The 452,936-nt window shown below is 63.5% G+C and carries 427 protein-coding genes, 11 tRNA genes and 6 pseudogenes (2 of these 444 only partly in view); 133 read left to right on the forward strand and 311 right to left on the reverse strand.

Features of this window, described 5'->3' with window-relative positions; genetic code table 11:
- On the reverse strand, nt 1-490 hold the 5' portion of the coding sequence (locus tag CCOS191_RS18900; RefSeq protein ID WP_046856525.1) for a GTP 3',8-cyclase MoaA. Its footprint begins 479 nt before the window's first position; the window shows 490 of its 969 coding nt (coding positions 1-490); its start codon is at nt 488-490; the stop codon falls past the left edge of the window.
- A gap of 128 nt (nt 491-618) precedes the next feature.
- Nucleotides 619-1,254 carry a TetR/AcrR family transcriptional regulator gene (locus CCOS191_RS18905; RefSeq protein ID WP_023630645.1) on the reverse strand — a complete coding sequence of 212 codons (636 nt, stop codon included), beginning with the start codon at nt 1,252-1,254 and terminating at the stop codon, nt 619-621.
- A gap of 73 nt (nt 1,255-1,327) precedes the next feature.
- Here CCOS191_RS18905 and CCOS191_RS18910 point away from each other — a divergent pair, with 73 nt between their 5' ends.
- Nucleotides 1,328-2,461, forward strand: coding sequence for an aminotransferase class V-fold PLP-dependent enzyme (locus CCOS191_RS18910; protein ID WP_046856526.1), 1,134 nt, complete (start codon nt 1,328-1,330; stop codon nt 2,459-2,461).
- Nucleotides 2,462-2,706: 245 nt separating this feature from the next.
- On the opposite strand, the gene CCOS191_RS18915 is transcribed toward CCOS191_RS18910, so the two are convergent.
- The 12 genes from CCOS191_RS18915 to CCOS191_RS27575 all read right to left on the reverse strand — a co-directional run bounded on the left by CCOS191_RS18915 (nt 2,707) and on the right by CCOS191_RS27575 (nt 12,546).
- A complete protein-coding gene (locus tag CCOS191_RS18915; protein WP_046856527.1) occupies nt 2,707-3,489 on the reverse strand; it encodes a TatD family hydrolase in 783 nt (260 codons plus the stop codon).
- 34 nt (nt 3,490-3,523) lie between these two features.
- Nucleotides 3,524-4,510, reverse strand: a complete 987-nt coding sequence (locus tag CCOS191_RS18920) for a DNA polymerase III subunit delta' (protein WP_046856528.1) — start codon at nt 4,508-4,510, stop codon at nt 3,524-3,526.
- Nucleotides 4,503-5,135: a dTMP kinase gene (gene tmk / locus CCOS191_RS18925; protein WP_046856529.1), complete on the reverse strand. Its 633-nt coding sequence runs from the start codon at nt 5,133-5,135 to the stop codon at nt 4,503-4,505. The genes CCOS191_RS18920 and tmk overlap by 8 nt, the downstream gene beginning before the upstream one ends.
- A complete protein-coding gene (mltG, locus tag CCOS191_RS18930; RefSeq protein WP_046856530.1) occupies nt 5,132-6,307 on the reverse strand; it encodes an endolytic transglycosylase MltG in 1,176 nt (391 codons plus the stop codon). The genes tmk and mltG overlap by 4 nt, the downstream gene beginning before the upstream one ends.
- A gap of 3 nt (nt 6,308-6,310) precedes the next feature.
- Nucleotides 6,311-7,126, reverse strand: coding sequence for an aminodeoxychorismate lyase (gene pabC / locus CCOS191_RS18935; RefSeq protein WP_046856531.1), 816 nt, complete (start codon nt 7,124-7,126; stop codon nt 6,311-6,313).
- Complete coding sequence (fabF, locus tag CCOS191_RS18940; RefSeq protein WP_046856532.1) at nt 7,126-8,370, reverse strand: beta-ketoacyl-ACP synthase II; 1,245 nt, start codon at nt 8,368-8,370, stop codon at nt 7,126-7,128. The genes pabC and fabF overlap by 1 nt, the downstream gene beginning before the upstream one ends.
- 154 nt (nt 8,371-8,524) lie before the next feature.
- Complete coding sequence (acpP, locus tag CCOS191_RS18945) at nt 8,525-8,761, reverse strand: acyl carrier protein (RefSeq protein ID WP_046856533.1); 237 nt, start codon at nt 8,759-8,761, stop codon at nt 8,525-8,527.
- 203 nt (nt 8,762-8,964) lie between these two features.
- Nucleotides 8,965-9,705, reverse strand: coding sequence for a 3-oxoacyl-ACP reductase FabG (gene fabG / locus CCOS191_RS18950; protein ID WP_023630496.1), 741 nt, complete (start codon nt 9,703-9,705; stop codon nt 8,965-8,967).
- A 16-nt stretch (nt 9,706-9,721) separates the two neighbouring features.
- On the reverse strand, nt 9,722-10,660 hold the full coding sequence (gene fabD, locus CCOS191_RS18955) for an ACP S-malonyltransferase (RefSeq protein WP_023630497.1): 939 nt from the start codon (nt 10,658-10,660) through the stop codon (nt 9,722-9,724).
- A 148-nt stretch (nt 10,661-10,808) separates the two neighbouring features.
- Entirely contained in the window at nt 10,809-11,819 is a 1,011-nt protein-coding gene (gene plsX, locus CCOS191_RS18960) for a phosphate acyltransferase PlsX (protein WP_082120461.1), read from the reverse strand.
- Between the two features lie 3 nt (nt 11,820-11,822).
- On the reverse strand, nt 11,823-12,005 hold the full coding sequence (gene rpmF / locus CCOS191_RS27570; RefSeq protein WP_028690987.1) for a 50S ribosomal protein L32: 183 nt from the start codon (nt 12,003-12,005) through the stop codon (nt 11,823-11,825).
- A gap of 13 nt (nt 12,006-12,018) precedes the next feature.
- A complete protein-coding gene (locus CCOS191_RS27575) occupies nt 12,019-12,546 on the reverse strand; it encodes a YceD family protein (protein ID WP_023630499.1) in 528 nt (175 codons plus the stop codon).
- 96 nt (nt 12,547-12,642) lie between these two features.
- Between CCOS191_RS27575 and CCOS191_RS18970 the strand changes: the two genes are divergently transcribed.
- Entirely contained in the window at nt 12,643-13,221 is a 579-nt protein-coding gene (locus CCOS191_RS18970) for a Maf family protein (protein WP_046856535.1), read from the forward strand.
- Between the two features lie 94 nt (nt 13,222-13,315).
- Here the strand turns inward: CCOS191_RS18970 and CCOS191_RS18975 are convergent, their stop codons facing one another.
- The 3 genes from CCOS191_RS18975 to rluC are packed head-to-tail and all read right to left on the reverse strand — an operon-like array spanning nt 13,316 to nt 15,942.
- Nucleotides 13,316-14,302, reverse strand: a complete 987-nt coding sequence (locus CCOS191_RS18975; protein ID WP_046856536.1) for a S49 family peptidase — start codon at nt 14,300-14,302, stop codon at nt 13,316-13,318.
- A 2-nt stretch (nt 14,303-14,304) separates the two neighbouring features.
- A complete protein-coding gene (locus CCOS191_RS18980; protein ID WP_046856537.1) occupies nt 14,305-14,985 on the reverse strand; it encodes an HAD family hydrolase in 681 nt (226 codons plus the stop codon).
- A gap of 3 nt (nt 14,986-14,988) precedes the next feature.
- Complete coding sequence (gene rluC, locus CCOS191_RS18985) at nt 14,989-15,942, reverse strand: 23S rRNA pseudouridine(955/2504/2580) synthase RluC (RefSeq protein WP_046856538.1); 954 nt, start codon at nt 15,940-15,942, stop codon at nt 14,989-14,991.
- A 794-nt stretch (nt 15,943-16,736) separates the two neighbouring features.
- On the opposite strand from rluC, the gene rne reads away from it, so the two are divergent.
- Nucleotides 16,737-19,952, forward strand: a complete 3,216-nt coding sequence (gene rne / locus CCOS191_RS18990) for a ribonuclease E (protein WP_082120462.1) — start codon at nt 16,737-16,739, stop codon at nt 19,950-19,952.
- A 107-nt stretch (nt 19,953-20,059) separates the two neighbouring features.
- Here rne and murB read toward each other — a convergent pair whose 3' ends face one another.
- The 8 genes from murB to CCOS191_RS19030 form a co-directional block, all read right to left on the reverse strand.
- A complete protein-coding gene (gene murB, locus CCOS191_RS18995; protein WP_046856540.1) occupies nt 20,060-21,079 on the reverse strand; it encodes a UDP-N-acetylmuramate dehydrogenase in 1,020 nt (339 codons plus the stop codon).
- The gene (locus CCOS191_RS19000) at nt 21,076-21,540 is read right to left on the reverse strand and encodes a low molecular weight protein-tyrosine-phosphatase (RefSeq protein WP_046856541.1); all 465 of its coding nucleotides are present in this window, start codon (nt 21,538-21,540) and stop codon (nt 21,076-21,078) included. The genes murB and CCOS191_RS19000 overlap by 4 nt, the downstream gene beginning before the upstream one ends.
- Entirely contained in the window at nt 21,540-22,304 is a 765-nt protein-coding gene (kdsB, locus tag CCOS191_RS19005) for a 3-deoxy-manno-octulosonate cytidylyltransferase (RefSeq protein WP_038705673.1), read from the reverse strand. The genes CCOS191_RS19000 and kdsB overlap by 1 nt, the downstream gene beginning before the upstream one ends.
- The gene (locus CCOS191_RS19010; protein WP_003247142.1) at nt 22,301-22,486 is read right to left on the reverse strand and encodes a Trm112 family protein; all 186 of its coding nucleotides are present in this window, start codon (nt 22,484-22,486) and stop codon (nt 22,301-22,303) included. Before CCOS191_RS19010 ends, kdsB begins: the two co-directional genes overlap by 4 nt.
- Nucleotides 22,487-22,519: 33 nt before the next feature.
- On the reverse strand, nt 22,520-23,530 hold the full coding sequence (gene lpxK, locus CCOS191_RS19015; protein ID WP_046856542.1) for a tetraacyldisaccharide 4'-kinase: 1,011 nt from the start codon (nt 23,528-23,530) through the stop codon (nt 22,520-22,522).
- A complete protein-coding gene (locus CCOS191_RS19020) occupies nt 23,530-23,964 on the reverse strand; it encodes an ExbD/TolR family protein (RefSeq protein WP_023632003.1) in 435 nt (144 codons plus the stop codon). The genes lpxK and CCOS191_RS19020 overlap by 1 nt, the downstream gene beginning before the upstream one ends.
- A complete protein-coding gene (locus tag CCOS191_RS19025; protein WP_046856543.1) occupies nt 23,961-24,596 on the reverse strand; it encodes a MotA/TolQ/ExbB proton channel family protein in 636 nt (211 codons plus the stop codon). Before CCOS191_RS19025 ends, CCOS191_RS19020 begins: the two co-directional genes overlap by 4 nt.
- A gap of 406 nt (nt 24,597-25,002) precedes the next feature.
- Nucleotides 25,003-27,207, reverse strand: coding sequence for a DNA internalization-related competence protein ComEC/Rec2 (locus tag CCOS191_RS19030; RefSeq protein ID WP_046856544.1), 2,205 nt, complete (start codon nt 27,205-27,207; stop codon nt 25,003-25,005).
- A gap of 144 nt (nt 27,208-27,351) precedes the next feature.
- On the opposite strand from CCOS191_RS19030, the gene CCOS191_RS27585 reads away from it, so the two are divergent.
- Complete coding sequence (locus CCOS191_RS27585; RefSeq protein ID WP_156177663.1) at nt 27,352-27,999, forward strand: DUF2062 domain-containing protein; 648 nt, start codon at nt 27,352-27,354, stop codon at nt 27,997-27,999.
- Here the strand turns inward: CCOS191_RS27585 and CCOS191_RS19035 are convergent.
- The 3 genes from CCOS191_RS19035 to CCOS191_RS19045 all read right to left on the reverse strand — a co-directional run bounded on the left by CCOS191_RS19035 (nt 27,883) and on the right by CCOS191_RS19045 (nt 30,348).
- Nucleotides 27,883-28,662: an ABC transporter permease gene (locus CCOS191_RS19035; protein ID WP_046856545.1), complete on the reverse strand. Its 780-nt coding sequence runs from the start codon at nt 28,660-28,662 to the stop codon at nt 27,883-27,885. The two genes, CCOS191_RS27585 and CCOS191_RS19035, sit on opposite strands and share 117 nt — an antisense overlap.
- Nucleotides 28,659-29,591: an ABC transporter ATP-binding protein gene (locus CCOS191_RS19040; RefSeq protein ID WP_046856546.1), complete on the reverse strand. Its 933-nt coding sequence runs from the start codon at nt 29,589-29,591 to the stop codon at nt 28,659-28,661. Before CCOS191_RS19040 ends, CCOS191_RS19035 begins: the two co-directional genes overlap by 4 nt.
- Before the next feature lie 133 nt (nt 29,592-29,724).
- Nucleotides 29,725-30,348 carry a glutathione S-transferase gene (locus CCOS191_RS19045; protein ID WP_046856547.1) on the reverse strand — a complete coding sequence of 208 codons (624 nt, stop codon included), beginning with the start codon at nt 30,346-30,348 and terminating at the stop codon, nt 29,725-29,727.
- A 691-nt stretch (nt 30,349-31,039) separates the two neighbouring features.
- Here CCOS191_RS19045 and CCOS191_RS19050 point away from each other — a divergent pair.
- From CCOS191_RS19050 to CCOS191_RS19065, 4 genes are all read left to right on the forward strand, one after another.
- A complete protein-coding gene (locus tag CCOS191_RS19050) occupies nt 31,040-31,279 on the forward strand; it encodes a hypothetical protein (protein WP_046856548.1) in 240 nt (79 codons plus the stop codon).
- Nucleotides 31,276-31,515 carry a DUF3077 domain-containing protein gene (locus CCOS191_RS19055; RefSeq protein WP_046856549.1) on the forward strand — a complete coding sequence of 80 codons (240 nt, stop codon included), beginning with the start codon at nt 31,276-31,278 and terminating at the stop codon, nt 31,513-31,515. Before CCOS191_RS19050 ends, CCOS191_RS19055 begins: the two co-directional genes overlap by 4 nt.
- Nucleotides 31,516-31,663: 148 nt before the next feature.
- A complete protein-coding gene (locus CCOS191_RS19060) occupies nt 31,664-34,111 on the forward strand; it encodes an acyl-CoA dehydrogenase (protein ID WP_046856550.1) in 2,448 nt (815 codons plus the stop codon).
- A 172-nt stretch (nt 34,112-34,283) separates the two neighbouring features.
- Nucleotides 34,284-34,694, forward strand: a complete 411-nt coding sequence (locus CCOS191_RS19065) for a PA2817 family protein (RefSeq protein ID WP_046856551.1) — start codon at nt 34,284-34,286, stop codon at nt 34,692-34,694.
- A 67-nt stretch (nt 34,695-34,761) separates the two neighbouring features.
- On the opposite strand, the gene CCOS191_RS19070 is transcribed toward CCOS191_RS19065, so the two are convergent.
- The 6 genes from CCOS191_RS19070 to CCOS191_RS19095 all read right to left on the reverse strand — a co-directional run bounded on the left by CCOS191_RS19070 (nt 34,762) and on the right by CCOS191_RS19095 (nt 35,795).
- Nucleotides 34,762-34,986 (reverse strand): hypothetical protein, encoded by a 225-nt coding sequence (locus tag CCOS191_RS19070; protein ID WP_046856552.1) that lies wholly within the window; start codon nt 34,984-34,986, stop codon nt 34,762-34,764.
- A 249-nt stretch (nt 34,987-35,235) separates the two neighbouring features.
- Nucleotides 35,236-35,311, reverse strand: a tRNA-Gly gene (locus tag CCOS191_RS19075).
- Between the two features lie 80 nt (nt 35,312-35,391).
- A tRNA-Gly gene (locus tag CCOS191_RS19080) sits at nt 35,392-35,467 on the reverse strand.
- A gap of 4 nt (nt 35,468-35,471) precedes the next feature.
- Nucleotides 35,472-35,547 (reverse strand) — tRNA-Glu (locus CCOS191_RS19085).
- 92 nt (nt 35,548-35,639) lie between these two features.
- Nucleotides 35,640-35,715, reverse strand: a tRNA-Gly gene (locus CCOS191_RS19090).
- Between the two features lie 4 nt (nt 35,716-35,719).
- Nucleotides 35,720-35,795: transfer RNA gene (locus CCOS191_RS19095), tRNA-Glu, on the reverse strand.
- Between the two features lie 433 nt (nt 35,796-36,228).
- Here CCOS191_RS19095 and CCOS191_RS19100 point away from each other — a divergent pair.
- Nucleotides 36,229-36,996, forward strand: coding sequence for a hypothetical protein (locus tag CCOS191_RS19100; protein WP_046856553.1), 768 nt, complete (start codon nt 36,229-36,231; stop codon nt 36,994-36,996).
- Between the two features lie 84 nt (nt 36,997-37,080).
- On the opposite strand, the gene CCOS191_RS19105 is transcribed toward CCOS191_RS19100, so the two are convergent.
- Both CCOS191_RS19105 and CCOS191_RS19110 read right to left on the reverse strand, forming a co-directional pair.
- Nucleotides 37,081-37,563, reverse strand: coding sequence for a GAF domain-containing protein (locus CCOS191_RS19105; RefSeq protein ID WP_046856554.1), 483 nt, complete (start codon nt 37,561-37,563; stop codon nt 37,081-37,083).
- The gene (locus tag CCOS191_RS19110; RefSeq protein ID WP_046856555.1) at nt 37,564-38,451 is read right to left on the reverse strand and encodes an ATP-binding protein; all 888 of its coding nucleotides are present in this window, start codon (nt 38,449-38,451) and stop codon (nt 37,564-37,566) included.
- 186 nt (nt 38,452-38,637) lie between these two features.
- Here CCOS191_RS19110 and CCOS191_RS19115 point away from each other — a divergent pair, with 186 nt between their 5' ends.
- A complete protein-coding gene (locus tag CCOS191_RS19115; protein WP_046856556.1) occupies nt 38,638-40,992 on the forward strand; it encodes a response regulator in 2,355 nt (784 codons plus the stop codon).
- On the opposite strand, the gene CCOS191_RS19120 is transcribed toward CCOS191_RS19115, so the two are convergent.
- Together CCOS191_RS19120 and msrB are read right to left on the reverse strand one after the other, a co-directional pair.
- Nucleotides 40,982-41,470, reverse strand: a complete 489-nt coding sequence (locus CCOS191_RS19120) for a glutathione peroxidase (RefSeq protein WP_046856557.1) — start codon at nt 41,468-41,470, stop codon at nt 40,982-40,984. The genes CCOS191_RS19115 and CCOS191_RS19120 overlap by 11 nt on opposite strands.
- Nucleotides 41,471-41,482: 12 nt before the next feature.
- A complete protein-coding gene (gene msrB, locus CCOS191_RS19125; protein ID WP_046856558.1) occupies nt 41,483-41,878 on the reverse strand; it encodes a peptide-methionine (R)-S-oxide reductase MsrB in 396 nt (131 codons plus the stop codon).
- A gap of 167 nt (nt 41,879-42,045) precedes the next feature.
- Between msrB and CCOS191_RS19130 the strand changes: the two genes are divergently transcribed.
- On the forward strand, nt 42,046-43,257 hold the full coding sequence (locus tag CCOS191_RS19130; RefSeq protein WP_046856559.1) for a pyridoxal phosphate-dependent aminotransferase: 1,212 nt from the start codon (nt 42,046-42,048) through the stop codon (nt 43,255-43,257).
- A 479-nt stretch (nt 43,258-43,736) separates the two neighbouring features.
- Nucleotides 43,737-44,624: a protease HtpX gene (gene htpX, locus CCOS191_RS19135; protein ID WP_038705666.1), complete on the forward strand. Its 888-nt coding sequence runs from the start codon at nt 43,737-43,739 to the stop codon at nt 44,622-44,624.
- A 60-nt stretch (nt 44,625-44,684) separates the two neighbouring features.
- On the opposite strand, the gene CCOS191_RS19140 is transcribed toward htpX, so the two are convergent.
- Entirely contained in the window at nt 44,685-45,335 is a 651-nt protein-coding gene (locus CCOS191_RS19140; RefSeq protein ID WP_046856560.1) for a thiopurine S-methyltransferase, read from the reverse strand.
- Between the two features lie 101 nt (nt 45,336-45,436).
- Between CCOS191_RS19140 and CCOS191_RS19145 the strand changes: the two genes are divergently transcribed.
- Nucleotides 45,437-46,189: a DODA-type extradiol aromatic ring-opening family dioxygenase gene (locus tag CCOS191_RS19145; protein ID WP_046856561.1), complete on the forward strand. Its 753-nt coding sequence runs from the start codon at nt 45,437-45,439 to the stop codon at nt 46,187-46,189.
- A gap of 136 nt (nt 46,190-46,325) precedes the next feature.
- On the opposite strand, the pseudogene CCOS191_RS19150 reads toward CCOS191_RS19145, so the two are convergent.
- Both CCOS191_RS19150 and CCOS191_RS19155 read right to left on the reverse strand, forming a co-directional pair.
- A pseudogene (locus CCOS191_RS19150) lies at nt 46,326-48,042 on the reverse strand (DEAD/DEAH box helicase).
- Between the two features lie 291 nt (nt 48,043-48,333).
- Nucleotides 48,334-49,089: a spermidine synthase gene (locus CCOS191_RS19155; RefSeq protein WP_023630401.1), complete on the reverse strand. Its 756-nt coding sequence runs from the start codon at nt 49,087-49,089 to the stop codon at nt 48,334-48,336.
- Nucleotides 49,090-49,205: 116 nt separating this feature from the next.
- Between CCOS191_RS19155 and CCOS191_RS19160 the strand changes: the two genes are divergently transcribed.
- Entirely contained in the window at nt 49,206-50,552 is a 1,347-nt protein-coding gene (locus tag CCOS191_RS19160; RefSeq protein WP_038705662.1) for a class II 3-deoxy-7-phosphoheptulonate synthase, read from the forward strand.
- Here CCOS191_RS19160 and CCOS191_RS19165 read toward each other — a convergent pair.
- Both CCOS191_RS19165 and CCOS191_RS19170 read right to left on the reverse strand, forming a co-directional pair.
- Nucleotides 50,533-51,753, reverse strand: coding sequence for a winged helix-turn-helix domain-containing protein (locus CCOS191_RS19165; protein ID WP_046856562.1), 1,221 nt, complete (start codon nt 51,751-51,753; stop codon nt 50,533-50,535). The two genes, CCOS191_RS19160 and CCOS191_RS19165, sit on opposite strands and share 20 nt — an antisense overlap.
- Before the next feature lie 71 nt (nt 51,754-51,824).
- A complete protein-coding gene (locus tag CCOS191_RS19170; protein ID WP_031316004.1) occupies nt 51,825-52,043 on the reverse strand; it encodes a DUF1127 domain-containing protein in 219 nt (72 codons plus the stop codon).
- A 96-nt stretch (nt 52,044-52,139) separates the two neighbouring features.
- Here CCOS191_RS19170 and CCOS191_RS19175 point away from each other — a divergent pair, with 96 nt between their 5' ends.
- Nucleotides 52,140-52,991 carry a LysR substrate-binding domain-containing protein gene (locus CCOS191_RS19175; RefSeq protein WP_031316005.1) on the forward strand — a complete coding sequence of 284 codons (852 nt, stop codon included), beginning with the start codon at nt 52,140-52,142 and terminating at the stop codon, nt 52,989-52,991.
- A 76-nt stretch (nt 52,992-53,067) separates the two neighbouring features.
- On the opposite strand, the gene CCOS191_RS19180 is transcribed toward CCOS191_RS19175, so the two are convergent.
- A complete protein-coding gene (locus CCOS191_RS19180; RefSeq protein WP_046856563.1) occupies nt 53,068-53,817 on the reverse strand; it encodes a sulfite exporter TauE/SafE family protein in 750 nt (249 codons plus the stop codon).
- A 115-nt stretch (nt 53,818-53,932) separates the two neighbouring features.
- On the opposite strand from CCOS191_RS19180, the gene CCOS191_RS19185 reads away from it, so the two are divergent.
- The 3 genes from CCOS191_RS19185 (at nt 53,933) to CCOS191_RS19195 (ending at nt 55,959) form a co-directional block, all read left to right on the forward strand.
- Nucleotides 53,933-54,889, forward strand: coding sequence for a LysR family transcriptional regulator (locus tag CCOS191_RS19185; protein WP_046856564.1), 957 nt, complete (start codon nt 53,933-53,935; stop codon nt 54,887-54,889).
- A 55-nt stretch (nt 54,890-54,944) separates the two neighbouring features.
- Nucleotides 54,945-55,400, forward strand: a complete 456-nt coding sequence (locus tag CCOS191_RS19190) for a MarR family winged helix-turn-helix transcriptional regulator (protein WP_046856565.1) — start codon at nt 54,945-54,947, stop codon at nt 55,398-55,400.
- A 130-nt stretch (nt 55,401-55,530) separates the two neighbouring features.
- Complete coding sequence (locus tag CCOS191_RS19195) at nt 55,531-55,959, forward strand: organic hydroperoxide resistance protein (protein WP_011532840.1); 429 nt, start codon at nt 55,531-55,533, stop codon at nt 55,957-55,959.
- Nucleotides 55,960-56,067: 108 nt separating this feature from the next.
- Here CCOS191_RS19195 and efp read toward each other — a convergent pair whose 3' ends face one another.
- Nucleotides 56,068-56,637, reverse strand: a complete 570-nt coding sequence (efp, locus tag CCOS191_RS19200) for an elongation factor P (RefSeq protein ID WP_011532839.1) — start codon at nt 56,635-56,637, stop codon at nt 56,068-56,070.
- A gap of 48 nt (nt 56,638-56,685) precedes the next feature.
- Nucleotides 56,686-57,819: an elongation factor P maturation arginine rhamnosyltransferase EarP gene (earP, locus tag CCOS191_RS19205; protein ID WP_046856566.1), complete on the reverse strand. Its 1,134-nt coding sequence runs from the start codon at nt 57,817-57,819 to the stop codon at nt 56,686-56,688.
- 135 nt (nt 57,820-57,954) lie between these two features.
- Between earP and CCOS191_RS19210 the strand changes: the two genes are divergently transcribed.
- Nucleotides 57,955-58,353: a hypothetical protein gene (locus CCOS191_RS19210; protein WP_046856567.1), complete on the forward strand. Its 399-nt coding sequence runs from the start codon at nt 57,955-57,957 to the stop codon at nt 58,351-58,353.
- 2 nt (nt 58,354-58,355) lie between these two features.
- Nucleotides 58,356-58,838, forward strand: a complete 483-nt coding sequence (locus tag CCOS191_RS19215) for a GreA/GreB family elongation factor (RefSeq protein WP_046856568.1) — start codon at nt 58,356-58,358, stop codon at nt 58,836-58,838.
- A 7-nt stretch (nt 58,839-58,845) separates the two neighbouring features.
- On the opposite strand, the gene CCOS191_RS19220 is transcribed toward CCOS191_RS19215, so the two are convergent.
- On the reverse strand, nt 58,846-59,781 hold the full coding sequence (locus CCOS191_RS19220) for a LysR family transcriptional regulator (protein WP_046857868.1): 936 nt from the start codon (nt 59,779-59,781) through the stop codon (nt 58,846-58,848).
- A gap of 118 nt (nt 59,782-59,899) precedes the next feature.
- Here CCOS191_RS19220 and CCOS191_RS19225 point away from each other — a divergent pair, with 118 nt between their 5' ends.
- On the forward strand, nt 59,900-60,649 hold the full coding sequence (locus CCOS191_RS19225; RefSeq protein ID WP_046856569.1) for a 3-oxoacyl-ACP reductase family protein: 750 nt from the start codon (nt 59,900-59,902) through the stop codon (nt 60,647-60,649).
- A 104-nt stretch (nt 60,650-60,753) separates the two neighbouring features.
- Here the strand turns inward: CCOS191_RS19225 and CCOS191_RS19230 are convergent, their stop codons facing one another.
- Entirely contained in the window at nt 60,754-61,638 is an 885-nt protein-coding gene (locus CCOS191_RS19230) for a LysR family transcriptional regulator (protein WP_046856570.1), read from the reverse strand.
- A 108-nt stretch (nt 61,639-61,746) separates the two neighbouring features.
- On the opposite strand from CCOS191_RS19230, the gene CCOS191_RS19235 reads away from it, so the two are divergent.
- The gene (locus tag CCOS191_RS19235) at nt 61,747-62,934 is read left to right on the forward strand and encodes an MFS transporter (RefSeq protein WP_046856571.1); all 1,188 of its coding nucleotides are present in this window, start codon (nt 61,747-61,749) and stop codon (nt 62,932-62,934) included.
- A gap of 106 nt (nt 62,935-63,040) precedes the next feature.
- On the opposite strand, the gene CCOS191_RS19240 is transcribed toward CCOS191_RS19235, so the two are convergent.
- The 5 genes from CCOS191_RS19240 to CCOS191_RS19260 are packed head-to-tail and all read right to left on the reverse strand — an operon-like array spanning nt 63,041 to nt 69,342.
- A complete protein-coding gene (locus CCOS191_RS19240; protein ID WP_046856572.1) occupies nt 63,041-64,390 on the reverse strand; it encodes a TolC family outer membrane protein in 1,350 nt (449 codons plus the stop codon).
- Between the two features lie 9 nt (nt 64,391-64,399).
- Nucleotides 64,400-65,692, reverse strand: a complete 1,293-nt coding sequence (locus CCOS191_RS19245; RefSeq protein ID WP_046856573.1) for an HlyD family type I secretion periplasmic adaptor subunit — start codon at nt 65,690-65,692, stop codon at nt 64,400-64,402.
- A complete protein-coding gene (locus tag CCOS191_RS19250; RefSeq protein WP_046856574.1) occupies nt 65,689-67,410 on the reverse strand; it encodes a type I secretion system permease/ATPase in 1,722 nt (573 codons plus the stop codon). Before CCOS191_RS19250 ends, CCOS191_RS19245 begins: the two co-directional genes overlap by 4 nt.
- 44 nt (nt 67,411-67,454) lie before the next feature.
- On the reverse strand, nt 67,455-67,832 hold the full coding sequence (locus CCOS191_RS19255) for an AprI/Inh family metalloprotease inhibitor (protein WP_052752634.1): 378 nt from the start codon (nt 67,830-67,832) through the stop codon (nt 67,455-67,457).
- Between the two features lie 52 nt (nt 67,833-67,884).
- On the reverse strand, nt 67,885-69,342 hold the full coding sequence (locus CCOS191_RS19260) for a serralysin family metalloprotease (protein WP_046856575.1): 1,458 nt from the start codon (nt 69,340-69,342) through the stop codon (nt 67,885-67,887).
- Nucleotides 69,343-69,784: 442 nt separating this feature from the next.
- On the opposite strand from CCOS191_RS19260, the gene CCOS191_RS19265 reads away from it, so the two are divergent.
- Together CCOS191_RS19265 and CCOS191_RS19270 are read left to right on the forward strand one after the other, a co-directional pair.
- Entirely contained in the window at nt 69,785-70,162 is a 378-nt protein-coding gene (locus tag CCOS191_RS19265) for a hypothetical protein (protein WP_046856576.1), read from the forward strand.
- Nucleotides 70,163-70,391: 229 nt separating this feature from the next.
- Nucleotides 70,392-72,521 carry a TonB-dependent siderophore receptor gene (locus CCOS191_RS19270; protein WP_046856577.1) on the forward strand — a complete coding sequence of 710 codons (2,130 nt, stop codon included), beginning with the start codon at nt 70,392-70,394 and terminating at the stop codon, nt 72,519-72,521.
- A gap of 159 nt (nt 72,522-72,680) precedes the next feature.
- On the opposite strand, the gene CCOS191_RS19275 is transcribed toward CCOS191_RS19270, so the two are convergent.
- Nucleotides 72,681-72,770 (reverse strand) — tRNA-Ser (locus tag CCOS191_RS19275).
- A gap of 290 nt (nt 72,771-73,060) precedes the next feature.
- Between CCOS191_RS19275 and CCOS191_RS19280 the strand changes: the two genes are divergently transcribed.
- From CCOS191_RS19280 to CCOS191_RS19290, 3 genes are all read left to right on the forward strand, one after another.
- Nucleotides 73,061-73,750: a crotonase/enoyl-CoA hydratase family protein gene (locus tag CCOS191_RS19280; RefSeq protein ID WP_046856578.1), complete on the forward strand. Its 690-nt coding sequence runs from the start codon at nt 73,061-73,063 to the stop codon at nt 73,748-73,750.
- A 184-nt stretch (nt 73,751-73,934) separates the two neighbouring features.
- Nucleotides 73,935-74,654: a lysophospholipid acyltransferase family protein gene (locus CCOS191_RS19285; RefSeq protein WP_046856579.1), complete on the forward strand. Its 720-nt coding sequence runs from the start codon at nt 73,935-73,937 to the stop codon at nt 74,652-74,654.
- 75 nt (nt 74,655-74,729) lie between these two features.
- A complete protein-coding gene (locus CCOS191_RS19290; RefSeq protein WP_046856580.1) occupies nt 74,730-75,701 on the forward strand; it encodes a magnesium and cobalt transport protein CorA in 972 nt (323 codons plus the stop codon).
- Nucleotides 75,702-75,774: 73 nt separating this feature from the next.
- On the opposite strand, the gene CCOS191_RS19295 is transcribed toward CCOS191_RS19290, so the two are convergent.
- On the reverse strand, nt 75,775-76,509 hold the full coding sequence (locus tag CCOS191_RS19295; protein ID WP_046856581.1) for an amidotransferase: 735 nt from the start codon (nt 76,507-76,509) through the stop codon (nt 75,775-75,777).
- Nucleotides 76,510-77,037: 528 nt separating this feature from the next.
- On the opposite strand from CCOS191_RS19295, the gene CCOS191_RS19300 reads away from it, so the two are divergent.
- On the forward strand, nt 77,038-77,841 hold the full coding sequence (locus CCOS191_RS19300) for a c-type cytochrome (RefSeq protein WP_046856582.1): 804 nt from the start codon (nt 77,038-77,040) through the stop codon (nt 77,839-77,841).
- A gap of 20 nt (nt 77,842-77,861) precedes the next feature.
- Here the strand turns inward: CCOS191_RS19300 and CCOS191_RS19305 are convergent, their stop codons facing one another.
- From CCOS191_RS19305 to CCOS191_RS19320, 4 genes are all read right to left on the reverse strand, one after another.
- A complete protein-coding gene (locus tag CCOS191_RS19305; RefSeq protein ID WP_038705647.1) occupies nt 77,862-78,194 on the reverse strand; it encodes a ribonuclease E inhibitor RraB in 333 nt (110 codons plus the stop codon).
- A 185-nt stretch (nt 78,195-78,379) separates the two neighbouring features.
- Nucleotides 78,380-78,616 carry a hypothetical protein gene (locus tag CCOS191_RS19310; protein ID WP_023629732.1) on the reverse strand — a complete coding sequence of 79 codons (237 nt, stop codon included), beginning with the start codon at nt 78,614-78,616 and terminating at the stop codon, nt 78,380-78,382.
- A gap of 145 nt (nt 78,617-78,761) precedes the next feature.
- A complete protein-coding gene (locus tag CCOS191_RS19315) occupies nt 78,762-80,837 on the reverse strand; it encodes an LTA synthase family protein (RefSeq protein ID WP_046856583.1) in 2,076 nt (691 codons plus the stop codon).
- A gap of 186 nt (nt 80,838-81,023) precedes the next feature.
- Nucleotides 81,024-81,215, reverse strand: coding sequence for a PLDc N-terminal domain-containing protein (locus tag CCOS191_RS19320; protein ID WP_023629733.1), 192 nt, complete (start codon nt 81,213-81,215; stop codon nt 81,024-81,026).
- 126 nt (nt 81,216-81,341) lie between these two features.
- Between CCOS191_RS19320 and CCOS191_RS19325 the strand changes: the two genes are divergently transcribed.
- Entirely contained in the window at nt 81,342-82,280 is a 939-nt protein-coding gene (locus CCOS191_RS19325) for a ZIP family metal transporter (protein WP_046856584.1), read from the forward strand.
- Between the two features lie 48 nt (nt 82,281-82,328).
- On the opposite strand, the gene CCOS191_RS19330 is transcribed toward CCOS191_RS19325, so the two are convergent.
- Together CCOS191_RS19330 and CCOS191_RS19335 are read right to left on the reverse strand one after the other, a co-directional pair.
- Nucleotides 82,329-82,859 (reverse strand): hypothetical protein, encoded by a 531-nt coding sequence (locus CCOS191_RS19330; RefSeq protein ID WP_046856585.1) that lies wholly within the window; start codon nt 82,857-82,859, stop codon nt 82,329-82,331.
- Nucleotides 82,860-82,918: 59 nt separating this feature from the next.
- Entirely contained in the window at nt 82,919-83,440 is a 522-nt protein-coding gene (locus CCOS191_RS19335) for an ankyrin repeat domain-containing protein (protein WP_046856586.1), read from the reverse strand.
- Between the two features lie 268 nt (nt 83,441-83,708).
- On the opposite strand from CCOS191_RS19335, the gene CCOS191_RS19340 reads away from it, so the two are divergent.
- Nucleotides 83,709-83,981 (forward strand): DUF3509 domain-containing protein, encoded by a 273-nt coding sequence (locus CCOS191_RS19340; protein WP_046856587.1) that lies wholly within the window; start codon nt 83,709-83,711, stop codon nt 83,979-83,981.
- 74 nt (nt 83,982-84,055) lie between these two features.
- On the opposite strand, the gene CCOS191_RS19345 is transcribed toward CCOS191_RS19340, so the two are convergent.
- From CCOS191_RS19345 to aroC, 3 genes are all read right to left on the reverse strand, one after another.
- Nucleotides 84,056-84,592, reverse strand: a complete 537-nt coding sequence (locus CCOS191_RS19345) for an oxidase (RefSeq protein WP_046856588.1) — start codon at nt 84,590-84,592, stop codon at nt 84,056-84,058.
- Complete coding sequence (locus CCOS191_RS19350) at nt 84,592-85,746, reverse strand: MFS transporter (protein WP_046856589.1); 1,155 nt, start codon at nt 85,744-85,746, stop codon at nt 84,592-84,594. The genes CCOS191_RS19345 and CCOS191_RS19350 overlap by 1 nt, the downstream gene beginning before the upstream one ends.
- A 133-nt stretch (nt 85,747-85,879) precedes the next feature.
- Complete coding sequence (gene aroC, locus CCOS191_RS19355) at nt 85,880-86,971, reverse strand: chorismate synthase (protein WP_046856590.1); 1,092 nt, start codon at nt 86,969-86,971, stop codon at nt 85,880-85,882.
- A gap of 143 nt (nt 86,972-87,114) precedes the next feature.
- Between aroC and CCOS191_RS19360 the strand changes: the two genes are divergently transcribed.
- Together CCOS191_RS19360 and CCOS191_RS19365 are read left to right on the forward strand one after the other, a co-directional pair.
- The gene (locus tag CCOS191_RS19360) at nt 87,115-88,074 is read left to right on the forward strand and encodes an alpha/beta hydrolase (RefSeq protein ID WP_046856591.1); all 960 of its coding nucleotides are present in this window, start codon (nt 87,115-87,117) and stop codon (nt 88,072-88,074) included.
- Nucleotides 88,075-88,174: 100 nt separating this feature from the next.
- A complete protein-coding gene (locus CCOS191_RS19365; RefSeq protein ID WP_046856592.1) occupies nt 88,175-88,957 on the forward strand; it encodes a hypothetical protein in 783 nt (260 codons plus the stop codon).
- A gap of 138 nt (nt 88,958-89,095) precedes the next feature.
- On the opposite strand, the gene prmB is transcribed toward CCOS191_RS19365, so the two are convergent.
- Entirely contained in the window at nt 89,096-90,004 is a 909-nt protein-coding gene (gene prmB / locus CCOS191_RS19370; RefSeq protein WP_046856593.1) for a 50S ribosomal protein L3 N(5)-glutamine methyltransferase, read from the reverse strand.
- Between the two features lie 179 nt (nt 90,005-90,183).
- Here prmB and CCOS191_RS19375 point away from each other — a divergent pair, with 179 nt between their 5' ends.
- The 5 genes from CCOS191_RS19375 to CCOS191_RS19395 all read left to right on the forward strand — a co-directional run bounded on the left by CCOS191_RS19375 (nt 90,184) and on the right by CCOS191_RS19395 (nt 92,861).
- Nucleotides 90,184-90,774, forward strand: a complete 591-nt coding sequence (locus CCOS191_RS19375; RefSeq protein ID WP_046856594.1) for a cysteine hydrolase family protein — start codon at nt 90,184-90,186, stop codon at nt 90,772-90,774.
- Between the two features lie 88 nt (nt 90,775-90,862).
- Nucleotides 90,863-91,183 (forward strand): hypothetical protein, encoded by a 321-nt coding sequence (locus CCOS191_RS19380; RefSeq protein WP_046856595.1) that lies wholly within the window; start codon nt 90,863-90,865, stop codon nt 91,181-91,183.
- Between the two features lie 72 nt (nt 91,184-91,255).
- Nucleotides 91,256-91,816, forward strand: a complete 561-nt coding sequence (locus CCOS191_RS19385; protein ID WP_046856596.1) for a Smr/MutS family protein — start codon at nt 91,256-91,258, stop codon at nt 91,814-91,816.
- A 69-nt stretch (nt 91,817-91,885) separates the two neighbouring features.
- Nucleotides 91,886-92,431 carry a GTP cyclohydrolase I FolE gene (folE, locus tag CCOS191_RS19390; protein WP_028691773.1) on the forward strand — a complete coding sequence of 182 codons (546 nt, stop codon included), beginning with the start codon at nt 91,886-91,888 and terminating at the stop codon, nt 92,429-92,431.
- A 58-nt stretch (nt 92,432-92,489) separates the two neighbouring features.
- Nucleotides 92,490-92,861: a glutathione S-transferase N-terminal domain-containing protein gene (locus CCOS191_RS19395; RefSeq protein WP_046856597.1), complete on the forward strand. Its 372-nt coding sequence runs from the start codon at nt 92,490-92,492 to the stop codon at nt 92,859-92,861.
- 79 nt (nt 92,862-92,940) lie between these two features.
- On the opposite strand, the gene CCOS191_RS19400 is transcribed toward CCOS191_RS19395, so the two are convergent.
- Nucleotides 92,941-93,543, reverse strand: a complete 603-nt coding sequence (locus CCOS191_RS19400; RefSeq protein ID WP_023631544.1) for a glutathione S-transferase family protein — start codon at nt 93,541-93,543, stop codon at nt 92,941-92,943.
- Between the two features lie 144 nt (nt 93,544-93,687).
- Between CCOS191_RS19400 and CCOS191_RS19405 the strand changes: the two genes are divergently transcribed.
- The gene (locus tag CCOS191_RS19405; protein ID WP_046856598.1) at nt 93,688-94,878 is read left to right on the forward strand and encodes a benzoate/H(+) symporter BenE family transporter; all 1,191 of its coding nucleotides are present in this window, start codon (nt 93,688-93,690) and stop codon (nt 94,876-94,878) included.
- 19 nt (nt 94,879-94,897) lie between these two features.
- On the opposite strand, the gene CCOS191_RS28790 is transcribed toward CCOS191_RS19405, so the two are convergent.
- The 3 genes and pseudogenes from CCOS191_RS28790 to CCOS191_RS19415 form a co-directional block, all read right to left on the reverse strand.
- A complete protein-coding gene (locus CCOS191_RS28790; protein WP_442963675.1) occupies nt 94,898-95,770 on the reverse strand; it encodes a methyl-accepting chemotaxis protein in 873 nt (290 codons plus the stop codon).
- Nucleotides 95,756-96,931, reverse strand: a pseudogene (locus tag CCOS191_RS28795) (HAMP domain-containing protein); the annotation flags it as partial. The gene CCOS191_RS28790 and the pseudogene CCOS191_RS28795, both read right to left, overlap by 15 nt.
- Before the next feature lie 21 nt (nt 96,932-96,952).
- A complete protein-coding gene (locus CCOS191_RS19415; RefSeq protein ID WP_046856599.1) occupies nt 96,953-98,350 on the reverse strand; it encodes an aminotransferase-like domain-containing protein in 1,398 nt (465 codons plus the stop codon).
- A gap of 115 nt (nt 98,351-98,465) precedes the next feature.
- On the opposite strand from CCOS191_RS19415, the gene CCOS191_RS19420 reads away from it, so the two are divergent.
- Nucleotides 98,466-99,647, forward strand: a complete 1,182-nt coding sequence (locus tag CCOS191_RS19420) for an MFS transporter (protein WP_046856600.1) — start codon at nt 98,466-98,468, stop codon at nt 99,645-99,647.
- Here the strand turns inward: CCOS191_RS19420 and CCOS191_RS19425 are convergent.
- On the reverse strand, nt 99,598-100,359 hold the full coding sequence (locus tag CCOS191_RS19425) for an SDR family oxidoreductase (protein ID WP_046856601.1): 762 nt from the start codon (nt 100,357-100,359) through the stop codon (nt 99,598-99,600). The two genes, CCOS191_RS19420 and CCOS191_RS19425, sit on opposite strands and share 50 nt — an antisense overlap.
- A gap of 174 nt (nt 100,360-100,533) precedes the next feature.
- Between CCOS191_RS19425 and CCOS191_RS19430 the strand changes: the two genes are divergently transcribed.
- A complete protein-coding gene (locus tag CCOS191_RS19430; protein ID WP_046856602.1) occupies nt 100,534-101,535 on the forward strand; it encodes an NADP-dependent oxidoreductase in 1,002 nt (333 codons plus the stop codon).
- Nucleotides 101,536-101,583: 48 nt separating this feature from the next.
- Here CCOS191_RS19430 and pyrF read toward each other — a convergent pair whose 3' ends face one another.
- On the reverse strand, nt 101,584-102,285 hold the full coding sequence (gene pyrF, locus CCOS191_RS19435) for an orotidine-5'-phosphate decarboxylase (protein WP_046856603.1): 702 nt from the start codon (nt 102,283-102,285) through the stop codon (nt 101,584-101,586).
- Nucleotides 102,286-102,467: 182 nt separating this feature from the next.
- Between pyrF and CCOS191_RS27590 the strand changes: the two genes are divergently transcribed.
- Nucleotides 102,468-102,635, forward strand: coding sequence for a DUF2897 family protein (locus CCOS191_RS27590; RefSeq protein ID WP_082120463.1), 168 nt, complete (start codon nt 102,468-102,470; stop codon nt 102,633-102,635).
- 56 nt (nt 102,636-102,691) lie between these two features.
- On the opposite strand, the gene CCOS191_RS19440 is transcribed toward CCOS191_RS27590, so the two are convergent.
- The 25 genes and pseudogenes from CCOS191_RS19440 to mtnA all read right to left on the reverse strand — a co-directional run bounded on the left by CCOS191_RS19440 (nt 102,692) and on the right by mtnA (nt 133,779).
- Nucleotides 102,692-103,018: a ComEA family DNA-binding protein gene (locus tag CCOS191_RS19440; protein ID WP_046857871.1), complete on the reverse strand. Its 327-nt coding sequence runs from the start codon at nt 103,016-103,018 to the stop codon at nt 102,692-102,694.
- 386 nt (nt 103,019-103,404) lie between these two features.
- Nucleotides 103,405-103,948, reverse strand: a pseudogene (locus CCOS191_RS27595) (transposase).
- Nucleotides 103,949-104,017: 69 nt separating this feature from the next.
- A complete protein-coding gene (locus CCOS191_RS19445; RefSeq protein WP_046856604.1) occupies nt 104,018-104,938 on the reverse strand; it encodes a glycosyltransferase in 921 nt (306 codons plus the stop codon).
- 33 nt (nt 104,939-104,971) lie between these two features.
- Nucleotides 104,972-105,862: a glucose-1-phosphate thymidylyltransferase RfbA gene (gene rfbA / locus CCOS191_RS19450; RefSeq protein WP_046856605.1), complete on the reverse strand. Its 891-nt coding sequence runs from the start codon at nt 105,860-105,862 to the stop codon at nt 104,972-104,974.
- A complete protein-coding gene (rfbD, locus tag CCOS191_RS19455; protein WP_046856606.1) occupies nt 105,859-106,764 on the reverse strand; it encodes a dTDP-4-dehydrorhamnose reductase in 906 nt (301 codons plus the stop codon). Before rfbD ends, rfbA begins: the two co-directional genes overlap by 4 nt.
- On the reverse strand, nt 106,761-107,837 hold the full coding sequence (gene rfbB, locus CCOS191_RS27600) for a dTDP-glucose 4,6-dehydratase (RefSeq protein ID WP_046856607.1): 1,077 nt from the start codon (nt 107,835-107,837) through the stop codon (nt 106,761-106,763). The genes rfbD and rfbB overlap by 4 nt, the downstream gene beginning before the upstream one ends.
- 767 nt (nt 107,838-108,604) lie before the next feature.
- Nucleotides 108,605-110,590 carry a polysaccharide biosynthesis protein gene (locus CCOS191_RS19465; RefSeq protein ID WP_046856608.1) on the reverse strand — a complete coding sequence of 662 codons (1,986 nt, stop codon included), beginning with the start codon at nt 110,588-110,590 and terminating at the stop codon, nt 108,605-108,607.
- Nucleotides 110,591-110,684: 94 nt separating this feature from the next.
- Nucleotides 110,685-111,695, reverse strand: coding sequence for an MraY family glycosyltransferase (locus CCOS191_RS19470; protein WP_046856609.1), 1,011 nt, complete (start codon nt 111,693-111,695; stop codon nt 110,685-110,687).
- Complete coding sequence (locus CCOS191_RS19475; RefSeq protein WP_046856610.1) at nt 111,692-112,654, reverse strand: UDP-glucose 4-epimerase family protein; 963 nt, start codon at nt 112,652-112,654, stop codon at nt 111,692-111,694. Before CCOS191_RS19475 ends, CCOS191_RS19470 begins: the two co-directional genes overlap by 4 nt.
- The gene (locus CCOS191_RS19480; protein WP_046856611.1) at nt 112,654-113,907 is read right to left on the reverse strand and encodes a glycosyltransferase family 4 protein; all 1,254 of its coding nucleotides are present in this window, start codon (nt 113,905-113,907) and stop codon (nt 112,654-112,656) included. The genes CCOS191_RS19475 and CCOS191_RS19480 overlap by 1 nt, the downstream gene beginning before the upstream one ends.
- Before the next feature lie 16 nt (nt 113,908-113,923).
- Nucleotides 113,924-115,054, reverse strand: a complete 1,131-nt coding sequence (gene wecB / locus CCOS191_RS19485) for a non-hydrolyzing UDP-N-acetylglucosamine 2-epimerase (protein WP_046856612.1) — start codon at nt 115,052-115,054, stop codon at nt 113,924-113,926.
- A gap of 27 nt (nt 115,055-115,081) precedes the next feature.
- Nucleotides 115,082-116,200, reverse strand: a complete 1,119-nt coding sequence (gene wbjC, locus CCOS191_RS19490) for a UDP-2-acetamido-2,6-beta-L-arabino-hexul-4-ose reductase (RefSeq protein WP_046856613.1) — start codon at nt 116,198-116,200, stop codon at nt 115,082-115,084.
- A 3-nt stretch (nt 116,201-116,203) separates the two neighbouring features.
- Nucleotides 116,204-117,241, reverse strand: a complete 1,038-nt coding sequence (locus CCOS191_RS19495) for a polysaccharide biosynthesis protein (RefSeq protein WP_046856614.1) — start codon at nt 117,239-117,241, stop codon at nt 116,204-116,206.
- Nucleotides 117,238-118,449 (reverse strand): glycosyltransferase family 4 protein, encoded by a 1,212-nt coding sequence (locus tag CCOS191_RS19500; protein WP_046856615.1) that lies wholly within the window; start codon nt 118,447-118,449, stop codon nt 117,238-117,240. The genes CCOS191_RS19495 and CCOS191_RS19500 overlap by 4 nt, the downstream gene beginning before the upstream one ends.
- The gene (locus CCOS191_RS19505; protein ID WP_046856616.1) at nt 118,442-119,647 is read right to left on the reverse strand and encodes an EpsG family protein; all 1,206 of its coding nucleotides are present in this window, start codon (nt 119,645-119,647) and stop codon (nt 118,442-118,444) included. Before CCOS191_RS19505 ends, CCOS191_RS19500 begins: the two co-directional genes overlap by 8 nt.
- A complete protein-coding gene (locus CCOS191_RS19510) occupies nt 119,647-121,107 on the reverse strand; it encodes a flippase (RefSeq protein WP_172670902.1) in 1,461 nt (486 codons plus the stop codon). The genes CCOS191_RS19505 and CCOS191_RS19510 overlap by 1 nt, the downstream gene beginning before the upstream one ends.
- 544 nt (nt 121,108-121,651) lie before the next feature.
- Nucleotides 121,652-121,915, reverse strand: coding sequence for a lipopolysaccharide assembly protein LapA domain-containing protein (locus tag CCOS191_RS19515; protein WP_046856618.1), 264 nt, complete (start codon nt 121,913-121,915; stop codon nt 121,652-121,654).
- Between the two features lie 16 nt (nt 121,916-121,931).
- The gene (gene ihfB / locus CCOS191_RS19520) at nt 121,932-122,228 is read right to left on the reverse strand and encodes an integration host factor subunit beta (protein WP_023629327.1); all 297 of its coding nucleotides are present in this window, start codon (nt 122,226-122,228) and stop codon (nt 121,932-121,934) included.
- 239 nt (nt 122,229-122,467) lie between these two features.
- Nucleotides 122,468-124,144: a 30S ribosomal protein S1 gene (gene rpsA / locus CCOS191_RS19525; RefSeq protein ID WP_046856619.1), complete on the reverse strand. Its 1,677-nt coding sequence runs from the start codon at nt 124,142-124,144 to the stop codon at nt 122,468-122,470.
- 123 nt (nt 124,145-124,267) lie between these two features.
- On the reverse strand, nt 124,268-124,954 hold the full coding sequence (gene cmk, locus CCOS191_RS19530) for a (d)CMP kinase (RefSeq protein WP_046856620.1): 687 nt from the start codon (nt 124,952-124,954) through the stop codon (nt 124,268-124,270).
- The gene (locus tag CCOS191_RS19535; RefSeq protein WP_046857872.1) at nt 124,951-127,158 is read right to left on the reverse strand and encodes a bifunctional prephenate dehydrogenase/3-phosphoshikimate 1-carboxyvinyltransferase; all 2,208 of its coding nucleotides are present in this window, start codon (nt 127,156-127,158) and stop codon (nt 124,951-124,953) included. The genes cmk and CCOS191_RS19535 overlap by 4 nt, the downstream gene beginning before the upstream one ends.
- 196 nt (nt 127,159-127,354) lie before the next feature.
- Entirely contained in the window at nt 127,355-128,449 is a 1,095-nt protein-coding gene (gene pheA / locus CCOS191_RS19540; protein ID WP_046856621.1) for a prephenate dehydratase, read from the reverse strand.
- A complete protein-coding gene (gene serC / locus CCOS191_RS19545) occupies nt 128,449-129,534 on the reverse strand; it encodes a 3-phosphoserine/phosphohydroxythreonine transaminase (protein ID WP_046857873.1) in 1,086 nt (361 codons plus the stop codon). Before serC ends, pheA begins: the two co-directional genes overlap by 1 nt.
- Before the next feature lie 157 nt (nt 129,535-129,691).
- A complete protein-coding gene (gyrA, locus tag CCOS191_RS19550) occupies nt 129,692-132,454 on the reverse strand; it encodes a DNA gyrase subunit A (protein ID WP_046856622.1) in 2,763 nt (920 codons plus the stop codon).
- Between the two features lie 248 nt (nt 132,455-132,702).
- Nucleotides 132,703-133,779 (reverse strand): S-methyl-5-thioribose-1-phosphate isomerase, encoded by a 1,077-nt coding sequence (gene mtnA, locus CCOS191_RS19555; protein ID WP_046856623.1) that lies wholly within the window; start codon nt 133,777-133,779, stop codon nt 132,703-132,705.
- 111 nt (nt 133,780-133,890) lie between these two features.
- Between mtnA and CCOS191_RS19560 the strand changes: the two genes are divergently transcribed.
- From CCOS191_RS19560 to CCOS191_RS19575, 4 genes are all read left to right on the forward strand, one after another.
- Nucleotides 133,891-135,216: a TRZ/ATZ family hydrolase gene (locus CCOS191_RS19560; RefSeq protein ID WP_046856624.1), complete on the forward strand. Its 1,326-nt coding sequence runs from the start codon at nt 133,891-133,893 to the stop codon at nt 135,214-135,216.
- Nucleotides 135,217-135,280: 64 nt separating this feature from the next.
- On the forward strand, nt 135,281-135,979 hold the full coding sequence (ubiG, locus tag CCOS191_RS19565) for a bifunctional 2-polyprenyl-6-hydroxyphenol methylase/3-demethylubiquinol 3-O-methyltransferase UbiG (protein WP_023630595.1): 699 nt from the start codon (nt 135,281-135,283) through the stop codon (nt 135,977-135,979).
- Nucleotides 135,980-135,981: 2 nt separating this feature from the next.
- The gene (gene mupP / locus CCOS191_RS19570; RefSeq protein WP_046856625.1) at nt 135,982-136,653 is read left to right on the forward strand and encodes an N-acetylmuramic acid 6-phosphate phosphatase MupP; all 672 of its coding nucleotides are present in this window, start codon (nt 135,982-135,984) and stop codon (nt 136,651-136,653) included.
- 115 nt (nt 136,654-136,768) lie between these two features.
- Nucleotides 136,769-137,509 carry a YciK family oxidoreductase gene (locus tag CCOS191_RS19575; RefSeq protein WP_046856626.1) on the forward strand — a complete coding sequence of 247 codons (741 nt, stop codon included), beginning with the start codon at nt 136,769-136,771 and terminating at the stop codon, nt 137,507-137,509.
- A 74-nt stretch (nt 137,510-137,583) separates the two neighbouring features.
- Here CCOS191_RS19575 and CCOS191_RS19580 read toward each other — a convergent pair whose 3' ends face one another.
- From CCOS191_RS19580 to CCOS191_RS19610, 7 genes are all read right to left on the reverse strand, one after another.
- On the reverse strand, nt 137,584-138,369 hold the full coding sequence (locus CCOS191_RS19580) for a TenA family transcriptional regulator (RefSeq protein ID WP_046856627.1): 786 nt from the start codon (nt 138,367-138,369) through the stop codon (nt 137,584-137,586).
- Between the two features lie 38 nt (nt 138,370-138,407).
- Nucleotides 138,408-140,864, reverse strand: coding sequence for an EAL domain-containing protein (locus tag CCOS191_RS19585; RefSeq protein WP_046856628.1), 2,457 nt, complete (start codon nt 140,862-140,864; stop codon nt 138,408-138,410).
- Between the two features lie 160 nt (nt 140,865-141,024).
- On the reverse strand, nt 141,025-142,857 hold the full coding sequence (locus CCOS191_RS19590) for an ABC transporter ATP-binding protein (RefSeq protein WP_046856629.1): 1,833 nt from the start codon (nt 142,855-142,857) through the stop codon (nt 141,025-141,027).
- A complete protein-coding gene (locus tag CCOS191_RS19595; protein ID WP_046856630.1) occupies nt 142,850-143,482 on the reverse strand; it encodes a DsbA family protein in 633 nt (210 codons plus the stop codon). The genes CCOS191_RS19590 and CCOS191_RS19595 overlap by 8 nt, the downstream gene beginning before the upstream one ends.
- Nucleotides 143,483-143,485: 3 nt before the next feature.
- A complete protein-coding gene (trhO, locus tag CCOS191_RS19600) occupies nt 143,486-144,418 on the reverse strand; it encodes an oxygen-dependent tRNA uridine(34) hydroxylase TrhO (RefSeq protein ID WP_046856631.1) in 933 nt (310 codons plus the stop codon).
- Nucleotides 144,419-144,635: 217 nt separating this feature from the next.
- Nucleotides 144,636-144,935 carry a BolA family protein gene (locus CCOS191_RS19605; protein WP_046856632.1) on the reverse strand — a complete coding sequence of 100 codons (300 nt, stop codon included), beginning with the start codon at nt 144,933-144,935 and terminating at the stop codon, nt 144,636-144,638.
- A gap of 10 nt (nt 144,936-144,945) precedes the next feature.
- Complete coding sequence (locus CCOS191_RS19610) at nt 144,946-145,464, reverse strand: DUF2059 domain-containing protein (RefSeq protein WP_023631438.1); 519 nt, start codon at nt 145,462-145,464, stop codon at nt 144,946-144,948.
- 153 nt (nt 145,465-145,617) lie between these two features.
- On the opposite strand from CCOS191_RS19610, the gene CCOS191_RS19615 reads away from it, so the two are divergent.
- Nucleotides 145,618-147,012 carry a class II fumarate hydratase gene (locus CCOS191_RS19615; protein ID WP_046856633.1) on the forward strand — a complete coding sequence of 465 codons (1,395 nt, stop codon included), beginning with the start codon at nt 145,618-145,620 and terminating at the stop codon, nt 147,010-147,012.
- A 44-nt stretch (nt 147,013-147,056) separates the two neighbouring features.
- Here CCOS191_RS19615 and CCOS191_RS19620 read toward each other — a convergent pair whose 3' ends face one another.
- Together CCOS191_RS19620 and pap are read right to left on the reverse strand one after the other, a co-directional pair.
- Complete coding sequence (locus CCOS191_RS19620) at nt 147,057-148,010, reverse strand: DMT family transporter (protein WP_046856634.1); 954 nt, start codon at nt 148,008-148,010, stop codon at nt 147,057-147,059.
- Nucleotides 148,011-148,205: 195 nt separating this feature from the next.
- The gene (pap, locus tag CCOS191_RS19625) at nt 148,206-149,699 is read right to left on the reverse strand and encodes a polyphosphate:AMP phosphotransferase (RefSeq protein WP_046856635.1); all 1,494 of its coding nucleotides are present in this window, start codon (nt 149,697-149,699) and stop codon (nt 148,206-148,208) included.
- 153 nt (nt 149,700-149,852) lie between these two features.
- Here pap and mnmC point away from each other — a divergent pair, with 153 nt between their 5' ends.
- Entirely contained in the window at nt 149,853-151,823 is a 1,971-nt protein-coding gene (mnmC, locus tag CCOS191_RS19630) for a bifunctional tRNA (5-methylaminomethyl-2-thiouridine)(34)-methyltransferase MnmD/FAD-dependent 5-carboxymethylaminomethyl-2-thiouridine(34) oxidoreductase MnmC (RefSeq protein WP_046856636.1), read from the forward strand.
- Nucleotides 151,824-151,915: 92 nt separating this feature from the next.
- Here mnmC and CCOS191_RS28555 read toward each other — a convergent pair whose 3' ends face one another.
- Nucleotides 151,916-152,044, reverse strand: coding sequence for a PA1414 family protein (locus CCOS191_RS28555; protein ID WP_256206021.1), 129 nt, complete (start codon nt 152,042-152,044; stop codon nt 151,916-151,918).
- 124 nt (nt 152,045-152,168) lie between these two features.
- Entirely contained in the window at nt 152,169-153,062 is an 894-nt protein-coding gene (gene ptrR / locus CCOS191_RS19635; protein WP_046856637.1) for a putrescine utilization regulator PtrR, read from the reverse strand.
- Between the two features lie 106 nt (nt 153,063-153,168).
- Here ptrR and CCOS191_RS19640 point away from each other — a divergent pair, with 106 nt between their 5' ends.
- Nucleotides 153,169-154,329 (forward strand): MFS transporter, encoded by a 1,161-nt coding sequence (locus tag CCOS191_RS19640; protein WP_046856638.1) that lies wholly within the window; start codon nt 153,169-153,171, stop codon nt 154,327-154,329.
- Between the two features lie 67 nt (nt 154,330-154,396).
- Here CCOS191_RS19640 and CCOS191_RS19645 read toward each other — a convergent pair whose 3' ends face one another.
- From CCOS191_RS19645 to CCOS191_RS28060, 7 genes are all read right to left on the reverse strand, one after another.
- On the reverse strand, nt 154,397-155,323 hold the full coding sequence (locus tag CCOS191_RS19645) for a DMT family transporter (RefSeq protein ID WP_046856639.1): 927 nt from the start codon (nt 155,321-155,323) through the stop codon (nt 154,397-154,399).
- 91 nt (nt 155,324-155,414) lie between these two features.
- Nucleotides 155,415-155,819, reverse strand: coding sequence for a hypothetical protein (locus tag CCOS191_RS19650; protein ID WP_046856640.1), 405 nt, complete (start codon nt 155,817-155,819; stop codon nt 155,415-155,417).
- 106 nt (nt 155,820-155,925) lie between these two features.
- Nucleotides 155,926-156,324, reverse strand: coding sequence for an SMI1/KNR4 family protein (locus CCOS191_RS19655; protein ID WP_052752637.1), 399 nt, complete (start codon nt 156,322-156,324; stop codon nt 155,926-155,928).
- Between the two features lie 81 nt (nt 156,325-156,405).
- Nucleotides 156,406-157,005 (reverse strand): hypothetical protein, encoded by a 600-nt coding sequence (locus tag CCOS191_RS19660; RefSeq protein ID WP_046856641.1) that lies wholly within the window; start codon nt 157,003-157,005, stop codon nt 156,406-156,408.
- A gap of 405 nt (nt 157,006-157,410) precedes the next feature.
- Nucleotides 157,411-157,845, reverse strand: a complete 435-nt coding sequence (locus CCOS191_RS19665; RefSeq protein ID WP_046856642.1) for a hypothetical protein — start codon at nt 157,843-157,845, stop codon at nt 157,411-157,413.
- A 126-nt stretch (nt 157,846-157,971) separates the two neighbouring features.
- The gene (locus CCOS191_RS19670) at nt 157,972-158,427 is read right to left on the reverse strand and encodes a hypothetical protein (RefSeq protein WP_052752638.1); all 456 of its coding nucleotides are present in this window, start codon (nt 158,425-158,427) and stop codon (nt 157,972-157,974) included.
- On the reverse strand, nt 158,427-172,133 hold the full coding sequence (locus CCOS191_RS28060; RefSeq protein ID WP_052752639.1) for a hemagglutinin repeat-containing protein: 13,707 nt from the start codon (nt 172,131-172,133) through the stop codon (nt 158,427-158,429). Before CCOS191_RS28060 ends, CCOS191_RS19670 begins: the two co-directional genes overlap by 1 nt.
- A 227-nt stretch (nt 172,134-172,360) precedes the next feature.
- On the opposite strand from CCOS191_RS28060, the gene CCOS191_RS19680 reads away from it, so the two are divergent.
- A complete protein-coding gene (locus CCOS191_RS19680) occupies nt 172,361-172,630 on the forward strand; it encodes a hypothetical protein (protein WP_046856643.1) in 270 nt (89 codons plus the stop codon).
- 11 nt (nt 172,631-172,641) lie between these two features.
- On the opposite strand, the gene CCOS191_RS19685 is transcribed toward CCOS191_RS19680, so the two are convergent.
- From CCOS191_RS19685 to CCOS191_RS19695, 3 genes are all read right to left on the reverse strand, one after another.
- A complete protein-coding gene (locus CCOS191_RS19685; RefSeq protein ID WP_023631177.1) occupies nt 172,642-172,878 on the reverse strand; it encodes a BrnA antitoxin family protein in 237 nt (78 codons plus the stop codon).
- Complete coding sequence (locus CCOS191_RS19690) at nt 172,853-173,134, reverse strand: BrnT family toxin (protein WP_031315381.1); 282 nt, start codon at nt 173,132-173,134, stop codon at nt 172,853-172,855. The genes CCOS191_RS19685 and CCOS191_RS19690 overlap by 26 nt, the downstream gene beginning before the upstream one ends.
- A gap of 185 nt (nt 173,135-173,319) precedes the next feature.
- A complete protein-coding gene (locus tag CCOS191_RS19695) occupies nt 173,320-174,645 on the reverse strand; it encodes a DEAD/DEAH box helicase (protein WP_023631179.1) in 1,326 nt (441 codons plus the stop codon).
- Between the two features lie 142 nt (nt 174,646-174,787).
- On the opposite strand from CCOS191_RS19695, the gene CCOS191_RS19700 reads away from it, so the two are divergent.
- Both CCOS191_RS19700 and CCOS191_RS19705 read left to right on the forward strand, forming a co-directional pair.
- Entirely contained in the window at nt 174,788-176,089 is a 1,302-nt protein-coding gene (locus CCOS191_RS19700; protein WP_046856644.1) for a mechanosensitive ion channel family protein, read from the forward strand.
- A 164-nt stretch (nt 176,090-176,253) separates the two neighbouring features.
- On the forward strand, nt 176,254-177,456 hold the full coding sequence (locus CCOS191_RS19705; protein WP_046856645.1) for an MFS transporter: 1,203 nt from the start codon (nt 176,254-176,256) through the stop codon (nt 177,454-177,456).
- 3 nt (nt 177,457-177,459) lie between these two features.
- On the opposite strand, the gene CCOS191_RS19710 is transcribed toward CCOS191_RS19705, so the two are convergent.
- The 3 genes from CCOS191_RS19710 to CCOS191_RS19720 form a co-directional block, all read right to left on the reverse strand.
- Nucleotides 177,460-178,332 (reverse strand): carboxylate/amino acid/amine transporter, encoded by an 873-nt coding sequence (locus CCOS191_RS19710; protein ID WP_046856646.1) that lies wholly within the window; start codon nt 178,330-178,332, stop codon nt 177,460-177,462.
- A gap of 203 nt (nt 178,333-178,535) precedes the next feature.
- A complete protein-coding gene (locus CCOS191_RS19715; protein WP_023629502.1) occupies nt 178,536-179,135 on the reverse strand; it encodes an FMN-dependent NADH-azoreductase in 600 nt (199 codons plus the stop codon).
- A gap of 110 nt (nt 179,136-179,245) precedes the next feature.
- Nucleotides 179,246-179,560 (reverse strand): hypothetical protein, encoded by a 315-nt coding sequence (locus tag CCOS191_RS19720; RefSeq protein ID WP_023629501.1) that lies wholly within the window; start codon nt 179,558-179,560, stop codon nt 179,246-179,248.
- A 50-nt stretch (nt 179,561-179,610) separates the two neighbouring features.
- On the opposite strand from CCOS191_RS19720, the gene CCOS191_RS19725 reads away from it, so the two are divergent.
- Genes CCOS191_RS19725 through CCOS191_RS19740 form a run of 4 tightly spaced genes read left to right on the forward strand, consistent with a single transcriptional unit; the run spans nt 179,611 to nt 183,795 of the window.
- A complete protein-coding gene (locus CCOS191_RS19725) occupies nt 179,611-180,534 on the forward strand; it encodes a LysR family transcriptional regulator (RefSeq protein ID WP_028693074.1) in 924 nt (307 codons plus the stop codon).
- A 13-nt stretch (nt 180,535-180,547) separates the two neighbouring features.
- Nucleotides 180,548-181,360 (forward strand): alpha/beta fold hydrolase, encoded by an 813-nt coding sequence (locus CCOS191_RS19730; RefSeq protein WP_046856647.1) that lies wholly within the window; start codon nt 180,548-180,550, stop codon nt 181,358-181,360.
- The gene (locus tag CCOS191_RS19735) at nt 181,354-181,911 is read left to right on the forward strand and encodes a peptidylprolyl isomerase (protein WP_046856648.1); all 558 of its coding nucleotides are present in this window, start codon (nt 181,354-181,356) and stop codon (nt 181,909-181,911) included. Before CCOS191_RS19730 ends, CCOS191_RS19735 begins: the two co-directional genes overlap by 7 nt.
- 51 nt (nt 181,912-181,962) lie before the next feature.
- Nucleotides 181,963-183,795: an ABC transporter ATP-binding protein gene (locus CCOS191_RS19740; RefSeq protein ID WP_046856649.1), complete on the forward strand. Its 1,833-nt coding sequence runs from the start codon at nt 181,963-181,965 to the stop codon at nt 183,793-183,795.
- Between the two features lie 67 nt (nt 183,796-183,862).
- Here CCOS191_RS19740 and CCOS191_RS19745 read toward each other — a convergent pair whose 3' ends face one another.
- Nucleotides 183,863-184,990 (reverse strand): GNAT family N-acetyltransferase, encoded by a 1,128-nt coding sequence (locus tag CCOS191_RS19745; protein WP_046856650.1) that lies wholly within the window; start codon nt 184,988-184,990, stop codon nt 183,863-183,865.
- Between the two features lie 239 nt (nt 184,991-185,229).
- Between CCOS191_RS19745 and CCOS191_RS19750 the strand changes: the two genes are divergently transcribed.
- Nucleotides 185,230-186,474 (forward strand): putative porin, encoded by a 1,245-nt coding sequence (locus tag CCOS191_RS19750; protein ID WP_046856651.1) that lies wholly within the window; start codon nt 185,230-185,232, stop codon nt 186,472-186,474.
- Nucleotides 186,475-186,659: 185 nt separating this feature from the next.
- Here the strand turns inward: CCOS191_RS19750 and CCOS191_RS19755 are convergent, their stop codons facing one another.
- The 3 genes from CCOS191_RS19755 to CCOS191_RS19765 form a co-directional block, all read right to left on the reverse strand.
- Nucleotides 186,660-187,781, reverse strand: a complete 1,122-nt coding sequence (locus tag CCOS191_RS19755; RefSeq protein WP_046856652.1) for a beta-ketoacyl-ACP synthase III — start codon at nt 187,779-187,781, stop codon at nt 186,660-186,662.
- A gap of 218 nt (nt 187,782-187,999) precedes the next feature.
- Complete coding sequence (hrpA, locus tag CCOS191_RS19760; RefSeq protein ID WP_046856653.1) at nt 188,000-191,905, reverse strand: ATP-dependent RNA helicase HrpA; 3,906 nt, start codon at nt 191,903-191,905, stop codon at nt 188,000-188,002.
- Between the two features lie 105 nt (nt 191,906-192,010).
- Nucleotides 192,011-192,262: a hypothetical protein gene (locus CCOS191_RS19765; protein ID WP_046856654.1), complete on the reverse strand. Its 252-nt coding sequence runs from the start codon at nt 192,260-192,262 to the stop codon at nt 192,011-192,013.
- Nucleotides 192,263-193,118: 856 nt separating this feature from the next.
- Between CCOS191_RS19765 and CCOS191_RS19775 the strand changes: the two genes are divergently transcribed.
- Both CCOS191_RS19775 and CCOS191_RS19780 read left to right on the forward strand, forming a co-directional pair.
- Nucleotides 193,119-194,483 (forward strand): glutamine synthetase family protein, encoded by a 1,365-nt coding sequence (locus CCOS191_RS19775; protein ID WP_046856656.1) that lies wholly within the window; start codon nt 193,119-193,121, stop codon nt 194,481-194,483.
- 26 nt (nt 194,484-194,509) lie between these two features.
- On the forward strand, nt 194,510-195,817 hold the full coding sequence (locus CCOS191_RS19780; RefSeq protein ID WP_046856657.1) for an NAD(P)/FAD-dependent oxidoreductase: 1,308 nt from the start codon (nt 194,510-194,512) through the stop codon (nt 195,815-195,817).
- A gap of 158 nt (nt 195,818-195,975) precedes the next feature.
- On the opposite strand, the gene fadD1 is transcribed toward CCOS191_RS19780, so the two are convergent.
- A complete protein-coding gene (gene fadD1 / locus CCOS191_RS19785; protein ID WP_046856658.1) occupies nt 195,976-197,673 on the reverse strand; it encodes a long-chain-fatty-acid--CoA ligase FadD1 in 1,698 nt (565 codons plus the stop codon).
- Nucleotides 197,674-198,021: 348 nt separating this feature from the next.
- Entirely contained in the window at nt 198,022-199,710 is a 1,689-nt protein-coding gene (fadD2, locus tag CCOS191_RS19790) for a long-chain-fatty-acid--CoA ligase FadD2 (protein ID WP_046856659.1), read from the reverse strand.
- Nucleotides 199,711-199,911: 201 nt separating this feature from the next.
- Between fadD2 and CCOS191_RS19795 the strand changes: the two genes are divergently transcribed.
- Complete coding sequence (locus CCOS191_RS19795; protein WP_046856660.1) at nt 199,912-200,856, forward strand: alpha/beta hydrolase; 945 nt, start codon at nt 199,912-199,914, stop codon at nt 200,854-200,856.
- 34 nt (nt 200,857-200,890) lie between these two features.
- Nucleotides 200,891-201,361 (forward strand): MaoC family dehydratase, encoded by a 471-nt coding sequence (locus tag CCOS191_RS19800; protein WP_023631542.1) that lies wholly within the window; start codon nt 200,891-200,893, stop codon nt 201,359-201,361.
- 38 nt (nt 201,362-201,399) lie between these two features.
- Here the strand turns inward: CCOS191_RS19800 and CCOS191_RS19805 are convergent, their stop codons facing one another.
- The 7 genes from CCOS191_RS19805 to CCOS191_RS19835 form a co-directional block, all read right to left on the reverse strand.
- Nucleotides 201,400-202,638 (reverse strand): RNA polymerase sigma factor, encoded by a 1,239-nt coding sequence (locus tag CCOS191_RS19805; protein ID WP_046856661.1) that lies wholly within the window; start codon nt 202,636-202,638, stop codon nt 201,400-201,402.
- Between the two features lie 46 nt (nt 202,639-202,684).
- On the reverse strand, nt 202,685-203,029 hold the full coding sequence (locus CCOS191_RS19810; RefSeq protein WP_023631072.1) for a YciI family protein: 345 nt from the start codon (nt 203,027-203,029) through the stop codon (nt 202,685-202,687).
- Nucleotides 203,030-203,075: 46 nt separating this feature from the next.
- Nucleotides 203,076-203,501 carry a YybH family protein gene (locus CCOS191_RS19815; RefSeq protein WP_046856662.1) on the reverse strand — a complete coding sequence of 142 codons (426 nt, stop codon included), beginning with the start codon at nt 203,499-203,501 and terminating at the stop codon, nt 203,076-203,078.
- 135 nt (nt 203,502-203,636) lie between these two features.
- On the reverse strand, nt 203,637-204,278 hold the full coding sequence (locus CCOS191_RS19820; protein WP_046856663.1) for a LysE family translocator: 642 nt from the start codon (nt 204,276-204,278) through the stop codon (nt 203,637-203,639).
- Between the two features lie 74 nt (nt 204,279-204,352).
- On the reverse strand, nt 204,353-204,685 hold the full coding sequence (locus tag CCOS191_RS19825) for a type II toxin-antitoxin system HicB family antitoxin (protein WP_023631069.1): 333 nt from the start codon (nt 204,683-204,685) through the stop codon (nt 204,353-204,355).
- Nucleotides 204,682-204,936 carry a type II toxin-antitoxin system HicA family toxin gene (locus CCOS191_RS19830; RefSeq protein WP_046856664.1) on the reverse strand — a complete coding sequence of 85 codons (255 nt, stop codon included), beginning with the start codon at nt 204,934-204,936 and terminating at the stop codon, nt 204,682-204,684. Before CCOS191_RS19830 ends, CCOS191_RS19825 begins: the two co-directional genes overlap by 4 nt.
- 44 nt (nt 204,937-204,980) lie before the next feature.
- Nucleotides 204,981-205,949 (reverse strand): threonine dehydratase, encoded by a 969-nt coding sequence (locus CCOS191_RS19835; protein WP_046856665.1) that lies wholly within the window; start codon nt 205,947-205,949, stop codon nt 204,981-204,983.
- Nucleotides 205,950-206,025: 76 nt separating this feature from the next.
- On the opposite strand from CCOS191_RS19835, the gene CCOS191_RS19840 reads away from it, so the two are divergent.
- On the forward strand, nt 206,026-207,393 hold the full coding sequence (locus CCOS191_RS19840) for an aminotransferase-like domain-containing protein (RefSeq protein ID WP_231867450.1): 1,368 nt from the start codon (nt 206,026-206,028) through the stop codon (nt 207,391-207,393).
- Between the two features lie 63 nt (nt 207,394-207,456).
- On the opposite strand, the gene CCOS191_RS19845 is transcribed toward CCOS191_RS19840, so the two are convergent.
- Nucleotides 207,457-207,714: a DUF2790 domain-containing protein gene (locus CCOS191_RS19845; RefSeq protein ID WP_023629531.1), complete on the reverse strand. Its 258-nt coding sequence runs from the start codon at nt 207,712-207,714 to the stop codon at nt 207,457-207,459.
- Between the two features lie 263 nt (nt 207,715-207,977).
- On the opposite strand from CCOS191_RS19845, the gene CCOS191_RS19850 reads away from it, so the two are divergent.
- Nucleotides 207,978-208,427, forward strand: coding sequence for a GNAT family N-acetyltransferase (locus CCOS191_RS19850; protein WP_231867451.1), 450 nt, complete (start codon nt 207,978-207,980; stop codon nt 208,425-208,427).
- On the opposite strand, the gene def is transcribed toward CCOS191_RS19850, so the two are convergent.
- From def to CCOS191_RS19865, 3 genes are all read right to left on the reverse strand, one after another.
- Nucleotides 208,382-208,918, reverse strand: coding sequence for a peptide deformylase (gene def, locus CCOS191_RS19855; RefSeq protein WP_031314713.1), 537 nt, complete (start codon nt 208,916-208,918; stop codon nt 208,382-208,384). The genes CCOS191_RS19850 and def overlap by 46 nt on opposite strands.
- Nucleotides 208,918-209,874 carry a YihY/virulence factor BrkB family protein gene (locus CCOS191_RS19860; RefSeq protein ID WP_046856666.1) on the reverse strand — a complete coding sequence of 319 codons (957 nt, stop codon included), beginning with the start codon at nt 209,872-209,874 and terminating at the stop codon, nt 208,918-208,920. The genes def and CCOS191_RS19860 overlap by 1 nt, the downstream gene beginning before the upstream one ends.
- Before the next feature lie 166 nt (nt 209,875-210,040).
- Nucleotides 210,041-210,220, reverse strand: coding sequence for a CsbD family protein (locus CCOS191_RS19865; protein ID WP_023629533.1), 180 nt, complete (start codon nt 210,218-210,220; stop codon nt 210,041-210,043).
- Between the two features lie 230 nt (nt 210,221-210,450).
- Here CCOS191_RS19865 and CCOS191_RS19870 point away from each other — a divergent pair, with 230 nt between their 5' ends.
- Nucleotides 210,451-210,831 carry a hypothetical protein gene (locus CCOS191_RS19870; RefSeq protein WP_023629534.1) on the forward strand — a complete coding sequence of 127 codons (381 nt, stop codon included), beginning with the start codon at nt 210,451-210,453 and terminating at the stop codon, nt 210,829-210,831.
- On the opposite strand, the gene CCOS191_RS19875 is transcribed toward CCOS191_RS19870, so the two are convergent.
- Nucleotides 210,832-211,668, reverse strand: coding sequence for a CvfB family protein (locus CCOS191_RS19875; protein WP_023629535.1), 837 nt, complete (start codon nt 211,666-211,668; stop codon nt 210,832-210,834).
- A 129-nt stretch (nt 211,669-211,797) separates the two neighbouring features.
- On the opposite strand from CCOS191_RS19875, the gene CCOS191_RS19880 reads away from it, so the two are divergent.
- Nucleotides 211,798-212,658 (forward strand): DUF6279 family lipoprotein, encoded by an 861-nt coding sequence (locus tag CCOS191_RS19880; RefSeq protein WP_046856667.1) that lies wholly within the window; start codon nt 211,798-211,800, stop codon nt 212,656-212,658.
- 11 nt (nt 212,659-212,669) lie between these two features.
- Here CCOS191_RS19880 and aceK read toward each other — a convergent pair whose 3' ends face one another.
- Nucleotides 212,670-214,385 (reverse strand): bifunctional isocitrate dehydrogenase kinase/phosphatase, encoded by a 1,716-nt coding sequence (gene aceK / locus CCOS191_RS19885; protein WP_046856668.1) that lies wholly within the window; start codon nt 214,383-214,385, stop codon nt 212,670-212,672.
- A gap of 178 nt (nt 214,386-214,563) precedes the next feature.
- Between aceK and CCOS191_RS19890 the strand changes: the two genes are divergently transcribed.
- The gene (locus tag CCOS191_RS19890) at nt 214,564-215,439 is read left to right on the forward strand and encodes a DMT family transporter (protein ID WP_038705615.1); all 876 of its coding nucleotides are present in this window, start codon (nt 214,564-214,566) and stop codon (nt 215,437-215,439) included.
- A 42-nt stretch (nt 215,440-215,481) separates the two neighbouring features.
- Here CCOS191_RS19890 and CCOS191_RS19895 read toward each other — a convergent pair whose 3' ends face one another.
- The 3 genes from CCOS191_RS19895 to cysK all read right to left on the reverse strand — a co-directional run bounded on the left by CCOS191_RS19895 (nt 215,482) and on the right by cysK (nt 218,811).
- Nucleotides 215,482-216,363 (reverse strand): DMT family transporter, encoded by an 882-nt coding sequence (locus CCOS191_RS19895; protein WP_046856669.1) that lies wholly within the window; start codon nt 216,361-216,363, stop codon nt 215,482-215,484.
- Between the two features lie 381 nt (nt 216,364-216,744).
- The gene (locus CCOS191_RS19900) at nt 216,745-217,680 is read right to left on the reverse strand and encodes an aspartyl/asparaginyl beta-hydroxylase domain-containing protein (protein ID WP_046856670.1); all 936 of its coding nucleotides are present in this window, start codon (nt 217,678-217,680) and stop codon (nt 216,745-216,747) included.
- A 156-nt stretch (nt 217,681-217,836) separates the two neighbouring features.
- On the reverse strand, nt 217,837-218,811 hold the full coding sequence (gene cysK, locus CCOS191_RS19905) for a cysteine synthase A (RefSeq protein ID WP_046856671.1): 975 nt from the start codon (nt 218,809-218,811) through the stop codon (nt 217,837-217,839).
- 133 nt (nt 218,812-218,944) lie between these two features.
- Here cysK and CCOS191_RS19910 point away from each other — a divergent pair, with 133 nt between their 5' ends.
- The 3 genes from CCOS191_RS19910 (at nt 218,945) to CCOS191_RS19920 (ending at nt 222,246) form a co-directional block, all read left to right on the forward strand.
- Nucleotides 218,945-220,018, forward strand: a complete 1,074-nt coding sequence (locus CCOS191_RS19910; RefSeq protein ID WP_046856672.1) for a DUF748 domain-containing protein — start codon at nt 218,945-218,947, stop codon at nt 220,016-220,018.
- 190 nt (nt 220,019-220,208) lie between these two features.
- Nucleotides 220,209-221,054 (forward strand): AAA family ATPase, encoded by an 846-nt coding sequence (locus tag CCOS191_RS19915; RefSeq protein WP_023629931.1) that lies wholly within the window; start codon nt 220,209-220,211, stop codon nt 221,052-221,054.
- 13 nt (nt 221,055-221,067) lie between these two features.
- On the forward strand, nt 221,068-222,246 hold the full coding sequence (locus CCOS191_RS19920) for a vWA domain-containing protein (protein WP_046856673.1): 1,179 nt from the start codon (nt 221,068-221,070) through the stop codon (nt 222,244-222,246).
- Between the two features lie 123 nt (nt 222,247-222,369).
- Here the strand turns inward: CCOS191_RS19920 and CCOS191_RS19925 are convergent, their stop codons facing one another.
- From CCOS191_RS19925 to CCOS191_RS19940, 4 genes are read right to left on the reverse strand one after another with little or no spacing between them, the layout of a single operon-like run.
- Complete coding sequence (locus CCOS191_RS19925) at nt 222,370-223,305, reverse strand: biotin-dependent carboxyltransferase family protein (RefSeq protein WP_046856674.1); 936 nt, start codon at nt 223,303-223,305, stop codon at nt 222,370-222,372.
- Nucleotides 223,302-223,997 (reverse strand): 5-oxoprolinase subunit PxpB, encoded by a 696-nt coding sequence (pxpB, locus tag CCOS191_RS19930; RefSeq protein ID WP_046856675.1) that lies wholly within the window; start codon nt 223,995-223,997, stop codon nt 223,302-223,304. Before pxpB ends, CCOS191_RS19925 begins: the two co-directional genes overlap by 4 nt.
- Entirely contained in the window at nt 223,994-224,773 is a 780-nt protein-coding gene (locus CCOS191_RS19935; RefSeq protein ID WP_046856676.1) for a 5-oxoprolinase subunit PxpA, read from the reverse strand. Before CCOS191_RS19935 ends, pxpB begins: the two co-directional genes overlap by 4 nt.
- Nucleotides 224,774-224,783: 10 nt before the next feature.
- Complete coding sequence (locus CCOS191_RS19940; RefSeq protein WP_038705611.1) at nt 224,784-226,070, reverse strand: MFS transporter; 1,287 nt, start codon at nt 226,068-226,070, stop codon at nt 224,784-224,786.
- 129 nt (nt 226,071-226,199) lie between these two features.
- Here CCOS191_RS19940 and CCOS191_RS19945 point away from each other — a divergent pair, with 129 nt between their 5' ends.
- Nucleotides 226,200-227,111, forward strand: coding sequence for a LysR family transcriptional regulator (locus tag CCOS191_RS19945; protein WP_046856677.1), 912 nt, complete (start codon nt 226,200-226,202; stop codon nt 227,109-227,111).
- A 24-nt stretch (nt 227,112-227,135) separates the two neighbouring features.
- On the opposite strand, the gene CCOS191_RS19950 is transcribed toward CCOS191_RS19945, so the two are convergent.
- Genes CCOS191_RS19950 through CCOS191_RS19960 form a run of 3 tightly spaced genes read right to left on the reverse strand, consistent with a single transcriptional unit; the run spans nt 227,136 to nt 228,966 of the window.
- Nucleotides 227,136-227,657: a DUF2937 family protein gene (locus CCOS191_RS19950; protein ID WP_023632562.1), complete on the reverse strand. Its 522-nt coding sequence runs from the start codon at nt 227,655-227,657 to the stop codon at nt 227,136-227,138.
- A gap of 9 nt (nt 227,658-227,666) precedes the next feature.
- Nucleotides 227,667-228,440 (reverse strand): class II glutamine amidotransferase, encoded by a 774-nt coding sequence (locus CCOS191_RS19955; RefSeq protein ID WP_038705609.1) that lies wholly within the window; start codon nt 228,438-228,440, stop codon nt 227,667-227,669.
- Nucleotides 228,441-228,456: 16 nt separating this feature from the next.
- Nucleotides 228,457-228,966: a hypothetical protein gene (locus tag CCOS191_RS19960; RefSeq protein WP_038705608.1), complete on the reverse strand. Its 510-nt coding sequence runs from the start codon at nt 228,964-228,966 to the stop codon at nt 228,457-228,459.
- Nucleotides 228,967-229,091: 125 nt separating this feature from the next.
- On the opposite strand from CCOS191_RS19960, the gene CCOS191_RS19965 reads away from it, so the two are divergent.
- Both CCOS191_RS19965 and CCOS191_RS19970 read left to right on the forward strand, forming a co-directional pair.
- Nucleotides 229,092-231,134 (forward strand): S9 family peptidase, encoded by a 2,043-nt coding sequence (locus tag CCOS191_RS19965; protein WP_046856678.1) that lies wholly within the window; start codon nt 229,092-229,094, stop codon nt 231,132-231,134.
- 85 nt (nt 231,135-231,219) lie between these two features.
- Nucleotides 231,220-231,693, forward strand: a complete 474-nt coding sequence (locus tag CCOS191_RS19970; RefSeq protein WP_046856679.1) for a cyclic nucleotide-binding domain-containing protein — start codon at nt 231,220-231,222, stop codon at nt 231,691-231,693.
- Here the strand turns inward: CCOS191_RS19970 and CCOS191_RS19975 are convergent.
- Complete coding sequence (locus CCOS191_RS19975) at nt 231,690-231,965, reverse strand: hypothetical protein (protein WP_046856680.1); 276 nt, start codon at nt 231,963-231,965, stop codon at nt 231,690-231,692. The two genes, CCOS191_RS19970 and CCOS191_RS19975, sit on opposite strands and share 4 nt — an antisense overlap.
- Before the next feature lie 132 nt (nt 231,966-232,097).
- On the opposite strand from CCOS191_RS19975, the gene CCOS191_RS19980 reads away from it, so the two are divergent.
- Complete coding sequence (locus tag CCOS191_RS19980) at nt 232,098-232,463, forward strand: YajD family HNH nuclease (RefSeq protein ID WP_023632486.1); 366 nt, start codon at nt 232,098-232,100, stop codon at nt 232,461-232,463.
- A 73-nt stretch (nt 232,464-232,536) separates the two neighbouring features.
- Nucleotides 232,537-233,007 carry an RNA methyltransferase gene (locus CCOS191_RS19985; RefSeq protein WP_046856681.1) on the forward strand — a complete coding sequence of 157 codons (471 nt, stop codon included), beginning with the start codon at nt 232,537-232,539 and terminating at the stop codon, nt 233,005-233,007.
- A 169-nt stretch (nt 233,008-233,176) separates the two neighbouring features.
- Here CCOS191_RS19985 and CCOS191_RS19990 read toward each other — a convergent pair whose 3' ends face one another.
- The 6 genes from CCOS191_RS19990 to CCOS191_RS20015 all read right to left on the reverse strand — a co-directional run bounded on the left by CCOS191_RS19990 (nt 233,177) and on the right by CCOS191_RS20015 (nt 239,670).
- Nucleotides 233,177-234,667, reverse strand: a complete 1,491-nt coding sequence (locus CCOS191_RS19990; protein ID WP_046856682.1) for an aldehyde dehydrogenase — start codon at nt 234,665-234,667, stop codon at nt 233,177-233,179.
- Between the two features lie 2 nt (nt 234,668-234,669).
- Nucleotides 234,670-235,572 (reverse strand): dihydrodipicolinate synthase family protein, encoded by a 903-nt coding sequence (locus tag CCOS191_RS19995; RefSeq protein WP_046857879.1) that lies wholly within the window; start codon nt 235,570-235,572, stop codon nt 234,670-234,672.
- Nucleotides 235,573-235,638: 66 nt separating this feature from the next.
- Complete coding sequence (locus CCOS191_RS20000; RefSeq protein WP_046856683.1) at nt 235,639-236,967, reverse strand: MFS transporter; 1,329 nt, start codon at nt 236,965-236,967, stop codon at nt 235,639-235,641.
- 186 nt (nt 236,968-237,153) lie between these two features.
- On the reverse strand, nt 237,154-238,473 hold the full coding sequence (locus tag CCOS191_RS20005; protein WP_046856684.1) for an NAD(P)/FAD-dependent oxidoreductase: 1,320 nt from the start codon (nt 238,471-238,473) through the stop codon (nt 237,154-237,156).
- 93 nt (nt 238,474-238,566) lie between these two features.
- Entirely contained in the window at nt 238,567-239,289 is a 723-nt protein-coding gene (locus tag CCOS191_RS20010) for a GntR family transcriptional regulator (protein WP_046856685.1), read from the reverse strand.
- Between the two features lie 114 nt (nt 239,290-239,403).
- The gene (locus CCOS191_RS20015) at nt 239,404-239,670 is read right to left on the reverse strand and encodes a hypothetical protein (protein WP_046856686.1); all 267 of its coding nucleotides are present in this window, start codon (nt 239,668-239,670) and stop codon (nt 239,404-239,406) included.
- Between the two features lie 872 nt (nt 239,671-240,542).
- On the opposite strand from CCOS191_RS20015, the gene CCOS191_RS20020 reads away from it, so the two are divergent.
- Complete coding sequence (locus tag CCOS191_RS20020) at nt 240,543-240,866, forward strand: YgaP-like transmembrane domain (RefSeq protein ID WP_046856687.1); 324 nt, start codon at nt 240,543-240,545, stop codon at nt 240,864-240,866.
- A gap of 93 nt (nt 240,867-240,959) precedes the next feature.
- On the opposite strand, the gene CCOS191_RS20025 is transcribed toward CCOS191_RS20020, so the two are convergent.
- Nucleotides 240,960-242,168, reverse strand: a complete 1,209-nt coding sequence (locus CCOS191_RS20025; RefSeq protein ID WP_046856688.1) for a hypothetical protein — start codon at nt 242,166-242,168, stop codon at nt 240,960-240,962.
- A gap of 26 nt (nt 242,169-242,194) precedes the next feature.
- Entirely contained in the window at nt 242,195-242,644 is a 450-nt protein-coding gene (locus tag CCOS191_RS20030; RefSeq protein WP_046856689.1) for a YcgN family cysteine cluster protein, read from the reverse strand.
- Nucleotides 242,645-242,790: 146 nt separating this feature from the next.
- Between CCOS191_RS20030 and CCOS191_RS20035 the strand changes: the two genes are divergently transcribed.
- A complete protein-coding gene (locus tag CCOS191_RS20035; RefSeq protein ID WP_046856690.1) occupies nt 242,791-243,384 on the forward strand; it encodes a nitroreductase family protein in 594 nt (197 codons plus the stop codon).
- Between the two features lie 112 nt (nt 243,385-243,496).
- Here the strand turns inward: CCOS191_RS20035 and CCOS191_RS20040 are convergent, their stop codons facing one another.
- The 5 genes from CCOS191_RS20040 to CCOS191_RS20060 form a co-directional block, all read right to left on the reverse strand.
- Nucleotides 243,497-244,429 carry a D-2-hydroxyacid dehydrogenase gene (locus tag CCOS191_RS20040; RefSeq protein WP_046856691.1) on the reverse strand — a complete coding sequence of 311 codons (933 nt, stop codon included), beginning with the start codon at nt 244,427-244,429 and terminating at the stop codon, nt 243,497-243,499.
- A gap of 75 nt (nt 244,430-244,504) precedes the next feature.
- Nucleotides 244,505-244,798, reverse strand: coding sequence for a YcgL domain-containing protein (locus CCOS191_RS20045; RefSeq protein ID WP_023630461.1), 294 nt, complete (start codon nt 244,796-244,798; stop codon nt 244,505-244,507).
- On the reverse strand, nt 244,795-245,928 hold the full coding sequence (rnd, locus tag CCOS191_RS20050; protein ID WP_046856692.1) for a ribonuclease D: 1,134 nt from the start codon (nt 245,926-245,928) through the stop codon (nt 244,795-244,797). The genes CCOS191_RS20045 and rnd overlap by 4 nt, the downstream gene beginning before the upstream one ends.
- Before the next feature lie 100 nt (nt 245,929-246,028).
- Complete coding sequence (locus CCOS191_RS20055) at nt 246,029-247,666, reverse strand: phosphoethanolamine transferase (RefSeq protein WP_046856693.1); 1,638 nt, start codon at nt 247,664-247,666, stop codon at nt 246,029-246,031.
- A 164-nt stretch (nt 247,667-247,830) separates the two neighbouring features.
- Entirely contained in the window at nt 247,831-248,196 is a 366-nt protein-coding gene (locus tag CCOS191_RS20060) for a 5-carboxymethyl-2-hydroxymuconate Delta-isomerase (protein ID WP_046856694.1), read from the reverse strand.
- Nucleotides 248,197-248,312: 116 nt separating this feature from the next.
- Between CCOS191_RS20060 and CCOS191_RS20065 the strand changes: the two genes are divergently transcribed.
- Complete coding sequence (locus CCOS191_RS20065) at nt 248,313-248,549, forward strand: YdcH family protein (RefSeq protein WP_046856695.1); 237 nt, start codon at nt 248,313-248,315, stop codon at nt 248,547-248,549.
- A gap of 112 nt (nt 248,550-248,661) precedes the next feature.
- Here the strand turns inward: CCOS191_RS20065 and CCOS191_RS20070 are convergent, their stop codons facing one another.
- Nucleotides 248,662-249,837, reverse strand: a complete 1,176-nt coding sequence (locus tag CCOS191_RS20070) for a trans-sulfuration enzyme family protein (protein ID WP_046856696.1) — start codon at nt 249,835-249,837, stop codon at nt 248,662-248,664.
- A 152-nt stretch (nt 249,838-249,989) separates the two neighbouring features.
- Between CCOS191_RS20070 and CCOS191_RS20075 the strand changes: the two genes are divergently transcribed.
- Nucleotides 249,990-250,448 (forward strand): Lrp/AsnC family transcriptional regulator, encoded by a 459-nt coding sequence (locus tag CCOS191_RS20075; protein ID WP_046856697.1) that lies wholly within the window; start codon nt 249,990-249,992, stop codon nt 250,446-250,448.
- A 120-nt stretch (nt 250,449-250,568) separates the two neighbouring features.
- Here CCOS191_RS20075 and CCOS191_RS20080 read toward each other — a convergent pair whose 3' ends face one another.
- A complete protein-coding gene (locus CCOS191_RS20080; protein ID WP_046856698.1) occupies nt 250,569-252,896 on the reverse strand; it encodes an FdhF/YdeP family oxidoreductase in 2,328 nt (775 codons plus the stop codon).
- Nucleotides 252,897-253,150: 254 nt separating this feature from the next.
- Between CCOS191_RS20080 and moaA the strand changes: the two genes are divergently transcribed.
- Both moaA and CCOS191_RS20090 read left to right on the forward strand, forming a co-directional pair.
- Nucleotides 253,151-254,155 (forward strand): GTP 3',8-cyclase MoaA, encoded by a 1,005-nt coding sequence (gene moaA, locus CCOS191_RS20085; RefSeq protein ID WP_038705601.1) that lies wholly within the window; start codon nt 253,151-253,153, stop codon nt 254,153-254,155.
- 21 nt (nt 254,156-254,176) lie between these two features.
- Nucleotides 254,177-255,076 carry a bestrophin family protein gene (locus tag CCOS191_RS20090; protein ID WP_046856699.1) on the forward strand — a complete coding sequence of 300 codons (900 nt, stop codon included), beginning with the start codon at nt 254,177-254,179 and terminating at the stop codon, nt 255,074-255,076.
- Nucleotides 255,077-255,173: 97 nt separating this feature from the next.
- Here the strand turns inward: CCOS191_RS20090 and moaB are convergent, their stop codons facing one another.
- Nucleotides 255,174-255,713 carry a molybdenum cofactor biosynthesis protein B gene (gene moaB, locus CCOS191_RS20095; protein WP_046856700.1) on the reverse strand — a complete coding sequence of 180 codons (540 nt, stop codon included), beginning with the start codon at nt 255,711-255,713 and terminating at the stop codon, nt 255,174-255,176.
- Nucleotides 255,714-255,905: 192 nt separating this feature from the next.
- On the opposite strand from moaB, the gene CCOS191_RS20100 reads away from it, so the two are divergent.
- Nucleotides 255,906-256,793 (forward strand): LysR family transcriptional regulator, encoded by an 888-nt coding sequence (locus tag CCOS191_RS20100; protein ID WP_046856701.1) that lies wholly within the window; start codon nt 255,906-255,908, stop codon nt 256,791-256,793.
- On the opposite strand, the gene CCOS191_RS20105 is transcribed toward CCOS191_RS20100, so the two are convergent.
- Entirely contained in the window at nt 256,781-257,560 is a 780-nt protein-coding gene (locus tag CCOS191_RS20105) for an AraC family transcriptional regulator (RefSeq protein ID WP_046856702.1), read from the reverse strand. The genes CCOS191_RS20100 and CCOS191_RS20105 overlap by 13 nt on opposite strands.
- A gap of 322 nt (nt 257,561-257,882) precedes the next feature.
- Here CCOS191_RS20105 and CCOS191_RS20110 point away from each other — a divergent pair, with 322 nt between their 5' ends.
- The 5 genes from CCOS191_RS20110 (at nt 257,883) to CCOS191_RS20130 (ending at nt 264,409) form a co-directional block, all read left to right on the forward strand.
- The gene (locus tag CCOS191_RS20110) at nt 257,883-259,499 is read left to right on the forward strand and encodes an APC family permease (protein ID WP_046856703.1); all 1,617 of its coding nucleotides are present in this window, start codon (nt 257,883-257,885) and stop codon (nt 259,497-259,499) included.
- A gap of 23 nt (nt 259,500-259,522) precedes the next feature.
- Nucleotides 259,523-260,449: a 4-hydroxyproline epimerase gene (locus CCOS191_RS20115; RefSeq protein ID WP_046856704.1), complete on the forward strand. Its 927-nt coding sequence runs from the start codon at nt 259,523-259,525 to the stop codon at nt 260,447-260,449.
- A gap of 41 nt (nt 260,450-260,490) precedes the next feature.
- Nucleotides 260,491-261,438, forward strand: coding sequence for a dihydrodipicolinate synthase family protein (locus tag CCOS191_RS20120; RefSeq protein WP_046856705.1), 948 nt, complete (start codon nt 260,491-260,493; stop codon nt 261,436-261,438).
- Nucleotides 261,439-261,583: 145 nt separating this feature from the next.
- The gene (locus tag CCOS191_RS20125) at nt 261,584-263,161 is read left to right on the forward strand and encodes an aldehyde dehydrogenase (NADP(+)) (RefSeq protein WP_046856706.1); all 1,578 of its coding nucleotides are present in this window, start codon (nt 261,584-261,586) and stop codon (nt 263,159-263,161) included.
- A gap of 3 nt (nt 263,162-263,164) precedes the next feature.
- Nucleotides 263,165-264,409 (forward strand): NAD(P)/FAD-dependent oxidoreductase, encoded by a 1,245-nt coding sequence (locus CCOS191_RS20130; protein WP_046856707.1) that lies wholly within the window; start codon nt 263,165-263,167, stop codon nt 264,407-264,409.
- Nucleotides 264,410-264,440: 31 nt separating this feature from the next.
- Here CCOS191_RS20130 and CCOS191_RS20135 read toward each other — a convergent pair whose 3' ends face one another.
- A complete protein-coding gene (locus CCOS191_RS20135; RefSeq protein WP_046856708.1) occupies nt 264,441-265,532 on the reverse strand; it encodes an NADH:flavin oxidoreductase/NADH oxidase in 1,092 nt (363 codons plus the stop codon).
- Between the two features lie 51 nt (nt 265,533-265,583).
- Between CCOS191_RS20135 and CCOS191_RS20140 the strand changes: the two genes are divergently transcribed.
- Complete coding sequence (locus CCOS191_RS20140; protein WP_046856709.1) at nt 265,584-265,919, forward strand: ArsR/SmtB family transcription factor; 336 nt, start codon at nt 265,584-265,586, stop codon at nt 265,917-265,919.
- A 121-nt stretch (nt 265,920-266,040) separates the two neighbouring features.
- On the opposite strand, the gene mqo is transcribed toward CCOS191_RS20140, so the two are convergent.
- Both mqo and CCOS191_RS20150 read right to left on the reverse strand, forming a co-directional pair.
- Nucleotides 266,041-267,678, reverse strand: a complete 1,638-nt coding sequence (gene mqo / locus CCOS191_RS20145) for a malate dehydrogenase (quinone) (protein ID WP_046856710.1) — start codon at nt 267,676-267,678, stop codon at nt 266,041-266,043.
- Between the two features lie 327 nt (nt 267,679-268,005).
- Nucleotides 268,006-268,197 (reverse strand): DUF4223 family protein, encoded by a 192-nt coding sequence (locus CCOS191_RS20150; protein WP_023630554.1) that lies wholly within the window; start codon nt 268,195-268,197, stop codon nt 268,006-268,008.
- An 857-nt stretch (nt 268,198-269,054) separates the two neighbouring features.
- On the opposite strand from CCOS191_RS20150, the gene CCOS191_RS20155 reads away from it, so the two are divergent.
- Entirely contained in the window at nt 269,055-269,390 is a 336-nt protein-coding gene (locus CCOS191_RS20155) for an addiction module antidote protein (RefSeq protein ID WP_231867452.1), read from the forward strand.
- Nucleotides 269,391-269,569: 179 nt separating this feature from the next.
- Here the strand turns inward: CCOS191_RS20155 and CCOS191_RS20160 are convergent, their stop codons facing one another.
- Nucleotides 269,570-269,812: a hypothetical protein gene (locus CCOS191_RS20160; protein ID WP_052752640.1), complete on the reverse strand. Its 243-nt coding sequence runs from the start codon at nt 269,810-269,812 to the stop codon at nt 269,570-269,572.
- A gap of 11 nt (nt 269,813-269,823) precedes the next feature.
- Nucleotides 269,824-270,303 carry a hypothetical protein gene (locus CCOS191_RS20165; protein WP_028692998.1) on the reverse strand — a complete coding sequence of 160 codons (480 nt, stop codon included), beginning with the start codon at nt 270,301-270,303 and terminating at the stop codon, nt 269,824-269,826.
- Nucleotides 270,304-270,673: 370 nt separating this feature from the next.
- Here CCOS191_RS20165 and speD point away from each other — a divergent pair, with 370 nt between their 5' ends.
- Complete coding sequence (speD, locus tag CCOS191_RS20170; RefSeq protein ID WP_046856713.1) at nt 270,674-271,036, forward strand: adenosylmethionine decarboxylase; 363 nt, start codon at nt 270,674-270,676, stop codon at nt 271,034-271,036.
- Between the two features lie 56 nt (nt 271,037-271,092).
- On the opposite strand, the gene CCOS191_RS20175 is transcribed toward speD, so the two are convergent.
- The 5 genes from CCOS191_RS20175 to CCOS191_RS20195 are packed head-to-tail and all read right to left on the reverse strand — an operon-like array spanning nt 271,093 to nt 275,775.
- Nucleotides 271,093-271,794, reverse strand: a complete 702-nt coding sequence (locus CCOS191_RS20175) for a YczE/YyaS/YitT family protein (RefSeq protein ID WP_046856714.1) — start codon at nt 271,792-271,794, stop codon at nt 271,093-271,095.
- A 47-nt stretch (nt 271,795-271,841) separates the two neighbouring features.
- A complete protein-coding gene (locus tag CCOS191_RS20180) occupies nt 271,842-272,774 on the reverse strand; it encodes an ROK family protein (RefSeq protein ID WP_046856715.1) in 933 nt (310 codons plus the stop codon).
- Nucleotides 272,774-273,517 (reverse strand): SDR family NAD(P)-dependent oxidoreductase, encoded by a 744-nt coding sequence (locus CCOS191_RS26865; protein WP_052752641.1) that lies wholly within the window; start codon nt 273,515-273,517, stop codon nt 272,774-272,776. Before CCOS191_RS26865 ends, CCOS191_RS20180 begins: the two co-directional genes overlap by 1 nt.
- A gap of 15 nt (nt 273,518-273,532) precedes the next feature.
- The gene (locus tag CCOS191_RS20190) at nt 273,533-274,495 is read right to left on the reverse strand and encodes a transglutaminase domain-containing protein (RefSeq protein WP_046856716.1); all 963 of its coding nucleotides are present in this window, start codon (nt 274,493-274,495) and stop codon (nt 273,533-273,535) included.
- Complete coding sequence (locus CCOS191_RS20195; protein WP_082120466.1) at nt 274,492-275,775, reverse strand: alkaline phosphatase family protein; 1,284 nt, start codon at nt 275,773-275,775, stop codon at nt 274,492-274,494. The genes CCOS191_RS20190 and CCOS191_RS20195 overlap by 4 nt, the downstream gene beginning before the upstream one ends.
- Before the next feature lie 494 nt (nt 275,776-276,269).
- On the opposite strand from CCOS191_RS20195, the gene CCOS191_RS20205 reads away from it, so the two are divergent.
- From CCOS191_RS20205 to CCOS191_RS20220, 4 genes are read left to right on the forward strand one after another with little or no spacing between them, the layout of a single operon-like run.
- Nucleotides 276,270-277,478: a DegT/DnrJ/EryC1/StrS family aminotransferase gene (locus CCOS191_RS20205; RefSeq protein ID WP_046856719.1), complete on the forward strand. Its 1,209-nt coding sequence runs from the start codon at nt 276,270-276,272 to the stop codon at nt 277,476-277,478.
- Entirely contained in the window at nt 277,478-278,539 is a 1,062-nt protein-coding gene (locus tag CCOS191_RS20210) for a Gfo/Idh/MocA family protein (RefSeq protein ID WP_231867519.1), read from the forward strand. Before CCOS191_RS20205 ends, CCOS191_RS20210 begins: the two co-directional genes overlap by 1 nt.
- Nucleotides 278,540-278,589: 50 nt before the next feature.
- The gene (locus CCOS191_RS20215; protein WP_046856721.1) at nt 278,590-279,945 is read left to right on the forward strand and encodes an MATE family efflux transporter; all 1,356 of its coding nucleotides are present in this window, start codon (nt 278,590-278,592) and stop codon (nt 279,943-279,945) included.
- A 16-nt stretch (nt 279,946-279,961) separates the two neighbouring features.
- Nucleotides 279,962-280,819 carry a glycosyltransferase family 2 protein gene (locus CCOS191_RS20220; protein ID WP_046856722.1) on the forward strand — a complete coding sequence of 286 codons (858 nt, stop codon included), beginning with the start codon at nt 279,962-279,964 and terminating at the stop codon, nt 280,817-280,819.
- On the opposite strand, the gene CCOS191_RS20225 is transcribed toward CCOS191_RS20220, so the two are convergent.
- The 30 genes from CCOS191_RS20225 to dapA form a co-directional block, all read right to left on the reverse strand.
- Nucleotides 280,774-281,505, reverse strand: a complete 732-nt coding sequence (locus tag CCOS191_RS20225) for a PIG-L deacetylase family protein (protein ID WP_046856723.1) — start codon at nt 281,503-281,505, stop codon at nt 280,774-280,776. The genes CCOS191_RS20220 and CCOS191_RS20225 overlap by 46 nt on opposite strands.
- A gap of 45 nt (nt 281,506-281,550) precedes the next feature.
- Complete coding sequence (locus CCOS191_RS20230; RefSeq protein WP_046856724.1) at nt 281,551-282,696, reverse strand: bis-aminopropyl spermidine synthase family protein; 1,146 nt, start codon at nt 282,694-282,696, stop codon at nt 281,551-281,553.
- A 31-nt stretch (nt 282,697-282,727) separates the two neighbouring features.
- Nucleotides 282,728-283,918, reverse strand: coding sequence for a hypothetical protein (locus CCOS191_RS20235; protein ID WP_046856725.1), 1,191 nt, complete (start codon nt 283,916-283,918; stop codon nt 282,728-282,730).
- 55 nt (nt 283,919-283,973) lie between these two features.
- Nucleotides 283,974-285,194 (reverse strand): hypothetical protein, encoded by a 1,221-nt coding sequence (locus tag CCOS191_RS20240; protein WP_046856726.1) that lies wholly within the window; start codon nt 285,192-285,194, stop codon nt 283,974-283,976.
- On the reverse strand, nt 285,191-285,994 hold the full coding sequence (locus CCOS191_RS20245) for an outer membrane lipoprotein-sorting protein (protein WP_046856727.1): 804 nt from the start codon (nt 285,992-285,994) through the stop codon (nt 285,191-285,193). Before CCOS191_RS20245 ends, CCOS191_RS20240 begins: the two co-directional genes overlap by 4 nt.
- A gap of 40 nt (nt 285,995-286,034) precedes the next feature.
- Complete coding sequence (locus CCOS191_RS20250) at nt 286,035-288,362, reverse strand: efflux RND transporter permease subunit (protein WP_046856728.1); 2,328 nt, start codon at nt 288,360-288,362, stop codon at nt 286,035-286,037.
- Complete coding sequence (gene cysC, locus CCOS191_RS20255; protein ID WP_052752642.1) at nt 288,362-288,979, reverse strand: adenylyl-sulfate kinase; 618 nt, start codon at nt 288,977-288,979, stop codon at nt 288,362-288,364. Before cysC ends, CCOS191_RS20250 begins: the two co-directional genes overlap by 1 nt.
- A gap of 17 nt (nt 288,980-288,996) precedes the next feature.
- Entirely contained in the window at nt 288,997-289,614 is a 618-nt protein-coding gene (locus CCOS191_RS20260; protein WP_046856729.1) for a sugar O-acetyltransferase, read from the reverse strand.
- 28 nt (nt 289,615-289,642) lie between these two features.
- Nucleotides 289,643-290,395 (reverse strand): class I SAM-dependent DNA methyltransferase, encoded by a 753-nt coding sequence (locus CCOS191_RS20265; protein WP_046856730.1) that lies wholly within the window; start codon nt 290,393-290,395, stop codon nt 289,643-289,645.
- Nucleotides 290,396-290,488: 93 nt separating this feature from the next.
- Nucleotides 290,489-290,842 carry a DUF1801 domain-containing protein gene (locus tag CCOS191_RS20270; RefSeq protein WP_046856731.1) on the reverse strand — a complete coding sequence of 118 codons (354 nt, stop codon included), beginning with the start codon at nt 290,840-290,842 and terminating at the stop codon, nt 290,489-290,491.
- 43 nt (nt 290,843-290,885) lie between these two features.
- On the reverse strand, nt 290,886-291,278 hold the full coding sequence (locus tag CCOS191_RS20275; protein WP_046856732.1) for a VOC family protein: 393 nt from the start codon (nt 291,276-291,278) through the stop codon (nt 290,886-290,888).
- Nucleotides 291,275-292,099 (reverse strand): 4'-phosphopantetheinyl transferase family protein, encoded by an 825-nt coding sequence (locus CCOS191_RS26870; RefSeq protein WP_052752644.1) that lies wholly within the window; start codon nt 292,097-292,099, stop codon nt 291,275-291,277. Before CCOS191_RS26870 ends, CCOS191_RS20275 begins: the two co-directional genes overlap by 4 nt.
- Nucleotides 292,096-296,136, reverse strand: coding sequence for a non-ribosomal peptide synthetase (locus CCOS191_RS20285; protein WP_046856733.1), 4,041 nt, complete (start codon nt 296,134-296,136; stop codon nt 292,096-292,098). The genes CCOS191_RS26870 and CCOS191_RS20285 overlap by 4 nt, the downstream gene beginning before the upstream one ends.
- Nucleotides 296,133-296,441, reverse strand: coding sequence for an acyl carrier protein (locus tag CCOS191_RS20290; RefSeq protein ID WP_046856734.1), 309 nt, complete (start codon nt 296,439-296,441; stop codon nt 296,133-296,135). The genes CCOS191_RS20285 and CCOS191_RS20290 overlap by 4 nt, the downstream gene beginning before the upstream one ends.
- Entirely contained in the window at nt 296,434-296,868 is a 435-nt protein-coding gene (locus tag CCOS191_RS20295; RefSeq protein ID WP_046856735.1) for a type II 3-dehydroquinate dehydratase, read from the reverse strand. Before CCOS191_RS20295 ends, CCOS191_RS20290 begins: the two co-directional genes overlap by 8 nt.
- On the reverse strand, nt 296,846-297,517 hold the full coding sequence (locus tag CCOS191_RS20300) for an HAD-IA family hydrolase (protein ID WP_046856736.1): 672 nt from the start codon (nt 297,515-297,517) through the stop codon (nt 296,846-296,848). The genes CCOS191_RS20295 and CCOS191_RS20300 overlap by 23 nt, the downstream gene beginning before the upstream one ends.
- Nucleotides 297,510-298,154 (reverse strand): sulfotransferase, encoded by a 645-nt coding sequence (locus tag CCOS191_RS20305; protein ID WP_052752645.1) that lies wholly within the window; start codon nt 298,152-298,154, stop codon nt 297,510-297,512. The genes CCOS191_RS20300 and CCOS191_RS20305 overlap by 8 nt, the downstream gene beginning before the upstream one ends.
- A 40-nt stretch (nt 298,155-298,194) precedes the next feature.
- Entirely contained in the window at nt 298,195-298,560 is a 366-nt protein-coding gene (locus tag CCOS191_RS20310; protein ID WP_172670905.1) for a VOC family protein, read from the reverse strand.
- The gene (locus CCOS191_RS20315; RefSeq protein ID WP_046856738.1) at nt 298,550-299,608 is read right to left on the reverse strand and encodes an OsmC family protein; all 1,059 of its coding nucleotides are present in this window, start codon (nt 299,606-299,608) and stop codon (nt 298,550-298,552) included. Before CCOS191_RS20315 ends, CCOS191_RS20310 begins: the two co-directional genes overlap by 11 nt.
- Entirely contained in the window at nt 299,605-300,870 is a 1,266-nt protein-coding gene (locus tag CCOS191_RS20320) for a trans-sulfuration enzyme family protein (RefSeq protein ID WP_046857884.1), read from the reverse strand. The genes CCOS191_RS20315 and CCOS191_RS20320 overlap by 4 nt, the downstream gene beginning before the upstream one ends.
- Nucleotides 300,871-301,000: 130 nt before the next feature.
- On the reverse strand, nt 301,001-301,255 hold the full coding sequence (locus tag CCOS191_RS20325; protein ID WP_046856739.1) for an acyl carrier protein: 255 nt from the start codon (nt 301,253-301,255) through the stop codon (nt 301,001-301,003).
- A 2-nt stretch (nt 301,256-301,257) separates the two neighbouring features.
- Nucleotides 301,258-303,471, reverse strand: coding sequence for an AMP-binding protein (locus CCOS191_RS20330; RefSeq protein WP_046856740.1), 2,214 nt, complete (start codon nt 303,469-303,471; stop codon nt 301,258-301,260).
- Nucleotides 303,461-304,588: a radical SAM protein gene (locus CCOS191_RS20335; protein WP_046856741.1), complete on the reverse strand. Its 1,128-nt coding sequence runs from the start codon at nt 304,586-304,588 to the stop codon at nt 303,461-303,463. The genes CCOS191_RS20330 and CCOS191_RS20335 overlap by 11 nt, the downstream gene beginning before the upstream one ends.
- Nucleotides 304,589-304,591: 3 nt before the next feature.
- Nucleotides 304,592-306,406 (reverse strand): B12-binding domain-containing radical SAM protein, encoded by a 1,815-nt coding sequence (locus CCOS191_RS20340; RefSeq protein WP_082120471.1) that lies wholly within the window; start codon nt 306,404-306,406, stop codon nt 304,592-304,594.
- Nucleotides 306,407-307,906, reverse strand: a complete 1,500-nt coding sequence (locus CCOS191_RS20345) for an alkaline phosphatase family protein (protein ID WP_046856743.1) — start codon at nt 307,904-307,906, stop codon at nt 306,407-306,409. It lies immediately after the preceding gene.
- A gap of 820 nt (nt 307,907-308,726) precedes the next feature.
- Nucleotides 308,727-308,816 (reverse strand) — tRNA-Ser (locus CCOS191_RS20350).
- Nucleotides 308,817-308,907: 91 nt separating this feature from the next.
- Nucleotides 308,908-309,618: a phosphoribosylaminoimidazolesuccinocarboxamide synthase gene (gene purC / locus CCOS191_RS20355; RefSeq protein ID WP_046856744.1), complete on the reverse strand. Its 711-nt coding sequence runs from the start codon at nt 309,616-309,618 to the stop codon at nt 308,908-308,910.
- Between the two features lie 29 nt (nt 309,619-309,647).
- Nucleotides 309,648-310,406, reverse strand: coding sequence for an MBL fold metallo-hydrolase (locus CCOS191_RS20360; protein ID WP_046856745.1), 759 nt, complete (start codon nt 310,404-310,406; stop codon nt 309,648-309,650).
- Nucleotides 310,407-311,522, reverse strand: a complete 1,116-nt coding sequence (bamC, locus tag CCOS191_RS20365; RefSeq protein WP_046856746.1) for an outer membrane protein assembly factor BamC — start codon at nt 311,520-311,522, stop codon at nt 310,407-310,409.
- 17 nt (nt 311,523-311,539) lie between these two features.
- Nucleotides 311,540-312,427 (reverse strand): 4-hydroxy-tetrahydrodipicolinate synthase, encoded by an 888-nt coding sequence (dapA, locus tag CCOS191_RS20370; protein WP_046856747.1) that lies wholly within the window; start codon nt 312,425-312,427, stop codon nt 311,540-311,542.
- Nucleotides 312,428-312,687: 260 nt separating this feature from the next.
- Between dapA and CCOS191_RS20375 the strand changes: the two genes are divergently transcribed.
- Both CCOS191_RS20375 and CCOS191_RS20380 read left to right on the forward strand, forming a co-directional pair.
- Nucleotides 312,688-313,248: a glycine cleavage system protein R gene (locus tag CCOS191_RS20375; protein ID WP_038705592.1), complete on the forward strand. Its 561-nt coding sequence runs from the start codon at nt 312,688-312,690 to the stop codon at nt 313,246-313,248.
- A 10-nt stretch (nt 313,249-313,258) separates the two neighbouring features.
- Nucleotides 313,259-313,732 (forward strand): peroxiredoxin, encoded by a 474-nt coding sequence (locus tag CCOS191_RS20380; protein ID WP_046856748.1) that lies wholly within the window; start codon nt 313,259-313,261, stop codon nt 313,730-313,732.
- A gap of 102 nt (nt 313,733-313,834) precedes the next feature.
- Here CCOS191_RS20380 and CCOS191_RS20385 read toward each other — a convergent pair whose 3' ends face one another.
- Nucleotides 313,835-314,905: an AI-2E family transporter gene (locus tag CCOS191_RS20385; RefSeq protein WP_023630921.1), complete on the reverse strand. Its 1,071-nt coding sequence runs from the start codon at nt 314,903-314,905 to the stop codon at nt 313,835-313,837.
- Nucleotides 314,906-315,068: 163 nt separating this feature from the next.
- Nucleotides 315,069-315,308, reverse strand: a complete 240-nt coding sequence (locus CCOS191_RS20390; RefSeq protein ID WP_023630920.1) for a sulfurtransferase TusA family protein — start codon at nt 315,306-315,308, stop codon at nt 315,069-315,071.
- A gap of 106 nt (nt 315,309-315,414) precedes the next feature.
- Between CCOS191_RS20390 and CCOS191_RS20395 the strand changes: the two genes are divergently transcribed.
- Nucleotides 315,415-316,851 carry a M48 family metalloprotease gene (locus CCOS191_RS20395; RefSeq protein WP_046856749.1) on the forward strand — a complete coding sequence of 479 codons (1,437 nt, stop codon included), beginning with the start codon at nt 315,415-315,417 and terminating at the stop codon, nt 316,849-316,851.
- A 59-nt stretch (nt 316,852-316,910) separates the two neighbouring features.
- Here the strand turns inward: CCOS191_RS20395 and nadA are convergent, their stop codons facing one another.
- The 8 genes from nadA to CCOS191_RS26880 form a co-directional block, all read right to left on the reverse strand.
- Nucleotides 316,911-317,969 (reverse strand): quinolinate synthase NadA, encoded by a 1,059-nt coding sequence (gene nadA, locus CCOS191_RS20400; protein ID WP_046856750.1) that lies wholly within the window; start codon nt 317,967-317,969, stop codon nt 316,911-316,913.
- 244 nt (nt 317,970-318,213) lie between these two features.
- Nucleotides 318,214-319,725 carry a YdgA family protein gene (locus CCOS191_RS20405; protein ID WP_046856751.1) on the reverse strand — a complete coding sequence of 504 codons (1,512 nt, stop codon included), beginning with the start codon at nt 319,723-319,725 and terminating at the stop codon, nt 318,214-318,216.
- Nucleotides 319,726-319,830: 105 nt separating this feature from the next.
- Entirely contained in the window at nt 319,831-320,463 is a 633-nt protein-coding gene (locus CCOS191_RS26875) for a GNAT family N-acetyltransferase (protein WP_156177669.1), read from the reverse strand.
- Complete coding sequence (locus tag CCOS191_RS20415; RefSeq protein ID WP_046856752.1) at nt 320,456-322,342, reverse strand: MutS-related protein; 1,887 nt, start codon at nt 322,340-322,342, stop codon at nt 320,456-320,458. Before CCOS191_RS20415 ends, CCOS191_RS26875 begins: the two co-directional genes overlap by 8 nt.
- The gene (locus CCOS191_RS20420) at nt 322,248-323,441 is read right to left on the reverse strand and encodes a GNAT family N-acetyltransferase (RefSeq protein WP_046856753.1); all 1,194 of its coding nucleotides are present in this window, start codon (nt 323,439-323,441) and stop codon (nt 322,248-322,250) included. The genes CCOS191_RS20415 and CCOS191_RS20420 overlap by 95 nt, the downstream gene beginning before the upstream one ends.
- A complete protein-coding gene (locus CCOS191_RS20425; protein WP_052752648.1) occupies nt 323,431-324,618 on the reverse strand; it encodes a GNAT family N-acetyltransferase in 1,188 nt (395 codons plus the stop codon). The genes CCOS191_RS20420 and CCOS191_RS20425 overlap by 11 nt, the downstream gene beginning before the upstream one ends.
- Nucleotides 324,602-325,909 (reverse strand): aminotransferase class I/II-fold pyridoxal phosphate-dependent enzyme, encoded by a 1,308-nt coding sequence (locus CCOS191_RS20430; protein ID WP_052752649.1) that lies wholly within the window; start codon nt 325,907-325,909, stop codon nt 324,602-324,604. Before CCOS191_RS20430 ends, CCOS191_RS20425 begins: the two co-directional genes overlap by 17 nt.
- Before the next feature lie 3 nt (nt 325,910-325,912).
- Nucleotides 325,913-327,082 (reverse strand): sterol desaturase family protein, encoded by a 1,170-nt coding sequence (locus CCOS191_RS26880; protein ID WP_052752650.1) that lies wholly within the window; start codon nt 327,080-327,082, stop codon nt 325,913-325,915.
- Nucleotides 327,083-327,691: 609 nt separating this feature from the next.
- Here CCOS191_RS26880 and CCOS191_RS20440 point away from each other — a divergent pair.
- From CCOS191_RS20440 to CCOS191_RS20455, 5 genes and pseudogenes are all read left to right on the forward strand, one after another.
- Entirely contained in the window at nt 327,692-329,026 is a 1,335-nt protein-coding gene (locus CCOS191_RS20440; protein ID WP_046856755.1) for an APC family permease, read from the forward strand.
- Nucleotides 329,027-329,301: 275 nt separating this feature from the next.
- Nucleotides 329,302-330,351: pseudogene (locus CCOS191_RS28800) on the forward strand (PDC sensor domain-containing protein); the annotation flags it as partial.
- A 348-nt stretch (nt 330,352-330,699) separates the two neighbouring features.
- Nucleotides 330,700-331,209 (forward strand): annotated as a pseudogene (locus tag CCOS191_RS28805) (methyl-accepting chemotaxis protein); the annotation flags it as partial.
- A gap of 554 nt (nt 331,210-331,763) precedes the next feature.
- Nucleotides 331,764-333,317, forward strand: coding sequence for an amino acid permease (locus CCOS191_RS20450; protein ID WP_046856757.1), 1,554 nt, complete (start codon nt 331,764-331,766; stop codon nt 333,315-333,317).
- A gap of 53 nt (nt 333,318-333,370) precedes the next feature.
- Nucleotides 333,371-334,657: an NAD(P)/FAD-dependent oxidoreductase gene (locus CCOS191_RS20455; protein WP_046856758.1), complete on the forward strand. Its 1,287-nt coding sequence runs from the start codon at nt 333,371-333,373 to the stop codon at nt 334,655-334,657.
- Between the two features lie 71 nt (nt 334,658-334,728).
- Here the strand turns inward: CCOS191_RS20455 and CCOS191_RS20460 are convergent.
- The 18 genes from CCOS191_RS20460 to CCOS191_RS20545 all read right to left on the reverse strand — a co-directional run bounded on the left by CCOS191_RS20460 (nt 334,729) and on the right by CCOS191_RS20545 (nt 348,311).
- Nucleotides 334,729-334,804: transfer RNA gene (locus tag CCOS191_RS20460), tRNA-Lys, on the reverse strand.
- A 62-nt stretch (nt 334,805-334,866) separates the two neighbouring features.
- Entirely contained in the window at nt 334,867-335,541 is a 675-nt protein-coding gene (gene queC, locus CCOS191_RS20465) for a 7-cyano-7-deazaguanine synthase QueC (protein WP_046856759.1), read from the reverse strand.
- A gap of 10 nt (nt 335,542-335,551) precedes the next feature.
- Complete coding sequence (gene queE / locus CCOS191_RS20470) at nt 335,552-336,199, reverse strand: 7-carboxy-7-deazaguanine synthase QueE (RefSeq protein ID WP_046857888.1); 648 nt, start codon at nt 336,197-336,199, stop codon at nt 335,552-335,554.
- A gap of 160 nt (nt 336,200-336,359) precedes the next feature.
- Complete coding sequence (gene ybgF, locus CCOS191_RS20475) at nt 336,360-337,169, reverse strand: tol-pal system protein YbgF (RefSeq protein WP_046856760.1); 810 nt, start codon at nt 337,167-337,169, stop codon at nt 336,360-336,362.
- A 6-nt stretch (nt 337,170-337,175) separates the two neighbouring features.
- A complete protein-coding gene (gene pal, locus CCOS191_RS20480) occupies nt 337,176-337,673 on the reverse strand; it encodes a peptidoglycan-associated lipoprotein Pal (protein WP_008090230.1) in 498 nt (165 codons plus the stop codon).
- Between the two features lie 54 nt (nt 337,674-337,727).
- Nucleotides 337,728-338,978 carry a Tol-Pal system beta propeller repeat protein TolB gene (tolB, locus tag CCOS191_RS20485; RefSeq protein ID WP_046856761.1) on the reverse strand — a complete coding sequence of 417 codons (1,251 nt, stop codon included), beginning with the start codon at nt 338,976-338,978 and terminating at the stop codon, nt 337,728-337,730.
- Between the two features lie 47 nt (nt 338,979-339,025).
- Nucleotides 339,026-340,102: a cell envelope integrity protein TolA gene (gene tolA / locus CCOS191_RS20490; protein WP_046856762.1), complete on the reverse strand. Its 1,077-nt coding sequence runs from the start codon at nt 340,100-340,102 to the stop codon at nt 339,026-339,028.
- On the reverse strand, nt 340,102-340,554 hold the full coding sequence (gene tolR / locus CCOS191_RS20495) for a protein TolR (RefSeq protein ID WP_046856763.1): 453 nt from the start codon (nt 340,552-340,554) through the stop codon (nt 340,102-340,104). The genes tolA and tolR overlap by 1 nt, the downstream gene beginning before the upstream one ends.
- Before the next feature lie 14 nt (nt 340,555-340,568).
- Entirely contained in the window at nt 340,569-341,264 is a 696-nt protein-coding gene (gene tolQ / locus CCOS191_RS20500) for a protein TolQ (protein WP_023628695.1), read from the reverse strand.
- Nucleotides 341,265-341,266: 2 nt separating this feature from the next.
- Nucleotides 341,267-341,719 (reverse strand): tol-pal system-associated acyl-CoA thioesterase, encoded by a 453-nt coding sequence (gene ybgC / locus CCOS191_RS20505; RefSeq protein ID WP_023628696.1) that lies wholly within the window; start codon nt 341,717-341,719, stop codon nt 341,267-341,269.
- A gap of 125 nt (nt 341,720-341,844) precedes the next feature.
- A complete protein-coding gene (ruvB, locus tag CCOS191_RS20510) occupies nt 341,845-342,891 on the reverse strand; it encodes a Holliday junction branch migration DNA helicase RuvB (protein WP_023628697.1) in 1,047 nt (348 codons plus the stop codon).
- Nucleotides 342,888-343,505: a Holliday junction branch migration protein RuvA gene (gene ruvA, locus CCOS191_RS20515; protein WP_046856764.1), complete on the reverse strand. Its 618-nt coding sequence runs from the start codon at nt 343,503-343,505 to the stop codon at nt 342,888-342,890. The genes ruvB and ruvA overlap by 4 nt, the downstream gene beginning before the upstream one ends.
- Nucleotides 343,506-343,613: 108 nt before the next feature.
- Complete coding sequence (gene ruvC / locus CCOS191_RS20520; RefSeq protein WP_023628699.1) at nt 343,614-344,138, reverse strand: crossover junction endodeoxyribonuclease RuvC; 525 nt, start codon at nt 344,136-344,138, stop codon at nt 343,614-343,616.
- A 133-nt stretch (nt 344,139-344,271) separates the two neighbouring features.
- Nucleotides 344,272-345,024, reverse strand: coding sequence for a YebC/PmpR family DNA-binding transcriptional regulator (locus CCOS191_RS20525; protein WP_023628700.1), 753 nt, complete (start codon nt 345,022-345,024; stop codon nt 344,272-344,274).
- Between the two features lie 110 nt (nt 345,025-345,134).
- The gene (aspS, locus tag CCOS191_RS20530) at nt 345,135-346,910 is read right to left on the reverse strand and encodes an aspartate--tRNA ligase (protein ID WP_046856765.1); all 1,776 of its coding nucleotides are present in this window, start codon (nt 346,908-346,910) and stop codon (nt 345,135-345,137) included.
- Between the two features lie 94 nt (nt 346,911-347,004).
- A complete protein-coding gene (locus tag CCOS191_RS20535) occupies nt 347,005-347,226 on the reverse strand; it encodes an FmdB family zinc ribbon protein (RefSeq protein WP_046856766.1) in 222 nt (73 codons plus the stop codon).
- A gap of 88 nt (nt 347,227-347,314) precedes the next feature.
- Complete coding sequence (locus tag CCOS191_RS20540; protein ID WP_046857889.1) at nt 347,315-347,641, reverse strand: ribbon-helix-helix domain-containing protein; 327 nt, start codon at nt 347,639-347,641, stop codon at nt 347,315-347,317.
- Nucleotides 347,642-347,837: 196 nt separating this feature from the next.
- Complete coding sequence (locus CCOS191_RS20545) at nt 347,838-348,311, reverse strand: Dps family protein (protein WP_028690591.1); 474 nt, start codon at nt 348,309-348,311, stop codon at nt 347,838-347,840.
- Nucleotides 348,312-348,591: 280 nt separating this feature from the next.
- Between CCOS191_RS20545 and CCOS191_RS28560 the strand changes: the two genes are divergently transcribed.
- A complete protein-coding gene (locus CCOS191_RS28560; protein WP_046856767.1) occupies nt 348,592-349,185 on the forward strand; it encodes a cold-shock protein in 594 nt (197 codons plus the stop codon).
- Between the two features lie 19 nt (nt 349,186-349,204).
- Here CCOS191_RS28560 and CCOS191_RS20555 read toward each other — a convergent pair whose 3' ends face one another.
- Nucleotides 349,205-349,417, reverse strand: coding sequence for a SlyX family protein (locus CCOS191_RS20555; protein ID WP_046856768.1), 213 nt, complete (start codon nt 349,415-349,417; stop codon nt 349,205-349,207).
- 2 nt (nt 349,418-349,419) lie between these two features.
- Nucleotides 349,420-349,839, reverse strand: coding sequence for an HIT family protein (locus CCOS191_RS20560; RefSeq protein WP_046856769.1), 420 nt, complete (start codon nt 349,837-349,839; stop codon nt 349,420-349,422).
- A 762-nt stretch (nt 349,840-350,601) separates the two neighbouring features.
- On the opposite strand from CCOS191_RS20560, the gene CCOS191_RS20565 reads away from it, so the two are divergent.
- From CCOS191_RS20565 to CCOS191_RS20575, 3 genes are all read left to right on the forward strand, one after another.
- The gene (locus CCOS191_RS20565) at nt 350,602-351,885 is read left to right on the forward strand and encodes an OprD family porin (RefSeq protein ID WP_046856770.1); all 1,284 of its coding nucleotides are present in this window, start codon (nt 350,602-350,604) and stop codon (nt 351,883-351,885) included.
- Between the two features lie 156 nt (nt 351,886-352,041).
- The gene (locus CCOS191_RS20570; RefSeq protein ID WP_046856771.1) at nt 352,042-353,757 is read left to right on the forward strand and encodes a proline--tRNA ligase; all 1,716 of its coding nucleotides are present in this window, start codon (nt 352,042-352,044) and stop codon (nt 353,755-353,757) included.
- Nucleotides 353,758-353,778: 21 nt separating this feature from the next.
- Entirely contained in the window at nt 353,779-354,732 is a 954-nt protein-coding gene (locus CCOS191_RS20575; RefSeq protein ID WP_046856772.1) for a lipoprotein, read from the forward strand.
- 35 nt (nt 354,733-354,767) lie between these two features.
- On the opposite strand, the gene dinB is transcribed toward CCOS191_RS20575, so the two are convergent.
- A complete protein-coding gene (gene dinB, locus CCOS191_RS20580; protein WP_172670934.1) occupies nt 354,768-355,826 on the reverse strand; it encodes a DNA polymerase IV in 1,059 nt (352 codons plus the stop codon).
- Nucleotides 355,827-356,036: 210 nt separating this feature from the next.
- Between dinB and CCOS191_RS20585 the strand changes: the two genes are divergently transcribed.
- The 5 genes from CCOS191_RS20585 (at nt 356,037) to CCOS191_RS20605 (ending at nt 360,710) form a co-directional block, all read left to right on the forward strand.
- Nucleotides 356,037-356,113 (forward strand) — tRNA-Met (locus CCOS191_RS20585).
- A gap of 136 nt (nt 356,114-356,249) precedes the next feature.
- Nucleotides 356,250-356,326 (forward strand) — tRNA-Met (locus CCOS191_RS20590).
- Nucleotides 356,327-356,450: 124 nt separating this feature from the next.
- A tRNA-Met gene (locus tag CCOS191_RS20595) sits at nt 356,451-356,527 on the forward strand.
- 248 nt (nt 356,528-356,775) lie between these two features.
- Nucleotides 356,776-359,418 (forward strand): bifunctional lysylphosphatidylglycerol flippase/synthetase MprF, encoded by a 2,643-nt coding sequence (gene mprF, locus CCOS191_RS20600; RefSeq protein ID WP_046856774.1) that lies wholly within the window; start codon nt 356,776-356,778, stop codon nt 359,416-359,418.
- On the forward strand, nt 359,418-360,710 hold the full coding sequence (locus tag CCOS191_RS20605; RefSeq protein ID WP_046856775.1) for a virulence factor family protein: 1,293 nt from the start codon (nt 359,418-359,420) through the stop codon (nt 360,708-360,710). The genes mprF and CCOS191_RS20605 overlap by 1 nt, the downstream gene beginning before the upstream one ends.
- A 102-nt stretch (nt 360,711-360,812) precedes the next feature.
- Here the strand turns inward: CCOS191_RS20605 and CCOS191_RS20610 are convergent, their stop codons facing one another.
- On the reverse strand, nt 360,813-362,723 hold the full coding sequence (locus tag CCOS191_RS20610) for a potassium transporter Kup (RefSeq protein WP_046856776.1): 1,911 nt from the start codon (nt 362,721-362,723) through the stop codon (nt 360,813-360,815).
- A 235-nt stretch (nt 362,724-362,958) separates the two neighbouring features.
- Between CCOS191_RS20610 and rimO the strand changes: the two genes are divergently transcribed.
- The 5 genes from rimO to tsaA all read left to right on the forward strand — a co-directional run bounded on the left by rimO (nt 362,959) and on the right by tsaA (nt 366,877).
- The gene (gene rimO, locus CCOS191_RS20615; RefSeq protein WP_031315328.1) at nt 362,959-364,290 is read left to right on the forward strand and encodes a 30S ribosomal protein S12 methylthiotransferase RimO; all 1,332 of its coding nucleotides are present in this window, start codon (nt 362,959-362,961) and stop codon (nt 364,288-364,290) included.
- A gap of 85 nt (nt 364,291-364,375) precedes the next feature.
- A complete protein-coding gene (locus CCOS191_RS20620; RefSeq protein WP_046856777.1) occupies nt 364,376-364,834 on the forward strand; it encodes a GNAT family N-acetyltransferase in 459 nt (152 codons plus the stop codon).
- A gap of 121 nt (nt 364,835-364,955) precedes the next feature.
- A complete protein-coding gene (locus CCOS191_RS20625) occupies nt 364,956-365,666 on the forward strand; it encodes an rRNA pseudouridine synthase (protein ID WP_046856778.1) in 711 nt (236 codons plus the stop codon).
- 50 nt (nt 365,667-365,716) lie between these two features.
- Nucleotides 365,717-366,178, forward strand: a complete 462-nt coding sequence (locus tag CCOS191_RS20630) for a DUF1456 family protein (RefSeq protein WP_046856779.1) — start codon at nt 365,717-365,719, stop codon at nt 366,176-366,178.
- Between the two features lie 6 nt (nt 366,179-366,184).
- Nucleotides 366,185-366,877 carry a tRNA (N6-threonylcarbamoyladenosine(37)-N6)-methyltransferase TrmO gene (tsaA, locus tag CCOS191_RS20635; RefSeq protein WP_046856780.1) on the forward strand — a complete coding sequence of 231 codons (693 nt, stop codon included), beginning with the start codon at nt 366,185-366,187 and terminating at the stop codon, nt 366,875-366,877.
- A gap of 78 nt (nt 366,878-366,955) precedes the next feature.
- Here tsaA and fpr read toward each other — a convergent pair whose 3' ends face one another.
- A complete protein-coding gene (gene fpr, locus CCOS191_RS20640) occupies nt 366,956-367,735 on the reverse strand; it encodes a ferredoxin-NADP reductase (RefSeq protein WP_046856781.1) in 780 nt (259 codons plus the stop codon).
- A 120-nt stretch (nt 367,736-367,855) separates the two neighbouring features.
- Here fpr and finR point away from each other — a divergent pair, with 120 nt between their 5' ends.
- Nucleotides 367,856-368,782, forward strand: coding sequence for a LysR family transcriptional regulator FinR (gene finR / locus CCOS191_RS20645; protein WP_023631043.1), 927 nt, complete (start codon nt 367,856-367,858; stop codon nt 368,780-368,782).
- A gap of 3 nt (nt 368,783-368,785) precedes the next feature.
- Here finR and CCOS191_RS20650 read toward each other — a convergent pair whose 3' ends face one another.
- The 3 genes from CCOS191_RS20650 to CCOS191_RS20660 all read right to left on the reverse strand — a co-directional run bounded on the left by CCOS191_RS20650 (nt 368,786) and on the right by CCOS191_RS20660 (nt 370,846).
- Complete coding sequence (locus CCOS191_RS20650) at nt 368,786-369,151, reverse strand: diacylglycerol kinase (protein WP_023631044.1); 366 nt, start codon at nt 369,149-369,151, stop codon at nt 368,786-368,788.
- A gap of 76 nt (nt 369,152-369,227) precedes the next feature.
- Complete coding sequence (erdR, locus tag CCOS191_RS20655) at nt 369,228-369,878, reverse strand: response regulator transcription factor ErdR (protein WP_023631045.1); 651 nt, start codon at nt 369,876-369,878, stop codon at nt 369,228-369,230.
- Between the two features lie 257 nt (nt 369,879-370,135).
- Nucleotides 370,136-370,846, reverse strand: a complete 711-nt coding sequence (locus CCOS191_RS20660) for a tRNA-uridine aminocarboxypropyltransferase (protein WP_046856782.1) — start codon at nt 370,844-370,846, stop codon at nt 370,136-370,138.
- A gap of 214 nt (nt 370,847-371,060) precedes the next feature.
- Between CCOS191_RS20660 and CCOS191_RS20665 the strand changes: the two genes are divergently transcribed.
- On the forward strand, nt 371,061-371,480 hold the full coding sequence (locus CCOS191_RS20665) for a quorum-sensing-regulated virulence factor family protein (protein WP_046856783.1): 420 nt from the start codon (nt 371,061-371,063) through the stop codon (nt 371,478-371,480).
- Between the two features lies 1 nt (nt 371,481).
- On the opposite strand, the gene CCOS191_RS20670 is transcribed toward CCOS191_RS20665, so the two are convergent.
- Nucleotides 371,482-371,688 carry a hypothetical protein gene (locus tag CCOS191_RS20670; RefSeq protein WP_046857890.1) on the reverse strand — a complete coding sequence of 69 codons (207 nt, stop codon included), beginning with the start codon at nt 371,686-371,688 and terminating at the stop codon, nt 371,482-371,484.
- Between the two features lie 304 nt (nt 371,689-371,992).
- On the opposite strand from CCOS191_RS20670, the gene CCOS191_RS20675 reads away from it, so the two are divergent.
- Nucleotides 371,993-373,111, forward strand: a complete 1,119-nt coding sequence (locus CCOS191_RS20675; RefSeq protein ID WP_046856784.1) for an LOG family protein — start codon at nt 371,993-371,995, stop codon at nt 373,109-373,111.
- 69 nt (nt 373,112-373,180) lie between these two features.
- Here CCOS191_RS20675 and recX read toward each other — a convergent pair whose 3' ends face one another.
- The 45 genes and pseudogenes from recX to CCOS191_RS20895 all read right to left on the reverse strand — a co-directional run bounded on the left by recX (nt 373,181) and on the right by CCOS191_RS20895 (nt 408,008).
- The gene (gene recX, locus CCOS191_RS20680) at nt 373,181-373,651 is read right to left on the reverse strand and encodes a recombination regulator RecX (RefSeq protein ID WP_046856785.1); all 471 of its coding nucleotides are present in this window, start codon (nt 373,649-373,651) and stop codon (nt 373,181-373,183) included.
- A gap of 9 nt (nt 373,652-373,660) precedes the next feature.
- Entirely contained in the window at nt 373,661-374,737 is a 1,077-nt protein-coding gene (gene recA, locus CCOS191_RS20685) for a recombinase RecA (protein WP_028690616.1), read from the reverse strand.
- Nucleotides 374,738-374,841: 104 nt separating this feature from the next.
- On the reverse strand, nt 374,842-375,324 hold the full coding sequence (locus CCOS191_RS20690; RefSeq protein ID WP_046856786.1) for a CinA family protein: 483 nt from the start codon (nt 375,322-375,324) through the stop codon (nt 374,842-374,844).
- Between the two features lie 59 nt (nt 375,325-375,383).
- Entirely contained in the window at nt 375,384-375,845 is a 462-nt protein-coding gene (locus CCOS191_RS20695; protein WP_046857891.1) for a lysis system i-spanin subunit Rz, read from the reverse strand.
- A gap of 32 nt (nt 375,846-375,877) precedes the next feature.
- Nucleotides 375,878-376,429, reverse strand: coding sequence for a glycoside hydrolase family 19 protein (locus CCOS191_RS20700; RefSeq protein WP_046856787.1), 552 nt, complete (start codon nt 376,427-376,429; stop codon nt 375,878-375,880).
- Nucleotides 376,416-376,625, reverse strand: coding sequence for a Com family DNA-binding transcriptional regulator (locus CCOS191_RS20705; protein ID WP_046856788.1), 210 nt, complete (start codon nt 376,623-376,625; stop codon nt 376,416-376,418). The genes CCOS191_RS20700 and CCOS191_RS20705 overlap by 14 nt, the downstream gene beginning before the upstream one ends.
- A 92-nt stretch (nt 376,626-376,717) precedes the next feature.
- Nucleotides 376,718-377,752, reverse strand: a complete 1,035-nt coding sequence (locus CCOS191_RS20710) for a phage late control D family protein (RefSeq protein ID WP_046856789.1) — start codon at nt 377,750-377,752, stop codon at nt 376,718-376,720.
- Nucleotides 377,753-377,768: 16 nt separating this feature from the next.
- Nucleotides 377,769-377,975, reverse strand: a complete 207-nt coding sequence (locus CCOS191_RS20715; RefSeq protein WP_046856790.1) for a tail protein X — start codon at nt 377,973-377,975, stop codon at nt 377,769-377,771.
- Nucleotides 377,950-378,795: a phage tail protein gene (locus CCOS191_RS20720; RefSeq protein ID WP_046856791.1), complete on the reverse strand. Its 846-nt coding sequence runs from the start codon at nt 378,793-378,795 to the stop codon at nt 377,950-377,952. The genes CCOS191_RS20715 and CCOS191_RS20720 overlap by 26 nt, the downstream gene beginning before the upstream one ends.
- Before the next feature lie 9 nt (nt 378,796-378,804).
- Complete coding sequence (locus tag CCOS191_RS28065; protein WP_046856792.1) at nt 378,805-381,099, reverse strand: hypothetical protein; 2,295 nt, start codon at nt 381,097-381,099, stop codon at nt 378,805-378,807.
- 125 nt (nt 381,100-381,224) lie between these two features.
- Nucleotides 381,225-381,527, reverse strand: coding sequence for a phage tail assembly protein (locus tag CCOS191_RS20730; RefSeq protein WP_046856793.1), 303 nt, complete (start codon nt 381,525-381,527; stop codon nt 381,225-381,227).
- A gap of 12 nt (nt 381,528-381,539) precedes the next feature.
- Nucleotides 381,540-382,049 carry a phage major tail tube protein gene (locus tag CCOS191_RS20735; RefSeq protein WP_023628885.1) on the reverse strand — a complete coding sequence of 170 codons (510 nt, stop codon included), beginning with the start codon at nt 382,047-382,049 and terminating at the stop codon, nt 381,540-381,542.
- A 13-nt stretch (nt 382,050-382,062) separates the two neighbouring features.
- Nucleotides 382,063-383,229 carry a phage tail sheath subtilisin-like domain-containing protein gene (locus CCOS191_RS20740; RefSeq protein ID WP_046856794.1) on the reverse strand — a complete coding sequence of 389 codons (1,167 nt, stop codon included), beginning with the start codon at nt 383,227-383,229 and terminating at the stop codon, nt 382,063-382,065.
- A gap of 78 nt (nt 383,230-383,307) precedes the next feature.
- Nucleotides 383,308-383,736, reverse strand: coding sequence for a phage tail assembly chaperone (locus tag CCOS191_RS27665; RefSeq protein WP_046856795.1), 429 nt, complete (start codon nt 383,734-383,736; stop codon nt 383,308-383,310).
- 8 nt (nt 383,737-383,744) lie between these two features.
- On the reverse strand, nt 383,745-384,986 hold the full coding sequence (locus CCOS191_RS28810; RefSeq protein ID WP_442963676.1) for a gp53-like domain-containing protein: 1,242 nt from the start codon (nt 384,984-384,986) through the stop codon (nt 383,745-383,747).
- Nucleotides 384,987-385,124: 138 nt separating this feature from the next.
- Nucleotides 385,125-386,192: pseudogene (locus CCOS191_RS28480) on the reverse strand (phage tail protein); the annotation flags it as partial.
- Nucleotides 386,185-386,793, reverse strand: coding sequence for a phage tail protein I (locus CCOS191_RS20755; RefSeq protein ID WP_046856796.1), 609 nt, complete (start codon nt 386,791-386,793; stop codon nt 386,185-386,187). The gene CCOS191_RS20755 and the pseudogene CCOS191_RS28480, both read right to left, overlap by 8 nt.
- A gap of 1 nt (nt 386,794) precedes the next feature.
- Nucleotides 386,795-387,676, reverse strand: a complete 882-nt coding sequence (locus CCOS191_RS20760) for a baseplate assembly protein (protein WP_046856797.1) — start codon at nt 387,674-387,676, stop codon at nt 386,795-386,797.
- Nucleotides 387,673-387,999 (reverse strand): GPW/gp25 family protein, encoded by a 327-nt coding sequence (locus tag CCOS191_RS20765; RefSeq protein ID WP_046856798.1) that lies wholly within the window; start codon nt 387,997-387,999, stop codon nt 387,673-387,675. The genes CCOS191_RS20760 and CCOS191_RS20765 overlap by 4 nt, the downstream gene beginning before the upstream one ends.
- A gap of 104 nt (nt 388,000-388,103) precedes the next feature.
- Complete coding sequence (locus tag CCOS191_RS20770) at nt 388,104-388,856, reverse strand: hypothetical protein (RefSeq protein WP_046856799.1); 753 nt, start codon at nt 388,854-388,856, stop codon at nt 388,104-388,106.
- Between the two features lies 1 nt (nt 388,857).
- The gene (locus tag CCOS191_RS20775; RefSeq protein ID WP_046856800.1) at nt 388,858-389,259 is read right to left on the reverse strand and encodes a hypothetical protein; all 402 of its coding nucleotides are present in this window, start codon (nt 389,257-389,259) and stop codon (nt 388,858-388,860) included.
- 51 nt (nt 389,260-389,310) lie between these two features.
- Complete coding sequence (locus tag CCOS191_RS20780) at nt 389,311-390,525, reverse strand: phage tail fiber protein (protein WP_046856801.1); 1,215 nt, start codon at nt 390,523-390,525, stop codon at nt 389,311-389,313.
- A gap of 129 nt (nt 390,526-390,654) precedes the next feature.
- Nucleotides 390,655-391,362: a hypothetical protein gene (locus CCOS191_RS20785; protein WP_046856802.1), complete on the reverse strand. Its 708-nt coding sequence runs from the start codon at nt 391,360-391,362 to the stop codon at nt 390,655-390,657.
- A complete protein-coding gene (locus CCOS191_RS20790; RefSeq protein WP_156177672.1) occupies nt 391,362-391,658 on the reverse strand; it encodes a hypothetical protein in 297 nt (98 codons plus the stop codon). The genes CCOS191_RS20785 and CCOS191_RS20790 overlap by 1 nt, the downstream gene beginning before the upstream one ends.
- Nucleotides 391,659-391,702: 44 nt before the next feature.
- Nucleotides 391,703-392,260: a phage baseplate assembly protein V gene (locus CCOS191_RS20795; protein ID WP_046856804.1), complete on the reverse strand. Its 558-nt coding sequence runs from the start codon at nt 392,258-392,260 to the stop codon at nt 391,703-391,705.
- Nucleotides 392,257-392,754 carry a hypothetical protein gene (locus tag CCOS191_RS20800; RefSeq protein WP_046856805.1) on the reverse strand — a complete coding sequence of 166 codons (498 nt, stop codon included), beginning with the start codon at nt 392,752-392,754 and terminating at the stop codon, nt 392,257-392,259. Before CCOS191_RS20800 ends, CCOS191_RS20795 begins: the two co-directional genes overlap by 4 nt.
- A 29-nt stretch (nt 392,755-392,783) precedes the next feature.
- On the reverse strand, nt 392,784-393,326 hold the full coding sequence (locus CCOS191_RS20805; protein WP_046856806.1) for a tail fiber assembly protein: 543 nt from the start codon (nt 393,324-393,326) through the stop codon (nt 392,784-392,786).
- Between the two features lie 2 nt (nt 393,327-393,328).
- Nucleotides 393,329-393,940 (reverse strand): hypothetical protein, encoded by a 612-nt coding sequence (locus tag CCOS191_RS20810; protein ID WP_046856807.1) that lies wholly within the window; start codon nt 393,938-393,940, stop codon nt 393,329-393,331.
- 86 nt (nt 393,941-394,026) lie between these two features.
- A complete protein-coding gene (locus CCOS191_RS20815) occupies nt 394,027-394,704 on the reverse strand; it encodes a hypothetical protein (RefSeq protein ID WP_046856808.1) in 678 nt (225 codons plus the stop codon).
- Nucleotides 394,704-395,027 (reverse strand): hypothetical protein, encoded by a 324-nt coding sequence (locus CCOS191_RS20820; protein ID WP_156177675.1) that lies wholly within the window; start codon nt 395,025-395,027, stop codon nt 394,704-394,706. The genes CCOS191_RS20815 and CCOS191_RS20820 overlap by 1 nt, the downstream gene beginning before the upstream one ends.
- Nucleotides 395,028-395,042: 15 nt before the next feature.
- Nucleotides 395,043-399,380: a phage tail protein gene (locus CCOS191_RS20825; RefSeq protein ID WP_082120474.1), complete on the reverse strand. Its 4,338-nt coding sequence runs from the start codon at nt 399,378-399,380 to the stop codon at nt 395,043-395,045.
- A 104-nt stretch (nt 399,381-399,484) separates the two neighbouring features.
- Nucleotides 399,485-400,099: a tail assembly protein gene (locus tag CCOS191_RS20830; protein ID WP_046856810.1), complete on the reverse strand. Its 615-nt coding sequence runs from the start codon at nt 400,097-400,099 to the stop codon at nt 399,485-399,487.
- Between the two features lie 64 nt (nt 400,100-400,163).
- Nucleotides 400,164-400,754 carry a tail assembly protein gene (locus tag CCOS191_RS20835; RefSeq protein WP_046856811.1) on the reverse strand — a complete coding sequence of 197 codons (591 nt, stop codon included), beginning with the start codon at nt 400,752-400,754 and terminating at the stop codon, nt 400,164-400,166.
- Nucleotides 400,755-400,794: 40 nt separating this feature from the next.
- On the reverse strand, nt 400,795-401,559 hold the full coding sequence (locus CCOS191_RS20840) for a C40 family peptidase (protein ID WP_046856812.1): 765 nt from the start codon (nt 401,557-401,559) through the stop codon (nt 400,795-400,797).
- Between the two features lie 3 nt (nt 401,560-401,562).
- Nucleotides 401,563-402,300 carry a phage minor tail protein L gene (locus tag CCOS191_RS20845; protein WP_046856813.1) on the reverse strand — a complete coding sequence of 246 codons (738 nt, stop codon included), beginning with the start codon at nt 402,298-402,300 and terminating at the stop codon, nt 401,563-401,565.
- Nucleotides 402,301-402,315: 15 nt separating this feature from the next.
- Nucleotides 402,316-402,648: a phage tail protein gene (locus CCOS191_RS20850; RefSeq protein ID WP_046856814.1), complete on the reverse strand. Its 333-nt coding sequence runs from the start codon at nt 402,646-402,648 to the stop codon at nt 402,316-402,318.
- A 16-nt stretch (nt 402,649-402,664) separates the two neighbouring features.
- Nucleotides 402,665-403,930: a phage tail tape measure protein gene (locus CCOS191_RS20855; RefSeq protein WP_046856815.1), complete on the reverse strand. Its 1,266-nt coding sequence runs from the start codon at nt 403,928-403,930 to the stop codon at nt 402,665-402,667.
- 66 nt (nt 403,931-403,996) lie between these two features.
- Complete coding sequence (locus CCOS191_RS20860; RefSeq protein ID WP_046856816.1) at nt 403,997-404,251, reverse strand: hypothetical protein; 255 nt, start codon at nt 404,249-404,251, stop codon at nt 403,997-403,999.
- Between the two features lie 29 nt (nt 404,252-404,280).
- Nucleotides 404,281-404,631, reverse strand: coding sequence for a phage tail assembly chaperone family protein, TAC (locus CCOS191_RS20865; protein ID WP_046856817.1), 351 nt, complete (start codon nt 404,629-404,631; stop codon nt 404,281-404,283).
- A gap of 14 nt (nt 404,632-404,645) precedes the next feature.
- On the reverse strand, nt 404,646-405,137 hold the full coding sequence (locus tag CCOS191_RS20870; protein ID WP_046856818.1) for a phage tail tube protein: 492 nt from the start codon (nt 405,135-405,137) through the stop codon (nt 404,646-404,648).
- 84 nt (nt 405,138-405,221) lie between these two features.
- The gene (locus CCOS191_RS20875) at nt 405,222-405,404 is read right to left on the reverse strand and encodes a hypothetical protein (RefSeq protein ID WP_046856819.1); all 183 of its coding nucleotides are present in this window, start codon (nt 405,402-405,404) and stop codon (nt 405,222-405,224) included.
- Nucleotides 405,405-405,418: 14 nt separating this feature from the next.
- Nucleotides 405,419-405,772, reverse strand: a complete 354-nt coding sequence (locus CCOS191_RS20880; RefSeq protein WP_046856820.1) for a phage holin family protein — start codon at nt 405,770-405,772, stop codon at nt 405,419-405,421.
- A gap of 29 nt (nt 405,773-405,801) precedes the next feature.
- Nucleotides 405,802-406,140 carry a hypothetical protein gene (locus CCOS191_RS20885; protein WP_052752653.1) on the reverse strand — a complete coding sequence of 113 codons (339 nt, stop codon included), beginning with the start codon at nt 406,138-406,140 and terminating at the stop codon, nt 405,802-405,804.
- The gene (locus CCOS191_RS20890; RefSeq protein WP_046856821.1) at nt 406,141-406,794 is read right to left on the reverse strand and encodes a hypothetical protein; all 654 of its coding nucleotides are present in this window, start codon (nt 406,792-406,794) and stop codon (nt 406,141-406,143) included. It abuts the gene before it with no gap.
- Between the two features lie 467 nt (nt 406,795-407,261).
- A complete protein-coding gene (locus CCOS191_RS20895; protein ID WP_046856822.1) occupies nt 407,262-408,008 on the reverse strand; it encodes a LexA family transcriptional regulator in 747 nt (248 codons plus the stop codon).
- A gap of 113 nt (nt 408,009-408,121) precedes the next feature.
- Here CCOS191_RS20895 and CCOS191_RS20900 point away from each other — a divergent pair, with 113 nt between their 5' ends.
- The 3 genes from CCOS191_RS20900 (at nt 408,122) to fdxA (ending at nt 411,482) form a co-directional block, all read left to right on the forward strand.
- Complete coding sequence (locus tag CCOS191_RS20900; protein ID WP_046856823.1) at nt 408,122-408,325, forward strand: hypothetical protein; 204 nt, start codon at nt 408,122-408,124, stop codon at nt 408,323-408,325.
- Between the two features lie 120 nt (nt 408,326-408,445).
- Nucleotides 408,446-411,019, forward strand: coding sequence for a DNA mismatch repair protein MutS (gene mutS / locus CCOS191_RS20905; RefSeq protein WP_046856824.1), 2,574 nt, complete (start codon nt 408,446-408,448; stop codon nt 411,017-411,019).
- Nucleotides 411,020-411,158: 139 nt separating this feature from the next.
- Nucleotides 411,159-411,482: a ferredoxin FdxA gene (gene fdxA, locus CCOS191_RS20910; RefSeq protein ID WP_023629582.1), complete on the forward strand. Its 324-nt coding sequence runs from the start codon at nt 411,159-411,161 to the stop codon at nt 411,480-411,482.
- A gap of 440 nt (nt 411,483-411,922) precedes the next feature.
- Here the strand turns inward: fdxA and CCOS191_RS20915 are convergent, their stop codons facing one another.
- Nucleotides 411,923-412,549 (reverse strand): Pr6Pr family membrane protein, encoded by a 627-nt coding sequence (locus CCOS191_RS20915; protein WP_046856825.1) that lies wholly within the window; start codon nt 412,547-412,549, stop codon nt 411,923-411,925.
- Nucleotides 412,549-412,770, reverse strand: a complete 222-nt coding sequence (locus CCOS191_RS20920) for a VF530 family DNA-binding protein (RefSeq protein WP_046856826.1) — start codon at nt 412,768-412,770, stop codon at nt 412,549-412,551. Before CCOS191_RS20920 ends, CCOS191_RS20915 begins: the two co-directional genes overlap by 1 nt.
- 321 nt (nt 412,771-413,091) lie before the next feature.
- Between CCOS191_RS20920 and CCOS191_RS20925 the strand changes: the two genes are divergently transcribed.
- The 7 genes from CCOS191_RS20925 (at nt 413,092) to cmoB (ending at nt 424,103) form a co-directional block, all read left to right on the forward strand.
- Nucleotides 413,092-415,152 carry a TonB-dependent receptor gene (locus CCOS191_RS20925; protein ID WP_046856827.1) on the forward strand — a complete coding sequence of 687 codons (2,061 nt, stop codon included), beginning with the start codon at nt 413,092-413,094 and terminating at the stop codon, nt 415,150-415,152.
- 240 nt (nt 415,153-415,392) lie between these two features.
- A complete protein-coding gene (locus tag CCOS191_RS20930; RefSeq protein WP_046856828.1) occupies nt 415,393-416,739 on the forward strand; it encodes a carbohydrate porin in 1,347 nt (448 codons plus the stop codon).
- A gap of 31 nt (nt 416,740-416,770) precedes the next feature.
- A complete protein-coding gene (locus CCOS191_RS20935; RefSeq protein ID WP_046856829.1) occupies nt 416,771-419,182 on the forward strand; it encodes a glucose/quinate/shikimate family membrane-bound PQQ-dependent dehydrogenase in 2,412 nt (803 codons plus the stop codon).
- Nucleotides 419,183-419,336: 154 nt separating this feature from the next.
- Nucleotides 419,337-421,757, forward strand: coding sequence for an endopeptidase La (gene lon / locus CCOS191_RS20940; protein WP_046856830.1), 2,421 nt, complete (start codon nt 419,337-419,339; stop codon nt 421,755-421,757).
- 167 nt (nt 421,758-421,924) lie between these two features.
- Nucleotides 421,925-422,317: a protease inhibitor I42 family protein gene (locus tag CCOS191_RS20945; RefSeq protein ID WP_046856831.1), complete on the forward strand. Its 393-nt coding sequence runs from the start codon at nt 421,925-421,927 to the stop codon at nt 422,315-422,317.
- Nucleotides 422,318-422,406: 89 nt separating this feature from the next.
- On the forward strand, nt 422,407-423,150 hold the full coding sequence (gene cmoA / locus CCOS191_RS20950; protein ID WP_046856832.1) for a carboxy-S-adenosyl-L-methionine synthase CmoA: 744 nt from the start codon (nt 422,407-422,409) through the stop codon (nt 423,148-423,150).
- A complete protein-coding gene (cmoB, locus tag CCOS191_RS20955) occupies nt 423,147-424,103 on the forward strand; it encodes a tRNA 5-methoxyuridine(34)/uridine 5-oxyacetic acid(34) synthase CmoB (protein ID WP_046856833.1) in 957 nt (318 codons plus the stop codon). Before cmoA ends, cmoB begins: the two co-directional genes overlap by 4 nt.
- Nucleotides 424,104-424,172: 69 nt before the next feature.
- Here cmoB and CCOS191_RS20960 read toward each other — a convergent pair whose 3' ends face one another.
- Nucleotides 424,173-424,376 carry a hypothetical protein gene (locus CCOS191_RS20960; RefSeq protein WP_046856834.1) on the reverse strand — a complete coding sequence of 68 codons (204 nt, stop codon included), beginning with the start codon at nt 424,374-424,376 and terminating at the stop codon, nt 424,173-424,175.
- A gap of 274 nt (nt 424,377-424,650) precedes the next feature.
- Here CCOS191_RS20960 and CCOS191_RS20965 point away from each other — a divergent pair, with 274 nt between their 5' ends.
- Both CCOS191_RS20965 and CCOS191_RS20970 read left to right on the forward strand, forming a co-directional pair.
- Nucleotides 424,651-425,325 (forward strand): heavy metal response regulator transcription factor, encoded by a 675-nt coding sequence (locus CCOS191_RS20965; protein ID WP_046856835.1) that lies wholly within the window; start codon nt 424,651-424,653, stop codon nt 425,323-425,325.
- Nucleotides 425,322-426,707 (forward strand): heavy metal sensor histidine kinase, encoded by a 1,386-nt coding sequence (locus CCOS191_RS20970; protein ID WP_046856836.1) that lies wholly within the window; start codon nt 425,322-425,324, stop codon nt 426,705-426,707. The genes CCOS191_RS20965 and CCOS191_RS20970 overlap by 4 nt, the downstream gene beginning before the upstream one ends.
- A gap of 128 nt (nt 426,708-426,835) precedes the next feature.
- On the opposite strand, the gene pdxJ is transcribed toward CCOS191_RS20970, so the two are convergent.
- The 6 genes from pdxJ to lepA all read right to left on the reverse strand — a co-directional run bounded on the left by pdxJ (nt 426,836) and on the right by lepA (nt 432,844).
- Nucleotides 426,836-427,558, reverse strand: coding sequence for a pyridoxine 5'-phosphate synthase (pdxJ, locus tag CCOS191_RS20975; RefSeq protein ID WP_442963677.1), 723 nt, complete (start codon nt 427,556-427,558; stop codon nt 426,836-426,838).
- Nucleotides 427,559-427,620: 62 nt separating this feature from the next.
- Nucleotides 427,621-428,304, reverse strand: coding sequence for a DNA repair protein RecO (gene recO, locus CCOS191_RS20980; protein WP_046856838.1), 684 nt, complete (start codon nt 428,302-428,304; stop codon nt 427,621-427,623).
- A gap of 135 nt (nt 428,305-428,439) precedes the next feature.
- The gene (era, locus tag CCOS191_RS20985; RefSeq protein WP_031315023.1) at nt 428,440-429,342 is read right to left on the reverse strand and encodes a GTPase Era; all 903 of its coding nucleotides are present in this window, start codon (nt 429,340-429,342) and stop codon (nt 428,440-428,442) included.
- The gene (gene rnc, locus CCOS191_RS20990; protein WP_023630413.1) at nt 429,335-430,024 is read right to left on the reverse strand and encodes a ribonuclease III; all 690 of its coding nucleotides are present in this window, start codon (nt 430,022-430,024) and stop codon (nt 429,335-429,337) included. Before rnc ends, era begins: the two co-directional genes overlap by 8 nt.
- A 160-nt stretch (nt 430,025-430,184) precedes the next feature.
- On the reverse strand, nt 430,185-431,039 hold the full coding sequence (lepB, locus tag CCOS191_RS20995; protein WP_046856839.1) for a signal peptidase I: 855 nt from the start codon (nt 431,037-431,039) through the stop codon (nt 430,185-430,187).
- Between the two features lie 5 nt (nt 431,040-431,044).
- Complete coding sequence (gene lepA, locus CCOS191_RS21000) at nt 431,045-432,844, reverse strand: translation elongation factor 4 (RefSeq protein WP_038705563.1); 1,800 nt, start codon at nt 432,842-432,844, stop codon at nt 431,045-431,047.
- A 193-nt stretch (nt 432,845-433,037) separates the two neighbouring features.
- On the opposite strand from lepA, the gene CCOS191_RS21005 reads away from it, so the two are divergent.
- Nucleotides 433,038-434,318 carry a hypothetical protein gene (locus CCOS191_RS21005; protein ID WP_046856840.1) on the forward strand — a complete coding sequence of 427 codons (1,281 nt, stop codon included), beginning with the start codon at nt 433,038-433,040 and terminating at the stop codon, nt 434,316-434,318.
- Between the two features lie 144 nt (nt 434,319-434,462).
- On the opposite strand, the gene CCOS191_RS21010 is transcribed toward CCOS191_RS21005, so the two are convergent.
- From CCOS191_RS21010 to rpoE, 4 genes are all read right to left on the reverse strand, one after another.
- Complete coding sequence (locus CCOS191_RS21010; RefSeq protein ID WP_442963678.1) at nt 434,463-435,869, reverse strand: DegQ family serine endoprotease; 1,407 nt, start codon at nt 435,867-435,869, stop codon at nt 434,463-434,465.
- A gap of 201 nt (nt 435,870-436,070) precedes the next feature.
- Nucleotides 436,071-437,036, reverse strand: coding sequence for a MucB/RseB C-terminal domain-containing protein (locus tag CCOS191_RS21015; protein ID WP_046856842.1), 966 nt, complete (start codon nt 437,034-437,036; stop codon nt 436,071-436,073).
- A 12-nt stretch (nt 437,037-437,048) separates the two neighbouring features.
- Nucleotides 437,049-437,639, reverse strand: coding sequence for a sigma-E factor negative regulatory protein (locus CCOS191_RS21020; protein WP_046856843.1), 591 nt, complete (start codon nt 437,637-437,639; stop codon nt 437,049-437,051).
- A 31-nt stretch (nt 437,640-437,670) separates the two neighbouring features.
- A complete protein-coding gene (gene rpoE / locus CCOS191_RS21025) occupies nt 437,671-438,252 on the reverse strand; it encodes an RNA polymerase sigma factor RpoE (RefSeq protein WP_010220971.1) in 582 nt (193 codons plus the stop codon).
- 436 nt (nt 438,253-438,688) lie between these two features.
- Here rpoE and nadB point away from each other — a divergent pair, with 436 nt between their 5' ends.
- A complete protein-coding gene (gene nadB / locus CCOS191_RS21030; protein ID WP_046856844.1) occupies nt 438,689-440,302 on the forward strand; it encodes an L-aspartate oxidase in 1,614 nt (537 codons plus the stop codon).
- Nucleotides 440,303-440,350: 48 nt separating this feature from the next.
- Here the strand turns inward: nadB and CCOS191_RS21035 are convergent, their stop codons facing one another.
- A complete protein-coding gene (locus CCOS191_RS21035) occupies nt 440,351-441,313 on the reverse strand; it encodes an NAD(P)H-quinone oxidoreductase (RefSeq protein ID WP_046856845.1) in 963 nt (320 codons plus the stop codon).
- Nucleotides 441,314-441,457: 144 nt separating this feature from the next.
- Here CCOS191_RS21035 and CCOS191_RS21040 point away from each other — a divergent pair, with 144 nt between their 5' ends.
- The gene (locus CCOS191_RS21040; protein WP_172670906.1) at nt 441,458-443,539 is read left to right on the forward strand and encodes a carboxy terminal-processing peptidase; all 2,082 of its coding nucleotides are present in this window, start codon (nt 441,458-441,460) and stop codon (nt 443,537-443,539) included.
- A gap of 108 nt (nt 443,540-443,647) precedes the next feature.
- Nucleotides 443,648-445,405: a bifunctional diguanylate cyclase/phosphodiesterase gene (locus CCOS191_RS21045; RefSeq protein WP_046856847.1), complete on the forward strand. Its 1,758-nt coding sequence runs from the start codon at nt 443,648-443,650 to the stop codon at nt 445,403-445,405.
- Between the two features lie 53 nt (nt 445,406-445,458).
- Here CCOS191_RS21045 and CCOS191_RS21050 read toward each other — a convergent pair whose 3' ends face one another.
- The 8 genes from CCOS191_RS21050 to CCOS191_RS21085 form a co-directional block, all read right to left on the reverse strand.
- A complete protein-coding gene (locus tag CCOS191_RS21050) occupies nt 445,459-445,827 on the reverse strand; it encodes a hypothetical protein (RefSeq protein WP_023629774.1) in 369 nt (122 codons plus the stop codon).
- Complete coding sequence (locus CCOS191_RS21055; RefSeq protein ID WP_046856848.1) at nt 445,824-446,168, reverse strand: helix-turn-helix domain-containing protein; 345 nt, start codon at nt 446,166-446,168, stop codon at nt 445,824-445,826. The genes CCOS191_RS21050 and CCOS191_RS21055 overlap by 4 nt, the downstream gene beginning before the upstream one ends.
- Before the next feature lie 90 nt (nt 446,169-446,258).
- On the reverse strand, nt 446,259-446,699 hold the full coding sequence (locus CCOS191_RS21060; protein WP_046856849.1) for a YkvA family protein: 441 nt from the start codon (nt 446,697-446,699) through the stop codon (nt 446,259-446,261).
- Nucleotides 446,700-446,981: 282 nt separating this feature from the next.
- On the reverse strand, nt 446,982-447,704 hold the full coding sequence (locus CCOS191_RS21065; RefSeq protein WP_038705560.1) for an FKBP-type peptidyl-prolyl cis-trans isomerase: 723 nt from the start codon (nt 447,702-447,704) through the stop codon (nt 446,982-446,984).
- A 284-nt stretch (nt 447,705-447,988) separates the two neighbouring features.
- Nucleotides 447,989-448,993, reverse strand: coding sequence for a response regulator (locus CCOS191_RS21070; protein ID WP_046856850.1), 1,005 nt, complete (start codon nt 448,991-448,993; stop codon nt 447,989-447,991).
- Between the two features lie 51 nt (nt 448,994-449,044).
- Nucleotides 449,045-450,058, reverse strand: coding sequence for a chemotaxis response regulator protein-glutamate methylesterase (locus CCOS191_RS21075; protein WP_038705558.1), 1,014 nt, complete (start codon nt 450,056-450,058; stop codon nt 449,045-449,047).
- Nucleotides 450,055-452,355, reverse strand: coding sequence for a hybrid sensor histidine kinase/response regulator (locus CCOS191_RS21080; protein ID WP_046856851.1), 2,301 nt, complete (start codon nt 452,353-452,355; stop codon nt 450,055-450,057). Before CCOS191_RS21080 ends, CCOS191_RS21075 begins: the two co-directional genes overlap by 4 nt.
- Nucleotides 452,352-452,936, reverse strand: the 3' portion of a protein-coding gene (locus CCOS191_RS21085; RefSeq protein WP_046856852.1) for a chemotaxis protein CheW. 81 nt of this gene lie beyond the right edge of the window; only the last 585 of its 666 coding nucleotides appear in the window; its start codon lies beyond the right edge, outside the window; its stop codon occupies nt 452,352-452,354. The genes CCOS191_RS21080 and CCOS191_RS21085 overlap by 4 nt, the downstream gene beginning before the upstream one ends.

Here is a 452,936-nt window from a genome sequence, read left to right on the forward strand (position 1 = left end):
TCTGCCCACGCATCGGCACCATGTTGACCTTGATCGCCATCCCCGCGTCACTGGCCTGGGCCATGCCCGCCAGCACGCTGACCAGGTCGCCGCCGCGGGCGATGCGGCGAAAGGCCGTGGCATCGAGGGTGTCGAGCGAGACGTTGAGCCGGCGGATACCTGCGTCGCGCAGCAGCGGGAGCTTGCGGGCGAGCAATTGGCCGTTGGTGGTCAGGCTGATGTCTTCGAGCCCCAGCCCGGCCACCGCGCCGAGGAAGGCCTCCAGGCGCGGGCTCACCAGCGGCTCGCCACCGGTGATGCGCAGCCGCTCCACCCCGGCCGCCTCGACCAGGTACGCCACGCCGCGGGCCAGGGCATCCGCCGTGAGCTCGTCCTGCGCCGCCACCAGGCGCTTGCCGTCAGGCACGCAGTAGGTGCAGGCATAGTTGCAGGCAGCAGTCAGGCTGACGCGCAGGTTGCGAAAGCGCCTGCCTTGACGATCGACGATCATGGATGACTCCGGCATGGATGAATCGGGCCGGCAAAACCTGACTCAAAAATCAGGTTTTTGCAAGCCTTCCTGTCGAAGCCTTGAAGCGAGGATGCCTGGCGAAGGTCGACAGGCATCTTGCGAGGGCTTTAGTTCGCGCCTTCCGGATCGCGCTTGCGCTTGTTGCCCATGCGCACGCCGATGTCCATGAGGAACTGGAAGAAGCCCTCCTGGTCCTCGAGCACGTTGCTCCAGAACGGCGAGTGATACAGCGCCACGGCGCCATGGACCAGGGCCCAGGCCGCGCAATAATGGAAGTAAGGCGGCACGTCCTCGAGCTTGCCCTCGCTGATGCGCCCCTTGATCAATTGCGTGAGGCGGTCGAAGTTGGAGGCTCGGATGCTGTGCAACTGCTCGACCATTTCCGGCACCTGGTTGCCCTTGACCACCTTTTCTTCCAGGCGGTCGAACAGCCGGTAACGCTGCGGGTCACGCATGCGGAACTCGAAGTAGGCGCGCGACAGGGCCTCCTTGTCGCGGTCGACGTCAGCCGAGTGCAGCAGCGCGTTCAGGTCGCGCTCGTAGTCGAGCATCAGGCGCAGGTAGATCTCCGCCTTGGACTTGAAGTGCTTGTAGATCGTGCCTTTGCCGATGCCCACGGCGTCGGCGATCATCTCGACGGTGACGCTGTCTTCACCTTGTTCGAGAAACAGCTTGAGCGCCGTGTCGAGGATCTCTTGTTCGCGACGGCGAAACTCACGGACCTTGCGAGGTTCTTTCTGCATAAGAAGGACTGGGATGACAATCGAAGCGGATTATTATGCCTAACTGGCGGCAAAATGCACGGATCTTCCAACCATGTCTGTGTTTCTTGATGAGTTCGAGCAGGCGCCGGGCCTGTGCTACCTGAACCACGCGGCAATCGGCCCCTGGCCACGCCGGGCCGCCGAGGCCGTGGCAAGCTTCGCCCGTGACAATGTACGCCTGGGTGCCAGCGCTTATCCGGCCTGGCTGGCCACCGAGCGACGCCTGCGCGAACGCCTGGCACGCCTGCTCAATGCCCCCACCACCGGCGATATCGCCCTGGTGGGCAACACCTCCCAGGCGCTGTCGCTGGTGGCCTTCGGCCTGGACTGGCAGCCCGGCGACCAGGTCGTCATCAGCGACGAGGAGTTCCCCTCCAACCGCGTGGTCTGGCAAGCGCTGGCCAACCATGGCGTCGAGGTGATCGAGGCGAGCCTGGCCGGCGCCGACCCGGAAGCGGCGTTGCTCGCCGCCTGCGGTCCACGGGCGCGACTGCTCTCGGTCAGCGCCGTGCAGTTCGCCAGCGGCCTGCGCCTGGACCTGGCACGTCTCGGCGCCGCCTGCCGCCGGCGCGGCGTGCTGTTGTGCATCGACGCCATCCAGCAGGTGGGCGCCCTGCCCTTCGATGTACAGCGTTATCAGTGCGACTTCGCCATGGCCGACGGCCACAAGTGGATGCTCGGTCCAGAAGGGCTGGGTGTGTTCTATTGCCGTAGCGAACTGCGCAGACAGTTGAAACTGCACGCCTACGGCTGGCACATGCTGGAACACCTCGGCGACTTCGAGCGCCGCGAGTGGCAACCGGCACGCAGCGCGCGGCGCTTCGAATGCGGCAGCCCGAACATGCTCGGCGCCTGCGCGCTGGAAGCAAGCCTGTCGCTGCTGGAGGATGTGGGCATGGCGGTGGTCGCCGAACAGCTGGGGCTGCGGGTCGAGCAACTGCATCAAGGTTTACTGGCGATCCCCGGCGTGCAGGTGCACAGCCCTGCTGATCCTTCACGGCGGGCAGGGATTGTCAGCTTCAGCATCGATGGCCACGCCAACGCCGACATTTATCGAGCCTTGGGCAGCCAGGGGGTCATTTGCGCCCTGCGCGGCCCGGGCGTGCGGTTTTCCCCACATTTCTATACCGACCAGCGCCTGATCGACGAAGTACTGCGCCAGGTTCGCCAATTGGCAATGCATTGATCGCGCAAGGGGCTGCGCACGTATTCCAAATCTGTTTAAAAAACGATCAACAGCCGCTGGCAGCGCGCCAATCCTGGCCAATACTTGAAGTGTTGGCGCGGCACATCCCCCCCAAGTGGTGCGCCGATAAAGGTGCCCAGGGACCGTGTACCTTTGTTTTACTCCTAATGGTCTTAACCCGGATTCCCCCCCCAGAACCCGGGTTTTTTTTGTCCGGGCCCCAAGCTTTTGGGGGGGCGGAATCCTCAGGCCACCCGCGCCAGCGGGAACAAGCGCTTGAAGTTCTCGGTGGTCTGCCCGGCCAGCTGCTCATAGCTCGCCCCGCGCAACGACGCCACGTACTCGGCTACGTCCCGCACGTATTGCGGCAGGTTCGGCTTGCCGCGGTGCGGGATCGGCGCCAGGTACGGCGAATCGGTCTCCACCAGCAGGCGGTCCACCGGCACCTGCCGGGCCACCTCGCGCAGGGCATCGGCATTGCGGAAGGTGACGATGCCGGACAACGAGATGTAATAGCCCAGGTCCAGCGCGGCCTTGGCCATCGGCCAGTCCTCGGTGAAGCAATGCAGCACGCCGGCCTGGGGCAGGCTGGCCTCGCGCAGCAGCGCCAGGGTGTCCTCGCGGGCCGCACGGGTGTGCACGATGACCGGCTTGCCGGTCTGCCGGGAGGCTTCCAGGTGCAGGCGGAACGAAGCCTGCTGCAACTCGGCGGCTTCCGGCTCGTAGTGGTAGTCCAGGCCCGTTTCGCCAATGGCCACCACGTGCGGGTGGGCCAGCTCGCGCAACAGCCACTCCAGGGCCGGTGTCTCACCGGGCGCCAGGTCGAGCGGGTGCACGCCCACCGAGCAGTCGACATCGGCGTAACGCTCGCTCAACGCCTTGACCGCACCGGCATTCTCGGCACTGACGCCGATGCACAGGAAATGCCCTACCCCACGCTCGCGGGCCGCCTGCAGGGCGGCGTCGAGGGAACCCTGGTGGGCACTGAGATCGAGACGGTCGAGATGGCAATGGGAATCTACAAGCATGGGAACACGACACACATTAGGGGAGCGGTGGAAATCAACGCATGCCCGGCAGCTGCACCCAGTGGGCGAGCAACGCTTCGAGCAGCAGTACACGATTGAGGTTGGCCTTGCCCAGCACCTTCTGGCGCTGCTCGAGAATCCACGCCTGAACCTCGAGCACCTTGGCCTGCCGGCTCTTCTGCGCCAGGTACTGCAACACCTTGCGCATGTCGGGCAAGCCTAAACCCTCTTCGTCCTGGGTCAACTGATAACGCAGGATCAGGTGCGACCAGTCGCAGAACCAGTCGAACAGCAGCAACAGGGGCACCGTGTTCCAGGCTTCGGCCAGCTGGGTAGGCGACTGCTGCTGCTTGAGCAGCTTCTTCACCCCTTCGGTAACCAGCGCCCGCTGCTCACGCACGCCCTGGGCCTGCAGGCTGACCGCCATCAGCGGCGAACCCGCGGCCAGGGTCAGCAGCTCTTCGCGCTCCTGTTCGTCGCTGCCTTCGAGCGCGCCGGCCAGCCAGGCACGGCTCTGCTCCAGGCTTGGCTGCGGGCAGGCGACCTGCTGGCAGCGACTCTTGATGGTCGGCAGCAGGCGGCTGGGCTGGTGGCTGACCAGCAACAGCACGGTATCGCCGGAGGGCTCCTCCAGGCTTTTGAGCAAGGCGTTGGAGGCATTGATGTTCATCGCCTCCACCGGCTCGATCAGCACCACCTTGCGCCCACCCTGCTGGGCGGTCTGCACCACGAACGACACCAGTTCACGGACCTGGTCGATCTTGATCGGCTTGTCGGCCTCCTCCGGCTCCAGCACGAAGTTGTCCGGGTGGCTGCCGGCCTTGAGCAACAGGCACGACTTGCACTGGCCGCAGGCATCCAGGCCCTGTGGCTGCTGGCACAACAGCCGCGCCATCAGGCGCTCGGCCAGGGCCCGTTTGCCGATGCCCTGGGGGCCGTGCAGCAGGTAGGCGTGGGCGTGTTGGGCACGCCCGGCCAGTTGCTGCCAGAGCGCCTGCTGCCAGGGGTAGGCCTCAGCCACGGCAACGCTCCAGGATGCCCGGCACCAGGGCGTCGATGGCCTGTTGCACCGCGCTCAAGGGCTGCGCGGCGTCCAGCAGGCGATAGCGCTGTGGCTGCTGGCCTGCGCGCTGCAGGTAGGCCTGGCGCACCGCCTCGAAGAAGGCCTGGCCCTCCTGCTCGAAGCGATCCAGCCGGCCACGGGCCGCAGCGCGGGCCAGGCCGACCTCCACGGGCAGGTCGAAGACCAGGGTGAGGTCCGGGCGCAGCTCGCCCTGCACAAAGCTCTCCAGGATGGCGATACGCTCTACCGAAAGACCGCGGCCGCCGCCCTGGTAGGCGTAGGTGGCGTCAGTGAACCGATCGCACAGCACCACGGCACCACGGGCCAGCGCCGGGCGGATCACTTCGGCCAGGTGCTGGGCGCGGGCGGCGAACATCAGCAGCAGCTCGGTGTCGACCGCCATGCGCTCCTCGCTCGGCGCCAGCAGCAGTTCGCGGACGCGCTCGGCCAACGGCGTGCCGCCGGGTTCGCGGGTCATGACCACATCGACGCCCTGCTCGCGCAGGCGCGCCGCCAGATACTCACGATTGGTGCTCTTGCCCGCGCCTTCGGGGCCTTCCAGGGTGATAAACAAACCGCTCACGAGCGTTCCTTAGGGTCTTCTGGCACCGACGTATCAGCCGGCGCGGATTCATCGGTGGGGGCCGGCGCGTCGCTTTCAGGTGCGGGCGCAGGGGCCGCGTCAGGAGTCGCCTGCGGTTCGGGCGTCGTCGGTTCGGCCTGCGGCGCAGGGCTCGAACGGTAATCCGCCCGCCGCTTGATCTGGAACTCGCGCACCGCGCTGTTGTGATCGTCCAGGTCATCGGAGAACACATGGCTGCCGTCGCCACGGGCGACGAAGTACAAGCTCGAGCCATCGCTTGGGTTCAGCGCGGCATGGATTGCCTCGCGCCCGACCATGGCGATCGGCGTCGGCGGCAGGCCGGTCATGGTGTAGGTGTTGTAGGGCGTCGGCTCACGCAGGTCGGCGCGGGTGATCTTGCCGTTGTAGCGCTCGCCCATGCCGTAGATCACGGTGGGGTCGGTCTGCAGCATCATGCCCAGGCGCATGCGCCGCACGAACACCCCGGCGATCTGCCCGCGCTCCTGGGGAATGCCGGTTTCCTTCTCCACCAGCGAGGCCATGATCAGCGCCTGGTACGGGTCGCGATATGGCAGGTCAGTGCTGCGCTCGGCCCATTCCTTGGCCAGCACTTCGTCCAGGCGCATGTAGGCCTGCTGCAACAACTCGACATCGCTCATGCCGCGCACGAAGCGATAGGTGTCAGGGAAGAAACGGCCCTCGGGGAACACGCCGGTATGACCAAGCTTGTCCATCACCTCGGTATCGGACAGGCCTTCGAGGGTGTGCTTGAGCTTTTCATGCTTCGCCACCGCGGCGCGCACCTGGCGGAACGTCCAGCCCTCGACCAGGGTGAGGTTGTACTGCACCACATCGCCACGCTTCCAGGCATCGAACAACTGCCCCACGGTCATGCCCGGGGTCAGGCGGTATTCACCGGTGTGCAGCGCCGTGCCGGCCATGTTGAAGCGCCAGTACAGGCGCAGCCACAGCGGGTCATCAAGCAGGCCTTCGCCTTGCATCCGGTAGAACATACGGTTTGGCGTCGTGCCATTGGGCACGTCGAGCATGCGCTCCTGTGCCACTTGCAGCGGCTGCTCCAGGACCGAGTTGACCTTCCAGGCGGCCCAGCCCAGTGCCAGGCCGGCGAGGATCAAGCTCATTTCCAGCAGCAGCAGGAATTTGCGTCTCACGAATCAGGTATCCAGTAACGTACGGGCAACGGCCTGCAGTTTACGGGTGAGCGGCCCTGCCGGCCAGTTCAGCGCGGCGAATTCACGCACGGGCCAGATGCCGTAGACACTGTTGCAGACGAATACCTCGTCGGCCTGCTCCAGCGCCTCCATCGGCAAGTCCCGCACCTGCGTGGGGATACCCAGCAGCGCAGCCTGTTCCAGCAATGCCGCACGCATCACCCCGGCCACACCGCAACGGCTCAGGTCGGCGGTGAACAATACGCCGCCACGCACCAGGAACAGGTTGCTGTACACCCCTTCGATCACCCGCCCTTGGCCGTCACGCATCAAGCCTTCGGCAAACGCGCTGTCCTGCCATTCGGCACGGGCCAGCACCTGCTCGAGGCGGTTGAGGTGTTTGAGCCCGGCCAGCAGCGGTTGTTCCGCAAGGCGCGTCTCACAGGGAAACAACCGCACGCCGACCTCGGCATGCTGTGCCGGGTAGGCCGGCAAGGGGCCGCCTTGCAGGATACGCCGTGCCTGCGCGCCGGCCAGCGGGGCATAGCCGCGCTGGCTGTCGCCACGGGTCAGGATCAGCTTGGCGACGCCTTCGCCCAGTTGCCGGGCGAATTGCAACAGTTCATTGCGAACCAGCGTCAGGTCGGCTTCGATCGCCAGGCGCTGGCACCCCAGCGCCAGGCGGTCGAGATGCTGCGCGAGCAGGCTGGGCCTGCCGTCGCGCACGGCGATGGTCTCGAACAGGCCATCGCCGTAGGCCAGGCCACGGTTCTGCAGATTGACCGCAGCCGCGTCCTGGCCATCGATCCAGCTGAGCATCAGCCGGCGAACCGGCGGAACACCAGCGAACCGTTGGTACCGCCAAAGCCGAAGGAGTTGGACAGCACCACGTCAATTGGCATGCTGCGCGCCTGGTGCGGCACGAAGTCCAGGTCGCAGCCTTCGTCCGGCTCATCCAGGTTGATGGTCGGCGGCGCCATCTGGCTGTTGATCGCCAGGACGCTGAAGATCGCCTCCACCGCACCGGCGGCGCCGAGCAGGTGGCCAGTCATCGACTTGGTCGAACTCACTGCCAGCTTGTAGGCATGCTCGCCGAACACCCGCTTGATCGCAGCCACTTCAGCCACGTCGCCAGCCGGCGTCGAGGTGCCGTGGGCGTTGATATAGCTGACCTCTTGCGGCTGGATACCGGCATCGCGCAGGGCGTTGGCCATGCAACGGGCGGCGCCTTCGCCGGAATCGGGTGGCGAGGTCATGTGGTAGGCGTCACCGCTCATGCCGAAACCAACCAGCTCGGCATAGATGGTCGCGCCGCGGGCCTTGGCGTGCTCCAGCTCTTCGAGCACCAGGGCGCCGGCGCCATCGGACAGCACGAAGCCGTCACGGCCCTTGTCCCAAGGACGGCTGGCACGGGTCGGCTCGTCGTTGCGGGTGGACAGCGCGCGGGACGCGCCAAAGCCGCCCATGCCCAGGCCGCAGGCGGCCATCTCGGCGCCACCGGCGATCATCACGTCGGCTTCGCCGTAGGCAATGTTGCGCGCGGCCATGCCGATGCAGTGGGTGCCCGTGGTGCAGGCAGTGGCGATTGCATAATTCGGACCCTGCAGACCCAGGTGGATCGACAGGAAGCCGGAGATCATGTTGATGATCGATCCCGGCACGAAGAACGGCGAAATCCGCCGCGGCCCCTGCTCATGCAGGGTACGGCTGGTTTCCTCGATGTTGGTCAGGCCGCCGATCCCCGAACCCATGGCCACGCCGATGCGCTCACGGTTGGCATCGGTGACTTCCAGCCCGGCATTGCGCACCGCCTGGAAACCGGCCGCCAGGCCGTACTGAATGAACAGGTCGAGCTTGCGGGCCTCCTTGGCCGACAGGTACTGCTCGACTTCGAAGCCCTTCACCGAGCCGCCAAAACGGGTGGAGTAGGCAGACAGATCCGTATGTTCGATCGGACCAATGCCACTGCGGCCAGCCAGAATGCCCTGCCAGGTGCTCGGTACATCGGTACCCAGTGGCGACAGCATACCCATACCAGTGACCACGACGCGTCTACGCGACACAGTACTCTCCTCATTTCCAAATAACAGAGTCTCTTGCCAGTGCACTTGCCATGGCGAATGGAATGGCAGCAAACCCCGGCTCTCGCAAAGAAAAAACCGCACGCCGGCAAAGGCAGTGCGGTTTTTCCCGACAAGAAGCGTCGACTACAGCGTCTTAGGCCTGGTGGGCGTTGACGTAGTCGATGGCAGCTTGAACGGTAGTGATCTTCTCGGCTTCTTCGTCAGGGATTTCGGTCTCGAATTCCTCTTCCAGAGCCATCACCAGCTCAACAGTGTCAAGCGAATCGGCACCCAGGTCCTCAACGAAGGAAGATTCGTTCTTGACTTCCTCAGCCTTGACGCCCAGTTGCTCGGCGACGATTTTCTTGACGCGTTCTTCGATGGTGCTCATACCTAGTTTTCACTCCTAATGGACATATGTCAGGCAGCTGGCCGGTGACCAAGTTTATAGGAAGACGCCTGCTTTTCAAGCGTAACGCGCCTTCCACCAAGTCACCGGGCCCTCTGCCCGGAATCTGGTTGCAGCTTTATAACGGATTTTAGGCTCGGAGTATGACTCTTTTTTGAAGCAATCCGTCACATTGAGTTGCGGTTTTACATGTACATCCCGCCGTTCACCGGCACGGTGGCGCCGGTGACATAGGCTGCGCCGTCGGAAGCCAGGAAGGAAACCACTTTCGCGATTTCCTCGGCCTGGCCCAGGCGGCCCAGCGGAATTTCCTTCTGCAGGGCCTCGCGCTGCGCTTCTGGCAGCTCACGGGTCATGTCGGTGTCGATGAAGCCTGGGGTCACCGAATTGACGGTGATGCCACGCGAACCCACTTCACGGGCCAGGGCACGGCTGAAGCCTTCCAGGCCGGCCTTGGCGGCAGCATAGTTGGCCTGGCCGGCGTTGCCCATGGCACCCACCACCGAACCGATGCTGATGATACGGCCCCAACGGGCCTTGGTCATGCCGCGCAGCACGCCCTTGGACAGACGGTAGAGGCTGTTGAGGTTGGTGTCGATCACATCGAACCACTCATCGTCCTTCATGCGCAGCATGAGATTGTCGCGGGTGATACCGGCGTTGTTGACCAGGATGGCCGGCGCGCCGAACTGCTCGCCGATGGCGCCCAGCACCGCATCCACGGACTCGGCGCTGGTGACGTTCAGCTCAAGGCCGGTGCCGTTGATGCCGTGCTCTTTCAGGGTAGCGGCGATACGCTCGGCACCGGAAGCGGTGGTGGCGGTACCGATCACGGTCGCGCCCTGGCGGCCCAGTTCGAGGGCGATGGCCTGGCCGATACCACGGCTGGCGCCGGTGACCAGTGCAACTTTACCTTGCAGGCTCATGCAAGCTTCTCCGAATTCAGGCCAGCGCCGCACGGGTGGCGGCGACAGCGTCTGGGGTGTTGAGGTTGTAGGTGGTCACGCCGTCGGCGCAACGCTTGTTCAGGCCAGCCAGGACCTTGCCCGGGCCGCATTCGACCAGGTTCACCGCACCGCGCTCGGCCAGGGCCTGCACGCACTCGACCCAGCGTACCGGCTGGTACAGCTGCGCCAGCAGGTCCTGCTTGAGGGCATCGAGGTCGGCGGCGATCGCCGCGGTGACGTTCTGCACCACCGGGATCTGCGGCGCTTTCCATTCGATGGCGTTGACCGACTCGGCGAAGCGCTCGGCGGCCGGTTTCATCAGGGCGCAGTGCGATGGCACGCTGACCGCCAATGGCAGGGCACGCTTGGCGCCCTTGGCCTTGCACAGCTCGATGGCACGATCGACCGCAGCCTTGTTGCCGGCGATGACCACCTGGCCCGGCGAGTTGAAGTTCACCGCGCTGACCACTTCGTCTTCGGCGGCTTCGGCGCAAATCTCGACCACCACGGCGTCGTCCAGGCCAAGGATGGCGGCCATGGCACCATGACCGGCAGGCACGGCCTCCTGCATCAGCTGGCCACGGCGCTCGACCAGGCGCACGGCATCTTTCAGCGACAGGCTGCCAGCGGCGACCAGGGCGCTGTATTCACCCAGGCTGTGCCCGGCGACGAAGGCCGGCTGCGCGCCACCCTCTTCCAGCCACAGGCGCCACAAGGCGATGGAGGCGGTCAGAATGGCCGGCTGGGTCTTGTCGGTCTGGTTGAGTTGTTCTTCCGGGCCTTCCTGGACCAGTTTCCACAGGTCGTAGCCCAGGGCCTCGGACGCTTCCTTGAAGGTCTCGACGATTACCGGTTTTTCGGCGCCCAGCTCTGCGAGCATGCCCAGCGACTGGGAACCTTGACCAGGAAAGACGAATGCGAGGGATGCAGACATTGAACAAGCCCTTATGATCTTGTCGTCGGATAGGGTGCGCCAGGCCGCGGGCCAGACGCGCAATCTGAAAGCTTGGATGGAACGGCGGACCAAGCGGTCACATTTAAGCACTTCATCGCGGATATGCCTAAGACCTGTTTTGGCCGCATCACGGCAACAGGTCTTCAAGACGCCCGTGCAGACGCTGCGGCAGGTTCTCCTGGATCTCGATCAGCGCCCGCTGGATCGCGCTCTGCAAACCCTGCACACCCGCCGAGCCATGGCTCTTGATGACGATGCCCTGCAACCCCAGGAAGCTTGCGCCATTGTGTCGCGCCGGCGCCAGGTCGGCCTGCAGGCGCTTGAGCAACGGCATGGCCATGGCCCCCGCCGCCCGCGCCAACAGCCCGCCACGGAACAACGCCTCGATGCGCGCACCGATCATGGTCGCCAGGCCTTCGCTGGACTTGAGCAGGATATTGCCGACGAAACCGTCGCACACCACCACGTCCGCCTCGCCACGGTACAGCCCGTCACCCTCGACGAAACCGATGTAGTTCAGCCCCCGGGCGTTCTGCAACAGGCTGGCGGCCAGCTTGACCTGCTGGTTGCCCTTGATGTCCTCGGTACCGATATTGAGCAGCGCCACCCGTGGCCGATGAACGCCCAGGGCCTGGGCGGCCACCGAGCCCATCACGGCGAACTGGTAGAGGTTTTCCGCGCTGCAGTCGACGTTGGCGCCGAGGTCAAGCAGCTGGCAGTAGCCGGCCTGGGTCGGGATCGCCGCCACCATCGCCGGGCGATCGATACCGGGCAAGGTCTTGAGCACGAAACGCGACAAGGCCATGAGCGCGCCGGTATTGCCGGCACTTACGCAGGCCTGGGCCTTGCCATCACGCACCAGTTCGAGGGCAATGCGCATCGACGAGTCCGGCTTGCCCCGCAACGCCTGCGATGGCCGCTCGTCCATGCCGATCACTTCGCTGGCCGCGACAATCTGCAGGCGCGCGCGATCCGCAGCCGCAAGGCCGCCGACAAGATCTTCAAGGAGGGAGGGTTGACCGACGAGGGTCAGGTGCAGCGAGGGGGTAGCCGATAGGCAGGCAATGCTAGCCTGGACAATGCTGCGGGGACCGAAGTCCCCGCCCATTGCGTCGATCGCGATGATCTGAGCGGACAAGGATTACTCGTCAGCGCCCTTGTCGATCACTTTGCGACCACGGTATACGCCTTCTGGCGAAACGTGGTGACGCAGGTGTACTTCACCGGTGCTCTTCTCTACCGACAGAGCTTCTGCCGACAGAGCGTCGTGCGAACGGCGCATGTCACGGGCAGAGCGGGATTTTTTGTTCTGCTGAACAGCCATAATTGATTAACTCCTAAACGTTTGGGTCACGCTTTAACTGCGCCAATACACTGAACGGGTTGGACCGCGATACCTCGTCCTTGCTCGGCTCGGGCTCATCGAGTCCCGCCGGCTGCTGGCATTCTTCCGGATGATGAGCAGGCACGATTGGCAGGGCAAGCAAAAGCTCTTCCTCGACCAGCGCCTGCAGATCCAATGGATCTTCGCCCAGTTCCAGCACGTCATAGCCTTTCGGCAACGACTGGGTGTTCGCACCCTCCTTCACCACGGCGTACGTACATTCGCTGTGGATCGGCAGGGTGACCAGCTCAAGACAACGCTGGCAAACCATCTTGACTTCGACATCCAGCGCGCTGTGGATAACCACCACGTGCTGTTCATCTCGTTCAAAATCGAACTTCGCCTGCACCGTACCGACATTGTCGGAAAGCGGGTCGCAGAGTCTTTCCAAATCAGCGAGTTGCAGCGAACCTTCGAGGGTTACGCCACGATCAGCCAATTTGCGCGGGTCAACGTGAGGTGGAATCGGGTCATTCAACATAGGCGCAGCATTCTAGGGATGCACCCCCTCCCTGTCAAAGGAAATTAGGTGCCATCTCGCATGTTAGAATTCGGGGCAATTGCCCAGGAGTCTACCATGCTTCCCTTGTTACTGGCTTCCAGCTCGCCCTACCGCCGCGAACTGCTCACCCGCCTGCGCCTGCCCTTCACCTGGGCGAGCCCCGACCTTGACGAACGGCGCCTCGATGGCGAGCCCGCCGTCGAGCTGGTCCGCCGCCTGGCCCGACAGAAAGCCGAAGCCCTGGCCGCCAGTCACCCCGACCACCTGATCATCGGCTCCGACCAGGTGGCGGTACTGGGCGAGCAGATCCTCGGCAAGCCCCACACCTTCGAACGCGCCTGCGAGCAGTTGCTGGAGGCCAGCGGACAGCAAGTCACCTTCCTCACCGGGCTGGCACTGCTGAACAGCGCCACAGGCCACTGCCAGGTCGATTGCGTGCCGTTTACCGTGACGATGCGCGAGCTGGATCGGGAGTGCGTGGAGCGCTACGTGACAGCCGAGCAGCCGCTGGACTGCGCCGGCAGCTTCAAGGCGGAGGGCTTGGGGGTCAGCCTGTTCCAGAGCACCCACGGCTGCGACGCCACGAGCCTGATCGGGCTACCGCTTATTCGGCTGGTGGACATGCTGCACAAGGAAGGCGTGCAGGTGCCTTGAAAATGCAATCGCGGGGCAAGCCCGCTCCCACCAGGCCGATGAGCGACCTGTGGGAGCGGGCTTACCCCGCGATGAATGCCACGCCGACTTCAGATCAACGCAGCGAAGGCCCCTGGAAGCCCATGTACAGCGCCATGCGCTCCGCCACACTGGCACCGATGCGCTTGGAGAAACGATCGAACGGCGACTCCTGCACGGTGAAGTCCACCAGCTCCTTCTCACCCACGATTTCGCGGGCGACATAGCTTGCGCTACCCAGCCCGTCCACCAGCCCCAGCTCCTTGGCCTGCTCGCCCGACCAGATCAGCCCGCTGAACAACTCAGGGTGATCCTTGTCTTTCAGGCGCTCGCCACGCCCCTGCTTGACCATGGTGATGAACTGGCGGTGCGTGGTATCCAGCACACCCTGCCAGAACGCGGTTTCTTCCGGCTTCTGTGGCGAGAACGGATCAAGGAAGGCCTTGTGTTCGCCCGCCGTGTAGGTACGCCGCTCCACGCCCAGCTTATCCATGGCCCCGACAAAGCCGTAGCCCGCCGCGGTGACGCCGATGGAGCCGACCAGGCTGGCCTTGTCGGCATAGATCTCGTCGGCCGCGCTGGCAATGTAGTAGGCGCCGGAGGCACCCAGGTCGGCGATCACCGCGTACAGCTTGATGGCCGGATATTCGGCGCGCAGACGACGGATCTCGTCGTACACATAGCCCGCCTGCACCGGGCTGCCGCCCGGGCTGTTGACGCGCATGACCACGGCCTTGGTCTTCGGATCTTTGAACGCCTCGCGCAGGCTTTTGACGATATTGTCGGCGCTGGCAGGCTCCTGATCGGCGATCACCCCGCGCACCTCGACCAGCGCGGTATGGCTGCCGCTACGCGAGGCAGCCTTGTCCACATCCATCAATGGCGTGAACAGGAATAGGATGCCAAACAGGTAAACAAAGGTCAGCAGCTTGAAGAAGATCCCCCAGCGCCGCGCCCGACGCTGCTCCTGGACCCCCGCCAGCAAGGTCTTCTCCAGCAGCTTCCAGCTCTTGCGCTCCTCGCCAGCCTCATCGGCCTCGGGCGCCTTCCACTCGTCAGTCATGCTCACCTACCTTGGAAATTGATCTGCGCAGGCTCAGCCAGCCATTCGCGCAACTGGGAAAAATGCTCGATGCACACCTGCGGGCCAAATTCGGCCAGGGCCTGCAGCGACATGGCGCCATAGCCCACGGCGACCGAATGCATGCCAGCGTTGCTGGCCATCTGCAGGTCGAACGCCGAATCTCCGACCATCAGCGCCCGCCCGGGTTCGACCTGGCAATGAGCGAGAATCTCCTCGAGCATCAGCGGATGCGGCTTGCCGCGGGTTTCGTCGGCCGCCCGGGTAATGTCGAAGTAGCTTTCCCAGCCATTGGCCTTGAGCACCCGATCCAGACCGCGTCGCGCCTTGCCGGTGGCCACCGCCAGACGATACCCCTCGGCACGGAACGCTTCCAGCGACTCGACCACACCGTCGAACAGCGGCGACGGCTGTTGATCCAGCGCCATGTAGACATCGGCGTAATGCTGGCGGAATGTTTCCACCTGCGGCGGCTCAAGATGCGGATACAGGGTGGCGATCGCCTCCCCCAGCGCCAGGCCAATGATGCCCTTGATCGCCTCGTCGCTGCTGGCGGCCTCCCCGGCACGCCCGGCGGCCACGTTCATGGCCTCGACAATGCGCCCGATGGAATCGGCCAGCGTGCCATCCCAGTCAAAGATCAGCAGGTCATAACTTTTATTCATGGCTCAGGACGCCAACCGCGCAATGGTCTTGGCCCACATCTCGTCCACTGGCGCCTCGAGCTTGAGCTCGCCGCCGTCGGGCAGCGGCACGGTCAACTGGTAGGCGTGCAGGAACAGGCGCTTGCCACCCAGGTCGCGAATCTCGCGGCTGAAGTCTTCATCGCCGTACTTGCTGTCGCCGGCGATCATGTGCCCGGCATGCAGGGTGTGCACGCGGATCTGGTGGGTGCGCCCGGTGATCGGCCGCGCCTCGACAATCGTGGCGAATTCGCCGAAGCGGCGCAGCACGCGGAACAGCGTCAGCGCGTCCTTGCCCTCATCATTGACCTCGACCATGCGTTCGCCGGAGCGCAGGTTGCTCTTCTGCAGCGGCGCATTGACCTGCTTTTTCGAGGTCGGCCAATGGCCGCGCACCAGCGCCATGTAGCGCTTGTCCACGCCATCGCCGCGCAGCGCGGCATGCAGGTGGCGCAGCATGCTGCGCTTCTTGGCGATCATCAACAGGCCCGAGGTGTCGCGGTCCAGGCGGTGCACCAGCTCCAGCTCCTTGGCGTCGGGGCGCAACTGGCGCAGCGCCTCGATCACCCCGAAGCTCAGGCCGCTGCCGCCATGCACGGCAATGCCGGCCGGCTTGTTCATCACGATCAGCGCCTTGTCTTCATAGACGATGGCAGCCTCCAGGCGCTGCAACAGCCCCTGGGCCACGGGCGCGGGCTCGTCACGCTCGGGCAGGCGCACCGGCGGCACCCGCACGATGTCGCCGGCCTGCAGCTTGTACTCAGGCTTGATCCGGCCCTTGTTGACCCGCACCTCGCCCTTGCGCAGGATGCGGTAGACCAGCGTCTTGGGCACGCCCTTGAGCGCGGTGATGAGGAAATTGTCGATGCGTTGGCCGGCAAGCTCCGGCGCGACTTCGATCAGCTGAACGCCGGAAGTCGGAGGGGTATTGGTCGTCATGGCGGGATCATAACAATTTTTTATGGAATTGAAGCACTTAATCATAACTGCTATAGTCGCGAACGCCGCCAAAAGCGGCAGGCCAGCGGCATCAGGCTCTACGCCGGCCCTGACCATCGCAATTCCGAGGACGCGAGGCCGTCCTACGGAGCGTTTGCCAGTTTAACTAAATGCCTGGAATCGCCACCAGCGCTGTGTAGAGAAGACCGAAAAAAAACGACAAGTGCGGTGTTTCACCTGCTTACCCGCTTCTTTTCGCCGTACCTCTGCCCGCCACCGTCGTTTCCGCGCATTCGGGCGAATGCTTCGGAAATACCTGCCTTGGATATGTCATGGCGCCAGCCCGGAACCGGGCTGGCGAAAAATGCAACCCGTTGCGGATTCAGCGCGCGGCAGCACCGAATTTTCAGGGATACGTGCAGGGTGGAGATGCACAGCCTTCGGACCGTGTGGCACCGAACCCGACCCACCGCCCCACTCAACGGGCGATGAGCGGGCAAGGTCCTGAACAGACGCCCTTGTGGCATCCACGGACGACCGGTTGATTCCTCCTCCTGACTGAGTGCACCAGGCCCGCTCGATTGATTCGGATAACCTTCGAAAAGCTCGACAGGTCTTTTGGCACCGCAAAACAGGACGCGTCGTCGCGACAACGGCAGGCTGGGCAACCGGCTGGTGCCGAACGTCGTCAGACACGGGGGTGGTTCGCCACCCTTTGCGCACCTTGGCACCGATCATGAAAAGTCGTGTGTGCCGAACGCCGTTTCCGGCAGCCCGGAAACCGACGGTACAACATGAAAAGAATGCTGATTAACGCAACTCAACCCGAAGAGTTGCGTGTAGCCCTGGTGGACGGCCAACGCCTCTACGACCTGGACATCGAGTCCGGTGCCCGTGAGCAGAAAAAGGCCAACATCTACAAAGGCAAGATCACCCGGATCGAGCCCAGCCTTGAAGCCGCCTTCGTCGACTTCGGCTCCGAACGTCACGGCTTCCTGCCGCTGAAGGAAATCTCCCGCGAATACTTCAAGAAAGCCCCTGAAGGCCGGGTCAACATCAAGGAAGTCCTGAGCGAAGGCCAGGAAGTCATCGTCCAGGTCGAGAAGGAAGAGCGCGGCAACAAAGGCGCCGCCCTGACCACCTTCATCAGCCTGGCCGGCCGCTACCTGGTGCTGATGCCAAACAACCCGCGCGCCGGCGGCATCTCCCGCCGCATCGAAGGCGAAGAGCGCAACGAGCTGCGTGAAGCACTGAACGGCCTGACCGTTCCGGGCGACATGGGCCTGATCGTGCGTACCGCTGGCCTTGGCCGCAGCAGCGAAGAAATGCAGTGGGACCTCGACTACCTGCTGCAGCTGTGGACCGCCATCAAGGAAGCCTCGCTGGACCGTACCGCGCCGTTCCTGATCTACCAGGAAAGCAACGTCATCATCCGCGCCATCCGCGACTACCTGCGCCAGGACATCGGCGAAGTGCTGATCGACAGCATCGACGCCCAGGAAGAAGCCCTGACCTTCATCCGCCAGGTGATGCCGCAGTACGCCAGCAAGGTCAAGCTGTACGAAGACAGCGTGCCGCTGTTCAACCGCTTCCAGATCGAAAGCCAGATCGAGACCGCCTTCCAGCGCGTTGTCGACCTGCCGTCCGGCGGCTCGATCGTGATCGACCCGACCGAAGCGCTGGTTTCCATCGACATCAACTCGGCGCGCGCCACCAAGGGCAGCGACATCGAGGAAACCGCCCTGCAGACCAACCTGGAAGCGGCCGAAGAGATCGCCCGCCAGCTGCGCCTGCGTGACATCGGCGGCCTGATCGTCATCGACTTCATCGACATGACCCCGGCGAAGAACCAGCGCGCCGTCGAAGAACGCGTGCGCGAATGCCTCGAGGCCGACCGCGCCCGTGTGCAGGTCGGCCGCATCTCGCGCTTCGGCCTGCTGGAAATGTCCCGCCAGCGCCTGCGCCCATCGCTGGGCGAGAGCAGCGGCATCGTCTGCCCGCGCTGCTCGGGTACCGGCATCATCCGTGACGTCGAGTCGCTGTCGCTGGCAATCCTGCGCCTGATCGAGGAAGAAGCCCTGAAGGACCGCACCGCCGAGGTGCGCGCCCAGGTGCCGATCCCGGTGGCCGCCTTCCTGCTCAACGAGAAACGCAACTCGATCACCAAGATCGAACTGCGCACTCGCGCGCGCATCATCATCCTGCCGAACGATCACCTGGAAACCCCGCACTTCGAAGTTCAGCGCCTGCGCGACGACAACCCGGACGTGCTGAACAACCAGTCCAGCTACGAAATCGCCTCGGCCGAGACCGAAGAAGCCCCGCTGCCGACCGCCACCCGCACCCTGGTACGCCAGGAAGCTGCGGTGAAGACCGCACCAGCCCGCGCCAACGCACCGGTACCGGCCGCCGTCGAAGAGCAGCCAGCCGCACCCGTGACAGCGGCGCCTAGCGTACCGGAGCCAAGCCTGTTCAAGGGCCTGGTCAAGTCGCTGGTCAGCCTGTTCGCCGGCAAGGAAGAACCTGCCGCCGCACCGGCCGTCACCACCGAAAAACCGGCCACCGAGCGTTCGCCACGCAACGAAGAGCGCCGCAACGGTCGCCAGCAGAGCCGCAACCGCAATGGCCGCCGCGAGGAAGACCGCAAGCCGCGTGAAGAACGCAGCGAGCGCGCCCCGCGTGAAGAGCGCCAGCCACGCGAAGAGCGTGCACCGCGTGAAGAACGCGCCCCACGCGAAGAGCGTCAGCGCCAGCCGCGCGAAGACCGCCGTGGCAACCGTGAAGAGCGCGTGCGCGAACTGCGTGAGCCCCTGGATGCCGCACCGGCCCCGGCCGCCCGCGAAGAACGCGCCCCGCGTGAAGAGCGTGCACCACGTGAGGAACGTGTAGCCCGTGAAGAGCGCGCACCACGTGAAGAACGTGCCCCTCGCGAAGAGCGCGCGCCACGTGAAGAACGCGCACCGCGTGAAGAACGTGCACCGCGTGAAGAACGCGCACCACGTGAAGAGCGTGCACCGCGTGAAGAACGCGCCCCTCGTGAAGAGCGTGCGCCACGTGAAGAACGCGCTCCGCGTGAAGAGCGCCAGCTGCGCCCTGAGGCGCAGGCCGTCGAACAGGCCGCCGAGCTCGCCGAAGAGCAACTGCCGAACGACGAACTGCTGCAGGACGAGCAGGAAGGCGCCGATGGCGAGCGTCCGCGCCGCCGCTCCCGTGGCCAGCGTCGTCGCAGCAACCGTCGTGAGCGCCAGCGCAATGCCAATGGCGAGCTGATCGAAGGCGACGAAGACGCCGGCGAAGAGCAGCAGCCACAACAGCACCAGGCCACCGAGCTGGGTGCTGAACTGGCCGCCGGCACTGCCGTCATCGCCGCCGTTGCCACCAGCAACATCAGCGCCGATGCCGAAGCCCAAGCCAACCAGCAGGCCGAGCGCGCCAGCGCCGCTGTCGCCGAAACCCAGGTGGAAATCACCGAGGTCGTGGCCGAGCAGGTCGCCATCGCCCCGGTGGTCGAGCAACCGGTCAGCGAGCCAGTGGTCGCCGTCGAGCCGAGCATCGAACCGGTGGTCGAAGTAGCGCCGCAGCCAGTGGTCGAAGAAGCCCCTGCCGAGCAGCCTGCCGTCGTCGCCGAGGCGGTGCAAGCCCCTGCCGTGGAAGCCGGTGAAATCGAGCAGCCGCAGGTAGTCGAAGCCACCGTGGTCGAAGCCCCGGTAGCCGAGCAGCCTGTAGCGGTCGTCGAGCCAGTGGTCGAGGCCCAGCCGGAAGTGGCTGAAGCACCTGCCGCCGAGCCTGCGCCGATCGTTGCCGAGCAGGCGCCCGAGGAAGCACCGGCCCCGGTCGAAGCGCCTTCGGCGATGCTGGCCAACGGCCGCGCCCCGAACGACCCACGTGAAGTGCGTCGCCGCAAGCGCGAAGCCGAAGCTGCAGCCGCCGCTGCCGCCCAGGCCGCTGCCGAAGCCGCCCCTGCGCAAGCGCTGGAAACCGCCGATGAGCACAAGCCTCATCACGGTTGATAGCCTCGGCTGAATGAAAAAGCCCCGCCAGTGCGAACTGGCGGGGCTTTTTCTTTGCCGGGATGGTAACGGCTCTATTGGTGATCCGGGCTTGCCCCGCGATAGAGTCAGTACAGGTTCGGCTCCATCTCCAGCTCGACCCCAAAGCGCTCAAGGATATCCGCCTGGATCCGCTGCGCCAGCCCATGCAACTGCGCCCCGCTCGCCTGGCCGTAGTTGACCAGCACCAGCGATTGCAAACGGTGCACACCGGCATCGCCATCGCGATACCCCTTCCACCCCGCCAGCTCGATCAACCAGCCGGCCGCCAGCTTCACCTGGCCGTCGGCCTGCGGATACGCCACCACGCCAGGATGCTCGGCACGAATGCGCTCGGCCAACGCAGCAGGCACCACAGGATTCTTGAAGAAGCTCCCGGCGTTACCCAGCTCAGCCGGATCCGGCAGCTTTTCCCGACGAATACTGCAGATCGCATCGCTGATCGCCTGCGCGGTCGGCTGCTCGATACCCTGCTCCGCCAGGCGCTGACGCACCGGGCCGTAGTCCAGGTGCGCCTGCAACGACCGGCTCAGCGCAAAGCGCACGCGCAGGATCAGCCAGCGGCCCGGATTGCGCTTGAACAGGCTGTCGCGATACCCGAAACCGCACGCCTCCAGCGAGAAGTCACGCAGCTCGCCAGTCTCGCGGTCCAGCGCGGTCAAGCCGGCGAACACGTCCTTGATCTCCACGCCATAGGCGCCGACGTTCTGCATCGGCGCAGCGCCGACGGTACCGGGGATCAGGCTGAGGTTCTCCAGCCCGCACAGACCCTGATCGAGGCTCCACTGCACGAACGGATGCCAGGGCTCGCCGGCCTCGGCCTCGACCACCACGTGCTCGCCGTCATCGCTGAGCAGGCGTCGCCCACGGCTGGCCATATGCAGCACCAGGGCGTCGACATCGCGGGACAGCAGCAGGTTGCTGCCACCGCCAATGACCAGCACCGGCACCTGCCGCGCAGCGGCCTGGGCCAGCGCCTGGCGGGCCTCGTTGTCGTCATGGGCCTGGGTGAAATAACGGGCACTGACGTCGATGCCGAAAGTGTTGTAGGGCTTGAGCGATACCCGCTCCTGCCAGTTCGCCGTCATAACCGCCCCTTGATTTCCACGACCAGCTCATGGCACGCCGCCTCGATCAGGTCCAGGACCTGCTCGAAACCTTCGGCACCGCCGTAGTAAGGGTCAGGCACTTCGTCCAGGGCCGCGCCATAACGGCGCAGGAACAGGTCGAGCTCGCCCGTGGCGTTGTGCGGGCGCAGGGCCTGCAGGTTGCCGAGGTTGCTCTTGTCCATGGCCAGGACCAGGTCGTACTCGGCGAAATGCGCCGCCTTGACCTGCTGGGCGCGCTGGCGCGACAGGTCGTAGCCGCGGGCCAGCGCGGCCTTGCAGGTACGGCTGTCGGGCGCCTTGCCGACATGCCAGTCGCCGGTACCGGCGGAGGCGACGTGCACCACGTCACCGAGGCCGGCGGCCTCGAGCTGATGGCGCAGCACGCCTTCGGCAGTCGGCGAGCGGCAGATATTGCCGAGGCAGACGAACAGAACGCGCATCAGGCCTCCAGCAAGCGCCGTACGCGCTCCAGGTCTTCAGGGGTATCCACACCCACGGCCGGGGCCTCGATGGCATCGGCAACGTGGATGCGCACGCCGTGCCACAGGGCACGCAGCTGCTCCAGCGACTCGGTCTGCTCCAGCCAGCATGGGCCCCAGGCGACGAAGTCCTGAAGGAAGCCCACGCGGTAGGCGTACATGCCGATATGGCGGCGATAAGGAACGCCTTCGGGCATGCGCTCACGGTCCTTGGCAAACGCGTCGCGGGCCCATGGCAATGGGGCGCGGCTGAAGGTCAGGGCAAGGCCGTTCTTGTCGCTGACCACTTTCACCGCGTTAGGGTTGAAGATGGTTTCCGGCGCGTGAATCGGCTCGGCCAGGGTGGCGATGCCGGCCTCGGGGTGCGCGGCAAGGTTGGCCGCCACCTGGTCGATGATCACCGGCGGAATCAGCGGCTCGTCACCCTGCACGTTGACCACGATGGCATCGGCGGCCAGGCCCAGCTGGGCAGCCACTTCGGCCAGGCGGTCGGTGCCCGACTCGTGGTCGGCGCGGGTCAGCAGCACTTCGGCGCCGAACGCCTGGCAGGCCTCGACGATGCTGGCATCGTCGGTGGCAATGACCACGCGGCTGGCGCCGCTCTTGCGCGCCTGCTCCCACACATGCTGGACCATCGGCTTGCCGGCGATCGCCAGCAGCGGCTTGCCCGGCAGGCGCGTGGAGCGCAGCCGGGCGGGGATCACCACGGTGAAGTCCAGGCTCATTTGTCCAGGCGCTCGTCGTCGGTCAGGGTGCGCGCCTCGCTTTCCAGCATCACCGGGATGCCATCGCGAATCGGATAGGCCAGGCCCGCGCCCTTGCTGATCAGCTCGGTCTTGTCGGCGCTGAGCTTGAGCGGGCCCTTGGTGATCGGGCAGGCCAGGATATCGAGCAGTTTGGTGTCCATGGGAGCTTCCTTGAAACGGAAATTGAAAAAGGCTCAGGGCCGGGGGCGGCCAGGCAGCAGGCGATCGAGCTCGGCGTCGAACCAGGCGACGAACGCCTGCGAGGGTACGGCGTCGACCGCCAGGTACCACCAGTCGTCGGCAGCGAACGGCCGGCATTTCACCGCATCCTTCTCGGTCATCACCAACGGCAGCGGCGGGCTGAACGACAGCACTTCGCGGCTATACGGCGCATGGTCGGCAAAGGGGTGCGGCACCGGCTGCCAGTTTAGCCCCAGCAGGGTGTTGAAGAAACGTTGCGGGTTGCCGATGCCGGCCACGGCGTGCAGCGCCTGGCCAGCGGGAAACAGGTCGAGCTCGCGGCGCTCACCGCTGTGCAGGTTGATCAGCGCCGACGGCTGCAGGCGGAAGGCAAAGCCGCCGTCGCGGTCAGCCTCGGCGCCATTGAACAGCACCGCGTCGGCCTCGGCCAGGCGCTCGGCGGGCTCGCGCAACGGGCCGGCCGGCAGGCAGCGACGGTTGCCCAGGCCACGGGCGGCGTCGATCAGGACCAGCTCCAGGTCGCGGGCCAGGCGGTAATGCTGCATGCCGTCGTCGCACAGGATCAGGTCTGGCGCGTCGCTTGCCAGCAGCGCCTGTACGGCGCGGGAGCGGTCGGGGTCGATCACCAGCGGCACGCCGGTGCGCTGGACGATCAGCAAAGGCTCGTCGCCGGCCTGATCGGCGAGCTGGTCGGCGGCGACACGCCAGGGATACTGCGGCGGCTTGGCGCCGTAGCCACGGCTGACCACGCCGACCTTCAACCCCTGCCGGCGGCAGTGCTCGATCAGCCAGAGGATCATCGGTGTCTTGCCGGTACCGCCCACGGTGATATTGCCCACCACGATCACGGGCACCGGGGCGCGGTAGCTGGGGCTGATGCCACTGAGGAAGCGCGCACGCTTGCGCGTCACCACACGACGATACAGCGCCTCCAGCGGGCGCAGCAGGGCCAGGGCCGGGTGCCCGGCATACCAGGCGGCGAGCAGACGGTCGGCGAAGGCCATCAGGGATTGCCCTGCGCGGCCTCGACAGTGGTCATGCGCAACTTGCTGAAGCCGAGCTTGCCGGCCGCATCCATTGCGGTGATCACAGCCTGGTGCGGGGTCTTGCCATCGGCGCTGATCGCCAGCGGCAGGGTGATGTCACCGCCGGACTCCTTCTCGATGGCTTCGGTCAGGGTGGCCAGGTCGCTCTTGGGCAGCAGGTGGTTGTTGACCGAATACACGCCGTCGGCACTGATGGTGACTTCGATCAGCTTGCCATCATCGGGCTGCGCGGGCGCGGCACTGCTTGCTTCGGGCAGCTCGACACGCAGCTGGGTCTCGCGGGTGAAGGTGGTGGTGACCACGAAGAACAGCAGCAGCACGAACACCACGTCGATCAACGACGCCAGGTTGATGTCGACGTTCTCGCGCTGGCGATTGCGCCGGAACTTCACGCCTTGCCTCCAGCCACTTCCACTTCGCGGTCGCCCTGCAGCACCTCGACCAGCTTGATCGCCTCCTGCTCCATGCCCACCACCAGCTCATCGATGCGGCGCAGCAGGAAGCGGTGGAAGAACACCGCCGGGATACCGACCATCAGGCCGGCCGCGGTGGTGACCAGGGCCTTGGAAATACCGCCCGCCAGCACCGCGGCATTGGCGGTCATCTGCGAACCCATGAAGGCGCTGAAGATGTCGATCATGCCCAGCACGGTGCCCAGCAGGCCCAGCAGCGGGGCCATGGCGGCGATGGTGCCGAGGGTGCTGATATAGCGCTCCAGCTCGTGGATGACCCGCGAGGCAGCCTCTTCGATGCACTCTTTCATGATCTCGCGGCCATGGCGCGAGTTGGCCAGGCCCGCGGCGAGGATCTCGCCCAGCGGCGAATCGGCGCGCAGCGCCTTGAGCTTGTCACCGGTGAGCTGCTTGTCCTTGATCCACATCCATACCTGGCCCAGCAGGTGTGGCGGGGTGACACGGCTGGCGCGCAAGGTCCACAGGCGCTCGACGACGATCGCCATGGCGACGATGGAGCTCAGGATGATCGGCAGCATCATCCAGCCACCGGACTTGACCAATTCCCACACAGTAAGCATCCCCTCGGAAAAAGGCCGCCACTCTACCATAGGAGCGCCTGGGGCTCATCTGCCGGAGGTCAGGGAAATCGCTGGGCTTGGCTTGGAAGCTGTGGGGTGGCGGATGCCGAGCGCCGCCCGCGCGGCGCATCGCGGATGAATCCGCTCCTACAGTTGTTGCAACGTGGCCATGCCTGATAGGCCATGGTTGTTAGCCTTGTACGCTCGACGCGATGATTCGGCGGGCATTGCTGCCACCCCACTCATCTCAAGACATGCACCAAGGCTGGCAACCATGGCCTGACAGGTTCGGTACGTTGCAACAGATGTAGGAGCGGATTCATCCGCGATGCGCCGCGCGGGTGGCGCTCGATTTGCGCATCAAAGAAAAACTCTCGACATGCCCCCAAAGCCCTTCTTAATCCCGCCAGTACCGCCGCCCCCTCCGCACACCCTCCACCCCGCCATGACTCCCCAACATCAACCGCAACGCCCCCTCCACCGCCGTGTCATGGATGCTGACTCCATGCCGCCGATAGCGCTCGATCACCTGCGCATGCGGATGCCCGAAGCCGTTGCTCCTCCCCCGCGAAATCATCACCCCGCGTGGCGCCAGCGCCTTGATGAACGGTTCGGTGGACGACGTGCGGCTGCCGTGGTGCGGCGCCTGCAGCCAGTCGACACGCGGATCCTCGCTGGCCGCCAGCCAGGCCCGCTCCGCCGCGGCCTCCATGTCGCCGGCCAGCAGCAGGCGCTCGCCGTTGGCCACCACCCGCAGCACGCAGGAACGGTCGTTGCTGGACGTGCCTTGCGGCCAATGCCACAGCTCGAAATCGACCCCGTCCCAGCGCCAGCGCTCACCACTTTCGCACAGCGCGGCAGGCGCAAGCCCGGCAACCTCCCCGGCCAGCACCCGCGTTACCGGCAGCCCCCGGCGCACCGCCGCCGCCCCGCCGGCATGATCGGCGTGACCGTGGCTGACCAGCATCAGGTCGAGGTGCCTGACCCCCAACCTGCGCAAGGTGGGCAGCACCACGCTCTCGCCCAGGTCGCTGTCCCCATGCGCAGGCCCGGCGTCGTACAACAGCGCGTGATGACGGGTACGCAGCAGCACCGCCAGGCCCTGGCCGACATCCAGCTGCCACACCTGCACCTGCCCAAGGGGCACCTGCTCGCGCGGCGCCCACAAGGCCAGCAGCATCACCGCGCCCGGCAAGCGCAACGGCACGCCCCGAGGCAGCAGCAGCAACAGCGCGCCCAGCGCGACCAACAGCCAGGCCCACAGCGGCAACGGTTCGGGCAGCCATGCAGGCCACTGCCCCGCAAGCTGCGCCAGCAGGCGAAACAGCCCATCCAGCGAAAGCCCCGCCAGCCACAGCAGCCCCTCCCCCACCCCGGGCACCGGCAACGTCGCCGTGCCGAGCAAGGCCAGCGGCAACACCGCGAAACTGATCCAGGGCACCGCCAGCAGGTTGGCCAGCGGCGCCGTCAGGCTGACCGGCAGCCCCAGCGCCAGCAGCACCGGCAACAGGCCCACGGCGATTACCCACTGGGCACGGCTCCAGGCCTGCCAGGGCCGCCAGGCGCCGAGCCGGGCAGAGAAGCACAGCATCAGCACGCCAACCGCGGCAAACGACAGCCAGAAACCCGGCAGCAGGCTGGCCAAGGGATTGATCAGCAACACCCCCGACAACGCCAACAGCAACGGCAATGCTGCCCCCAGGTGCCTGAAGCGCAGGCGCCAGAGCAACACCACCGCCAGCATCAGGCAGGCCCGTTGCACCGGTACGCCGAAGCCGGCCAGCCAGCCGTAGCCCAATGCCGCGGCCATGGCCAGGCCACAAGCCCAGGGCAGCCATGGCCAGCGCGATGGCCAGGCGCCCAGCCGCGCCAGGCCCGCGACCAGGCCGTACACCAGCCCGGCCAACAGCCCGATATGCTGGCCGGAGATCACCAGCAGGTGCACCGTGCCGGTGGCCTGCAGGGTCTGCCAGTCCTCGCGGGCCAGCCCGGCGCCGTCGCCCAGCACCAAGGCCGTCAGCGCCGCCTCGCGCCCATGGGCATCCACGTTCATCAGCCGCTGGCGCACGGCATCGCGCCAGTCCGCTGCTGCCTGCCCGACCTGCTCGCCGGCCTTGACTGAGCCGGTGGCGCCGATACCCCGGGCCAACAACAATGCTTCGCGGTCCGGGCCATGGGGGTTCAGCAGCCCGTGGGGCTGGCGCAGGCTCACCGCCAGACGCCAACGCTCACCGGCACGCAATTCAGGCCCGGCGAACCAGCTCAGTTGCAGGCGCCTGGGCAATTGCGCCCGACGCGACTCAGGATGCTCCAGCTCGAAACGCACGCCACGCTCCGTGCGGGTCGGCAGCCCCACCACCCGCCCCTCCAACCACAGCGTGCGGCCATCCAGCGCCGGGGCCAGGCGATCATCCAGCGCCTGCTGCGCCGACCAGCAGGCCCAGCAGCCACCCAGCACAAACCAGCCCAGCGGCCAGGCCCGCGTACGCAGGCAGGCCAAGGCCAGCAACAGCAACGGAATCAGCCACCCGACCGGCGGCAAAACGGGCAAAAAGCGCAGGCTCAACAGCCCGAGCACCAGCGCCAGCATCCCTGTGCGCATGAGATAGAGCTCCAGAAGCGATCACGACCCCTGAGGCTTAGCCGATTGGCGGGGAAACCCTGCTAATCAATTGTCACAAACTCTGAACGAGGCTGCGTTTCAATCAAGGCATACTAACGCCCTTCAACCCTGCCGGGAGCCCACATGCCGCGCCGTCTGTTCAAACGCTACATGCCGGACCCGACCAGCATCCGCGAACATAAATCCTTACGCTTCTTCGGCAAGCTGCTGCACGACCCCAACCTCTGGCACCTGAATCGCCATTCGGTGGCGCGGGCCATGGGCGTCGGCCTGTTCGCCGCGCTCATTCCCATCCCCATGCAGATGCTGCTGGCCGCCGCGCTGGCCATTCCCGTGCGTGGCAACCTGCCGATCGCGGTGAGCCTGGTGTGGCTGACCAACCCGCTGACCATGCCGCCGGTGTTCTTCGTCACCTACATGACCGGGGCCTGGCTGCTGCAGGTGCCGCCACGCACGCTGCCCGAGTCGATCACCGTCGACTGGGTCACCGAGCAGTTGGCGACGATCTGGCAACCGTTCCTGCTGGGCTCGGTGGTGTGCGGGGTGGTGCTGGGCGTGCTCGCCTACTTCACCACCATGGGGTATTGGCGTTGGTGGGTGGGCCGGCAGTGGCGCCGGCGCCAGTGTCGCTGCGCTGCCAGCCCCAACCAGGGCTCAGGCGCGCATGCCGCGGCCGCTGACCAGCAGGCGCACGCACAGCAGGTAGAGCACCGCGGTGGCCACCAGCATGAAGCTGATCGCCGTGCCAATACTGATATCCGACACCCCTAGGATGCCGTAGCGGAACGAGTTGACCATGTGCAGCACCGGGTTTGCCAGCGACACGGTCTGCCAGAACGGCGGCAGCAGGTTGATCGAGTAGAACACTCCGCCCAGGTAGGTCAGCGGTGTCAGCACGAAGGTCGGGATGATCGAGATATCGTCGAAGTTGCGGGCGAACACCGCGTTGACGAAGCCCAGCAGCGAGAAGATGGTCGCGGTCAGCAGCACCACGATGACCGTCACCCCCAGGTGGTGGACCTGCAGATGGGTGAAGAACAGCGACAGGAAGGTCACGATCACCCCCACTGCCAAACCACGCAACACGCCGCCCAGCACATAGCCGACCAGGATGGTGTGCGGCGACACCGGCGACACCATCAGTTCCTCGATGGAGCGCTGGAACTTGCTGCCGAAGAAGCTCGATACCACGTTGCCATAGGAGTTGGTGATCACCGACATCATGATCAGCCCCGGCACGATGTACTCCATGTAGGTGAAGCCACCCATGTCGCCGATCTGCCGGCCGATCAGGTTACCGAAGATCACGAAGTACAGGACCATGGTGATCGCCGGCGGCAGCAGGGTCTGCGGCCAGATGCGCAGGAAGCGCCGCACTTCGCGGTAGACGATGGTGTTCAGGGCGACCCAGTTGGTGCGCAGTTCCACACTCATACGGCCACCTTCGACAGGTTCTTTTCCACCAGGGACACGAACAGCTCCTCGAGTCGGTTGGTCTTGTTGCGCAGGCTCTGCACCTCGATGTTCTTCAGCGCCAGCTGGCCGAACAGCGCGGTGATGCCGATGTCCTTGTCTACCTGCACCTCCAGCGTGTGCGGGGTGATCAGCCGGCACGGGTAGCCCTGCAGCTCAGGCGCGGCGGGCAGGTCGTGGCGCAGGTCAAGGACGAAGGTCTCGACATGCAGCTTGCCCAGCAGCTGGCGCATGCTGGTGTTCTCGACGATGGTGCCGTGGTCGATGATGCCGATGTTGCGGCACAGCTGCTCGGCCTCTTCGAGGTAGTGGGTGGTGAGGATGATGGTGATGCCTTTCTGGTTGAGCTCGGTGAGGAAGCTCCACATGGACCGGCGCAGCTCGATGTCCACCCCCGCAGTCGGCTCGTCGAGGATCAGCAGGCGCGGCTCGTGGATCAGCGCCCGGGCGATCATCAGCCGGCGCTTCATGCCGCCGGACAGCGAGCGCGAAGGCACGTCGCGCTTGTCCCACAGGCCCAACTGCGTGAGGTACTGCTCGGCGCGCTCCTTGGCCACCTTGGGCGGGATGCCGTAGTAGCCGGCCTGGGTAACGACGATGTCGAAGGTCTTCTCGAACTGGTTGAAGTTGAACTCCTGGGGCACCACGCCCAGGCAGCGCTTGAGCGCCGCGGGCGACCGGTCCAGGTCGTTGCCGAACACGTTGACCGTGCCGCTGGTCTTGTTCACCAGGGTCGAGAGAATGCCGATGGTGGTGGACTTGCCGGCGCCGTTGGGGCCGAGCAAGGCGAAGAAGTCGCCTTCGGCAACATCCAGGTCGATGCCCTTGAGGGCCTGGAAGCCGTTGCCGTAGGTCTTGGTCAGCTGTCGAATGGACAGGGCGGAACTCATGGCGGGTCAGGTACCGATGAAAAAGGTTCGGGACACGCCAGGTAAAGACACTGGCGCAGTGAGTGCGGCCATGGTGCAAGGCCCGGCCGCACAAGTACAGTCACATGTATCGATAGTGACTATCGAAGTGGCGTCACGTCAGGGCGGTCATCACCGCCGCCTGGTAGGCCGGGCGTTGCTTGAGCCGCTCGTACCAGGCTTCGAGGTGATACATGGCCGGGCGTTCAATCGGCATTTCGAACCAGGCGTAGATGAAGCTGCCCAGGGGGATGTCGCCCATGCCGATCTGCTCGCCCGAGAGGTACGGCTGCTTGGCCAGGGTCTCGTCGGCGATGGCCAGCAACTGGGCGCATTGCTTGTGCGCGGCGTTGATCGCCACCCAGTCGCGCTGGTCCTCGGGGGTGCGCAGCAGGCCCCAGAACAGCGGGCGGAAGGGGCCGGCGAAGGACGAGGTGGTCCAGTCCATCCACTTGTCCGCCAGGGCGCGCTGGCGCGGGTCGTCCAGGTACCAGCCCTGCTCTGCACCGTACTCGGCGCACAGGTAGCGCACGATGGTATTGGACTCCCACAGCACCAGGTCGCCGTCTTCGAGCATGGGCACCAGGCCATTGGGGTTCAGGGCCCGGTAGTGCGGTTCGTTGACCACGCCGAAGGCGCCGCCGGCATCGATGGACTCGAAGTCCAGGCCCAGCTCGTGGGCGATCCACAACGCCTTGCGCACATTGCTCGAATTCTTGCGGCCCCAGATCTTCAGCATGGCAACGTCCTTATGAATGCGGGAGGTGGGACAGTCTACTTCAAGTTCGACGACAGGTTTGTAGCGTGTTCGAGATCGAGCGCCGCCCGCGCGGCGCATCGCGGATGAATCCGCTCCTACATTTGTTGCAACGTGGCCATGCCTGATAGGCCATGGTTGTTAGCCTTCTGCGCTCGACGCGATGTTTCGATGGGCATTGCCGCCGTCTCATAGCTTTTGAGCCCTGCGCCAAGGCTGGCAACCATGGCCTGACAGGTTCGGTACGTTGCAACAAATGTAGGAGCGGATTCATCCGCGATGCGCCGCGCGGGCGGCGCTCGATCTCCCAGGCGCAGAATCTCTCTCGGCGAACACCCCAGAGTCCCATGTCAGATATTTCCGAACCTGAAACCAAATGCTTCAGCCAGCAAAGCTTGGGAACTATCCTACGCGCTTGCCGGAAGCCGCCGCGTTGTCGGGGAAATACCCCGGGGATACCTTCACCGGGTCGCCACATTTGGTGACCGGGCGTGAGAAACCCGACTACATATGACAACCAGCGGCTTCGTCATGGTGGCCGTGTGCGGGCAGACTTCGGTCTGACCGGGTTTGTCCTATGTCCCGGTTTTCTCACCTCGTACACGGCCGCCACCCTGACCTCGTGAGAAAGGACCTGAATGGCGGTTTCAATGACCGCATAGGACTCTCTACCATGAAAAAAATCGTCCCAGACCCACCCCGCCTCGCCCCCTTCATCAGCATCCGCCCCACCCTCACCCGCGAAGAAGCCATGTCCGCCGCCGTCGAAGTGGCCACCGCCATTTCCGACGTCCTCGACATCTACTTCAAGACCGAGCCCGGCGAAACCCAGGACCGCCTGTTCACCGCCAGCGACTACCTCGGCCAGCTCGCCTGCGCCCTGCTCGAGCACAAGCCACAGGTGCAGCCATGAGCCGCGGCCATACCGCAGGCCGCACCACCTGCCTGGACCTGTTCAAGATCGAGCCGGGCGTTACCTTCGAGGATGCCTTCAGCGAGCTGTCGGTGCTGCTCGGCTGCATTCGCCACCTGACCTGCGAGGCGGAAATGGAGGGCGACCTGCTGGCCGGCAGCTCGGCGCGCATCCTCAGCGCCATGGCCAAGGCGCTGATCGATGACATGGAGCTGGGGTTGAACAGAAGCAAATGATCCCCGGGGCTGCTTTGCGGCCCCGGGATCCATCAACACCACCGAACTCCCGCTACAGAACCCGGTCAGTCTTCTAAGCAGGCCATCCACCCCGGCGCGTCTAAGCTCTGTGGGTTGGCCTAACGCCCGCTTCCAAGGAGGAAGAATCATGTTGCTGTTGTGGTTGCTGGTCCTGGTGCTTGGCGCCGCGTATCTCCTGCACCGGCGCCTGGCGCCCCTGCAGATCCTCGCGGCCATCGCCGCCTATACCCTGCTGATGGGCATCTTCAGCACCGCGCCAGGCTGGCTGCTGACGCTGATCTGGGTGGTGATCGCCGCCAAGGCGGCCTTCTTCGCCTTGCCGGAGCTGCGCCGTAAACTGTTCACCGCGCCGATGTTCAGCTGGTTCCAGCGCACCCTGCCGCCGATGTCGCCCACCGAACGCGAAGCCATCGATGCCGGCACCGTGTGGTGGGACGGCCACCTGTTCAGCGGCCGCCCCGACTGGGACACCCTGCTCGACTACCCCGCGCCCAAGCTCAGCGAGGAAGAACAGGCCTTCATCGACGGCCCCACCGAGCAACTGTGCGCCATGGTCAGCGACTGGCAGATCGGCCAAGACCTCGACCTGCCGCCGCAGGCCTGGGATTTCATCAAGCAGCACGGCTTCTTCGCCCTGATCATCCCCAAGGAATACGGCGGCAAGGGCTTCTCGGCCTACGCCCACTCGCAGGTGGCGATGAAACTGGCCACCCGCAGCGGCGACCTGGCCTCCACGGTGATGGTGCCCAACTCCCTGGGCCCGGCCGAGCTGCTGCTGCACTACGGCACCGAGGCGCAACGCAACCACTACCTGCCGCGCCTGGCCCGCGGCGACGACATCCCCTGCTTCGCCCTCACAGGCCCCCTGGCCGGCTCCGACGCCGGCGCCATGCCCGATACCGGCGTCATCTGCAAAGGCCAGTGGCAAGGCGAGGAAGTCATCGGCCTGCGCCTGAACTGGGAGAAGCGCTACATCACCCTCGGCCCGGTGGCCACCCTGCTGGGCCTGGCCTTCAAGGCCTACGACCCCGAGCACCTGCTGGGTGAGCAGGCCGAGCTGGGCATCAGCCTGGCGTTGATCCCCACCGACCTGCCGGGCGTGGAGATCGGCCAACGCCACCTGCCCCTGGGCGCGGCGTTCATGAACGGGCCCAACAGCGGCAAGGACGTGTTTGTGCCGCTGGACTGCCTGATCGGCGGCCAGGAAATGCTCGGCAAGGGCTGGATGATGTTGATGAACTGCCTGTCGGTGGGCCGCTCCATCTCCCTGCCCGCAGTCGGCACCGGCGCGGCCAAGTACACCAGCCTGGTCACCGGCCAGTACGCCCGCGTGCGCGAACAGTTCAACGTGCCGCTGGCCGCCTTCGAGGGCATCCAGGAGTCGCTGGCGCGCATCGGCGGCAACGCCTGGCTGATGGACAGCGCCCGCCTGCTCACCGCCCAGGCCGTGGACCTGGGCGAAAAACCCTCGGTGTTGTCGGCGATCCTCAAGTACCACCTCACCGAGCGCGGCCGCGAATGCATCCAGCACGCCATGGACGTGCACGGCGGCAAGGGCATCATCATGGGCCCGAACAACTACCTGGGCCGCAACTGGCAAGGCGCGCCGATCTTCATCACCGTCGAGGGCGCCAACATTCTCTCGCGCAACCTGATGATCTTTGGCCAGGGCGCCATCCGCTGCCACCCGTTCGTGCTCAGGGAAATGGCCCTGGCCGGGCGCGAGGACCATGACCAGGCGCTCAAAGAGTTCGACGACCTGCTGATGCAGCACATCCTGTTCGCCGCCGGCAACGCCGCCAGCACCCTGGTGCTGGGTTTGGGCCTGGGGCATTTCGAGAAGGTCCCGGGCGACGCCCTGAGCCAGGGCTATTTCCGCGCCCTCAACCGCCAGGCGGCAGCCTTCGCCCTGCTGGCCGACCTGTCGATGATGCTGCTGGGCGGTGCGCTCAAGCGCCGCGAACGTCTGAGCGCCCGGCTGGGCGATGTGCTCAGCTACCTGTACCTGTCCAGCGCCGCGCTCAAGCGCTACCACGATCTGAGCTCGCCCGAGCACCTGCGCCCGTTGTTGCGCTGGGCGCTGGAGGAAAACCTGGGCCAGGCGGAAAAGGCGCTCGCCGCGCTGCTCGACAACTTCCCCAACCGCTTCATCGGCTGCGCCCTGCGCGTGCTGGTGTTCCCATTTGGCCGCAGGCATACCGGACCAAGCGATGAGCTGGATGCCGAGGTGGCGGCGCTGATCGGCCGGGGCAAAGGCGACCCGGCGCTGGAAGCAGTGCTGGAGGGCTGCTTCAGGCCTCAGGCCGAAGGCGACCCGGTGGCCGCGCTACAGACGGCCTGTGACCTGCTGGACGATGTGGCCCCGCTGCACAAGGCGCTGCATCAGGCGGTCAAGGAAGGCAAGGTGCAGGCGGCAGCCGGACAATCGGTGATCGACGCCGCCATCGAAGCGGGTGTGCTGCAGACGGAGGAAGGCCAGCGCCTGCATCAAGCCGAGCAGGCACGTCGGGTGGTGATCGATGTAGATGCGTTCGACAAGGAAGTGCTATTGCCCGAGGCAGGCAAAGTGCGCTGAGCATTCGCCGACCGCTTCGCGGGGCAAGCCCGCTCCCACAAGGCGTTTAACGTGTGCCTTGCGTGGGAGCGTGCTTGCCCCGCGATAGCGCCAGCACAGGCAGTTGCGCTGCCAGCCCGGGCAAAACCGGCGTATACTCCGCCCCCCGTTTCAACCACCGAGGAGCGCCGCCATGGCCAACCCCCACCTGGAATACCACCTGCAACTGCTCCACCACCTGCGCACCATCCTGGCCGCGCTGGGTGAAGCCGAACAGGTCCCGGAGGAAAGCCACGCCCTGTTCCTCGAGCGCTTCGACGAACTGCTCACCCTGCTGCCGCAGGACCCGTTGGAAAGCCAATACCTGGGTCAGGACCTGATCTGCCAGGTGATCCAGCGCTATCCGCAGATCGCCCATCTGGTGCCACGTGATTTGCTGTGGTTCTTTGCTGGCGACTGCCTGCACTTTATGCCGGATGAAGAGCTGGAGCTTTACCAGACGCTAGAAGAGCGTCGGTACGAAGCAGAGCAGAACGGCGAAGCGTTTGATTGGCACCAAGAAAAGCAACTGCTGGCCAAGCCTGCTCAGGGTGATAGTCACTGATCTGGTGTAGATGCATCCCGGCCTTTTCTGGGCCGGGAACCCCAATTGCAGAGCGGGGCAAGTGAACTCACTCTGACAAATCACGATCTAGCGAGTCAGGGGGAATACTAGTCTTGCCCCCAAAAAAATGATGCGCCGAAGAAAATAAGAACTCGGCTTCCAGTCGAAGTCGCTCTACCTGCGAAGGGGGGCGCTGCCCTTTACTTTCTTCATAACGCCTCCACGCATCGACCGCCCGTTTACATATCTCCAGCTGGACTTCCAAATCCGTCTTTTCGATCGTCACGGTCATTGCTCCTTCCTTGTTAAAGGCAGAACGGAGTGGGATCAGGTGCGCCCAACATTCTCCCCCGACAGAGTAATAACTGATGAAATGAGTACGAACATCGGGCACGTAAAGAGTAGCGCCATGCCGTTGTACTCCCCCAGGCGACATTAGCCAACTAGTAAAATTGATAGGTGTGCTGAGCCAGTTCGCCCCAAAAAACCAACCATGCGAGCAAAAAAAAACGCCACTTCAAACGAAGTGGCGTTTTCAATTTGGAGCGGGAAACGAGACTCGAACTCGCGACCCCGACCTTGGCAAGGTCGTGCTCTACCAACTGAGCTATTCCCGCAGGGTGAAGCTTTACCGCATGTGGCGTGAAGCGCCTTGAAGACCTTCACCACCGGCACCGCCGAAACGATGCGTTGAAACTGGAGCGGGAAACGAGACTCGAACTCGCGACCCCGACCTTGGCAAGGTCGTGCTCTACCAACTGAGCTATTCCCGCAATATGGCGTCCCCTAGGGGACTCGAACCCCTGTTACCGCCGTGAAAGGGCGGTGTCCTAGGCCACTAGACGAAGGGGACTAAGCCGACGCTTTGCAGCGCACCAGCACATGAACCTCACGATTCAGCCTGGATTTTCTTTTCCTGCCCTGCCGAAGCAGTGCCGGAGAAACTGGAGCGGGAAACGAGACTCGAACTCGCGACCCCGACCTTGGCAAGGTCGTGCTCTACCAACTGAGCTATTCCCGCAATGTGGCGTCCCCTAGGGGACTCGAACCCCTGTTACCGCCGTGAAAGGGCGGTGTCCTAGGCCACTAGACGAAGGGGACACGCTGCTCGCACTACCTATTAAAGTACTGCTTGCTTTCACTCCCTGCCGCGTTTCGCTGTGTGCTTTACGCTGCAAGTGGCGCGCATTCTATGGATGCCTCGCAAGGTCGTCAACCCCTTTGTACAAATTTATTTAAATCAATGACTTCCAGTCGTCATAGGCAGTGATGCAGGATGTGTCCGGGGATTGGCGTTGCTTTTCTGACGCCGGCTCGGCAAGCTCGTAGCGATGTGCCAGCATCTGTAGGTTTTGGATTACAGGCCGATACATATAGACAAGGCTTGAGGGCCTGATCGCGGGGCAAGTCGACTTCCATGAATCCACCACAGATTCAATGGAGCGCAGGCTGTTCCGCCGGGCTGCACTGTTCGCTTTCGGGCGGACTCACTACACTCTCGATAGATGCAAAACTTCTTCATGAGGCGTTAACGGTGACACCACTTCTGATCACCCTGCTTATCGTTGCAGGTATCGCGCTGCTGATCGTGATCGGCTACCTGAACAATGTGGTCGAAAACGGCAAGCTCGAGCGTGCACGGCTCAAGGTCGAACTGGCCGACCGCCTGCGCCGCTGCGGCGAGATCACCGAGACCTTCCCCGGGCAGTTCATGACGCCCGCGCTGAAGCTGCTGCTGACCCGCCTCGAACTGAACCTCAACCAGCGCCAGCTGGCCCTGGACAAGCACAGCGGCGACCTCAAGGCGCGCATCGCCGAGCTGGAGGGGCTGATTGGCCTGGGTGAGCGCATCCCGGTAAGCAACCCGCCCGCGCCGATCCACACCGAGGTCAAGGCCAAGGACGTGCGCTTTCTGCTGGAGCTGCTGCACAACCAGATCGTGCGCGCCACCCAGGAAGGCTTCCTGGCGACCAACGAAGGCAAGTACTGGGTCAAGGAGATCCGCCATATCCTGGTGCTGCTGCATATCGAGTTCTTCAACAACCTCGGCCAGCAGGCCCTGCAGCAGAACCAACCGGGCCAGGCCCGCCTGGCCTTCGAGCGTGGCGTGCAGTACCTGCGCAAGCAGCCGGAGCCCAAGCAGTACGAAGAGCAGCTGACCTACATGGAGAAACTGCTGAACCGGGCCAACGCCCAGGTGCTGGACCAGATGGAGCCGGCAGAGAACGACCAGAACGCGCTGACCCAGGGGCTCAAGACCGATGAGGACGAGACCTGGAAGAAGAAGGTGATCTACGACTGACAGTGCCGACCCTGTCGCGGGGCAAGCCCGCTTCCACGCCGTAACATCCAAGAACAAGGGGCCTTCGCAGGCCCCTTGTTCATTTCAGCAGTCGGTCAACTCGAGGAACACCTCGACCAGGCGCTCCAGCCCCGCCTGGTCGGCCGCGCTGAAGCGCGCCAGCTTCGGGCTGTCCAGGTCGAGCACGCCGATCAGCCTGCCCGCCTTGACCAGCGGAATCACCAGCTCGCTGTTCGACGCACTGTCGCAGGCGATATGCCCGGGGAAGGCATGCACGTCCTCCACTCGCTGGGTGCTGCGGGTGGCCGCCGCGGCGCCGCACACACCACGGCTGAACGGAATGCGCACGCAGGCCACCTGGCCCTGGAACGGGCCGAGCACCAGCTCTTCGTTGCGGTTGATATAGAAGCCCGCCCAGTTCAAGTCCTCCACCTGGTTGTAGAGAAACGCCGAGAACTGTGCGGCATTGGCGATGAAGTCACGCTCGTCGGCGAACAGCGCCTGCACTTGCGCGGCCAGCAGGTCGTAGCCATCGAGGCCTTGGCCACTGGCGTTGAGGTCGATCATTTATTTCTGCTCCAGCAATTGCAGCCCGACCCAGTAGCGGGCGAACTGATAGGCACAACGGCCATTACGGTTGCCGCGGCCAGTGGCCCAGCGCACGGCGAGGATGTCCAGCGCTTCGTCACGCTGCCAGCGCAGCCCGGCCGGGCGCGCCAGCTGGCCGATCCAGTGTTCGACCACGTTGAGGAAATGCTCCTGGCTGAACGGGTAGAACGACAGCCACAGGCCGAAGCGGTCGGACAAGGCGATCTTGTCCTCCACCGCTTCGTTGGGGTGCAGCTCGCCGTCGACCATCTTCCAGTTTTCGTTGTCGCTCTGCTTCTCCGGCACCAGGTGGCGGCGGTTGGAGGTGGCGTACAGCAGCACGTTGTCCGGGGCCTGCTCCAGCGAGCCGTCGAGCACGCTCTTGAGCACCCGGTAGTCGCCCTCCCCGGCCTCGAACGAGAGGTCGTCACAGAACAGGATGAAGCGCTGCTCGAGCTTGTGCAGCTGCTCGACCACCCGCGGCAGGTCGGCCAGGTGGTCGCGCTCGATTTCGATCAGGCGCAGGCCCTGGCCTGCGTGCTCGGCCAACAGCGCGCGCACCAGCGACGACTTGCCGGTGCCGCGCGAGCCCCACAGCAGGGCGTGGTTGGCGGGCAGGCCGTTGATGAACTGGTGGGTGTTGCGGCCCAGCTGCTCGCGCTGCTGGTCGACGCCGATCAGGTCGGACAGGCGGATATCGAGGCTGACCTCCAGCGGCATCAGGTAGCCGCTGCGGCCATCGCGCTGCCAGCGGGCGGCGAGTGTGCGGCTCCAGTCGATGTCCGGGCGCGGGGCAGGCAGCAGGGGTTCGAGGCGGGCGAGGACTGATTCGGCGCGGTCGAGAAAAGCGGTAAGGCGGGCGTCCATGGCGACTCCTATTGATTTCAGTTTTTTGGGGCCGCTGCGCGCCCCATCGCCGGCAAGCCGGCTCCCACAGTGAAGAGTGATCACCTGTGGGAGCCGGCTTGCCGGCGATGGGGCGCGCAGCGGCCCTTAATCGACGATCAACTGAAATGAACAGACAGACCCGCCAGCAGCCAGGGCTGATCGGCTATGCTTGCGCAGCGCACGGAGCAAGTAACCGGCTTGGGACCCATGGATATCAAGTTCACCAATCGCCTGTCATACAAGCAAGCCCGGTTGACAGTCCTGGTCGGCTTCATCCTGGGAACATTGCTCAGTCTCATCCAGATCGGCATCGATTATGCCAGCGAAGACGCGTCCATCAACCGTGAAATTCAGGCGCTGCTGAAGATCAGCCACGACACGGCCTCGCGCATCGCCTACAACATCGACACGGAGCTTGCCCAGGAGCTGACCGGCGGGCTGTTGAAATCCCCGGCGCTGATCCGTGCGCGGTTGATCGACAACAACGACACGGTGCTGGCCGACGTGCAGCGGCCGCGCATGGAAAGCCGCTACCGGCCGTTGTCGGACTTCCTGTTCGGCGAGCAGCGGGTGTTCCAGGACCGGCTGTTCCTCGCCCATATGCCCGAGGAATACCTCGGCACCCTGTACCTGGACGTCGACACCTACGCCTTCGGCGGGCGCTTCCTCGACCGCGCCGGGGTCACCCTGGTCAACGGCTTCGCCCGCAGCCTGGTGCTCACCGGTATTCTCCTGGCGCTGTTCTACCTGATGCTGACCAAGCCGCTGGTGACGGTGATCGGCGCGCTCAGCGGCAACGATGCGCGCACGCCCAGGCAGAACCGCGTGGACTGCCCCAAGGGCCACGAGAACGACGAGATCGGCGTGCTGGTACGGGTCGCCAACCAGCAGTTCGTCAGCATGGCCACCGAGATCCAGCAGCGGCGCACCGCCGAGAACCGTCTGACCCAGTACCTCAACGAGCTGGAAGATATCGTCTCGGCTCGCACCAACGAGCTCAAGGCCAGCAACAGCCGCCTGAGCCTGTCCAACCAGGAGCTGGACGAAGCGCGCCAGCGCGCCCTGGACATGGCCCAGGCCCGCGCCGCCTTCCTGGCCAACATGAGCCACGAGATCCGCACGCCGCTCAACGGCATGCTGGGCATGATCGCCCTGGCGCTGGACAGCGGCCTGGCCGCCGAGCAGCGCCAGCAGCTGTCGATCGCCCACGACTCGGGCAAGGTGCTGGTGGAGCTGCTCAACGATATCCTCGACCTGTCGAAGTTCGACGCCGGCCAGTTGGAGCTCGAGCGCATCCCGTTCGACCTCGGCGCGATGGTCGAGGACACCGCGAACCTGCTGTCGCAGAATGCCGCGCCCAGTGTCGAACTGACCTGCCTGATCGCCCCGGACTTTCCCAGCACGGTGCTGGGCGACCCGACGCGGGTACGGCAGATCGTCAGCAACCTGCTGTCCAATGCGCTCAAGTTCACCCGCTTCGGGCGTGTCGATGTACGCCTGAGCAGCATCGTCGGCGGCGTGCGCCTGGAAGTCAGCGACACCGGCATCGGCATCCCCGAGGAGGCCCAGGCACGGATCTTTCAGCCGTTTACCCAGGCCGGCGCCGGTATCACCCGCCAATACGGCGGCACCGGGCTGGGCCTGGCCCTGACCCGCAACCTGTGCAAGGCCATGCAGGGACATCTGCATATTCATTCCGAAACCGGCTTCGGCAGCCGTTTCAGCGCCGACCTGCCACTACCGGCGCATACCGAGGCGATCCCGCCGGCGGCCATAAGTGGACGCGTGGTGGCCCTGGGCAACCCCGGCAGCGGCCTGGCCGAGCTGCTGCAAGGGCTGCTGCCGCGCTGGGGGCTGGAATACGTGCGCCATGAAGACGCCAGCGCACTGGCTGGCCTGCCGGTCGACCTGCTGATCACCGACGACCTGGAACACGTACTGGACCTGCGCCCGGCCATCGCGGCGCCGATCCTGCTGGTGACCGCCTACGGCAACTTCCTGCCTGCCGAACAGGCCGAGCAACTGCAACCCTTGCAGCAGCTGGCCCGGCCCCTGGCGCGCAATGCCCTGTACCAGACGCTACGCCGCACCCTGCAAGGGGAGCCCAACGCGCCGCTGCCCCACGAGGTGCCGGCCTCGCGCGAGTTGCGGGCACGCATCCTGCTGGTAGAGGACAACCCGGTGAACCAACTGGTGGCCAAGGGCATGCTCGGCAAGCTCGGCTGCCAGGTGCAGGTGGCCGCCCACGGCCAGGAGGCCCTCGACTACCTGGAACGGGACAGCTTCGACCTGGTGCTGATGGACTGCAACATGCCGGTGATGGACGGCTACGAGGCCAGCCGGCGCATCCGCCAGAGCAGCCGCTGGCCGGAGCTGCCGATCGTCGCGCTGACTGCCAACGCCATGCCCGAGGAGCGCGAACGCTGCCGCGCCGCGGGCATGAACGGCTACCTGGCCAAGCCGTTCCGGCGCGAGGAACTGCTGGCGCTGATCGAGCACTGGGTGCCGGTCAGCGGTTGAGCAGCGGCTCTATCGCCGCTTTCAACGCTTCGGGCTTGGTGGTCGGGGCAAAGCGGGTGACCTTGCCGCTGCGCGGGTCGACCAGGAACTTGGTGAAGTTCCACTTGATCTTCTGCGTACCCAGCAGGCCCGGCGCACGGCGCTTGAGCTCGGCGAACAGCGGGTGGGCGCCGGGGCCGTTGACTTCGATCTTGCGAAACAGCGGGAAGCTCACGCCGAAGTTGAGCTCGCAGAACTGCGCGATCTCCCGGGCGTCGCCCGGCTCTTGCTTGCCGAACTGGTTGCAGGGGAAGCCCAGCACCACCAGGCCCTGGCGCTGATAGTCCTGCCACAGGCGCTCGAGCCCTTTGTACTGCGGGGTGAAACCGCACTGGCTGGCGGTGTTGACCACCAGCAGCGCCTTGCCGGCGAAGTCGCCCAGCACTTTCTGCTCACCGCCAAGGGTGACGCAGGGGATGTCCAGCAGCGCATCGGCCATGTTCGCTCTCCGTCAATCGCGTGGCTTGAAGTCCAGGCATACCGAGTTGATGCAGTAGCGTAGCCCGGTCGGCGGCGGGCCGTCGGGAAATACATGGCCCAGGTGGGCGTCGCACTGGGCGCAGGTGACTTCGGTGCGGATCATGCCGTGGGAGGTGTCGCGGATCTCGATCATCGCGGCCTCTTCGATCGGCTCGTAGAAGCTCGGCCAGCCGCAGCCGGAATCGAACTTGGCATTGGAGGAGAACAGCGGCAGGTCGCAGCAGATGCAGTGGTAGACGCCGTCGCGGCGCTCGCTGTTGTACTTGCCGCTGAACGGCCGCTCGGTGCCTTTCAGGCGGCACACCTGGTACTGGGCCGGATCGAGCATGGCGCGCCATTCGTCCAGGGTTTTGTCGATCTTTTGCATGGTGGGACCTCGGCAGGCTGAATTTCACCTCGCACCGGCTTTTCCCTGGCGCGGGTGGCACGTATATTAGTTGGCTTCGTGTGCAAGGCAGCCAGTCTGGCACCCGGTTCCCGCCCTTTCAAACCTTTCGAAAGAAGGCGGCGCGTATTCTCACTCGGGATCTCATCATGCAGTTCAGCAAATCGAACAAGCTCGCCAATGTCTGCTACGACATTCGCGGCCCAGTGCTCAAGCACGCCAAACGCCTGGAAGAGGAAGGCCATCGCATCCTCAAGCTGAACATCGGCAACCCGGCGCCGTTTGGTTTCGAGGCGCCGGACGAGATCCTCCAGGACGTCATCCGCAACCTGCCCACCGCCCAGGGCTACAGCGACTCCAAGGGCCTGTTCAGCGCGCGCAAGGCGGTGATGCAGTACTGCCAGCAGAAGGAAATCGAAGGCGTCACCATCGAGGACATCTACCTCGGCAACGGCGTGTCCGAGCTGATCGTCATGTCCATGCAGGCGCTGCTCAACAACGGCGACGAAGTGTTGATCCCGGCGCCCGACTACCCGCTGTGGACCGCCGCGGTGAGCCTGGCCGGCGGCAAGCCGGTGCACTACCTGTGCGACGAGCAGGCCGACTGGTTCCCGGACCTTGACGACATCAAGGCCAAGATCACCCCGAACACCAAGGCATTGGTGATCATCAACCCGAACAACCCGACCGGCGCGGTGTACTCCAAGGAGCTGCTGCTGGGCATGCTGGAGCTGGCGCGCCAGCACAACCTGGTGGTGTTCTCCGACGAGATCTACGACAAGATTCTCTACGACGAGGCCGTGCACATCAGCACCGCGTCGCTGGCCCCGGACCTGCTGTGCCTGACCTTCAACGGCCTGTCCAAGTCGTACCGGGTGGCGGGCTTCCGCTCCGGCTGGCTGATCATCTCCGGGCCCAAGCACCACGCCACGAGCTACATCGAAGGCATCGACATGCTGGCCAACATGCGCCTGTGCGCCAACGTGCCGGCCCAGCACGCCATCCAGACCGCCCTGGGCGGCTACCAGAGCATCAACGACCTGGTGCTGCCGCCGGGCCGCCTGCTGGAGCAGCGCAACCGCACCTACGAGCTGCTCAACGAAATCCCCGGGGTCAGTTGCGTCAAGCCGATGGGCGCGCTGTACGCCTTCCCGCGTATCGACCCGAAGGTCTGCCCGATCCTCAACGACGAGAAATTCGCGCTCGACCTGCTGCTGTCGGAGAAACTGCTGATCGTCCAGGGCACGGCGTTCAACTGGCCGTGGCCGGACCACTTCCGCGTGGTGACCTTGCCGCGGGTGGATGACCTGGAACAGGCGATCGGGCGTATCGGCAACTTCCTGCGCACCTATTCGCAGTAATAGGCTTGGTTTTTGTGGTGGCGCCGAAATCGAGCACCGCCCGCGCGGCGCATCGCGGATGAATCCGCTCCTACATTTGTTGCAACGTACCGAACCTGTCAGGCCATGGTTGCCAGCCTTGGCGCAAGGCTTGAGACAGGTGGGGCGGCAACAATGCCCGCCGAAAAATCGCGTCGTGCGCACAAGGCTTACAACCATGGCCTATCAGGCATGGCCACGTTGCAACGAATGTAGGAGCGGATTCATCCGCGATGCGCCGCGCGGGCGGCGCTCGGTCTCGACCACGACAAAATCAGCACGCCGTACCCAATGAATCTGCTCACATCCTGCAACGCTCTACCCCACAGCCCTCACGGCATCCTCTGCCATACTCCTCGCGTACACAGTTTGAAATAGTCGCCCGGTTGAATAGCAGCGCCCTCCCCCTTATATACCCCGCAGTACGCAACAAACTCATCCGTCAGGAGAACGTAACAACCATGATGCGCATTCTGTTGTTTGTAGCCACCAACCTCGCGGTGGTGCTGGTTGCAAGCATTACCCTGAGCCTGTTCGGCTTCAACGGGTTCATGGCCGCCAACGGGGTTGACCTCAACCTCGGCCAGCTGCTGGTCTTCTGCGCCGTGTTCGGTTTTGCTGGCTCGCTCGTCTCGCTGTTCATCTCCAAGTGGATGGCGAAGATGACCACCGGCACCCAGATCATCACCCAGCCCCGCACCCGTCACGAGCAGTGGCTGCTGCAGACCGTCGAGGAGCTGTCCCGCGAGGCCGGCATCAAGATGCCCGAGGTAGGCATCTTCCCGGCCTACGAGGCCAACGCCTTCGCCACCGGCTGGAACCGCAACGACGCGCTGGTGGCGGTGTCCCAGGGCCTGCTGGAGCGCTTCTCGCCCGATGAAGTGCGCGCGGTGCTGGCCCACGAGATCGGTCACGTGGCCAACGGCGACATGGTCACCATGGCGCTGGTGCAGGGCGTGGTGAACACCTTCGTGATGTTCTTCGCCCGCATCATCGGCAACTTCGTCGACCGGGTGATCTTCAAGAACGAAGAAGGCCACGGTATCGCCTACTTCATCGCGACCATCGTCGCCGAGCTGGTGCTGGGCATCCTCGCCAGCATCATCGTCATGTGGTACTCGCGCCGCCGCGAGTTCCGCGCCGACGAGGCCGGCGCCCACCTGGCCGGCACCGGCGCGATGATCGGCGCGCTGCAGCGCCTGCGCTCCGAGCAGGGCCTGCCGGTGCACATGCCCGACACGATGAAGGCCTTCGGCATCAACGGCGGCCTGAAGCATGGCCTGGCCGGCTTGCTGATGAGCCACCCGCCGCTGGAAGACCGCATCGACGCCCTGCGCCGTCGCGGCTGATCCAGGCAGCAACAAGAAAGGGCGACTTCGGTCGCCCTTTTTCATTGCCCCGCGATGGCTTCAACGCCGAACGCTGTAGACTCGCTCAACCAAACTTTCGACACCAGCTTTGAGAAACTTCGGACTCTCGTCGAGAATCTCCCGCGCCTCGACCTCATCGACCCGCCACCCGGCAAACCCTGCCCGCACCTCGGCGTCCGGCACCGAGAACGGCGGCCCGTCGATCACGGCCTGGTCGTAGTCGAGGGTCACCAGCAGGCCGCGGCAGGCCGCTGGTAACTGCTCGCCCAACAATGCCATGTAGCGCTCGCGCATCGGCTCCGGCAAGGCGATCAACGCCGCCCGGTCGTACACCCCCGCGCAATCAGCCAGATCCTCGGCACGCAGGGCGAACACATCGCCGCACCACAGCTCCAGCTCGTCGCTGCGCCACACCTCGAAGCCCCCGTGCCGCGTCACCTGCGCCAACAGCCCGTGCTCGGCGAAGAAATCCTCCACCGCCCGCCGCGACAGCTCCACCCCCAGCACCCGATACCCTTGCGCGGCCAGCCAGAGCATGTCCAGGCTCTTGCCACACAGCGGCACCAGCACCCGTGCGCCCGGGGCCAGCCCCAACGCCGGCCAGTGCGCCTGCAGGTACGGGTTCACCTGAGCCTGGTGAAAGCCGATCTGGTTGTCCGCCCACCGCTTGTGCCAGAACGCTGGCTCCATGATCCCTCCCGGTTTTTCGATAAAAAACTGTGAAAACTTATATTGGATCTCGATCGAAAGCTGATCGAAGATGGCAGCATCTTACCTGCCAGGACCCCACCATGCTGCCCAGCCTGTTCATTTCCCATGGCTCACCCATGCTCGCCCTGCAACCCGGCGCCAGCGGCCCGGCCCTGGCCGCGCTGGCCCGCGCCCTGCCCCGCCCGAAGGCGATCGTGGTGGTGTCGGCGCACTGGGAAAGCCGCGAACTGCTGGTGATGAGCAACCCACATCCGCAGACCTGGCATGACTTCCATGGTTTTCCGCCGGCCCTGTACGCGGTGCACTACCCGGCTCCCGGCGAACCGGCACTGGCGCAGCGGCTGGCCGGGTTGCTCGGCGCCCGCCTGGATGAGCAGCGGCCTTTCGACCATGGTGCCTGGGTGCCACTGTCGCTGATGTATCCGCAGGCCGACATTCCGCTAGTCCAGGTGTCGCTGCCCAGCCAGGCCGGCCCCGCCCTGCAACTGAAGGTCGGCCAGGCGCTGGCGCAGCTGCGCGAGGAAGGCATCCTGCTGATCGGCTCGGGCAGCATCACCCATAACCTGGGTGAGCTGGACTGGCACGCCGGTCCGGATGCGGTCGAGCCCTGGGCGCTGGCGTTTCGCGACTGGGTGGTGGAGCAGCTGAAGGCGGGAGACGAGGCGGCGCTTGTGGACTATCGGCGCCAGGCACCGTTTGCAGTGCGCAATCATCCCAGTGAAGAGCACCTGCTACCGCTGTTCTTCGCCATGGGCGCTGGCGAGCGGTTTGGCATCGTTCACCAGGGATTCACGCTGGGGGTGCTGGGGATGGATATCTACAGGTTTGATTGAGCTCCGGCAGCGCCTGCACTGACCTTATCGCCGGCAAGCCGGCTCCCACAGGGGGCGTGCCAAAGTCTGCTGAAGTGGAAAACTGGGAAAAAAAATCCCCGACCTAGGCCGGGGATCTTTTATTGCAGCGCCAGGATCAGTCCTCGCGGTAGCGGCGCAGCTTCAGCTGCTTGCCGGCCACGCGGGTGTCCTTGAGCTTGGTCAGCAGACGCTCGAGGCCGTCTTCCGGCAGCTCGATCAGGCTGAAGCTGTCACGCACCTGGATACGACCGATGGCATCACGCGCCAGGCCACCCTCGTTGAGGATAGCGCCCAGCAGATTCTTGGCGGCGATGCCGTCACGGGCACCCAGGGCGGTACGGCAACGCACGCGGCCTTCAGCCAGCGGCATCGGCGCGCGACGCTCGCGGTCACCACGGTCGCTGCGCTCACCACGCTCGGTACGCTCGCCAGTGCTGCGCTCACGCGGAGTGTGGGTCGGCACCAGCGGCTGCTCGCGCTCTACCGAAGCCAGGTCCAGCGCCTGACCATTGGTGGCCTTGCGCAGCAGGGCCGAAGCCAGGGCACGGGCACTGCAACCCAGGTCGGCGGTCAGGCGGTCGAACAGCTCGCCATGGCTGGCCTCGGACTCGGCCACCAGTGGCGCCAGGCTCTTGGTCAGCTTCTTGATGCGTGCGTCCAGCACGGCCTGCGGGTTAGGCAGGCGGGCTTCGGCAACCTTCTGCCCGGTGACACGCTCGATCACCTGCAGCATGCGGCGCTCACGCGGAGTGACCAGCAGCAGCGCACGGCCATCGCGACCGGCACGGCCGGTACGGCCGATACGGTGCACGTAGGACTCCGGATCGTACGGCATGTCGACGTTGAACACGTGGGTGATGCGCGGCACGTCCAGACCACGGGCAGCGACGTCGGTGGCGACGACGATGTCCAGGCGGCCGTCCTTGAGCGAGTCGATCACGCGCTCACGCTGGTTCTGGGCGATGTCGCCGTTCAGCGCGGCAGCCTTGTAGCCTTTGGCTTCCAGGGCGGCGGCCAGGTCCAGGGTGGCTTGCTTGGTACGCACGAAGGCGATCAGCGCGTCGAACTCTTCCACTTCCAGCAGGCGCAGCACGGCCGGGATCTTCTGGTCGGCGTGGACCATCAGGTGGGCCTGCTCGATCGCGGTCACGGTCTGGGTCTTGCTCTGGATCTTGACGTGCTTCGGCTCGCGCAGGTGGCGCTCGGCGATGGCACGGATCGAGGCCGGCAGGGTGGCGGAGAACAGTACGGTCTGGCGGGTTGCAGGGATGGCGTCGAAGATCACTTCGAGGTCGTCCATGAAGCCCAGCTTGAGCATTTCGTCGGCTTCGTCGAGTACCAGGTACTGAACGGTGGACAGGACTTTCTCGTCGCGGCGCAGGTGGTCGCACAGGCGGCCAGGGGTGGCCACGACGATTTGCGCGCCGTTACGAATGGCACGCAGTTGTGGGCCCATCGGGGCACCACCGTAGACAGCCACCACGTTAACGCCCGGCATCTGCTTGGCGTAGGTTTCGAAAGCGGTGGCTACTTGCAGCGCCAACTCACGGGTTGGCGCCAGGATCAGGGCTTGCGGTTCGCGCTTGCTCACGTCGATCTTGTTGAGGATCGGCAGGGCGAAGGCAGCGGTCTTGCCGGTGCCAGTCTGCGCCTGGCCGATCATGTCGTGACCGGCGAGGATGATCGGGATCGACTGATGCTGAATAGCCGAAGGCTCTTCGTAGCCGGTAGCCAGAACAGCAGCAACGATATTCGGATTGAGATCGAGAGCGGCGAATCCGCCGGTTTCCTGGGTCATGGGTCTGCCTCTAGGTGCATCCGCAAAGACCCATGCTCCAAAACTGCACATGCCTTGAAAGACCAAGCGGTCACCCAGGCAGTTTTGGCGGCGGGGATTTGCGAAAACGATTGAAAAAGGAACATCTTGGGAAGGTCCGACTAGCGGACGCGCAGCCGAAGCTGGGTTCGGAGGATTTGCACCACCTGATTCGAGGTCCGCTAAAAGACCGGCGCGTACTATACCCGAATCCGCCATGAACTGTGAGAAATATTTCTAAGCTCAAGGCCAGGATTGGATCCAGGCTGAATCGATTCCCCGTAGGCTCGGCGCTGCCCTCATCCATTCAGGTCGCCGGGCGGATGGCCTTGATCAGATACTCCAGCGAGTACCCCAACTGCGGCGCCAGGGTTGCGGCCCGCGCCCGCACGGCATCGATATCCAGCGTCTGCTCCAGGTCCGCCGGCACCAGCAGGATCACGTTACCCTCCTTCACCGGCAGTTCCCAGTAATGGCGATGGTACAGCCCACGCAACAAGGCCGCGCCCAGTGGCTTGCCATCGTCCCCGGCCCACTGGTTGATCACCAGCCACCCCCCTGGGTTGAGCTGCTTCTGGCAGTTTTCCAGGAACCCCCAGGCCAGATGCCCGACGCCGGGGCCATAGTCGGTATACAGGTCGACGAACAGCAGGTCGGCCTTTTCGGCGCTGGGCAGCAGCTCTAGGGCATCGCCTACCCGCACATACAGCCGCGGATCGTCGTCCAGGCCCATGAACTCCATGGCCAGGCGCGGCACGTCCGGGCGCAGTTCGATGGCCTCGACGTCCTCCAGCGGCAGGAACTTCAGGCAGGCCTGGGTCAGGGTGCCGGCGCCAAGGCCGAGGAACAGCGCGCTTTCCGGCTGTTCGTGGCACAGCGCGCCAACCAGCATGGCGCGGGTGTAGTCGTACTCCAGCCAGCTGGGGTCGGCGGTGAAGGTGCAGCTCTGCTCGATGGCGTCGCCGAACTCGAGGAAGCGATAGTCATCCACCTCGTACACGCTGATGACGCCAAAGGCATCCTCGACCCGTGCCAGCAGCCGCTCTTCCCGCTCCGTCGCCATCCCTACCACCTGCCCGCGCAAAACCGCCATTGTCCGCCAATGCCGGTGGTGCAACAAGCACGCGCGGGCGTACCATGGCTGGCAGGCCTTAACGACACTTATGGATAGAGCTTGCAATGACCCGACAATGGACCCCTGACAGCTGGCGCACCCTGCCGATCCAGCAGCAACCGATCTACCCCGACGCCGCGCACCTGCTGAAGGTGGAGCAGACCCTGGCCAGCTACCCGCCGCTGGTGTTTGCCGGCGAAGCCCGCGAGCTGCGCCGGCAGTTCGCCGAGGTGACCCAGGGCCGGGCGTTCCTGCTGCAGGGTGGCGATTGCGCCGAGAGCTTCGCCGAGTTCTCCGCGGCGAAGATCCGCGACACCTTCAAGGTGCTGCTGCAGATGGCCATTGTCATGACCTTCGCCGCCGGCTGCCCGGTGGTCAAGGTCGGGCGCATGGCCGGGCAGTTCGCCAAGCCACGCTCGGCCAACGACGAAACCATCGGCGACGTCACCCTGCCCGCCTACCGTGGCGACATCGTCAACGGCATCGGCTTCGACGCGAAAAGCCGCATTCCCGACCCCGAGCGCCTGTTGCAGGCCTACCACCAGGCCACCGCCAGCCTCAACCTGCTGCGCGCCTTCGCCCAGGGTGGCTTTGCCGATCTGCACCAGGTGCACAAGTGGAACCTCGATTTCATCGCCAACTCGGCGCTGGCCGACAAGTATCACCAGCTGGCCAACCGCATCGACGAAACCTTGGCCTTCATGCGCGCCTGCGGCCTGGACACGGCGCCGCAACTGCGCGAAACCAGCTTCTTCACCGCCCACGAAGCGCTGCTGCTCAACTATGAAGAAGCCTTCGTGCGCAGCGACAGCCTGACCGGCGACTACTACGACTGCTCGGCGCACATGCTGTGGATCGGCGACCGCACCCGCCAGCTCGACGGCGCCCACGTCGAGTTCCTGCGCGGCGTGCACAACCCGATCGGGGTCAAGGTCGGCCCGAGCATGAACCCCGAGGAGCTGATCCGCCTTATCGACGTGCTCAACCCGGACAACGACCCGGGCCGCCTGAACCTGATCGTGCGCATGGGCGCCGGCAAGGTCGGCGACCATCTGCCGGGGCTGATCCGCACCGTGCAGCGCGAGGGCCGCCAGGTGCTGTGGAGCTCGGACCCGATGCATGGCAACACCATCAAGGCCAGCAGCGGCTACAAGACCCGCGACTTCGCGCAGATCCTCGATGAGGTCAAGCAGTTCTTCCAGGTGCACCAGGCCGAGGGCAGCCACGCCGGTGGCATCCATATCGAGATGACCGGGCAGAACGTCACCGAGTGCATTGGCGGCGCCCGGCCGATCACCGAGGACGCGCTCTCCGACCGGTACCACACCCACTGCGACCCGCGCATGAACGCCGACCAGTCGCTGGAACTGGCCTTCCTGATCGCCGAAACCCTCAAGCAGGTACGCCGCTGAGCAACGCCTGACGCAGCCGGCTGCCCTCGGCGCGGGGGCAGTTGAGCTGCACCTGCGCCAGGCCCAGCCAGTTGGCCAGCTTCTGCAGGCTTAGCGCCAACGCCTGGTAGCCCGCCTCGTCCAGCCCCATCGCCTCTTCGTGCACCGCATGCACTGCCAGGCGTCCGTGGGCACGCTCGGCACGCAGGTCCAGGCGCGCGGCGATGCGCCCGTCGTGTAGGAACGGCAGCACGTAGTAGCCGTACACCCGCTTGTGCGCGGGGGTGTAGATCTCCAGGCGATAGCGGAAATCAAACAGGCGCTCGGTGCGATCCCGCGCCCAGACCAACGAATCGAACGGCGACAGCAAGGCGCTGGCTTCGATACGCCGGGGAATCCGTGGCACGTCCGCGACATAGGCCGGCTGTTTCCAGCCCTGCACGGCGCAGGCCTGCAGGCGCCCGTCCTCGACCAGCACAGCCAGGGCGGCCTTGCTCTGCTGCGGCGAGAGGCGAAAGTAATCACGCAGATCCTGTTCGGTGGCCACGCCCAGGGCGCCGGCCGCGTGCAGCAGCAGGCCCTGGTGCGCTTCAGCCTCGCTGGGCTGGGCCTGATCGAGGATTTCTGCTGGTAGCACCCGCTCGGGCAGGTCGTACAGGCGCTCGAAACCGCGACGCCCGGCCACGGTGACCTCGCCAGCGGCGAACAGCCATTCCAGCGCGTGCTTTTCTTCGCTCCAGTCCCACCAAGGGCCGGCGCGCTCCTCACGGGTCGACAGGCTGCCTGCACCCAAAGCGCCGCGCTCGCGCACGGCGGCCAATACCCGGTCGATGACCTCGCGTCGCTCCCGGCCAAAGGTCGCCAGTTGCCGGTAGATGCCCTTGCCGTCGGCGGCGTGGGCCATGCGCCAGCGCATCAGCGGGTAGAGCTCCAGCGGCAGCAGCGATGCCTCATGCCCCCAGTATTCGAATAGCCGCCGCTGGCGGCGCTTGCCCCAGGCGAGCTGGTCCAGCAGGTCGGCTGGATAGTCGCCAAGGCGCGAGAACAACGGCAGGTAATGGGAGCGCACCAGGGCATTGACCGAGTCGATCTGCACCACGCCCAGGCGCTGGAGCATGCGCTTGAGATTGGCGAGGGTCGGCGGCTGCGCGGGCGACTTGCCAAAGCCCTGGGCGGACAAGGCCAGGCGGCGGGCCTGGGCAAGGGACAAGCTGAAGGACATGAGGTGGCTCCGTCTGGTGTGCAGACAGTAAAGACGCAATCGCGGGGCAAGCCCCGCGATTGTAACCACCTTCATTTACGCAACGGGTCCTCCCAGAAATGCCGGTCGGCCTCCTGCTGGATATCCGCCCGCGACAACCCCAGGTCGTGCAGCGTGGCATCGCTCAGACGCGCCAGCTCGTCGCGCTGGCGGTGCAGTTCGAACCAGCGCAGCACCAGCCCGCTGGCGTCGTGCCACAGATGGCCCAGGGATGCGGCCGGTTGGTGAGCTACGTTGAAATGACCTTTCATCATGACGCCCTCCTTGTGGATGGCTCCAGTCTCGTCCCAGGCCTAAGATCAATCCAACGAATGTTTCTGATGCCATGCATCTCGGAGATTGATGCCATGTCCCAGTATCAGAGTCTCGACGCCGAGGTGCTGCGCACCTTCGTCGCCATTGCCGAGCAAGGCGGCTTCACCCGCGCCGGCGAAGTGGTCAACCGCACCCAGTCGGCGGTGAGCATGCAGATGAAGCGCCTGGAAGAGGACATCCTGCAGCGCCAGCTGTTCGAGCGCGATGGCCGCCAGGTGCGCCTGACCGCCGAGGGCCAGGTGCTGCTGGGCTATGCCCGGCGCATCCTCAAGCTGCATGGCGAGGTGTTCAACACCCTGCGCATGCCGCACATGGTCGGGGTGGTGCGCATCGGCACCCCGGACGACTACGCCATGCGCTACCTGCCGGGCATCCTCACCCGCTTCGCCCAGGCCTACCCGCTGATCCATGTCGAGGTGCATTGCGATTCCTCCAAGCAGTTGATGCTGCGCCAGGACCTGGACCTGACCATCGTCACCCGCGAGCCCGGCAACGAGGTCGGCCAGTTGCTGCGCCAGGAGCGCCTGGTGTGGGCCGCGGCCAAGGGCTTCTGCCCGCAGGAGCAGCGGCCCATGCCGCTGGCGCTGTTCAACACCGACTGTTTTTGCCGCGCCTGGACCTGCAATGCCCTGGAGCGCCACGGCATCGAGTACCGCATCGCCTACACCAGCCCGAGCCTGGCGGCGATCTTCGCCATCGTGCAGGCGGGGCTGGCGGTGACCGCGCAGTTGCACAGCCTGGTCGGCGGCGAACTGCGCATCCTCGGCGAGGACGACGGCCTGCCGCAGCTGCATATGGCCAATGTGATGCTGCTGCGCAATGACCAGCAGCATTCGCCAATTACCGACTGCATGGCCGAGTACATCGTCGAGGGGTTCAAGTAAGCCGAGGGCGCTTCGCGCCCTTTTCGCCGGCAAGCCGGCTCCCACAGCGGGCAATGGGCTCTGCAGCCCCTTGCGCTCAGAGCTCGAACCCGAGCATCACCGCGCACACCACCAGAAACACACAGAACATCGAGCGCAGTACCTTTTCCGGCAACGCATGGGCCAGCTTCACCCCCCAGCTGATGCTCAGCAACCCACCTACCGCCAACGGCACCCCGATGCTCCAGTCCACGCTCTGGTGCAGGCCGTAGGTCAGCAGGGTCACCGCGGTGCTCGGCGCCGCCAATGCCAGCGACAACCCCTGGGCCACCACCTGGGTGGTGCCGAACACGGAGGTCAGTATCGGCGTGGCCACCACCGCGCCGCCCACGCCGAACAACCCGCCCATGGTCCCGGCAAAGCTGCCCAGCACGCCCAGCCATGGCCAGGGGTAGCGCAGCTGGTTGCTCGGCGGCTTCACCGGCAGGAACATGCGCGCCACGTTCCACAACGCCAGGGCCACCAGGAAACCTACGAAATACAGGCGCATCGACTGGGCATCGATGCCCACTGCCCAGATCGACCCCAGCCAGGCGAACAAAAAGCTGCACAACGACAACGGCACGGCGTGGCGCAACTCGATGCGATTGCGCTGGTGATAGCGCCACAACGCAAGCAGCACGTTGGGTACCACCATCACCAGGGCGGTGCCCTGGGCCAGTTGCTGGTCGAGGCCGAACAGCACCCCCAGCGCCGGGATCGCGATCAGCCCGCCACCAATCCCGAACAAGCCACCCAAGGTACCCAGGGCTGCGCCCAAAACGATGTACATCAACCACTCGATCATGCGCGCCTCATCCGCCTGCTCTCAGAGAATGCCGGCATGCTACCCAGTCACGGCTGGCGGGGAAACGCACAGCAGCGCACAATGGCTTTGCGCAATCCGCACAAGCAGAGGCAGCATGAGCCCCGATATCCTCACTGAACAACTGAGTCTGTTCCTCGATGTGCTGGAGACCGGCAGTTTTTCCGCCGCCGCCCGTCGCCATCCGCTCACGCCTTCGGCGGTGGCCAGGCGCATCGACAGCCTGGAAAACGCGGTAGGCAGCCGCCTGTTCTCACGCAGCACCCACGCGGTGCGCGCCACACCCGCCGGCAATGCGTTCGCCGAACGGGCCCGGCGCATCATCGAGGAACTGCGCCTGGCCCGGGCCGAGGCGGTATCCCTGAGCAACGCCCCCGAAGGGCTGATCCGCATCGACGCCCCGGCCGCGTTCGGCCGTCGCCACCTCGCTCCGGCCATCGCCGACTTCCTGGTGGCCTACCCTGGGCTCGACGTGCAACTGCGCCTGATCGACAGTTTCGTCGACCTGCACGGCAGCCACCTGGGCGAAGTCGACCTGGTGCTGCGCGCAGGCCCCCTGGCCGACACCCGCCTGGTGGCCACGCCACTGGCGTATATGGTGCGGATCGCCTGCGCCAGCCCGGCGTACCTGGCCAATCGCGGCGTACCGGCCTGCCCGAGCGAGTTGCCTGGGCATGACGGCCTCGACTGGGACGGCCTGGCGCCACCGTTCGCCTGGCGCTTCGAGGTCGGCGGCCAGACCCGCCTGTACCGCCCGACGCGCATGCGCATGGCCGCCAACAATGCCGAGACGCTGCTGTTCGGTGCCTTGGCCGGGCTGGGCATCGCCCACCTGCCGACCTGGCTGGTCAGCGACTACCTGCTGCGCGGCGAACTGCTCCCCCTGTTCTGCGACAACGGCCTGCCGGCCCCCGAAACCAGCGGGATTTATGCACTGCGCCTTGAACATGAAACGAACTCTCGCAGCCGCTTGCTGCTCGAATTCCTCAAGAGCCGTTTCAGCCCGGTGCCGCCCTGGGACCTGGCGCTGAGAAGCGAGCTGCGCTGGCAATGAGCGCACCAAGCTTTGGCGTGCTAGATTTTATTACTCACCGATTCCAAGGACCTGCATGAACGCCGACACCCAAGCCCCCTGCGACGCGCTGCTGCTGGACAACCAGGTCTGCTTCGCCCTGCACTCGACCTCGTTGTTGATGACCAAGGTCTACAAGCCCCTGCTGCAGGCCCTGGGCCTGACCTACCCGCAGTACCTGGCCATGCTCGTGCTGTGGGAGCAGGACGGCCTGACCGTGGGCGAGATCAGCCAGCGCCTGCTCACCGACCCCGGCTCCCTGACCCCGCTGCTCAAGCGCCTGGAAAGCGAAGGCCTGCTCAAGCGCAGCCGCAGCCGCGAGGACGAACGGGTGGTACTGGTGCAGCTGACCGACAAGGGCCGTACCCTGCAAGCCGAAGCCCAGCGCGTGCCGCAATGCATCCTGCAGGCCAGCGGCCACAGCGCCGAGCAGCTGCGCAAACTGCAGGCCGACCTGCTCGCCCTGCGCGCGCAGCTGCAAGAAAACCTCTGACGTCTAAGCTGTGAGATGGCTGTTCGGATGAATGGTCGAATATTTAACTTGCGCACTAAATAATTGCGCGCTAAGTTAAGCCCATACCCACTCAGCGCCGACGGCGCACAGCACCCAAGCGAGGCTCAAGATGCAAAAGGTCACTCCGCTGTACATCGCAGAAGCCACTTCCACCGGTGGTCGTGATGGCAAATCCCGCTCCAGCGACGGCAAGCTGGAAGTCAAGCTGAGCACCCCGAAAGAGCTGGGCGGCGCCGGGGGTGAAGGCACCAACCCCGAGCAGATGTTCGCCGCGGGTTACTCGGCCTGTTTCATCGGCGCGCTGAAGTTCGTCGCCGGCCAGGAGAAAAAAGCCCTGCCAGCTGACGCCTCGATCACCGCCAAGGTCGGCATCGGCCAGATCCCCGGTGGTTTCGGCCTGGACATCGACCTGCACATCAACCTGCCTGGCCTGGCCCAGGCCGATGCCGAAGGGCTGGTGGAGAAGGCGCACAAGGTCTGCCCGTACTCCAACGCCACCCGCGGCAATGTGGATGTGCGCCTGCATGTGACGGTGTGAATGCCTTCGCGGGGCGAGCCGACTTGCCCCGCGATGAAGGCGCCACGGTTTCACGAGCACAAAAAAACCCGGCCAAGGCCGGGTTTTTCGTGCTCATCGCAAGAAGGATTACTTCTTGGAACGGCCCTTGAAGCTGTTGTCGCGAGTGTCGATGTCGATCCACTCGTCGATCTGGATGAAGTCGGCAACCTGGATCTCGGTACCGTTCTTCAGCTTGGCAGGCTTCATGACCTTGCCCGAGGTGTCGCCACGTGCGGCGTTCTCGGTGTAGGTAACCTGGCGGCTGATGGTGGTCGGCAGTTCTACCGATACCAGGCGGCCTTCGAAGAAGACGGCTTCGCAGATGTCTTCCATGCCTTCTTCGATGTACGGCAGAACGGCGTCGATGTCTTCGGCGTTCAGCTCGTACATGGTGTAGTCGGTGGTGTCCATGAAGGTGTACGAGTCACCGCTGATGAACGACAGGGTCGCTTCTTTGCGATCCAGGATCACGTCGTCCAGCTTGTCGTCCGCACCGTATACGGTTTCGGTCTTGTAGCCGGTCAGCAGGTTCTTCAGCTTGGTCTTCATGATCGCGCTGTTACGGCCCGACTTGGTGAACTCAGCTTTCTGAACCAGCCACGGGTCGTTGTCGATCCGCAGTACGGTACCGGGTTTCAGTTCTTTACCAGTTTTCATTACGAAGTATCCGAATCTGGATGGATTTATAAAAATCGAGGCCGCGTATCATAGCGAATTTCGGTAAAACTGTACCAGCTTCGTGGCAAGGTCCGGCCGAGCGGCCTGCGTAGCCTGCCACTGGCGGGCATGTTCGCGCACTTCCTCCCAGTGTGGCTGCAGCGCCTGCCAGGCCTGCCCCATCGGGCGATCCATGTTCCAGGCCCGCCACAGTTCGCTCAGCGCCTGCCCGGCGGCGGCCGACAGCCCATGGCGATAAAGGGCGAGGAATGCTTCGAGCTTTTCCCAGTGGGCGTTCTCTTCCTGGATGTAGATGTGCCACAGCATCGGCACGCCAGCCCATTGCGCCCGCACGAACGAGTCCTCGCCGCGCACGGCGTTGAAATCGCAGCTCCACAGCAACCGGTCGTAGTCGTCCTGGCTGACGAAAGGCAGCACCTGGACCGTCAAGGCGCCGCGCCGATGCAGCGCCCCCACGGCCAAGTCCGCCTCGCCCAGCCAGTGGCCGAGGTCGCCCAGGATGCGCCCCTGCGGTACCAGCAGGTGGCTGGGCTGCGTGCCTTCGGCCAGTACGTCGAGCCAGTTGCCCAACTGTGGATTCTCATAGGCGAACAGCGAGATCAGCCGCGCCCCGGCCTCGGGGTGGACGCCCAGCCCTGCCAGGAACCTCGCCCGCTCATCCGGCGCCTGACGAAACGCTTGGCAACGGGGCAGCAAGGCAGCTTCGCGCAGCAGGCCACCGGTCTTCTCGGTGAAACCCGGGAAGAAAAAGAACTTGCGCAACCCGTTGGCCTGGGGCGACGGCAGGCCATGGCAGCCATCCACCCAGTCTTCGGCACTGAGGTAGTCCAGGTTCAGCCACAAGGGCGGCGTGGCCTGCTCGCCCATGGCCTCGACATAGGCCTGCGGCAGCTGGCAGGCGAAGGCGCCCACCACCACCTGCGCCGGCTCCGCGCCTTGCCACGTGGCCGGCCAGTGGCGCACCTCGACCCCCTGCCGCCACTGCTGCTCGGCTTGGCTGTCGGCCTCTGGGCACAGGGGCACGAAGGCTTGCAGGTCATCCACCCACAGGCGCACGGCCAGGTCATGCTCGCTCGCCAGCTGGCGCGCCAGGCGCCAGGTGACGCCGATGTCGCCATAGTTGTCGACGACCGTGCAGAAGATGTCCCAGGTGGTTTTCATCGCCACGTTCCGTTACCTGCGGAAAAAAGACCGCGGATTTTGCTGAAAAATACCGGCCAACAAAAGCGCGGCACTGAAAATACCTGCCGCGGCATGCGAGAATGGCGCCCTCGCCCCGCCTGCCAGGAGGCCACCATGCCCCGCCCCCGCGAATTGAAGATAACCTTGAAACCGGTGCAACTGGTGCTGTGCGTCGCCCTCGGCCTGTGGCTCGGCGCATTGGCGATCGCCGTGAGCCTGTGGCTGGCCCTGCACTTGTGGCCACAGCAGGTGCAACCGCTGGTCGAGGCCACCGCCCCCGCGCAGGTCCTGCCTGCGCCAACCGCTCCTCCAGCGCCACCGGCCGATGCCCAGGCGCAGATGTTCGAACATTACAAGGACATCCTGCACAAGCAGGAATTGCAGCAGGCCGCCGAGGCCGCCCAGGGCAACCCGCGCAACCTGAACAGCCCCAAGTGCCAGTTCTGGCTGCAGCAGAACCGTACCGCGCCGACCGACAAGAGCCAGGCCAACGTACTGGAGTTCTGCTACTGACCATGGACAAGGCCACCCTGCTGCAGCGCATCGTCACCACCCTCGAGCACGACATGGAGGTGCTGCGCCGCGCCGCCCAGACCGCCTACGAGGCCGCCACCGCCGAAGAGAATATCGCCGAGAACAAGTACGACACCTTGGGGCTCGAGGCTTCGTACCTGGCCACCGGGCAGGCTCGACGCACCGCTGAGATCCGCCAGGCGCTGCAGACCTATCAGCAACTGGTGCCGCGCGACTATGACCCGGCGCGGGGAATCCAGGTCGGCTGCCTGGTGACCCTGGAGGATGAACAGGGCCTTCGGCGCAGGCTGTTCCTCGGCCCCGAGGGCGCCGGCTTGAAGATTGGCGAGGGAGAGGCGCTGGTGACGGTGATCACGCCTCGCGCACCGCTAGGCCAGCAAATGGTTGGCAAGCGCGTGGATGACGAAGTACGCCTGGTGCTGGCTGGGGTGGCGCAGGTGCAGTTCATCATAGATATCGTCTGATCCGGCGTTATCGCTGCAAGGCGTCGAAGCGCTGTGCCAGCCCCTGCTCGGCAAACTGCTCCACCACGAAATCGATGAAGGCGCGGGTCTTGCCCGGCAATAGCTTGCGCTCGGCGTAGTACAGGCTGATATGCCCATCGTCGACGTACCAGTCCGGCAGCACCCGACACAGGCGGCCTGAGGTCAGGTAAGGCAAGGCGAACGGCAGGCTGACCAGGGCGATGCCCAGGCCCTGCTCGGCCACCGCGCAGGCGGCATCCGAATCGCTCATGGTCATGTGTTGCGGCAGCCGCAAGGGTTGTTGCTCCTGCCAGCGGCTGGTCAGCGGCCAACTGCGCACCCTGCCGGTCTGCGGCGAGCGGATGAGGATGCCGGTGCAAGCCTGCAACTGTTCCGGCCGATCGATCGGCCCGTGCTGCCGCACATAGCCCGGCGAGGCCACCAGTACCCGGTGCGCGGGCGTCAGCTTGCGTGCCACCACCCCGGGCGGCAGCTCGAAACCACCGCCGAGGGCGGCGTCGAAACCTTGGCCGATCAGGTCGACCTGGCGGTTGTCGAAATGCCAGTCCGGCGAGATCGCCGGGTAGCGGCGCAGAAACTCGCCCAACAGCGGCACAACGTACAAGCGCCCGAACACCGTGCCCATGCTCACCCGCAGCAGCCCCGCCGGTTGTCCCTCGGCGCTGGCCAGGTTGGCCATGGCATATTGGATGGTACGCAGGCTGTCGCCGACCTCGCCCAGGAAGCGCTGCCCGGCCTCGGTCAAAGTGAGCTTGCGCGTGCTGCGCTGGAACAACCGCACCCCCAGGCGCGCCTCCAGTTGGGCGACGTTCTTGCCCACCGCCGCAGGGGTCAATGACAAACGCCGGGCCGCCTCGGCGAAACTGCCGACCTCGGCACTGCGCACGAAGCATTCCAGGCTACTGAACGATTCCATACTCATCATTGCCAACTAAAGGTTTACTCTGTAGATCGTGATTACCATCTTATCAGCATGCAATCCACGTTCGATACTGTGTCCATCCAAGGCATCCGGCCTTGCTTGAACGCAGGAGATCAGCATGTCCCAAGTACTTCCTCTCACCGGCAAGGTGGCCCTGGTCCAGGGCGGTTCCCGTGGTATCGGCGCGGCCATCGTCCGCCGCCTGGCCCGCGACGGCGCCAAGGTCGCCTTCACCTATGTCAGCTCGAGCGCCAGCGCCGAGGCCTTGGCAGGCGAGATCAACAGCGGCGGCGGCCAAGCCCTGGCCCTGCGCGCCGACAGCGCCGACACCCAGGCCGTGCAGCAAGCCGTGGCCGACACCGCGAAGGCGTTCGGCGGCCTGGACATCCTGGTCAACAACGCCGGCGTGCTGGCGGTGGCGCCGGTCGCCGAGTTCGACCTGGCCGACTTCGACCGGCTGCTGGCGGTCAATGTGCGCAGCGTGTTCGTGGCCACCCAGGCGGCGGTGAAGTACATGGGCCAGGGTGGACGGGTCATCAACATCGGCAGCACCAACGCCGAGCGCATGCCGTTCGCCGGTGGCGCGCCCTATGCCATGAGCAAGTCGGCGCTGGTCGGCCTGACCAAGGGCCTGGCCCGGGACCTGGGGCCGCAGGGGATCACCGTCAACAATGTGCAGCCTGGGCCGGTGGACACCGACATGAACCCGGCCAGTGGCGAGTTCGCCGAGAGCCTGATCCCGCTGATGGCCATCGGGCGCTATGGCCAGGCGGACGAGATCGCCAGCTTCGTGGCCTACCTGGCGGGGCCTGAAGCGGGGTACATCACCGGGGCGAGCCTGTTGGCCGATGGTGGTTTCGCAGCCTGATTTGTAATTGCCTGTTCCAGCCTCATCGCTGGCAAGCCGGCTCCCACAGGTACAGTGCCGCGTTCAAGATCCGCGCCGCACCTGTAGGAGTCGGCGGCGAAGGGTTATTCACCGGCCGCCAGCAGTTGTTCTTCAAGTACGTCCAGAAACGCCCGCGCCGCCGGCGTGGGGCTGGGCGACCACACCGCGTACAGATGCCGCACCGGCGCATCCACCAGCGGCACCATGGCGACGTTCTTGAAGCCCCGAGCGATACGCTCGGGGACCAGACCCACGGCCATGCTTCGCTGCACGAACTTTTCCACCAGGCGGATATGGCCGATCTCGAACTGCACCCGATGCCGCAACCCTGCCGCCTGGAACGCCTCGTCGGTCTGTCGACGCGCCCCGGTGCCCTCGGGAAAGTCCACCAGCACCTCGTCGGCCAGCTCGGCCAGGGCCAGCTGAGCCCTGCCCGCCAACCGATGGCCAGGTGGCAGCACTGCCACCAACTCCTCCCGCGCCAGCAAGCGATGCTGCACGCCATGCAGTGCCTCGCCCTGCCACAGGCCGATGAAGCCCACGTCCAGGCGCCGCTCGCAGACGTCCGTCACCAGCAACTCGCTCTTGGCGGTCAACCAGCGCACGTCCACATCAGGGTAGCGCTCATGAAACACCGCCAGCAGATCGACCAGGTCCAGCGCGGTGAGCGAGCTGATCTCGCCGATCGACAAACGTCCACGCACCTGCCCGCAGGCGGCGGCAACATCCTCGGCCACCCGCCGCGCCGCCGCCACCGCCGGCCGGGCACTGATGACGAAAGCCTCGCCGGCCGGGGTCAGGCGCACCCGCCGCGAACTGCGCTCGAACAGGCTTACCCCCAACTGTGCCTCCAACCGTGCCACCTGATGGCTGAGGGCCGACTGCACGACGTGGCAGCGCTCGGCGGCGCGGGTGAAACTGCCGGTGTCGGCAACGGCCAAGGCGTATTCGAGCTGTTTGAGGTTCATCGATCTATCTGCTTTCAAGATGGATAAATTGATAACTATACATTGGCGTCATGAAGGACACTTCCTGATACTTGTCGCCACACAACCTTGCCTGCAACGAGACTGCCCATGAACTCCCCGACTCTGAGTCGCGCCCTGATCCTGCTGATGGCCACCGCCACCGGCCTGGCCGTGGCCAGCAACTACTACGCCCAGCCCTTGCTGCACAGCATCGCCGAGCAGTTCGGCCTGAGCACCGCCAGCGCCGGCACCATCGTCATCGCCGCCCAGCTCAGCTACGGCGCCGGGCTGCTGTTGCTCGCGCCACTGGGCGATCTGTTCGAGCAGCGGCGGCTGATCGTCACCATGGTGCTGATCGCCACCGCCGGGCTGGTGATCAGCGCCTGCGCGCCAAGCCTGCCGTGGCTGTTGTTCGGCACGGCGCTGACCGGGCTGTTCTCGGTGGTGGCCCAGGTGCTGGTACCCATGGCCGCCGCGCTCAGTGCTCCGGATCAACGCGGCCGTGCCGTGGGCACGCTGATGAGCGGCCTGTTGCTGGGCATCCTGCTGGCGCGCACCGCCGCAGGCTTCATGGCCGAGCTGGGCGGCTGGCGCAGCATCTACGTGCTGGCCGCAGTGTTGATGGCCATCAGTGCCCTCGCCCTGTACCGCAGCCTGCCGCAACACCACAGCCACGCCGGCTTGAAATACCCGGCGCTGATCGGCTCGGTGTTCCGCCTGTTCGTCGAGGAACCGGTGCTGCGCCTGCGCTCGCTGCTGGGCTTGCTGGCGTTCAGCCTGTTCGCGCTGTTCTGGACACCGCTGGCGTTCCTGTTGAGCGAGGCGCCCTACCATTACTCCGACGCGGTGATCGGCCTGTTCGGCCTGGCCGGGGCGATCGGCGCACTGGCGGCGAACTGGGCCGGGCGCCTGGCCGACCGCGGCAAAGGCTCGCTGGGCACCACCGTGGGGCTGGTGGCGCTATTGCTGTCGTGGGTACCGCTGGGGTTTGCGCAGAGCTCGCTGGTGGCGTTGCTGGTGGGCGTGCTGTTGCTCGACCTGGCGGTGCAGCTGGTGCACGTGAGCAACCAGAATGCGGTGATCGTGCTGCGCCCCGAGGCGCGTACGCGGCTCAATGCCGGCTATATCACCTGCTACTTCATTGGCGGGGCGCTGGGGTCGCTGCTGGGCACGCAACTGTTCGAAGTGCATGGCTGGGATGGGATCGTGGTGGCCGGGCTGGTGATCGGTGCGCTGGCGCTGCTGGTGTGGGGGCTGGCTGAGCGCCGGCGAGGGAAGCTAGTGGTGCCAGCCTGAAAGTATTTTACTGACAACACCGGCCTCATCGCCGGCAGTTGCTCCCACAGGGTATCGCGCAACATCTGTGGGAGCCGGCTTGCCGGCGATGAGGCCCGCGCAGGAGTCAGGGCCTGCCTTCGATGAACGCTTCGTCCACCCGCGCCAGCTGGGTCTCGCTCAACACCCCGGCCTGGTAATGCAGCTTGATCCACGCCAGCAGGTAGTCGTAGCGGGCCTGGGCCAGGTCGCGGCGGGTGGTGGCCAACTGCTGTTCGGCGTTGAGCACGTCCAGGTTGACCCGCTCGCCGCCTTGCACGCTCTTGCGCGTGGACACCACCAGCGCCTCGGCCGCCACCAGCGCCCGCTGGTAGGCACGCAGCTGGCTGGCGCCGGACTGGCAGGCGTTGTACTGCTTGCGCAGCTCGATCAAGGCACTGCGCGTGTTGCCATCGAGCTCGTACTCGGCCTGCTCCAGGTGCCGGCTGGCCTGGCGGGTCGAAGCCAGCACCCCGCCCCCGGCGAAGATCGGCACGCTCACTTCGATGCCCACGGTATTGGTGTCGTAGCGCTGGTTGTAGGTGTTGCCGCTGTCCGACTCCTGGCGCCGCGAAGTAGCGAACGCGGTGACCTTGGGCAGGTGCCCGGCACGATTGCGCTCGACCTCGTAGCGCGCCACTTCCAGGGCCTGGCGCGATGACGCCAGTTGCGGGTTGTTGGCCAGGGCCCGCTCCTGCCAGGCCTCGTAGCCGCTGGGGTCGACCACCGGCAGGGCGAAGCCCAGGCGCAGCGGCGCCAGGTCCTCGACCCGCACCGCCGGCTCGCCGATCAGCGCGCCCAGTTCGCGCAGCGCGGCATCCTGTTCGTTGCGCGCCTTGATCTCCTCGGCATCGGCCAGCTCGTAGCGGGCCTGGGCCTCGAGAATATCGGTGCGCGTGCCCTCGCCGGCGTCGAACAGACGCTGGTTCTGCTGGAACTGCTGGCGGTAGGCCTGCTTGCTGGCGACGCTGATGGCGATCTGGTCCTGGGCGAACAGCGCCTGGGTGTAGCTGGTCATCACCCGCACCAGCAGTTGCTGGCTCTGGTCGCGGAAGCTCTCGTCGGCGAACAGGGCCTGGGCCACGCCCTTGCGATAGCTCGAATAGGCTTCATAGTCGAACAGCGGCTGCTGGAGGATGAAGGTCGAGCCCATGCTGTTGTAGTTGCGGTCTTCCTTTTGCCGACGCGAATCGCCGAGGTAGCGCACCTCGGAATCGTTGCGGCCCTTGTTGTAGCTGTACGACAGGCTGGGCAGCAGGCCGGCGCGGCCGATGGCGCGGTATTCCTGGCCGGCTTCGCGGGCCTTGAACGCCGCGAGGTAGGTCGGGTCGCGGCGCAGGGCCTGCTCGTATACCTGGAACGGCCCCATGGCGGCCTGGGCGGCGGTCGGCAGCCAGGCGCAGGCCAGCAGCAGCCCGATCAGTGGGAACTTCTTCACTGGCGGTCCTTATTGTTCGGTCAAGGCGGTGCCTGCACGGTCGAGCAGGGGTTTGAACAGGTAGTTGAGCAGCGAGCGCTCGCCGGTGCGCACGAACAGCTCGGCGGGCATGCCCGGGCGTATGGCCAGGCCCTGCAGACGCGCCAGCGCTTCTTCGCTGACCGTGCTGCGCAGCACGTAGTACGGCTGGCCGCTGCGCTCGTCGATCAGCTGGTCGGCCGACACCAGCGCCACTTCGCCGGTAACCCGTGGCGTGCGGTTCTGGTTGAAGGCGGTGAACAGGATGTCCACCGGCAACTGCGGCGCCACCTTGTCCACCAGGTTCACCGGCAGACGCCCTTCCACTTCCAGCGCGGTGCCTTGGGGCACGATCTCCAGCAGGGTATCGCCGGCCCGCACCACTGCGCCTTCGGTGTGCACGCCAAGGTTCACCGCGATGCCGTCGGCCGGAGCGATGATCTCGCTGTGCTGTAGCTCGAAGTGCGCGGAGTTGAGCTGCTGCTCCAGGGTCGCGGCCTTGACCTGGGCTTCGGCCAGCTGGCTGCGCACCTCTTTCTGATATTCCTCGCGGCGCTGCTGCAAGTTGAGCCGGGCTTCGACGATCACCTGCTCCAGGCGCGCGCTTTCGCCGGCGTTCTGCGCCAGGTCGCGCTGCACCTGCGACAGCTGGCGCTGGTACTCCAGCACGCGGTTACGCGGGATATAGCCCTCGCCGGCCAGCGGGCGCAGGCTGTCGAGCTGCTCGCGCAACGAGTCGGCCTGGGCCTGCAGGTCGCCGCGCGCTCGGCGCATGCCGGTCAGCTGGGCCTGGGAGCCGTCGATGCTGGCGGCCAGGGCGCCCTGCTCGCGGGCCTGGGCCTGGCGGCGGCTGTCGAACAGCTGGCGCTGGCCTTCGAGGATCAGCGCCAGGCGGGCGTCGGCGTCTTCGAGCAGTTCCGCGGGAAACTGCACCTGGCCGAGGTTGTCACGCTCGCTCTGCCAGCGTGCCAGGGCGGCGCGGGTCATGCGGTACTGGGCCTGCAGCGCATCGACGTCGGCCTGCACCTGGGTGCGGTCGAGGCGGAACAGCGGCTCGCCCTGGCGCACCAGCTGGCCTTCGCTGACCAGGATGCGGCTGACCACGCCCGCGCCCATGGACTGCACCGCCTTGCGCTTGCCCGACACCACCACAGTGCCTTGCACCGGCACGCCCTGGTCGAGCGGGGCGAAGCTGGCCCAGGCCATAAAGCCGCCGAAACCGACCAGGGTCAGCCACCACCCCAGACGAACATGGAAACGTGCATCACGGGTGTGCTGGCTCATGCGCCACCTCCGGCTTGCAGGGGTCGTTGCGCCGGGGCCTGGCCCATGGCGTGGAGGATATCGCGGGCCGGGCCGAAGCCCTGCATGCGCCCTTCGTTCATCACCAGCAGCTTGTCGGCCTGGGCCAGCGCCGCGCTGCGGTGGGTCACCAGCACCACGGTGCGGCCCTGGGCCTTGAGCTGGACGATGGCGTTGGCCAGGGCGGCTTCGCCGTGGCTGTCGAGGTTGGAGTTGGGTTCGTCGAGCACGATCAGCCGGGCATCGCCGTACAGGGCGCGGGCCAGGGCGATGCGCTGCTTCTGGCCGCCGGAGAGGTCCACCCCCTCCTCGCCCAGGCGCGTGTCGTAGCCCTGGGGCAGGCGCAGGATCAGGTCATGCACGCCCGCCAGGCGCGCCGCCTCGACCACCTTGATGCCGTCCAGTTCACCAAAGCGGGCGATGTTCTCGGCGATGCTGCCGCGCAGCAATTCGATGTTCTGCGGCAGATAGCCGATGTGCGGGCCCAACGCGTCGCGGTCCCATTGGCTGAGCTCGGCGCCATCGAGGCGCACATGGCCGCCGAGGGTCGGCCAGACGCCGACCAGCACCTTGGCCAGGGTCGATTTGCCCGACCCCGAAGCGCCCAGCACGCCGAGCAGTTCACCCGGCGCCAGGGCGAAGTTCACCTGTTGCAGGGTGGCCAGGTTGCGCCCGGGCGGGCCAGCGCTGACCTGCTCCACCGCCAGTTGCCCGGTAGGCACCGGCAGGGGCATCGGCGTCGGCGGCTCCGGGTGCTCGCGCAGCAGGCCGTCCAGGCGCTGGTAGGCCAGCTGCGCGCCGCTCCATTGCTTCCACACCGCGATCAGCTGGTCGATCGGCGCAAGCACCCGGCCCATGAGGATGGAGCCGGCGATCATCATGCCCGGGGTCATCTGCCCCTCGATCACCAGCAGCGCGCCCAGCCCCAGCACCAGCGATTGCAGGCACAGGCGCAGGCCCTTGCTGGTGGCGGTGATCACCGCCGAGGTGTCGCTGGCCTTGTTCTGCAGGTCGAGGAAACGTCCGTGCAGGCTGAACCAGCGCTGGCGCAGCGCGCCAAGCATGCCCATGGCCTGGATGCTCTCGGCGCTCTGCAACTGGCTGCCGGCCAGTTGCGTCGACTGCTGCTGGAAGCCACTGGCCTCGGCCAGGGTGTCATGGGTGAGGCGTTCGTTGAGGATCGCCAGGGCGATCAGCAGCAGCGCGCCGACCGTGGCCATCACGCCCAGCCAGACGTTGAAGGCGAAAATCACCGCCAGGTAGATGGGGAACCAGGGGGCATCGAAGAAGGCGAACAGCGCGGGGCCGGTGATGAACTGGCGCAACTGGGTCAGGTCGCCCAGGGCCTGGCCGGCGGCGCCGTCGCGCTGGCGCAGGTTGCGTTCGAAGGCGGCGCGATAGACCTTCAGGTTGAACGTCTTTTCCAACTGGTTGCCGACCCGAATGACAATGAAACTGCGTACGGCCTCGAGCCCGCCGATATAAACGAAGAAGCCGACAACCATCAATGTCAGCACCCACAAAGTTGTCGTGCTCTGCGAACTCAGTACACGGTCGTACACTTGAAGCATATATATCGACGGCACCAGCATGAGCAAGTTGATCAATGCCGTGAAACAGCCAACGCTGATCAAGGTCGACTTATGTTCGCCGAGTGCCGCCCACAAAGGCGCCCCGGGCTTTTTGCTCGGTAGTTTCATGTTTCGCCCTTGCTTGCCTGAAACTTTGAAGTTTCAGGCCGGGTTTATTTGTCCAGGTGCTGGAGCACCAGTTGGGTACCGTCCGGCCGGGTCCAGGCGTAACGCTTGGCCCCCTCGCGGCTGAAGTGCACCACGCTGCTGCCATCGCCGCCCACCAGGGCCAAGGTGTCAGGGGTCACCAACCAGCTGCCGGGGCGCAGGCCCAGCAAGTCCCTGGCGCAATCCAGGTCGCCTTCGATTTCGCCTTCCGTGGCACCCAGGTGCAGGTTGCAGGCTTGCGCCTGCTGCTGTTCGGGGTAAAGCGTCCAATCACCGGCCATTTGCGCGGCGTTGGGGAGTAACAGGCTGCTCGCCATACCTACCTCGGTCATCGACATCAGGGTAATCGCGGCCAGCGCGATCGTTCGCAAGGTTGCTTTCATTCGTCTGCCTCGCCGACAAAAGGGCGACGCGCGAGCGCCGCCCCTTGTTACATCAGACCACGATGTCGGTGACAGCGGCCTGGCCAACGGTGGTCACCAGGAAATCAGCCGAGGCGTTTCCGGTGAAGTCGATGGACAGGCTGCCCAGGTTGGTGGCCTGGTCGTAGGTCAGCAGCGCCTCGCCGGCATGGCCGGTGAAGGCATTGACGAACTGCAGCGGCAGCTTGTTCACGGCGAACGCGGAGATGGCCGACAGGTCGATCTTGTCCACGCCCGAGGTGAAGTCCATGATGCGGTCCGGCGCCGCCTTGGTGGAGTCGCTGACAGCCGCGAACACGAAGGTGTCCGAGCCGCTGCCGCCCCACAGCTGGTCGGCGCCGCCGCCGCCGTAGATGATGTCGTTGCCGGCACCACCCTTGAGCACGTTGGCCAGCGCATTGCCGATCAGCAGGTCGTTGCCCGAGCCGCCGAAGGCGTTTTCGATGGTCACGCCCTTGGCGATGGACACGTTGCCGACCATGCCGCCGACGTCGGAGAACGACGCTTCGTTGAGGTTGATCTTCTGGTTCTGGGTGAAGCCCGAGAAGTCGAAGGTGTCGTTGCCGCCACCGTCCCACACCGAGAACACCAGCTTCGACGAGGCCGAGGTGGCCGAGTAGAAGTCGCGATCAGCGGTGGAGTTGAAGCCGTAGGTGGTGTCGCTGGCACGGGTGGCGTAGTTGGCGCCGTAGAGCTTCTGGATCGCCAGGATGTCGTCCATCAGCGGGGCCGAGGCGTAGTACTGCCCGCCGCCCTTGATGAAGTTCTGCCCGTTGTTGCTTTCGCTCCAGTAGCTCATGACGCTGTAGCCACGGGTGTCCTGGGCGTAGTCGGCGTCGCGGTAGGTCGGATTGCCCTGGCCGGCGTTGTAGTCGCCGGGGTGAGACAGGCCCAGCACGTGGCCGATCTCGTGGGTCAGGGTCTGGCGACCGTAGTTGCCGGTGCCCGGGGTAATGTTGACCTGGTAGCCGCTGTTGATCAGGTACCAGGACTCGCCCTTGTGCGAACCCGGGCCGTCGAACGGCAGGTAGGCGAACGCCGCGCCGCCGTTGCTGGCGCTGAAGTTGCCATAGGTCATGTGGCCATCGCCACCCGATGCCGCCTCGGTAAAGGTGACCTTGGCCACGTCCGACCAGGACTGCATGGCAAGCTTGGCCTGGTCTTTCTGCAGGTCGCTGAACTGGCTGAAGGTGCCCAGCTTGCGCGTGTAGAAATCGGCCGGAGCCTTGGTCAGGAAGGTGTAGGTGAGGCTGATCGTGCCGTCCTTGTTCAGGTCCTTCCAGGCTGCGCCATCACGCAGGAGGTGATCGGCGGCCTGGTCGACCGTGAAGGACTTCTTGCCATTGATGTTCGCGCCGCCGCGATCGTACTGGTGGGCAAAGCTATCGATCAGGCCGAAGGACGAACTTGGTCCTTTCGGCTGCAGTGCGGAAACGGCCGATGCAATAGCGTTTTCTTTGACTTTCGACATGCAGGTTACTTCCTTGTTTACAAAAAAGCAGTTGATGTCAGACAGGATTCTCCCACCTGGCGAGAACTTCCTGTCACTCGCCTTTATGAGGCGCAAAAAAACTGACACATAATGAAACTTGATGTCCAGCGTTTTTTGACGTCATTTTTTCGTTTTCGAAAACTCAACTGCGGCGCACTTATTTGCGCAAACTGCGATGGATCAATGGCGCCAGCTGCAAGCATTAGTTCCAATCATGACCCCAGGACTTTATAGACGACGATTCGAAGTTTACTTTCGAAAATGCGACTTGTGCCTGTGGTTTGCCATCAACGCTTCGTTTAGGCGCTTTACTACGCGACAACCTGCCGCACGACCCTCCGTCGCCTCGGCGTTGACTTGCCAGCGTACGGAGCGCTCAGTAGGCGTTGGTCAAAGGCCCCCTTCCTGACAGGACGACACAATGACAAGACTCACGGTGCAATCCGGCGATTTCTTGCAAGGTGAAGGCGAGTATCGCAATGGAGCGCTCACACTCAAGACCCCGCGCAGCCCTTCGCCCGGCGAGCGCATTTCGCTGGCGCGGATCAAGGATCTGAAGCTGGCCAACCTCGAGTCGACCCGCAGCCTGGGCACCGCCCTGGGTTGGGGGGTGGCCGGCGCCCTGGTGGCCGGCCCGGTCGGCCTGCTCGCCGGCCTGCTGCTGGGCGGCAAGGAAGAGGAAGTCACCTTCCTCGCCACCTTCAAGGATGGCCGCAAGCTGCTGGCCATCACCGACGGCAAGACCTGGTCGAAGATCGACGACAGCTGGCGCCGGCACCAGCGCCCGGCGGCGGCCTGAATCGCGCCACGCTTCGTTCGTATTGACTGTACTGGCGTCATCGCCGGCAAGCCGGCTCCCGCAGGAAACGCGCATGCCTCTGCATTGTGCGGTATCGGTGGGAGCAGCGGCGCGCCGGATCCCACGTCTGCATCCCTGAAAGCCTCGGCAGCCTGCTACCATGGCGCCCTTTTGCCTGCCCGACAGCTGCCGAGCGATAACGGCGCGTCCGCTTTTCAAGGAGCCTTGCATGACCCCGCTTCGCCCCCGCCTGCCCCTGGGCCTGCTTGGCCTCGGCCTTGCCCTGCACAGTGGCCATGGCCTTGCCGACGACAGTGTGGCCCTGGCCCCCGTGCGCATCTCGGATGTTCAGGACAGCGGCTACCAGGCACGCGAAGCCCAGGTCGGCGGCCTGCACAGCGCGCCGCTGCTCGACACCCCGGCAGCGGTCAGCGTGTTCAGCCGCCAGCTGCTGGACGACCGCCAGGTGCGCAAGCTGAGCGAGGTGCTGCAGAGCGATGCCTCGGTGGGCGAAAGCTATGCGCCGATCGGCTACTACGAGAACTTCAACGTGCGCGGCTTCGAGCTCAACGCCGCCAGCAGCTACCGGGTCAACGGCCAGACCATTGCCGGCGAGCAGAACGTGGCGCTGGAGAACAAGCAGCAGGTAGAACTGCTCAAGGGACTGTCCGGGTTGCAGAGCGGCGTTTCGGAGCCCGGCGGGCTGGTCAACTACGTGACCAAGCGCCCGGAGGACGTGCGCAGCATAAGCGTGTCGAGCAACGAACAGGGCGAGCGCTACCTGGCCACCGACCTGGGCGGCTGGTTCGGCGCCGAGCGCCAGCTAGGCCTGCGGGTGAACCTGGCCCATGAGGACATTCGCTCCTATGTCGATCATGCCGACGGCAAGCGCGATTTCGCCTCCATGGCGCTCGACTGGCAGATCAACCCGAATGCCGTCCTGGAGCTGGATGCCGAATACCAGCACCGCGAGCAGTATTCGGTACCCGGCTATCAACTGCTTGGCGGCAACCAGCTGCCCCATGGCGTCGACCCCAAGGATCACCTGGCCTGGCAGTCCTGGGCCAAGCCCGTGCAGAACGACTCGCTGAACCTGGGCGGGCGTTTCAAGTACCAGTTCAACGACAACTGGAACGGTACCCTCAGCGCCTCGCGCAGCAAGGTAGTCATTGATGACTACAGTGCGTTTGCCTGGGGTTCGAGCGAAGGGTCCTACTTCGGCAGCAATGGCGACTACGACATCTACGATTTCCGCAGCCCTGACGATACCCGCCGCATCGATGAAGCCCAGGCCATGCTCGACGGGCGCTTCGATGCCTTGGGCGTGAGCCATGAGCTGACCGTCGGCACCAGTGCGCAACGCCGCACGCTCGACCAGCGACCGGGCTACAACGAGTGGCGAGGCACGGGCAACATCCATACCGGCGCACCAGCGGTGGAGCCGTCGGACAAGCCCATTGGCAGCAGTGAACGCCGCCTGGACAGCCGCCAGTACGGCCTGTTCTTCAGCGACCGCATCACCTTCAACGACAATTGGCAGACCGTGATCGGCGCCCGGGAAGTGCGCCTGGACGAAAAGACCTGGGACCAGAATGGCGTTGCCGGGCGCCACACCCGACAGTACCAACTGCTGCCCAACGCAGCTTTGATCTACAAGCCGCAGCCGGACACCACCTTGTACGCCAGCTATGCGAAAGGCTTGTCCTCGGGTGGCACCGCCCCCTGGTATGCCAGCAACGCGTTCGAAATCCTCGCCCCGACCCTGTCGCGCCAGCTCGAAGTCGGCATCAAACGTGACTGGCAGGGCATGAGTTTCAGCGCGGCCCTGTTCCAGATCCGCCAGGCGTACCAGTACGCCCGCCCCGACGGAACCCCGGCGCCGACCTACGTGCAATCGGGCCAGCAGAAGAACACCGGCCTGGAGCTCGGCGCCAGCGGCTGGGCAACCTCCAACCTGCAAATCCAGGCCAGCGCCGCAGTGATCCGCGCCCGGGTGCAGAACAGCGACACCGCCGCCTACGAAGGCCACCAGGCGATCAACGTGCCGCGCCTGCGCGCCGCGCTGCAGGCCGACTACGCCCTGCCCGTCCCCGGCCTGGCCCTGCTCGGCGGTGCACGCTACAGCGCCAGCAAGTACGCAAGCTCAGAAGGCAATGTCGAAGTCGGCGGCTACACCGTGTTCGACATCGGCAGCCGCTACCGCACGAACATCGGCGGCTACGACACCGTGCTGCGCCTGACCGTGGACAACGTTTTCGACAAGCGCTACTGGCGCGACGTGGGCGACTACCTGGGCGACAACTACCTGTTCCAGGGCGCGCCGCGCACGGCACGGCTGTCGGCCTCAGTAAGTTTCTAAAGGGGCTGCTTCGCAGCCCATCGCCGGCAAGCCGGCTCCCACAGGAGATCGCATTACCTTGTGGGAGCCGGCTTGCCGGCGATGCGATCGCACAGGTAAAAACAAAGCGACAAACAAAAAGCCCCCGAACCTTTCGATTCGGGGGCTTCTCGTAGAATGTGGCGGTGAAGAAGGGATTTGAACCCTTGATACGATTTCTCGTATACACACTTTCCAGGCGTGCTCCTTCGACCACTCGGACACTTCACCGTTTTCTCTTCAAGCTATTCAGCCTGTCGAGGCGCGCTAATTTAGTAGAAGAGCTTTTACTTGGCAAGCATTTTTTTCAGAATTTTCATGCGCTTAAGGCAATCGGCCGAAAACTCTGGCCAATCAGGGCAATGCTGCCATTGTACCCAGCGCTTTTCCCCACCCTCCCAGTGCTGCCCAGATGGCGCAAGGCACGGCGGCGCGGCGCTGACCGACCAGTCAGCCTTGGTGCTTTACCTGGCCGGCGCCGCTGGGTAACGTCGTCGCCACGCCATCCAAAGGACTCTGCCATGAGCGAGCTGATTACCTACCACGCCGAAGACGGCATCGCCACCCTGACCCTGAACAACGGCAAGGTCAATGCCATCTCCCCGGATGTGATCAAAGCCTTCAACGCCGCACTCGATCGCGCCGTCGAGGAACGCGCGGTGGTGATCATCACCGGCCAGCCGGGCATTCTCTCCGGCGGCTACGACCTCAAGGTGATGACCGCCGGCCCCAAGGAGGCCGTTGGCCTGGTAACCGCCGGCTCCACCCTGGCCCGGCGCCTGCTGTCGCACCCCTTCCCGGTGATCGTCGCCTGCCCCGGCAATGCCGTGGCCAAGGGCGCCTTCCTGCTGCTGTCGGGCGACTACCGCATCGGTGTCGAAGGCCCCTACAAGATCTGCCTGAACGAAGTGCAGATCGGCATGACCATGCACCACGCCGGTATCGAGCTGGCCCGTGACCGCCTCGGCCGTGCGGCATTCCAGCGCTCGGTGAACAATGCCGAAGTGTTCGACCCGCAGGGTGCCCGGGAAGCCGGCTTCCTCGACAAGGTGGTGCCAGCTGAACAGCTGCACGAAACCGCCCTGGCCGCCGCCCGCGAAATGAAGAAGCTGAACATGCTGGCGCACAAGAACACCAAGCTGAAGGTGCGCAAGGGCCTGCTGGAGGCACTGGACGAGGCGATCCTCGCGGACCAGAACCACCTGGGCTGAGTCGGTCCAGGGATTCTCCTTTCAGGACTTTGTGGGAGCAGGCCTGCCCCGCGATGCGATCACCCAGGGTGACGCCATCGCCGGGCAAGCCCGCTCCCACTTGACCTGCCACGCTACAGCAACGTTTGCCCCCACCAGTGCACACCCGTACACTGCGCCGCGACTGTCCGGTGTGAGTCGTACCATGCTTTATATGCTCCGCATGCTCCTGTTGGCGCTGCACTTTCTGCTCGTGGGTGTCGTCGGCCTGGTGATTGGCCTGCTGCGTCCGTTCAACCCCGACAACAGCCGCCTGTTCGCCCGCCTGTACAGCGTGCCGGCCGCCTGGTTGCTGCGCATCAAGGTCAAGGCCGAGGTCGGCCCGCTGTGGGACCAGCCCCCCGGCTGCGTGATCATCGCCAACCACCAGTCCAACTATGACCTGTTCATCCTCGGCCAGGTGGTGCCCCGGCGTACCGTGGCCATCGGCAAGAGGAGCCTGGGCTGGATCCCGCTGTTCGGCCAGTTGTTCTGGCTGGGCGGCAATGTGCTGATCGACCGCCAGAACGCCTATCAGGCACGCAAGGCCATGCAGACCACCACCCGGACCCTGCGCGACGATACTTCGATCTGGATCTTCCCCGAGGGCACGCGCAACCCCGGCGAACAGTTGCTGGCGTTCAAGAAAGGCGCTTTCCACATGGCGATCGAAGCCGGCGTGCCGATCGTGCCGGTATGCGTCAGTCGCTATACCAGGCGCCTGAGCCTGAACAGCTGGCGCCAGCGCACGGTGGTCATCCGCTCGCTGGCCCCCATCGCCACCGCGGGCCTGACCCAACAGGACCTGCCCGCGCTGATCGAACAGTGCCGCAACCAGATGCAGCATTGCATCGACCATATGGAAAGCGAAGTCAGCGCGTCCTGACGTGCCTGCGCACTTGCCCCGTGCCGCTACACAGCCCAAGCTGTGTAGCGTGTTCAATCGAATAAGCGGACAACCATGGGTCGAGTCGTTGCGGCGGCGGTCTACAGCGCCGGCAGGAAGGTCACCAACATCAGCCTCGACGAGGGCGCCGAATGGGCGCGCAAGCCCGGGCACTTCGTGTGGATCGGCCTGGAAGAGCCCAACGCCGAGGAACTGGCCAACCTGCAGCGCCAGTTCGGCCTGCACGAGCTGGCCATCGAGGACGCCCTGGAGAAACACAGCCGGCCAAAGCTGGAAACCTTCGGTGACGCGCTGTTCATCGTCACCTATTCGCCGGTGCGGCACGAAGGCCGGCTGGAATTCATCGAAACCCACATCTTCGCCGGCAACGGCTACATCATCACCTGCCGCAACGGCCACTCCAAGTCCTACGCCCTGGTGCGCCAGCGCTGCGAGGCGCGCCCGTTGCTGCTCGAGCACGGCGAGGACTTCGTGCTCTACGCCCTGCTGGATTTCGTCACCGAGAACTACCAGCCGGTGAGCGAGGCCATCCACGGCGAGATCGAAGAGCTGGAGCAAAGCGTGCTCAGCAACTCGCTCAAGGAAGAGGACATCCAGCGCCTGCACAGCCTGCGCCGCGATATCCTGCGCCTGCGCCGCTACGTGGCGCCGATGGTGGAGGTCAGCGAAGAGCTGCAGCGCCTGAGCTTCCCGTTCATCGACAAGAACATGCGCCCGTACTTTCGCGACGTGCAGATCCACGTGACCCGGCAGATGGAAGATTTGGCCGGCATCCGCGACATCGCCAGCCAGACCATCGAAATCGGCATGCTGCTGGAGTCGTCACGGCAAAGCATCACCCAGCGCAAGTTCGCGGCCTGGGCGGCGATCCTGGCGTTTCCCACGGCGATTGCCGGGATCTACGGGATGAATTTCCAGAACATGCCTGAGCTGGGCTGGCACTACGGCTACTTTGCCGTGCTGGGGGTGATCGGCCTTGGGTGTTCGGGGCTGTACTTCAGTTTCAAGCGGTCGGGGTGGCTGTAGGATCGCCGGGAGCGCTTCCAACCCTGTGGGAGCCGACTTGCCGGCGAAAAGGCCGCAAAGCGGCCTCGCTTGATCAGGCAATGCTATCCCCGGCCTTCACCGGCTGCTGGACGAAGCGCAGCATCCACTCGCCCACCAGATCCCCCTGGTGCTCGGTGGCAAGGCTGGCCACCGCCTTGGCATAGACTTCGTCGCCCAACGAGGCCTGGCGCGCGTCGAGCAGCGCCCGGGAATAGTCGTGGACGAACTCCGGGTGGCCCTGGAAGCACAGCACCTGGTCACGGATATGGTAGGCGGCGTTGGGGCAGAAATCGCTCGAGGCGATCACCGTGGCCCCTTCAGGTAGCTTGGTGACCTGGTCCTGGTGGCTGATCAGCAGGGTCAGCTCGGATACCTGCGGGTCCATCCACGGCGCATGGGCCGCCAGGCTGTAGCGGTGGATGCCCACGCCCCAGCCCTTGTCGGCGCGCTCGGCCTTGCCGCCGAGAGTCAACGCCAACAATTGGTGACCGAAACACACCCCCAGCAGCTTCTCGCCCCGCTCATACAGCTTGAGCAGGTAGGCCTTGAGCGTCTGGATCCACGGATCGTCGCCGAACGAGTCGGCCTTGCTGCCGGTCACCAGGTAGGCATCGAAGGTCCGCTCGGCCGGCGGATAATCGCCGTTCATCACGTTGTACACATCAAACTCGGCGGCGATCGGCTGGCGTGAAAACAGCTGCTCGAACATCCTTCCGTAGCCCTGGTACTGCGCGATCAACTCCGGCCGCAGGACATCGGTTTCAAGGATGCAGATGCGTAACGACATAGCGGTAGTCCTGAACGACATGTGGGTGGGATTTGCTGTAAAGACTGACGCGAAAGGGGCGTACAAGCAAGTAGGATGTCCAGACGAACGGTAGGCCCTGTAACCCTTGGTAACCCTTGCCGCGCACTCGTCTAGCGTCAGCGTGCCAGCGGGGTGGCCAGTGGCCTTAAAGCCATGAGGAATCGACATGATTTTTTTTAGAGCAAAGGGTTCTGAAACAGGGATGACGCGGGCCCTAGTGTTGGTTGTATATCCAGAAACACGCGGCAAGCAGTGAGGGCGTTCGATCACGCCACTGCGATCGACCCGAAGCCAGACAAGGAAGCCAAGGGTTATTCAGGAATAACAACAAGAAGGCGGTCCGCCATGTTCAGACAATCCAAAGTACGCCAAGCCGGGCTCATACTCTTCGCCACGACCCTGCTGCTGATCCTGCCCAACCTTACCCGGTTGTTCGGTTGATCGCGGCAGTGGCCTTTTCCAAGCGTGCGTGGGTAACCTGCCGACCTTGATGGTTGGAGATTCCCCATGCGCCTGTGCCTTACCCTGCTCTGCCTGCTGATTCCCCTGCCAGCGCTGGCCGCGCAACTGACCCTCGAACTGGGTAACGGCAGCCGGCACTGGCAGAGCGAGCAACTGCTCACCCATCCCCAGGCACGGGACGTCACTATTGAACAGGACGTTGCCTACAAGCGCACCATGCATTACCGCGCCGTACCGCTGGCAGCATTGCTCGAGGGCGTAAAACCGAGCGACCACCTGCAGGCGGTGGCCCTCGACGGTTTTGCTGCAGAAATGCCCGCCGGCCCGCTGTTGCAGCCAGGCCCGGCACAAGCCTGGCTGGCCATCGAGGACAACGCCCAGCCTTGGCCGCCACTGGGCCAGGGCAAGGCGGGAGCCGGGCCGTTCTATCTGGTATGGACCCAGCCCCAGGCGAGCGGCATCCGCCCGGAGCAATGGCCATTCCAGATCGCCAGCATTCGCAGCCTGGCAGCGGTCGAGGTGCGCTTCCCCGCCCTGTTGCCAGACCCAGCGCTGCCCGACGCGGATCCGGTGCGCCAGGGCTTTGCCCTGTTCCAGCAGAATTGCCTGGCCTGCCACCGCCTCAATGGCGCTGGCGATGCGCACCTGGGCCCTGACCTGAACCTGCCGCACAACCCTACCGAATACTTTCAGCCGGCATTCCTGCGCCAATACATTCGCGACCCGCAGAGCCTGCGGCACTGGCCGCAGGCCAAGATGCCCGGGTTCTCCACCCAGGTGCTGAGCGACCAGGAACTCGATGCATTGCTGGCATACCTGAAACATATGGCCGGGCGCAAACCACGGTAGGACGCATGGAGCCGCTTTGCCTAGGCAATCGGCCGTTCCTGCTTGACGCCCCAACCCTCGACCTCGCCGCCATGGGGCGACACGAGCCGTTCAAAGGCCTGTTCGAAGGCACCGATGCCGCCATGGGTGGCGTACATCACCTTGCTCAGTTCCAGATGCCAGGCACCGTCGTCGCGCTCGCTCACCTGGGCGCTGAGCGACTCGCCACGGAACTGCACGGCCGCCCGGCGTGCGGCGGCCTCGTCGGGAAACACGGCATAGAACTCGATGGGATGAATACGGGTGAAATCGAAACCGCCAGCTTTCATCTGGCGCAGGACACTGCTGCTGATGTCGTCGTATTGGCTGCTCATGAAACGTCCTCCTGCAAAGCAATGGATAGACTTTCAGTGCACAAAGCACCTGCCTGGCAAGCGTGCCATGCCTGGCAATTCGAGCTGATGCAAGACGCGAGTGGAATCGACGCGGACCCGCAGATTTGGCCGGCGCCTGTCTCCAGCGTAGTGCCTGTGCAGGCACTGCGCCAGAGCGTGGCGGCTCAGGGTAGCTGGCGAATGGTGGTGATGGTCACGCCGCTCTGCTCCTTGAGCCAGCGTGCCGTGGGGGAAAAGCTGCGATCCTGGAAGTCATTGAGGTCAAGTTCATCCATGAGCGGGAACAAACGCGAACGGATGGCGCGTGCGGCGTCCTCCTCGCTGGGGCATTGCTCGGCATTGAGCAGCAGCGTCTGCGGCTCGCCCTTCTGGTCGGCAAAGCTGACTTCCCATGCTTTCATCGATCAGCCCTCGCTGGCACAACAGTGAATGGAACTGCGTACTAGCTTGACCATGACACAGCGGCAAATGTTCAGCCGCGTGCATGAAACCGCATGAAAAAAGCCCGCCGGTCAACGGCGGGCTTCCTTGGGCCACTCGGCGCTACTACTTCGGCGTGCCGTGAACGACACCGGCGGTGTTGTCCAGCAGGCTCTTGGTGGCCGTCTGGATGTACGCCTCGAGCTTCTTGAGCATCTCCGGCTGGTCGGGGCTGTCGATCAGCTCGGCCTTGAACTCGCGGCCCAACTGGTAGCGGTACATGCGCGGGGTCATGTCCTTGGACTCGATGAGGATACGGTCGCCCTGCACCAGGCCGACGATCTGCTCGCTGCCCGACGGCTTGATCATGCCCACGCCCTGGTCGCCCTCAGGCAGGTTGAGCAGGTCGCGCCCCCAGCACTGATGGCGAGCCTGGCCACCGAGACGGCCCATGATGGTCGGCACGATGTCGACCTGAGTGCCCACGGTGTGGTTGACCGCGCCGAACTTCTCCTGGATGCCTGGGGCGATCAGCAGCAGCGGCACGTTGAAGCGGCCCAGGTCCAGCTCGGTGACTTGCTGGTGGTTGCCGAAGCCGTGGTCGCCGACGATGACGAACAGGGTGTCCTTGAAGTACGGCTCCTTGCGCGCCTTCTCAAAGAACTGGCCCAGCGCCCAGTCGGAATAGCGCATGGCGGTCAGGTGCTCGTCCAGGCGGCCCTGCCCGGTGACTTTCTCCACCGGCAGGTCCTTGGGCAAGGCATACGGGGTGTGGTTGGAGAGGGTCTGCAGCAGCGCGTAGATCGGCTTCTTGCCGTCATGCTTGGCCAGCTCTTCGTTGCCACGGTCGAACATGTCCTGGTCGGACACGCCCCAGGTCGGGTCGGAGAACACCGGGTCGACGAAGTCATTGCGGCCGATGAAAGTGGTCATCCCCTGGTTGCCGAAGAATCCGGACTGGTTGTCCCAGGCGAAGTCGCCGTTGTAGACGTAGACGTCGTCATAGTCGCGGGCACTGAGCAGCGCCGGCAGGCCGGACAGCTTGTGGCCGCCTTCCGGGGTCTGCATCAGGTATTCGAAGCCCGGCAGGTTGGGGAAGCAGGCCATGGTGGCGAACATGCCCTGGTGGGTATGGGTGCCGTTGGAGAAGAAGCGGTCGAACAGCAGACCCTCCTTGGCCAGCTTGTCGAAGTACGGGGTGATGTTGTTCGGGCTGCCCAGGGCGCCGACCGAGTGACCGGCGAAACTTTCCATGAGGATCACCACGACGTTCTTGACCCCCAGCGTGTTCGCCGCAGGCGGCACGAAGTCACGGCGGATCGCGGCCTCGTCGGCATCGACCAGGGTGTCGTTGGCGGTCAGCAGCTGCTCGCGCACGGTCTGGGTGGCCAGCGGCTGGTCGAGTACGGGCTTCCAGATGTTGGCGCGGTCTTCGCCGAAGCGGCTCTTGGCGGCATCGATCAGGGTCAGGGTGCCGTTCAGGCCCAGCTGGTTGACGAAGTTGGAGTCGGTGGTGAAGGCATCACCCCAGCGCATCGGCGGGCCCTGGCGCAGGGTGCCGCGGGCGGCGACCACGGCCACCAGCAGGACCACCATGAACACCGCCAGGCGACCGTACCAGGGCGCCAGCTTACGGCTGCCCGACAGCTGGGCGCTGCCGTTGCCGCGGGTCAGGCGGTCGATGCCCTTGAACAGCAGGCTCAGCAGCCAGGTACCGACCAGCCAGGCCAACAGGTAGCGGACCACCGGGAAGCCGTACCAGAGCATGCTCATGACGGTCTTGGGGTCTTCCTTGATGTACTGGAACACCAGGCCGTTCAGGCGCTGGTGGAACTCGCGGTAGAAGTCCATCTCCATCAGGCCGAGGAACATCACCACGCTCGAAGCGATGGTCAGCCAGAAGCGGAACAGGCCACGGCGGGCCATCAGCCAGGGGCTGAGCAGCGCCAACAGCAACGGGATGCTGATGTACACCACCACGCGCAGGTCGAAGCGCAGGCCGTTGAAGAAGCCCTCGGCGACTGTCGAGTACGGCGTGTCGCCGATCATGTCGCTGTTGTAGACCAGCAGCGCCAGGCGCACCAGGCTGAGCATCAGCATGATCACCAGGCCACTGAGCAACGTGTAGGCCAGGTGGGATTTCAGGGTCGGCGAGAACGAGCCTCGCACACCCTGTTGCTTCAAGGCGTCCGTGTTAGCCATGAATGGAGAGGTCCTAGGATTGCGGTTTGCGGGAAGGCGAAAGCGCCAATAGCCTGGTGGTCTGGCCCTTGTGGGCAAGGTGAGACCAAGGCCGCATTGTGCGGCGCGGATTTTCAAAAATCGAGTGTGAAAATTTTGTCGAGAGCAGCCTGCCCTTACAAAGTTACACAGTTGGGGGGCGGGGCCTCAGATCCGCACATTGCCCCGTGGCCCGGCGATCGCCCAGATGATCAGCCCCAGCACCGGCAGCAGCAGGATCAGCAAGATCCAGAGCACCTTGATCCCGACCTCGGCGCCGCTCTTGAGCACATTGAGAATGGCCCAGATGTCCAGGGCCAGGATGATCAGGCCGACCAGGCTGTTGAAGGTGGACCCCATGGTGCAGCTCCCGCACGGTGTGTGTGCCCCAGAGCATAGCTGGCTATGGCCCCGATAGAAGGGAATCCTTGGCGGCGAATGCCGGTCAGTGAATAAACTGCTGCCATCCACTGCCCAGAGGTCCGCATGCCCCCCGCCCACACCCAAAGCGCCGCCCCCGACTCACTGTTCAGCGCCTGGCGGCAACAGGCGCTGCAAACCCCTTGGCTCAGCGCCGGCCTGCTGCTGAGCCTGCTGGCCATCGGCGCATTGCTGCTGGCGAGCATCTGGAACGCGGTCAACGGCGATCATGCCGACCACCTGCACCTGGCACTGCTCGGCGGCCTGTCCGGCTTCGGCGCCACCGCCCTGGGCGCGGTGCTGGCGGTGATCCTGCGCGACGTCAGCGCGCGCACCCAGGACGTCATGCTCGGTTTTGCCGCCGGCATGATGCTCGCCGCCAGTTCGTTTTCACTGATCCTGCCGGGCCTGGATGCTGCCCGCGAGATCACCGGCAACGGCCCGGCGGCGGCCTTCACCGTGGTGCTGGGCATGGGCCTTGGGGTGCTGCTGATGCTGGGCCTGGACCGCTTCACCCCGCACGAGCATGAAAGCACCGGCCCCTGCGGCCCGCAGGCCGAGCGGGTAAGCCGGGTTTGGCTGTTCGTGCTGGCAATCACCCTGCATAACCTGCCCGAGGGCATGGCCATCGGCGTGAGTTTCGCCAACGGCGACATGGCCATCGGCCTGCCGCTGACCAGCGCCATCGCCATCCAGGACATCCCCGAAGGCCTGGCCGTGGCCCTGGCCCTGCGTGCCACGGGGCTGTCGAACTTCAAGGCGGCGCTGGTGGCGATCGGCTCGGGGCTGATGGAACCGCTAGGCGCGGTGATCGGCCTGGGCATCTCCACCGGCTTTGCCCTGGCCTACCCGATCAGCATGGGCCTGGCGGCGGGGGCGATGATCTTCGTGGTGTCCCACGAGGTGATCCCGGAAACCCACCGCAACGGGCACCAGACCGCGGCGACGCTGGGGTTGATGGGCGGTTTCGCGGTGATGATGTTCCTCGATACCGCGCTGGGTTGACAGGCCGGTCGCGCAGCCCGCTTCCACGGGCTGCGCGACGGCTACGGCTCAGATGTGCACTGCCACCTTCAGCGCTTCCAGCGCCGGCTCCACCTTGATACCAACGGCTTCGCCCAGCTCCAGCACACGGGCCAGGTCGTGCTGCCCGACCATGATCATCTGCAGCTCATCGTCGAGCAATTGGCTGAAGTTCAGCAGCACGTAGCCACCGGCTTCCTTGTTCAGCGCGCCCATCTGCACCTGGATGCGGTTGAGCGCGGTGAGCGCCTCGGTGCGCGCCAGCTGCTTGGGCTTGAGGGTGAAGGGCACGCTCTTGTCGAACGAGTCGCTGATCTGCTGGAACAGCTCCTGGTAGCTGTCGGCCTGGAACAGCACGGTATCGGGCAGGCTGCCGACCACCACCCATTCACCCAACGGGAACGGGAAGCTGTCGTCGTAGTTGATGTCCGGATTGGCGGCGAGGAAGGCGGCGGGGTCGGCGTAGGCCTCGGCGGCCTCGGCGGCGATGCGCTCGATGTCCTCATCGCGCATGCAACCGGCGCCGATGAGGCTGATGAATTCGAGCAACTGGTCTTTCATGGGGGGGCCTGCGGTTGACGTGAAAGGCGCCAAGGATAGCCGCAAAAGCCCCCGGGCAGTTAGCCGGCCAATGCTTCCAGACGTGCCGCGCTATCCACCGCACCCATGGTGCGGGCCGCCATCAGCGCAGTGGCGCCGGCGGCATCGCGGTGCGCGGGGTCGGCACCCTGGGCCAACAGATAGTCGATGATCTCCAGGCGGTTGAACATCGCCGCCAGCATCAATGCGCTACGACCGTCCGCGGCGGCGGCATCCACCGGCACGCCGTGTTCCAGCAGCAGTCGGATCATCGCCAGGTCGCCCTTGAAGGCGGCGCCGGCTATGGGCAACTGGCCGTTGTCATTGGCGATCAGCGGATCGGCACCATGGGCCAGCAGCACCTGCACGGCGTCATGGTGACCGTGGTAGCTGGCCAGCATCAGCAAGGTGTCGCCCTTGTGGTTGCGCAGGTTGGCGGGCAGGCCGTTATCGAGCAGGCGGCCGAGCATTGTCGCGTCGCCGCGGCGGGCGCGCTCGAAGACCTCCTCGGCGAAGGCCGCGGCTTCTTCCGTGGTCATGGTGGCGGGCTGGTGATCGGACATCGGGAACCTCCTGGCATCTGGCAATGGGCCAAGTGTCCATCAGGCAGCAATGACAGGTCCAAGGTTCAGATTCTATCGGCGGCAGAGAGCCAGGCTATGACCGTGCAAAATGCACTGTGCAAAATGCACGGGCGTGCAGAATGCAATACAGGCACCTGCAAAAACAAATATAAATTATTGATTTATAAGAATTTTATTTTAAGCCCAGGCTGGCACGGTCACTGCAATCATCAACTCAAGTCTGCCAGTACAACAGTCAGGAGTTGATATGGACCTCATCCAGCAAAAATTCGCCTCGCTCTTCGCCGCCTACCAGGTTGCCACCCAGCCGCGCCCCGACGGCGGCGTGCTGCTGACCCTGCGCGCCAGCGACGGCGTGGTGACCCGCCGGGTGCTGTCCTATGCGCAACTGCACAGTGCCGAGCAACTGTCGTGGGCCATCAGCGCCATCCGCCGCGACCTTGCCGAACAAGCCAGCGAGCTGCCGGTGATTTCCATGCTGCAGAGCCAGCAACGCTTCGCCCTGCCGACCTACCGCTAAGCGCGTAACCTGTTCGCGGGGCAGCTTCCGCTCACCCTTGGAGAGTGTGAGCAGAAGCTGCCCCGCGAGTTCATTCAGAGTTCATCGAAACCAGCAAATTGCCGCGCCATGGCATCCCCGGTGAAGCGTGGCTGCACACTCTGCTCGCTGCCGAACAGGCGCAGGGCCAGGCAGAATGGGCTGGCCCCCAGGTCCAGCCAGCGATGCGTGCCGGCCGGCACCAGCAGCACGTCATCTTTCTCGCACAGCACGGCATACACCGCGCCGCCCAGGCGCAGGCTGACCTGTGCACGCCCGCTGATCACCGCGAACACTTCATCGCTGTCATGTACATGCTCATCACGCAGGTCGGCCTGGCTCAAGTCGGCGCCATCGCGGCTGAGCACGCCAAATACCACGCTGCCGTGCTCGGTCATCAGTTGGTCGAGCGGCCCACGGCACGCCGCGACCACTTCATCCTGGCTGCTGCCCGGGCGCAGGCGCGCGCCGGACTGCCAGCGGCCGAAGCGCACGCCCTGCTCGGCCAGGGTCGCGGCGATGTCGTCGTGGTGGGTCAGCACCTTGTGCGGCAGGTCCGGGCTGGACAGATCGAATACGCTGAGGATGCTCATCAGGGGTGGTTCCTGCTTTCTTTGAGTCGGAAGGCAATGATAACGGCTGCCGCGAGCGCCGCGACGCTGGCCATACCAAAGGTGAAGTGTGGGCCCAGCAGTTTCCAGCTGTAGCCCGAGTACAGTGCGCCCAGGGCACCGCCAGTGCCTGACAGCGCCGCATACAGCGCCTGGCCCTGGCCCTGCTGGCGAGCGCCGAAACTGGCCTGGACGAAGGCGATGGCCGCGACATGGAAACAGCCGAACGTGGCCGCGTGCAATACCTGGGCGAACACCAGCACCGCCGGGATATCCGCCAGGTTGCCGAGCAACAACCAACGCAGCGCGGCCAGCAGGAAGCTGGCCAGCAGCACCTTGCGCACCGAGCAGCGGGCGAAGATCCGGCTCATGACCATGAACACCAGCACTTCGGCCACCACGCCAAGCGCCCATAGCACGCCGATGGCGCCGCGGCTGTAGCCCAGGTGCTCCAGGTGCAGGGTGAGGAAGGTGTAGTACGGTCCGTGGCTGAGCTGCATGAGGGCCACGCACACATAGAAGGCCAGTACCCCAGGCGCCCGCACCTGCCTGAGAAAGCCCCCTGCACCGCGCTGCTCGGCCTGCTCGAGGGGTTGCGCATTGGGCACCCAGAGGCTGGCAACGACGATACCGGCCATGATCGCCACCAGCGCCAGCGGGTAGATGTCCAGGCTCAGCCATTCGAACAGGCGCCCGAGGCCTACCACGGCGAGGATGAAGCCGATCGAGCCCCATAGCCGTACCTGGCTGTAACGCGAGGTCTGGCCGTGCAGGTGGGCCAGGGTGATCACTTCGAACTGCGGCAGCACCGCGTGCCAGAAGAAGGCGTGCAACGCCATGACCAGCGCCAGCCAGGCGTAGCTCTTGCCGAAGAAGATCAGCGAGAAGGTCGCCAGGGTCGACAGCGCGCCCAGGCGCACGATCAGCAGGCGCTGGCCGCTGCGGTCACCGAGCCAGCCCCACAGGTTGGGGGCCACGCAGCGCATGAGCATGGGGATGGCCACCAGCTCGCCGATGCGCGCCGGGGAGAAGCCCAGGTGGTCGAAGTACAGGGCCAGGAACGGCGCGGTGGAACCGAGCAGAGCGAAGTAGAAGAGGTAGAAGCTGGAGAGGCGCCAGTAGGGGATGGAGGACATCGTTCGGCCCTTGGTGATGACCTGTTCCTGCCCTATCGCCGGCAAGCCGGCTCCCACAGGATTACCGCAGGCTTGAGCCCTGCAGCGGACCTGTGGGAGCCGGCTTGCCGGCGATAGGGCCAGCGCAGGCGGATCAGAGCTGGCCCAGTACCGGGGTGCCCACCTTCACTTCGGCATTCTGCGCACGATGGCGCAGCAGGTGGTCCATCAGCGCAATGGCCATCATCGCCTCGGCGATCGGCGTGGCGCGGATGCCGACGCAAGGGTCGTGGCGGCCCTTGGTGATCACCTCCACCGGGTTGCCGTCGACGTCGATGGAACGGCCCGGGGTGGTGATGCTCGAGGTCGGTTTGAGCGCCAGGTGGGCGACGATCGGCTGGCCCGAGGAAATGCCGCCAAGGATGCCGCCGGCGTTGTTGCTGAGGAAGCCCTCGGGCGTCATCTCGTCACGGTGCTCGGTGCCGCGCTGGGCGACACTGGCGAAACCGGCGCCGATCTCCACACCCTTGACCGCGTTGATGCTCATCAAGGCATGGGCCAGCTCGGCGTCGAGGCGGTCGAAGATCGGCTCGCCCAGGCCCGGCATCACGCCTTCGGCAACCACGGTGATCTTCGCCCCCACCGAATCCTGGTCGCGGCGCAGCTGGTCCATGTAGGCCTCGAGCTCCGGTACCTTGTCCGGGTCGGGGCTGAAGAAGGCGTTTTGCTCCACCGACTCCCAGGTCTTGAACGGGATCTCGATCGGCCCGAGCTGGCTCATGTAGCCGCGCACGCGGATACCCTGGGTGGCCAGGTACTTCTTGGCGATGGCGCCGGCCGCCACGCGCATGGCGGTTTCGCGCGCCGAGCTGCGGCCACCGCCACGGTAGTCGCGGATGCCGTACTTGTGGTGGTAGGTGTAGTCGGCATGGGCCGGGCGGAACAGGTCCTTGATCGCCGAGTAGTCCTTGGACTTCTGGTCGGTGTTGCGAATCAGCAGGCCAATCGAGCAGCCGGTGGTACGGCCTTCGAACACGCCGGAGAGGATCTCCACTTCGTCCGGTTCCTGGCGTTGGGTGGTGTGCCGGCTGGTGCCGGGCTTGCGCCGGTCGAGGTCGTGCTGCAGGTCGGCAAGGGAGATTTCCAGGCCAGGCGGGCAGCCGTCGACAATGGCGACCAACGCCGGGCCATGGCTTTCGCCAGCGGTGGTGACAGTGAACAGCTTGCCGTAGGTATTGCCGGACATGGACGCTCCGCGAATCAGCCTGAAGTGAACGAAAGCGGCAGTATACGGAAAACCGCGTGGCTGTGGTTGCCCTGCGATGGGGCCCGCGAACCTTCAGGATGACCCACGGTCGAATCAGCAACGTCCCACGTAGTACCCCGCCCATGAAGTCGCGCCTCGCCGCCCTGCTCCTGCTGTTCTGCACCTGCCTCGCCCAGGCCGCCCCCACCGTGCTGCAACGTCCCATCGACCTGGACACCGGCCAGGGCGTGCTGCATGGCAGCCTGCTGTTGCCGCAGCAGGCCACGCCGCCCCCGGTGGTACTGATCATCGCCGGCTCCGGCCCTACCGACCGCGATGGCAACAACCCTGCCGCCGGGCGCATCGACAACCTCAAGCGCCTGGCCCTGCTGCTGGCCGGCGAACACATTGCCAGCGTGCGCTTCGACAAGCGCGGCGTGGCCGCCAGCCAGCCGGCCACCCCCGACGAACGTGACCTCAGCGTCGAGCGCTATGTCGCCGACGTGGTGGCCTGGGGCCGCGCACTCAGGCAGGACCCACGCTTCGGCCCGTTGATCCTGGTCGGCCACAGTGAAGGCGCGCTGATCGCCAGCCTCGCCGCGGAGCAGGCCGGCGCCAGCGCGGTGATCACCCTGGCCGGCAGCGGTCGGCCGGTGGCTGACGTGCTGCGCGAGCAGCTGGCCCAGCGCCTGCCGCCGGCGCAATTGCCCGCCGGCGTGGCGCTGATCGACCGGTTGCAGGCCGGGCAGACCAGCCTCGACGTACCCGCGCCGCTGCGCCAGGTGTTCCGCCCCAGCGTGCAGCCGTACCTGATCACCTTGTTGCACCAGGACCCTGCGGCGGCCTTCGCCCGGCTCAAGGTGCCCGCGCTGATCGTCCAGGGGCGTAACGACATCCAGGTGGAGGTAGCTGATGCCGAGCGCCTCAAGGCGGCCAAACCCGACGCGCAACTGGCGCTGATCGACGGCATGAACCATGTGCTGCGCATCAGCCCCCGGGACATGAGCCAGCAGCGTGACAGCTACCGCAACCCCGAGCTGCCGCTGGCGCGCGAGCTGGGCGAGCGCATCGTCCTGTTCATCCAAGGGTTGCCGCAGGCCTGAGACCTGTCCTCAGGTATTGCCCGGGCCTGCCGATAACGCGGCTGAGAAGGCAGTGATCGCGGCCTACGCGCCCGGCCGCCGTGCACCTGAGGACCCCCTGATGACCGATGCCCCCGCCGCCGAGGCGACCGAAGAACAAGCGCCGGAAAGCGCCCCGCAGCCCTGGGCGGACCTTGCCGCCGAGCACTTCCAGCTGCTGCGCCTGGCGCCGCTGCCGACCGACCGCAACAGCGGCGCCCGCCCGCTGCGCTTTGTCCAGTTCGGCTACGCCGAGCGCCACGACAAGGCCCACAGCCTGTTGCGCATGGAAATCCGCCTGCCTGGGCAGAAGGTCCGCAAGGAACAGAACCAGCTGGACATCCGCGTCGACCACGAAACGCGCACGGTGCGCATCGGCGACCCGGCCGGCCTGCAGCTCGAGCCCCTCAACCGTGGCGTTGGCCGCTACCTGCTGGCACAGGCGGTGCAATGGCTGCAGCACCGCTGCTCGCACTATCGGGTCGAGGGCATGAGCCTGCCGAACAAGGACGCCCTGAACGAAGACACTCGCCTGCGCCGCGACCATGTCCTGAGCAGCGTCGGCATGGCGGTGGAGTACACCGACGGTCAGTTGCTCAAGGGACGCCTGGTGGAGACGCCGGTGGGCCAGCTCAAGGGCGGCTGGAACACCGAGAAGGTGCAGCGCGTGGACAACCTCGAGGCCGCCGGCATGCTGCAGCAGGCCGAGCAGAACCTGATGGAGAAGGAAGCGCAGCTGCGCGAGCGTGACGAACGCGTGGCCAAATACCGCCGCGAAGACAGCGGCTTGCGCTTTACCATCACCTGCCTGGTGGCCTTCGCGGTGTTCCAGGCCGGGCTGCTGATCTGGATCGCCACCCGCTGACAGCTGGGGCCGCCAGGCGGCCCATCGCCGGCAAGCCGGCTCCCACCCCGACCGCGCCGCCTTCAGGCCAAGCGCCATCCTGTGGGAGCCGGCTTGCCGGCGATGGGCTGCGCAGCAGCCCTGGCTACTCAAGAAGGGTCAGACCCGCGCCTTGAACAGCTCCTGATGCTGCCGGCACTGTTCGGCCGTCAGCATGAACACCCCGTGCCCACCGCGCTCGAATTCCAGCCAGGCGAAGTCCACCTCGGGATAGAGCGACTCGACGTGCACCTGGCTGTTGCCTACCTCGACGATCATCAGGCCCTTGTCGGTCAGATGGTCGGCCGCCTCGGCCAGCATGCGCCGCACCAGGTCCAGGCCATCGTTGCCGCAGGCCAGGCCCAGTTCGGGCTCGTGGTGATACTCGGCCGGCATGTCACCGAAGTCCTCGGCATCGACATACGGCGGGTTGGACAGGATCAGGTCGAAACGCTGCCCCGGCAGCCCGGCGAAGCCATCGCCCTGCACGGTGTACACACGCTCTTCCAGGCCATGACGCTCGATGTTCTGGTTGGCCACCGCCAACGCATCGAAGGACAGGTCGGCCAGCACTACTTCGGCGTCCTGGAACACATCGGCGGCGACAATACCGATGCAACCGGAACCGGTGCACAGGTCGAGGATGCGCGCAGGCTCGGCGGCCAGCCAGGGCTCGAAGCGTTTCTCGATCAGCTCGCCGATGGGCGAGCGCGGCACCAGCACACGTTCGTCGACGATGAACGACATGCCGCAGAACCAGGCCTCACCCAGCAGGTAGGCGGTCGGCACACGTTCTTCGATACGGCGCTTGAGCAGGTGCTGCAGGCGTACCCGCTCATCATCCTCGAGTGCGCAGTCCAGATAGCTGTCGGCCACCTCCCAGGGCAGGTGCACCGCGCCGAGCACCAGCAAGCGGGCCTCGTCCCAGGCATTGTCGGCGCCGTGGCCGAAGAACAGTTCATGCTCATGGAAGCGGCTGACCGCCCAGCGGATGTGGTCGCGCAGGGTGCGCAGGCGGGATGTGATCACGGGGTACTCCTTTTCAGACAGGACAAAAGTCTAACAGCCCACACCGCACAAATGTTCGCCCCGATGCCCGAATGGATAGCCACAAGCCAGTAACCACGCCGCCTGCGCTGTCAACCATTCACATTGGCGCCAAGGCAAGGGAGAATAGGTCCACAAAAGCCCTACCCAAGGAGCCCTTGATGTCCGTTCCAACCACGATGTTCCGCCTCACTGGCCGCGACTACCCGCCGGCCAAGCTGAGCCAAGCCAGCCTGATCGTCATCGATGCGCAGAAGGAGTACCTGAGCGGTCCGCTGGCGCTGTCGGGCATGGACGAGGCCGTGGCGAACATTGCCAGGTTGCTCGACGCCGCCCGCAAGGCCGGCCGCCCGATCATCCATGTCCGCCACCTCGGCACCGTTGGCGGTCGCTTCGACCCGCAGGGCCCGGCCGGCGAGTTCATCCCCGGGCTGGAGCCGCGCGAAGGCGAGGTGGTGATCGAGAAACGCATGCCCAACGCCTTCAAGAACACCAAGCTGCACGAGACCTTGCAGGCATTCGGCCCGCTGGACCTGATCGTCTGCGGTTTCATGAGCCACTCCAGCGTCAGCACCACCGTGCGCCGCGCCAAGGACTATGGTTATCGCTGCACCCTGGTCGAAGATGCTTCGGCGACCCGTGACCTGGCCCTGAAGGACACCGTGATCCCCGCCGCGCAGATCCACCAGTGCGAGATGGCCGTGATGGCCGACAACTTCGCCTGCGTCGCCCCCACCGCCAGCCTGGTCTGAGCCACGACCGCCCGGCGGACGGGCGGAACCCCAAGGTGACCCGCAGGTCGAAATCCGGATCAGCACCACCCGATCCTGAGGAATTCGAATGAAGCTCAAAGGCAGTTTCGATGCCAAGCGCCTGCGCCAGCGCGAGCCGAGCAACTGGGGCGCGCGCATCGCCGCGGCACTCTCGGTACTGCTGGCCACCCTGGGCATCCTGCTGGCCATGGCCGGCTTCGCCGGTTTGCTGGGCAACTACGCCGCCCTGGCCGAACTCAATGCCAACCGTCCATTGGCGGCGACACTGACCGTCGTCGGGCTGGCCCTGCTGTACTTCGGCGTGCGCCTGTGGCGGCGCAGCCGTATCCGCCTGCGCCGCGGGCGCGAGCTGAACCTGTCGCCACACCTGATGAAGAAGCACGACTGACGCGCCGAGCGCGGGGCCAGGCTTGCCCCGCGATGACAGTCGCGTAAACTACGCCGCCCACGTGGAGGCACCATGCAAGACGACGACTTTTCCCTCTTCCGCAGCCAAGTGCAGGGCGTCAAGCCGATCAAGCACGATCGCGCCGAAGTCGGCAAACCCAAGGCCGACCGCAAGCAACTGGCAGGCCTGCGCCAGGCGGCGACCATCCGCAGCGACCAGACGCTGGTGATCGACGGCCTGTCCGACCAGTTCGTCATCGACGTCGGCGCCGAGGATGAGCTGATGTGGCGGCGTGACGGCGTGCAGGAAACCCAGCTGCGCAAGCTCAAGCTAGGCCAGATCACCTTCGAGGGCAGCCTCGACCTGCACGGCATGAGCGTCGAAAAGGCCCGCGAGACGCTGTGGGCCTTCATCGCCGAAGCGACCAAGCTGGAAGTGCGCTGCGTGCGGGTCACCCACGGCAAGGCCGCGCGCCTGGACGGCAAGCGCCCGATGATCAAGAGCCACGTCAACACCTGGCTGCGCCAGCACCCGCAGGTGCTCGGTTTCACCTCGTGCCAGGCCCGCCACGGCGGCACCGGCGCGGTCTACGTGATGCTCAAGCGAACCATGCTCGAAGGGCGCGACGAGTGACATCGCGCTTGCAGCGCCGCCGTCGCCGCCGTACCCTTCGCCTTTGCGAAATTTTCCACAGGTAGATCCATGTCCCTGGAACAGAACTACACCGCGATCCTCAGCCAGATCGGCGAGGATGTCTCCCGCGAAGGCCTGCTCGACACGCCCAAGCGGGCAGCGAAGGCCATGAAGTACCTTTGCCGCGGTTATGAGCAAACCCTGGAAGAAGTGACCAACGGCGCGTTGTTCACCTCCGACAACAGCGAAATGGTGCTGGTCCGGGATATCGAGCTGTATTCGATGTGCGAACACCACATGCTGCCGTTCATCGGCAAGGCCCACGTGGCCTACCTGCCCAAGGGCAAGGTGCTGGGCCTTTCGAAGGTGGCGCGGATCGTCGACATGTACGCCCGCCGCCTGCAGATCCAGGAAAACCTCAGCCGCCAGATCGCCGAGGCCGTGCAGCAGGTGACCGGCGCCGCAGGCGTGGCGGTGGTGATCGAGGCCAAGCACATGTGCATGATGATGCGCGGTGTCGAAAAGCAGAACTCGACCATGCTCACCTCGGTGATGCTCGGCGAGTTCCGTGAAAACGCTTCCACCCGCAGCGAGTTCCTCAGCCTGATCAAGTGATCGGCCTGTGTTCCGAGCCGACCCCCTGGGGTCGGCTTTTTCATTTCAGGAGTTGCCCATGATCGTCAAAGCCCTGCGGGTCGGCCTCGGCCAGCTTATCGTGTTCGGCGACTGGATCAGCCGCCCGGCGAAAAAGAAGCGCGATGCCGCGGCCCAGGCCCAGGTCGAACAGCAGGCCAAGGGCCTGGCGCTGTACCAGTTCCATGCCTGCCCCTTCTGCGTGAAGACCCGCCGCGCCCTGCACCGCCTCAATGTGCCGGTGGCGCTGCGCGATGCGAAGAACGATGCGCAGCACCGCCAGGCGCTACTGGAAGGCGGTGGTCGGGTGAAAGTGCCGTGCCTGCGGATCGAGGAACAAGGCGAGGTGACCTGGATGTACGAGTCCAAGGACATCATTGCCTATCTGGACAAACGCTTCGCGGCGGTCTGACAGATCACCATCGCGGGGCCAGCCTGCTCCCACCGGTGCTGGCTGGCGTGGGAGCGGGCTTGCCCCGCGATGAGGCCGGTCAATCCACCATCGGCACATGCCGAGGATGACTGGCCACCCGCGCCAGCCAGGCCTGCACCGCCGGGTAAGGCGCCAGGTCGAAGCCGCCCTGATGCGCCACATGGGTATAGGCGTACAACGCCACGTCGGCGATCGAGTATTGCTCGCCGACCAGGTAGGGCGTCATTTCCAGCTGCTTGTTCATCACCTTGAGCGCCTTGTAGCCGCCCTTGTGCAGCCCCCTGTACTCCTCCAGCCGCTCTTGCGGCAGCCCCAGGTAGAACTGGATGAACCGCGCCACGGCGATGTAGGGTTCATGGCTGTACTGTTCGAAGAACTGCCATTGCAGCACCTGGGTGCGCAGCCGCGGCTCGCTGGGCAGGAACTCGCTGCCATCGGCCAGGTAGTTGAGAATCGCGTTGGACTCCCACAGGCAGGTGCCGTCCTCGAGCTTGAGCACCGGCACCTTGCCGTTGGGGTTCATGGCCAGGAACTCGGGCGTTTCCGTCTCACCCTTGAGAATGTCCACCGGGTGCCACTCATACGGGCGGTCGAGCAGGCTCAGCATCAGCTTGACCTTGTAGCAGTTGCCCGACTGGTAATCCCCATACACCTTGTACATCGCCCCTCCCCTTTCACGCAGTTGCGTAGTAATGCCCCATAGTTGGCGACTGTACGGCTAAATGCAATGCCTGCTGTATGGCAAGGATCACGCCATGGCACGGTAGCCTGAAAAAACTGCTTACACCTGCACAAGGAATTCCCTATGACCGATGCCACCTCAGCGCGCCTGCGGCCGCTGGCGGACAGTTCGCCGTCGGCGATCGTCGCCGGCTTTATCGCCATGCTCACCGGCTACACCAGCTCGCTGGTGCTGATGTTCCAGGCTGGCCAGGCGGCCGGTCTTACCAGCGCGCAGATTTCCTCATGGATCTGGGCCCTGTCGATCGGTATGGCAGTGTGCAGCATCGGCCTGTCGCTGCGCTACCGCACGCCGATCACCGTGGCTTGGTCGACACCCGGCGCGGCACTACTGATCACCAGCCTTGGCGGAGTGAGCTACGGCGAAGCGATCGGCGCCTACATCACCTGCGCCGTGCTGGTATTGATCTGCGGCCTGACCGGCAGTTTCGAGCGCCTGGTGCGGCGCATTCCCGCCTCCCTGGCCTCGGCCCTGCTGGCCGGCATCCTGTTCAAGATCGGCAGCGAGATCTTCGTTGCCGCTCAACACCGCACGTTACTGGTACTGGGCATGTTCTTCAGCTACCTGCTGGTCAAGCGCCTGTCGCCGCGTTACTGCGTGCTGGCCGCGCTACTGGTCGGCACCGCGCTGTCCGGCGCCCTGGGGCTGCTGGACTTCAGCGGCTTCCAGCTGGAAGTCGCAACCCCGGTGTGGACCACGCCGAGCTTCTCGCTGGCGGCGACCATCAGCATCGGCATCCCGCTGTTCGTGGTGGCCATGACCTCGCAGAACATGCCCGGCGTCGCCGTGCTGCGCGCCGACGGCTACCAGGTGCCGGCTTCGCCGCTGATCTCGGCCACCGGCTTCGCCTCGCTGCTGCTGGCGCCGTTTGGCTCCCACGGAGTCAACCTGGCGGCAATCAGCGCGGCGATCTGCACCGGGCCGCATGCCCATGAGGATCCGGCCAAGCGCTATACTGCGGCGGTCTGGTGCGGGATCTTCTACGGTATCGCCGGCATCTTTGGCGCCACCCTGGCGGCGCTGTTCGGCGCCCTGCCCAAGGAGCTGGTGCTGTCGATCGCGGCGCTGGCGCTGTTCGGTTCGATCATGAACGGCTTGAGCGTGGCCATGGGCGAGGTGCGCGAGCGCGAGGCGGCCCTGATCACCTTCATGGTCACGGCATCGGGCTTCACCCTGTTCTCGATCGGCTCGGCGTTCTGGGGGATCGTGGCGGGGGTGCTGACCTTGCTGATCCTCAGTCCGCGCAAGGGCTGACAATGTAATCGTGGGGCAATCACAAGCGGAAATGCCCCACCATCCCCTTCAAGTCATTGCCCAACTGCGCCAGCTCGACGCTTGAGCGGGCATTGTCCTCCATCGCCAGTGCCGCCTGGTCGGCACTACCGCGTATCTGCGTGACGCTGCGGCTGATCTCCTCGGCCACCGAGCTCTGCTGCTCGGCCGCCGCGGCGATCTGCTGGTTCATCTGCTGGATCAACGACACTGCCGCCGCGATGCTGCCCAGGGCGCTCTCGGTCTGCAGCGTGTCGGCCACCGCCAGGCGCACCAGCTCGGTGCTGCCGCGGATCTGCATCACCGACTGCTGGGCATTGCCGCGCAGGCTGGCGACCAGGCGCTCGATCTCCTCGGTGGACTGCCGGGTACGCCGCGCCAGGGCACGTACTTCATCGGCCACCACCGCGAACCCGCGCCCTTGCTCCCCGGCACGCGCCGCCTCGATCGCGGCATTGAGCGCCAGCAGGTTGGTCTGCTCGGCCACGCTCTTGATCACCTCGAGCACGTCACCGATGGTATGGATCTCGGCACTGAGGCTGTCGATGCCGCTGCTGGCGGTTTCGGCGGCCAGCGCCAGTTGCTCGATACGCTGCATGCTCTGACGCACCACCTGCTGCCCGGACTCGACCTTGTCGTCGGCAGCCTGGGCGGCCTGGGCTGCCTGCTCGGCGTTGCGCGCCACATCATGGACGGTCGCAGTCATCTGCTGCATGGCGGTGGCCACCTGCTCGGTCTCGTCCTTCTGGCTACCGACTTCGCGGTTGGTCTGCTCGGTGACCGCCGACAAGGCCTGGGCACTGCCGGCCAACTGGTCGATACCCTGCTGCAAGCCACTGACGATACCAGACAAGCCCTCGGCCATCTGCTGCATGGCCTGCAACAGCTGGCCGACCTCGTCGGCGCGCGGCGGCTCGGCCTCGATACCCAGCTCGCCTGCGGCAATGCGCCGGGCCCGGCTGATCACCCGCTTGAGCGGCGCGACCACGGCGCGGGTGATCAGCCAGGCCGCCAGCACGCCTACCAGCAGCGCCAGCGCCGTGGCCGCAGTAATGGCGACGGCGTTGCGTGCCAGCTCGGCCTGCATGGCCTGCTCCTGATCGGCATACACCTGGTCGACACGCGCGGTAACCTGCTCGGCACGCGCCTGCAACTGGTCCTTGATACCCCGCTCCTGGCCCAGCAGGTCGGTGTACTCGTTGAGCTTTTCGGAGAAACTGCCGATATGCCCGGCCACCTCGCCCAGCACGCTCTGGTAGCCGGCATCGGCGACGGAAGCCTTGAGCTGGTCCACCAGGGTCGCAGCTTCCACAGTCTGGGCGATGCGCCCCTCGGCGCTGGCTTCGCCGCCCTTGCGGCTCTGGTCCAGGCGCACCCGGGCCTCGTCCATGGCCTGCAGCATCAGCCGCGACACCTGCGCCACCTGCCCGGCCTGTTCCAGGAACTCACCGCCCTGCTGGCCCTGGGACTGCTTGAGGGTATAGGTGCCATCGTCGGCCAGGCCGGCCTGCAGCACATCGAGGTTGTTGGCCACGCTCGACACCGACCAGCTGGCCATGTCCAGCGCCAGTTCCTTGGCCTGCACGGCCTGAACGAACTGGTCGAAAGCTTGCCCATAGGCATTCAGATCAGTCTCGGTCGAAGCCAGTGCCGGCACGGCCCGGGCCCGCTCCACCAGCCCCTGCAGCCCCGTGCGCAGGGCGTCGGCCTCCTTGATGTCCGAGCGCAGGGCGAAGGCCTGTTCGTGCTGGCGTAGCTTCAACAGGTCGGTATTGAACTGAGCCATCTGCCGCAGCCCATCGAAGCGCTGGTCGACATTGGCCAGGGCGTACACGCCGATGACAGCCACCACCAGGGTGAGCAGCAACACCAGGGCAAAGCCCAGGCCGAGCTTGCGCGCCATGCCCAGATTGGCCAGTACACCGTGCTTGGTCGCCGCCATCACCAATCCCCTCGCCTTGTCGGACTTTACCGACAGCAAGAGTGACAATGGCGCCGACTCCGTCACAAGAGCCAAACGCGCCAATGGTGTCATTTAGCTATGAGCGTGTCGCTTTCAGACCGCCAGAGGTCGCCCAGCATGCCGGAAGAACGCTTCGGCCCGCGAATCCTGCCCATAGGCGACATTGATACGCAGCCACTCACTGGCCCGGCCCTGCGGATCGAAGGCACTGCCTGGGGTAAGCAGCACCGCATGCTCCAGCGCCAGCCGCTCCAGCTCGGCGAAGTCGCGCCCCGGTACCCGGGCCCAGACGAACATGCCACCGACGGGGTCGCAGAATACCTCCCAGCCGCAGGCCTCCAGCAACCCCAGCGTCCTCGCCCGGTGCTGGCCCAGGCGCAGCCGCAGGCGCTGCAAGCTCTTGCGGTAGCTGCCGTTGGCGAGCATCTGCCCGACCACCTGCTCGGCGAAGCGCGAGGTGCCGATGCCCGCGACCATCTTCAGTTCGGCCAGACGCGCCACCAAGGGCGGATCGGCCACCACATAGCCGACCCGCAGCGAACTGCTGAGGGTCTTGGAGAAGCTGCCCAGGTAGATCACCCGTTGCTCGCTGTCGAGGGTAGCCAGCCGTGTCGCCGGCCCGTCCTGGAAGTCTGCATAGAGGTCATCCTCGACAATCCGCAGGTCATGCCCGCGGGCCAGCTCCAGCAGGCGATAGGCGACCTTGGGCGTCAGGCTGGTGCCGGTCGGGTTCTGGTACAGGCTGTTGATGAACAGGCAGCGCGGCCGGTGTTCGGCGAGCAACTGCTCGAGCACGGCCAGGTCTGGACCACTGGCAGTGCGTGGTACCTCGAGCATGCGCACGCCGTGCAGGCGCAGCAGGTTGTAAAGGTTGTAGTAACCGGGCCGTTCCACCAGCACCGTGTCGCCCGGCGCCAGCAAGGTCCGCACCAGCAGGTCGAGGGCATGGCTGGCACCCTGGGTGGTGACGATACGCTCAGGTTCCGCGGCGATATCCAGCCGCGCCAGCCCCTTGTGCAGTTGCAGGCGCAGGCTAGCCAGGCCTTGGGGCGGGCAGTAGTCGAACAGTGCCTCGGGCGCGCCACGGCTGACCTGGCGGATGGCCTGGGCCAGTTCAGCCTCGGCTCGCCAGGCCACGGGCAACCAGCCGCAGCCGAGCTTGAGCAGTTGCTCATGCCCTTCGCGAAACTGCCGCCAGCTGCCGTCGATCGCCTCGCCCCACGGCTCGCCGGGATCGGGACGCAGGCCCGGCTTGCGCTCGGCAACGAAGAACCCGGCACCGTGCCGTGCCTCCAGCCAGCCGCTGGCCACCAGCCGGTCGTAGGCTTCGATCACGCACGAAGCACTGACCGCCTGGGCCTTGGCCAAGGTGCGGATCGATGGCAGGCGTGCACCCGGGCGCAAGCGCTGCCGAGTAATCCAGGCCTGCAACTGCTCGGTCAGCTGCTGAACCAAGGGTGTGGGGAGACCGCGATCAAGATTGAAGTGCATGGCAAGTGTTCGCTTATTTCAGGCAAACAGTTAAACACAAATCCGTACTGGGTGTACCTTGGCGAACAGCCACCCAGGTCCGATGCTGACGCAATCGATCCTGCGGAAACCACCCATGCCCACTCGCCACGCCCCGGCCCTGCTGGCCTTCGCCCTGTGCCTGATCACCCTTGCGGTGAACCTCCAGGCCCCGCTGTACATCACCTACGCCGACCTCTCCGGGCAAGGCGCCGCGGCGACCGCCGTGGCTTTCTCCGGCTACGTGCTCGGTGTATTGCCAGTGCTGCTGGCCCTCGGCGGCCTGGCCGACCGGGTCGGGCGACGCCCGTTGATCCTGGTCGCACTCGTCCTGTCGATGATCGCCACCTTGATCATGTTGCTGTCCCCCAGCCTGGCCTCCCTGGGTGTGGCGCGCTTGTTCCTGGGCCTGGGCACTGGCCTGGCCTCGGCCACGGCCACCGCCTACATGAGCGAACTGATGACACCCGGTGAAAGTGACCGCGCCGCGACCTGGGTCACCGCCAGCACCTCCCTCGGTTTTGGCCTGGGCGCGGCGCTGACCAGCCTGTTCCTGCTCCGCGGGCCGACACTCACTCCGGGCAGTTTCCATTTGCAGCTGATACTGGCCGCCGTGGCCCTTGCGCTGGTCTGGCGCCTGCCAGACCCTCGCCCGACGCAACGCAGCGCCATGCTGCGCCTGCCCTGCTATCCCAGCGGCAGCCTGGCCTATGGCCTGGCGATCCTGCTGGCCTGGGCCTGTGTCGGGCTGGTCATCGCCCTGCTGCCGGGGATCCTGCGCCAGCACGGCCTGAGCGCCTGGTCGGGGTTCTCGACCTTCTGCGTGATCAGCTGCGGCCTGCTGTTCCAGCCGCTGGCCCGGCGCATGGCCAGTGCCCGGGCGACCTTGCTCGGGCTGCTGATCCTGCCGTGCAGCTACGCGCTGCTGGCCTGGGGCGCCGACAGTGGCAACCTGCCGGGCGTTTTGATGGGAGCCGTGGCCGCCAGCAGCGCCTGCTATGGCTTCATCTACCTGGGCGGGCTGGCGGCGGTGAATCAGTTGGCCGGCCAAGAAAAAACCCGGGCCAGTGCCGGGTTCTTCCTGCTGGCCTACCTGGGGTTCAGCCTGCCGGTGATCTTCACCGGGCTGCTCAGTGACCGGCTGGGGTCACGGCTGGCCTTGATCGTGTTTGGTGGTGTGTTGCTGCTGGGCTGCGCGGCGGTGGCGCTGGCCCTGTGGCTGGCCTCGGTCAGATCGCCAGCGCGCCACCGTCGACCGTCAGGCTGTGCCCCGTCGTGAAGGCCGCGCCATCGCTGCACAGGTACAGCACCGCGCTGGCGATCTCCTCGACCTTGCCGATGCGGCCGACCGGGTGCATCGCCGCAGCGAACTCGGCCTTGCGCGGGTCGGCCTCGTAGGCGCGGCGGAACATGTCAGTATCGATCACTGCCGGGCACACCGCATTGACCCGGATGCCCTTCTTCGCGTACTCGATGGCCGCCGATTTGGTCAGTCCTATAACCGCATGCTTGGAGGCGGCATAGATGCTCATTTTCGGCGCCGCCGACAGGCCGGCCACCGAGGCCGTATTGACGATGGCGCCACCGCCCTGGGCCAGCAGCAAGGGCAGCTGGTACTTCATGCACAGCCAGACGCCCTTGACGTTGACGCCCATGATCGCGTCAAACTCCGCCTCGCTGCCCTCGGCCAATCGCCCCTTCTCGATTTCAATGCCGGCATTGTTGAAGGCGTAGTCCAGGCGCCCGTATGCCTCGACCACCCGCTCGTGCAACTGCCGCACATCTTCGTCGCGGGTAACGTCGCAGGCGATGAACAATGCTTCGCCACCAGCCTGGCGAATCAGTGCCACCGTGGCTTCGCCACCGCTCGCATCACGATCGGCCACCACCACCTTCAGCCCCTCGGCGGCGAATGCCTGGGCCGTCGCCCGGCCGATACCCGCCGCGCCACCGGTGACCAGGGCAACCTGGCCGGAGAAAGTCATGCTCATCACTGGCTCCTGCAAAAGATGGGAAGTCGTGGCTGAGTCTAGTCAGGGCACCGCTGGGCTGGGCAGCATCATCAAGGGCACGGTTGGACTACTATCGTTCGCAGTGATCTTGCGTGACGCGGCCCATTCAACCCGCCGATCATCCCCCCTCACACTCGTTCAGGAGAACTCGCCATGCCCCACACCAACCGCCGTTTCCTGCTGACCAAGCGCCCGGTCGGCGCCGTGCGCCGTGACGACTTCACCTATGAGCAGGCCCCTGCCGACGAGCCAGGCGAAGGCCAGGTGCTGGTGAAAAACCTCTACCTGTCCCTGGACCCTGCCATGCGCGGCTGGATGAACGAAGGCAAGTCGTATATTCCCCCGGTGGGCCTGGGCCAGGTGATGCGCGCACTCGGCGTGGGCGAAGTGGTCAGTTCCAAGCACCCGGACTACAAGCCCGGCGACCATGTCAGCGGCGCCCTGGGCGTGCAGGACTACTTCACCGGTGAACCCCAGGGCCTGCACAAGATCGACCCGCGCCTGGCCCCCCTGCCCCGTTATCTGTCGGCACTGGGCATGACCGGCATGACCGCCTACTTCGCCCTGCTCGATGTCGGCCAGCCCAAAGCCGGCGAAACCGTGGTGATCTCCGGCGCCGCCGGCGCGGTCGGCAGCATTGCCGGGCAGATCGCCAAGCTCAAGGGTTGCCGCGTGGTCGGCATCGCCGGTGGCGCGCAGAAGTGCCAGTACCTGCTGGATGAGCTGGGCTTCGACGGGGTCATCGACTACAAGGCCGAAGACGTGCTCGCCGGGCTCAAGCGCCAATGCCCCAAGGGCGTGGATGTGTACTTCGACAACGTCGGCGGCGATATCCTCGACGCAGTGCTGTCGCGCCTGAACTTCAAGGCCCGGGTGGTGATCTGCGGCGCCATCAGCCAGTACAACAATAAAGAGGCAGTCAAGGGCCCGGCCAACTACCTGGCGCTGCTGGTCAACCGCGCACGCATGGAAGGCTTCGTGGTGATGGACTACGTCAAGGAGTACGGCAAGGCCGCGCAGGAAATGGCCGGCTGGCTGGCCAGCGGCAAGGTCAAGAGCAAGGAGGATGTGGTGGAAGGCTTGGAAACCTTCCCCGAGACGCTGCTCAAGCTGTTCAGCGGGGAGAATTTCGGCAAGTTGGTGCTGAAAGTCTGATCATTGCGGGCTGCGCTCACGCGCAGCCCGCACCCGTAGTCTTTCGGATCAACCGCGAATTTCAGCCACCACAGCAGCTAACGCCTGGGCCGGATCCGCCGCCTGGCTGATAGGGCGCCCGATCACCAGGTAATCAGAACCGGCGTCCAGTGCCTGGCGCGGGGTCAGGATCCGGCGCTGGTCATCCTGGGCGCTGCCCGCCGGGCGGATACCCGGGGTCACCAATTGCAACGATGGGTGCGCAGCCTTGAGTGCCGGCGCCTCCAGTGCCGAACACACCAGCCCATCCATGCCGGCCTTCTGCGCCAGAGCCGCCAGGCGCAGCACCTGCTCCTGCGGGTCGACATCCAGGCCAATCCCGGCCAGGTCCTCGCGCTCCATGCTGGTCAGCACGGTCACGCCAATCAACAACGGTTGCGGGCCGCTGCGCTTGGCCAGTTCCTCACGGCAGGCGGACATCATGCGCAAGCCACCGGAGCAGTGCACGTTGACCATCCACACACCCATCTCGGCCGCCGCCTTGACCGCCATGGCGGTGGTGTTGGGGATATCGTGGAACTTGAGGTCGAGGAACACTTCGAAGCCCTTGCTGCACAGGGTCTCGACGATCCCCGAAGCGCTGCTGGTGAACAGTTCCTTGCCCACCTTGACCCGGCACAGGGCGGGATCGAGCTGGTCGGCCAGCTTCAGGGCGGCGTCACGGGTGGGGAAATCCAGGGCGACGATCAGGGGCGTCTGGCAGGCGGACATGGGCAGGGTCTCTTGGCAAGTCGTAAACGGCGCGCATTGTAAACGAAGTGGGGCGGGGTTTGGGGGCCGCGGGTCATGAGAATTGGCCTGGGCGGGGGTGGCTCCTATAATGGAACCAACGGCTGCGGCAATGGCTCGAATGCCATGTAAGCGCTGCCCTATACGCTTTCAGGAGAATCTCGATGCCTTGGTATGCCTGGTTGATACTGCTTGTTGCGCTTGGGTCGATTGTCGGCGGGTTGATGCTGCTGCGCGATACGGCGAAGAAGTTGCCGTTGACTGAGGAGCAGTTGAAGAAGGTGCATGAGCGTAATGCCGAGGCGGATGCGAAGGATGCGCAGGATCGCTGATTCGCCCCCTCCCTCCACAGCCGGCCACCCTGGGGCTGACCGGCTGCCCCGCGTGTTTAGTCGACGGTCAGTTTGTCGCGGTTGCGGTCCAGCAGCGCCTTGCCGATGCCTTGGATCTCCAGCAACTCATCCACCGATGTAAATGGCCCGTGCTCATCGCGATACATCACGATGGCGTCGGCCTTGGCCTTGCCAATGCCATTGAGCGCCTTTTGCAAGGACGCGGCGTCGGCGGTGTTGAGGTTCAGCGTTTTGGCGGGGATTGCGGTGGCGACCACTGGCACGGCGTTATCAACGGCTGGTGTAGCAGGAGCCGCAGTGGCGGAGAACGCCAGGCTTGCAAATAACGGAAGCAGCAGATGGGAAAGGACGATATTGCGCATCATGTTCACTCCTGTGACTCAATGGGTTGGCAGCGTTTCCGTGGCTGCCTGCTCAAACTAGCAAGGGGTGAATCGGGAGGCGACGTGGTAAGTGTTGCAAAAATTCTGCGTTGGGAGGTGTCGTTCAACCGGAACATTAGGCTGGGTAGGCGCCTGAGCATTTTCTGACAGGCCTGGATCGTACTCACCTACACGGTCAACTTCGTTTGCTACGCCTTTGAACAGAATTAGGAAACGTTAACCTACCTACTTTCAGCATCACCATGACAGCCGCGTCTAGTGTGGTGTTTTGCAAGTACGACCAAAAAGCGCTCGCGAGTTATGGCCATTATTTGTGAAACACCACACTAGGCTCTGTACGAACAGCAATGTCGTAGTCACCGCCGTCAGCAAGCCAGCGGGACCACCGCAGCGAAGCTTTCCGCCCGCTTGCAATAGCGTGCACCCGGCCGGCGGTGCTCCTTCAGCCAACCGAATAGCCGCTCAATACCATTCCGTTGCCGATACTTGGGCCTGTCAAATAGCTGCGGCAAGCGAAGGGCGTCACTGACCGTGTGAGTTTTCGTCGTCAACCCGCCCCGGCTTCGTCCAAGTGCGTGGTCCGTTGGTTCTTCAGCCCCTTTTTTGCCTGCTCTGGCAGAGAAAAGGGTGGCTCTCGTCTTCAGACGGTTGATGCAATGCGCCAGTGGTCAAGTCAACCGGCCCAGTGCATTGAGCTTTAGGTATAACGGTTTGAGCATCTTGTTGACGGTTCCTTGTTTTCGCCAGCCTCGAAATCGTTGATTGACCGTCGACCAAAGTCGAAATTGCTCAGGTCTATCTCCAAGTTGAACCGGAGCACAGCCTCCACTACTCACTGTTGAACATCAAGCGATCTTCGATTGCCGGGCATTTGATACGTCGATGAGAGGTGAAGAGGTCCATGACCATTTCACATTATACGTCGGAAGTATTCATAAACACCCTAATAATAACTACTCAAGCAATAGCACGACTCTATCAGCGAATACCGCCGAACATGGCCATTAACAGACAAAGTACCGCAAATGCCCACTGATCTCGCGGCCGCCTGCGACATGACCTGAACCGAAACGCAAGGCGCACAAGTGACAAACGCGAAGTAAGATCAAGCCGCTCCGACAATCCCGTCTTGCCACTGCCAGTCAATGAGTCGATCAGACAAGCCTGAGCAAACCATCCCCCTAGAGCCACCTGCCTCAACCGGGACATCGCCGAGGCAATCCCAGCATTCACTCCAATCTGGTTTTTCGAGTGCTGACGATAATCCATGCCCGGCACGGGGTCGATAAACCAGTTGAAGCCATTGCTGCGAGCAAACGCATAGCAATACCAATCGTGCATCGCGACTTCCTGCACTTCATCCCATTGCCGTAGGATCGAACGCTTGAACGCCATGGCCAGGGAATTGGAGAGCACATAGGTACATCCCGGCCCAGCAGCTTCGAACAGGTAGTCGCACTGGACCTGTGGCTGCGCCTTGTCCACGAGCATACGCCGACCATCGGGCCAGAAGGCCACGACATTGCTTGAATAGCCATCAACATTATTTATGCACAGCTTTGCCACGGCCTGTTCAAGCTTGTTGGGGTACCAGATATCGTCCTGGTCAGAAAAGCAGACGTAATCGAACGCCGAAATATCGACGTCTCGGATCAGCCGAAAGAAGTTGCGAGCAGCCCCGCCAAAACGGCCGGAGGACGGTAACAGATGAATGTTGGGATAAGTGCGAGCGTACTTGGCGCAGCAAGCTTCAGTACCATCAGTGGAGGGATCGACACTGATATAGATGCTGACTCCAACAAGACGCTGCTCCAGGATAGAGGCAAGCTGCTCCTCTATCCATGACATGCCATTGTACGCGGCCAGCAACACGGCTACCTGACGGAGATGAGTGGGCATGCAGTGAAGGCCTAGGTTTGGGAGTACGGCAAGTCAGAGCCCGTCGTCGGTCACCAGTTTTTGCAGGTACTGGCCATATCCGGTTTTTTTCAGTTTTTCAGCCTGGCACATCACCTGTTCCTTGGTGATCCAGCCATTAGCAAAGCCAATTTCCTCCAGGCATGCCACCTTCCAGCCCTGGCGCTGCTCGATCGTATGAACAAAGTGACTGGCCTCCAGCAGCGACTCGTGAGTGCCGGTATCCAGCCAGGCAAAACCACGCCCCAGCATTTGTACAGTGAGCGCCCTCTTCTCAAGGTAAACGCGGTTTACATCGGTGATCTCAAGCTCGCCGCGTGCAGAGGGTTTGATATTCTTTGCAATCTCGACCACTTCGTTATCGTAGAAATACAATCCCGTCACCGCATAGCTTGATTTCGGAACAGCGGGTTTCTCCTCGATGCTCAACGCTCGGCCGTCCTTGTCGAATTGGACCACTCCAAAGCGCTCAGGGTCATTGACGTGGTAACCGAAGACCGTTGCACCCTCGCGCTGTTCAGCGGCGGCACGCAGATTGTCGGAGAAGTGCTGACCGTAAAAAATGTTGTCGCCCAGAATCAGGCAGCAAGGATCCTTGCCTATGAACGCCTCGCCGATGAGGAATGCCTGAGCCAATCCATCGGGGCTAGGCTGCTCCGCATAGCTCAACTGGATGCCATACTGGCTACCATCCCCCAGTAGCTTGCGAAAAGCCGGCAGGTCATCTGGCGTCGAAATGATCAGGATTTCACGCATACCCGCCAACATCAGTACCGATAGCGGGTAAAAAATCATTGGTTTGTCGTAGATCGGCAACATCTGCTTGGAAACGCCCAGAGTAAGGGGGTGCAGACGCGTTCCTGACCCACCAGCCAGGATAATTCCTTTACGATTAAGGGTATTCATTTATTCAAAATTTCCATGAGCATACGATTTACACCACTTTGCCAATCGGGCAAGTGCAAAGAGAAAGCTGCGCGTATTTTTTTCGTATCAAGCCGCGAGTTCAACGGACGATGAGCCGGAGTTGGATAGTCGGTAGTGGCAATTGGATTGATTTCTGCCACAGCAAGTTGCTCACCGCTCGCGCGTGCAAAATCAATAATGTAGGTTGCGTATTCGTACCACGACGTCTCACCGGTAGGCGCCAGATGATAGATACCGCATAACTGCGGATTCAACTGCGCTTTCTGCAGCGCTTGTACAGTGACATCCGCCAATAGCTCGGCACCAGTTGGCACACCGACTTGGTCGGCAATTACATTGAGCGTTTGCTTGTCCTTTGCCAGGCGGAGCATGGTTTTCGCAAAATTGTTACCACGCGCTGCATATACCCAGCTGGTACGAAAGATCAGGTGCTTGCAACCCGACGCGACAATCCCTTGCTCGCCTTGCAGTTTGGACTCACCATAAAAGTTGACCGGCGCGACGTCATCAGTTTCGTTCCAGGCACGAGTGCCTAGCCCACTGAACACGTAATCCGTAGAGTAGTGCACGAGAAATGCATCTATTCGAGAGGCCTCTTCAGCCATGACCTGGCATGCTTGGGCGTTGATCTTGAGTGCTAGATCACGCTCGCTTTCTGCCTTGTCTACAGCGGTGTAAGCCGCCGCATTCACAATCACGTCCGGCGCAACGAGGCGAATCGTATCACGCAGCCCTTGCAGATTCGTGAGATCCCCGCTGAGTTCGCCGAAGGACGTGGGTACAGGATGGCGGTTCAAGGCGATAACATCCCCCAAGACCGCCAGGGCTCGTTGCAACTCCCAACCCACTTGGCCGTCCTTGCCGAGCAACAGAATTTTCATTGTTCACCAGCACGCGATGCGTAATTTTTATCGATCCACTGCTGATAGCTGCCATTCTTAATGTGAGCCACCCATTCCGCGTTGTCGAGATACCACTGCACGGTCTTGCGAATACCTGATTCAAAGGTTTCCTCTGGGCTCCACCCCAGTTCGCGCTGGATCTTGCTTGCATCTATCGCGTAACGCAGGTCATGGCCTGGACGATCAGTGACATACTTAACGAGATTGAAGTGCGGAACAAATGTAGAGGCAGGACGTAGTTCATCCAGAAGCGCGCAAACCGCTTGAACAACTTCGATATTCTGCTTTTCGTTGTGACCACCGATATTATAGGTTTCTCCAACCTCACCTTCGGTTACGACCTTGTACAGCGCACGCGCGTGGTCTTCGACAAACAGCCAATCACGAATTTGATCACCTTTACCATAAATTGGCAGCGGTTTTCCTTCCAGTGCATTGAGAATGACCAGCGGGATCAGTTTCTCAGGGAAGTGATATGGGCCATAGTTGTTTGAACAGTTGGTAACCAGTGTCGGCAGCCCGTACGTACGTGCCCAGGCACGCACCAAGTGGTCAGAGCTGGCCTTGCTCGCAGAGTATGGGGAGCTTGGCTGATAAGGAGTTGTCTCGGTGAAGAGATCTTCCGGCCCCTCCAAGTCACCATAAACTTCGTCGGTCGAAATATGGTGGAAACGAAATGCAGATTTACGCCCCTCATCCAACCCCGACCAATAGCCACGTGCAGCTTCCAGCAAGGCATAAGTACCGATGATATTGGTCTGGATGAACTCCGATGGGCCGCTGATCGAACGATCGACGTGAGATTCGGCAGCCAGGTGCATCACTGCGTCAGGCTGGTGTTCCTGGAATACTCGGTCCAGCGCTTCGCGATTGCAGATGTCGACGTGTTCGAAGGCATAGCGTGGGTTCTGGTCGACGTCCCGCAATGATTCAAGATTGCCAGCATAGGTGAGCTTGTCGACGTTGACCACGGAGTCGCTTGTATTGGTAATGATGTGCCGAACGACAGCCGAACCAATAAAGCCCGCACCGCCTGTTACTAAAATCTTCACGAAAGTTCTCTACCTTGGGGCCTGAAAATATCTGAAAGGATCCACCCTATCCATGGAGGTAACGGTGAGCTTTGACCGGCAGCGAAGATAAAATTTGCCCTCTCACACTCCAATGGAGCAAGCTTATAAAAGCAATATGCAGGAGTTGATTTTACATAGAAATTCGTCACCTACGAACATTATTTAGACCAGTGCCTCGATACACTGCAGACTAATCAAGCCAGCCCTAAAGAAAAAATTAGATTGCCACCACTAACCCGCCCCTCCACACAACTTCCTGCCTTCAGACAGAAGGTACTCAAGGCAGTTTTGCTTGGACTGAGCGGCAGACTCGAAATCGGAAAAACTCATCTGACTCACGAGATAGTGGATTGCCGAGGCAGTTGAGCACAGGGTCACTCAGTACAGGTGGACCTTGGCGCTTGCTTGATAGAAGCTATCCTGCCACATCAACCCAACGGCCGTGGTTACCATACCCACTTCTAAGCAGGCAAATGGAGCATGCCAAACAGAGCAAATGCTCGACTCACCCAGGCTCTGTACGCAATGTATCAGCACTCGCCCATACTGCATTCAAACGAGGCTCGGAACGCTCAGGTACTCGAGTACACTCCACCTCATCCCCCATTTCGCCTTACCTGGCCTTCGCACAGACACATTTCGTACATACCTTAGGACCATAGCCGCTTGCAGCTTCGCCTGCAAGCGAAAGGGAACAACGACATAATCAGTACTTTCCGTTCGAAGCGACTATCGCCGAGCAGCGATCAAGGCTCCTGCCGACGCTGTTGATGAATCCAGTCAACAATCTCACCATCCGGCGCATACCCACTGACCACTTCCCGCAGCAGTTGCCGAACCTGATTGTAATCGTCCGCAGAGATCGCTTTGAGTAGAGCGGCCAGACGCTCCTTGAGGCGATCCCAGCCCAGGTAGTCCTCCTGCGCGCTCATGATCATCGGATGCCGGGTCGATACCACGTCGTCACCGATCAGCAGCTCTTCAAAGAGCTTCTCCCCCGGCCGCAACCCGCTGAACTCGATGGAGATGTCGCCATGGGGATTGCTGTCCGAACGCACACTCAGGCCCGACAGGTGAATCATCTTCTCCGCCAGCTCGACAATCCGCACAGGCTCGCCCATGTCGAGCACGAACACATCGCCACCCTGCCCCATGGAGCCGGCCTGGATCACCAACTGCGCCGCCTCGGGAATGGTCATGAAATAACGGGTGATCTTCGGATGAGTCACCGTCAATGGCCCACCCGCCTTGATCTGCTGATGGAACCGCGGAATCACCGACCCGGAGGATCCCAGCACGTTGCCGAAGCGCACCATGGTGAAGCGAGTCTTGTTCACCCGGGAGACATTGGCCACATCGTTGAACAGCACCGGCGCCTGCTCACGGCTCAGCGCCTGCAACACCATTTCTGCCAGGCGCTTGGTGCTGCCCATGACATTGGTTGGGCGCACGGCCTTGTCCGTGGAAATCAGCACGAAGTTGGACACACCCGCCTGCAATGCAGCCTGGGCCGAATTCAGGGTGCCCATGACATTGTTCAGCACGCCTTCGGCGATGTTGTGCTCGACCAGCGGCACATGCTTGTAAGCTGCCGCGTGGTAGACCGTATCCACGCGCCAGGTGGACATGACATCCAACAACTGCGCGGGATTACGCACAGAGCCAAGGATCGGCACGATACGGGTTGGCGACGATGTGCGCTGAGCACAAGCCTCCAGCTCCGAGAGGATGCTGTACAGGTTGAATTCCCCGTGGTCGAGCAGCAGCAAGGTGCTGGGCTTGAGCGCGAGGATCTGCCGGCACAGCTCCGAGCCAATCGAGCCGCCTGCACCGGTCACCATTACCGTCTTGCCCTTCACGCAATGCTCGAGAAGATCAGCCTGGGCCGGCACGGCATCGCGCCCCAGCAGGTCGGCGATATCCACTTCCTGCAGGTCATCGACCTTGACCCGACCGCTGGCCAGGTCCATGAAGCCCGGCACGCTGCGCACATGCAGCGGGTAGCCTTCGAGCAGCCCGAGGATCTCTCGGCGACGGGTGCGACTGATCGAGGGCACGGCCAGCAGCAACTCCTGGGCACCTGTTTCTTCGATCATGCGCTGGATCTGTCGGGCTTTGTAGACATGAAGACCGGCGATCACCCGCCCTGCGATGCTGCCGTCGTCGTCGATGAAGGCGACCGGACGCATCACCTTGCCCATGCGCAGAGCAGCCACCAACTGGTTACCCGCCGCACCCGCTCCGTAGATTGCGACCTTGAGCAGACCATCGTCACGATTGCTGAACGGTATATGCTGCGCCGCGGCAAACCAGTCGCCGAGGAAATACTGACGCATGGCCAGTCGCAGCCCGCCGATCAACACCAGGCTCAACCACCAATAGTTGAAAATGACCGAGCGCGGCACGAGGTACTGATGATTGGCGGACCAATAAACGATTAGACCAAGGATCAACGCCGACAAGGTCACCGCCTTGGCGATAACCACGAGCGCATCATTGCCGAAGTAACGCATTACCGCCCGGTACATGCCAAAGCGGATGAACAATGGAATCGAGACCAGTGGTGCGCAGGCGAATAGCCAAAGATGATCCTGGGCCAGCTCAAGGGACTCTTCAAAGCCCAGACGCACCACGAAGGCCAGCCACATGGCCATCCATACCAGCACCACATCGGCCAGTACCTGGATCATTCGCTTCTTGGCCCGCGGCAGCCCTAGCAGAAATGCCCGCATTCTTTCCCAACCCCTTTCGTACACCGTTACTGTCCCTATCTGAGCAGATCTTTTTTGATGGTGAAGGCACACACCTGCGTGCCAACCGCCGACGTTACTCGACACCGCCCGCGTTGTAGGCCACCGCCAGCGCTACCAGCGGTACATAGGCGATGAGCAACCCGACGAAACCATCGATGCCAAACAGCATGACGCAGCCCGCCACCGGCAACAACCAGCACAGCGTGAGCACTGCCACCGCCAGGGTCACCGGGAAATGGCCCCCGACACGCCGCGAAGCGAACTGATAGGCGTGGCTGCGGTGTGCTTCGTAAACCTTGTCGCCGCGAAGCAACCGACGAATCAGCGTGAATGTGGCATCGACCACGAACACACCGAGCAGAATCAACCAGCACCAGAACAGCTGTGACGACGCCCAGGCTGCCTGCAAGGACAGCAGGCCCAGGGCGATGCCGAGGAATCCGCTGCCGGCATCACCCATGAAAATCTTGGCGGGCGGGAAATTCCAATATAGAAAGCCGCCCACCGCCATGATCAGAATCACGGGCAGGGCCATCAGTTGCTCGAAGCCGCTCATCCAGTACAAGACACAAGCGCCCAGGCAGACGCAGATGGCCTCGACGCTTGCGATGCCATCGATCCCATCCATGAAATTGTAGAGATTGAGCAGCCAGACCAGATAAACCGCAGCAAGCACCGCGCCCACCCAGCCGAGGTCGATCTCGACACCGAACACCGTCAGCGGCGGCAAACCACCAAGCCAGAACAGCCCCCATGCCGCAGCGATGAAGTGCCCTAACAGTCGCCAACGGGCGGCGATATGCCCGTGATCATCCATGAAGCCGATGATAGCGATCAGACCTCCCGCACCCGCGATAGCAAACACCGTATGTGAGTCCAGCAATCCCGCGCCACCGAGCGCCACCAATGCCAACAGGAAAGACACCACAATGGCCACGCCTCCACCACGAGGCGTTGGCACCACATGAGAGCTGCGGGCATTGGGGATGTCGATGATGCTTCTGGCCAGCGCATAGCGGCGCAAACCAGCGGTCATGAGCAGGGAGATCAGCAGCACCAGCGGTGCCAGCCACCATTGAGTCATTTGTTCATTTGTTCCTGGTAATGGCGGGCGGCTTTCGCCAACGCCCGGTCCACGCTCACCGGTGGCGTCCAGCCAAGCAGTGAGCGCGTTTTTTCGATATCGACCTGCAGCGACCCGCACAAACGCTGCGAGAGCGCACGCCGTCCTAGCAAGGTAGCGCCCAATGCCAGCAGCGCGGCCGGCACTGGCAGCAATCTTGCCGGTTTGCCAAGGGCCTTTGCCATGCGTCGCATCAGGCTTGTAGTGGACAGGTCTTCGCCATCGCTTACCAGAAAGGTCTGATTGGCGGCGGCAGGATGAGTCGTGCAGATACGCACCAGGTCGACGAGGTTATCCAGAGCGACCAGGCTGCGGCGGTTGTGTATCGCACCGAATGGCAGGGGCACACCTTTGCCCAGCCAACGCATCATCGCCAGGAAGTTGGCCTTTACCCCCGGCCCGTAGACCAGCACAGGGCGGATGATCACCACCTCCAGGCCTGTGTCCCGAGCCAGCGCGCGCAGCCCCTGTTCAGCCTCCATCTTCGAAACGCCATATGGATCGGCCGGCGCAGGCTCATCATCAGCACGATACGGCCGTCCCGGCACGGTCCCTTCGCCATTGACCTTGATCGAGCTGATGAAAACGAAACGCCTTGCCCCCGCCGCTGCTGCCTGCCGGGCAAGATTTAGCGTGCCCTCGACATTGACCTTGCGAAAAGCAGCCAAAGGATCGACTTCGGTGTCGTTCATCACATGCACGCGGGCGGCAGAATGGATGACAACCTCGACACCTTCCAGGACAGCCTGCCAGTCGGTCTCGCCATCGATCGCCTCGATCGTGAAGGCGGCAGCCCCGAAGTCGGCAGGGATAGCACCACGGATCGCAGCACGCACCGCATGCCCTCGCATGGCGAGATCCGCCAGAACCGCCTTGCCGACAAAACCGGTTGCCCCGGTCAACAGCACTGTTGAATTCATCAGCAATTTGTCCTTCGCAGCGACGCGCCCCGCAACAGGGTCTCCAGACGCGACATCAGTTTTTCCTTGGCATAGCGCTGCTCGTAGTACGTCCGCCCTGCCCGCCCCATCGTCGCACGCTCTGTTTCGCTGGCCTCGGCCAGCGAACGAGTGATGGCAGCCAGGCCGTCAGCATCGCCGGAGTTACAGGCAAAACCTGCGCCTGACTCTTCGATCACCCGTGCGGCCTCGCCATTGATCATGCCAAGCAGCGGTCGCCCAGAAGCCAGGTAGGCCTGAACCTTGCCCGGAATGGTCTTTTCGAACACGTCGTTGGTCTTGAGCGACACCAGCAGTGCATCTGCCTGGGCGAACAAACCTGGCATCGCCTCAATTGGATGGCGTCCAAGCAGCAGCACATTGTCGAGCTTGCGTAAGGCGACCTGGGTGGTTAACCACTTGCTCATGCGGCCGTCCCCAACTATGACCCAACGTACCGCCACCTTCCCACGAAGGGCTTCGGCTGCATCGAGCACTGCTGGAAAGTCCTGGGCCTCGCCCAGGTTGCCGGCGAACACTACGGTAAACAGACCGGGCTCGCGCTGGATCAACGCAGGCTCCGAGAGCGACGCCTGTGAAAAGTCGTCCTCCGCCCAGCTCGGAAAATAGACCAGGCGTTCTTCGGCAATCGGACGGCTGCAATATCGACGTACGTTATCGAAGAAACCATGGGACTGGAGTAACAGGTAGTCCGTACGATTGTAGATCCACGAGACCATCCTGCCGACCAATCCCAACAGACGCGGGTGTTTGACCACGCCGACCGCGCGCAGGGTCTCTGGCCACAGATCAAGCACCCAGACGAACACCGGCGCCCGCTTCAGGCGGCCAATCACCAGCGCCGGGATCGCGGCCAGGATGGGAGAGACGGCATACACGAACACCGCATCGAAGCGCTTTCCGCGTAGTTTGAACGCCCCCAGTGTGGAAGCGTTGAGCAGGAACGACAGGTAGTTCAACACCAGGGTGAAGCTACGCTTGCCGCGCGCAACCAACGGCACGCGAATCACTTCGGCACCCTCATAGCGAGCGAACGCCTCCGGATTTCGCCGGAAACGTTCGAACACCTCGCCTTCCGGGTAGTTTGGCAGCCCGGTCAGCACGGTGACCTCGTGTCCCTTGGCCGTCAAGTCGCGAACCAGGTCATTGATCCGCATGTTCTCGGGCCAGAAGTACTGGGACACAACCAGTACCTTGAGTGATGTTTCAGCCATGGTTGCTCAATCGTATTCAGTAGCGCTTCCAGACGACGCGGTTCACGTAGTCGGTGTAACTATGGAGGATCCGCACGACCTTGTCGGAGACGTTCGGCATGCTGTAGTCCTCGACCAGGCGCAAGCTGCGGGCTTCGCCGCGGGCCTGGCTTGCGAGGATACTCAATCCCTGCAGCACGCGCTCGGTTTCCAGCCCGACCATCATGGCGGCCGCCTCTTCCATGCCCTCTGGGCGCTCATGCGCTTCACGAATGTTCAGAGCAGGGAAGTTGAGGATCGAAGCCTCTTCGCTGATGGTCCCGCTGTCGGACAAGACAGCCTTGGCTTCGAGCTGCAGCTTGTTGTAGTCCTTGAAGCCCAACGGCTTGAGCAAGCGCACATTGGCATGGAAGGTGACTCCCATGGCGGTCACGCGCTTCTGGGTACGCGGGTGGGTTGAAACGATCACCGGCAGGTCGAACTGCTCGGCCACGGTATTGAGCACGTCCACCAGCTTGAGGAAGTTGGTATCCGAATCGACGTTTTCCTCGCGATGGGCGCTGACCACAAAGAACTTGCCGGGCTCCAGCCCGAGACGCCCAAGCACATCCGACTTGTCGATACCGTCGCGATAGTGATTGAGCACTTCGAACATCGGGCTGCCGGTCTTGATCACACGGTCGGCAGGCAGCCCTTCGCGCAGCAGATAGTCGCGCGCAATGGTGCTGTAGGTGAGGTTGATATCAGCGGTATGGTCGACAATGCGACGATTGATCTCTTCCGGCACGCGCATGTCGAAACAGCGGTTGCCGGCCTCCATGTGGAAGGTCGGGATCTTGCGGCGCTTGGCCGGCAGCACGGCCATGCAGCTGTTGGTGTCACCCAGCACCAGCAGTGCCTCGGGGTCGATCTCGGCAAGTACGCGATCGACCGCAATAATGACGTTGCCGATGGTTTCAGCGCCGGTAGCCCCCGCCGCGTTGAGGAAATGGTCAGGCTTGCGAATGCCGAGGTCGGTAAAGAAGATCTCGTTCAATTCATAGTCATAGTTCTGGCCGGTGTGAACCAGCACATGGTCGCAGTGCTGGTCGAGCGCGGCCATGACCCGCGAAAGACGGATAATTTCTGGGCGCGTGCCCACGACAGTAACAACTTTCAGCTTCTTCATTTTTGACTTCTACCTTGAAACGCCGACTCAGGCATGGGTACCCACAGGCCGGGCATAAGTATCCGGGTGTTCACGATCGAAAATTTCATTGGCCCAGAGCATCACAACCATCTCATCATCTCCGACGTTGGTGATGTCATGGGTCCAGCCCGGAACCGTTTCGACCACTTGCGGCTGGTCGCCGTTGGTAAACAGCTCGTAGAACTCGCCCGAAACAACATGCCTGAAACGGAAGCACGCCGAACCCTTGATCACCAGAAACTTCTCGGTCTTGCTGTGGTGATAGTGCCCGCCGCGAGTGATGCCAGGATGCGCAGTGAAGTACGAGAACTGACCGGAGTCGCGCGTCTTCAACATTTCGACGAAGACCCCCCGCGGGTCGCCGTACTTGGGCACTTCATAGCTGAATTTTTCCGGTGGTACATAACTCAGGTAGGTCGAATACAGCGCTCGGACCAGACCCGTGCCGACCGGCTCGGTGATCATCGTCTGACGACTGTCGCGAAAAGCCTGCAGCTGCTCGGCCAACTGGCCGACTTTCACCGGGTACTGTGGCTGCACCTCGACGAAAGGTCCTCCATCGACCTGGCCATCCATCAACTCGATGAATTTTCTGACGACGTCGTCGACATACACGAGGGTGATCGACGCATCCGGATCGTTGATGGTGATGGGCAGGTCACGCACGATATTGTGGCAGAAGGTCGCGACCGCCGAGTTGTAGTTCGGCTTGGCCCATTTACCGAACACATTGGGCAGGCGGAAGATCCATACCGGCACCGCAAGTTGGTCGCGCAACGCCAGCAGCTCGTCCTCGGCGTCACGTTTGCTCTTGCCGTAGGGGTTATCAAAAGCGGCCTGCGTTGAAGAGGTATAGATGATCGGCACTGCCCGGCCGGTCGCCCGTACAGCTGCGCACAGCGTGCGGGTCAGGTCGGTGTTGCCGACGTGGAACTCTTTCGGATCTTGCGGCCTGTTCACGCCAGCCAGATGGAAGATGAAGTCGGCCTGCGCGACCATCTCGGGCAACGCATCCAGTGCATGATCACGAGTGAACCCTATTACTTCGACATCACTGCGCTCTGCGAGGTGCACCAACAGGTTCTTACCAACAAAACCATTGCTTCCGGTGATCAGGACACGCATCGCTTACTCCTCGGGCGCAGCGTTTTCGCCACGCTGGATGGCACGCATGAAGTCGAGCTTGAGCAGCAGTTGCTGCATGCCCTCCACGTCCAGGCGCTCGGTGTTGTGCGAGTTGTAGTCTTCCGTGCGAGAGATCTTGGTTTCCCCCTCCTCCACAAACTTGGCGTAGTTCAGGTCGCGCAAGTCTGGCGGAACTCGGAAGTAGTTGCCCATGTCCTCGGCACAGGCCATCTCTTCGCGACTAAGCAGCGCCTCGAACAGTTTTTCACCATGACGGGTGCCGATTACCTGAATCGGGTGATCTGGCTGCCCGACCATGGCAGTCAGTGCCTGGGCCAGCGTCTCAACGGTCGCAGCCGGCGCTTTTTGTACGAACAGGTCGCCATTGTTGCCGTGTTCGAACGCATACAGGACGAGATCCACGGCATCGGCCAGGGTCATCATGAAGCGTGTCATGCTGGGATCGGTAAGGGTCAGCGGTTTGCCGGCACGGATCTGGTCAATGAACAAAGGGATGACCGAGCCACGAGAGGCCATCACGTTTCCGTAGCGCGTGCCACAGATGACCGTTTTCTTCTCATCCACATTACGGGATTTGGCGACCATGACCTTTTCCATCATGGCCTTGGAGATCCCCATGGCATTGATCGGATAGACGGCCTTGTCGGTACTCAGGCAGACCACGCGCTTCACTTCGTTCTGGATTGCCGCTTCCAACACGTTTTCGGTGCCCAGCACGTTGGTCTTCACCGCCTCAAGCGGGTGAAACTCACAGGAAGGGACTTGCTTGAGCGCCGCAGCATGGAAGATGTAGTCAACACCACGGCTGGCAGCCAGGATACTTTGATAGTCACGCACGTCGCCGATATAAAACTTCAGCTTGTCGCTGGTGTAGCGCTTGCGCATGTCATCCTGTTTTTTCTCATCACGACTGAAAATACGGATCTCACCAATATCCGTATCGAGGAAGCCTTTGAGCACGGCATTGCCAAACGACCCGGTACCACCTGTGATCAGGAGGGTTTTACCTTTGAAATTCATACTTTCTCACATGCTGATAAAATGTTGCTGGTAGCAGATTCGACTTTCATTTCCTGCTCGTAATAATGCCGGCCGTTTGACGCGCAGCGCGCCAAAAATACGCTATCTTGGCGCATTTTTTCAAGTGCCTGGCCCAGACTCGCCGGATCGCCTGCCTCTACCCACAAACCTGCCTTCATGTCATCGACCAGAATGCTGCCAAACTCGGTGTACCTGTCGATAGACGCAAGAATCGGTAACCCGACTTTCAGATAGTCAATGGATTTCGAAGGAAAACTCGGCACTGCGTGCTGCCCCGACAAGGAGACAATGCCCACATCACATACAGCCACTACTTTTTCATACTCATCGCGCGGCACATAATCGACAAACAATACATTGTGCAATTGCTCGTCCTGCGCACGCGCCTTGAGCCGGGGCAACTCGCTGCCTCGCCCGATAAAGACGAACTGATGATCCTCGCGCCCTTTCAGACTCGCGGCCAGATTCAGAATATTGTCCAGCCCCTGGACCACAGACATGGCACCACCATAGACGGACACGAAGGCATGCTCTGCAATGCCGTACTGCTCCCGAATGGCTTTGCGCTGCGCAGCGGATATTTCCACCTTGGGCAACTGCTTGGTCCACAGCGGCAGCTGGCTGACCCGCCCGGCATCAACTTCATAGTTCGCCTGTAAAAATTCGGCACTGCCCTTGGTCATGCAACCGATTGCATCGAATTTTTTATACAGGCGGTTCTCCCAACTCACGAAGAAGCTGAAGAGCTTGCTGCGCCCACCCGACCACAGATCACGCATGTAATAGGGGAAAAAATCCCACAAAATCAGATATTTTTTAGCCTTTGGTTTAGTCCAGAAAAAATCCAGCAAACCCCAAATTACAATACAGGGTGTTGTTGCAACGATCAGGTCGGCCTCCATGATTTTCCGCCTGTAGCGCAATCTGACCAGCAGGGAAAACATAAAGATCTTCAGCATGGCACAGATGAAGTTCTTTTTATAAAAAAAGCGCCAAAGCCGCTGGCGATAGACCTTCACCCCATTCAGGTCGATAACCGCGTTACCACCATCGGCATACTCCCAGCTCAGCGCCAGCACAGAAACTCGCTTGCCTTCACGCGAAAAGCACTCAGCCAGCTCATTGGTCAGCCAGCCCTCACCCGCTCCACACGGGTACTTGGTCGTCAACAGCAACACCTTACTCATCCGCGCCTCGCCATAACCTTTGTAACTCCTTGTGCAACTCATCAACCCTTTCAGAACCGGTGCTACGCAACTCTATATCCCTCTGAAACAGGCTCTGATAAGGGAAGTAGACCATTGAAATATGAGTCAATACAAATTTCGCATAGAGCGCAGTGCATACGCCAAAGATGACACACCATAGCACCCCCCTATTCAAGCTTTTGGAAAAGTCGAACACTGGCCACGTGTAACCCAGCAAGAAAAATATAAAAAAAGCCTGGAATCTCGACAAAAATGTTGGATAGGCCCAGAACACTAGACTGATCGAGACTGCGGCGCAGGCCAGAGCAAAATTGAACGCTTGCGCTTGCGTGTACTCGCCTTCACGCAACTGCATACGCCTGCGGTAGCACGCCAGGTAGAACAGCGTGAGAAAAAGCGTCACGAACAGTAATTTGTAAAGAATGCTCGCGCTTGGCGTGTCAAGCCCTTGATAGATCGCATACTTCTGCAATGGCGGCCAGGTTGCCGCCAGTTGGATCAGGCCACCGAGGATGTTGATATTGGCCAAGTAGCTGGCCGCCAGAGCCCCCACCACCGGCACCGCCACCATCGGGCTCACACCGACACAGCGAATGACCAGAAACACCCCGATAGCGAAAGCGCTGGAGATATGGAACAGCATCGCCGATGCGAAAAACAGGCAGGTGAGCCACGGCTTGCGCTCGAAGAAATAGGCCGCCCCACAGAGGAAGAGAGACAGGGCAAGCCCTTGGCGCATCAGTGAAAATGCATTGATCAGGTACAAATCGGGCACTGTGTAATACACCGCTAGCGCGAGCAGTGCCAAACCTTGAAAGAACTTTCGAATGAACAACGCAGTAAACAATACCTGGGCGGCGCTCAAGACAAACTGGAAGGTCGTAAAATCCAGGCGCCAGTATCGAAACAGCTCCACCAACCACCTGAAACCGGGCTCGAACTCATACTTGCCGCTCAGGTTGTCGCCCTGTACATAGAACTCTTCATAGGCCGGCCAATCGTAACCCGTTTGATAACGCGCGGCCGAAAAGACCATGAGCAACAGCGCAAGCCCTATGAAAAGCAACTGTTCGGCACCAGGCGCCGCCCTTCTCAACACCCACGCCCAAACCGCCGCGACCCAGACGGCGACGAGCATCAGGGTATAGATGTCCAGAAAGCGGCTTGCCAATTCCATCAGGCTTCAGTCTTGGGCTTCAACTTGATGGACCTTGTCATCATCAGGACCAGGGCCACAGCCGATAAGACTCCGACAAAGCCAATCACCAACAGCCGCTCAGCAATCCCCCAGTCCTTCACTACGCTGTACACGCCCAGAAGGACAATGACCCCGGCAAACACCATCGTTAGACGCCCCATGAATGGCGCGTCCAACTTGGTGCAGGCAAGGTACATCATGAAAGCTGTGTCGAATACAGCTCTGACCACCCAGGCGTAAGCGGCGCCAAGCACACCAAAGTGAAGAGTAAGGCCCCACAGCACTCCGAGGAAGATCGGTATCTCGATCACCTGCAGCAGGGCAACCGCCCTGGCACTGCCCGTACCTTGCAATAACGTGAGCGGAACGTGAGCCATGCAATTTACAAGAATTGCAAAAGCGAAGATCACGAGCAACATCTGGCCCTCGCGGGCAAATTCTGCACCAACCCACAGCGCCAACACATCGTAGGAAAGCACTGCCAAGGCCAAAGACAGGGGCGCGATGATACCAAAGATGGCCGCACTCGATAAATCAAACAGATGGCGAGTTGCCTTGCGGTCCGAACTGGAGAATCCGCCGGAAAACAATGGGAACAGAACAGCCGTCAGCGCTCCGGGAAGGATCCACAGCTTGGTGACCAGTTCATTAGGTGTGACATAAAAGGCCACTGCATTGGCTGACACCAAGCCACCAAGCACGAAGCGATCCGCATAGGTCATAATCGGCCCCACCACGCTGGCAACCGACAGCCATCCACCACTGGCACAAAGTGATTTTACGTGACGGCGATCCCACGCGAGCTGCCCATGCTCGATCGGCGCCACATGCCGACGCGCAGAATGCCAGTAGACTGCGCAGGCCAGGACCCGACCAAGCACAAGAACAACGGCAATCAAGTCCAGACGCGCTCCGAAAATCATACCCACCAGGACTGGCCCAACGAAGGTATAGACGCCCAGCGGCAATCGCACCGCATTCACTCTGCCGAACGCCTGGCGCGCTTCAAGCACCCCACGAAAACCCGACGCAAGGATGATGAACGGTATGGAGACGGACATCACTTGAAAAGCAGTAACGGTTTCCTGTGGGTCGGTCACCCCCTTCACCAAACTGACTATTTCGCCACTGATCAGGAAAATCAAAACACCCAGCACGATACTGACCGCGGCCATGAGCACATAAGCTGTGCCGATGATCGCGCCAAGTGTCGACAAACAAGCCTGGCGATCGAACATGGCAATCTGCATGGTCAGCGCGCGCCCCAAGCCCAGGTCGAAGATTCCGGCATAGCTGACCACAGCCCACATCAACGCAAGCAGGCCGAACTTCTCGGCACCGAGCAAATGGATAAGGTAGGGAATGGTGAAAACCGCAACGATCATGGGCAGACCCAACCCACCAAGGTTAAGGATCGCGCCTTTAACAACTTTCGACATCGAGCTCATAAGGGTCTATCAATTGTTCATTCATTTCTGCCAATGCCCGCACAGCCCTGGCGCTGCTCTGACGAATGATCTGCAGCACAGCCACCCGATCTAGCCCAACCAGCCATGATACCGTAACAACACCCACCCGGGCGGGTTAAAGATCGGATCGAAAGACACAAAGCTACCGGACCTGGCTACGTCGCGCACGAAAGCCTGGGCAAAGAGTGGTGGAATCCGGCCACTTTGCTCAGGACCGCCTAAGGAACCAACCAGAAGATGAAAGCAACGCGCATCAAAACCAAGACCACCCCGCTTCTTGCCTGGTCAAGCATCCCACTCCCGCCCCAGACCACAACCTGGTCAGCAGACTCGCGCATTTCTTGCTTGAGGGCGGCGACAAGAACCGATGATTTCGCATATTCCACTGCGGCAGGGAATTGCAGGCAAATGCATTACGCCACTCTTTGATGAACGGAAGAGGAATAGCGCCATTAACGCACCATCCCTGACACCAACAAAGGAAAAAAATCTTGAGCCAGCGTAAGACTTTTCTCTAATTCCCCGACAGCGCTGCCTGACGAGCAGAGACACGAATTTTGCGCTTGCCACGCATCAAGGCGTATGCCCCCAACAGAGGACCAATAGCCAGACCGAGCACCAGCGCAAGCAACATCAGCACCGCTACAGGCATGGCCGGCGCCGACCAACCGAACAGCACCAGGGAAACGCCCTGCTGGTTCTCCAGCACAAAGAACAGCACCACGGCCGCCAGCAGCAGTACGAACAACGCCGCCAAAGCGCGCTTGAGATTACGCATCAGATTACTCCTTCACTCAAGTGTGCTCGTGCTCGTCTTCATTGACCCGATCACGCAGCTCCTTGCCGGGCTTGAAGTGTGGCACGTACTTGCCGTCCAAGCTGACCGACTGACCGGTCTTGGGGTTGCGACCTACGCGGGGCGCGCGGTAGTGCAGGGAAAAGCTGCCGAAGCCACGGATCTCGATACGATCCCCGGTCGCCAGGCACTGCGACATCTGCTCAAGCATGGTCTTGATGGCCAACTCGACGTCCTTGGACGAGAGTAGCCCCTGATGGGTGACAATACGTTCGATCAGCTCCGACTTCGTCATATTTTTCCCTTCGTTATCAAGCAGCTAGATCATTGCTTAATCAGTTTGTAGCACGCTCCGAGCGATTTGAACAGGCCGGTTCTTGACTAAACAAAAAAATTCAAGGTAAGGATTTGTTCACAGCCGTGACAAGCCGCCAGGAATCGGGCCAGGGCACCTGAGGCCTCACCCCTGCTGAGAAATCACAAGCACAAAAAAGGGCGACCCGAGGGTCGCCCTTTTTACCGATCAAACAGAACTCAGTTCTGCTTGGCCATAGCTTCGCGCAGCAGCGCGGCCATGGTGGTGTCGGCAGCCGCTTCCGGAGCGTTTTTCAGGCTCTGGATGGCTTCGCGCTCTTCAGCATCGTCCTTCGACTTGATGGACAGGCTGATGACGCGGGACTTGCGGTCGACGCTGATGATCTTGGCTTCGATCTCTTCGCCTTCCTTCAGCACGTTACGAGCGTCTTCAACGCGATCACGGCTGATTTCGGAAGCCTTCAGAGTAGCTTCGATGTCGTCGGCCAGGGTCACGATAGCGCCCTTGGCGTCAACTTCCTTGACGATACCCTTGACGATAGCGCCCTTGTCGTTGACAGCAACGAAGTTGGAGAACGGATCGTCTTCCAGCTGCTTGATGCCCAGGGAGATGCGCTCGCGCTCTGGGTCAACCGACAGGATGACGGTTTCCAGCTCGTCGCCCTTCTTGAAGCGACGCACGGCTTCTTCGCCGGCTTCGTTCCAGGAGATGTCGGACAGGTGAACCAGACCGTCGATGCCGCCGTCCAGGCCGATGAAGATACCGAAGTCGGTGATCGACTTGATGGTACCGGTGATCTTGTCACCCTTGTTGAACTGGCCGGAGAAGTCTTCCCATGGGTTGGACTTGCACTGCTTGATGCCCAGGGAGATACGACGACGCTCTTCGTCGATGTCCAGAACCATGACTTCCACTTCGTCGCCAACCTGAACGACTTTCGACGGGTGGATGTTCTTGTTGGTCCAGTCCATTTCGGAAACGTGTACCAGACCTTCAACGCCTTCTTCCAGCTCAGCGAAGCAGCCGTAGTCGGTCAGGTTGGTAACGCGAGCAGTCACGCGAGTGCTCTCTGGGTAACGGGCTTTGATAGCAACCCATGGGTCTTCGCCCAGTTGCTTCAGGCCCAGCGAAACGCGGTTGCGCTCACGATCGTACTTCAGGACCTTGACGTCGATCTCGTCACCAACGTTGACGATCTCGGACGGGTGCTTGATACGCTTCCAGGCCATGTCGGTGATGTGCAGCAGACCATCAACGCCGCCCAGGTCAACGAACGCACCGTAGTCGGTGAGGTTCTTGACGATACCTTTGACCTGCTGGCCTTCCTGCAGCGATTCCAGCAGAGCTTCGCGCTCGGCGCTGTTTTCGGCTTCCAGGACGCTGCGACGGGAAACGACAACGTTGTTGCGCTTCTGGTCCAGCTTGATGACCTTGAATTCCAGCTCTTTGCCTTCGAGGTGGGTGGTGTCGCGCACTGGGCGGACATCAACCAGGGAGCCCGGCAGGAACGCACGGATGCCGTTAACGTCGACAGTGAAGCCGCCTTTAACCTTACCGTTGATAACGCCCTTGACCACTTCTTCAGCAGCGAAAGCAGCTTCCAGAACAATCCAGCACTCGGCGCGCTTGGCTTTTTCACGGGACAGCTTGGTTTCGCCGAAGCCGTCTTCGACCGCGTCCAGCGCAACGTGAACTTCGTCACCGACCTTGATGGTCAGTTCGCCAGTTTCGTTGTAGAACTGCTCGAGCGGGATGACACCCTCGGACTTCAGGCCAGCGTGTACGGTAACCCAGTCGCCGTCGATGTCGACAACGATACCGGTGATGATTGCACCCGGCTGAAGATTGAGGGTTTTCAGGCTTTCTTCAAAGAGTTCTGCAAAGCTTTCGCTCATTTTAATTCCTGTAGATTCGGGCGAAAAAGACGCCCATAGCCACATTCCAGACAATGTGGGTTTCGTTAAGTTAAGAAGCGCTGGCAGGACGTTGACTGGTGCCCCTGCCGGCTCTCCTCTCCATCAGGCCAGGTCGCGCAGGGCGAGCTCGCTTCTGATGCGTTGCAGCACCTGTTCGATGGACAACTCCGTGGAATCCAGCTGGATTGCATCGGCCGCCGGCTTGAGCGGGGCCACTGCACGCTGGGTGTCGCGCTCATCACGCGCACGGATCTCATCTAGCAGACTCGACAGACTAACATCTTCGCCCTTGCCCTTCAACTGCAGGTAACGGCGACGGGCACGTTCCTCGGCACTGGCGGTAAGGAACACCTTCAACGGCGCGTCCGGGAACACCACGGTACCCATGTCGCGACCGTCGGCGATCAGCCCGGGGGCCTCACGGAAAGCACGCTGGCGCTGCAGCAGCGCCTCGCGCACCGCGGGCAGCGAGGCGACCATCGAGGCCCCGGCACCGACTGTCTCGGTGCGAATGGCATTGCTGACATCCTCACCTTCGAGAATGATCTGCTGCAGCTTGCCCGGCTCCGCCGCGACGAACTGTACGTCCAGATGCGCGGCCAGCGCCTTGAGCAGCTCTTCGTTGGTCAGGTCGACGCCATGGTTGTTGGCGTTGAACGCCAGCAGGCGGTACAGGGCGCCGGAATCGAGCAGGCGCCAGCCCAGCTCGCGGGCCAGGAGCCCCGCCACGGTGCCCTTGCCCGAGCCACTCGGCCCGTCGATGGTGATGACCGGTGCTTGCGAATTCACGACTTGCCCTCTTCGGCGACGCGGATGCCGACTTCCTTGCACAGCGCCAGGAAGTTGGGGAACGACGTGGCGACGTTGGCGCAGTCATGGATCACGATCGGCGCGCTGGCGCGCAGCGAGGCGATGCTGAAGGCCATGGCGATGCGATGGTCGCCGTGGCCGTGCACTTCGCCGCCGCCGATCTGGCCGCCGTCGATGATGATGCCGTCCGGGGTCGGCTCACACTTCACGCCCAGGGCGATCAGGCCGTCGGCCATCACCTGGATGCGGTCCGACTCCTTGACCCGCAGCTCTTCGGCGCCACGCAGCACGGTACGCCCTTCGGCGCAGGCGGCGGCGACGAACAGCACCGGGAACTCGTCGATGGCCAGCGGCACCAGCTCTTCCGGGATGTCGATACCCTTGAGCCTGGCGCCACGCACGCGCAGGTCGGCCACCGGCTCGCCGCCGACTTCACGCTGGTTTTCCAGGGTGATGTCGCCGCCCATCAGGCGCAGGATGTCGATAACGCCAGTGCGGGTCGGGTTGATGCCAACGTGCTCCAGGACCAGCTCGGAACCCTCGGCGATGGACGCTGCCACCAGGAAGAACGCTGAGGAGGAAATATCCGCCGGCACCTCGATGCGGGTGGCGGTGAGCTTGCCACCGGACTGCAGGGAGGCTACCGGACCGTTCGACTCGACCGCGTAGCCGAAGCCGCGCAGCATGCGCTCGGTGTGATCACGGGTCGGCGCAGGCTCGGTGACAGTGGTGGTGCCTTCGGCGTACAGGCCGGCCAGCAGCAGGCACGACTTGACCTGGGCACTGGCCATCGGCAGCGTGTAGTTCAGCGCCTTGAGCTTGTGCCCACCACGGATGGTCAGCGGCGGACGACCTTCGGGGCCGGTCTCGACCACGGCACCCATTTCACGCAGCGGATTGGCCACGCGATTCATCGGGCGCTTGGACAGCGAGGCGTCGCCGGTCATGGTGGTGTCGAACGACTGCGCTGCCAGCAGGCCGGACAGCAGGCGCATCGAGGTGCCGGAGTTACCCACGTACAGCGGGCCGGGCGGCGGCTTCAGGCCGTGCAGGCCAACACCGTGAATGGTCACGCGACCATGGTGCGGCCCTTCGATGACCACGCCCATGTCACGGAAGGCCTGCAAGGTCGCCAGGGCGTCTTCACCCTCGAGGAAACCTTCGACTTCGGTCGTGCCCTCGGCCAGCGAGCCGAGCATGATCGAGCGATGGGAAATCGATTTGTCGCCAGGTACGCGGATCCGTCCGGACACGCGGCCACCCGGTTGGGCCAGGAAAATCAGATCGTTGGCGTTCATAGCGTCCACATAGGCCCGACGGGCAAGGATTTTACTGAAATGCTCGCGGGCAACCCGGGCGCGGGTGAACACGCCCAGCAGTTGGTGCCCGTCCCCAGCATCGACCGCGTCGCGCAGGGCGTCGAGATCGCTGCGAAATGTATCGAGAGTGCGCAGGACCGCCTCGCGGTTGGCGAGGAAGATGTCGTGCCACATGATCGGGTCGCTGCCGGCGATTCTCGTGAAATCGCGGAAGCCTCCCGCAGCGTACCGGAAGATTTCCAGGTTTTCATTGCGTTTGGCCAGCGAGTCGACCAGGCCGAAGGCCAGCAGGTGCGGCAGATGACTGGTGGCGGCTAGCACTTCATCATGGCGCTCCACCGACATATGCTCGACATCGGCATCCAGCGCTCGCCAGAGGCGATCGACCAGGGCGAGCGCGCCCGGCTCGGTTTCCGCCAGCGGAGTGAGGATCACCTTGTGCCGACGGAACAGCGCCGCATTGGAGGCCTCCACCCCGCTCTGCTCCGATCCGGCGATCGGGTGCCCCGGCACGAAACGCGGCAGGCGCTCGGCAAATGCCTCGCGCGCGGCACGCACCACATTGCCCTTGGCACTGCCCACGTCGGTGATCACCGCATTACCCAGGTCGAGCTGGGCCAGGCGAGCCAGGACTTTCTCCATGGCCAGGATCGGCACAGCCAACTGGATGACGTCGGCGCCGACACAAGCGGCCGCAAGGTCTGCCTCGCAGCGATCGACCACGCCCAGCGCCACGGCTTGTTTGCGCGACTCGGCGTCGAGGTCGACGCCGACCACTTCGCGGCACAGGCCACTTTCGCGCAGGCCCTTGGCGAAGGAGCCGCCGATCAGACCGAGGCCGACCACGACCAGGCGACCGACAATCGGTGTGGATTTGTTTGTTACAGCATCAACCACGAGTGCAAACCCTGTTCAAAAACATGCCAGTCATTGAGACCGCAGGGGGCTGCTGCGCAGCCCATCGCTGGCAAGCCAGCTCCCACATGGGCCAGCAACACGCCACTCCCTGTGGGAGCCGGCTTGCCGGCGATGGGCCGCAAAGCGGCCCCAACAAAATCGATCAAAGCACCGCTTTCGGATAAGAGCCCAACACCTTCAGCGCCACAGCCTCTTGGCTGATCTGCTCGAGCACCGCCTTGATCAGCGGATCACGATGATGGCCGACAAAATCGATGAAGAACACGTAGGTCCACTTGCCGCTGCGCGACGGACGGGTCTCAATGCGCGTGAGGTCGATGCCGTTTTCGTGGAACGGCACCAGCAGCTCGTGCAGAGCACCCGGCTTGTTGCTCATGGAGACGATGATCGAAGTCTTGTCGTCGCCGGTCGGCGGTACTTCCTGGTTACCGATCATCAGGAAGCGCGTGGAGTTGTCCGGGCGGTCCTCGATCTTTTCGGCCAGACGGGTCAGACCATACAAGTTGGCCGCCATGTCGCCGGCGATCGCCGCCGAATTCCACTCGCCCTTGACCCGCTTGGCCGCCTCGGCGTTGCTCGACACAGCCACGCGCTCGACGTTCGGGTAATGGGCGTCCAGCCACTTGCGGCACTGGGCCAGCGACTGGGCATGGGAGTAGATGCGAGTGATGCTGTCGGTCTTGGTGTTCTCGCCCACCAGCAGGTGATGGTGGATACGCAGCTCGACCTCGCCGCAGATCACCATGTCATGCTCGAGGAAGCTGTCCAGCGTGTGGCTGACGGCGCCCTCGGTGGAGTTCTCCACCGGCACCACGCCGAAATTGACCGCACCCGCCGCCACTTCGCGGAACACCTCGTCGATGGCCGCCATCGGGCGGCTGACCACGGCATGGCCGAAGTGCTTCATGGCTGCGGCCTGGGTGAAGGTCCCCTCAGGGCCGAGGTAGGCAACTTTCAGCGGCTCTTCGAGCGCCAGGCAGGAGGACATGATCTCGCGGAACAGCCGCGCCATCTCTTCGTTGTCCAGCGGCCCCTGGTTACGCTCCATGACGCGCTTGAGCACCGCGGCCTCGCGCTCGGGACGGTAGAACACCGGCGCCTCGCCTTCAGGCAACGATGCGGTCTTGACCTTGGCCACTTCCTGGGCGCAACGGGCGCGCTCGCTGATCAGCTCGAGGATCTTCTCGTCGAGACTGTCGATGCGCACACGCAGAGCCTTGAGCTCCTGATCGGACATCAGCCGTGCTCCTTCTCGAATTCACCCATGTACTGCACCAGCGCCTCGACAGCCTCCAGGCCCAAGGCGTTGTAGATCGAGGCACGCATGCCACCAACCGAACGATGGCCCTTGAGGTTGAGCAGGCCACGGGCATCGGCGCCAGCCAGGAAGGCTTTGTCCAGACGTTCATCGGCCAGGCGGAACGGCACGTTCATCCACGAACGGGCGTTGACGCTGATCGGGTTGGTGTAGAACTCGCTGGCATCGATGAAGCCGTACAGGCGCTCTTTCTTGGCGCGGTTGCGCTGCTCCATGGCCTCGACGCCGCCCTGCTCCTTGAGCCACTCGAACACCAGGCCCGAGAGGTACCAGGAATAGGTGGCCGGAGTGTTGTACATCGAGCCGTTGTCGGCCGACACCTTGTAGTCGAGCATGGTCGGGCAGCTGCTGCGGGCACGACCCAGCAGGTCTTCACGCACGATCACCACCACCAGGCCACTCGGGCCGATGTTCTTCTGCGCGCCGGCATAGATCAGGCCGTACTGCGACACGTCGATCGGGCGCGACAGGATGTCCGAGGACATGTCGACCACCAGCGGGACGTCACCAGTCTCGGGCACCCAGTCGAACTGTAGGCCACCAATGGTCTCGTTGGACGCATAGTGCACGTAGGCGGCGTTGCGGGTCAGCTGCCACTCGTTCTGGCCCGGGATGGCCAGGTAGTCGTAGGGCTTGGCGCTGGCAGCAACGTTGATAGTGCCGAAGCGGCGCGCTTCCTCGATGGCCTTCTTCGACCAGATACCGGTCTCGACGTAGTCGGCGGTGCCATTTTCCGGCAGCAGGTTCAGTGGAATCTCGGCGAACTGCTGGCTGGCGCCGCCCTGCAGGAACAGCACCTTGTAGTTGGAGGGGACGGACAGCAGGTCGCGCAGGTCCTGCTCGGCCTTTTCGGCGATAGCCACATAGTCGTCGCTGCGATGGCTCATTTCCATCACCGACAGACCCTTGCCGCGCCAGTCCAGCATCTCGGCCTGGGCGCGCTGCAGCACGGCATCAGGAAGCGCGGCAGGGCCTGCGCAGAAGTTAAAGGCTCGTTTGCTCACATCCACTCTCGCTCTGCCAAATAGAACAAAATCGTAATTCGCTGCCGACCAGTCAAGACTGTGTCGCCGGCACCGGGGCTGCCTTGCAGCGCCAATGCCCCACCTTCATCAGTCAAACGGGGCGACCTTGGTCGCCCCGCTCGGGTTGTTGCATCGATTATTCCTGAGGCGCCTCTTCGGTGCCGGCATCGTCGTCACCCACCGCATCGAGCGGGGCGCCCTCCTCGTCCGTCTCGATCAGCTCATCGAGCTCTTCCTCGGAGGGTTCCTGGACGCGCTCAAGCCCCACCAGCGTCTCGTCGGTGGCCAGCTTGATCAGCGTGACACCCTGGGTGTTACGGCCCAGGCTGGACACCTCGCCGACCCGGGTACGCACCAGCGTGCCCTGGTCGGAGATCAGCATGATTTCCTCGCCTTCCTGCACCTGGATAGCGCCGATCAGCAGACCGTTGCGCCCCTTGGTGCCCATGGCGATCACGCCCTGGCCGCCACGGCCGCGACGCGGGAACTTGGACAGCGGGGTGCGCTTGCCAAAACCACGCTCGGAAGCGGTGAGGATCTGCGCGCCGGACTCCGGAATCAGCATGGAAATGATCTGCTGACCCTTGCCCAGCTTCATGCCGCGCACGCCACGGGCGGTACGGCCCATCTCGCGCACCACGCTCTCGGCGAAGCGGATCACCTTGCCGGCGTCGGAGAACATCATGACTTCCTTGGCGCCATCGGTGATGGCGGCGGCGATCAGGGTGTCACCTTCCTTGAGCTTCAGGGCAATCAGGCCGTTGGAACGCGGACGGGCGAACTGCACCAGCGGAGTCTTCTTGACGGTACCGGAAGCAGTGGCCATGAAGATGTAGGCGCCGGTCGCTTCGGCGGCCCACTCAGGGGTGTCGCCGTCTTCCTCGTCGATCTCCTCGGCTTCCACCAGCTCGCCTTCGATCACGCTGTCGTCGCTGTCTTCCAGTTCTTCCTCTGGGTCTGCGTGCTGCTGCAGCGCCTCCAGATCGATCTGCAGCATGGCGGTGATGCGCTCACCTTCTTCCAGCGGCAGCAGGTTGACCAGCGGGCGGCCGCGGGCGGCGCGGGAGGCCTCGGGAATTTCGTAAGTCTTCTTCCAGTACACCTTGCCCTTGCTGGAGAACAACAGCAGGGTGGCGTGGCTGTTGGCGACCAGCAGGTGCTCGATGTAGTCCTCGTCCTTGACGCCTGTGGCCGACTTGCCCTTGCCACCACGGCGCTGGGCCTGGTACGCGGACAATGGCTGGGTCTTGGCGTAGCCACCGTGGGAGATGGTCACCACACGCTCTTCTTCGGGGATCATGTCGCCGTAGTTGAGGTCGTGGCTGGCATTGAGGATTTCGGTGCGACGGGCATCGCCGTACTCGGCGCGGATCGCTTCGAGTTCTTCGCGGATCACTTCCATCAGGCGCTCGGCGCTGCTGAGGATGCGAATCAGCTCGCCGATCTGCTCGAGGATCTCCTGGTACTCGGCCAGCAGCTTCTCGTGCTCCAGGCCGGTCAGGCGGTGCAGGCGCAGCTCCAGGATCGCCTGGGCCTGTTCCGGCGACAGGTAGTACTTGCCTTCGCGCAGGCCGTACTGCTCCGGCAGGTCTTCCGGACGGCACGACTCGGCACCGGCACGCTCGACCATGACCTGTACCGCGCTGGACTCCCAGGCCGTGCTGATCAGCGCTTCCTTGGCTTCGGACGGCGTCGGCGAGGCCTTGATCAGGGCAATGACCGGGTCGATGTTGGACAGCGCGACCGCCTGGCCTTCAAGGATATGGCCACGCTCGCGGGCCTTGCGCAGCTCGAACACGGTGCGGCGGGTGACCACCTCGCGACGGTGGCGAACGAACGCCTCGAGCAGGTCCTTCAGGTTCAGCAGGCGCGGGCGACCGTCGATCAGGGCAACGATGTTGATGCCGAACACGCTCTGCAGTTGGGTCTGCTGGTAGAGGTTGTTGAGCACCACCTCCGGCACCTCGCCGCGACGCAGCTCGATGACGATGCGCATGCCGTCCTTGTCGGACTCATCGCGCAGCTCGGTGATGCCTTCGATCTTCTTCTCTTTGACCAGCTCGGCGATCTTCTCGATCAGGCGCGCCTTGTTCAGCTGGTACGGCAGCTCGGTGACCACGATCTGCTGGCGGCCACCGACCTTGTCGATGTCCTCGATCTCGGAGCGGGCACGCATATAGATGCGGCCACGGCCGGTGCGATAGGCCTCGATGATGCCTTGGCGACCATTGATCAGGCCCGCTGTCGGGAAGTCCGGCCCCGGGATGAACTGCATCAGCTCATCGACCGTGATGTCGGAGTTGTCGATCAGCGCCAAGCAGCCGTCGATCACTTCGCCGAGGTTGTGCGGCGGAATGTTCGTCGCCATGCCCACGGCAATACCGCTGGAGCCATTGACCAGCAGGTTGGGGATCTTGGTCGGCATGACCGCCGGGATCTGCTCGGTACCATCGTAGTTCGGTACCCAGTCGACGGTCTCTTTGTGCAGGTCGGCCAACAGCTCATGGGCCAGCTTGGACATGCGCACTTCGGTGTATCGCATGGCCGCGGCGTTGTCGCCGTCCACCGAACCGAAGTTGCCCTGGCCATCGACCAGCAGGTAGCGCAGCGAGAATGGCTGAGCCATGCGCACGATGGTGTCGTACACGGCGGTGTCGCCGTGCGGGTGGTACTTACCGATCACGTCACCGACCACACGGGCGGATTTCTTGTACGGCTTGTTCCAGTCGTTGCCCAGTTCGCTCATCGCATACAGAACGCGACGATGCACGGGCTTCAAGCCGTCACGCGCATCGGGCAGCGCTCGCCCGACAATAACGCTCATCGCGTAGTCGAGGTAAGACTGTCTCAGTTCGTCTTCGATATTGACCGGGAGGATTTCTTTGGCCAGTTCGCCCATGAGAAGCCTGATTCCTTTTTCTGGTGAAACTTCGCCTGATCCCTCGAAGGACGAACGAAGCTCGCCGCCGCAGCGCAATTGGGGTGCGACGACTTACGACAAATCAATGAGTTGTGCCATGGATCTGCGCAATGAAGGCCGCGGTAAAGAGCGGCCTTGGAAACTGCCGGATGGTATCACAAACGCTGCGCGCATGGGAGATATGGCAGGTTGCCGTACAGTACCATCCGCACGGATGGAAAAACGCCTCAGTGGAGGCGTTTGCGGCACATCAACTGGGCGATTTTTGCGGTATCCGGGCGCTCGACCACGCCCTTCTCGGTGACGATCACGTCGATCAGGTCGGCCGGGGTGACATCGACCACCGGGTTGTAGGCCTCGACATCAGCGGTTACCTGGATCCCGGACACCTCCAGCAACTCTTCCTCGCCGCGGGTCTCCAGCGGGATGTCCTCGCCGGTGGGCAGGTTCAGATCGATGCTGGTGCTCGGCGCCACCACCATGAAACGCAGCCCGTGATGCATGGCCGCCACCGCCATCTGGTAGGTACCGATCTTCGCCGCCACATCGCCATTGGCGGCAATGCAGTCGGCGCCGACCACCACCCAGGTGATGCCCTTGGTCTTCATCAGGTGCCCGGCCGCCGCGTCGGCGACCACGGTCACCGGCACACCGTCGGCGGCCAGCTCCCAGGCGGTCAGGCGCGAACCCTGCAGCCACGGCCGCGACTCGCAGGCATAGACCTGCTCGACCATGCCCTCCAGGGTGGCGGCGCGGATCACCCCCAGGGCGGTACCGAAGCCGCCGGTGGCCAGGGCCCCGGCATTGCCGTGGGTAAGCAGGGCCTGCTCGCTGCCCTGGTGCCTGCGGATCTGCTCGACACCGAACTGGGCCATGGTCAGGTTGGCCTCGCGATCGCTCTGGTGAATCGCCACCGCCTCGGCCTCCATCACCTTCAGCACGTCTTCATCCGGGCGCAGGCGCTGCAGGCGCTCACGCATGCGGTTGAGCGCCCAGAACAGGTTGGCCGGGGTGGGCCGCGCCTCGCCGAGCACCATGAAGTCTTCTTCAAGGCTCTCTTCCCAGCCCTCGCCTTCGGCCAGGCGATGGCGCAGCGCCAGCAGCAGGCCGTAGGCGGCGCAGATGCCGATCGCCGGAGCGCCACGCACGGCCATGTCGCTGATCGCCTCAGCCACCTCGGCCGCCTCGGTGCAGGCCAGCCAGCACTGCTCAAGCGGCAGCAGGCGCTGGTCGAGCAGGTGCAGCACGCCGTCGCGCCACTCGATGCCCGTCACCGTCTCCGCCGCCATCAGTTGCTCGCGCATCGCCTCTCCCCGTCGCCCTGGCATCAAAAGCCGGCGATTATAGCGAGCCTGCGTCGCGGACGCTCGGGTATACTGCGCGTTTAGCCGAACCGATCCAGGTATATATCGCGCATGCCCATCGCCACTCCCATCCTCGACCTGCTGCTTGTGCCGGACTGGCTGGTCCCCGTCGAGCCGGCCGGTGTCGTGCTGGAGGGCCATGCGCTGGGTATCCGCGACGGCCAGATCGCCTGGCTCGGCCCACGCGAGCGGGCGCCACAAGCGCGGGAAGTGCGAACGCTGCCCGACTGCCTGCTGACGCCCGGGCTGGTCAACGCCCACGGCCACGCCGCCATGACCCTGTTCCGCGGCCTGGCCGACGACCTGCCGCTGATGACCTGGCTGCAGGAGCACATCTGGCCCGCCGAGGGTCGCTGGGTGAACGAGGCCTTCGTGGCCGACGGCACCGACCTGGCCATCGCCGAACAGCTCAAGGGCGGCATCACCTGCTTCGCCGACATGTATTTCTATCCCCGCGAGGCCTGCGACCGCGTGCACCGCAGCGGCATCCGCGCGCAGATAGCCGTGCCGCTGCTGGATTTCCCCATCCCCGGCGCACGCACCCCGGACGAGGCCCTGCACCTGGCCATCGAACTGTTCGGCGAGCTGCGCCACCACCCGCGCATCACCATTGCCCTGGGCCCGCACGCCCCCTACACGGTGAGCGACGAGAACCTGGAGAAGATCCGGGTGATCGCCGACCAGCTGGACGCACCGCTGCACATGCACATCCACGAGACTGCCAGCGAAGTCGAGCAGGCGCTCAAGGACAACGGCGAGCGGCCACTGGCGCGCCTCGCGCGCCTGGGCCTGCTGGGCCCGAACCTGCAAGCGGTGCACATGACCCAGATCAGCGACGAAGACCTGGCGCTGCTGGTAGAAAGCAACACCAGCGTGGTTCACTGCCCCGAATCCAACCTCAAGCTGGCCAGCGGTTTCTGCCCGGTGGAGCGCTTGTGGCAGGCTGGGGTGAACGTGGCCGTCGGCACCGATGGCGCCGCCAGCAACAATGACCTCGACCTGCTCGGTGAAACCCGCACCGCCGCGCTGCTGGCCAAGGCCGTCGCCGGCTCGGCCACCGCCCTGGACGCCCACCGGGCGCTGCGCATGGCCACGCTCAATGGCGCCCGGGCCCTCGGACTGGAGGCGATCACTGGCTCGCTCGAAGTGGGCAAGGCCGCCGACCTGGCCGTCTTCGACCTGTCGGGGCTGGCGCAGCAACCGGTGCACGACCCGGTCTCACAACTGATCTACGCCACCGGTCGCGACTGCGTGAAGGATGTCTGGGTCGCCGGGCAGCAACTGGTCGAGGACCGCCGCCTGAGCCAGATGGACGAAGCCGCGCTGGCCGCCAACGCCCGCGCCTGGGGAGCCCGCATCGGCGGGCGCAAAGAATGAACGGCCGGTAGCTGCGGCTGCCGGCCCGCGACACTATTTATCGAAGATTCAGAGGACTGTTCCCATGAGCAACGTCGACCACGCCGAAATCGCCAAGTTCGAAGCCCTGGCCCACCGCTGGTGGGACCGCGAGAGCGAGTTCAAGCCGCTGCACGACATCAACCCGCTGCGGGTCAACTGGATCGACGAGCGTGTCGGCCTGGCCGGCAAGAAGGTGCTGGACGTCGGCTGCGGCGGCGGCATCCTCAGCGAGGCGATGGCCCAGCGTGGCGCCACCGTCACCGGCATCGACATGGGCGAGGCACCGCTGGCGGTAGCCCAGTTGCACCAGCTGGAGTCGGGCGTTGCGGTGGAGTACCGGCAGATCACCGCCGAAGCCCTGGCCGAAGAGATGCCCGGCCAGTTCGACGTGGTCACCTGCCTGGAAATGCTCGAGCACGTACCTGACCCTTCCTCGGTGATTCGCGCCTGCTACCGCATGGTCAAGCCCGGCGGCCAGGTGTTCTTCTCGACCATCAACCGCAACCCCAAGGCCTACCTGCTGGCGATCATCGGCGCCGAATACGTGCTGAAGATGCTGCCGCGCGGCACCCACGACTTCAAGAAGTTCATCCGCCCCTCCGAGCTGGGCGCCTGGAGCCGTGCCGCAGGCCTGGAGGTCAAGGACATCATCGGCCTGACCTACAACCCGCTGACCAAGCACTACAAGCTGTGCAACGACGTCGACGTCAACTACATGATCCAGACCCTGCGCGAGGAATGAGCATGCGCCTGCGAGCAGTACTCTTCGACATGGACGGCACCCTGCTGGACACGGCGCCGGACTTCATCGCCATCTGCCAGGCGATGCTCACCGATCGCGGCCTGCCGGCCATCGACGACGCACGTATCCGCGAGGTGATTTCCGGCGGCGCCCGCGCCATGGTCGCCGCGACCTTCGCCATGGACCCCGAAGCCGATGGCTTCGAAGCCCTGCGCCTGGAGTTCCTCGAACGCTACCAACGCGATTGCGCGGTGCACAGCAAGCTGTTCGACGGCATGCCGGAGCTGCTGGCCGACATCGAGAAAGGCAACCTGCTGTGGGGCGTGGTCACCAACAAACCGGTGCGCTTCGCCGAACCGATCATGCAACGCCTGGGCCTGGCCGAGCGCTCGGCGCTGCTGATCTGCCCGGACCACGTGAAGAACAGCAAGCCCGACCCCGAGCCGCTGATCCTGGCGTGCAAGACGCTTGACCTGGACCCGGCCAGCGTCCTGTTCGTCGGCGACGACCTGCGCGACATCGAGTCCGGCCGCGACGCCGGCACCCGCACCGCAGCGGTGCGCTATGGCTATATTCATCCAGAGGACAACCCCAACAACTGGGGCGCCGACGTGGTGGTGGACCACCCGCTGGAACTGCGCAAGGTGATCGACAGCGCGCTGTGCGGCTGCTGATTTCAAGTCGCAAGCGTCAAGCTTCAAGCCTCAGGAAAGAGCAGCTCCAACACTGATCTGCTTTCTCTTGTAGCTTGCCGCTTAGAGCTTGCAGCTCATATTCAAGGACAGACCTATGTTCGACTACACCGCCCGCCCCGACCTGCTAACGGGCCGGATCATCCTGGTCACCGGCGCCGGTCGCGGTATCGGCGCCGCCGCCGCCAAGGCCTATGCCGCCCTGGGCGCTACCGTGCTGCTGCTGGGCAAGACCGAAGCCAACCTGAACGAAGTCTACGACCAGATCGAAGCCGCGGGCCACCCGCAGCCGGTGGTGATCCCGTTCAACCTGGAAACCGCCCTGCCCCACCAGTACGACGAACTGGCGGTGATGATCGAGGACCAGTTCGGCCGCCTCGACGGCCTGCTCAACAATGCCTCGATCATTGGCCCGCGCACGCCGCTGGAGCAGCTGTCGGGCGACAATTTCATGCGCGTGATGCACATCAACGTCAACGCCACCTTCATGCTGACCAGCACCTTGCTGCCGCTGCTGAAGCTGTCGGAGGACGCCTCGGTGGTGTTCACTTCCAGCAGCGTCGGGCGCAAGGGCCGCGCTTACTGGGGTGCCTACGGGGTGTCTAAATTCGCCACCGAGGGCCTGATGCAGACCCTGGCGGATGAACTGGAAGGCGTAGCGCCAGTGCGCTCCAACAGCATCAACCCGGGCGCCACCCGCACGGCGATGCGCGCCCAGGCCTATCCGAGCGAGAACCCGCAGAACAACCCGCTGCCCGAGGACATCATGCCGGTGTACCTGTACCTGATGGGGCCGGACAGCAAGGATGTGAACGGGCAGGCGCTGAACGCGCAGTAAAACCGACAAGACTGATCGCGGGGCAAGCCCGCCCCACGCCTTGCTGCGTGGGGCAGGCTTGCCCCGCGATGGTTTCAGCCCGCCGCCAAGGCCGGGCGCAGACGCCCTTGCTGACGCCCTTCGAGCTGCATGCAACGCTCCAGGAACAGGAACATGCAGTCGTAGCTCTTGCAGATCGCCCGGCGCAGCTCGGTGCGCAGCCCCAGGGTCGGGCTCTCGCCCGCCAGGGTGCAGATGATTTCCAGCGCTTCCCACGGGTGCGCGTCATCATACTGCGCATGCATCTTCAACCATTTCATGGCGCGCTTGCGGGTGTCTTCGGGGAAGCCCTGGGCGTAGGTATCTTCGGCGCAGACCACCGCCGACCATTCACCGGTGGCCCCTTCGATGGCGTAGTTGGTGGCCGCCATGGCGATGGCCAGCGACTCGGTGGCGCATACCCGCCAACACCAGTCGTTCAAGCCATTGAGCTCGGGCGGCACTTCCTGGGACTGCAGTTCATGCAGGTGGATGCCATGAGCCTGGCACCAGTGCACCCAGTAGTCGGCATGGTTGAGCTCGACGCGGATGTTGCGCATCAGCCAGCGGCGCGCCATGTCCTCGCCGGGGTGCCGGGCGTAACGGGTCTTGGTGAGGTTGTGGGCCATGTAGAGGGAGAACTGCTCGACCACCGGCCAGCCACCGATCAGGTACTGGCGGATGGTCGACTGCTTGAGCTGGCCATCGCGCAGACGCTGGTAGAACTCATGCTCCACCACCCTGCGCTTGCTTTCGCGGCAATCCTCTATCAGTTGTTGGGCCCACTGCGGATAACTGGCCGGATCCATCAATGGTCCGATCCTTACGAACGCGTCGATCACTGTCAGCTCCTTGATTCCCTGTGATTTCCGGGCGTTGTTCAGCGAAAGGTCCCCGGCGCCCGGTGCAGAAGGGGCCTCGCGGCAATCCGTTGGCGCTGCAGGCTGTCGCAGGTGAACACCTGCGGACGTTCGATGAGATATCCCTGGGCGTAGTCCACGCCGATCTCCTGCAAAGCCTGCTCGATCAGTGGCGTCTCGACGAACTCGGCGATGGTCCGCTTACCCATGACGTGGCCAATGTGATTGATCACTTCGACCATCGCCCGGTTGATCGGGTCATCGAGCATGTCCTTGACGAAACTTCCGTCGATCTTCAGGAAGTCTACAGGCAAATGCTTCAAATAGGCGAATGACGACATTCCGGCGCAGAAGTCGTCCAGCGAGAATTTGCAGCCCAATCCTTTCAATTCATTGATGAACCGGATTGCGCTGCCCAGATTGGCGATGGCGCTGGTTTCGGTAATTTCAAAACAGATCAACCGTGGCGGGATGTCGAACTCGCCAAACAGGCGCTGCAGGTACTCGAGGAACTTGTCGTCGCCGATGCTCGAGCCCGAAAGGTTGATGGCACACATGGCCAACGGCCCCTCCCGCCCCTCGTCCAGGCACTGGCGAATCACCTGGAACACACTGCGCACCACCCAGCGATCGAGCGCGGTCATCAGGCCGTAGCGCTCGGCTGCGGGAATGAAGCTGTCGGGCAGGATGGTACGTCCGCTTTCATCATGCAGGCGCAGGAGGATTTCGATATGCCCCGGCCCTTCATGGGGATGCAGCGGGGCGATTTCCTGGGCGTAGAGGCAGAAGCGATTCTCCTCCAGCGCCACGTGCAGGCGCTGGATCCAGGCCATTTCACCGAAGCGCATGGACAGCTCGCTATCGTCGGCGTGATAGACCTGCACCCGGTTGCGCCCTTTCTCCTTGGCCATGTAGCAGGCCATGTCCGCAGCGCGCAACGACGCCTCCAGGGTGCTGGGCACCTGGGCGATATGCACCAGGCCGATGCTGACCGTGGTGACGAAGGGCCTGCCCTTCCACACGAAATGCAGGCTCTGCACGGCCTGGCGCAATTGCTCGGCAATGCGCTCGCCCTGCTCGGGGGGGCAGTTCTCGAGCAGCACGCCGAACTCGTCGCCGCCCAGGCGCGCCAGGGTGTCGCCCTCGCGCAGGCCCGACTGCAGCACTGCGCAGATATGCCGCAACAGCTCGTCGCCAGCGGCATGCCCGCAGGTGTCGTTGACCAACTTGAACTGGTCCAGGTCGAGGAACATCAGCGAATGCCGCCCGGCCTGGCGCGCCAGGCCATTGAGCGCCTGCTCCAGGCGATACTCGAACTCGCGGCGGTTGGCCAGCCCGGTCAGGGCGTCGTGGGTGGCCTGCCAAGACAGGTTGGCGATGTACTGGCGCTCCTGGGTCATGTCATGCAGCACCACCACGATGCCACTGACCTGCCCTTCGGTGAGGATGGGCGAGCCCACCAGGTTGACCGACACCGTGCTGCCGTCCAGACGCTGGATCAGCCGGGCGTGCTCGGCGCCGCCCTTGAGGCTGCCGCTGAGCACCTGCTCGACCAACGTCCGGCTGTCGCCTTCGGCATTCTCGTCGAGCAGGCTGAACAGCGCCGCCAGCGGCAGACCCTGGGCCTGCACCGCCTGCCAGTGAGTCAATTGCTCGGCAGCCGGGTTCATGTAGCTGATGCAACCGTCGACATCGGCGGTGATCACCGCGTCACCGATCGACTCCAGGGTGATCTGCGCCCGCTCCTTCTCCTCCTGCAACGCACTGGCGAATGCCTGGCGCTGGGCCAGCAGCTTGCTCGAGCGCCGCCAGGCCATGGCGATAAGGAACAGCGCAGTGGCCAGGTTGGTGAGCATCAGCACCTTGAGCAGCATCCGCGAACCTTCGCCCAGGGCATCACTGAACGCCTTGGCGGCAGGGGTCACGCCATCGTTGATGGCGACGATGCGCGCCTTCCAGTTGGCCACCTGGTGGGCGTCGGCCTTGCCGCCGGAAAACCCCTCGCGCATCTGCTGGGCCAGCACGTCGAGCTGGCGCAGGTAGTCGTCACCGATGTCCCAGTAATCGATGGCGGTTTCCATGTAGCTGATATGGCGAAAGTTGCGGTAGAACCAGATGATCCGGGCGACGTCCTCGGGATGGTTGCCGCCCTGCAGCACGCCTTGGCGCGCCGCCTCCAGGTCCGGCTCGGGCCGATCCAGGGCCAGGCGCAGGTTGTGATCGCCCTGGGGCACCAGGATGGCCCGACGATAGCGGGCATAGGTCAGCGGATCGCGATCATCGGCATAGAGGTTGAGGTAGTAGATGGCGTCCTTCTGCGCCTTGGACCACAGGCTCTCGCCCGCCACATAGGCGCGCACGGCGGACAATGCATAAAGACTCAGACTGCCCAGCAGTACCTGGAAAACCACAACGGCGACGAAGGGCCAGATGATGCCCAGCAGCCTTGGCGCTTCGAGAGTCCGATTTCCCTTCATGTAATCCCTGTCATGGCGGCAGATAAGGCACGAATCGACCTAGACAAGCACAGCGTAGGCCATTTGCCATGAAGCAGCGACCAGGGAAAAGCGCCAAGCGGCAAGAAAAAGCCTGCTCGTTTCGACTTGCCGCTTGAACCTTGAAGCTTGAGGCGGTTTTTCAGGTTTGCTGCAGGTGGCCGTAGAGCTTGGCGTACAGGCCACCTTCGGCGATCAGCTGCTGGTGGTCGCCATCTTCGGCGACATGACCGCCATCGAACACCAGCACCCGGTCCGCCTGCTTCACCGCCGACAGGCGGTGGGCGATGATCAGCGTGGTGCGCCCGCTGAGGAAGCGCGCCAGGGCCAGGTGCAGGTTGTATTCGGTGGCCGCGTCCAACGCGGAGGTGGCCTCGTCGAGGATGACCACCTTGGGTTCGGCCAACACCATGCGGGCGATCGCCAGGCGCTGGCGCTGGCCACCGGACAGGCGCACGCCGGAACGCCCGACGATGCTGTCCAGGCCCTGGGGCAGCGCGGCGATGGTGGCGTCCAGCTGGGCGATGCGCAGCGCCTGCCAGCAGGCGTCGTCGCTGCAGTCACGACCCATGGTCAGGTTGGCGCGCACGCTGTCGTTGAACAGTGACGGGTGCTGCAGCACCACCGCGACATTTTCGCGCAGGGTCTCCAGGCCGATCTCCTGCAGGCTGGCGCCTGCGAAGCGGATGGTCCCGGCCTGGGCGCTGTACAGCCCAAGAAGCAACTGCACCAGGGTACTCTTGCCGCCGCCGCTGGCACCGACGATGGCGACCTTCTCGCCCGGTGCGATGGTCAGGTTGAGCTGGTCGAGCACCGGCTCGTCGGCATAGGCGAAGCGCAGGTCTCGTACTTCGATACCGACCGTGTCGCGCCCGGCGAACGGGTCGGCGGCCGCCGGGTACTGCGGCTCGTCGGCCCGCGCCAGCAGCTCGTTCAAGCGGCTCAGTGCGCCGCCGGCGGCATAGTAGGCATATTGCAGGTTCAGCAACTGCTCCACCGGCCCGATCATGAACCACAGGTAGCTGAACACCGCCAGCATCTGGCCGATCGACAGGTCGGAGAACAACACCGTGAGCATGGCAGCGGCACGGAAGATATCGATGCCGAACTGGAACAACAGGCCACTGGCGCGGCCGCTGGCGTCGCTCTTCCACTGCGAGGCCACCGCGTAGTCACGCACCTCGCGGGCGCGCAGCCCCAGGCGGCCGAGGAAGTAGCCCTGGCGGTTGCCGGCGCGGATCTCCTGGATCGCGTCGAGGGTCTCGGTCAATGCCTGGGTGAAACGTGCGGTGCTGTCGTTCTCGAGCTTCTTCAGGTGCTTGACGCGCTTGCCCAGCTGCACGGTGAAATAGATCACCAGTGGATTGAACAGCAGGATCAGCAGCGCCAGTTGCCAGTGCATCCAGATCAGGATGGCCGCGGTGCCGGTCAGCGTGAGCACGGCCACCAGGAAGCGGCTCAGGGTCTCGCCGACGAACTTGTCGAGGGTATCCAGGTCGGTGACCAGGTGGGTGGTCACCGTGCCGCTGCCCAGGCTTTCGTATTCCTTGAGCGAAATGCGCTTGAGCCGCTCGATCAGGCGGATGCGCAGGCGGTAGACGATATCCTTGGCCAGGCCGGCGAACAGCTTGGCCTGGACCACGTTGAACGCCAGCGCCGCCAGGCGCAGGCCGAGGGTGGCGCACAGCATCAGCCCGATGTAACCGGCGGCCACCTGCCAGCCCGCGGGCAGGAAATTGTTCATCCAATTCAGCGCCGCGTCGCCATGCCCCAGCAGCACTTCGTCCACCAGCAGCGGCAGCAGCAAGGGAATCGGTACGCTGCACAGGGCGGCGAGCACGGCCACCAGGTTGGCGGTCCACAGGGCTTGCTTGTGGTGCAGGGCCAGGCGGCGGATCTCCGCCCAGCTCAGGCGATCGGGCACAGCGGGGGACTTCCCTGGCACAGGGTCTGGCGACCCTGGCAGGTCAAGCACAGGCGGCCTGCTGCAGCCAGCGGCCGAGCAAGGGTTGCAGGCTTTCCAGCGGCTGGTAGCCATTGGTCAGCAGGGCCAGCTGGCCATTGCGCTCGGCCAGCAGCGTGGGGAAGCCAGCGATGCCCAGGTCCTGCACCCAGGCGAAATCGGCACTGGTGGCGACTCGGGTATCAGGGAGGGTGAAGCGCTGGGAGAACTGCTCGCGGTCGAAGCCGGCCTGCTCGGCCAGCTCCACCAGTTGCGGGGCGCGGGTGACATCCACGCCCTGCTCGTAAAACGACGCCTGGATCAGTTGCAGCAGGCGCCAGGCCCGCTTGTCGTCCAGCTCGCGTGCAGCTACCAGGGCTCGGCACGCCGGCTCCGTGTCGTAGACGAAACCGTCGGGCATCGCGTCGTCGAAACGGAACGGCTGCCCGGTGGCGTCATGCACCGCCTGCCAATGCTCGAGGATGTACTTGCGGGTCGAGGCGTCCAGGGCGCTGCCACCGGTACGCAGGCCGCCCGGCACCAGGCGGGTCTCGACACCCGCCTCATGGGCCTGGGCGATCAGCGCCTCGGCCACCGGGGCAAAGCCCCAGCACCAGGAGCACATCGGGTCCATCACATAGAGCAGGCGTGCGGACATGCATCAGGCCTCGGCTTTGTAGTTGAAACCGATCGGGTGCGGCTGGTTGCGCGCCTTGGCCAGCTCGATCTGCTTCTGGCGGTCGATGGCGCTGCGCCGGGTCTTCTCGCTCAGGCTGTCCCAGCAGTGCGGGCAGCTCACGCCTGGCGAATAGTGCTCCGACTCCCGGTCCTTCACGTCGATCGGGTGGCGGCAGGCATGGCACTGGTCGTACTCGCCCTCGGTCAGGTCGTGGCGCACCGTGACCCGGTTGTCGAAGACGAAGCAGTCGCCGTCCCAGAGGCTTTCTTCCTGGGCTACTTCCTCGAAGTATTTCAGGATGCCGCCCTTAAGATGATAGACCGCTTCGTAGCCCTCACCGAGCATGTAGCTGGAGGCCTTCTCGCAGCGGATGCCGCCGGTGCAGAACATGGCGACCTTCTTGTGCTTGCTCGGGTCGAAGTGGGCCTTGATGTAGTCGGGGAACTCGCGGAAGGTCTCGGTCTTCGGGTCGATGGCGCCCTTGAAGGTGCCGATGGCCACTTCATAGTCGTTGCGGGTGTCGATCAGCAGCACTTCCGGGTCGCTGATCAGGGCGTTCCAGTCTTTCGGATCGACGTAGGTGCCGACCGCCTTGTTCGGGTCCACGCCCGGTACGCCGAGGGTGACGATCTCTTTCTTGAGCTTGACCTTGGTGCGGTAGAACGGCTGCTCGTCGCAGTACGACTCTTTATGGTCGACGTCCACCAGGCGTGGGTCGTTGCGCAGCCAGGCCAGCAGCGCGTCGATGCCTTCGCGGGTGGCCGAGACGGTGCCGTTGATACCTTCGTTGGCCAGCAGCAGGGTGCCTTTTACGCCGTTGTCGAGCATGGCCTTGAGCAGCGGCTCGCGCAGTTCGACGTAGTCTTCGAGGGTGACGAACTTGTACAGCGCCGCCACGACGATCGGTTGGGTCATTGCGTTGAATCTCCAGGTGGTTGCCCTCGTAAGGGGCGGACCGGGTTTGGCAAATGCATGGGGCCGCTGCGCAGCCCATCGCCGGCAAGCCGGCTCCCACACGCTCAGCGCAAGACTCGAAATTTGCGCAGGACCTGTGGGAGCCGGCTTGCCGGCGATGGGCCGCAAAGCGGCCCCGAGGGAATAACGCGAATTGTACCAGAACGACGGAAAGGATTCAGTGCTTGCCGCCGCCGGCGCACACCGGCGAGGCCGGTGCCACACCGACCACGGCCCATTCCTCGGGCGTGTAGGTGTGAATCGCCAGGGCGTGGATCTGGCCCATCAGCTCACCCATGGTGGCGTAGACCTTCTGGTGGCGCTTGACGCTGTTCAGCCCGGCGAACTGCTCGCTGACCAGCACCGCCTTGTAGTGCGTTTCCTGGCCACGGCTGTGCATGTGGCTTTCGTTGTGCACTTCGAGGTGTTGCGTGCCCAGCGGCGCCAGCTGCTGTTCGATGCGTTGCTGCATGCTCATCGCGTCACGCTCACTTCTTCGCCGGGGCCTTGCCGGCGCTTGGGTCGAGTTCCTTGGTCATGTCGTCAAGCAGCTTGTTGACCACAGGTACCGCCGGCTCCAGGCTCTGCTGGGTCAGCTGGGCGGACTGCTGGGTGACCTTGGGCATTTCACGCAGGACTTTCTTGCCCAGCGGCGATTCGTAGAACTTGACCAGGTCGTTCAGCTCGGCCTCGGTGAAGGTCGCGGTGTACAGGTCGACCATCTTCGGCTTGAGCTTCTTCCAGCCGATGGCGTTGTCCAGGGCGGCGTTGGCCTTGGCCTGGTAGCTGTCGAGCACGGTTTTCTTGGAGGCCGGCGCCTTGGTCTGCTCGAAGCGCTGGGCGAACATCTGCTGGACCTGCATGTACACCGGGGTGCCCAGCTTGTCGGCATTGGCCAGGGTCAGGAATTTCTCGGCGGCAGCGTTGTGCGCTGGAGTGGCAGCGAGTACCTGGCCGCTGGCGCAAACCAGGGCAACGGCGGCACAGAGGACACGGAGACGGGTCATTGCATTTCCTTCAAGAAAGGGAGGCGGGTACCTCAGAGTAGAGCATTCTGCGCTGTGATGGCGAAGTGCTCAAGTGGCACGACGAGCGACGGAACCGCTCTGTCGAATCAGGGCCTAAACTGCGATTTCGAACCACAAAGGAGTGAGCGCAGCATGAGCCGTATCGAGACAGACAGCCTGGGCCCGGTCGAAGTTCCGGAGGACGCCTACTGGGGTGCACAGACCCAGCGTTCGCTGATCAACTTCGCCATCGGCAAGGAGCGCATGCCGCTCGCGGTGCTGCACGCCCTGGCGCTGGTCAAGAAAGCCGCTGCCCGGGTCAACGACCGCAACGGCGATCTGCCCGCCGATATCGCCCGCCTGATCGAGCAGGCCGCCGACGAAGTGCTCGACGGCGAGCACGACGAGCAGTTTCCGCTGGTGGTGTGGCAGACCGGCAGCGGCACCCAGAGCAACATGAACGTCAACGAGGTGATCGCCGGGCGCGCCAACGAGCTGGCCGGCAAGGGCCGTGGCGGCAAGGTGCCAGTGCATCCCAACGATCACGTCAACCGCTCGCAGAGTTCCAACGACTGCTTCCCCACCGCCATGCACATCGCCGCGGCCCAGGCCGTGCATGACAAACTGCTGCCGGCGATCGCCGAACTGTCGGCCGGGCTGGCCGAGCTGTCGGCGCGCCACACGCACCTGGTCAAGACCGGGCGCACGCACATGATGGACGCAACGCCCATCACCTTCGGCCAGGAGGTCTCGGCCTTCGTCGCCCAGCTCGACTACGCCCAGCGCGCCATCCGCGCGACCTTGCCGGCGGTTTGCGAACTGGCCCAGGGCGGCACCGCCGTGGGCACCGGGCTCAATGCCCCGCACGGTTTCGCCGAAGCCATCGCCGCTGAGCTGGCGGCCTTGTCCGGCCTGCCGTTCGTCACCGCGCCGAACAAGTTCGCCGCCCTGGCCGGCCATGAGCCGCTGACCAGCCTGGCCGGCGCACTGAAGACCCTGGCCGTGGCCCTGATGAAGATCGCCAACGACTTGCGCCTGCTGGGTTCCGGCCCGCGCGCGGGGATTGCCGAGGTACGCCTGCCAGCCAACGAGCCGGGCAGCTCGATCATGCCCGGCAAGGTCAACCCGACTCAATGCGAGGCGCTGTCGATGTTGGCCTGCCAGGTGCTGGGCAACGATACGGCGATTGGCTTTGCCGCAAGCCAGGGCCACCTGCAACTGAACGTGTTCAAACCGGTAATCATCCACAACCTGCTGCAGTCGATCGAACTGCTGGCCGATGGTTGCAGCAACTTCCAGCAGCACTGCGTGGCCGGCATCGAGCCGGACGCCGAACAGATGGCGGCGCACCTGGAGCGTGGATTGATGCTGGTGACGGCGCTGAACCCGCACATCGGCTACGACAAGGCGGCGGAAATCGCCAAGAAAGCCTACGCAGAGGGCAAGACCCTGCGCGAGGCGGCGCTGGAGCTCAAGTACCTGACCAACGAGCAGTTCGACCAGTGGGTGCGGCCAGAGAACATGCTGGCGCCCGGCGGCAAGGGCTGATCCGGCGGCCTCATCGCGATGCGACTTGCACCGCGATGAGGCCGTCAATCAACCTGCACCCGACGCGCTTTCCAGCCAGCCACCAGCGATGGCCCCAGCGCCACCAGTGCCGAGCCCAGTACCACGGTCACCGCCCCGACATACCCCAGGCCATTGATCTGCTCGGCATGCACGTAGTCCGGCCAGAGCCAGGCCGCCAGCGCGACCGCAACGAACGTCACCAGCGGCGTCAGCGCCAGGGTCGCGCTCACCCGCGAGGCCTCCCAATGCGCCAGTGCCTCGGCGAACGCGCCATAGGCCACCAGTGTGTTCAGGCAGCAGGCCAGCAACAGCCAGCCCTGCAACGGGCTGAGCTGCAACGCCTCCAGCGGATGCACCCAAGGCGTCAGCAGCAGCGCGCAGCAGACGTAGATCACCATCATCACCTGCTGCGAGTTCCACACCGTCAGCAATTGCTTCTGGCTCAGGGCATAGAACACCCAGATGCTGGTCGCCAGGATGATGGTCAGCACACCGGTGGTGTAGGTGCCGAGTGACGTGAGCAGTTCTTCCAGGCGCTGGTTGAAGAACAACGCGAAGCCCAACAGCAGCACCAACAGGCCCAGGCCCTGCCCCAGGCTGAAGCGCTCCTTGAAGACGAATACGCTGGCCACCAGCAACAACACCGGCCCCAATTGCACCACCAGTTGCGCGGTCCCGGGACTGAGCAGGTTGAGCCCAACCAGGTACAGCACGTAGTTGCCGACCAGCCCCGCCACCGCGACGGCCACCAGGCCCTTGCCCTTGACACCGAGGCCACTGAAAGACGGCAGCCGCCGATTGGCCGCCAGCCAGGCGAACAGCAGGCCGCCGGAAACGCTCAGGCGGTACCAGGTGACGGTCACCGGGTCCATCACCTGCAGCACCTGCTTGAGCTTGATCGGCAGGATGCCCCAGAGAAACGCGGTCAGCAGCGCCAGCAGCAGGCCCTGGACCCAGCGTCCGGAAGAAATGTGCATGGCGTCCTCGAATCAGGCCTTGGCGGGGGAAGCTGCAGTCTAAAGGCTTGCCGGGAAGGATGTGGTGGGAAAAGATTTCATCAGGTCATTCCCTGGATGCATGCTCAATGCGTGGGCGGGCTTTCGTGGGAGCGGCGGTGCGCCGATGCGACTTGCCCCGCGAAAGGGCCAAGCCAACACCCATGCACGATCCGCCTACTTCTTGTCCTTGGCGAACGCCGCCTCCAGTGCCTGGTTGATCGTGCGCAGCACCTTCACCCGCGCCCAGCGCTTGTCGTTGGCCTCCACCAGGGTCCACGGCGCGATCTCGGTGCTGGTGCGGTCGACCATGTCGCCCACCGCTTCGGAATAGACATCCCACTTGTCGCGGTTGCGCCAGTCTTCCTCGGTGATCTTGTAGCGCTTGAACGGGATCTGCTCACGCTCCTCGAAACGCTCCAGCTGGGTCTGCTGGTCGATGGCCAGCCAGAACTTGACCACCACCACCCCGGCGTTGCTCAGTTGCTCCTCGAAGTCGTTGATCTCGCCGTAGGCGCGCATCCAGTCCGCCGGGCTGCAGAAGCCCTCGACCCGCTCCACCAGCACGCGGCCATACCAGGAGCGGTCGAAGATGGTGAACTTGCCGCGGGCCGGGATATGGCGCCAGAAGCGCCACAGGTATGGCTGGGCACGTTCTTCCTCGGTGGGCGCGGCAATCGGCACGATGCGGTACTGGCGCGGGTCCAGCGCCGCCGCCACCCGACGGATGGCCCCGCCCTTGCCGGCCGCGTCATTGCCTTCGAACACCGCCACCAGGGCGTGCCGGCGCATGCGTTTGTCGCGCAGCAGGCCGGCCAGGCGTGCCTGTTCGGTGACCAACTGTTCCTGGTAGTCGTGCTTGTCCAGGCGCAGGGTCATGTCCAGGGCGCCGAGCAGGCTCTTCTGGTCGATGCTGCGCCCCAGGGGCGCGACATTGCCCTGGTGCTTGCCCTTGGGATTGTTGGCCAGCGCGGCCTGCAGGCTTTCGAGCAGGATGCGCCCGACCGCCAGACTGCGGTAATGCGGGTCGACGCCCTCGACCACATGCCAGGGCGCATAGTCGCGGCTGGTACGGCGCAGCACCCGCTCGCCGAAGCGCACGAAGCGGTCGTAGGTTTCCGACTGCTGCCAGTCCAGCGGGCTGATACGCCAGTTGTGCAGCGGGTCTTCCTTGAGCGCCTTGAGCCGCGCCTTCATCTGCTTCTTGGACAGGTGGAACCAGAACTTGATGATCAGCGCGCCCTCGTCGCACAGCATCTGCTCCAGGCGCTCTGCTCCGGCGATGGCCTGGTCGAGCACGGCGTCCTTGAACTGGCCGTGCACCCGCCCTTCGAGCATCTGGCTGTACCAGTTGCCGAAGAACACGCCCATGCGCCCCTTCGGTGGCAGCGCCCGCCAGTAGCGCCAGGCCGGCGGGCGGGCCAGCTCTTCGTCGGTCTGCTGGTCGAAGGTGCGTACCTCGATCAGCCGCGGGTCCATCCACTCGTTGAGCAGCTTGACCGTCTCGCCCTTGCCGGCGCCCTCGATGCCGTTGATCAGCACGATCACCGGAAAACGCGCCTGCTGCTTGAGTTCGTACTGGGCTTCGAGCAAGGCCTCGCGCAGGGCGGGCACTTCGGCTTCGTAGGTGTCCTTGTCGATGCTGTGACCGATTTCGGCGGATTCGAACATGGCGGGCTCCTTCAATGGATAAGCAAGATTAGCGGATCGAGCAGGATTTTTGCGCCCTCTGCGCTCAGCATCGCGACACCAGGCCGCTGCCACGAACGACGCAAGCGTCTGCAGATAGCTTAAGATCCACCCTTTGCTGCAACCGAGCCGACCATGTCCGACACCCTCCTCCCTACACAGGCCCAGATCGACTGGGATGACCAGGGCCGCCCCCACTCCCGGCAATACGACGATGTCTACTTCGCCATCAACGAAGGCATCGACGAGACCCTGCATGTGTTCATCGAGCAGAATCACCTGCGCCAGCGCTTCGCCGAGCTGCATCCGCATGCCTGCCTGGTGATCGGTGAAACGGGCTTTGGCACCGGCATGAACTTCTTCTGTGCCTGGCAACTGTTCGCGGAGCTTGCGCCCGCCGACGCGCGCCTGCATTTCGTCAGCGTCGAGAAGTACCCGCTGGCCCGCGAAGACCTGGCCCGCGCCATGCAACTGTGGCCGGAACTGGCAACCTTCACCCAGCCGTTGCTGGAGCAGTACGTGGCGATCCACCCGGGCTTCCAGCAGTTCAGTCTCGACGGTGGCCGCGTCACCCTGACCCTGATGATCGGCGACGCGCTGGAACAGTTGCCTCAGCTCGACGCCCGCATCGACGCCTGGTTCCTCGATGGCTTCGCCCCGGCGAAGAACCCCGACATGTGGACGCCGGAACTGTTCGCCCAGCTGGCGCGGCTGTCGCACCCCGGCACCACCCTGGGCACCTTCACCACCACCGGCTGGGTGCGTCGCTCGCTGATCGAGGCCGGCTTCACCATGAAGAAAGTGCCGGGCATCGGCAAGAAATGGGAAGTGATGCACGGGGTCTACAGCGGTGCGCCCGTCGCTCGCGCAGCGCCCTGGTACGCCCACCCGGCACCCGCATCGGGGCCACGCGAAGCGCTGGTCATCGGCGCCGGCCTGGCCGGCAGCGCCACGGCCCGGAGCCTGGCAGCACGAGGCTGGCAGGTCTGCGTGCTGGAGCGCCACGAGGGCCCGGCCCGGGAGGCCTCGGGCAATCCACAAGGCGTGCTGTACCTCAAGCTTTCCGCCCACGGCACCGCCCTTTCGCAGATGATCCTCGCCGGCTTCGGCTACACCCGCCGCTGGCTCGAGCATCTGCAGCGTGGCCAGGACTGGGATGCCTGCGGCGTGCTGCAACTGGCTTTCGATGATCAGGAAAATGCGCGCCAGGCCAAGCTGGCAGCGGCCTTTGACAACAGCCTGCTGCAGCGCCTGGAGCGCGCCCAGGCCGAAGCGATCGCCGGGGTCGCGCTGCCCAGCGGCGGCCTGTACTACCCCGAAGGTGGCTGGGTGCACCCGCCTGCGCTGTGCCAGGCGCAGCTGGACCACCCGCGTATCCGCCTACTTACCCACGCCGATGTGCTCGAGCTGCGCCGTACCGATGGGCTGTGGCAGGCCTGGGAGGGTGAGCGGCTGCTGGCCAGCGCACCGCTGGTAGTGCTGGCCGGCGCCGCCGATATCCGCCGTTTCCCGGCGTGCGCCGGGCTGCCGCTCAAGCGCATTCGTGGGCAGATCACCCGCCTGCCCGTGACCGAAAGCAGCCGTGCGCTGCGCACCGTGGTCTGTGCCGACGGCTACGTGGCGCCCCCGCGAGGGGACGAGCACACCCTTGGCGCCAGCTTCGACTTCAACAGCGAAGACCTGACGCCAACCGTGGCCGAGCATCAGGGTAACCTGGCGCTGCTCGATGACATCTCCACAGACCTCGCCGCCCGCCTGCGCACCGCCGAGCTGGACCCGGCGCAGTTGCAGGGCCGGGCGGCGTTTCGCTGCACCAGCCCGGATTACCTGCCCATCGTCGGGCCGATGGCCGATGTCGAGGCGTTCAACGAGGCCTACGCCATGTTGGGCAAGGATGCGCGGCAGGTACCGGATGTAACCTGCCCGTGGCTGGAGGGGCTGTACGTGAACAGTGGGCACGGCTCACGGGGCCTGATCACCGCGCCGCTGTCTGGTGAGCTGATTGCGGCGTGGGTCAGTGGTGAGCCGCTGCCGGTGACCAGGGCGGTGGCCGAGGCGTGCCATCCCAACCGCTTCGCGCTACGTCGGCTTATCCGCGGCAAGTAGCACCGGAATTGGGCGCTGCGCTCCCGAAAGCGCGCCCCTTGAACGCAAAAGGCCGCCGCATCGATTGGATGCGGCGGCCTTTTGCCTTGTGGTCAGCGCCGACGCGGCTGGCGCTTGCGCTGTTCTTCGTCGGTCGGGATCGGCACCGGCTGCAACGGTGGCGGAAGCAGGCCCAGGGCGACGGCGAGGTCATGGAGCCAGTTGTACATGCGTTCGTTCATATTGCCCCCTTGACGGGTCAGCCTCACGGTCAATCAATCTTGCGATGCGTCATACAGATCATAGTCCGATGTCTTGTATTGCGCATGCCTCTGTTCTTACAGATATGGGCGATTCTGACCCGGATCAAGCGCAGATGGCAGCTTCCGACGGTCGGTCAATCGTTTCGCTTTGTTGCAAATCGATCCAGGCCTGCAGATTGGCACCGCGTTTGCCCTGGCGCCACATCAACCAGGTCATCGCATGATCGAACGGTGCCTGCAAGCGGTGGGCACGCACCTGATCGCGCCCCGGCAGGCTGTCGAGCATCGATTGCGCCATGAGTGCCACCCCGGCCCCGGCGATCACGCAGGCCAGCATGCTTTGATAGGACTCGATCTCCATCACCCGGCCCATGGGCGTGTGGGCATGGGCATACCAGGCCTCCAGGCGCATGCGGTACGAGCAGCCCTGGCGAAAGGTGAACACCGCCTTGCCGGCAACGTCACTGGCGCTGTGCACCACCGGGTGTTCGGGGCTGGTGATCAGTACCAGCGTTTCCTCGCACAGTGGCACGCCATCCAGCCCGGCCAGGTTGAGCGGGCCGTCGACCAACGCCGCGTCCAGCCGATGGCTGAGCACGCCCTCGAGCAGTTCGGCACTAGGTGCCGCCTGGACCTGCAGGTTCACGGCTGGATAGGCCTGGTGATAACGCGCCAGCAGCGCCGGCAAGTGGATGGCCGCGGTGCTGTACATGGTGCCCAGCACGAAATCCCCCGCTGGCTGGCCGCCCTGCACCGCCGCGAGTGCTTCGTCGCGCAGGTTGGAAAGGCGGTTGGCGTAATCGAGCAGCACCTTGCCGGCCGGCGACAGCTGCAAGCGCTGGCGCTCGCGCAGGAACAACTCCACGCCCAGCTGCTCCTCGAGCTGACGCAGGCGCGTCGACAGGTTCGACGGCACCCGGTGCAAGCGCTCGGCGGCGCGGGTGACCGAGCCCTCCTCGGCCACGGCCTGGAAGATGCGCAGTTGGCTGAACTCCATAAGATTCTCCAAAACAGAACAACTTCATCATCATTATTCAATTTTATTGAAAGTCAATGCGCCCTACCCTGCCATCCATCGCATCCCTTCGTGCAGGAGACTTTCCATGTCGCCCTTCGTGCAACTGCTGGCCAGCGCCGTGGCGCTGATGATGGCCATGGGTATAGGCCGCTTCGCCTTGACCCCGCAACTGCCCCGGCTGATCGCCGAGGGCCAGTTCGACCTGACCGCTGGCGGCCTGGTCGCCGCCGCCAACTACCTGGGCTACTTTCTTGGCGCGGTGGACGGCATGTTCGCCCGCCAGCCACGCCAGGTACGCCTGCGCCTGCATGGCGGGCTGTGGCTGTGCGTATTGCTGACCCTGGCATCGTGGGCGGCCGACGGATTCTGGAGCCATTTGCTGCTGCGCTTCGGCACCGGCGTGGCCAGCGCCTGGGTGCTGGTGATGATCGCCAGCCTCAGCCAGCAACTGGCCAGTGCCCATGGCCGCCAGCGCCTCGGCGCACTGGTGTTCGCCGGACCCGGTGTCGGGATTGCGGCGACAGGCTTGCTGGCCTTGGCCGCGCACCTGCTGGGGCTGGATTCGGCGGCCCTGTGGCTGATTTATGGGGTCGCCGCACTGGTCATGCTGCTCGCGGTGCTGCCGTGGCTACCTCGAGCGCTCGAACCCGTCACCTTGCCCCTTGGCAACGACCGCGGCCCCAACAATGGCATCGGCCGCCTGGGCCTGGTCTACGCGCTCTACGGGATCGGCTACATCCTGCCGGCCACCTTCCTGTCGCAGATGGCCAGCCAGCAGTTCCATGGGCAATGGCTGGCCGACCTGTTCTGGCCGGCGTTCGGCCTGGCCTCGGCGCTGGGTGTGATGATCGTCAGCCTGCTTCGCCCGGGCCGCACCTCGACCTGGCTGAGCATCACCCTGTGGTTGCAAGGGCTGGGTGTACTGGCCTGCCTGCTCGGCGGCGGCGTCGGCCTGACATTGGGCGTGCTGCTGTGCGGCGGGCCGTTCCTGGCCTGCATGCAACTGGTGATGCAGCGCTCGCGGGAGCTGGCGCCCCATGCCACGCAGCGTAATGCCGGGTTGTTGACCGCTTGTTTCGCCCTTGGGCAATTGAGTGGGCCGCTGCTGGCGGCGTTGAGCAGCCATTTCAGTGGGGGATTACAGCCCGCATTGGTACTGGCTGCGGTAGGGATGGGATTGGCCGGGATGTTGGCCGGGGGCTTCTCGGGTCCACCAACCTGTGCCAGCCTGAGACAGGCAGGCTGACCCTGTGATGAGGCAAGCCCTTGTGGGAGCGGGCTTGCCTCGCGATAGGGCCGCAACTGCAGACCGCTTACCCCACCAGTTTGCGCAACTGCTGCCGCACCCACGCCTCGGCGCTGACCATGATCACCCCAAGCAGCACCATCACCGCGCCGATCACGAAGTTCAGGCTTAGCGGCTCGTCCAGCAGCAGCACGCCGAAGGTCACCCCGAACAGCGGCGTGATGAAGGAAAACACCGCCAGGTTCGACGCCAGGTACTTGCGCAGCAACCAGAACCAGGTCAGGTAGCTCACGAACGACACCACGATCCCCTGGAACAGCACGCTGCCCACCGCCAGCGGGGTCAGCGAGAAGTCGGCGATCTGTCCACTCACCAAAGCGATCAGCACCAGCCCGACAAACCCCACGGCCAGCTGGTAGAACAGGGTCAGGGTCGCCGGCGCCTCGGACAACCGCGAGCCGCGCACCACCACCGTGGTAGCGCCCCACGCCAGGCCAGCGAGAATCGCCAACGCGTCGCCAAGCAGCATGCGCCCATCGAGATGTTCGAGGGAAACACCGCCCGCGAAGGCCAGGGCAATCCCCCCGAACGCCAGCAGGATGCCCAGCCACTGCAACAGCCGCAGCCGCTCGCTAGGCATCATGAAATGCAGCCCCAGGGCGGTGAAGATCGGCGCGGTGTAGAGGAACACCGACATATGCGCCGCCGAGGTCAGCTTCAGACCCTCGGCGATGAATAGGAACTCCAGGCCGAACAACGCGCCGGCCAGCAGCCCGGCACGCCAGGTGCTGCCGACCTGCTTCCAACCACCCCGCAAGCACACCAGCAAGCCGACCAGTACCGCCGCGATGCCATTGCGAAACGCCGCCTGCATGACCGGTGCGATATCCACCGCGGCGGATTTGATCAGCACCTGCTGGCAGCCCCAGATCAGGCACAGCCCCAGCATGACCTGGAAAGCAAAAGCGTCGGGGTTCTTGCGGACCGCGGTCATGGGCGGCCCCTCTGCGGGTTGAACGACATGGCAAGGCTCGGCGGTGAGAATGGATCCCGATTATCGGGGGACCGGCCTTGCCGATGCCAGTCTAAATTGACCCGCCGGCGATCTGCGCCTTGGCCGAGACATGCTCGAAGGTGGCTTCGTCCAGGGCATCGGCCTGTTCATCGAGCACCTGGCGCGGATGTTCGAAGCCCGGAATGCTGCTGTCGATCAGGCTGAGCAGGCGCGAGCCGCGCGGGCTGAGGACGAAATTCTCGCCGTTGCCACCTTCCGCTTCAGGCCGGCTCTCGATGAAACCGCGTTCGAAGAGGATCTTTTCGTACTTGCAGGCCTGGGCCTTGAGCTGGTTCAGATCGCCCGGCGCCTCACCATCGGCGGCCAGCGCGGCGGCATGCTGCTCGGCATAGGGGCGCGGCGTGAAACTGTGACCGGCGCCGTTCTGCACTTCGTGCAGCAAGCGTTCGATCAGGTCCCAGTCATATGTGCTCATGGGGTAAGCCTCCTGCTGTGGACAAGTAGGTACACAGCGTGGGACTGACAGAGGTTGCCAGGTGTTCAATCAGAAACCGAAGGGCCACCCCATTGCTCCTCGACGGCTACAAGTCGTTCAGCATTTCACGTATGTACTCGGAAAAACTGTCCGCCACTTGATGCGCTTCACGGCTTACCGGGTCGATATCGACAACCACCCAGCCATTGTTCGTATCGAACCCCGAGCAGTACCCCTGCATGTCATCTCCGAACAGGAGGATGCCGTCCAGGGGGAGTTCATCATCTTCGTCGTAGACCTGGTCTGGGGTCAGCAGGCCCTCATACAACATGTAGGCAGCCTCACCCACTTCACCCCAGCCAAGCTCCTTCATGAAGGCAACATAATCGGCTGGCACTTGCGAATGATCGGCAGTCAGTGCCGCGAGCACCTGCGCATTGGCTGTCTCCAGTTTTGCAAGCAGACCGGATGCCTTGTCCGGCTGCAGATCTTCATACCTGTCCACGACTGCTCCTTCCATGTCACGAATCAGCCGAAACTCGATCACGACAACGCCGGGGTGGCGAACATGCTTTTGGCCCCGGGCTTAGCACCTATACAAATCGTAAAAATACTCGTTGATACATTTCCCACTCAACACTTGTTTCGAATCGAAATCCAAGGTTTGAGAGACAACAACTCCTGATCTCAGGCTCTCTGGAAAATCTTCAATCGATGCATACTCCCCTGGCACCAGAAACCTGAAGTAGTCCCCCATACTCGTAGGGCCATCAAATCCAACGGGGAAGTCCTCTCCCTCCTGGGAACCTTCGACTGCGTGATAAACAAAGAAACCTTTGTTAAAGGCAAGGCTGGCTTCACTGTAGATTCCTCGCTCTTCGAGATCGCGTAACAGCTCATCCAGCACGAAAGCCTTGTCTCTTCCTTGCCAGCGCCATGCCGAATACAAGTCCACCGTAAAGCCACATTTCTTCAAAGGTGGGTACGACCGAAAGACCTGAGACTCCTCCCACATGAACTCACTGAGGGTGTCCAGTATTTCCTCCGCTCCGTTCAGTGCCAGGAGCGCTTTCGGAATATCACCAAAACAATTGTTCACCATGACCGCAATTCGACCAACTCTATCCATGGCCAACCAAGTGTATAGGGTACCGAAGCCAGGTTCCCATTGTTCATCAAGGCTCATTACCGGCTCCCCTTAGGCCATGTCACCGCGCAATTTTCGCAAGTTTTTATGATGGCGCCGGGAGGAACATCGCCTCGTCCCCAGACCCCGATCAAAAGGGCACAGATTTATTATATAAACTCTAACTTCGACGCCTTCGATTCAACGCTCAACGTCCTCTTCGGTAGAGGATTGACAAATAATTCTGTCCCCTTTTCGTCACAAGCCGGTAACCTGGTTATGGCTCGGGGTCACATAGACATCTCGCCGGTGCCGCCCATCCATCTGACTTCCGCCGCTATGCGACGTCGAGGCAGCAGCACAGGCAACTCAGTGCAGATAGCCCGTGCGCTCACCACTCGATTACTACATCCGGAGTGTATTTCTTGGAACTTCATAACATATAACAGCGGCAACTTTGCCCTTTCATACCGGCACCGGGATAGGTACATGGACAGCTTCTACTATCGCACTCTTGCCACTTTCCAAGTCTGGAGCGTAGAGCCCGATCTCGAGACCATCCGTCAGCAATTTCATACCGGAACCATCGTCCTCGAATTCATAATTTACATGTACCCGCTGGAAAAATCGCTCCAGCAAATCGACCGAAACCCCGAGAAGTGCCTGCCCCTGAAAGTCCAGAGATGCTTCAGGATAGTAAAGTTGCACCCCGCTCAAGCTATCGTGCTGGTCATACCATGCCTTCATCAGCGCATCACCAAAGACATCCGTCGAATTCTCGGAGAAAGCAGTCTTGGCAAACACCTTGTAGGGGAGTTTTAACTTGGCCCTGACTTCATCGCGCCCGCGCATCCCAGCAAATACATCAAGCCCATCTTTCGAACTATACGTGAAATTCATGCCATCACCTTTTGATGAAGTCGTTCAACATAAAGGTAACAGATTTATTTTCCAATGACGGCCTGGATGACTCAACGGGAGAACTGCCTTCAACGCCTGACTAATGACTGTTCCGTTCAATAGCATTTACTCAAGCGTGAGTGAACACTTCCACAACCGTCCATCTTGCGAAAACTCCGCACGCAATACAGGGCCTGCCCCCTCATAACGTACCCACGGGCGTATAAAACCGAGCAAACCATCCATCTTGCCCCCCCCCTGACTATCTGGAGGACCAAGCGTTTGCAGGAGGGCGTCTCGCCGCCAGCCTTGTGCATTCTGATCGAGGATGCTCCCTTGGTACGGAGCATAGCCCTCGTGGCTCTGCACGTAGATATGGATGTGATTGAGTCTGTGCGCTCGAAAGCCGAGCTCCAACCCACTATTGAGGTACTTATGATAAAGAGTCCTTCCGTCTGGGTCGTTATACGACAAGGGGGTCTCCTTCACCTGCGGCTGCTCACCAAGCACGGTAGCAAGCTCCTGAAAGTCATTGTCCCCTTGGTCTTTACCGACAAGGCTCAACAGCTTCATCCAGTCCATCAATCAATCACCCCTGTCAGGCGGTTCCGTTCAAAAATCTTTATGATTGCTTCTTCTACGATATCGGCTTGATAGCCCTTTTCCAACAGATTTTTTCGCAGTACATCAGTATCTCGACATACAGCGCCACATAGGTCAGCTGCATCTTGCTCCACCTGTGCTGCCGTGTTTTTGCCACCATGAGTGCGACCAGCGACGTGGATTTCTCGCGGAAGCTCTATCGCAGTGGCATTGTTGTAGAGCAATTTCGTCTCTTCATCTGTAAGCGGGCGGCCCAGCTCCTTCTCCTTGGCCTTACGCAAAGCGGCCATTGATGGAATATGGTCGTGCTCCAATCGATCCCCTACAACCTCCCGACTCTTCAGATCCTTGTAAGAATCCACTTCCAACTCTTTGACTGGATTTTTCGGTGACTTACTGCCTTTGTTCGTCACTACACCAGTAAGGATGGAAGCGGCAAGCTTACCACCACCGATTAAGAACTGATCGTAATCATCCTTCTCATTGAAATTAACCTCCGCGTCACCCTCTTTTTCCATGTATTTGGCGACACGCTCACCGACATAATCCTGAAATTTGTCCAACCGCCTTGCCAACTCTTGGCCCAATGGCGTTTGCTCGGCGGCGCCCCAGGCTGCGGCCTGGATCACGGATTTCGGACCTTGCGTCAGTGCCAGCACCAGTGCGACGGCTTGTGCCGCTTCCGCATTCTGCTGCATGAACCGTTCAATACTTGCCAACGATCGCAGGTTTTCCTGCAACAAAGTGCGCCTGGCCACAACATCCGAGTTGCCCAGTACCAATGCACCGGCAGGATCATTGAGATTGGCCTCTTCCAATACCTGCTTGGCCCCTGCCACGACCTCTGGCTTGATGCTCCACAAATCACTCAATTGCTTGAGCACATTCTGTTGAAACTTCTCGTCGGCCATCATCGCCATGGCCTCACTGCGACTTTTGCCGCTGAGAATCAACTGCTCCAGCGTCTGCTCAGCGAAATCACGGCTGGTAATACTTGATACCCCGGCTGCCATGTCCCGCCCCATTACACGCTCAAGCCGGTTCAGTGCAGCATTGAGGCCGGTGCTGGCCTGCTCAAAGTTCTTCAGAGCCGTCTTGTCGTAGTCGAGCAGCCCATCGCTCCACTTCTGCAGCGTCTCCTTAGGGTTCAGCGCATCGTGCAACGAGCTGTCGGTCACGTAGAGATCAGTACGCGACTCCTTGTCTCGAGTGATCTCATAGGCTTTGTCGAGGTCACGGTTGAGACCGACAGTCGAGTCCTGCCCTGTCTCGGCGTCCTTGCGCACGGTGATATCACCCGCACCCACGGTGGCGCGGACAATCTGCTCGCGATCCTTTTCATACTCCCAGCCACTGACACTCCAGCTGGTCTGGTTTTTCGATCCCTTCTCCCCGTTGCCTGCACCTTCGGTAACCTTGCCATTGGAGGGGTCTTGCTCGGCGTTGGCCGAACCCTTCTTCCAACTGCCCCCCACATTCAGGTAGTAACCGTGTTCCTTGTCCTTGCCGGCGATATCGCTGTATCCAAGGGTACCGGTATCAAGCTTGAGATTGCCGTTGTCGGCGGCGATCAGCGCACCGTCGAGCTGAGTGTGGTTCTCGGTGCGGATATCGACCTTGTCACGACCGGTGATGCGAGTCTGGTCCTCGACCCACTCGGTCTTGCCGGTGGTCTTGCCATAGCCTACCGAGCCACTGATACCCGCCCCGGGACCAATGGTGACCGTGGCATTGATGTCGAACTCCTTGCCCTTTACTTCACCTGTGTCGATGGCCGAGGCCACATTGAGGTCGCCACCGACGCGACCGATCACCTCATCACCACGTACTTGTGCACCCTTGATGTTGGTGTCCTTACCACTGGTGAACTTCAATTGGTCACCGGCGTAGACATAGGCTTGCTCATGGCGCTGAGCTTCACGCTCGAGATGCCCCTTGCCCAGATTGACGCTGGCATACACCCCAACACCCTCCGAGCCGAAGGTCAGCCCCACCTCGCCACCACCGCTGCGGCGATTTTGCTCCTGCTGGCTGTCGTTCTGCGCCGCGCGAATGTTCAGGTCGTTGCCTGCATTCAACTCGACATCGCGCCCGCCTTTGACCTGGCTACCGACAATGTTCAGATCGTTGGCGGACTCGAGCCGAACATCGCGCCCAGCCTCCAACTGCGCTGGCGTCGAAGTGCCCTGCTGGCTGTCGTTGCTGGCAGTACCGTGGCTGCCACCGATACCAACCTTGAAGCCACCACTGGTACCGCCGTGGATGCCCCCCCAACTTTGCGACTGGTTGCTTTCCAGGCTGCTGCTGCCCTTGGCCACATCGATGTTGATGTCACGCCCTTTGACGTCGATATCACGCCCGGCCTGCACCTGACTGCCCTTGATGTTTACGTCGTTGCCCGCCTGCAGTTTCACATCGTTGCCAGCGTCCAACGTCGAGGGACGGTTGTTCTGGTCGACACTTTGCTGGCTGCTGGTCTGCTTGCTGCTGCCGAACTTGCCGTCACCGGTCGGGCCGGCGAAGAACTGACCAATCGCATCCAGGGTCTGCAGGGTGCTGGAGCCCTTGCTCACCCCATTTTCGCCCTTGCCGGTGTTGCTCAGCGCGTCCTTGGTCTTGCCCACATTGTGGTTGACCGAGCCACTGATACCGTGCGATTCGTACTCACGCTCCTGTTCCTGAATACGGGTTTCGCGCCCCGCGTCGATGTTGATATCGCGACCAGCGTCCAGGCTGATGTCATGACCGGCCACCAGGTCGGAGCCCGTTTGGTTGATGTCGCGTCCGGCTTTGACATCCAGATCCTGTCCGGCCTGGATGCGACTACCTGCGCTCAGTTGCTCACGCAAACGGTCCTTGGCCTTCTCCTTTTCGACACCGGCGAAGAAGTTCATGCCGTTGTCATCACTGTCGAAACGCAGGCCCGTCTTGCTCGAGCTCGACCAGTGCGAGTTGTCGCTCTGGTTCTGTGCGGCGCTGATATTGACATCACGCCCGGCGTTGAGGCTGACGTTGCGCCCGGCACTGACGCCGCTGCCCAACACGTTGATATCGCGAGCTGCCTGCAGGGTGGCGTCACGCTCACCGCTCACCTGACTGCCGACACTGGTGCTGCTGCGAGCCTCCTGCCCTGAAGCCTTGGCCGAGCCGATCGACACCGACGGCAGGACCGTGCCCGGTGCAATCGGCATCATCAATGCCGCCGGGTTCAGGATGATGTCGGGAGAAAGCGACAGCTTGAACTTCTTCTTGTATTCCTCCGAGCGGCTATAGGCAGTGTCATTGGCCGACACCAGGTTGATGTCGCCCTCCTTGCCCACCAAGCCTGCACGCAGTTCGACATCGTTGCCGGCGTTCGCCTCGCTGGCCCGCAAACGCAGGTCGCTGCCTGCAGCCAGAACAATGTCGTTTCCGGCATCGAGCTCGCTGCCCACCTGCGTGGCGCGGGTCTGCAGCTGGCTCTTGCCGCTCTTCGACAAACCCAGGAAACCGGACTTGGTCTTCTTGCTGTACTCGCCGTGCTCCTCTACACCAGACAACACCGCCACATCGCCCGTGGCACCGAGCATGACATCGCCGCCGGCCTTGAGTTGGCTGCCGATCACCGTCACATCGCGGCCGCCGTCCAGTGATATGCCGCCATCATCCTTCTTGCTGACGTTGACGGTCAGGTCGCCACCGGCCTCGATCACCGAGGCGACGTTGGTGCTGTGGTAGCTCTCCTGCTGCTTGGAACTACTGCGACCGAACGAGCCCTTGCTCTTCTTCAGGTAGTACGAAGCACTTTCGTTCTGGTCGGAGGCGATGGTCAGGTCGCGCTCGGCGTCGATATCGACATCGCCCTTGCCCTTGACCTGGCTGGCAACGATGGCCATGTCCTGGCCGGCAGACAGCGAGACGTCGCCGCCAGCCTTGAGCGTGGTCGAGACCTGGGTGACCTGGTCCTTGGACTGGGTGACCTTCTTGCTGCGGCTGAAACTGTGCGCTTCGTTGGCAGCGGAGCTCAGGTTCAGGTCTTCTCCCGCAGCCAGGGTGAGGTTGCGGCCCGCGTCGATCTGGCTGGCCACGGCGGTGAGATCGCGGCCGGCGACGAGGCTCAGGTCGCGGCCGGCGGTCACCGTGGCGCCGTGCTGCTGCACCGTGTTGTTGCGCTGCCGGTCGCTGTAGAAGCCTTCGCGCTCCTCGACCGACAGCATGCTGACATCGCGCCCGGCGTTGAGGGACAGGTCGCCGCCGCTCTGGATCACGCTGGCGACGTTCTGGATGTCCTGGCCCGCCTTGAGGCTGAGGCTGTTACCGGCTTCGATGCGTGCGGCGCTGTCCAGGTAGTCCTGGTGCTGGCTGGTACCGCCAAAGTTGGTGACGGCGCGTACCTGGTCGCGCTGGTTGATGATGTCGCCATTGACCGCCGTCAGGCTAACGTCGCGCCCGGTCATGATGCCGCCAGCACTGTTGCTCAGGTTGTTGCCGGCCAGCAGCTCCAGCCGCTCTCCGGCCTGGACCAGGCCGGTGTTGACCAGGTTGTTGCCAGCGGTGGCGGACAGGTTGCGACTGGCCTGCAGGGTCCCGACGTTGGTCAGGTTCTCGCCAGCGATCAGTTGTACGTCCTGGCCGGCAATCAAAGCACCGTTGGGGGCCAGGCGGTTGTTGGCCTGGGCCAGGTAAAGCACCGGGACCAGGACCTCCTCGCCGTTGACCTGGTGTTTTTCCATCCACACAATGTCATGGGTCAGCGCCGCCACCTGGGAGGCCGTCAGGCCCACCCCCAGGCTCAGCTGGAGCTGGTCCTTGCTGCGGATGGCGTTGTCCATCAGGTACTTGAACAGCTGATCGCCAGAGGTCTGGCCATCGATGAACTGCTGGCCTGTACGCGCCACCACCGCTTGCTGGATCAGGCGTTGCTCGTAGAGTCCATCACCCAGGCGCTTCCAACTCTGGTCCGGGTCGTAGCCAAGGTTGCCGAGCAGATAGTCCGAGCTCATGAACTGCTTGAGGTCGGTGAGGACCGGGTTGGTCTCGATCAGGTACTTGTGGGGCTTGTTGTTGTACTGGCTGTCCGGCATCCGAGTGACCCCAGGGATGTCAGGACGAGCACTGATTCCCAAGTTGCCACCGGCAGCCAGCTCGCGAACATCGGCACCGGGATGTCGCTGCGGGAGGGCTACATCAACCGGCGCGCCATTCGGCGCGTTGACACCGATGGCACTGGCATTGCCACCCACAGCACCACTCTGATGGGCGATTCGGTCGATTTGTTGATGGTTCTGTTCTAACGCTCTGGCATCCATGGCCTGCAGCGCCCCTGGCTGGGTGCCGGACACCATTGCCTGACGGCCCTGGATCGTGACGTCTGCGCCGCCTAGCTTCCAGCTCTGGGCCGGGCTACCCGAAGCGCTCCCACCCTGTCCACTCAGGCGGAACAGGCCATTCTGGCCGGTGGGTAACGTAAAGCCGCCCAAGGCAAGCGGATTGACCTGCTGTTGTGCAAGGTCAGGGGGAAGTTGGGCATGGATATTGATAAGCGTACTGCCCGACGCCCCTGGCAATTTCGGATCGAACGCCTTGGCGGTCGGGCCACTGACCGTAAGCCCTTCTTGGATGACACTGTTGGTCAGACTCTTGGTTGCATTGATACTGACCCGGCCACCAGCCTGTACAACAGCATTTGCTGCACCAACTTGTCCGTCGTGCACAATAGTTCGAGTTTCAAAAAACTTGATACCTTGCACAGCCGCTGGAAGGGGTACTGTGGAGTTCGGATTGTAAGCAGGTGCGGCCCCAAAGGCGCTCATATTGAAGCCGCCAAGATACTGCGTCCAACCAACATAAACTATATCGTTGCCATTTCCAGACGGTCCGGCCTGGTGAAATGACGGAGTCGTTCGCGACTCGTTCCAATTAGCATCCCAGAAACGTAAGGTTCCGACATTGTAGCGATTCTTACGGAAACCTGCTGTAACCTGGGTGTACCCGGGATCATGAGCAGCATTATAGGTCGTAACTGCACTCCAGAAAGGCCATGCATTTTTTGCGTTGTAATTAGGAAGTGCGAATGACTTAAGCTCGGAATAAGTACCTAGCGCCTTACCTTCATTAATAAAATCCTGCACACTGACTGCGATGTCGTGCCCAGCCGTTATCACCGAGGCCGAGTTCTCCATGCGAGCGCCCAGTACAGAAAGATCGCGTCCGGCTCTAATTGCGCCCGCAGGGGAATCTATCTCTACTTTTTTCTCGTAATACTCCTCAAGTACCATATGCCCGGCAAGCTGACCGGTCTGTCGCATGCCAATCGCACTCCACTTCGGCGTGCCGGTGGTTTTGAATATTTCTTTCCTGTTCTGAATGTTCGTGGCATTAAGACGCATGTCCCAGGCACTTTCCAAACTGCCAGAAACGTTATCCACCAGATCCGCTAGGCCACCGGCCCCATCCCTCGCCACCGTCAGCCCACCCAGACTGTAAACATCCCCGTAGAAGTTGGTCAGGCTACCGGTAAACAGCTGCATGTCCCCGCCACTGAATAGCAGCCCATGGTCATTGCGCAGGCTGCCGGTGGTCACCCGCACCAACTGGTTGCCACCCAAAGTCCCCAGGTTGTTCACGCTACCGGCGTTGACCAGCAGATCCCCCGCCGAACTCAGCCGCCCCTGGTTGGTCAGCAGGCCTGCCACATTGACCGTGGTGTTGCCCACGCCCGTGATGCTGGCGTTGCCGCCCAGGTTCATCTCCGCTGCGCTCACCCCCAGCGTACCCAGGCTGTTCACCCGTCCATTGGCGCTGCTGTAGGTGCCCCCCAGGTTGAGGCTGAGCGCGCCGTCACTGGCGATCAGACCTTCGTTGCTCCAATTGCCGCCATTGCCCACCAGGCTGTCGAATGCCAGCAACTGGCCGCCAGCGGTCTGGGTGAGGTTGTTGACGTTGACGGTCAGACGCCCGGCCTGGATCAGGCTGCCGTTGGTCCAGCTGTCGGCGGTCAGGGTCAGACCGCCGCGGGTGCTGAGGCTGCCGCCGGCACGGGTAAGGTTGGCGGTATCGATGTCGAACACGCCCTTGCCCACGTGCAGCACCTTGCCACCGACGTTCTGCAGCAGGCCGGCGCCAAGGGTCAGGTCACTGTTGCCGATCTCCACTTGACCGTTGCGGTTGTCGAACAGCCCGCCAATGGCGAACTGGCTCTTGCCGCTGGTGCCCACGGCACGCAGTTGCCCGCCCTGGTTGTCCAGAGTGGCAGCCGTGATGGCGAGGGTACTGGCGCTTTCGATGATGCCGGAGCGGTTGTCCAGGGCGCCGCTCAACCCGATGTCGATACGCTGGCCGACCATTTCGCCGCGCGCGTCGCCGCCGTTGAGCAGGCTGGCGCCGGTAACCTTGAGCAGGCCACTGGCTGAGATGCCGCCATCGCGGTTGTCCAGCTGCCCGGTGCGGATCACGCTATCACCGCCGAGCGCGGCGATGCGCCCGCCGTGGTTGTCGAGGTTGGCGCTCTGCACGTCCAGGCTCAGCGCCTGGAGGATGCCGCGCTGGCCAGTGGCGTCGCTGCCGTTGCGCAGCACGCCGCTGGTGCGCACGCCCAGCGCCTGCTTGAGGCTGGCGAGGATGCCGCCGCGGTTGTCGAGGGTGTCGGCGGTCACGCTCAGCGCGCCATCCTGGGCGATCAGCTTGCCGCCCTGGTTGTCGAGCAGGCCGGTGGCCTGCACGGTGATCGCGCCCTTGGCCTGCACGGTGCCCTTGGCGTTGTTCAGGCTGGCCGCTTGCAGGCCTACGTCGCCCTGCTGGCTGTAGATCAGGCCATCGCCTGAGTTGTTGAGCGCCCCGCGGCTGTCGAGCGTGAGCGGGCCATTGGCGGCCAGGGTGCCGCGCTGGCTGTTGTCGACGCTGGCGGCCAGCACCTTGAGCAGGCCCTGGCTGGCGATCTGGCCAGCCTGGTTGTCCACCAGGCCGGCGCGCTGGATCAGCAGGTCCTTGCCGGCGAACAGCTTGCCCTGGCGGTTGAGCAGCTCGCCGAGCAGGTCGAGGGTCAGCGCCCCTTGGGCGGCGAGGCTGCCGTCGTTGTTGTTCAGGCTCGCGGCGGTCAGGCCCAGGTCCTGGCGGGTGGCCACGCGGCCGCCGTGGTTGTCGAGAGCACCGGCGCTGATGACCAGTTTTTCCCCGGCATCGATCAGGCCGCCGTCATGGTTGTCCAGTGCCGCCGTGATGGTCAGTTGCTGGCCGCTGCCGCTGGAGAGGATGCCCTTGGCGCTGTTGTCCAGGCTGGCGGCCTTGACGTCCAGGCGTTGCTGGGCGACCAGAGCGCCGCCGTCGCTGTTGCGCAGCGCGCCGGTCACGGTCGCCTGCACGGCGCCGGAGCGGCTCGACAGGGTGCCCTGCTGGCGGTTGTCCAGGCTCTGGCCGGTCACGGTCAGGCCCTGCCAGCCCGAGACCAGGCCGTTGCGGTTGTCGATGGCGCCGCTGGTGATGCCCAGCGTCTGTTCGCTGATCAGCTTGCCGTCACGGTTGTCCAGCTCGCTGACGTCCAGCTGCAGGGCCTGGGCGGTGGAAATCTCGCCGCCTTGGTTGTCCAGTTTGGCCAGGTTGACCAGGGTCAGCGGGCCGGCGGTGGTGATCAGGCCCGCGCCGTTGTCCAGGTCGGCGCCGCCCAGGTCCAGCGCGAGGCTGCTGCCGAGCAGCTTGCCGGCGTGGTTGTCCAGGCCCTTGCTGGTGAGGGCGAGCGCGTCCTTGGCTTCGATGCGGCCGCCGTCGCGGTTGCTCAGCGCGCCGGCATGAATCTCCAGCGACTGGGCGCCGATCAGGCCCTTGAGGTTGTCCAGGCGCTGGCTGACCCGCAGCAGCAGGCGCTGGTCGCTGAGCAGGCGGCCGTTGCCGTTGTCCAGTTGCTCGGCAGCGACGGTGAAGGCCTGGGCACTGGACATCTCGCCGCCCTGGTTGGCCACGGTCTTGAGGTTGTCCAGCTGCAGCGACGGCGCATTGATCAGGCCGCCACGGTTGTCCAGGTGGCCGTGGCCCAGGTCGAGGTGGACCGCGGTGTCGCTGAACAGCTTGCCGCCCTGCTGGTCGAGGCCGGTGACCGTGGCGGTGAGTGCTTCGCGGCTGCCCACGCGGCCGCCGTTGCGGTTGTCCAGCTGGCCGGCGTGCACGTCGAGGGTGCGGTTGCTGCTGATGCTGCCCTGGCGGCTGTTGTCCAGGTGGCCGGTGCTGAGGGTCAGCTGGCCCTTGCTGGCCAGCGCGCCCTTGTCGGTGTTGTCCAGGCTGGCGCTGGCCAGGGTGATGTCGCTGTCGCTGAGCAGCTCGCCGCCCTGGTTGAGCAGCGCGCCGCCCGTGGTCAGTTTCAGGCTGCCGGCGCTGTCCAGCTTGCCGGTGCTGTTGTCCAGGCTGTGCGCGGCCAGCACCATCTGGCCCTCGGCGCTGATCAGACCGAGGCGGTTGAGCGCCGCGCCGGTCAAGGTCAGGGTCATGTCACGCTGGCTGGTCAGGCGGCCACCGTCGTTGTCCAGGGTCAGGCCGGTCAGGGTCAGGCCGGTCTGGGCCTCGAGGCGCGCCTTGTTGCGGTTGAGCAGCGATTGCAACGCCAGGGTCATGCCGGTGCCGGCGACCAGCAGGCCGCCGTCGCTGTTGTCCAGCGAGGTACCGGTGACCGCGACAGCGGCCTTGCCGGTGATCTCGCCGCCACGGTTGTCGATGCGGTCGACTTCCAGGGTCAGCGCGCCATTGCTGCCGAGCAGCCCCGCCTCGCGGTTGTCCAGCTCACCGCTCTGGATCCGCAGTTGCTCGAGGCTGACCAGCGAACCGGCGTTGTTGAGCAAGGTATCGGCCTGGATCTCGCCCTGGCCTTTGCCGGAGACCTTGCCCTTGCTGTTGTCCAGCGTCGCGGCAACAAGGTTGAGGGCGGTGTCGCCCACCAGGGTGCCCTGGCGGTTGTCCAGGCGACCGTCGACGGTCAGCACCAGGCCGGCGCGGCTGCTGACGGTGCCCTCGCGGTTGTCGAGGCTGGCGGCATGCAGGTCCAGGCCCTTGGCCGAGACCAGGCCCTTGGTGTTGTCCAGCGCCTGGGCGATACGCACCGTCAAGGCCTGCTCGCTGAGCAGCTTGCCTTGGCGGTTGTCCAGGGTATTGGCCGCCAGGGTGAAGCCTTGCGGGCTGGTGATTTCGCCGTTCTGGTTGTCGACGCTGCCGAGGTTGTTCAGTACCAGCACCGGGGCCTTGATCAGGCCGTGGTTGACCAGCGCGCCCTGGCCCAGGTCGAGGGTGATCGAGGCCTTGCTCAGCATCCGGCCGGCCTGCTGGTCGAAACCGCTGGCGGTCAGGTGCATGGCGCCATCGCTGTCGATGCGGCTGTCGCTGCCCGCGTTGTTGACCTGGCCGGCCTTGAGGGTCAGGCGGTCGTTGCCGACCACATGGCCGCTGTCGCGGTTGTCGAGGGTGCCGGTGACGATGTCCATGGCCCCCTGGGCGCCGACCTCGCCGGCGCGGTTGTCGAGGCTGGCACTGCGCAGGTCGAGGGCGCCGTCGGCGGTGATCGAGCCGCGCTGGTTGTCGACCTTGCCGGTGGTGGCCAGGGTCAGCTTGCCGGCGCTGCTCAGCTCGGCGTCGCTGTTGTCGAGGCTGGCGGCGCCGATGTCGAGGTCACCCTCGCTGCTCAGCAGCCCCTTGCCGTTGTCGAGCGCCTGGCTCAGGCGCAAGCGTGCGCCCTGCTCGGCGGAAACACGCCCGTCGCGGTTGTCCAGGGTCTGGCCGTCGAGGGTCAGTTGGCCCTTGCCGCGCAACAGGCCCTGGGCCTGGTTGATGACCTCGGCCACCGTCAGCGCCAGGTCGGTATCGGCCAGGACCTGGCCACCGGTGTTGTCCAGGCGCTGCCCGGTGAGGCTGAGCGCCTTGGCCGCGGACAGTTCGCCGCCGCGGTTGTCGACGCTGTCCACGGTCAGGTGCATGCCCTGCCCGGCGCCGATCACGGCGCCCTGGCGGTTGACCAGTGTGCTGCCCTTGAGGGTCAGCTTGCCGTCGGCGGACAGCTTGCCGCCCAGCTGCTCCAGGCGCGTGACCTGGCCATCGAGATCGCCGCCGCTGGTCAGGCTGCCGCCACTGTTGTCCAGGTGCGCGGCGACCAGGTCGAGGTTGCCCTTGGCGCCAAGGATGCCGAGCTGGTTGAGCAGCTCGCTGCCGCTGAAACCCAACCCGGCCTGGCCGCTGACCAGGCCCTGGTCGCGGTTGTCGAGGTGGTCGATGGTCAGTGTCAGTGCGCCATCGGCCTCGATCTTGCCGCCGCGGTTGTCCCAGCGCTGGCCCTGCAGGGTCAGCAGGTCCTTGCCCACCAGGCGGCCACCGCGGTTGTCCAGCTGCCCCGCGTCGATGCGGGTGGCGCCCACGCCGTTCACCAGGCCCTTGGCCTGGTTGTCCAGCAGCCCGGTGGTCTTGGCGGTGAGCGTGCCGTCGCTGAGCAGTTTGCCTTGCTCGCGGTTGTCGAGGCTGGCAGCGTTCAACGTCAGCGCCTTGTCGGCAGCCAGCACGCCTTGGCGATTGTCCACCGCCTGGGCGATGGCCAACTCCAGCGCCCCGCCAGTGACCGTACCCTCACGGTTGTCGAGGCTGTCTGCCGTTACCTGGCCGAGGCCGGTGCTGGAAATCTCGCCGTGGCGGTTGTCGATAGCTGCGCTCGTGACCAATGCCAGGTCCGACTTGCTGGTGACCACTCCGCCCTGGTTGTTCAGGGTCAGGGCGCGGATATCCAGGCCGTCGGCCGACACCAGGCCATCGAGGTTGTCGAGCAACTGGTCGAGGCGCACGGTCAGGGCCTGTTCGCTGTAGAACTTGCCGCCCGTATTGTCGAGGCTGCGGCCCGCCAGGGTGAAGGCGCCCTTGCCGAAGATCTCGCCACGCTGGTTGTCAATATCGGCGATCTGGCGCAGGCGCAACTGGTTGGCGGCGATCTTGCCGTCGCGGTTGTCCAGCTGGCCATGGTTCAGGTCCAGGGTCAGCGTGGTGACGCTGCTCAGGTGACCGCCTTGCTGGTCGAGCCGGCCGACATTGACGCCGACTGCCTCGTTGCCGCTGATATGGCCGCCCTGGCCGTTGTTGAGGGCCTGGGCGCTCAGGTCGAGGGTGGCCTGGCTGGCGATCCGGCCACTGCGGTTGTCCACCAGCCCCTGGCTGGTGACGGTGATGCCGCGGTTGGCCAGGACCTTGCCAGTGCGGTTGTCCAGGCTGCCGAGGTTCAGGGCCAGGGTGTCGAGGCTGGACAGTTCGCCGGCCTGGTTGTCCAGATGGGCCCAGGTGGCGTTCAGCGCGCCCTGGCTGGTGATCTGCCCACGGTCGCCGTTGAGCAACTGGCCACCGGTGAGGGTCATGCGCCCGTCGGCGAGCACTTTGCCCTGCTGGCGGTTGTCCAGGGTCGCGGCATTGACGCTGAGGTCGCGCCCGGCGCTGAGGCTGCCGCCCTGGTTGTCCAGGTGGGTGCCGCTGGAGAGCGCAAGGTCGCCGCTGGCGATCAGGCGCTGGTTGCGGTTGTCCACGGCACCGGCGCTGATCTTCAGGTCGGCGCCGGCCACGCGCTCGCCATCGATGTTGATACCCGCCTGGATACCGCCAAGGTTGCTCAGTTGGCCGCCAGCGTTCAACTGTACCTGGCCCGCGGCAGTCAGCCCCTGGCGGTTGACCAGCTCGCCGCGGCTGTCCAGCTGCAGTTGCTGGCCGGCATGCACCGGGCCCTGCGCATCAATACCAGCCGCCTGAATCCGCACATTGCCGTCCGCGCTGGCCTGGGCCATGCGCAACTGGCCGTTGGCCTCGAGCTGGATATCGCCGCCGCTGGCGATCATCCGCCCGTCCAGGCGCACGCCCACCCCGGCCTCGGTACCCACCAGCCTGACCGCGCCGGCATACATGCCGCCCAAGGCGCTGGAGTCGATGGCCAGGCTCGGCTTGGCACTGCCGTCATCCTGGCGCGCCGTGGCCGCCAGGGTGCGCGCATCGACATCGTTGCGCCCGGCGACGATGGCCAGGTTGCGCGCCTGGATCTCGGCGTTGATTTTCGTGCTGCGGGCAATCAGCTCGAAGCTGTCGACGTTGCTCGCGTTGAGCCCCGCCCCTTCGATGGCGATATGGCCCTGGTCGACCTGGTAACGGCTCAGCTGGCCGTTCTCGAGCACCGGCTTGCCGGTGCTGAGCGTGGCCTGTGGCGTGTTGATGAAGCCGCAGCCATCGCAGGTGATGCCGTGGGGGTTGGCAACGATGACATGCGCCCCGCGCCCGGCCACTTCGGTGTAGCCGCGCAGCTGGCTGGCGTTGGCGCCGTTGACCTCGTTGAGGATGACGCTGGCCGCGGTGCCCTGCAGATTCGGGTTGCCGAGGATGATCCCGCCCAGTTGGGTGGCCTGGGTGCGGTCGGTGGCGTTGTTGAGGATCAGCCCCTGCTGGCCGACGTTGTAGTCGCTGAACTGGTTGTGCGACAGGCCGCTGCCGTTGGGCGCGGCGATATTGACGATGGGCACGCCGTTGCCCGCTTGATCCAGGCTGGTGCCCGGCCCGCTGACCACCACGCCTTCGGCGGCCTGTGCCCACAGCGGCTGCCAGAACATGGCGTTGGCCAGCAGCAGCGCCAGGCCTCGCTTGGGCAAGCCGCAGAAGTGCTCACGGGGCTGAATTACGGCCGAGCGTTGGCGGGCCAGGAAGGCAAACAGGCGGACGTCCATGTCAGGTCTCGTAAATCAGGAGGTCAGGTAGTCATGCTTGCCAGCACCCTGGCATGCATCAGCGAAAAGAGCGCGCGATACTATTTCGCCATCATTGAAGCGTCAAATTAATATCGTCAAAAAAACCATATCGATAGAACGACACCTGTTCCGCCAGTCGCTCGCGCTGAACTTCCGGCCAGCCAGCGACCTCCACCGCAGGAATCGACTGACAAGGGAACCAAAGGATGAAACCGCTACCCTGCATCCTCTGCGCGACAGCCCTGCTCTGCGCGCAGCCCATCTGGGCCTGCACGCCGGAAGAGGCCACGCAGAAAAGAGAGCAACTGGCAGGCCTGGTGAGCCAGCTGACCGAGCAGAACGCTCAAAAGGCCAAGGAGATCAATGAGGAGCTCCAGCACATGGACCTCGGCACCGCCAGCAAGGACCTGCCGGACAAGTGCCAGTTGATCGACAAGCGCATCCAGGAGCTGAAGGAAGCGGAAAGGAAAACCTGACCACGCCCGGATCAACGCCGCTGCTGGGCCTGCATGTACTGACGAAGCAACTGGTTGATGCGGGTCTGGTAGCCGGCGCCCTGCTCCTTGAACCAGGCCAGTACATCGGCATCCAGGCGGATGGTCACTGTCTGCTTGGCCGGCACCCGCAGCTCGGCGCGGCGGAAGAAGTCATCGTCGAGTTCGGGGATGTCCGAGGTATCGACCGGGGCTTGGTCTTGCTCACAGCTTCTGGACGGTTTCGACATAGCGCGTTACCTCACGTCGAGTGGCTCTTCTGGCGGAAATGATACGGATCACATCACCCTGCCGTTCGGTGTAGGCGACCACGCTGACCCAGGCATTGATCCAGCCCATGCCGATCCAGCGTGCCTCCGGGTACTCGAATCGCTCATCCCGCAGCGCCAGCATCGGCTGACGGAACATCTCGGGCACATCGTTGAAGTCGATACCGTGCTTGCGGATGTTGAGCTGGTTCTTTTCCTCGTCCCATTCAAATCGCACGGGGCAATCGTATTTACAACTGTACATACGCTACTCCTCCTTGGCTGCACATGCCAGAGGAGTGTGGCGGTCGGGCGACAAAATGCCCGGGCTGGAAGAGGGTTTGGGAAATGGGCTACGCGCCCTGGGGAAAGAGGTGAAGCAACCCGCCACCGTTGCAGTGGCGGGCTCATTGCCGGAGGGGCTTACTCAGCTGCCGGCTTGCGCTTTTTCAGCGGTGCCAGGCCATCGGCGCTGGCCAGCGGCGCATTGGCCTTCGGCTTGGCGGACGGCTTGCGCTTGGCGGCGCCCTTCTTGTCGGCGCCTGCTTTCTTCTCGGTCTTTTTCTTCTTGGTGCCGGCAGCCTTGCCCGACGCCTTGACCTTCTTCGGGCCGTTGTAGGTACCCTTGACCTCTTTGATGACGCGACGCTCGAACTGCTGCTTGAGGTAGCGTTCGATGCTCGACATCAGGTTCCAGTCGTTGTGGGTGATCAGCGAGATCGCCAGGCCTTCGCCGCCGGCACGGCCGGTGCGACCGATACGGTGCACGTACTCGTCGCCGCTGCGCGGCATGTCGAAGTTGATCACCAGGTCGAGGCCGTCGATATCCAGGCCGCGGGCCGCGACGTCAGTGGCCACCAGTACCTTGGAGCCGCCGTCCTTGAAGCGGTCGATGGCCAGCTTGCGGTCCTTCTGGTCCTTTTCGCCGTGCAGGACGAACGCCTTGACCTCCTTGGCCACCAGGTGGCCGTAGATACGGTCGGCCAGGGCGCGGGTGTTGGTGAAGATGATTGCCTTCTTGTAGGTCTCGTTGGCCAGCAGCCACTGCACGATCTGCTCTTTGTGCTGGTCGTGGTCAGCGGTAATGATCTGCTGGCGGGTGCCTTCGGCGAGCTGCGAAACGCTGTTGAGCATCAGGTGCTCAGGGTCTTTGAGCACTTTGCCGATGATGTCGCGCAGGGCAGCGCCGCCAGTGGTGGCCGAGAACAGCAGGGTCTGCTTGCGGTTTTCGCACTCTTTGCACAGGCGTTCCATGTCTTCGGCGAAGCCCATGTCGAGCATGCGGTCGGCTTCGTCGAGGATCAGCACGTCAACGTGGGACAGGTCGAGGTTGCCGGCATTGAGCTGCTCGAGCAGTCGGCCCGGGGTGCCGATCAGCACGTCCGGCACCTTGCGCAGCATCGCCGCCTGTTCCTTGAAGTCTTCACCGCCGGTGACCAGCCCCGACTTGATGTAGGTGAACTGGGAGAACAGCTGCACCTGCTTGAGGGTCTGCTGGGCCAGTTCGCGGGTCGGCAGCAGGATCAGCGCACGGATTTCAACGCTCGGGCCGCTGCGGTCGACCAGGCGGTTGAGCAGTGGCAGCACGAAGGCGGCAGTCTTGCCGCTGCCGGTCTGCGCCGTCACCCGCAGGTCACGCCCTTGCAGGGCCAGGGGAATGGCCGCCGCCTGCACCGGGGTCGGCTCGACAAATTTCAGCTCGGCCACGGCTTTGAGCAGGCGTTCGTGCAGGGCGAATTGGGAAAACACGGGGTAACCTCGGGCAAGTGCGAAAAATTCAGTTGCATAGGGTAACGTTTTCCGTGGCCAGAACCGAATTTCTTTTGGCAACTTTGCGCCGATCCACGCTCTAATAACGCTTCGTACCGCAACACAGACCGTTTCCAAGCCCATGGACATCCAACGCTTCTGGCGTGACGCCCTCGACCTCTGGGGCACGCTCGACCAACACCCGCTGCTGCACGCCGCCCTCGGCCTGGCCGTGCTGCTGCTCGTCTCGCTGCTGATCGGCCGCCTGGCCCGCTTCCTGGTGCTGCACTCCAGCCGCCTGCTGGGGCGCCAACAGGCGCTCAGGTGGCTCGACGACCTGCGCCACAACAAGGTGCTCCATCGTCTGGCCCAGACCACCCCGTCACTGGTGGTGCAGTTCGGCCTGAAGCTGGTACCGGAGCTGTCGGCCGCCGCCCAGCATTTCCTCGGCAACGTTGCCCTGGCCGTGACGCTGCTGTTCATGACCCGCGCCCTGTCCTGCCTGCTCGACGCGCTGCTGGACATCTACGCCCGCACCGAACATGCCCGCACCCGCTCGATCAAGGGCTACATGCAGCTGGCCAAGATGATGCTGTGGATCTTTGCCGCCATCGTCATCGTCGCCACCCTGATCGACCGCTCGCCACTGTTGTTGCTGTCCGGTCTGGGCGCCATGTCGGCGGTGCTGCTGTTGGTGTACAAGGACACCCTGTTGTCGTTCGTCGCCAGCGTGCAACTGACCAGCAACGACATGCTGCATGTCGGCGACTGGATCGAGATGCCCCAGGCCGGCGCCGACGGCGACGTGGTCGACATCACCCTGCACACGGTCAAGGTGCAGAACTTCGACAAGACCATCGTCTCCATCCCCACCTGGCGCCTGATGAGCGAGTCATTCCGCAACTACCGCGGCATGCAGCAGTCCGGCGGGCGGCGGATCAAGCGCAGCTTGTTCATCGATGCCGCAGGCGTACGCTTCCTTACCCAGGAAGAAGAACAGCGCCTGGGCCAGGTGCGTCTGCTCGGCGACTACCTGGCCGGCAAGCGCCAGGAGCTGCGCGAATGGAACGAGGCCCAGGGCCACAATGCCGGGCTGTCGGCCAACCGCCGGCAGTTGACCAATATCGGTACCTTCCGCGCCTTCGCCCTGGCGTACCTGAAGAGCCACCCCAACGTGCACCCGAACATGACCTGCATGGTCCGCCAGATGCAGACCACCGCCGAAGGCGTGCCGCTGGAGATCTACTGCTTCACCACCACCACGGTGTGGGCCGAATACGAGCGCATCCAGGGCGATATCTTCGACTACCTGTTGGCCGTCCTGCCGGAGTTCGGGCTGAGCCTTTATCAGCAGCCCAGTGGTAATGACATGCGTGCAGGGCTGGCGGCCAGGCCGCAGCCTCAGACCCAGCCACGCAGCCTGGACGTATTGAGCGAGGCCTGACGGTCCCATCGGGGCGCCCGACCGGGCGCCCTTTGCATTGCGCCCCCAAGGCGCACTACCCTGGAGCCATCCAGGACGACGTCATCACGGAAGATCGACGGCCCAATCGCCACGCCTATCCCTGACGCTCGACAGACGCCTGCCACAACCTTCGTGAGCGAGCCATGCCTCAGGACATTGCCAGCACTTCACTGCACGACACCCCGCCATCGTCTCGGCGCAAGACCCTCGCCGCCGCCAGCCTCGCCCATGGCGTGCATGACGGCCTGACCGATGTCATCTACGTATTGCTGCCCCTCTGGCAGGTCGCCTTCGGCCTCAGCTACGCCCAGGTCGGGCTGCTGCGTGGTGCCTACGCCGGCATGATGGCGGGTTTTCAGTTGTTGGCCAGCAAAGGTGCCCGGCACTGGGGCCGCGAGGCCCTGTTGATCCGGGGCACGGCGCTGGCCGGGCTGGCCTACCTGATGGCCGCCCAGGCAAGCGACCTGATCCTTCTGCTGATCGCCCTGATGCTCGCCGGCCTCGGTGCCAGTACCCAGCACCCGCTGGCCAGCGCGCTGGTCGCTGATGCCTACGAAGGCAGCGGCAAGGTTAAGCAGGCCCTGGCCCAGTACAATTTCGCCGGAGATATCGGCAAGGCGCTGATCCCGGGCCTGGTCGGCCTGGTGCTGGTATATGTGTCATGGCAGGCTAACGCCACCGCGCTTGGACTGCTAGGCCTGGGGGCGGCAGCGGCACTGTGGTGGCTATTGCGTCAGGCGCCACTCGCAGGGCGATCAACGCGCAAGGCCGTGGCCCAAGATCGAGTTGGCTCAAGGTCAGGGCTTGCGGCGCTGATCGCCACCGGCACCCTCGACAGTGGCGTGCGCATGGGTTTTCTGACCTTCCTGCCGTTCCTGCTGCAGAGCAAGGGCGCGACGACCGCGCAAATAGGCCTGGCCCTGACATTGCTGTTCATTGGCGGCGCCTTCGGCAAGCTGTTCTGCGGCTACTTGGGCGCCCGGCTGGGGCCGGTGCGCACCGTGATCTGCAGCGAGCTGCTGACCGCCGGGCTGATCCTGGTAGCACTGCTGTTGCCCTACCTGCCGTTGATGCTGGTGATGCCTCTGATCGGCGTGGCACTCAACGGCACCTCGTCGGTGCTGACCGGGCTGGTGCCGGACTTCGCCGGCAGCGAGCAGCGCGAGCGGGTGTTCGCCTGCTTCTATACCGGCACCGTCGGCGGCGGCGCGCTGGCACCGGTGCTGATCGGCGCGATATCCGACCACACTGGGGTGGAACAGGGATTGATGGCGCTGGCAGGCACACTGCTGCTGACCCTGCCGTTGTGCCTGATCGTGCACACTGGCCTGCCGCGCCAGCAATGATCCTCAGGCCGCTCCCGGCAGCCTCACGCGCTGGCCGCCCAAGCGGCTCAACCAGACCGACGCCAGGATCACCGTACCGCCAATGGCCAGCCGCCCCAGTGGCTCGTCCTGGTTCCAGATCAGCAGGTTGAGCAGCAAGCCCACCGGCACATGCAGGTTGTTCATTACCGCCAGGGTGCCACCGGAGACCAGGCAGGCGCCCTTGTTCCACCAGTACAACCCCAATGCGGTCGGACACAGGCCGAGGAACAGCAGCACCAGCCACTGGGTATCGGTGCTCGGCAGGTGCTGGGCATTGCCGAAAAGCAGGAAGGCCGGCAATACCACCAGCAACGCGCCCAGGTAGAAATAGCCGAACCGGCGGTAGTGCGGCAGGTCGCTGGGGTGGCGGGCCACCAGATGGCGGTACAGCACCTGCCCGGCGGCGTAGGTGAAGTTGGCCAGTTGCAGCAGCAGGAAGCCGATGAAGAACTCGCCGGTGACCGTGTCGAAGCGGATCACCGCCGCGCCGGCCACTGCCACCAGGGCGGCAAGCAGCGCCCAGGGGTTGAAGCGGCGGTTCAGGGCATCCTCGATCAAGGTCACATGCAGCGGGGTGAGAATGGTGAACAGCAGTACCTCCGGCACCGTCAGCACGCGGAAGCTGAGGTACAGGCAGACATAGGTGATGCCGTACTGCAGCGCGCCGATCAGCAGCATCGAGCGCATGAAGCGTGGTTCGACCTGGCGCCAGCGGGTCAGTGGCAGGAACACCAACCCGGCCAGCAACACCCGCACAAGCACGGCGAAGTAGCTGTCGACATGGCCGGCCAGGTATTCGCCGATCAGGTTGAAAGAGTACGCCTGGATCAGCGCGACGATTATCAGGTAGCCCATGGTTGGCCCTCGTGGATCAAGGCGGGGACCTTAGCGGGTTGGGCCTGGGCAGTTCAACCATGGGGATTGTGGGGCTGCTGCGCAGCCCATCGCCAGCACAGGATGCGCACTTTCTGCGAGCAAAAAAAGCCCGGCCATTTCTATGGCCGGGCAGGCACACCCAAAGGAGCAACAAGGTGTCAGGGTTGGGAATTCGTCGCGGCTCAGGCCACCGCGGCCAGTCTGGCCTTGGCCTGGTTCAGGCCCTTCTCGTGGAACTCGCCGCTCATGTTCAGGCCTTCGGCATGGATGAAGTCCACATCGTGGATGCCGATGAACGCCATCACCTGGCGCAGGTAGGGTTCCTGGTGATCGCTGCTGGCACCGGCATGGATGCCGCCGCGGGCGGTCAGGACGATGGCGCGCTTGCCGTTGAGCAGCCCCTGTGGCCCGGTCGGGGTGTACTTGAAGGTGATGCCGGCGCGCAGCACGTGGTCCAGCCAGGCTTTCAGGGTACTGGGGATGGTGAAGTTGTACATCGGCGCGGCCATCACCAGCACGTCGGCGGCCAGCAACTCGTCGGTCAGCGCATTGGAGCGCTCCAGTGCCTCACGCTCGGTAGCGCTGCGCTGTTCCTCGGGCTTCATCCAGCCGCCGAGCAGGTTGGCGTCCAGGTGCGGCACGGGGTTCACCGCCAGGTCGCGCACCGTGATCTCGTCGGCCGGATGCGCCGCTTGCCATTGCTGGATGAAGTCCAGGGTCAGTTGGCGAGAAACGGAATCCTGCTGGCGGGCGCTGCTTTCGATGATCAGTACGCGGGACATGTGTGCCTCCATCGGCGGTAAGGGGTGGCGATTCGATGGAGGTGAGATTAGAGGTTGACCTATCGATAAAAAAGCGTAAAAAGTGGGATCAACCTATCGATTAACCTGTTTTATTCCGCTTTGCAGTCGAGCACGATGCGCAGCTTGATGATCTGCCGGTTGAACTTGGCAGTGACATCCACGCTTCTGCCTGCAGGCACGTTGACCCGGCGCACCCTCGGCGCCTCGGGGCCGTTGCGGAAGGTGACCTTGCATGCCGCCGGCACCTGCCCATAGTTGTTGAGGCTGATCGAGCCGATGTCATAGGCCGTGTCGTAGGCGGTGTAGTCGACCTTGACCCCGGTCAGTTCCTTCTCCACGTCGATCGGGTAAGCCATGGCCCCGAGGGGCAGGCACAACAGCAAAGCCGCACAACATTTCTTCATACGGGCGCTCTCCTTGGGAAGAGCGCAGCTTAGGACAACAGGAGCCCTGGATGAAAGCACCGCGCGTTACCCTGGATCAGTGGCGGACCCTGCAGGCGGTGGTCGACCACGGCGGGTTCGCCCAGGCCGCCGAGGCCCTGCACCGCTCGCAATCGTCGGTGAGCTACACCGTGGCGCGCATGCAGGAGCAACTGGGCGTGCCGCTGCTGCGCATCGATGGGCGCAAGGCGGTGCTGACCGAGGCCGGCAGCGTGCTGCTGCGCCGTTCGCGGCAACTGGTCAAGCAGGCCAGCCAGCTGGAAGACCTGGCCCACCACATGGAGCAGGGTTGGGAAGCCGAAGTGCGCCTGGTGGTCGACGCCGCCTACCCCAGCGCCCGCCTGGTACGCGCCCTGGCAGCGTTCATGCCGCAGAGCCGCGGCTGCCGGGTGCGCCTGCGTGAAGAGGTGCTGTCCGGAGTCGAGGAAGTGCTGCACGAAGGCATCGCCGACCTTGCCATCAGCAGCTTCAACATCGGCGGTTACCTGGGCACCGAACTGAGCCCGGTAGAGTTCATCGCCGTCGCCCACCCCGAGCATGCCCTGCACCGCATGGGTCGCGAAATCACCTTCCAGGACCTGGAAAGCCAATTGCAGGTGGTAATCCGCGACTCCGGTCGGGCCCAGCCGCGTGATGTCGGCTGGCTAGGCGCCGAGCAGCGCTGGACGGTAGGCAGCCTGGGCACCGCGGCGACCTTCGTCGGCAGCGGCCTGGGCTTTGCCTGGCTGCCCCGGCACATGATCGAGCGCGAGCTGCGCGAAGGCGTGCTCAAGCCCCTGCCGCTGGATCAGGGTGGCAGCCGCCATCCACTGTTCTACCTTTACTCGAGCAAGGAAAAGACCTTGGGCCCGGCCACGCAGATCCTTATCGAACTGCTGCGCAACTTCGACACCGCGCCGCTGGACGTGCCCTTCGCAGCCCCCCCACAAGCCTGAGAGGACCGCGCCCATGGCCGTTTTCGAACACCAAGGATGCCAGTTGCATTACGAGGAATACGGTCAGGGCGAGCCCCTGGTGCTGCTGCACGGGCTGGGTTCGAGCAGCCAGGACTGGGAATTGCAGGTGCCCGAGCTCGCCCGCCAGTACCGGGTAATCCTCATGGATATCCGCGGCCACGGGCAATCGTCCAAGCCTCGCTCGGGCTACCAGATAAAGACCTTCAGCGAGGATCTCCTGGCCCTGCTCCGTCACCTGGACACCGGTCCGGTGCACTTCGTCGGCCTGTCCATGGGCGGCATGCTCGGTTTCCAGTTCGCCGTCGACCACCCCGAGTGGCTGCGCAGCCTGTGCATCGTCAACAGCGCCCCGGAGGTCAAGCGCCGCACCCGCAGCGACTGGATCTGGTGGCTCAAGCGCTGGAGCCTGGCGCGCCTGCTCAGCGTCGAGACCGTCGGCAAGGGCCTGGCCGAACGGCTGTTTCCCAAGCCGGGGCAGGCCGAGCTGCGGCGCAAGATGGCCGAGCGCTGGGCACGCAACGACAAGCGTGCGTACCTGAAAAGCTTCGACGCCATCGTCGACTGGGGCGTACAGGAACGCATCGGCCAGATCCGCTGTCCCACCCTGGTGATCGCCGCCGACCACGATTACACACCAATACAACTCAAGGAGCGTTATGTCGCCCTGATGCCCAACGCCAGACTGGCGGTCATCGACGATTCGCGGCACGCTACGCCCCTGGACCAACCTGAGGTCTTCAACCAGACCCTGCTGCAGTTCCTCGCAGCCGCTTCCACCTCTCAAGGATCATTGAGCCCATGCTGAAACAACTTCTGCTCACCGCCTGCTCGGTCGCCTTCGCCACCAGCGTCATGGCCTCCGACAAGACCCCGCACGTTGAGCTGGTCACCAGCTTCGGCAAGATCGAAATCGAACTGAACGCAGAAAAAGCGCCGATCAGTACCAAGAACTTCCTCCAGTACGTCGACAGCGGTTTCTACAACAACACCATCTTCCACCGTGTGATCCCGGGCTTCATGGTCCAGGGCGGTGGCTTCACCGACCAGATGGTACAGAAGAGCACCCAGGATCCGATCCGCAACGAGGCGAGCAACGGCTTGCAGAACACCCGTGGCACCCTGTCCATGGCGCGTACCTCCGACCCGAACTCGGCCACCAGCCAGTTCTTCATCAACGTCGCCGACAACGACTTCCTCAACCCGGGCCGCGACCGTGGCTACGCGGTGTTCGGCAAGGTCACCAAGGGCATGGAGGTGGTCGACCAGATCGTCAACTCGCCGACCACCGTCAAGAAAGGCATGCGCGATGTGCCGGCGGATCCGGTCTACATCAAGTCGGCCAAACGCATCGATTGATCCCGCGCCGCACAGGGACGTGAGTCGGGTCGAACAGGAGTGTCGTCACCCATGCTGTACCGTCGTTTCGAGCAGTTGATCGACATCTTCCGCGAGGCGCCCAGCGAGGCGCCTCCCGGCAAGGTCTGGCCCTTCTATCTCTATTATTTGCGCCAGGTCTGGCCGAGCTTCGTTGCCCTGCTGATCGTCGGGCTGATCGCCTCGCTGATCGAGGTGGCGCTGTTCAGCTACCTGAGCCGGATCATCGACCTGGCCCAGGGCACGCCCAACGCCAACTTCTTCAGCGAGCACAGTGGCGAGCTGATCTGGATGCTGGTGGTGGTGCTGGTGCTGCGGCCGGTGTTCTTTGGCCTGCACGACCTGCTGGTGCACCAGACCATCAGCCCGGGCATGACCAGCCTGATCCGCTGGCAGAACCACACCTATGTGCTCAAGCAGAGCCTGAACTTCTTCCAGAGCGACTTCGCCGGGCGCATCGCCCAGCGCATCATGCAGACCGGCAACTCCCTGCGCGATTCGGCGGTACAGGCGGTGGACGCGCTGTGGCACGTGCTGATCTATGCCATCAGCGCACTGGTGCTGTTCGCCGAGGCCGACTGGCGGCTGATGCTGCCGCTGCTGGTGTGGATCGCCTGCTATATCGGCGCGCTGTACTACTTCGTGCCGCGGGTGAAGGAACGCTCGGTGATCTCCTCCGATGCCCGCTCCAAGCTGATGGGGCGCATCGTCGATGGCTACACCAACATCGCCACGCTCAAGCTGTTCGCCCACACCGACTACGAGCAGCAGTACGCCCGCGAGGCGATCAGCGAACAGACCGAGAAGACCCAGCTGGCCTCGCGGGTGATCACCAGCATGGACGTGGTCATCACCTCGCTGAACGGCCTGCTGGTGGTCGCAACCACGGGCCTTGCCCTGTGGCTGTGGAGCCAGTCGCTGATCAGCGTCGGTGCCATCGCCCTGGCCACCGGCCTGGTGATCCGCATCGTCAACATGTCCGGCTGGATCATGTGGGTGGTCAACGGCATCTTCGAGAACATCGGCATGGTCCAGGACGGCCTGCAGACCATCGCCCAGCCGGTCACCGTCAGCGACAAGCCCCACGCGCCAGCACTCAAGGTCAGCCGCGGCGCGGTGCGCTTCGACCATGTCGACTTCCACTACGGCAAGGGCGGCAAGGTGATCGATGCCTTGAACCTGGATATCCGCCCCGGCGAGAAGATCGGCCTGATCGGCCCGTCCGGCGCCGGCAAGTCGACCCTGGTCAACCTGTTGCTGCGCCTGTACGACATCGACAGCGGGCGCATCCTCATCGACGGCCAGGATATCGCAGAGGTCAACCAGGCCAGCCTGCGCGCGCAGATCGGCATGATCACCCAGGACACTTCGCTGCTGCACCGCTCGATCCGCGACAACCTGCTGTACGGCCGGCCGGATGCCAGTGACGAGGAGGTCTGGGAGGCTGTACGCCGGGCGCGGGCCGACGAGTTCATCCCGCAGCTGTCCGATGCCCAGGGCCGCACCGGCTTCGACGCCCATGTCGGCGAGCGGGGCGTGAAGCTCTCCGGCGGCCAGCGCCAGCGCATCGCCATTGCCCGGGTGCTGCTGAAGAACGCGCCGATCCTGATCATGGACGAGGCCACCTCAGCGCTGGACTCGGAGGTCGAGGCGGCGATCCAGGAGAGCCTGGAGACGCTGATGCAAGGCAAGACGGTTATCGCCATCGCCCACCGCCTGTCGACCATCGCCCGCATGGACCGGCTGATCGTGCTGGACAAGGGGCATATCGTCGAGAGTGGCAGCCACACTGAGCTATTGGCGCAGCGTGGCCTGTATGCGCGGCTGTGGCATCACCAGACGGGTGGGTTCGTCGGGGTGGATTGATACAGAAAACGGCATGGGAAAATCGGCGTGGGAGCGGGCTTGCCCGCTCCCACCTGCCCCTTGATCTTCATGCCTGGCGATACGGCAACATCCCCCGCGCCTCCTCGGCATAAGCCCGCACCCCGACCCGCTCCTGCCCGAGAAAATCCTCCACCGCCCGGCGCAATCCCGGATGCATCAGGTAATGCCACGACCGCGTGATCACCGGCTCGAAGCCGCGAATCAGCTTGTGCTCACCCTGGGCCCCGGCATCGAAACGCTGCAGCCCTTCGCCAATGGCGAAATCCATGCCCTGGTAGAAACAGGTCTCAAAATGCAGACGGTCGAATTCATCCAGGCACCCCCAGTACCGTCCATACAGGCTGTCACCGCCGATCAGGCTGAGCGCCATGGCCACCTCGCGCCCCTGCTGGCGGGCGATGACCACCCGGATGGCCTCGGGCATGCGCTCGGCGATCAGGCTAAAGAATTCACGGGTAAGGTAGGGCGCGCGTCGGCGCACGGCGTAGGTGTTGGCGTAACACAGGTAGACAAAATCCCACTGCGCCTCGCTTAGCTCGTCGCCCCGATACCAGGCGAAGTCGATCCCCTGCCCCGCCACCTGTTCGCGCTCCTTGCGCATCTGCTTGCGCTTGCGTGAGCTGAGGGTGTCGAGAAAGTCCTGGAAGTCGCGATAACCCCGATTGCGCCAATGGAACTGGCAACCCAAGCGTTCCATCCAGCCTGGCAGACCGGCGAGGGCCTCATCCAGCGCAGTGTCGGTGAAGTTGATATGCGCGCCCGACAGCCCGCCCTTGCCCAGGTACTCGGGGATGGCCTGCAACAGCAACAGGCCATCGCTCGGGTCAGCGGCCAACAGGCGTGGGCCGGTCACCGGGCTGAACGGCACCGCACCCAGCAGCTTGGGGTAGTAGGCGATACCTGCGCGCTCGCAGGCATCGGCCCAGCCGTGGTCGAACACGTACTCGCCGAAGGAATGCCATTTGCGGTACGCAGGCAGCAGCGCCCGCACCTCACCGTCGCGTTCCAGCACCAGGTGTTCGGCGGCCCAGCCAGTGTCAGGCACCACGCTGCCACTGTCCTCCATGGCCGTGAGGAAGGCATGGCGCAGGAACGGCTGGGCGTCAGGCACCAGCGCGTCCCAGGTGGTCGCCGGCAGGTCGCGCAGATGGGCAAGGCTGTGGAGGCTGATCACGTTTGCAACTCGCTGAAAAGAGAGTGCCAGTATTGCCAAGTCGACCGTGACACTCAAATGACGGCCGCTTTACTTAACAACAGTGCCACTGTTTAGACATTATTCTGTCATTCGCCCCCGCAATACTTGCGCCTGTTTTCCGGAACCCCAGAACCTGTCTAGTCAGGCCCTTTCCGAAGACATGCCAACTTGGGGGCGGGCGCTTGAGCCTCCCCACTTTTTCCAACAGGGAGAACCTTATGCGTCTTGTTTCTACACTTACTGGAGTGAGCCTCACCGGCATGATGCTGGCTCTGAGTACTCCGGCCAGTGCTGCTGTCGACGCCAAGCTGCTCGAAATGCTCCGCGCCAATGGCTCGATCAACCAGGCGCAGTACAACGAACTGCAGGGCGACCTGGCAAAGGAAACCAAGGAAAAGGCTGACCAGAAGGCCCAGTCCGAGCGCATGAGCTCGTTCGAACAGAAAGTGGCGTGGGCCGCCAAGACCCAGATCAAGGGTGATGTGCGCCTGCGTTACGAAGACGTCAACGTCGACAACCCGATCTCGCGCAGTGGCAACCAGGACCGTGAGCGCGTCCGCGCCCGTGTCGGCTTCTACAGCGAGATCAACCCGCAAGTGGACGCCGGCGTGCGTGTGGCCACCGGCAGCAGCGCCGATGCCCGCTCGACCAACCAGAGCCTGGACAACTACTTCGAGAAGAAATCGCTGTGGGTCGACCTGGCCTACCTCGACTGGCACCCGACCGCCATCCCCAACCTGCACCTGATCGGCGGCAAGATGGCCCAGCCATGGGTGAGCATGGGCGACATCATCTGGGACAGCGACATCAACCCCGAAGGCGTGGCGGTCACCTACAAGACCAACCTGGGCGCCACCGAGCTGTTCGGCAGTGCCGGCCACTACACCCTCAAGGACAACGTCGACGGCGACGGCGTGCAGTTCAAGCACGACGCGCAGCTGTACCACGGCCAGCTGGGTGCCAAGTTCAACGCGGCCGACACCCTCAAGTTCACCGTGGGCGGCAGCATCTACGGCTACGACAACGACAAGGAGTCGACCGTCCTGCGTGCCTTGGGCAACACCACCAACGAGTTCAACCTGGTGGAAGGTTTCGGCCAGGTGGACTTCACCGGCTTTGCCATCCCGCTCTCGGCCTATGGCCAGTTCGTCAAGAACACCGAAAGCACCGATGGCAAGGACAAGGCTTGGCTGGCGGGCCTGAAAACCAAGGTCGGCGCCTGGAGCCTGGACTACAACTACCGCGACGTGCAGCGTAACGCGGTGGTCAGCGCCTTCACCGATTCCGACTTCGGCAACGGCTTCACCGGTTCGCGTGGCCACAAGTTCAAGGTCGGCTACGAGATCGACAAGAACTTCTCCCTGGGCGCGGCCTACCTGATGGCCAAGACCGACTTCTCCAACCTGCCGAACAGCGATGCTGACGTAGACACCCTGCAGGTGGATCTGGAAGCGAAGTTCTAAGCAACAGGCTCCTTGGCTCCACCCTGAAGCGGGAAATGCTGACCCCATCCAGCATTTCCCGCTTTTTTTGCCTGCAATGAACGTGGGAGCGGGCTTGCCCCGCGATGGCGTCATCAACCTTACCGCTGTGCAAAGGCTGATGACGCAATCGCGGGGCAAGCCCGCTCCCACGAGTCAGGCAAGCATCAATGCTTGCGCAGGATCACGCTGCCAATCGAATAACCCGCGCCGAACGAGCTCAGCACACCCAGCGACCCCTTGGCCAAGTCATCCTGGTACAGGTGGAAGGCGATCACCGACCCTGCCGAGCTGGTGTTGGCATAACGGTCGAGAATCACCGGGGCCTCTTGCTCGTCCACTTCGCGGCCCAGCAGCTTCTTGACGATCAGGTGGTTCATGCTCAGGTTGGCCTGGTGCAGCCAGAAACGCTGGACGTCGCTCGGCTGCTGGCCGTTTTCGTCCAGGTGCTGGCCGATCAGCTCGGCGACCTTCGGGCAGACTTCCTTGAATACCTTGCGGCCTTCCTGCACGAACAGCTTGTCGCGCGAGCCGATACCCTCTTCCGCGGCGCGGTTGAGGAAGCCGAAGTTGTTGCGGATGTTATTGGAGAACGCGGTCCACAACTTGGTGCTGACGATATCGAACTGGTGCGCGGAGGTGGCCAGGTCGGCACGTTCGATCAGTACCGCGGTGGCGGCATCACCAAAAATGAAGTGGCTGTCGCGGTCACGGAAGTTCAAGTGGCCGGTGCAGATTTCCGGGCTGACCACCAGCACCGCGCGGGCCTGGCCCAACTGCACGCTGTTGGCTGCCGTCTGGATGCCGAAGGTGGCCGACGAACAGGCGACGTTCATGTCGAAGGCGAAGCCCTCGATACCGAGCGCCTGCTGCACTTCGATGGCAATGGCCGGGTAGGGGCGCTGCAGGTTGGAGCAGGCGACAATCACCCCGTCGACATCGGCGGCGGTGCGCCCGGCACGTTCCAGCGCCTGACGCGCAGCGGCAACGCCCATTTCGCAGAGGATCGACTGTTCGTCGTTGGAACGCTCCGGCAGGCGCGGTTTCATGCGCTGCGGATCGAGGATGCCGGCCTTGTCCATGACGAAGCGGCTCTTGATGCCCGAGGCCTTTTCGATGAAGGCGGCATCGGACAGCGGCGCCGCCTCGACTTCGCCACGCTCGATGGCGGCGGCATTGTCACGGTTGAAACGCTGTGCCCAGGTGTTGAAGGACTCCACCAGTTCTTCGTTGGAAATGCTCTGGGCCGGGGTATACAGGCCGGTGCCGCTGATGACGACGTTATGCACGGTCGTTCCTCTGGTCAAAGGCCATCGCCATGCGGCGCAGGCCGGGAAAAGGGCAACATAATGGCACCTTGGTACCAATTCGCAGACGAGGGCTGGGCCCTCGATCGCTGGCAAGCCAGCTCCCCTCAGTTCAATGCGTACCCTGTGGGAGCTGGCTTGCCAGCGATGGGCCGCAAAGCGGCCGCAAATTCCGTCAAGTTTGCCACAAGTTGCAACGGTTAGGCTTCCACCTGACTCCACTGCTTGCTCAGTCGCTTGTCGGAAACCGGCACCTTGGTCCCCAACTGCTGGGCAAACAACGACACCCGGTACTCCTCCAGCAGCCAGCGGTACAAGGTCAGTTGCTCATCGCGCTTGCCTTCCTGGGCATGCTTGTCGGCACGGGCCTGGTATTGCGCCCAGCAATTGGCCAGCTCGCCACTCCACACCCGGTCCTTCTGCACCTGCGACCCCAGCTTCTCCAGGCGCAGTTCCACTGCCTTGAGATACCGCGGCAATTCCTTGAACCAGGCCCCCGGCGTCTCGCGCACGAAGCCCGGATACACCAGGTTGGCCAGTTGCTGCTTGATATCGTTGAGTGCCACCGCCTGGCTCAGGTCGATCTTGCCCTTGAAGCGCTTCTGCAAGCCATGCCACAGCTTGAGCACCTCCAAGGTCAGGCGCGCCAGGCGCTCGGCATGCTCGCTCCAATTGCCGCGCTTGCGTTCGGCCAGCGAGGCCAGGGCCGCGCCATCACGGGGCAGCGGGTCTTCGCCTTCGAGCACGCAACTGTCGAGACTGGCCAACAGGATATCCTCCACCAGTGCCTCGACCCGGCCCAATTCGCGATACAGCAAGCCCAATTCGGTCAGCCCCGGCAGCTTGCCGCGCAGGAACTTGGCCGGCTCGGCCAGCTGTTGCAGCAGCAGGCGCTGCAGGGCACGTCGGTGCTGGAACTCGGCCTCAGCCTGGGTCGAGAACCGCCCCTCGCGCACCGTGCCGTTGTCCTCGACCAGTGCCGGGTACACGGTCATCGACAGCCCGGCGATCTTCTGCTGGGCGGTCTGCGCCACTTGCTCGAATACCTTGGCCTGCACCGGCTGCTCGGCCTTGTCGTTGCGCGGCAAGGCCAGGGCGGCCTGGCTGGCGGCGGCAAAACGGGCAGTCAGTTCGGCCAGGTCGCGGCCCTCGCCGAGGAACTTGCCCTGGGCATCGACCACTTCGATGTTCATGCGCAGATGGCCTTCCACCAGCCCGGTCGCTTCCGCCCAGGCCTCGTCGGACACCCGCGCCCCGGTCATGCGCAGCAGCTCATGGCCAAGTGCCTGGGGCAACGCGCCCTGGCCGAAGACCATGCGCGACAGTGCCGCCTTGACGAAGTCCGGCACCGGCACGAAGTTCTTGCGCAGGGCCTTGGGCAGGTTGCGCACCAGGGCGATGCACTTGGCCTCGAGCAGGCCCGGCACCAGCCATTCCAGGCGTTCGCCCGGCAGGTTGGGCAGCAACGGCGCCGGCACCCGCACGGTCACGCCGTCACGTGGATGGTTCGGTTCGAAGTGGTAGCTCAGCGACAGGCGCAGTTCGCCCACCTGCAAGTGATCCGGGTACTGCGCTGCGGTGACCTCGCTGGCCTCGCGGGCCAGTACGTCCTCCTCGCGCATGATCAGCAGGTTGGCGTCCTTCTGGCTGGTCATCCGGTACCAGGCATCGAAGGTCGCGGTCTGGTGGATCTCTGCGGGCAGGCGCGCTTCGTAGAAGGCGTACAGCGTCTCTTCGTCGGCGAGAATGTCGCGTCGACGGGCCTTGGCCTCCAGTTCGTCGAGCTGCTCCAGCAGGCGCTTGTTGGCCGCCAGGCACTTGGCCCGGGACTGAATCTCGCCGCCGACCAGGCCATCGCGGATGAACAGCTCGCGGGAAGTGACGGGGTCGATCGGGCCGAAATGCACCGGGCGGCGTCCGACCAGGATCAACCCGTACAAGGTGATCTGCTCGTAGGCCACCACCTGGCCGCGCTTCTTCTCCCAGTGCGGTTCGAAGTGGTTCTTCTTGATCAGGTGGGTGGCCAGCGGCTCGATCCAGTCCGGCTCGATCTTGGCCACCATGCGCGCATACAGCTTGGTGGTTTCCACCAGTTCGGCAGCCATCACCCATTGCGGCCGCTTGCGGCCAATGCCCGACGACGGGTGAATCCAGAACCGCCGCTGACGCGCACCCTGATAGTCGCCCTCCTCGGTCTTCTGGCCGATCTGGCTGAGCAGGCCGCTGAGAATCGCCTTGTGCATGCGCTGATAGTCGCAGGCATCCTTGTTCATCGTCAGTTGCAGGTCGCGACAGATCAGCGCCAGCTGGCGGTGGGCGTCGCGCCACTCGCGCAAGCGCAAGTAGTTGAGGAAGTTCTTGCGGCACCAGTTGCGCAGCGGGTTGGCGGTCAGCGCCTGGCGCTGCTCCTCGAAACCGCGCCATAGATTGACCAGCGCGGCGAAGTCGGAATCGACATCCTTCCACTGGGCATGGGCCTGGTCGGCGGCCTGCTGGCGCTCCGGTGGGCGCTCGCGCGGGTCCTGCACCGACAATGCGCTGGCGACGATCAGCACTTCCTGCAGGCTGCCCTGGCGGGCACCTTCGAGCAGCATGCGGCCCATACGAGGATCGATCGGCAGACGCGCCAATTGGCGGCCCAGCGGTGTCAGCTGGTTCTCGCGGTTGACCGCCGACAGCTCCTGCAACAGGTTGAAGCCGTCACTGATGGCCTTGCCATCCGGCGGCTCGATGAACGGGAAGGCGTCGATCGCGCCCAGGCGCAGGTGCAGCATCTGCAGGATCACCGCCGCCAGGTTGGTGCGCAGGATCTCCGGATCGGTGAACGCCGGCCGGCCGTTGAAGTCATCCTCGCTGTACAGGCGGATGCAGATACCCGGCTCGACCCGGCCGCAGCGGCCTTTACGCTGGTTGGCGCTGGCCTGCGAAACGGCTTCGATGGGCAGGCGCTGAACCTTGGCGCGGTAGCTGTAGCGGCTGATGCGGGCGGTGCCGCTGTCGATCACGTAGCGGATGCCCGGCACCGTCAGCGAAGTCTCGGCGACGTTGGTCGCCAGCACCACGCGCCGGCCGCTGTGGGACTGGAAGATCCGCTGTTGCTCGGCCGGCGACAACCGCGCATACAGCGGCAGGATCTCGGTGTGGCGCAACTGCGCCTTGCGCAGGATCTCGGCGGCGTCGCGGATCTCGCGCTCGCCGGGCAGGAACACCAGCACGTCGCCCGGGCCCTTGCCCTGGCTGCGCTCGTGCTGGGCGATCTCGTCTAGGCTGGCGAGGATCGCCTGGTCGACCGAGAGGTCTTCCTCGACCTGGTTGCCCTCCTCGTCCTGCTCGCTGGTCAGCGGGCGGTACCAGGTTTCCACCGGGTAGGTACGGCCGGACACCTCGATGATCGGCGCGCCGTCGAAGTGCTTGGAGAAACGCTCCAGATCGATGGTCGCCGAGGTGATGATCAGCTTCAGTTCCGGACGGCGATGCAGCAGGGTCTTGAGGTAGCCGAGCAGGAAGTCGATGTTCAGGCTGCGCTCGTGAGCCTCGTCGACGATGATCGTGTCGTAGCGTTCGAGGAAGCGGTCGTGCTGGGTCTCAGCCAGCAGGATACCGTCGGTCATCAGCTTGACCAGGGTGTTCGAATCGCTCTGGTCCTCGAAGCGCACCTGGTAGCCCACCAGCGCCCCCAACGGCGTGCCCAGCTCCTCGGCGACCCGCGCCGCCACGCTGCGCGCGGCGATCCGCCGAGGCTGGGTGTGGGCGATCAGACCGCGGCTGCCACGGCCCAGCTCCAGGCAGATCTTCGGCAACTGGGTGGTCTTGCCCGAACCTGTCTCGCCAGCGATCACCAGCACCTGGTGCTCGGCCAGGGCCTTCTTGATCTCGTCGCGCTTGGCGGCGATGGGCAGGTTGTCGTCGTAGCGAATGCTCGGCACGCTCTGCTGGCGCGCGGTGACCTGGGCGCAGGACGCCTGGACCTTTTCCACCCACTGCGCGAGCTTGCCCTCGTCGGGGCGCTTGCGCAATTCGTGCAATTGCCGACGCAGCCGATGGCGGTCGGCGATCATGGCGTGGTCGAGGTTGTTCAGCAGTTGGTCGATGGCGTGGTCTGTCATGGGGCTTTTTAATGATGCAGGCGAATGCTGCTTTTTCATGATCGGCAGGCGTAAGAGGCGCGATTGTCGCAGATTTGCGAAATCGATGCTGCCTGTGCCCGCCGTTCAGTCGCGGTCACGCTCGAAATAGCGGGAACGCTTGAAAAGCAGCAGCGTTGCAACTGCATCACACAGAAACCACCAGTACATCCCATCCAGCCGCAAGAATTCACGCTCACCAAGTTGTGTGCACGCCGTTATGCCCGTTGCCATCAAAGCCACGCAGACGCAGCATCTTAGCGTTGGTGAGCGACATGCCCAGTCAAGCAATAGGCCGGCGACCAGCCCATAAAGGGTAAGAAGAAAGATCTCAGTCATGGCTACCCTTCAATCCTGTCGCGGGAGCAGCTCGCTCCCATGGCCAAATCGAAAAGCCTGTGGCAGGGGGCTTGACCCACGAGAGGCCCACGCATCATCAATCTCTATCTCGCTCGAAATAAGATGAGCGTTTATAGAGTAGCGGCGTAGCAACAGAGACAAAAAGTATCATCCACTCAAGTCCATCGAGCAGTAAGAACTGCCGATTAGCCAGTTGCGTACAACTCGTCATGCCAGCGCTCATGCAAACCACATACAGAAAAATCCTGACCCGTGTTGAGCGACATGCCCAATCAACGAAAAGTCCGACGACAATGGCAATGAGCATGAGGAAAATCCACGACATGACCGTTCCTTGTTTAGATAATCCTGATAAGTCCTTTGTGCTTGCATGGCTGTCCCTGTCGCTTGCCTATCCTGCAGAACTTAGCGACTTTCACCTCTGGCCCTGGCCCTGCAAATTAGCCTGGGTCCGATAAAGCTGTGGGAAGCTTCCTAAGCTCCTGCGAAGCGGTAGGCAAACCTTGCCAATGTTTAGCTCCCACCGGAATGAACGTCGCCATTCACTGCTTTAATCAACCTTACAGGCCATGTGAGTATCCTGGGATGCTTCCCGACCCGATGATCGCCCGCCCGCTGCCCTACCCTTCGCTGCCGAAGGCTCGGGCCCGTGCCGGTGAAAATCCGTTGGTCCATATCATCCTGGCGTTCTGGGCGCTGTGGCATTGCCGTCACGCGCGCCCACCGGACACGTCGCTCACGCACTCCTGACCCGACCCGGCCATCCTCTGGCCGATTGACTCAGCCTGACCGCTCGCCTGCGCGGCGGTCCCGTGTGCCCCAGAGCGAATCCACCATGCACTTTGCCCCTGCCGAGCAAGCCAGGCGTTTCCTGGCCGACAACCCCGATATCGACCTGATCGAACTGTTCATCCTCGACGCCAACGGCGTACCCCGCGGCAAGCTGCTGCATCGCGAGGAACTGCTGGCCGTGTTCGAAAGCGGCCGCCCGCTGCCCAGCACCATCCTCGGCCTGACCCTCAACGGCGACGACGTGGAAGACTCCGGTCTGGTCTGGGACGTCGGCGACATCGACTGCCGCGCCTACCCGCTGGATGGCAGCCTGGTGCGCCTGCCCTGGCGCCGGGTGCCGACCGCCGCCGTGCAGGTCAGCATGCACCCCAGCGAAGGCCTGCCGGCCAGCGTGGCGGATCCGCGTCATGTGCTGCTGCGGGTGATCGACGCCCTCAAGGCCGAGGGTTATCACCCAGTGATGGCCTGCGAGCTGGAGTTCTACCTGCTCGACCAGCAGCGCGATAGCCAGGGCCGGCCACAGCCGGCGCTGGACAGCGACGGCGGCCGCCCGCGCGGTACCCAGGTCTATGGCTTGCGCGAGCTGGAGCAGATCGAACCGTTCCTTGCCGATCTGTATGCTGCCTGCAAGGCCCAGGACATCCCTGTGCGCACGGCGATCTCCGAGTACGCCCCGGGGCAGGTGGAAATTACCCTGGAGCACGGCGATGCGCTCCAGGCCATGGACCAGGCCGTGCGCTACAAGCGTCTGGTCAAGGGCACTGCCAATGCCCATGGCATGCAGGCGTGCTTCATGGCCAAGCCGTTCGCGCAACTGGCCGGCACCGGCATGCACATGCACCTGAGCCTGGCGGACGCCGCTGGCAACAACCTATTCGCCAGCGAAGACAAGGCCGGCACCCCACTGTTGCGCCAGGCGGTGGCCGGCATGCTGCGTCACCTGCGTGAGTCGCTGCTGCTGTTCTGCCCCAACGCCAACTCGTTCCGCCGCTTCCAGGCCAACAGCTATGCCCCGCTGGCGCCGACCTGGGGCGTGGACAACCGCACCGTCAGCCTGCGCGTGCCCGGCGGCCCGGCCAACAGCCGGCATGTGGAGCACCGTATCTGCGGCGCCGACGCCAACCCCTACCTGGCCGCCGCCGCGATACTTGCTGCCGCGCACCAGGGCATCCGCGAACAGCTCGATCCCGGCGCGCCGGTCGAAGGCAACGGCTATGCCCAGGCCAGCGAGTACCTGCCCACCGACTGGCTGACTGCCCTGGAAACCCTGGAGCAGTCGGCCTGGGCCCGGGAGGCGCTGGGCGAGGCCTTCCTCGGCGTGTACCTGAAGGTCAAGCGCGCCGAGTACCGCCAGTTCATGGCCGAAGTCGGCGAACAGGACTGGCGCTGGTACCTGCACCAGGCCTGACAGACGAACTACAACAAGGAACACCCATGAACGCAGCAGTCAACAACAGGCCGGCACAGCGTGCGCCGTCCTACTACAGCGCCACCCTCAATGACGCGACCGAATACCCCACGCTCAAGGGCACGGTGCAGGTGGACGTGGCGATCATCGGCGGCGGCTTCACCGGCGTGGCCACTGCGGTGGAGCTGGCCGAGCGTGGCCTGAAGGTAGCCATCGTCGAGACCAACCGCATCGGCTGGGGCGCCAGCGGGCGCAACGGTGGCCAGGTCACCGGCAGCCTGTCGGGCGACGAGGCCATGCGCACGCAGATGCGCGACCGTCTGGGCGCCGAGGTGGACGACTTCATCTGGCACCTCCGCTGGCGCGGCCACCAGATCATCGAACAGCGTGTCGAACGCTACGGCATCCAGTGCGACCTCAAGCACGGCCACCTGCACGCGGCGATGAAACCGTCGCACATGACCGAACTGCGCGCCTTCGAAGCCGAAGCCCAGCGCCGCGGCATGGGCGGCCTGGTGCAATTGCTCGACCGCGAGGCCATGCAGCAGCACCTGCAAAGCCCGCTGTACCTCGGCGCGTTGAAGAACCGCCGCAACCTGCACCTGCATCCGCTCAACCTGTGCCTGGGCGAAGCCCGCGCCGCCCATGGCCTCGGCGCGCTGGTGTTCGAGAATTCCGAAGTGCTGGAGATCATCCACGGCCCCCGCCCGGCCGTGGTTACCGCCAACGGGCGCATCGAGGCACGCCAGGTGATGCTGGCCGGCGACGTCTACCACAAACTGGAAAAACGCCAGCTCAAGGGCAAGATCTTCCCGGCCATGGGCGGCATCGTCACCACCGCGCCACTGGGCGACCTGGCCGACCAGATCAACCCGCAGGATCTGGCCGTGTACGACTGCCGCTTCGTCCTCGACTACTACCGCCTGACCGCCGACAAACGCCTGCTGTTCGGCGGCGGCGCCAACTACTCCGGACGCGATTCGCGAGACATCGAGGGCGAGCTGCGCCCATGCATCGAGCGCACCTTCCCGGCGCTCAAGGGCGTGCCGATCGAGTTCCAGTGGAGCTGCGCCATGGGCATCGTGGTCAACCGCATCCCACAACTGGGCAAGCTGTCGGACAACGTCTGGTACTGCCAGGGGTACTCCGGGCACGGCATCGCCACCAGCCACATCATGGGCGAGATCATGGCCGAGGCCTTGACCGGGACGCTGGAGAAGTTCGATACCTTCGCGGCGTGCAAGCACATCAAGGTGCCGATGGGCGACTTGCTGGGCAATCCGCTGCTGGCGGCGGGAATGTGGTACTACCAGATGCTGGAAAAGCTGCGCTGAGCTTCATAACACAAAACGGGAGCGGCGGTGCGCCGGTGCGACTTGACCCGCGATGGCGTCGACTCGGGCAACAACGTTGCCTGACCTGACGCTATCGCGGGGCAAGTCGCATCGGCGCACCGCCGCTCCCACGTTCCAATCCCAAAGCAGGCTGCAGATCAGGCGATCTTTTTCAGGCCCTGCTTCTTCAGCTCTTCGTCACGCAGCTCGCGGCGAAGGATCTTGCCGACGTTGGTGGTCGGCAGCGCATCGCGGAACTCGATGGCCTTGGGCACCTTGTAGCCGGTGACGTTGGCGCGCATGTGCTCCATGACCTGTTCCTTGGTCAGCGTCATGCCAGGCTTGACCACGATGAACACCTTGATCACTTCGCCGGATTTCTCGTCCGGGATACCGATGGCGGCGCACTGCATCACGCCCGGCAGCGCGGCCAGCACGTCTTCGAGCTCGTTGGGGTACACGTTGAAACCGGACACCAGGATCATGTCTTTCTTGCGGTCGACGATGCGCATGTAGCCGTCCGGCTGGATCAGGGCAATGTCACCGGTTTTCAGCCAGCCGTTGCTGTCGATGATCTCGGCGGTGGCGTCTTCACGCTGCCAGTAGCCCTTCATCACCTGCGGCCCCTTGATGCACAGCTCGCCCACCTCGCCCAGGGGCAGTTCCTGGCCGTTGTCGTCGACGATCTTGCACAGGGTGGACGGCACCGGGATGCCGATGGTGCCCAACTGGTTGGCCGAGGTCGGATTGACCGCCGCCACCGGGCTGGTCTCGGTCATGCCGTAGCCTTCGCAGATGGCGCAACCAGTCACCGCCTTCCAGCGCTCGGCCACGCTCTGCTGCAGAGCCATGCCGCCGGACAGGGTGATCTTCAGCGCCGAGAAATCGAGGTTGCGGAAGGTCTCGTTGTTGCACAGGGCGACGAACAGCGTGTTGAGGCCGATGAAGCCGCTGAACTTCCACTTGCCCAGTTCCTTGACCATCGCCGGCAGGTCGCGCGGGTTGCTGATCAGCACGTTGTGGTTGCCGATCAGCATCATGGCCATGCAATGGAAGGTGAAGGCGTAGATGTGATACAGCGGCAGCGGAGTGATGAGGATCTCGCAACCTTCGTGCAGGTTCGAGCCCATCAGCGCACGGCACTGCAGCATGTTGGCCACCAGGTTGCGATGGGTGAGCATCGCGCCCTTGGCCACGCCGGTGGTGCCGCCGGTGTACTGCAGCACGGCGACGTCGCCGGGCTGCGGGTTGGCCTCGGTGACCGCGCCGCCCTTGCCCAGCGCCAGCGCGTCGTTGAAGCGCACCGCGCCCGGCAGGTGGTAGGCCGGCACCATTTTCTTCACGTACTTGATGACGCTGTTGATCAGCAGGCGCTTGAGTGGTGGCAACAAGTCGGCCACTTCGGTGACAATGACGTGTTTGACCTGGGTCTTGGGCACCACCTTTTCCGCCAGGTGAGCCATGTTGGCCAGGCACACCAGCGCCTTGGCGCCGGAATCGTTGAACTGGTGCTCCAGCTCCCGCGCGGTGTACAGCGGGTTGGTGTTGACCACGATCAGCCCGGCACGCATGGCGCCGAACACGGCGACAGGGTACTGCAGGACGTTGGGCAACTGGACCGCGATGCGGTCACCCGGCTTCAGGTCGGTGTGCTGCTGCAGCCAGGCGGCGAAGGCACCGGACAAGGTGTACAGCTCGCCGTAGGTGATGGTCTTGCCCAGGTTGCTAAAGGCAGGTTTGTCGGCAAAGCGTTGGCAGGATTGCTTGAGTACCGCCTGGATATTGGGGAATTCGTCAGGATTGATGTCCGCCGTGACCCCGGCTGGGTACTTATCCTTCCAAAAATGTTCGATCATGGAAGCCCGCTCCTTCAGCAACAGCGAATTCGGTATGCGTCGATGCGCTTATTATTGATATGAGACGCCGGTTCATTGCAAACCGGATCCTCTGAAAGCGCGCCGAGAGTAACAGCTTTGCAAGGGGTCGCCTAGAGGCCGAAATGGGCCGACGGGTCACAAAAATGACTCAATGAACAATACAGGTCATTTTTAGAGTAATTATACAAAATGTCGCGAATCCGCCTCAAAGCCCGGGCCTAGAGAGGATCTGTGAGAGCGCGCCTGGCCCGCGATGGCGTCATTCATGGCAACACTGTCGCCCAGGCTGACGCAATCGCGGGACAAATCGCACCGCCGCTCCTACCTTCAGGCGATGTCCCGCAATTCCCGACGCAGGATCTTGCCCACCGGGGTCATCGGCAACGACTCGCGCAGCACGATGTGCTTGGGCACCTTGTAACCGGTGAAGTTGCTCTTGCAGAACGCCTTGAGCTCATCGACGCTCACCCCGCCCGCACGCGGCACCACGAACAGCTTCACCGCTTCGCCGGTACGCTCGTCCGGCACGCCGATCACCGCGCAGCTGGCCACCTGCGGATGCCCCATCACCACGTCCTCGATCTCGTTGGGATACACGTTGAAGCCCGAGACGATGATCATGTCTTTCTTGCGGTCGACGATCCGGGTGTAACCATCCGGATCGATGATCGCAATGTCGCCGGTCTTCAGCCAGCCTTCGCTGTCCAGCACCTGGGCGGTAGCCTCCGGCTGCTGCCAATAGCCCTTCATCACCTGCGGCCCCTTGATGCACAACTCGCCGCGCTCGCCCAACGGTTGTTCATGGCCGTCATCGTCGATCACCTTGAACCCCGTGCCAGGCACCGGGATCCCCACCGTTCCCAGGCGCGCCAGCTGGCCATAGGGGTTGGTGCTGGCCGCAGGCGAGGTCTCGGTCAGGCCGTAGCCTTCGACGATGCGGCAACCCGTGAGCGCCTCCCAGCGCTCGGCGGTGGCCTTGACCAGCGCGGTGCCGCCGGAATTGGTGATCTTCAGCGCGGAGAAATCCAGCGACTTGAACCCCGGGTTGTCCATCAGCGCGACGAACAGGGTATTCAGGCCTACCAGCGCCGAGAACCGCCACTTGCCCAGTTCCTTGATGAACCCAGGAATGTCGCGGGGGTTGGTGATCAGCACGTTGTGATTGCCGGTCACCATCATGCACATGCAGTTCGCGGTAAAGGCATAGATGTGGTACAGCGGCAGCGGCGCGATCATCACCTCCTGCCCTTGCTTGATCAGCGGCTGGCCATCGGGCCCGTGCTGGCCGAAACAGGCCAGGACCTGAAGCATGTTGGCCACCAGGTTGCCGTGGGTGAGCATGGCCCCCTTGGCCAGGCCCGTGGTCCCGCCGGTGTACTGCAGCACCGCGACATCATCGAGTGTCTGCACCACCGCCTGGTGACTGATACGTTGCCCCTGGCGCAGGACCTGCTTGAACGACACCGCCTGGGGCAACTGGTAGGCCGGTACCATTTTCTTCAGCTTGTCGACCACGGTGTTGATCAGCCAGCCCTTGGCCGCCGGCAGCAAGTCGCCCATCTTCGCTTCGATCAGGTACTCGATGCCGGTGTCGGGCAGCACCTCCTGCACGCGCTTGCCGAACATGTTCAGGTACACCAGCGCGCGGGCGCCGGAGTCCTTGAACTGATGGCGCATCTCGCGCTCGGTGTACAGCGGGTTGGTGTTGACCACGATCAAGCCGGCACGCATGGCGCCGAACACCGCGATGGGGTATTGCAGGACATTGGGCATCTGCACCGCGATGCGGTCGCCCGGCACCAGGTCGGTGTGCTGCTGCAACCAGCCGGCAAAGGCCGCCGAGTAACGGTCGAGGTCCGCGTAGCTCAGGGTGACGCCGAGGTTGCTGTATGCCGGCCGGTCGGCGAAGCGCTTGCAGGAGCGCTCGAAAACGTCGACGACTGACGTATAGGCATTCATGTCAATGGTGGAAGGCACGCCCGCCGGGCGCTTGTCGTTCCAGAAATCGGCTTGCATTTATTGTTGTTCCTCTACCGGGACGTCCCTGACCTGATCGCCTGATGGCAAAAAGGTGTTCAGCCGACGTTAGCAGCTCTGTCGAGGGTGGCAAATACGCCAAGTGCCGCCATTAACATTGTGAATCTCTTTTCTGCCCTTCCTGCAATCGAGCGCTTTGCGCATACACTGTTGGCGAACCTCCGCGCGCAAGGATCCGCCATGCCCCATGACGCCTTCTGGCTCCCCGCCAGCGAGCATTGCAGCCTCCATGTTCATCAATGGCTGCCCGCCACGCCGGTCAAGGCCGTGGTGTTGCTGGCCCACGGCATGGCCGAGCATGCCGGGCGCTACCAGCGCCTGGGGCATGCCCTCAACGCTGCCGGCTACGCGCTGCTCGCCCCCGACCTGCGCGGCCATGGCCGTACCGCCGAGCTGGGCAGCCTGGGCCTGTTCGCCCGCCATAATGGCTGGAATGCCGTAGTCAACGACCTGGGCCTGTTGGCCCAGCACGTCGGCCAGCAGTTCCCGGGCACCCCGTTGTTCCTGTTCGGCCACAGCATGGGCAGCTACATCGCCCAGGCCTACCTGCTGCACCACAGCGCCAGCCTGCAAGGCGCGATCCTCAGCGGTTCGAACTTCCAGCCAGTGGCACTGTACCGGGCCGCGCGCCTGATCGCCCGCTTCGAAGCGTGGCGCCAAGGCCCCCTGGGCAAGAGCGCGCTGATCGACTGGCTGTCGTTCGGCTCGTTCAACAAGGCCTTCAAACCCAACCGCACGGCGTTCGACTGGCTCAGCCGCGATGCCGGGGAAGTGGACAAGTACATCGCCGACCCCTTGTGCGGCTTCCGTTGCAGCAACCAGCTGTGGCTCGACCTGCTGCAGGGGCTGGCGCAGATCAGCCAGCCCAGGCATCTCGGGCAGATCGACCCGAACCTGCCCATCCTGGTGCTCGGCGGCGAATGTGATCCGGTGAGTGCCGGCAAGCGTCTCATCCATCTGGCCGACGCCCTGCGCGCGACCGGCAACCGTCATGTACAGTTGCGCATCTACCCCGGCGCACGCCACGAAGTGCTCAACGAAACCCATCGCGACGAGGTCACCGCCGAGATCATCGGCTGGCTGGAGCAGGCGCTGGCCCTTGGCCGCCCTGCCCGCAGTGAATGATCGGCCACCTCGCCCGCCCTACAAGGAAGCCTCGATGACCCAGGTCACCAACACCCCTTACGAAGCCCTCGAAGTCGGCCAGAAAGCTGAGTACAAGAAGTCTGTCGAAGAGCGCGACATCCAGCTGTTCGCCGCCATGTCCGGCGACCACAACCCGGTGCACCTGGATGCCGAATTCGCCGCCAAGAGCATGTTCCGCGAACGCATCGCCCATGGCATGTTCAGTGGCGCGCTGATCAGCGCCGCTGTCGCCTGCACCCTGCCTGGCCCGGGCACCATCTACCTGGGCCAGCAGATGAGCTTCCAGAAGCCAGTGAAGATCGGCGATGAGCTGACCGTGCGCCTGGAAATTCTCGAGAAGCTGCCCAAGTTCAAGGTGCGCATCGCCACCAATGTGTACAACCAGAACGATGAGCTGGTCGTCAGTGGCGAGGCCGAGATCCTCGCGCCGCGCAAGCAGCAGACGGTCGAGCTGGTCAGCCCGCCGAACTTTGTCGCCAGCTGATTCACCACGCCGGCCATCGCGGGCACGCTGGCGATAGCTCAGCCCAGTTCGCGTAACCGCCGTTCGATATGCCGCCGTTCCGGCCCCTGGCGGGTAAGCGTCAGCGCTTGCCTCCAGGCATCCCGGGCCTGATCGAGGTTGCCCAGCTGCCGGTGCAGTTCGGCGCGCGCGGCATGGGCCAGGTGGTAATCACCCAGCTCGCCCCGCTGCAGGATTGCCTCCACCGCCTGCAACCCCACCTGGGCGCCGTCCCGCCTGGCCAGCGCCGCCGCCCGGTTCAGCTCCACCACCGCTGATGGCCAGTGGCGCTGCAGCACATCGTACAGGCCGATGATCTCGTCCCAATCCGTGGCCTCGGCGCTGGGTGCTTCGGCATGCACCGCGGCTATGGCCGCCTGCACGGTATACGGCCCGAAGTCGCGACTGCGCAGTGCCTGCTGGACCAGCTGGCTGCCCTCTTCGATCTGCCCGCGATCCCACAGGCTGCGATCCTGCTCATCCAGCAGCACCAGCTCGCCATCGGCGGTGCTGCGCGCCCTCTGCCGCGATGCCTGGAGCAGCATCAGCGCCAGCAGGCCATGCACTTCGGCATCGGGCAGCAACTGGGCCACCAGGCGCCCCAGGCGGATTGCCTCATCGGTCAGCTCGCGGGTGGTGACATCTTCGCCCGCCGAGGCCGAATAGCCTTCGTTGAACACCAGGTAGATGACCCGCAGCACGCTTTCCAGGCGCTCGGGCAGCTCGCTCAGCTCCGGCACCTGATAGGGAATCTTCGCATCGCGGATCTTGGCCTTGGCACGCACGATGCGCTGGGCGATGGTGGCCGGGCTTTGCAGGAAGGCACGGGCGATCTGCTCGGTGGTCAGGTCACACACCTCGCGCAGGGTCAGCGGTACCTGGGCGTCAGAGGCCAGTGCCGGGTGGCAGCAGGTAAAGATCAGCCGCAGACGGTCATCGGCCAGCAACGTCTGCTCGCCCGGATCGTCGGCTTCGCGTTCGAGCAACATGATCAGGTCGGCCTGGGAGCGGTCGAAGCGGGCACTTCGGCGCAGCGCATCGATGGCCTTGAAGCGGCCGACAGACACCAGCCAGGCCCGCGGGTTGTCGGGGATACCATCGCGCTGCCAGCGCTGCACGGCAATGAAGAAGGCATCGTGCATGGCCTCCTCGGCCAGGTCGAAGTCCCCCAGCAGGCGGATGAGGGTCGCCAGGATCCGCCGCGAATCGCGGCGGTAGACAGCCTCCACCTCCTGGCGGACTTGCGCTTCCCCCACCATCAATCGGGCTTTCCCTGCTGACTCATGCGGCTTTTCTCCCGTTGCGTCAGGGTTGCAGTTCACGCACCGGCCGAACCTCGACGCTGCCCACCCGGGCTGCCGGGATGCCCTTGGCGATGTTCAGCGCCTCGTTGAGGTCACGGGCGTCGACCAGGTAGAAACCGGCCAGTTGCTCCTTGGTTTCGGCGAACGGGCCATCGGTCAGGCTCATGCGCCCGGCGCGTACACGTACCGTGGTGGCCGTCTGCACAGGCTTGAGCGCCTCGGCGGCGAGCATCCGCCCGCTGCCCTGGATGGATTCGGCGTAGGCCATGCATTCGGCGTCTTCGGGGCTGTCGGGCAAGCTGTGCAACAGCGCTTCATCACAATAGACCAGGCACAGGTATTTCATGATCGTCTCCAGCAGGTCGGCTCGGTGCGGTGGGCGATGAGCGGTATCAGGGCTTGAGGTCGAACAAGGCTTTTTGCGTTTCCATGTCGAACGGCGCCGACCAATGCTCGTGGATCACTTGCCATTGGCCGCCGCTGCGCCGATAGCCGACCGTGGCGCGCATGAAGCCGCACAGTCTTTCGTCGTCGGCCGGGCCACAGCGGTTGAGCCAATGGGCCAGGGCCAGGTCGCCGTCGGCGTATACCTTCAGCTCTGCCAGTTCGAAGACCATCGGCCCCGTGCACATGCCCATGCACATTTCCCAGTGTGCGCGGTAGGCGGCCTTGCCCTTGAACTGCAGGGCCTGGATGGCATCGAAGGCGAGAATGTCGTCGTCATAGGGTGCCACGATACGGTCCACGTCACGCGCGCGCACGGCCTGCATCCACTGCTCGATCAGTTCACGAAGTTCAGTTTCGGCTGCGCTGTTCATCAGTACTTCCTCCCAGCGTTCAACAATGATTGGCGCCGGTGCATTCCGGCGCCTTCACCCATGGTCGAACGGGAAAATGGAGAATCGACAACCCGATGAGAAAAAACTGTCAGCAGCACAGAACCGCCAGAATGATCAGGCCGGTACTGCCAGGATGAATTCGCGGTAACCGGAGAGCACCACGTAACCTGCGAAATAGCAGAAGATCGCCGCCGACAACAGGTACGACCAGGTCAGCAGGCGATCGCCAAGCAACCGCCCGCCATGACTGGCGATACCGCACAACGAGACACACCAGAGCAGCCCGGCGGCAAAGAAGCCACCGAGGAACAGGCCTGCATCCAGCGCGCTGCCGGCGCCGGAGCGGGAGATCAGCACGCCGCCGACTGCGGCAAACCAGAGAATCGCGCTGGGCGATGACATGGCCAGGAAGATCCCGCGCAGGAATTCGCGCCAGCCCGATTCGACCACTACCTGGCCACGCGACTCCAGGTGCCCGCCGCGCCACGCCGCCAGCAGCATCTTCACCGCGAACCACGCCAATAACGCGGAGCCCCCCAGCCACAACGTCCAGCGCACGCTTTCGAACTGCAGCAAAACGGTCATGCCGGCCAGGGCCGCAATGGCGTAGATGAGATCGCCGACGCAGGTCCCCAGCCCAAGCCAGAAACCCTGAAGAAACCCCCGCTGCATGGCCAGGGTAATCATGGCGATGTTGGCCACGCCGATGTCCAGGCACAGGGACAGGCTGAGGAGGAAACCATTGGAAAAGGGCATGGCAGGCTCGACTGCGGACGAAAGTCAGCGATTGAACCTGAATGCCCCCTGGCGGTACAGGAGGATTTTGCAGGTCAGGCCATCGCCGCCTGCTCGAAGACCTCGTCGGCCCATTGGTTCAGGCTCTTGCCGGCAACCCTGGCGGCAAGGCTGGCGGCAGCGTGCACTTCTGGGCGGATACGCAACATGACCTTGCCCGAGGCCGGTTTTTCGGGAGTGACGCCCTGTTCGGCACAATCGGCCAGGTAGTCGTCGAGTGCCTCACGGAACGCCTCGTGCAACGCAGGCACGGCGCTGGCGTGGAAGCTGATGATGTCCCGCAGGCCGAGCACGCGGCCGACGAAAATATCGTCACGCGCGTCGTACTCGATGCGGGCGGCATACCCTTTGTATCGCATGCAGCTCATGGTCGGACTCCCGCCCGCAGCAGGAACTCGCGGGCCTCTTCTAGCTGATATCGCCTGGCTTCCTTGCCAGGATGGGGGCGGTGGCAGCGCCAGCACTGCTCGCCCAACAGCATCTTGACCCTGGAACCCTGCCGCTCCAGCACCTGGCCGCCAAGATGCAGTACCAGAGCCTCGATTTCGGCGAACGGCAATGTGGGTGTGGTCGGAGCTCTGAAGATGCTGTCCAGAATCTTGCGATATCGAGTGTTCATCGGAAAATGCTATCAAATAAAGATAGCACCTCCTTTCAACACTTTCATACAGGATCTTTCATATCCATCAACACCTGCGCATAGCGCCCGCGATCCACGTTCGCGCCACTGAGCACCACCGCCACCCGCTTACCCGCCTGACGCCCACGCTCCTGCATCAGTGCAGCCAGGGCGGCGGCGCCGGCACCTTCGGCGGTGTTGTGGGTGGTTTCGTGGTAGAGGCGCATGGCTTCGGCGATCTCCTCGTCGCTCACCCGCACGATGCGTGCAGCATGCTCGCGTACCAGGGCAAAGGCCTCGGGATGCGGCACACGGCAGGCCATGCCGTCAGCGAAGGTATCGGCGCTGGCGGTGGTGACGATGCGCCCCAGCTCGAAGCTCTGGGCATAAGCGTCTGCCGCAGTGGATACCACGCCGACGATCTCGGTGGACAACCCCAACAGGTTGCGCGCCTGGATCAACCCACAGATACCCGACCCCATGCCGATCGGCACGTACACGCAATCCAGGTCGGCCACCGCCTCGAACAGCTCCAGGGCATAGGTGGCCACGCCACGCACCAGCTCCGGATGGAACGAGGGAACCATGGCAAAGCCCCGCGCATCGGCCAGGCGCGCCGCCTCTTCCCGGGCCACATCGAAGTCCACGCCATGCTCCACCAGCTCCGCGCCGAGGGCGCGCATGGCGGCGTTCTTCTCCCGTGAATTGCCCTCTGGCACCACGATCACCAGCGGCAAGCCGGCCTGGCGCGCCGCCAGGGCCATGCTCTGGCCGTGATTGCCGCGGGTGGCGGTAACCAGGCCACGGGGGACTGCGCCACTGGCCAACAGCGAGCGGACATAGACCAGCCCGCCGCGCACCTTGAAGGCCCCCGTGGGCGCATGGTTCTCGTGCTTGACCCACAGCTGGCAACCCAGCCGCTCGGCCAGCAGCGGCCAGGCGTGCTGTGGGGTCGGCGGCACGTGCTGGTGAACGAAAGCGGCGGCTTCGCGCAGGGCGGGCAAGTCGAACATGGCGAACGTCCTTCATCGGTATGGGGTTGAACCGATCCTAAGCGCCGGGCATTGTATGGGTCCAAATAAATATTGCATGGGTAGCAATTTCGTGTGGATTCCGAGCCTCCCGGCCAACGACCAGCCGCGCTACCAGGCACTGGTCGAGGCCATCGCCAACGCCATCGAACAGGGTGAACTGAAGGTGGGTGAACGCCTGCCCCCGCAACGCCGCCTCGCCTGGGCGCTGGGCCTGAACCCGAGCACCACGCAGCAGGCCTACCGAGAAGCAGCGGCGCGGCATCTGGTGTCCGGGGAGGTGGGACGCGGCACCTATGTGCTGGCCAGCAGCAAGGAAGCGACGCTGTTTCGCCTCAAGCAACCCAGCCGCCAGCACCCAGTGATCGACCTGTCGACCAATGTGCCGGTGGCCGATCCCTGCAATCTCGACCTCGAGCACAGCCTGCGCAGGCTGCTCGAACAGGGCGATACCGCCCTGCTCGACCATTACCTGGGGCCCGAGCAGTTGCTGCTGGGGCGGATCGAGGGGGCGCGCTGGCTGGGCAACCGCGGTTTGGACCTGGCGCCAGAGGACGTGCTGCTTTGCGGGGGCGCCCAGCAGGCGCTGACGCTTGTGTTGCAGTCGTTGTGCCAGGCGGGCGAGCCGGTGATGGTCGAGGCGTTGACCGCCCCGGGCATCAAGGCGGCCTGTCGCCAGTTGCGCCTGCCCGTGCACGGCGTGGCCCTGGATGAGCAAGGCCTGCTCCCGGACGAACTGGACCGTGTGGTCCGCGCGAGCGGCGCGCGGGTATTGGTCACCACCCCTACCCTGCACAACCCGACCGGAGCGTGCATGGGCGAGGCCCGGCGCCTGGCGCTGGCGCAAGTCGCCAGGCGCCACCAACTGCTGGTCATCGAGGATGACGTGTATGGCGCCTTGACCGACCGGCCACCACTCTACCCCTTGCTCGAAGGCCGTGGCGTGCTGATCAGCAGCCTGTCCAAGACCGTCGCCGCCGGCTTGCGCCTGGGCTGGATCGTGGCCCGGCCAGCGTTGCTGGAGCAGATCGATCCCTATGCCCAGGCCACCCACTGGTCGGTGTCGCCGCTGAACCTGCGCATCGCCTGCCAATGGATCGCGGATGGCACTGCCGCCCGACGGCTGGCCTGGCAACGGGAGGAACTGGGCGAACGCTGGCGCCTGGCGCGGGCGGTGCTTGGCGAGGCGCTGCCCGCCGAGGGCGTGCCGTCGCCGCACATCTGGCTGGCCACGCCTGGAGACGCCCAGGCGCTGGTTGCGCGGTGTCGGGAACACGGGGTGGAGATCGTGCCGGCCAGCGTGTTCGCGGTAGGCACCGACAGCGTCAGGGCCGTGCGGATCAGCCTGTCGGCGGCGCACAGCCGGGCGCAATTGAAGCAAGGATTGGAACTGGTGGGAGCGGGCCTGACCCGCGATTGCACGTGATACTCGGCTGAACGCCATCGCGGGGCAAGCCCGCTCCCACGAGCCTTGTCTCGGCCACGCGGCTCAATTCAGCCGGCAACCCTCACCCAATGCACGGTACTGGAGGGTGTGGACCTGCCCTTGATGATCCTCGTAGGTCATGGTGGCGGGCACCACTTCACAGACGTTGGGGATCGTCGACAGGCTGATCACGCGCTTGATGTCGAGGTTGGTGGAATAGTCGTACTGCTCGACCACGGGCTGGGTGTCTGCGGTCTTGGCCTGGTCCGCGAAGGCGAACGGGGACATACCGACCAATGCAAGAATCAGTAAGGCTTTCATGGGTGTCGACCTTGATGGCTATCAAGCTGATCGCGTGACTTCTGACGCCGTCAATGGCCCGGAGAAGTTGTCATCGACTGCGAAGATGACACGAAGTACCGATCCCGCTTTATCGTACTGCCGGGGGGATGAGTGAAAGTCTACTCCGCGCCTGAAATAGTTGAACCCCGGAGTCGGACATTCACCCTTGCCGCATTTGCAACAATCTGCGACAAAGCACAGATGAATTCCTGCCTGAGATAGCCACACCGCGTGAACCAAGCATGCTCCCCCTGACCTGCACTCGCCTTCCCCCAACCCAGCGCCGCCTGCTGGACCATTTCTACCGCCAGCACGGCTCGCGCATGCGCGCCGCCGGTGAAGGCGAGCAATGGGTGGCGCGTGCCGCAGAAATAATCGGTGGGATGAACCTGACGCCCATTGGTGGCGATCACTGGCTGACCGGCCTGTTCGTCGCCCCGCAGTGGCGCGGCCAGCAGATCGCATCCCGGCTGATAGACGCGGCGCTGGCCGAAAGCAACGCTGCGACCTGGCTGTTCTGCCACCCGGATTTGGCGCCTTTCTACCAGCGCCTGGCCTTCACACCGACAACCACCCTGCCCGAGGCCCTGGCCTCACGCCTGGCCCGCTACCAGCGCAGCAAGGCCCTGCTGGCGATGAGGCGGGGTCAGTCGTCGGCCACGTCGAGCCCGGGGAACAGCACCTCGGTGTAGCCGAACTTGCTGAAGTCCTGGATGCGCGAAGGATACAAACGACCGATCAGGTGATCGCACTCATGCTGCACCACCCGGGCGTGGAAGCCGTCGGCAAAGCGGTTGATCGGGTTGCCCTGCGGATCGATGCCCGAATAGCTGATGTGCTTGTAGCGCGGCACCACGCCACGCAAGCCGGGCACCGACAGGCAACCCTCCCAGCCGTCCTCGACCTCCGTGGCCAGCGGCGTGATCACCGGGTTGAGCAGGATGGTGCGTGGCACCGGCTCGGCGTCCGGGTAACGCTCGCTGCGTTCGAAGCCGAAGATCACCAGTTGCAGGTCGATGCCGATCTGCGGCGCGGCCAGGCCGACACCACCGACATGGGCCATGGTCTCGAACATGTCGTCGATCAGTTGCGCAAGCTCCGGGCTGCCGATCATGTGCTCGGGAACCGGCGGGGCGATGCGCAGCAGGCGTTCATCGCCCATCTTGAGAATGTCGCGGATCATCAGGTATTCGGCTCGCGGGTCTGGGGTTCGGGTGTCACCGGGTGCTCATGGCCGAGCACGGTGATGCTCTGTTGCGGGTTGTCCTGCTCGAATTCCTTTTCGCCGGGGTTCTTGCCCTCGGCCGACATGTGCTCGATCACCGCGTTCATCTCGGCGCCCAACAGCAGCACTGCGGCGGAGATGTAGAAGTACAGCAACAGCACGATGATCGCCCCGATACTGCCATACATGGCGTTGTAGTCGGCAAAGGTCTTCACGTAGTAGGCGAAGCCCAGCGAGGCGACGATCCACACCACCACCGCCAGCACCGAACCTGGGGTGATGAAACGGAATTTCTGCTTCACGTCGGGCATCACGTAGTAGATCAGCGCCACCGCCACCATCATCAGAATGATGATCGCCGGCCAGCGCAGGATGGTCCAGACGATGACGACCGCCTCCTCCAGCCCGACCTGGGAAGCGATCCACTCCATCACCTGCGGCCCCAGCACCATCAGCGCCGCCGCTGCCAGGAGCATGCCGGCGATGCCCACGGTATAGATGACCGACAGCGGAATGCGCTTCCACACCGGCCGCCCCTCGGGCACGTCGTAGGCCGCGTTCATCGCGCTCATCATCAGGCGCACGCCCGCCGAGGCAGTCCACAGGGCAATCACGATACCCACCGACAGCAGCCCGCCCTTGGACTGCTGCAACTGGTCGATCACCGGGTTGACCTGCTCCAGGGCCTGGGGCGGCAGCACCAGTTCCGACTGCAGGCGCAGCCAGGAGAAGAAGTCCGGCAGATGCAGGAAACCGATCAGGGCGATCAGGAACAGCAGGAAGGGGAACAGCGAGAACAGCATCTGGTAGGCCAGCGCGGAGGCATAGGTGGACATCTCGTCATCGAGGAACTCCTTGACGGTGCGCACCAACACGCGGTGCAGGGGCAGGCCGCGCAGGTCGGGGAAAATCATAGCGTCTCCTTTCGCCGCTTGATCGGAATGGCAATGCTGCAAGTCTAATAGACCAGACGGCGGGCGTGCTGTTCGCTTGTACCTTGCGCACAGTACAAAGCAAGCGCGGGGCAAGCCCGCCCCCATCTTGCGGGAGCGGGCTTGCCCCGCGGCCAGGCTGCGGCGATCAAGGTTTCTTCACGGCATCCTTGACCTTGCCCACGGCCTGTTGCGCCTCGCCTTTCAGTTCCTGGGCCTTGCCCTCGGCGCGCAGCTTGTCATTGTCGGTCACCTTGCCGACGCCCTGCTTGATATTGCCCACGGCCTCGTTGGCCAGGCCCTTCGCTTTGTCCTTGGTGCCACTCATGGGATGTCTCCTCGGGGGAAAGACACGGGAAATCGTGTCGACATCTGATCGACCCAAGGCCATTGGCCAGAGTTTCAATTCATTTGCACCCTGTCAGCCAAACGGCAATTGGCTGGGCTCGATACGCTTGCACGGTCCGGGTTCGCTGATTTCGGGGAAGCGGGCTTGCCCCGCGATAAGCCCCACCCCACAATGGCAGGCCTTACTCGCGTCAACCCGCAGGAACCTGCATGAAACTCGACAAACCCACCGCCATCGCTCGCCGTAACGAGGCGCTGGCCAAACCGGTACTCACCAGTGCCAACACCCTGTTCGCCATTCTCGACACCAAGCGCAACCTGTGGTGGTTCGAAGTGCCGGTTGCACTGCTGCGCAAGGGCCAGCCCGACTGGGTCAACCTGCTGCTGCACACCCCCGAGAACGACGGGCTGCAGCACCTCAAGGTGCCCACCAACTTCCTCAAGGCTCATCAGGAGCAGATGGAAGTGCGCAACCCCGGCAAACGCCGTTCGACCATCAGCCTGGCCCTGAGCGCAGACCGCGACTCACTGCTGCGCGACACCCGCCCGGGTGGCGAGCAGCTGGACTTCAGCACCTTCGTGCAGGGCTGATCAGGCCCGCTCGATGCGATCGTCATGGATGACGATGCGGCCCTGCTTGAACAACGCGCCGATGGCTTTCTTGAAGTTGCCCTTGCTCACGTTGAACATCTGGCTGATCAGCGCCGGGTCGCTCTTGTCGCACACCGGCAGCACACCACCGTTGGCCTCCAGGCGCTGCATGATCTGTTCGTGCAGGCTGTCGGCCAAGGCCTGGCCCACCGGCTGCAGGCTCAGGGCGATCTTGCCGTCGGCGCGCACTTCCTTGATGAAGCCCTTCTCGTGCATGCCCGAACGCAGGAACTTGAACACCTCGTTCTTGTGGATCAGGCCCCAGTGGCGGTTGTTGATGATCGCCTTGAAGCCCATCGGCGTCTCGCCGGCCACCAGCAGCTCGACCGGCTGGCCGACGCTGTAGTCCACCGGGGTGCGGTCCAGGTAACGGTCCAGCTTGGCGGTGGCGGTAATACGCCGGGTGCGCTTGTCCAGGTAGGCATGGACCACGCAGTAGTCGCCGATCTTCAGTTGCCGTGACTCTTCCGAGTAAGGCATCAGCAGGTCCTTGGACAGGCCCCAGTCGAGGAAGATGCCCGCGCCGTTGATGTCCTTGACCTTGAGGCTGGCAAACTCGCCCACCTGCATTTTCGGCTTTTCGGTGGTGGCGATCAGCTGGTCTTCGCTGTCCAGGTAGATGAACACGTTGAGCCAATCGTCCAGCTCCAGCTCGGCATCCTTGGGGAAGTAGCGCCGCGGCAGGAGGATTTCGCCATCGGCGCCGCCGTCCAGGTACAGGCCGAACTCCACGTGTTTCACGATTTGCAAACTGTTGTAACGCCCAAGCAGAGCCATTTCCGAAGATCCTCAAGACAAGGCGGCTATTCTAACACCTGACCCGCCCGGCCGCCCGAGCGCACATTCGCCGGAACCGTCGGGCCCACCGTGCGTCTACCGCCTGGCCAGCCCAGCAAGGATTCGCTCATGCCCCTTCGCCTGCCCAAAGCCCTGCTCCTGCTCATCGGCTTCGCCCTGGCACTGACGGCCTGCAGCCGCATCGACCTGGCCTACCGCAACCTCGATCGCCTGGTGCCGTGGTCGCTGGGCGACTACCTGGACATGAACCGCGAGCAGAAGCAGTTGCTCGACGAACGGCTCAAGGCGCACCTGGCCTGGCACTGCAAGACCCAGCTGCCCGGCTACCTCGACTGGCTCGACCGGGTGCAGCTGATGGTCGCCAACGACGCGGTCACCGATGAAAGCCTGCGCCAACGCACGGTCGAGGCGCGCCAGGCCATCGGCCGGGTCACCGAAGCGATAACCCCCTCTGCCGCGGAACTGCTCAAGGGCATGAATGACAGCCAGGTAGCGCAAATGCGCGAGGCTTTTCGCAAGGACATCGACAAACGCCAGAAGGAATACGTCGACACACCATTGGCCAAGCAGGTCGAGAACCGTGCCGCACGCATGCGCAAGCGCCTCGAGCCCTGGCTGGGCGAGCTCGATGCCGAGCAACGACTGCGGGTGATGAGCTGGTCACAGGCCCTGGGTGACCAGAATCGCCAGTGGATCGCCAACCGCGCCCACTGGCAGCAGCAACTGGTGCTGGCAATGGACCAGCGCGCCAGCCCAAGCTTCGAGCCCAGGCTGGCGCAGTTGCTGCAGCGCAAGGAAAGCCTGTGGACACCGGAGTACCGCCAGGCATTCCAGAATACCGAGCGCCAGGCACGCAGCCTGCTGGTGGATCTGCTGAAACAGAGCAGCCCGGCCCAGCGGCAATTCCTGCAGCAGCGGCTGAGCAAGGTGCGTTCGGACTTCAGCGAGCTCAAGTGCCTCAGAGGCTGAAAACCTGAGACCTAGCGCCCTTTGCGCCGATAAGGGAACACATCGATCACCTTCCCCGCCCGGATCGCCTCCTGCAGGCCTTTCCAGTAATCGGCGTCGTACAGCTCGCCATGCAAGCGGCTGAACAAGCGGCGCTGGCCGATATCGGCGAACAGGAATGGCGGAAACTCCTCGGGGAACACGTCATGCGGCCCGATCGAGTACCACGGCTCGCCGGACATCTCGTCCTCCGGATAACGCGGCGGCGGGATATGGCGGAAGTTGACCTCGGTGAGGTAGCTGATCTCGTCGTAGTCGTAGAACACCACCCGGCCATGGCGGGTGACGCCGAAGTTCTTCAGCAGCATGTCGCCGGGGAAGATGTTCGCCGCCGCCAATTGCTTGATCGCCAGCCCATAGTCTTCCAGCGCCTCCAGCACCTGGGCTTCGCTGGCCTGTTCGAGGTACAGGTTGAGCGGGGTCATGCGCCGTTCGGTCCAGCAGTGGCGGATCAGCACCGTGTCGCCCTCGAGCGCCACGGTGGAGGGCGCCACCTCAAGCAGTTCCGCCAGGCAATCGGGGTCGAACTTGCCCTGGGGAAAGCGAAAATCGGCGAACTCCTGGGTATCGGCCATGCGCCCGACGCGGTCGACGCTTTTTACCAGGCGGTATTTCTCGATCACCGTAGCCCGGTCGACAGTCTTCGACGGCGAGAAGCGGTCCTTGATGATCTTGAACACGGTGTTGAAGCCCGGCAGGGTAAATACGCTCATGACCATGCCGCGCACGCCCGGGGCCATGACAAAGCGGTCGTCGCTGTTGGCCAGGTGGTTGATCAGCGCCCGGTAGAACTCCGACTTGCCATGCTTGTAGAACCCGATCGAGGTGTACAGCTCGGCGATGTGCTTGCCCGGCAGGATGCGCTTGAGGAAGTTGACAAACTCCGCCGGCACCGGCACATCGACCATGAAATACGAACGGGTGAAGGAGAAGATGATCGACACCTCCGCCTCGTCGGTAATCAGCGCATCGGCCTCGATGCCATGCCCCTCGCGGTGCAGCAGCGGGATCACCAGTGGCCACTGCTCGTCGGGGGTGTACAGCCGACCGACCAGGTAGGCGCCCTTGTTGCGGTAGAGCACCGGGGTGAACAACTCCACGGCCAGGGCCGGATCCTTGCAGACCCAGTCGGGCAGGCATTCGCGCAATTGATCCTCCAGGCGCGCGATATCGCCTTCCCGGTCGCCATACGGCACGTCGAACGCATAGTCGGCGAAGATCGCTCGCAACAAGCCTTTGAGACCGTCCTGCAGCGTATAGGTGCGCGTCTGCGCCGCCCGCTCATGGCCGCGCATCGACGGCCGGGTGGTGTGGATGAACATGCAGCCGTCACTGATCAGGTCATGGCTGAACAAGCTGCAGAACAACGAGTTGTACCAGGTCTCGGACAGCTCGTCGTCCAGCCGGGGGTCGATCAGGCGGATGTAGGCGTTCTTGACCAGCGGCCACTGTTCGACGTCCAGCAACACCGCAGTGTCGAAGCGCTGCCGCAGCCAGCCGTTGACCTCGGCGACCTTCTCTTCGTACAGGTTGATGCGCGCTGCGGCGGCGTGCTGGATGTCCTGCCAGCGTGCCTGTTCGAAGCGCTCGCGGGCGCCGAGGGTGATACGGCGAAAGTGCTCGCGGTAGTCGTCGAAGCCATCGAGGATCATCCGGGCGATATCGACGGCGGGCCAGGCTGGGGTCATGCGCGTGCCTCTATGCAATGGTCACCGAGAGAGCTTAGTCGGATACGAGCCCTGTGGGAGCCGGCTTGCCGGCGATGAAGCCCGTGAGGCGGCCCCGGATTCACACAGCAAGAAAGCACAAGAATCCCCCACTCGCCCTGACGTACACTCGCGCCCTGCCCTACCGCCGGAGACCACCGTGAGCCCCATCGCCCTCGCCCGCCTGCTGACCCTTGCCGCTGTCTGGGGCGCCAGCTTCCTGTTCATGCGCATCATTGCCCCCGAGCTGGGTACCGTGCCGACCGCCTTCTTCCGCGTGTCGATCGCCTGCCTGGGACTGATCGCCATCCTCGCCGCTGCCCGCGTGCGCTGGAACTTCGAGGGCAAGCTGGGCGCCTGCCTGGTGCTGGGCATGATCAACTCGGGCATTCCGGCCACGTTCTATTCCGTGGCGGCGCAGGTGCTGCCGGCCGGCTATTCGGCGATCTTCAACGCCACCACGCCGCTGATGGGCGTGCTGATCGGCGCCTTGTTCTTCCGCGAAGCCATGACCCTGCCCAAGCTCTGCGGGATCTTCCTCGGGCTGTTCGGTGTCGGCATCCTCAGCGGTGCCGGCCCAGTGGCGCTGGACATGGCCCTGGTGCAAGGCGCACTGGCCTGCCTGGCCGCCACCACCTGCTACGGCTTCGCGGGCTTTCTGGCAAGGCGCTGGGTCGGCACGCTGGACAGCCGTCTGTCGGCGCTGGGCAGCATGCTCGGCGCCACCTTGCTGCTCAGCCCGCTGTTCGCCTGGAGCGCGCTGACCCAGCCGCCGGCCAGCTGGGGCGGCTGGCAGGTATGGCTGTCGCTCCTGGGCCTGGGGCTACTGTGCACGGCGTTCGCCTACATCCTGTACTTCCGCCTGCTGAACGAAATCGGGCCGGTCAAGGCCAGCACCGTGACCTTCCTGATCCCGGTGTTCGGCGTGCTGTGGGGCGCATGGCTGCTGGATGAGCCGCTGTCGATGGCGCACCTGTATGGCGGCCTGCTGATCGGTGCGGCGCTGTGGTTGGTGCTGCGCCCGGCACGGCACTGAAAAAAGGGGAGCGGGCTTGCCCCGCTCCCACCGCTCGTTGACTCAGGCCTCGGCTGTGCGCAACGCAGGTTTACGGAACACGAACAGCAAGCCGATCACGATCAGTCCCATCCCCAGCAGGCTGAGGGGCGCCAGGCGGTTGCCGAAGATGATGAAATCCATCACCGCCGTGACCGCCGGCACCAGGTAGAACAGGCTGGTGACATTGACCAGGTTGCCCCTTGCGATCAGCCGGTACAGCAGCAGCGTGGCCAGCAACGAGACCACCAGCCCCATCCACAGCAGCGCGCCGAGGAAACTGGCGTTCCATTGGACATGCAGCGGCTGCAACGGCGCGAACACCGCGCACATTGCAAAGCCCGCCATGTATTGCAGGGGCAAGGTGCCCATGGGATTGTCGGTAATGCGTTTCTGCAGGATCGAGCCCAAGGTCATGCTGGCCAGCGCCAGCAGGGCGAACAGCATCCCGGCAAGGGATACCCCACCCAGGTTGATACCCTGGTAGACCACCATCACCAGGCCGCCCAGGCCAAGCCCCAGGCCGAACAATCGGCTCCAGGACCGCTGACGCTCCATCAGCACCACGGTCAGGATCGGTTGCACGCCCATGACCGTGGCCATGACACCGGGCGTAACGTGAGTGTTCAGCGCGAGCAGGTAGAAGATCTGGTAGGCACCGAGCAATACGCAGCCGGTCCCCAGGGCGCGAACAATGCCGCCCCGGGTACGCGGCCAACGTAATCCGAGCAACGGACCGATCAACAGCAGACCGAACAGCGCCAGGGCCGAACGCAGCAGCAGGAAGGCGAAGGGGCTGGCTTGGGCCAGGCCAAGCTTGGAGACGATCGCCCCGCTGCTCCACAGCAGGACGAACAGGCTGGTCGTGGCCGCCGAGGCCACGGATGCTTTGTTGAGGACAAACATGTATGCCACCTGTATACGGGCAAATGAGCCGTACGGAGGGCCTATCGCGACTTGCGGGGATAGCCGACCGTGTTCAGTAGGTTGCGAGTGCGGTGGGGAGCGGCCAGCGGCCGGTCAGCCCAGCACCACGACTGCGCAAGGAGGCGGAGCTACGCCGCCTACCACGCCACTGACAGGTGGTGGATAGTGACTGATCATGGCCGGCTGCTGGCTGCCACGCACGACCACGTCCGCGACAGGCGCGAGAACGTAAGCGGTGGTGGAAGGGATGGCTGGCATGAACAGGTCTTCGGGGAAGAGAGTGTTTCGGAATATAGCGGGGGAATCATCGCGGGGCAAGCCTGCTTGCACAAGGTGCGAAAGCAGGCCTGCTCAACCGGATCAGAACAACCAGTGGTACAGGGCGTAGGCGACGACAACCGCCAGCACCGGCCGCAGCACGCGGTAGGCCTTGGGGTTGGCACGCTTGAACTGCTTGACCCGGGTGCTGATGACATTGCTGAAGCGCTTGCTCCAGGCATAGGCCTGGTTGATCCCGCCGACACGCTCGTCATCGGTGTTCTGCGGCGCGGTGGCGCGGCCGAGGAAGGCACTGACCTTGCGGTTGATGCGGGTCATCAGCGGGCTGTTGAGCGGGCGCTCGACGTCGCAGAACAGGATCACGCGGGTGACCTCGGTCTCGTTCTTGACCCAGTGCACGAAGGTCTCGTCGAACATCACGTCCTCGCCGTCGCGCCAGGCGTAGGGCTGGCCATCAACGTAGATGCGGCAGTTGTCGGAGTTCGGCGTGGACAGCCCGAGGTGATAGCGCAGGGAACCGGCGAACGGGTCGCGGTGCGGGTTCAGGTGGCTGCCGCCGGGCAACAGGGCGAACATCGCGCCCTTGACGTTGGGAATGCTGCTGACCAGCTCGACGGTCTTCGGGCACAGCGCTTCGGCCGAAGGCAGCGGTTTGTCGTACCACTTCAGGTAGAAGCGCTTCCAGCCCTTCTTGAAGAACGAACCGAAGCCGGCGTCGTTGTCTTTTTCCGCCGCGCGGATGTAACCCTCGTCGAACAGGCGCATGGCCTCTTCGCGGATCACCTCCCAGTTGTCCTTGAGCACATCCAGCTCGGGGAAGCGCTGGCGGTCCAGGTACGGTTTGGAAGGTACGCCGGAAAACAGGTACATCAGGCTGTTGTAGGGGGCGAACAGCGCCGAATGGTTGACGAACTGGCGCAGCACCGGCAGGCGTGCCTTGCCGCGCAGGTGCACAAACAGCACACTGCCGAAGAACACCAGCAGGACACCGGCCTTGGCGACGAAGGAAAAGGTCATGCAACACTCCTTGGAGGGGAAATCAGGCCATCCCCAGATAGCCGGACATCATAAACCCATCAGGAGCAGCTGCAAGCCAGAAGCTGCAAGCGGCAAGTTCAAGCTGATCCGCGTCAATACCGCCATGCCTTCGACTTGCAGCTTGCAGCGTGTCGCTTACTGCTGGTTCTCCTGCTCGGTGAACAGATCGCTGAACAGCATGCTCGACAGGTAACGCTCGCCCGAATCCGGCAAGATCACCACGATGGTCTTGCCCTGCATCTCCGGTTTCTCGGCCAGGCGCACCGCCGCTGCCATCGCCGCGCCGCAAGAGATGCCGCAGAGGATGCCCTCCTCCTGCATCAGGCGGATGGCCATGGCCTTGGACTCTTCCTCGGTCACCGTCTCGACCTGATCGACGATCGACAGGTCGAGGTTCTTCGGCACGAAGCCGGCGCCGATACCCTGGATCTTGTGCGGGGTGGGCTTGAGCTCCTCGCCGGCCAGGGTCTGGCTGATCAGCGGCGAGTTCACCGGTTCCACCGCCACCGACAGGATCGCCTTGCCCTGGGTGTGCTTGATGTAGCGCGACACGCCGGTGATGGTGCCACCGGTGCCGACGCCGGCAACCAGCACGTCGACCGCGCCATCAGTGTCGTTCCAGATTTCCGGGCCGGTGGTCTTCTCGTGGATGGCCGGGTTGGCCGGGTTGTCGAACTGGCCCGGCAGGAAGTGCTGCGCAGGGTCGGAGGCGACGATCTCGTTGGCCTTCTCGATGGCGCCCTTCATGCCCTTGGCCTTGTCGGTCAGCACCAGCTCGGCGCCCAGCGCTTTGAGTACCTTGCGCCGCTCCAGGCTCATCGAGTCGGGCATGGTCAGCACCAGCTTGTAGCCACGGGCGGCGGCCACGAAGGCCAGGCCAATACCGGTATTACCCGAGGTGGGCTCGACGATGGTCATGCCCGGCTTGAGCTTGCCGCTGCTCTCGGCGTCCCAGATCATGTTCGCGCCGATCCGGCACTTTACCGAGTAGCCAGGGTTGCGCCCTTCGGTCTTGGCCAGGATGGTCACGCCGCGCGGGGCAATACGGTTGATCTGCACCAGCGGCGTGTTGCCGATGGAATGGGCGTTGTCGGCGTAGATACGGCTCATGGCGGCGGTCCTTGAACAGGAAAAAGTGCAGGGAAAACCTTGAGGGTAAGCCTGCAATCGGTGAGCGTAAAGCCCGTTCGAACTCGACGAAACGGCCTGCGGTCAACCGCACATGCTCCCGTGGAGAAACCCGATGAAAGCGCGCTACCGCTGGCCACTGGTCGGCTTCGCCAGCCTGGTCGCACTGCTGGTGGCCCTGCACCTGGCCTTGCCTTACCTGGTGCGTGACTACCTCAACGACAAGCTGGCCGACATGGGCGACTACCGCGGCCAGGTCCGCGACGTCGACCTGGCGTGGTGGCGTGGTGCCTACCAGATCAATGGCCTGAAGATCGTCAAGGTCAGCGGCAAGGTGCCGGTGCCGCTGCTCGAAGCACCGCTGATCGACCTGTCGGTGAGCTGGCACTCGCTGTGGTACGACCGCGCCGTGGTCGCCGAAGTGACCTTCGTACGCCCCGAAATCAATTTCGTCGACGGCGGCAACAAACAGAACTCTCAGACCGGCCAGGGCACCGACTGGCGCCAGCAACTGGAAAAACTGCTGCCGATCACCCTTAACGACGTGCGCATCGAACAAGGCTCCCTCACCTTCCGCAACTTCAATTCCAGCCCGCCGGTGGACCTCAAGGCCACCCGGCTGGACGCAAGCATCCGCAACCTGACCAACGTGCGCGACGAAAAGGGCCGGCGCGACGCCAGCTTCGAAGGGACGGCGCTGCTGCTGGGCGATGCCAAGGTGGAAAGCCGCGCCACCTTCGACCCCTTCAGCGACTTCGACGACTTCCAGTTCCGCCTGCGCGCCACCGGCATCGAACTGCGCCGGCTGAACGACTTCGCCAGTGCCTATGGCAAGTTCGACTTCAATGCCGGGCATGGCGATGTGGTAATCGAGGCCGAGGCCGAGAACGGCCGGCTCAAGGGCTACATCAAGCCGCTGTTGCGCGATGTCGATGTGTTCAATTGGCAGCAGGACGTGGAAGACAAGGACAAGGGCATCTTGCGCTCGATATGGGAAGCCGTCGTGGGCGCCACCGAGACCGTGCTCAAGAACCAGCCGAAAAACCAGTTCGCCACCCGCGTGGAACTCAGCGGCAGCGTGCACCAGCAGGACATCAGCGCCTTCGAGGCGTTCCTGCAGATCCTGCGCAACGGCTTCATCCAGGCGTTCAACGCACGCTACGAGCAGCCCGCGCCCAAATCCGACTGAGCCCTGGGTGACGGACCATTCAGGGACTGAATACCCGGTCTGCGTTTTCACGCGTCGGGCGTGGCGTTATAGTCGTTGGCACATCAATAAACATGTATTGCCTGGGCCGGCCCTATCGCCGGCAAGCCGGCTCCCACAGGGAGCGGGTCTGCCCGCAATGACGCCAGCCAGCCACCCAGAGGATCGGTTAATGAAGTTCGAAGGCACCCGCGACTACGTCGCCACAGATGACCTCAAGCTGGCGGTCAACGCGGCCATCACCCTGGAGCGCCCGTTGCTGGTCAAGGGCGAGCCGGGTACTGGCAAGACCATGCTCGCCGAACAGCTGGCCGCCTCCTTCGGCGCACGCCTGATCACCTGGCACATCAAGTCGACCACCAAGGCCCACCAGGGCCTGTACGAATACGACGCGGTCAGCCGCCTGCGTGATTCGCAGCTGGGCGTGGACAAGGTCCACGATGTGCGCAACTACCTGAAAAAAGGCAAGCTGTGGGAGGCCTTCGAGGCCGACGAGCGGGTAATCCTGCTGATCGACGAAATCGACAAGGCCGATATCGAGTTCCCCAACGACCTGTTGCAGGAACTCGACAAGATGGAGTTCTACGTCTACGAAATCGACGAGACCATCAAGGCCAAGCAGCGCCCGATCATCATCATCACCTCCAACAACGAAAAGGAGCTGCCTGACGCCTTCCTGCGCCGCTGCTTCTTCCACTACATCGCCTTCCCCGACCGCGCCACCCTGCAGCAGATCGTCGATGTGCACTACCCCAACATCAGCCAGTCGCTGGTCAGCGAGGCACTGGACGTGTTCTTCGACGTGCGCAAGGTGCCGGGCCTGAAGAAAAAGCCCTCCACCTCCGAGCTGGTCGACTGGCTCAAGCTGCTGATGGCCGACAACATCGGCGAGGCGGTACTGCGCGAGCGCGACCCGACCAAGGCCATCCCGCCGTTGGCCGGGGCCCTGGTGAAGAACGAACAGGACGTGACGCTGCTCGAGCGCCTGGCCTTCATGAGCCGGCGCGGCAACCGCTGACGGGAGCCGGGCCATGCTGCTCAACCTGTTCAATGAAATGCGCGCGGCCAAGGTGCCGGTGTCGGTGCGCGAGTTGCTCGACCTGCACCATGCCTTGCAAAAAGGTGTGGTGTTCGCCGACATGGACGCCTTCTACTATCTGGCCCGCGCCATCCTGGTAAAGGACGAACGGCACTTCGACAAGTTCGACCGTGCCTTCGCCGCCTACTTCAAGGGCCTGGAAAACCTCGACCGGCATATCGAGGCGTTGATCCCCGACGAGTGGCTGCGCAAGGAGTTCGAGCGCTCGCTCACCGACGAGGAACGGGCGCAGATCCAGTCCCTGGGCGGGCTGGACAAGCTGATCGAGGAGTTCAAGAAGCGCTTGGAGGAGCAGAAGGAACGCCATGCCGGCGGCAACAAATGGATCGGCACGGGTGGCACCAGCCCGTTCGGCTCGGGCGGTTTCAACCCCGAGGGCATCCGCGTCGGCGAGGCCGGCAAGCGCCAGGGCAAGGCAGTGAAGGTCTGGGACCAGCGCGAGTACAAGAACCTCGACGACCAGGTCGAGCTGGGCACGCGCAACATCAAGCTGGCCCTGCGCCGGCTGCGCAAGTTCGCCCGCGAAGGCGCCGCCGAGGAGCTGGACATCGACGGCACCATCGATCACACCGCCCGTGACGCCGGCCTGCTGAACATCCAGATGCGCCCCGAACGGCGCAATACGGTGAAGCTGCTGTTGCTGTTCGACATCGGCGGCTCGATGGACGCCCACATCAAGGTCTGCGAGGAACTGTTCTCGGCCTGCAAGACCGAGTTCAAGCACCTGGAGTACTACTACTTCCACAACTTCGTCTACGAGTCGGTGTGGAAGAACAACCTGCGCCGCACCTCGGAGCGCTTCTCCACCTTCGACCTGCTGCACAAGTACGGCGACGACTACAAAGTGATCTTCGTCGGCGACGCAGCCATGGCACCCTACGAGATCACCCAGCCCGGCGGCAGCGTCGAGCACTGGAACGAAGAGGCCGGGTACGTGTGGATGCAGCGCTTCATGGAGAAGTTCAGGAAGATCATCTGGATCAACCCGTATCCGAAGCAGGCCTGGGACTACACCGCCTCGACCCATCTGGTGCGGGACCTGATCGAGGACAAGATGTATCCGTTGACGTTGCAGGGGTTGGAAGAGGGAATGCGTTACCTGTCCAAGTAATCTATTGACCGAACTGGCATCATCGCGGGGCAAGCCCGCTCCCACGCCAGCCCTGCAAATGCACGAGTGGCGTGGGAGCGGCGGTTCGGCGCCCCGACTTGCCTCGCGATGAAGCCGGCAGACTCAACCCCAGCAGCGCAGGCATGCCTGCTGCTCGCGCCACGCCTCGTCCTGCACCACCGCCCTGAAGCGTATCGTCGCGCCCGGCATGCACTGCGCCAGTTGCGCCAGCGCCAGCGGCGTCAACGCCCCCAGCCGCGGATATCCACCGATGGTCTGCCGGTCATTGAGCAGTACGATAGGCTGCCCGTCCGGCGGCACCTGCACGGCGCCTAGCGGAATTCCCTCGGAGATCATCGGCGCGCCCTGGTAGACCAGTTGCGGCCCGAGCAGGCGAATGCCCATGCGGTCGGCACGGCTGTCCAGCGTCCAGTCACGGTTGAACGCCTCGAACAGGCTGGTGCCGCTGAAATTGCCTATCTGCGCCCCCATCACCAGGTCCAGCACAGGCTTGTCCGCATATACCGGCCGCAACGTTTCGGGAACGTGGGAGCGGCGGTTCGGCGCCCCGACTTGCCCCGCGATGGCAGCAGCATGCAGTACCTCCCCTTTCACCAACGCCCGGCCCTGGCCGTCAACCCCGCCCAGCTCTTCCCGAACCACCGTGGCACAACTCCCCAGCACCGACTTGCCCACAAACCCGCCAGGCACCGCCAGATAAGCACGTACCCCTTGGCGAGGCTGACGCAGCGTCAGCTGCTGGCCCTTGCCGAGGTTGAAGCTGGTCCAGGGCGCCACGGCCTGCCCGTCGACCTGCGCATCCAGGTCGGCCCCGGCCAACGCCAGCATGCAATCTTCCTCGGCAATCACACTGAATCCGCCGAGGGCGATTTCCACCACGGCGCTGTCCAGGGTATTGCCCAGCAACCAGTTGGCCCAGCGCATCGCCACCCAATCCAGTGCGCCGCCCTGGGTCACCCCCAGATGCCGCACGCCGAAGCGGCCACCATCCTGCAATTGGCACAGCGCGGTGCTGGCCTCGATCCTCAACTGGCTCATGCCTGGGCCTCCAGCGGGCTGTCATCACCGCCCAGGTTGATGAACTCGGCGTGCCCGACGGCCACAAAACGTACCCGGTCACCCGGTTGCAGCAGGCTATAGCCCTCGCGCTCACGGTCAAACAGGTGCACCGGAGTCCGTCCGATCAGGTTCCAGCCGCCCGGCGACACCGCCGGATACGCGGCGGTCTGGCGTTCGGCAATGCCGACACTGCCCGCTGCCACACGCTTGCGCGGGGTGCTCAGGCGCGGTGTGGCCAGGCGCTCGTCGACCAGCCCCATGAAGCCGAAACCCGGGGCGAACCCCAGCGCGAACACCGGGTAATCACGGCCACAGTGCACGTCGATCACTTCCGCTTCGCTCAGCCCGCTTCGCGCAGCCAGCACCGGCAACTCGGGGCCGACGCTGGCGTGGTACCAAACCGGGATCTCGTGCCTGCGCCCGGCCTTTCCGTCATCCGGCCGCAGGCCCTCCAGTGCGTGCAGGATGCGCCGGCGCGCTTCGCCCGGCGCCAGGTCGAACTGCACCATCAGCGTGGTGTAGGACGGCACCAGGTCGATCAACTGTTGGCCAAAGACGTCCCGCAAGCGCTGGCTGGCGGCGAGGATCCACGGCATGTTGCCTTCATCGATGGCATCGAACAGCCGCACCATCAGGCTGTCGACGGCCACCACTTCGATACGTGGGGTCATGCCTGCTCCAGCGCGTCGAGTGCCTGGCGGATCTGGCGTACCGCAGCCACGGAACCATCGTTGTCGCCATGCACGCACAGGGTGCTGGCGTTCAACCGCACCTCGCTGCCATCGTCGGCCACCAGGGCCTCGCCCTTGGCCAGGCGCAAGGCCTGCTCGACCACCAGCGCCGGGTCATGGTGCACCGAGTCCGGCAGGCGCCGCGACATCAGGTGCCCGCTGGCGGTGTAGCCACGGTCGGCGAAGGCTTCGAACCACAACGGCACGCCGATCTCATCGCCCAGGGCCTGGGCGGCGCTGTCGTCGGCGGTGGCCATGAGCATCAGCGGCAGGCCGCTGTCGAATGCCGCCACGGCCTCGAGCACGGTGCGCAGGATGGCCGGGTTGGCCATCATGTCGTTGTACAGCGCGCCATGGGGCTTGACGTAGGCCACCCGGCCACCGAGCACCTTGCAGATGCCGTCCAGGGCGCCGATCTGGTAATGCAGCAGGTCGCGGATCTCGTCGCTGCTGCAGGCCATGGAGCGGCGGCCGAAGCCTGCCAGGTCCGGGTAGGCCGGGTGCGCGCCGATGGCCACCCGGTGCTCCAGCGCCAGGGCCACGGTGCGGCGCATGGTGCCAGGGTCGCCGGCGTGATAGCCGCAGGCGATGTTGGCGCAGTCGATGAACGGCATGACCTTGGCATCCTGGCCCATGCGCCAGTTGCCGAAGCTCTCGCCCATGTCGCAATTGAGTAGCAGGCGTTTCACCTGGCGGACCTCCGTATCAATGTTCATGGTGCCTACCTTAGCGCGCCTGGAGCGCTTTGCCGCGGGTTTCCGGCAGGCTCAGCGCGGCCAGGATCACCACACCGTAGGACACCGCGGCGAAGGCGCCAATCCCCAGGCCCAACGGCACTTTCTCGCCGAGCAGGCCGATCAGCAGCGGGAACATGGCCGCGATGACCTTGCCGATGTTGTAGCAGAAGCCCTGCCCCGAGCCACGGATGCGGGTAGGGAACAGCTCGGTAAGGAACGAACCCATGCCGCTGAAGATGCCCGAGGCGAAGAAGCCCAGCGGGAAGCCCAGCCACAGCATCACGTTGTCGCTGACCGGCAGCTGCGTGTAGAGCAGGACGATGACGAACGAGCCCACGGCGAACAGGATGAAGTTCTTCCGCCGCCCCAGCAGGTCGCAGAGGTAGGCACTGACCACATAGCCGATGTAGGAGCCGACGATGACCATCGCCAGGTAGCCGCCGGTACCGAGCACGCTCAGGCCGCGCTCGTTCTTGAGGAAGGTCGGCAGCCACGAGGTGATGGCGTAGTAGCCGCCCAGGGCACCTGTGGTGAGCAGCGAGGCGCGGATCGTGGTCCACAACATGCCGGGGGCGAAGATCTCGTAAAAGTGCGAAGGCGCCGCGACCGTCTCGGCGGCCTTGGCCTCGCGGTAGACCTCCGGGTCCTTGACCAGGCGCCGCACGAAGATCACGAAGATCGCCGGCAGCAACCCGAGCAGGAACAGCGCGCGCCAGGCCTGCTCGGCCGGCAGCCAGGAGAACAGCAGCGCGTAGAGGATGGCGGTCAGGCCCCAGCCGATGGCCCAGCCCGACTGCACCATGCCCACCGCCTTGCCGCGGTCCTGGGCACGGATCACCTCGCCGATCAGCACCGCGCCGGCGGTCCATTCGCCACCGAAACCGAAGCCCATCAGGGTACGGGCGATCAACAGCTGCTCATAGCTCTGGGCGAAACCGCAGAGGAAGGTGAAAAAGGCAAACCACAGCACCGTCAGTTGCAGGGTACGCACCCGCCCGATACGGTCGGAGAGGATGCCGGCGATCCAGCCGCCCAGGGCCGAGGCGATCAGCGTGCTGGTATGGATCAGCCCGGCTTCGGCGGTGCTGATGCCCCACAGCATGATCAGCGTGGGGATGACGAAGCTCAGCATCTGGGTGTCCATGCCGTCCAGGCCGTAGCCGATCTTGCAGCTCCAGAAGGTGCGTCGTTGCTGGGAATCGATGTCGCGGTACCAGGCGAAAGGGCCGCTCGAGGTTCGGGCGGGGGCCTGCTGCTGCACGCCGGTCGGGTTCATGGTTGCCTCGGCTTGTTGGTATTGTTCTATGGGCGACGTCGGGCGTCGCGGCCTGGGCACCATGTTCAGAGGCCGCGCCCGGCACGTCCAACGAGAAAATCCGCCGGTCTGGAACAAGAAAAACTGATCATGAACCTTCGTTTCCTCGAAACCTTCGTCTGGGTCGCCCGGCTCAAGAGCTTCCGCCTCACCGCCGAGAAGCTGTTCACCACCCAGGCCTCGGTGTCCAGCCGCATCGCCGCGCTGGAGGCCGACCTGGGCGTGAAACTGCTGTTGCGCGATTCGCGCGGGGTCAGCCTGACACCCGAGGGCGCCAAAGTGCTGGAATATGCCGAACGCATGCTCGACACCGCCAAGGCCATGAAGCAATCGCTGGACAGCGACCGGGCCAAGACCGGACGCATTCGCCTGGGGGTCATGGACACAGTCATCCATACCTGGATGAGCGCACTGGTGGCGGAGCTGGGCGAACGCTACCCGCAGGTGGAGATCGAGCTGGTGGCCGATACCGCGCTGAACCTGCGCGAGCAGTTGCAGAAGGGCTTTCTCGACGTGATCCTGCAGACCGACCTGCTGCGCGAACAGTCGATCCGCAGCCAGGACCTGGCGCGCTACCCGATGGGCTGGATCGTCGCCGCCGGCTCCCCGCACCACCGCACCTACGCCTCGCTGGCGGAACTGGCCCGCGAACGCATCGTCACCTTCTCGAAAAATTCACGACCGCACCAGGAGGTGCTCAGCCTGTTGCAGGCAGCCGGGGCCGAGGCGCCACGCCTGAACTGCGTGAACTCGGTGGCGGCGATCACCCGCCTGCTGCGCGACGGTTTCGGCATCGGCGCGCTGCCACCGGCACTGGTGGATGGCGAATTGAGCCGGGGCGAGCTGGTGTTGCTGGACGGCTTGCAGCCACCACCGAGCCTGGAGCTGGTGGTGGCCTGGCAGACCGGCGTGGCGTTGGTGGACGAGATCGTCGACGTGTGCCGGCAAGTGCTGGAGCGCTATGCGCGGGATGTGGGCGGGCAGCGGATCGTGCTGGTCTGAACGACGATCAGGGCAGCAACAGCATCACCGCCAGCTTTCCTTCACCACCTTGCGCCGCCCACCGAGGATCACCCAGCCAATCACCAGCAACAGGCTCTCGACCACGAACGCCAGCACGAACCCGCTGCCGATCCCCCAGCCGATCGCCTCGGGCACCAGCAGGATCTGGTAGCTGTAGCCCTTGAGCGTCTCTTCGCGCAGCGTCGGCTCCGGCTGCACCAGCACATGCCAGGTGCGGCTCACCCACGAGCCTTGCAGGGCCTGCCATTCATGCTCCAACGCCTGGTTGCGGATCAGCAGGCTCTCGATGCTGTTGGCATCGCTGTTGAACACCGGATCGTCGCTGCTGCGGTAATGCCGCACCAGCGCCTGCAGGTCGCCGTTGAAGAAGCGCTGCGCGGTCTGGCGGAAGCCGTCCAGGGCCTGACGCGACTCGAGCAGGTGCGCCTCGACGCGCTGGCTGTAGTCCTTGACCAACCCCGGCACCTGGAGACCGGCCAGCAGGCCGAAGGTGAACAACAGCAAACGCAGGTAACTTCTGAACATGGAGCTTCCTTAGCTCTGGCCGTGGGCGACGCACTCGCCATGGCGCCACAGACCCCATTGCCCCGGCTCGTAGCGGTTCCAGGTCTCGTTCTCGGTCAGGGCCTCGGTGGCGATCACCGTGACCACGTCGTTGGGGGTGGTTTGCGTGTGGAAGTCGACGATCAGGTCGACATCCTTCAGCCGCGCCGCACCGAACGGCGCGCGGCGGGTGATGTGCACCAGTTTGGTCGAGCAGAAGCAGAACAGCCAGTCGCCGTCGCTGAGCAAGCAGTTGAACACGCCCTTGCCGCGGTACTCGGCGCAGGCCTCGACCAGCACCGGCAGCAGTTGCTCGGCTTCCACCGGCTCGGGGAAGGCCTCGCGGATACGATTGAGCAGGTCGCAGAAGGCGGCCTCGCTGTCGGTGTCGCCAATTGGTCGGTAGAACGTGCGCTGGCCGGCGAAGTCACCCAGCTGGCCGTTGTGCGCGAAGCACCAGTTGCGGCCCCACAGCTCGCGCACGAACGGGTGGGTGTTGGACAGGCAGACCTTGCCGACGTTGGCCTGGCGGATATGACCGATGACCACTTCGCTCTTGATCGGGTAGCGCTGCACCAGGTTGGCCACTTCCGACTCGCTGCTCGCCGCCGGGTCTTGGAACAGGCGCAGGCCGCGCCCCTCGTAGAAACCGATGCCCCAGCCATCGCGGTGCGGGCCGGTGCGCCCGCCGCGCTGCATCAGGCCGGTGAAGCTGAAGACGATATCGGTGGGGACGTTGGCGCTCATGCCCAGCAGTTCGCACATGTTCGCGGCTCCTGGCTTACAGACGGGGTTCGACGCGGCCCTGCCCGGGGCCGGAGCGGCGCACGGGGGCCGGTGGCGGATCGTCGCGGTAGCGGTCGTGACGATTGGCGGCCAGGGACGCATCGGCCACGACCTCCTCCTCTTCCTTGGCCTGGCGCTGGGCGGCGGCCTCACGCTGGGCGCGGCGTTCGCGGGCACGCTTTTCCAGCGGCCAGCGGATCAGCACGAAGACAAAGTACAGGGCAAAGGCGATCATCCCGTACATGGCAAGGTCCGAGGCTGCGCGCCAGGCGTTGTTGCCGACCTTGAAGGCGAGGTCCAGCGCGGTGATGGCGATGGCCGGGGCGAAGCTTTCCTTGACCGGGTCGACGATGGTCGGGGCGAACAGCAGCACGGCGATGATCACCCGCAGCGGCTCGCGCAGCCAGCGCCACATCCAGCCGGTCAGCTTGAAACCCACCAGCAGGCAGCCCAGGGCGGCAACGGCGTACAGGCCCCAGGCCAGCGTATAGTCGTGTTCGGTCATGGTGTTGGTGCAAGCCAGGCAAAGAGACGCCTATGATAAACACTTTTACCGGCGCAGGCTGCCCCCGCACCGCATGCGACCCGCAGTGGCCCCTCGCGAGGGGCCCATCATCGATGAGATCACCCATGCCCCTGACCCTTCCCGCCCCTATCGCCCATCAAGCCGACGGCAACGACCCCTACGCCTGGCTGCAGGACCGCGACACGCCCGAGGTGCTGGCCTACCTGGCCGAGGAAAACGCCTACCAGGAAGCCTGCCTGGCCGGCCAGGCGCCGCTGCGTGAGCAACTGTTCGAAGAGATCAAGAGCCGCATCCTCGAGACCGACCTGTCGCTGCCCTCGCCCTGGGGTCCGTACCTCTACTACACCCGCACAACCGCCGGCGACGAGTACCCGCGCCACTACCGCTGCCCGCGCCCGGCCGACGACAGCAATACGGTCGATGAAAGCCGCGAGGAACTGCTGCTCGACCCCAATGCGCTGGCGAACGGCGGTTTCCTCTCCCTCGGCGCCTTCAGCATCAGCCCCGACCATCGCCTGCTGGCCTACAGCCTGGATACCAGCGGCGACGAGGTCTACACCCTGTACGTCAAGGACCTGGCCAGCGGCGCGCTGAGCGCCCTGCCCTTCGACGACTGCGACGGCAGCATGACTTGGGCCAACGACAGCCAGACGCTGTTTTTCGCCGAGCTGGACGACACCCACCGCCCCTGGCGCCTGCGCCGCCACACCCTGGGCGAGGCCGCGGCCACCAGCGTATTCGAAGAGCCCGACGGACGTTTCTTCCTGCACTGCTACCGCGCCAGCTCCGAACGCCAACTGGTGCTGCTGCTCAACAGCAAGACCACCAGCGAAGCCTGGGTACTCGATGCGGCCACGCCGCACGCCGACTTCACCTGCCTGGCGCCACGGGTCGAAGGCCATGAGTACTTCCCCGACCATGGCCAGCTCGACGGTCAATGGCGCTGGTTCATCCGCAGCAACCAGGACGGTATCAACTTCGCCCTGTTCCATGCGCCGGCAGACAGCGTCCCGGCCCGCGCGCAATGGCAGGTGCTGGTGCCGCACCGCGACGACATCATGCTCGAAGGCGTCAGCCTCAATGCCTCGGCGCTGTCCCTGAGCCTGCGCGAAGGCGGCCTGCCGATCATCGAAGTGCGCCCGCAAGACCTGCCGGCCTACCGCGTCGAACTGCCGGATGCCGCCTACAGCCTCTACGTGCAGGACAGCCTGGAATTCGCCAGCTCGCGCATCCGCCTGCGCTACGAAGCCCTCAACCGCCCGGCCCAGGTGCGTCAGCTGGAGCTGGCCACAGGCGCCCAGCAGGTGCTCAAGCAAACCCCGGTGCTCGGCGCCTTCGACGCCGACGACTACATCAGCCAGCGCCTGTGGGCGGTGGCCAAGGACGGCACCCGGGTACCGATCAGCCTGGTGCGCCGTCGCGCCGACGAAGGCAAGACGGTGCCGCTCTACCTCTACGGCTATGGTGCCTACGGCGAGAGCCTCGACCCGTGGTTCTCCCATGCCCGCCTGAGCCTGCTGGAACGTGGCGTGGCCTTCGCCATCGCCCATGTGCGCGGTGGTGGCGAGCTGGGTGAAGCCTGGTACCGGGCCGGCAAGCAGGAACACAAGCACAACAGCTTCGACGACTTCATCGCCTGCGCCGAACATCTGGTCGCCGAAGGCGTGACCAGCCGCGAACGCCTGGCCATCAGTGGCGGCAGTGCCGGCGGCCTGCTGATGGGCGCGGTGCTCAACCTGCGCCCCGAGCTGTTCCGCTGCGCCATCGCCGAAGTGCCGTTCGTCGATGTGCTCAACACCATGCTCGACCCCGAGCTGCCGCTGACCGTCACCGAGTACGACGAATGGGGCAACCCGGAAGACCCCGAGGTGTATGCGCGGATCAAGGCCTACGCGCCGTACGAGAACGTCAGGGCCCAGGCCTACCCGGCCATGCTGGTGATCGCCGGCTACAACGACAGCCGAGTGCAGTACTGGGAGGCGGCCAAGTGGGTGGCGCGCCTGCGCACGCGCAAGACCGACGCCAACCTGCTGCTGCTCAAGACCGAGATGGGCGCCGGCCACGGCGGCATGAGCGGCCGCTACCAGGGGCTGCGCGACGTGGCGTTGGAGTATGCGTTCGTCTTCAATGAGCTGGGCGTGGCGTAAAACGCGAATTTCGTTGTCTCACAAGCGCCACGGCCACAGATTGTGCGCACGCGGCGCTTTCCAGACATGCGAAGAAGAACAACACATGCCCGACACCCAGCACCTGAACGCCGAAATCCGCGACATGCTCATGGACTGCGGTCTGTTCGACACCCTGCAGCCCAGCGATTTCGTCACCGCCGCCGGCTATTTCAGCCTCACCGCCGTGAGCGAAGGCCAGACCCTGTTCAGCGAAGGCGACGCCGGCACCTTCATGTGCATCCTCCACCGCGGCGTGGTCTCGGTGCGCAAGACCGACGGCAACGGCACCGAGGTGGAAATCGCCACCCTGCGCAAGGGCCGAGCCTTCGGCGAAATGGCCGTGCTCGACGGCGAGCGCCGCTCGGCCACCTGCGTGGCCGCCAGCGACTGCCAGCTGCTGACCCTGGGCAAGGACTCGCTGGAGAAGATGCTCGCCGACGCGCCGCGCATTGCCGCCCGCATCATTCGCGCCCTGGCCGTGGCGCTTTCACGGCGCCTGCGGATGCAGGATGGCCAGCGCCTGGCACAGCAGGTCTAATCGCGTTTAGGCGGCGGTTTTGGCGGATCCTGGCTCAACCCCGGCAACGGTTGGTCCTTCGGCGGCCCCGGCACCGGCATGGGCGGCAGCAGCGGCGCGCCGGGCCGGTTGGCGCCGGCCTTGGGCGGCGTGCTCGGGGTGATCTGCGGGTAGGGCGTCGGCGTCGGCGTCCCCGGTGCTCCCGGGACGGTCGTGAGCGGCCGCTGCTGACCTGCAGCGTCGGCCAACGGCACTGCGCCAAGCAACAATGCAGCGAGGATCGCATGCAACATCTGCAGCCTCCTGTCAGAAACCTTCCTACAGGCTATGCCCAATGGCGCATTTTTGCCTGTCCGCCCGCCCGACTGGCGCGCTAGACTCAAGGACATAACCGTCATTGCCCTGATTAGAAAAAAGGTAACACCATGAGTTCCACCTCCGACGCCACCGCCCGCCTCGACCGTATCCTCGCCGACGCCAAGCGCGACAAGGAAATGGGCTATCGCGACAAGGCGCTGAAAATGTACCCCCACGTCTGCGGCCGCTGCACCCGCGAGTTCTCCGGCAAACGCCTGTCGGAACTGACCGTGCATCACCGTGACCACAACCACGACAACAATCCCCAGGACGGCTCCAACTGGGAACTGCTGTGCCTGTACTGCCACGACAACGAGCACGCCCGCTACACCGACCAGCAGTATTTCAGCGAAGGTTCGCTGAGCACGCCGAAAGTCGCCGTGGCCACCCACAACCCGTTCGCCGGCCTGGCCGCGCTGATGAAGAAGGACTGACCGTCGATTCCCGCCCCCGCCGTGTCGGCAAGCCCGTATAATCGCGCTCTTTTTTTGCGAAGGGCCCCGACACGTGGCGAACAAACGGTACAGCTGCATCGGCCTGTTCAACCCCAAATCCGCCGAGAACGTCGGTTCGGTGATGCGCGCGGCCGGCTGCTATGGGGTCAATTCGGTGTTCTACACCGGCAAGCGCTATGAGCGCGCCCGGGATTTCGTCACCGATACCAAGCGCGTGCACTACGACATCCCGCTGATCGGCATCGACGACCTGCAGCGCATCATCCCCCTGGGTTGCACGCCGGTGGCGGTAGAACTGGTGGACGGTGCGCGCCCCCTGCCCGAATACACCCACCCGGACCGGGCGATCTACATCTTCGGACCTGAGGATGGCTCGCTGAGCGAAGACGTGCGCGGTTGGTGCGAAGAGACCATCTATATCCCGACCCAGGGCTGCATGAACCTGGCGGCGACGGTGAATGTGGTGCTGTATGACCGCATGGCCAAGGGGTTGAATACGCGGTCGGGGCCCAAGTTCAAGTAACGCCGGAATGAACGCCTGGGGCATGCGTATGCAAGCATCATGTCCATAGGCGCCGCTGACGCGGCGCATCGCCGGCAAGCCGGCTCCCACACTGTCCGAGTTGGCCAGATGTCATGCACAGTACCTGTGGGAGCCGGCTTGCCGGCGATAAGGCCGATCCTGCTGACGCTTACGTAGCGTTGATCCAGATGGTCTTCAGCTCCGTGTACTGGTCATGCGCCCACTGCGATTTGTCGCGGCCACCAAACCCGGACTCCTTGTAGCCGCCGAATGGCGTCGAAGCATCGCCCTCGCCGAAGCAGTTCACCGTCACCACCCCGGCGCGGATCTCCCGCGACAGGCGCAAGGCATTGCGCAGGCTGCCGGTGTAGGCCGACGCGGCCAGGCCGTAGACCGTATCGTTGGCCAGCTCGATGGCTTCGTCGATGGTCGTGAAACTGGTCACGCTGAGCACCGGTCCGAAGATTTCCTCGACGAACAGGCGGCTGTCCCGCGCCACGCCGTCGACGATGGTCGGTTGCACGTACACACCTTCCTGCGTCTCGCCCCCCTGCACCACCTTGAGCGAATGCTCGGCGGCGTACTCCAGGTATGAACGCACCTTCTCGAAGTGGGCTTTGCTGACCATCGCGCCCAGGCGGTTTTCCGGGTCGAGCGGATCACCCAGCTGCCAGTCCTTCAGGTGCTTGGCCATGAGGCCGAGCAACTCGTCCTTCACCGCCTCGTGCACGATCAGCCGCGACGACGCCGAGCAGTTCTCGCCCATGTTCCAGAACGCCCCGGCAGTGACGAACTGCGCGACCTCGTCCAGGTCCTCGCAGTCGTTCATCACCACCGCCGGGTTCTTGCCACCCAACTCCAGCACGATGCGCTTGAGGTTGGACTCGGCGGCATACTTGAGGAACAACCGGCCAGTGTCGGTGGAACCGGTGAAGCTGACCATCGGGATATCCATGTGGCGGCCGATGGCCTCGCCCACCTCACGGCCACCGCCCGGCACCAGGTTGAACACCCCTGCCGGAATGCCGGCCTGGTGCGCCAGTTCGGCCACGCGCAGCGCGCTGAGGGTGGTTTCCTTGGCCGGCTTGACCACGATCGAGCAACCGGCGGCCAGCGACGGGGCGATCTTCCAGGCCAGCATCAGCAGCGGGAAGTTCCACGGCAGCACCAGGCCGACCACGCCGATGGCCTCGCGGACCACCAGGGTCACCGCAGCGTTGCCGGTGGGCGCGGTGTTGTCGTAGAGCTTGTCGATCAGTTCGGCGTGCCAGCGGATCGTGTGGATGGTTTCCGGCACATCGACATTCTGGCACTCGCTTACCGGCTTGCCGCTGTCCAGGCTTTCCAGTACCGCCAGTTCGTGGGCATTGTCCTCCAGCAACTGGGCAAACTTCAGCAGCACCTGCTTGCGCTCGCCCGGCTGGCGCTTCGACCAGGTACCGGCCTCGAACACACGCTTGGCAGCCGCCACCGCGAGGTCCACATCCTGCACGTCGCAGGCGGCCACTTGGGCCAGCAACTGGCCGGTAGCCGGGTTGCTGGTGACGAAGGTGTTACCCGCGACGGCATCGCGGAACTCGCCGTCGATGAACGCCTGGGTACGCGGGTGCAGTTTCGCGGCGATGGCCGCGTATTCGGCCTTGCTGAGCAATTCAGCCATGTTCAGGCACCTCCTGTGATCTGCGCGACATTGCGCTTGAGTTCGCCGACCACCCGCTCGAGTGCCTGCTTTTCGGCCCCGTCAAGGTCCTGCAAAGGCTTGCGTACGCCACCGCTGCGCAAACCGTCGAGGGCACAGCCATACTTGATCGACTGGACGAACTTGCCCCCTTCGAGGAAGTCCATCAGCGGCATCATCGCCGCCATGATGCGGCGCGCCTTGTCGAAGTCTTTCTCCAGCACGCACGCCTCATAAAGCGCCACATGCTCGCGGGGGATGAAGTTGGAGCCGGCGCAGACCCAGCTTTTCGCGCCCCAGGCAAAGAACTCCAGGGCCTGGTCGTCCCAACCGCAGGACAGCTGGATGTGCGGGCGCCGAATGGCCAGGCGGTGCAACTGGGCCATGTCGCCGGAGCTTTCCTTGATGGCGACGATGTTCTGCACATCGGCCACCGCATCGAAGAACTCATCGCCCATGCTCACACCCATGCGGCCGGGATAGTTGTAGAGCATGATCGGCAGGCCGGCGGCGGCGTCCACCGCTTTTACATGCAGGGCAATTTCCTGCTGGGTCGGCAGCGCATAGGGCGGTGTGCCGACCAGCAGCGCATCGGCCTTGATCTCCTTGGCGTGCCTGGCGAAGGCCACGGCGTCCTCGGTGCGGATGCCGCCGGTGCCGACGATCAGCGGCAGGCGACCGTTGAGCACATCCTTGGCCTGGGCCGCCAGCTCGACGCGCTCCTGGGTGGTATGGGCGTAGTATTCGCCGGTGGAGCCGCCGATGATCACACCGTGGATCTTCGCCTCGACCAGGTATTCGAGAACCTCGGCGAAGGCCGCCTTGTCGATCGAGCCGTCAGTGGCCAGGGGGGTGATTGCCGGGGTGTAGATGCCTTCGAATTTCACGATCAGGTACTCCATTGGACACAAGGTTTCAGGCCGCGTCGGGCAACCCCGGCGCGGTGCAAGGGATCAATTCAGGGCGGCTGCCTGCTGCAGGTTGAGCGCACGGGTCTCCGGGGCCAGTGCCCAGGCCACCAGCAAGCCGAGCAAGGTGACTGCGGCTGCCGCGTACATGGTGAAGGCGATGCCATAGCCATCGAGCACCAGCGGCACCAGCCATGTGCCGATCGCAGCGCCAACCCGCGACAGCGAGGTGCCGACGCCCACGGCGTTGGCGCGGATCTCGGTGGGGAACAGTTCGTTGGGGTAGACCAGCTGCAGCACCTGGGCGCCGCCGATGAACAGCGCGTAGGCGCCGAACAGAGCGAGGATCAGCAGTTCCGAACCTGCGTGGAACACACCCAGCCCCAGCAGCGCCAGCCCCGACCAGAAGAAGCTGTGGATCAGCATGCTGCGCCGGCCCATGCTGTTGATCAGCCGCGTGGCGACGATGCAACCGACCACAAACAGCAAGGTGATCGCCACCGAGCCGAACGAGGCCCAGTCGCCCTTGAGGTTGAGCGCGCCAAGCACCTTCGGCGCGAAGGCGTACACGGCGAATACCGGGATCACCGAGCAGGACCAGAACACCGCGACGAACATCATGCGTTTGCCATAGCCCGAATGCAGCAGGCTGAGGAACGACAGCTTCTTCTGCTCCGGCTCCTCGGGCAGGTTGCGCAGGGAGAAGGTGTCGCCGTAGACGCTCTTGATCACCGCCTCCGCTTCACTTGCACGGCCCTTGCTCAGCAGCCAGCGCGGCGACTCCGGCGTCCCCAGGCGGATCAGGAACAGCAGCGCGCCGATCAGCGCCGGGCTGGCCAGCACCAGGCGCCAGGCATCGTCGCCGCCCTGACGCAGGAGGAAGTCGCCGAGGATGTAGGCGAAGGCCGCACCGGCGAACCAGAGAATGGTCAGGGTGGCCAGGCGCGGGCCACGGTTCTTCCTGGGCAGGAACTCCACCAGCAGCGAAGTGGCCACGGGGTATTCGATGCCCACGGCGATACCGAGCGTGAAACGCAGCAGGAACAGCACCAGCCCCGACTCCACCCAGAATTGGCTGAGCGAGGCGAGGATGAACAAGATAGGGCCGACGAAGAACACCCGTTTGCGCCCGAAGCGGTCGGTCAGCCAGCCACCGAGAAAACCGCCGAAGAAAATCCCGATCAACGCCGAAGCGGCGATCATGCCCTGCCAGAAACTGCTCAACGAAAGGCCCGCAGACATCTGCACCAGGGCCACGCCAATGATGCTCAGCACATAACCATCGACGAACGAGCCACCGCCGGAACGCACGGTGAGCAATTGATGAAAGCGATTAAGCGGTACGTCTTCGATTGATACATTGGTATTTGTCATTATTGTCTCCTGCCATCATCAAACGCAGGCCGTTTTGAGGGCGAGCGAACCCGCGAAACCGAAATTCAATTTCAGCTCCGAACGGTCGAAGTTGCACTTCGAACCCAAACAGCACGCAATAGAAACCGCAGGCCGGGCAATCAACGCCCAGCGAATATCAAGTTGTTAATAACGCTTTAAATCACATCAACTTTCTTGCCCGGCGCGGTATTGCCCCCACTTGAGATTAAGGTTAAGGCCCAACGACACCAGCGCGGCCGGTGGATTGGCGCAGGGGCCCGGCGCATTCAGCACGAAATCGATCAGTTCATTGCGTTCGCCCGCCAGCCAGTCGGCCAGCAACTTGCCGGTGGCCGTGCCGCGGGTCACGCCCAGGCCGTTGCAGCACAGGGCGCCATAGACATTGGGCGACAGTTCGCCGAAAAAACCCGTGTGGTTGCGCGACATCGCCAGCGCGCCACCCCAGGTATGCTCGAACGGCAGGCCGGATACCATCGGGAAGCGCCGCTCGAAGGCATCGCGATGGCGCACGGCAAAGCGTTCCAGGTACTTGCGGTTGGCCCGGCCATCGGGGTTGAAGCTGAAGCTGTTGCGGATCAGCAGGCGATTGTCCGGCGTGCGTCGCACGGTGGTGCCGAACGGATCGGCCGGGATCACCCCCCAGTAAGGCTTGCCGCCCAGGCGCAGCTGTTCCTCGGGCGTCATCGGGCGGGTCAGGCTGGCATAGGTGAACACCGGCAGCATGCGGCCCTTGAGGAAACCGAAGCTCATGCCGAAGGCATTGGTGGTGAGGATCAGCTTGTCGGTGGTGATAGAGCCGTTGGCATGCCGCAGCACGGTCTTGGCGCCGTACTCGACCTCGGTGATCGGCGTGTGCTCGTACAGGGTGACATTGGCCGGCAGGCTGTCGGCAAGCCCCTTGACCAGCGCCGAGGGCTGCACCAGCGAAGTGCCCGGCGTGAACAAGGCCTTGCGGTAGAACGTGGTGCCGATGTGTTCGGGCAGCTCGTCTGCCTCGATCATCTCGTAGGGCTGGCCGAGCTTGTCCAGGCCCCGGCGGTAGGCATCGAGCACGGCGACGCCGCGTGGCTCGACGGCGGCCTGGTACTTGCCGCAGTGCTTCATCTGGCAGTCGATCTGGAAGCGCTCCACCAGCTCCTTGAGGAACGCCTGGCCACTGAGGTTGAGCTTGAGCGTCTTGCTCGCCACGCCGATGTCGCCGATGTAGTCATCGGCACCGATGTCATGGGGCAGGTCGATGGCGAACCCGGCGTTGCGCCCGGACGAGCCGAAGCCGACCTCCTGGGCTTCCAGCAGCACGATCTGCTGCTCGGGAAAGTTCAGCGCCAGCTGCCGCGCGGCGGCAAGGCCGGTGAACCCGGCACCGACGATGACCCAGCGCGCCGTGGTATGGCCGGCGTGCGGCGCCCGGGTGCGGCGCCCCTTGCTCAGGTGGTACCAGCCGCAGGTACTGTCGTCGGCGGGCAACGAGGTGATCTTTGTCATTTCAGGAACCAGATATTGTTGTTAGGTCTGTTCCTCATCACGCCCGCCCGTTCCGGCCTCCTGCCGGAAGATTGGGGGGCGGTGAGCATCACGTCACAAGGCCAGTGCCACTTCCATTCCCTGGGGCGCCGCGTATTCGGCCATGCGCCGACGGGACAGCTCGAAGTGCTCGCGCACCAGTTGCCCCGCGGTTTGCGGATCGCGGCGTTCGATCGCCTCGATCATCTGATCGTGTTGCATGCAGGCCAGCTCGAGGTCGCGCTGCATGTCGTCGGTGGTCGGGTGACGGTAGAAGATCTTGCCCAGGCGGGTGTGGTCGATCAGCAGGCGGCGCAGGCTGGGCAGCAGGTAGTCGTTGTGGGCGATCTTGCCGATCTCCAGGTGGAAGGCATCGTTGTAGAGCACGCGGTTTTCCACGTCCTTGCTCTCGATGGCCTGGCGGAACAGTGCCTGGATGGCCTTGAGCCCTTCGATCTCCGCCTCCGTGGCATGGGTGGCCGCCAGTTGCGTGGTGGCGATGTAGATCAGCGGCGCGGCCAGGAAGAAGCTGTGCAGCGAATCGTGGTTCATCGCCGCCACCCGCGGGGCCCGGTTGGCCTCAAGCTCCACATAACCCTCGGCAGCCATCTGCCGCAACAGCTCGCGAACCGGAGGCCGCGACAAGCCGAATTCGTCGCACAGCGCCAGCTCGTCGACCACCGCTCCCGGCGCCAGCTCCATGCTGAGGATGCGCCGGCGCAGGGCCTCGGCAAGCACGCCCTTGCGATCGATGGGCACCTCGTCGGTGGACGGTTGGACATCAGCGTTGGCTTTCATGGCGGCCTTTTTGGTTGTCATATGCTTGTGTCTACAATTTGTATAATGAATATAGAGCGCCGTTAGACAATGTGTCTACAGCTTTTTTGATGAACGGTTCACATGAGGTGGGGCTTAGGGATTACGGGGGTATTTGATCACATCCGGCTCCTGTGCAAGCCAGGCGTCTACGTGGCGAAGTACACGCCACCGTGGGCCGTTGCCGTTGCCGTTGCCGTTGCCGTTGCCGTTGCCGTTGCCGTTGCCGTTGCCGTTGCCGTTGCCGATCAGAAGTCTACCCCCGAAGCCCGCGAGCGACAGCTGCGCCAGCCCAGGCGCCGCCCGTAACTTCGCGACTTCAGGAGGCCGAACGCAGGTCTTGCGGAGGGAGGTGACGGGCATGGATGCCCGTCAAGCGCTGCGCCCCAGGATGGGGCGTTCAGCGCGGTCCTCCCGGGAGCAAGGCCGGAGTGAGGGGACCCGGAGCGAAGCGGAGGGCCGGATGAATGGAGCGCAGCGTTTTTTGGTTACTTTTTGTCGCGTTTGACAAAAAGTGACTCGCCGTAAGGGCGAAAAGGTGACTATGCGTCAGTATAGTAAATGAATGCGCTTACAACTGTGGAAACCCACGCCGATCGCATTTGACTTTGACTTTGACTTTGACTTTGACTTACACAGCGTATGTTTTAAAAGTTATATGCGCATTCATTTGCGATGGTGACGCATAATCACCTTTCCGCCCTTACGGCGGGTCCCTTTTTGAAGGATCAAAAAGGAACCAAAAAATCCTCGCTCCACTCATCCGGCCCCTACGCTTTGCTCCGGGGTCCCCTCACTCCGGCCTTGCTCCCGGGAGGACCGCGCTGAACGCCCCATCCTGGGGCGCAGCGCTTGACGGGCATCCATGCCCGTCACCTCCCTCCGCAAGACCTCCGTTCGGCCTCCTGAAGTCGCAATTTGTGTCGCCTGAACTATCGCGCACTTAGAAGCAAAAGCAAAAAACAACAGCAACGGCAACGGCAAAAGCGAGATTTAGAGATTCTCCATAGTCGTTCAGCCACGGCGACTCTTTCATGTCACAGCGATTAAATACGCTGAGCAAAAGCTTCATTACAACCAACACGCTCGCCAACAGCATCTGCAGCCAATTGCTATAACCCCTCCTGCTCAGGGGAGCATCGAAGTTATCCGGGGCAGCCACGCGGCAAATTACACTGAACGCTTGCACGCTGAGCAAAGTCTGCTGGATATCACCAACCTGAGGAGACCCGGCAATGCACGATACCCATTGGACAACGGACACACCGGAACACAATGTCCACGGCCTGGAGCGCGTCAGCTCCCTGGCTGGGGGCGCGTTGATGATCAGTAAGGGGCTACGCCACGGTGGCCTGCTGGGGATGTTGCAGGTTGCCGTCGGCGGCCTGGCGCTGGCCCGTGGCGTGAGCGGGCATTGCTCGACCAAGGCGTGGTGGCTGCGGCATCGCGCCGAATACCTGCGCCTGCATTGCGACATAGAACGAGGGGCTGCCGAGCTCAAGGCGCTGAAGGCCAGCGCCGAGGCAGCAACCCGTACCGCGACGGTGACTGGCGGTTGAAAGCGTCGCGGGGCAAGCCCGCTCCCACGAGCCGGCGTTCAAAATGATGTCCGGGGTCGTGGGAACGGGCTTGCCCCGCGATAAATCCTGCGCCTAGCGCAATACCTTGCTTTGCAATACTTCGGACTGCCGCCCCAGGACGTTCTCGCTGATCTGCACGAACTCCTCGGTGCTGACGCTCGACAGGCGCATCAGCGCCCGGGCGACATCGTCCAGCGAGCGCTTGTCGTGGTTGTGCAGGCGGATCTCGCGGTCCAGCGCCTGCAACAGCAGCACGCCGCGGGCCACCTGGGCCGGGCTGGCCTTGGCACCCTTGAGGTGATTCACTTTGTCGCCAAGCTTGTGCAAGCGCGCCTGCAATGCCTCGTAACGGTCGTCGCTCATGCCGCCAGCACGCCGCAGCAGCTCGCTGGCGTAATAGTCGGCCAAACTCTCGCCGAGCCAGTCGCTGCCATCGCGGTCGTTGATCTGGGCGAACAATTGCACCAGTTCGCGCAACAGCGGGCTGTTGCCGTTCTCGCTGATCAGCGGCCGGCCACTGTGCAAGTACAGGGAATTGTTGCCTGGCAGCACGCCACGCCACATCTCGTCGCGGGCACCGACCAGCAACAACTTGGGCGGGTTGCGTGGAAACACCGACTGCAACTGCGGCCAGACGAAGGTCAACAGGGTCAAGGTGTCCATGCGGCGCATGCCCTGCCCTTGCGGCGCGGCGACGGTCACCTCGGTATCACCCAGACGCGCACGGCGGCTGCCCAGGTTGCCGGCGAGCATCCAGCCGGTGGGGCGGTCGAACAGGCGCGATACGTCATCGATGCGGAATTTCTGCCGACCGATGCGCGGCCAGGCGGTTTCGACACTCTTCCAGCCGGCCGGCAGGTCGAAAGCCAGGCGCGACACCAGCTCGGTGCCGTCCTGCTGGTCGAGGCGCGCCGGCGGCACCAGCTGATCGCCACGGAACAGCGCCCACTGCGCGGTCATGCGGGCTTCATGGACACCGCCCTTGGGTTGCTGGTCGAGCAGCACGCGGTAGCTGAGGCTGGTCTTGCCTGACGCCGGGTGCCAGACGCCGCGCCCGTTCTGCACCTGCCACTGGCCATCAGCAAGGAAGTCGCTGTAGACGCCGGCCTTGCCCAGGTCGAAGTCCAGGCTGCGCACCACGCTGCCGTCGGCCAGGGTCAGGCGCACCTCGGCCTGGCCGCTCTGCGGCAACAGGCGAACCTGATAGTCCAGATCGACTTTCCTGGCCAGCGCCTGAGTGCTGAGCAGCAGGCCAAGCACCATCAACAACGGGCGACGCATAGCGAAACTCCTTGTAGCCGCGCGGCTCAACCCGCGCGAAAAATCAGGTGGTCTTCCCAGTCGTCTTCATCCACATCGTTCTCGCTGAGCATCCGCCCGGACCGGGAAATGCGTTGCTCATGCACTTGCCCGCGATCGCCGCAGACCAGGTGGTGCCACGACGGCAAGTCCTGGCCTTCGCTGACCAGGCGATAACCGCAGGTGGGCGGCAGCCACTTGAACTGGTCGGCCTTGCCCGGGGTCAGCTGGATGCAATCGGGCACGAAGCGGAAGCGATTGGGATAGTCGCTGCACTGGCAGGTCTGCAGGTCGAGCAGCTTGCAGGCGATGCTCGTGTAGTAGACGCTGTTGTCCTCTTCGTCCTCGAGTTTCTGCAGGCAGCACAGGCCGCAGCCGTCGCACAGCGACTCCCACTCTTGCGCATTGAGCTGGTCGAGGGTCTTGCGCCGCCAGAAGGGCGCGGTATCGGCGATCATCACACGTGTTCCTGCAGTCAACATCAATCCGCGGCGCGCGGCGGCGCCAGTCTAGAGGCAGTCCGGCGGCAACGCCAGACCGCTTGTCAGTGCTCACCGGACGCAGTAGCGTGCGGTCTTTGTCCCAGCCCTTGCAGGAGCACCCCATGAGCGCCACCCCACGCATCGCCGACTACGCCATCAACGAGCAGTTCATCAATCGCTGGTCGCCCCGCGCCTTCACCAACGAGCCGATCAGCCAGGAAACCCTGCTGAGCTTCCTCGAGGCCGCGCGCTGGGCGCCGTCGGCCTACAACTCGCAGCCGTGGCGTTTCCTCTATACCCGCCGCGACACGCCGAGCTGGGCGCGCTACCTGGACATCCTCAACGAGTTCAACCGCAGCTGGGCACAGCATGCCTCGGCGCTGGTACTGATCATCTCCAAGACCACCTTCGCCGCACCCGGCTCCGATGAAGAGAAGCCGGCCCTGTGGCACACCTTCGACACCGGCTCGGCCTGGGGCCATCTGGCGTTGCAGGCCAGCATCAGCGGCTGGCACACCCACGGCATGGCCGGCTTCGACCAGGACCTGGCCCGGCGCGAGCTGAAGATCCCCGAGGGCTACGCACTGCACGCAATGGTGGCAATCGGCAAGCTGGGCGACAAGGCGACCCTGGCCGAAGGCCTGCAGGCCCGTGAAGTGCCGAGCCCGCGCCGACCGTTGAGCGAACTGGCGGCCGAAGGCGACTTCAGCCTGTAAGCCTTCCTTCGCTAGCACCGGCCCATCGCCGGCAAGCCGGCTCCCACAAGGTTGCGCGGTCTCCTGTGGGAGCCGGCTTGCCGGCGATAGGGCCGCAACGGCCGAACTACGATCAATACCCCCGCGCGAAGTCCACTTCCCCCCGCAACCCCTGCCCCGCCACGTACGCCTGCGCATTCCCGACGAACAACCGCACCATCGCCGCCGGCGAGGTCGGCGCCGAGCTGTGCCCGGTCAGCAGCAACCCCCAGGCAGTCCAGAACGGGTGGCGCTGGGGCAACGGCTCCTGGCGGCAGACATCGATCACCGCGCCGGCCAGGTGCCCTTGCTTGAGCGCCTCGACCAGGTCGGCATCGACCACCGCCACGCCACGCCCGGCGTTGATGAACAAGGCACTGGAGCGGAAGCACTTGAACAGTGCCGCATCGTACAGGTCATGGGTGGCCGGTGTGTCGGGCAACAGGTTGAGCACGTAGTCGGCCTCGCCGACCAGGCGAGGCAACTGGTCGAGCCCGGCAACCTCGACGAACGGCGCCTGCTCACGGGCACTGCTGGCTACCCCGTACAAGGTGACGCCAAAGGGCACGAGGAACTCGGCGACTTGCTGGCCGATATCCCCGGTGCCGACGATCAGCACTCGGCGTCCTTCCAGGGTCCGCCCTGGCCGATCGTCCCAGCGCCGCTCGACCTGGCTGACCAGGCGCGACAGCACATCGCGCTCATGGCCAAGCATGTAGGTGAGCATGTACTCGGCCATCACCTGGCCAAAGATCCCCACCGCCCGGGTCAGCCGGTAGTCGCGCGGCAGGCCGTCGGCCAGCAACGGGGTGATGCCGGCCCAGGTCGATTGCATCCACTGGGGTTTGTGGCCCTGGCGCAACAGGCTGGCCAGCAGGTCGGGCTGCCCCAGCCATACCGGGCAGTCGGGGGCCAGGCGGGCCAGTTCGGCGGAATCGCCACTGGTCAGGACCTCCAGGTCCGGCGCCGCCTCGCCCAGCAGGCGGGCATAGTTGGCATGATCCTGTTCAGCGATCAGAACGCGCATGTGACACACAACCTTGGCAAACAACGGAAGCGGCCCGCCAGGCGGGCCGCAGACAGAGAGGAGACCGCGCCCGGATCAGGCCGGGTCGTTGCGACGCAGCAGTTCTTCGGGCAGGTGCTCGATGTAGTCGTCGTCCGGCGGCGGCATCTGCAGGTGGTAGCCCTGGTTGTCGAGGTTTTCCAGCACCTTGGCGATGTCCTCGCGGGCCAGCTTGCGCTCGGGGCTGAGCACCAGGTCGAAGGCGTGCACGGGCGTGCCGAAGAAAGGCAGCAGCCCCTCGGGCACACGCTCCAGGCCATCGGCCTTGAGCACATACAGGTACATTTCGTTCTTGCGGGGGCTCTTGTAGATCGAGCAGATACGTTTCATCGTGAATCTCCGGCACCGGCCAGATCGTCCAGCAGGGCCTGGCCCATGCGCTCGCGACGCCAGCCGCGCAGTGCATCGGGCAGTTGATAGGGACCGTCGGGGTAGCCGCTCTTGAGCAGCGCTTCGAGGGCTTTCTTGCGCAGCATCAGCTCCGGGGCGATGCCCAGGCGCTCGCCTTCGGCCTGGCCGATGGCGCGCAGGCGCTTGAGAATGCCGGCGGCTTCGATCGGCAGCGGCTCGGGCAGCGGCGCGGGCCATTGCTCCTGCGGCAGGCTGGCGGCGCGCTTGATCAGCTGGATCAGCGCCTCGCCGTCCTGGCGGATGGTACGCGGGTGCATTTCGTCGATTTTCGCCAGCGCCGACGGGCTGTCCGGCTGGCTCTTGGCCATGGGCCACAACGAATGTTCCTTGAGGATGCGATTGCGCGGCACATCGCGGCTGCGGGCCTCACGCTCGCGCCAGGCGCACAGCTCGCGCAGCACGGCCAGCTGCTGGCGGCCGAGCTTCCAGGCCAGCTTGACGTCGCGGTAGAGGGTCTCGGGCTCGACTTCACGGCGCAGCGCGGCAACCAGCTCCGCACCGTCCTCGAGCACCCAGGCGTACTTGTCGTCCGACAGCCGCGGGCGCAAGGCGCTGAACAGTTCGGCCAGGTGCACGGCATCTTCGGCGGCGTAGCTGACCTGGGTCTCCGAGAGCGGGCGCTGCAGCCAGTCGGAGCGGGTCTCGCCCTTGGGCAGCTCGAGCCCCAGCACGTCCTGAACCAGACGCGAATAGCCCATCGAGAAGCCGATGTTCAGGTAGCCGGCGGCCAGTTGGGTGTCGAACAAGGGTTGTGGCAACTTGCCGGTCAGGCGCAGCAGGACCTCCAGGTCTTCGCTGCAAGCGTGCAGCACCTTGACCACGCCATTGTCTTCGAGCAGCTCGGCCAGCGGCTGCCAGTCGCGAATCAGCAAAGGGTCGATGAGGAAGGCACGTTTGCCGTCACCGATCTGGATCAACCCGGCTTTCGGGTAGAAGGTGTCGACCCGCATGAATTCGGTGTCGAGGGCCACAAAGGGCAGCTCACGCCAGCTTTGGCAGTGCTGGGCCAGGGTCTGGTCGTCACGGATCCAGTGAATTTCGATGGCCACGAGGCTCTCCCACTAACATTGGCGCGCAGTATATACGGCGCGGGCGCAATGGGTGAAACCTCGCAAGCCACGCCATCCTTGGTGCTGATCGTCGGTACGCTCAGCGATCGGCCGCCAGCCAGGGGCGGCAGCCGGCAAACAGGTCCAGCGAGCGCTGGTAGACCTCGGTGCGTACCTGCAACAGGCCGAGCATCGAGTGGAACAGGTTGTCCTGCGACAACGGCGCATCGCGCAGCTTGCCCAGGCATTCGGTGTCCACGCTGAAGTCCTCGCGGTAGCTGTCGGAGAACCAGGCCAGCAGCGGCACGTGCTTCTGCTGCTCCGGGGCGATCATGTAGGGCGTGCCGTGCAGGAACAGGTTGTACTCGCCCAGCGACTCGCCATGATCTGAAAGATAGATCATCGCGGTGTCGACCTTGTCCTGCTTGCTGCGCAAGGTATCGATCAAGGTCGCCAGCACCTTGTCGGTGTAGGCCAGGGTGTTGTCGTAGCCGTTGACGATCTCCTGCTGGCTGCACTGGTTCAGGGCGTTGCTGCGGCACACCGGGGTGAAGGGTTCGCTGCCGGCCGGGTAGCGCTTGAAGTATTCCGGGCCATGGCTGCCCATCTGGTGCAACACCAGCACGGTGTCCTGGTCGAGGTTGTCGAGCAACTCGGCCAGGCCCTGCAGCAGGATCTCGTCATGGCACTCGCCACTGGCGCACAGCGCCGGGTCCTTGAGGTTGCTCACATCGATGAACCGCACCCGGTCACAGGTGCCCTTGCAGCCGGACTGGTTGTCGCGCCACTGCACCGCCAAACCCGCGCGCTGGAGGATGTCGAGCAGGCCTTCGCGGTTCTTCGCCACGCGGGCGTCGTAGTCCTTGCGCGGCATGCCGGAAAACATGCAGGGCACCGACACGGCAGTCTCGGTGCCACAGGAGTGGACGTCGGTAAAGCTCAGCAGGCCCTGCTCCTTGCTCAATTGCGGGGTGGTGTCGCGGGCATAGCCGAGCAGGCCGAAGTTTTCCGCCCGGGCACTCTCGCCGACCACCAGCACGGTCAGCGACTTGCGCTGGTGCTGCTGCCAGGTCGCATCGCGACGGGCATCCTCGCCATAGCGCTGGAAGGGCCGGGTGGCCGTGCCCACCTGCTCGCTGACATAGCCGATGGAGGCCCCCACGATATTGCTCGGCGTAAGCATCAGGCGCAGTTCATGGTGGTTGCGAAACAACGACGCCAAGCCCTGGTAGTTGACCAGCGCCACCGAGCCCAGGGCCGCGACGCAGGCCCCGCTGACCACCAGCTTGCCCAACAGTTCGCGGTGCCAGGGGCGATAGGCGATCCTGGCCTTCCACACCAGCAGCGAAGGCAGCACACCCAGCAGCAGGATATAGGCGGCGAACTTCAACGAAAGCAGGTCGCGCACTTCCGCAACATTGGTTTCGGCCACATTGCGAAACATGCCGGCGTCAATAAGTACGCCATATTGATTCATGAAGTAAGCGACACTTGCGCCGCTGATGAACAATACAATCAATACTGGTTTCAATACATAACGAAACGCCAACAAGGTGAGGATGAGATTGAAGGCGAACAGCATCAGCACGGCGAATGCCAGGCTCAACCACAGCCCCACCATGCCCGGCGGCACGATGGACTCCAGGTGCTCCCAAAGCAAGGTATTGAAGCCGATCAACAGGTACAGGCTGGCCAGCAACGTGACCCATTCGGTGCGCAGGGATTTGAATTTGAGCATGGCGTTCGCAACAAGAGTTCATCAGCGGCCAACACGCCCGGACGGGCAGGTTGGAAAGTTGGCCGAACTCTAGAAAGCCTAGCATCAATTTTTTGTGAAAAAGACGCCAACAATTGGTGGGCCGGCGTCTTTCATGAATTAAACAACTTTCATTCAGCTGCCATTCAGCCAGGCAGGCGAAGTTTGGCGTACGGCTCGCGGTCGATATCCAGGACTTCCACGCACAGCTGAATGTCCAGCCCAGGCTGGGCCGCAATCGCCTCGCGCAACACCTCGAGCAGGCTGTTCGACAACTGCTGTTTCACCTGCTGCGTACGCCCGCTGAGGATCGCCAGGCGCACATGGGCGAAGGCCCGTTCGCCCGGGGCGGTGCCCACCCGGTACTGGGCAAAGGCCTGGGCGCGGCTCTTGATGTCCAGCTCTTCGGCAAACTGGCCACTGCCGACCAGGGCGTGGTTCAGGCGCAGCAGCAGCACATCGACATTGAGATCGCGCAGGTTGTCGCTGTATTCCAGGTTCAGGTGAGGCATGGCGCAGGTTCCGTTCACGCAGGGGGATGCGACAGCCTAACCCAGTCCCGCAATACGGCAAAGGCGACTATCCTCTTGGTTCAGGCTCGTTTACCAACCCTGAGAGAGGTGAAGAAATGCCAGTTCCGCATGATTTGCTCGCAGACCTGCACGTGACCGCCGAACAGTTCCAGGCCCTGATCGACAAGGATCACGACCTGCACAAGCTGCACAAGGAATACAACGCCAAGGACAAGGAAGTGCTCGCCGCCGAAGGCAATGCCACCGGCGACGACACCGTAAACCGCCTGCGCAAGGAGCGGGTGCTGATCAAGGACAAGATCGAACGCATCGTCCACCCACCCAAATCCTGATTCCCCAACCGACGCTATCGCGGGGCAAGCCCGCTCCCAGGTATCGCGCAAACGCCACGGCATGCGCGGCCATCGTGGGAGCGGGCTTGCCCCGCGATGACGTCGGCAGCCCTTACGCAGAAGCCTTCAGCGCCCCCTCCAGATCCTCGATCAGATCGCGGTAATCCTCGATCCCGATCGACAGCCGCAGCAGGTTCTCACTGATCCCCATCACGCCCTTCTGCTCCGGGCTCAGGGAGTTGTGCGACATGCTCCAGGAGTGGTTGATCATGCTCTCCACACCGCCCAGCGAGTCGGCCAGGACGAAGATCGACAGCGCCTCGACCAGGCGGTTGACCGCGGCCCGATCGCCCTTGATACGCAGCGCCACCACCGCGCCGCCCGTGCGCATCTGACGCTTGCACAGGTCATGCTGCGGGTGGCTTTCCAGGCCAGGGTAGTAGACCTGCTCGACCTGCGGATGCTGTTCGAGGAACTGCGCCACACGCAGGGCGTTGGCGCTCTGGCGCTCCATGCGCACATCGAGGGTCTTCAGCCCGCGCAATGCCAGGTAGCAGTCGAACGGCCCCTGGATCGCGCCGACCGCCATGCTGATCTTGCGCAGGCGCCCCAGCAACTCGTGGTTGGCCGCCACCACCACGCCGCCGGTCAGGTCGGAATGGCCGCCGATGTACTTGCTCGCCGAATGCATCACCAGGTCCACGCCCAAAGTGATCGGCTGCTGGTTCCACGGCGAGCAGAAGGTGTTGTCGATGCAGGTCATCACCCCCCGCTCACGGGCCAGTTCGCAGACCGCCTTGATGTCCACCAGGTGCAGCAGCGGGTTGGTCGGCGATTCGATCCAGATCAGCTGGGTTTCGGGGCGGATGGCCGCGGCCACCGCCTCGACATCGTTGAGGTCGACGTAGGTGGTGGTCAGGCCCGAGGTGCGTCCACGGTAGTCTTCCAGCAGGCGGAAGGTGCCGCCGTAGACGCCGTTCATCACCACCACATGGGCATCCTTGGACAGCAGCTCGAGCACCGTGGCGGTGGCGCTGACGCCCGAGGCGCAGGCGACCGCGCCGACGCCCTCCTCCAGTGCGGCCACGCAGGTCTCGTAGGCATGCCGGGTCGGGTTGCTGACCCGGCTGTAGGCGTATTCGGGGTTGTCGTCCAGACCGCGCTTGATGAACGAGCTGGAAGTGACGATGGCCGGGAAGATGGCGTTGTCGGCGACGCTGGACTGCTCGCCGGCGTGGATGGTGCGGGTGGCGAAATTGCGCGGTTTGTCGGACATGGTCGGGTCCATTGCCTGAGGGTGGAAAACCACCACTATCTCATATCCACCACCCCAAGGCGCCAGCGGAACATTTCCATCGACGCAGCGGCAGAAACGGTTCCAACGTTCCCTGCGAGCGGCTACTCTCGGAAAACTTTTCCCGCAATCGGCGACACGACGTCATGGACAGTTTCGACCAGCACATCCTCACCCTGCTCCAGCGCGACGCCTCGCTGTCCCTCAAGGACCTGGCCGAAGCGGTCAACCTGTCCACCACGCCGTGCTGGAAGCGGGTCAAGCGCCTGGAAGAGGAAGGCTACATTCGCGGCCGCGTCGCCCTGCTCGACCCCGAGCGACTGGGCCTGGGCCTGACGGTGTTCGTCCAGCTCAAGACCCAGCGTCACGACAGCGCCTGGCTGGCGCAGTTCGCCGCCACGGTGACGGCGTTCGAGGAGGTGATGGAGGTGTATCGCATGTCCGGCGACTGGGACTACATGCTGCGGGTGGTGGTGGGCGACATAGCCGCCTACGACCGCTTCTACAAGAAGCTGATCACCAGCACCGACGGCCTGTCGAACATCACCTCGAGTTTTGCCATGGAGCAGATGAAGTACACCACGGCGTATCCGGTTGGGCGCTGAAATGGCGCCTGGCAGGACCGGCCTCATCGCCGGCAAGCCGGCTCCCACCCCGACGGCGTCGACCCCAAGCCAAACGCCATCCCTGTGGGAGCTGGCTTGCCAGCGATGAGGCCGGCCCTGTCAGTCAGCCAGGGTGGCCTCGATCCGGTTCCCCGCCTTGGCCTTCTCCAGCCTGATCGCCACGAACTTCGAGGTTGGTGTATAGGTTCCCTCGCCGTAGCTTTCCAGCGGCACCAATGGATTGGTCTCCGGGTAATACGCCGCCGCCTGCCCTTCAGGCACGTCATAGGACACCAGGCGGAAGCCCGACACTCGCCGCTCGAGGCCGTCCTCCCACAACGACACGATATCCACCTGCTCGCCCGGCTCGAAGCCCAGGCGGCGGATATCGGCCTCGTTGACGAACACCACCTCGCGCAGCCCGAACACGCCACGGTAACGGTCATCGAGCCCATACAGCGTGGTGTTGTACTGGTCGTGGGAGCGCAAGGTCTGCAGGATCAGGTCGGGCTTGTCACCGCGGGCCAGCACAGCCGCGTTGACCAGTTGCTCCGGCAACTGGCTCGGGGTGAAACGCGCCTTGCCGGTGGCCGTGCGGAAGTTGCGGTCCGCAGCGTGGTTGCCCAGGTGGAAGCCGCCCGGATGCTGCAGGCGTGCGTTGAAGTCGGCGAAGCCGGGAATCACGTCGGCGATCATGCCGCGGATACGGCCATAGTCGGCAATCGCATAGTCCCAATCGATGGGCCGATTGCCCAGGGTGGCCTTGGCCATGCCGGCGACGATGGCCGGCTCCGAACGCAGCAGTGCAGAACGCGGTTTCAGCTGGCCATGGGAGATATGCACCATGCTGAAGGTGTCCTCCACGGTGACGCCCTGCGGCCCTTGGGCCTGGATATCGATCTCGGTGCGGCCCAGGCACGGCAGGATCAGCGCATCACGCCCGGTGACCAGGTGCGAACGGTTGAGCTTGGTGGAGATCTGCACGGTCAGCTCACAATTGCGCAGCGCCGCATGGGTACGCGGGGTGTCTGGAGTCGCCTGGGCGAAGTTGCCGCCCAGGGCGACGAACACCTTGGCCCGCCCTTCTTCCATTGCCTGGATCGCCAGCACGGCGTTGTGACCGTGCTCGCGGGGCACCTTGAACTGGAAGCGCTTCTCGATGGCGTCGAGCAGCGCAGCCTTGGGCTTCTCGTCGATGCCCATGGTGCGGTCGCCCTGCACGTTGCTGTGGCCGCGCACCGGCGACAGGCCAGCGCCGGGCTTGCCGACGTTGCCACGCAGCAGCTGCAGGTTGACGATTTCCTGCACGGTGGGCACCGAGTGGCGGTGCTGGGTGACGCCCATGGCCCAGCACATGATCACCCGCTCGGCCTTGCGGTACATGCGCGCGGCCAGCTCGATCTCAGCCTTGTTCAGGCCCGACTGCTCGACGATATGGTCCCAGGGTGTGGCGTCCACCACGGCCAGGTAGCTCTCGACGCCACTGGTGTGCTCGGCGATGAAGGCGTGGTCGAACACCGGCGGCTCGTCGTTCAGCTGCGCCTCGCGCTCCCACTGCAGGAGGAACTTGGCGATGCCGCGCATGGCTGCCATGTCGCCACCCAGCGCCGGACGGAAGTACGCGGTGTTGGTCGGCTCAGAGCCATTGCTGAGCATCTCGAACGGGTGCTGCGGGTGCTGGAAGCGCTCGAGCCCGCGCTCCTTGAGCGGGTTGAAGCAGACCACCTGGGCACCACGCTTGACCGCCTCGCGCAGCGGTTCGAGCATGCGCGGGTGGTTGGTGCCGGGGTTCTGGCCAATCACGAAGATCGCATCGGCCAGTTCCAGGTCATGGAACACCACGGTGCCCTTGCCCACGCCGAGGGTTTCGGCCATGCCCACGCCGCTGGCCTCGTGGCACATGTTCGAGCAGTCGGGGAAATTGTTGGTGCCGTAGGCACGCACGAACAACTGGTAGAGGAACGCCGCCTCGTTGCTGGCCCGGCCCGAGGTGTAGAACTCGGCCTGGTCGGGCGAAGCGAGGCCGTTCAGATGCCGGGCGACCAGGGCAAATGCCTCGTCCCAGCTGATCTCGACGTAATGATCGGTGGCCGCGTCGTAGCGCATCGGGTGGGTGATGCGGCCTTGGTACTCGAGCCAGTAGTCGGTCTGTTCGAGCAAGGCGCTGACGCTATAGCGGGCGAAGAACGCCGGATCCACCGAGCGTCCGGTGGCTTCCCAGTTGACCGCCTTGGCGCCGTTCTCGCAGAACTTGACCATGTCGCTTTCCGGCGATTCGCCCCAGGCGCAACCCGGGCAGTCGAAACCACCGTTCTGGTTGGTCTTGAGCATGGCCCGCAGGTTCTTGAAGGCGTTCTCGCTGCCCAGCCAGCTCTTGGTCACGCTCTTGAGCGCGCCCCAGCCGGCGGCCGGCCCCTTGTAGTCCCTGATGTGTTCGTCCTGGCTCATGCTGCGCTTCTCCGCACGGTGTTTTTTCCAGCCTAAGAAGCGCCCCTTGCTGCGTCCAATCGAAATAAATGACGGCGTGATAAACCGTTTCGATCACCGGACCCAGCCCTTGTACGACGCGGCCTGCAGCCGTGATAGAGGAGACTGATCGAATGGTCGGGCAAAGCAATTTGACGCCAATGGGCGCAGGTTATAGCTTGGACCTTATCCGCGGCCTTTCGCCGCCCCCAGCCACTTCAATGTCGAGCGCGAACGTGGAAAAGAACCCCCAGGCCCTGATCGACGGTTTCAACCGCAAAGTCGATTACCTGCGGATGTCGGTTACCGACCGCTGCGACTTTCGCTGCGTCTATTGCATGGCTGAAGACATGCAGTTCCTGCCGCGCCAGCAGATTCTCAGCCTCGAAGAGCTGTACCAGGTTGCCGAGCGTTTCGTCGCCCTGGGCACCCGCAAGATCCGCCTGACCGGCGGCGAGCCGCTGGTACGCCAAGGCATCGTCGAGCTCTGCGGGCGCATCGCCGCCCTGCCCGGCCTGCGCGAACTGTGCCTGACCAGCAACGGCTCGCAGCTCGGCCGCCTGGCCCAGCCGCTGTTCGATGCCGGCGTGTCGCGCCTGAACATCAGCCTCGACAGCCTCGACCCCGAGCGCTTCCGCGCCCTGACCCGCACCGGCGACCTCGCGCAGGTGATCGCCGGCATCGACGCCGCCCGCGCCGCGGGCTTTCGCCGTACCAAGCTCAACGCGGTGGTGCTCAAGGGCCGCAACGACCACGAGATCGTCGACCTGGTGCGTTTCGCCATCGACCGCGAACTGGACATCTCCTTCATCGAAGAAATGCCCCTGGGCGTGATCAGCGAGCACGAGCGCGGCGAATCGTTCTGCTCCAGCGACGACGTACGCGCGCGCCTGGCCGAGCACTTCACCCTGGTCGAGTCGGCCGAGTCGTCCCAGGGCCCGGCGCGCTACTGGCGCCTGGCCGAGGCGCCCAACACCCGGGTCGGCTTCATCTCGCCCCACAGCCACAACTTCTGCGCCACCTGCAACCGCGTGCGCCTGACCGTCGAAGGCCGCCTGTTGCTGTGCCTGGGCAACGAACACTCGGTGGACCTCAAGCAGGTAATGCGCCAGCACCCCGGCGACAGCGCCCGCCTGGAAAAAGCCATCCGCGACGCCATGCAGCTCAAACCCTACCGTCACCACTTCGAAGTGGGCGGCGAGGTGCAGATCCTGCGCTTCATGAACATGACCGGCGGCTGATCGGCCGCCTCTGGAACCGCCTTGATCGTCCACTCACGCCCCGACATGCTGCGCGTGCTGTTCACCCTCAAAGGCTCGATCGTCCAGCGCATCGCCCTGCGCTGCCTGGCGGTGACCTTGCTCGCGGCGCTGATCGTGCTGGTCGAGCGGCACTACCCGGCGTTGTTCTACCCGGTCAGCGCCACGCCCTTCACCCTGTTGGGGCTGTCGCTGTCGATCTTCATGAGCTTTCGCAACAACGCCTGCTACGACCGCTGGTGGGAAGGCCGCAAGGCCTGGGGGCGGATGATCATCGAGGTGCGCTCGTTCGTGCGCGAAAGCGTGGTGATCAAGGATGACGCGCTGCGCAAGGAACTGCTGCGTAGCCTCTGTGCCTTCGCCCACGCCCTCAATGCCCGGCTGCGCAACGAAGACGAGCTCGGCGCCGCCCGCCCCTGGCTGGGCGAGAAGGCACAAATCGTGACGCACAATGTCTGCGACGGCATCCTGCGCGAGGTGGGCGAACATTGTTCACGGCTGGCGGAGCGTGGAGCGATCAGCGAGTTCCGCTACACCTTGCTGGAGCAGCGCCTGGCCGGCCTGTCGGACGTGCAGGCCACCTGCGAGCGGATCAAGGGCACGCCACTGCCGTTCCCCTATACCCTGCTGCTGCACCGCACCATCTACATCTTCTGCCTGCTGCTGCCGTTCGCCCTGGCCGAACCGCTGGGCTGGCTGGCGCCGCTGTTCACCACCATCGTCAGCTACACCTTCTTCGGCCTGGATGCGATCGGCAACGAGCTGGAGGACCCCTTCGGGCGCGATGAGAACGACCTGCCGACCGATGCGCTGGTGCGCACCATAGAACGCGATGTGCTGTCGGCGCTGGGGCATGAGCCACTGCCACCGGCGTTGGTGCCGGTGGATCATGTGTTGAGTTGAAGTCTCATCGCGGGGCAAGCCCGCTCCCACGCCAGCCTGTGTGTGCTGATATGAGATCGGCGTGGGAGCGGGCTTGCCCCGCGATGGAGCCCTGAGGTCAACCGCGGCTTTCGCAGGCCCCGATTGGTTTGAGGTGCGGGACGAAGTTGCACGGCCGATGCCGCGCATCCAGTTGCTCGGCCAGGATCCCCTCCCATGCCGCGCGGCAGGCGCCGGTCGAGCCCGGCAGGCAGCACACCAGGGTGCCGTTGGCCATGCCGGCCAGGGCCCGGCTCTGCACGGTCGAGGTACCGATATCGAGAATCGACAAGGCGCGGAACAACTCGCCGAACCCGTCGATGCGCTTGTCCAGCAGGCAGTCCACCGCTTCCGGCGTGCTGTCGCGGCCAGTGAAACCGGTGCCACCAGTGATCAGCACCACCTGCACCTGTTCGTCGGCGATCCAGGTGGCGACCTGGGCGCGGATCTTGTACAGGTCGTCCTTGAGCAGCTCGCGCGCCACCAGGCGGTGGCCCACGCCGACGGCGCGGCTGGCCAGCAGCTCGCCGGAAGTGTCGGTCTCGAAGGTGCGGGTGTCGCTGACGGTCAGCACCGCGATGTTCAGCGGTACGAACACCGCGTCCGGTTTCACGCTCATGGCCTTTGCTCCAGGATTGGCTTGGCGGCCACGTTAGAGAGAAGCCCCGGTAGCGTCCAATCGATAGCGCGTACCGGGTGATCGACGGTTTCTATCGCCTGCCCGCGACAGGCCAGCGAATTTGTCAGCAATGATTAGCCAGGTGCTGCACTCTTGGTTAAGGTCTACCCACTCCGCAACCCAGGCCGCACCATGGACATCAAACAGCTCAAGTTCCTCATCGCCCTCGACCAGACCCGCCACTTCGGCCAGGCCGCGGCGCTGTGCCACATCACCCAGCCGACCCTGTCCATGCGCCTGCGCAACCTCGAAGACGAACTCGACCTGGTGCTGGTCAAGCGCGGCCAGCGCTTCGAAGGATTCACCGAAGCCGGCGAACGCATCCTGGCCTGGGCCCGCACCCTGCTCGCCGCCCACGACGGCCTGCAGGCCGAGGCCGCCAGCTGCCGGGGCCAGGTGGTCGGCAGCCTGCGCCTGGGTACCGTGCCGCTGGCCAGCTTCAACCCCATGCAACTGCTGATGCCGTTGCGCGCGAAGTACCCCGAGCTGCACTTCCAGCTGTCGTCGCTGAGCTCCGAGCAGGTGATCGACGGCCTGAGCCGCAACCAGCTCGACCTGGGCATCTGCTACCTCGACCAGGTCAACACCAGCTTCTTCGAAGTAATAGAACTGAGCATCACCACCATGGGCCTGCTGCACGACACCCGGCACTTCCAGTTCGAGGCCAACAGCCTGCACTGGGAAGACCTGGGCGACCTGCCGTTGGGCCTGCTGAGCAAAGGCATGCACTACCGCCAGTCCCTCGACCTGAGCTTCCGCAGCCGCGGCCTCACGCCTAACGCCGTGCTCGAGAGTGACTCGACCTTCCAGCTGATCCAGGCGATCAACACCGGCGTGTGCTGCGCGATCATGCCACTGGATTGCGGCCTGGAAGACCTCAGCCAGCACATGCGCATCATCCCCGTGCAGGAGGCCAGCATCCACAGCCCGGTCGGCCTGCTGTTGCGCCGCAGCGAGCCGCGCTCGGCCATCGCCGAGCAGTGTTTCGACGAGGCCCGCGCCCTGTTTCAAGCTTCCTGAGCCGTCGCCTGGCGGTACTGGCGCGGGGTAAACCCGGTCAGTTGCCTGAACTGCCGGCTGAACGCGCTGTGGTCGGTGTAGCCACAGCGCAGCGCCACCTCGATGATCGGCAGGTCGCTGTGCAGCAGGTGGTGCGCATGTTCCAGACGGGCCTTGTGGATCATCTGCCGGGGTGTGAGGTGGAACACCCGCTTGCAGTAGCGCTCCAGTTGCGCCACCGAGATGCCGGCGATGCGCGTCAGCTCGCCCATGCTGATCGGCTGGTGGAAGTGCGTGCGGATATGCGCGTCCACCGCCGCCAGGCGCTGGTACGCCGGGTGGGTGTCGGCGGCTGACTGCAGGTCGACCGAAATACCCACCAGGCCGATGATCGCCCCCGCCGCGTTATACAGCGGGCGTTTGTGGGTCAGGCACCAGCCCGGTTCGCGGCTGCCGTACAGGTGCAGCTCGAGCTGGTCCTCCAGCACCTGGCCCTGCTCCAGCACCCGGCGATCCTGCTCGGTGTAACCGGGGCCCAGGCGCGCCGGGAACACCTCGGCGCTGGTCTTGCCCAGCAGCGGTTGCAGGTGTTTCAAACCGCAGCGCTGGACCAGCGTGCGGTTGGCCAGCACATAGCGAGCCTGGTCGTCCTTGATGAAGATCGCTGCATTGGCGATGACATCGAGCATCGGCAGCAGCCAGACCACGCCGGTGAGCAAGGCTTCGAGGGATTCGGGGCGGTGCTGGTCGAGGTGCTGGTACAGGGTTGCCAGTGGGGTCTGGGACATGAGGGTTTCTCTAATGGGTTTACCGGCCTTATCGCGGGGCAAGCCCGCTCCCACGCCAACTGCACGGTACTCGTGGGAGCGGGCTTGCCCCGCGATAGGCCGGCAACGCCAACCTAAATCACCCCAAGCCTGCCGCACTAGCCTTTCTGCCTGACTATGCCGATTTCGTCACCCACCTTGCAGAAAACCATCAAGAACCGAGCCCGCGATCGGTCCACTCTATGCCCCACGCAAGCCGCCCCATGACCTACAAGAACGCGGCGCATGCCGCCGCATCGTGACATCAGACCTGCCTATCCAAAACCTACAAGAAGGCGCACCCATGTCAGGCAAATTCAAGAAACAGCTGTCACTGCTGGACCTCACCTTCATCGGCCTCGGTGCCATCTTCGGCTCGGGCTGGCTGTTCGCCGCCAGCCACGTCTCGGCCATCGCCGGGCCGGCCGGCATCCTCTCCTGGTTCCTCGGCGGTTTCGCCGTGCTGCTGCTGGGCATCGTCTACTGCGAGCTCGGCGCCGCCCTGCCACGGGCCGGCGGCGTGGTGCGCTACCCGGTGTACTCCCACGGCCCGCTGCTTGGCTACCTGATGGGTTTCATCACCCTGATCGCCTTCTCCAGCCTGATCGCCATCGAGGTGGTCGCCTCGCGCCAGTACGCCGCGGCCTGGTTCCCGGCGCTGACCAAGAGCGGCTCCAGCGACCCGACGGTGCTCGGTTGGCTGGTGCAGTTCGCCCTGCTGGGGCTGTTCTTCGTGCTCAACTACCGCAGCGTGAAGACCTTCGCCAAGGCCAACAACCTGGTCAGCGTGTTCAAGTTCATCGTGCCGCTGCTGGTGATCGGCGTGCTGTTCACCTTCTTCAAACCGGAGAACTTCGAGGTCCAGGGCTTCGCCCCGTTCGGCCTGTCCGGGGTGGAAATGGCGGTGTCGGCCGGCGGCATCATCTTCGCCTACCTGGGCCTGACCCCGATCATCTCGGTGGCCAGCGAGGTGAAGAACCCGCAGCGCACCATCCCCATCGCGCTGATTCTCTCGGTGCTGCTGTCCACCGCGATCTATGCCCTGCTGCAACTGGCGTTCCTCGGCAGCGTGCCGACCGAGATGATTGCCAACGGCTGGGCCGGGGTGACCAAGGAACTGGCCCTGCCCTACCGTGACATCGCCCTGGCCCTGGGCGTCGGCTGGCTGGCCTACCTGGTGGTGGCCGACGCGGTGATCTCGCCCAGCGGCTGCGGCAACATCTACATGAACGCCACCCCGCGAGTGATCTACGGCTGGGCGCAGACCGGCACCTTCTTCAAGTACTTCACCCGCATCGACGAGCAGTCCGGCATCCCGCGCCCGGCGCTGTGGCTGACCTTCGCCCTGGCGGTGTTCTGGACCCTGCCGTTCCCGTCGTGGGAGGCGCTGATCAACGTGGTTTCCGCCGCCCTGGTGCTGAGCTACGCCGTGGCCCCGGTGTCCGTGGCCGCCCTGCGCCGCAGCGCCCCGGACATGGCCCGGCCGTTCCGGGTCAAGGGCATGGGCGTGCTCGGCCCGCTGTCGTTCATCATCGCCGCGCTGATCGTCTACTGGTCGGGCTGGAACACCGTGTCCTGGCTGCTGGCGCTGCAGATCGTGATGTTCGTGCTGTACCTGCTGTGCCGGCGCTTCGTGCCTACCGAACACCTGTCGCTGGGCCAGCAGGTGCGCTCGTCGGCCTGGCTGATCGGCTTCTACGCCGTGACCATCTTCCTCTCCTGGCTGGGCAGCTTCGGTGGCCTGGGCGTGATAGGCCACCCGCTGGATACCGTGGTCGTGGCTGCCAGTGCCCTGGGCATCTACTACTGGGGCGCCGCCACTGGTGTGCCGGCGCGGCTGGTGCGCCTCGATGGCGACGACGAAAGCGAAGCCAGCAGCGAAACCCATGCCGGCGGGCAACCCGCCGCTGTCGCCTCCTGACCCACTACACAATGGACACGCTGATGAAACAGGTTCATGTCATCGACTCCCACACCGGCGGCGAACCGACCCGCCTGGTGATGAAGGGCTTCCCGCCACTGCACGGCCACAGCATGGCCGAGCAGCGCGACGAACTGCGCGAGCTGCACGACCACTGGCGCCGCGCCTGCCTGCTGGAGCCGCGCGGCAACGATGTGCTGGTGGGCGCGCTTTACTGCCCCCCGGTGTCTGCGGATGCGACCTGCGGGGTGATCTTCTTCAACAACGCCGGCTACCTGAACATGTGCGGTCACGGCACCATCGGCCTGGTCGCTTCGCTGCGCCACCTCGGCCTGATCGAGCCTGGCGTGCACAAGATCGATACACCGGTCGGCCAGGTCAGCGCCACCCTGCATGACGACGGCTCAGTCACTGTCGGCAACGTACCGTCCTACCGCTACCGCCGGCAGGTCGCGGTGCAAGTGCCTGGGCATGGCCAGGTGCGCGGCGACATCGCCTGGGGCGGCAACTGGTTCTTCCTGGTCTCCGACCACGGCCAGCGTATCGAGCTGGACAACCGCGATGCCCTCACCGACTACACCTGGGCCCTGCTCAAGGCCCTCGAAGCACAAGGCATCAGCGGCGAGGACGGCGCCCCGATCGACCATGTCGAGCTGTTCGCCGACGACGCCAACGCCGACAGCCGCAACTTCGTCATGTGCCCCGGCAAGGCCTACGACCGCTCGCCCTGCGGCACCGGCACCAGCGCCAAGCTGGCGTGCCTGGCCGCCGACGGCAAGCTCGCCGAAGGCCAGACCTGGGTCCAGGCCAGCATCACCGGCAGCCGCTTCCAGGGCCGCTACGAGCGCGACGGCGAACGCATTCGCCCGTTCATCACCGGCTGCGCCCACATGACCGCCGACAGCACCCTGCTGATCGACGAACAGGATCCGTTCGCCTGGGGCATCTGACCCCATTCATTTTCCACTGAATACCGCCAGGAGTGACAACAATGACCGACAACATCTTCACCGGCACCATGCCCGCCCTGATGACCCCCTGCACCGCCGAGCGCAAGCCGAACTTCGACGCCCTGGTGCGCAAGGGCCGCGAACTGATCGACGCCGGCATGAGCGCGGTGGTGTACTGCGGCTCGATGGGCGACTGGCCGCTGCTGACCGAGGCCGAGCGCCAGGAAGGCGTGGCGCGCCTGGTGGCCGCCGGCATCCCGACCATCGTCGGCACCGGCGCGGTGAACTCCCGCGAAGCCGTATCCCATGCCGCCCACGCCGCCAAGGTCGGTGCCGCCGGCCTGATGGTCATCCCTCGCGTGCTGTCCCGCGGCGCCTCGCTGATCGCCCAGAAGCACCACTTCTCGGCGATCCTCGCCGCCGCGCCGAAGCTGCCGGCGGTGATCTACAACAGCCCCTACTACGGCTTCGCCACCCGCGCCGACCTGTTCTTCGAACTGCGCCGCGAGTACCCGAACCTGATCGGCTTCAAGGAGTTCGGCGGTGGCGCCGACCTGCGCTACGCCGCCGAGCACATCACCTCCCAGGACGACGCCGTGACCCTGATGGTGGGCGTCGACACGCAAGTGGTGCATGGCTTCGTCAACTGCAACGCCACCGGCGCCATCACCGGCATCGGCAACGCGCTGCCCCGCGAAGTGCTGCAACTGGTCAGCCTGAGCAAGCGCGCCGCCAAGGGCGATGCCAAGGCCCGGCGTCAGGCACGTGAGCTGGAGTCGGCGCTGGCGGTACTGTCGTCGTTCGATGAAGGCTGCGACCTGGTGCTGTACTACAAGCACCTGATGGTGCTCAACGGCGACACCGAGTACCGCCTGCACTTCAACGAAACCGATGCCCTCAGCGACGCCCAGCGCAACTATGCCGAGCAGCAGTACGCGCTGTTCCGCAGCTGGTACGCCAGCTGGTCGGCCGAGCAGAACCAGGCCTGATTCCAGGAGCTGCTTCACCCCCCATCGCCAGCAAGCCAGCGCCCACAAGTTTCAAGCCTTACGCAGTACCTGTGGGAGCCGGCTTGCCGGCGATGGGCCGCGCAGCGGCCCGCTTTCTCCCAAACTCAATCCCAAAGGACGCCCCATGACCCTGACAGGCAACCTGCTGATCGGCCAGCGTGCCGTGCCCGGCAACCGCGAAGCGATCCGCGCCATCGACCCGAGCAGCAACCAGGCCCTGGAACCCGCCTATGCCGGCGCCAGCGGCGAACAGGTGGCTCAGGCCTGCGCCCTGGCCTGGGCGGCATTCGATGCCTACCGCGAAACGCCCCTCGAACAACGCGCGGGTTTTCTCGAAACCATCGCCGAACAGATCGAGGCCCTGGGCGATGCGCTGATCGACCGCGCCCACGCCGAGACCGGCCTGCCCAAGGCCCGCCTGCTGGGTGAACGTGGCCGCACCTGCGCCCAGCTGCGCACCTTCGCCCGGGTGGTACGCGCCGGTGAGTGGCTGGATGTGCGTGTGGACAATGCCCTGCCCGAGCGCCAGCCGCTGGCCCGCCCGGACTTGCGCCAACGCCAGGTGGCCCTGGGCCCGGTGGCGGTGTTCGGCGCCAGCAACTTCCCACTGGCCTTCTCGGTGGCCGGCGGCGACACCGCCTCGGCACTGGCCGCGGGCTGCCCGGTGGTGGTCAAGGCCCACGGCGCCCACCCCGGCACCAGCGAGCTGGTTGGCCAGGCCGTGGCCCGGGCAGTCGCGCAGTGCGAACTGCCCGAAGGCGTGTTTTCCCTGTTGTACGGCGCGGGCCGTGAAGTGGGCATAGGCCTGGTCACTGATCCACGTATCAAGGCGGTCGGCTTCACCGGTTCGCGCAGCGGGGGCCTCGCCCTTTGCCAGGCCGCCCAGGCGCGCCCGGAGCCGATCCCCGTCTATGCCGAAATGAGCGCTATCAACCCGGTGTTCCTGTTCGATGGCGCCTTGCGCTCGCGCAGTGAAGCCCTGGCGCAAGGCTTTGTCACTTCGCTGACCCAAGGTGCCGGCCAGTTCTGCACCAATCCCGGGCTGGTGGTCGCCCGACAGGGCCCGGCCCTCGAACACTTCCTGGTTGCCGCCAGCGCCCATATTCGCCAAGCCGCAGCGCAGACCATGCTCACTCCGGGTATCGCCAATGCCTATGCGGTCGGCGTGGCAGCGCTGAGCGAAAACCAAAACGCCCGGTGCGCGGCGACCGGCCTGCCGGCACAGGGGCCGAACCAGTGCCAGGCTCAATTGTTCGTCACCACCGCGCAGGCGTTTCTTGCCGACCCTACGCTGCAAGCCGAAGTGTTCGGCGCCGCCTCGCTGGTGGTGGCATGCGACAACGATGAGCAAATCCGCGAGGTGGCCGAGCATCTGGAAGGCCAACTGACCGCCACCCTGCACCTCGACGAGGCCGATCTGGACAGCGCCCGCCGCCTGCTGCCAACTCTCGAACGCAAGGCCGGGCGGATCCTGGTCAATGGTTGGCCGACCGGGGTCGAGGTCAGCGACGCCATGGTCCATGGCGGCCCGTTCCCGGCCACCTCGGACGCCCGCAGTACCTCGGTGGGCACTGCGGCGATCCTGCGCTTCCTGCGCCCGGTGTGCTACCAGGACTTCCCCGACGCCCTGCTGCCCGGTACATTGCAGCAGGCCAATCCGCTGCACCTGCGGCGGCTGCTTGATGGCCAGCGGGAAGCCTGAACCATGACCGCCACTGACACGGACATCGCCGTGGTCGGCGCCGGCATCGTCGGCGTCGCCTGCGCCCTGCAGCTGGCACGCCAGGGCCGCCGGGTGCTGCTGATCGATCGCCAGGCACCGGGCCACGGCGCTTCGTATGGCAACGCCGGGCACCTGGCCACCGAGCAGGTGTTTCCCATCGCCGACCTGTCGATCCTCAAGCGCCTGCCGGCGATGTTGCTGGACCCGATGGGCCCGCTGCGCCTGGACTGGAAGTACCTGCCCCGCGCCCTGCCCTGGTTCACCCGGCTGCTGCTGAACCTGCGCCCGGCGCCGTTCCAGCGCAGCGTGGCGGGCATTCGGGCGTTGAATGAAAACAGCCTTGGCGCCTGGCAACGGTTGCTCGCCTCCATCGACCGCAGCCCCTTGCTCAAGGAAGACGGTTCGCTGCTGGTGTTCGAACGCCACGAATCGCGCCAGGCCCTCGCGGCGTTGCGCGCCCGCATGCAGGCACAGGGCGTACCCGTGGACCTGTGGTCGGCAGAGGCGGTGAGCGAAGCTGCGCCGCAGTTGAGCCCGTCGATCCTGGGTGGCCTGTTTTTCCCGCGTACCGGTCACTTCCTCGACCCCTATCAAGTGGTCTGCGAACTGTTCAGCGCCGCAAGGGCCAGCGGCGTACGCTTTCTGCGCGCCGAGGTCAGTGGCGGCCGGGTGCATGGCCAGGGCGTCAGCCTTGTCAGCGACCAGGGCCCCGTCGAGGCCAGCCAGGTGTTGATCAGCGCCGGCGCCCACTCGGCCAAGCTCACCGCCACCCTGACCGGCCGGCGGGTGCCCCTGGATACCGAGCGCGGCTACCACCTGATGCTGCCGGCGGAGCAGCAGCGCCTGCCGTTTGCCGTCACCTCGCTGGAGCGCAAGTTCATCATGACGCCCATGGCCGACGGCCTGCGCCTGGCCGGCACGGTGGAGTTCGCCGGGCTCGAGGCGCCGCCGAGCATGCAGCGGGCGTGGCAACTGCACAGGTTGAGCAAGGGTTTGTTCCGGCGCGAACTGGATGCCGAGGGGGCGACGCCGTGGATGGGGTTCCGGCCTTCGTTGCCGGATTCGCTGCCGGTGATCGACCGGGTGGCCGATGGCAAGGTGTTGCTGGCGTTCGGGCACCAGCACCTGGGGTTGACCCAGGCGGCGGTGACGGCGGAATGGATGGGGCGGTTGGTAAATGGCGAAGACTGCCCGCAAATCAGCGCCTACCGATTGAGCCGATTTTGAAACCGGGGCCGCGTAGCGGCCCCTGCCTCACTCAGCGATAACGCTCGAGCCAGTGCGCATAAGGCGCTGGCAAGGTCCACGACGCCTTGTCCACGCCCAGGGCCTTGGCAGCGGCATACGGCCAGTGCGGGTCAGCCAGGTGCGCACGCCCCACCGACACTAGGTCCAGCTGGTTGGCCTGCAACGCCCCCTCGGCCAGCTCCGGGGTACCAAAGCCCCAGGCCGAGGTCACCGGCAGCTTGGCCTCGCGACGCACACGCTCGGCGATAGGGCCCATGAACGCCGGCCCCCAAGGGATGTTGGTCTCAGGAATGGTAAAGCCAACGCTGACGCTCAGCAGGTCCAGGCCACCGGTCTTGAACCGGCGCGCCAGTTCGATGGATTCCTGCAGGGTCTGCTCGTCACGGCCGTCATACTCCAGCACGCCAAAGCGAGCGGTCAGCGGCAGGTTCTCCGGCCACACCTCGCGCACGGCGGCCAGGGTTTCCAAAAGGAAGCGCGTGCGGTTGTCGAAGCTGCCGCCGTAGGCGTCGGTGCGCTGGTTGGAATGCTCGGAGAAGAAGCTCTGGCCCAGGTAACCATGGGCAAAGTGCAGCTCGATCCATTCGAAACCGGCATCGCGGGCACGGCGCGCGGCATCGACGAAGTCCTGCTTGACCCGGGCGATATCGTCCAGGGTCATGGCCTTCGGCACTTTCGGCAGGTGAGCGCCGAAGGCGATGGCGGACGGGGCGATGGTGTCCCAGCCGCGGGCATCGTCGGCGGCGATGTGGTCGTCACCTTCCCAGGGGCGGTTGGCGCTGGCCTTGCGCCCGGCGTGGGCGATCTGGATGCCCGGCACGGAACCGGCGGCCTTGATCGCCTTGACCACCGGCACGAACGCCTGGGCCTGGGTGTCGTTCCAGATCCCGGCGCAGCCGGGGGTGATGCGCCCTTCCGGGGACACCGCGGTGGCCTCGACCACCACCAGCCCGGCGCCGCCACGGGCCAGGCCCGCGTAATGCACCTGGTGCCAGTCATTGATCAAGCCATCTTCGGCCATGTACTGGCACATCGGCGGAATGGCGATGCGGTTGCGCAGGGTGACGTCTTTGAGGTTGTAGGGTTCGAACAAGGCGGCCATGAGGTAACTCCAGGGACAGGGTGAATACGATTGTTCGATCATATTCGAACTATGGCAATTTGTGAAACCCCCGTTATCATGTCGACCATGCGAGCCTATACCCACCCCAATCCCGAAGACCTGACGCTGGAGCGCCTGCTCTACGCGCTGAGCGACCCTGTGCGCATGGATATCGTGCGCCGCCTGGCGGGTGTCGCCGAAGCCAGCTGCGGCGAGCTGGACGGCGGCCGGCCCAAGTCGAGCATGTCTCATCACTTCCGTGTCTTGCGTGACTCGGGGCTGGTGTACACCCGCAATGTCGGTACCACGCACATGAACTCGTTGCGCAGCGATGAGCTCGAAAGCCGTTTTCCAGGGTTGCTGGGCAGCATTCTCGAGCAGCGTTGAACCCCGGCCTGCCAGCGGCGGGAGCCGTTTCCATCGATAGTCCAGGCACAAAAAAACCACGAGGCCGCCAGGGGCGATCCTCGTGGTTGGTGTTGCCGGGCAAGCCCGGCAAGCATGGGCCTTACAGCGCCATGTCGTTCGCAGGCTTGCTCTCGACCGGTGCGCCTGGGGCGGCGGTGGTCTTGACGCTCTGATCGAGCACCGGCGGCTTCTCCAGCTGCAGCACTTCGGCGGTGTAGTCCCACTCTTTCTGAGTGGCGGCAGCCGATGCGTTCAGCTTGGTACCGTAGCTCGGCACGATTTCCTTGATCTTGGCCTGCCACTCAGGGGTGGCGACCTTCTCCTTGAACACGGTTTCGAGCACGTTGAGCATGATCGGCGCGGCGGTCGAGGCACCTGGCGAGGCGCCCAGCAGGCCGGCGATGGTGCGGTCCTGGGAAGCCACGACCTCGGTGCCCAGCTTCAGCACGCCGCCCTTCTCTTCGTCACGCTTGATGATCTGCACGCGCTGACCGGCCTGCCACAGCTTCCAGTCTTCCTTCTTGGCGTTCGGGAAGTAGGTCTGCAGGGCGGCGAAACGGTCGTCGTCGGACTGCATCAGCTGGCCGGCGAGGTATTCCACCAACGGGTACTGGTCGATGCCGACGCGGGCCATCGGCCAGACGTTGTGGGTGGTGGCGCTGCTCAGCAGGTCCAGGTACGAGCCGTTCTTCAGGAACTTGGTCGAGAAGGTGGCGAATGGCCCGAACAGGATCACGCGCTTGCCGTCCAGCACGCGGGTGTCCAGGTGCGGTACCGACATGGGTGGCGCGCCGGTCGAGGCGATGCCGTAGGCCTTGGCCATGTGCTGCATGGCAACGGTCGGGTTCTCGGTCACCAGGAACGAGCCACCAACCGGGAAGCCTGCGTATTCCTTGGCCTCGGGGATGCCCGACTTCTGCAGCAGCTTCAGCGCGCCGCCGCCGGCACCGATGAACAGGAACTTGGCGTCGGTGGCCGATTCGGTACCGTCCTTCAGGTTCTTGTACTCGACGTGCCAGGAGCCGTCTTCGTTGCGGGTGATGTCCTGCACTTCGGTGGACAGCTTGAGATCGAAGTTCTCTTTGGTCTGCAGGCTCCCAACGAACTGGCGGGTGATCTCGCCGAAGTTGACGTCGGTACCGATCGGAGTCCAGGTGACCGCCAGCTTCTGGTTCGGGTCACGACCTTCCATCATCAGCGGGACCCACTTGGCGATCTGCGCGTGGTCCTCGGAATACTGCATCGGGCGGAACAGCGGGCTGGCCTGCAGGGCGTCGTAGCGCTTCTTCAGGAACTTGATGTTGTCATCGCCCCAGACGAAGCTCATGTGCGGGGTGGTGTTGATGAACGAGTGCGGGTTCTTCAGCACGCCCTGGCGTACTTGCCAGGCCCAGAACTGGCGGGAGATCTGGAACGACTCGTTGATCTCGATGGCCTTGGTGATGTTGACGTTGCCGTCTTTGTCTTCCGGGGTGTAGTTCAGCTCGGCCAGCGCGGAGTGGCCGGTACCGGCGTTGTTCCAGCCGTTGGAGCTTTCTTCGGCGACGCCGTCCAGGCGCTCGACCATCTCCATCGACCAGCTTGGCTCCAGCTCGTTGAGCCAGACAGCCAGGGTGGAGCTCATGATGCCGCCGCCAACCAGCAGCACGTCGACTTTCTTGGTGTCGGCGGCGTGCGCTTGCATGAAGCTCGCCGCGACAGCCAGACCCAGCAAGGTCTTGCCAGCTTTCTTGAACATTGATCGATTCCAGTCAGTAGAACGGAGGGTGGGCCTGTGGCTGGCCCAGGTATTCCATGTTCTTCAGCGCAGGCTTGTTGTGATCATTGTTCAGCAGCCAGAGAGACATTGGACGCGCCAGCCTTTGGTCGGATTGACCGACAAGGCTGAAACGATTTACGGATTGTAACCGAATTGCCAGCACAAACAAACGCGGGCCGGGGCGTCAAGACGACAGGTTGCCACGCGACAAGCCACCACGCCCCGGAAAACAAAAACCCCCGGCCACATCCATGGTCGGGGGTCTTCGATCAGGCCGTGAACGGCCGGATCAGGGTAATCCCAAGATTACTGCTGCTGAGGCAGTTTATCGATCGGGCCGCAGCCGCCGATGATCTTGGAGATGGAAACCGATGGGTGGAACAGGTAGTCGTACGAGCAGTTCTTAGGCTGGTTGTAGACCTGGCCGGTGCAGCCGGACAGCAGGGCAACGCCCGAAACGACAGCAACAGCGACAGTAGCTTTGATCAGCTTTTTCATAAAAATCCTTTAGTCCATGATCCACCATCAAACGGATGGCGCGCGGATCATACGGGAAATGGCGGTGAGAATGAAAGGCATTAGTACAGGTGCACTAGTTGACGGGGGTCAACTAACAAGTTGATGGCACGGTAACTAAGCGAGTTGAACTACTTGCTAAAACGTTACAGGTTGGCGTGGTTCGCACAGATCGCCCTTACCGGAAATAGCTTGAATCCCTGGGACTGACGCGCATCCCGACTGAAAAGCATGGACTTCCCTCTGCCCGTAGTCCTTTTCCGAGTCGGATGTCCCCTTCTTTCAAAGCGTTGCAAACGAGCGGATCGCTCTCTAGCCTCAGGCTCAGCCCTTTAAAGGTCTTAGGATGTGAGTGCATTCGGCCACCAGGTGCCCGACGCAGCCCTTGCAGCGACTGTGCGACCGAGCGCCGCCCGCGCGGCGCATCGCGGATGAATCCGCTCCTACATTTGTTGCAACGTGACCATGCCTGATAGGCCATGGTTGTTAGCCTTGTGCGCTCGACACGATTTTTCGGCAGGCATTGCTGCCGCCCCACCTGTCTCAAGCCTTGAGCCAAGGCTGGCAACCATGGCCTGACAGGTTCGGTACGTTGCAGCAAATGTAGGAGCGGATTCATCCGCGATGCGCCGCGCGGGCGGCGCTCGGTCTCACAGGCGCTACAACTCTCATGCCGAACACTTTGAAAGCTCCGAACATACCGTCACCACTATGAGAAAAGCCTTTCTCTGCCGGCTGACGCTTGATCCTAGCCCCCCAAGACTGGTCAAGACAGAGGCATCAAGCGATGCAAAGAACATTCTCGATGTCCTGCGAGGTAAAAGAAGATGAGTAGAAATATGCCAATCCTTGACCTGGAGCTCAGCAACACCACCCGCTTCGAGGCCTCCCGCTTCCTCGACAACCCCGAAACCATTGCCGCCTTCCTGGCAGAAGCCTTGCACAGCAACGATGCCCAGACGCAGATGCAGGCCATCGGTGAAGTCGCCAAGGCCATCGGTGTAAATCAGTTTGCCCAGGATGCAGGTGTTAACCGCGAGTCGCTCTATAAAACGCTCAAGGGAGGGGACAAGACACGCTTCGCTACCGTCCAGAAGCTGATGCTTGCACTAGGGGTGGAGTTGACGGTCAGGCCGCTCGAGACCGCCAACGCCTGCAACAAGGGAATCCAATAAACAGGCGAGGGCATGAAGTGAAAACGGAGTTGCCTGAAAAGAGTCGAGCCGGCATGGCCAAAGCACTGTCGCAAGATGTTTCCCACGCAGTAACCAACAGCCCCGCTGTTTGATGCAAATAGCCCCGTAGCGCGAACTACGGGGCTTTCAGCAAAGAAATCGATACAGACCTTTATGCATCAACCAACCTGCTCGAATCGCCGTCGCCTCACGAACAGGCCCACGCCCAACCCGGTGGCAAGGACCGACAGCAATCCCAGGTCCAACCCGAACAAACGGGCTTGGCTGACAACAATGCAACCGGCGAAACCAACCACCACCAGCGCCACCCCCAGCCACTTGCGCAGCGGGTAGGGTTTAAGGAACCGATCCAGCAGGCCATAAAGCATCAGGGCGATGACCGCATAGGTAATTTCGGACACAGGCGCCTCCATCAGGTCTTGATGATCAGGGTCGAAGTGGAGTGCTGCGGGCCGATGCCGCCATTGACCTGCGCCTCGATGCTGACCAGCACATCGCCAGCATGGTAGGTGGGCAGGACGTCATTGGCATAGGCACGCACCCCAGCGCCCACCGGCACGCCAACATACGGCGATGCCACAGAACTGGCGGCCGCAGCAAACGCCGAGGCGGCAAGGTTGGCGACCTTGGTGCGCTGGGCATTGAGGGTATCGCCCTGCTGCCGTGTCAGCGGCTTGGAGATGCCGATCTTCATCACGCATGGCAACCCCTTGGCCAACATCCTGTCGTAGGTCTCGACGACCTTGCTGTTGACCTCGTAGTGGGCGCTTTTAGCTTCGCCGAAATGCAGCTCGCGCAAACGCCCGCGCTCGCTGTCGGTCAGGGTGATCTGCGAGACGTTGAAGACGATCCCGTGATTGCCCATGTATTGGAAAGTCCCTTCGAACTTCATTGCACGCATCCTTTCGAGGCAAAGGGTGCGATTCTCTACAAGGCTCGGCAGGTACGCAAACGGTGGCGCTTGGCCATCAAACACCTTGCCCGGTTGCGAGTGGTCCATTTCCGAATCGAGCATCCAGGCCAGCCGAGATACTTCCGAGACGGGAAACTAATCAAGTAATAAGAAGCGTCAGGGCTGCCAATAATGGCATGTGGGCGACGCATATCCGGGATTACAGAAACATTTAGAATTAACTGATCACAAACTCAAACAATCACTGTCTGATTTTTTTAGTGTCGACCGAAACGCTGCTGCATGATCGGCAAGCAAACTCAATCCGGCCAACGTGCTGAAACCGCCCTCTATAGAACACGGATGTCATATGAACAGTCACACCAATTTTTTCTTTGGAAGGCACGCGCTGGGTGAACTCTACGACGTTGCCCTGGATAAGCTCAATGACATCGATAGCCTGACCCAACTGCTCTGTGCAGCAGCGGTCAAGGCTGGGGCAACGGTCTGCGGCACCCTGACCAAACGTTTCGAGCCACAAGGCGCAACGATTTTGGTGCTCCTGGAGGAGTCTCATGCCTCCTTCCATACCTATCCCGAACATGGTGCTTTGTTCCTGGACATCTTCACCTGTGGAACTCGCTGCGATCCCACCAAGGCCTTCGACTTCATTCGTGAACACCTGCAATGTGGCGAAGCTGCAATGAAGATTGTGGAGCGCGGTGCAATCTGATCAAAATGCCGCCTGGTATTAACCAGGCGGCAACGTCGCTTAGGCAGATCGCAATATCATTCAGCCAATGGTGATTGGCGCCGGCCCAAACCGTAGTTGGACAACCGCAGATAGCGCTCATTGAGGTTCATGAACGGTCGTATCAACGGGGCAATGATAAGCAGGAATGCGATCGTACCGATACCAAACGGCCCACCCAATCCCCAACCCAGCAGAAAGATCGAAATTTCCAGGACCATCTTGGCGAGCGTGAAAGACCATCCAAGCTTTCTCATGATGGTGATCACCAGCAGATCGATCACCCGGATGCCAATCCCGCTCATGATGATCAACGCGGAAGCATAAGCACACAGTGCCAAGCCGATCGCGAGCATGACATACGGCGTAAATCTTGCGCTCAACAGTGTATCGAGCTCAAGTAACAACCATAAGTCGATGAACAGCCCTGTCAGGGTCGTGGTCACAAACGGACTGATCGGGGGCCATCGCTTGTTCCACAAGGTCCACCAAGCCAACATGATGATGGAGAAAATCGCTGAACAGGCCCCCAGCCCCCAGCCGAGCTTGCCATTCAGACCGATGACAAACACGTCCAACGGGTCAGTCCCCAAATGGCTGGTTATGAAGAACAGTGCCCCCAATGAAAATACCACTACCCCTGCCAGGTACATGCTTAACCGGTCTATGGTCGACCAGGCCCTGACGCTTTCGATCAATGCCCATCGAACGGTGCCATCTCGGTCACGCCCATGTCTCATACTGCTACGCTCCTTCGTCTAGTTTCTGGTTATGCCAAGGAAGCCCCTCAGCGTGTGCTCATGGAAATGAAGCTCAATCCGTTACCCACATGACGAATGCTGACCTTGCTGTTGCCCTGGCCGCCTTCGCAGATTTCGTTCTGCACGTCATGACTGGCCTCGGCCAGGTACAGCCCCCCCAGCAGAGAGGCCTCGGTGCCTTGTGGGGACTGCATGACCAACGGAGCAGTCAGTGAGGGCTTTAGATAACCGGGTTCACGCAGCAGAACACCGATCATTTGAGGAATCTCTGGAAATCGCCCGAGCAGCCCGCCCCCCAGGCAGACGACTTCGACCCTGAACAGCTCGACCAGATTGGCCACGGCCAGCGCCAGTGCCTGTACCGCTCGCAGGCGCCAATGACTGAGGGTTGCATCGTCGGAAAAGCCCATCGACGCGACGAACTTGTCCAGCGAACGAAATGATGCGTAGGCCTGCAGGCAACCGAATCGACCGCAACTGCACAGTGCCCCGCCCGGCCAGACCAGCAGATGACCCAGTTCCCTGTCAGGGAGGATGCGCCCTTGATACACCACACCGCCGCCCACCCCCGTGCCCAGTGAAAGATGAAGCAGGTTCGAGGCTCGCATGACAGTCGCATCACCATAGGTAGCGGCGGTGCCGTCGTCACACCAGATCACCCGTTCGACCCCGGCGACCCGAAAAGCATGGGCAAGGGCAACCCCTTCCCAGTCGGGCCGATTGGGCCAACGGATGATGCTTCCATCGGCATTGAGTGTCGGCGCGCTGGCAATGACCAGAGTACTGATCGGACCATAGAGCAAGATCTGCGATTCAATCAGCGCCTTCGCCTGCTCCAGAACGACCTGGGGAGGAAGGCCGGGCGGAATCTCGATACGCTCGCGCTGCATGACCCTTCCCGAGAAGCTGAAACACAGGGCGATTTTGCTACCACCCAGATCGACGCTCGCGCAATGCATCAGAAACGCCCTCCGCCGTCGACAGCTATGACCGCCCCATTGATATAGGAGGCATCCGCACCAAGAAGAAAGGCCACCACCGAAGCCACTTCACTGGGTTGCCCGAGACGGCGCAAGCCAATATGCCGGCAGACCTCACTGGCTTCGGCCTCGCTGTAATGGGTCAAGGGACCGGCCATCGCACCAGGGGCGACAACGTTGACAGTGATGCCATGCTCCCCCACCTCGAAGGCCAGCGAGCGGGCATAGACATGCAGCGCAGCCTTGCTCGCGGCATACAAGCTCTGGCCTGGCATGCCGATCTCACCGGCACGGGAGCCGATCACCACCACCCGCCCACTACGTCTTTGCAGCATGGGACGGATGAGTTGGCGCAACAAACGCGTAACACTATCGAAATTGAGTGAAAACAACCGCTCTTGGTCCACCTGGCTACTGAGCAGGGCCGACTTTCGCAGCAAATTCGCCGCGCAACAAACCACCGACGCTATGACCAGTCCCTTGTCGGAACAGGCCGACAGCAGTCGCGTTGTATCCTGCATACAGGTGAGATCGCAGGAGAGGACAATCAAACTGCCTGGCAATGACCCTGCTCTTTCCAGTAGAGCCCTCAAAGGCTGTTCATTGCGGTGAAACAGCGCGATCACGGTGCTCCCTTGGCTGAGCAATCTCTCGCACACAGCGATGCCCAGCGTCCCGGAAGCCCCTGTGACGAGGCACGCCTGTCTATTCAGTTCCTGCATGATTTTCCCTATCAGCTACGGCATTGAGATTGGTGCTTGCACCATCACCTTGAAGGACACCGGGTACTGTCTTGAGCCCGCTGTCACGACGGGCAACTGACGAAATTGCTTGTCCGCGAAACACCTCAGACAGGGAGCGCCATCCTGGTCATAGGCATCGACGGTCGAGAGCCGTAGCAAAGCGGATGTCGGAGAGCGGTGCAGGGGCCAGCGGGCTTCGTCAAGGCCGGCCTGGGTGCAGAGCAGTCGAATCATCAATGGATCGACGACCACCCATTGATCATCGACCCACAGCTCGGCCCAATAATGACCGGTGGCATAGGGCGTGCTGAGTAACAGACCGAAGACCTGACGTGCCGGTAGGCCACGAGCGAGCGCCTGCCGCACCAGAAGCTTGGAAAAGCCGCCGCACTCAGCAACCTTGTGCTCGACCATGTACTCAAGGTTCCAACGCAAAGCGTCATGCAGCATGAAAAAGTGCATGCCAGCGCAGGTCTGCTCGATGAGTTCTTGAATCGGTCCTGGGAGCAGTCGCCGCTGTCCAGCCAGCACCAGTTGCTCGCTGTAAACCAGGGTCTGGTCCTGAGCGTCACACTCTTGTAGCTTGCCATCAGGCAGCAGGATCGTTATGGATTGTCCTGGTGCATGCTCCAAGGCGTAAGCAATCTCGATACACCGGTCACGTTCGCTGTCGCGAAAGGCTGAGCACCAACCGCGCATGGCCAGTTTGTGCAGCGATGGCAACCGCAGGTAAAGGGATAGGTTGTACAAGTCGTCTGGGTCGAAGCATTCGCCGGCTTCATCCTGACGGGAGGCCAGCCCCAGAACTTTGAGCTCATCCAACCACTGCCGTGAAAGTCCATAGAGCGCGGCACCTTGCGCATCCACACAAAAGCGGCGGTGATGGTCAGCCACCTTGCAGAGCTCTGCCAGCACGCGCTTGGCGTCCCACTGGGCCTGTTGCACCAAAGTCATCATACGAAACCCGGCATTTCACATTGCCCTGGAACCTCACAACCGCTCAGTACCGCAATCGAAGGCGCTATCTGTTGAAGCTGCAAGGGTCCCTCGGAGCCCTGAATGCGTGCATGGGGGCTCAGGACGAAGCCTCGATCACGATGCCAGCCTGACTGCGACGTGCGTCGTACATGGCGGGCCCAGCGCGGATCTCCCAACGGTGGACGCCGAGCATCGGCAGGCGTAACAATGAAGGTGGCAGCCCGATCGGTGTAAGGCCCGGTATAGACGGTCTCGCGCGAGCGGACATCGGCGAGAGCCAGACCTCCGTCGACGAAACGAATCTCGCGCAGGCATTGCTCGACATCCCGGCGCAGTGCTGGATCGGAGCGCCCAGGATTGCACAAGTCAGCACAGAGCATCACGCCATGCGAACCTTGCACAGTCTCCAGCGCGACGCTGCGCTCGAGATCTACCTGCCCCTGCTCGTCGAGCACCTGCAAGCCCGCGGCACGCAGATGCTCGTTGATCGAGAAGAACCCATCGAGTGGACCAAACCCCATCTCGGAGAACACCAGCATGGAGTCTGGCGCCAGTGCCTGCAAACGGGCGCAGGCCTGGTCAATGAAATCGTAGGCACGGAGTACATGGGGACGGTATCCGGATCTGGCCTGCTCCACCTCGTGCCAGAGGAAGTGCGAAAGGCGGTCGGCAAGGGTCAGGTTCACGATCATCACATCGGCCTCGGCCCCCAGCGCCAGCGCCGAGTCTAGTTGCAACTGCGCGATTCGATAGGCTTGCTCTGCGAAGTCCTCCAGAGGTTGGCCGGTATAAAACAGCGAGACATCGTGGGCATACCTCACCCCTTGAGCATTCAGATCACGCAACAGACTCCGGGGATAACTGGTGTTCATGGCATTGAGCATCGGATAGCTGATCAAGGTGCCATTTAGCGGCTTGGGCGGGTGAGTCAGTTGCACATTGACCACGGCAAACCGCTGGCCTGCCATCTGCGGCCATTCCCATAGCCTGGGAGCCATCACATCGGTGGTCTCCAGAATCCGAGGCATCTCTCCAGAACTGTGTGCACTCCAATAGGAAAAACAACCATGACGCCCTGGGTTCACGCCGCTGAAAGCCGTTGCCAGATTGCTCGGCTCATAAGGAACCGGCCCACAATCAAGATGGCGATAGTTTTCGTTGCCCATGTATTTGGCAAACCAAGGCAGTCGGCCCTGAGCAACTTCTTTTTCGAGGACAAACGGATCCATGCCCTCGGCAATGACAATCAGAGCTCTCATGTTGCCAACAACCTCTTTTCATCCCTGAAAGAACACCAGGCACAGCAAGATCATCATAGCCTGATGACTTTGATGTGACGGCACCACAAACTTCCAACACACAACAACCTAATGATGGCTTGCCCCAAAAATGAGCAGCGCAAACGTCACGCCCAAACCAACAAGATGATTAATGATAGCTTTCAATAACTTAAATCAAGAAAGCCCACCATCATCAAGACCGTTCGAATAAGAAAACCGAAACCCCGAATATATAAATGCGTTTTTAGCATAGCAGATGATGCATCCACGAGAGGTGCCCACACAGGGTTGTTTCATAATATTACAAATGTTTTCAAAACAATTAATTGCTTTTTAATTCAGTTTGACATGCTATCGTCTGCGCGAAATTCACCTACGCATGACCAAACTATTTTCCACCTGTACAACCCCACTATTAGACCCATATTCAAGCAGCGTTTACGCGCACTTGCCTGGCCAAGGAAGGGAAACCCATGACCCTCGCAATCAACGGCGGTACACCGCTACGACTCACAGACTATCCGCAATGGCCCCACTATGGACCTGAAGAAGAACAGGCCTTGTTACGCAGCCTGCATCAAGGCCAGTGGTGGCGCATGCAGGGTCGCGAAAACCTGGACTTCGAGCGCAGCTTTGCCCATCTACACGGCGGTCATTCGGCGTTCGCAGTGGCAAACGGCACTGTCGCGCTGGAGATCGCCCTTCAGGCCGCCGGAGTGATGCCGGGTGACGAAGTCATCGTTCCCGCCTTCACCTTCATCTCCACATCGATGGCTTGCCAGCGCATTGGCGCGACAGCTATTCCCGTCGACGTCTGTGCCGATACGCTGTGCATCGATCCATCTGCGGTCGAGGCCAACATCAGTCCAAGAACACGCGCCATCATCCCGGTACACATGTCTGGCCACATGAGTGACATGGCCAGCCTGATGCGTATAGCCGATCGGTACCAACTACAGCTTATCCAGGATGCGGCCCATGCCCATGGGGCGCAGGGACTTGGGGGGGCCAACATTGGCGACTACGGTACGTTGGCCTGCTTCAGCTTCCAGAACTTCAAGCTGATGACTGCCGGTGAAGGTGGACTGGTGCTGTGTCCGAACGAGGCCATGCGGGAAAAGGTGTTCCTGTACGGCAACTGTGGGCGCCCGTTTGGTGATCGCAACTACCAGCATACGGTTGTAGGGACCAATGCCCGCTTGAGCGAGTTCAATGCCGCTGTACTCAGCGTCCAGCTTTCCCGCCTGCAGGTACAGAACGAAATCCGTCAGCGCAATGCCCAACTGCTGATGGAGGCACTGGACAACGATGCATTGGTGATCCCGCAGGGCCGGACTGCCGATGCCCACGTGCATCCCTACTACATGGTGCTCTTCATACTGCCCGAAGATGACAGCCTGGGTCACCTGGACCGCAATCAGGTGGTTGAAGCCCTGATCGCCGAAGGCATCCCTGCCTATCGTGCCTATCAAGCCATCTATCGCATCCCCAGTTTCTGGCAGGCTCCGGCCCCCGAACGCCACGACCAGGCACACTACATCGCTCACTGCCCAGTCACCGAGCGTGTTGCCCGCCGTGGGATCTGGATCCATCATCGCGCACTGTTGGGCAACGTGCAGGATACCCTGGACATCGCCCTGGCAATCCGCAAGGTGGTCCAGCACCTGGCCAGCGCGCGATGATGGCTCAGGGCGTTGCGCTAGTCGGCTCGGGCTGGGTGTCCAGAACCATCTGGGCTCCCCTTCTATACCGGCATGGCGCCCGGATCGTATCGATCATCGACCCCGATCCGCAGGCAAGCCAGGCACTCGCGACACTGGCTCCGACGGCTCGCCTGCACGCCTGCATGAGCAATCTGGCACTGCAGGACTGCAACCTGGCCCTGATCTGCTCCCCCAATGCCAACCACACCCGGCAGGCGCTTCGCGCGATGGAGCAGGGGTTGAACGTGATTCTGGAAAAACCGGCGTGTCTGTCACTGTGTCATGCCCAGGACCTGATCGAGTGCAGCCGGCAAACGGGGGGGAGGCTGTCGGTGACCGCCGCGGCCTCCCACCGCAGTGACGTTCGAGCCCTGCTGGACGCCGTAGCCAGCAACACCATCGGCAAGGTGCACTGCATCGATATCGCCTGGCGCCGGCATAACGGTGTACCCCGTCCAGGCTCCTGGTTCACGTGTGCCGATCTTGCCCTGGCCGGATCAGGAGCCGATCTAGGTTGGCATCTGCTCGAGGTGGCCTTGCAGGCACTGGGCTATCCGCTGGTGGACGCCGCGCTGTGCAACCACGTCCCGGCCGACGGTAGCGAAGGTGCACGGCAGGCCAGTTGGCGGGCCGACAGTGGAGGACATGACCACGCGATACTGGAAGTGGAGTCGCAGTCCTACAGCGCACTGCGCACGCAGGCCGGGGCCATGGTCTTCCTACGCACAGCCTGGTCGTCTCACCAACCCCTCGACGAGACCACTATCACCCTCTACGGCAGCGCTGGCGAACTACGACTGCACACAACATTCGGCTTCAGCCAGAACCGTGTGCAGACCCCCAGCCTGATTCTGAGCATAGAGGGCAATCTGCGACACCTGGCGTTCGAGAGTGACGACAATCTGGCCCCATATTCGGCCTACCTGAGCCAAACCCTGGATGACCTGGGCAAGGGTACGACAGACAGCGAGCTGGAATTCTGCAAGTTGCGCTCTCTGGCCAGCGCCATGTCCGCCATGTATCCGAACCTGCCGAACTGACCGGACAAGCCCAGGCGGTTCATCGAGCACTTGCGCAAGGAGCAACAACCATGACCGGTTACAAGGCGCTAACAGAAAAACTGAAGCAATTATCCAAGCTGTCGCTGCCGATCGTCATTTCGCGGATCGGCTTTCTCCTGCTCTCGCTGGTCGACACACTGCTCGTTGGCCGCTACGCCACTGAGGCGTTGGCCGCAGTTTCGATCACCCATGCCATCGCCGATACCTACATGCTCATTGCGGCCGGGCTGCTGTTCGGTATTCTGGTCATGAGCTCGATCGCGATCGGCCAGCAGCAACCCAGAGACGCAGGCCTGGCTCTGCAACGAGGTGTCGTACACGCCCTGGGGCTGGGCCTGGTCTGTGTCATCGCCAGCCTTGCTAGCCTGCCTTTACTGCGCGGGTTTGGCGTGGACGCCCCACTGGCAGCAGCCATCGCCGAACTGATGCAGGTCGTCGCCCTCGGTTTACCAGCCATCCTGCTCTACATCGCCTACTCGTTCTTTCTTGAAGGCATATCGCGCCCCCTGCCGGCGACCTGGGTGATCCTGGCAGCGAATCTGGTCAATGGCGTGCTGTGTTACGCAATGGTCTATGGCAAGTTCGGATTCGATGAGATGGGCGCGCTCGGGTCCGCCTGGTGCACGACCCTCGTCAGGGTTCTGATGGCCGTGGCAATCATCTTCTATGTACACCGCCTGTTTGCCCAACGGCAGGAGTTTGGGATCAACTCGCGATTTTCCTGGGCTTGGTCGCAATGGAAGACACAACGGCACATAGGCTATGGCGGCGGCCTGAGTTTCGGTATCGAGGCGGGTGCGTTCATGCTGATCGCGGTGATGGCCGGCATTGTCTCGCCCCTGATCGCGGCGGCCTGTGCCGTGGTGGTGAATATCCGCTCGATCCTCTTCATGATCCCCATGGGCATCGGCTTCGCCACATCGATCCAGGTAGGCATGGCACATGGTCAAGGAGACGCTCGGGAAATAAACCTGTCCACCTGGTGCGGACTGTGGTTCGGCGTTTTCCTGACAGCCATCTGCGCAGCACTGCTGGCGGTATTTCCCGGGCCATTACTGGCACAGTACAGCAATGATGGTCAAATGCTGCAGATCGCGGTGCCGGCCATGTTGCTCCTGGCTCTGGCACTGCCCCTGGATGCCTGGCAAGGAGTCATGTCCAACGCACTGCGGGGCCGCGAGGATGCCATGGCCCCCACACTGATCCACGCCATCGCCTACCTGCTGGTGATGACCCCGCTAGGGTGGCTGCTGACCGTACACTGGCAGCGCGGTCTGGAGGGTATCGTCGAGGCCATGCTCGTGGCCAACCTGCTGGCAGCTCTGCTGATGACCCTGCGCCATCGCCAACTCAACCTCGGCATGTGTCAGCCAAAATTGGCCTGAATGGCAGGAAGCCCCTATGCAAATGTCCGTCATCATGCCCGTACACGCCAAGCCCGAACGTTTGCGCCTCTGCCTGGCGAGCCTTGGTCGTCAGCATGAGCGTTGTGACTTCGAAACCATTATCGTCGCCGACGCCGCGTGCCCGCAGGTACTGGAGCTGGTCGCCGAAGCCTCCTTCGCGCAACGTTTGAGCGCGCCGGGGCTGGGCCGAGCAGGAGCCAGAAACCTGGGGGCCAGCGCCGCCAAGGGTGATGTACTGTTGTTCATCGACGACGATGTACTGATTTTGGATGGCTTCTTCGAAGCCCACTTGCAAGCCCAGGCCCAGCAACCTGGAATGGTGCACGGGCGGATTCGTGAACTGATCGCGCTGTGCGGCAGGGATGACCCAAGCCAGGGAACGATCGGTTGCCCGCCCATTCTACCCGAGGCACTGCGGCAAGGACGCTGGACCCCTCAAAATTCGCGACTGGTCGCCAGCCCTCTGGAGCAGGCTGCGGAGCATCCGCGCCGTAGCGAATGGCCCTGGCTGGCCAGCGCCGCAGCCAACCTGTCGATACACCGAGAAGATTGGCACAGGGTCGGTGGATTCGATACCGTTTACGGCAAACGTTGGGGTATGGAGGACCTCGATCTGGGTTGGCGTCTATGGCGTGCCGGGGTACCGATCAACCTGCAGACCAAGGCCTGTGCCTACCACCTCTCTCATTACAACCCAAACCGTTGGCGGGAGCACCAGCACAATCTTGCCCACTTCCAGGCCCGAGCCAGCACCCCCGAAGCACTTGCCCTGGACGCCCTGCTTTCGCCCACCGGCTCGTTGACCCGCTACATCGAACGGGTAGACCAGATCCGACAGCAAGCATTTGGGTGACGCACCCGAGCGTGAGCCGTCAGGGCGTCCAGAAAGCGCCCCTGGCTGGCGAACAGCATCATGACCTGACTGCGATACATCAAGGCGGCTTCCCGCCAGCTGTCCCATGAACACTCGAATGTCTGGCTGACGAGCTGTAGCCCGAGGCGCTCGCCGAGGTTCGATATGGCCTGCTCATCCAGTTGCTGCGCGTAGGGGAAATCAGCATAGAAGTACAATGGGTTGTCCAACTGACGGGCCAATCGATGCGTCAGGCAATGATCCACATGCCCCCCGATACCCAACGGCGCACAGACGATATCCGAAGGTCCGAGCATTGCACGGACCGTAGCAAGCTGATTTTGATCCGGCCTGGGCCAGAGCATCGGGTCCACCTCGGAGCCCAGGAACAATGCAGGAGCATCGGCATGGACAAACCGCCCATTGCCGTCCAGCCGCAGCGCGGCATCAATGAACCCGGCTCCTGCTCGCTTGATCCCCAGACACCCTGCGGCCCGAGCATCTTCCTGGCGACGCAGCCGCGCCGAGGCAATCCTGCGCCAGCGTGCATCGCCAACCGCCAGGGCACAGCTCGCTTCTGCCTCGCCGTCGAATAGGGTCAGCAGCAGTACCTCCCGGCCTTGGGCCAAGCTGACCATACCACTGCCCAGCGACCAGACGGCATCGTCAGGGTGTGCAGAAAGCACGACCAATCGTCCTTGGTGCTCGTTACGGCTCGGCGCCCGCATCGCTCAGGCCACCTCGCCGGCGTTCCGTGCATAGAGCTGGCTCAGGTGCAAGAATCGCGACACTTCGCGCGTACCGTCGGAAACCACCCGGCAACGCCCCAGCTTCAGTGGCGACAACTGGATATCCGGGAAACTGCGCATACGTACCCAAGACAGATCGGCAAAACGCTCGGCCAACGCCTTCAGCAGATGCTCACAAGCCAGGGGACGTTGCTTTTCGGATTGCGCGGCGCACTCAAACATCCCATGCAGCATGGCTTGCTCGAAGGACTCGCTGACATGGGTCTCGGCGCAAGGCACGCAGTTATCCATATAGAGGCCGAATCGCAACAACGCCTGGTGAATCTGTGCCTCCATCGCCCGCTGCGAGGCATCCTGCACTTCGTGATTACCGAAGTTCACATACCCCACATCCGCCCCGGTGGCCAACGACTGCACACCACGGCAGATGAACGTGAGCAACCCGCCAAGGTCCTTGAAACCGTTTACCGCAAAGCAGTCGAAGCGGCCTTTGAGCCTCTCTGGCAGCGGTTTGAACACGTCGTACTCGATCACCTCGATTGTGTCGATACCATGCGTCTGGCATGCCCGCTCAATGGTCGACAACAGATCACTGTCGATATCAGCAACCACGATCCTTTGGCGGTGACCATGCAATGCCAAAAACAATGAAAACAGTGCGTCATCACCGAGCAGCAGCAGATTACGATGACTCAGGTCACCCAGGCTCTGCATGATCTTGTAGCGGCGGATCTGGGTTTCAAAGGTTTCAATGGACTGGGCGTAAACGTGCTTCTTGTCACTAAGCAGGTCAGCCATCACCTCCCGGTAGCGGGGCTCGAGACGCAGGCAGGCGTCGTCCACCAGATGCAGCCCCTGGCCAGGCAAGGCTTGCCCTGGCGCGGTCAGCACCAGCCGGATCGCGTGCGGCTCATGAACCGGGCGAAGGTGCTCCTGCGCAAGCAGCTCGACCAGACAATGCATTACCTGGCGAACCGTCAACCGGGAAGACAGCAACTGAAAAAGCCTGCGTGGTCGGGTCAACTTGCTCAATAGATCGTCCAATGCTGCCTGTTCTTGTGCGATCGCCCCCCCACTTGCCGGCAAGCGGGCCTGCAAGCATTCACGTAAGCGTACCGGGTTATGCATGCAACCTCCTGTTATGCGAAAAATGATGCCGTCAAAGCACGGCCTTGAGGATGTTGTTGGCACAACGTCCGTGGAAGAAATTGACACCGACCTCGATGGTCGCCCCCTGCTGATCGGCAAACCCCAGGCCGGTACCGAACAGACCGCGTATCGGTTGCCCGTTCGAGGTCAACTCATGGGTCAGGGGATGCTTGCGGTGATTGTCTTGCCATGTGTCGAGCGCCATCGGCTGTCCAAGCGAATCGCGCAGTTCGGGCATTCGCGGCTCATATCCGGTGGCATTGATCAACAACGGCGCTGCCAGCCGCCATGGTTCAAGATCAGGCTCACCGACATGCAGAACAACAGCTGGCTGGCGACCTGACTCCACTTCCAGCAAGGTCTGCCGCGCTTTTCCTCGCAAACCTCGGAAGCGGTTGACCTCACCCGATACGGTATCCACGACATCGTCGGGCAGAAGCTGGGACGCAGGTGTTCCTGGCACCTGCCAAAGCCCTGGACGCTTGCGACACAGCACATGCAGCGATCGTGGCGCCAACTCGCTACCCAACCGTCTGAGCAGGTACTCGACCGTCGAGAACGCACTGTGACTGCCACCCAGGACGAGTATCTGGCGACCTTGCCCCACGGCATCACGCAGTTGGGCATCGGCCTGTCCTCGCAGTACCCCGTCAGAACACAGTGGCGTTGGCCAGTGTCGCTCGACCGTCTGGCGCAAGTCAGCACAAGTCAGTTGCAAAGGACGCCCACGCGCTCCGCAGGCCAGCACCAGGTAGCGACTGAAGGATCGCCCCCAATTCCCCTGACAGATGAATCCCGAATCACTGGCCTGAACGGCATCGACTCGTCGACCGAACGTCACGGAGGTCGCCGGATGATCCGCGCACACCGCAATCACCACCTGCGCCAATTGTCGTAGAAATGCCGAGATACTCTCGAGCTGCAGAATCCGGGAAGGGTCCTGCAGCCAGTCTCGTACCTCACTCTGGCGCAGGCACTCGGCAAAGGCGCCGTCGGGACGAATACCCTGCAGGAAATCCTGGATCGGCGAGTTGGCCTGGATGTCGTAAGCCAGGCAATCCCATTGGGCCACCGAAGGACTTCGTTCATGCACGTCGATACCGAGCGACAGCAAGGCTGGCAGTTGTCGTTCACGATCTGCGGCAATGAACAGGCCAAGGGCCGCAGGGCCGAAGCCGATGATCTGAAGCAGTCGATCCATGTGCATACCTCTGGCGTGGGTAGCCGGAACAACGTCCGGCCAGCGCGACGCCACATCAGAATGAGTAGGACAGCTCGACGCTGACATGGGAGTCGCCCGAGAGCGCATCCCAGTTGTCATCACTGCCGGAGCTGTCGATGTAGACGGCACTCAGGCCTGCACGCAGGGCATCGCTCAGGCCAAGATCCAGTGTCGCGTTGATCATGTTGTTTTTCGTATCACTGGCTTGAGCTGTAAATCCTAGAAACACAGAAGAGAGGTACCGATCATTGACCTGCAGCCGAGCGCCCAGCAGGAACTTGCGATCGAAAATGCTGATGGGCGCCAGGTCCTGGTCCTGGTCACGGTGGTATTCTCCAATGAGGCTCAGGTCCGACTCTCCCCATACCCGGGTTATCGCGTACTCAACCCCGACCGACAGCTTCATGGAGTTGTATTCGCTATCTGAGACTCGCTGGTCGAGCGCCTCCAACTTGTACAACCACTGCCCATCCACCCAGATGGCATCAAGACCCCATTGACTGACCTCGGTGTACTGCGCGACCAGACTTTCCCCCTGCTGACGAAACGCAGGCGTGCGGTTGGTCCCCTTGAAATAGCTCAGTCCAATATCGAGATCGGAGTACGACATGAAATAACGCGCGGCAAAGTCCAGGCTATGGGGGTTGCCACCGTGAAGGTACTCCGCCGTCGGCAGGACCCGGTATGGCGCGAAACGCGACGGCTCGGCGTAGAACTGCGCCGGTTCGAAACCATCGAGCAGGTACAAGCTCAAGTGCCCTGGCCCCAGCAGGCTGCCCAGTTTCAAGGCCTTCTGCGAAAGCTTGTCCTCCGGTTGCAGGCCATCAAGGTTGTCATAGGTATTGATCACGTCGACCAGCTGGCGAGTCTCCATCACCCCCCAATGCTCCTTGATCCTCCCCAGCTTGGCCTCGCGCCCGTCCTGTTCCAACAACAGGTACAGCTCATCCCAATAGAATGATGGGCGTGGATCCCTGTCGTTGCTCGACAGATAGCGGGGGTTGGCCACCACGCGCACACGCAGGGAATCCAGCCCGGTCACATACTGGTAGTCCATACCGAACTCACGAGTCACCGGCAGCCCGCTCTGCTCGAGCTCGGTGGCCGGATCGGAAGGAAAGTAATACGCCTTTATCGACACCTTCGCGGACAACGAATGCTGCGACTGCTGCGACTGCGCAGCGGCGCTTTGCTCCATCAGGAGCAGCGCCGCGACCGCCAGCCAGACCAATAGGTGGCGGACACCGTCGATCATTGGGTCAGGTTCCCTAACCGGGCAGGCTCGAAAGCTTCCTCCTTGATCCCGGTACGAAATTGCACCTCGGTGCTGACCAGAAGCGTCTGGCGGCCGGTGATATGGTTGATCATGCTCATGTTCAACGCCCGCCAGTACCGCCCCAGAAACAGTTGGTAGCCATCCAGGGTCAGCGTCTTGAACAGCGTTCCTTTGCGGTCGTAGTACTGCGTCTTCATTTGTCGGAAGTCATGCTTGTCGTACCAGACCTCGATCGCGGAATAGCCCGAATAGGGGTAAAGCGGCACCTGCTTGACCACTGCACACTCGGCTTTACCGCACGCCTCGTCACGCAACCACTCATAGTCGTAGTTACCGACCTCCATCGAGCCGATATCCTCATAGGAGAATTCACTGCCGGAGAACGAACCCGATCGATCAGCGGCAGCCACCCGCTTGACCCGACGCAGACTTGGCAGATAGAGCCAGACCTGGTCACCCTCGATGATCTTGGAGTGGATCAACACTCGCGAATTCCTGATGTTCTCGGGGGCTTCGAATGTCAGCAGAACCTTGTCGCCCACTTGCCGGTCCGCCATCTCGAAACTGTTCATACGCATGAACCGATCGCTGCTGGCGCCACCTTTTTCCACCAGGGTCAGACGAATCCTGGCCGAGGTGTCCTGGTACCCCTGATCACTGTCACGCCACTTCTGGGCGTAATGCCGGCCCAGATCCTGCGCCTGTCCCGCCTGAGCAGTGACAGGCGACAGCAGGGTTGCCAGTGACAGACAGGTGATCACGAAAAGAATGCGGTGCATTGCGACTTTCCTTGTGTAATGGTTGGACTGGAAGTACGGCTCACGCCTGACGTGTGGCGAGCCCGGTCGCCGCGCGCCCCCAGAGATAGCGATCGAATGTCAGCAACACCAACGGCAGGCACAACGCATCGAAGATCAAACCCAGGAAGATCGCGATCGCCGCCAACAAGCCAAAATCGGCGTTCATGGAGAACGGCGAGAGGGTCATGACCAGGAAGCCCGAGGCCAGGATCACCGCGTTGGCAAATACCGAAGGCAGCACATGCTGATAGGTCGAGAGCAGTGCCTCACGTGGCGGCTGACCATGCTCAAGGCGCTGGGCCTTGTAGTGACTCATCAGGTGGATGGTGGCCTCGACAATCAGCCCATACGCAACCACGCAGACGTTGATCGCGGCAGTATTGACCTCACCACGCAGCAGGCCCCAGATCCCGAACATGACGAAGAATGGAAATATATTGGGCAACAGGCTGATCAAACCGAGCGGAACGTTGCGCAGGAACAGCGCAACCATCAACGTGATGCTCACCAGTTCGAACAACAGACCACTGACCATGTATTCGATGCTGATGTGAGTGAGATTGGCGAAGACCACCGCCTCGCCCGTCCCCACTCCCGGTACCAGCGTGGTGCGATCGGCGTGCGTGTGCCACCAGTCGTCCGCACGTGCCTTGATGTCACGGATCTGCTGGGTGTCCAGACGCGTCAGGGTAATCACCAGGCGGGTGGCCGATTTGTCGATATTGATCTGGTTGCTCAAGTCCAGGCCGAACGGCAACGACATCTCGTAGACCAGCAGCATCTGCGCCGCGAGTGCCGGATCCTCAGGCAGCTGGTATGCCTCGGGGTGACCACCGGCCATGGTCTGGTTGAGTTTTTTGATCGCATCGCTGAGGGTGGTGACCGAGTCGACCTCCTTCTGGGCACGCAGCCACTGGGCGAAGCGGTCAAGCTCAGCCAGGAAACGGGGATCAGAAATGTCACCTCGGCTGGAGGTGGCCACGTACTCCAGACGGTAGATGCCCGAGAGGTTGTCCATGGCAAACTCGGTCGCGGTGCGCACCGGGATGCTGGTGTCGAAGTTCTCGACGATCCGATCATTGATCTGATTTTCCCGGGCCGAGCCCAGTGCCAGCAGGAACACTGCCACGAAGCCGAACAGCCAAAGCTTGGGCCGACGCAGCAGCGGCCCCAAGTACAAGTAGTAACGCCGACTGGCGGCCCCCTCGAGCGGTTTCAGGCGCAACAACGGGATTAACACCGCCGAGACCGAGACCGTGACAAGCAACGCCATCACCGCACCGATCGCCGCCAGTACGCCAAACTCCTTGTAGGGCGGTGAGGCGGCAAACACCAGAGAATAAAAGCCTACCGCGTTGGTGGCCGTCCCGATGGCGATCGGCTTCAGCGTGTCCCGAATGGCGGCACAGGCCAGGTCAACCCGCCTGTCGCCATACTGGCCGCTCATCTGCCGTGCCGCCGACAGCATGTGCATGATCTCCGCCACCGAGGTGGCCAGCACGATGGTCGGCAACAACCCCGTCAAGGCCGTGGCTTCAAAACCCAGCCAGCCACTGATACCCAGTGTGGCTGCCGTTGCCATGGTGATCGCCACCAGCACGATGAGCAGGGCCCCCACACTACGCAGCATCAGTGCGCTGGCCAGGAGGATTATCAGGTACATCAGCGGAGTGAGAACGGCCATGTCCTGCTGCGACGCTTCCGGGTAGGCCGCCTCGACGGCCGCCAATCCGGTCAGGTGCACCTGCAAGTGGGGATTGGCCTGCCTGAATGCTTCAACCATCGCGCGCGCCCGAGTGGTGGCATCAATGGCCGCATCCAGTGTCTGTGGCGGAAACTGTAGTGTCACCAAAACGCCGGCGGTCTGGCCATCGGCTGACACCAGGCGCTTGACCAGCTCGATATCATGCCGTCCCAGGTGCTCCATCAAGGCGATGTGCCGCTCGGTCAGATCGCCCGGCTCGCGGACCAGCTCATCGACATGAACCGTGTCGCCCTCGGCAAAGACATGCTGGAAATTGGTCACCGAATCGACACGATAGGCATGGGGGATCATCCAGGCCTGTTCGGTGAGCGCGTGCAACTGTTCCAGGTCCCGTCGATTGAACAGGCTGGCCTCGGGATGCTTGATAACAAACAGAAGCGTGTCGGATTTGCCGAACTGCCGATGCAGCGCATCCAGCTGTTCGACGGTTTTCTCGCCCTCGGGAAAGAAGGATCGATAATCCGCGGCAAAGCGTATGTGGGTCATCCCCCAGGACATCGCCAGCACCATCACGGTGACACCGAGGAACAGCGCAAAGCGATAACGCTTGAGCAGATGCTCGAATCTTGAAGCTGGCATCATCACGCCCCCTTTCCTTCGCCCGGATAGCCTGAGCCACCGTATTGCCTGATGATGTCCAGCACCTGTTGGACGCCTTCATCGACCGTACAACGCTCACTCGGCACCACGCATTCGCAGTCCCGTGGCGGTTCGTAGGCACTTTCTATCCCAGTGAAACCCGGCAGGTCACCGCGCCTCGCGCGCTGGTACAGGCCCTTGGGATCACGTGCCTCGCAGACCTCCAGTGGCGTGGCTACGTGCACTTCGATGAAACGCCCAGCGGTGAACAGCGACCGTGCGGCCTGACGGTCCTCGGCAAACGGCGAAATGGCGCTCACCAGAACAATGAATCCGCTGTCATGGAACAGCTTGGCCACTTCGCCCAACCGCCTTACGTTCTCCTTACGATCTTGTGCACGAAAACCCAGGTCACGGTTCAGGCCGACACGCAGATCGTCACCATCGAGGACGCGCGCAAGCACCCCCATGTCTATCAGGCGGCGCTCAAGCCCTCGAGCCAACGTGGTCTTGCCCGACCCGGACAACCCCGTGAACCAGACACACAAGGGCAGAAGACGGTCGTCCTGCACGCCACCGGGAAAAGCTGAAAGGTTGGTGCTCGTGTTCACATTGCCCATTGATATTTCCTCTACCTTCATACATAGGCCGAGCGGATAACCCGGCATGGATTACCCGCAGCGACCACTCCCGGCCCAATGGAACGGGTGACGACACTGCCAGCACCGATCACACTGCCCTCGCCCACCTCGACACCACCGAGCAAGATCACTCCGGCACCGATCCAGACATCGTTGCCGACCTTGATAGGGTCGGCGCGCAGTACGCACTTGCGCTGACCGTCAACCTCGACGGTGCGTTTTGCAGGATGAACGGGGTGAGTCGTAGTGATCATCTGCACGTTGGGTGAGACGTACACCCGGCTGCCGATCTCGATCCGATTGCCATCGAGCAGCGTGCAGTTGACGTTGATGTACACGTCCTCACCGATCTCGATATGCGCCCCGTAATCACACTGAAAGCCGGGTTCGATCCAACTGCCCTTGCCGATGGCTCCGAGCAGTTGAGACAGCAGGGCCTGTCGCTCGTCGAGCGTCATCAAGCCGGACTGGTTGAAACGCTGGAGCAACGCCTGGGCTCGCATGTGCAGACGCGTCAGCTCAAGGCTTGGCGAGTGGAACCACTCGCCGGCCAGCATGCGCTGACGCGTGGTGGTGTGCGCTTGGGGGCTTGCATCGGTTTTGTGCACATCCATGCAGGTGCTTCCTTCTCACTTGACTCGTTCAACGAGTGAATGGTTTTTCGAAAACCGAGACATGCTTGAACGCACCTGCGCTGAACGGGCTCCTGTCCCAGCCGGCCCAGCGATGTGCACACCGCAATCCAGCCAGACGCGCCATCAGGTCGAGCTCCGCGGGCCAGGCATAGCGCAGCTCAACTGGGATCACCTGCGTCCCCTGACCATCCAGGCGGATGAAACGACAACTGATGCGTTGCGTGACGGGTTCGAGGCGGGAGGCCTCGAGTAACACCTCATTGCGCTCCAGGCCGCCGACGTACACCGGCTGATCCTTGCCATAGCGGGTTGGGTCGGGGTTGAACGCTTCGATCACCAGACGTCCACCCGGCTTGAGCAGATTGCTCGCAGCCTGGAAGCAATTGACCTGATCGTCCTGCGACAGCAACAGGAACAACGAGCTGAATGTGCAGAACGCCATCTGGAACGGTCCGCCGCCAACGCCCTCGAGGGTAGAGAAGTCAGCCAGGGTCGTTGGTACATCGCGGCCACCAGGCTTGCGACGCAACTTGTCGAGCATCGATGGCGAGGCATCCACGCCATGCACATCGACACCGCGCTCACGCATCGGCAAGGCGAAGCGTCCGGTGCCGATTCCCAGTTCCAGGACCGGTCCCTGCCCCGTGCAAAGCTCGACCAGCGTATCGATCGCATGCCCCGCCGCCTCGCCATACAACTCGTCGTAGACAGGGGCCAGGGTTTCTCCATAAAAACTTGGATCATTCATTGATTTATTCATGTTTCGGGTTTTCCTGGGCAAAAGCCTCCCCGACGGGGGATTTTCATCCCCCGCTGGGTTCAACGTTCAGTGGTTGTCTAACTCGGCTCGACGCTAGGAAAGCGCCTGCTTCACGTACTCACCGAGGTGCTTGTCCTGCACATCGGCCACGCTGCGAAGCTTGATGTGGCGGCGGTACTTACCCCCACCTTCGAGTACTCCGTGTGGATCCTCGAAGGTGTAGCCCTGTCCAAACTCGACGGACACATGCTCTTGGTAGGCATAAACCCCGCAAAACGGTGTCGCCTGGGAAAAGATGATGCCGCCATACTTGACCATTTCCGAAACGGTCCCGGCGGTTTCCTCCACCACCGTGCGCACGCGCTGGACGATCACCAGCATCAGCTCATGGGTTGTGGCCAGATCCTCCAGCAGTGCCGCGACGGTATCATCGCTGTGACGCGTCATGATCGGTGTCCTTGCATGTCTGGTTCTTCCTTGTCCGCGGAGCTCACTGGCCCACGGGCGTGCACAGTTCGATCAGAGTGCCCATCGGGCAACGTACGTACGAGACCACCTGCCCCCAGGGCTTGCGAGACACTGCGGCATGCTCGCTGGCACCCGCAGCCAAGGCCTTTGCGTGGGCAACAGGAACATCATCGGTCACCAGCGCGATCTCGATGCCCAATGGTTTGTGCCGCGGCTCGCAGAACTGGTAGCCACCGTCGCAATTGGAGTTGGCCAGCTCACGGCTGGCAAAGGCCAGAGTAGTGGTGCCGGTGTCCAGCTCGCCGTAATCGCCCGACTCATCGAGAAAGCGCGTGGCCAGGCCGAATGCCTCGCCGAAAAACGCCAGGGTCGCCGCGACATCAGGCACATATACGATCGTGTATCCAAACTTCACAGTGTCACTCCTTGATTGATGAATCTCATATGGCTCGCATTCCCGTTGTCGAGGTGGTACTCGAGCCACCGTAGATTGTCACGAGATGAGCCGAAGCCCGCCAGGGCCGTATCGACAAATGTGCGCACGCTTATAGCTCGCGGTGACATCCCCGCGATGGCGATTGAATAGCCTTCCAATGAACCGCTCGCAGCCAAGCGCCAGCAGCTTGGTCCATCAAGCCCGGAAGCCGTCCCTTTGCGAACCACCCGCAACTGCCTCCATTGCCAGCCGATCCCTATGCCAGCAGCCTTGACCCAGGCTTCCTTGAGGGTCCACATCCGATAGAAGCAGGCCAACCGCCGGGGACGCGTAGTCCGACTCAACGTCCGCCGCTCGCCTTCGCTGAAAAAACGCTGACACAACGCGAAAACATCTCTGTACCGATGCGCCTCCACATCCACCCCAACCGGGCTCCTGGACACGGCAAGCACCAGCAGTCCCTGAGTATGGGACAGATTGAAATGCAACGAAGATTGCTTCGGCGCAAGCAGCTCGGGTTTGCCGTAACGCCCCTGTCCAAGAATGATTCGCGCCGGATCACATTCCAGATAGCGGGCCAGTACTTCCCTGAGCCAGCCATGACCGATCAGGAACTGTTCACGCCACCCTTGATCGGTGCTGCGCTGATAGCGTGTACGCTCCTGGTGGTCCAACCATTGCAGATAGCTTGCGCAGGCCACACGCTGCCTCCCTTCGGCAACGGACAGGCGCCACAGATCAACACTGCCGGGTGTCGCAAGGGCGTGAGGCATGGATGCCATCAGGCGTGGATCGTTCATGCCGTCAGTTCCTCTCTAGGCGGCGCGATGACGTCGAGCGCCTGACGCAGCGTCGCAATGGCAACCTGCATGGCCGTGCCGCCGAGCATGCCGTAATGGTCCGTGGCGACCACCGTGCAGCCAGCCCCTGGACTCAATTGGGACAAAGGCTGCAGGCCACTGGCGCGGTTCTGTTGGCGTGCCTGCAAATGCCAGGTGTAGCAGCCAACCTGAGTAGGCCGGTAGGCGAGCAGCGCCGCGTAGTGCCGACAGAACAACAGGAAACGCTCCTCCAGCACACGCCCCATCAGCCTATCGTCCTCTTCGGGCGCCAACAGCCATTGTCGAGTCTGCTGCAGATCCTGCTGGAACAGTTGCTGCAGCAGGTTCGGGGGGAATGTCGCCACGTCGCCACCGGGCGCTCCCGCATCAAGCGTAACAACCGCCAGACGCTGTGAAACCTGGGGCATTGCGGTCAACTGGCGGGCCATCTCCACTGCCACCACCCCACCGAAGGACCACCCCGCCAGGACCACTGGTCTCTGCCCCTCGAGCAGTGGGCGCAATTGCCGAAGATAGTCCTCGGCCTGAGACTCGATCGAGATGAAATGCTGCTCACCATCGGCGCACACACCAGCCACATCAAACACACCGCGTACGGCATCCACCAGCGGCAGATAACAGGACAGCGCTCCGCCTACCGGATGGACCAACACGAGTAGCGCCAGGTGGCTGTCGTGATTGAAGCGAACCAGGTTGCGCGAACGTCCATCCGCGCCCTGACGATAACTGAGCAAGTCCGAAACGCACGGGTAGGCGTAAAGATCGGCCAGACTCAGTTGCATGCCCAGTTGCGTGTTCAATATCTGCAGGATGCGCACCGCATGCAGTGATGTGGCGCCAAGCTCGAACCAGTTGCCATGGGCATCGCGCACAGCAGGCAATACCTGACGCACGCAGTGCAATACAAGCTCGTGCAAAGGGCAGAAGCCCTCTTCGGGTATTGCATTGCTCGTCGTTTGGGCAGCAAGGTCGGTCAGGCTCTTGCGATCTAGCTTGCCATTGGCCGTCAGCGGCAATTGCTCAAGCACCAGGAGTCTGGACGGCAGCATGTACTCATTGAGGTGATTGCCGGCAAAACGCAGCATGGCATCGGTATCCGCCGCAGGCCCCTGCTCGCAGATGACAAACAAGGTCAAGCCACCGCTTTGGTCCAGACAGGCCACAGCCTGGCGCACGCCCTGGACCCGGCAGAACACTGCCTCGATCTCCGCCAGCTCGATGCGAAAACCATTGCGTTTGACTTGCAGGTCTTCTCGTCCCAGCAACTCCATCTCTCCATCCATACGCAGGCGCCCAAGATCGCCGGTGCGATACAGGCGCTGCCCCAGTTCCGAATGGTGGACGAACACCTGCGCGGTGCGCTGCTGATCATGAACGTAGCCTGTAGCCAGGCCCTCCCCGGCGATGTACAGCATGCCCTTGACGCCAGGTGGACAGCATCGTCCAAACGAGTCGAGGATATGGAAACGCTGGTTTGCCAAGGGCCGACCATAGGGAATGCTGGTCCACTCCGGGTCAACTGCGTGGACCTCGAAGCTGTTCGACCAGATGGCCGCTTCGGTGGCGCCCCCCAGGGCAACGAAGCATGATTTCGGCGCACTCTGGCGCAACCGATCAGGTAGCCCAAGACCGATCCAGTCGCCACTGGCCATCCACAGCCGCACGCTCGGAACCGGCGCCCCCAGAGCCATGGCCTGAGCATAGTCGCTCAACATCTCCATGATCGCTGGTACCGAGTTCCAAACAGTCACCTGATGTTGGCGCGCCAATGTGATCCAACCTTGCGGATCGACCTGGCGTCCATCCTGCGCGAGCACGACAGCACAGCCGCAGAGCGCCGGCATGAACAGATCAAAGACCGACAGGTCGAAGCTGAACTCACTCACGCCAAACAACCGGTCATCGCAGCCAATCGCCCACCGCGCCTGACAATCCTGGAGGGTATTGATCGCGGAATGATGGGTGATGCTTACGCCCTTTGGCGTTCCGGTGGTGCCGGAGGTGAACATGATGTAGGCCACGCCACTGGCCACGGCAGGATACGTCGGCTCGACAAAATCCCCCAGGGCCTCGCCACTGGCCAGCCAGGTGCGATAGTTGAGGGTCCAGTTGACGGGCGAAGCCAGAATCGCCTCGATATCGTCATCGTCATCCCCCAGTATGGTGGTCGCAGCCGCCTGGCTGACCATCGCCTGCACCCGCTGGACTGGCGAACGCTTGCTGACTGGCACGTAGGTGGCACCGGCCATGAGCGTGGCGTAAATGGCTACAACATTGGCGACATCGTGACTGCCCCGTATCACCACGTGATCGCTGGGCCCCACGCCATTTTCGTTCAGATGGCAAGCCAGGAGGCTGGCCTGGCTCAGCAACTGTGCAAAAGTCAGGCTACCCTGCGCATCGATGACCGCGACTGCATCGGGACGCTCCTGGACCTGACGCCGCAATCCGTCCCAGAGCGTTACCCGGGTAAACGAACGCTCAGTCCGGTTGAACGCCATGAGTCCGTCCCGCACTGCCGCAGACAATGGCATCTCACGCTCGTCCCATGCCGCGCTGTCAACCGCCAGATCCTGTAAATGATCACAATAGGCCTGGAAAGCCTGGCCGATCACCCCATCCTCGAAGATGCCTGCCCGCTCGTCCCAGGACAGGCAGAGTGTCCCCTCCTGTTCGAACGCCTGGGCATCAATCCAGATCTGCGGGGTCATCATGGCGTGATCGACCTGCTCGAGCGCTGGCGGTGCCAGCTGCATGTCCAACAGCGAAGAGAATACATAGGGCATAGGTGGCTCAGCATTGCTGGCGCGGGAGTCGTGCAGCTGTATCCACTCACGCACTGCACTGACCCCGTCGTAGGCGCCGTGCTGTATCGCCGCATGAAGATCCCGCTGCAACAGCCGGGCACGCTCGCCAAACGACAGCTCCGCCACCGGGAGATCGATGAGCACCGTGTCGGCGTGGTTACCCAGGCAGCCCTCCACCGTCTCCCCCAATGTCGCACGATTGCTGTACATGACACTGCAGGTCACCGAAGCCATGCCGGACCACCGCGCCAGCGTCTGCAGGTAGGCGGTGAGCAGTACCGTGTTGACAGAAACCTGATGCATCCGGGCCTGGTTCCTTAGTGCCCGCACCTGATCTGCCTGCAAATCCATCCGATGCTCGATGAAGCGCCCTGGCCTGATCTGCTCCTGCGACGTCTTTCCCCGGCGCCGCGACCTGGGCAAATCAGGGCCGGGAGCGAGCAAAGGGATCTTGTCCTGCCAGTAGTGCCTAGCCTTGAAACGAGCCAGGCGCTGTGCCCGTAAACGAGCCGCAATCACTTCGGACCGATAGCCCAGTGGTACGCCAAGGGGGCGCTCAGGGTTTTCGAGCAGCAACACCAGGTCGTTGATGAAAATCTGTACGCTCGGAGCGTCGAATAAGGCTAGCCGATAGATCACATGCAGACTGCGCTGCCCCTGCCCCTCGACCAACACCAGACGCACCAATGCGCGACCGGCAGACAAGGTCGCCACCGGTGACGCCTCCCCCAACGCCGCGCAGCTGCATGGGGGATGCCCCCCTTGGGCCAGTACGCTTTCCACCACACAGGATGCTGGCGTCATGGGTTTGAAACGCGGTGTCTCGGCATCCAGCGTATAGTCCAGAATCGGGTGCATCCGCTGCAGCCGATGCACGGCTTCTTGCAGGTGTTCAACCAAAGGAAAGTTGCCCGCATACACCAGATGCAGATAGGCCGCGCTGCCCTCGGAAAACGCCGAGTGTTCGCCTAGCCAATATGCCTGGCGCAAACCTGTAAGCTCTGCAGCCAGCGGATCCGGTTGAGCGAGATGCTCGAGCAGCCGTACCTTCTCGCGCCCCGCAGACTCCCGTATGTGCTCAGGCAGCTCGGGTTGTTCGCTGTAGTACCTGAGCGCGCCCGCCTCTTCATAAAGGTGCACGCCACTGGCCTCGCACTGTTCGATCAGGTTGACAATCGACTGGCTCACAACTCGCCCTCCGTCATCGCTTTGACCTGCCGGCTATCGTTGAGCAGGGCGTCGGCGAAACTGTGCAGATCAGTGCTGGTGGAAATGCGCGTCAGTTCGATACCGGTCCCGCGGGCCAGCTGTGGGTAGCGTTGTTCAAGCAAGGCACACAATTGCAGGGCCTTGAGCGAATTGCCGCCCACCTCAAAGAAATTATCCTGTGCCGACAACACCCCACAGGGCAATGTCAGCAACTCGGTACACATGCGCAGCACATCGGCCAACAGCTGCAAATGCTCGGGCAGATCCCCTTGTCGTTCATCCATGACACTTCTCGATCAGCAGCGCAGTCGCCGCCGCATAGGCGTCAGTCCCCATGCCGGCGATGAAGCCGTGGCATAACGGGGCAGTAATCGAGCTATGACGAAACGCCTCACGACCGAACAGGTTGGAAATATGCACCTCCATCCATCGGCCGGGGTAATCCTCCAGAGCATCCCGCAGCGCCCAGCCGGACATCATCAGCGCCCCAGGATTGATCACCATGGCCTCAGTCTCATGATTGGCCTCGATGAAATCGATCAGCTCACCTTCGTGGTTGCTTTGCAGCGCACGCACCTCCCAGCCATGCGCCGCGGCTACCTGGGTGACCTGCTCCGTGATATCTGCAAGGGTGCGATGACCGTAAACCTGTGGCTTGCGCATTCCGAGACGGCCGAGGTTCGGGCCATTAAGCAGTAGCAACGTCGGCATGTCGCCATACCTCCAGCAGGTTCAATAGTTGCCCCGGTTGTCCCAGGCGATAGTTACAGGGATGGCGACGGACTTCATCAACCGGGCTGTCCCAGAGTGCGAGCGCCGTCTGCATGCCGGCACTGTGACCGCACTGCAGATCAGCTACGGCATCACCGACGAAGAGTGTCGTCGCTGGGTTCAGGCCCAGCGCATCAACGATCTTCAACGCCATGTCGGACGCGGGCTTGGGACGGGCAACATCATCACTGCCAACAATGACACCGAAGTATTCAAGCAGTCCCAGACAACCCAGGATCGCCTCGGTACGAGCATGGTCCTTACCCGTGGCAATGGCCATGGGCACTTGGCGCTCATGCAACGTACCAAGCAGTTCTCTGATCCCGTCGAATACCTGGATACGGTGCATACGCGCATTGCTCTCGCGCATGAACACCGGGTGCATCTCCAGTGGCAGTCCCATCTGCCTCATGATCTCCGGGAAGCTGCGTCCCAGGTACCGGCAGTATTCGCTGAACGGAGGGGGTACGGCATCAGCCCCCATGACCTCGGCATGAGCGGCATGGTAGGCCTCGGCAATGACCTGCTTACTGTCGATGAGTGTGCCATCGAGGTCGAAGATCACCGCCTGCACAGGGACGTCAACCATGTGCACGCTCCGACGCCGAAGCCTGGTGGTTCAGCCGAGCGTCCACCGTGGCCAGCATAGGGGCGATCACCAGCGGCACCGGTGCCAGGAAGCGCGCGACAGCCCCAAAGGTAGCCTGGGGATCACGCAACACCTGGTCGTAGTCCACTTCCAGCAGGCGCATGTTCGGTCGCGCCCGAACCCAGCGCAACACATTCGGCACGTGCTCGGCATAGATTCTGGCCAGCGCCTGTCCCTGATCCTCGCTCCAGTCCTGTCCACTGTGGTGCCTGGACATGTCGCCCTGAGAGCGAATCACTGCCTCCAACTGCCGATGCATGAACACTACTCGGTAACCATGTGTGGCCGGCAGATGCTGGAGGAAACGCGACACCAGCTTGACAGCCTTGCCCTTTGCCTGATCCATCCAGTCCTGATAACCATCCCGGTTCTTGACCGCTTCCCACTCGAAGTAACCGTGGGGATTGCGTTCATCCTGAGTACGGACGTTGTCGGTGAGCACCGGCAAGCCTCCGCACCTCAAGGCGCGCATCATCATCGACGTGCCAGAGCGCGGCAGCCCGGAAACAACGGTTACATAACTACCGTCACCGCCGACACAGTCCGGTACATCCATACAGCCAAATTGCTTGAGCATGTCCACTCCTTGCCAGCTCATCATTTGGATCACGCAATGATCAATTGCGCGCCACCAGCCCCAGGCGATTGCCAAACGGGTCCTCGATGATCGCCTTGTAGCTCCCCCAGCCCGTGAGCACCGGCGGCTCAACCACCTCGACCAGTGTGGCCAGGCGCTCGAAGACTTCGCCCAGATCGCCGACTTGCAGGTCGATCATGGTCTTCGTCGAGGGCCTGGCCATCTGGGCATCCTCGATCAACCCAAAGCCCGCTCCGCGATGCTCATCGACATCCAGGCTGAGCCACACCGTCGCCGGATACCGGCGGCTCACGCACAACCCCAGTACTTGTACGTAGAAGGCCTCGGCGACCTCCAGGTCAGCTACAGCCAGTGTGCAGAAACACAATGTTGTGTCATTGCGCACAGGCCACCTCCCGCATTCCAGCCTGCAGGTCATGGCCGATATGGAACTCGAACTGCACCGGCCGGCGGATCAACGCGCACACCTGGGAGTGGGCAATACTCTGGGTCAACGCTCGCTCCAGCTCGTCGATACGTGGCGCGGCCCAAGCTCCCAGGCACACCTGAAGCTCGATGTCCTGCAAATGCACCGGCGTCGGGGCGACGTCACACATACCGCGTATGTCCACCAACGCCCGGGCGTCGAGCGTGGCCGTTTCGTCCAACGGGAAGCGTGAGGCCAATTGCTGCAGTACATCAGCGGCAATCGCCATCAGCAGGTACTCCTGAGGGTTAGGGCCACAGTCGATGCCTGCCAGTTGCTTGGGCTGATCGATCAGGAAACTGCGCGTATCACCAGCGTCCTGACGCTGGAAATCGGCGCGCAATTGGGTGCCATACAACCACTGACAGTCGAGCTCGAGCTGCTGAGCCGGGCACGCCAAGGCTCCGATCTCAACCTGGGTGGGGAAATGTAAATCCAGCAGCGACTCACCTCCTGCCAACACGGTTGCCGAAAGCGGCAGAGGCTGAACGAAACTCTGATGGTTCGGGCTGTGCGACTTCACGGCCTCGATCACCTCCACTACCTCGCTGATGTTCTTGTCGATCAACGAGCGGATCTGGTACCTGACCTGCGGTGCCACACTGCCTCCGTCGGACAGTGATGCCCGAGTCGTCATCGACAGATGAGCGACCGTGGTGCGCCGAGCCGAGAAACCGGAGACCGCGGAAACCAGGAAACAGCCCGACAAGGCGATCAGCGCCAGTTCTTGGGGAGTGGCCGCCGCCAGCATGCCGTGTGCCGCCAGCGGGTCACCTGGTCGCACTGGCACTTCAAAACAACGGGGTGCTTTGAGCGTGCCAATGACTGCGGGATGCACACCTGCCAACATGTCGCCAGCAGGGGAGCAGCGGGCATAGGCGCCATATCGGAACAAAGCCTGCTGCGGCTCTCGCTGGACTTCATGGACGATCTCGCTGAAGCCCGAAATATTCATTCCGTTTCTCATACTTCAGGCTCCTGCCAATAGACTTTTTGCAGTGCTTGTTCGAGATCGGCACATAGGTCTCGCGCATCCTCGATGCCGACCGACAGGCGCACCAAGCCCGGCCTGATTCCTATACGTGCCTGCTGCTCTCGGGTCAGCCCGCTGTGTGAAGTGTTGAATGGCAGGCTGATCAACGACTCGATGCCGCCCAGGCTGGTAGCACTGGTAATCAACCGCAAGTGTTCGAGCAGGGCCAGGGCCGCTGCATCCCCGCCTTCGACCTCGAATCCGAGCATGCCGCTGACCGCATCGTCGGCATAATCGAACAGGTGCCGATGGGCGTAGTCCGGTGCGTAGATCGAGTGCACTGCCTTGACCCGGGGATGCGACGCCAGAAAGTGAGTGACTTGCCTGGCACCTTGAGCATGTGCTTGCATGCGCAGGGCCAGGGTTTTCATGCCACGCTCGAACAGAAAGCACACGAACGGGTCGAGATTGCCACCAAACCGCAGCATCTGCGCCCAGATGCGATCAATCAGCTTGCGACTCCCCGCCACCGCGCCACAGGTGGTATCGCTGTGACCATTGAGATATTTGGTGGCCGAATGTATTACCACATCGGCCCCCCACTCCAAGGGCCGGCAACTGATCGGCGTGAGGAAGGTGTTATCGACGACCAGAAGAATATTATGTGCCTTGCACAACGCAGAGATAGCCCGCAAATCGATGGCTTTCATCAACGGGTTGGACATCAGCTCGAAGAACATCAATTGGGTCTGTGGCCCAATCGCCTGGCGAATCTGCTCCAGATCGAGTGGGTCGACGTAGCTGACCGAGCGGCCAGACTGGCTGATGTCGGCATGAAGCAAGTTGTAACTGCCGCCATAGAGATCATGAGAGGAAATAATATGGCCATTGCGATTGGTCAGCGCATACAGCGTGCATGCGATTGCCGCCATACCCGACGACAGGACAAGCGCACTCTCTGCCCGCTCCAGCGTCGCCACTTTTAGCTGCACCGACCATTGCCCCGGATTGCCATAGCGGCTGTAGGTTGGGATATCACGTACATATCCCTCCAGGAACGACTCGTAGGTCGTTTGGCTGAAGCGGAAGGTCGATGAGGGGAAGATCGGTGTACCGACAGCGCCGGTTACCGGATCCTCGTAAGTGCCAGCATGCACGCACAAGGTGCTCTGGCCTTCCTCCAGTGTCATGCGCCGATTGTTTTCCATAGCCGGGCCCGACAGCCGCTGACGGCTCAATTGGTTGAGCCAGGACAACTGATCGTCGGTACCAGGACGGTTGGCGAACGTCTCCTGCCTCTGTCTCGGGTCTCTCACGCTGAAGCCTCCGCAAGCAGGCACCTTGCATTGAGCCAGGCAGACCCGGCGTCAATCGGAAGGGACACCATCAGGCAGTCCTCACCGGCTGCTTGCCGGCGACAAACGTCTCCAGGCGCTCGAGCGAGTCGACCAGATCGATGGAAAGCTCTTCATCCTCGATGTTGAAGCCGAACTCGGTTTCCACCTGGATCAGCAACTGCAATGCATCGATCGAGTTCAATCCCAGACTGCTGATGAGATTGCCCCCCGTCAGCTCTTCACGGTTCAGCTCCCGACCCACAGTCGTCGAGAACACCTTGATCAAACGGTCGGTATTGCTCATTTTCACAGCTCCTTGGTGAATGAAATCGTGCATTGGAAAATCGTTGAAACACGCCGAGACAACTCGTGCCCGCTGAAGCCCAGGCTGCTCATTAAAGCCATCAGATCACTCAGACGCAGGTAGGCATGCCCTCCATGGGTCAGCCAGTCCAGCCCGACCCCTGCCGAATCCCCGTCCTGTAGAAAGATATCGTCGACGATGACCCTGCCTCCGGGAGCCAAGCACTCCATAAGCCCGGCTAAGCCCTGTGCTACCGAGGCCTGATGCAGGGTGTTGTCAAGGACGATGACATCGAAGTGCGTGCCACCACCGCTCGGCAGGGCAAGGTCGAAAGCCACGGGGATATCGATATCCAGCTGATTGAGGCCGCCCACCAGCACGACCCGACTGGCGGTGCAATCGAGCCCTTCCCGTTCCAGCAGTACCTGGGTATAGGTCGCCCCAGTGGCGCTCACATCCAGCACCCGCAAGGTGTCAGTCGTGGTTCGCGATACACTGCGCCAGGCCAGTTGTGCCAACAGCCGTTTCTGCGGGCCAGCCACGACCCGCTGGTACACGTCAGGCAATTCATCCAGCTGTTCAGCATCCCGTTCGAACGGCCGTTGCCAGGTCCCCTGGGAGAGCACCTCGACCAGACGATCCGGATGGTTGCAACCACGAACATTCAATGCCTCGAGGTCCAGCATCGGGGCCAGATCCTCCAGTTGCTGCGTTTCGTTTACCATTTCACGTGTCTGCGAGACCAACCCGCAGGCTGCGGCGATCTCGAAGGCGGCCGCCAATGTCGAAGCATGAAGCCCCGTCCGCTGAGCAATCTGGTCAACGCTCAGCCCCTGGGCGCTCAACCGCAGCGCACCGCTCTGCCACAGGCCGAGCAGCAGCAGCGAACGCTTGTATGCCTGCGCCGCCGAGACCAGCACCTCACTCGAGGCCGGTCGGTAGTAACGACTCAGCAGCGGTTTTCCGGTGCTGGCGCGTGGTATCGAAACCACTCGTTCGAAGCGATCAGGCACCTTGCCCGCGCCGAGGCGCTCCTGGCAGTAGGCACGAAGCTGCACCTCGTCCCAGGGACGGTGCAGATCCCAGACTACAAACGCGAAGATATGGTCGTTGCCCATCTGCCGCGACACGACCGCACGCACAGTACAGTCGATGACAGAGGTGTGCCCTGCAATCACCGAGGCGATCTCGAATGGCGAAATCCAGCGCTCACCACGGCGGATGGCGCTGCTTTGCCGCCCCATCACGGTATAGCCATCAGCTCCCCGCTGGACGATGTCACCCGTATCGTGAAGCTGGCCATTCTCTAGCAGGACACGCAACACGAAGGGCTCGCCCGCTGGAGGCTCGTCAAAAATCCGGATACCGGGCAGCGCAAAACCGATCGAAAAACCGGGCAACGGAGCCACCCCGCCAAACAGCGCACCGCTCTCGGTGCTGCCGTAGTTGCGCGAAAGCCCTACACCGTAGGCCTGCTCGAATTGCCTATCCAGCGCCTGATCCACAGGTCCCGCCCCAGACATTGCCACCTTGAGCCGGTGGCATTGCCCTCCAACGCCTGCTCGCTGCGCCAACAACCCAGCAAGCATCGGCGTGAGCACGCAGTGTGTGGCCCGTTCGCGCAGCGCATGCTGTGCCGCCCCCAGCTCCATGGGTTTACAGATTTCGACCTCGGTGCCAGCCAGAATCGCCCCCCATAGCCACCCCAGCGCGTATGCATGGTAGATCGGGGCGACGAACAGCACCCGGTCGTCCGGTGAAAGCCGCAACAGGTTGCAATAACGCAGACCTTCGTCGCGCCAACTGGACAGCTCTCTTACCACCAGTGAAGGCTCACCCGTGGTCCCCGAGGTCATCAGGCACAACCCCAACGGTTGATCGACATCCGGCTCTACCGGCATATCGTGCATTTCGCTGACTCGCAGCTCGCCGTCACGAAGCTCAAGTGCCTTGCGAACGCTCCCGCGCAATGCGTAACGCAACAGCTCGTCTGACCGAGTATCACCCGCCACCAGCAGCGGCGAAATGCCGTGAGCCAGCACCAGCAGCATCAAGGCCGCGTGCTCGATACTACTGTCCAAAACCAGCAGAACACGACGCTGCCCCTGCTGTGCCAACTCATCCAATTGCCGCTCCCAGCCACTTCGGCGACTAGCGGCAACGGCATCCAGCACGGGGCCCTCGAGGACATCATCGAACCAGGACTCAAACGCCACGACGGTAATCCTCCTTGGCACGTTCGAGCAGCTCTCTGATGACCTGCGGGGCGTAGGACGGCGCACGACACAATTCATCAAGACTGATGACGTCCTCGAAGTACAAGCTCAGCGTGTCCCAGGGTGTAAAGCAGCCCTTGCATGCATCCAGACGAGGCCGTTCGGCGAGCAGCAACTGGTAGAACGGCGAGCGATTGACCGGTGCCAGCGCCTTTTGCCAGTCACCGCTGACCAGGTTACCCATGTTGTGAAACCAGATATTCGGGCACGGCGTGGCGACCCCGTCGCTGAATGTCGAAAGCACCAGGCGTGGCAAGTGGCAACGCCAGCTGCGGTACCCATCCCGGTAGAACGCGCTCAAACGTTGCAAGTACGCCTTGGGCGGAAGAATCTCGGGATACTGATCGCACAGTTCGAGCAATTGATCGATATGCTGATACTGCTCAGGCCGGACCTTGAAGGCTTCGCTGTCCGGCCCTCGAACCGGGAACGGGAACAATTGCGGTGGGTTGTCCGCGAATCGCGCGCACCACTCGACGAACTCACTCAGGTACGGGGCGCTACGGTCGTTGAGCACACCATAGATTTCCAGCGGCAGCCCAGCCTGCAACACCATCTCGATGCGATCCATGATCATTCGATGAATGCGTGGTGACTGCACACGGTAACTATTGCCTTCTGCATTGCTGCTATCGAGTGAGATCTGAACCACCACGTTACCCAGCTCGACCAGACGTCGGACCTTGTCTTCGGTCAATGGCAGGCCGTTAGTCTGGACCACCAGCACCTCATGCAAGGGGGACATGCGTTCGATGAACGTCATGATGTCCTTGATGATGAAGATCTCGCCTCCGGTCAGTTTGAGCAACGGTGGCCGGAAGCTCTGGTTGACCCGTTCGACGACAGCATGCAGCCTCTGTCCCAGATCGCTTTCTGCACCATAGACATCATGTACCGGGGGCTGGAAGATCAGCTTGCCCTCATGAGACGACTTCATGTTGCTCTGCCCGGTCAGACAATAGGCACACCCCAGGTTGCAGGAGTCCTCATTGATGACCAGGTCGTTGCCAAGCAACTGACGATGGCCAAGGAAATTGACAGGCTCTGCATGGCTCATGGTTCAGGCACCTTTACTGAACTGGATATCACGCAGGCTCAACCCGGCGCGGTGCAGTTGCATACTGATGCCCAATTGCACCTGGCGCAGCTCGCTGAGCTTTTGCCGATAGAACTGCTCGACCTCTGGGCGTTTGGCATGCGCATAGCTGTCGTCGAGTGCCTCACGCTCGGCCAGATCGGTCATCTCGGACACCAGTGCATAATTGAAAGCACTCATTGCCTCACGCAACTCAGTCGCACGGGCTTCACCGGACTCCAGAATTTCAAGACCACGGGGTGATTCGAGAACCGAACGGCGCAGGCGCGACATGAACGTGTGCATGACAATGTCGTATGTCTCGAATTCGAAAACCGCCGGTTCTTTCTCGATGATCCCCTCTTCGGCATATTTTTCGCCGTACAGCAGCGCGCTCACGTTCGACAGTTTGAGCACGCGAGGGTCTTCGAAGTCGTAACTCAAGGCATTGAGCGAGACATCGAAGTCTTCGTGCAATTTGCCTTCGCTGCGCAGGGTCTCGACCGCTTCCGCGCCTGGGTAGAGCTCCAGGCGTACCGTATAACGGCGCAGGTTGTGGCCCATGTATCGACGCAAAAAGTCGTTGTTGTCGCGAATCTCCTGGAAAGAGGACCAGGGGTGATAGGCAATGAAGCCGAAGGCAACATAGATCCCAGCCCCACGCACCAGTTCGATGGCACGCTTGTTGTCCTCGACGGTGGATTTCTTCTTCCACCGGTCCAGGCCGATCTGTGAGCCGGACTCGATACCGATCAGTACTTTTTCCAGGCCCGAGCGGTACAGCAGGTCCAGTAACGGTTTGTCTTCTTCGTGCCAGTTCTTGGCCTGCATGCAGCAGTTGTAATATATCTTCATACCCCGATCGAGAATGCCTTGGGCAATATCGGCGATACGTTGCTTGGCGAACGGCGCTCCCCCCGGATCCTCGAACGTCGAATCGACGAAGTCGAAGGTGTTGAAGTTGTACCGGTGATACAACCGTTCGATTTCATCGACGATGTTGTCCGGTGTCCGAGCGCGCCAGAGCTTGCCGGGATTGACCTTGTTGCCCGCATGAGGCGCATTGCAGAACGTACAGCGGGCAGTGCAGCCACGAGTGGTCGCCAGACGCAGGTAAGGCAGTTTTCCACTGTTGATCTCGAACTGGTCACGGGCCGGCTCCGGCAGCATGTCGAGCTCCGGAACGGGTTTGCCGATCGGGTTGTCGATGACCACACCATTGCTCTCACGCCAACTCAGACTGGGTACTACGGTGTAGTCCTGGTGATCCCAGAAGGCCTCGACATAGCGCACAAGGGGAACATCACCCTCACCGCGCACCAGCGCGTCAAGAAATGCCCAGTTGGGGTTGTCCAGCAGCTTGGAGCCTAGAAAGGTCGCCAATGGCCCACCGGCCAGGAATGCGACCTTCTCAGGCAGCGCCGCACGCAGAGCCGAGCCAAAGGCCGTTGCATGGCTGACCGTCACTGTGGTGAGTGAAAAACCGATCAGATCGGGCGAGAAGGCCACGACTTCGTCGATAGCCTGCTCATCGCCACCGGCCACGGGCTTGACCTCCACAACCCGGCACTCGGCTCCCAGATTGCGCAAGATGGCAACCAGGTAGCTGACCCCCAGATGCTCCGAGCTCATCACCAGATCGCCGTCGAGCAGCACGGGAAAACAAACTCGCATCGGCCTTGGATGGCGGAAGTCGACACTCGAGTGCAATGGATTAGTCGCTGGCGGCTCGACCACTTCGCCCAGGTTGGTCAGGGGAATTAACCCTGCTGCGGCATCCGTAAACTGTGCGCTTTGCATTTAGAAGTACCCGATTTGCTGCAGTTGTCCATCCATGAAATGCTGCTCCTGCTCGCTCATTCGTCTACCGCCGGCAGCCCGTCGTCCAGGTTCACGGCGGAGTTCCCAGGCCGGATCGATCAACCAATGACCCTCCAGGTCCTCAGGAACCGTCAGCCCAAGGTGAGCAAGAATCGTGGGGAAAACATCCTCTATACGGGCCTGAAGAGCGACATTGGCCGGGAAGCTCGCCCCCCGCACGAAGAGCACGCCGTCCGGTCGGTGCACGCCCCCCTGCGCCGGGGCGCTCCAAACCGTCCCGCCGAGCGAAGGTGTTGGCATCACTGTGAAGTTCTTCGGTATGAGCAGGTAATCCGGTGCCTGTTGCAGACAATCACCGGCATACACTTCATCGCGTCTGACCAGGGTGAACCAGGGCTGGCCTTGTTCATCCACCAGCCCCGCCAGCGCAGCTCGCAGGTCTGCCTCGGCCGCAGGCAATTGCGCCTCGCTCAAGAACCCTTGCGCCTCACGCCCCAGAAGGTTGGCATTGATCCCAAAGCAGCCTGGGGTGGGCATATAGAAGCTAGTCCGCGCCCAGTCGACGGTGCGGCGGTACAGCCCCGGCGCATCGAACCAGGAGCGCACGCTCGGATCATCCGCCCCTGCAGTGCTCGCAGGGCTCACCGGTTCATGACGACAGGCAAGCAGGCCATGCTCCAGCAGAAACTCATGCACGCTAAAATCCGCCTCGCATAAGCCAAAGCCATGATCAGAGGCCACAACCACCAACGTTTCGTCATCAACAAGGCGCATGACTTGCCCCAGCGCCCGATCGATTTCGGTGTAACACGCTTCGACCTCCGCCCCAGGTTTTTGCTGATCACCCCAGTAGTAGTGGCTGACGCGATCAACTTCCGTGAACACGACAAATAGTGCGTCCACTGGACGGGTGCTTTGCAGAAAACTACAAGTTTCCGCACGCCCTCTGATAAAATTGGTTGCCTGCGCGCAGTAATCATCCTGCCCACGATACATAGTCACGATATCGGAGTGATAGTGCATACCTGCCTGCATAAGCTCATGCATCAACTCACTCGGAGCGGTATAACGCAAGGTCTTTGCCAAGGGCCAACTGATCATGTAACCACCGGCGGGCTCTACCGGTGGGTGTGTCATGGGTATGTTGTAGACACCGACTTTCAACCCCTGGCGCTCAAGGGCCGACCAACAAGGCTCGCGGTGATAGTCCGCAGCGTTCATGGCACTGAAACGATAGTTCGGCGACTGAGTGGCCCAGAATTGATAGATACCATGTTCCCCAGGCGAAACACCGGTAAACATGGATGCCCAGCCAGGTGCCGTGTGGGGGGGGAAAGTTGCCTGCAGGACACCATGTCCGCCTTGAGCTGCCAACGCACTGAAGTTAGGTAGCACGCCACGCGCCATGAGATCTTTCATGACCGTGTATGAAGCGCCGTCCACCCCAAAGAACAAAAGCTTCAATTTTTGACTGTCCATAGTCCACCCTGACGTCTTGAAACAAGACTATAAAAACCTTGGACTCTGAATTTTCAATCAGAGCCAAAACAACCAATACTTTTTTGCCACCCACTCAGTAAGCCACTGACACCTGACGGCACGCACCTCCAAAAAATAACATCGGGAAGCCTTGCGGACAGAATTTTAATAAATGAAGATGTAACAAATTTATTCCAATCTTTAAGGAAGAATACAAAGCTTTTCACTTCATGTATAAAATTCCCGAACAGGCTTACCAATAACGGCCGAAATTCAGAATAAAGAAACTACCGCTATTCTTCGCCTGTGCGGCATCCTGCCTATACTGGCCAACTATCTGGAGAACGACTTCCAAGGGGCGCCTGAACGAAAAGGACAGATACGACTGCGGCTATACGAAGGGTGAAACCCTTGACGCAGTAACACAAGGACCAATCAAGATACGGTAGCGATGGCAGTACCTGCCCCCGCAAAGAACCGTACGTAGGAACTACCGCATACGGCTCCTGCTTCGGGCTTGTGACGTGAAGCGATCTTCGGGATAAGGAGGTAGATTTCGTACAGAACTAGCGTGCTGTCTCGGAAATTAGCTGTTCACTCTGGGCGACGACCTGAGCGCCCGGCCGGCGCCGCCATTCGCCAAAAGAGACCGTACGTCCGAGACAGGACACTCGTTGTCTTACACCCAGACTTGAGGTAAATGCCCGCACGTCGCTGGATTAGCGGTACTGATGCAGCGCGCCCTACGCCCTGACAGCCCCCTTAAACGACAAAGCCCCCGAAAACTCAACGTTTTCAGGGGCTTCGGCTACTTCGCGTATGGCGGAGAGATAGGGATTTGAACCCTAGGTACTGTTGCCAGTACAACGGATTTCGAATCCGTCCCGTTCGACCACTCCGGCATCTCTCCAATGGCGCGCATCATACCAGTGATTTCGTTTCTGGCAAACCTTTTTTGAAAAAAATTCGCGTGGTATCAGGCGCTTGCGTGAACGCGCCGCTTACAGCGGTACGCCCAGGCGCTTGGCAACTTCTTCGTAGGCTTCGATCACGTCGCCCAGGCCCTGGCGGAAGCGGTCCTTGTCCATCTTCTTGCGGGTCTCTTTGTCCCACAGGCGGCAGCCGTCCGGGCTGAATTCGTCGCCCAGGACGATCTGGCCGTGGAACACGCCGAACTCCAGCTTGAAGTCGACCAGCAGCAGGCCTGCGTCGTCGAACAGCTTGTTCAGCACTTCGTTGACCTTCAACGACAGCTTCTTCATCTCCACCAGTTGCTCGGCGGTGCCCCAGCCGAAGGCGACAACGTGGGATTCGTTGATGAAGGGGTCGCCCTTCTCGTCGTTCTTCAGGAACAGCTCGAAGGTGGACGGCTCCAGCTTGATGCCCTCCTCCACGCCCAGGCGCTTGACCAGGCTACCGGCGGCGTAGTTGCGCACCACGCACTCGACCGGAATCATGTCGAGCTTCTTCACTAGGCACTCGTTGTCGCCCAGCAGCTTGTCGAACTGGGTCGGCACGCCGGCTTCTTCGAGCTTCTGCATGATGAAGGCGTTGAACTTGTTGTTCACCATGCCCTTGCGGTCGAGTTGTTCGATGCGCTTGCCGTCGAACGCCGAGGTGTCGTTACGGAACAGCAGGATCAAGCGGTCGGCGTCGTCGGTCTTGTAAACCGATTTGGCCTTGCCGCGGTAGAGTTCGTCGCGTTTTTCCATGATGGGCTCCGCTTGCTTGAGTAGGTGGGCTAGGCGATTTGGCGCCAGTCGAGCCCTTGATCCTGATTCGCCACCTGGAGCCAGTCCGGGTCGCACCCGAGGGCGTCGACGAAGCACTGGCGGGCCAGATGTGGCAGGTTGTTCTTGCTGCTGAGGTGGGCCAGCACCAGGTGCTGCAGGTTTTGCCAGCCCAACTCGGCCACCAGGCTCGCGGCCTGGTGGTTGTTCAAATGTCCCTGGCTGCCGCCGACCCGCAGCTTGAGAAAGCGCGGGTAATGCCCACGGGCCAGCAGGTCGCGGCAATGGTTGGCTTCGATCAGCAGGGCATCGAGCCCCTGATAGCGCTCCAACAACTGCGCGTCGTAGCTGCCCAGGTCGGTGAGCATGCCGAAGCGGCGGCGACCGTCGCTGATCACGTACTGCAACGGCTCGTAGGCATCATGCTCGACCCGTGCCGCGCTGACCTGCAGATCGCCGATCTGCACGACATCGCCGCAACCGAGAAAACCGGCCACCTCCACCGGCTTGCGCATGCCGCGCAAGGTGCCTTGGCTGAGGTAGACCGGTACATTGTAGCGCCGTGACAGCAACCCCACGCCATGTACGTGGTCGGCATGTTCATGGGTCACCAGCACTGCGCTCAACTGCGTGGCCGAAACCCCGAGCAGCGCCAGGCGCCGCTCGGTCTCGCGCAGGGAAAAGCCGCAGTCGACCAGGATGACCGTGTCACCACTGGCGATGAGCGTGCCGTTTCCCTGGCTACCGCTTCCCAGAACCGCGAAGCGCACTTAGCCCAGGTGGTCCTGGATCGCGCTCAGCACGCGGCGGGCGACATCGGCCGGGGCCACGGTGTTGATGTTCTTCTCGACGGTCACCTGGACGTTATCACCCACCTTGCTCAGGCGTACCTGATAGCGCTCGGCGCGGGCTTCACGCTCTTCCTTGCTCGGCTCGCTGCCGAACAGGCGACTGAAGAAGCCGGGCTCCTTCTGCTTGTCGTCGGGCTTCTCGGACAGGTTGATGTAGTACAGGCCCAGGCTGCGGTTGATGTCCTCGACACGCCACTCGCCCTGCTCCAGGGCGCGGCCGACGCCAGACCAGGCGCGGTCCAGGTCGGAACCCAGGAATAGTACCGGGTTGCCGCTGCCGTCCTCGCTCAGGCTGACCTGGCTCGGGGCATCGAAGTCGCGCGCGGCCAGCAGCGAGACCGACCCGCCCTTCTCGGCGCTGCGGTTCATGCTGGCGAGCATTTCGTCGACCAGCAGGGCGTCGGTGCCGGTGTTGCTGGAGGCAGACGGGAAGTCAGGCTCGGCAGTGCTGCCGGCCGGGCGCTCGACGCTGACCACATACACCTCGGAAGTGTTGCGCTGCACGCCGGGCTCCATGCGCACCCGCACACGGACTTCGCTGTCCGGGCTGCTGGAGGTGCTGGCCAGGCGCTGGCCGAGGGAAGCCGACAGTTCGTCGAAGCGCTGCCAGGTGGTGTTGAATTCGCCGGTCTGCGGGCGCTCTTCAGCGATGCGGAAACCGTTGTCCTCGAAGAACTGGCGGGTCACCGGCCAGACTTCGGCGGGCGAGCGCTGGGCCAGCACCCAACGGCTGTTGCCGCTGCGCTGCAGGCTGAAATCGCTGATGTCGGCGGTGGCCGACAGCGGCTGTGGACGGGGTACCTCGAACTCGCCAGTGGCGCGATCGTCGGCTACGTTGCGCGGGATCGGCAGCAGCGGATCCAGGCGCTTGACGTTGCTGGCGTCCGGCGGCAGCTGCATCGGCGCGGTAGGCTGCGCCTGCAGGTAGTCGCTGCCACGGTCGCGGAAATAGCCATCCTCGCCCCACAGCCAACCGCACCCACTGGTGCTGGAAATGATCAGGGCGAGAGCGGAAAGACCAGCCAGTCGCTTCATGCGGTGTACTTCCTCGATTAAACCAGTACGCCGGACTGGCGCAAGGCAGTACGGACTTTTTCGTGACAGCCTTCGCTCAGCCAGGTCAGCGGCAGGCGGATACCTTGTTGCATCAGGCCCATTTCAACCAGCGCCCATTTCACCGGGATCGGGTTGGCTTCGCAGAACAGGTCTTTGTGCAGCGGCATGAGTTTTTCGTTGATTGCGCGGGCCTTCTCGGCATTGCCCTCAAGGGCGGCCTCGCACAGGTCAGCCATTTCGCGCGGGGCGACGTTGGCGGTGACGGAGATGTTGCCCTTGCCGCCCATCAGGATCAGCTCGACGGCGGTCGGATCGTCGCCGGACAGGACGATGAAGTCCTTGTCGACGCCTTCCAGGATGGCCTTGGCACGGACCAGGTCGCCGGTGGCTTCCTTGATACCGATGATGTTCTTGACCTTCGACAGGCGGATCACGGTGTCGGCCTGCATGTCGCAGGAGGTGCGGCCGGGCACGTTGTACAGGATCTGCGGGATGTCGACGGCTTCGGCGATGTGCTTGAAGTGCTGGTACAGGCCTTCCTGGGTCGGCTTGTTGTAGTAAGGCACGACGAGCAGGCAGGCGTCGGCGCCGGCATTCTTGGCGTTCTGGGTCAGGTGCACGGCTTCGGCAGTGGAGTTGGCACCGGTACCGGCAATTACCGGGATCCGCTTCTTGCTGTGCTTGACGCGCTCGACCACGTGCTTGATGACCAGGATGTGCTCTTCGACGTCCAGGGTGGCGGACTCGCCGGTGGTGCCGACAGCTACGATCGCGTGGGTGCCGTTTTCCAGGTGGAAGTCTACAAGTTTGTCGAGGCTGTCCCAGTCCAGACGCCCTTGTGCATCCATGGGTGTGACCAACGCCACCATACTGCCCGCAATCATGTAATTGCTCCTGCCGGAAAAAGAGAGCGGTAATGGTACTGGCGCCATCGGCCTTGCACAAGCGAAGCAGGCGGGCGGAGCATTCCCCTTCGCGCCGCTTTTCGCTACCCTTGATCCTTTGATCGATACAGCGCGGCCCGTCGGGCCGTCGACAGTGCTCCTCGCCTGCGTCCACAGCCGCCCAAACCGGCCGGGGCCCTGCTGGAAAAGGAGGCTTGCCCCCGTCCTGTACCGACCGCTCATCGCTTTAGGAATGCTGCATGTCCACCCCCACCGTTCGCGAACAATTCCTCGTCATCAGCGCCCTGGGCCCCAACCCCATGGAGCTGGCCAACGTCCTCAGCCGCGCCGCCTTCGACAATCGCTGCGCGGTGGTCACCTCGCGCCTGTCGCGCCACGGCGAAACCAGCGCCCTGGTGCTGCAGGTCGGCGGCAGCTGGGATGCCCTGGCCCGCCTCGAGGCCACCCTGCCGGGCCTGGGCAAGAAGCACGGCCTGACGCTGGACGTGGTCCGCAGCGCCGACCAGGAGGTGCGCCCGCAGGCCTTGCCTTACGTGGCCTACGTCAGCGCCGCCTATCGCCCGGACATCATCAACGAGCTGTGCCAGTTCTTCCTCGACCACCGCGTCGAGCTCGAAGCGATGACCTGCGACACCTACCTCGCCCCGCAGACCGGCAGCAGCATGCTCAACGCCCAGTTCACCGTGATCCTGCCGGCCGGCACCCAGATCAGCTGGCTGCGCGACCAGTTCCTCGACTTCGCCGACGCCCTGAACCTGGACGCGCTGATTGAACCGTGGCGCCCACAGAACCCTGTCTAAGGAGGCTCCCATGGCCGTAGCAATCGACCAACCCGTCGCCGATTTCCAGGTACAGGCCACCAGCGGCCAGACCGTCAGCCTGGCTGAGCTGAAAGGCCAGCAAGTGGTGCTGTACTTCTACCCCAAGGACAGCACTCCGGGCTGCACCACCGAAGGCCAGGGTTTCCGCGACCAGCACGCGGCATTCCAGGCCGCCAACACTGTGGTGTTCGGCGTTTCGCGCGACGGCATCAAGTCGCATGAGAACTTCAAGGCCAAGCAGGCCTTTCCCTTCGAGCTGATCAGCGACAAGGACGAGGCGCTGTGCCAGCTGTTCGACGTGATCAAGCTGAAGAAGCTGTATGGCAAGGAATACCTGGGCGTGGACCGAAGCACCTTCCTGATCGACAAGGACGGTGTGCTGCGCCAGGAATGGCGCGGGGTGAAGGTGCCCGGGCATGTGGATGCCGTGCTTGCGGCGGCGCAGGCCCTGAGCAAGGCGTGAGCCTGACGCCGGACCACCGACGTGGGAGCGGGCTTGCCCCGCGATAGAACTCAATCGCGGGGCAAGCCCGCTCCCACGACAGCCCGCCTCAGACCCAAAAGGCTACAACATCGGCGCCACAGACGTTTCCTGCCGCGGCCAGGCATCCAGCACCGCCTTGAACAGCGTCGCCAGCGGGATCGCGAAGAAGATCCCCCAGAACCCCCACAGCCCGCCGAACAGCAGCACCGCGCAGATGATCGCCACCGGGTGCAGGCTCACCGCCTCGGAGAACAGCAGCGGCACCAGCACGTTGCCATCAAGCGCCTGGATGATCGCGTACACCGCCATCAGGTAGATGAACTGGTCGCCCCAGCCCCACTGGAACAGCGCGATCAGGGTCACCGGCACCGTCACCACCACCGCGCCGACATACGGCACCACCACCGACAGCCCCACCAGCAGCGCCAGCAAGGCGGCATAGTTGAGGCCCAGGCTGATGAAGGCGATATAGGTGGCAATCCCGCAGATCAGGATCTCGATGCCCTTGCCGCGGATATAGTTGGCGATCTGCCGGTTCATCTCGTCGCCCACCCGGTTGAGCAACGTGCGCTCACGCGGCAGGTAGCCACTGACCCAGCGCCCGATCAGCTCGCGATCCTTGAGGAAGAAGAACACCAGGATCGGCACCAGTACCAGGTAGATCATGGCATTGACCAACAACGGCAGGCTCGACAGCGAGAAGGTCAACGCCCACTGGCCGAACTTGCCGATTTCACCGCGGACCGACTCGATAGCGCGCAGCACCTGCTCATCCGACACCAGGTGCGGATAGCGTTCGGGCAACAGCAGCAACAGCGACTGCCACTTGCCGAGCATGCCGGGCAGCTCGTTGAACAAGGTGATCAGCTGATGCCAGAGCAGCGGCACCAGCACCAGCATGAACACCGCCAGCGCGCCCATGAACAGCGCGAACACCAGCCAGACGGCCAGCCGCGTCGGCACCTTCAAGCGCTCCAGGGCATTGACCAGCCCCTGCATGAGAAACGCCAGGACCATGCCCGCCAGCACCGGCGCGAGCATGCCGCCCAGGGTCAGCACCACGGTGAAGGCCAGGAACAGCAGGACCGCAAGCACCACTGCCTCCTCGTCGGAGAAGTAGCGCTGCATCCAGTCGCGAAGCACTTTGAACATTGACGATCCTAGGTTCTGTACGAAACGTCTTGAGACGCAGATCAGGCAAGGCGAAAACAGCCGAGGAAGCGGAGTGTACTAGAGTACATGAGCATTCCGAGGCTGTTTTCAACGCAGCATGAACAAGTATCAAGGCGTTTCGTATAGAGCCTAATGAAGGGAATCAGGCCTTGCGCAGCCAGTAGGTGTAGACCCCGGCCTCGGCCGTTTCATGCAGCAGCGTATGACCTGCCAATTGGGCGAACGTGCGGAAGTCGCGCTGGGAACCGGCGTCGGTGGCGAGCACCTTGAGCACCGCGCCGCTGGCCAGGCGATTGAGCTCCATCTTCGCCTTGAGCAGCGGCAATGGACAGTTGAGACCGCTGGCATCGAGCTCGGCGTCACAAGTCGGGGTGTCACTCATCGGGCAGCGCTCCAGGACCGCATGGGGAAGGCCGCTAGGATACCGCCACTGGTCGGCATCGCGCGACCCGGCTACAGTAAGGCTTTTGACCGACGCGAGCTTCTGCATGAATCTACTGCGCCCCACCCTGTTGACGCTGGCCTGCCTGCTGGCCCTGCCCGGCCACGCCGACGACCTGCCGTCACTGGGCGACGCCAGCTCCGCGATCGTCTCGCCACAACAGGAACACCAGCTCGGCCGCGCCTGGCTGAGCCTGTTGCGCGGCCAGGTGAACCAGCTCAACGACCCGCAGCTCAAGGACTTCGTCGAGACCAGCGTGTACAAGCTGGCCGAGACCAGCCAGCTGCAGGACCGGCGTCTGGAGTTCATCCTTATCGACAGCAAGGAACTCAACGCCTTTGCCGCACCCGGTGGCATCGTCGGGGTCAACGGCGGCCTGTTCCTCAATGCCCAGACCGAAGGCGAGTACGCCTCGGTACTGGCCCACGAACTGGCGCACTTGTCGCAACGCCACTTCGCCCGCGGCGTCGAGGCCCAGCAACGCATGCAGCTGCCGATGATGGCGGCCTTGCTGGCCGGTATCGTGCTGGCGGCGGGCGGCGGCGGCGATGCCGGCATTGGCGTGATCGCCGGCACCCAGGCCGCGGCAATCCAGGAACAGCGGCGCTTTTCCCGGCAGAACGAACAGGAAGCCGACCGTTTCGGCATCCTCAACCTGGAAAAGGCCGGCTACGATCCGCGCAACATGCCCAGCATGTTCGAGCGCCTGGCCCGCCAGTACCGCTACGATGCCAAGCCGCCGGAATTCCTGCTGACCCACCCGGTCACCGAATCGCGTATCGCCGACACCCGCAACCGCGCCGAACAGGCGCCCAAGGGCGGCGTGGAAGACAGCCTGCGCTACCAGTTGATCCGCGCCCGCGTGCAGCTCACCTACGAAGGCACGCCAGGCATGGCCGCCAAGCGTTTCCGCGCCCAGCTCGACGAAACCCCGAACATGGATGCCGCCCGCTACGGCCTGGCCCTGGCGCAGATCAAGGGCGGCCAGCTCAACGAAGCGCGGGAGAACCTCAAGCCACTGCTGGCCAAGGCGCCCAACGACATCACCTACAACCTGGCGCAGATCGACCTGGACATCACCAACAACCGCCTGGCCGACGCCCAGCAGCGCGCCCAGCGCATGCAGGCGCTGTACCCGGGCAACTACCCGTTGAAACAGGTGCGCGCCGACCTGCTGGTCAAGCAGAACAAGCCGGCCGAAGCGGAAAAGGTGCTGGATGACCTGGTCAAGAACCGGCCAGATGATCCGGACGTGTGGTACGACGTGGCCGAAGTGCGCGGGCTGTCGGGCAACACCATCGGCCTGCACCGCGCGCGCGCCGAATACTTCACCCTGGTCGGCGACTTCGACCAGGCGATCCAGCAGCTTGACTACGCCAAGCGCCGCTCAGGCAGCAACTTCCCGCTGGCTTCGCAGATCGACCAGCGCCAGCGCGAGATCATGGAGCAGCAGCGCATGGTCAAGGAGATGATGGGGCGCTGATACACAGCCAGAAACCATCGCGGCGACCCGACTTGCCCCGCGATGGTTTGTGCAACCGGTCAGGCGTTACCGGACAACTTCAACCGCGCCGCCTGGGTGAAGTCGAGCATGCGGTTCAACGGCTTGATCGCCTTGGGGATCAGCGCCGGCTCGACGAAGATCTCGTTGCTGCCATTACGCAGGCAGTCCAGCACCCGCTCCAGGGTGTTCATGGCCATCCACGGGCAGTGCGCGCAGCTGCGGCAGGCCGCGCCGTTGCCAGCGGTCGGCGCCTCGACGAACTCCTTGTCCGGGCACAGCTGCTGCATCTTGTAGAAGATGCCGCGGTCGGTGGCGACGATGAAGGTCTTGTTCGGCAGGGTCTGCGCCGCCTTGATCAGCTGGCTGGTAGAGCCTACCGCGTCGGCCAGTTCGATCACCGCTTCCGGCGACTCCGGGTGCACCAGGATCGCGGCGTCCGGGTACAGCGCCTTCATGTCGGCCAGCTGGCGCGACTTGAACTCTTCATGAACGATACAGGCGCCATCCCACAACAGCATGTCGGCACCAGTCTGCTTCTGGATGTAGCGACCCAGATGCTGGTCGGGGCCCCAGATGATGGTCTCGCCGTTGTCCATCAGGCTTTCGACGATTTCCAGCGCGCAGCTGGAGGTCACCACCCAGTCGGCCCGGGCTTTAACTGCCGCGGAGGTGTTGGCGTAGACCACCACGGTGCGCTCGGGATGCTGGTCGCAGAAGTCCGAGAACTCCTTGACCGGGCAACCCAGGTCGAGGGAGCAGGTCGCTTCCAGGGTCGGCATAAGCACGCGCTTTTCCGGGGTGAGGATCTTCGCCGTCTCGCCCATGAAGCGCACCCCCGCCACCACCACGGTCTCGGCGGGATGATTCTTGCCGAAGCGCGCCATCTCCAGCGAGTCAGACACGCAGCCGCCGGTTTCCTCGGCCAGGGCCTGGATCACCGGATCGCAATAGTAGTGGGCCACCAGCACGGCGTTCTGCTTCTTCAGCTCGGCAGCGATGGCCGCACGGTAATCGGCCTCCTGCGCGGGCGTCAGCGGGTTGGGCTGCTTGGCATCGAGGTGCGCCTGGACCAACAGGCGTTCGGAAATCTGGGTCATGATCGCTGGACCTGCAGGGCGCTTGAGCGCGTCAGTCGAGTGTATCACCCGGCCCTGGCAGATCGGCTAGCGGTGCCGGACGGCCAGCGTCTCGGCCCCTCTGCGGGCGCGGATTATTATCGGACGCGAAGGCTACAGGCAATCGGAAGGATGCAAAAGGGGTTTTTGCAGCCCTCCGTCGCGGGGCAAGTCGGGTCGCCGCATCGCCGCTCCCACGATGATGGGAGCGGGTCTGCCCGAAGGGTCAGCCCTGCGGCTGCAACGCCGCCAGGTGGCCGCTGATCAGCATGGCGAACTCTTCGACGGTCATCTTCTTGCCGTTGAAGTCGACCATGCCATCGGCATACTGCAGGCTCGATACCACATCGGTGCCCTCTACCGTGGCCATGCCGCTCTGCAGCGCCATCATGCCGAGCATCTCGCCAGCCTGGCTGGACTGCTGGGCAATGGCCTGGGCGTCGGTCTCGCCGTCGAGCAGCGCCTGCAACGTGGCCAGGTCACCGACCATCGGCTTGGAGACACTGAGCTTGGCCTTCAGCTGGGTCAGCAGCTGCTTGCCCAGCTGGTCAGGCGGCAGGTCGAACGAGCTCGGGCTGGCGAAGTCCATCGCCAGGTTGAAGTGGCTCTCGCCATTGGCGGTCTTGAACGCCAGCTTCTCCACCGCCACCTGCGGCTTGGCCACCAGCAGCTTCTGCAGGTCGCCCTGGATCTTGGCCTGTTCCTCGGGGGTCATGTCCAGCGACGGGGCCTCGCCCTCGGCCGCCGCTTGCTGCATCTGCGGCAGCTGGGTCTGGTACCACTCCATCAGCGCCTGCATGGCCGCAATGTCGATGGACTTCATGGTCAGGACCATTTCCGCGCTGCCAACCTTGCGCCCGGCATAGCTGATATCGGCAACCTTGTATTCCAGGCGCCCGGCCAGCTTGTCCTTGGCCTCGCCCTCGGCGTTGTACAGGTTGTTCTGCTGCAGGCCCTTGAGCACCAGCACTTCCTGCTTCGGCCCGAAGGTCACCTGGGTGTCGGCCAGGGCCAGGTCGAAGTTGCCGACATAGACCATGTCGTGAGCGGTTTCGTGGAGCTTGCCACCGGCCTTGAAGCCGTTGAGCAGGATCTTCACCGGCGCCTGTTGCTCATCGACGAAATTCAACTCCAGGTGCTCGGCATTGCCGTGGATCTCCACTGCCTTGCCGTCGCGGTCACCGCGCAGTTGCAACTGCAGGCCGGAGAAGTCCAGGACGTTGCCGCCGTCTTCCTTGAGCGTCACCGGCGCCAGGCGGATATCGCTGTCGACACTGCCGTTGTAGCCGAGGCTGACCTGGGCGGTGACCGGTGCCTTGTCGCCGGCGGCGGTGAACCAGCCCGCGGTGAAGTCATCCTTGTCCAAAGCGCTGTTGCTGGTGGCCATGACCGGCATCAGCTTGAACGCCTTGACCCGCGACCAGGGGAACGGACCGTGCTCGATCTGGTCGGTCACGCCAACCTGGAAGTTCAGCGCCTCGGCCTCGCCGAGCTGCACGTTCTCGGCCTTCAGGCGGTAGTGCGCGGTGCTGGTGAAGAAGTGCTGGTCCAGCGAGACCAGCTCGATGGTCATGCTGCCGCCGTTACCGACCAGGGCTTTCTTCAGCTCTTCGTTGCCGCGGGCAACGGAGCGTTCCAGCTCCGCGGGCAGTTGCTTGCCGGTGTACCAGGCGCCAGCGGTGGTTGCGACGGCGATGGCCACGGCCAGACCGGAAAGGATGCCTACTGATTTCTTCATGAATAGAACCGATTGCTGTCCATATAGGGCTGATAGGCCCCCTCGAATGGGGGTATGCAAGACTAGCACTGACCGGCCCGGCGTGAGACGCAAGTTTTCGCATCGTTATCCGCGGTTGCCCAGATCCAGGCTCATGCGCAACTGGTCGGCGAACAGAAAACCGTCGCAACACACCCCCGGTATCTCGCTGTCAACCTGGAAACCATGGGCCCGGTACAAGCGCTGCGCCAGCTGGTTGTCGGCGTCCACATCCAGTTGCAGGCGCCCATGCCCCGCCGCCCGTGCCCGGGCGATGGCGCCTCGCAGCAGCCGCGTGCCAAGCCCCCGCCCGCGCGCCTGGGGCGCCACGGCCAGGTTGTACAGCCACAACGCATCGTGACCAGGCCGCGGATGGCGCGCCACCGACCGCTGCAGGCGGCGGATCACCCGCAACCCGGACAGCCCCGGATAGAAACGCAGTATCGAGGTGAGCAGGGCCAGGTCGAAACGGGTCTTTTCGCGGGCACCAAGCGTAGCCACAACCCCATGGCATTCCCCTGCCTGCACCAGCACCCGATGCCGGGCGTGGCCAAACCAACCCAGGTTGCGGGCAAAGGCGTGCGCCAGGTAAGGCTCCAGATGGCGTGTCCCGTAGATGAACGCCAGGGGTTGCGGCGCGATGCTGGCGACCAGCGGCACGACCTGGCCGACATGCCCGGCATCGGCGAGCTGCCCGCCCATGTCCAGTGTGTCAGTCACCCTTGAGCACTCCCATGCTGCGCAGCAGGCGGATGGCGTTGGTGTTGCGCGAAATGCCGTGGCGCAGCTGATAGTTGAAGCGCAGCACCTGTGCCTCGCCCTCTTCGAAACCTTCTTCGAAGTAGATGTTGCTGCCCAGCCCCTGGAGTTCAGGCGCGGTGGCCAGCGCCACGTTGTGGGTGGTGAGCATGCCCAGTGCCTGATGGGCGCAGAGGGTGCGCAGGATCTCGATGATCGCCAGGTTGCGCTCCTTCTCGTTGGTGCCCTTGAGCAGCTCGTCGAGCAGGTACAGCACCGGCTCCGCTGCCTGGCGCACAGTGTCGATCACCGCCTTGACCTGCATGACCTCGCTCATGAAGTACGACAACCCCTGTTCCAGCGAGTCGCTGACCGAGATCGACGAGACCATGCGCATCCGCCCGAAAGCGAAATGCCGCGCCGCCACCACCGAGCCGGCCTGTGCCAGGCGCAGATTGAGGGCCACGGTACGCATGTAGGTGGTCTTGCCCGACATGTTGGAGCCCGTTATCACCGTGACCCGCCCCGGTACCAGATCGATCGGGTTGGCGACCGCCCGCTCCGGGTGAATCAGCGGATGACTGGCCGCCTCGGCATGAATCTCGGCCTCGCCGATGGCTTCGGCCCGACACCAGCCCGGGTTCTCGTCCGCCAATCCGGCAAAGGCTGCCAGGGCCTCCAGCTCGGCGACCACCTCCAGCCACTCGGGCAAGCGACGACATTGCTCGCGCTTCCAGCGGGCCAGGGCACGGGCGCAATGGAAGTCCCAGAGCAGCAGTGCCTGGGCGAACACGCTGACGGTCGGGTTGTGCCGCAACCGGGCGTAGCCGAGGATGCCGTCAAGCTGGCGAATCGCCGCTGCCGGTGCCCGGCCATCGCCCTGCAGGCGCGCCACCTGGCGGCTCAGGCCCGGGCTGTCGAACCGCTGCGCAACGGCCAGGGCCAACCAGTCCGACAAGCCACCAAGCGCATCGGCGGTATCGTCCGCACCGTCGAACACCTTGTGCCAGGCCTTGGCCCGCCAGCCGTAGAACATCAGATTGACCACGATGCAGGCCAGCAACGCCAACGGCGGTACCACGCCGGCCAGCACCGCCACGACGCCACCGAGGCTGGCGAGCGTGGCAAGCAACCCCAGTACGACCTGCGCCGGCGGGAACACCCCGGCATCCACCCGAACCACCCATGCGGCCAGCCGCCCCAGCCCGTAGCCACGCGCATTGATCTGCAGCGCGTGAGCCGCCAGGGCCTGACGCAGGCTCCGGCGCTCGACCAACTCGGCAATGGCCGCCTGGCGCTCGGCCTGCTGAGCCGTGGTGGCCGGCAGGGTCAGCCAGGCGGCGATGCGTTCGTCACCCAGGCTGGTGGACTGGCTGAACAACAGCTGGCCCAGCGATGCCGGGCCAAACAGGTTGATGTCCAGGTCCTGCTTGTCGAACAGTGGATGCAGGCTGGTTGGACACGCGGGCAGGTCGTCGAAACGCCGGTCCAGCCGTGCCAGGGCCCACTGATTGAGCGTATCCCGGTGCTGTTGGTGGGCGATACGCTCGCGCAGGCCGGCATGACGCCGGACCAGCGCCACGAACAGCGCCAGGCAACCGCCGAAGGCCAACCACAGCCACGGCGCGAAGCCGTTCTCATAGCCATGCCAGGCCAGGGTGGGCATGGCCAGGAACACCAGCAGGCGCGCCCACTCGGTCTTGCGCAGGCGTGCCGACAGCCGGACGACCTGTTGCCGATGACGGCTCGACCTGGCCGTGAAGTCGTCACGCAGGGCCTGCCGGTTCCGCTTCTGACTGGGCGGCGGCGCGGAAGACGCGGCGCTGGCTGGGCTGCTTGATATCGAACATTTCTGCGACATGAGGTCCTAGGATCCTGTTCAGGACGGGGTTCTTCAGCTTCAGGTACAGGCCGCTGCCGCTGAGCTGCGAGCCGAGGTTCTGCTTGACGAAATAGTTGGTGATACCGAGGTCGACCCGCTCCGTGGCCGGCGAGGCAAACCGGCGCAACAGGTCGATGTGCAGCACATAGTAGGCATTAACCGGCAGGTCCACGGCATAGTCACGGCCAAACAGGAACGGGTTGATGACCCGCTCGCCCACACCGCTGAGCACGAATGCCACGGCCCGGTCATTCGGATCAAGTAACACCGAGAACACGGCCTGGTCACTGCCTTGCAGGCGCTGAAGGAAAGCCAGTGGCAATTGCTCGCGCTGGTACTCGGTCGCATGCCGGTGTGTACACACATACAGCTCGTACAGCCGCTCCAGGCCGGGTACCTCGCCCTCATGATGAAGTACCCGGTAACCGGAGGCTTCGAAACTGCTCAGTGCCTTCTTGAGGATCTTGCGGCTGTTTGCCTTGAGCCGGGCGTAATGCCCTGCCCAGTCCAGGCCGTGCAGGTGGATGAGTGCCAGGGGGTAGTTGTGGCAATGACGAAAGCCGCGCCTGTGCAGCAGGCCGTCGAATGCGGCATGACTGGCGTTCTCGCGGTCCAGGTCACGCACCACGTGCACCCGGGCCCGCGGCAGCGCCCGTTCGGCACTGGTCACCAGCAGCGCGAACAGTTCGTCCTGGTCATGCTCAGGCGCTACCCACCAGTGCTGCCCTGCCGTTTCGAAACAGCCCAGCATGGCCACCCTCAGCATGCCGATCCGCGGCACCAGCCGCCGCAGCGGGCCAACGCCACGGCGCAACCAGGCTGGCGCTTCGGCCATCAGGTCCAGGTCCTGCTGGGTGACAAACAGCATCCCGGCGACTTGCGCCGATCCAGGCCGGCGCGCCACCAGGTAGCGGTAGTCACGATCGTGGAAACAAGCCTCGACCACCTGCATGAACGCGTGGCTGCGAAACGGATGATGGAAGGCCAGGGTGCTGTCCCACAGGCTCTGGTCGAGGTCGTCGATGCTGTCGAAAACCTGCACCTGCCAGGTATCCAGGTCGTAGGTTTCAATCAGCATGGTCGAGCAATCCTTGGGCCTTGAGACTGTCCAGGTAGGCATCGTGGTGCTTGAACACATTGCGCAGCGCCGGAATCTGCGGCGCCGGGAACAGTCCGTCGCGCAGCAGGTACAACAGTCGGTTGACCCAGACTCGACGATGGCGGATGTAGAAATACAGCGGTGAGGAAACGGCCCCGATGCTGAACTTGGCCTCGTAGCTGGTCTGGCCCAGCTCGATGTACGGCACGCCACGACGCTCGGCCTCCTCGACGATGCGGTACAGGCAGTTGAAATACAGGCTGCCGGCATCGCGATAGGCGTAATCGATGCCCAGGTACAGCGGATGCAACGCATCGCCCGCGAGGAACAACTCGAACGCCACCAGACGCTGCTCATCGAAGCAGAGCAAGGCGTAGGCCTGGGTACCAAGGCAGTGGCAAACCTCACGGAAGAACGCTTCGGAGAGACGCTCGAATCGGGTGCTGGAGCGTTCGAGCACGTTCAGGTAGAGCCGATGCATTTGTGTTGCATGATCGGCGAAGTTCACTTCGACCACCCAGCGCAAGCCCGCTTCGTCGAACGTCCTGCGGCGCTTCTTCAACACGTTGCGGTACTTGCTGAGCATGTTGTCGACATAACCCATGCCATTCACCGCCGCAGTGCTCACAAAGGTGGTGTCGGGGCTGCGGCACAGCAGGTAGTGCTCGCCGAACGCCGCTGAAAGCCGCCGCTGCAGGGCCTGGTCGAACTCCTTGAGGCAGACGAACCCGATACCCAACGCGTCGGCCTTGGCCTGCAGTTCCTGATGCAGCATCGCAAGCACCGGATCCCAGGCCCCATCCCGTACCCCGGGCAGGCCCAGCAGGTCGGAACAGATCGCCAACGGGCTGCCGATGACGAACAGGCGTGCCTTGAGCAAGCGCCCGTACACCCTGCGCGCCTGCCGTACCACGGCCTGAACCTCCACCGGCGCGAGGTCGGACAGCGAATAGTCCATCACGAAACACGGCACGATGCCGACCAACCGCCCGTCACGTAGCACCCTGAGGTAATGAAAGCTGTCGACGATGCCTGCTCGCTCCAGTGCCTGCTGCAGTTCGTACGAGGCGGTCACCCTGCCGGCGCCGAAGCAGGCCTGCCATTCGCTCCGTCCGATATCACTCAGTTGCCGGGTCCACTCAAACACGACGGCCATCCCGGGCTCCGTGCGCATCGATCAGCCGCAGTGTCCGGCCAACGTCGGTGATGGCCTCGATGCTGTAGTCGAGTTCTTCTCGGGTGAGATTGGCACTGAGGTTGATGCGCACCCGGGCACGCGAACGGCTCACCGCCGGGTGAGCCACCGGATTGACGTAGACGCCGCGCAGGTGCAAGGCCTTGGCCAGCTCGTAGGCCTTGTGCTCTTCGTAGGTCATCAGTGGGATGATGCTGCTGCGTGTGTCGAGCAGGTCGAAGCCACGGGCGCGCAGGGTCGCGACAAAGTACTCGGTCTTGTCGCGCAATTGCTCGATGATCTGTGGCGAAGCCTCCAGCACATCCAGCGCGGCGATGATCGAGGCCAGCACAGGGGGCGGCAGCGACGCCGAGAAAATGTAAGGGTTGGCGCCTGCACGCAAGAGGCTGGCGGTTTCATGGCGAGTGGCGATGAAGCCGCCGACACCCGGCAACCCCTTGCTCAGGCTGCCGGTCAGCACATCGACCTGCCCCGCTACCCCGAACAACGCCGGCGTGCCCCGCCCATGGGGTCCCAGGTGCCCCGTGCCATGGGCATCGTCGACGACCAGGAAGGCGTTGTAGCGCCTGGCGAGTTCGGCGATCCGGTCCAGCGGAGCAAGGTCGCCGTCCATGCTGAACACGCCATCGGTGACGATGAACTTGCGCTGTTGCGCGGGAAGGCGCTGCAGGTGGCTCTCCAGGCTGCGTAGCGAGGCATGGCGGTAAGGCACTACCCGCGCCGCGCTCAGACGCAGGCCATCGACGATCGACTGGTGATTGAGCATGTCGCTGAGCACCACGTCGCCCTCGCGGCACAGGGTGCCCAGGGCTGCCAGGTTGGCGGCGAACCCCGACGAGAAGGTGATCACCGCCTCGACCCCGAGGAACTGCGCCAGGCGCCGCTCCATCTCCAGGTGCAGCTCGCTGGTACCGTTGAGCAGGCGCACGCCGCTGGAGGTGGTGCCGTAATGGCGTATGGCGTCGATGGCCGCCTCGTTGATACGGGGATGGCCATTGAGCCCGGAGTAGTTGTACGACCCCAGGTGCAACACGTCACGGCGCTCGGGGACCCTGGCATGCTCGCTGAAGCTGACCGAGGCATGCTTGGTCGGCATCGAATGGAACACCCGCCCGATGACGTCCATGTAGCCCTGCCCCACCAGACTTTCGAGGCGTTCGAGCAGGCTCTCCAGGGCCTGGTTGTCGCGGGCCAGCCGCTGGGGCTGCGCCCCGTCGTCGGCCGAGCCCCGCAAGACGCTTGTCGGGTTCATCAATCACTCCTTGATCAACAATGGATTGCGCCGCACGGCCAGCAGAGGCAGGCAGCAGCTCAGGATTGCCAACAGCAGCAACCAGGCTCCGCCGGTCGCCTGCCACCACAGGAACAGGCTGGCCAGCGCCAGCCCCAAATACAACGGCCAGCGCAGGTGCGCCAGGCCGGACTCGCGGTGGCCGGCGCTATTGGCCGCCAACAGGAATGCGAGCACCGCCAGGGCCGCCTGCCCCGGCGGCAGGACGGCGTACTGGGTCACCAGGAAAAAACCGAGGAACAAGGCCGGCAGGTAGTCCGGCCAGGCGAACGCGCCCTGCCCCAGGCTGGCGTGTTGCTCGACGACCCGGGTATGCGCCGGACTGCCGAACAGCACCCGCAACTTGCCACACAACCCGCTGGCCTCCCGCGCCGAACGCAGGCAATGCCGATAGAGGAAGAAGTTCAGGTGGCCAGGCGAGCCCGGCTGGCTGATCGGCGTGGTCACCCCGTAACGCACCGGCTCCTGCGGCAGTTCACGCTGGTAGGTACCGAACAGGCGGTCCCAGATCACCAGGAAACAGCCGAAGTTCTTGTCCAGGTAGCGATCGTTGCTGGCGTGATGGACCCGATGCTGGGACGGCGTGACCAGGATTCGCTCCAGCACGCCCAGCTCAGGGATCAGTGGCGAATGGATGAAGAACTGGTAGATCAGCTGCGCGGCCACCACCAGCAGGTAGTGTTGCAGGGGGATGCCCAGCACCGCCATGGGCAGAAAGAACAGCCAGACGGTGAAATTGCCCAGCCAGCCTATGCGCACTGCGGTCGTGAGATTGAAGGCCGTACCGCAGTGGTGGATCAGGTGATTGCACCAGAGCAGCGCGCATTTGTGATGGGCCCAGTGATTGACCCAGTACAGGAAATCATAGACGAGGAAGGCAAAGGCGATGTTCGCCCAGGGGCTGCCCAGGTCCAGCCCCAGCGACCAATGGCTGTGCAGGTAAGCATAAAGCCCGAGGCTGGTCGCGGCGAACAGCACGCCGACCGCAAGGTTGCCGATGCCGAGGACGAAATTGACCAGTCCCTCGGCCGGGTGCCAGTCCGCTGTCCGGCGCCAAGCCAGCCATGCCCCCTCGACCACGATCGAGCCGAGTACCAGCACCAGCAGGTAATCCAGAAACGCCGCGCTCTCCATGCCAGCTCCCTTGCCCAGGGCGTGCCAGGATTGGCGCGCCAGCAGACTCCTGATCCGTGGAGCCCGGCCCGGCCAACCCGTTGCAGGGCCGCCAGGCGAGTACTTTTACTAGAACGAATCACCCTAGAAGGGATAAAGGAAAAATCCATGACAGCCGTCGCAAGCGCGACGTATTTCGTCACAACACATTTCAGGTAAGCGTTAATTTTTATCAACACACATGACGAGGAAAACACTCAAAAAACGACGAAAAAACCAAAATAGCGACTAGTCGTTCAATAAAAATTCACACAAACCCGACATGCTGTCGTGTTTCACTTGACACCCACACCCCCTTCGTCGTTTATTTTTCCCGCTTTGCGTCGCGCCCGATAAACCACAACTACAGGCAAGCGCCCCGATCATGCCGATCCCGTCCTCGAATCATCTTCGCCACCCCCTCGTGCACGTCCGCCATCCACGCCCCGGCCCCTCGATCGGCTGATCCGCGTACCTTCTGCCACGCCCTCGGGCGTTACCTGCCGCTCCAACTACAAATGGTGAATAACATGGAGCCCATCCGCACGTCCTTGCCGCACACCTCCGGCCGCCCGCCAGAGGAGGCACCCCATGCAGCCTGACGCCCAGTTCCGCAAGTCCCTGCGTCTCTGGCATGTGGTGATCATCGGCCTGGCCTACCTCACCCCGATGACCGTGTTCGACACTTTCGGCATCGTCTCCGGCATCACCGCCGGGCATGTGCCCAGCGCCTACATCCTGGCCCTGGCCGGCATCCTGTTCACCGCCGTGAGCTACGGCACCCTGGTGCGGCGCTTCCCGCAGTCGGGTTCGGCGTACACCTACACCCAGCGCGCCATCAACCCGCACGTGGGCTTCCTGGTCGGCTGGTCGTCGCTGCTGGACTACCTGCTGCTGCCCATGGTCAATGCGCTGCTGGCCAAGCTCTACCTGTCGGCAATGTTCCCCGAAGTGCCGGCCTGGGTGTGGGTGGTCGGCTTCGTCACCCTGATCAGCCTGATCAACATGCGCAGCATCAACCTGGTGGCGCACTTCAACCTGCTGTTCGTCGCCGTGCAGGTGGCGATCATCTCGGTGTTCATCTACCTCTGCTGGCGCGGCCTGGACCATGGCGAAGGCCTGGGCACGGCCTGGAGCCTGGTACCGTTCGCCGACGACCAGACCCAGTTCGCCGCCCTGGCCGCCGGCGCGACCATCCTGTGCTTCTCGTTCCTGGGCTTCGATGCGGTGACCTGCCTGTCGGAAGAAACCCGCGACCCAGGCAAGACCATCCCGCGGGCGATCTTCCTCACGGCACTGATCGGCGGCGTGGTGTTCATCGGCGTTTCCTACTTCATCCAGGCCTACTTCCCGACCATGCAACGCTTCCACGACCAGGAAGCAGCCCTGCCGGAAATCGCCCTGTACGTCGGCGGCAAGCTGTTCCAATCGGTGTTCATCGCCTGCACCGTGATCAACACCATCGCCTCGGGCCTGGCATCGCAGACCAGCGTGTCGCGCCTGCTGTACGTGATGGGTCGCGACAACGTGATCCCGGCCGGGGTGTTCGCCCGCCTGCACCCACGCTACAAGACCCCGGTGCTGAACATTGCGGTGGTCGGCCTGATTTCGCTGTCGGCGATCTTCTTCGACCTGGTCACCGCCACCTCTGTGATCAACTTCGGCGCGCTGGTGGCGTTCAGCTTCGTCAACCTCTCGGTGATCAACCACTGCTATATCCGTGAGAAACAGAACAAGGGCCTGACGAACAACCTCAAGTATCTGGTGGCGCCGACGATAGGCTTCTGCATCATCGTCTCGCTGTGGCTGGACCTGAACGAACACTCCTTGCTGTTCGGCGGTGTCTGGGCCCTGCTTGGCGTGCTCTACCTGGCCTGGCTGACCAAGGCCTTCAGGGATGCGCCACCGAACTGCATCGCCGAATGACCCCATCGACGCCCGCCTGACCGCGGGCGTTGTGTTTGCCCGAGAAGGAAAAGCCCATGTCGCAGCGCCGTCTCTCCATCCAGTGGAAGATCACCCTGCTCGCCGGCCTGTGCCTGCTGGCCATCGTCGCCCTGCTGGTGGCCACCTCGCTCACCCAGGCCCGGCGCAGCGCCGAGCAGGTGTTCCAGGCCAACACCGAACTGCTCGACCACAGTGCCCGCCTGCGCCTGCAGGCCCACGGCGAAACCCAGGCCTTGCGCATCCAGCGCTACTTCATGGACGCCTACCAGTACGGCAACGGTTTCGCCCGCCTGGTGCAGGCGCTCAAGGCCCGCGGCGGCGCCGACCTGCGCGCTGAACTCAGCCGCGAAGCCCGCGCCGCGCTGGCCGGCAATGCCGACCTGATTGGCCTGTACCTGGTGTTCCAGCCCAACGCCCTGGACCAGCAGGACGCGCGCTTCGTCGGCCAGGCCGACAATGGCAGCAACGACAGCGGGCGTTTCTCGCTGTACTGGTCGCAGCCCGGCACTGGCAGCCTCGAAGTGGAGGCCATGCCCGAGTCGATGCTTGCCGACACCAGCATCGGCGCCAACGGTTCGCCCTACAACCGCTGGCTGACCTGCCCGCTGGAAACCGCCAAGGCCTGCGTGCTCGACCCGTACTTCGACGAGGTCAACGGCCACCAGGTACTGATGACCAGCATCGCCATGCCACTGCTGGAAAACGGCAAGGTGGTGGGCGTGGTCGGCCTGGACATCGGCCTGGACAACCTGCAGCAACTGAGCCTGGCCGGCCGCCAGGAACTGTTCGACGGCCAGGGCCAGGTCAGCATCGTCAGCCCCGCGGGCCTGCTCGCCGGCCACAGCCAGGATGCCGGCCAGCTGAGCAAGACCGTGCAACAGGCCTTCGGCGCCAGCGCGGCAGCCCTGGCCGCACCATTGCGGGCCGGCCAGGCCGTCGAGCGCCTGGACCAAGGCACCATGCGTATTTCCCGACCCTTTGCGCCAATTCCCGGCGCAGCACCGTGGCAGGTGCTGCTCGAACTGCCCGAGCAGGTACTGCAAGCGCCCGCCGTCACCCTCAACCAACGCCTGGACAGCCAGAACCAGCAGGCCAACCTCGTCAGCCTGCTGATCGGCCTGGGCGCCGCCGTGCTGGGGCTGCTGCTGGTGTGGCTGACCGCCCGCGGCGTGACCCGGCCGATCCTGGCCGTGGCCGCCCGTCTGAAGGACATCGCCAGCGGCGAAGGCGACCTGACCCGGCGCCTGGACTACGCCCGCGACGACGAACTGGGCCAGCTCACCGGTTGGTTCAACCGCTTCCTCGACAAGCTGCAACCAGTGATCGCCCAGCTCAAGGGTTCACTGCAGGAAGCCCGCGGCACTGCCGACCAGTCGGCGCTGATCGCCCGCCAGACCAGCGACGGCATGCAGCAACAGCACCGCGAGATTGAACAGGTTGCCACGGCGGCAAACGAAATGAGCGCCACGGCCCATGACGTTGCCCACAACGCCGCACAGGCTGCCCAGGCCGCACGCGGTGCCGACCAGGCAACCCGCGATGGCCTGGCGCGGGTGGGCGCCACCCGGGAAGCGATCGCCCAGCTTGCCGGCGGCATGGATGCGGCCATGGATGAAGCCCGCGCCCTGGAAAGCCGTGGCGAACAGATCGGCTCGGTACTTGAAGTGATCCGCGCCATCGCCGAGCAGACCAACCTGCTGGCCCTCAACGCCGCCATCGAAGCGGCCCGCGCCGGCGAAGCCGGGCGGGGCTTTGCGGTGGTCGCCGACGAAGTACGCAACCTGGCGCAGCGCACCCAGGTGTCGGTCGAGGAGATCCGCCAGGTCATCGAAGGGTTGCAGCAAGGCACCCAGGACGTGGTCGAGGCAATGCAGGCCGGTCAGCGCCAGGCCCAGGACAGTGCCGCGCAAATGGAACAGACCTTGCCGGCGCTGCAGCGTATCGGCGAGGCGGTGACGGTGATCACCGACATGAACCTGCAGATCGCCTCGGCCGCCGAGGAACAGAGCGCAGTGGCCGAAGAGGTGAACCGCAACGTGGCGGGCATCCGCGACGTTACCGAATCGCTGTCGGGCCAGGCCGACGAGTCGGCGCATATCAGCCAGGCACTGAACCGGCTGGCCAACCAGCAGCAGGCACTGATGGCGCAGTTCCGGGTTTGAGTCCACCCCCGGATGAAACAGCAACAGCGGACTGCCAGCAGCAGCACGGTCCGCCGTGAAAAAGGCTGACAGCTCACGACAACGCTGCCCCTCCAGCAACCCTTCCGCTTGAAGGGATACGACCCTCCCAAACCGATATCTGGCCACGTCAGGTATCGGTTTTTTGTTGCATCAATGATGAATAAATTTCCGCCATATTGTTTCGTACATTTTAAGGAAAATACAAAACGACCATTTCCCACTTCACAATGACGTCGATGCATATCAGCAAATATGGGCAATCCAGATGAATGCGTGCAAATATCAACGTTGTCACATGATCAAAACGACGAAATCACGCATTCCAAAACGGAATGAAGTAACAACTAATTGTCGTTTGTTGCGAACACCTTTCAACGCCAATACTGATTTCAATCAATGCAATCGCGACCGCCGCAGCACTGGAGAAGCTGCTGGCCGACCGGCGCCCATCCGCGCCCGTCACCTGCAACAGGAAGTGGTCAGATCACAACAAGAACAACAACTCACCCGAATGCAGATCAAATAGGTTGCCCATGACCCATTCGAACAACAACGGAAGTTTGACTGCCGCAGCCCCGCCTTCCGGACACCTCAAGCGCACCCTCACCAGCCGCCACCTGAACATGATCGCCATCGGCGGCTCAATCGGCACCGGCCTGTTCGTCTCCTCCGGCGCCACCATCGCCCAGTCCGGCCCCGGCGGCGCATTGTTGGCCTTCGCGGTGATCGGCCTGATGGTCTACTTCCTGATGACCAGCCTCGGCGAAATGGCTGCATGCATGCCGGTCAGCGGCTCGTTCTCCACCTATGCCTCGCGCTACGTGGAAGAAAGCTTCGGCTTCGCCCTGGGCTGGAACTACTGGTACTCCTGGGCCGTGACCATCGCCGTGGACCTGGTGGCCGTGCAGATCATCATGCTCTATTGGTTCCCGGACACCCCCGGGGTGATCTGGAGCGCGGCCTTCCTGGTGCTGCTGTTCGCCCTCAATGTCGCCTCGGTGCGCTTCTTCGGCGAGGCGGAGTTCTGGTTCGCCCTGATCAAGGTCATCACCATCATCATCTTCATCGCCGTGGGCGTGCTGATGCTGCTGGGCATCCTCGAAGGCGGCCAGGACGGTGGCGCCCACCTCTGGCAGATCGGCGACGCGCCCATTGCCGGCGGCCTGCCGGCGCTGATCGGCGTGGCGATGATCGTCGGTTTCTCGTTCCAGGGCACCGAGTTCGTGGGCATCGCCGCTGGCGAAACGGCAAACCCGGGACGCAACATTCCCAAGGCCGTGCGCCAGATCTTCTGGCGCATCCTGCTGTTCTACGTACTCACCATTGTCGTGATCGGCCTGCTGATTCCCTACACCGACCCGCGCCTGCTCAAGGACGGCCTGTCGGACGTCACCATCAGCCCGTTCACCCTGATCTTCACCAAGGCTGACATGCTCGCCGCGGCCGCCGTGATGAACGCGGTGATCCTGACCTCGGTGCTGTCCGCCGGCAACTCGGGCATGTATGCCTCGTCGCGCATGCTCTACAGCCTGGCGCTGGAGCGCAAGGCGCCGGCCATCTTCGCCCGGGTGACCCGCAGTGGCACGCCGGTCTGGGCGCTGCTGGCCACCGCTGCGGTCGCGGGCCTGTGCCTGCTGAGCTTCCTGTTCAGCCCCGGCAAGCTCTACCTGTGGCTGCTGAACACCTCCGGCATGCTCGGTTTCATTGCCTGGCTAGGCATCGCCATCAGCCATTACCGCTTCCGCCGCGGCTACCTGCTCAATGGCAATGACCTGGCGAAACTGCCGTATGTGTCGAAATACTTCCCGTTCGGCCCGCTGTTCGCCTTCGGCCTGTGCATGGTGGTGATGCTCGGGCAGAACTACCAGGCGTTCATCGGTGGGCAGATCGACTGGATCGGCGCCTTCGCCACCTACGTCGGCCTGGTGCTGTTCGTGGTGGTCTGGTTCGGCCACAAGCTGGTCACAGGCTCCAAGGTGGTGCGCTACAGGGAAATGGACTTCTCCAGTATCGAGATTCGCAAAGCCGAATGCAGCAAGGCAGAGCCCGCCGGCGATGCGCTCGCGGCCAGCCAGCAACCCGCCTGAACATTCCATTGGCGGACCCGCCCCGGTCCGCCCATCATTGCTCCGGGACCCTGATGAACAGCACCTTCGACTCCTACTACGAAGCCACCGCCAGCAGAACCTTCTACCCTGCCCAGAGTGGGCGCACCGATACCCGCGTCTGCATCCTCGGTGGCGGCCTGGCCGGCCTGTCGACCGCGATAGGGCTTGCCGAGCGCGGAGTGACCGATGTGACGATCCTCGAATCACAACGTGTCGGCCATGGTGCCTCGGGGCGCAACGGCGGCTTCGTCTTCGGCGGCTACAGCCTCGGCAACGCCGAACTGTTGTCGACCCTGGGCGCCAACGAGGCACGCAAGCTGTATCGACTGACACTCGACGCCGTCGATCTGATCCGCGAGCGCACCCGCCGCTACGCCATCGATTGCGACCTGGTCGACCAGGGCGTGATCCTCGCCAACTGGTTCAACGACCCGTCGCGCCTGGAAAAACCGCGCCAGCTCATGAAGCAGGCCTATGGCGTCGACTGGGAATACATCGCCCCCGGCGAACTGAAGGAACAGCTCAGGACCGAGCGCTATTACGGCGGGTTGCTGGAGCGCAACGCATTCCACTTCCACCCGCTCAAGTATGTCTGCGGCATTGCCCAGGCAGCCGCACAGGCCGGGGTGACGATCTACGAACAGTCGCCGGTGACCAGTATCGAGAAGAAGGCTGACGGCTACATCGTGCGCACCGGCCAGGGCGAAGTCCATGCCGAGCAGGTGGTGTTCAGCGCAGGGGGCTATGCCCGCGGCGTCTACGCCCCGATCGAGCGCGCCGTGCTGCCGATTGCCACCTACGTGGTGACCACCGCGCCACTGGGCGCACGCCTGCAGGACGCCATCGACTGCCAGTCGGCCATCTACGACACACGCTTCGCCTTCGATTACTACCGCCCGCTGAAAGACACCCGGGTCCTCTGGGGCGGACGCATCTCCATTCTCGATCGCGGGCCGCAAGCCATCGCCAAGCTGCTCAAGGCCGATCTGGTGAGCGTCTATCCGCAACTCGAGGACGTGGAGCTGGAATACTCCTGGGGCGGCCTGATGAGCTATGGACGCCACCAGATGGCGCAGATCGGCCAGGACGACAACGGCATCTGGCACGCGGTCGGTTTCGGCGGTCACGGCATGGCCCCGACCACGGTGGCCGGCGAAGTCCTTGCGGACGCCATCGCCCACCGCCTGCCGATCCCGAGTGGTTTCAGTCGGTTCGGCCTCGATCGCACCTTCGGCCTGGCCGGCCTGGTGGCTGCGCAGGCCACCTACACCGCCTACCAGGCACGCGATGCCTTGGATGCACGACGGCTGAATCGTTGAGAGTGGGCCAGGCCACTTTTCGACAGGCATGAAAAAGCCCGCCATGAAGGCGGGCTCTTTCGTACTGCATATGGTGGGTCGTGTAGGATTCGAACCTACGACCAATTGGTTAAAAGCCAACTGCTCTACCAACTGAGCTAACGACCCGTTGGATGGCGCGTATATTACTGATTTCTCAGAAGAATTCAACACCCCATCGCAAATTTTTTTCAAAAATACCGAGTGGGGTCCTCTACACCGGCGGCCTTGAAGCCATCAGCGCGCAGGCGGCAGCTGTCGCATTTGCCACAGGCACGCCCGGCATCATCGGCCTGGTAGCAGGAAACGGTCAGGCTGTAGTCCACGCCACGGGCGATCCCCACCTGGACGATCTGTGCCTTGCTCAGGTTCTGCAGCGGCGCCTGGATACGGAAGCCCTGCCCTTCCACGCCGGCCTTGGTAGCCAGGTTGGCCATGCGCTCGAAGGCCTCGACGAATTCCGGGCGGCAGTCAGGGTAGCCGGAGTAATCCACGGCGTTGACACCAATGAAGATGTCACGGGCTTCGAGCACCTCCGCCCAGCCCAGCGCCAGGGACAGGAACACGGTGTTGCGAGCCGGCACGTAGGTGACCGGAATCCCCTCGCTCGGCGCCTCGGGCACATCGATGCTGCTGTCGGTCAGGGCCGAGCCACCGATGCCATCGAGGTTCAGGCCGATCACCTTGTGCTCGACCACGCCCAGGTCACGGGCCACCCGCGCCGCGGCGTTGAGCTCGGCGCGATGGCGCTGGCCGTAGTCGAAGCTCATGGTGTAGCACTGGTAGCCGTCGGCCTTGGCCATGGCTACCACGGTGGCCGAATCCAGGCCACCGGACAACAGGATTACCGCGCGTTTGTCAGTCATGTCTTTCTCCTCAACGTCCGGGTTCGTCGTTCCACAGCAGCTTGTGCAGCTGCAGCTGGAAGCGTACGGGCAGGTTGTCGGCGACGATCCAGTCGGCCAGATCGGTGGCGCTCACCTGATGGTGGCTGGGCGAAAACAGCACTTCACTGGCGCGCTCGGCCAGGTTGTACTGGATCAGCTTGGAAACCGCCCAATCGTAGTCCTCGCGGGAACAGATGACGAACTTGACCTGGTCGTTGCCGGTCAGCAGCTCGATATTCTCGTAGCGATTGCGGTGAGACTCCTCGGAGCCTGGGGTCTTGAGGTCGACCACGCGGCTGACCCGGGTGTCGACGCCACTGATGTCGAGAGCGCCACTGGTTTCCAGCGACACGTCGTAACCGGCATCGCACAGGCGTTGCAGCAGAGGCAGCGCGTTGGGCTGGGCCAGAGGCTCGCCACCAGTCACGCAGACGTAGCGCGGCTTGAAGCCGGCCACCTGCTCAACAATGGAGTCGAGGGTGCGGATAGTGCCGCCACTGAAGGCATAGGCACTGTCGCAGTACTGGCAGCGCAGGGGGCAACCGGTCAGGCGCACGAAAACCGTGGGCAGCCCGGCCGTTCGCGTTTCACCCTGCAACGAGTAAAACACTTCGGTGATGCGTAATGTGTCTTGCATGATCGCCACGGGCGTGACAGCTGAACAGGCTGTCCGCCTCCGTCAGGCACTGTCGCGGACTCGACAAAGCGTTATCCGCAGCAGCGTGTTTACGAAAAAAGGGCCGTGATTCTAACGAAAAAACCCGCGACAAGCGCGGGTTTCTTCTTCAACGGGTCGTTCAGAGCTTTTGCAGGTCGCGTTGCGCCAGTTGCGCGGCGGAAGTGCCGGGGTACTGGGTGATGACCTGCTGCAGGATACCCTTGACCTTGTCGGTGTGGCCCATGCGGCGCTCGACGTCGGCCAGCTTGTACAGCGAATCCGGCACCTTGCTGTGTTTCGGGTACTTCTGGCCGACCTCGGCGAATGCCTGGCTGGCACCCTGCAGGTCGCCCTTGGCCAGGTTGACCTCGCCGAGCCAGTACTGGGCATTGCCGGCGTACTGGCTGTTGGGGTACTTGCGCAGGAAGGCGTTGAAGGCCTGGCTGGCCTTGTCGAAGTCCTTCTGCTTGATCAGGTCGAAAGCGGCGTCGTAATACAGCTTCTCTTTCGCCGGATCGCCCGGCTCGCTGCTCGCGGCCGGTGGCTGCGCGGCATTGGCGCCGGCGGCCGCACCCGTGGCTGCGTTGTTCGCGCCACCGGTGGAAGAATTGTCTGGAGTCGCGGCAGGCGCGGCACCGCTGCTGATGCGGCGGTCGAGATCCTGGTAGCGCTCGAGGTTTTCCTGCTTCATGCGCGACACATCGTTCTGCAGCTCTTCGATGATGCCTTGCTGGCGGGAAATCTGGTCCTGCATCTGCTGCAGCTGCATGAACAGCTGGCCATTTGCAGAAGCAGGGGCCGAAGCCCCTGCTCCGGCATAGGCGCCGCTCGTGCCATAACCCGCGGGTGGATAGCCACCCGCGTTGTCATCTACTACGGGAACCGCAGCCCACGCCGAAAGGGGCAGGCTGAGTGCGAGGACGGTTACAGCACGACGGCACATACGCATAGGAACTTACTTACGCAGTTCTACGCGACGGTTCTGAGCCCAGGACTGCTCGTCGTTGCCGGTGGCAACTGGACGCTCTTCGCCGTAGGAAACCAGTTCCAGCTGAGCAGGGGAAACGCCCTGCAGAACCAGGTAGCGCTGAACGGCCTTGGCACGACGCTCACCCAGAGCCATGTTGTACTCGCGGGTGCCGCGCTCGTCGGTGTTGCCTTCCAGGACAACGCGGTTGCCGTTGGACTTCAGGTCCTTGGCGTGAACGTCCAGAGCGCGCATGGCTTCTGGCTTCAGGTCCGAGCTGTCGTATTCGAAGTAGAAGGTGGTGATTGCGCGCAGGGCGGCTTCTTCGCTCAGGGAACCGTCAACAGCGCCAGTGTTGGCACCGTAGCCAGCGTTCGGATCAACAGCGCCTTCACCAGCGTTGTCGCCGCCTTTCGAGGAGCAACCTACAGCTACAGCCATGGCCAGAGCCAGCGCAGCGAATTTACCAAACTTCAGCATTTCCATCGTGAAACTCCTAATGAAACCCCAGTGTGTTAAGCAAAACGTGTTACGCCGCAATCAGTTCAGGTAAGGGGACCAGGACGGTTCTCTGACTTCGCCTTGAGCGGTAGGAAGTGGGAGCCTCACGCGGCCGTTAAGCGACACGAGCATCAAGACTCCCCGGCCCTGCTGGCGGGTGGCGTAGATTAGCATGGTGCCGTTTGGCGCAACAGTGGGAGACTCATCAAGACTGGTCTCGGAGAGAATCTTTACACTTCCACGTTGCAGGTCCTGCGCGGCCACCTTGAAGTTGGTGAAACCCTGCTGGCGATGGATCATCACCAGGGTCTTTTCATCCGCCGACAGTTTCGGGTTGGCGTTGTAGTTGCCCACGAACGTCACGCGCTCGGCACCACCGCCACCGACCGACTGTTTGTAGATCTGCGGCTTGCCGCCACGGTCGGAGGTGAAGTACAGGGTGTTGCCATCCTTGCCCCAGAACGGCTCGGTATTGATACCGGGGCCGGCGGTGACACGGGTGATCTGGCGCGAGGCCACGTTCATCACATAGATGTCCGGGTTGCCGTCTTTCGACAGCACGAACGCCAGGCGCGAACCGTCAGGCGACCAGGCAGGCGCGCCGTTCAGGCCTTCGAAGTTGGTGATCTGCTCGCGGCGACCGGTATCGATGTGCTGGATGAAGATGCGCGGGCGCTTCTGCTCGAACGAGACATAGGCGATACGCTTGCCATCCGGCGCGAAACGCGGCGACAGGATCGGTTCACGCGACTGCAGCAGGGTCACCGCACGGGCACCGTCGTAGTCCGAACGCTGCAGGGTGTAACGGGTGTTGTTGGTCGAGAAGCGCTCGGCGGTCACGTACAGCATGCGGGTGGAGAACGCACCCTTGATGCCGGTGAGCTTCTCGAACGACTGGTCGGCGATGTAGTGGGACATGTCGCGCAGTTGGTCGACGCCGCCGGCCACGCTGCCGGTCAACACCTGCTGCTCGGTGGCGACGTTGAACAGGGCGTACTGCACCTGCAGGCGACCACCGGCCGGCACGATGCTGCCGACCATGACGTACTGGGCGCCCAGCGCTTTCCAGTCACGGAAGATCACTTCGCTGGCCTGGCTTGGCTGGCTGATCATGTTCTGCCGCGGGATCGGCGCGTAGTAGCCGGAGTTGCGCAGGTCGTTGCCGATGATATCGGCCATGTCTTCCGGCAGCACGCTGCCGCCCTGGACACCGAACGGCACTACCGCAATGGGAGTTGCCCGGTCGCTACCGCTGGTGACCAGGATGTTCTTTTCCTCTGCCATCGCCATGCCTGCCACGCAGCAGAGCAAGACCAGGAGTCCTCTCAGACGTTTAATCACAACGCTAGATCCTCAGGTGTAAATGTCATCTTGAATGAACGATACGGATTGAACTCGTTCGGCTTCAAGCCCTGCATTTCGGTCAACCGACCAATGTTCTTCACCGCGGCCACGGCCGAGCTGTCGAACGGACCGTCGCCACTGGACTTGGCCACACTCACGTTGGTGAGGGTGCCGTCCGGCAGCATGTTGATCTGCAGAACTACCGTCATGCCCTTGCGCGCGGATGGCGGACGCGCCCAACCTTCGGCCGCGCGCATGCGGATCAGGTCGTCGAAGTCGCCGGCCACCTGGTCACCCTGCTCGTCGGCCAGCGCCTGCTGCCGTTCGGTGGTGTCGGACAACAGCTCGGCGAGTGCCTGGGCCTTCTTGTCTTCCGCCGCCTTGCGGGCCGCTTCCTGTGCCTTTTTCTTCTGGGCGTCTGCCGCGGCCTTTTTCTTGGCCTCTTCAGCTGCCTTCTTCTTCGCATCCTCGGCCGCCGCTTTCTTCTTGGCGTCCTCGGCTGCTTTTTTCTTCGCGTCTTCGGCGGCTTTCTTCTTCGCCTCTTCCGCGGCCTGTTTCTTGGCTTCTTCCTCGGCCTTCTTCTTGGCCTCGTCCTCAGCCTTCTTCTTGGCGATGTCGGCCTGCTGCTTCTCGGCGGCCTTTTTCGCTTCCTCGGCTTTCTTGGCCTCGGCGGCTTTCTTCTGCTCGGCGGCCTTGGCGGCGTCTTCGGCTTTCTTCGCCTCGGCGGCTTCGCGAGCCTCCTCGGCCTTTTGAGCGGCGTCGGCTTTCTTTTGTTCCGCGGCCTTCACGGCCTCTTGCTCGACCTTCTTCTGCTCCAGCTGTTCGACCTCGGTCTGGCGCGAGGCGGTTTTCTTCGCCTCCCCGGCAATCTTCTGATTGGTCTGGGTGGTCGCCTGGCTCTTGGACTTGAGCTGGTACAGCGTGGCCTGGACGATAGGCTTGGAGGGCGGCAGCTCGGGCGTCATGGCGAAGCTGACGAACAGCATGCCGAACACCAGCACGTGCAGCGCAATGGCCCAGACACTGGGCCAGAAGTAGCTTTCCGAGGCGGATGGCTCTCGCTGTTGCATCAGGGCGCCTCGGTAATCAGGCCAACGTTACCGACACCGGCCTTCTGCAACCCGCCCATGGCGCCCATCACCGCACCGTAGTCGACAGCCTTGTCACCACGGATGAAGACCTGGGTCTGCTTGCCCTGGTCACGACCGGCGGCGATGATCTTGGTCACCGCGCTGGTCATGTCCGGCAAGGTCATGGCCTTGTCCATCTGCTTGTCGGTGTCGACTTCGCTGCCGAGGTTCCAATAGTAGGTCTTGTCGGCCTTGATCGAGATGGTCAGGACCTGGACGTTGTTGTCCTGCGGCAGGGCTTCGCTGGAAACCTTGGGCAGGTCCACCTTCACGCCCTGGTTGAGCATCGGGGCGGTCACCATGAAGATAACCAGTAGCACCAGCATCACGTCGATGTAGGGCACCACGTTCATCTCGGCGACCGGCTTGCGTTTGTGGCGAACTCGGGCCATGGGTTTCTACCTGATCACTCTTCGCTGGTGTGTACTTTGCGGTGCAGGATCGCCTGGAACTCGTCGGCGAACGTGTAGTAGCGCCCGATCAGCACTTCACTGCGCGCGGCAAAACGGTTGTAGGCGATAACCGCCGGGATCGCGGCGAACAGGCCGATCGCAGTGGCGATCAGGGCCTCGGCAATACCCGGGGCCACGGTGGCCAGGGTGGCCTGCTGGGCGCTGGCCAGGCCGCGGAAGGAGTTCATGATGCCCCACACGGTACCGAACAGACCGATGTACGGGCTGGTGGAACCGACGGTGGCCAGGAACGGCAGGCTCTGCTCGAGCTTTTCTTCCTCGCGGGAGATGGCCACGCGCATGGCACGCCCTACCCCTTCCATGACCGCGTCCGGGTCGACACCTGGTTGCTGGCGCAGGCGCGAGAATTCCTTGAAGCCGGCACGGAAGACCTGCTCGACACCCGAGTCCGGGTCAGGGTTGCTGCCCGCCTGGCGGTACAGCTTGGACAGGTCGATGCCCGACCAGAAGCGCTCTTCGAAAGCGTCCAGTGCACGACGACCGGCGCGCAGCATGGTGCTGCGCTGGAAGATCATGATCCAAGAGGTCACCGAGGCTGCCACGAGGGTCAGCATTACCAGCTGAACCACGACACTGGCATTGGCGACCAGGCTCCACATGGAGGTATGGTCGACGACGTTTGCTTCCACGCTTATTCTCCTGCGTTCGATTGAGTACCCGTGCCGTCCGCCAGGAAGGCGTCGCGCAGTTCTGGGGGAATGGCCCGGGGTTTGAAAGTGTCGGCGCGCACGGCAGCCACCAGGAACTGCCCCTCGCAGAGCAGCACTTCATCCTTTGCTCGCCACACCTGCTGCACGAAGCGCAGGCTGGCACGATTCAATTCAAGTACTTGCGCGGTTACCCGCAACTCGTCGTCCAGGCGGGCCGGCGCGTGATAGCGCGCCTCGCTGGAATGGACCACGAACAACAAATTGTCCTGCGCCAGCTGGGCCTGGGAGAACCCCAGGTGACGCAGCCGCTCGGTGCGTGCGCGCTCCATGAATTTGAGGTAGTTGACGTAATACACCACGCCACCGGCGTCGGTATCCTCGTAATAGACGCGACAGCGGTGTGCGAACGGTTCCAGCCCATTTTGCGCGCGCATACTCTAGTGCTTACTCCTGTGCTTGCCAATCCGCTGCGGCAACTGTTTTTGCATCGATAATGTCGTATTGCCAGCGAGCCCAGGGCATGCCAGCGGTAGGACCACGAAAATGCCGATTCGATCTGTCATTCGTCGTCTTGCGCGGCATATTCCCCGCCCTCGCAAAAACGCCCGGGAATGTTCAGGCCGAAATGCAGGTAGGCGTGCCGGGTGACCACACGGCCCCGGGGGGTACGCATGATATAGCCCTGCTGGATGAGATAGGGCTCGAGCACGTCCTCGATGGTGTGGCGCTCCTCGCCGATCGCCGCGGCAATATTGTCGAGCCCCACCGGACCACCGTCGAACTTCTCGATCATGGTCAGCAGCAGACGCCGGTCGGAGTGATCGAAGCCACGCTCGTCGACATCCAGCAGGTTCAGCGCCATGTCCGCGACCGCCTTGGTGATCTCGCCCTTGCCGCGCACTTCGGCAAAGTCGCGCACCCGCCGCAGCAGGCGATTGGCGATCCGCGGGGTGCCACGCGCCCGGCGGGCGATCTCGAATGCGCCCTTGTCGTCCATGGGCAAGCCGAGGATGCCGGCCGAACGGCTGACGATGGTCGCCAGGTCCCTGTCGCTGTAGAACTCCAGGCGCTGGACAATACCGAAGCGGTCACGCAGCGGGTTGGTCAGCATGCCGGCGCGGGTGGTGGCGCCGACCAGGGTGAACGGCGGCAGGTCGAGCTTGATCGAGCGCGCGGCCGGGCCCTCGCCGATCATGATGTCCAGCTGGAAATCTTCCATCGCGGGATAGAGCACTTCCTCGACCACCGGCGACAAACGGTGGATCTCGTCGATGAACAGCACGTCATGCGGCTCGAGATTGGTCAGCATCGCCGCCAGGTCACCGGGCCGTTCGAGAATCGGGCCGGACGTGCTCTTGACCGACACGCCCATCTCGTGGGCGATGATGTTGGCCAACGTGGTCTTGCCCAGGCCCGGCGGACCGAAGATCAGGGTGTGATCAAGCGACTCGCTGCGCCCGCGCGCGGCCTGGATGAACAGCGACATCTGCTCGCGCACCACCGGCTGGCCGATGTACTCGTCCAGGCTCAGCGGGCGGATCGCACGATCCTGGACCTCTTCGCGGTCGCGTCCGGAGGCGGCGATCAGGCGGTCGGTCTCGATCACTTGGTAATCATCCCTTTGAGGCTGCGACGGATCAGTTCCTCACTGCTGAGGTTGGCCTTGCCCTCGATGGCGGCAATCGCCTTGCTGGCTTCCTGCGGCTTGTAGCCCAGCGACACCAGGGCGCTGACCGCGTCGGCCTCGGCGTTGGAGACACTGGCCACCGGCACCGGCCCGTCGGACACCAGGGCGAACATGGCCGGCGAGGTTTCCCAGGCCTTGAAGCGATCCTTGAGCTCGACCAGCAGGCGCTCGGCAGTCTTCTTGCCGACACCGGGCACACGCACCAGAGCGGAGGCATCCTGGGCCTGGACGCAACGCACCAGCTCATCGGCCTCGAGCCCCGACATCAGCGCCAGCGCCAGTTTCGGGCCAACGCCATTGAGGCGGATCAACTCACGGAACAGCTCGCGCTCACGTTTTTCGAAGAAGCCGTACAGCAGATGGGCGTCTTCACGCACCACCAGATGAGTGTGCAGGGTGACGGTCTCGCCCAGCTTGGGCAGACGGTACAGCGTGGTCATCGGCACTTCGAGCTCATAGCCCAGGCCGTTGACGTCGATAATCAGGTGCGGCGGCTGTTTTTCCGCCAGGGTGCCACGCAAACGTCCAATCACGTTCCGATCCTTCCTCTCGGGCGCCGGTCGAAAACCGGTCCACCCTATCAGCAAATGCGCCGGGAGAGTGCTTCACCCGGACAAAATGTGTATCACCGCATGAAGCGGTTACAGACGCAAGCGTCCGCCACGGCGCCGGGCTGTCGCCAACCCGTGGGGGATGAGGCTGGAGCGGGTATGGGCATGGCACAAGGCGATGGCCAGGGCGTCGGAGGCGTCGATCTGCGGCTTCTGGGTCAGCTTGAGCAGGTGCATGACCATCATCATCACCTGTTCCTTGTTGGCGCCGCCGGTGCCGGCCACGGCCTGCTTGACCTGGCTGGCGGTGTATTCGGCGATCTCAAGGCCCGCCTCGGCGGCGGCGACGATGGCTGCCCCCCGGGCCTGGCCAAGCTTGAGCGCCGAATCGGCGTTGCGCGCCATGAACACCCGCTCGATGCCCATGGTCACCGGCTCATGTTGGCGGATGATCTCGCTGACACCGCGAAAGACGATCTGCAGACGCTCGTGCAGCTCACCGCCGCCAGTGCGTATACAGCCCGACGCCACGTACTCGCAGCCACGGGCAGTCTGGCGGACCACGCCAAAACCGGTGATGCGCGAGCCGGGGTCGATACCAAGAATGAGAGTCATAGCGCCTACAAAGGTGTGCGAATTTGCCGGCCTTATCGCGGGACAAGCCCGCCCCCACAAAGACTACACCGCAAACTGGCGCAGGCCTTGTGGGAGCGGGCTTGCCCCGCGCTACAGCCGATAGCCGAAACGATCAGCCCAGCGTTTCCATGATCTCATCGGAGATCTGTGCGTTGGAGTAGACGTTCTGCACGTCATCCAGGTCCTCGAGCATGTCGATCAGCTTGAGCACCTTCTCCGCACCGTCCTGGTCCAACTCGGCGCTGGTGGTCGGCTGCATCACGATCTCGGCGTCGGACGCCTTGAAGCCGGCCTCTTCCAGGGCGTTGCGCACGGCATAGAAGCTGTTGAACGAGGTGAAAACGTCAAAGGAGCCGTCGTCGTTGACCACCACATCGTCGGCATCGGCCTCCATCGCGGCTTCCATCAGCGCATCCTCGTCCACGTTCAGCTCGGCAGCGAAGCTGATCTGCCCCTTGCGCTCGAACAGGTAGGCCACCGAGCCGTCGGTGCCCAGGTTGCCACCGCACTTGGTGAAGGCATGACGCACGGCCGCGGCAGTACGGTTGCGGTTGTCGGTCATGGCTTCGACCATGATCGCCACGCCGCCCGGGCCGTAACCCTCGTAGCTGAGCTCTTCGACGTTGTCGCTTTCGTTGGTGCCGGCACCGCGGGCCACGGCACGATCGATGATGTCGCGGCTCATGTTGGCACCCAGGGCCTTGTCCAGCGCCAGGCGCAGGCGCGGGTTGGACGCCGGATCACCACCACCTTGCTTGGCAGCGACGGTCAGTTCGCGGATCCACTTGGTGAAGATCTTGCCTCTCTTGGCATCCTGGCGTTCTTTGCGGTGCTTGATGTTCGCCCACTTGGAATGACCGGCCATAACGACTCCAAATCCTTGAAACAGAAACAGGTTCCGCCCCGAAGGGCGGAACGTGAAGAATCCTGCGCCTCAACCGCGGGGGCACCCCGTTACCGGGGCGCCCCGATCGATCACTCGACCTTGGTCTGCTCGCGCAGACGGATGTGCAGCTCACGCAGGGCCTTGGCGTCGACCATGCCCGGGGCCTGGGTCATGACGCACGCGGCGCTCTGGGTTTTCGGGAAGGCGATCACTTCACGGATCGACTGCGCGCCGGTCATCAGCATGACCAGGCGGTCCAGGCCGAAGGCCAGGCCACCGTGAGGCGGTGCGCCGAACTTCAGGGCGTCGAGCAGGAAGCCGAACTTCTCTTCCTGTTCCGCCGCCTCGATACCCAGCAGGCGGAACACCGCCTGTTGCATCTCTTTGCGGTGGATACGGATCGAACCGCCACCCAGCTCGGTGCCGTTGAGCACCATGTCGTAGGCACGCGACAGCGCGGTGGCCGGATTGGCCTCCAGCTCCTCGGGGGTGCACTTCGGCGCGGTGAACGGGTGGTGCAGCGCGGTGAAGCTGCCGTCTTCGTTCTCTTCGAACATCGGGAAGTCGACGACCCACATCGGTGCCCACTGGCAGGTCAGCAGCTCGAAGTCATGACCCAGGCGGATACGCAGCGCGCCCAGGGCTTCGCTGACGATCTTGGCCTTGTCGGCGCCGAAGAACACGATGTCGCCATCGACTGCGCCAACGCGGTCGAGGATGGTGTTGAGGTTGGCCTCGGGGATGTTCTTGACGATCGGCGACTGCAGACCCTCGACACCCTTGGCGCGCTCGTTGACCTTGATGTAGGCCAGGCCCTTGGCACCGTAGATGCCGACGAACTTGGTGTACTCGTCGATCTTGCTGCGCGGCATGCTGGCGCCGCCCGGCAGGCGCAGCGCGGTGACGCGGCACTTCGGATCGTTGGCGGGGCCGGCGAAGACCTTGAAGTCGACATCCTTGAGCTGGTCGGCAACGTCGATCAGTTCCAGCGGGATACGCAGGTCCGGCTTGTCGGAGCCGTAGCGGCGCATGGCCTCTTCGTAGGTCATGTGCGGGAAGTCACCGAACTCCAGGTCCAGGACTTCCTTGAACAGCTTGCGGATCATGCTCTCGGTGAGGCCCATGATCTCGGACTCGTCGAGGAAGCTGGTCTCGATGTCGATCTGGGTGAATTCCGGCTGGCGGTCGGCACGCAGGTCTTCGTCGCGGAAGCACTTGGCGATCTGGTAGTAGCGGTCGAAGCCGGCGACCATCAGCAGCTGCTTGAACAGCTGTGGCGACTGCGGCAGTGCAAAGAAGCTGCCGGCGTGGGTACGGCTTGGCACCAGGTAGTCACGGGCGCCTTCCGGCGTGGCGCGGGTGAGGATCGGCGTCTCGACGTCGAGGAAGCCGTTCTCGTCGAGGAAGCGACGGATGCTGCTGGTGATGCGCGAGCGCAGGCGCAGCTTGTCGGCCATTTCCGGGCGACGCAGGTCGATGAAGCGGTAGCGCAGGCGGGTTTCTTCGCCCACGTCGGAGTATTCGTTCAGCGGGAACGGCGGCGTTTCGGCTTCGTTGAGCACGGTCAGCTGGTAACCGAGGATCTCGATGGCGCCGGAGGCCATGTTGGCGTTCACTGCGCCATCCGGGCGCTTGCGTACCTTGCCGGTGATCTGCACGACGTATTCGCTGCGCACGCGGTCGGCGGCGGCGAAGGTTTCTGCGCGATCCGGATCGAACACGACCTGGGCCATGCCTTCGCGGTCACGGATGTCGAGGAAAATCACCCCGCCGTGGTCGCGGCGACGATGGACCCAGCCGCAAAGGGTGACTTCCTGGCCGTCCAGGGACTCGTTCAGTTGGCCGCAATAATGGCTGCGCATCATGGTCGTGGTTTCGCTTCTCGTGATTCGTATGTTCGGTGGAGGTCTTGGCCGCCCAAGGGGCTAATACTGCAAGACCTGGTCGGTGCAATTCAACTCAGTCGGCCTTGTCGCCGCCTGCCAGATTCTTTTTCGCCCCGGTCTTGAAGTCGGTCTCGTACCAGCCGTTGCCGCTCAGGCGGAAGCCGGGGACCGACAGCTGCTTCTTCAATGCCGGCGCCTGGCATGCCGGGCAATCGGTCAGCGGCGCGGCACTGATCTTCTGCAACACCTCCATGCGGTGTTCGCAGGATGCACATTGATAGTCGTAAAGGGGCATGGCGTCTCTCGTCAACCACATCGCACGCTGCCCAAGGCAGCAAAGAGCGGGATTATATATGGTTAAGGAGTGCTGTGCAGCCCGGCGATCAGTGTACGTCCCGCGCCTCCTGCAACCAGGTGACGCAGATCACCCGGACCAGCCCGCTGAAATTCCTCACCCCGCCATGGCGAAGGTGCACTTCGCGGTCCACATAGGACAGCACCGCGCTCACCGAACAGCGGTTGGCCTGGGCGATGCGCTCCAGGATGCGCCAGTACACCACCTCCAGACGCAGGCAGGTGGCAAAACCGTTGAGCCGCACCGAGCGTGACACAGGCCCCGCCTGCGCCATGTCGAAGTCCCGCCTGAACGGATCGACCCGGGGGCTGCCCACGCCCTGCCTGTGCCTCGCATTGCCGTCGATACCACGCATCGGATTGTCCACCGCACCGCTCCATCATCTCGAAACCACACCCCCGCCCGCCTTGCGAACGGATCCATGTGTTTCATGAAGCGCCACCCGATCATGCCGGTAGCAGCGGCAAAGCCTTCCCCGCAAACGCGCAGGCCCGATACCTGCGAAGGCATCGGGCCTGGTTTGACTGGGTCAAACGACGGTCAAGCGGTAATCAGTTCCCGTCGAGCAAGACGCGCAGCATCCATGCCGTTTTTTCGTGCACCTGCATGCGCTGGGTCAGCAGGTCAGCGGTCGGCTCGTCGCTGACCTTGTCCACCACCGGGAAGATGCTGCGAGCGGTACGCACCACGGCCTCCTGCCCCTGCACCAGCTGGCGGATCATCTCTTCGGCAGGCGGTACGCCCTCCTCTTCCTTGATCGAAGAGTGGCGGGCATAAAAGGCATAGGAACCCGGCGCCGGGAAGCCCAGGGCACGGATACGCTCGGCGATCGAATCGACCGCCAGGGCCAGCTCGTTGTATTGCTCCTCGAACATCAGGTGCAGGGTGCGGAACGACGGACCGGTGACGTTCCAATGGAAGTTATGGGTTTTCAGATACAACACATAGGTATCCGACAACAGGCGGGACAACCCATCGACGATGGACTTGCGATCTTCTTCACTGATACCGATATCGATTGCCATGAAGCTCCCCTTTCCATAAGGCTTGATCATCAAGCAGGCAGCAAACACTCTAACAAGAGTTGGTTACCGGCGCATGCGGCACAAGGCTGCACTGACAGCCGTCGGCGCCAATCGGTTTGAGAAGCCCCCGCCTTTGCTGTTAAATAGGCAGTGTGCCACCCGTGCGGATTGTCAGTGCCGGGTGCATAGGCTGGCCCGTCACGTTTTCGCGCCTACAGTTCACGCGCACCGTGCGACCAGCTCATCCTGTGATCGGCCTTATCAACGTGAGCCAAACCCAATGTTCAAGATCGTCCATCTGGTGACGGGCGTGGCGGCTTTGCTGCTATCGCTCATACCCACCTTGAAAACTGACGCAACACCCTTCCTGCAGCAACCCGAGGCCGTCTACCTGGCGCTGCTCGGCCTGCTCAACCTGGTGATTGCCCCGGTACTGCCACAGTACTACAAAGGCATGCGCCAACAGCTGCAACACGCCACCAGCATCCTGCTGGTCGTGGCCGTGGTCCTGCAGACCCTCACCCTGCTGGCCCGGCCGGAGCTTGGCAACCTGCCAGCACTGGCCTGCGCCTTCCTCGCCAGCGTGCTGCACCTGGTGGCCGGCTTCGTTCGCGGCACGCGAAAGGCCCGCGCCAGCCAGGGAAATCCGCAGGAGGCCGGCCTGCGCGATACCGGCACCGTGAAGTGGTTCAACACCTCCAAGGGCTTCGGGTTCATCTCCCGCGACTCCGGTGACGATATCTTCGTGCACTTTCGCGCCATCCGTGGCGAGGGCCACCGTGTACTGGTCGAAGGCCAGCGCGTGGAGTTCTCGGTGATGCACCGCGACAAAGGCCTGCAGGCCGAAGACGTGGTCGCCGTCGCGCGCCGCTGAACCTGTGCCGCCGCCGTGCTCAATAGTGAGGCGGCGGCGCTTCTTCTTCCCCGCCACCCTGCTGGCCGGCCATCTCCTCGTAGCGTTTGATCAGCTCCGCCATCTGCAATTGCAGGCGCTCGATCACCCGACTCTGCTCGACAATCACATCATTGAGCGCTTGCAAGCTGTCATCCTGAAACGCCTGGCGGGTCTCCAGCTCGATCATGCGCATTTCCAGTTCCTGCGACATCCTCAAGCCTCCTTGAAGCTCTCACCCAGCAGCGCACGCACTTGCTGGCGAATACCGTCGAGCTGCTCCTGGGTGTAGCCGATGGCCGCCACCTTGCCCCAGACCGGGGCGGGCCAGGCGGCATCATCACGGTGGCGCACGATCACATGCATGTGCAGCTGGCTGACCACATTGCCCAGGGCCGCGACGTTCATCTTGTCGGCGGCAAAGGCATCCTTCAACGCCTCGGCCAGGGCGCTCGTCTCGACCCACAACTGCTGCTGGTCCGCTTCCTCGAGCTCGAACACCTCAGTGATATCGGCGCGACGCGGCACCAGGATGAACCACGGGTAGTTGGCATCCTTGCTCAGCAGCAGGCGGCACAGCGGCAGGTCGCCCAGCACCAGGGAATCTTCCTGCAGACGCGAATCGAGGGTGAACACGGCAAACCTCCTTACTAGCGATACAGCCCTTCCAACCGGCCGGGCACAGGGGCGCAAGGATACTCTGCTTCGGCATTTGCCACACCCGCCGACGTCGATTCGAGCCTTTTGTAGCACGCGAATGACAACATCGACGCCCCGCTTCGGTAACACAGCGCTACTTTTCGCACCAAAATGATGCCGCTCGTCAGACCTCCACCACACATCCGTCACATAAAACAGCCAGGATAAACAATCGTCGGTAACACCTTGACTTGGAAGGCAGCTTCACGTGCATACGCCAGAGATCACCGTGAACCGCCACCAAACCGGTCGCAGCCCGTGTTTTCGGAGGTTTTCCGGCTACAGGCAGGGCTTTTGTGAAAATTTCATCAAAGGTTCGTGATTTTGAGCATGCTTGTTGCATTCGTTACTCGCCAAGTCGGCATGCTCCCTGCATTGCAGGGTGAATGCGACAAATAACAACAGCGGCATCGGATAAACCAGGGAGTTTCACAAGCCGTACTTTGTATTTATACAAAAATGACGGTTTCGAGACAGCGCTGGCGTTGTACGCCTCTATAAAACGGGCGTGATTTGCGACATGGAGACAACTGACAGCGACATGGCCATAAAGTTACCGAAAGGTTGTTTCTGCCCATATCGCCAAGAATAGTCCGCGTGATATACATTTTCGCCGACATAACAAGAAAGAGCCGGCCCTATAACTAAAACACTTGGGTGCGGCGGTACTCTTCCTAAAAACCAAAGGAGCAAATCACGATGCGCGTGATGAAGTGGAGCATGATCGCCCTGGCCGTAGCGGCAGGGACTTCGCAGATGGCTGTCGCCTCTTCGCAGGATGAGTCCAAGGGCTTTGTCGAAGACAGCAAGCTCAGCGTCAAGACCCGGATGCTGTATTTCAGCCGTGACTTCCGCAACAACGACCGGGACGAAAACGGCAATCGCCAGAGCCGCCGCGAAGAAACCGGCCTGGGCTTCCTGGGTACTTATGAATCCGGCTTCACCCAAGGCACCGTCGGCGTGGGCGTCGACGCCATCGGCATGCTCGGCCTGAAACTCGACAGCGGCAAGGGCCGCGCCGGTACCGGCCTGTTCCCGACCGGCTCCGATGGTCGCTCGCAGGACGACTACTCGAAAGGGGGCGCAGCCGCCAAATTCCGTATCTCCGACACCGTGCTCAAAGTCGGTGACCAGTTCACCGCGCTGCCTGTCTTTGCTACTGACGACAGCCGCCTGCTGCCGGAAATCGCCCAGGGCGCCTTGATCACCAGCAACGAGATCAAGGGCCTGACCGTACACGCCGGTCGCTTCACCAGCCTGACCGCCCAAGAGCAGACCAACCGCGACAGCTTCCGTCTCAAGGAAGCCGACGTGTTCGGCGGCACCTATGCCTTCACCGACAGCCTGTCCACCAGCCTGTACTACTCCAAGGTCGAAGACTACTGGCGCAAGTACTACGCCAACGTCAACTGGGCACTGCCGATCTCCGATAAGCAAGGCCTGGTGTTCGACTTCAACATCTATGACACCAAGAGCGATGGCCGCGGCCTGGTACGTGCCGACAAAGACGGCACCACCAAGCTCGACAACCGCGCGTTCAGCCTGTCCGGCGCCTACAACATCGGCGCCCACACCTTCACCCTGGCCTTCCAGCGCGTGACCGGTGACGGCCAATATGGCTATGGCGTCGACGGCGGCGGTACCGTGTTCCTCGCCAACTCCATCGCCCGCTCCGACTTCAACGCCGAAGACGAGAAGTCCTGGCAGGCTCGCTACGACCTGAACTTCGCCGAATACGGCATCCCGGGCCTGACCTTCATGACCCGCTATGCCCACGGCACCGGTGCCAATACCAACCTGACCAACAACGGCAAGGAATGGGAACGCGACATCGACATCAAGTACGTGTTGCAGGAAGGACCGGCCAAGGACTTGAGCCTGCGCGTGCGCCAGGCGACCTACCGCTCCTCCGACAATGTGTATGGTTCGCCATCGCTGGATGAACTGCGCCTGATCGTCGAGTACCCGCTGAGCATCCTGTAAACCCAGGTTTGCGACGCCCCAAGATGAAGAAGCCCGGCGATCGCCGGGCTTTTTCTTGGCTGACAGAACCGCGCCAGTGCTGCATTCTGTACGCTTTCGTTTCGCCCCCGTACAATGCGGGGTCATTTCACATTCAGGCAATCGACACGGCTCACCATGCGCACCAGTCAATATTTGCTCGCCACCCAGAAAGAAACCCCGGCCGATGCAGTGGTCATCAGCCACCAGCTCATGCTGCGCGCCGGCATGATCCGCAAGCTGGCCTCCGGCCTGTACACCTGGCTGCCGATGGGCCTGCGGGTAATGCGCAAGGTCGAAGCCGTGGTACGCGAGGAAATGACCGCCGCCGGCGCCCTCGAGGTGCTGATGCCGAGCATCCAGCCAGCTGAACTGTGGCAGGAATCCGGCCGCTGGGAGCAGTACGGCCCCGAGCTGTTGCGCCTGAAAGACCGCCACCAGCGCGAATTCTGCGTCGGCCCGACCCACGAAGAGGTCATCACCGACCTGGCGCGCAACGAGCTGTCCAGCTACAAGCAGCTGCCGCTGAACATGTTCCAGATCCAGACCAAGTTCCGCGACGAGATCCGTCCGCGCTTCGGCCTGATGCGCGGCCGCGAGTTCATCATGAAGGACGCCTACTCCTTCCATGCCGACCAGGCTTCCCTGCAGGAAACCTACGACCGCATGCACCTGGCGTACTCCAACATCTTCACCCGCCTGGGCCTGGACTTCCGTCCGGTGCAGGCCGACACCGGTTCGATCGGTGGCAGCTACTCCCACGAATTCCATGTGCTCGCCTCCTCCGGTGAAGACGACGTGATCTTCAGCGACAGCTCCGATTACGCCGCCAACATCGAGAAGGCCGAGGCCATTCCGCGCGAAACCGTGCGCCCGGCGCCGACCGAAGAGCTGCGCCTGGTCGATACCCCGGACGCCAAGACCATCGCGCAACTGGTGGAAAACTTCGGCCTGGCGATCGAGAAGACCGTCAAGACCCTGATCGTGCACGGTGCCGAGGAAGGCAAGCTGGTCGCGCTGATCGTCCGTGGCGACCACGAGCTCAACGAAATCAAGGCCACCAAGCTGGAGCAGGTCGCCGACCCGCTGGTGATGGCCACCGACGCCGAGCTGCGTGCCGCCATCGGTGCCGGCGCAGGCTCCCTCGGCCCGCTGAACCTGCCGCTGGAGTGCATCATCGACCGTTCGGTCGCCCTGATGAGCGACTTCGGCATCGGCGCCAACATCGACGACAAGCACTACTTCGGCGTGAACTGGGAACGCGACCTGCCGGTTCCACAGGTCGCTGACCTGCGCAACGTGGTCGAGGGCGACCCGAGCCCGGACGGCCAGGGTACCCTGGTGATCAAGCGCGGCATCGAAGTCGGCCACATCTTCCAGCTCGGCACCAAGTACAGCGAAGCACTCAAGTGCCAGGTGCTGGGTGAGAACGGCAAGCCTGTAGTCCTGTCGATGGGCTGCTACGGTATCGGCGTGTCCCGTGTGGTCGCCGCCGCCATCGAGCAGAACCACGACGACAAGGGCATCATCTGGAATGACGCCCTGGCCCCGTTCCAGATCGCCCTGGTGCCGCTGCGCTACGAAACCGATGTGGTCCGTGAGGCTACCGACAAGCTGTACGCCGAACTGACCGCCGCAGGTTTCGAAGTCCTGCTGGACGACCGCGACAAGAAGACCAGCCCCGGCATCAAGTTCGCCGACATGGAGCTGATCGGCATCCCGCACCGCATCGTCGTCAGCGACCGCGGCCTGGCCGATGGCAACCTGGAGTACAAGCACCGCACCGAGTCGGAGGCCCAGGCACTGCCGCTCAATGAAGTGCTGACCTTCCTGCAGGCCCGCATCCGCCGCTGATAACCCGTTACGCGAGTGATCATGTCCAAGCGAAGTACCTACACCCTGGGGGGCGCCGCACTGTGCGGCGCCCTGCTCCTCGGCGGCTGCGCCAACCAGATGTCCCAGCGCAGCGACCATGAGGAGCGCGTCGAGCGCAAACTGCTCGAGCACAGTCTGCAGATCGATGTCGGCGAGCCGAAGGTGATGGAGCTTCCGCAGCGGCGCGTGCGCATTCATGAGCTCAAGCGATTCGAAGTCACCGAGTTCGAAGTGACCCGCCGCTACGACCGCTACACCCCCTACCAACCCTGGCGGGAGATCTACGAGATCCCGCTGGGCGCGGTGGCCGTGGTGGCGGGCATCGGCGCCAACGTGGCCAATGTGTTCGCCTTGGGCAACCTGCCGGACAGCGTCACCCACGACTGGCTGAGCTATGGCGTGGCGGGCGTCAACCCGTTCATGAACGTACCGTCCAACGGCCGTGCCCAGCAGAACCTGGCGGGCATCGACGAGGTCGAGAAAGGCAAGCGCGAAGAGTCCATCAGCCTGCCGTGGAACGAGCGTCTGGTCGAGGTCAAGGCTGGCAAGATGACCCACGAGCTGACCACCGACAAGCATGGCGTACTGCGCCTGAACCTGCTCGACAGCCCGTTCTCCGAGCAGAACCTCAACCATATCGGCACCCTGCACCTGCAGGTGGTGGATGAGGAAAACCAGGTACGAGGCGATGCCAGCTTGCTGGTCAGCGGCAATTTGCGCGGCAAGTTGCTCGAGGCCCACGAGCTCATTTTCGATGACCTCGAGGACGACGATGTCGGCCAGTGGGTACATCGGGTCAAGCGCCTGTCGGAACTGGGCCTGGAAGAAGAGGCCAGCGAACTCGAACAGAGCCTGATCGAACTGACGCGCAACGATCCTGAGCTGCAGCAGGAGTTTCTGCAGGCACTGACCAAGGCCACCGGACGACTGGTTGCCGATCCGGGCGTGCAGTAAAACGAGAAGGGGCCGCTTGTGCGGCCCCTTCTTCTTTATATGTCCCGAAACAACTCCAACTGCTCAAGCGCCCCACGCAGATCCCGCAGCCTCACCCCTACCCCCAGCAACCGCACCGGCTTGCCACCTCGGGCAAACGCCTGGCTAAGCAACTGCCGATAGCTCTCCAGGTCTCGCCCCGCGCCAGCCTGCTCCAGCGTGGTCTGGCTGAAGTCATGGAACTTGACCTTGACGAAAGGCTTGTCGGGCCGGTAGCTGCTATCCATGCGCGCAATCCGCTCATTCAAACTGGCGAGCAGGTCAGGCAGCTTCTCCAGGCAACTGCCAAGGTCGGGCAAGTCATGATCGTAGGTGTTCTCGACGCTGACCGACTGCCGCCGACTGTCGTTGTGCACCGCACGCTCGTCGATCCCTCGCGCCAGACCCCACAAGCGCTCGCCGAAGCTGCCAAATTCGCGCACCAGCGCCAGCCTCGACCAGTCGCGCAATGACAGGCAAGTATCGATCCCCAATCGCGAAAGCTTATCCGCCGTCACCTTGCCCACGCCATGCAAGCGGGCAACCGGCAAAGCCGCGACGAATTCCTCCACTTGGTCCGGGGTAATGACGAACAACCCATTGGGCTTGCGCCAATCGCTGGCGATCTTGGCCAGGAACTTGTTCGGCGCCACGCCTGCGGACACCGTGATATGCAGTTGCTGGGCGACCCGCCGGCGAATGTCCTCGGCAATCCGCGTGGCGCTGCCGGCGAACCATTGGCTGTCACTGACATCCAGGTAAGCCTCGTCCAGCGACAGCGGTTCGATCAACTCGGTGTAGTCCCGGAAGATCGCGTGAATCTCGCGGGACGCCTCACGGTAAGCCTCGAAACGCGGCTTGACGATCTCCAGGTCGGGGCACAGCTTCATGGCATGCCCCGATGCCATCGCCGAACGCACGCCATAGGCGCGCGCCTCGTAGTTACAGGTGGCGATCACGCCACGCTGACCTGGCTGCCCACCCACCGCCATGGGACGACCGACCAGGCGCGGGTCATCGCGCATCTCGATGGCGGCGTAGAAGCAGTCACAATCAATGTGGATGATCTTGCGCAAGGACATGGATGACAGTCACTACTGTAAATTCATACAGATATTACCGTATGGCCAACGGACGAGACAGCCTGGACCGGACAATCGGCCTGCAAGCCCCGTCGCCACTGAGCTGCGGCGCGATCTGGCACGCTAAGGGTTTGAACGAAAAAGGTTTTTCTTGAGGAAATGCTTGACAGGCAAGGGAAAATCCGTAGAATTCGATCTCACAGGCGCGGGATGGAGCAGCCTGGTAGCTCGTCGGGCTCATAACCCGAAGGTCGTCGGTTCAAATCCGGCTCCCGCAACCAGATTCAAGAAAAGGCCACTGTTCATACAGTGGCCTTTTTTATTGCCTCTATATTTACACAGAACGAAAAACCCACGAAAAATCAAGCAGTAACGCTTGACAGCGGTTGGGAAATCCGTAGAATTCGATCCCACAGGCGCGGGATGGAGCAGCCTGGTAGCTCGTCGGGCTCATAACCCGAAGGTCGTCGGTTCAAATCCGGCTCCCGCAACCAGATTCAAGAAAAGGCCACTGTTCACGCAGTGGCCTTTTTTATTGGCCGCAGTTTTTCCAATCGCAACCAATGTCATATCAAGCCTTGACAAGCGATGGCAAATGCGTAGAATGCGCCCCTCTGACGCGGGATGGAGCAGCCTGGTAGCTCGTCGGGCTCATAACCCGAAGGTCGTCGGTTCAAATCCGGCTCCCGCAACCATATTCGTCAGAACAAACCCCGCCTGTCGCAAGACAGTGCGGGGTTTGTTGCATTCAGCCCCTACCCTTTCGATTCCTCCTCGCCAAGCCCTGGTTCCAGCCCTTGCAGACGGCTGAATGAACTATCTTTAACTATCCTGAAACAGATTAAGCCGCCGGCGCGGAGTAATATTCGGATACGTTTTTCCAAAGGGACTTTCACTTGGCCGTACCTTGCCTTCACCTCGCGCGTTGCGCACGAGGCACTCCATGACCGCCCCCACTCCCGAGCCCCAGGCACCGTTGACCACGGCCTTGCCGGCGGCGGCGCAGCGCCTGCCCTGGCTGGAGCGCTTGAGCAAGTACCGTCAGCCGCTGGGTTTGGCGCTGACATTGCTGCTGTTCGCCATGGGCCTGATTGCCTGCCGCCATCTGTTGAGCGAACTGGATATCTACGCCCTGCATGATGCGATGCTCAGCGTACCGACCCAGTCGCTGCTCGGCGCGCTGCTGGCCACGTTGGCCGGCTTCGTGATCCTGCTCGGTTACGAATGGTCAGCCAGCCGCTATGCCGCCGTGCAACTGCCACCCCGCACCCTGGTGCTCGGGGGTTTCAGCGCCTTCGCCATTGGCAACGCGATAGGCCTGTCGATGCTGTCGGGTGGCTCGGTGCGTTATCGCCTCTATGCCCGTCAAGGTTTGGGGGCCGCAGAGGTCGCGCGCATGACGGTGTTCGCCAGCCTTTCGCTGGGCTGCGCGCTGCCGCCGCTGGCGGCACTGGCCACCCTGAGCGACCTGCCGGCAGCGGCAACGGCGCTGCGCTTGCCTGCACCGCTGCTGGGCGGGATCGCCGTCGCCGTGCTGGTCGCGGCGGTAGCCCTGGTCATGGGCCTGTACCGCCGTCGCCTGCCTGAACAGCCACTGGCCGACAACCTGCTGGTGCAGTTCGGGCGCCGCACCCTGCGCCTGCCAGGCGCACGCCTGACTGCGTTGCAACTGCTGATCACCGCCCTGGATGTCGCCGCCGCGGCCACCGTGCTTTATTTGCTGCTGCCCGAAGCCCCGCCCTTTGGCGCGTTCGTGCTGGTCTACCTGCTTGCCCTCGCCGCCGGAGTGCTCAGCCATGTGCCGGGTGGCGTCGGGGTGTTCGAGGCGATCCTGCTGGCCGCGTTCGCCAACCAGCTGGGCGCGGCGCCACTGGCGGCCGCCCTGCTGCTGTACCGGCTGATCTACGTGGTGATGCCGTTGCTGGTGGCCTGCGTACTGCTGCTGGCCAACGAAGCCCGCCGGCTGATGGTCACCCAGCAGGCGATCCGCGCAGCCTCGGGCCTGGCCGCGCCGGTGCTGGCGATCCTGGTGTTCCTTTCCGGCGTGGTGCTGCTGTTCTCCGGCGCTACCCCGGAGATCGACAGCCGTCTGGAGCACATGGGCTTTCTGATCCCACACCGCCTGATCGATGCCTCGCACTTCGGTGCCAGCCTGATCGGCGTGCTCTGCCTGCTGCTCGCCCAGGGCCTGCGCCGGCGCCTGTCGGCCGCCTGGTTGCTGACCACCGTGCTGCTGCTGGTGGGCGCGGTGCTGTCGCTGCTCAAGGGCTTCGACTGGGAAGAAGCCAGCCTGATGTGCTTCACCGCTGCCCTGCTCGCCCTGTTCCGCCGCTCGTTCTACCGCCCCAGCCGCCTGCTGGAGCTGCCGTTCTCGCCGGTATACCTGGTGGCCAGCGCCTGCGTGGTCGGCGCCTCGGTATGGCTGCTGCTGTTCGCCTACCAGGACGTGCCCTACACCCACAAGCTGTGGTGGCAGTTCACCCTTGATGCCGATGCGCCACGGGGCTTGCGCGCCGCGCTGGGCAGCGCCGTGCTGCTGGTGATCGTCGCCCTGACCTGGCTGCTGCGCACCGCCCGGCCAGTGATCCATCTGCCCAGCGAAGACGAACTGCAGCGCGCCAACCGCATCCTGCTCGCCTCCGACCAGCCCGATGGCGGCCTGGCCCTGACCGGTGACAAGGCGCTGCTGTTCCACCCCAACGACAATGCCTTCCTGATGTATGCCCGTCGTGGCCGCAGCCTGGTAGCCCTGTACGACCCGATCGGCCCGGCCCAGGAACGCGCCGAAATGATCTGGCAGTTCCGCGACCTGTGCGACCTGCACCATGCGCGCCCGGTGTTCTACCAGGTGCGCGCGGAGAACCTGCCGTTCTACATGGACATCGGCCTGACCGCGATCAAGCTCGGCGAGGAAGCGCGAGTCGACTTGCGCCGCTTCGATATCGATGCCAAGGGCAAGGAGATGAAGGACCTGCGCTACACCTGGAACCGCGGCGGCCGCGACGGCCTGGCCCTGGAGATCCATGAGCCTGGCCACGCCCCGCTGGAGGCACTCAAGGAGATCTCCGACGCTTGGCTGAGCGGCAAGAACGTGCGCGAAAAAGGCTTCTCCCTCGGCCGCTTCAGCCCCGAGTACCTGCAGCATTTCCGCATCGCGCTGATCCGTTTCCAGGGCCGCCCGGTGGCCTTCGCCAACCTGCTGGAGACGCACAGCAACGAGCTGGCCAGCCTCGACCTGATGCGCGCGCATCCAGAAGCACCGAAGCTGACCATGGAGTTCATGATGGTCGGTCTGATCCTGCACTACAAAAGCCACGACTACGGCCGCTTCAGCCTGGGAATGGTCCCCCTTTCCGGCTTGCAGCCGCGGCGTGGCGCCCCCTTGACCCAGCGCCTGGGCTCGATGGTGTTCCAGCGCGGCGAACAGCTCTACAACTTCCAGGGCCTGCGGCGCTTCAAGGACAAGTTCCAGCCGGACTGGGAACCCCGCTACATGGCCGTGCCGGCCGGGCTCGACCCGCTGGTGGCACTGGCTGACACCGCCGCCCTGATCGCTGGCGGCCTGACTGGATTGGTGAAACGTTGATGATCCGACGCTATTGGCTGTACGTACTGATTCCCCTGTTGCTCGCCGTGCTGGCCGGTGGCGCGGCCTTCTGGCTGTGGACCCGCCCGGCCCCCGAGGCACGCCTGGAGCACCTCACGCTCGACGACGGCAGCGCCCTGACTCGCGCCACTCCCGGCGTGCATGCCAAGGCCCGGGTGGCCATCGGCGTGCCCCAGGACCAGGCCCTGACCGACAAGCAACTGCTCGACCTGAGCCAGGCCGGCGAGGCCCAGCTGGTGCAGGTGGTCCTGCCGCCGGCCGACTGCGCCAAGCAGCAGGCCGCGATGGACCAGGCCCTGACTCGACTGGCCGACAAACCGACCCTGGTTGCCGGTATCGGCCCAGGCGCCGCCCAGGCCTGGCGCTGGCTGGCCGCGCAAGGCGATGACAAGGCGCGAGCCATCTCGGTGGATTTCACCGTCGAGCAGCCCGGCTGCCAGGTCGCGCTGCCCAAGTCCGCCGCCCATGGCCACTGGAACGTGGCCTGGAACGACAACCCGGATGACGCCAGCGCCGCCTTCGTGCGCGACCAGGCCAACGCCGAGACCAGCATCGCCGACTACGACATCCACCTGCCCCAGGTACTCAAGGCGCAGTTGACCCAGGCCCTGGTCGGTCATGATGGCAACGCCCTGGCCATCCCGGTGGTCGAAGTTCCGGCCGGGCAGACCACCGACACCGTCACCCTGTTCCTTTCCGGCGACGGCGGCTGGCGCGACCTGGACCGCGATGTGGCCGGCGAGATGGCCAAGCTTGGCTACCCGGTGGTCGGCATCGACACCCTGCGCTATTACTGGCAGCACAAGACCCCGGAGCAGAGCGCCGCCGACCTCTCCGAGCTGATGCAGCACTACCGCCAGAAATGGGGCACCAAGCGCTTCGTGCTGACCGGCTACTCGTTCGGCGCCGACGTGCTGCCGGCTATCTATAACCGCCTGTCCGCAGACGACCAGAAGCGCATCGATGCGGTGATCCTGCTGGCGTTCGCCCGCAGTGGCAGTTTCGAGATCGAGGTGGAGGGCTGGCTCGGCAAGGAGGGCCAGGAAGCCCCAACCGGGCCGGAGATGGCCAGGTTGCCGGCGGCGAAGGTGGTATGCATCTATGGGGTGGAAGAAACCGACGAAAGCGGCTGCACCGACAAGACCGCCGTGGGTGAGCGCATGAAACTGCCTGGCGGCCACCACTTCGACGAAAACTACCCGGCGCTGGCCAAGCGTTTGATCGGTGAGATCGAGACTCGCCAGGGAAAGGCCAACGTCGCTGAGAAATGATAGGGAAAGGGGCCGCTTTACGGCCCATCGCGGGGCAAGCCCGCTCCCACAATGATCACACAAGCCTTGTGGGAGCGGGCTTGCCCCGCGTTGTTTGTACCATCAGATCTCGACCTGCGTCCCCAACTCGATCACCCGATTGAGCGGCAGGTTGAAGAACCGCAGGTTGCCGTTGGCATTCTTCAGCAGGAACGCGAACAGGTTCCCGCGCCAGCGCGACATCCCCTCCAGGCGGGAGGCGATCACCGTCTCCCGGCTGAGGAAATAGGTAGTACGCATCGGGCTGAAGTCCAGTTCGTCCAAGTGGCAAAGCTTCAGCGCCGCCGGTACGTCCGGCTCGTCCATGAAGCCAAAGTGCAGCAGCACCCGGAAGAACCCGTCACCATAGGCTTCCACCTCGAAGCGCTCATGCTCCGGCACTCGCGGCCGGTCCTCGCTGACCACCGTCAGCAGCACCACCTGGCTGTGCAGCACCTGGTTATGCAGCATGTTGTGCAGCAGCGCGTGGGGAACAGCATCGGAGCGCGCGGTCAGGAACACCGCGGTGCCCTCGACCCGATGCGGCGGCTGCACGCGAATGCTGCTGATGAACAGCGGCAACGGCAACGCGCCTTCATCGATGCGATCGACCAGGATCTGCTTGCCGCGCTTCCAGGTACTCATCAACACGAACAGCACGATACCCGCCAGCACCGGGAAAGCGCCGCCCTGCACGATCTTCGGCACGTTGGCGGCGAAGAACAGGCCGTCGACGAACAGGAAGCCCAGCAGCAACGGTACCGCCAACACCGGCGGCCACTTCCACAGCAGCAGCATCACCGCAGAGACCAGGATGGTGGTCATCAGCATGGTGCCGGTCACTGCCACGCCGTAGGCCGCCGCCAGGGCGCCGGAGGACTCGAAGCCGATCACCAGCAGCACCACGCCGACCATCAACGCCCAGTTCACCGCACCGATATAGATCTGCCCCTGCTCGTCGCTGGAGGTGTGCTGGATCTGCATGCGCGGCACATAGCCCAACTGGATGGCCTGGCGAGTCAACGAGAAGGCCCCCGAAATCACCGCCTGGGAGGCGATCACCGTGGCCATCGTCGCCAGGCCCACCAGCGGCAGCAACGCCCAGGACGGCGCCAGCAGGTAGAACGGGTTGCGTGCCGCCTCGGGGTTCTGCAGCAGCATGGCGCCCTGGCCGAAGTAGTTGAGCACCAGCGCCGGCAGCACCAGGGCGAACCAGGCGCGGGCAATGGGTTTGCGGCCGAAGTGCCCCATATCGGCGTACAGGGCCTCGGCGCCGGTCAGCGCCAGCACCACCGCACCAAGGATGGCCACGCCCATGCCGGGGTGGACGATGAAGAAGTTCAAGGCCCAACCCGGGTTGAACGCCTTCAGCACCTCCGGGCTCTGCAAGATCCCATGCACGCCCAGCGCCGCCAGCACAAGGAACCAGGCGACCATGATCGGGCCGAAGGCCTTGCCGATCTTCTCGGTGCCATGTTTCTGCACCAGGAACAGCGCCACCAGCACTACCAGCGCAATCGGCACCACCCAGTGATCGATCCCCTCGAACGCCAGGCCCATGCCCTCCACCGCCGACAGCACCGACACCGCCGGGGTGATCATGCTGTCGCCGTAGAACAGCGAGGCGCCGATCAGGCCACAGCCGACCATCAGCATGCGCAGCCGCGGATACTGCGCCGTGGCCCGCCGCGCCAGCGCGGTCAGGGCCATGGTGCCGCCCTCGCCCTGGTTGTCGGCGCGCAGGATGAACATCACGTACTTGAACGAAACCACCCACAGCAGCGACCAGAGGATCAACGACAGGATGCCCAGCACCCCGTCATGGTTGACCTGTACGCCATAACCGCCGGTAAAGACCTCTTTGAGGGTGTACAGCGGGCTGGTGCCGATATCGCCATAGACCACCCCAACGGCCGCCACGAGCAGGCCCAGCGGCCGTGCCGCCCCCTGCTTCCCCGCGTGCCCGCCTTCGGCATGACTGCTTGCCTGAACCATCGACCACTCCCGCAGACGGCCTGTTAGACCGGTTGAATGCCTACCCGCGCCGAGCCCTCCCGGATACCCCGGCGCAACGGCGCGAAGCATAGCGCAGCGTTCGTCGTATTTCTGCTGGTAAAGCGACCTTGTGCTCGCTAGAATTGCGCACTTTTTGATCAGAGGCGCCGAAAGCGCCCGCCAGGATCGCCCCCGTTACCGGCCGGGCGACCTGTATTCAATACCGAGGTTAGCCATGTCCACCACTCCCGCCACCCCGAAGGTCGGCTTTGTCTCACTGGGTTGCCCCAAGGCCCTGGTCGATTCCGAGCGCATCCTGACCCAGCTGCGCATGGAAGGCTATGAAGTCGTGCCTACCTACGAGGATGCCGACGTGGTGGTGGTCAACACCTGCGGCTTCATCGACAGCGCCAAGGCCGAGTCGCTGGAAGTGATCGGCGAAGCCATCAAGGAAAACGGCAAGGTCATCGTCACCGGCTGCATGGGTGTCGAGGAAGGCAGCATCCGTGACGTGCACCCCAGCGTGCTGTCGGTCACCGGCCCGCAGCAGTACGAGCAAGTGGTCAATGCCGTGCACGAAGTGGTGCCACCGCGCCAGGACCACAACCCGCTGATCGACCTGGTGCCGCCCCAGGGCGTCAAGCTGACCCCGCGTCACTACGCCTACCTGAAGATTTCCGAAGGCTGCAACCACAGCTGCAGCTTCTGCATCATCCCGTCGATGCGCGGCAAGCTGGTCAGCCGCCCGGTCGGCGAAGTCCTGAGCGAAGCCGAGCGCCTGGTCAAGGCCGGCGTCAAGGAGATCCTGGTGATCTCCCAGGACACCAGCGCCTACGGCGTGGACGTCAAGTACAAGACCGACTTCTGGAACGGCCGCCCGGTCAAGACCCGCATGCTCGAGCTGTGCGAAGCGCTGAGCAGCCTGGGTGCCTGGGTGCGTCTGCACTATGTCTACCCGTACCCGAACGTCGACGACGTGATTCCGCTGATGGCCGCCGGCAAGATCCTGCCTTACCTGGACATCCCGTTCCAGCACGCCAGCCCCAAGGTGCTCAAATCAATGAAGCGCCCGGCCTTCGAAGACCGCACCCTGGCGCGCATCAAGAACTGGCGTGAACAGTGCCCTGAGCTGGTGATCCGCTCGACCTTCATCGTCGGTTTCCCCGGCGAAACCGAGGAAGACTTCCAGTACCTGCTCGACTGGCTGACCGAAGCCCAGCTCGACCGCGTTGGCTGCTTCCAGTACTCGCCGGTCGAAGGCGCCCCGGCCAACGACCTGGGCCTGGAAGAGGTGCCGGACGACGTCAAGCAGGATCGCTGGGACCGCTTCATGGCCCACCAGCAGGCCATCAGCACCGCCCGCCTGCAACTGCGTATCGGCAAGGAAATCGAAGTGCTGATCGACGAAGTCGAAGAGCAGGGCTCGGTGGGCCGCAGCTTCTTCGACGCGCCGGAGATCGACGGCAGCGTGTTCATCGACGGCGACCACGGCTTCAAGCCGGGCGACAAGGTCCGCTGCCGTATCGTCGACGCCGACGAGTACGACATGTGGGCCGAGCCCATCTGAGCGAAACTCGCCTGAAAATACCCCGCCAGCTGGCGGGGTATTTTTTTGCATCTATGTTTTCCTCAATGGCACCGAGGATCACAGGATGTCGCCCACCGTCACGCTGCACACACCTCATCTGAGCGATTATCCCGAGCTGGTCCGGGTGTGGGAGGCGTCGGTGCGGGCCACCCACGACTTCCTGCCCGAGGGCTACATCGTGCTGCTGCGCGAACACGTGCTGCGCAAGTATCTGGATGCCGTGATGCTGGTCTGCTGCAAGGACAGCAAGCGGCACATCCTCGGCTTTGCCGGGGTGGCTAACGGCCGGGTGGACATGCTCTTCGTCGCGCCCGAACACCGTGGCCAGGGCATCGGGCGGCGCCTGCTGCGCCACGCGGTGCACGAATTGAACGCCGAGCGCCTGGACGTCAACGAACAGAACCCGCAAGCCCTGGGTTTCTACCTGCATGAAGGCTTCGAGATCTATGGCCGCTCGGAAACCGACGGCCTAGGGCAGCCCTATCCCCTACTACATTTGAGACTTGTTCGTACAACGTCCTAGTACGCAAGCTCAGGAAACCACTACCCCGCTCCGAAATGGCGCAAATGACATCGATTTGCAGCCGCTACCTCGCCCAGGCAGGTACAATGAAGGCTTTCCCTACCGCGTGATGCCCGTGTCCATGTCCGAACCCATTCGTCTCTCCAAACGCCTCATCGAACAGCTTGGCTGCTCCCGCCGCGAGGCCGAACTGTACATCGAGGGTGGCTGGGTCACGGTCGATGGCGTGGTGGTCGAACAACCCCAGTTCAAAGTCGCCGAACAGCAGGTCGAGCTGCTGCCGGGCGCTCGTGCCGATTCACTCGAACCGGTCACCCTGCTGCTCAACCAGCAGGCCGGCCAAAACAGCGCAAGCGCCCTGGCCAGCATCAGCATGGCCAGCCTCAGCGAAGCGCACCGCGAGGGCGTGCGCCCGTTGCATGGGCATTTCGCCCGCCAGGCCTGCATCGTCCCGCTGCTGCCCGGCGCCAGTGGCCTGCAGCTGTTCACCCAGGACTGGCGGGTAACCCGCAAGCTCGAGGCCGACCTGCGCCGCATGGAGCAGGAATACATCGTCCAGGTCAGTGGTGAAGCCAAACCCGGCGCCCTCGAGCGCCTGGCCCGCGGCGTGGAACGCAAGGGTGTCGAACTGCCGAAGGCCAAGGCCAGCTGGCAGAACGAGCAACACCTGCGCATCGTGCTGAAGAACCCGCAACCGGGCTTGATCGAACAGCTTTGCGAAACCGCCGGCCTCAAGGTGCTGGGGATGCGCCGTATTCGCCTTGGCGGGGTGTCGATGGGCAAGCTGCCGCTGGGCCAATGGCGCTACGTGGCCGCTACAGAACGCTTCTAGCATTACCGCCGCGCAACGACTGACGCGGCAACAGAACAGGATTCGCTGCAATGAACCACAACGATGTACTGCGCAGCCTGCGCTACATGCTCAAGGCCAACGACCAGAAAATGGCCGAGATCATCAAGCTCTCGGGCCTCGAGGTTTCCGCCGAGGCCATCGCCACCTATGTAAAAAAGGAAGAGGAACCCGGCTTCGTGCGTTGCCCGGAAAAGGTCATGGCGCATTTCCTCGACGGCCTGGTGATTCACCGTCGCGGCCGCGACGACAGCCGCCCGCCGCAACCGATCGAAGTGCCGGTGACCAACAACACCGTGCTCAAGAAGCTGCGGGTGGCCTTCGAGCTGAAGGAGGACGACCTGCACGCGGTGCTCAAGTCCGTCGACTTCCCGGTGTCCAAACCGGAGCTGAGCGCGCTGTTCCGCAAGGTTGGCCACGACAACTACCGCCCCTGCGGCGACCAGTTGCTGCGCAACTTCCTCAAGGGCCTGACCCTTCGCGTGCGCGGCTGAGCCAAGATGCAGCATACCGTCTCGCCGGTCGGCATCGTTCGCTCCTGCTTCAAGGAGAAGTTCGCCATCCCGCGCCAGCCCCAGCTGGCGCCGGCCGCCCGTGGTGTGTTGGAGCTGCTGCCGCCCTTTGACCAGGGCGATGCCGTCGAAGGCCTGGAACAGGTCAGCCATGTGTGGTTGCTGTTTCTGTTCCACCAGGCACTGGAAGACAAGCCACGCCTGAAGGTGCGCCCACCGCGCCTGGGCGGCAACAAGAGCATGGGGGTATTCGCCACCCGGGCAACCCATCGGCCCAACGGCATCGGCCAGTCGGTGGTACGCCTGGAGGGCGTCGAACCAGGGCGACTGCTGCTGTCGGGGATCGATCTGCTGGACGGCACCCCGGTGCTGGATATCAAGCCTTATGTGCCATATGCGGACAGCGTCGCCGAGGCATCGAACCTGATGGCCAGTGATGCACCGGAGCCGATCAGTGTGCAATGGAGCGAGGGCGCACTGCCTCAGGCCCACACCCACGCACTGCGCCTGGGCGAACCGCTGGTCGAGCTGATCGAACAGTGCCTGGCCCAAGACCCACGCCCTGCCTACCAGGTGCCATCGCCCGAGCGGGTATATGGGGTGAAGTTCTGGGATGTGCAGGTGCGCTGGCATTATCCGCAACCGGATGTGATCCGGGTGCTGGAAGTGACGCCGGAGTGATGTAGCGTCGATAAGACGCAATGCCAGGCATAAAAAAACGCAGGCCAAGCCTGCGTTTTTTCATTCATGCCGCTGGCTTTACTTCTCGACGAACGCTCGCTCGATCAGGTAATCGCCCGGCTCACGCATGCGCGCGGAGATCTTCAGACCGAAGCTGTCCAGCACTTCGCTGGTTTCATCGAGCATGCTCGGGCTGCCGCAGATCATGGCACGGTCGTCCTGCGGGTTGATCGGTGGCAGGCCGATATCGCTGAACAGCTTGCCGCTGCGCATCAGGTCGGTCAGGCGGCCCTGGTTTTCGAAAGGCTCGCGGGTCACGGTCGGGTAGTAGATCAGTTTGTCGCGCACCGACTCACCGAAGAATTCGTTCTGCGGCAGGTGCTCGGTGATGAACTCGCGGTAGGCCACTTCGTTCACGTAGCGAACGCCGTGTACCAGGATCACTTTCTCGAAGCGCTCGTAGGTCTCCGGGTCCTGGATGACGCTCATGAACGGCGCAAGGCCGGTACCGGTGCTCAGCAGGTACAGGTGCTTGCCCGGGTTCAGGTCGTCCAGCACCAGGGTGCCGGTGGGCTTCTTGCTGATGATGATCTCGTCGCCTTCCTTCAGGTGCTGCAGCTGGGAGGTCAGCGGACCATCCGGCACCTTGATGCTGAAGAACTCCAGGTGCTCTTCCCAGTTCGGCGAGGCGATGGAGTAGGCGCGCATGAGCGGACGGCCGCTGTCCTGCTGCAGGCCGATCATCACGAACTGACCGTTCTCGAAGCGCAGGCCCGGATCACGGGTGCACTTGAAGCTGAACAGAGTGTCGTTCCAGTGGTGCACACTGAGGACACGTTCGTGGTTCATGTTGCTCATCGATGGGGCTCCTGAAGGAAAACGCGGCGCGCGCAAGACGCGCAGTTGCGCGATAGTTTAGGGGCAGCGACAATATCTGTTAACTGAATTATCAAGATATGTGTTATCGGTTATATAGATATGCGATTCACACTTCGTCAGCTCCAGGTCTTTGTCGCCGTCGCCCAGCACCAGAGTGTGTCCAGGGCCGCGGGCGTACTGGCCTTGTCGCAATCGGCAGCGAGCACCTCGATCACCGAACTGGAGCGCCAGTCCAGCTGCCAGCTGTTCGACCGTGCCGGTAAACGCCTGAGCCTGAACGCCTTGGGTCACCAGTTGCTGCCTCAGGCCGTGGCCCTGCTCGACCAGGCCAAGGAAATCGAAGACCTGCTCAACGGCAAGTCGGGATTCGGCTCGCTGGCGGTCGGCGCTACCCTGACCATCGGCAACTACCTGGCCACCTTGCTGATCGGCAGCTTCATGCAGGTGCACCCGGAAAGCCAGGTCAAGCTGCACGTACAGAACACTGCGCATATCGTGCAACAGGTTGCCCATTACGAAATTGACCTGGGTCTAATCGAAGGCGACTGCAACCACCCCGATCTGGAGGTGCAGCCCTGGGTGGAGGATGAGCTGGTGGTGTTCTGCGCGCCGCAGCATCCGCTGGCCAAGGCCGGCCATGCCGATATCGAGCAACTTTCCCATGAAGCCTGGATCCTGCGCGAACAGGGCTCGGGCACGCGCCTGACCTTCGACCAGGCCATGCGTCATCATCGCGCCAACCTGAACATCCGCCTGGAGCTGGAACACACCGAAGCAATCAAGCGGGCGGTGGAGTCGGGCCTCGGTATCGGCTGTATCTCGCGCCTGGCGCTGCGCGACGCCTTCCGCCGCGGCAGCCTGGTGCCGGTGGAGACGCCAGCGCTGGATCTGTCGCGGCAGTTCTATTTCATCTGGCACAAGCAGAAGTACCAGACCTCGGCCATGCGCGAGTTCCTTGAGCTGTGCCGCAGTTTCACCGCTGGGGTGCAGCGCAGCGACGAAATCGTGCTGCCGCCGATCGCCTGAACGTCAGCCGAGCAGGATCACGCCCCACACCAGCGCGACCATGCTCATGGCCACCAGTTGCGCGGCACTGCCCATGTCCTTGGCGTTCTTCGACAGTGGGTGACGATCGAGGGAAATGCGATCGATCGCCGCCTCCACCGCCGAATTGAGCAGCTCGACGATCAGCCCCAGCAGGCACACGGCGATGAGGATCGCCCGTTCGGCGCGGCTCACCGGCAGCCAGAAGGCCGTGGGGATCAACAGCACGTTGACCAGCACCAGCTGGCGAAACGCGGCCTCACCCTTGAACGCGGCGCGCAGGCCGTCCAGCGAGTAGCCAGCGGCATTGAAGATACGTTTGAGGCCGGTCTGGCCCTTGAATGGCGACATGTGTGTCAGTCACTTCACCGAAAAAGGCCAGCAGGCTAGTTCAACCGCAGTCAAAAAAGCGTGAAGGCGCAGGGATTTAGCTGGCCGAAACCGATTCAAGTTGTTGCAACAACAGCGCGGCCTGGGTCCGGGTGCGTACGCCGAGCTTGCGGAAGATCGCCGTGACGTGGGCCTTGATGGTCGCTTCCGAGACACTCAGCTCATAGGCGATCTGCTTGTTCAGCAACCCTTCGCAGACCATGGTCAGCACGCGGAACTGCTGCGGGGTGAGGCTGGCCAGCCCTTCGCTGGCGGCCTTTGCCTCGGCAGACACGTCGACCTTCTCGAACGCCTGCGGCGGCCACCAGACATCACCGTCGAGCACATTGCGCACGGCTTCCTGGATCTTGCTCAGCTCGCTGGATTTGGGGATGAAACCGCTGGCGCCGAATTCGCGGGACTTTACCACGACGGCCGCCTCTTCCTGCGCCGAAACCATCACCACCGGGATCTGCGGGTATTGGCCACGCAGCAGCACCAGCCCGGAGAAACCATAGGCACCAGGCATGTTCAGGTCCAGCAGGACCAGGTCCCAGTCGGCTTTTTCAGTCAGGCTGGTTTCCAGTTCGGCGATGCTCGCCACCTCGACCAAGCGCACATCCGGGCCCAGGCCGAGGGTAACGGCCTGGCGCAGTGCGCTGCGAAACAGCGGGTGGTCATCGGCAATCAGGATTTCGTATGTGGCCATCGATCTAGGGATCCTGTTCTGTACCAGGCGCAGGGGGTACGGGAGACGCCTGGCGGGCAACTCATGGCGCGAACGGCAGGGCCGCCGGCCGGGATGGCACGGCGAAGTCCGGGGTAACAGCAGCTTCGTCGTGCCCGAAGCGGCGCCAAGGATGCCGAGCACGCCCCGGGTGGTCAAGCCAATTGCCCGGTCGTCCCCGCCTACCCTGGCTGCCAGCCCCGACAGTATGTACCAATCCGCCGCGCCTGCCCCTTGGACTATAGGAAGGTATGCAAACGCTGGTGGACCTCGTCCTGCTCATCCAGCGCCAGGCGCCGCTTGCCGCTGAGGTAGTGCAGGCTGAACACATCCAGGTAGGCATCCAGGGCCTGCGAGGCCTGGCTGTCGCCGGCCAGTTCCAGACACATGGCGGCGACTTCGGCGGTACAGAAGTGGTCGTCACGCTTGGAGCGGCGCAGGCGGTAGCGCGACATCTGCTCGGCCTGCAGGCTCAACACCGGGAAACGGTCGAGGTAGGGGCTCTTGCGGAACATCTTGCGCGCCTCGGTCCAGGTGGCGTCGAGCAGGATGAACAGCGGGCGCTTGCCCGGTTCACGCACCACCTCGCTGACTACACGGTCCTCTTTGACGAACTCGCCGGGGAAGACGATATAAGGCTGCCAGCGCGGATCGTCCAGCAATGCCAGCAGGCCTTCGTCCACCGAAGTACGCAGCCAGCCGAAGGCTGAAGTGTCCTCGATCACGTCGGCAATCAGCCACCCCGTGTTGGTCGGCTTCAGTGGCTCAGTGTCATGCATCAGCAGGCACATGCCAGCTTCTGCCGGCACCCGCGGTTTCCACGCGCACAGGCAGTGCGTGGCGATCACCCGGCAATCCGGGCAGCGCTCGGCTCGCGAGCCGCGGGCGACAAAGGGTTTGATGCTGCGCGCCAGGCGCTCGGCGCGCAGCCGCGCTACCGCGTGGCTCATGGCTGCAGGCCTTGGCAGGAAGATGGAAGGGGCACGACGACGACTCGGTAAAAACAAAATGCGAGTCTACCAGAGCGTACGTCATTTGCCGTGCAGCCCTTACGGCCGCTCCTTTATAATCAGCGGCTCAGGCGGCCGGGGAACCCCAGCAGTTTCATGGAACGCCGCCCGCCGGCGCAGGTCAAAGCGCCAGTCATCGAACCAGGAGAGATTCATGCTGCGTCTTATCGTCCCGACCCTGAGCCTGTTGCTCGCCCTGCCCCTGGCCGCCCAGGCTGCCTCCAAGCAGGAATACGAGTTGACCCAGATGCTGCAGAAGGTCGCCAAGGAAAGCAGCGTCGGTACCCCCCGGGCCATCAACGAAGACATCCTCGACCAGGGCTATACCGTCGAAGGCAAGGCGCTGGTCAATCACCTGAGCGTGCGCCAGGAGCATGCGCAGGGCATGCAGGCCAACCCCGCACAGGTGCGCAGCCAGCTGGGTGACAGCGTTTGCCGTAACAATGGTTACCGTCAGCTGATGTCCAAGGGCGCGGTGATGGTCTACCGCTTCACCGTGTACAAGACCAACCAACCGGTCATGGACCAGGCGTTCGACGCTGCCAGCTGCGCGGCTGGCAACAAGAAAAAGTGATTCAGGCCAGCTGATCGCTGTCTCTGGCGCGACGCTGCTCATCATCGGCGCGCAACTCGGCCAACAGGGCCAGCAGGTAAGGCGAGTGCCCCTCGCCCCCCTGCAGCCGACGCAAGCACTCCCCCTCCAGGCTCAGGTGATGAACCTTCGCCTCGCGCTCGAGCAACTGCAACAGTTGCCCGTCCACCTCGATCACCAGCCGGTGCATACCGCCACCTCGCTGCATCACTCTTCCGCCTCCAGTTAACCAAAGCGCTGCCATCATCGGATCCAGTCTGACAGGCGGTATCGCACGCCTGTGGCGGCACGAGTGCGCCCCAGCGTCTAGATTGATAACGAGTACCCATAACAACGACAACGCGATGGAACTGCCACTGCAACAATGGCCTTGAAGGCCTACTGCAACGCTCGGGGGGCACACTCGAGCCACAGCAGCCAGCGACACACGCAGTGTCGCGGCCGGGACCTGCCATCGACCCGGTCAGAGGTTTTGCTGCAGAAGGAGACGTTGAATGCCTTACCAATCGAACGAGCTGCTGTTCAACCATTTCAGGGACCACGGCATCGACCTGAGCAAGATCGACGAGCAACTGCAACTGGTTGCCCCGAACAGCCCCAACCTGCCGCTGTACCGCGACATGCTGCTGACCGTGCTGCGCATGGCCCACGACGACCGCAACCGCTGGAACGCCAAGATCACCCTGCAGGCCCTGCGTGAACTCGACCATTCGTTCCGCACCCTCGAGCATTACAAGGGGCGACGCAAAGTTACCGTGTTCGGTTCGGCACGAACGCCGTTGGAGCACCCCATGTATGCGCTGGCCCGGGAGCTCGGCGCAACGCTGGCACGTTCCGACCTGATGGTAATCACCGGCGCCGGCGGTGGCATCATGGCCGCCGCCCACGAAGGCGCCGGCAGCGATCACAGCCTGGGCTTCAACATCACCTTACCCTTCGAGCAGCATGCCAATGCCACCGTCAATGGCACCGACAAGCTGCTGCCGTTCCATTTCTTCTTCATTCGCAAGCTGTTCTTCGTCAAGGAGGCCGATGCGCTGGTGCTCTGCCCGGGAGGCTTCGGCACCCTCGACGAGGCGCTGGAAGTGCTGACCCTGATCCAGACCGGCAAGAGCCCGCTGGTTCCGATGGTGCTGCTCGACTCGCCCGGTGGCAGTTTCTGGCAGGACGCCCTGGCCTTCATCAGCCGCCAACTGGAAGAAAACCGCTACATCCTGCCCAGCGACCTCAAGCTGGTGCGCCTGGTGCACAGTGCCGACGAGGCGGTGGAGGAAATCAACCAGTTCTACAGCAACTACCACTCCAGCCGATGGCTGAAGAACCAGTTCGTCATCCGCATGCATCACCCCTTGAGCGAGGCCGCGCTGCATGACGTGGAGGAAGGCTTTGCCGACCTGCGCCTGAGCGGCAGGTATCACCAGCAGCCTGACAGTGGCGCGGAGCACGAAGAAGGCAACTTCAGCCACCTGACACGCCTGACCTTCGCCTTCAACGGCCGTGACCAGGGTCGCCTGCGCGAACTGGTGGACTTCATCAACCTGTCGGAGAACTGGGCCAAACCCCAGCCAATGCACACCACCCAACGAGCCCGGGAAGCCCTGCGGGTGAACTGAACGCAAAATGGCCCACATGGCTGGCCCCGGTCGGGGTCAGCCATGTGGGCCATCAATGCTGGTTACGCTTCAATAATCGTCAAGATCGCGCCCGCTGAGCAGCCGGCCGATCATTTCCATGGAAAACCCACGGTAGGCGAGAAAGCGCGTTTGCTGTGCACGGCTGCGTGGATCATGGGGAAGTTGCCCTGAGAACTTGCGCTGCCACACCTCTTTCAACCGCAACGCCCAGTCCACTTCGCTGTCACGCAGTGCCTGGTCGATATCGCCTCGGTCCAGACCTCGCTGGCCAAGTTCCTCACGGATACGCCCAGGGCCATAGCCTGAGCCGGAACGATAGCGTATGAAGCTTTCAAGGTAGCGGGCCTCGCTGAGCAGACCCTCCTCGGCAAGCCGATCAAGCTCGGGCTCGATCAACTCATCGGTAGCGCCGCGTTGACGCAACTTGCGGGTCAGCTCCACGCGACCATGCTCGCGGCGCGCGAGCAGGTCCATGGCTGTCCGCCGAACGGCGACGGGGGTGTCGAGTACGACGGACATGGAGGCAGATCAATAACCGGCGTCGGCGTCAGCCAGATCATCGGCATCGGCTTCGGCGGCACCGGCCTTGGCGGCCGCTGCTGCAGCGGCGGCGGCACCGGCGGTCAGCAGCTTGTCGCGAATCTGCTTCTCGATCTCGCTACCAATGGCCGGGTTCTCTTGCAGGTACTTGGCGGCGTTGGCCTTGCCCTGACCGATCTTGTTGCCCTGGTAGCTGTACCAGGCACCGGACTTTTCAACCAGGCCCTGGGAAACACCCAGGTCGATGATTTCGCCGTTGCGGTAGATGCCCTTGCCGTAGAGGATCTGGAACTCGGCCTGACGGAACGGCGGCGAGACCTTGTTCTTGACGATCTTGACGCGGGTTTCGCTACCGACCACCTCATCGCCTTCCTTGACCGCGCCGGTACGGCGAATGTCCAGGCGCACGGAGGCGTAGAACTTCAAGGCGTTACCGCCGGTGGTGGTTTCCGGGCTACCGAACATCACGCCGATCTTCATACGGATCTGGTTGATGAAGATGACCAGGCAGTTGGCGTTCTTGATGTTACCGGTGATCTTGCGCAGCGCCTGGGACATCAGACGGGCCTGCAGGCCGACGTGCATGTCGCCCATCTCGCCTTCGATCTCGGCCTTGGGCACCAGCGCGGCCACGGAGTCGACGATGATCACGTCGACGGCGTTGGAGCGCACCAGCATGTCGGTGATTTCCAGGGCCTGCTCGCCGGTGTCCGGCTGCGAGACCAGCAGGTCGTCGACGTTGACGCCCAGCTTGCCGGCGTACTCAGGGTCAAGGGCGTGCTCGGCGTCGACGAAGGCGCAGGTGGCGCCGTTCTTCTGGGCTTCGGCGATGACCGACAGGGTCAGCGTGGTTTTACCCGAGGATTCCGGGCCGTAGATCTCGACGATACGGCCCTTGGGCAGGCCGCCAATGCCCAGGGCGATGTCCAGGCCCAGCGAACCGGTGGAGATGGCGGGGATCGCCTGGCGCTCGTGGTCGCCCATGCGCATGACCGCGCCTTTGCCGAATTGGCGTTCGATCTGACCCAGGGCCGCAGCCAAGGCGCGCTTCTTGTTGTCGTCCATTGAAATCCTCACGTGTTCGACGTGGCCCTGACGGCCGGAATAACTGTATAAGTAGCCAGTATTATTCCACAGCGATTCGTTTCCGCAAACCCCCGTCGGGCGAATTACTCCGCGCCAAGCTGTAACAAGCCGTCTAACGCGGCGATCACCGTCTGTCGGCGCACCGCTTCGCGGTCACCTTCGAAGTGGCGGCGCTCGCTGCTCAGGTGGTCGCCGTCGGCCCAGGCCAGCCACACCGTGCCCACCGGCTTGGCCGCTGAACCGCCGTCGGGGCCAGCCACGCCGCTGACCGCGACCGCAAAGCGCGCACCACTGGCAGCCTGGGCGCCGCGTACCATGGCCTCGACCACCTCCTGGCTGACCGCGCCCACCTCGGCGAACAACACCTCGGGTACACCTAGCTGGCGGGTTTTCTGGGTATTCGAGTAGGTGACGTAGCCGGCCTCGAACCAGGCCGAACTGCCGGGGATACGGGTGATGGCCTCGGCGATGCCGCCGCCGGTGCAGGACTCGGCGGTGGTCACCTGGGCATTGAAGCGCCGCAGATGTTCGCCCAGGCGGGTGGAGAGAACAGTGATCGGGTCCATGATGGGCTCCTGGCAAGACTGCGCCCTACCCTACCACTCCCACCCCTTCTGGCAAGCGCTCAGGGGGCCAGGGCACGGATATAGGCCTGGCACGCCCGCAAGGCGATCAGTCCACGGTCGCCGTCGTCGGTGATGGCGATAATTCGTCGAGCATGCGCCGGGTCAAGTCGGGCGCGTACGGGGCCATGATCCACGCCGCCGGGGCGGGTGGCGGCAGGCACTGGGGCACAGGCGGTGTCGCGCTCGACCAGGACCGACAGGCGCAGATCGGCAGTAGCAAGGCGGTCACGCAGGCGAGCCTGAGTGTGCTGGGCATCGGTCAACTCCTGGAAATGTTTCGCTTCAGTGTCCTGCAGGCGCTGCTCCAGGCCCTGGCGCTGCTCGCGCTCGGCCAGCAGCATGCCGTGCAGCGCCTCGGCCTGGTCCAGCCGCTGCTGCACCAGCGCTTGTTCCTGTGCGGCCAGCTGGCGACCAAGGCGCCAGCCCTGCGCCTGCCAGGCCCCGGCAGCGGACAACACCATCAGCCCGACGCAAGCCGCCAGTTGCAGGCGGCTCAGCACAGCACCTCCCGCGCCCGCGCCCACAGTTCGAGGCGTTCGGACAAGCCGTTCAGGCCGCCATTGATATGCCGGGTGATGCGGTTGAACTCACCCTGGTCGGCCAGGGCGTTGAGCCCACGCGAGTGCCAGAACCAAGCCGCCGATTCGCACGCCCAGCGCGGCTGCTCGAGCATCTGCGGTTGCGCCAGCAGGCGCTCGTCACCGAACAACGCACGGCTGCAAGCCTGGTAGTTGTTGCGCCCGGTCACCTGGATCAGGCCACGGCCGCAATAGCGCTGGCCGTCACCGTCGGCTTCGGGCGTATTGCCCAGGCGCAGGGCCAGGCTGCCGGTATCGTAGCGGGCCAGGTACTTGTCGCTGCCCAGTTCCTTCACATAGCGCAATTGGCCGGACTCATGACCGACCTGAGCCAGGAACGCGGCAACACGCTTGGGGTGGTCGATCTCCCAGTTGGCCATGGCCGTGTTCAGCGCCGGCAGAAACGCGGCGACGCGTTGGCCGGCGAGCGGGTAGATCTGCTTGAGTTGCTGTTCAGTGAGCGACATCGGCGCATTCTCCATTGCGATCGGATCGAACGGCGGCCAGTGCCGCCAGTGGCTCGCTCATGGGCGATGGCTCGAAGCGCGCGGCTTTCACATGATTCAAGGTACGGCAGCGGCCGCACTTGATCTGGAGCTCGGAAACCGGGGTGATGCGGGCCAGCAGCTTGCGGCACTGGCCACAGCGAAGGTCGATGAACATATGACGGTGATCCTGAAGCGGATTGAGTAGCAAGAAGCGACTATAGGAAGCGCGTTTGCCCGCAGGCACCGGGAAACCGTCTCCACCTAGCCTCAGGCCTTGAGCATCCCCGCCCGTCTGGGCGCGGAGCCCTTGGCCCTGGCCTTGCCCTGGCGCCCACCATTGCATTGCACGGTGGTGCGCCAGCCACTGCTGCTGAACACCTGCTCGACCGACTCGATCAGGTAAAGGCCATCGAGCCCGGCGAGGAAGCCCTGGACATCGATGGCGCGCTCGGCGAACAGGTCGGTGCGCCCAGGCATGTCCAGGCGTACGCTGGCAGTGTCGCGGTTGAAGCTGGCCAGCCGGGCACGGGCGGCCTGTTCCGCCGCCGCGCGGTTGGGGTACAGGTGACGGTCGGTGTAGACCGGCTGCAGGCCGTCCGGGGCATCGCCATTGACCAGTTCCACCGCCTGCAGGCGGCCGCTGGCGCTGTCCTGGTGACGGGTCCTGACGGCCTTGTGGGTGCTCTTGTCGGCCAGGCGGAACTGCCACTGGCTGACCTGGTTGCGTGTAATACCCACCACATCCAGAGGCTTGCCACTGGCGCTGTGCCCGCCCTGGCGCGGCAGCACCAGCAGTTGCCCATTGGCGAGCTTGGCGGTGCAGTCGTGCTGGCGCGCCAGGCGGGTGACGAAGTTGAAGTCCGACTCGCTGTATTGATCGACCCGCGGCACCTGCACGGCCACCGGGCACACCGCCTGCCAACCGTTGCGGGCGCCGATCTCGGCGACGATGCGCTGCAGCGTCGTATTCTCCCAGCTGCCGCTGCGGATGGTCTTGCCGCTGCCGCGCAGGTCGCTGGCCTTGCCACGGATCACCAGGGTGTCTGGCGGGCCCGACAGCTCGACCTCATCGACGGTGTAGCGGCCCAGGCGGCTCAAAGGCTGGCCGGCGTAGCCCAGGTGCACCTCCAGCAACGCGCCCCTGGCCGGCAGCGCCACGTTGCCGTCACGGGCATCGATGCGCAGTTCGAATTCGTCCGACTCGAGGCCAGGTTTATCGGTGGTTCGCAGCAGCAGCAGACGGTCGTTGATCAGGTTGGTGATGTCGTTGCCGTCGGCGGTGATACGGAATTGGGGTTGCACGATTGAGGCTCCGATTTCAGTCCCACAGTTGCAAGGTTTCGCTCGCCGTCATCGGCAGTTCCGGCAACAGGATCCTCACCCCGGCGCGAAACGGCTGCGCCTCGTTCGCCAGCCCCTGGTTGGCATCCAGCACGGCCTCGACCGTGCCGGTAAGATGGCCGTAATAGTGCTGGCAGAGGGTGTCGAGCAGGTCGCCCTCAGACGTTGTGCAGGTCTTGGCCATAGCTCACGAACTCCAGTGAAAAACCTTGTTTGCGCGGAATACCGCCGGCCAGCAGGACACTTTGCTCCTCCTCGATGCTGGTCAGGCACCAGGTGCCGAGCACCTCGCCGTAGCCAGTGGTCAACGACAGCGGCAGCAGCTGGCGGCCAATGCTGCGCAGCGCCTGCAACTGGCCGAGGCCACCCTTGAAACCCGGGAAGATCGCCCCGCGAATGCTGATGGTCTCTTCACCCAGGCTCACCGCCTGCTGCGCGGTGTCGCGGCTCAGCCGTTCCTGGCCGGCCCAGCGGAAGCGGGTCTGCCGGCGCAACTGGTCGAAGGCGGCGGTGTCGAGGTTGAAGTAGTACGGCGCTGAACCGGCCTTGAGTGGTTGCATCACCAACAGGTGGGGGAATGGCTTGACCGCTTCGGCCGCTGGCGTCGCCTCGGGCGCGAAGCCCAGCGTCGACAGCACGCCGCTCACGGTCGAACGCACCTCCCCCACCACCCGGCGGATCGCTGCCCCGGCCTTGGCGGCATGGGCGGCGAAACCGTCGATGCGATCACGCACCTGGCGTACCACCGCCACCGCCTGGTCGTACTTGGCCACCACCTTGGCGACCCTGGCCTGGGCATTGTTGATCGCACGCATCGTGCGCTGGAGCTTGGCACCGATGACCGGACCAACCACCGGCAAACCTTCCAGTTCACCCACGGCGCCTTGTATATGGCCGATCGCGTCGTTCATCGGATCGAGCATGGCGTCGGCACGCCGACGCCCTGCCTCTCCCGCCTTGACCAGGGCGTGCAGCGTGGCTTGCAGCTGCTCCAGATAGGTCATGGATCCTCCTTAAAGTGCGATGTGTGGGGTGTCGGCCAACTGCGCAGAACGGGCCTGGCGCATCAGCTCTTCCAGCTGACGACGGGCGATGGCCTCCAGCTGTTGCAACACGGAAGGGTCATCGAGGCTGTTGCTGAAGGTGACCGGCATGTTGGCGGTGAAGGTGAACTGCTGGTTGATTGGCGCGGGTGGGACCGCTGGCGTTGCCGTCGCTACCGGCGGCGCGGGTAACGGCGGCTGTGCTGCAGGGCTATCCATTGCCCGTACTGCCTCCCCCAGGCTCGGCTTGGCGGCAGGCTCTTCCTTGCCCGAACCCAGCGCCTTGCCCAGCCAGCCGCCAATACTTTCACCTCCCATGCTGCCCAGCACGCCACCGATCAGGCCACCGATCGCGGTGCCAATCACCGGTACCACCGAGCCGATGGCAGCACCTGCCGCAGCACCGGCCAAACCGCCTCCCAGGCCACCAGCGGCGGTGCCATAACCCTCAAGTTTCTGCTCGGGCGAGGCATCGCTGTTGTAGGTCTCGGCAAGTTGCAGGCCGGTGTCGAGCAAGGCGGCACCTGGGATGCGCCTGAACACTCGCCTTGCCACCGAGGCGCTGGCATTACCGGCCCCTGCCCTGCCCGTCAGGCCGGTGAACGCAGTCCCGGCGAGCCCGACCGCGCTGGCTGGCGATGCAGCGGCTGGAGGGCTGTCCGGGACAGCTTCCTGGGCCTCGAAGAAGGCTGCCTCGTCCTCAGCTTCGTCGACCTCTTCTTCCTCCTCCTCTTCCTCCGGTTCCTCGACATCGTCACTGGCTTTAGGCATGCGAGTGACAGCGGCAGGAATCTTGGTCTTATCGGCAGAAGCATCGTTGGCGGCTGGCTTGTCGGAGAACAAGCCATGGAGCGTCTTGCCAGCCAGGCCGCCGAGACCTTCGCCGATCATCTCGCCGATCTCACCGCCGTACTTCTGGATCTGCTTGTTCTTGGTCAGGCCGCCCAGGAGCTCCGCTCCCAGATTGCCGAGTACGCCTCCAAGGGCTGCACCTGCGGCCTCGGCCTTGTCCTCGCCCTTATCCTTGAGCATGGCCAGGCCAAGCTTGGTGGCACCCTTGGCGGCGGCCTTGCCACCGTTCTCCCGCAGACCGCTAGTGATCTCGGTGCGTCGCTCGGGAGATTGCCCTTGGTAGGTCCGCGCGCCCCAGGCGGCAAACGCGGTGCCACCCAGCGCACCTGCCGCGATCAATCCGCCCTTCATGATCTCCCGAGCACCATTGGCGGAGCCCTCGGGGGGGAGCTCTTGAGCTGCAGCAACGCTCTCGAGTGCGGCGCTTCGGGCCTCTCCTGGCGGTGTGGCGGTACCCTCGGGCGTATCGACAGAACGTTGCGCTGAAGCATCGGCCCCAGCCTGTTCCGTGCCTGAGGCATCGTTGGCGGCGGGCGTATCGGAGAACCAGCCGAAAACCGTCTTGCCGATCAACCCACCGACGCCTTCGCCGATCATTTCGCCGATCTCACCGCCGTACTTCTGGATCTGCTTGTTTCTGGTCAGGCCGCCCAGCAGCTCCGCTCCCAGATTGCCGAGTACGCCTCCAAGGGCTGCACCTGCGGCCTCGGCCTTGTCCTCGCCCTTATCCTTGAGCATGGCCAAGCCAAGCTTGGTGACGCCCTTGGCCGCCGCCTTGCCACCGTTCTCCTTCAGGCCCTTGGTGATCTCGCTGCGTCTTTCCGGCGTTCGGCTTTGATAGTACGAACGTGCTCCCCAGGCAGCGCCAGCGGCGACACCGACAGTACCGGCACCTACCGCTCCAGCCTTGAGCACCGTCAAACCCGCATTCGCCGACTCCAGAGGCACACGCCCCTGCTCCGCACTGCGCGCCTCGGGCGGATCACCCCGGGCCGGCCTTGGCGTGGGGCTCGTCCCCTCCAGCAAGGCTGCCTTGCGCTGCGCCAATGTGGGAACTGCTGATTCCTTGGTGACGACCGCACTCGAGGCCACCACCATCGCACGCAGTTCCAACGGTTTGCGTCCAAGTGACAGATACAGCCTGCGCAAGCGCTCGACCTCATTCCCCTCACGACGCAATCGCTCGATCTGCGCCTCATGGGCTCCTGCCTGGTCGTTATCCAGCCGCCTTTCGGCCTGGTCCACCTTGTCCAGTTCGAGCCCCAGGCGGATGACCTCGCCGATCAACCGCCCGAGCCGGGTACCATCCACTTGCCTGCGCAGGTGCTCGACCTGAACACGCAAGCGCTCGGCGGACCTGCCCAACGCCTGGTTGCTGGTGACGCCGAGGGTGAACAGCTGTGTGTTCGCCATGGGTTCCTCCTTGTCACTCCGCCAGCCACCAGACCATGTCGCTGTACGACATGGTCATGATCTCGCTGGCGGAAAAGTTCAGCTCCTTGGCCAGCCGCCTGGCGGCGGCCTTCTGCCGGGCAGGGTCAAACCTCGTCGTCCTGCACCAGGCGAAAATAGCCGGTCTGCAGGCGGCTGTAGTCCTTCAGGGCAAGGCCTTCGAGGTCCTTGACGCCGACTTCGGCGAGCGAGGCGAACAGGTTCAGTTCGCGCTGCTCGTCGTCAACTGCGCCGCCAGCTTGGGCGTTGCGGATATCACGCACCGTCGGTGCACGCAGCGACAGGCTGTCGACCTGCACGCCATTGGCTTCGCTGGGGCGCGACAGGCGCACGGTCACACGCTCGGCGTTGACGGTCAGCCATTGCGGCAGTTTCTTCGCTTGAGCCATCGAGCGTTCTCCTTAAAGACCCAGGGCGGCGCGCTGGGCGGCCAGTTGGTCGACACCGTCGATCACCCGCTTCATGCCCAAGGCGTCGATTTCGTAGACCAGGCGGCCATCGACTTCGAGCTTGTAGTAGGTGACGGCGACGCTGTGCTTGATCTCGGCCTTGTCGCCGGACTTCCAGTCGCCCATGTCGATCTCTTTCAGCGAACCGCGCAGGGTGACGATGACCGGGTTGATCTTGCCCTTGAGGCCCTTGAAGGCACCGCGGAAGGTGCCGTTGAAGGCGGTGCCGTCGGCCAGACCGAAGAACTTCAGCGACTCGCGACGCACGCCGGTGGTGGTGAAGGCGGCTTCCTGCTTCTCCATGCCCTGGTCCATCTCGACGGGCATGTCCATGCCGCCGGGGCGGTGCTCTTCCATCTTCAGGGTGAGCTTGGGCAGGGTCAGGCTAGGCACATCGCCTTGGAAGCTGACGCCATCGACGAACAGGTTCAGGTTGGCCAGTGTTTCGGGAATCATTGCCATGTAGGTGCGCTCCTTAAGCGGCGGAATCGAGGACTTCGGTCAGCCACTGGTTGGTGACTTCGACGCGGAAATTGGGGTTTTCGGCAGGCGGCACATCGGTGAAGCGGATGTTCCAGTACACCTTGCCCTGCTCCAGCTGGCTGGCGGTGTTCAGTTCCGGGTCGGCGAAGACCTCGAAGTTGATGATCGCGCCCTGGTTCTTCAGATCGCGCATGAAGGCCTGCAGGCCCTCGGTGACGTCCTTGACGTAGGTGGCGGTGATGGAGCGGTCGACGGCCCACTTGTGGCCGTAGAGAATCGCGTCCATGACGATGTCCATGGTCCGCACGCGGGTGACGAAGGCCCATTTCGGGTCGCTCGACAGGGTGCGGTTGCCCCACAGGCGGAAGCCGTCGTCGCGGATGATGGTGGCGATGTTGGCGTTGTTCAGCAGGTTGGCGCGGCAGGTATCGTCGCCATCGAGGAACTCCACGGCACGGGTGGTGCCGGTGATGCCGACGAACTCCTTGTTCGACGGCGACGCCCAGAAGCCGTACTCGCGGTCGGTATAGGCGAACAGGCCGGCGACCCAGGCCGAGCCCGGCGCGTCGACGGTGGCCTCTGCGGCGTTGTCCCAGTAGCGCACACCCGGATCGACCAGGAAGGCACGCTTGGCGCCAAAATTCTTGGCGTAGGCGATGGCCGCTTCGTCGGTGGTGTTGGGGCCGTCGATGATGGCAATGGCGCGCAGCTTGTCGGCCAGGGCTACCAGGGCGGTACCGACAGCCTGGGTGGCGCTGTGCTTGGGGGTGACCAGCAGGCGCGGCTGGGCGTTGAAACGGCTCTTGCCGTCGAGCAGCGCTTGCAGGCCGGTGCGCTTGCCGTCGGCCAGCACGTTGCCGATGATCGCCGAGGTCTGCTCGGCGGCGTCTTCGAGCTTGGCCACGCCGCAGGCGACGATAACCGCCTTGGCGCGGCTGTAGATGGCGCGGCAGGCCTTGGTGATCGCCGCGTCCTGGCCGAACGCCGCGACCGCTTCGCGCTCGCTGGTGATCAGCACCAGGTCATTGGCCTTGGCGGTGACGCCCGGGCCTTCGGTGAAAGTGTCGACCAGGCCGATGATCGAGGACGACGGCAGCGCGATGCTGCGGGCGCCGGTGTCGACGTTGGTAACGGTTACGCCGTGGAAGAATCCACTCATAAAGACTCCTGATATGAAAAAGCCCCGCTTAGCGGGGCTGAAATTAGTACTGCAGAAAACGTCTTGAGAGGCAGGACGTTAAGAAAATGCGCTGGATAACCAGCCCGGTACGAGAGGACGATGCTCAATCAGTGGAAACTGAACAGACTCTGGCCAATTGCGAAGCGTTCTACGATAAGCCTGAAGTTCAGAGTACTGGGAAGGGGACAGAGTAGTTTCCATGTGATCATCCAGTTCGTCCCGATGCCGGGATACCAGACCATCAGTCAATGCGAGTTGCGCGTCACGCCATTCTCGCTCTGCCGATGCCAACGTCCCTGAAGGTATTTCAGGTTCCGCTATCACTGGAAAGCCGTTGCTATCAGAAATTAGCACTTTCCCATCCGCCGCCGCAGATATCAAAGCCGAATAATTATCCTCGCTGATTTCCATGGCATCCGCCGGCATGCTCGTACCATTGACGTCATGAACATACAACCCGCCAGTTGCTGCTGAATAGAAAAACATTATTCCTCCTATCTCCCGATGGCAAACCAATAGATTGTTTGATACCCACCAACCCCCACAGGCACGGCACTTTCAACCCGAATTGTTGAAGTATTCAAATATCCCGCACCACAGCGACCTGCTGCCCCCCCAAGGCCATAGGTATAAGAACAGACAACTGCTATACCTTGGTTTGGAAAAGTTACCGGAAGGGTTACATCCAAAGTTCCGACTGCCGGAACCACGGCAACCCCCCATTGCTGAATCATCCCATTAGGATTTTTAGCCCAGCCATTAGCTGAAAGCTGTGAACTGTAGTCGGCGGTATTTGATAGCCCACCAGCAATCACCGCGTAGGTGTGGTCGGCATTGCAAATCAACATCAAAGGAGGTTCGTTGGAACGAATCGTGACGTTGTCATAGGACCGGGAACCGATGGCTATATAGCCTCCGGCCACAGCTGGTTTATGAACGGTAATGGTGCCATTCCCCGACCCCACGGAGAGACAGAACACAGACCCCTTTGGAATGCCCGAGGATGGGAGCACTAAGCTGGCATTCCATGTCGGGGCACCTCCACCATCCATGTAAACCATTCGCCCGACCTCGGCTATGGTCAAGGTGGAGCCCGAGGGTAAGCCCACAGAAGTGGAAGGGAATGTCAGTCCCATTTCCTTGACGAATTGGGTAGTTGCCAACTGAGTCGAGATGTTTCCACGCGCAGGCGTCGGCGCAGTGGGATTTCCAGTAAACATTGGATTATCGGTGGGAGCGAGGATTCGCCAAGCTGACCACTTCGACTCGTTGGACATGGACCTGATGGCGCGCAACACGGGGTCATCCGCGAGACCTGACTGTCCTGATGTCAAAGTTTGAGTCAGATAGTTCTTATCGTTGTAGCCATCCACGACCAGAGAAAAGCGTCGCGAGCCACTGATCCATCCAGCCGGAAGGTTTAGCACTCCTGCCATTGGTGTAAGGTAGTTGCCAGGCACGGTGTACCTGTTCAAGTCCACCTCATTATTGGCAATGGCCATACCTAAGCCATAAGCACCAGATGTGACCATACGCCCTGGTGTACGGTCCATCTGCGAATCAAGTTTTGGTGTATTAAGTCCGTCCCACAGTTGGCCCCAGGCACTCCATTTGCCGTTGGCCAAACGCGATCGCTTAAAGGTCAGTCCACCCGGTGTTTCGCCGACTCCACTGGTAACAGTCTCCCAAAGTTGTAAAGCTGACTTCTCAGCATCGCGTTCGAAATGAAACAGCATGCCACCCACCAACGCCTCTCCCGCGTATACCGGAAAAGCTCCCGAGGTGACAGTGGTCGATATGTAAAGCCCTGTTTCGATAATCTCATCGATACTGCCTGCCCATACGGACGCAACACTGGTCGCCAGCCCATACCGCGCAAGTACATTGCGTACGAACGCAGTAGTAGCGATAGAAGTATCGTTATCATTTGTCGCCGGTGTAGGTGCCTTTGGATCACCGCTGAACGAGGGGCTTGCTTGCGGCGCTTTTAGCGCGAGCGCATTATCTAGCTGAGATTTGGTATATACATCGGTCAACCCGTATCCCGCTACCGTGGTCGGGTTGGTCGCGGCAATCACTCGTCCGTACTTGTCTACTGTGACACTACGATAAGTTCCCACCGACACACCGCTACGGCCAAAGGCCATTTCATAACTCTGGGCACTGACACCCAACGTAGTCGGCCCATCACTGACCAACTGCCAAGCGCTGTCGCTGTTAACCGTACCTTTCTCGACCAGCACCAGCAGGCCTGCCGTAACCTTGGCATCGCTGTCGGCATCGTTGCAGCGCGTCCAAGCACCTGCAGCCACCAGGTAGAGACCATTGTCCTTGGCCGCCGTCTGATCCTTGACCAGCACCCGGGTCCCCGCCTGCAGTGCAACTCCATCGATGGTCTGCAGCCCACTCAAGGTAATCGCCGCTGTGGTCGCTACCTGCACCGAATGCTTGAAGTCCTGCCGCGCCAGCTCTTCGGTGACCCATTCACGGGTGGCCAGCACCACCGCCGGATCGATCTTCAGTTGCACATTGCTGGCACTGCTGACGATCAGGTTCATACGCACCACCTGGGTACGCCCCGAGCCCTGGCTGAGCAACGGCTTATAGGTCGGCGCGCAGTTGGCCACGGCGACCATGTCGCCATCGGCGTCGTACAACGCGATCTCGCGGATCCACTTGCCGCCGACATCCGCCGGGATGACCTGCTCGGCGACGATGATCGCGCTGTTCTTGTCGTCCACCTTCAGCTGGTTCAGCGGCGCGCGGCGCCATTCATTGATCAGGCTGGTCTGGGTGGCGTTGGGGGTGGGGTCGGCGCCGTTGGCGTCGCCCACGCCCATCTGGGTGATTTTCCACGGGATGCCCAAGGCATCCGCGTTGGCCTGTTTCGCCGCGCCCACGTTGGTGAGGATGGCGTAGAACTGGGAATTCTGGTCAACCATGTGCAATGTCCAAGGTATCGATTGTGTGTTCCCGGCCGCCGCGGCCGATGGCGCCACTGACGATCAGGTCAGGCGGTGCCGGCGGGTAGACGTCGAGTTCGTCGCCGTCCTGCAGCGTGCAGCCGAAGTAGAGGGCGCCACGGCTCTCGAGGCTGATCGCCAGCCCCGTCATGTGGCGGCTGACCGGCCGGGCGTCGTCGATCAGCGACGACAGTTCGTTGTAGGTTTCCTCGCTGATGCCGGTGTCGGTCACCCCGACCTTCAGCGCAAAGGTCCCCGGCACCCCGGCCGGCTGGGTCTGCCACCATTCCTGCACCTCGATCAGGTAGCCGAACGGTTCGACCACCCGCCGCAGGGCGCCGAGGGTGCCCTTGTGGGCGTGGACGAAGAACGCCGAGCGGATCACCGAGCGCTTGATCGCCTCGCTCCAGCTATCGTCCCAGCGGTCCACCGACCAGGCCCAGGCCAGTTGGTAGAGCAGGTGCGCCGGGCAGGTGTCGGGGTTGTAGAGGGTGCGCAGGGCAGCCTTGAGGTCTTCGTCGGCAGCCACCTCGATGGCCCGTTCCAGCGGCGTGCGGTTGAGCGGCAGAAGACTCTGCATGTCAGCCACCCCGCCGCAGTTCGATTTCGGTGCACCAGGCCGCCTGGGCCTTGCTCGGGCGGATATCGCTCCAACCGACCAGCTCGACGCGGCTCACGCCGTCGATATGCAGTTGCGCGTCGATCCCCGAACGGGCGACCTCGACGCCCAGGCGTCGGCGCGGGTTGACCCAAGCCTGGAGACGGCGTCGGCATTCGCTGAGGATCGCTTCGAACTCCGGGCCGTTGTCGGCCATGTGCAGCACCGCCTCGACCCGGTACGGCAACACCTCGGCGCTGCGCACGTTGACCCGGTCGGCGACCGGGCGGATATCGTCGTCGTTGAGGTAGGCGTTGACCTGCGCCAGCAGCTCGGGGCTGGCCACGCCATCGTTGTCCAGGCTCAGCACGGTGACGTCCACCACGGCCGGCGACGGGCTTTCGGCGGTCGCGTCGGCGACCCGCCCCGAAGCGTTGCGGGCATGGAGGATGTAGCTGTTGCGCGGGCCGGCGGTGGTCAGGCCTTCGTAGACCAGCTGCACCCGTTCGCGCAGGGCGTCGTCGGATTCGAGCAAGGCCTCGGTCGGTGGGATCGTGCTCGGGTCGGCGGCCTGGATCACCAGGCGCTGCAGGCTGACGTTGGCCGCCAATTGGTCGAGGTCGCTGCCCTGGGCGTAGGCCAGCAGCAGCGCCTTGGCCGCGTCGTTGATGCGCGCCCGGTTGAGCAGCTTGCGGTAGGCGCCCACCTCGAGCAGCTTGGTCACCGGGTCGCTTTCCAGGTTGGCGGTCCAGCCCTCACCCATCTGGGTGCGGAAGCTGGTCAGGTCCTCCTGGTAGAGCACCTCGAAATCGAGGTCTTCGAGCAGTTGTGGCGCGGGCAGTTTCGACAGGTCGACCTGGCTCATACAGTCACCTCCACCAGGGCGTCATCGCCCAAATAACGGCCGCTCAGGGCCAGGCTGACCTGGCCGTCGAGCACGGCCACGACCTTGACCCGGTCGAGCTTCAGGCGCGGTTCCCAGCGCCCGAGGGCCCGGGCCACTTCAGCTTGCACCGCGCTCTTCCAACCTTCATTGACCGGCAGGTCGACGTAGCGGCGCAGCTGGCTGCCGTACTCGGGGCGCATGCGCCGGCTGCCCAGCGGCGTGGTGAGGATGTCTTCGATGGATTGACGCAGGTGGGCGATGCCGCCCAGTGGTTGTCCGGTACGGCGGTCCATGCCGATCATGGGGCACCGCCTGCTACGGGCAACTCCGGTTCGATGGTCTTCATTGGATTGTCCATGCATGAAAAAGCCCGCCAAGGCGGGCCATAGGTAAGAAAGGTCGGAGCTCAACCATAAGGCAGGGGGAGGTATCGGGTATCTGCTGCCATTACCAACAAGGGTGCATCGTTCGATATCACGCTCGGGAGCGGACCGTAACCGGTGCTGTCAATGTCGATCATCATCCAGTTGACCTTGATCATGCCCGCCTCGACATAGGCGCAGTCCATCAATACCCATCCCTGGAAATCTCCACGCCCCGTCAGGCTGGCTTGCCGTGGCGCGGCCAAACCCACAGCAAAAGAGTCCGCTGGCAGTTCAGGATTGATGACATAGGACGGCGAATTGGACACCGTCAACGCAGGCTGCCCTTGTGGGCAAATCATCACCTTGCGGATGTACAGGTTCGGCCAAGTGGCATCGAAATTCAGCTCGCCTGTCGGCCCCAGCAACTGCATGCCGTAGGTGTTTGGCGGATGGCGATACTGCGCAAAAATGAAGTACTCAACCGGCGCGCCAAGCGGAATGTTCCACCACTTGAAAAAATCGATGGCATAGCGGTCGACCCACCCCTGGCCTGTCACGTACTCGGGCCTGATCCTGCAGGCCAGCCTTGAGTTGGCACCCCTGGCTTTGAAAAACACAATCGGAGAATGGAAGCCACTGCCCAGGTCGATACTGAACGAACACACGGCGCTGACGGGCAGCGATGGAAAATTCGCATTGGTGATCAGGCCGGATTTCACCAAGGTGAAAGACAGTTGCTCGGCACTCAACTGTGCCTGCCCGGAATCGAGATAGCTCTCGAAGCCTGCTGGCATTTCAATAGACTCCGTAATACACGCGAATACCGCCGAATCCCCACCAGACCACATCGCCTACCGGAACGATATGCTTCCAGTCGTAGCGCCATGTGATGGAGGCATCGCTGAAAATGAAGTTGGGCAACACGAAGTTGCTGTTGACCGAGTAACCCCGCGGTGTCGCGGCCCACAGCGCCGCATCCGCGACCGGCACCACGAATGGCGTGCCCTGGGCCAGGTCGGCGTTGCCGATGGTCCCGGTCCATGGGCCTGGGTAACCGGCGGGCACCGCGCCGAACTTCGAGACATCCCAGTAATACACAGGTACCTGGAACGAGCCGAGGATACGGGCGAGACGCGTGGTGCCATCCATGATGCGGTGGCCGGATGGATCGTAGAATTCAATACCTTGTGCAGCCATGGCAGCCCTGACTCCTTGGACTCCATTGGGATTTACCGATACACGCACGCCTCAGGCAGGTGCCATGGGCCAGGCGACATCGTTGGGATAGCCGGCCTGCTCGGGTAATCGTGCCAAGGCCAGCCGATAGGTTTTCCAGGCTTGCAGAGCCGCAAGGTCGTTATCGCTTGCCACTCCGATATCGAAGGCATCCTGCAAGGGCGTAATGGCCTGGTCAGCCAAGTTGCGTAGATGCGCCAAAGCCTCGATGGCATCCTGGCCACTGGCAAATGCCTGCGGTGAGTCGGCCTCGGGTAGCACTGGCGGCATCGTGGGCGATGCCTTTACCGGCATGGTCAGGCGCACATCGATCCAGCTGTCCGATGGCACATCGAGGGGTTCGCCTTTGCTCAAATGCAGCTCGCCCTGCGCGTCCAGTACCCAGCGCTGACGAAACAGGCGAATGTGCAACGTACCGTCTTCGTCCTGCTCACCTTCGGCAAGGCCAAGCGGTCTGCCACCATCAGGGGAGCAGGGGTCCTGGATTCGCCAGCCTTCGCTAGCCAGACCGAGGCTGCCCTGTACCCGGTAGACGCCGGTTGCAATACGCTCGACCGTGACCCCACGTGCCTCGTCGTTGGCCGCGCCCCAGTGTCCGGCTGGCTCGAAGCTATGCTCCAGCAGATCTGCCCGGGCGCTGCGCGCCACCTCGCTGATGCGCACGATGGGCGATGCCGCCGAGAGCATGCCGCCCGACCCGCGAGTGGTATTGCCGGTGTGATAGAACTCTGCCCAGGGCGTACCGCCCTCAACTTCAGGTATCACCGAGCGGAAGTACGCACGGTTGGCCGAAATGCCAAGGGCCAACTGGGATTGCCAGCGTTGGTCGGGGCCCCACTCAGTGGACAAGACCTGAATGGCGGAAAACGGCGCATTCAGCCCGTTGTAGCTGCCATACAAGCCCGTCTTGCGCCGCAGTCGCAGGTCGCGGATGTCACTGATCGAGGGTGCCAACCAGCCACCTGGCGCCACGACCATGAGTTGGCCTGGCTGATCGCCAGTACTGGCAATGGCCCCGGTGCCCAGGCCAAGCGCGGCGCGTGCACCTTCGACGGTCTGCGCGCCCGTGCCTCCGCGCGCCACCGGTAGTGCCGCTGGCAAGGCATCGCCGCCTAGCGCGGCATAAATTTCATTGAAGTTCTCCTGCACCCTGGCAAAGGCACCCCGCTGGGTATCGCCTCCGGCCCCTGTCGGCTCACTGCCTAGATTGATTGTCTGTTTGGCCATCCCGGCCCTCCCTCTGGCCTAGCGCACATTAATGCGCTGGGTATCGATACGTGTGATTGGCGGTGCTGCGTTAAGGTTGGCGTGGCACGCAAGCATCTTTACTGGCTAGGGCCAGGAGCCTCGGGCCAGCTAGTACCCTGTTACGTCCAGGACCAATCCATTGTTGTAGGCGCCAACCGAGCCCTGGTTACTACCCAACCCTGGCCCTGCGAAGACGGTGATGAGTTTGTTGCTGATCAGATAGGCGCCACCAGCAGCAGGGGTCTGGCACTGGCCTTGCCACATCCGGACCGCGAGCCCCATCTGAGCATTGGTACCGATCCGCTCGGACAGGTAGCCCACGCTCTGCACCCCTGGCGCCACGGCAAGCTTGATGCCGCCGGGCGCCGACCCGGTATAGGTCGTATCGTGGGCGATATCGATCGAGTACGCGCCGACCACCCGCATGTAGCGGTTCTTGCTGTGAAAGACTTCGGCGCCCTGCCCGTTCCACACTTGCAGGCCAAAGGTGTCGAGCGCCTGGGCGTACTGCGGCCGGTCGAAGATGAAGTACTCGACCACCATCGGGGCTTGGCTCCCCCCAGAGTTCGGCATGCCGAACACCTTGAAGCCGCTATCGTCAACCAGGTAGCACGCCCAGTCCTGGGTGTTGAAGGCGATGATCGGTTGGCGGCCGGCCACGGGATAGTCGATGCGGGCGAAGCGCGCCCACGGATACGGGGGCTGGTTGCCGCTGGTGCTGCTGACGGTGCCTTTGGCGACCAGGCACAGATTCTGGAAACTGCCATCAATCTGCAACGTGGCCTTGTCGTTGAAGACCTGTAGCCCCGCGGACATCAGTACACCCCATAGACGATGATGCCTGGTTGTACGGCCCATCCCGCCAGCCCGGTCAGGTCCCAAGACAAGGTCGTGCCATTGGCCGTGGCCCTGATACAGCGGAATGGATTGAAGCCACCGCTGGTATTGCGCTGGAGAACGGCCGTCCAAGGGGTACCCTGGGCGAACTCCGGTACGCTGATGGCTCCTGCCGCGGCCACCGGACCAACCTGGCCGATGATCCGGGTGATCCGGTCGGTGACTCGGGTGTTCAGTGAGCCATCGACGTTGTAGCTTTCAAAACCTTGTGGCATCTCGGCCCTCTGCTTCATGGCCTTTGAGCGGCCATGTATGGGTATCAATGCTTGTGATTGGGGGTGTTGCCGGCGGTATCGATGATCCGCCCGCCACCATTGATGTCACCGCTGACCAGCAGCGGGCCGTTGACCGTGACCTTGCCGGTCAGGGTGATGGCGCTGGCATCGAGGGTGATGGCGCCGTCGTTGACCACCAGCGTGCTACCGCCGACCTTGAAAGTGGCGTTGCCCGTAGGCAGCTGGATGTCATAGCGCTTGGCTTGCCAGTCGTAGCTCAACGAGCCGCCATCCTCGAAGCGCCAGACTTCAACGTGGTCGCGGTTGTCCGGTGCGCTGCCGGCATTGCCATACAAGCCGGGCACAAAGGTGCCTTGCGCCGGCTCGCCGCTGGGGCTGAGCAGCACACCCTGCTCGCCCAGGCTCGGCGCCCGCCAATGCCGTGCCTTGCCGGCGGCCTGGCTATGCCAGCGTACCCAGGCGCTGGTCCAGTCGCCGTCGCTTACCCGCACCCGGGCCGCGGCCAGGTCCACCGCCACCACCGAGCAGGGAATCACCAGGCAAGCCAGCATGCGGTCATGCATCGCCGTGGCGTAGCTCATGCCAAGTCCTCCGGGGCTACATACTTGTGCTGGTTGCCATGCCCGGTGTCCGGGTCGACGCCCAGCAGCAGACTGCCAGCGGGCTGATCGGGCCAGGCCCATTGCGGCTCGCCAAACAGGATCGGCTGCTCCCAGCGCACCTTCCAGGCAGTGCCTTCGTACTGTGCCTGCACGTTGCGGCTGGCTTCGACGAAGTCCAACCCCCATACCTGCTGACGCAGCAGGTCCATCAGTTGCGCCGCCAGCTCACTGCCCAGCAAGCGCGCCTCGGGTTGCGTGGCATCCAGGGTGATGTCGGCCTCGAAGGTGGCAATCAGCACCGAACGACCATCGCGGGGTGCGCCGTCGGCTGTCATGCGCAGGATGCCGTGGCGCAAGGCCGGCAGGGCGGGCGTGGCGTCGGTACGGTCATGGCTGTCGACCGAGGCCAGTGTCGGCACCGCTTCACGGATCCTGGCGGTGAGTGCGGCGCTGAGTGTGGAGAGTTCGCTCATGGGCGATTCCTCATGCATGGGGGTAGCAATCATTGCGGAGCGGGCGGCCACTCGAGGGCTTCCGGGAACCCGTGCTGATCAGGCAGCCGATTCAGCGCGACGCGATAGCGCTTCCAGGCCCTGAGGTTTTCCTGCTCCAGGGCACTGGCCTCTTCCAGGTCGACGGCATCCTGCAGTGGCGCGATCGCCCTGTCGGCCTGTGCACGCCGCTGGGCAATCTCGCGCAAGGCAGCGGCCAGTGGATCGGGCTGGGGTTCCGGTAGCGGCTCGAGCGGTAAAGCCTCGACAGCCACGTGCAAGGTCAGGCTGTGCTGCAGATCGCTGGCGACACCGTCGCGGCTGACGCTGATCTCCAGGATTGGCGCGACATGTCGGATACGCACCTCGACACCGGCATCCAGCGGGTTGATCACATAGCCCCAGCCCTCAGGCGGCGGCGCCATGCCGAGGGTGCCTTGCACCCGGTATTCACCGATGCCGGCCTTGTGGCTGCTGATCGTGTTGCGCCCCAGGGAAGTCACGTCTATGACCTCGCCGGTCGGGCCGTTGAGATTGATTGCGGCTCGGGTCATGGTCAGATCGCCTTGAGGGTGCCGTCGGCGGCACGGGTGGTATTGCCGGTGTGGTAGATGACGTTGAACGTGGCCGTGGCGAAGCTGCCCGATCGCAGCACCAGGCGAGCCTCCGGAGACTGGCCGAAGAACAGCTGCGCCCCGCGGAACTCGGCCTCGCTGTAGGGCACCGTCAACACCGAGCCGTAGCCGATGCCGGTGGCGCCGACATACTGGGTGTTGGGTGTGATCAGGGAGAAACCACCCTCCATCCGGTTGATCGAGTCGCTGTAGGGAGACGATTTGCCACCCACGCCAAACGCCCCGACCTCCAGCAGGTTGCCTGCCGCCTGCCCGACATTGCGAGTCGCGGCGGTGCCCAGGCCCAAGGCCGCGCGAGCCTCGACGGCACTCTTGCCGCCAGTGCCTCCCTGGGCGAGGGTCAAGGGGGTGACAAGGCCAGTCAATGCCTTGATATCAGCGTTATTGCCTGCCGCGGCCTTGGTGGTCTGCAGGTTGGCGTCGGCTTGGTAGAGTTCGTCGAAATTGGCGACGGCCTTGACCCAGGCGGAGCGCTGGGTGTCGCCGCCGGTACCGCCGGGGGCGGTACCGAGGTTGATAGTCTGCTTGGCCATGTGTATTTCCATGCTGGGCCGTTCGCCAGCCGCTGGCTGGCGCTACGGGTAGGAGAAAGGTTGCCGCCGGGGAACGCACGCCGTCGTCAGTAGCCAGAAACGCTTGCGATGATCAGGGGCGCCATGGGGCCGGGTTCAGGGTCTGGCATGCTCGCATTGGGCTCCAGGAACAGTTCGTCGGACCAGTTGCTGTCCTCGATGACCGCCAGGCGACGTCCCAGGCTGACCCTGCCGTGATCGACACGGATCATGTCGCGCTGGACAAACGTCGTGGTGTGGAATGGCGGGACCAGGTAGTAACGGCGGTAATACGCCAGCCCGGCGGCATAGGTGTTGCCAGGCACCACCGGGAAATCCAACCCGGCCTTGGTCACCGGCCCGGCATAGGCGATGCGCAAGGTCTTGTGGCTGGAGTCATAGAGCAATTCACCGGTTGCCGAATAACTCTGCAACCCCCACTTGCTAGGCATGATCGGCGCCTTGGCGAACACATAGATCGTGATCACCGTGGGGTTGAAGCAGGCGAACCGCACTACATCCTTGTGCCCCAGCCCGTACTCCACCGAGATGTACTGGCCCTGGGTATCCCCCAGCAACAGCACGCCGTGAGCAGGCAAGGTCACATCGGCGCCGGCCATCAAGGTTCGGTTGAACGGATCGAACCCCTCGACCAGCGCGACCGTGCGCTTGTGCACCAGGCTGAGCACCGGATTGTTGCCCGTCAGTTGAATGTGATTGCCCTCGGCAAAGACTTCCAGCCCCATCAGAACACCCCATAGATAATTTTCACCGAAACGCTGTAGCCGTACTGCGCATAGCCGCCCGTGAAGCGGAACGCCGGAAAGCTCCAGCTGAGCGTTTGCCCCTGGAGCTTGACCACCGGATAGATCAGCTCGTAGGGCAACTGAAAGTTCGGTGGCCGTGACGGCAACACCTCGGGGTGGAAGAAATAGAACGGCTCGCCACGCGCCAGCTCCGGCACGATCAGGCTGCCTGCACGGGTCCCGGTCACCACCGAGCCGAGCAGGGTGCCCAGTCGGTTGCTGGTGTCCAGGTTCGGGCTTGCGTCTTCATTCCAGGTTTGCAACCCGAGCTTCATCCATCACCCCCAGATACCCATGCGTACACGCAGGGTGTTGTTGGCATCGAAGATCTGGATCAGCTGGTTGGTGATCACCAGGCGACCCTGGCCATCCACCGAGCCGTTGATCTCGAACGCGCCGCTCTTGTCCAGGCGCCAGCCGGTACGGCCGGCGACGTAATTGTTCGACTGGATCACGTTGCCGATCTTGGCACTGGAAATCGTGCCGTCCTGAATCAGCGCCGAGTTCATGAAGACCTGGCCGTTGTTCACCGAGAACGGCGTGAACAGCTGGCCACCGGCCTGGGTGCCGACCACCGAGAAGTTGTCGGCGCGCACCAGGAAGCGGCTCTGTTTGTCCTCGATGCCCAGCGACACGCCAGCGGCCACGTACTGGCCGTCGTTGGTCACCTCCATCTTCACCGACCACATCGTCGACAGTTTCTTGTCGATCCCGACCTGGGCCTGGCTGATCTGCTGCACCGAGGCGTTGGTCTGGCCCTGCTGCACCTGCACGGTGTCGAGCTTGCGCGCCATGGCAAGGCCGTCCTCGATACGCGCCGACTGCTCGGACCACACACCGACGAAGGTCTGGCTGGAACCGGCCAAGTCGCTGCCGCTTCCCGCCAACGGCGGGTTGACCTGAGCGTAGATACCATCCAGGCGCGTGCCTTGGGCGGTGACCTTGCCGTCGAGCTGGGTCGCCTGGGTCTGCAGGGTACTGATGGCCTTGGCCTGGCCTGCCGCCTGGCCCGCCACATCACCGACGCGACTGGTCAGGTCGGTGATGGACGATCCCTGGGCGACCAGGGTCTGGCCCTGTTGGCTGACCGTCGCTCCCAGTTCGCTGATCGCGCCGGCATTGGCATTGTCGGCCTGGGTGACCCGTCGCGCGACAATGTTGCACCACAGCGAGCGACCGGTACCGTTGGCCGGCTCGGTGCGGATGAGAATACGCCCCTTGACGGTGCCGGCCGGTGCCTTGATCCGCCCGCTCAGTTTGCGGAAGCCCTTGGCGCTGGCGGCCGGGAAGCTGAAAGCCGCCAGGTAGCCCAGGTTCTTGTTGTCCTTGTCGTAGAACTGCATCTGCAACTGGGCTGTCTGCCCGGCAGACATTTCATCGGCACTGACCTCGGCCGCCAGGTCGAACTGTTCTTCCGAGCCGCAGAGGATGTTGTTGGTGGTGCCGCAGAAGCTGTTGCCATAAAAGGCGATAGCTTTGCCATAACGGGTGCCGGCCAGGTTGGCCGGGACGACAACCGCAGGCGCCGGATACAGCTTGGCGTCGAAGGTCCAGGGCTGGGCGTCGCCATCCTCGAAGTCGCCCTTGATCACCAGATTGTCCGGCTGCTGGCCCAGCGCTGCCTTGAGGCCCGTGATCGCCGAAGCCTGGCTGTCGAGCTTGCCCTGAGTTTCGCTGACCTTGTTGCTCAGCGTGGTCAGGGCCGCGGCGTCCGCCTTGCCCGACAAGGCACTTTGCAAGCCGGTGAGCTGGGTGTTCTGCACCGTGTTGACGCCTTCGGCGGCGGTGATCTGGCTTTCCGCCTTGCTCATCCGCGCCGCCAGGCCGTTGCTGTCCTTGACCACCTGGCCGACATCCAGCCAGTAGCCGGCACTGGGCGGCGGCATCTTGACCGGCACCGCCTTGAGGGCCTGATACAGCCCCTGGGCCTGGCGCACGATATCGCCTGTGACATAGGCCTTTGCCGAGTCGTAGCTCAGCGCATTGGCGGCGCGGGCGACATCGTCCAGGCGCGTTTGTACGTCACTGTTCAGGTTCTGCAGACGCTGGTTCACCGAGCCATTGCCCGTGCCATCGATCAGCTCGATACGCTCGAACAGGTGCTTGCCCAGCGCCGACTCGCTGATCTTGCCGGAGAAGTAGCGGTCATAGTCGCTCTGCTCGGCGCTGGACTGCCCACGCACGCCGATGCCCTCCGGGTACCACTTGCCGACGTTGCCGCTGCGGTCCACCAGGCGCGCCCAGAAGAACAGCTGCGCGCCGGCGGCCAGGCCCTGCAGCTCATGCTCGGCCTGCGGGTAGGCAAAGTCGCCGAGCTTCTTCGCATCGACCCGATTGGCGCTGCTGCCATACCAGATTTCCGTGCGCTGGGTATCGCCAGTACCTTCGGGGAACCGCCAGTCCAGAGCGATGGCGAACACCTTGCTGGTGGCCAGCAACTGGGCCACTGCCGGTGGCGTGCCGAGTTTGCCTTTGAGCGGGGTCAGCTCGGACAGTTTCCAGATCGAAGTGATCTCGCCGACGCTGATCGAACGGACCCGCGCCAGGTAGTCACCGGCGTAGATCCCGGTGACATCGACGCTGGTGGCACCGCTGCGCGGCAGGCTGATCCAGTTGCCGTCGTCCTTGCGCCATTCCACCTCGTAGGCCACCGCGCCGGGCACCGCAGGCCAGGCAATGGTCAGGGTGCTGACCGCCAGACCCTGGCTGACCGCGTGGTTGCTGCTGAGGCTGACGCTGTTCGGCGGCGGCACCAGGTTGATCGGCGTGACACTGATTGGCCGTTCCTCCAGCCGCGCGCCGCTGTCGATGTGGGCAAACTTGCTCGGCTCGTACTGCACCGCGCTGATCTCGTAGATCCCTGGCTCGGGTCGCGACACGCTGGTCACGCGGTACAACGGCACGCTCAGGTCCGGCGCGTCCAGCGCCCAGACCAATTCCGCCTCGGGGGCGACGCTGTAGGCGGTGGTCAACGTCAGGCGACGACCTGCGACCGCCTCAACCGTTCGCGCCTCGCAGGTGCCGTCGGGCAGGTTGAGAATCAGGCGGTCACCCGCCTTGGCCTGGGTATCGCGGTCGAGGGTGACCTGGCGGCCACTTGCTGCGGCGATCCGGCCGCCGATGGCGCGCCCGGCCAGCAGCTCGTCGGCCACCGGAATGACGAAGCCCGGCAACGGGATGCGCCCGTCCATGCCGACCCGGAAGCTGATGCCACGGTCACGGGCATTGGTCGCCAGCGCCCACTTGCCACGGCGTTGAGCTTCGGATTCGCGGGTGCAGCCGATGGCGCTGATCTCGAGCGGATTGTCGCCGTAGCGGCGCTGCAACTTCTCGTCGGTGACCACCGTGACATCGGTGTCGTAGCTGTTCAACGGGTTGTCGTAGCTGATCAGCGCGCGGCTGTAGCGGCTACGCTCCGAACCACTGGAATAATTGAACTTGCCGCCGATGACATTGGCCCGGGTATAGGCGAAGTCGAAGTCGGTGGCCCGTGGCATGTCGGCCAGGCTGTAAAGCTGGCCCTGGGCCCAGTAGGTCATGCCGCGGTAGATGCCGGCGATGTCACGCAGCAGCGACCAGGCCTCGGCCTTGCTCTGCAGGTTGAGGTTGCAGATGAAGCGCGGTTCCTGGCCGCCCTTGCCATCGGGCACCAGCTGGTCGCAGTACTGGGCGATGCGGTACAGCTCCCACTTGTCGACCATCCACGGCTTGATCCGGCGGCCGAGGCCGAAGCGGTCGTTGGTGCAGATACCGTACGTAACCCAGGCCGGGTTGTCGGTCCAGGCCTCCTTGAAGGTGCCGTCCCACACGCCGATATAGGCACGGGTGTCCGGATCGTAGTTGCTCGGCACCGGCCACTTGCGCCCCCGGCACTCCACGGTCACCGCCGGAATGTTGCGGAACTGCTCGGCGGAGAACTCGATGTACAGCAGCGCGGTGTTGGGGTAACGCAGCTTGGCGTCGATCACCTCGGTCAGGCCGGCGAGCTGCATGGTGTCGGCGACCTTGTTGTTGTTCTGGTTCGGCGTCAGCCGGCGCACGCGCAGGGTCCAGCCGGTCAAGGCCTTGGGCAGGTCTATGCGCCGGGTGCGCTCATAGGCGCTGGTGGTCTTGCCGTGCACCGCGTCCTTGAGAACTTCCTGGTAGGTGCCGCCATCGGTGGCCACCTCGACCACGTACTCGATACGATGCCCGTTGATATTGCCGGCACTGTCCATGGCTTGCAGCGCCGGCCAGGCGAAGCGCAGGCGCACCGCCGAAAGCCGAGTGTCGTTGATGGCATGAACCCAGGGCTTGTCACTGCGCAGTTCGATGCCCTGGCTGATCTCGTTGTCCACCGACGGGATACCGGGGATGTGTGGCTGCTCCACCGAGCCGGTGCGCCACTCCCATTTGACGCCAGGGAAATTGTAGTTGCCCTGGTCGTCCATCAACGGTGTGCCGTCAAGGTAGATGTCGCGGGCAGTCGGGGTGCCGGCGAACTCGCCTTCACCAATGGCCAGGAGCATCTTGGCCACCGCGACCGAGCGCAGGCTATCCGGTGCCTCGACCGGCGTCTTGGGCTTCTTCTGACCACCTTTGCGACCGGTGATCACGGGTCTGTTGGTTTCGCCCATGTATTCCTCCAGGCGTAAAAAAACCGCCTCCGAGGCGGTTGGCTGAATAGAGCCGGGGATGCAGGCCCGCTATGGCGCTGTACCTGGCGTTATGACCCTGACGCTCAGAGCCGGTCCTCGGCATAGATCGCCGCGCTGATGATGGCGCCGCCCCAGCGCCGCTTGCCCACGCACAGCGGCACCGGGTTGCCGGACGCCGTGGTGTTGCGCGCCGCGCCAAAGGCGTAGCCGGGGGTATTCTCCGGCGCCTGGCTCATGCTCAGCCCCTTGGGCTGTGGGCTGAGCAGCTGCATCACGCCGCCAAGCGCCATCGCCGCGCCCATGTGGGCGACGAACCCGGCGGTTCCCTCCGAAGCGAAGGCGGCGCCGACACCACCGCTATAGATGGCGGCTGCGGCAATCATGACGATACCGACGATGGTCTGCAGGGTGCCCGCCCGCTTGCTGCCGATGACCACCGGCACAATGCGGATTTCTTCCCGAGCCTGGAAACCCAGCTCCGACTCGCCGACGTTGCGGCGGTCGTTGAACACGGCAAACTCCAGGCCACGCGAGCGGGCATTGGCGAGAAACCGCTCGAAACCAGGCACCAGCACGCACAGGGCCTTGATCGCCTCGCGTGGTGTGTTCACCGCCAGCTCGAAGGTCTTGCCGAACTGGCGCAATTGGCCACCGAGCCTGACGCGGGTCAACGGCGAATCAATGGTGGTTGCTGACATGGCAACTCCTTCTGCGAAAAGCGGCTGCCCGGGGCAGCCGTATTGACCGAGCCATGCCCTGGCCTCACAGGCGATCCTCGGCGTAGATAGCGGCGCTGACGATCGCCCCGCCCCAACGACGCTTACCGATGCACAGCGGAACCGGCAGGCCGGTGGTGACGGTGTTGCGGGCATTGCCAAAGGCATAGCCCGGCGTGTTCGAAGGGCTGGCGCTGAGCTTGAGGCCCTTGGGCTGCGGGCTGAGCATCTGCATCACGCCGCCGGCCATGAGGCCGGCGCCCATCTGCACCGCCCATGTCTGCCCGAAGTACATCCCGCCGACGATCATCACCGCCCCGACGATGGTCTGCAGGATGCCGCCACGCTTGCTGCCGGCCAGTACCGGAACGATACGGAGCTCGCTGGTGCCGCCCAGCGCGAAGGCCTTGCTGTCGACGTTGCGGCGATTGCGGAAGATCGCGAAACGCATGCCAAGACGGTCAAGCCGGCGGATCTCCTCCTCGAAACCTTCCAGGGTATTGCGCAGGGCCCGGAACACTTCCCAGGCCTGGCCGCTGTCCAGGCGACGCCGGTGTTCCCGGCCAAACTTGCGTGCCAGGACACCGGACAACTTGATGGTGGTCAGGGCTGGCACATTGATCACGGATACAGCCATCTAGGGCCTCCTGTGCGAATCTGCATGAATCGAAAGCCGCTCATTGGCCAACCTCGGCATCGCGGTGGCGCAACACCAGCCGGGTGCGATCCAGCCACGGCCCACCGAACACGATCACTTCGCTGGGGCGCCCGTACAGATGGTGCAGCAGGAACGGGCCGGCACCAGTGGGCGTCCATTGCTCACCAGGCAGGCGCGGATCATTGCCCAGATAGATACCGGCATGGTTGGGGTGCGCGGTACGACCGATAGCCATGACCAGCATGTCGCCACGTCGCGGGGTGTCGACGGCGACGAAGCCGGCATCGACATAGGCCTGCTCGTACAGGCTCGGACCCTGGGCATCCTCCCACCAGCCATCCTCGCGGGCATAGGGAGCAAAGGTCAGGCCCCATTCGCGTTGATACCAGTCGGCGCATACCTGCCAGCAGTCCCACAGGCCATGCACAAAGGGACGCCCCAGCAACGGAGTGTCGCCCTTGGGCAGGATCGTGCGCAGGTCGCCTTCCGGCCAGGACAGGATATGCCAAGGCAGCCCCGTGGCCTCGCACATGGCCAGATCGCGAGTGGACGGCAGGCTGCTGGCGTCAGGATGCGAATGCACCACCGCGACAACCTCCCCGAGGTCTTCCGCCGCCGCGTAGTCGTGCGGATCGATGCGGAACTCTTCGCCGGGTTCGTTGGCGGTATTGCGACAGCGTTGATAGACCAGCCGCCCGGCCCGGTCGATGACCAGCCCACAAGCTTCGCGGGGGTAGTCCTCGGCAGCATGGACGCGAATCGCTTCGAGCAGGTCAGGTGCCATGTTTCAGCTCCGGGCGATCAGCGAGACGGCCGGGAAGCCGCCGTGGGGCAGTTCGGCCGCCTCGCCGAAGCGCAGCTTGCATGAGCGCAGGCCCCCCTTGCAGCGATCCTTGGCCGGATCGTCGGTGGGACGGTCCTCGTCATCGAAACGCAGGCTGCCGGTATAGCCGCAGTTCGGGCCACGGTAGCCATTGGTCATCGCCCAATGGCAATAGGCGGTCATCTGTCGGCCTGGCAGGCCGTGGCTGTCGATCTCGCCGGGCGAGGACAGTTCCCACTGCACCTGCTCGTCGTCCTCCTGGGTCTTCTGGTCGAGAAACCAGATCTCCAAGGCCTCCTGGGTTGGATCGGCCTGGCTGTTGCCAGTCGCGAAGTTACGCGCGTCCAGGTACTGACCGAGGGTCTGGCGCACGGTCAGCTTGAACTTGAGCAGGTCCTCGAAGGCCAGGCACAACGCCGTGACCCGGCCATCTACGTTGCCGGCGGTGAACTTCGGGCGGGTGGCCCTGCCATTGCTGTTGGCACCGATGCCGTCGATCTGCACCGGCCAGGCGGCATACTCATTGCCCTGCCACCAGATCGAACGAGCCGGCAGGTCAGCCGCGTCCAGCACATCGGGTTCATGGGTGATGGCATGACCGTGAAAGCGCAGGGTATCAGCACCAAACTCGCTGCCGTCGATCTCGAACAGAACGATTTCCGCGCCCGGTTCGAGTTTCTGGATGTCATTGATCAGCGCCATGGCGGCTCTCCTCGGTCATGGGTGAAAGGCCTGCTCGAACGTCGCGCTGATGCTGTACAAGCCACCACCCTTGGCGGTGGGCTGGTAGCCCTTGCAGCGATACAGGCCCGGCTTGCCCAGTGGCGCGGTCCAGCGGAACGCGCGGCTGCCAGCGTGACGGTCGAGGAACTCGGCGATCGCGCGGATCTTGATTTCGTCGCCGATAAACACCAACGGCCAGGACTGGCTGCGGTTGTTGATCCCGTCGGCCACCGCCTGTTGGTAGCCGTCGCCGAACTGCACCGTGCGCACGCGGTACTCCACGGTCCCGGTCGGTTCGGTCTTCGGGCTCCAGGTAAAGGTTTCCATGTGATGTTCTCCTTGCTCAGCGGCCGTGAATCGCCGACCAGATCTGTCCGCCCGGCATCAGCTCGCGGGAAATCTGTTCGCTGGCGCCCTGGCGGGCGGCACCGGCATAGGCGTTGGCCAGGCGCTGGGTATTGCCCTCACCCGCCGCGGCATTACCGTCGCCAGCGGCTACATTGATGGTCTGCTGGATCACTACTTCGCTGCTGTGGCTGGCACCGGAGCCACCGCCCAGCGCGCGAACGCCCAGCGCGCCATCGGCGCCGCGGGTCAGTGGCATGATCGCTTCAGGGCCGGCCTCGCCGAACAGCGCCATCGGCGCCAGGGTCGGCGTGGTCGCGACGCCGTTGGTGAAGGCGCCACCCTTGGCGAATGCGGAGCCGCCGTAGGTCACACCTGAGGCGTTGAGTTGCGGGGTGAAGGTGGTGCTGGTGCCACCCACGGACATGCTGGTGGCGGTTGGCGCGGCACCACCGCTGAACCACGAACCGACCAGGTTCATGCCGAACCCGAGCAGACTGCTCAGAGCCTTGGAGGCCGCGGTCTTGGCCGCCAGCGCGGCCATGTCGGCGATCACCGACTTGGCGAAGTCGGAGAACGACAGCTTGCCGGTAGTGGCAAAAGTCTGCACCGCATTGCCCATGCGATCGAAGACGCTGGCAAAGACAGCTTGCGATTGCGCCGCGACGTTGCTGGAGGTCTCCAGATACTCCTCCCAAGCCGCAGAGGCGCCAACCATCCAGTCGCCACGCGCCTGACTCATCATGTCGTAGTCGTTGAGTACCTGGTTGGTCATGTCGGCATGCCGGGCACGCATGTCCTCCAACTGCTGCTGGTAGTTCGCGCCATCGGGGCCTGCGGCGCCCAACGGGTTGGCCTGCTCGAACTGAGCCCGTTCGGCGTAGTAGCCTTCGTCCACCTTGAACAGCTGGTCGGCCAACCCGCCCTGGCGCTTGCTCATGCTCATCTTCGCCACCTCGAGCTCGGCACTGGCGTGCTGCTTGCGCAGCGACTCGCTGTAGGGCCGCTCGGGGGCATCCTGCACGGCCTGCTCCCAGCTCGGTGGCGCGTAGGCGGACTGGAAGCGATCCAGCGCTCTCCTCGAGATGTCCAGGCTCGAATCGGCGACCGCGCCTACGCTCTTGAGGTACTTGGTGTTGAAAGCCTCGACGTTCTTCTGCATCTCGCGCAGGGTGCGGTCACTGAGGGCCGAGGCCCTGGACAGTGCCCGTTCGAGGCTGGAGAGGTCGATCGTCGGGCTGAAACTGGCAAGGTTGGTTGCCATGGGCCTACTCCCTGATCATGGTGAAACCCGCCGTGGCGGGTTTCGTGAAGAAGGTGGTGCCGATCATCAGCACCACTGCTGCATGGCACTCTCGAGCGACACCCCTTGGCGCCGCTCGTGAGGCATGAAATCGATCAACTCGGCGCTGCCGCCGGCTTGATGGTTGGCCTGCAGCGCCAACATGGCGATGCTGGCCTCCAGCCGGCGACCGCCGTGCAACGAGCCATGGCGCTGGATGTACTGCGCCCAGTCCCTGGCTTCTGCGTAGCTCAGCCGTTCCTTGGCTTCGCTGATCGTGCGGCCGCCGATGCCATTGAGCACCAGCTCATGCCAGAACTCATCGGCGGCCGTCAGTTCTTTGCCGGGGTATTACCGGTGCCATTGACTTCGTTGATGGCGTTGAGCAGCACGAAGCCCAGCGAGGGTTCGAGGTTGAACGCGTCCTCGACGCCCAATGGTTCGTCCCCCTCCTCGCCGAGGCTGATGGACGCGGCCAGGTAATGCGCGTTGCGGCTATGGGACGACGCCTGTTCAGCGAACAGACGCTCGATCACCCCGAACGAATGACGGCGCACATGCACCACCAGGGTCTGGGCCAGCATTTCCCCGGTCTGCGGATCAGGCCGGTTCCAGACCACTTCCTTGCGTACCCGCTGGCTGTCGACGATGCCGCCCAGGGCCTTGAGTTGATTGATGTTCATTCAGTCCTCCGGGCTCAGGCCTTTTTCGCCCAGGTGGAGCCGCCGGTGCGCTGGATGCTCACCGAGGTGGTAACCACCGAATTGAGCGCAAAGTTGAACGGGAAGTCGGCCACGTAGCCTTCGAAGGCGAACCAGGTACGGGTGGCCGGCAGCTCGAAGCCATCGCCCTTGCTGTTGACCGTCGGTGCCACGCCCTTGCCGTCCGACCAGCCCACCACCCATTTGACGGTGGTGTTGCCCTTGGCTTCGGACAACTGATGCAGGCGGATGTGGCTGGCGTTGGTCGGGTCGGCGTTAAGGCCCAGAGTGGCGGTGCCAGGGGTACGTAGACCTTTCTTGTAGGTGCGTTCGGCGGCGTCGAGGGTCGTGTCCTCGATCTGCTCGGCCGGGGCGCCGCCCGGCTCGAACGAGGTCACGTGGTCGACTTCCAGCACGCTGAGCGGCCCGGTGCCGGAGAGCGGTGGGACCAGTGCATAGATCTGGGTGCCTTGAGTAAGAATCGACATAGAGGTGTTCTCCTTGAACATGATGAAAGCCGCCACGGGAATCCCGGGCGGTCGGACGGGTGTTGCAGGTAAAGGGGGAAAAACTCAGGCAGGCTTCGAACCATCGAGATAAGGCGGTGCATCGGGGTCCGGTTCACGGCTCCTCAGATAGGCCACCAGTTGCTCGTTGCTTGATGCCAGCCGCTCGATCGACTGCCCCAGGGCGGTCTGCACCGACGCCTGGTTGCTCAGGGCTGCCAGGAGTGCTTCCAGCTGTGTTTCGTTCATGCAGGGCTCCCGTTTCAGCGGCCACGATCGTCGGCGTCGACGCTGGCCGATGGTTGCTCGATGCCCAGGCGGCGAGCCGCCCAGCGTTCATAGAGGCCGATGGCGACATCGGCCCCAGCCATGGCGGTGAGGCAGCCAAAGGCGCTGGCGCTCCAGATCGACATGCCGCTGGCGTACAGCAGCATCACCGTCGACACACCGCAGACCATGCAAGCGCCGGAGCGCAGCACCAGCCGCCGCACCAGCGCCCAGCCCCGGGCGCCGGCCTTGTCGGCACGCCACATTTCGCCTGACAGACCGCCCAGCAGGGCCAGAACGATCACCAGCCAGAGCGGCATGTCGAGCAATGCCTGTTGTTCACTTGTCAAAGTCCTGTCTCCTTGAAATAAAGCCACGCTCAACCCTCCATCGACTGGATGATCGGCACGACGGGAAGATCCTCGGCCAGGACATGCAGCATCAACGTGCTGACCAGCCGATAAGGCTGGCCGTCGCGGGTCACGGTCACCAGCAGGTCGCCGGAGACCTCATCATGTTCAACCGCCACGTCAGCCTTGCTGTCCATCTGGCTGAGCGAGTAGCCCCAGCCCACGCTCACGGGGGGGAAAGGCACCAGGCCGAGGCTGCCGGTGATCTTGAACCGCCCCTCACCGAGTGCCAGCGAAGCCAGCTGCGCCTGCGGGGGAGTGATGTCGTAGGTGCTGCCATCGTTTAACAGCGTGATGATTGCGCGCATTCAGGCCACCTTGATCGTGCCGTCGTTGCCGACCTTGCAGTTGGATGTGTTGAGCGTGGTGACGACGGTGAACGGCATCTGCTGCAAATTGGCGGCTGGTGGCGGGCCGTCGACCACGATGCCCCAGTCGGACTCCTGTCCACCTGGCATGACCAATGCCCCGGTGTTCAGGCAACTGACCGCGAAGCGTGGGTAATAGGCCCTGGTCGGGAACTTCAGGTACAGGTTGGCCAGGCCGTTTTCCTCGTACAGGATGATCTGCAAGCCGTTGTTGGCGGCCAGGGTGCCCATCTCCCGCGAGGACGTGTTGACCAGCGCGGTCGCTGCAACGATCTTGCCGTCATAGAAGTACCAGCTCAGGTCGATGGTGATCGGCGAGGTGTAGGTCGCCAGACAGCCGTGTAGTCGCACCATTGGCGCGATGCCACCGGCGCTGGGCACCTTGGTCTTGAGCGTGAACGAATTCACGTAGTTCGAGACCGCCATCACCCCAACCTCGCGGTACAGCTGCCCGGACAGCGTCGAGTAATCCGGCTGAAGGGCACGGTCCTTCAGCTGCGCCAGGTTGCGGTTGACCTTGTCGAAGCCGGTGCGCACCGTGTCGCCGCCGACGCCCGTGGGCGCCGTGCCCATGTTGATGATTTCGAAACCCATTTCATCTCCGTTTCGATGAATTTCGTAGGAATGAAGCTGGCGGGATGTTGGCCCGCGCATTGCCTCGGCATTCCAAAAAGCCCGCTTCGCAGGCTTTTCAGTAATGCGTTGATCAACCGCCGGCCACGACTGGTGACGCCGTGCGGTTGCGCTTCAAATTGGTGACTCCGACCGCGGCCGCCTGCCCGCCGGATAACTGATCGTGGTGCTTTACGCTGCACACCCGGGCCAGTTGCCAACCCTCTGAACAGTCGAGGCCTGTTCATCGCTGCCTGTGTAACAACCGGTTGCTGACCGGCTTGAGACACAGGTTATGCATGTATGCATATGCAGTCAATGCATTTTTAGAAATATTTATGCACAGGTATTTGCCGAAATGCATGAAGGCCTTATCGGATGCGGTGTGTAGGGTTTTTCTGAAGGCGAAAAAAAACCCGCCAAGGCGGGTTTTTATCGAGGGCTGGGGATCAACGGGCGTACATGCCCCACCAGAAAACGTGACCGAGGAGGCTGATCTGTTCTTCCTGCATCTGCTGGAAGCTGTAGTCCTCGTCGGGGTGCTCGTCGCGGTTGAAGCTGCGCAGGCGAATGCCGGTAGGCAGGCGGTACACCTGTTTCACCCGCAGCTGGCCGTTGTGGTTGATGGCATAAAGGTCACCGTCGATGATGTCACCGATAGTGCATTTGCCGGTGTTGACCCCGACCGTGGCGCCGTCGCGCAGCACCGGCAACATGCTGTTGCCACGCACCGTCACGCACTTGGCATGGTCGAACTGCACGCCATTGTGGCGCAGGCTGCGTTTGCCGAAGCGCAAGCGAGCATTCTCGCTTTCCTCGATGACGAATCTTCCTGATCCTGCTGCCAACTCGACCTCACGAAGAAAAGGCACGGACACCTCGTCGTCCTCGACGGGTGTTTCATCGTCCCACAAGCTGATGTCGCTCAGGGCCGCATGGCCTTGAGTGAGAGGGGCCGCGTCACGGGATTCGCCCAGTTCGACGCGGCCGCGCAACTGGTCGGTGCTCACGCCGAAGTACTCGGCGATCTTCGAGACGTGCTTGTCCGAAGGATCGACGATCTTCTCGCTGAGAATCCGCGACAGGGTGGATTGAGGTACACCCGTGCGCCGATGCAGCTCTGTGGGGGACAGGCCGTGGCGGGCGAGCAGTTCTCTGAGTACGGAGGCTACGTTGCGTTTTTGCATAATGCGCATAATGCATCCGTGGCAGCGCAAATGCAATGGCCAGGCAAGCGCAAAACAAAGGTTGCCCCTCCCCCCGGGCCATCGCTATCGTCGCGCTTTCTCACCATGGATCGGAAAACGGCATGGACCTTTCGCCGCGACGCCGCTGGCCCACCTACCTGCTTGTCGGGTTGATCATTGCGTTGATGGCGGCCCTGAACATCCAGGACTGGCCGTCCCTTGAACGGCCACGACGGGTCTTTAGCCGAGGCTTCGTGATGTTCTGCGTGCTGGTGGTGATCATGGAACTGATCCTCCTCAACCAGTTGTTCGGCCACCCGGGCTGAGGCCAACGCCTGACAGCCCGCGCAGATTTGCCCACCCATCCAACCTGCGCCCACCGAAAAAAGCCTGTACCATTGACGGTTTCGAAATTTGCCACCAGACCACCCGCTGTAAGGCCCTGAATGTCTGATCTCTCCGCACACACCCCGATGATGCAGCAGTACTGGAAGCTGAAAAACCAGCACCCGGACCAGCTGATGTTCTACCGCATGGGCGACTTCTACGAGATCTTCTACGAAGATGCGAAGAAAGCCGCGAAACTGCTGGATATCACCCTGACCGCCCGCGGGCAGTCGGCGGGCCAGTCGATTCCCATGTGCGGGATTCCGTTCCACTCGCTCGAAGGCTACCTGGCCAAGCTGGTCAAGCTCGGCGAGTCGGTGGTGATCTGCGAGCAGATCGGCGACCCGGCTACCAGCAAGGGCCCGGTGGAGCGCCAGGTGGTGCGCATCATCACCCCGGGCACGATCAGCGACGAGGCGTTGCTCGACGAGCGTCGCGACAACCTGATTGCCGCCTTGCTCGGCGACGAGCGGCTGTTCGGCCTGGCGGTGCTGGACATCACCAGCGGCAATTTCACCGTGCAGGAGATCAAGGGCTGGGAGAACCTGCTGGCCGAGCTCGAGCGCATCAACCCGGTGGAGCTGCTGATCCCGGATGACTGGCCGCAGGGCCTGCCAGCGGAGAAGCGCCGTGGCGCCCGGCGCCGCGCCCCGTGGGACTTCGACCGTGATTCGGCACGCAAGAGCCTTTGCCAGCAGTTCGCCACCCAGGACCTCAAGGGCTTTGGCTGCGACAAGCTGACCCTGGCCATTGGCGCCGCCGGCTGCCTGCTGAGCTACGCCAAGGAAACCCAGCGCACCGCCCTGCCCCACCTGCGCAGCCTGCGCCACGAGCGCCTGGACGACACCGTCATCCTCGATGCCGCCAGCCGCCGCAACCTGGAGCTGGACATCAACCTGGCCGGTGGCCGCGACAACACCCTGCAATCGGTCATCGACCGCTGCCAGACCGCCATGGCCAGCCGCTTGCTGACCCGCTGGCTGAACCGTCCGCTGCGCGACTTGAAGGTGCTCAAGGCACGCCAGGACTCGATCCGCTGCCTGCTCGACGGCTACCGCTTCGAAAAGCTGCAGCCGCAGCTCAAGGAAATCGGCGACATCGAGCGGATCCTCGCGCGTATCGGCCTGCGCAACGCCCGCCCGCGTGACCTGGCGCGCCTGCGCGACGCCCTCGGCGCCCTGCCCGAGCTGCAGAACGCCATGGCCGAGCTGGAGGCACCGCATCTGGCGCGCCTGGCCGCGATCACCGGCACCTATCCGGAGCTGGCCGGCCTGCTGGAGCGGGCGATCATCGACAACCCGCCGGCGGTGATCCGCGACGGTGGCGTGCTCAAGACCGGCTACGACAGCGAACTGGACGAACTGCTGTCGATCAGCGAGAACGCCGGCCAGTTCCTCATCGACCTGGAAGCCCGCGAGAAGGCCCGCACGGGCCTTGCCAACCTCAAGGTCGGCTACAACCGCGTGCATGGCTATTTCATCGAGCTGCCGACCAAGCAGGCCGAGCAGGCACCCGCCGACTACATCCGTCGGCAGACGCTCAAGGGCGCCGAACGTTTCATCACCCCCGAACTGAAGACGTTCGAGGACAAGGCGCTGTCGGCCAAGAGCCGTGCCCTGGCCCGCGAGAAGATGCTCTACGATGCCTTGCTCGAAACGTTGATCGGGCACCTGGCGCCACTGCAGGACAGCGCCGCGGCGCTGGCCGAGCTGGATGTGCTGAGCAACCTGGGCGAACGCGCCCTGAACCTGGACCTGAACTGCCCAAGCTTCGTCGACGAGCCGTGCCTGCGCATCGAGCAGGGCCGCCACCCGGTGGTCGAGCAAGTATTGACCACGCCGTTCGTGGCCAACGACCTGGGCCTGGACGACAGCACGCGCATGCTGATCATCACCGGCCCGAACATGGGCGGTAAGTCCACCTACATGCGCCAGACCGCGCTGATCGTGCTGCTGGCGCATATCGGCAGCTTCGTCCCGGCAGCCGCCTGCGAGCTGTCGCCGGTGGACCGTATCTTCACCCGTATCGGCTCCAGCGATGACCTGGCCGGCGGGCGCTCGACCTTCATGGTCGAGATGAGCGAAACCGCGAACATCCTGCACAACGCTACCGACCGCAGCCTGGTGCTGATGGACGAAGTCGGCCGCGGCACCAGTACCTTCGACGGTCTGTCGCTGGCCTGGGCCGCCGCCGAGCGCCTGGCCCAGCTGCGCGCCTACACATTGTTCGCCACCCACTACTTCGAACTGACCGTGCTGCCGGACAGCGAGCCGCTGGTGGCCAACGTGCACCTGAACGCCACCGAGCACAATGAACGCATCGTGTTCCTGCACCATGTGCTGCCGGGCCCCGCGAGCCAGAGCTACGGCCTGGCCGTGGCGCAACTGGCGGGCGTGCCGGCGGCGGTGATCCAGCGTGCCCGCGAGCATCTGGGCCGGCTGGAGACCACCAGCCTGCCCCATGAAGCGCCGCTTGCAACGCCGCGCGACAATACGCCTCACGTGCCGCACCAGAGCGACCTGTTCGCCAGCCTGCCACACCCGGCCATCGAGAAGCTGGGCAAGCTGGACCTGGATGACATGACGCCGCGCCAAGCTATCGAAATGCTATATCAACTGAAAAACCTGTTATAACGGCCCACCGCGCAAGCTGGTAGAATCCGGCGCGGTTTGCGAGGGCTGCAGGTTATTAGCCTGGTCTGCAGCCAGCACCGTGAACCGCGCTGCCCTGGAAGGAAGGGCAAGCTGCCGTCGCCTGAGGAGAGAATTAGAAATGACCTTCGTCGTCACCGACAACTGCATCAAATGCAAGTACACCGACTGCGTGGAAGTCTGTCCGGTGGACTGCTTCTACGAAGGCCCGAACTTCCTGGTGATTCACCCGGACGAATGCATCGACTGTGCGCTGTGCGAGCCTGAGTGCCCGGCCCAGGCGATTTTCTCGGAAGACGAAGTGCCGTCCGGCATGGAGAACTTCATCGAGCTGAACGCCGAGCTGGCCGAGATCTGGCCGAACATCACCGAGAAGAAAGACGCCCTGGCGGACGCCGAAGAGTGGGATGGCAAGCCTGGCAAGATCGCCGATCTGGAGCGCTGACAGCGCCCAGGTACGAAAAAGGCCCGCGAGGGCCTTTTTTCATTTTCAGCAGGCAAAAAAAAGGGGCGGTTTGACCCGCCCACATTTTTTCCGTAGTCCCTGTATGTCCCAATCATCGTCCTGATGAATCGCGTCCCGCGATGTCCTTGGCCATCATCCTTGAGAGCCTGTGTCAGTCCGTAGACACAGTTCGAATACTAGTGATTCCCCGCCTTGGTACAAGCGGCGAATATCTCAGGATGATTCAGGCGAAATATCTTCTGATAATTATAAAAATAATATATTTCATGCACTTAGAAAAAATACGCCACTGGAAACGACATTGATTTACTGATCCCTACAGCGATCACTTACATGATGAGTAAGCGAATGCTTACACGCGATACTACGAGGGTGGCGAAATAAACACTTTGCTGAGGGTGCCATGAACTCCTCCCGCCTCAATGCCGCCCTCGCCAACGGTCAAGCCCCAGCAGTACTAGCCCGATGGCCCAGAACCCTGCCAGCACTCCCACTGCATTCATCAACACCTGCCCATGGCCAAGCCGCGCCACATCGACGAACGGATAGGGATAGACGCCGATCTCATGCCCACGCAGCAGCACGAAGGCAAAATACAGCATCGGATACAGCGCCCAGGCTGCCAGATGCCAGAGCCGCAGCTGCCCCTTGGGTACCTCGAACCACCAGTACAGGATGAACAGCAGCGGCATCACGTCGTGCAGCAGCTCGTCCGCCAGCCACTGCCAGCCCTGGGGTTGCCATAGGTGTCGCAGCAACAGGCTGTAGGCCAGCGCCACCAGCACGATACTGGCTGCAACGCACGAGCTGATCGCCGGGGAAAGAAACCAGCGCCTGGCCGCCGACTCACGACCAAACGCGGCATGGCTCAGCACCGTGGCCCCCAGCGTGTTGCTGAGCACGGTGAAATAGCAGAACAGGTTGACCAGCCCGCCGATCAGGCTGGCGTGTTCCTGCCAACGCGCCAGCAGTACCAGGTACAGCTGGATCGCCAATCCCGCCCAGCCAAGAACGGCCGCCAGGGCAAGCCAAGGCCGGCGCGGCATCAGCCTTTGCGCTGCAGCTTCACGTACAGCTGCTCGACCTTCTCCCGGGCCCAGGGGGTCTTGCGCAGGAAGGTCAGGCTCGACTTGATCGTCGGGTCGCTTTTGAAGCAGCGGATATCGATGCGTTCGGCCAGGCCCTGCCACTGATAGTGCGCCACCAGCTCGGTGAGGATCTGTTCGAGGGTCTTGCCGTGCAGCGCGTTATGGTTGGCCGTGCTCATGCAGTGCTCCAGGTTCGGGAAGGTGCGCACCTTACATGAGTGTAGGAGCGGATTCATCCGCGATGCGTTCGTCGACAAAACTGCGGCGTCCGGACAATCGAGCGCCGCCCACGCGGCGCATCGCGGATGAATCCGCTCCTACATTCGTTGCAACGTGCCGAACCTGATGGGCCATGGTTGCCCGCCGCGATTCAGAGGCTCCCAAGCGGCACGACCGGAGCACTGGACAAAAACCACTGGCAAGCACGGGAAGCCTTGTGCTGAAATAGTGATGTTATATTGTAACAACACAAAGAATCTGCCAAGGAACGCCACATCCCCATGCGTCACATGCCGCTGCACCTCTCCCCCCTTGCCGTCGCGCTCTGGCTGGCCTCGACTTCCAGCCAGGCCGTGGAACTGCAACCCCAGGTGATTACCGCCAACCCATTGGGCAACGCCCAGCTGGCTGCCCCCAGCACCGTCCTTGAAGGCGACAACCTGCTGCAGCAGCAACAGGGCAGCCTCGGCGAGACCCTCAACAAACAGCCTGGTGTTGCCTCCACCTGGTTCGGCCCCGGCGCCAGCCGACCGGTGATCCGCGGCCTGGACGGTGACCGCATTCGCATCCTGCGCAACGGCGTCGGCGCCCTGGATGCCTCGTCGCTGTCCTACGACCACGCCGTGCCGCTGGACCCGGTGACCGTCGAGCGGGTCGAGATCGTCCGCGGCCCGGCCGCCCTGCTCTACGGCGGCAACGCCATCGGTGGGGTGGTCAACACCTTCGACAACCGCATCCCCGACACGCCCATCGACGGCATCCATGGCGCCGGCGAGCTGCGCTACGGCGGTGCCGACACCACACGCAGCAGTGCGGGCAAACTGGAGGCCGGCAACGGCACCTTCGCCCTGCACCTGGATGCCAACAGCCGCCAGTTCAACGACCTGCGCATCCCCGGCTATGCCCGCAGCTCGAAGGTGCGCGACGCCGACGAGCCCGGCAGCAAGCACCGCCTGAAGAACAGCGACGGACGCCAGGACGGCGGTGCGATCGGCGGTTCCTATCATTGGGATCACGGCTATACCGGCCTGTCCTACAGCCGTTATGACAGCAACTATGGCTCGGTAGCCGAGCCCGGCGTGCGCCTGGACATGCAGCAGGACCACTACGGCTTCGCCTCGGAGCTGCGCGATCTCGACGGACCATTCAGCTCGGTGAAGGTCGATGCCGGCTACACCGACTACCAGCACCGTGAAATCGAAAGCGGTGAAGTGCACACCACCTTCAAGAACAAGGGTTACGAGGCACGCATCGAGGCCCGCCACCAGCCGCTGGGGCCGGTCGAGGGCGTGATCGGTGCACAGGTCAGCCGCAACGAGTTCTCCGCACTGGGCGAGGAAGCCTTTGTCCCGCACACCGATACCGACAGCCTGGCGCTGTTCCTGCTCGAGCAATGGCAGGCCACCGAGCGCCTGAACCTGAGCCTGGGCGCGCGCATGGAACACACCCGGGTCGCTCCGGATGCCAAGGGCAACGAAACCTTTGCCGGAGCCGACAGCGCCAGCAGCTTCAATGCCTTCAGCCTGTCATCGGGCGCGGTGTACCAGCTCGACCCGATCTGGTCGCTGGCCGCCAACCTCGGCTACACCGAGCGCGCGCCGACTTTCTATGAGCTGTATGCCAACGGCGCCCACGTGGCGACCGGCGCCTACGAGATCGGTGACCCGAACCTGAACAAGGAAAAGGCCATCTCCGGCGACCTGGCCCTGCGCTTCGACAACGGCACCCACAAGGGCAGCGTCGGTGTGTTCTATAGCCATTTTCGCAACTACATCGGCCTGATCGGTACCGGCAACCTGCGTGAAGGGCATGATCACGGCCATGGCGACGATCATGACCATGACCATGACCACGACCATGATCACGATCACGGTGATATCCCCGAGTATGCCTACCAGGGTGTGCGCGCACGCTTCTACGGTATCGAGGCCCAGGACCGCTGGAAGTTGCTGGAAAATCGCTACGGCAGCTTCGCCCTGGAACTGTCCGGCGACTACACCCGGGCCAAGAACCTCGACAGCGGCGAGCCGCTGCCGCGTATCGCACCGCTGCGCCTGAACAGCGGCCTGGTCTGGGAACTGGATCGCTGGCAGGCCCGGGTCGATGTGCAGCATGCCGCGTCGCAACGGCGCAAACCGGCCAACGAAACCGGCACCGACGGCTACACCACCCTCGGTGCAAGCGTGGGGTATCGCTTCGACATCGGCCAGAGTGAATGGCTGGCGTTCGTGCGCGGCGAGAACCTCACCGACCAGACCGTGCGCTATGCCAGCTCGATCCTGCGCGATATCGCGCCGGCGCCGGGGCGTAGTGTGCAGGTTGGCTTGCGCACCTCGTTCTGACGTCATCGCAGGTGTAGCCCTCTCCCGCAGTGGGTGGGCTACCCCTCGATGGGCGACTGTTACCCCATCGGCAACAATCCCCTGCGACATTTTGTCTTTTTTTCTTACAACTTCCCCTATATCCTCCCTGCCGCAAGCTGAATCGCTTCACTCGATACCCATCGCAGCCATTTCCCTTCGAAGACCTCGCACTTCGTTGCGCTTGCCGTTTCCTCAACAATCAAAAGATAGCGCTATCTCATGTTCCAGCTGCCCAATACCTGCTACTCCGGCCTCGCTCTCGCCACCCTGCTCGGTGCCCTTTCCCCTACCACCAGTGCTGGCGAAATGTTCGCCAAGGACTCGAAGTGGATGCTCGGCGACTGGGGTGGTACCCGCAGTGAACTGCTGGAAAAGGGCTACGACTTCACCCTTGGCTACACCGGCGAGATGGGCAGCAACCTGCACGGCGGCTACAGCCACGACCGCGCCGCACGCTACAGCGACCAGTTCACCTTCGGCGTGAACATGGACCTGCAGAAGATCCTCGGCTGGCACGACACCGAGGTGCAGCTGACCGTCACCGAACGTCACGGCAACAACATCAGCAACGACCGCATCAACGACCCGCGCGTCGGCGGCTTCACCTCGGCCCAGGAAGTCTGGGGCCGTGGCCAGACCTGGCGCCTGACCCAGATGTGGATCAAGCAGAAATACTTCGATGGCGCGCTGGACGTGAAATTCGGCCGCTTCGGCGAGGGCGAGGACTTCAACAGCTTCCCCTGCGACTTCCAGAACCTGGCGTTCTGCGGCTCGCAGGTGGGCAACTGGGTAGGCGGCATCTGGTACAACTGGCCGGTCAGCCAGTGGGCCCTGCGCGTGCGCTACAACCTCAATGACGCGCTCTACGCCCAGGTCGGGGTGTTCGAGCAGAACCCCTCGAACCTCGAGAGCGGCAACGGCTTCAAGCTCAGCGGCAGCGGCACCCAGGGCGCGGTGATGCCAATCGAACTGGTCTGGAGCCCGCGGGTCAATGGCCTGAAAGGGGAATATCGCGCCGGCTACTACTACAGTAATGCCAAGGCACAGGATGTACTCAAGGACAGCAACGGTACGCCCGCCGCCATCAGCGGCGCCGCCTATCGCAGCAGCTCGAGCAAGCACGGCCTGTGGCTCGGCGCCCAGCAGCAGGTGACCGCGCTGGCCTCCGACCAGTCGCGCGGCCTGAGCCTGTTCGCCAACGCCACGGTGCACGACAAGAAGACCAATGCCATCGACAACTATGTGCAGGCAGGTGTGGTTTACAAAGGGCCGTTCGATGCCCGCGCCAAGGACGACATCGGTTTCGCCCTGGCTCGCGTGCACGTCAACCCTGGCTATCGCAAGAACGCCCGCCTCATCAACCAGGCCAACGGCCTGGACGACTACGACAACCCCGGCTTCCTGCCCGTGCAGGACACCGAGTACAGCGCTGAACTCTATTACGGCATCCACCTGGCCGACTGGCTCACCGTACGCCCGAACCTGCAGTACATCCGCCATCCGGGCGGGGTGTCGCGGGTCGACGACGCGTTGATCGGCGGCCTGAAGATCCAGAGCAGTTTCTAACCCGACCCTTTCACACTACGGAGAACAGACGATGAGCACTGACGGTGCCAAGAATGGAACCCGCTGGCTACCGCGCCTGATGGGCGTGCTGCTGCTGCTGATGGGCCTGGCCCTGCTGGCCGGCGGCATCAAGCTGAGCCAGCTGGGCGGCTCGCTTTACTACCTGATTGCCGGTATCGGCTTCGCCCTGTCCGGCATCCTGCTGCTGGCCAAGCGTCGCATCGCCCTGGGCCTGTATGGCCTGGTACTGCTGGGCAGCACCGCGTGGGCGCTGCTGGAAGTGGGCCTGGACTGGTGGCAGCTGGTGCCACGCCTGGCCATCTGGTTCGCCATCGGCGTGGTCCTGCTGCTGCCGTGGGCGCGCCGCCCGCTGGTCGGCCCCGCGTCGAAGGTCAACACCGCCCTGCTCAGCGTCGCCGTGGTCGCCTCCGGCGCCACTGCGGTGGCCAGCCAGTTCACTCACCCGGGCGAAATCCGTGGCGAGTTCACCCGCGACAACAGCGAGATGGGCAGCGCCGCCCCGGCCATGCCCGACGGTGAATGGCAGGCCTATGGCCGCACCGAGCACGGTGACCGCTACTCGCCGCTGCGCCAGATCACCCCGCAGAACGCCTACCGCCTGGAAGAGGCTTGGCGTATCCGCACCGGCGACCTGCCGACCGAGAACGACCCGGTGGAGCTGACTAACCAGAACACGCCGCTGAAGGTCAACGGCATGCTCTACGCCTGCACCGCCCACAGCCGTCTGCTGGCGCTGGACCCGGACACCGGCGCCGAGATCTGGCGCTTTGATCCGCAGGTCAAGAGCCCCACCGGTACTTTCAAGGGCTTCGCCCACATGACCTGCCGCGGCGTCTCGTACTATGACGAGAACAGCTACGTCAGCCGTGACGGCAGCCCCGCGCCGAAGATCACCGACGCAGGCCAGGCCGTGGCCCAGGCCTGCCCGCGCCGCCTCTACCTGCCCACCGCCGACGCCCGCCTGATCGCCATCAACGCCGACACCGGCAAGGTCTGCGAAGGCTTCGCCAACCAGGGCGTGATCGACCTGACCCGTGGCATCGGCCCGTTCACCGCCGGTGGCTACTACTCCACCTCGCCGGCCGCGATCACCCGCAGCCTGGTGATCATCGGTGGCCACGTCACCGACAACGAGTCGACCAACGAGCCGTCTGGCGTGATCCGCGCCTACGACGTGCACGACGGCCACTTGGTATGGAACTGGGACAGCAACAACCCGGACGACACCAAGCCCCTGGCCGACGGCAAGTTCTACAGCCGCAACTCGGCCAACATGTGGTCGATCGCCAGCGTCGACGAAGACCTCGGCATGATCTACCTGCCGCTGGGCAACCAGACCCCTGACCAGTGGGGCGCCGACCGCACCCCGGGCGCCGAGAAGTACAGCGCCGGCATCGTCGCCCTGGACCTGGCCACCGGCAAGGCGCGCTGGAACTACCAGTTCACCCATCACGACCTGTGGGACATGGACGTCGGCAGCCAGCCCACCCTGGTGCACCTGAAGACCGACGACGGCGTCAAGCCGGCGGTCATCGTGCCGACCAAGCAAGGCAGCCTGTACGTGCTCGACCGCCGCGACGGCACGCCGATCGTGCCGATCCGCGAGATCCCGGTCCCCCAAGGCGCGGTCAAGGGCGACCACACTGCGCCAACCCAGGCCCGTTCCGACCTCAACCTGCTCGGCCCTGACCTGACCGAACAGGCCATGTGGGGCGCCACGCCGTTCGACCAGATGCTCTGCCGCATCCAGTTCCGCAGCCTGCGCTACGAAGGCCAGTACACCCCGCCGTCCGAGCAGGGCAGCCTGGTCTACCCAGGCAACGTGGGCGTGTTCAACTGGGGCAGCGTCTCGGTCGACCCGGTGCGCCAGATCCTCTTCACCTCGCCGAACTACATGGCTTTCGTGTCGAAGATGGTCCCACGCGAGCAGGTCGCCGAAGGCAGCAAACGCGAAAGCGAGACCAGCGGCGTGCAGCCGAACACCGGTGCGCCGTACGCCGTGACCATGCACCCGTTCATGTCGCCACTGGGCATTCCGTGCCAGGCGCCGGCCTGGGGCTACGTAGCGGCCATCGACCTGTTCACCAACAAAGTGGTGTGGAAGCACAAGAACGGCACCACCCGTGACAGCACCCCGGTGCCGATCGGCATGCCGGTGGGCGTGCCAAGCATGGGTGGCTCGATCGTCACTGCCGGCGGCGTCGGCTTCCTCAGCGGCACCCTGGACCAGTACCTGCGCGCCTACGACGTGAAGAACGGCCAGGAGCTGTGGAAGGCTCGCCTACCGGCAGGCGGCCAGGCGACGCCGATGAGCTACACCGGCAAGGATGGCAAGCAGTACGTGCTGGTGACCGCGGGCGGCCATGGCTCGCTCGGCACGAAAATGGGCGACTACATCATCGCTTACAAATTGGCTGAGTAAGCGTCACGCCTGTCGCGGGGCAAGCCCGCTCCCATCGAGGGAGCGGGCTTGCCCCGCTATTGTTTCCCCCCGCAGTTCTCCCCCCTTCGTCTACCATTGAAACCTGCCAACCACCGCCCCATCTAAGCACCATAGCCATTCACGCAGGTGCCCCATGAGCGACCAGCAGGATTTCCCGGAACACCCCGACGAACACAGCGAAGTCGAACATCTCGATCCCGCGACCGCACCCGGTCACCATCTCGCCCTGCCCGGCCAGCAGCTGCCGGACAAGGTGTACGTGATCCCGATCCACAACCGCCCGTTCTTCCCCGCGCAAGTGCTGCCGGTGATCGTCAATGAAGAACCTTGGGCCGAAACCCTCGACCTGGTCGCCAAGACCCCGCACCACTCCCTGGCGCTGTTCTTCATGGACACCCCGCCGGAAGACCACCGCCACTTCGACACCAAGGCCCTGCCCGAATACGGCACCCTGGTGAAGGTGCACCACGCCAGCCGCGAAGGCGGCAAGCTGCAGTTCGTCGCCCAGGGCCTGACCCGCGTGCGCATCCGCACCTGGCTCAAGCACCACCGCCCGCCCTACCTGGTGGAGGTCGAATACCCACGTCAGCCGGCGGAGCCCACCGACGAGGTGAAGGCCTACGGCATGGCCCTGATCAACGCGATCAAGGAATTGTTGCCGCTCAACCCGCTGTACAGCGAAGAGCTGAAGAACTACCTCAACCGCTTCAGCCCCAATGATCCATCGCCACTGACCGACTTCGCCGCCGCCCTCACCTCGGCCACCGGCAACCAGTTGCAGGAAGTGCTCGACTGCGTGCCCATGCTCAAGCGCATGGAAAAGGTCCTGCCGATGCTGCGCAAGGAGGTCGAGGTCGCCCGCCTGCAGAATGAGATCTCCGCCGAGGTGAACCGCCAGATCGGCGAGCACCAACGCGAATTCTTCCTAAAGGAACAGCTCAAGGTCATCCAGCAGGAGCTGGGCCTGACCAAGGACGACCGCAGCGCCGACGTGGAGCAGTTCCAGCAGCGCCTGGCGGGCAAGACCCTGCCCGAGCAGGCGAAAAAACGTATCGACGAAGAGATGGGCAAGCTGGCGATCCTCGAGACCGGCTCGCCGGAGTATGCCGTCACCCGCAACTACCTGGAGTGGGCCACCGCGCTGCCCTGGGGTGTGTACGGCAAGGACAAGCTCGACCTCAAGCACGCGCGCAAGGTACTCGACCGCCACCACGCCGGGCTCGACGACATCAAGGAACGCATTCTCGAGTTCCTTGCCGTCGGCGCCTGGAAGGGTGAGATCAGCGGCTCCATCGTGCTGCTGGTGGGCCCGCCCGGAGTGGGCAAGACCAGCATCGGCAAGTCCATCGCCGAATCCCTGGGCCGGCCGTTCTACCGTTTCAGCGTCGGCGGCATGCGTGACGAGGCCGAGATCAAGGGCCACCGCCGCACCTACATCGGCGCCCAGCCGGGCAAGCTGGTGCAGGCGCTGAAGGAGGTCGAGGTGATGAACCCGGTGATCATGCTCGACGAGATCGACAAGATGGGCCAGAGCTACCAGGGCGACCCCGCCTCGGCGCTGCTGGAAACCCTCGACCCGGAACAGAACGTCGACTTCCTCGACCACTACCTGGACCTGCGCCTGGACCTGTCCAAGGTGCTGTTCGTCTGCACCGCCAACACCCTGGACTCGATCCCTGGCCCCTTGCTCGACCGCATGGAAGTGATCCGCCTGTCCGGCTATATCACCGAAGAAAAGCTGGCCATCGCCAAGCGGCACTTGTGGCCCAAGCAGCTGGACAAGGCCGGCGTGGCCAAGACCAGCCTGAGCATCAACGACGCCGCGCTGCGTGCGGTGATCGAGGGCTATGCCCGCGAAGCCGGTGTGCGTCAGCTGGAGAAACAGCTGGGCAAGCTGGTGCGCAAGTCGGTGGTCAAACTGCTGGAAGACCCGGACGCCAAGCTCAAGATCGCCGCCAAGGACCTCGAGCCCGCCCTGGGCATGCCGGTGTTCCGCAGCGAGCAGGTGCTGGCCGGCAAGGGTGTTATCACCGGCCTTGCCTGGACCAGCATGGGCGGCGCCACCCTGCCGATCGAGGCCACGCATATCCACAGCCTCAACCGCGGCCTCAAGCTCACCGGGCAGTTGGGTGACGTGATGAAGGAATCGGCAGAGATCGCCTATAGCTACATCAGCTCGAACCTCAAGCAGTTCGGTGGCACCCCCGGCTACTTCAACGAGGCGTTCATCCACCTGCACGTGCCCGAGGGCGCCACGCCCAAGGACGGCCCCAGCGCCGGCGTGACCATGGCCAGCGCCTTGCTGTCGCTGGCCCGCGACCAGGCGCCGAAGAAAGGCGTGGCCATGACCGGCGAGCTGACCCTGACCGGCCAGGTGCTGCCGATCGGCGGGGTGCGCGAGAAAGTGATCGCCGCGCGGCGCCAGAAGATCTTCGAGCTGATCCTGCCGGAGGCCAACCGTGGCGATTTCGAAGAGCTGCCTGACTACCTGAAGGAAGGGCTGAGCGTGCACTTCGCCAAGCGCTTTGCCGACGTGGCGAAAGTATTGTTCTAAAGAGGACGGGGCCGCGTTGCGGCCCTATCGCCGGCAAGCCGGCTCCCACAAAGTGCGGCATGTATCCTACTTGTGGGGCCGGCTTGCCGGCGATAGGGCCCACGCAGACCACACAAACTTGCGACAGCTTCGGTTATCCTCAGGCCATTCCAGCTTCAGGAGCCAACATGTCCCTCCCTCGCCTGCTCGTTCCCGCCGCCCTGGCCCTGCTCACCGCCTGCGCCCAGCAACCGCAACGCACCGTCGAACTGGACGGAGAAAGCGAATGTCCCAAGCGCCTGCAGGTCGGCCAGACCCTGACCCTCACCCTGCCCAGCAACCCCACCACCGGCTACCGCTGGCTGGTGCAGAACCCGGCTTCGGAGATCCTGCGCAGCCTCGGCCCCGAGGTATACAGCTCTCCGGAGCAAGCCGGCATCGTCGGCAGCGGCGGCCTGTCCAGCTGGCGCTTCCAGGCCAAGGCCGCCGGCGAGGGCCACCTGATCCTGGTCTACCAGCAGCCCTGGGCCCCGGAAGTACGTCCGGTACAGACCTTCGATTGCGCCATTCGGGTCAACTGAGCGAACGGCGCCGGTCAGCCAGTCATGCAAGCTTGCCGTGGTTTGGCTAGAATGCCGCCCCTGTAGATTGCCAGCCGCCTGGACCCACCGTGAGCAAACAACCCGACCGCCTATTCGCCCAACCCCTGGAGCAGGTGCCCGACTTCGTCTTCAACGAAGACGTGGTGCAGGTGTTCCCGGACATGATCAAGCGCTCGGTGCCCGGTTACCCGACCATCGTCGAGAACCTCGGCGTGCTGGCCGCGCGCTTCGCCCAGCCGGGCTCCGCACTGTACGACCTCGGCACCTCGCTGGGCGCGGTGACCCAGGCGCTGCGTCGCCACGTGCGCACGGACGGCTGCCGGGTGATCGCGGTGGACAACTCCGCGGCCATGGTCGAGCGCTGCCGCCAATACCTCACCGCCCAGGACTCGATGTTCCAGGAGCTGCTGCCGGTGCAGGTGCTGGAGGCCGATATTCTCGCCCTGCCCTTCGAGCCGGCCTCGGTGGTGGCGATGAACTTCACCCTGCAGTTCGTCGCTCCCGAGCAGCGCCTGGAACTGCTTGCGCGCATCCGCCAGGCACTTTTGCCGGGCGGCGCGCTGATTCTCTCGGAGAAACTGCGTTTCACTGACGCCCAGGAGCAGGAGCTGCTCAACGAGCTGCACCTGGACTTCAAGCGTGCCAATGGCTACAGCGAACTGGAAATCGCCCAGAAGCGCAGCGCCATCGAGAACGTGATGAAACCCGACACCCTGGAAACCCATGAAGCGCGCCTGCGCGCCGCCGGCTTCTCCAAGGTCGTGCCCTGGTTCCAATGCCTCAACTTCGCCTCGCTGATAGCCCTGCCATGATCGATCTGTCTCCCCTTGTCCGCCGCCTGGCGGGCACCCCCCTTGCCACCTGGTCCCAAGGCCTGCAGGCGCAACTCGAGAGCAAGCTGGAAAAAGGCCACGGCGACCTCGATCGCTGGCGCGGCGCCCTCGACGCACTGCCGCAGCTGACCCCGAGCGAAGTCGACCTGGTCGACGGCCTGCGCCTGGACTGCGACTGCGACGACGCCACTCGGGCGCAGATGCGCCAGGCGCTGATGGGCCTGTCGCCCTGGCGCAAGGGCCCGTTCGACCTGTTCGGCGTGCATGTCGATACCGAATGGCGCTCGGACTGGAAATGGTCGCGGGTCGGCCCGCACCTGGACCTCAAGGGCAAGCGCGTGCTCGACGTGGGTTGCGGTAACGGCTACTACCAGTGGCGCATGCTCGGCGCCGGCGCCGACATGGTCATCGGCGTCGACCCCAACTGGTTGTTCTTCTGCCAGTTCCAGGCCGTGCAGCAATACCTGCCGGACTTGCCGGCGTGGCACCTGCCGTTCGCCCTCGAAGAGCTGCCGGCCAACCTCGAAGGTTTCGACACCGTGTTCTCCATGGGCGTGTTCTACCACCGCCGCTCGCCCATCGAGCACCTGCTGGCGCTCAAGGATTGCCTGGTCAAGGGTGGCGAGCTGGTGCTGGAAACCCTGGTGATCGAGGGCGACGAAAATCAGGTGCTGGTGCCCGAGGACCGCTACGCGCAGATGCGCAACGTATGGTTCCTGCCGTCGGTGCCGGCCCTGGAGCGCTGGCTGCGTCGCGCCGGTTTCAGCGATGTGCGCTGTGTCGATGTCAGCGTCACCAGCGTCGAGGAACAACGCAGCACCGAGTGGATGCGCTACCAGTCCCTGGGCGACTTCCTCGACCCGAACGACCACGGCAAGACCATCGAAGGCCTGCCGGCGCCACGCCGCGCCACATTGCTGGCGCGCAAATAAAAAAGGCGCCCGTTCGGGCGCCGAGGCTCACCTGCGCCGAGGAGCTGTGGCGGCGCAGGCGTGTGGTGCTCAATCCTTGGCCAGCTCGCGGGCCTTCTCTTCGGCCTTGCGCTCACGCTCGGCCACGGCCTGCTGCTTGTCGCCATGCAGACGCGCCTGGTCCTCGCGGAAGGCTTGCCAGAATTGCTTGGAACGCTCCGCGCCACCCTCGGCGAAAACACTGGTGCTGCCCAGGGCGAGGATTGCCAGCAGCAGGTACTTGGTCAGGTTCATCGTGCTTGCCTCGTGATAACCGTTTCGACAGGGCCATCATCGCAAGCGGGAGCTAACGCCAAGGTGAGGCGGACATTACAGTCCTGAAATCCCCGCAGAACCACGTGGGAGCGGGCTTGCCCCGATTGCGACAAGCCTGTCGCCCATATGACCCACAGATTACAAATCAGCAATCCTCCTCTTATCGCCATTCGCATCCAGTAACATCCTTGCCGCTTGACCCTGATGTCACTACAGGGTCGAGAATCGCCCCCTTTCCACACAGAGCCCGACCATGCGCCTACTGATCATCGAGGACGAACCCCGCACCGCCGACTACCTGCAACAGGGCCTGCGCGAGAACGGCTATGTGGTCGACTGCGCCTACACCGGTACCGACGGTCTGCACCTGGCCCGCCAGCAGCCCTACGACCTGGTGATCCTCGACGTCAACCTGCCCGGGCTCGATGGTTGGGGCGTACTGCAGCGCCTGCGCGCCGAATCCTCCACACGGATCATGATGCTCACCGCCCACGGTCGTCTCGCCGATCGGGTCAAGGGACTGGACCTGGGCGCCGACGACTACCTGCTAAAGCCGTTCGAATTCCCCGAGCTGCTGGCGCGTATCCGCAGCCTGCTCCGGCGCAACGACCAGCGCCTGCAGCCAAGCACATTGAAGGTCGCCGACCTCGAACTCGACCCAGGCCGCCACCGCGCCTGGCGCGGCGGCCAGCGCATCGACCTGACCGCCAAGGAGTTCGCCCTGCTGCATCTGTTGATGCGCCAGAGCGGCGAGGTGCTGTCACGCACCCAGATCATCTCGCTGGTGTGGGACATGAACTTCGACTGCGACACCAACGTGGTGGAGGTATCGATCCGCCGCCTGCGGGCGAAGATCGACGACCCCTTCGACGACAAGCTGATCCACACCCTGCGCGGCGTCGGCTACGTGCTCGAGGCGCGGGCGTGAAGCGCCCCAGCCTGTCGCTGCGCCTGGGCCTGGGCGTCACCCTGCTGGTCGCGGCGCTGGTGCTGCTGCTGGCGTGCCTGGCGGTATTTGCCCTCGATCACGAACTGGACAGCCGGGCACGCAAGGACCTGGCGCGCAAGATGCAGCAGGTCGAGCATAACCTGCGGGTGGACCTGCGCAGCGACGACCTCAGTGCCCGCGCCCATCCCCTGCTCGACCTGGTCATGGGCCACGACAACCTCAGCCTCAGCGTGCTGGCCGTCAATGGCCGCCATCCGGCGCTGCTCAGCCTTGGCCCGGCCATGCAGTCCCAGCATTTGCTGAACCTGGAAGCGGACGAGCGGCTGACCTTCCATGCCTGGCGCGACGACGGCGACAATCAGATCCTCACCGCCAGCCGCTTGATGCGCCTGCGCGACGACACCCCGGTAAAAGTGTTGATGTCGCTCAACCGCAGCGACGACAACAGCCTGCTGCAAGCCTATCTGCACTCGACGCTACTGGCCCTGCCGTTGCTGCTGGTGCTGATCGGCATCGCCGCCTGGAAGCTGGTGCAGCGCGGCCTGCGTCCGTTGCGGCACTTCCGCCGGATCGCCGGGCAGGTTTCGGCCCAGGACCTTACTCACCGGCTGCCCGACGAGGGCTTGCCGAGCGAGCTGGCCAATCTCGCGGGCGCCATCAACATCATGCTCGACCGGCTCGACCAAGGCGTGCGTCAGCTATCGCAGTTCTCCGACGACCTCGCCCACGAGCTGCGCACGCCGATCGGCAACCTGATGGGCAAGGCCCAGGTGACCCTGGCCCGCGAGCGTGACGGCGACAAGTACCGCGAAGCCCTCGAAGACAGCGTCGAGGAACTGACCCGCCTCAACCGCATCATCAACGACATGCTGTTCCTCGCCCAGGTCAGCCAGCCGCAGACCCAGGTTGCCCTGGCGCCCCTGACGTTGGCGGACGAAGTGGCCCGGGTGAGTGAACTGTTCGCCTTCAGTGCCGAGCTCAAGGGCATCTCCCTGCACCTGCAAGGCTGGGGCACGGCCCTGGCGGACCGGTTGATGTTCCAGCGGGCGCTGTCAAACCTGCTGAGCAATGCGATTCGCCATGCTCCGGAGGGCAAGCCGGTCGCCGTGGGCATCGAGCGGCTGGGCAACGAGATTGCCGTGTGGGTGCAGAACCAGGGCACGGGGATTGAAGAGGCGCACCTGCCGCACCTGTTCGAACGCTTTTACCGGGCAGGTGCCGGGCGTTCACGGCTGGAGGGCGGAACCGGGCTGGGGTTGGCGATCGTCAAGTCGATCATGCAATTGCATGGGGGGCGGGTCGAGGTGAGGAGCAGCCCTTTGGGCCCTACCCGCTTCACCCTGGTGTTTCGAGCGGAGTAAGTGGTTGATGCCAACGGCCTCATCGCCGGCAAGCCGGCTCTCACATGGATCGCACTGGCCTTGAGTGCTGCGCAGTACCTGTGGGAGCCGGCTTGCCGGCGATGAGGCCGGTGCAGACGGTTAGAAAATCAACGCGAAGCGGCGACGATCAGCGCTTTCATCTCGGCCACTGCGGCCTTGAAGCCGACGAACAGTGCATGGGCCACCAGCGCATGGCCGATGTTCAGCTCGTTGATGCCCTTGATCGCGGCCACTGCCTCGACGTTGTGGTAATGCAGGCCATGACCGGCATTGACGATCAGGCCCTGGCCAACACCAAACGCCACGCCATCGACGATGCGCTTGAGCTCCTCGGCGACTTCGGTCGGCGTCTCGGCATCGGCGTAACGGCCGGTGTGCAACTCGACGGCCGGGGCGCCAACACGGCGCGAGGCCTCGATCTGCCGCTCGTCGGCATCGATGAACAGCGACACCTCGGCACCGGTACGCGACAGGCGTTCGACCGCTGCCTTGATTCGCGCCTCCTGGCCAGCGACGTCGAGGCCGCCTTCGGTGGTCAGTTCCTGGCGGGTTTCCGGCACCAGGCAGATATGCGCCGGGCGGATCTTCTCGGCGAAGGCCATCATCTCTTCGGTGACGCCCATCTCGAAGTTCATGCGGGTCTGCAGCACGTCCTTGAGCAGCAGCACGTCGCGCTCCTGGATGTGCCGGCGGTCTTCGCGCAGGTGCACGGTGATGCCGTCGGCACCCGCTTCCTCGGCGTCCAGGGCGGCCTTGACCGGATCCGGATAGCGGGTGCCCCGAGCCTGGCGCAGGGTCGCCACGTGGTCGATATTGACACCGAGAAGCATGCGGTTGCTGTGAGTCACGAAGGGGCACTCCTGAAAGTTGAGGGCCACAGCATACGTGCTGCTCAGCGCTTGCGAAACAGTTCCCGGCTGACCAATGGCTTGGGCCCCAGGTGGACCGCCAGTGCCTGGCGCATCAGGCGCTTGGCGGCGAGCAAGGCGCCGGGCGCCTCCCAGTCGGCCTGGGCCAGGGCCAGCAGTTCGCCGCCCTTGAACAACCCAGGCTGGAACAGTTCGACCCGCTCGAGGCCGGCGTCCACCTGGAGGCGATAAAGGCCTTCGGCGACCACAGGGCTGTCGTTGACGTCATGTTCCAGCGAAAAGGCGTAACCCAGCTCATCAAGCAGGCGCCATTCGAAGGAGCGCAACAGCGGCTCCAGCGCACGCCCGGCGGCCAGGGCCTGCAAGGTCAGGGTGTAGTGCTCGAACAGCGCCGGGTGCGGCGCCTCGGCGGGCAGCAGGCGCATCAGCAGCTCGTTGAGGTACAGCCCGCTGAACAGCGCATCACCGTGCAACCAGGAAGCAATGCCGACAGCATCCAGGCGGCCGACGTTCTTCAACTCGCCGCGCCCGCGCAGCTCCACCTCCAGCGGCACGAACGGCCGCACCAGGCTGCCGCCCTTGCCCCGCGCCCGGCGCAGCACGGCGCGTACCTTGCCTTGCGGGGTAAGAAAGTCCACCAGCGCACTGGTTTCCTTGTAGGCACGGCTGTGCAGCACGTAGGCCGGCTGGGGGGTGGGTTGATCCATCAGCGATTTCTCGACGTCATAAATGACTGTGGGAGCGGCGATGCGGCGGCCCGACTTTCCCCGCGATGGCTTTCGCGGGACAAGTCGGGCCGCCGCACCGCCGCTCCCACAAGAGGCACGGGCCCGGTCGGCGTATTACAGGTCGCCGTAGCCCAGCGAGCGCAGGGCGCGCTCGTCATCGGACCAGCCGCCTTTGACCTTGACCCAAAGGTTGAGCATGACCTTGGAGTCGAACAGCACTTCCATGTCCTTGCGCGCCTCGGAGCCGATGCGCTTGATGCGCTCGCCCTTGTCGCCAATGATGATCTTCTTCTGGCCGTCGCGTTCAACCAGGATCAGCGCATGGATGTGCAGCACATGGCCCTGCTGCTTGAACTCCTCGATCTCCACGGTGATCTGGTACGGCAGCTCGGCACCGAGCTGACGCATGATCTTCTCGCGCACCAGCTCGGCGGCGAGGAAGCGGCTGCTACGGTCGGTGATCTGGTCTTCCGGGAAGAAGTGATCGTTCTCGGGCAGGTGCTTGGCGATCTGTGCTTCCAGCGCTTCGAGGTTGTGCCCCTGCTGCGCGGAAATCGGCATCACCTCGGCGTTCGGCAGTTGCTCTTGCAGCCACTGCAGGTGCGGAATCAGCTCGGCCTTCTCTTCCATGCGGTCGGTTTTGTTGACCGCGATGATCAGCGGGCCGGTCACGTACTGCACGCGCTCCAGCACCAACTGGTCTTCGTCGGTCCACTTGGTGCGGTCGACCACGAAGATCACCACGTCGACATCCTTCAGGGCCGCCGAGGCGTTGCGGTTCATGTAGCGGTTCAGCGCCTTGTCATTGGCCTTGTGCATGCCGGGGGTGTCGACGTAGATCGCCTGCACGTCACCCTCGGTCTTGATGCCGAGCATGTTGTGGCGGGTGGTCTGCGGCTTGCGCGAGGTGATCGCCAGCTTCTGGCCGAGGATATGGTTGAGCAGCGTGGACTTGCCCACGTTGGGGCGACCGACGATGGCCACATAGCCGCAGCGGGTCGAAGTATTCTCAGTCATTGCCATTCTCCACGCCCAGGGCGATCAATGCGGCGGCGGCGGCGACCTGCTCGGCGATACGCCGGCTCACGCCCTGGCCGCGGCTTTTCTTGTTCAGCAGGACCACTTCGCATTCGACGAAGAAGGTCCGGCAGTGCGGTTCGCCCTGGATATCCACCACTTCGTAACGTGGCAACTCGCAGGCACGCGACTGCAGGAACTCCTGCAGGCGCGTCTTGGGGTCCTTGTTGGTGTCGACCAGGGTCAGGCCATCGAACTCGTCGGTCAGCCAGGCGAGGATTCGCTCGCGCGCGGTCTGCATGTCGGCGTCCTGGTAGATCGCACCGATCAGGGCTTCGAGGGCGTCGGCAAGAATCGACTCACGACGAAAACCACCGCTTTTCAGCTCACCCGAGCCCAGGCGCAGGTATTCGCCCAGGTCGAAGCCGCGGGCCAGCCGCGCCAGGGTCTCGCCCTTGACCAGACGGGCGCGAAGACGCGACAACTGGCCTTCACGCGCTTGCGGGAAGCGCTCGAACAGCGCCTCGCCGACCACGAAGTTGAGGATGGCATCGCCAAGGAACTCCAGGCGCTCGTTATTGCGCCCGGCGTAGCTGCGATGGGTCAGGGCCAGCAGCATCTGGTCCTGGTTCTTGAAGGTGTAGCCGAGCTTGCGCTCCAGGCGTGCAAGGGAACCACTCATGGGGCGACCCCGGCAATGTTCAACGCGTTGTTCAAATCAACATCCTGAAAGACGGTTTGACTGCGGTCTGACGCCAGCAACGGCGAAAGCCTCGTTCCCTGAGAACACAGCCTATGTCAGAAATGCAATCGGCGCCGTCCGTGGACAGCGCCGTCGTTACTCAATGGATCAGCCCGACCCGCGACAGGTTCGGGAAGTGGCTGAGTTTCGGCTCTGGCCAGCTCATCCAGACCGCGAAGGCCTTGCCGACGATGTTCCGGTCCGGAACCATGCCGTGCAGTTCCTTGGGAATGTTCGGATCATCCCAGAAACGACTGTCGTTGGAGTTGTCGCGGTTGTCACCCATCATGAAGTAGTGACCGGCCGGCACGGTCCATTGCTGGTCCGGCGGCATGCGATAGCGGGTCATTTCCTTGCGGATCAGGTGCTCGGCTTCACCGAGCTTCTCCTTGTACAGCTCGGCGCTGCCCAGGGTGCCCGGCTCGCTGCCGACCAGCTGCTCGGCAATCGCCTGGCCATTGACGAACAGGCGCTTGTCGGCGGTGTAGCGGATCACGTCGCCCGGCAGGCCAACCACACGCTTGATGTAGTTGACGTTGGGGTCGCTCGGATAGCGGAACACCATCACATCCCCGCGCTGCGGATCACCCACTTCGATGACCTTCTTGTCGATCACCGGCAGGCGAATGCCGTAGGAGAACTTGTTCACCAGGATGAAGTCGCCCACTTCCAGCGTCGGCTTCATCGACCCCGACGGGATCTGGAACGGCTCTACCAAGAACGAGCGCAGCACCAGCACGATGAACAGCACCGGGAAGAACGACTTGCCGTACTCAACCAGCAACGGCTCCTTGTTCAGGCGTTCGACCACGGCCATTTCGGGCTGGCTGACGCTGCCCTGGTAGTTGGCGATCGCCGCCCGCCGGCGCGGGGCCAGGAACAGCAGGTCGATCAGACCCAACAGACCGCAGACGGCAACGGCGATGACGAGCAACAGCGGGAAATTTAGCGACATAGGACCTAGCTATCCAACCTGAGCACAGCGAGGAAGGCTTCCTGTGGAATCTCCACGTTACCCACCTGCTTCATGCGTTTCTTACCGGCCTTCTGCTTCTCCAGCAGCTTCTTCTTACGGCTGACGTCACCACCGTAGCACTTGGCCAGTACGTTCTTTCTGAGCGCCTTGACGGTTGTCCGCGCAATGATCTGGCCGCCGATAGCTGCCTGGATCGCCACGTCGAACATCTGCCGAGGGATCAGTTCCTTCATCTTTTCGGTCAACGCACGGCCTTTGTAGGCGGCGTTGTCGCGGTGCACGATCAGGGCCAGGGCATCGACCTTGTCGCCGTTGATCAGCACGTCCAGCTTGACCAGGTTGGCCGACTGGTAGCGGTCGAAATGGTAGTCCAGCGACGCGTAGCCGCGGCTGGTGGACTTGAGCCGGTCGAAGAAGTCCAGGACCACTTCGTTCATCGGCATGTCGTAGCGCACCTGCACCTGGCTGCCGAGGAACTGCATGTCGCGCTGCACGCCACGCTTCTCGATGCACAGGGTGATGACGTTGCCCAGGTGCTCCTGCGGCACCAGGATGGTCGCGGTGACGATCGGCTCGCGGAAGTCGGTAACGGACGAGACGTCCGGCAGCTTCGATGGGTTGTCGACGACGATGGTCTCGCCGGTCTTGAGCTCGAGCTCGTAGATCACGCTTGGCGCGGTGGTGATCAGGTCCAGGTCGTATTCGCGCTCCAGGCGCTCCTGGATGATCTCCATGTGCAGCATGCCGAGGAAGCCGCAACGGAAGCCGAAGCCCAGGGCGTCGGAGCTTTCCGGCATGTATTGCAGCGACGAGTCGTTCAGGGTCAGCTTCTGCAGGGCGTCGCGGAAGTCTTCGAAATCGTCGGAGCTGACCGGGAACAGGCCGGCGTAAACCTGTGGCTGGATCTTCTTGAAGCCCGCCAGCATTTCGACTTCCGGGGTGCTGGACAGGGTCAGGGTATCGCCCACCGGCGCGCCGTGAATGTCCTTGATGCTGGCGATGATGAAGCCCACTTCACCGGCTTTCAGATCAGCGGTCTGGGTGTGCTTGGGCGTGAACACGCCGACGCTGTCGACCAGGTGCACCTTGCCGGTGGACTTGACCAGGATCTTGTCGCCCTTCTTGACCCGGCCCTGGCGCACACGCACCAGCGAGACCACGCCCAGGTAGTTGTCGAACCAGGAGTCGATGATCAGCGCCTGCAGCGGGGCATCGATCTCACCGGTCGGCGCGGGGATGGTGTGCACCAGGCGCTCGAGCACCTCGTCGACGCCCATGCCGCTCTTGGCACTGCAAGCCACGGCGTCGGTGGCGTCGATGCCGATGATCTTCTCGATCTCGTCCTTGACGCGGTCCGGGTCAGCCTGGGGCAGGTCCATCTTGTTCAGCACGGGCATGACTTCCAGCCCCTGCTCGATGGCGGTGTAGCAGTTGGCCACCGACTGCGCCTCGACGCCCTGGCCGGCATCGACCACCAGCAGCGCGCCCTCGCACGCCGCCAGCGAGCGCGAGACTTCATAGGTGAAGTCGACGTGGCCGGGGGTGTCGATGAAGTTCAGCTGGTAGGTTTTACCATCCTGCGCCTTGTAGTGCAGCGTGACGCTGTGGGCCTTGATGGTGATACCGCGTTCGCGCTCCAGGTCCATGGAGTCGAGGACCTGGGCTTCCATTTCGCGCGCCGACAGGCCACCGCACATCTGGATGAAACGGTCGGCCAGCGTCGACTTGCCATGGTCGATGTGGGCGATGATGGAGAAATTGCGGATATGACTCAAATCACTCACGGGTCAACACTCGAAAAGGCTGCGAGCCGGACGCCCGCCGAAAAATAGCCGGGAATTGTACCTCAAGCGACGGGCCATCGCCATGCCCGCTCGTTGCCTGGGTGAGGCAGGAGGTTACCTGATATTTTTGCCAGTATCGTGGGGGATCGAGTGAGCATAGCTTTGAAGCTCTCACACTCGCGAGGTAACGGCAATGGCAACGTCCTATGTGCTCGACAATGAATTCAACGGGAGCGGAATTGCAATACTCCCCATGTATGACAACTCTACTGACCGACATGTAATCGATTTCGTTCGCTACGGTCAAAAGTTACTGGCAGCCGCCGTGACAGAAAAGATACAGGACAGTGGATCGCTTACCCACTATTACGCGGTCACTCGCTTTCACGAGAACGGAAGCATTGATACGACGTTCGGAAACCCCAAGCAAAAGGGCGTCGTATTCGGGTTATTCAAGGCCAGCAGTGATTCCGGCTGTGTATCAATTGCCACCGATGGCACGGACAGCTCGCCAATCTGGATGCTCGGCTGGAGCAGTGAGCGACGAGACTCCCCAAAAAGATTGCTCATTGCCAAATTTGATAGCGATGCAACAGCAGCGCCAGAGCAACGTTACCTTCTCCAACCAACTGACTCAAGCTTGCAAGTAGAGGCGTCACGAGCAAGAAAAGAACCTGAAACAACTCTTCGCCTACAGGACGGCCGTTCAAGCCTACTCACACACGAAGACCACCTTATTGCAACTGCAAACTTTGAAGGCCAAGAAACTCCACCTCGCCTCTACCGTCAAAGTTTCGACGGCAAGCCTGGATTCGGTGACTCGTCCTTTATCGAGGTTACCCATCCAGACGGTAAAGTCACTCTCACCGGATTGGCCATCAGCAAAGGGGCTCTGCTGATCTGCGGCTACGTGTCCAAGGTCACTGAAAAAGGTTTCATCTCACGTTATCGGACTGACGGAACGCTGGACACCACATTTGGCGAAGGCGGCACTCTCACCTTCCAGATTGATCATGATTCCAAACACGCGGCCATGTACAACACGAGAGTACAGCAACTTTGCATTCGCTCCACAGGGGAGATATTGGCAGCTGGCAGTCGCCGAAACGGGCTAGATGGCGTACCCGATGGCTGGGTCTGGCAGCTCTCGGAAGCGGGAAGACCAGACGATACGTTCAACGCCGGTAATGTGCAGATTGCACAACGCGAAAAAGGTGGAGTCGAATGGAAGACTGGGGTCATCGAGCAGGATGGCGGAGCAATCTTTTTTGGTGCCGGTTCGTCTAATAAGTTGCACTTGCAGCGTTATGATCACACTGGGACGGCTGACCCTATCGCGTCCCATCCTGATGAAATCAGAGATGCAGCCAACGCGATGATTTCATTCGAGCAAAACTCCAAGATACTACTTGCGGCCAACACTAGCGGTATCGGTGGATACACTGGCCGGGTGATTCGTCTTTTGAAAAATTGACAAATGAGCTCGCGCCTCACTATCAACTAGTCCAACCGGGCTCAATCTACAGCCTGTAAAGGACAAATTTGCACCCGCAAGCCTTGTGACAAAGTCGATGATAAAGGGCAGCCGAAGCTGCCCTTTATCTATCACTCAACTCGCTTACTCAGCCAGCTTGAACGTGATGAAGCTCGCACGCCCCTGGCGCAGCACGCGCATGGATACCGAACGATTCTTCGGCAGTTCCTTGGCAATCTCGGTGAACTGCTTGGCCGAGGCAATGGCCTGGTTGTTCAGGTGGCTGATGACATCGCCCGGACGCAGGCCGATCATGGCCGCCGGACCATCCTGGACTTCCTTGATGACCACGCCGCCCTTGAGTTCCAGCGACTTCTTCTGCTCGGTGGTCAGGTCGGACACGGACACGCCCAGGCGGTTGCTGCTGCGCTCGGCGCTGCCATCGGTACCCGCGCCAAGACCGATGTCGGCGTCATCTTCGGGCAATGCGCCGATGGTGACATCCAGGTTCTGGCGCTTGCCATTACGGATGATCTCCAGCTTGGCCTTCTCGCCGTCCTTGAGGCTACCGACCAGGTGCGGCAGGTCGGCGGACATGACGATCGGCTGACCATTCATGCTCAGGATCACGTCGCCTACCTGCAGGCCACCCTTGGCTGCCGGGCCGTTTTCCAGGACCTGGGCCACCAGGGCGCCGGCCGGCTTGTCCAGGCCGAACGACTCGGCCAGGTCCTTGTTGACCTCCTGGATCACCACGCCCAGCCAGCCGCGGCTGACCTTGCCGTCTTTCTTCAGCTGGTTTGACACATCGATCGCCACGTCGATCGGGATGGCGAACGACAGGCCCATGAAGCCACCGGAACGGGTGAAGATCTGCGAGTTGATACCCACCACCTCGCCTTTCATGTTGAACAGCGGCCCACCGGAGTTACCCGGATTGATGGCCACGTCGGTCTGGATGAACGGCACGTAGGTATCGTTGGGCAGCGTGCGGCCCTTGGCGCTGACGATACCCTTGGTCACCGAGTGGTCGAAGCCGAACGGCGAACCGATCGCCAGCACCCATTCACCAACCTTGAGCTTTTCCGAATCACCCAGTTTGACGGTCGGCAAGTTCTTGCCGTCGACCTTGAGCAAGGCCACGTCGGTGCGTGGGTCGGTGCCTACCAGCTTGGCCTGCAGCTCGCTGCGGTCGGACAGGCGGACGATGATCTCGTCGGCGTCGGCCACCACATGGTTGTTGGTCAGCACGTAGCCGTCGTTGGAAATGATGAAGCCCGACCCCAGCGACTGCGCTTCACGCTGGCGATCACCGCGCGGCGAACGCGGCTGCTGCGGCATGTTGCGTTCGAAGAACTCGCGGAACATCGGCGGCAGGCCTTCCAGGTCCGGCATCTGCCCGGCGGCCACGCGGCGATCCGGCAGCTTCTGCTTGGTACTGATGTTGACCACCGCCGGCGAGGCCTGCTCGACCAGGGTGGTGAAGTCCGGCAGGGACTCCTCGGCCTGGGCGCTGAGCACCTGGCCGAGCATCAGCACGGCAGCGAACATCGATAGGTAGGTTTTCAAGCGTGGTATTGACATACGGCTCCCGTCACAACGAGCGTAGTTAGCAGTAAGGTTCCCGCAGACGCAGGAAAGGCCAGACTCCGAGAAGCCTGACCTATAGAAAATTTGCGGCAGGATTGCAAATGACAATGCCTTAATTTCATGTCAGCTCTGTGTAACAAGAGCTGTCAGGGCACTGTGCCGTCATTGACGCGCCTGGGCATCCTGAGCCCGCATCGACAAGGCGACACGCTCGGCAGTGCCCAGCGGAATCTCGCCGACCACCGTGACCATCACCTTGCCCTTGGGCGTGGTCAGACGCCGCGACACGGCGACGGTAGGGCCGAGCTGGGCACGGGTATCGATACCGGACTCGTTGCCGATCGGCTCGAGGAACACCGAAAAACGGGCCAGGCCATCGTCATACATCAGGCTGCTGACGGTACTCTTGCGCTCGGGGTCGCGTCGTACCGAGCTGTTGACCAGCTCGAAACCCGGCGGCAGCCAGTCGGAACGCCATCCGGCAACGCTTTCGGAGGTGCCGGAGGCAATCTGTTCGACCGGCCGGCAGGCAGCGCCGGCGCTGAGGTCGGCGTCGGTCGGCACGCCGTCAGTGTCGAGGCGGGTCATCTGGAAGCGTTCGAGCAACTGACCCTTGTCGTTGAGCATCAAAGAGCGCAGGGGCAGGCCGGTACGGCGATCCAGGTGCAGTTCGAAAGCATAGCGATGCTGGTCACGGGGGGTGAGCGAGACAACCACGGCGTCGCGCCCGGCGACGCGTGACTTGCCTGCCACGCTCAGGTCATACCAGCTCATCAGTTTCAGAGGATCGAGCACCCGCGCGGCATTGTCCGGCGGGGCGCTCACACTACTGACCAGGTTGCCACTGACGCACTGCACTTTGCCGTCGACCCGCACGATTTCCTGGGCCGAGCCGTCGAGCTGCAACAGCCGCTCGCTGACCTTGCCATCCTGGACGCGATGCCAGATATCGTGGGATGAGAAGCTGCCGTTACGTTCGTAGACGAAGGAACCCTGGTAACTCTGCTGTTGCTCGGCCCTTGCCAGTTTGTTCAGCCACTCGCTCGCCTCGGGCGAGGAATTGGCGGCCAGGGCCTGCACCGTCAGGCTGCTGCCAAGCAGCAGCGACAGGAGAGGTAGCGCGCGCATGATCCTCCTTACTTAGCGGTTTTCCAGGCTGGCGGCGCGGGCGTAAGGCAGCGCGGTTTCGTTGCCCTTCAGCGCGGACTCCTGGGCGTGCTGGCGCAGGTAGCCTGGCAGGCGTTGATCCCAGCCGGCCTGGTTCTGCAGCACACCGTTGGCCATCGGCCCGGTCGGTTGCTCGTTGCTTTCACTATAGCCTGCCAATACGGCCGGGCCTTGCACCTGCGGCATGCTCAGGCCCTGCTGGGCTGGCTGCTGGGCGGCCAACTGGGCGCCGCTGATCTCGTCCTGGTTGTAGAAACGCACGCCAGCGAGCACGGCAACGGTCACCGAAGCGGCCACGGCCAGGCGGCCGATGCTGCGCCACGGGCCCTGCTTGACCTTGGCCGGCACGGCCTCGTCGGCCAGCGCCGCGGAAACCGCCGAGGCGATGTCCAGCTTGGGCAGCAGCAGCTCCTTGTGCATGGCTGCACGGGCGACCTGGTAACGCGACCAGGTGGCACGGGTTTCGGCATCGTCGACGGCGTTCAGCACGCGACGCAGTTCCAGTTCGTCCGCTTCGTTATCCATCACCGCGGACAGCGATTCCTGCAAAGCTTCACGACTCATGGCGGTTCCTCTCTTGGCTGTCGCCGCTGTCTCAGGTTTCCTGCAACAAAGGTTGCAGGGCTTTGTCTATGGCCTCCCGAGCGCGGAAAATTCGAGAGCGCACGGTACCCACCGGACATTGCATGACACTGGCAATGTCTTCGTAACTCAGTCCATCGAACTCGCGCAGGGTCAGCGCCGTACGCAAATCTTCCGGCAGTTGCTGGATGGTTCGATGGACGGTGCCTTCGATTTCATCCCGCAACAACGCGCGCTCTGGGGACTCGAGATCCTTGAGACCATGATCGCCGTCGTAGAACTCCGCATCCTCGGAGCTCACATCGCTGTCTGGTGGCCGTCTTCCACGGGATACCAGGTAGTTCTTCGCCGTGTTGATGGCGATGCGGTACAGCCAGGTATAGAACGCACTGTCACCGCGAAAATTCCCAAGCGCACGGTATGCCTTGATGAAGGCTTCCTGCGCCACGTCCTGCGCTTCATGGGTGTCGTGTACGAAACGCACGATCAACCCGAGAATCTTGTGCTGATACTTCAGCACCAACAGATCGAACGCTCGCCTGTCGCCACGCTGCACGCGCTCGACAAGCTGCTGATCCTCTTCCTGGGTTAGCATGAACACTCCTCAGTGATCTCGAAGGAGCGTTGCAACAGCCATCGTTCAGGCTTGCAACCATAGACTCGGGCTTTTCGCAAAAGTTCTCCCCTCCAAGCAAGTTTCCTGCGGCCCTTGGTCGGCTCGCACGGAAGACGCAACGCGGTCACGGCCGGCTGCGTCGATAATCAGTTTTCGTTACGCAGGTGCCAGCCCAGAACAGGGCCGGCGCCTTGCGTCGCCGCATCAATCTGTGACGTACGGGCAGCCTGTATAGGATTTCCAGGGGTGTCGGAAAGTTCCCACAAAGATCGCCACCCTCACGCAAGTGCCATTGGAAATCAGGCGCCCGGGACTGCTATAAAGGCACCCCGACCCGGTTTCACGATAGTTTCACAATGCCATCGGCGCCCGACTATTGTGCCGTGCCCCCTCCAAAGATTACTAGTGTCCCGACATGAGCCAACAATTCCAACATGATGTCCTGGTGATCGGTAGCGGTGCCGCCGGTCTCAGCCTGGCACTGAACCTTCCCGGCCACCTGCGCATTGCCGTGCTGAGCAAGGGTGACCTGGCCAACGGTTCGACCTTCTGGGCCCAGGGCGGTGTCGCCGCGGTGCTCGATGACACCGATACCGTGCAGTCGCATGTCGAGGACACGCTCAACGCCGGTGGCGGCCTGTGCCATGAAGACGCCGTGCGCTTCACCGTCGAGCACAGCCGCGAAGCCATCCAGTGGTTGATCGAGCAAGGCGTGCCCTTTACCCGCGACGAGCACTACAGCGTCGACGACGGCGGTTTCGAGTTCCACCTGACCCGCGAAGGCGGCCATAGCCACCGGCGCATCATCCATGCCGCCGACGCCACCGGCGCCGCGATCTTCACCACCTTGCTCGAGCAGGCGCGCAAGCGGCCGAACATCCAGTTGCTGGAACAGCGCGTGGCCGTCGACCTGATCACCGAGCGGCGCCTGGGCCTGGACGGAGATCGCTGCCTGGGCGCCTACGTCCTGGACCGCAACACCGGTGAGGTGGACACCTTCGGCGCCCGCTTCACCGTGCTGGCCACCGGCGGCGCGGCCAAGGTCTACCTCTATACCAGCAATCCCGACGGTGCTTGCGGCGACGGCATCGCCATGGCCTGGCGCGCTGGCTGCCGGGTAGCCAACCTTGAGTTCAACCAGTTCCACCCGACCTGCCTGTACCATCCGCAGGCCAAGAGTTTCCTGATCACCGAGGCCCTGCGCGGCGAGGGTGCGCTGCTGCGCCTGCCCAACGGCGAGCGCTTCATGCCGCGCTTCGACCCACGTGAAGAGCTGGCGCCACGGGATATCGTCGCCCGCGCCATCGACCACGAGATGAAGCGCCTCGGGGTCGACTGCGTCTACCTGGACATCAGCCACAAGCCGGCCGACTTCATCAAGAGCCATTTCCCCACCGTGTACGAGCGCTGCCTGACCTTCGGCATCGATATCACCCGCCAGCCGATCCCGGTGGTGCCTGCGGCCCACTACACCTGTGGCGGGGTAATGATCGACGAGCATGGCCACAGCGACGTGCCCGGCCTGTACGCCATCGGCGAAACCAGCTTCACCGGCCTGCATGGCGCCAACCGCATGGCCAGCAACTCGCTGCTCGAATGCTTCGTCTACGGCCGCGCCGCCGCCGCCGACATCGAGGCGCGCCTGGACCAGGTCGCCATGCCCCGCGCCCTGCCCTGCTGGGACGCCAGCCAGGTCACCGATTCGGACGAGGACGTGATCATCGCGCACAACTGGGACGAACTGCGGCGCTTCATGTGGGACTATGTCGGCATCGTGCGCACCAGCAAGCGCCTGCAACGGGCCGAGCACCGGGTGCGCATGCTGTTGGACGAAATCGACGAGTTCTACAGCAACTACAAGGTCAGTCGCGACCTGATCGAGCTGCGCAACCTGGCGCAGGTGGCCGAGCTGATGATCCGCTCGGCCATGCAGCGCAAGGAAAGCCGGGGCCTGCATTACACCCTGGATTATCCAGGGATGCTGCCTGAGGCCAGGGACACGATCCTGGTGCCACCGAACCACGAGTAAGGCCTGGACAGGCGTGGGAGCGCGCTAGCTCGCGCCCACGAACCGCCATCAAACCAGTGCTGGATCGATCACCAGCACCAGCTTCCCGGAAACCTGGTTGCTTGCCAGCTCCGCATACGCAGCTTCGGCAAATTCGACCGGATAGGTATCGACCAGCTGTGGCGACAGTCGCCCCTCGGTGAACAACGGCCACACTTGCTGGCGCAATTCGCACAACAATTCGGCCTTGAACCCGTCATCACGGTTGCGCAGCGTGGAGCCGGTGATTTCCAGGCGTTTGCCCAACACCAACGCCAGGTCCAGCTCGACCTTGCGCCCGCCCATCAGGCCAATGATCACCCAACGCCCGTCACGGGCCAGCAGTTGGAGATTGAGCGGCGCATAGCTGGCGCCTACCGGGTCCAGGATCACATCGAATGGACCGAGTTGCTCGAGGTCATCGAGATTGCCATTGCGCACCACGCCACCTGCGGCTCCCAGCGACTCACAGTAGGCCAGGCGCTCCGGCGAGCCGACGCTGACCCACACCGGGTTGCCGAATGCCTTGCACAGCTGGATGGCCGCCGAGCCCACGCCACTGGCTCCGGCATGCACCAGTACCTTCTCGCCAGCCTTCAATGCCCCCAGCTGGAAGATGTTCAGCCAGGCCGTGGCATACACCTCGGGAATCGCAGCGGCCTCGTGCAGGCTCAGCCCTTCGGGCACCGGCAGCACATGACGGGCGTCGACCACAACCTCCTCGGCCATGCCGCCACCGGCGAGCAATGCACAGACGCGGTCGCCCACACGCCAATCGGCACCCGCCCCGACTTCCTCGACGACACCGGCGCATTCCAGGCCCATATAAGGGCTGGCACCAGGAGGCGGCGGGTACAGCCCCGCGCGCTGCAGCAGGTCGGCGCGGTTCAGGCCCGCGGCGGCCACACGGATACGGACCTGCCCGGCATCGCAGGCCGGGCGCTCGGCCTCGACCCACGCCACATGTCCGTCAACGCCTTGCAATGCCTTCACAGTGCCTCCATAGTTGAATCATATGACCGAGCCTGGGCACGCCAAGTCCCAGGCTTTTTGCAGTATGCGTCCGGCTCCGATGGAACCGGCGAACGGATAAGACGGCCTACTATGCGTGATCAATTGCCTCCACGTCGAATCAGCATGAAGCATTTCCTCCCCAGCACCGCCCTCGCCCTCATGATCGGCCTGGGCAGCCTCACGCTCGGTGGCAATGCGGCCGCCGCCAACAAGTGGGACAGCCTGCAGCCGGACCGCGACGAAGTGGTCGCCAGCCTCAACATCGTCGAGCTGCTCAAGCGCCACCACTACAGCAAGCCGCCGCTGGACGACGCCCGTTCGGTCATCATCTATGACAGCTACATCAAGCTGCTCGACCCTTCGCGCAGCTACTTCACCGCCGCCGACATCGCCGAATTCGACAAATGGAAGACCCAGTTCGACGACTTCCTGAAAAGCGGCAACCTCGAGCCGGGCTTCACCATCTACAAGCGCTACCTTGACCGCGTGAAATCGCGCCTGGACTTCGCCCTGGCGGAGCTGGCCAAGGGTGCCGACAAGATCGACTTCACGGTGAAGGAAGACCTGCTGGTCGACCGCAAAGACGCTCCGTGGATGAAGAACCAGGCCGAGCTCGACGACCTCTGGCGCAAGCGCGTCAAGGACGAAGTGCTGCGTCAGAAGATCGCCGGCAAGGATCCCAAGCAGATCCAGGAAACCCTGACCAAGCGCTACAAGAACCAGCTGGCGCGCCTGGACCAGACCCGCGCGGAAGACATCTTCCAGGCCTACATCAACACCTTCGCCCAGTCCTACGACCCGCATACCAACTACCTGTCGCCGGACAACGCCGAGAACTTCGACATCAACATGAGCCTGTCGCTCGAAGGCATCGGCGCGGTGCTGCAGAGCGACAACGACCAGGTCAAGATCGTACGCTTGGTGCCGGCCGGCCCTGCCGCCAAGACCAAGCAGGTGGCACCGGCCGACAAGATCATCGGCGTCGCCCAGGGCAACAAGGAAATGGTCGACGTGGTCGGCTGGCGTCTTGACGAAGTGGTCAAGCTGATCCGTGGCCCGAAAGGCTCGGTGGTGCGCCTGGAGGTCATCCCGGCCAGCAACGCGCCGAACGACCAGACCAGCAAGATCGTCTCGATCACCCGCGAAGCGGTCAAGCTCGAGGAGCAGGCGGCGAAGAAGTCGGTGCTCAAGCTCAAGCAGGATGGCCGCGACTACAAGCTCGGCATCATCGAGATCCCGGCCTTCTATCTGGACTTCAAGGCCTACCGCGCTGGTGATCCGGATTACAAGAGCACCACCCGCGATGTGAAGAAGCTGCTCACCGAGCTGCAGAAAGAGAAAGTCGACGGCGTGGTCATCGACCTGCGCAACAACGGTGGCGGCTCGCTGCAGGAAGCCACCGAGCTGACCAGCCTGTTCATCGAGAAGGGCCCGACCGTGCTGGTGCGCAACAGCGACGGGCGCGTCGACGTGCTCGAGGACGAGAACCCCGGCGCCTTCTACAAAGGCCCGCTGGCACTGCTGGTCAACCGCCTGTCGGCGTCCGCCTCAGAGATTTTCGCCGGCGCCATGCAGGACTACCACCGTGCGCTGATCATCGGTGGCCAGACCTTCGGCAAAGGCACCGTGCAGACCATCCAGCCGCTCAACCATGGCGAACTCAAACTGACGCTGGCCAAGTTCTACCGGGTCTCCGGGCAGAGCACCCAGCACCAGGGCGTGCTGCCGGACATCGCCTACCCGTCGATCATCGACACCAAGGAAATCGGCGAAAGCGCGCTGCCTGAAGCCATGCCGTGGGACACCATCCGCCCAGTGGTCAAGCCTGCCTCCGATCCGTTCAAGCCGTTCCTGGCCCAGCTCAAGGCGCAGCATGAAGCACGCAGCGACAAGGATGCCGAGTTCGTCTACATCCGCGACCGCCTGGCACTGACCCAGAAGCTGATGAACGAGAAGACCGTCAGCCTCAACGAGCAGCAACGTCGCGCCCGCCACGACGAGATCGAAGCCAAGCAGCTGGCGCTGGAGAACATCCGGCGCAAGGCCAAGGGCGAAGAGCCGCTCAAGGAACTCAAGAAAGAGGACGAGGACGCCCTGCCTGCCGAGCCGGACGACACCAAGCCCGAGGACGATGCCTACCTGTCCGAGACCGGTCGCATCCTGCTCGACTACCTGAGCCTCAGCACTTCGGTGGCCAAGCACTGAAGTGATGGCAAAATAATGTGAGCTGTCATCAAACAGTCACCGGACTGTCGTGAAATGGAAGGGCCGAACGTGCAAGCGTCCGGCCCTTTTCAATTCAGGAAGCAGTCCATGACCGTCACCGAACAGCTCAGCGCATTGAGTGCCATCCTGGCTCAACGCAGCATCCACTGTCTGTTCCAACCCATCGTCTGCCTCTCCGAACGGCGCATCCTCGGTTATGAGGCCCTGAGTCGCGGCCCCTCCAACAGCCCTCTGCACTCGCCCCTGAATCTGTTCGCCATCGCCCGCCAGGCCGGTCGCCTGGGTGAACTGGAGGTGCTGTGCCGGGAAACCGCCTGCCGACGCTTCAGCGAGCTGAACCTTGCGGGCCAGCTGTTTCTCAACGTCTCGCCCGAGTCCCTGGTGGAACCCAACTACCCTTCCGGGCGCACCCTGCAGATGCTCGAACAGGTCGGCCTGGCCCCCAGTCGGGTGGTCATCGAACTGACCGAGCAGACGCCCACCGAAGACTTCCAGCTGCTGTACAACGCCCTGCACCACTACCGCGACATGGGTTTTTCCATCGCCCTGGATGACCTGGGTGCCGGTTACTCGAGCCTGCGCCTGTGGTCGGAACTGCGCCCGGACTATGTGAAGATCGACCGCCATTTCATCGATGGTATCCACCTGGACCCACTCAAGCGTGAGTTCGTCGGATCGATCCTGCAGATCGCACGCGCTTCGCGCGCCCAGGTGATCGCCGAAGGTATCGAACTGGCCGAGGAACTGGCCATACTGGGCGACATGGGCGTGGATCTGGTCCAGGGCTACCTGCTCGGGCGCCCCCAGGAGTTCCCCCCAGGCGACAGCCTCGGCCTGCTGCCCCCGGCGCCGGATACAGCCGTGGCGCTGGACGAGGACAGCAGCGATCTCAGCGCCCTGCTCATCCTGCAACCCTCGGTCACGCGCGATACCCCCATCCAGCAGGTGCTCGAGGCGTTCCACCGCCAGGCCAACCTCAATTCGCTCGCGGTGCTGGATGAGCGTGGCAAACCCTGTGGCATCGTCCACCGCCATTCACTTGCCGACGCCCTGCTCAAGCCTTTTGGTACCGACCTGTTCGCCCGCAAGCCAATCAGCCGGTTGATGAGCCAGGACTTTCTCGCCGTCGAGCGCAGCCAGTCGCTGCAGCAGGTCAGCCGGCTGCTTACCAGCCGCGCCCGCCAGCGTATCGAGGAAGATTTCATCATCACCCAGAGTGGACGTTACCTGGGCCTGGGGCGAGTGATCGACGTACTCAAGCTGATCACCGAACAGAAGATCCAGCAGGCCAGGCACGCCAACCCACTCACCCTGCTGCCCGGCAACGTACCGATCCAGCAGTGCCTGGCGCGCCTGCTGCTGCAACGGCGCGAGGCCGCCATATGCTACGTGGACATCGACAACTTCAAACCCTTCAACGATATCTATGGCTATGCCCGTGGCGACGAAGTGCTGTTGTGCCTGGCGCAGTGCCTGAGCGACTGCGTCGACCCCAGCAGGGATTTCGTCGGCCATATCGGAGGGGATGATTTCATGCTGGTACTGGGATCGGCAGACTGGCGAGCGCGGCTTGAACTGCTGCTGGAGGCCTTCGTCCGGCAATGTCGACGCTTCTATCGCGGTGAACACCTGGAGGCCGGCTGCTTTATTGCCCATAACCGTCAGGGTCAACGGGAAACCTTCGAACTGCTTTCGCTGTCGATCGGGGTGGTCTGGCTCGCGCCTGGAAGCTGCGCAGGGCTGGATGCCGGCCAGTTGGCCGAGCTCGCCTCACAGGCGAAAAGAAAGGCCAAGGAAACCGACGGGGCGAGCCTGAGCCTGATCGATACAACGGTACTGGAATAAACCCTGGCAGGCTCCAGCAACCGCCACCGCGTCAGGTAGACCCTCCCCCGGTTTCAGGCCTCTTCCGGGTAACGGTACTCGAACACCCGCACCACTTCCGAGGCATGCCAGGACGCCGCCTCCATGCCGTCCACCGGCCCGGAAAACCGTCCCAGGCGCTCGACACACTCGAAAAACCCGGTGCGTGGCAGGCGGCTGGCGCCTTGGCTGATCACCAGCGAACTGCGCAGCGGCTGCTCGGCGCGGGCGTCGAGCACCGCCAGGTACTCAAGGGCCGCGGTCAAGGTCTGCATGGCCGGGCTGGGCAATTGCAAACGCTCGAGCAGTGCCCGGTAGGTCAGCAGATGGCGTTGCCGGCGGGCCAGGTCGAGCTCGCTCAGCAGGCCCTGCCATTGCTGACGGCTGATCCTGACCTGACTCATGACGGCTCGCTCCAGCCGGCCACGTCCAGGTGCCACGCCAGGCTGCGCAGAATGGCCGCGTCGGGGCGGCGCTCGCCGGACTCGATCATGGCCAGGTATGCCGGGCTGATGCCGACACTGCGGGCCAGCTGCTCCGGCGCCAGCCCCTTGGCCTGACGCAAGGACGCCAGCTCATCCAGTGAGGACAGGCTGGCGCTTGGTTGAGTACTGGCAACATTGCTGTCGGTGACGGGTGCGCTGGCCGGTGCCTGGCCTGCGGCCGCGAGCAACGCCTGATACTGCTCCCAGGGAACCACTGCGTACTCGGGCTGACCGTCCCGGCTGATGACCTGAATACCCATACAACCCCCTTGACGTTGGATTACGGCATGTAATCCGTAGGCATAACCCTTATGCCAATTATATTACCAACCTCGGGGGTCTGTGCGGAATCAGCTACCGGGCCTTTCCAGGCGCAGCGCTTCGGGGGTCTCCGGCAGCCGTTCGACCACGCGCAGCCGCTCCGGCGCCTGGCTGTCGCGCCAGGCCTTGAAGCGGCCCAGCTCATCAGCCACGGTCTTGAGCACCCAGCCCAGCACGGCGATGTCATCGAGCAGGCCGACACCCAGCAGCCAGTCGGGGATGGCATCCAGTGGGCTGACGAAATAGAGCAGCCCGGCGACGATGGTCACCAGTGCCTTGGGGCTGACAGCGCGGTACTCGCCACGCCACCAGGCCAGGCAAAGCGCCTGCATCAGGCGCAGGTCCTCGCGCAGCTGGCCCAGCTTCGGCCCTTTGCGGGCCACTGCGAACAGCAATGCCGGCAGCCGGCCGCGGCTGAGCAAGCGCTCGGCAAGGGGCAGGAAGCGGGCGAAATTCCAGGGTGCGCTCATGGGGCCTCCAGGGGAGCCGGAGGTTATCCACATTTATTGTGGATAACCTTGTGAACAGGGCGGCATTGACGCCGCGTGGTGCCCACCGGGCAAGGGCCGGGTACGAATCGGGCGTTTTTTACACAACCGTTTTCAACCGCGCAAACGTTTTGCGACAAAGGTACCTGTATTTAGGCCGGGCACTGCTTGCGACAGTGAATGACGCCAACGGTTCGCGTCAAGCACTGCTGAAAACGACGACGCCCCGTCGAAACGGGGCGTCTTCATGCAACACGACGGCTATTACTTGGCCGGTGCTTCGCCAGCCTTGGCCGGGTCTTTGATGGCCAGCAGTTCCAGGTCGAACACCAGGACCGAGTTGGCCGGAATCAGCGGGCTCGGGCTCTGGGCGCCGTAGGCCAGTTCAGCCGGGATGTACAGCTTGTACTTCTCGCCGACATGCATCAGTTGCAGGCCTTCGACCCAACCCGGGATCACGCCGCTGACCGGCAGGTCGATGGGGCTGCCGCGCTCGACGGAGCTGTCGAATACCTTGCCGTCGGTCAGCTTGCCCTCGTAGTGGACGGTGACGACGTCGGTCGGCTTGGGTTGCGGGCCATCGGCCTTCTTCACCACTTCATACTGCAGGCCCGAGGCGGTGGTGATCACGCCAGGTTTCTTGCCGTTTTCCTCGAGGAACTTCTTGCCGGCGGCGGCTGCTTCCTCGCTGGCCTTGGTCAGGCGCTCTTCGGCGCGCTTCTGCAAGGCGGTGAAGGCTTCGACCAGCTCTTCGTCCTTGATGCGCTGTTCCTTCTTGCCAACAGCGTCCTCGATGCCCTGGGCGACGGCTTTCGAGTCGAGGTCGTCCATGCCTTCCTGGGCCAGGCTCTTGCCCATGTTCAGGCCGATACCGTAGGAGGCCTTCTGTGCTGGGGTCTTCAGCTCGACGCTGCTGGTCTGGGCGTCGCAACCGGCGAGGACCAGGCCTACCAGGGCAACCGCGGCCGCCAAACGATGCTGTTTCATGTAATTTCCTTGTTCATGCGCCATGAGGGCAATCAGGGTAAAGCCGCGAGCTTAGCAGGCGGCCGCGACCAATGGCTACCGGCATAAGAGCGGGTTGGGGGCTGGAAGTTCCTGGGTGAAAGGTTGTTCATGGTCGCACAGGCAGCCTTTGGCCAGTATTAATGCTGTTTCATGAGTCGTAGCACGCTTTTGCAGGTGAGGCTCCAGTCTTGCAAATGCTGTCGCGGCCTCTCGCCGGCAAGCCGGCTCCCACAGAAAACACCGTTGCCCTTTCAGGAACTGACTCAGGCGATCCCGACCTGATTGCGCCCACTGTTCTTGGCCAGGTACAGCCCCTTGTCCGCCGCCGAGATCAGCTGTCGGCAATGGCTGCCGACACTCGGGGTCAGGGTCGCCAGGCCAATGCTCACGGTCAGGTGCGACGCCGCCTCGGGCACGGTATGGGCGATCTTCAGGCCCATGATGGTCTGGCGCAGCTTTTCGGCCACCAGGCGCGCGCCGCCGGGCGAGGTGTTGGGCAGCACCAGGGCGAACTCCTCGCCGCCATAACGCGCCGGCAGGTCGGTGGGGCGCGAGCAGCAGCCACGGATGGCCTCGGCCACCTGGCGCAGGGCCTCGTCGCCGGCCAGGTGGCCGAAACTGTCGTTGAACGCCTTGAAATAGTCGACATCGATCATCAACAGCGACAACTGCTGCTGCTCGCGAATCGCCCGGCGCCATTCCAGTTCCAGGTATTCGTCGAAGTGACGGCGGTTGGACAACCCGGTCAGGCCGTCCGAGTTCATCAGCCGCTGCAGCATCAGGTTGGTGTCGAGCAACTGCTGCTGGCTCACGCGCAGCGCACGGTAGGCCTCGTCGCGCTGCAACAGGGTGAGGTAGGAGCGCGAGTGATAGCGGATACGCGCCACCAGCTCGATGGTGTCCGGCAACTTGACCAGGTAGTCGTTGGCCCCGGCGGCGAAGGCGGCGCTCTTGACCAGCGGATCCTCCTTGGTCGACAGGACGATGATCGGAATGTCCTGGGTGGCCGGGTTGTTGCGGTATTCGCGTACCAGGGTCAGGCCATCGAGGCCCGGCATGATCAGGTCCTGGAGGATCACCGTGGGCTTGATGCGCATGGCCTGGGCCACCGCCTGGTGCGGATCGGCGCAGAAGTGGAAGTCGATGTTCTCTTCGTGGGCGAGGCCACGGCGCACCGCTTCGCCGATCATGGCCTGATCGTCGACCAGCAGGACCATCGCCGCACTTTCGTTGATGGTCGTGAAACCTTCGATCGGTAGATCATTCATGCGTAATCACCCGTCCACTGCCGGCCACGCGGCGCGACTCAATACATATCGTCATTTCGGAAAGATTTCCATCAGTCGTCCGGCGATTCGCTCCAGCGGACGTATTTCCACCGCAGCGTCGATCGCCGCGGCGGCCTTGGGCATGCCGTACACCGCACTGCTCTGCTGGTCCTGGGCGATGGTCAGGAAGCCCTGCTGGCGCATCAGTTTCAGGCCTTGGGCGCCGTCACGCCCCATGCCGGTGAGCAACACGCCCACCGCATCGCCGGACCAGCAACGCGCCACGCTCTCGAAGAACACATCGATCGAGGGCCGGTAGATTTCGTTGACGGGCTCGGCAGTGTAGGCCAGCTCGCCATTCTTAAGGAGGCGGATATGGTGGTTGGTGCCGGCCAGCAGCACCTGCCCCGGCTGCGGCGGCTCACCCTCGCGGGCCAGGCGCACCGGCAGGCCGGAGGCGCTGCTGAGCCACTCGGCCATGCCAGCGGCGAATACCTGGTCAACATGCTGGACCAGCACGATGGCCGCCGGAAAACTGCGCGGCAGCCCCTTGAGCAGTACTTCCAGGGCGGCCGGCCCGCCCGCGGACGAGCCGATGGCCACCAGTGCGCGGCGCTGCGAGGCCTCGCGCAGCGGCACGCTAACCGCCCGAGGCGCGCTGGGCCGCTGCTGGCCGATCAGCCAGCCGATGTTGAGGATCTTGCGCAGCAGTGGCGCGGCCGCCTCGCGTGCATCGCCCGCGCCCAATGCCGGGGTGTCGACCACATCCAGCGCGCCATGGCCCATGGCCTCGAACACCCGGTGCACGTTCTGCTTGCGATCCACGGTGACGATGACGATGGCGCAGGGGGTTTCGGCCATGATGCGCCGGGTCGCCTCCACGCCGTCCATGACCGGCATGATCAGGTCCATGAGGATCAGATCCGGCGTCTGCTCGGCGCACAGGCGCACCGCCTCGGCGCCGTTGCCGGCGACCCAGATCACCTGGTGCGCGGGCTCGAATGCCAACGCCCGGCGCAGGGCCTCGACGGCCATGGGCATGTCGTTGACAATGGCGATTCTCATCCCTGGGCACCTCCGATCAGCTCCTCGACCGCATCCAGCAACGCATCGTCATGGAAGCTGGCCTTGGCCAAATAATAGTCGGCACCGGCATCCAGTCCACGACGCCGGTCTTCTTCGCGATCCTTGTAGGACACCACCATCACCGGCAGCGATTGCAAGCGGTTGTCGCGCCGCACCAGGGTGACCAGCTCGATCCCGTCCATGCGCGGCATGTCGATGTCGGTGATCAACAGGTCGAAATCATCGCTGCGCAGCGCGTTCCAGCCGTCCATGCCGTCCACGGCCACCGCCACTTCGTAGCCGCGGTGGCCCAGCAGCTTGCGTTGCAGCTCGCGCACGGTGAGCGAGTCGTCGACCACCAGGATGCGCTTGCGCACCGCCCCCTTGGCGCCGCGCCCACCGCGCTCGATACGCTCCAGGCGGCCGGTGCTGAGCAGCTTGTCCACCGAGCGCAGCAAGTCCTCGACATCGACGATGAGCACCACCGAACCGTCGTCGAGCAAGGCCCCGGCGGAGATGTCCTGGACTTTGCCCAGGCGCGGGTCCAGCGGCATCACCACCAGCACCCGCTCGCCGATCAGCCGCTCGACGGCCACCCCATAGAGCTGCTCACGCTCGCGAATCACCACCACCCGCAGGCTATGTTCGTTGCCCTGGGCCGCCGGCCGGTTGAGAAGCTGGCTGGCGGCCACCAGGCCGATGTGTCGCCCTTCGTGCCAGAAGTGCTGCCGCCCTTCGATCTGCACGATGGCCTCGGCCGCCACATCGACGGTGCGCTCGATATGCGCCAGCGGGAAGGCGTAGGCCTCGCCGCCCACCTCGACGACCAGGCTGCGAACCACCGACAAGGTCAACGGCACTTCCACATGAAAGCAACATCCCTGGCCGGCCACCTGGGTCAACTCGATGGAGCCGCGCAGCTCACGGACCATGTGCTGCACCGCATCCAGGCCGACACCGCGCCCGGACACTTCGGTGACCGTGTCGCGCAAGCTGAACCCCGGCAGGAACAGGAAGGTCAGCAGCTCGGCCTCGCTCATCTGCGCCACCGTCTCGGCCGGCGACAATGCGCGCTCGACGATACTCTCGCGCAAGCGCTGCAGATCGATGCCGGCACCGTCGTCGGACAGTTCCAGGATCAGCAGCCCGGCCTGGTGCGAGGCGCGCAGGCGCACGGTGCCCTCGCTCGGTTTGCCGGCCAGCAGGCGCTGCTCGGGCAGTTCGATGCCATGATCGACCGCGTTGCGCAGCAGGTGTGTCAGCGGTGCCTCGAGCTTTTCCAGCACGTCACGGTCGACCTGGGTCTTCTCGCCTTCGATCAACAGACGCACCGGCTTGTCCAGCGAGCGCCCGAGGTCGCGGACCATCCGGCTCTGGCCGGTGAGCACATCGGCGAACGGACGCATGCGACAGGCCAGCGCCGTGTCGTACAGCAGTTGCGCGCGCTGGCTGGCCTGCCAACCGAATTCGTCGAGATCGGCCGCCTGCTGCAACAGGATCTGCTGGGTTTCAGCCAGCAACTGCTGGGTCTGGGCCAGCGCTTCCAGCACCTCCGGCCCCTGCCCGCTCTCTTCCAGCTGGGCCTTCAGGCCATCGAGGCCGCGCATGCCCTGGCCATGCATGCGCTTCAGGCGCTGCAGGGTGGCCAGGTAGGGTTTCAGCCGCTGGGTCTCGACCAGCGACTTGCTCGACAGGTCCAGCAGGCTGTTCAGACGGTCGGCGGTCACCCGCAATACCCGCTCTCCCCCCTCGCCACCGCGCTTGCCGGCCTTGCGGGCTGGCACGGGCTCAGTTTCGGGTTCAGGCTCCGGCGGGGCCTGGAGCGTTGGCTCGGGTTCCGGCCGCGCCGGCAAGGCAGCCGGTGGTGCGCTTGGAACGCCAGCCTGCGCGATCACCGGCACGGGCGCCGAAGGGTCGAGCAGTGTTGTCATCTGTGCCAGGAACACCGCCACGGCGGCGTCGCCACCCTGATCTCCAGGGGTCGCGATGCGCATCAACAGGTCAGTGCCCTGCAACAAGGCGTCGATATGCTCCGGGCGCAGCAGCAGGCGACCTTCCTGGGCGGCCACCAGGCAGTCTTCCATGACGTGGGCGACGCTGACCCCGGCATCGATACCGACAATCCGCGCCGCCCCCTTGAGCGAGTGCGCCGCACGCATGCAGGCCTCGAGCTGATCGGGTTGCGCAGGGTTGCGCTCCAGCGCCATCAGGCCGGCGCTGAGCACCTGGGTCTGGGCCTCGGCCTCCAGGCTGAACAGCTCGAGCAGCGACGCATCGCGCATTTGCTCCGGGGTCATGACAGGCTCCGCTTCACGGCTGACATCAGGTGTTGTTCATCCAGCACTCGCACGCTGCGCCCTCGCCACTGCAAAACGGCGGCGGTGAAATGCGCCGCATCGCGGCCGTTGTCCTGGCCCGCAAGGTCGAGACGATGGATGCCGTCGATCTCGTCCACCGGCACCACCACCGGCCCGCCCTCGGCCGCCAGGATCAGCATGCGCGGCATGCTCCGCCCGGTGCGCTCCGCGCCCGCCTGCGTCGGCACGCCCAGCAGGTCGGCGAGCGACAGGCAAGGCACCAGCGCACCGCGCACATTGGCGACGCCCTGCAGCACCCGCGAACGCTGGTGCGGCAACGAGTGCACCGGCTGCGCCGGGGCGATCTCGGCCAGGCAGGCGGTGGCCAGGGCCAGCCACTCCTCGCCCAGACGGAACAGCAGCATCGAACGGCCGACCGCGCATTCCTCCACGAGGGCCGTTTCGACCTGCTCGTCCTGGACCAGCGCATAGCGATCCAGCAGGCGCGTGGCCGCGTCGGCATACACCTCGCAATTGCGGCAGTGCACATGCCGCTCCAGCAACGGACACTGCTTGTCGCC

It is taken from the genome of Pseudomonas sp. CCOS 191, assembly GCF_001007005.1.
GTDB lineage: Bacteria > Pseudomonadota > Gammaproteobacteria > Pseudomonadales > Pseudomonadaceae > Aquipseudomonas > Aquipseudomonas soli.

Excerpts from the sequence above, each read along its gene's own strand:
- CCOS191_RS18905 (WP_023630645.1), bottom strand. The coding sequence starts at position 1,254 with ATGCAGAAAGAACCTCGCAAGGTCCGTGAGTTTCGCCGTCGCGAACAA.
- CCOS191_RS18910 (WP_046856526.1), top strand. The coding sequence starts at position 1,328 with ATGTCTGTGTTTCTTGATGAGTTCGAGCAGGCGCCGGGCCTGTGCTAC.
- CCOS191_RS18915 (WP_046856527.1), bottom strand. The coding sequence starts at position 3,489 with ATGCTTGTAGATTCCCATTGCCATCTCGACCGTCTCGATCTCAGTGCC.
- pabC (WP_046856531.1), bottom strand. The coding sequence starts at position 7,126 with ATGCTCAGCTGGATCGATGGCCAGGACGCGGCTGCGGTCAATCTGCAG.
- acpP (WP_046856533.1), bottom strand. The coding sequence starts at position 8,761 with ATGAGCACCATCGAAGAACGCGTCAAGAAAATCGTCGCCGAGCAACTG.
- fabG (WP_023630496.1), bottom strand. The coding sequence starts at position 9,705 with ATGAGCCTGCAAGGTAAAGTTGCACTGGTCACCGGCGCCAGCCGTGGT.
- fabD (WP_023630497.1), bottom strand. The coding sequence starts at position 10,660 with ATGTCTGCATCCCTCGCATTCGTCTTTCCTGGTCAAGGTTCCCAGTCG.
- rpmF (WP_028690987.1), bottom strand. The coding sequence starts at position 12,005 with ATGGCTGTTCAGCAGAACAAAAAATCCCGCTCTGCCCGTGACATGCGC.
- CCOS191_RS27575 (WP_023630499.1), bottom strand. The coding sequence starts at position 12,546 with ATGTTGAATGACCCGATTCCACCTCACGTTGACCCGCGCAAATTGGCT.
- CCOS191_RS18970 (WP_046856535.1), top strand. The coding sequence starts at position 12,643 with ATGCTTCCCTTGTTACTGGCTTCCAGCTCGCCCTACCGCCGCGAACTG.
- CCOS191_RS18975 (WP_046856536.1), bottom strand. The coding sequence starts at position 14,302 with ATGACTGACGAGTGGAAGGCGCCCGAGGCCGATGAGGCTGGCGAGGAG.
- CCOS191_RS18980 (WP_046856537.1), bottom strand. The coding sequence starts at position 14,985 with ATGAATAAAAGTTATGACCTGCTGATCTTTGACTGGGATGGCACGCTG.
- rluC (WP_046856538.1), bottom strand. The coding sequence starts at position 15,942 with ATGACGACCAATACCCCTCCGACTTCCGGCGTTCAGCTGATCGAAGTC.
- rne (WP_082120462.1), top strand. The coding sequence starts at position 16,737 with ATGAAAAGAATGCTGATTAACGCAACTCAACCCGAAGAGTTGCGTGTA.
- murB (WP_046856540.1), bottom strand. The coding sequence starts at position 21,079 with ATGACGGCGAACTGGCAGGAGCGGGTATCGCTCAAGCCCTACAACACT.
- CCOS191_RS19000 (WP_046856541.1), bottom strand. The coding sequence starts at position 21,540 with ATGCGCGTTCTGTTCGTCTGCCTCGGCAATATCTGCCGCTCGCCGACT.
- kdsB (WP_038705673.1), bottom strand. The coding sequence starts at position 22,304 with ATGAGCCTGGACTTCACCGTGGTGATCCCCGCCCGGCTGCGCTCCACG.
- CCOS191_RS19010 (WP_003247142.1), bottom strand. The coding sequence starts at position 22,486 with ATGGACACCAAACTGCTCGATATCCTGGCCTGCCCGATCACCAAGGGC.
- lpxK (WP_046856542.1), bottom strand. The coding sequence starts at position 23,530 with ATGGCCTTCGCCGACCGTCTGCTCGCCGCCTGGTATGCCGGGCACCCG.
- CCOS191_RS19030 (WP_046856544.1), bottom strand. The coding sequence starts at position 27,207 with ATGCGCACAGGGATGCTGGCGCTGGTGCTCGGGCTGTTGAGCCTGCGC.
- CCOS191_RS27585 (WP_156177663.1), top strand. The coding sequence starts at position 27,352 with ATGCCGCGCCGTCTGTTCAAACGCTACATGCCGGACCCGACCAGCATC.
- CCOS191_RS19035 (WP_046856545.1), bottom strand. The coding sequence starts at position 28,662 with ATGAGTGTGGAACTGCGCACCAACTGGGTCGCCCTGAACACCATCGTC.
- CCOS191_RS19040 (WP_046856546.1), bottom strand. The coding sequence starts at position 29,591 with ATGAGTTCCGCCCTGTCCATTCGACAGCTGACCAAGACCTACGGCAAC.
- CCOS191_RS19045 (WP_046856547.1), bottom strand. The coding sequence starts at position 30,348 with ATGCTGAAGATCTGGGGCCGCAAGAATTCGAGCAATGTGCGCAAGGCG.
- CCOS191_RS19050 (WP_046856548.1), top strand. The coding sequence starts at position 31,040 with ATGAAAAAAATCGTCCCAGACCCACCCCGCCTCGCCCCCTTCATCAGC.
- CCOS191_RS19055 (WP_046856549.1), top strand. The coding sequence starts at position 31,276 with ATGAGCCGCGGCCATACCGCAGGCCGCACCACCTGCCTGGACCTGTTC.
- CCOS191_RS19060 (WP_046856550.1), top strand. The coding sequence starts at position 31,664 with ATGTTGCTGTTGTGGTTGCTGGTCCTGGTGCTTGGCGCCGCGTATCTC.
- CCOS191_RS19065 (WP_046856551.1), top strand. The coding sequence starts at position 34,284 with ATGGCCAACCCCCACCTGGAATACCACCTGCAACTGCTCCACCACCTG.
- CCOS191_RS19070 (WP_046856552.1), bottom strand. The coding sequence starts at position 34,986 with ATGACCGTGACGATCGAAAAGACGGATTTGGAAGTCCAGCTGGAGATA.
- CCOS191_RS19105 (WP_046856554.1), bottom strand. The coding sequence starts at position 37,563 with ATGATCGACCTCAACGCCAGTGGCCAAGGCCTCGATGGCTACGACCTG.
- CCOS191_RS19110 (WP_046856555.1), bottom strand. The coding sequence starts at position 38,451 with ATGGACGCCCGCCTTACCGCTTTTCTCGACCGCGCCGAATCAGTCCTC.
- CCOS191_RS19115 (WP_046856556.1), top strand. The coding sequence starts at position 38,638 with ATGCTTGCGCAGCGCACGGAGCAAGTAACCGGCTTGGGACCCATGGAT.
- CCOS191_RS19120 (WP_046856557.1), bottom strand. The coding sequence starts at position 41,470 with ATGGCCGATGCGCTGCTGGACATCCCCTGCGTCACCCTTGGCGGTGAG.
- msrB (WP_046856558.1), bottom strand. The coding sequence starts at position 41,878 with ATGCAAAAGATCGACAAAACCCTGGACGAATGGCGCGCCATGCTCGAT.
- CCOS191_RS19130 (WP_046856559.1), top strand. The coding sequence starts at position 42,046 with ATGCAGTTCAGCAAATCGAACAAGCTCGCCAATGTCTGCTACGACATT.
- htpX (WP_038705666.1), top strand. The coding sequence starts at position 43,737 with ATGATGCGCATTCTGTTGTTTGTAGCCACCAACCTCGCGGTGGTGCTG.
- CCOS191_RS19140 (WP_046856560.1), bottom strand. The coding sequence starts at position 45,335 with ATGGAGCCAGCGTTCTGGCACAAGCGGTGGGCGGACAACCAGATCGGC.
- CCOS191_RS19145 (WP_046856561.1), top strand. The coding sequence starts at position 45,437 with ATGCTGCCCAGCCTGTTCATTTCCCATGGCTCACCCATGCTCGCCCTG.
- CCOS191_RS19155 (WP_023630401.1), bottom strand. The coding sequence starts at position 49,089 with ATGGCGACGGAGCGGGAAGAGCGGCTGCTGGCACGGGTCGAGGATGCC.
- CCOS191_RS19160 (WP_038705662.1), top strand. The coding sequence starts at position 49,206 with ATGACCCGACAATGGACCCCTGACAGCTGGCGCACCCTGCCGATCCAG.
- CCOS191_RS19165 (WP_046856562.1), bottom strand. The coding sequence starts at position 51,753 with ATGTCCTTCAGCTTGTCCCTTGCCCAGGCCCGCCGCCTGGCCTTGTCC.
- CCOS191_RS19170 (WP_031316004.1), bottom strand. The coding sequence starts at position 52,043 with ATGAAAGGTCATTTCAACGTAGCTCACCAACCGGCCGCATCCCTGGGC.
- CCOS191_RS19175 (WP_031316005.1), top strand. The coding sequence starts at position 52,140 with ATGTCCCAGTATCAGAGTCTCGACGCCGAGGTGCTGCGCACCTTCGTC.
- CCOS191_RS19180 (WP_046856563.1), bottom strand. The coding sequence starts at position 53,817 with ATGATCGAGTGGTTGATGTACATCGTTTTGGGCGCAGCCCTGGGTACC.
- CCOS191_RS19185 (WP_046856564.1), top strand. The coding sequence starts at position 53,933 with ATGAGCCCCGATATCCTCACTGAACAACTGAGTCTGTTCCTCGATGTG.
- CCOS191_RS19190 (WP_046856565.1), top strand. The coding sequence starts at position 54,945 with ATGAACGCCGACACCCAAGCCCCCTGCGACGCGCTGCTGCTGGACAAC.
- CCOS191_RS19195 (WP_011532840.1), top strand. The coding sequence starts at position 55,531 with ATGCAAAAGGTCACTCCGCTGTACATCGCAGAAGCCACTTCCACCGGT.
- efp (WP_011532839.1), bottom strand. The coding sequence starts at position 56,637 with ATGAAAACTGGTAAAGAACTGAAACCCGGTACCGTACTGCGGATCGAC.
- earP (WP_046856566.1), bottom strand. The coding sequence starts at position 57,819 with ATGAAAACCACCTGGGACATCTTCTGCACGGTCGTCGACAACTATGGC.
- CCOS191_RS19210 (WP_046856567.1), top strand. The coding sequence starts at position 57,955 with ATGCCCCGCCCCCGCGAATTGAAGATAACCTTGAAACCGGTGCAACTG.
- CCOS191_RS19215 (WP_046856568.1), top strand. The coding sequence starts at position 58,356 with ATGGACAAGGCCACCCTGCTGCAGCGCATCGTCACCACCCTCGAGCAC.
- CCOS191_RS19220 (WP_046857868.1), bottom strand. The coding sequence starts at position 59,781 with ATGAGTATGGAATCGTTCAGTAGCCTGGAATGCTTCGTGCGCAGTGCC.
- CCOS191_RS19225 (WP_046856569.1), top strand. The coding sequence starts at position 59,900 with ATGTCCCAAGTACTTCCTCTCACCGGCAAGGTGGCCCTGGTCCAGGGC.
- CCOS191_RS19230 (WP_046856570.1), bottom strand. The coding sequence starts at position 61,638 with ATGAACCTCAAACAGCTCGAATACGCCTTGGCCGTTGCCGACACCGGC.
- CCOS191_RS19235 (WP_046856571.1), top strand. The coding sequence starts at position 61,747 with ATGAACTCCCCGACTCTGAGTCGCGCCCTGATCCTGCTGATGGCCACC.
- CCOS191_RS19245 (WP_046856573.1), bottom strand. The coding sequence starts at position 65,692 with ATGAGCCAGCACACCCGTGATGCACGTTTCCATGTTCGTCTGGGGTGG.
- CCOS191_RS19250 (WP_046856574.1), bottom strand. The coding sequence starts at position 67,410 with ATGAAACTACCGAGCAAAAAGCCCGGGGCGCCTTTGTGGGCGGCACTC.
- CCOS191_RS19255 (WP_052752634.1), bottom strand. The coding sequence starts at position 67,832 with ATGAAAGCAACCTTGCGAACGATCGCGCTGGCCGCGATTACCCTGATG.
- CCOS191_RS19260 (WP_046856575.1), bottom strand. The coding sequence starts at position 69,342 with ATGTCGAAAGTCAAAGAAAACGCTATTGCATCGGCCGTTTCCGCACTG.
- CCOS191_RS19265 (WP_046856576.1), top strand. The coding sequence starts at position 69,785 with ATGACAAGACTCACGGTGCAATCCGGCGATTTCTTGCAAGGTGAAGGC.
- CCOS191_RS19270 (WP_046856577.1), top strand. The coding sequence starts at position 70,392 with ATGACCCCGCTTCGCCCCCGCCTGCCCCTGGGCCTGCTTGGCCTCGGC.
- CCOS191_RS19280 (WP_046856578.1), top strand. The coding sequence starts at position 73,061 with ATGAGCGAGCTGATTACCTACCACGCCGAAGACGGCATCGCCACCCTG.
- CCOS191_RS19285 (WP_046856579.1), top strand. The coding sequence starts at position 73,935 with ATGCTTTATATGCTCCGCATGCTCCTGTTGGCGCTGCACTTTCTGCTC.
- CCOS191_RS19290 (WP_046856580.1), top strand. The coding sequence starts at position 74,730 with ATGGGTCGAGTCGTTGCGGCGGCGGTCTACAGCGCCGGCAGGAAGGTC.
- CCOS191_RS19295 (WP_046856581.1), bottom strand. The coding sequence starts at position 76,509 with ATGTCGTTACGCATCTGCATCCTTGAAACCGATGTCCTGCGGCCGGAG.
- CCOS191_RS19300 (WP_046856582.1), top strand. The coding sequence starts at position 77,038 with ATGCGCCTGTGCCTTACCCTGCTCTGCCTGCTGATTCCCCTGCCAGCG.
- CCOS191_RS19305 (WP_038705647.1), bottom strand. The coding sequence starts at position 78,194 with ATGAGCAGCCAATACGACGACATCAGCAGCAGTGTCCTGCGCCAGATG.
- CCOS191_RS19310 (WP_023629732.1), bottom strand. The coding sequence starts at position 78,616 with ATGAAAGCATGGGAAGTCAGCTTTGCCGACCAGAAGGGCGAGCCGCAG.
- CCOS191_RS19315 (WP_046856583.1), bottom strand. The coding sequence starts at position 80,837 with ATGGCTAACACGGACGCCTTGAAGCAACAGGGTGTGCGAGGCTCGTTC.
- CCOS191_RS19320 (WP_023629733.1), bottom strand. The coding sequence starts at position 81,215 with ATGGGGTCCACCTTCAACAGCCTGGTCGGCCTGATCATCCTGGCCCTG.
- CCOS191_RS19325 (WP_046856584.1), top strand. The coding sequence starts at position 81,342 with ATGCCCCCCGCCCACACCCAAAGCGCCGCCCCCGACTCACTGTTCAGC.
- CCOS191_RS19330 (WP_046856585.1), bottom strand. The coding sequence starts at position 82,859 with ATGAAAGACCAGTTGCTCGAATTCATCAGCCTCATCGGCGCCGGTTGC.
- CCOS191_RS19335 (WP_046856586.1), bottom strand. The coding sequence starts at position 83,440 with ATGTCCGATCACCAGCCCGCCACCATGACCACGGAAGAAGCCGCGGCC.
- CCOS191_RS19340 (WP_046856587.1), top strand. The coding sequence starts at position 83,709 with ATGGACCTCATCCAGCAAAAATTCGCCTCGCTCTTCGCCGCCTACCAG.
- CCOS191_RS19345 (WP_046856588.1), bottom strand. The coding sequence starts at position 84,592 with ATGAGCATCCTCAGCGTATTCGATCTGTCCAGCCCGGACCTGCCGCAC.
- CCOS191_RS19350 (WP_046856589.1), bottom strand. The coding sequence starts at position 85,746 with ATGTCCTCCATCCCCTACTGGCGCCTCTCCAGCTTCTACCTCTTCTAC.
- aroC (WP_046856590.1), bottom strand. The coding sequence starts at position 86,971 with ATGTCCGGCAATACCTACGGCAAGCTGTTCACTGTCACCACCGCTGGC.
- CCOS191_RS19360 (WP_046856591.1), top strand. The coding sequence starts at position 87,115 with ATGAAGTCGCGCCTCGCCGCCCTGCTCCTGCTGTTCTGCACCTGCCTC.
- CCOS191_RS19365 (WP_046856592.1), top strand. The coding sequence starts at position 88,175 with ATGACCGATGCCCCCGCCGCCGAGGCGACCGAAGAACAAGCGCCGGAA.
- CCOS191_RS19375 (WP_046856594.1), top strand. The coding sequence starts at position 90,184 with ATGTCCGTTCCAACCACGATGTTCCGCCTCACTGGCCGCGACTACCCG.
- CCOS191_RS19380 (WP_046856595.1), top strand. The coding sequence starts at position 90,863 with ATGAAGCTCAAAGGCAGTTTCGATGCCAAGCGCCTGCGCCAGCGCGAG.
- CCOS191_RS19385 (WP_046856596.1), top strand. The coding sequence starts at position 91,256 with ATGCAAGACGACGACTTTTCCCTCTTCCGCAGCCAAGTGCAGGGCGTC.
- folE (WP_028691773.1), top strand. The coding sequence starts at position 91,886 with ATGTCCCTGGAACAGAACTACACCGCGATCCTCAGCCAGATCGGCGAG.
- CCOS191_RS19395 (WP_046856597.1), top strand. The coding sequence starts at position 92,490 with ATGATCGTCAAAGCCCTGCGGGTCGGCCTCGGCCAGCTTATCGTGTTC.
- CCOS191_RS19400 (WP_023631544.1), bottom strand. The coding sequence starts at position 93,543 with ATGTACAAGGTGTATGGGGATTACCAGTCGGGCAACTGCTACAAGGTC.
- CCOS191_RS19405 (WP_046856598.1), top strand. The coding sequence starts at position 93,688 with ATGACCGATGCCACCTCAGCGCGCCTGCGGCCGCTGGCGGACAGTTCG.
- CCOS191_RS28790 (WP_442963675.1), bottom strand. The coding sequence starts at position 95,770 with ATGCAGCAGATGGCCGAGGGCTTGTCTGGTATCGTCAGTGGCTTGCAG.
- CCOS191_RS19415 (WP_046856599.1), bottom strand. The coding sequence starts at position 98,350 with ATGCACTTCAATCTTGATCGCGGTCTCCCCACACCCTTGGTTCAGCAG.
- CCOS191_RS19420 (WP_046856600.1), top strand. The coding sequence starts at position 98,466 with ATGCCCACTCGCCACGCCCCGGCCCTGCTGGCCTTCGCCCTGTGCCTG.
- CCOS191_RS19425 (WP_046856601.1), bottom strand. The coding sequence starts at position 100,359 with ATGAGCATGACTTTCTCCGGCCAGGTTGCCCTGGTCACCGGTGGCGCG.
- CCOS191_RS19430 (WP_046856602.1), top strand. The coding sequence starts at position 100,534 with ATGCCCCACACCAACCGCCGTTTCCTGCTGACCAAGCGCCCGGTCGGC.
- pyrF (WP_046856603.1), bottom strand. The coding sequence starts at position 102,285 with ATGTCCGCCTGCCAGACGCCCCTGATCGTCGCCCTGGATTTCCCCACC.
- CCOS191_RS27590 (WP_082120463.1), top strand. The coding sequence starts at position 102,468 with ATGCCTTGGTATGCCTGGTTGATACTGCTTGTTGCGCTTGGGTCGATT.
- CCOS191_RS19440 (WP_046857871.1), bottom strand. The coding sequence starts at position 103,018 with ATGCGCAATATCGTCCTTTCCCATCTGCTGCTTCCGTTATTTGCAAGC.
- CCOS191_RS19445 (WP_046856604.1), bottom strand. The coding sequence starts at position 104,938 with ATGCCCACTCATCTCCGTCAGGTAGCCGTGTTGCTGGCCGCGTACAAT.
- rfbA (WP_046856605.1), bottom strand. The coding sequence starts at position 105,862 with ATGAATACCCTTAATCGTAAAGGAATTATCCTGGCTGGTGGGTCAGGA.
- rfbD (WP_046856606.1), bottom strand. The coding sequence starts at position 106,764 with ATGAAAATTCTGTTGCTCGGCAAGGACGGCCAAGTGGGTTGGGAGTTG.
- CCOS191_RS19465 (WP_046856608.1), bottom strand. The coding sequence starts at position 110,590 with ATGCGGGCATTTCTGCTAGGGCTGCCGCGGGCCAAGAAGCGAATGATC.
- CCOS191_RS19470 (WP_046856609.1), bottom strand. The coding sequence starts at position 111,695 with ATGACTCAATGGTGGCTGGCACCGCTGGTGCTGCTGATCTCCCTGCTC.
- CCOS191_RS19475 (WP_046856610.1), bottom strand. The coding sequence starts at position 112,654 with ATGAATTCAACAGTGCTGTTGACCGGGGCAACCGGTTTTGTCGGCAAG.
- CCOS191_RS19480 (WP_046856611.1), bottom strand. The coding sequence starts at position 113,907 with ATGGCTGAAACATCACTCAAGGTACTGGTTGTGTCCCAGTACTTCTGG.
- wecB (WP_046856612.1), bottom strand. The coding sequence starts at position 115,054 with ATGAAGAAGCTGAAAGTTGTTACTGTCGTGGGCACGCGCCCAGAAATT.
- wbjC (WP_046856613.1), bottom strand. The coding sequence starts at position 116,200 with ATGCGTGTCCTGATCACCGGAAGCAATGGTTTTGTTGGTAAGAACCTG.
- CCOS191_RS19495 (WP_046856614.1), bottom strand. The coding sequence starts at position 117,241 with ATGAATTTCAAAGGTAAAACCCTCCTGATCACAGGTGGTACCGGGTCG.
- CCOS191_RS19500 (WP_046856615.1), bottom strand. The coding sequence starts at position 118,449 with ATGAGTAAGGTGTTGCTGTTGACGACCAAGTACCCGTGTGGAGCGGGT.
- CCOS191_RS19505 (WP_046856616.1), bottom strand. The coding sequence starts at position 119,647 with ATGGAATTGGCAAGCCGCTTTCTGGACATCTATACCCTGATGCTCGTC.
- CCOS191_RS19510 (WP_172670902.1), bottom strand. The coding sequence starts at position 121,107 with ATGTCGAAAGTTGTTAAAGGCGCGATCCTTAACCTTGGTGGGTTGGGT.
- CCOS191_RS19515 (WP_046856618.1), bottom strand. The coding sequence starts at position 121,915 with ATGCGTAATCTCAAGCGCGCTTTGGCGGCGTTGTTCGTACTGCTGCTG.
- ihfB (WP_023629327.1), bottom strand. The coding sequence starts at position 122,228 with ATGACGAAGTCGGAGCTGATCGAACGTATTGTCACCCATCAGGGGCTA.
- rpsA (WP_046856619.1), bottom strand. The coding sequence starts at position 124,144 with ATGAGCGAAAGCTTTGCAGAACTCTTTGAAGAAAGCCTGAAAACCCTC.
- pheA (WP_046856621.1), bottom strand. The coding sequence starts at position 128,449 with ATGTCCGATCAGGAGCTCAAGGCTCTGCGTGTGCGCATCGACAGTCTC.
- gyrA (WP_046856622.1), bottom strand. The coding sequence starts at position 132,454 with ATGGGCGAACTGGCCAAAGAAATCCTCCCGGTCAATATCGAAGACGAA.
- mtnA (WP_046856623.1), bottom strand. The coding sequence starts at position 133,779 with ATGCGCGAGCAACTGATGGCGGCGGAGACGGTGACGGGCATCGAGTGG.
- CCOS191_RS19560 (WP_046856624.1), top strand. The coding sequence starts at position 133,891 with ATGCCCATCGCCACTCCCATCCTCGACCTGCTGCTTGTGCCGGACTGG.
- ubiG (WP_023630595.1), top strand. The coding sequence starts at position 135,281 with ATGAGCAACGTCGACCACGCCGAAATCGCCAAGTTCGAAGCCCTGGCC.
- mupP (WP_046856625.1), top strand. The coding sequence starts at position 135,982 with ATGCGCCTGCGAGCAGTACTCTTCGACATGGACGGCACCCTGCTGGAC.
- CCOS191_RS19575 (WP_046856626.1), top strand. The coding sequence starts at position 136,769 with ATGTTCGACTACACCGCCCGCCCCGACCTGCTAACGGGCCGGATCATC.
- CCOS191_RS19585 (WP_046856628.1), bottom strand. The coding sequence starts at position 140,864 with ATGAAGGGAAATCGGACTCTCGAAGCGCCAAGGCTGCTGGGCATCATC.
- CCOS191_RS19595 (WP_046856630.1), bottom strand. The coding sequence starts at position 143,482 with ATGTCCGCACGCCTGCTCTATGTGATGGACCCGATGTGCTCCTGGTGC.
- trhO (WP_046856631.1), bottom strand. The coding sequence starts at position 144,418 with ATGACCCAACCGATCGTCGTGGCGGCGCTGTACAAGTTCGTCACCCTC.
- CCOS191_RS19605 (WP_046856632.1), bottom strand. The coding sequence starts at position 144,935 with ATGAGCATGCAGCAACGCATCGAACAGCAGCTGGCGCCGCTGGGCACG.
- CCOS191_RS19610 (WP_023631438.1), bottom strand. The coding sequence starts at position 145,464 with ATGACCCGTCTCCGTGTCCTCTGTGCCGCCGTTGCCCTGGTTTGCGCC.
- CCOS191_RS19615 (WP_046856633.1), top strand. The coding sequence starts at position 145,618 with ATGAGCCGTATCGAGACAGACAGCCTGGGCCCGGTCGAAGTTCCGGAG.
- CCOS191_RS19620 (WP_046856634.1), bottom strand. The coding sequence starts at position 148,010 with ATGCACATTTCTTCCGGACGCTGGGTCCAGGGCCTGCTGCTGGCGCTG.
- pap (WP_046856635.1), bottom strand. The coding sequence starts at position 149,699 with ATGTTCGAATCCGCCGAAATCGGTCACAGCATCGACAAGGACACCTAC.
- mnmC (WP_046856636.1), top strand. The coding sequence starts at position 149,853 with ATGTCCGACACCCTCCTCCCTACACAGGCCCAGATCGACTGGGATGAC.
- CCOS191_RS28555 (WP_256206021.1), bottom strand. The coding sequence starts at position 152,044 with ATGAACGAACGCATGTACAACTGGCTCCATGACCTCGCCGTCGCCCTG.
- ptrR (WP_046856637.1), bottom strand. The coding sequence starts at position 153,062 with ATGGAGTTCAGCCAACTGCGCATCTTCCAGGCCGTGGCCGAGGAGGGC.
- CCOS191_RS19640 (WP_046856638.1), top strand. The coding sequence starts at position 153,169 with ATGTCGCCCTTCGTGCAACTGCTGGCCAGCGCCGTGGCGCTGATGATG.
- CCOS191_RS19645 (WP_046856639.1), bottom strand. The coding sequence starts at position 155,323 with ATGACCGCGGTCCGCAAGAACCCCGACGCTTTTGCTTTCCAGGTCATG.
- CCOS191_RS19650 (WP_046856640.1), bottom strand. The coding sequence starts at position 155,819 with ATGAGCACATATGACTGGGACCTGATCGAACGCTTGCTGCACGAAGTG.
- CCOS191_RS19660 (WP_046856641.1), bottom strand. The coding sequence starts at position 157,005 with ATGAGCCTTGATGAACAATGGGAACCTGGCTTCGGTACCCTATACACT.
- CCOS191_RS19665 (WP_046856642.1), bottom strand. The coding sequence starts at position 157,845 with ATGAATTTCACGTATAGTTCGAAAGATGGGCTTGATGTATTTGCTGGG.
- CCOS191_RS19670 (WP_052752638.1), bottom strand. The coding sequence starts at position 158,427 with ATGGACTGGATGAAGCTGTTGAGCCTTGTCGGTAAAGACCAAGGGGAC.
- CCOS191_RS28060 (WP_052752639.1), bottom strand. The coding sequence starts at position 172,133 with ATGGACGTCCGCCTGTTTGCCTTCCTGGCCCGCCAACGCTCGGCCGTA.
- CCOS191_RS19680 (WP_046856643.1), top strand. The coding sequence starts at position 172,361 with ATGAAACCGCTACCCTGCATCCTCTGCGCGACAGCCCTGCTCTGCGCG.
- CCOS191_RS19685 (WP_023631177.1), bottom strand. The coding sequence starts at position 172,878 with ATGTCGAAACCGTCCAGAAGCTGTGAGCAAGACCAAGCCCCGGTCGAT.
- CCOS191_RS19700 (WP_046856644.1), top strand. The coding sequence starts at position 174,788 with ATGGACATCCAACGCTTCTGGCGTGACGCCCTCGACCTCTGGGGCACG.
- CCOS191_RS19705 (WP_046856645.1), top strand. The coding sequence starts at position 176,254 with ATGCCTCAGGACATTGCCAGCACTTCACTGCACGACACCCCGCCATCG.
- CCOS191_RS19710 (WP_046856646.1), bottom strand. The coding sequence starts at position 178,332 with ATGGGCTACCTGATAATCGTCGCGCTGATCCAGGCGTACTCTTTCAAC.
- CCOS191_RS19715 (WP_023629502.1), bottom strand. The coding sequence starts at position 179,135 with ATGTCCCGCGTACTGATCATCGAAAGCAGCGCCCGCCAGCAGGATTCC.
- CCOS191_RS19720 (WP_023629501.1), bottom strand. The coding sequence starts at position 179,560 with ATGAAGAAATGTTGTGCGGCTTTGCTGTTGTGCCTGCCCCTCGGGGCC.
- CCOS191_RS19725 (WP_028693074.1), top strand. The coding sequence starts at position 179,611 with ATGAAAGCACCGCGCGTTACCCTGGATCAGTGGCGGACCCTGCAGGCG.
- CCOS191_RS19730 (WP_046856647.1), top strand. The coding sequence starts at position 180,548 with ATGGCCGTTTTCGAACACCAAGGATGCCAGTTGCATTACGAGGAATAC.
- CCOS191_RS19735 (WP_046856648.1), top strand. The coding sequence starts at position 181,354 with ATGCTGAAACAACTTCTGCTCACCGCCTGCTCGGTCGCCTTCGCCACC.
- CCOS191_RS19740 (WP_046856649.1), top strand. The coding sequence starts at position 181,963 with ATGCTGTACCGTCGTTTCGAGCAGTTGATCGACATCTTCCGCGAGGCG.
- CCOS191_RS19750 (WP_046856651.1), top strand. The coding sequence starts at position 185,230 with ATGCGTCTTGTTTCTACACTTACTGGAGTGAGCCTCACCGGCATGATG.
- hrpA (WP_046856653.1), bottom strand. The coding sequence starts at position 191,905 with ATGACAGACCACGCCATCGACCAACTGCTGAACAACCTCGACCACGCC.
- CCOS191_RS19765 (WP_046856654.1), bottom strand. The coding sequence starts at position 192,262 with ATGACTGAGATCTTTCTTCTTACCCTTTATGGGCTGGTCGCCGGCCTA.
- CCOS191_RS19775 (WP_046856656.1), top strand. The coding sequence starts at position 193,119 with ATGCACTTTGCCCCTGCCGAGCAAGCCAGGCGTTTCCTGGCCGACAAC.
- CCOS191_RS19780 (WP_046856657.1), top strand. The coding sequence starts at position 194,510 with ATGAACGCAGCAGTCAACAACAGGCCGGCACAGCGTGCGCCGTCCTAC.
- fadD1 (WP_046856658.1), bottom strand. The coding sequence starts at position 197,673 with ATGATCGAACATTTTTGGAAGGATAAGTACCCAGCCGGGGTCACGGCG.
- fadD2 (WP_046856659.1), bottom strand. The coding sequence starts at position 199,710 with ATGCAAGCCGATTTCTGGAACGACAAGCGCCCGGCGGGCGTGCCTTCC.
- CCOS191_RS19795 (WP_046856660.1), top strand. The coding sequence starts at position 199,912 with ATGCCCCATGACGCCTTCTGGCTCCCCGCCAGCGAGCATTGCAGCCTC.
- CCOS191_RS19800 (WP_023631542.1), top strand. The coding sequence starts at position 200,891 with ATGACCCAGGTCACCAACACCCCTTACGAAGCCCTCGAAGTCGGCCAG.
- CCOS191_RS19805 (WP_046856661.1), bottom strand. The coding sequence starts at position 202,638 with ATGGTGGGGGAAGCGCAAGTCCGCCAGGAGGTGGAGGCTGTCTACCGC.
- CCOS191_RS19810 (WP_023631072.1), bottom strand. The coding sequence starts at position 203,029 with ATGAAATACCTGTGCCTGGTCTATTGTGATGAAGCGCTGTTGCACAGC.
- CCOS191_RS19815 (WP_046856662.1), bottom strand. The coding sequence starts at position 203,501 with ATGAACAGCGCAGCCGAAACTGAACTTCGTGAACTGATCGAGCAGTGG.
- CCOS191_RS19820 (WP_046856663.1), bottom strand. The coding sequence starts at position 204,278 with ATGCCCTTTTCCAATGGTTTCCTCCTCAGCCTGTCCCTGTGCCTGGAC.
- CCOS191_RS19825 (WP_023631069.1), bottom strand. The coding sequence starts at position 204,685 with ATGAGCTGCATGCGATACAAAGGGTATGCCGCCCGCATCGAGTACGAC.
- CCOS191_RS19830 (WP_046856664.1), bottom strand. The coding sequence starts at position 204,936 with ATGAACACTCGATATCGCAAGATTCTGGACAGCATCTTCAGAGCTCCG.
- CCOS191_RS19835 (WP_046856665.1), bottom strand. The coding sequence starts at position 205,949 with ATGTTCGACTTGCCCGCCCTGCGCGAAGCCGCCGCTTTCGTTCACCAG.
- CCOS191_RS19840 (WP_231867450.1), top strand. The coding sequence starts at position 206,026 with ATGGGTAGCAATTTCGTGTGGATTCCGAGCCTCCCGGCCAACGACCAG.
- CCOS191_RS19845 (WP_023629531.1), bottom strand. The coding sequence starts at position 207,714 with ATGAAAGCCTTACTGATTCTTGCATTGGTCGGTATGTCCCCGTTCGCC.
- CCOS191_RS19850 (WP_231867451.1), top strand. The coding sequence starts at position 207,978 with ATGCTCCCCCTGACCTGCACTCGCCTTCCCCCAACCCAGCGCCGCCTG.
- def (WP_031314713.1), bottom strand. The coding sequence starts at position 208,918 with ATGATCCGCGACATTCTCAAGATGGGCGATGAACGCCTGCTGCGCATC.
- CCOS191_RS19860 (WP_046856666.1), bottom strand. The coding sequence starts at position 209,874 with ATGATTTTCCCCGACCTGCGCGGCCTGCCCCTGCACCGCGTGTTGGTG.
- CCOS191_RS19865 (WP_023629533.1), bottom strand. The coding sequence starts at position 210,220 with ATGAGTGGCACCAAGGACAAAGCGAAGGGCCTGGCCAACGAGGCCGTG.
- CCOS191_RS19870 (WP_023629534.1), top strand. The coding sequence starts at position 210,451 with ATGAAACTCGACAAACCCACCGCCATCGCTCGCCGTAACGAGGCGCTG.
- CCOS191_RS19875 (WP_023629535.1), bottom strand. The coding sequence starts at position 211,668 with ATGGCTCTGCTTGGGCGTTACAACAGTTTGCAAATCGTGAAACACGTG.
- CCOS191_RS19880 (WP_046856667.1), top strand. The coding sequence starts at position 211,798 with ATGCCCCTTCGCCTGCCCAAAGCCCTGCTCCTGCTCATCGGCTTCGCC.
- aceK (WP_046856668.1), bottom strand. The coding sequence starts at position 214,385 with ATGACCCCAGCCTGGCCCGCCGTCGATATCGCCCGGATGATCCTCGAT.
- CCOS191_RS19895 (WP_046856669.1), bottom strand. The coding sequence starts at position 216,363 with ATGTTTGTCCTCAACAAAGCATCCGTGGCCTCGGCGGCCACGACCAGC.
- CCOS191_RS19900 (WP_046856670.1), bottom strand. The coding sequence starts at position 217,680 with ATGACCTTTTCCTTCGTCGCCAAGGCCGGTGTCCTGCTGGTGTTCTTC.
- cysK (WP_046856671.1), bottom strand. The coding sequence starts at position 218,811 with ATGAGCCGTATCTACGCCGACAACGCCCATTCCATCGGCAACACGCCG.
- CCOS191_RS19910 (WP_046856672.1), top strand. The coding sequence starts at position 218,945 with ATGAAAGCGCGCTACCGCTGGCCACTGGTCGGCTTCGCCAGCCTGGTC.
- CCOS191_RS19915 (WP_023629931.1), top strand. The coding sequence starts at position 220,209 with ATGAAGTTCGAAGGCACCCGCGACTACGTCGCCACAGATGACCTCAAG.
- CCOS191_RS19920 (WP_046856673.1), top strand. The coding sequence starts at position 221,068 with ATGCTGCTCAACCTGTTCAATGAAATGCGCGCGGCCAAGGTGCCGGTG.
- CCOS191_RS19925 (WP_046856674.1), bottom strand. The coding sequence starts at position 223,305 with ATGAGCCAGTTGAGGATCGAGGCCAGCACCGCGCTGTGCCAATTGCAG.
- pxpB (WP_046856675.1), bottom strand. The coding sequence starts at position 223,997 with ATGACCCCACGTATCGAAGTGGTGGCCGTCGACAGCCTGATGGTGCGG.
- CCOS191_RS19935 (WP_046856676.1), bottom strand. The coding sequence starts at position 224,773 with ATGAACATTGATACGGAGGTCCGCCAGGTGAAACGCCTGCTACTCAAT.
- CCOS191_RS19940 (WP_038705611.1), bottom strand. The coding sequence starts at position 226,070 with ATGAACCCGACCGGCGTGCAGCAGCAGGCCCCCGCCCGAACCTCGAGC.
- CCOS191_RS19945 (WP_046856677.1), top strand. The coding sequence starts at position 226,200 with ATGAACCTTCGTTTCCTCGAAACCTTCGTCTGGGTCGCCCGGCTCAAG.
- CCOS191_RS19950 (WP_023632562.1), bottom strand. The coding sequence starts at position 227,657 with ATGTTCAGAAGTTACCTGCGTTTGCTGTTGTTCACCTTCGGCCTGCTG.
- CCOS191_RS19955 (WP_038705609.1), bottom strand. The coding sequence starts at position 228,440 with ATGTGCGAACTGCTGGGCATGAGCGCCAACGTCCCCACCGATATCGTC.
- CCOS191_RS19960 (WP_038705608.1), bottom strand. The coding sequence starts at position 228,966 with ATGACCGAACACGACTATACGCTGGCCTGGGGCCTGTACGCCGTTGCC.
- CCOS191_RS19965 (WP_046856678.1), top strand. The coding sequence starts at position 229,092 with ATGCCCCTGACCCTTCCCGCCCCTATCGCCCATCAAGCCGACGGCAAC.
- CCOS191_RS19970 (WP_046856679.1), top strand. The coding sequence starts at position 231,220 with ATGCCCGACACCCAGCACCTGAACGCCGAAATCCGCGACATGCTCATG.
- CCOS191_RS19975 (WP_046856680.1), bottom strand. The coding sequence starts at position 231,965 with ATGTTGCATGCGATCCTCGCTGCATTGTTGCTTGGCGCAGTGCCGTTG.
- CCOS191_RS19980 (WP_023632486.1), top strand. The coding sequence starts at position 232,098 with ATGAGTTCCACCTCCGACGCCACCGCCCGCCTCGACCGTATCCTCGCC.
- CCOS191_RS19990 (WP_046856682.1), bottom strand. The coding sequence starts at position 234,667 with ATGGCTGAATTGCTCAGCAAGGCCGAATACGCGGCCATCGCCGCGAAA.
- CCOS191_RS20000 (WP_046856683.1), bottom strand. The coding sequence starts at position 236,967 with ATGACAAATACCAATGTATCAATCGAAGACGTACCGCTTAATCGCTTT.
- CCOS191_RS20005 (WP_046856684.1), bottom strand. The coding sequence starts at position 238,473 with ATGACAAAGATCACCTCGTTGCCCGCCGACGACAGTACCTGCGGCTGG.
- CCOS191_RS20010 (WP_046856685.1), bottom strand. The coding sequence starts at position 239,289 with ATGAAAGCCAACGCTGATGTCCAACCGTCCACCGACGAGGTGCCCATC.
- CCOS191_RS20015 (WP_046856686.1), bottom strand. The coding sequence starts at position 239,670 with ATGCCCGTCACCTCCCTCCGCAAGACCTGCGTTCGGCCTCCTGAAGTC.
- CCOS191_RS20020 (WP_046856687.1), top strand. The coding sequence starts at position 240,543 with ATGCACGATACCCATTGGACAACGGACACACCGGAACACAATGTCCAC.
- CCOS191_RS20025 (WP_046856688.1), bottom strand. The coding sequence starts at position 242,168 with ATGCGTCGCCCGTTGTTGATGGTGCTTGGCCTGCTGCTCAGCACTCAG.
- CCOS191_RS20030 (WP_046856689.1), bottom strand. The coding sequence starts at position 242,644 with ATGATCGCCGATACCGCGCCCTTCTGGCGGCGCAAGACCCTCGACCAG.
- CCOS191_RS20035 (WP_046856690.1), top strand. The coding sequence starts at position 242,791 with ATGAGCGCCACCCCACGCATCGCCGACTACGCCATCAACGAGCAGTTC.
- CCOS191_RS20040 (WP_046856691.1), bottom strand. The coding sequence starts at position 244,429 with ATGCGCGTTCTGATCGCTGAACAGGATCATGCCAACTATGCCCGCCTG.
- CCOS191_RS20045 (WP_023630461.1), bottom strand. The coding sequence starts at position 244,798 with ATGAAACGTATCTGCTCGATCTACAAGAGCCCCCGCAAGAACGAAATG.
- CCOS191_RS20055 (WP_046856693.1), bottom strand. The coding sequence starts at position 247,666 with ATGCTCAAATTCAAATCCCTGCGCACCGAATGGGTCACGTTGCTGGCC.
- CCOS191_RS20060 (WP_046856694.1), bottom strand. The coding sequence starts at position 248,196 with ATGCCTCACCTGAACCTGGAATACAGCGACAACCTGCGCGATCTCAAT.
- CCOS191_RS20065 (WP_046856695.1), top strand. The coding sequence starts at position 248,313 with ATGCCAGTTCCGCATGATTTGCTCGCAGACCTGCACGTGACCGCCGAA.
- CCOS191_RS20070 (WP_046856696.1), bottom strand. The coding sequence starts at position 249,837 with ATGGACCCGACCATGTCCGACAAACCGCGCAATTTCGCCACCCGCACC.
- CCOS191_RS20075 (WP_046856697.1), top strand. The coding sequence starts at position 249,990 with ATGGACAGTTTCGACCAGCACATCCTCACCCTGCTCCAGCGCGACGCC.
- CCOS191_RS20080 (WP_046856698.1), bottom strand. The coding sequence starts at position 252,896 with ATGAGCCAGGACGAACACATCAGGGACTACAAGGGGCCGGCCGCCGGC.
- moaB (WP_046856700.1), bottom strand. The coding sequence starts at position 255,713 with ATGAGCGTGAAACCGGACGCGGTGTTCGTACCGCTGAACATCGCGGTG.
- CCOS191_RS20100 (WP_046856701.1), top strand. The coding sequence starts at position 255,906 with ATGGACATCAAACAGCTCAAGTTCCTCATCGCCCTCGACCAGACCCGC.
- CCOS191_RS20105 (WP_046856702.1), bottom strand. The coding sequence starts at position 257,560 with ATGTCCCAGACCCCACTGGCAACCCTGTACCAGCACCTCGACCAGCAC.
- CCOS191_RS20110 (WP_046856703.1), top strand. The coding sequence starts at position 257,883 with ATGTCAGGCAAATTCAAGAAACAGCTGTCACTGCTGGACCTCACCTTC.
- CCOS191_RS20115 (WP_046856704.1), top strand. The coding sequence starts at position 259,523 with ATGAAACAGGTTCATGTCATCGACTCCCACACCGGCGGCGAACCGACC.
- CCOS191_RS20120 (WP_046856705.1), top strand. The coding sequence starts at position 260,491 with ATGACCGACAACATCTTCACCGGCACCATGCCCGCCCTGATGACCCCC.
- CCOS191_RS20125 (WP_046856706.1), top strand. The coding sequence starts at position 261,584 with ATGACCCTGACAGGCAACCTGCTGATCGGCCAGCGTGCCGTGCCCGGC.
- CCOS191_RS20130 (WP_046856707.1), top strand. The coding sequence starts at position 263,165 with ATGACCGCCACTGACACGGACATCGCCGTGGTCGGCGCCGGCATCGTC.
- CCOS191_RS20135 (WP_046856708.1), bottom strand. The coding sequence starts at position 265,532 with ATGGCCGCCTTGTTCGAACCCTACAACCTCAAAGACGTCACCCTGCGC.
- CCOS191_RS20140 (WP_046856709.1), top strand. The coding sequence starts at position 265,584 with ATGGCAATTTGTGAAACCCCCGTTATCATGTCGACCATGCGAGCCTAT.
- mqo (WP_046856710.1), bottom strand. The coding sequence starts at position 267,678 with ATGTTCAAGAAAGCTGGCAAGACCTTGCTGGGTCTGGCTGTCGCGGCG.
- CCOS191_RS20150 (WP_023630554.1), bottom strand. The coding sequence starts at position 268,197 with ATGAAAAAGCTGATCAAAGCTACTGTCGCTGTTGCTGTCGTTTCGGGC.
- CCOS191_RS20155 (WP_231867452.1), top strand. The coding sequence starts at position 269,055 with ATGCCAATCCTTGACCTGGAGCTCAGCAACACCACCCGCTTCGAGGCC.
- CCOS191_RS20165 (WP_028692998.1), bottom strand. The coding sequence starts at position 270,303 with ATGAAGTTCGAAGGGACTTTCCAATACATGGGCAATCACGGGATCGTC.
- speD (WP_046856713.1), top strand. The coding sequence starts at position 270,674 with ATGAACAGTCACACCAATTTTTTCTTTGGAAGGCACGCGCTGGGTGAA.
- CCOS191_RS20175 (WP_046856714.1), bottom strand. The coding sequence starts at position 271,794 with ATGAGACATGGGCGTGACCGAGATGGCACCGTTCGATGGGCATTGATC.
- CCOS191_RS20180 (WP_046856715.1), bottom strand. The coding sequence starts at position 272,774 with ATGCATTGCGCGAGCGTCGATCTGGGTGGTAGCAAAATCGCCCTGTGT.
- CCOS191_RS26865 (WP_052752641.1), bottom strand. The coding sequence starts at position 273,517 with ATGCAGGAACTGAATAGACAGGCGTGCCTCGTCACAGGGGCTTCCGGG.
- CCOS191_RS20190 (WP_046856716.1), bottom strand. The coding sequence starts at position 274,495 with ATGATGACTTTGGTGCAACAGGCCCAGTGGGACGCCAAGCGCGTGCTG.
- CCOS191_RS20195 (WP_082120466.1), bottom strand. The coding sequence starts at position 275,775 with ATGAGAGCTCTGATTGTCATTGCCGAGGGCATGGATCCGTTTGTCCTC.
- CCOS191_RS20205 (WP_046856719.1), top strand. The coding sequence starts at position 276,270 with ATGACCCTCGCAATCAACGGCGGTACACCGCTACGACTCACAGACTAT.
- CCOS191_RS20210 (WP_231867519.1), top strand. The coding sequence starts at position 277,478 with ATGGCTCAGGGCGTTGCGCTAGTCGGCTCGGGCTGGGTGTCCAGAACC.
- CCOS191_RS20215 (WP_046856721.1), top strand. The coding sequence starts at position 278,590 with ATGACCGGTTACAAGGCGCTAACAGAAAAACTGAAGCAATTATCCAAG.
- CCOS191_RS20220 (WP_046856722.1), top strand. The coding sequence starts at position 279,962 with ATGCAAATGTCCGTCATCATGCCCGTACACGCCAAGCCCGAACGTTTG.
- CCOS191_RS20230 (WP_046856724.1), bottom strand. The coding sequence starts at position 282,696 with ATGCATAACCCGGTACGCTTACGTGAATGCTTGCAGGCCCGCTTGCCG.
- CCOS191_RS20235 (WP_046856725.1), bottom strand. The coding sequence starts at position 283,918 with ATGGATCGACTGCTTCAGATCATCGGCTTCGGCCCTGCGGCCCTTGGC.
- CCOS191_RS20240 (WP_046856726.1), bottom strand. The coding sequence starts at position 285,194 with ATGATCGACGGTGTCCGCCACCTATTGGTCTGGCTGGCGGTCGCGGCG.
- CCOS191_RS20245 (WP_046856727.1), bottom strand. The coding sequence starts at position 285,994 with ATGCACCGCATTCTTTTCGTGATCACCTGTCTGTCACTGGCAACCCTG.
- CCOS191_RS20250 (WP_046856728.1), bottom strand. The coding sequence starts at position 288,362 with ATGATGCCAGCTTCAAGATTCGAGCATCTGCTCAAGCGTTATCGCTTT.
- cysC (WP_052752642.1), bottom strand. The coding sequence starts at position 288,979 with ATGGGCAATGTGAACACGAGCACCAACCTTTCAGCTTTTCCCGGTGGC.
- CCOS191_RS20260 (WP_046856729.1), bottom strand. The coding sequence starts at position 289,614 with ATGGATGTGCACAAAACCGATGCAAGCCCCCAAGCGCACACCACCACG.
- CCOS191_RS20265 (WP_046856730.1), bottom strand. The coding sequence starts at position 290,395 with ATGAATAAATCAATGAATGATCCAAGTTTTTATGGAGAAACCCTGGCC.
- CCOS191_RS20270 (WP_046856731.1), bottom strand. The coding sequence starts at position 290,842 with ATGACGCGTCACAGCGATGATACCGTCGCGGCACTGCTGGAGGATCTG.
- CCOS191_RS26870 (WP_052752644.1), bottom strand. The coding sequence starts at position 292,099 with ATGAACGATCCACGCCTGATGGCATCCATGCCTCACGCCCTTGCGACA.
- CCOS191_RS20290 (WP_046856734.1), bottom strand. The coding sequence starts at position 296,441 with ATGGATGAACGACAAGGGGATCTGCCCGAGCATTTGCAGCTGTTGGCC.
- CCOS191_RS20295 (WP_046856735.1), bottom strand. The coding sequence starts at position 296,868 with ATGCCGACGTTGCTACTGCTTAATGGCCCGAACCTCGGCCGTCTCGGA.
- CCOS191_RS20300 (WP_046856736.1), bottom strand. The coding sequence starts at position 297,517 with ATGGTTGACGTCCCTGTGCAGGCGGTGATCTTCGACCTCGATGGCACA.
- CCOS191_RS20305 (WP_052752645.1), bottom strand. The coding sequence starts at position 298,154 with ATGCTCAAGCAATTTGGCTGTATGGATGTACCGGACTGTGTCGGCGGT.
- CCOS191_RS20315 (WP_046856738.1), bottom strand. The coding sequence starts at position 299,608 with ATGAGAAACGGAATGAATATTTCGGGCTTCAGCGAGATCGTCCATGAA.
- CCOS191_RS20325 (WP_046856739.1), bottom strand. The coding sequence starts at position 301,255 with ATGAGCAATACCGACCGTTTGATCAAGGTGTTCTCGACGACTGTGGGT.
- CCOS191_RS20335 (WP_046856741.1), bottom strand. The coding sequence starts at position 304,588 with ATGAGCCATGCAGAGCCTGTCAATTTCCTTGGCCATCGTCAGTTGCTT.
- CCOS191_RS20340 (WP_082120471.1), bottom strand. The coding sequence starts at position 306,406 with ATGCAAAGCGCACAGTTTACGGATGCCGCAGCAGGGTTAATTCCCCTG.
- CCOS191_RS20345 (WP_046856743.1), bottom strand. The coding sequence starts at position 307,906 with ATGGACAGTCAAAAATTGAAGCTTTTGTTCTTTGGGGTGGACGGCGCT.
- purC (WP_046856744.1), bottom strand. The coding sequence starts at position 309,618 with ATGGAAAAACGCGACGAACTCTACCGCGGCAAGGCCAAATCGGTTTAC.
- bamC (WP_046856746.1), bottom strand. The coding sequence starts at position 311,522 with ATGAAGCGACTGGCTGGTCTTTCCGCTCTCGCCCTGATCATTTCCAGC.
- dapA (WP_046856747.1), bottom strand. The coding sequence starts at position 312,427 with ATGATTGCGGGCAGTATGGTGGCGTTGGTCACACCCATGGATGCACAA.
- CCOS191_RS20375 (WP_038705592.1), top strand. The coding sequence starts at position 312,688 with ATGTCCACCCCCACCGTTCGCGAACAATTCCTCGTCATCAGCGCCCTG.
- CCOS191_RS20380 (WP_046856748.1), top strand. The coding sequence starts at position 313,259 with ATGGCCGTAGCAATCGACCAACCCGTCGCCGATTTCCAGGTACAGGCC.
- CCOS191_RS20385 (WP_023630921.1), bottom strand. The coding sequence starts at position 314,905 with ATGTTCAAAGTGCTTCGCGACTGGATGCAGCGCTACTTCTCCGACGAG.
- CCOS191_RS20390 (WP_023630920.1), bottom strand. The coding sequence starts at position 315,308 with ATGAGTGACACCCCGACTTGTGACGCCGAGCTCGATGCCAGCGGTCTC.
- CCOS191_RS20395 (WP_046856749.1), top strand. The coding sequence starts at position 315,415 with ATGAATCTACTGCGCCCCACCCTGTTGACGCTGGCCTGCCTGCTGGCC.
- nadA (WP_046856750.1), bottom strand. The coding sequence starts at position 317,969 with ATGACCCAGATTTCCGAACGCCTGTTGGTCCAGGCGCACCTCGATGCC.
- CCOS191_RS20405 (WP_046856751.1), bottom strand. The coding sequence starts at position 319,725 with ATGAAGAAATCAGTAGGCATCCTTTCCGGTCTGGCCGTGGCCATCGCC.
- CCOS191_RS20415 (WP_046856752.1), bottom strand. The coding sequence starts at position 322,342 with ATGTCGCAGAAATGTTCGATATCAAGCAGCCCAGCCAGCGCCGCGTCT.
- CCOS191_RS20420 (WP_046856753.1), bottom strand. The coding sequence starts at position 323,441 with ATGCTGATTGAAACCTACGACCTGGATACCTGGCAGGTGCAGGTTTTC.
- CCOS191_RS20425 (WP_052752648.1), bottom strand. The coding sequence starts at position 324,618 with ATGGCCGTCGTGTTTGAGTGGACCCGGCAACTGAGTGATATCGGACGG.
- CCOS191_RS20430 (WP_052752649.1), bottom strand. The coding sequence starts at position 325,909 with ATGAACCCGACAAGCGTCTTGCGGGGCTCGGCCGACGACGGGGCGCAG.
- CCOS191_RS26880 (WP_052752650.1), bottom strand. The coding sequence starts at position 327,082 with ATGGAGAGCGCGGCGTTTCTGGATTACCTGCTGGTGCTGGTACTCGGC.
- CCOS191_RS20440 (WP_046856755.1), top strand. The coding sequence starts at position 327,692 with ATGCAGCCTGACGCCCAGTTCCGCAAGTCCCTGCGTCTCTGGCATGTG.
- CCOS191_RS20450 (WP_046856757.1), top strand. The coding sequence starts at position 331,764 with ATGACCCATTCGAACAACAACGGAAGTTTGACTGCCGCAGCCCCGCCT.
- CCOS191_RS20455 (WP_046856758.1), top strand. The coding sequence starts at position 333,371 with ATGAACAGCACCTTCGACTCCTACTACGAAGCCACCGCCAGCAGAACC.
- queC (WP_046856759.1), bottom strand. The coding sequence starts at position 335,541 with ATGACTGACAAACGCGCGGTAATCCTGTTGTCCGGTGGCCTGGATTCG.
- queE (WP_046857888.1), bottom strand. The coding sequence starts at position 336,199 with ATGCAAGACACATTACGCATCACCGAAGTGTTTTACTCGTTGCAGGGT.
- ybgF (WP_046856760.1), bottom strand. The coding sequence starts at position 337,169 with ATGCGTATGTGCCGTCGTGCTGTAACCGTCCTCGCACTCAGCCTGCCC.
- pal (WP_008090230.1), bottom strand. The coding sequence starts at position 337,673 with ATGGAAATGCTGAAGTTTGGTAAATTCGCTGCGCTGGCTCTGGCCATG.
- tolB (WP_046856761.1), bottom strand. The coding sequence starts at position 338,978 with ATGGCGATGGCAGAGGAAAAGAACATCCTGGTCACCAGCGGTAGCGAC.
- tolA (WP_046856762.1), bottom strand. The coding sequence starts at position 340,102 with ATGCAACAGCGAGAGCCATCCGCCTCGGAAAGCTACTTCTGGCCCAGT.
- tolR (WP_046856763.1), bottom strand. The coding sequence starts at position 340,554 with ATGGCCCGAGTTCGCCACAAACGCAAGCCGGTCGCCGAGATGAACGTG.
- ybgC (WP_023628696.1), bottom strand. The coding sequence starts at position 341,719 with ATGCGCGCGCAAAATGGGCTGGAACCGTTCGCACACCGCTGTCGCGTC.
- ruvC (WP_023628699.1), bottom strand. The coding sequence starts at position 344,138 with ATGACTCTCATTCTTGGTATCGACCCCGGCTCGCGCATCACCGGTTTT.
- CCOS191_RS20525 (WP_023628700.1), bottom strand. The coding sequence starts at position 345,024 with ATGGCCGGTCATTCCAAGTGGGCGAACATCAAGCACCGCAAAGAACGC.
- aspS (WP_046856765.1), bottom strand. The coding sequence starts at position 346,910 with ATGATGCGCAGCCATTATTGCGGCCAACTGAACGAGTCCCTGGACGGC.
- CCOS191_RS20535 (WP_046856766.1), bottom strand. The coding sequence starts at position 347,226 with ATGCCCCTTTACGACTATCAATGTGCATCCTGCGAACACCGCATGGAG.
- CCOS191_RS20540 (WP_046857889.1), bottom strand. The coding sequence starts at position 347,641 with ATGCGTGGTATCGACGGCAATGCGAGGCACAGGCAGGGCGTGGGCAGC.
- CCOS191_RS20545 (WP_028690591.1), bottom strand. The coding sequence starts at position 348,311 with ATGGCAATCGATATCGGTATCAGTGAAGAAGATCGCAAGTCCATCGTC.
- CCOS191_RS28560 (WP_046856767.1), top strand. The coding sequence starts at position 348,592 with ATGTTCAAGATCGTCCATCTGGTGACGGGCGTGGCGGCTTTGCTGCTA.
- CCOS191_RS20555 (WP_046856768.1), bottom strand. The coding sequence starts at position 349,417 with ATGTCGCAGGAACTGGAAATGCGCATGATCGAGCTGGAGACCCGCCAG.
- CCOS191_RS20565 (WP_046856770.1), top strand. The coding sequence starts at position 350,602 with ATGCGCGTGATGAAGTGGAGCATGATCGCCCTGGCCGTAGCGGCAGGG.
- CCOS191_RS20570 (WP_046856771.1), top strand. The coding sequence starts at position 352,042 with ATGCGCACCAGTCAATATTTGCTCGCCACCCAGAAAGAAACCCCGGCC.
- CCOS191_RS20575 (WP_046856772.1), top strand. The coding sequence starts at position 353,779 with ATGTCCAAGCGAAGTACCTACACCCTGGGGGGCGCCGCACTGTGCGGC.
- mprF (WP_046856774.1), top strand. The coding sequence starts at position 356,776 with ATGACCGCCCCCACTCCCGAGCCCCAGGCACCGTTGACCACGGCCTTG.
- CCOS191_RS20605 (WP_046856775.1), top strand. The coding sequence starts at position 359,418 with ATGATCCGACGCTATTGGCTGTACGTACTGATTCCCCTGTTGCTCGCC.
- CCOS191_RS20610 (WP_046856776.1), bottom strand. The coding sequence starts at position 362,723 with ATGGTTCAGGCAAGCAGTCATGCCGAAGGCGGGCACGCGGGGAAGCAG.
- rimO (WP_031315328.1), top strand. The coding sequence starts at position 362,959 with ATGTCCACCACTCCCGCCACCCCGAAGGTCGGCTTTGTCTCACTGGGT.
- CCOS191_RS20620 (WP_046856777.1), top strand. The coding sequence starts at position 364,376 with ATGTCGCCCACCGTCACGCTGCACACACCTCATCTGAGCGATTATCCC.
- CCOS191_RS20625 (WP_046856778.1), top strand. The coding sequence starts at position 364,956 with ATGTCCGAACCCATTCGTCTCTCCAAACGCCTCATCGAACAGCTTGGC.
- CCOS191_RS20630 (WP_046856779.1), top strand. The coding sequence starts at position 365,717 with ATGAACCACAACGATGTACTGCGCAGCCTGCGCTACATGCTCAAGGCC.
- tsaA (WP_046856780.1), top strand. The coding sequence starts at position 366,185 with ATGCAGCATACCGTCTCGCCGGTCGGCATCGTTCGCTCCTGCTTCAAG.
- fpr (WP_046856781.1), bottom strand. The coding sequence starts at position 367,735 with ATGAGCAACATGAACCACGAACGTGTCCTCAGTGTGCACCACTGGAAC.
- finR (WP_023631043.1), top strand. The coding sequence starts at position 367,856 with ATGCGATTCACACTTCGTCAGCTCCAGGTCTTTGTCGCCGTCGCCCAG.
- CCOS191_RS20650 (WP_023631044.1), bottom strand. The coding sequence starts at position 369,151 with ATGTCGCCATTCAAGGGCCAGACCGGCCTCAAACGTATCTTCAATGCC.
- erdR (WP_023631045.1), bottom strand. The coding sequence starts at position 369,878 with ATGGCCACATACGAAATCCTGATTGCCGATGACCACCCGCTGTTTCGC.
- CCOS191_RS20660 (WP_046856782.1), bottom strand. The coding sequence starts at position 370,846 with ATGAGCCACGCGGTAGCGCGGCTGCGCGCCGAGCGCCTGGCGCGCAGC.
- CCOS191_RS20665 (WP_046856783.1), top strand. The coding sequence starts at position 371,061 with ATGCTGCGTCTTATCGTCCCGACCCTGAGCCTGTTGCTCGCCCTGCCC.
- CCOS191_RS20670 (WP_046857890.1), bottom strand. The coding sequence starts at position 371,688 with ATGCACCGGCTGGTGATCGAGGTGGACGGGCAACTGTTGCAGTTGCTC.
- CCOS191_RS20675 (WP_046856784.1), top strand. The coding sequence starts at position 371,993 with ATGCCTTACCAATCGAACGAGCTGCTGTTCAACCATTTCAGGGACCAC.
- recX (WP_046856785.1), bottom strand. The coding sequence starts at position 373,651 with ATGTCCGTCGTACTCGACACCCCCGTCGCCGTTCGGCGGACAGCCATG.
- recA (WP_028690616.1), bottom strand. The coding sequence starts at position 374,737 with ATGGACGACAACAAGAAGCGCGCCTTGGCTGCGGCCCTGGGTCAGATC.
- CCOS191_RS20690 (WP_046856786.1), bottom strand. The coding sequence starts at position 375,324 with ATGGACCCGATCACTGTTCTCTCCACCCGCCTGGGCGAACATCTGCGG.
- CCOS191_RS20695 (WP_046857891.1), bottom strand. The coding sequence starts at position 375,845 with ATGGTGTTGTCCGCTGCCGGGGCCTGGCAGGCGCAGGGCTGGCGCCTT.
- CCOS191_RS20700 (WP_046856787.1), bottom strand. The coding sequence starts at position 376,429 with ATGTCGCTCACTGAACAGCAACTCAAGCAGATCTACCCGCTCGCCGGC.
- CCOS191_RS20705 (WP_046856788.1), bottom strand. The coding sequence starts at position 376,625 with ATGTTCATCGACCTTCGCTGTGGCCAGTGCCGCAAGCTGCTGGCCCGC.
- CCOS191_RS20715 (WP_046856790.1), bottom strand. The coding sequence starts at position 377,975 with ATGGCCAAGACCTGCACAACGTCTGAGGGCGACCTGCTCGACACCCTC.
- CCOS191_RS20720 (WP_046856791.1), bottom strand. The coding sequence starts at position 378,795 with ATGACCTATCTGGAGCAGCTGCAAGCCACGCTGCACGCCCTGGTCAAG.
- CCOS191_RS28065 (WP_046856792.1), bottom strand. The coding sequence starts at position 381,099 with ATGGCGAACACACAGCTGTTCACCCTCGGCGTCACCAGCAACCAGGCG.
- CCOS191_RS20730 (WP_046856793.1), bottom strand. The coding sequence starts at position 381,527 with ATGGCTCAAGCGAAGAAACTGCCGCAATGGCTGACCGTCAACGCCGAG.
- CCOS191_RS20735 (WP_023628885.1), bottom strand. The coding sequence starts at position 382,049 with ATGGCAATGATTCCCGAAACACTGGCCAACCTGAACCTGTTCGTCGAT.
- CCOS191_RS20740 (WP_046856794.1), bottom strand. The coding sequence starts at position 383,229 with ATGAGTGGATTCTTCCACGGCGTAACCGTTACCAACGTCGACACCGGC.
- CCOS191_RS27665 (WP_046856795.1), bottom strand. The coding sequence starts at position 383,736 with ATGTTTTTCTATTCAGCAGCAACTGGCGGGTTGTATGTTCATGACGTC.
- CCOS191_RS28810 (WP_442963676.1), bottom strand. The coding sequence starts at position 384,986 with ATGCTGTTTCATTTCGAACGCGATGCTGAGAAGTCAGCTTTACAACTT.
- CCOS191_RS20755 (WP_046856796.1), bottom strand. The coding sequence starts at position 386,793 with ATGCAGAGTCTTCTGCCGCTCAACCGCACGCCGCTGGAACGGGCCATC.
- CCOS191_RS20760 (WP_046856797.1), bottom strand. The coding sequence starts at position 387,676 with ATGAGCCAGGTCGACCTGTCGAAACTGCCCGCGCCACAACTGCTCGAA.
- CCOS191_RS20765 (WP_046856798.1), bottom strand. The coding sequence starts at position 387,999 with ATGATCGGCATGGACCGCCGTACCGGACAACCACTGGGCGGCATCGCC.
- CCOS191_RS20770 (WP_046856799.1), bottom strand. The coding sequence starts at position 388,856 with ATGCCAGCAGGCTTCGAGAGCTATCTCGATTCCGGGCAGGCACAGTTG.
- CCOS191_RS20775 (WP_046856800.1), bottom strand. The coding sequence starts at position 389,259 with ATGGCTGCACAAGGTATTGAATTCTACGATCCATCCGGCCACCGCATC.
- CCOS191_RS20780 (WP_046856801.1), bottom strand. The coding sequence starts at position 390,525 with ATGGCCAAACAGACAATCAATCTAGGCAGTGAGCCGACAGGGGCCGGA.
- CCOS191_RS20785 (WP_046856802.1), bottom strand. The coding sequence starts at position 391,362 with ATGTCCGCGGGGCTACAGGTCTTCAACGACAAGGCCACGTTGCAGATT.
- CCOS191_RS20790 (WP_156177672.1), bottom strand. The coding sequence starts at position 391,658 with ATGCCACAAGGTTTTGAAAGCTACAACGTCGATGGCTCACTGAACACC.
- CCOS191_RS20795 (WP_046856804.1), bottom strand. The coding sequence starts at position 392,260 with ATGAGCTACGCCACGGCGATGCATGACCGCATGCTGGCTTGCCTGGTG.
- CCOS191_RS20800 (WP_046856805.1), bottom strand. The coding sequence starts at position 392,754 with ATGAGCGAACTCTCCACACTCAGCGCCGCACTCACCGCCAGGATCCGT.
- CCOS191_RS20805 (WP_046856806.1), bottom strand. The coding sequence starts at position 393,326 with ATGACCCGAGCCGCAATCAATCTCAACGGCCCGACCGGCGAGGTCATA.
- CCOS191_RS20810 (WP_046856807.1), bottom strand. The coding sequence starts at position 393,940 with ATGGCCAAGCAGACTATCAACCTCGGTACCGCCCCCGGCGGTACCGGC.
- CCOS191_RS20815 (WP_046856808.1), bottom strand. The coding sequence starts at position 394,704 with ATGGGGCTGGAAGTCTTTGCCGAGGGCAATCACATTCAACTGACGGGC.
- CCOS191_RS20825 (WP_082120474.1), bottom strand. The coding sequence starts at position 399,380 with ATGGGCGAAACCAACAGACCCGTGATCACCGGTCGCAAAGGTGGTCAG.
- CCOS191_RS20830 (WP_046856810.1), bottom strand. The coding sequence starts at position 400,099 with ATGTCAGCAACCACCATTGATTCGCCGTTGACCCGCGTCAGGCTCGGT.
- CCOS191_RS20835 (WP_046856811.1), bottom strand. The coding sequence starts at position 400,754 with ATGGCTGTATCCGTGATCAATGTGCCAGCCCTGACCACCATCAAGTTG.
- CCOS191_RS20840 (WP_046856812.1), bottom strand. The coding sequence starts at position 401,559 with ATGGCACCTGACCTGCTCGAAGCGATTCGCGTCCATGCTGCCGAGGAC.
- CCOS191_RS20845 (WP_046856813.1), bottom strand. The coding sequence starts at position 402,300 with ATGGCGCTGATCAATGACATCCAGAAACTCGAACCGGGCGCGGAAATC.
- CCOS191_RS20850 (WP_046856814.1), bottom strand. The coding sequence starts at position 402,648 with ATGGAAACCTTTACCTGGAGCCCGAAGACCGAACCGACCGGGACCGTG.
- CCOS191_RS20855 (WP_046856815.1), bottom strand. The coding sequence starts at position 403,930 with ATGGCAACCAACCTTGCCAGTTTCAGCCCGACGATCGACCTCTCCAGC.
- CCOS191_RS20865 (WP_046856817.1), bottom strand. The coding sequence starts at position 404,631 with ATGAACATCAATCAACTCAAGGCCCTGGGCGGCATCGTCGACAGCCAG.
- CCOS191_RS20870 (WP_046856818.1), bottom strand. The coding sequence starts at position 405,137 with ATGTCGATTCTTACTCAAGGCACCCAGATCTATGCACTGGTCCCACCG.
- CCOS191_RS20875 (WP_046856819.1), bottom strand. The coding sequence starts at position 405,404 with ATGAACGAAACACAGCTGGAAGCACTCCTGGCAGCCCTGAGCAACCAG.
- CCOS191_RS20885 (WP_052752653.1), bottom strand. The coding sequence starts at position 406,140 with ATGCGCGCAATCATCACGCTGTTAAACGATGGCAGCACCTACGACATC.
- CCOS191_RS20890 (WP_046856821.1), bottom strand. The coding sequence starts at position 406,794 with ATGGGTTTCGAAATCATCAACATGGGCACGGCGCCCACGGGCGTCGGC.
- CCOS191_RS20895 (WP_046856822.1), bottom strand. The coding sequence starts at position 408,008 with ATGCGCATTATGCAAAAACGCAACGTAGCCTCCGTACTCAGAGAACTG.
- CCOS191_RS20900 (WP_046856823.1), top strand. The coding sequence starts at position 408,122 with ATGGACCTTTCGCCGCGACGCCGCTGGCCCACCTACCTGCTTGTCGGG.
- mutS (WP_046856824.1), top strand. The coding sequence starts at position 408,446 with ATGTCTGATCTCTCCGCACACACCCCGATGATGCAGCAGTACTGGAAG.
- fdxA (WP_023629582.1), top strand. The coding sequence starts at position 411,159 with ATGACCTTCGTCGTCACCGACAACTGCATCAAATGCAAGTACACCGAC.
- CCOS191_RS20915 (WP_046856825.1), bottom strand. The coding sequence starts at position 412,549 with ATGCCGCGCCGGCCTTGGCTTGCCCTGGCGGCCGTTCTTGGCTGGGCG.
- CCOS191_RS20920 (WP_046856826.1), bottom strand. The coding sequence starts at position 412,770 with ATGAGCACGGCCAACCATAACGCGCTGCACGGCAAGACCCTCGAACAG.
- CCOS191_RS20925 (WP_046856827.1), top strand. The coding sequence starts at position 413,092 with ATGCGTCACATGCCGCTGCACCTCTCCCCCCTTGCCGTCGCGCTCTGG.
- CCOS191_RS20930 (WP_046856828.1), top strand. The coding sequence starts at position 415,393 with ATGTTCCAGCTGCCCAATACCTGCTACTCCGGCCTCGCTCTCGCCACC.
- CCOS191_RS20935 (WP_046856829.1), top strand. The coding sequence starts at position 416,771 with ATGAGCACTGACGGTGCCAAGAATGGAACCCGCTGGCTACCGCGCCTG.
- lon (WP_046856830.1), top strand. The coding sequence starts at position 419,337 with ATGAGCGACCAGCAGGATTTCCCGGAACACCCCGACGAACACAGCGAA.
- CCOS191_RS20945 (WP_046856831.1), top strand. The coding sequence starts at position 421,925 with ATGTCCCTCCCTCGCCTGCTCGTTCCCGCCGCCCTGGCCCTGCTCACC.
- cmoB (WP_046856833.1), top strand. The coding sequence starts at position 423,147 with ATGATCGATCTGTCTCCCCTTGTCCGCCGCCTGGCGGGCACCCCCCTT.
- CCOS191_RS20960 (WP_046856834.1), bottom strand. The coding sequence starts at position 424,376 with ATGAACCTGACCAAGTACCTGCTGCTGGCAATCCTCGCCCTGGGCAGC.
- CCOS191_RS20965 (WP_046856835.1), top strand. The coding sequence starts at position 424,651 with ATGCGCCTACTGATCATCGAGGACGAACCCCGCACCGCCGACTACCTG.
- pdxJ (WP_442963677.1), bottom strand. The coding sequence starts at position 427,558 with ATGCTTCTCGGTGTCAATATCGACCACGTGGCGACCCTGCGCCAGGCT.
- recO (WP_046856838.1), bottom strand. The coding sequence starts at position 428,304 with ATGGATCAACCCACCCCCCAGCCGGCCTACGTGCTGCACAGCCGTGCC.
- era (WP_031315023.1), bottom strand. The coding sequence starts at position 429,342 with ATGACTGAGAATACTTCGACCCGCTGCGGCTATGTGGCCATCGTCGGT.
- rnc (WP_023630413.1), bottom strand. The coding sequence starts at position 430,024 with ATGAGTGGTTCCCTTGCACGCCTGGAGCGCAAGCTCGGCTACACCTTC.
- lepB (WP_046856839.1), bottom strand. The coding sequence starts at position 431,039 with ATGTCGCTAAATTTCCCGCTGTTGCTCGTCATCGCCGTTGCCGTCTGC.
- CCOS191_RS21005 (WP_046856840.1), top strand. The coding sequence starts at position 433,038 with ATGGCAACGTCCTATGTGCTCGACAATGAATTCAACGGGAGCGGAATT.
- CCOS191_RS21010 (WP_442963678.1), bottom strand. The coding sequence starts at position 435,869 with ATGTTCGCTGCCGTGCTGATGCTCGGCCAGGTGCTCAGCGCCCAGGCC.
- CCOS191_RS21015 (WP_046856842.1), bottom strand. The coding sequence starts at position 437,036 with ATGCGCGCGCTACCTCTCCTGTCGCTGCTGCTTGGCAGCAGCCTGACG.
- CCOS191_RS21020 (WP_046856843.1), bottom strand. The coding sequence starts at position 437,639 with ATGAGTCGTGAAGCTTTGCAGGAATCGCTGTCCGCGGTGATGGATAAC.
- rpoE (WP_010220971.1), bottom strand. The coding sequence starts at position 438,252 with ATGCTAACCCAGGAAGAGGATCAGCAGCTTGTCGAGCGCGTGCAGCGT.
- nadB (WP_046856844.1), top strand. The coding sequence starts at position 438,689 with ATGAGCCAACAATTCCAACATGATGTCCTGGTGATCGGTAGCGGTGCC.
- CCOS191_RS21040 (WP_172670906.1), top strand. The coding sequence starts at position 441,458 with ATGAAGCATTTCCTCCCCAGCACCGCCCTCGCCCTCATGATCGGCCTG.
- CCOS191_RS21045 (WP_046856847.1), top strand. The coding sequence starts at position 443,648 with ATGACCGTCACCGAACAGCTCAGCGCATTGAGTGCCATCCTGGCTCAA.
- CCOS191_RS21050 (WP_023629774.1), bottom strand. The coding sequence starts at position 445,827 with ATGAGTCAGGTCAGGATCAGCCGTCAGCAATGGCAGGGCCTGCTGAGC.
- CCOS191_RS21055 (WP_046856848.1), bottom strand. The coding sequence starts at position 446,168 with ATGGGTATTCAGGTCATCAGCCGGGACGGTCAGCCCGAGTACGCAGTG.
- CCOS191_RS21060 (WP_046856849.1), bottom strand. The coding sequence starts at position 446,699 with ATGAGCGCACCCTGGAATTTCGCCCGCTTCCTGCCCCTTGCCGAGCGC.
- CCOS191_RS21065 (WP_038705560.1), bottom strand. The coding sequence starts at position 447,704 with ATGAAACAGCATCGTTTGGCGGCCGCGGTTGCCCTGGTAGGCCTGGTC.
- CCOS191_RS21070 (WP_046856850.1), bottom strand. The coding sequence starts at position 448,993 with ATGAATGATCTACCGATCGAAGGTTTCACGACCATCAACGAAAGTGCG.
- CCOS191_RS21075 (WP_038705558.1), bottom strand. The coding sequence starts at position 450,058 with ATGAGAATCGCCATTGTCAACGACATGCCCATGGCCGTCGAGGCCCTG.
- CCOS191_RS21080 (WP_046856851.1), bottom strand. The coding sequence starts at position 452,355 with ATGACCCCGGAGCAAATGCGCGATGCGTCGCTGCTCGAGCTGTTCAGC.